Source organism: Acutalibacter muris (assembly GCF_002201475.1).
GTDB lineage: Bacteria > Bacillota > Clostridia > Oscillospirales > Acutalibacteraceae > Acutalibacter > Acutalibacter muris.
The window spans coordinates 565,836-1,017,780 of record NZ_CP021422.1 but is presented as its reverse complement, the minus strand read 5'-3'; the positions used below and the strand labels follow the sequence as shown (position 1 = coordinate 1,017,780).

The following is a 451,945-nucleotide window of genomic DNA, read 5'->3' as shown; positions in this document are numbered from 1 at the left end:
TCCGTGTGCTCATAGTGGTAAATTCTTACCCGGTCATTGGCGGGCTCTATTTCCACCTCCCTAAGACCCCGGCTTTCAAGCTCAGGTACAAGCTCTGCCAGACTCTCTCCAATGTACACCGGCACCCCGGCGGCCCTAAGCTCCTCTATGGCCCCCTCCAGGCCCTCGGGCAGGAAGCGGGCCCGGGGTATTATCAGCGCCCGGTACTCCTGGGTGTTGACCTTTAGCGTCCCGCCGCTTATCTCCGTGCGGTACGCGTCCCTTTCTGTGAACACGTCCGCCGGGATAATGTCATAGTCTATCTGGCGGTCGTAAAGAGCCCGGCCCACCGCGTCGCTGGGCTCTGCCTCCCCCCTCCAGCCGGAATCCCCATGGTACAGCACGGCCACTGGGGCTATGTGCCGCCCGCCGCTTATGAGCTCGCAGACCCGGTTCGAGTAGGCCATCAGGGCCCCGAAGTGCCGGTACTGGGGGTTATGGCCCTGGGCGTAGAAGTGGGGCGGGCAGTCCGGGTCCGGGAACTCCTTGGGGCTGAAGGCGTGGGGCACAAAGTGGTTCACGCCCCGGACCATGAAGTGGTCCAGAAGGTACTTCTCAAGGCGCACCCCCTCCCTCCAGCCGTAGGCACCGAATATCTCGCACATGGAGTTGCCCTGCTTTTCCGGCTCTATGGCCGCGGCGGAGCTGGCAAGCTTGCCCAGGCCGTAGTGGTAGAAGGTACCGTCACGCTGCTGGAACACCCCCCTGTCGTAGCTTACGTCCTCCCATTGGGGCATAACCTGTCCGCCGATATCGTCTATCCCCGCCATGTCCTGGCCCGCAAGTCCCCGGAAGTAGTGGCCCAGGGAGGAGCCGGTGCGGTTGTGGTGGTTATTGTCCTCGATAAGGTGGCCGATGTACTTTACCCCATGCTCACGGCACCAGTCCCCTAGCTGGCAGGAGAAGCACTCCTTCACAAGCTTAGAAACCTCGTCCATGTACGCATAGCGCACCCTAGCGGTTATGTCCTGCTCCCCTCCCTTTTCCCAGAGCAGGGCCAGCTTACAGGCGAAGTCCCCGCCCAGCCGGGCACGGAGCCTGTTTTCAAGCTCCCGGCTCCAGGGGTAGTCCATGGACTCCGAGCAGCCCAGTTCGTTGTGGAAGTCGTAGAGCACGCCGTCCCCAAGCTCCGGCTCGTCGGAGAAAAAGCCCGCTATTGCGCCGCCGAAGCGGTCCTTATAACGCTGCCAGTGGGGCTCGTACACCGCGTCGATAAGCACCCGGCAGCTTTCCTTGTCCATCATGTTTATGTAGTCCCTATGGGCCCCCCTGTTGCGGGTTAGCTGCAATAGGTATACCCTCCACTCACCCTCCGGAGCGGTCCAGTCGAGGCCCTTTTCTGTGACAAGGCCCTCCAGGTTTATCCCATTATTAAAGCCCTCTGGGCTATCCAGGCGCACGGCGTACGCCCCCAGCAGCCTGTCGTCGGTATACACAGGCCCCTCTGCGGGTGGCATGAACATCTTGGCCCTCTCCCCTTCGCCATAGGGCCGGGCAGTGCGCAGCTCCTCCTTGGGTATATTAACGCTCCCGTCCAAGCACGGGGCGTACCGGCGGCAGGTGACGTACCAGCGCTGCAAACCGGCGGGCTTATCCTTCATTGCCCCGTTGGCGTACCCTGTGGGGAAATGGCTGTCATCCAGTATCCAGATCCTCATGTGAAGCTTTTCCGCCTCGTCCAGTATGGTGTCCATATCCGCCCACCACTTTGGCCCGCAGAAGTCCGGGTGGGGCCGGCTCTCCACGCAGACCGCGCCGATGTTCGCCCCGTGTATCACCCGCATATAGTGTCTGAGGGTCCCCTCGTCCTCGCCGTGCTGCCAGAAGAAGGGAAGGATATAGTTTTCGCCCTTCCCCTCAAGCAAGCGGCGTATTTTCTCGCTCATACACTGACGCTCCTTTACAAAAATTTTCCTATTCTTCGTTATAAGTATATATAAAATACACTTGACTGTCAATGGTTACAAGGGCCAATTTTTCGATTTTTGCAATGGACATGATTCCCACATTGTGATATAATGTAATAAAACTACTTACAACAGGAGGATTATGTATGGAGAATCAGCTTGAGTGGCAGGAAGAGTATAATATAGGCGTAGAGGAGATAGATAAGGAGCACAGGCGGCTTTTCAAGATAATAAATAAGCTTATGACCGCCTCCTCGGAAAACGGCGACAACTATCAGCGCACCTGCCAGGAGGGCATAAAGTTCTTTCGGGGCCACACCCTGAAGCACTTCGCGGACGAGGAGCTCTATATGGCGACGATGGGCTATGAGGGCCTTGAGCGGCACAAAAAGATACACAAGGGCTTTAGAGAGGACACCCTCCCCGCCCTGGAGCAGGAGCTGGAGCAGGACGGCTACTCTCAGGAGGCCATAGAGCACTTCCTGGGTGTGTGCACCGGCTGGCTTATAGGCCATACCCTCACCGAGGACCAGGCCATTGCCGGAAAACACATAAGCAAGTGGGAGGAACTTCTGCCCGAAAGCGAGCTTGAGGCTCTTAAAAAGGTCATAATCCAGCTGGTCTTCGACCTGTTCCACCTGGAGTCAAAGGTGGTCAGCGATACCTATGGCGGCGAGAAATTCGGCCGCGGCGTGTACTACAGGCTGGTATACGGCTCGAAGGGCGAGGACGTCCGCCAGGAGGTGCTGATGGTCTTTGAGGAGAAGCTGCTGGTAAACACCGTGGGGAAAATACTGGGAATACAGACAGACCGCATGGACAGTATGCTGGTCCACGCCGCTCGGTACACCGCCCGGCAGTTTGTGGGCAAGGTTATGGAGTTTATCGAAACCGGCAAAAATCTTGAATTAAAAGAGGAGAATCTCCTGTCCTTCGAGCAGTTCGGGGAGATATTCGACCGGGAGAAGCCCCAGGTAAGCCTGCTCTTTAACACCGGCGGCGCTGGGTATTTCGCCTACTGCGCCATCGCGCCACACCTTTTGGACGCCTCGGTGCTGACGCCACTGGAGAGCGAAAACGCCATGAAGGAGGTCGAAAAGTACCTTAACGAACGCAGCGCGCAGGAGCGGTATGAGGAAGCACACCAGCACAAGAAGATACTGGTGGTGGACGACTCGGCCACCATACGCCAGGGCATGAAGTCCCTTTTGGAGCCGGATTATGAGATACTGCTGGCCGATTCCGGCGCGGCGGCCTTCAGGGCCATCTCTTTAAACCAGCCGGACCTTGTGCTGCTGGACTATGAGATGCCCGTCTGCGACGGGGCCCAGACCCTTGAGATGCTGCGCACGGTGCCGGAGTTTGAGAAGGTGCCTGTCATCTTCCTCACCGGCCGCCGCGACCCCCAGAGCATGATAAAGGTCATGCCCCTGAACCCCTCGGGGTATCTGCTGAAGACACTGAAGCCGGAGGAGATAAAGAAAGAGGTTGACGGGTTTTTTGCGGAAAAGGAGAAATAAAAGCCATGTATGAGTCAAAATTTTTCAAAGCCCGCAAGATATATGATAACGTTACCCTTATCACAGGCCTTGGTGGCGAGCAGGCCTTTCTCCTTGAGGGCAGTGAAAAGGCCCTTCTTATAGACGGCCTGTCCGGCGTTGGAAGCCTTAAGGCCTTTGTCCGGGAGCTTACCGAGCTGCCGGTGACTCTTGTGAACACCCATGGCCACGTGGACCATATCGGCGCGGATTTTGAGTATAAAGAGGTGTACCTGGCCCCTGATGACATCTGGCTTATGTACGCACACAGCGATATGGAAATGCGCCTGGGCTTTGCCAAAAGCGGGGCCATGTTCGCGCCTTTGCCCACGGAACCGAAGCTTTCCGACGTAACCGTTCCGGGGCCGGTAAAGACCCTGCCCATAAAGGACGGCGATATCTTTGACTTGGGCGGCGTGAAGCTGGAGGCCATAGCCGTGCCCGGCCACACCCGGGGCACGGTGGTGTTCCTGGACAGAGACCGGCGGGTGGTGTACTCCGGGGACGCGTGCAACCGCAACACCCTGGTGTACGGCGAGGAGTCCGCCTCCATTGAGGAATTCAAAGAGAGCCTTCTGCGCTTCAAGAAGTTCCAGCCCGCCTTTGACGGGCTCTGGGGCGGCCATGGCGGGGCCCTGGAGCAGCCGGAGATAATCGACAGCGCCATTACCCTTTGCGACGAGATAATGGCGGGGACCGATGACGCGGTGGAGGCGGTCGGGTTTACCGGGAAGGCTTGCTGGTATGCCAAGGAGAAGGACCAGTATTACCGGCGGCTTGATGGGGGGACGGCTAATATCGCATACTCCAAGGAGCGGATTTGGAGGAAGGACATACAGTAAAACACGAGCCGTGGCCTTGCTGCCACGGCTATTTTTTTGAGTATTTTTTGGCCCGACTTGGCCAAAGGCCAACGTCGTCGGCAACAGGTCGTGGGGCTTTGCCCCACACCCCACCAGGGGCCTAGACGCACAAGAGTTTGCTTTGCAAACACTTCGACACGCGTCCTTACATGCCCACCAGGCCCTTCAGCCAGTTGGCCAGCCCGTCCGCGCCGTACACCGCCAGCATTATCAACACCAGGAACGCCAGCACCGACAGCACCTCGCCCACTATCCGCTTCATTCCGGGCCTATCGTCCCCGCCCTCCTCGGGCTCCCGCTCACTCTCGACCTCCCGCATCGCCCGAGCCGCTGTCTCCTCCGCCCTGTCCACCGTCTCATAGGGCACAAATATGTTCTGGTCCGTGGGCGAAGTCTCGCTGTCAAAGTTAAAATAGGCGCTCCCTGCGTTTTCAAGCCTGCACTGTATGCCCGCACCCATAAGGGCCTCGTTTATCCTCCCGGCGGCATACATATCCGCCTTGCAGAGGAATACCATGTCCCCCTCCCCCGCCGGACGCAGCTTTCTGCTCTTGCAGTTTGGGCACTTTACAGGGCCGTCCTCCGAGAGATGGCGGCATTTCATACAATACTGCATAGCTCCCCCCTATATCAGCTCCTGGCCGTTTATGGCCAGCTTGAACCTGAGCCCCAGCTTTTCCGCCGCCTTCCGGCAGAGTATCATCCGGGCCATAAATATCTCGAAGTATTCCATCACCGAGCTGAAAGCCGGGTCCACCTCCAGCTTCAGCCAAATGTCCCCGCTCTTCTTGTCTATCACCGTCTCCGACTTTGTGACGGAGTAGTTCACCCGGTCGTGTATGTCAAACCCGTGGGGGGCCTTACTGCGCACCCGGGTGCGGCGCACGTCGGACTTGTCGGCGATTATCAGGGCCGCGGCCTCCGGGCTTACCGGCACGCCGGTGCCCTCGTCGTGGTTGCCGATGGCTGTGGCGATAAGGGCAATCTCCTCTGGGGGAAAGCCCATATTGTCCAGGAGCCGGAAGGCCATCACCGCGCCGCTCTGGCTGTGGTCAACACGGTTCACAAGGTTGCCGATATCGTGCAGGTATCCGGCTATCCGCGTCAGCTCCACCTGACGCGGAGGATACCCCAGCTCTGCGAGAATATCCCCGGCTACCGCCGCCACCCGGCCCACGTGGGCAAAGCTGTGTTCAGTAAAGCCCAGGGCCGCCATTGACGCGTCCGCCTGTGCGATATAGGTCTTTATGGCCGGGTCCCGCTTTATCTCGTCGTAAGTCACCATTTTCTTCTCCCAAATGTTTTCTTTTAGTCTACCATATTCCCCGGGAATTATCAAGCTATAAGACCGTGTATGGCACATATCACCAGAAGATGTGCCGGATAGAATATATACCCGAAGTATTTCGGCAGCCGCGGTCCCCGCTTGCCGTTATAGAACCAGATGGGCACGGCGGCAAGTATGGCCCATATCTGGAAAAGGCTCCAGTTTTGCAGGCAGTACAGTATGGTAAGGGCTATAAGGCACGCCGCCGCCAGCAGCCGGTCCTTTCGGAAGATATAAAAGCATATTCCCATCAGTATACCGTACACGCCGTACATAGTCCCCATCAGGCCCGCAAGCACCAGGCACAAGCCAGTAAGGACAAAGAAGAGCTTGTTTTTCTCAAGGGCCGCCTGTATACTCCACACGGCGATGAAGATAAGCATAAGCTCGAAGAACACGTTGTTCCAAAGGGGCTCTCCCCAGATATGCAGCCACCAGCGGCCACCTCTTGAGAATATCTTATAAGGTATCTCCGATATGGCCGCGAACAGGGTAAGCCGTCCCAGATACCGCCACCGGCCCTTAGTATGTATGAAGCCCTCCACCAGCATAAAGGCGAACAGGGGAAAGCTTATCCGCCCTATTATCCGAAGGGGCTCCACACCGGGGAAAAGCCGGTAGCCGATATGGTCAATCAGCATGGTGACAAGGGCGATAATTTGCAGCGCGGCAGAGGACATAACAAAACACTCCTTTTTTCGTATTATATCTTCTCTTTTTTGGCTTGTCAACTGTCGGAATATGTTGTATTATTATATAAAACCATGTAAAAGGGGATTGATACCTGATGGATACCCAGGAACTGGCCATAAAAGCCGTACACGCCCTGAAAGAGGAATATCCCGACGCGCTGTGCTCGCTGGACTATGAGGACCCGCTGCAGCTGCTTATCTCCGTAAGATTAGCGGCCCAATGCACGGACGCCAGGGTGAACCTGGTAACCCCGGCCCTGTTTGAGCGGTTTCCCACCCTTGAGGCCTTCTGTGACGGCACCGAGGAGGAGATAGGGGAGCTTATACACTCCTGCGGGTTCTTTAGAGCCAAGGCCCGGGATATTCTCGGGGCCTGCCGGAAGATAAGGGACGAGTTCGGCGGGCGGGTGCCGGACAATATGGAGGACCTTCTCAGCCTGCCCGGCGTGGGCAGAAAGACCGCAAACCTTATCCTGGGCGACGTGTACCATAAGCCCGCCGTGGTCACCGACACCCACTGCATACGCATCTCCGGGCGGTTGGGGCTCACAAAGAACAAGGCCCCTGAGAAGGTAGAGCGGGACCTGCGGGCGGTGCTGCCCCCGGAGGAGTCCAATAATTTCTGCCACAGGCTGGTGCTCCACGGCCGGGCGGTGTGCATTGCACGCAAGGCCCTGTGCGAGAAGTGCTGCATGAAGGAGTTTTGCAGGAGGGTGGGGGTGGAGTAAATGGGCGATAACAGAGACGCTTGGGCGGAAAACCAGAGCGGGCTCTCACAGTTTTTCCGGGAGCACCCGGAGGTTGTCAGGACCCTGGACGAAGCTGATAATATGAGCCTTAACGGCGCGGACCTGGCCTGCAAGTCGGCGCTCTATAAGGAGCGGGGGCTTCTTCGGGAGGCGGCGGAGCTGTTCCGGCTTGCCTGGCGGAAATGCTACCCGGCGGATTATGTACGCGAATTCGAGAGCCATCTGGACTTTATCGCCAAAGAGCTGGCGGGCTGCCCCGGCCGGGTGGTGGACATCGCCAGCGGGCGGGGTATGCTGGTGGAACGGCTGCTCTGTGGGCTAAACACGAAAGTGACCGCCACTGACGTCTCCGAAAGCGTCCTTGAGGACCACCTGGGGTGCAGGTTCCCGGGACAGATCAAAAGCGGGCAGCTGAAGCTTACCGCCTGCGACGCAAAGGCGCTTCCCTTCCCCGACGGCTCCGTTGCCGCTGTCACCACCTGTCTGGGGCTTCAGAACATTCCCGGGCCGGAGCGGGTGATCAGGGAGCTGCGGCGGGTGTGCAGTGGAAAGCTCTATGCCCTTTGCGAATTCTTCCCCGAGGACGACCGGGAGAACCAGGAGGCCGCAAAGGCCCTGGGCCTTGAAGGGGCGTACTCTCAGGACAGGCTGGCGGAGCTCATGGAGGGCTGCGGCTGGCGGGTAAGCTGCCACGAGGGCGCACGCATTAAGCTGCCGCCCACGCCGGTGGGCGTGGTGGCGCCGGGGGCGGAGTTCGACGCGCTGCCGGTTGTGGAAACAGAAACCAGATTTGTCACGTTTATATGCGACTAGGGGGATATCATGGAACAGTTTGCCGATTTGCACGTGCACACAAATCTGTCCGACGGCAGCGATTCGGTACATGAGGTACTGGCGCTGACGGCACGGAATAACGTTGAATTTCTGTCCGTAACCGACCACAACACCGTAGCGGCGTACACTGAGGACACGTTCCGCGAAGCAGACAGGCTTGGCGTGAAGCTGATACCCGGGGTGGAGTTGGACGTTATCCATGAGGGGAAACAGTACCATATGCTGGGCTTCGGGGTTGACGTAAAGGACAGGTGTCTGCTTGACATATGCGCCCATAACGCTGATATGCAGGAGGGGTATAACCTCGACCTGCTCCGGCGCATGGAGCTGGACAGCCTTGGCGTGGCCGAGGCTGATTATAACGGGTACGAGATACCGGGCGGCCGGGGCGGCTGGAGGCTGCTGAACTATCTCATGGACATCGGACTTACCGGCTCGCTTTTAGAGGGGCTGAAGTATTACGGCCAGTACGGGTTTAAGACCAATACCATCAAGTTTATTAGCCTTAAAGAGGCCATAGAGACCGTCAGGGGTGCGGGCGGCGTGCCTATACTCGCCCATCCGGGGGAGCAGATACCCTATGACCAGTACGGCGGGGACAACGCCGGGTTCTGGTCGGAGCTTGAGGGCATTTTGCAGGCGGGCATAGAGGGCGTGGAGTGCATACACCCCCTCCACGGCTTCGGGCTCCAGCGGGAGCTTCTGGCCCTGTGCCGGGAGCGGGGGCTGTATATCTCCGGCGGAACGGACTATCATGGCAGCTTTTTCAGCAAGCAGAAGCAGGTTATCGGGGGCCAGTTTGTAAGCCTGGACTCCGTTTCAAAACTAATAAATCATATTATAGATTAAAGGAGCGTATGCAAAATGAAGTACGATTTCACCACACTTATCGACCGTTCTACCCACGGCAGCGGCAAGTGGGACGGTATGCGCGAAAAGAAGCCGGAGCTTAAATACAGCCCGGTGCCCCTCTCTGTAGCGGACATGGAGTTCAAGAATCCCCCGGAGATTGCCGAGGGACTTAAGGAGTTTATGGACACCCATATCCTGGGCTATACCGGGCCCACCAAAGAGTATTACGACGCGGTCTGCGCCTGGATGGAGCGGCGGCATAACTGGCATATCGAGCCCGATTGGATAGTGGGCACCCACGGGGTCGTGGAGGCACTGAAGGTCTCGGTGGAGGCCTACTGTAAGCCCGGGGAGGGCGTTATCACCTTCACGCCGGTGTACTATCCCTTCTACATGGCTATCGAGGGCCACGGCTGCAAAGTCGCCCGCTGCCCGCTGATATATAAGGACAACACATATATCATCGACTTCGACCTGTTTGAAAAGCTCTGCGCCGAAGAAAACAACAAAATGCTGCTCCTTTGCAGCCCCCATAACCCTGTGGGCCGGGTCTGGAGCGCGGAGGAGCTTACAAGGATATGCGATATCTGCCGGAAGCATAAGGTGCGCATTATAAGCGACGAGATACATTTCGACATCATCATGCCCGGGTTTAAGCACACCACCATACATAACGTGGCGAAGCCCTCTGACAACATTATAGTGTGCACCGCCCCCAGCAAGACCTTTAACCTCGCCACCATGCAGACCTCGAATATCATTATCCCCGATGAGGAGGACAGAAAGCGCTTTAAGGAGATACTCGGCTTTGGCGGGCCCTCGGCCCTTGGTCTTGAGGCCTGCCGCATTGCCTATACCCGCTGTGAGGAGTGGGCAAAGGAAATGGTCCAGGTCATCGACGGCAACCGTCAGGCGGCGGTGGATTTCATAGCCGAAAGACTGCCCGAGATAAAGGCCATCGAATTGCAGGGCACCTATCTCCTTTGGCTGGACTGCACGGCCCTTGGAAAGAACAAGGAGGAGCTGGAAAATATGATGGTAGAGGCCGAACTGTTCCTGGACGAGGGGTATATGTTCGGGGACGAGGGCATCGGCTTCGAGCGGGTGAATCTGGCCGTGCCCAGGGACGAGCTTATGAAGGCCCTCGAGCGGCTTGAAAAGGCTGTTAAGGGATAAACAGTAAAACCCCGGTAACTATAGCCCCAGGGCTTTCCGGGCCAGGGCGTCCGCCGTATCGTTGTACTTATCCCCGGAGTGGCCCTTTACCTTCACGAATCTCAGCTTCATGGACCGCCTTGCGGCCCGGCACTCTGCGGCATAGCTCTGGGTGCCGGGCTTGTTTGCTTTCCACCCGCCGTCCGCCCAGCGGCCCACGCCCTCGTAGTCGTGGTATATTGTAAGGGCTGGGACACCCTGCTCCAGGCAGTAGCGTATGACGGTGAGCGCTCCCATTATCTCCCCGGCCACGTTGTGCATACTCGACAGCTCCGGGTCGTGAAAACGCTCTGAAAAGGTGATCTCCCCGCCGTTCAGGAAAAGTACCGCCCCGCAGGAGAAGTCCCCGGTAGCACTGTCGTAGCTGCCGTCCACATAGGCTATCGCGCCCTCCGGGTCTGGCTGCGCGGTATCAGCTTCAGCCTCCCCGCCACTGAGGAAAGACTCGGCCTCCTCCCTGGTGGGGAAGCTTTTGTATACGGCCCCCGCCACGCCGTGGACCTGTGTCCTGCACTGGTCCCAGGCGTCATATATGCCCGGGCCGTCTCTGCCCACACGGACAGCGTAAAATTTTTTCGCCATATTCTGTTACCTCCTGTGTGCATTTATCGTCTATATACTATTGAGTATACCTTAAACCGCCGCCAAAAGCAACCTTCTGGCGGGCCCCGGACAAATTTACAGTTTCTTAAAAAAATATTTAAGATATAGGGGGCAAAATCGGTTGATATACGGCCCGGGATGATGTATAATATTAAGGAATGTACTGTGGGCCTTTTCTGCCCTTTTGTAATGAATCTGGCATAAAGGAGCGCTTTTGCTTATGGATAAGGATAATCGGAACATGGAACATAAGCCCGAACAGGACCCCAAGGCCGCGCCGCCACGGTCCCCCGCCCCAAAACACGCCGCGCCGCCCCAGGCCGCCCCAAAGCCATCGCAGAGCGCTGCGCAGAAGCCCTCCCCGCAGCCTGCGGCGTCGCAAACTGATGCGCCAAAAAATACGGCACAGAAGGCTGTCGCGCCGCAAGCTGCGGCGCAGCAAAACGCGGCGCCGCAAAATATGGCTCCACAGCCTGCCGCACCCTATGAGGCGGCGCATATGGCTCCGAAATCCACAAACCTGCCAATGCGCAGGGCCCAGGGACATAGGCTGGACGGCAAGGCAAAGGGGCTTATCGCCGCGGGGATAATCGTACTGGTAATCCTTGTGGGCCTATGCGTATGGTTCTTCGGCCTTCGGGGCTACTTCGCCGCCCAGAACGCCTCCCCGGTCTATGTTACCCCCGTATCCTCCATTACCGGCGTGATGTCGGACCTAGACCCCAGGTACTCGGGGCTGGTGGAGCCCCAGAAGATAACCAAGGTCAATAAGGACGATACCCGCACCGTTTCAGAGGTGCTGGTCCATGAGGGGGACATGGTCACCGCCGGACAGGCGCTTTTCAGCTATGACACCGGGGAGATGGATCTGTCCATACGTCAGGCGGAGCTGGAGCTGGAGGGTATTGCCAACGAGCTGACGGTCCTTAACGACAATAAGACCCAGCTTGAGAAGGAGCAGAAGGAGGCCAGCAAGGACGACCAGTTCAAGTACACCGTGGAGATACAGTCCGTGGAGCTTCAGATAAAGTCCAGGGAGTATGACCGCTCGGTAAAGCAGTCGGAGCTTGACAAGCTTCGGGATTCCCTTGAGAATAACCAGGTTTTCTCCGAGGTGGACGGCACCGTTCAGGAAATACACACGACCCCCGCCACTGACTCCCAGGGCAACCCTTTGCCCTTTATGAGCATACTCTCCTCCGGGGAGTTCAGGATAAAGGGCACCGTCACCGAGATGAACCTTAACTCCCTCTCAGAGGGCCAGACCGTCACGGTGCGCTCCCGGGTGGACCCAGACAGCCGCTGGACCGGCATGATAGAGTCCATCGAGCATGAGCCGGTGCAGGACAACAACAATATGTATGACTACGGCGGCGGCGGCGAGAAGGCCTCCAAGTACAACTTCTTTGTGACCCTTGACGCTCCCGAGGGGCTTATCCTTGGCCAGCACGTGTATATTGAGCCGGACACTGGAGCCTCTGTTTCCCGCACGGGCATGTGGCTGCCCGAGATGTACCTGGTGGTAGAGGAGGACGGCAGCGGATATGTCTGGGCACGGGGCGAGGACGAGAGGCTTGAGAAGCGTCCGGTGATGCTGGGCCAGTACGACGCCGGAGAGGGGCTTTATGAGATAATCAGCGGCCTTGCGGCCTCCGACTACATCACCATACCCGCAGAGGACCTGATAGAGGGCGGGCCCACCACCACCGACGCGTCCGCCATGACCATACCAGGCGGTGATGAGCCTGCCGTTGACCCGGGCTTGGATCCGGGTGTTGACCCGGGCGTAGACCCTGGTGTGGATTCTGGTGTGGATTCTGGTGTTGACCCGGGCCTGGGCTATGACGAGGGCGCTGTGCCCGTAATTCCCGAGGGCGGCGAGGACGAAACGGACCCGTTGCCAGATGACGATAACGCCATCATGCCCCGAGGCGGCGACGATGTTGGGGGTGAGCCGGTACAATGATGTTAGAGCTTCGCGATATCTATAAGACCTATTTACAGGGCAAGATGGAGGTGCCGGTGCTGGGCGGCATATCCCTTACGGTCAGCGAGGGGGAGTACCTGGCGATAATGGGCCCCTCGGGTTCCGGCAAAACCACCCTTATGAATATCATCGGCTGTCTTGACAGCGCCACCTCCGGGGAATATATTCTGGAGGGGGAGGACATTGCCGCCGTCAGCGAGAAGCGTATGTCCGAGGTGCGCCTTAAAAGCATAGGCTTCGTGTTCCAGAGCTTCTACCTACTGTCCCGCCAGTCGGCCCTTGAGAACGTGGCCCTGCCCCTTCTCTATGCCGGGGTACGCAAGCGGGAGCGCAACGAGATAGCCCGCAGGGCCTTGGAGCGGGTGGGCCTTGGAGACCGCACGGACTTTAAGCCCACCCAGCTCTCCGGCGGCCAGTGCCAGCGGGTGGCCATAGCCAGGGCCATTGTAAATAATCCCAAGATACTCCTGGCCGACGAGCCCACGGGCGCGTTGGACACCCGCTCCGGCGAGCAGATAATGGAGATATTCAAGAGCCTGAACCAAGAGGGCGTCACAATAGTCATGATAACCCACGAGCCGGAAATAGCCGCCCACGCGAAGCGCACCCTGCACATCAGGGACGGCCTGCTGCTGGGCCCGGACGGCAGGCCCATAAAGCCCAAGGCCGCGCCCCAGGCAGAGCCGGCCCCGCCCGCGCCCAAACCGTCCCAGGCCGCTATACCGGCTCCCCAGAAGGTGAAGAAGCCGCGGCAATCCCTTGTGCCGCCAAAGCTGCCCCATATGCCTGGGCGGCACAAGCCGGACCCCGAAAAGGGGCAATCTCCCGAAAGCGGACAGGAGCCGGCGCCCGCCCCAAGGGCCCCGGAGCCCCAGGCTCCCCCGGCCCCTGCTCCCAAACAGGAGCCTTCAAATCCGAAGACCCAAAAGCCCCAGGAGGAAATCAGCGGCCAGAGCATTATCGCCTCTTTAGAGCGCATGGCCGCCGCAGGAAGGGAGGGGGCGGACCATGAAGAATAAAAAACTTAAAAAGCGTCTCATTATTCTGGGCGTTGTAGCTGTGGTGCTTATTGGCGGCATCATAGGCGGCGTGCAGTATATAAACTATAAGAACGACCAGAAGACCGTCGAGGTGGTCCCCATGATGTATGTGTCAAACACCTACTGGGGCGACCAGACCTCCACCAGCGGCAATATTGTCGCTGACTATATGCAGGAGCTCTATCCCGATTCCTCCAAATCCATCAGCGAGATATTCGTGGAGGAGGGCCAGCAGGTTGCGATTGGGGACCCCCTTTTGCAGTATAACCGGGAGGCCCTTGAACTGGACGTGGAGTCCAAAACCATCGCCCAGAAGCAGGTGCAGGTGAGGATAGACGAGGCCAACAGGCAGCTTAAAAAGCTGCAAAATACCAAGGCCTATGTGGAGCCAACGCCCACACCAAGGCCCAAGGTCACCCCGACCCCGAAGCCCAGGGTCACGCCCACACCAAGGCCCACGGCAAGACCCACGCCCACACCCTCGCCCAGCCCCATACCCCCGGCGGACGTGAACGTGTACACCGAGCTGACGGTGGACTCCATACCCTATAAGGGTTCGGGCACAGCGGCGGACCCCTATGTGTTCCTCTGCAAGGATGGCTATAAGCTGACCCCGGACTTTTTAAAGCTTCTTCTGGGCCTTGTGCCCAGCCCGGAGCCCTCGGTGGAGCCCTCTGTGAGTCCTGATTCGAGCTCGGAGCCCTCTCCCGGCCCGGACAGCTCGCCAGAGCCCAGCGCTTCCCCGGACCCCTCGGAGTCCCCCACCCCCTCCCCTTCACCAAAGCTCATCAGCCCCTTCGCGGCGGTGTTCGAGGTTAGGGAGAAGGATTCCAATTACGGCGAGCTCTTGTCCTCGGTCACCCTGGACGGCACAGGCTTTTCCGGCTCTGTAAGCCTGCCCGGGCTTTTAAACGGCGTATCCGCCGCGGCGGATATAGTCGACGACGCTATAGAGGCCCCGGAGAGCTACCGGGCCGCGCTTACCCCCACTCCCACCCCAAAGCCCACCCCGGAGCCGGATAACTATAACCACATGAACTACACCAAGGAGGAGCTCAATAAGCTTATCAAAGACAAGAAGCAGGAGCTCACCACCCTTCAGCACGAAATGAAGCAGGCCCAACTGGACCTTGACAAGGCCAACAGAGCCCTGGAAAACTCCACGGTGCTCAGCAACGTGGACGGCCAGGTCCGCAGCCTTATCGATATAGACTCCGCCACCGCCGAGGGCAAGCCCTTCCTGGTGGTGTCCGGCGCACAGCAATACTATGTGAACGGCACCCTGAACGAGGCCCTTTTGGGCAGCGTAAACGTGGGCGACGAGATTTCTGTTAACTCCTGGATGAACGGCATGACCTATACCGCCCAGATATTGTCCATCTCCGATTACCCGGCGGAGGGCAGCAACTACTACTACTCCTCGGACTCCAACCCCAACACCTCTAACTATGAGTTCACGGCGGTCCTCTTAGACGCGGACGACACTGTGCAGAACGGCACCTATGTGGACATCAGCATGAAGGTCAACGACACCAGCGGCTCAGACGCATATTATCTTGACAAGATGTACATCCGCGAGGACGACTCCGGCTACTACGTAATGAAGGCCGGGAAGGACAACAGGCTAATGAAGTCCTATATCACCGTGGGCAAGAGCATATGGGGCGGCCAGTCCCTGGAGATAAAGTCCGGCATAGGCCAGGACGAGTTCATTGCCTTCCCCTACGGCCCGGACGTTAAAGAGGGCGTGCGGGTTATCCTTGAGGAGACCAAAGAGCCGCCGTACCCTGACGGCAGCGGGGACAGCTCCGGCGTGGACAGTTCCTCGGGAGAGCTCCCCTATGAAAGTTTCCCCGAGGACGGCGGGGAGGTAAGCGAACCTGTTGAAAGCGACCCGGCCCAGGATATTCCTGAGGGCGGCGTTATCACAGGCAGGACCGAGGAGGGCATCACTTTTGAAACGGAAGATGGAGGAGGGATAATCCTTGATTGAGAATATACGCCTGTCCTTCCAGGGCATATGGGCCCATAAGATGCGCTCGTTTCTGACAATGCTGGGCATAATCATCGGTATCGCCTCCATCATCTCCATCGTGTCCACCATAAAGGGCACCAACGAGCAGATAAAACAGAACCTTATCGGCGCGGGCAACAATGTGACAAGGATTCAGCTGTACCACTCCACGGACGGCAACTACCCCTATACCATGGACGAGGGCATCCCCGACGGCGTGCCCCTTATTACCGAGGAGACCATGGGGGCCATACTGGATCTGCCAGAAGTGGAATCGGCGGCAGCCTATAACAAGCGGTCCTATAACGCCAGCTTCTTTTACGGCAACGCCACTCTTTCGGGCTGCCCCACCTTTGGGGTGGACAACGCCTATTTTGGCACTTGCGGCTATACCATTAAAAAGGGACGGCTCTTCGTGCCAAACGATATAGACGATTTTAGGCCGGTGGTGATACTGGACGAAAACGCCGCCAAAAGCCTGTTCCAGGGGGAGGACCCCATCGGCAAGACCATAGAGTGCAACTCCATCGCCCTGACGGTGGTGGGAGTTGTGGAGCTGGACACCAAGTTCGAGCCGGTTATAAACTCCATGGAGGACTACTGGATCTATGCCAACTCACAGAATTCCAGCGCGGTCTTTCTTCCAAATTCCCTGTGGCCGGCGCTGTTTGCCTATGACGAGCCACAGGAGGTGGCCGTGCAGGTCAGCTATACCGAGGCCATGTCCAGTGTGGGAAAAGCGGTAGCCGACCTTCTGAACACCTATAACACCAACACGAACGGCATCGTCTATAAGGCCGAGGACACTCTGGAGCAGGCAAAGGAGTTGCAGGACCTTTCTAACGCCACGAACCAGCAGCTGGTGTGGATAGCCAGCATCTCCCTTTTGGTGGGCGGCATCGGCGTTATGAACATCATGCTGGTATCGGTAACGGAGCGTACCCGCGAGATCGGCCTGAAGAAGGCCATCGGGGCGAAGAAGAGCCGGATACTCTGGCAGTTTTTGACGGAGGCCGCAGTGCTCACCAGCATGGGCGGCGTGCTGGGCGTGGGGACCGGGATAGGGCTTGCGGAGATAATCTCCCGGGTGGCCCAGACGCCGGTGGCAATAAGCGTGCCGGCCATTATATTCGGCGTGGTGTTCTCGATGATTATCGGGATAATCTTTGGGCTGATACCGTCGGTGAAGGCGGCGAATCTGAACCCGATTGACGCGCTGAGGCACGAGTAACGAGGCGCACAAGAGTTTGCAAAGCAAACTCTTGTGCGTCTAGGCACCTGGCAGGGTTTGGGGCAGCGCCCCAAGGTCTGGTTTTGCCGCAGGCAAAAAAAAGAAAGGGCTGGCCCCGAAAGGGGACCAGCTTTTTATCTTGGTTAATCTCTACGTATAAAGTGTTTAGGGTAGTCTGAGAGGTTCGGTAGCTCGTTCTTTAAGAAGGTCGGGTATATCTCCACTCCGTCCAGCTCTGCTATTGGCAGCCAGTGAAAGGTCACGGAGTCGTTATCCCGCATAAGCACGCCCTCCTCGGGCGCGGAACCGTTGGCATCAATAAGATAATAGTAGCACAGATTATGTGCCTCCCTATCCCCCCACCGCCAGAAATTCTCCTCGGTCCATAGCAGCCGCCGACAGGCAGCCTCCACGCCCATCTCCTCTTTAAGCTCTCGGACGAGCGCCTCCACAGTGGTTTCGCCAAAGCGCAGATGCCCGCCAGGCAGGGCATAAGTCCCGCCGCTTTTCTGCGCAAGAAGCCTGCCGCCGCGTATTAGCACCGCCGCCACGCGGACGTGGCAGATACCCTCTGGGGTCCTAAAGAGCCAGTCGGTTTTATCCGCCAGGGACAGCTTGAACTTTAGGAGAGTGTACTCTTTGCCGTCGTGCTCCCTGACGTGCTTTTCCGTGCCGTACTGCACAAACCCCGCCTTTGCTGCCAGAGCCCGGGACGCAAGGTTCTCCGCCCAAGAGGAGTAGACAAACTCCTTCGCTCCTAGCTCTTTGGCGTGGGCAAGGAGCGCCCGAAGAATCTGCCAGCCGTAGCCCCGCCCCCAAAAGTCGGGACCGATGCAGATGCCGGTCTCCTCCCAGGTATTGCCCTCCAGCGGGGCTATGCCTGTGAAGCCGATGGCCTCGCGGGTAGATTTGAGATAGACTGTATAAGACTCGCGGCCCTGCTGAAAAGCGATGGTGCGCTCCATGCGTGCCTGGGCCTCCTGTTGGTTTGGACTGTTCTCGATTACCATATATTGGAAGGACTCCGAGCGGCTCCAGACATTTTTGTACATGGAGAGCCAGTCCTCCTGCTTTGCCTTGTCCAGTATCAGGTCATTTGTCTCTATCATAGCGTCCTCCTCTCAGGAACCTGTAGACTTGTACTTGTGTACGCCTATGCGCCAGACCACCCAACAGGGCACCGCGAACAGGCAGGCCAGGATTGGCAGCAGCATATACCAGGCCCGGTCCGAACGGCCCAGCACGTAGGTCAGGGGATAATACTGCACCAGGGCGTAGGGCACCACGAAGGTGCAGAAGGTGAGCATCTCCCTGCCATATATTGACAGCGGATACTTGCCGTGCTCGATGGCCCCGTAGGTGAACACGTTCATCACCTCTAGGCCCTGGAGAGTGAAAAAGGCGATGGAGCCGTCCAGCAGGAACAGGGCCGAAAACAGGACGAAGCCGCCCAGTATCATGAGTATTACTGTCAGTACCCGGAGAAAGCTCCAGTCCACCGGGCAGGTGATAAGGCCGTAGATAAGCATCACCACGGCCTGGAACAGCATCCCCAGGCGCACGAAGTCCACCCGCTGTGAGAGCACCTGGAATATCTCGTTTCTGGGGCGGCAGAGTATGCGGTCGAACTGGCCGTTTGCTATCATGGTGTCGAAGACCTTGAAGCCCGAGGCCAAAAGCTGGGACAGGCTGAAGCCCATTAACATTATGGCATAGCAAAGGATTACCTCCTGATAGGTGAAGTCGTGGACCATGTGGAAGCGCCCAAACATGAAGGTTATCCCCAGGAACACCGTGAAGGAGGTCAAAAACTGGGATATCAGGGTGGTGATGAAGGAGCCCTTGAACTGCATGACGCTTTTCAGGTGTATCTCGAAGTATTTTAGATATAGTTTCATGCTCAACCTCCTTGGATAGTTACTCGTCTGAGCTCTCTCTGCTCAATTACCTTTCCCACAGCTATGAGCACCACGGCCCAGAACGCCTGCAAGAGCAGGAGCTTCACCATCTCCGGGCCGTGCAGGTCCCCGGAGTAGATGCGCAGGGGCACGTTGGCCGTGGCCGAGAAGGGCAGGAGCTCCACGAACTCCTTGAAGCCCGCCGGGAAGAAGGGCAGCGGGATTATATCCCCAGAGAAGAAGTCGCAGATATTGACCGCGATGAGCCTTACCCCACGAGGGGTGATGGTGTGGAAGGTTATCATGTACACTATCATGCCCATGGAGTTTATTACCGCCAGGGCCAGCAGCAGGGACAGCAGAAAGGTCAGGAAAGTTAGCAGGTCCGGCGGAGCCATTAGGCCGTAGGGGGCCGGGATAAGGGCGGCGACTATCAGCACAGGTATGCACCGTAAGAGCGCGTTCGACACCCTTGTGGCCGCCGAGCGGGAGTACCACATGGCGTACACGTCCACCGGGCGGCAGAGCTCATAGGCCACGTTGCCGTTCTCTATGACGTTGAAGAACTCGTTGTCTATGCCGCCCATAGTCAAAAGTGTAAGTAAGGCCTGCTGGAGCCAGATATAGCTGGACATGGCGGGCAGGGTCATGGGGAAGGAGGCGGGGTCCGTGTCGTAGAAGGCCTTGAACGCCAGTATTGCCATAGCCCCCCAGAAGAACTGGCAGGCAAGGCCCGCCAGAGCCGCCACACGGTACTGTAGACCCATATTGAAGCGTGTTATGAAAAATGCTAAGTATTTTCTCATGTCCAGGACCTCACACGTCGAACTTCTTATAGAGCTCGGCCACGGTCTCGTCGATGTGCTCCCCGCCCCGGCGGATGTCGGCTAACGTGCCGTCCAGCAGTATTCTCCCCTTGCCGATGAGTATGATACGGCTGGCAAGGGCCTCGATATCCTGCATATCGTGGGTGGTAAGGATAACGGTGGTGCCGAAGTCTCTATTCCGAAGCTTTATAAAGTCTCGCACCGCCAGCTTCGACACCGCGTCCAGGCCGATAGTGGGCTCGTCCAGAAAGAGCACCTTGGGGTCGTGCAGGAGCGAGGCCGCTATCTCGCAGCGCATACGCTGGCCCAGGGAGAGCTGCCGGGCGGGGGTGCAGACTATCTTTGAGAGGTCCAGGGTTTCAGTGAGCTCATCGAGATTTTTCCTGTACGTCTGCGCCGGTATGCTGTAGATTTCCTTTAATAGCTCGAAGGAGTCGATTACCGGCACGTCCCACCAGAGCTGGGAGCGCTGGCCGAACACCACGCCTATGTCCTTTACATGGGCCCGGCGCTCCCTCCAGGGCGTGCGGCCCGCCACGGTGCATTTGCCGCTGTCCGGGGTCAGAATGCCGCTTAGCACCTTGATGGTGCTGGACTTGCCCGCGCCGTTGGGGCCGATATAGCCCACCATCTCGCCGTCGGCGATGGAGAAGCTTACGCCGTCCAGGGCGTGTATCTCCTCGTACTCCCGGTGGAACAGGGCCTTTACGGCCTCGCCGAAGCCTCCCTCACGCCGGGCGACCCTGAAGGTCTTTTTCAGGTCCTTTACTTCAATCATACAGAACACTCCTTTCAGATTCCTGAGTTTAAAGAGCTTTCCTGATGACGTCCCGCCAGCCGCTGCGGGCCCTGCTCCCTTTTGAGGGCAGGGAAATAAATTATATAACAATAAGTAAAAAATCTCAATATGTAAAATTACCGAAAAACCCCCGGGTGTTTCTATGCGAAACTGCTAATAAATGTCCGAGGAATTGGGCATATAATTCTGTTGACTGCAAGGGAAGGCTATGGTATACTAAATTAGTATACTTTAGCTTTTGAGGAGGAATTTGAGTTGAACACAAAAAACAGCGTATCAAGGCCAGTAGGCTTCTGGCTGTCCCTTCTGACCTTCGGGGTGCTCATCGCCCTGGTGGTGTCCTTCACCGCCGTACTGGGCAGCGCCCCCCACGTGCCCCTGCTGCTGGCGGCTGTCTTTGCCGCCGCCGTCGGGGCCCTGCACCGCTTCTCCTGGCAGGACATGCTGGAGGGAATACAGGGGGCAATAGCCCCCGCTCTCCCCGCCCTGCTCATCATCATGTCCATCGGCATACTCATAGCCGCCTGGATGGCCGGGGGCATTATCCCCACCATGGTCTACTATGGCTTACAGATAATCTCGCCCCGGTTCTTCCTGGTGACGGCTTTACTGCTCTGTTCCCTGGTGTCTTTGGCCATCGGCAGCTCGTTGTCCACCATAGGCACAGTGGGGGTGGCCCTGTTCGGCGTGGGCGAGGCCATCGGCATACCCTCCGCCATAACCGTGGGGGCCATTGTCTCCGGGGCCTACTTTGGGGACAAGATGTCCCCTCTTTCGGACACCACCAACCTTGCCCCCTCTGTGTCCGACACCAACGTCTTTGACCATATCCGGCATATGATGTTCACCACCACCCCTACATATGTCATCTGCATCGTCATATACGGCATATTGGGCTTTGTCTTCGGCGGCGGCGCCGCAGACAGCTCCCAGGTGCAGCTGACCCTTGATACCCTTAAAGCAAACTTCGTCATTAACCCTCTCCTGCTTCTGCCGCCGGTGCTGGTGCTCATAATGGTGGTGCTGCGGATACCGGCCCTGCCGGGACTTTTGGGGGCGGCGCTTTTGGGGTTCCTGTCGGCGCTGTTTATTCAGGGGGCGGAGTTTGGCTCCCTGCTCCAGGGGGTCATGAACGGCTTTTCAGCCTCCACCGGCGTCGATACAGTGGACACGCTTTTGAACCGGGGCGGCATTATGAGCATGATGCGCACTGTGGCGCTGATGGTCATAGCCTTGAGCTTCGCCGGTATCTTCGAGCGCACGGGCATGGCCACCTCCCTGGTGGAGAAGGTGCTGGCACACGTCAAGTCCGAGCGCGGGCTGGTAGTGGCTACCATCCTCACCGCCTGGGGCGTACTTATTGGCACCGGCCAGCAGTATGTGGCTATCATTATGACTGGGCGGCTGTTTAGGCCCCTCTATAAGAAGTATGAGCTGGCTCCTAAGAATCTCAGCCGCGCCCTTGAGGACGCGGGTACGGTGTTCGGGGGGATTGTGCCCTACAGCACCGGGGCCGGGTTCACCGAGGGTATGCTGGGGGTTTCGGCCTGGCAGTATGGGCCGTTTACGTTCTTTGGATGGATAAACCCGCTGGTGGCCATTGGGTTGGCGCTGCTGGGGAAGAGTATGCCGAAGGAAAAGAAGTAATTTAAAGGGGGGATGAGCTTTCGCTCACCCCCTTCTTTTTTTGATCCTTGTTACGCCCTCTGGAGCTGCTCCTTATTGTACTGCAAGGTGTAGAGGTTATAGTACCGGCCCTTCTGCTTTAGCAGCTCCTGGTGGGTGCCCTGCTCCAGAATCTCGCCGTGGGACAGGAGTATGATATTGTCCGCGTGCTGGATAGTGGAAAGCCTGTGAGCCACTATCAGCATGGTGCCAATATTCTTCATCTTCTCCAAGGAATCCTGAATAAGCAGTTCCGTCTCCGTATCGATATTGGCAGTGGCTTCGTCCAGTATCATCACCGCCGGCTTATGGAGGAGGGTCCTGGCAAAGCTCAGCAGCTGCCGCTGGCCCGCCGAGAAGTTGTTGCCCCGCTCGCGCACCACCTCGTCAAGGCCGTTGTCTAAGCGGTAGATGAACTTGTCGGCGTTCACATACTCGCAGGCCTTTTTGACGTCCTCCTCTGGGAACTCCTCCCGTAGGACGATATTGCTCCTAATGCTGCCCGAGAACAGGAACACGTCCTGGAGCATCTGGCCGAAGTGCTTTCTGAGGGACGCTATCTTTATATCCTTTATGTCCACACCGTCTATCAGTATCTGCCCCTTCTGTATGTCGTAGTTGCGGCATATAAGGGACAGTATGGTGGACTTGCCCGAGCCCGTGGAGCCCACAAAGGCCACAGTCTGCCTTGGACTGATATGGAAGCTAACGCCCTTTAAGACCCACTCGCCGGGGTTATAGGCAAACCATACGTCCTTGAACTCTATCTCCCCCTTGATGTCCGTCAGCTCCCGGGCGTTCGGTGTGTCCACCACCTCTGGCACCATGTCCATGACGGTGAATATCTTTTCAGCCGCCGCGAAGGAGCGCTGGAGCATATCAAACTGCTCGGCCAGCTGCTGGATGGGGTTGAAGAACTTGGAGATATACATATAGAAGGATACGATAATGCCGCTGGACACCGTCTGTCCGAAGACCGTCCAGTTACCGATATAGCCCTTGCCCCCAAGGTACAGAAGGCAAAGCACCGAGGAGATATAGAGCATATAGACCATTGGCTGGAAGATGCCGAAGACGAACATACGGCTGCGCTTGGCCCTTTGCAGGGTCCGGGAGCGCTGTAAAAAGTCGGACATCTTGCGCTGCTCCTGGTTGAATATCTGGGTTATCTTGATACCCGAGAGGTTCTCCGAAAGGTAGGTGTTAAGGTCGGTGGTGGCGTCGTTCACTCTCAGGTGCACCGAGCGGGAGAACTTTCTGAATATGATGGTAAAGAGCACCACGAAAGGCACAAAGCAGAGCACCATCAGGGTCAGCATATAGTTAAGCATTAGCATGGCCGCCAGCACACCGAATATCACCATCACGTTCTTTGCAAGGGTCACGATGATGTTGGTGAACATGAAGGAGATGGCGTTGGGGTCGTTGCTGACCCTCGTGACCAGCTTGCCCACAGGGATGTCGTTAAGCTGGGCGTGGCTAAGGCTCTCTATATGTGTGAACACGTCCTCACGCATAGCGGAGAGTATCTTCTGGCCCACCTTTTGCAGGACCATGGCCTGGATATAGGTACACACCAGGGATACTAAGAGTATGCCCACATAGCCGCCCACAACCGTCAGCAGATAGGACATCTCAAAATCCCCCACCACGGTCTCCTCGATATGGCCCACCAGAAGAGGCGATATGACCTCATATCCGATGGACAGCAGCATTACGAAGAAAACCAGTACAAACTGCCACTTATAGGGCTTCGCGTAGGCCAGAAGCCGCCGGATTATCTCGGAGTCTGGCATATTCCGCTCCCGGTTCTCAAGGACGTTTTTGCGCCTTGCCACTAAGTACGCGATAAGGAACACCAGGGCGAACATACCGATTATGCCGCCCACTATCAGTACAGGAAGATATTCACGCATTATGATGTTCAGCTCCTTCCTCGTCAAGCTTCTGCAAATCTACCATCTTTGTGTACTCGGGGCAGGTGCGGTAGAGTTCCTCATGGGTGCCCGCGGCCACCAGCTTGCCTTCGTCGATAAAGAGCACCTTGTCCATCTGCTCGATGGTGGAGATGCGGTGGGCGATAAGTATGGTGGTCTTGCCCGCCCGGGTCTCCCGGAGGTTTTGCAGAATGGAACGCTCGGTCTTGGTGTCCACCGCCGACACGGAGTCGTCCAGAATAAGTATAGGCGCGTTCTTCATAAGGGCCCGGGCGATGGAGATACGCTGCTTCTGTCCGCCGGAGACCGTCACGCCCCGCTCACCCAGCACCGTGTGATAGCCGTGCTGGAACTTCTTTATGTCGTTGGCCACGTCCGCCAATTTGGCGTACTGGGTTATGGTCTTGTCATCATAGTCCTCCACGCCGAAGGCGATGTTGCGCTCGATAGTGTCCGAGAACAGGAAGTTGTCCTGGGGCACATAGGAGCAGCCGTCCCGGAGGGAGCGGATGGTGATGTCATTCACGTCCTTGCCGTCAATAAGCAGCGTGCCGTCGGGCACGTTATAGGTGCGGAGGATAAGGTCAACGAGAGTAGTCTTGCCCGAGCCAGTCTTGCCCACAAGGCCCACGTTCTCTCCGGGCTCTATCTTGAAGCTGATGTTCTCCAGCGCGTCGTACTCACCGTCGGGATAGCGGAAGGTAAGGTTCCGAAACTCAATGCCACCCTTGACACGCTCTATGGGCTCTGCCCCGGGCCTGTCCACCACGGTAGGGGCCGCGTCCAGAAGCTCGCTGACCCGGTTCATGCTGGCCTGGCCCCGGGAGGTCATGTCGATAAGCTCGCCCACGGCCATGATGGGCCATATCACCGCGTTAAAGTAGCCGATAAACTCCACCAGCTGCCCGGCGTTGAATATGCCGGAATAAACCAGATATCCGCCGTAACCCAGAATAACGCAGACCACGCTCTCAATAAAGAGGGAGACGAAAATCCTAAAGAGCACGGATATTTTGGTGTGGTTGATGTTGGCCACCTCATTTTCCTTATTGAGGTCCTTGAAGGCCAAGAGCTCCTTGGCCTCCTTCACGAAGGCCTTAATGACGGCTATGCCGGAAAAGCTCTCCTGAGAGAAGTCGGAAAGCTTTGAAAAGGCCTCCTGGCGTATCTCCCAGCGCTTCATCATCTTGCGCCCGATTATGGTGGCGCAGCACAGCAGAAACGCCATCGGTATCATGGACAGCACGGTTAACAGCGGATTCATGCCCCACATCTTCACAATGGCCATGCCGCCCATAAACAGCGCGTCGAAGAACATCAGCACGCCCCAGCCGAAGCAGTCCTGCACGGTGTCCAGGTCATTGGTAAAAAGGCTCATGAGGTTGCCCACCTTGTTTTCCTGGTAGAACTCTCGGGATAGGTTCTTGCAGTTATCAAACATCCTGTCTCTAAGGTCCGTCTCAAGGCGAATGGCGCTGCCCATAAAACAGAGCCGCCAAAAGAAGCGCCCGGCCACTATCACCAAGATAACGCCCACCATGGGCATACACACCCTGTCCAGCAGGAAGTCCATGTCAAAGGGCAGCGTCTGTCCGTCTACCTCCACATAGCCCTGGTTTATACCGTTTATGACCATCTGGTACAGGTTCGGTATCACCAGCTGGAAATAGTCCACAGCCACAAGGGCCAGAAGCCCCATAAGCAGCACCGGGGCGAAGCGTAAGTAGTACCTGTTCATATGCCTGCCAAAAATCACAGCTTTTACCTCCTCTTTCCGTCATTTCAATTTGTTATCACAAGCTAGTATTATATCACAGCTTTTCCGTTTTTTCCACCCCTTTTATAAAGATTTTTGAAAGATTTTATAAACGAGTTTAGAGTACACACAAAGGGCACCCACTGCTGGGTGCCCTTAATCTCTCTATTGCGTTTAAAGCCTTCAGCGACCAGGGGCAGAGCCCGCTTATCCCCTCAGCCTGAACCGGTTGGTCTGCTCCTTCAGGTTATTTGCCTGGGCGAAGAGCTCGGCGCTTACCGCTGCGGACTCCTCGCTGGAAGCGGAGTTGGTCTGCACCACAGCGGATATCTGTCCAATGCCCTCGGTGACCTGGGCGATAGACTCCGACTCCTCCCGCACGGCGTCAGCGATTACCCCGATGTCCTGGTTCGAGCGGTTCACAAGCTCCATGGTCTCCCTAAGCGCCACAGAAACCTCGTCCACTATCCCGCTGCCACGGCTGGCCGCGGACACGCAGTTGTCGATAAGCTGTGTGGTGGCGGCCGCCGCCTCGTCCGACTGGGCCGCAAGCCTTCTCACCTCGTCGGCAACCACCGCAAAGCCTTTTCCGGCTTCTCCTGCCCTTGCGGCCTCCACAGCGGCGTTCAGGGCCAGGATGTTGGTCTGGAAGGCGATGTTCTGTATAGTGGTGATTATCTGCCCTATCTGCTCGGAGGAGGAGCTCACGTCCTGCATGGCAGACACCATCTGCTCCATCTTCCGCTCGCTTTCGGCCACCTGCTCCCCGGTAAGCCGCGCCCGCTCCTGGGCCGCAGAGGCTGTCTCCACATTCTGCTGTGCGCTTTTGGAGATGCCGTCGATGGTGGCGTACAGCTCCTGGACGGAACTTGCCTGCTCCGTTGCCCCCTGGGCCAGGGACTGTGCGGAGCTTGAGAGCTGCTCGGCGTTGCCGGATATTTTCATCTCAGAGGCGTTTATGGAGCCCATGGCCCTTGAGAGCATATTGGTAAGGTTGTCAACAGACACCTGTATAGTCCTAAAGTCCCCGATATAGTCCGAGGAGGTGGACACGTCGAAGTTGCCGTTGGCCAGCTCGCCCATAATCCGGTTTATATCGGACACATAGCCGCCTATGGTGGCCATGGAGTTCCTAATGATATCCGCAAGCTGTCCCAGCTCGTTCTGAGAACGGTACGGCAGATCAATATCCAGCCGTCCCTCACCCAGCACAGAGCTGCCCTTGCTTATGGCTACGATTGGGTCTATGGCTCGTGTGAACACATAGTATATAAGGCTGATAAGGCAGCCAAGGGCCAGCAGCAGACAGATGCCGGTGGTGATCTGCATGGTGACCGTGGTCCTTTCCATGGTCGCCTGGGTCTCGTCCCGAAGCACCGTGCCCTGCTCCACCACCTGGTCAAGGTAGCCGACCAGAGTGGTAAGGTTTCCGCCGATGGTCTCCTGATAGTAGGCCTGGGCGGCGGAGGGGCTGGTCTTGTGCATATCTAAAACGTATGTAGCGGACTCGTGCAGCTCCTTATGCAGAGGCTCCAGCTTGGAGCGCAGCTCAAGGACCGTGGGGTCCTCGGTGCCCGCCTCGCCATAGAGCCACTGTCCCAGGACGCAGCCCGTGGGGTCCGTGCTGCCGGTAAACTCTGTCCCGGCGTACAGGGCGTTTGAAAGGTTCTGGGCCCACTTATAGTGGGCGGCCTCCGCCTTCTGTGCCCGGTCCAGAAGCGCGCTTGCCTGCTGGGCCTGCTCCTGCGTGCCCTGGATCTTAAAGGTGTTTGCGGTGGTGATAAAACTGAAAAGCAACATTGCAACCAGCGTAAAGGCCACCCTTATAGTTACCGACCGTTTGATACTCTTACCCATAGCTTATAAATCCTTTCCTTGCTCCGCCGGGGCGGACGTATTGTTATTATCATACACGAACCGGCGGAATTTTGCAAGCCTTACTCCTAAAATTACCGCACAAAGTTTGTAAACGTCTTGGGCTCATTCTCCGGCAATCCATACTTCTCCCGGCCCAGGGCGATGCTTTTCATTAGAAAGCTCATGTTCCGGGCGAGGGTCCGCATCATCTGAAGGCCCTCCGCGTCCTCGTTGGCCTGCCCGGGGGTCTGGCCGTGTATGCCGTTCCAATACTGGCCGCTGGCGATGGGCATACCTGAGATGGCGAAGAACTTGTTGAGCTCGTCATAGGTAGCCGTAAGCCCGCCGCGCCTGGCCGCCGCCACAGCCGCGCCCACCTTCATGGTCTTGTCGCAGTGGCAGCTGTAGAAAAGCCGGGTCAGAAAGGCCACCAAGGTAGCGTTGGCGGAGGCGTAGTACACGGGGCTCCCCACCACCAGGCCGTCGCACTCCGCAAATTTTTGCGCCGTCTCGTTCACCGCGTCCTCAAAGACGCATTTCCCCAGCTCTCCGCATTTGCGGCATCCAATGCATCCCCTTACAGCCTTGTTACCAATGTGCAGCAGCTCTACCTCCACTCCCTCCTCTTTAAAGACCTTTTCCATCTCGTGCAGGGCAATGTAGGTATTCCCCTCCTTATGGGGACTTCCGTTGATCATAAGCACCTTCATAGTAAGTTCCTCCTGAGTATAATATTTATTTGATAAGCTTACGAACCTCCTCTAAGCTGAGCCCCCGCTCCCGGGCAATTCTGCACAGGTCCTCATACTCCGGCTTCTCCCTGCTTACGCCGAAGCCCTCCGACCGCTTTACCCGCACCGGGCCATACTCCGTCTCCCGCTCCTCAAGGCTCCGCTCAAGGATATACCTTTTACAGCGGGTCTCCCGTATGCCCAGCGTGGTGGTATGCCGGAGGAGGAGCCGGGCCATCTTCTCCCCCTCCTCCGGCCTGCACAGGCAGGTCAGCATTACCCCCGGCCTGGACTTTTTCATGCCGATGGCCGTGGTGAACGCGTCCAGGGCCCCCTCGGCCAGCAGAGTCTCCAGGGCAAAGCCCACTCCTTCGGGAGTCATGTCGTCCAGGTTGCAGGAAAGCTCGATTATTTCGTCGGTCATGGCGGCTCCTTTCCATTATATATAGCATAGGTTCCAGGATATGATTTATCACGCTGACTAGTTGCCATACATCCGCTCCGATATGTCTCTTCCGCCCGCTAGTCCATGGGAAGCTCCCCCTTTTTTGCATATTAGCCATATTATACATCATTTGGGGAGAGTTTACAAGCCCCCTTCGCCACCTTGCCAAGCCGGACAGTTTGTGGTATACTATATTATCATAGTAAAGCTCTTGCAAGGAGGGTCTCAGCTTTGGACAGCCTTTTCATATCCCTGAACGCCGTGGTCCCGCTGTTTCTGATGATGGCGGTGGGCTATATCATACGGCTGACGGGGCTCCTGAACGATATTTCCGCCCGGCAGGTAAACAAGTGTATCTTCAAGGTCTTTCTGCCGCTGATGATCTTTATTAACATATACGATACCGGCTCCGGGGCCACACTCAGGAACGACCTCTTGTTCTTTGCGGCAGCGGGGGTGCTGGTAGAGTTTTTGATCTCCCTGGTGCTGGTGCTTCTCACCGAACAGGACAACTCCAAAAGAGGGGTCATGCTCCAGGGTATGTTCAGAAGCAACTTCGTCCTCTTTGGCATACCCATTGCCATGTCCCTTTACGGGGACAGCGCGGCGGGGACAGCCTCCCTGCTTATCGCCATCATAATCCCTATGTTCAACGCCCTGGCCGTGCTGGCCCTGGAGATGTTCAACGGTCAGCGGCCCAACCTCTGGGGGGTGCTGCTGGGAATAATCACAAACCCGCTTATCCTCGCGTCCCTATTGGGTCTGCTGTTCAACCACTTCGGCTGGTATCTTCCGAAGGTGCTTTACAGCACCATGTCCACCCTTGGGGACATAGCCACTCCACTGGCCTTTGTGGTGCTGGGCGCGTCCCTCGCCTTCGGGGAGACCGGGCGCTGTATACGGCCGCTGCTTATAACCCTTTTCATGAAGCTGATAGTCTACCCCGCCGCTTTCGTGGGCGCGGCCATACTAATGGGCTTTCGGGGCGCGAACCTGGCGGTGCTCCTGACGGTGTTCGGCTCGCCCATAGCGGTGTCCAGCTTCACCATGGCCCAGCAGATGGGCGGCGACGACCAGCTTGCGGGGCAGCTGGTGGTATTCAGCTCCATACTCAGTATCGGCACAATGTTTCTGTATATATGGGGGCTGGGGTATTTTGGGTACTTCTAAGGAAAGGGGCATCTTATGGGACGCTTTGTTAATTGCTCGAAAGAGAGTGTTCCCAGGCCGGAGATGGTGCTTTTCGACTATGGGGACACGCTGGCCTGGGAGCCTGTCCCGAATTTTCTTCGTGGATGGCAGGCAGTGTTTCAGCACGTCTGCGCTAAGCCGGAGGGTGTAGGCCCCGAAGAAGCCAACGCCCTTGCCGACAGCCTTTGGCGGCGGTTCAGCCGCAGCCTTTCCGCCGCCCGCAAGGGGGGCTGGGAGATACACGAATGGCAGCAGCTTAGAACAGTGGCCGAAGCGCTGGGGATAGAATTTTCCCTTTCCCTGCCGGAGATCGAGACTGTGCTGATGGACAACTCCTGTCCCAGCCACCCCCACCCCGGCACGGCGGAAATGCTGGACTTTTTGCACAGACAGGGTATTATGACAGGGGTTATAAGCAATATCGGCTGGTCCGGAAACGCCCTTGCCCGCCGGCTGGACCGGCTGTTTCCCGCTCATTCCTTCGTCTTTGTTCTGGCCTCCAGTGAGTACGGTATCCGCAAGCCGGATCCCCTTCTCTTTCAGATCGCTCTGCGGAAGGCGGGCCTGCCCCCGGAAAAGGTGTGGTACTGCGGCGACAGTTTCAGCTTCGACGTGCGCGGGGCCCATTCCGCCGGGATATTCCCCGTATGGCTAAACCGCGGCGGCAATGAGCCGGAGGAGGCGGACTTCCCCTATCTGACCGTTTCCGGGTGGGAGGAGCTCAAAAATTATCTTATGGAAAAGCTAAAATAAATATAAAGGAGCAAAAACTATGGGTAAAACTATAGCACAAAAAATCATTGCCGCCCACCTGGTAAGCGGCGAAATGACAGTGGGTTCGGACGTGGGTCTCCGCATCGACCAGACTCTGACCCAGGACGCCACCGGCACCATGGCCTATCTTGAGTTCGAGGCCATGGGGGTCCCCAGGGTGAAGACCGAAAAGAGCGTGGCGTATATCGACCACAACACTCTTCAGAGCGGCTTTGAGAACGCCGACGACCACAGGTATATCCAGACCGTCGCCAGAAAGCACGGCATCTACTTCTCCCGGCCGGGCAACGGCATCTGCCACCAGCTGCACCTGGAGCGCTTCGGGGCCCCTGGCAAGACCCTCATCGGCTCTGACAGCCACACCCCCACCGGCGGCGGCATCGGTATGCTGGCCTTCGGGGCGGGGGGCATGGATGTGGCCGTGGCCATGGGCGGCGGCGAGTACCATATCAATATGCCCTCGATGACAAAGGTCGAGCTTTTGGGCCAGCTCTCCCCCTGGGTCAGCGCCAAGGACGTGATTTTGGCTGTGCTTAGGACGATGAGCGTCAAGGGCGGCGTGGGCAAGATAATCGAGTACGCCGGGGAGGGGGTTAAAACTCTGACCGTCCCCGAGCGGGCCACCATCACCAACATGGGAGCGGAGCTGGGGGCCACCACCTCGGTGTTCCCCTCCGATGAGATAACCCGCCAGTTCCTAAAGGCCCAGGGCCGGGAGGACCAGTGGGTGGAGCTTCAGTCGGACCCGGACGCGGAGTATGACGAGGTTATCACCATCGACCTCTCTGCCCTTGAGCCCCTGGCCGCCTGCCCCCATAGCCCGGACGCGGTGAAGCCGGTCGCGGAGCTTTCGGGCATGAAGATAGACCAGTGCTGTATCGGCTCCTGCACCAACTCCTCCTACCTTGACATGATGCGCGTGGCCGCCATACTCAAGGGCAGGACCGTTCACCCGGAGGTGAGCCTGACCATCGGCTGCGGATCTAAGCAGGTGTACCAGATGCTGGCCCAAAACGGAGCTTTGGCCGACATGATTTCCGCCGGGGCACGCATACTCGAGTGTGCCTGCGGCCCCTGCATAGGCATGGGCCAGTCCCCCAACTCCGCGGGCGTGTCCCTTCGCACCTTCAACCGCAACTTCGAGGGCCGCTCCGGCACGGCGGACGCGCAGGTGTATCTTGTAAGCCCCGAGACCGCCGCCGCCTCTGCCATAGCCGGAGTGTTCACCGACCCCCGAACCCTGGGCGATTACGTGAAGATTGACCTGCCCGAGCAGTTCCTCATTAACGACAACCTAATCCTGCCTCCCATTGAGGAGCCCCTGATGGAGACCGTGGACGTGGTGCGCGGCCCCAACATCAAGCCCCTGCCCATCGCGGGCCCTCTGTCCGACAGCGTCACCGGCAAGGCGGTCCTCAAGGTGGGCGACAACATCACCACCGACCACATCATGCCCGCCGGGGCCAAAATATTGCCCTACCGCTCCAACGTGCCCTACCTCAGCCAGTTCTGCTTTGCCGTCTGCGACAAGGAGTTCCCGGAGCGCTGCAAGGCTGAGGGCGGCGGCATGGTAATAGCGGGCCACAACTACGGCCAGGGCTCCTCCCGGGAGCACGCGGCGCTGGTGCCCCTGTACCTGGGAGTAAAGGCCGTTATCGCCAAGAGCTACGCCCGCATACACGCGGCAAACCTTGCCAACACCGGCATACTGCCCCTGCAGTTTGCTGACGAGGGCGATTATGACAGGATAAGTCAGATGGATAGTCTTAGCCTTCCCGATATCAAGAGCGAGCTCCTGTCAGGCAATGACGTGACTCTTACAGACGAGACCACAGGCCAGAGCTTCAAGCTAAAGGCCGTGCTCACCCCCCGCCAGCGCGACATGGTCCTGGTTGGCGGCTTACTCAACTACACGAAGGGAGAAAACAAATGAGCTTTGAGAAAATTCCCATGAAAACCCCACTGGTGGAGATGGACGGCGACGAGATGACCCGGGTCATCTGGCAGCTGATAAAGGATATGCTCCTTGCGCCCTATATCGACCTGAACCTGGAGTATTACGACCTGGGCCTCCCCCACCGGGACGAGACCGGCGACCAGGTGACTATCGCTTCCGCCAACGCCACCAAGAAGTACGGCGTGGCGGTAAAGTGCGCCACCATCACCCCCAACGCCCAGCGCATGGACGAGTACAAGCTCCACGAGATGTGGAAGTCCCCCAACGGCACTATCCGCGCCATTTTGGACGGCACCGTCTTTAGGGCTCCCATTCTGGTAAAGGGCATTGTGCCCTACATCCCCACCTGGGAAAAGCCCATCACCATCGCCCGCCACGCCTTCGGCGACATCTACAAGAACACCGAGACCATAGTCCCCGCCGGTTCCAAGGCTGAGATAGTTGTGACAAAGCCCGACGGCAGTGAAGAGCGCCAGACTGTTCATGAATTCAAAGAGAGCGGCGGCGTGTTCCAAGGCCAGTTCAACGTGGACGAGAGCATTGAGAGCTTCGCTCGGTCCTGCTTCAACTTTGCCCTTGACACCAGGCAGGATATTTGGTTCTCAACGAAGGACACCATCTCCAAGAAATACGACCACCGCTTCAAGGATATTTTCCAGGAAATATTCGACGCTGAATATGCCAAGAAGTTCACAGAGGCCGGCATAGAATACTTCTACACCCTCATCGACGACGCTGTGGCTCGTGTGGTCCGCAGCCAGGGCGGCTTTATCTGGGCCTGCAAGAACTATGACGGCGACGTTATGAGCGACATGGTCGCAACCGCTTTCGGCAGCCTTGGCATGATGACCTCGGTGCTTGTGGCCCCTGACGGCACCTGCGAGTATGAAGCCGCCCACGGCACCGTGACCAGGCACTATTACAAGCACCTTAAGGGCGAGGAAACCTCCACGAACTCCGTGGCTACCCTGTTTGCCTGGACCGGGGCGCTCCGTAAGCGCGGGCAGCTTGACGGTAATGACAGGCTGGTGGACTTTGCCGGTAAGCTTGAGAGGGCTACTATTGATACCATTGAGGGCGGCGTTATGACCGGGGATCTGGCGGCTATGTCTACGCTGCCGGAGATTAGGAAGGTCAATACCCAGGATTTCCTTATAGCGATTAAAGAGAAGTTGGAAGCTTTGTTGTAAGAGCGCGACGTTTAACCCCTTTCCTCCCGGAAAGGGGTTATTTTTTGTTATCACCGTTTGGCCTTCGGCCAGACCTTGGGGCTCTGTCCCAAACCCCAGAAGGGACCGATACTTAGCGAAGCTAAGTATTCCGCCCCTTGACCGCGTCCCTGTATAGATGCCACGCTTTCAGCGCGTAGCCCAGGTACACCAGAAAGGGCGCCAGAGGGAACAGCCAACCCACGCCTCTGCCCAGCGCGAAGGGGGTTTCAAACAGGAACGCCCACCAAAAACTCGCGCCCTCCAGCTCCCAAAGCCCCGGGGTCAGATACCACTCCGCCGGGTTCCAGTACCGCTGGCCGCTCCCCGGGCCGTAATAGACCACCATCAGCGGCAGCAGGGCTATGGCCGCGCAGAGCCAGGCGTTGGCCACCCTCTTATACCTTCCCGCCCGGGACCGCTCGTCCGAGAAGATATCCTCTGTGCAGCTGTCCCTCAGCTTCAAGAAATACTGGTTTCCCGACCCCTTGCTCCCCGCCAAATGCTTCCACCCGCTGTCCTCAAACAGCGCCACATACTCCCAAAAGTCCTCCTTCCGCCTGAACTCCCGATAGTCCGCCCGGATAGTGCACCTGTCCGGCGTGCACCGCTGAAAGTCATAGAAAAGCCCCTTTCCGCACAGCAGCCAGCCCTTTGCGGCCATCTCCTCCAGCCACTTCTCCTCCTTGTCAAAACGAAAGAACATTTTCATGCGCTTCATCTGCAAATCCCCCCTCCAAAACTCTTTCCGTCAGCCCCACCAGGGCCCTCATCCTCTCACAGTCCGCCTTGAGCACGTCCCGGCCCATTTGGGTCACGGCGTACACCTTGCGCCTTGGGTCCCCGCTCTCCAGGGCCGTGATGAGCCCCTTCTTCAGAAGGTTCTCAAGGGCCCCGTACATGGTCCCCGCCGCCAGCCGCACCTGCCCGCCGCTCAGCTCCTCCACCCGCTTCATGATGGCATAGCCGTGCCCCGGCTCATACAGCGCCAGCAGCACATAGTACACTGTCTCGGTCAGGGGCAGGTTCTTGTCCCTGTTCATACTCAGTCCTCCTTTATACAGTTTTACTGTATATCCACATTATATACAGTAAAACTGTATATGTCAAGGGGTAAATCCAAAAAAGCGCAAAAATTAACAGCGGTGAAGATAAATTCACCGCCGCCATATGAAAGGGGGTACTAATAACTTGTACTCTGATTAAGCTATAGTAAACGCATTTATGCGTTTACTATCAGTCCGCAGATTTGCTCTGTGCCTCGCCCGAGGTGCCGTCGTACTCCACAATCTTCACGCTCTCAATGACCATATCAGTCACCGGCTTGTCGTTCCCGTCCGTCTCGGCTTTTGACAGCGCGTACACTCCGTCCAGCCCCTCGAAAACCTGCCCGAACACCGTGTGGCCGGTGCCGTTGGTGGAGTAGGCCCCGTCTAGGTGCATATTCCCGCCGTACTGCTCATAGAGCTTCTTATAGTCATCGGTCACTTTGCTGGTGTCAAGAGTCTTGGCGTTGGGGTTCGCGTCCACCAGCTCCTTGTTCTCCTTATAATACTCCTTGAACTGTTCGTACTGGCTCTCATAGTAGGTCCACATCTCGCTGCTGGCCGGGGTCCCGGTGCAGTTTATGAAGAACTGGCTGCCGTTGGTGGCGGGTCCGGCGTTGGCCATGGACAGGGCCCCGTCTATATTCACAAGGGACTTGTCGAACTCGTCCTCAAAGTCCTGTCCCCAGACGCTCTCGCCGTCGGTGCCAGTGCCGTTGGGGCTGCCGCCCTGTATCATGAAGTTCGCTATGACCCTGTGCAGGGCCATTCCGTCGAAGTAGCCGTTTATGGCGTGGAGCTTGAAGTTATAGACGGCCTTAGGGGCCTCGCCCGGGAAAAAGCGTATCTTGAATTCCTCGCCGCTCTGCATGGTTACAACGGCTATCTCCTCCCCCTTCTCGGGGGCCTCCGTCTGCCAGCCCAGCTTCTTGCCGGAACTCTTGGATTTTAGTTCCTCCATTGGAACCAGCTCCTTCTCCGTGCCTAGCACCGCCGCCGCGGGAGAAGCGCTTCCGCCCTCTCCCTCGCCGCAGGCCCCAAGGCAGAGCAGCATTATAATCGCCAGCGTTACGCATAATGTTCTTTTCAAAAGCTTGTCCTCCTAAAAAATATTTCCCCACTATTGTAGCAAAGTGAGGGGAAATATGCAAGCTTTATTTTGTTTATTTGACGGCTCTGCAAGCATTAGCGCCGCCCGCCTTTTTTATTCTCTTTATGTCCCTATTATACACTCCCCGCCCAATTTGTCAACCCCGCATATGGCCGGCTCTTTTAGCATATAAATCTCTTGGGAAAACCAGAGAATTATATAGAAAGGGAAGTGTAGAAATGATGGAAACCCTATTTTATCCCGAAGGCCACCGGCTGAACGCCCCGGAGAATCTGGCGGCAATAAGCTCCCCTGCCGCTCTCTCAGAGGCTCAGCGTGCCGGCCGTATCCTGGAGTCCCGAGCCCTTATGTGTGACGGGGCCCATAACCTCCTTGTGGACCTCAACGGCATGAGGGGTCTTATCCCCCGAGAGGAGGGGGCCCTGGGGATACGCGAGGGCACGGTACGGGACATCGCCATACTGTCCCGGGTGAACCGGCCGGTGTCCTTCATTGTGCAGGACTTCATAAGGGAGGAGGACGGCCGCATAACGGCCCTTCTATCACGCCGTGCTGCCCAGGAGCTCTGCCAGCGGGAATACATAGATAAGCTCTGCCCCGGGGACGTGGTGCCCGCCCGGGTGACCCATCTTGAGCCCTTCGGGGTCTTTGCGGACATCGGCTGTGGCATACCGGCCCTTCTGCCCATAGACAGCATATCCGTCTCGAGAATAGGCCACCCCAGGGAGCGGTTTCTGCCCGGCATGGACATACGGGCCGTGGTAAAGGGCCGGGACCGGGGCCGGATAAATCTCAGCCACAAGGAGCTTCTGGGCACATGGGCCGAGAACGCCCGGCGTTTTCAGGCCGGGGAGACCGTCGGCGGTATTATCCGCAGCATAGAGAGCTACGGCGTGTTCGTGGAGCTGGCCCCGAACCTTGCCGGTCTCGCGGAGTCCAAGGAGAATATCTTTCCCGGCCAGCAGGCCAGCGTCTTTATAAAGAGCGTGCTGCCCCAGCGCATGAAGGTGAAGCTTATCATCATCGAGACCTTCGACAGCGAGCCCCGGCGGCCCCGGCCCCCGGAGTATTTCTTCACCGGGGAGCATATGGAGGAGTTTTTGTATTCACCGCCGGAGAGCGAGAAGATTATACGCACGGTGTTTTAAACAGGCTCTTATCCCTTCAGCTTCAAACCGTCCTTAAAGGCGTCGCCCACGCGGCCGGCAACCTTGTAGTACCCGTGGGTATACGGGTCAAAGGCAATGGCGTTTACTAAGGACATATCCGGCTTGCCGTTTACCATTACCCTTTCGTCGGCCGTGACGTTTACCACTCTGCCGATGACCCCGCAGCCGTATTCATTGGACTGATACTCAATAAATTCGCACTCAAGGCACAGGGGAAGCTCGTTTATTACAGGAGCGTCCACTGTTTCGGCACGGCTTGCGGTAAGCCCGCTGCGGGCAAACTTATCCGGGACCTTGTTCCCGGACTCCACGCCGAAATAGTCCGCTTCTGTCACGTGAGCAGCGTCGGCAATGCTGACGGTAAAGGCTCCCCGGGCCTTGATATTTTGCACGGTTTTATGGCTCTCGGTGAGGTTAAGAGCCACAGTGCCGCGCTCCTGCATGGTGCCCCAGGCTGCGTTCATCACATTGACGCTGCCCTCCTCATTATAGGTTGCTACCATAAGGACCGGCATGGGGTAAATGCCCTCGGTAACGTTCAGTTTTGTTCTCATAAGCCGTACCTCTCTTTTCATAATTTTTAATTGACAGCTTCTGCTGTCCTGTGTATAATTATAGCAAGCTGCGCAAATAATTCAAGTACTGTCTTTTATGAAAGGTACTTGCCGAAAGGATAGCTTATTATGATAAGTAAATACATAGACGGCGCGAATTTTGAGGACACCGGGTTCAGCTATACGCTCTCTCTCATATCGGGAAAGCACAAGATGGTAATACTGTACTGCCTTATGGAGTATGGTGTCGTGAGGTTCAACGAGCTCAAGCGGTATCTGAAGAACATATCCGACAAGACCCTGAGCATGAACCTAAAGGAGCTGGAGTCGGACCGGCTCCTCCTGAGGACGGAGTACCCCCAGATACCGCCGAAGGTGGAATATACCCTAAGCGAGCGGGGAAAGACCCTAATGGCCGTTTTGGACCAGCTATGCATATGGGGTGAAAATAACCGGCTGACATGACAGAAGCGGGGCAGGCCATAATGGTCCGCCCCGCTTCTGTCTTTTCTATCCGGCCTCCTCTATCCTGAACTCCCCATCAGCCGCGTCGCACCTGTACCGTTTCCCCGCCGAAATGCTGCCCTCCAGCATACGCTCTGATATCACGTCCTCAAGCTCGCTCTGAATCGCCCTTCTAAGGGGCCGCGCTCCGTAAGCCGGGTCGTAACCCTTTCCGGCTATAAGCTCTACCGCCGCCGGGGTGAACTCCACCGTCACCCCCATCTCCGTGAGCTTGCCCGAAAGGGTCAGGAGCATCCGCCCGGCTATCTTGGCAGTGTCCTCCTTTGTGAGCTTGTGGAAGACGATTATGTCGTCCACCCGGTTCAAAAACTCCGGCTTAAAGAGGTTTTTAAGCTCCCCCAGCACCGTTTCCTTGATCTTCTCAAAGTCCCCCGCAGCACTCTCAGCCCCGGCAAAGCCCAGGGAGCTCTGCTTCTCGGTGATGAGCCGCGCACCCACGTTGGAGGTCATGATGATTACTGTGTTCTTAAAATCTACGGTCTTGCCCTGGGAATCCGTGACCCGGCCGTCCTCCAGTATCTGCAAGAGGAGGTTGAACACCTCCGGGTGTGCCTTTTCTATCTCGTCAAAGAGCACCACCGAGTAGGGCTTTCTGCGCACGGCCTCGGTGAGCTGGCCGCCCTCGTCAAAGCCCACGTACCCGGGGGGCGAGCCCACAAGCCTTGACACCGTGTGCTTCTCCATATACTCTGACATATCAAAGCGCGCCATGGCCTTCTCGTCCCCGAACATGGCCTCTGCCAGAGCCTTGCAGAGCTCGGTCTTGCCCACGCCCGTGGGGCCCAGGAAGATGAAGGAACCGATGGGCCGGTTCTTGTCCTTAAGCCCAACCCTGCCCCGGCGTATGGCCCGGGCGATGGCGGAGACCGCCTCCTCCTGGCCCACCACCCGTTTATGCAGGGTCTCCTCCAGCCGCAGGAGCCGCTGGCTCTCCTCCTCTGTCAGCTGGGACACAGGCACCCCGGTCCACATGGCAACGATATCCGCTATGGCCCCGGCGTCCACCACGGAGCTGCTGCGCTCGTTCTCGGCGGTCCACTGGTCCCGAGCCCTCTCAAGCTCCTCAGAGAGCTCCTTCTGCCGGTCCCTAAGGTCAGCCGCCCGCTCGAAGTCCTGGCTGTTTACGGCGGCGGCCTTGTCCCCCTCCAGCTCCTTTATCCTGTTTTCCAGCTCCTGCAAGCTCTCCGGTGCGGTGAAGGTGCGAAGGCGCACTCTTGAAGCCGCCTCGTCCACCAGGTCTATGGCCTTGTCGGGCAGAAACCTGTCGGAGATATACCGGGCCGAGAGCTTCACCGCCGCTTCAAGGGCTTCGTCCGTGATCTTCACCTTATGGTGTGCCTCGTACCTGTCTTTAAGCCCTGAGAGTATCTCCACTGCCTCCTCCTCAGTGGGCTCGCCAACTGTGACCGGCTGAAAGCGTCTCTCCAGCGCCGCGTCCTTTTCGATGTGCTTGCGGTACTCGTTGATGGTGGTGGCCCCGATAACCTGGAAGTCCCCCCGGGCCAGTGCGGGCTTCAAGATATTTGCCGCGTCCGTGGAGCCCTCTGCGGAGCCCGCGCCGATGATGGTGTGCAGCTCGTCGATAAAGAGGAGGACGTCCCCGTCCCGTTTCACCTGGTCGATGGCGGACTTTATGCGCTCCTCAAAGTCGCCCCGGTACTTGGTCCCGGCCACCATACCCGTCAGGTCCAGGGAGATAAGCCGTTTCTTTTTAAGGGTCTCCGGCACGTCTCCGGCGTTTATTTTAAGGGCCAGCCCCTCGGCCACGGCGGTCTTGCCCACGCCGGGCTCGCCTATCAGCACCGGGTTGTTCTTTGTGCGCCGGGAGAGAATCTGTATCACCCGCTGTATCTCCTCAGAGCGGCCTATGACCGGGTCAATTTTGCCCTCCTTCGCAAGGGCGGTCAGGTCCCGGCCGAACTGCTCAAGGGCCGTGCCCTTCTTTCCCGGGTCCTTTCCGCTCTCAGGCCCCCCGGCAAAGCCCTGGCCGCCCACGGCCCCGGACAGCTCACGGACCACCCGGTCCGGGTCCACACCCAGTATCTTCAAAAAGCGAATGGCATAGCAGCTCTCGTCCTGCAGGAGGGCTATAAGGATGTGCTCCGTGCCCACATATGCGCTGTTGAACCGTGCCCCGGCCATGGCAGCTACCTGTAGTATCTGCTTGGTGCGGGGAGTGAGGCTCTCGGGTGTAAGGCTGGTTTTCTCCCCATAGCCTATGCGCTCCCGCAGGAGCTTCTCATAGTCCTCGGCCGTAACGCCCAGCTTGCTGAGCACCGTATGGGCCACGCCGCTGCCCTCCTTTATCAGCCCCAGCATAACGTGCTCGCTGCCGATATAGTCGTGGCCAAGGTTCTCTGCGGACTCCACCGCCAGGTTCAGAGCCTTATTCGCCTTTTCTGTAAAGCCTTTGAATTGGAACATTATATCAACCCCTTTTCAGTCTAAGTTATGTTCAAATTTTTAAGTGTATCTCTCAAGATATCCGCCCGGATCCTGTCCCGCTCCCCGGGCTCCAGCTGCCGTCCGGCACTGCTTATCAGGGTGGCGGGCTGCACACGCACCGTAAGGCCGTTTACCGCGCCCATGTCCGCCCCGGAGAGGAGTCCCTGGGCAAGCCCCAGCCTTACCAGAGAGAGCAGCCCCGCAGCCTCCTCCCCGGACATAAGCCGGGCCGACTTCAGTACCCCCGCCGCCCGGGCTATACGGTCCTGCCAGGCGGTAGTCTCGCAAAGCTCCTCCCGGAGCCTTTTTTCCTGCTCCGTAAGCTGTCCTGCAACGGACAGAAGGTTCTCCACGGCCTGCTTCTCAGTCAGCCCCAGGGTTATCTGGTTTGACAGCTGGTACATATCCCCCACGGCCTTTGAGCCCTCGCCAAAGGCGCCCCTAAGGGCAAAGCCCAGCTTTGACAGGTTCTCCCCTATCCTGCCCATGGCCCCCGCCTCCGTAAGCGCCGGAAGATGCAGGGTCAGGGAGGCCCTCATGCCTGTGCCCAGGTTGGTGGGGCACTGGGTAAGATAACCGAACTCCTTGTCATAGGCGAAGTCCAGGTTCTCGCTGAGCAGGGTGTCTATGCGGTCGGCGGTCTCCAGGGCCTCGCTCAGCGCCTGGCCCTCCCTGAGCACCTGTATGCGCACGTGGTCCTCCTCGTTCACCATGATAGACACGCTCTCGTCCTCGTTTATGAGCACAGCCTTGCCACGGCGGTCCGCGATAAACTCCGGGCTGACTATGTGGCGCTCCGCCAGGGACACAGCCGCCTCCTTTGAGAGCTTACTGAGCTCGCAGAAGCTGAACTCCCGGGAGATAACGCTGTTGCTGTTCATTATGGCGGCCCGTACCTGCTCAATGACGCGCCCCTTGTCCTCGGGCCCGGCCCGGTCCGGGAAGGGAACCCTGGCAAGGTTCCTGGCCAGACGGACCCTGGTGCTGCAAACCGTGTCGCCGGACTCCCCGGTCTTCTCATACCATTTACGGCTGTCCTTCTCACTCATGGCTTTCCAACTCCTTTATCTGGTCTCTTAAAACCGCCGCCTGTTCAAAGTCCTGGGTCTCTATTGCCTTTTGCAGCAGCTTCTTCTTTTCCTCTACCTCCGAGAGCGGGGACGGGGCCCGGTTTTCCACGTTCACCAGCTGCAGGTTCTCCTCCTGCACCCTTAACGCCGACCCGCCTGGTATCTTGCCCTTGTGCTGGGCCGCGCCGTGAAGGCGCTCTATCACCGGGATAAGCTGTGTGCGGAAGGTGCTGTAGCACTGACCGCAGCCCACCTTGCCGCTTCGGCTTATCTCCCTGAAGCTGGCTCCGCAGCCCGGGCAGCGCTTTTCCCCGGAGCCCAGGGTCCCCGCCTCCGGCTCGCCGGAGAGAAGGCCGGAGAGCAGGCTGCCAAAGCCGTTCCACTCCGAGAGCATTTGTCCATAGCCCTGTTTTTTGGCGCACTGGGAGCAGAGATGGCTCTCTGTAAGCTGGCCGTTGATTATGGTCTTGATATGGGTGGTGGCGGTCCGCTGGCCGCAGTTCTGACACATCATAAAGCATACCTCCTAAAAAATTTAGTCTATATTGGGTTATTTGCCTATCTTTTCTATGCAGTCCCTAAGACAGGCCTCATAGTCGTCAAAGGGGTAGTCCAGGTTCCAGGTCTCGTTTTCGCCCATGGAGATGTGGAACATTCCAAAGTGCTCCTCTCCATCTATAGTGAAGCTGCCGTGAAAGTAGAGCATTATGTCACTTTGGCCGGTGCTGTACTCAAAGTCCCGGCGCAGGCCGTCAAATTCCTCCTTGGCAAAGCTTATGGCCTTTGCCGCGTTTTCCAGCTCCTCCCCGCTGTCCAGAGGCCCGAGCCTGAACTCAAAATGCCGGTCATAGTGATTATAGTCCCTGTACTCAAAGGAATAGCCCTGCTCCTCAAGATATTCCACTAAGCTGTCATAATATCCCTGGGCGGCCAGCCATTCCTCCAGGTAATATTCCAGCACCTGGAACTCTCCCTTTGACTTTGCCGCCGTCCAGGCGGGGAATATGGTGCCGTCGCCGGCTTCTATATCGTGCACAGCGCCCTCTGTCCTGCCGGTGCATCTAAAGTCCATCTCCGGGTACTTCTCCGAAAGCTTCTGGAGCAGAGTCGCGTCCTGGCTCTCGTGTGTGCCCTTAAAGACCAATCCACCGCCCCGGCAGCCTTGCAGTAATACTGCCAGTATTACTGCAAGTATCACCGCCGGTAAAGTCCCCGGTATAAAGTGCCCCCGTTTCATATCATGTCCTAGTCGCCAGCAGCATACTCTTGCATATCATGGCCCGCACCGTGTCCCGCAGCTCCTTTGGCACCGCAGCAAGGGCCTTTTCCGAGAGGGCCGCGGCGATGAGCTCCGCAGACTGGCGGTCCAGCACCGCCCCCCCCACCATATTCTCCAGCATAGCCCGGGCCGAGGCCCCATCCAGGGAGTCACCCACGCCGTTGATTATATGCATTATCATGTCCGCCTTTGAAAGCTTTAACCGGGTTATGCGGATATACCCGCCGCCGCCGCGCCTGCTCTCTACAATATATCCCTGTTCAGGGGTGAAGCGGGAGGTGAGCACATAGTTTATCTGGCTGGGCACGCACCCAAGAAAGCTTGCCAACTCGTTGCGCTGTATCTCCGCTATGCCGCCCGCCTGGTTCAGAAGCTCCAGGATATAGTTGGCGACGCTATCGCTTATCCTCATTCCATCATCTCCGTTTTGTCTTTGACTTTCTTTGACCTTAGTTTATCTGAAAATCCGTTCAAAGTCAAGGTCAACCAAAGTCAAATTCAACCGTGAAAAGCAATGATAACTCCTAAAATCTCGTTTATACTCCCTCTTCCTCACTCAAGCTATTTTTAAAAAAAGTTTGCCCCGCCCGGAACCCTTTTTGCCCCAGGGAATAGTATGGTAGTGTAAACGAAAGGAGGCGCGCTCAAATGTGTAACAACAGTTGCTCTTGGATCATCATCATCCTTCTCCTGCTGTGCTGCTGCGGCGGCGGCTGTGGCAACGGCTTTATGAACAGCGGCAACGACTGTGGCTGCAACGGCGGCTGCGGCAACAGCTGCTGCTGATGACCTTGGGCTTACGCCCAAGTCGACGTTGGACCTTCGGTCCAAGTCACCGAGTTTGACCTATGGTCAAACTCTTGGCCGGCTGCTTCTAGGGTAGAGAGAGCGGGCTGAAAAAAGAGAGGGCGCCTCTAAAAGGGCGTCCTCTCTGACTTTATTTTGACGGAACTTACTTGGCAGTCTCCAGAGCCTCCTCCAGCGCCAGCGCCAGCTGTGCGGGGCAGGAGGTCTTCTTGAAGCCGCACTTGATGTCCTTGCAGCGCTTGATATACTCCTCCACGGTCATGCCCTTGGCCAAGGCGGCCACCCCTTGGGTGTTGCCGTTACAGCCGCCGGTGAACTTTACGGACTTTATAATATCCCCGTCCAGCTCAATATCAATACCTTTGCTGCAAACCCCTTTGGGTGTATAATGAATTTCCATAGGAACCCCTCCTTTAATGATTACATATATACTTTAGCAGATTTCACGGCAGGTGTCAAGTGGGGCCAGCTCAGATTTTACTCCTCCTGCTCCCCCCGCTCCAGCAGCCTTTCCGGCACAAAGGCACGGGAGGCCGCGTTAAAGAGCACTACGTCCAGCGCCGCCAGCGCCACCGCGATTATCGCCAGAGCCAGAAGGTTCAGTCGAAAGACTCCGGTAAGCTGCATAAGGTATATTGCCGCCACCGGCAGTATCAGATAGCCCATGGTCTGCAGAGACTCCACCGTGCTGTGCACCCGGGTCACCGTCAGCGCTACAAACACCACCGAGAACAAGGACAGGGCGGGCATCTCCAGTACCAAAAGCAGCAGCCATTCCAGGGTGAAGAAGAACCGCACCCCCGCGAAGGCATCCGCCACCCCCACCGTGACGGTGAAAGCCAAAAAGGCCGCCGCCGAGATAAACACCGACAGCACTGTGCAGCTGGTAGTCTTGGCCCCGTACACGGACTTCGGGCCCATTGACGTGAGCAATAATGTCTCAAGGGTGCCGCTCTCCCGCTCCATCACAAAAGCGTAGCTGGCCGAGGCCGCCCCGGTGAGTATGGGCACGCATAAAAAGAGCATGGGGCAGAGAAGGTCAGTGAAGGCCACCAGCCACCCCTGCCTGTAGTCCAGGGCCTTTACATATTCAGGCAGCATCCTCTCTATGGTTTCCGGCAGCCTTGCCCCCGGCTCCACCGGCATGAGGGAGATGGTGACAAAGTATACCGCCGGTATCACCACCACCAACATCAGCGGCAGCAGTATCAGAAGCGCCCTGCGCCCACCCCGGCCGCTTATAGATTTAAGGTCCTTTTTTACCAACAGCAGCTCCGCCGAGTTGAAGAGCTTATTTTTCCCCTGTGCCTGCTGGCGCTGATGTGCTCTCTCCCGCATATACAGCCGCCTCCCTTCTGCGCCCACCGCTGAGATAGGCCTGATATATCTCCCCAAGACCCGGCCGCAGCAGCTTTGCCTCATAAAGGCTGCTGCCCTCGGATACCGTCTGCATAATGTATTTTGGCATCTCCTCCTGAGACTGGACCTCCTTTTGCCAGGAGCCGTCCGGCTGGCGCAGGAACCCCTCGGGAGCCTTGTCGCCCTCCTTCAGCCGCAGGGAAGCCCGAAGCCGCACCCCGCCGCCAATCCTAAGGGACTCCAGGTCCCCCCGGGCCATGAGCGTCCCCTTGTGCAAAAGCCCGAAGCTCTGGGCAACGTTCTGCGCAAAACCCATATCCTGGGTGCACATCAGCACCGTGGCCCCCTCCTCTTTCCTCGCGTACTCAAGAACCTCCTGCACAAGCCCCGCGGTCTCCAGGTCCATACCGGCCCCCTGGCTGTCCATTAACAGCACCCGGGGCCTGTGCATAAGGGCCCGGGCAAGGCTGGCCCGCTTGAACATACCGGTGGGAAGCACAGCGGGGCTCTGGTCCCGCTCCTCCCAGAGGTTCAGCCTTCGCAGCAGGAAGGAGGCCCGCTCTACGGCGGCGTCCTTCCCTACACCATGGACCCCCGCGAAAAACAGAAGGTTTTCCCAAAGGCTCAGGTCAGCGTAGAGTTTTGCCGAATACAGCACCGTGCCCATCCTTCCGTGGAGCCTGGCGGTCTCATAACCCGGAGAGAGCCCCAGCACACTGCATTCCCCAGCCGTGGGCCTTATAAGCCCCGACAGGAGCTTTATAAGGGTGGTCTTCCCCGAGGACTCCGGCCCCACACAGGCCACGGCCCGGCCCTCGGGCACCTGTAGGTTAATGCTCTTAAGGGCGGCAGCCTTTCCCCCCGCCCCTTTGGAGCTGTATACTTTTGTCAGATCAAAGGCTCCGATAACCGCCTCCATAGGCCAACTCCTTTCAGTATGGTCAAGGTATATGTTTACCCCCTGTGCTCCCGAAGGTATGTAGCCTCAAGGTCCGCAAGGTGTAGCTTCACCGCCAGTGGGTATCTGTCATAGGCTTCGCTTATGGCAAAGCTGCCGCCCTTCACGGACTCGTCAAAGCCACCCATATGCCAGCGAACGGCCACCGCCTCCTGGGGCTTCAACCGCACGAAGCGCTCGATAAGGTAGACAGACTTCTCTCCGTGTCCATAGGGGAACTTGTCCTCCACTGTATAAAAAGGCTTCTTCTCCCACTGGCCGGTGCTCTCGTTCTTCACGTTGCGGGTGGAGACCCCATAGAACTGCGCCTTGCACACGTCGTGGAGAAGCCCGCAGAGGGCGAAGCTCTCCTCGCTGTCCCCCTCGTCAAAGTACCGCTCGCGCAGGACCCTGTACACGTTCACACTGTGCTCCACAAGCCCGCCCTCACAGGCCAAGTGGAACCTAGTAGAGGCTGGAGCAGTGAAAAAGTCGGTACCCATAAGCCACTTTAAAAGCTTGTCCGCACCCTCTCTTGTGACGTGGGTATTGTATATCTCTATAAACTCGTCTTTATATGCCATTATATAACCTCCTATACCGAGCGGAAACCCTTTCCGATTATCTCGCTGGTGTTGGTGATGAACATGAAGCACTGGGGGTCCACCTGCTTGCAGCGCTGGCGAAGGTGCACCGCCTCCCCCCGGCGGCAGGCGATGAGCACCACCTTGCGGCCTTCATGGGAATAGGCCCCTATAGCGTCCACCACGGTACAGCTGCGGTTCAGATCCTTTATGATGAAGTCGCATATCTCATCGGGCTTTGCGGTCACAATAGAGAAGAACTTGCAAAGATTTATGCTCTCGATAACCGAATCCACCACAAAGGCCTTTAAAAACAGGCCCAAAAGGGAGAAGAGCCCGGTCTCCATGCCGAATAGCCAGCAGGAGCTAAGTGCGATAAGCCCGTCGCTGACAAAGAGCGCCTTTCCGATGTCGTCAAGGCCGGTGTACTTTTTCAGTATCATGGCCACGATATCCGTACCCCCTGAAGAAGCCCCGCTGTTAAATAGCAGGGCCGAACCCACCGCCGGGAGCATTATGGCAAAGCAAAGCTCCAAAAGGGGCTGGTGGGTAAAGGGGCTCTCCATGGGAAAGAACTTCTCCATAAGCCATGTCTCCGCCGAGAAGGCAAGGCTGCAATAGGCCGTCCACACACCGAAGCCCCGCCCTAGGAAGATAAAGCCTATTGCCAAAAGGGCCATATTGATAATCCACATCATGGTGGCCGGGGACAGCCAGGGCATGGGTATCAGCCGGCCCAGAATAATGGAGAGGCCGCTTACCCCGCCGGTGGTGAAGTTGTTGGGAAACTTAAAAAAGTATACCCCCAGCGACAGTAGGAAGACTCCGGCGTTGATAATAAGAAAGGTTTTCAGGTTTTCTTTCGTAAGGAGCCCCTTGGCCCCATGTTTTGATGCTTCTTCGTCCATTTCCATTCCCTCCAAATTAGCTTTTACCCATAGATTTTACCAAATCCGGCGGGATATTACAAGATATATTTTTTGAAAATTTGTGCCGCGTCCAGAAGCTGGTCAGCTCCACCCCCGGGGCATACCGCCGCTCCCGTCAGGAAGGAGGACAGACGGTTTATGCTCTTATATTCTATTGGATACGCCTAAAGCAAATCACCTATTGCTCTCCAAGCTCAAGCACTTTGGATTGCAATAGGTGATTTTTCTATTTATTAGGCCCCGCCTTGTACCAGAATCCTATCCACCACAAGCTTACGGAACTCAGGGGTGAGAGAGCAGAAGTAGGCGGTGAAGCCGGTGACGCGCACCACCAGGTCCGGGTATTTGTCCGGGTCCTTGTCCGCCTCCAGGATCTGCCTGCTGTCGATAATGTTGATATTCAGCAGCGTACCGCCCTTCTGGAAAAGGGTCAGGATATAGTCGGCGATCTTCTGCACCGCCTCCTCCCCCCGGCCCATTCCGGGGTCCAGCTCCAGCTGCACCGGGGCGGTGTTGCCGAAGCCGGGCTGTATGGCGCAGATGGAGTTGCTCATGGCCGTAAGGGCTCCGTCCTTGCGGAAGCCAGGATGGGGATTGGCCCCGTGGTTTATGGGCTCGAAAGCGTGCCGGCCGTTGGGGGTGGCCCCCACCTGCTTGCCCAACACGATGGTGTTGGACCAGCTGAACCAGCCGGGGATAAACTCATAGTCCGGGTAGCTCTTGCTGATGGCCCGCACCTGGCCGGAGTAGGACTCCGAAAGCCTTTTGGCCCAGCGGTCGCTGACGGTGTCTCCGCCGCCGTAGCGGGGGCTGGAGGACAGCATACGCCGGACTATCTCGCCGCCCTCCTCCTTAAAGTCGGTCTTCAGGTGCTTATAGAGCTCCTCCCAGCTCAGCCGGGATTCCTTTTCCACCCGCTGCTCCAGGGCCCCGAAGGAGTCCGCCACCGTGGCAATAGCCGTGCCGTCCATGCACATATTATAGTACATGGCCCCGCCGCAGGTCATGTCCAACCCTTTTTCCACCGGTCCGTGGCTTATAAGGTTCAGCAGGAGCTCGGGCTCGTTGTACTGCTGGTACTTGAGATGGAAGGCTATGCCCTCGGCGGTGACCTCCACCGCCCGGGCCATATGCTTTTCATAGATCTCCCACAGCCTCGCGGTGGAATAGGGTCCCCTCCCCGCCATCATCTCGTCCAGGGCCACCTCGAGGACCTTGGCGCAGTTTATCTTCACACAGTCGTTGAGGCAGTATTCCATGCCGGGCAGGCTCATCCAGTGGCAGCCCACCGCTATGCGCTTTCTCGCAAGGCTCTCCGGGTACCCCAGGCGCATGAAGCCCTCGTTCAGGGCCTCGTCCCCGGAGAAGCGGGGCCAGCCGTTGCAGTTCTTAAAGAGGTAGTCCACCGCTCGGTGCAGGAAGTCCCGGTCCATGTTCCTGTCCACCCGCACGGTGATATTGCAGGCGGAATCCAGCATATCCGCCCCCTCCAGCACCATATCGCTGAACTCGCTGAGCAGTGAATTGCCCTCCTCGTCCGTGCCGCCTATCTGGTAGTAATGGGGGTCGTTAAGCAAGAGGCAGGCGATATAGAAGACCGCCTCCTCCCGGGTTATCCGCCCGGCGGCAAGGTCCGCGTCGTAGTAACGCTTCAGCACCTGGTCCAGCTGGAAGCCCGCGCCGTCCCGGTTATAGGTCCGGCTGGCCATATTGAACCAGCAGACCCACTGGCAGGCCTCCCGCATGGTCTTCGGCGCGCCGCTGAGAATATTCCTGTTGACCTGCGCCATCTGGAGCAGGTTTTCTCTTAGGAGGGGATGCCGTTCCTTTTCGGCCAGACGCTCCGCCTCCTCTATGGCCCGGCGCATCCAGTTCTGCACGCCCTGTATCACCAGCTCCTCCGCGTCGTAGAACTCGTCGTGTCCCGGGTTCTTCTCCCTATAGGCCGCCAGCTTCTCCAGCAGCCCGCCCCAGCCCAGGGAGAGCCCCAGCTCATAGTCGCCCCCGAAGTGGGCGTCAGAGCCGATGCCGGACACTATTCCGTATTTCTCCTGCTCCGGCTTTAAGTGGTCATAGGAGTAGTCCGGGTTCCAGTTGAGCCCCTTTGCCGGGGACTTCTCGTCAAACCATATCATGCTGTACATCCACCGGCAGGAGAACGCGTCCACCGAGTCGATATACACCGGGTGCTCGCTCATGAGCTTGTGGAAGTTTTTGCTCCAGCCCTCATAGCCGTACCAGGAGCCGTTCTCGTGGTTCGGGAGGCAGTGAAACTTGTAGTCCTCCGGCGCCGGGACGCTGCCATAGTCGTCGCCGTCCTGATACACCTTCATCTTGGATTTCACTTTGGTCTCCTCAAGCTTGCGCTCCTTGAGTATCTTTATCCGGCGCCCAAAATCCATGGGCTCCTCCGGCCGGAAAATATTGAGCCTGTTTTCCATATAGCACATCCTTTCTCTATGCAGCTCTCCGTAAGGCCCTAGCCCACACGCACCGGCAGGCCCGAGCGCCTCTCGGCTGTCCGTCTCAGCCTTTCGGCGGTATCCTGGGGCGAGGGACGTGCCCCTTTAAAGCGGTTGTCCGCCTCCAGGGCCTGGTACTTGCTCTCGCCCAGCGGGTTAAAGAGCAGCAGCTCGTAATACTGCGCTCCACCAAGGCCCCCCACAAACTCCGCGATATTGCCGATCTCCTCCTCAGCGTCGTTGACGCCGGGTATAACAGGGGTCCTGACAAGGAAATCCTTTCCCGACTCCGCCAGTCTTTTGGCATTCTTCAAAATCCTGTCGTTGCCGACACCGGTCCATTTTTTGTGGGCCGCCGCGTCGAAGATTTTTATATCGAACATCACAAGGTCCACCAAGGGCAGCAGGCTCTCATATATGTGCCAGGGAGCGTGCATATTGGTCTCCAGGGCCGTGGAGATACCCTGCGCCTTTATGGCCTCCAGCAGCGCCTTTGCAAACTCCGGCTGGGTGGTAAGCTCACCGCCAGACAGGGTAACGCCGCCGCCCGAATTTTCGTAATAGGCCCGGTCCTGGAGTATCTCCCCCATGACCTGCTCCACTGTCATCTCCCTGCCGGAGAGCACCAGCGCCCCGGTAAAGCAGCCGCCGGCACAGGCCCCGCAGCCGGTGCAGAGGGCGCGGTCATAAAGGAGCCTCCCATCTTTAATGCTCCTGGCCCCTGATTTACAGGCCCTTACACATGCCCCGCAGCCCAGGCACTTCTCCGGGTACACCATCAGCTGGGGCCTGATTTGCAGCGTCTCCGGGTTATGGCACCACTTGCACGCCATATTGCACCCCTTTATAAACACTGTCGTGCGTATCCCCGGCCCGTCCCTTAGTGAAAATCTCTCTATTTCTGTGATCACGCCTTTCATGGCTTCTCCCCTTCTATAAAGATTCGGCGCGGCGGGAAAGTCGCCGCGCCGGGGTCAACGGTAATTACTTGCTCAGTTCCTCAAAACGCACTTCCCTTTTAAGCTCCGAGGATTTGTAGAAGGCCTCGATTATGGAGACCACGTTCATGACCTCCTCACGCTTGATGGGATACTCCTCCATGGTCATATCCCCCTCCAGCACCTTCAGGATATACTCGAGCTCGTGTATATGTCCGGTAAAATCCGACAGGGCCGAATACTCGTCCGGGAACACCCTGGGAGTCACGTCTGTCTGGAAGGCCCCCTGGGTGGTCAGCAGCCGCAGGCCGTCGTCGCCTATGGTAAGGCCGCCCTTGTCTCCACAGATACTGACGGTGTTGCAGTTGGGCTGGTTTAGAGCCCAGGATATCTTGAAGGTGACGGTCATGCCGTTATCCAGCCGGATATACCCGTTGGAGAACTCCTCCACATCAAACTCCTTCATATCGAACTTTCTGGGGGTGAAAAGTCCCGTGGGCGCGCCGCTCTCGGCGTTGGAGAAGGTCACGTTCTCCTCCTTGTTCACTATCCTTGTGACAGCGCTGCCGCTTACCGCGGTCATCTTTGGGTTGCCGGAGATGTACATCAGATAGTCGCACATATGCACGCCCAGGTCGCAGAAGGATCCTCCCACGTTCTCACTGGCCATATGGAACATACCCCAGCGGGGGACTCCCCGCCGCCGCACCAGGTTAAGGTCGGCGTAATAGATGTCCCCAAGACAGCCGTCCTTGGCAAACTCCGCGGCGGCGCTGAAATTGCCGGTAAAGCGCAGGGACTGTATCACAAACAGCTGCCGGCCGGCCGCCTCGGCGGCCTCGAACATCTCCCTCGCGTCCGCCCGGCTCATGGCCACCGGCTTTTCACAAATCACATGGCACCCGGCCTTAAAGCCCATAAGGGTGTACTTCTTGTGATAGGCGTTGGGGGTGCAGACGGAGATGATGTCCGGCTTTACCTCCTCCAGCATCTTCTGGGGGTCGGTATAGTATTTGGGAATACCGTGGCGCTGTGCGGTCTCCCGGGCGGCCTGCTCGCGGATATCCGCCACAGCGGCCAGCTCCACCCTGTCCCCCATGGCCTTATAGGCCGGGATATGGGCGGCGTTGCAGATCATGCCGTTGCCGATAATGGCAACCTTATATGTTTTCATAAATTGCTCTCCTTAAAATAATCAGCCTTAATATTCCCCGGCAAGGCAGAGCTTGAGGTGATCCAGAGCCTGCTTATTATAACGGCGGGGATTGTCGGTGAATTCCAGCTCTACGGACAAGTTGCCCTTATAGCCAACCTTCTTCAGCGCCTCTATGACCGCCGTATAGTCCGTTATGCCGCAGCCGGCGGGGATATTGCTTCTGGACACCGCGTCGCAGTCCTTGCAGTGGACGTTGAAGATACGCTCCCCGCCCAGAACATAGATGCTCCACTCCGGGTCAATATGCTGTGCCACCAGGTGGTTCGTGTCCAGCTGGATACCGAAGTCCGGGTCGTTCACGTCCTCCAGCAGCTTCAGCATGGCGTGGGGTGTGGAGATTATAGAGCCGGGGAAACACTCCACAGACATACGCAGTCCATGCTTTTTGGCGATGGCAAGGCACTTGCGGTAGCTCTCCATCAGGGTCTCCCAGTCCTTTTTGTAGCAGTAGCCGGCGGGCATACGGTAGCTCTGCTTGATGGCGGGGGCGGCGGGGTTGAAATGCCAAGCCTTGGCCCCAAAGGGCAGTGGCACAAGGGTTGAGACTATCTTGCAGCCGATATTTACTGCGGTCTCAGCAGCCTTTTCAAAGTGGGCCAGACAGTCCGCGTTCCGGGCGCTGTCCGGGTCGTTCCAGCCCGCCTCCTGGAATACGAACACGTTGGGCTCAAGGCCTATGGCGCGGGAGTGCTCCCCAAGGGCGTTTGCGGTCTCCTTTGTAAAGAACTGGTCCAGAGCCTCGGGCGTGCCCAGATAGTCCACGCCCTCAAAGCCCAGGGCACGGATCTCACTGGCGATCTTTATAAGGGAATCCCCCTCGGGCATATCCTCGGGTATTGGCGTCCAGCCCCAGGCAACGTTTGCTAGTTTCATTTATTCTCCTCCTTATAAGTTTCCTCTCAGCCGATAGTCCAACAGGCGTTTTTGACGTCCTCCATTTTCAGCGACCGACTGGAGCGCAGGCCCGCGTCCAGCATGGCGGCGGACCAGAGGTTATTCTTAAGGTCCATGGTATAGTGTATGGGTTCGCCGGTTTCCAGGTGGTGGAAGACCTCCTTGGCCAGATCCTCCCGGCCCTCGGGCAGCGGATAGTCGCCGGAGCTGTAGACCTCGTTGGGGGTGGTGGAATACCTGTCGCGGTACACGCACACGTTGGGAAGGGCTCCATGCTCCCCACCGTTCTCCACTATAAGCGCCCCCTTCTCCCCCCAGACGATGGGCCCGGAGGGATAGCCGCTGCTGATGGTGTTCCAGGTGCCCTCTAAAATAGAGACCGCCTCGGGATAGCGCACCATCAGGGAGGCGTAGTCCTCCGCGTCCCCGAACCTGTGGTTGAAGTTGGCCTTCAGTCCGTAGACTCCCTGGGGCTCCTGGCTCAGATACCAGTTGGAGAGTATAGTGCCGTAGCAGCAGTAGTCCAGCATACTGCCGCCGCCGGCGGCCTCCTGATGCCACCACTCCTTACCCAGCTGCCGGTCGGTCATTACCTGGCCGTAGGAGAAGGGGCCCATGGAGTCCGGGTTGCGGAACTGGAAGCGGTATACCTTGCCGATAACGCCCTCACTGACCAGTTTCTGGCCCAGGCGCACACTGGCCTGCCAGGTGGTGGGCCAGTTTATCATGCACTCTGCCCCGCCTATACGGGAGGCGCGCTCAATGGCCATGGCATGGGCCGTGGAATAGGCCAGAGGCTTCTCCACCACCACATGGATGCCGCGCATGAGTATCTCGGGTATCACAGTGCCGTGAAAGGCGTTTTCGCAGTTTACCAGCACCAGATCAGGCTTCTGGTCCAGAAGCTCCTTATAGTCCTCATAGACCTTCTCAAAGCCGCACTGCTTTTTGCACAGTTCCAGATTCCTGCTGCGGCTGGAGCTCTCGAAATACTCGGACTCCACCATGGGCTTTATGTCCGCCGCGCCTATCCACTCCACCCGCTGGGGCATGGTCAAAAAGGGCTTTATCTGGTCCAGCACGTGCATATGGGCGAAGCCCACAAGACCGATACGATATTTTTTCATAGCTAAAATATAATCCCTTTCCTTTATAGTATTGTGTAGTATTGTTTAGAACGTGGTGTGCAGCGGCACCACGCTGCGGGTTTCTATGGCCTCGGGTATGGTGCACATGATGTCCACAACGTGCCTTGCGTGCTCGGGGGGCAGGCCCACGGGGCGGTCCTCCTCGATGGCGTGTATCAGGTCCTGTACCACCATGCACTGGAAGAAGTTCTGCTCGCTGGCGGGAATATCCCACTCCATGGGCTTCATCCAGCCTCTAAGGCCCCGCTCCGGCGCGTCCAGATAGATGTCAAGGGGCATCCAGTTGCCGTTGTCCACAAAGGATATGGTGCCCTTTGTGCCGAAGATCTCCATCTGGGGGGCCCGGCTCCCCTTCTGGCAGAAGCCCGATTCCACCACGGCCATGGTGCGGTCGCCGTAGTCCAGGGTGATGATGTAGTTGTCGTAAAGCTGATCGGCCTCGATCTTCATGCCGTCAAAGCTGCCAGAGCGCACGGTGCGCAGGGGCTCCGAGATCTTCGCCATGCACCCGACGGCCTTTGCGGGACCGAGAAGGCCGGTGGTCATGGTAAGGCCGTGTACGCCCATGTCGTACAGGGCGCCGCTGCCCGGACGGTGGAACCAGGTGGGGTCGGCGGTGCGGTACTGGAAATACTCCGGTCCGCCGTGGCAGACGTTGGTGTGCACCTTCATTATCTCCCCTATGCAGCCGTCGGCAATGAGCTTTTTAGCAAAGCGGAGGTCGTCGCGCAGCATATGGATGGGAGAGGCCGTGTATTTGACTCCCGCCGCCTTGGCCGCCTCGATCTGCTCTGTGACCTCCTCCACCGTAAGGCCCACCGGCTTCTGGGAATAGAGATGCTTTCCGGCCTTTAAGGCCTTCATGTTGATCTCATGGTGAGCCGGGATGGAGGTGGTGTTCATCAGGATCTCAAAATCACACTTCTCCAGCAGCTCGTCGATGCTGGAATACCAGGCTGGCACCCCGAACTTTTCGGAGTATGCTTTAGCCCTCTCCGGGATGATGTCGCAGACCGCCACCATATCCGCCTCGGGAATGTCCTTGATCCTGGGCAGATAGGTGTTGTCCGCAATGGAGCCGCAGCCTATAAGCGCAACCTTCCATTTTTTCATTACAACTTTCCTCCTAACAGAATTAAAATTCTATATGATAAACTATACCCTTTGTATAGCCATCATCCTTTTAGTCCGGCTGTGGCGATGCCCTGCACAAAGAACTTCTGGGTGAACATGAAGAACCCAATTACCGGGAAGGAGAGGAGCACCACTCCCGCCAGTGTCAGGTTTTCCTGCTGGAAATGCTGGTTGTTCACCGTCTGCAGGCCCACCACAAGCACATATTTGTCCGCCGAGCTTATGAAGGTCGAGGGCACCAGATAGGAATTCCAGGTGCCTGTAAAATTGAATATGGCAATGGTCGCCAGCAGCACCCCGGATATGGGCAGCACTATGCGGAAATAGGTGCCGAAGCGCCCAAGGCCGTCAATGCGCGCCGCCTCCTCCAGTTCCTCGGGTATGCCGTAGAAAAACTGCCGGGACATGAAGATGAACATGGACTGGGACAGGTACGGCAGGGTTATGGCCCAGAGGGTATCCACCAGCCCGGCCTTTGCCATCATGATATATTGCGGCAGCAGCACCAACTGGCCGGGGATCATCATGGAGAGCATAAGGCAGAGGAAGATGACCTTGCGGCCCGGAAACCGCAGCCTTGCCAAGGCGTATCCCGCCAGGGGCGTAAAGAAGATGTTGCCCGCCACCACCGCCACGGTGGAAAGGGCCGTATTGCCGTACCATCTCAGTATGGGAAACTTCGAGAAGAGCTCCTTATAGTTGTCAAGGCTCCAGATATCCGGCGACACAAAGGTACCGATATAGCGCTTTGGCAGCAGCGAGTTATAGAACACGTAGAACACCGGCACCAAAAATATCAGCGCCAGGCATAGCAGGAACAGATATGTGAATACCTTGCCAATGCGTTTTTTAGCCATCTCAGTCCGACCTCCTTCCAAGGACCTCTCTCACAGCGGACAGCGAGAAGATTATCAGGAACAGCACCACCGCCGCCGCGCTGCCATAGCCCATGTCCATATAGCTGAAGGACTGCTGGTACAGGAAGGTGACCAGCGTGCTGGTGGCTCCCGAGGGGGACCCCAGGGGGGACTGCTTGGACATGGCCGCTATCTGGTCGAATATCTGGAAGGCGTTTATCATGCCGAAGGTCAGCACCAGATAGGTGGTGTTTTTTATCATGGGTACGGTTATCTTCGTCAGCCTCTGCCAGGAGTTGGCGCCGTCCACCTTTGCGGCCTCATAGAGCTCCACGGGCACCTCCTGAAGGGCCCCTATGAAGATGACCATATAGAACCCCACCTGCTGCCAGACGTAGACGATGATAAGAAAGGCCATGGCGTACTTGGTGCTGGCAAACCAGCTGACGTTCTCAAGCCCCAGCATAGCAAAGAAGGAGGATGCGGGCCCGCCCTTGACGAAGAAATACATGAAGAAGATCGTCACCGCCATTGCGGATATGACATAGGGTATATAGCAGCTGGAGCGATAGAAGCCCTTGAGCCGTATGGGACCGTTGAGCAGCACCGCCACGGCAAAGGAGAGCAGGGTCTGCAGCGGAACGATTACGGCCACCATAAAGAAGCTGTGGCCCATGGCCGTAAAGAACTTTGTGTCCTGAAAGAGCCGAACGTAGTTTGCAAGGCCCACGAACATATTGGTTTCGGGCGTGGCGTAGTTGTACTGGTAAAAGCTGATAGATATGGCCTTTAGGGCAGGGTATAGGAACCATATCAGCCAGAAGAGCACGGCGGGCAGTACGAATATCCAGCCGGCAACGGCCTCCTGCCGTCTCATTTTACTGTGTTTCTTTTTCTTACCTCCTGTGTTTTCAGCCGTCATTTTATATAAGCCCCTTTCTTATATATATGTGGGTCCCCCCGCCGGACGCAGCCGGCAGGGAGACCACACCACATCTCTGAATCGTATCAGTGATTCAAATTTTATTCTCCGAACTCCTCCTGCAGCTCCTTGACTATCTGAGCGCCGGTAACAGTGGAATCAGAGTTGAAAAGGGCCTCCTCCATCTTGGAGATAAGCGCGTCGGCAAACTTCTTGCCCGCCGCGGGATAGCCAAAGCCGTTGGACTTGGGCACAGCGTCCACAAGGCTTGCAAGCTCGGGCTGCCTCTCCTTGAAGGTCTCGAAGTAGTCGGGGTCGGCGGGGATGTAGCCGATATCACAGAAATGATCGAAAAGCTTGTCGTTCATCATATAGTTGATGGCCTGTGCCGTCTCCTTCTCGTGGGAGCCGCCCTTCAGTATAGCGTAGCAGGGGGCATGGAAGGTGCCGGAAACATCGTTCTTGCCTTCGGCGTGTGGGATGGTGATATACTTCACGTTCACATCGGGAGCGTTGCGCATGAAGTCGTTCACATACCATGTGCCGCCGGTGGACATTGCCGCGTCGCCGGACATTACAACGTTTCCGTCATAGCTGACGCCCAGCTCCTTGGGGGTGACAACATAACCCTGACGGTAAGCGTCGATAATGAACTGCAGAGCCGCCGCGTTCTCAGGGGTGTCGATGGTCTTGCCCAGGCCCCAGCCGCCGCCATAGGACAGGCAATACTGGGTAAAGTGGAACTCCTGGGTGTTAAAGCACAGGCCGGTCATGCCCAGCTTGTCCTTAAAGACCTTGCAGGCCTCCAGAACGTCATCCCAAGTCTCGGGCAGGTCGGCCTCGGTGAGCTCGGCCTCCTCCCAGAGGTCCATGTTGATGGCGAACACTGCGGGGGTCTGGTGCCAGGGAACACCGTATATCTGTCCGTCGATGGTCCAGATGTCCTTTACGTTCTGGCCGACCTTATCCCAGCAGGTGATGGTGCCGTCCTCAATGTACTGGTCGATGGGCACGATAAGGCCGTCCTTGATATATGGCAGGTACAGCTCGTTTGTCAGAGCGATAAAATCAGGAGCTGTCTTGGCCGCTATCTGAGCGGGCAGGTTGTCCCAGAAGGCAGAGTCGGTGGGATACTTCTGGAACTCCACCTCAACGCCGATGGCCTCTGCCATACCCTCGGTGCCGGCCTCATGCTCTGTGTTAAAGTCACCCCAGCCGCCCATGCGGATGGTGACGACCTCGCCGCTGTTCCCTTCGGAGGAAGCCTGGCTGTCCTCCTGGACCTCAGAGCTCTCCTGGCCGGAGCTCTCGCTGTTCTCCGCCTTGCTGCTGGGCGTAGAGGAATTATTCCCGCTCTGCCCGCAGGCCGCAAAGGAGGCGACCATCAATAATACCAATAATAACGCTAATACTTTTTTCATTTTCTTTACCTCAATTCTTTTATTTTGGTCTGAGCCTAAACTTTTTGCCACCTCCTTTTGCATGATATTTTCCATACTTAATGGTGATTATAGTATAATCTAACCAGGCCTATTGTTTCAATAAACCACATTGCCGCTTTTTTATGGATATTGACCAACGGCGATTATTACTTAATGCTTCAGGCCGTTGCGGTATTCCACCGGGGTGCAGTTCATTATCTTTTTAAAAACGATATTGAAGTGGGTAGAGCTGTTGAAGCCCGTCAGCTCCGCTATTTCATATATCTTCAAATGAAAATCGTTCAGATATTCCTTTGCTTTCTCGATACGTATATTGTGGATATAATGCTGCACCGAAACCCCGAGCTTTTTCTGGAAAAGGCGGCAGAGATAGGATTTGCTTATCATAAGATAGTCCGCTATCTCCCCAAGGGAGATGTCCCCCCGGCTTAGGTTCTGCCTGATATACTCCGTGGCCGCCCGGATAAGGTAGTGGTTCCGGCCCGAGCCGTCGGCCTGAACCTCCTTCTGCAGCCCGGCAAAGAACTCCTCCGTCTCCTCCAGGCTCCCGCAGCCTTGCAGCTTTCTCAAGGACTGTTCCGCCGGCCTGCCCTCCTGCACCAGTACCAGCCGGACGGTCTCCTGCAAAAACTCCTGTATCCCGTCCACCTCCAAATTTCTACCCTCGTGCCGGTGCAGCCACTGGAGAATCTTGTTAAGGCCGGCAAAAAGCTGAGGGTAGTTCTTCTGCTCCGCCGCGCCCTTTACCCCCTCCGTCAGCGGCTGGAGGACCGGGTCGTTTAGGGTATTCTCCGGGGGGCGGGTCTCCTGGATAATTCTTTCCTGCGGCCTAAAATAGTGGAGCTTCCGGGAGTATACCGCCTGCCGGAAGGCCCCCGGCAGCGCCGAAAAGCTCTGCACGGCCCCGCCGACGCCAAAGAGCACCTCAACATTCAGGTAATTTTTCAGCACGGAGGCCATCTGCTCCAGAAGGGAAAACAGCTCCTCTCTCCGCTCCATGCCGCTTAAAAGCAGCACATATTGGTTCTCCTTCAACACGAATAGCTCCACCTCTGTGGTCCTCTGCCGCAGCACCTCCTTGGACAGGTTCACCACACCGTGCTCAAGGGTGAAGGGATAACCCTCATCGTACCGCTGTATCACCTGTTGATACCCTGCCACGGCAAAGGTTACACAGTACAGCTCCCTCTCCCTTATGGAAAGCCACCGGGTGTCCTGGCCGGCGTGCCCGCCCTCACTGCCGCGGCCTGTGACCAGCCGCTTCAGGCTGGCGTATCTGTTGGAGTAATTTTCCCAATTCCCCTGCGCCGCCTGTTCCCCGGCAAGATCCCTCTCCTGCAGGGACCGGCATATCTCGTCCAGAACGCACAGAAGGTTGTCGCTGTTTATCTCGCTTTTGCGCAGGTAATCATAGGCGCCGTTCTTCATGGCCTCCTTCACCAGGTGAAAATCGTCGTGGCAGCTGAGTATAACCGCTTTGGTGCGCACTCCTGTCTGCTGCATAAGCTTTAATACCTCTATTCCGTCCATCACCGGCATACTGATGTCCAGGAACACGATGTCCGGCTGTGCGCGCTGGAGCATCTCCCAGCCGGTCTGTCCATTGTCCGCCTCCCCTACCACCTCATAGCCGTGCTGTCCCCAGTCCACCGAGGAGCAGATGCCCAGGCGTATCAGACTGTCGTCGTCAATCACCGCGATCCTAATCCTATTCATTGTCTCCCTCCTTATAGGCTCTGGCGGGTATCTCTACCAGCACCCGGGTATATTCTCCCGGCTTACTATCTATTCTAACGCCGTACTGGCTTCCAAAGGTGTACTGTATCCGCTTCTGCACATTGTATAGGCCAATCTTGTTGAAGGACAAGGAACTTGCCGGGTGCTCCGATTCCAGCGCCCGCTGGATCTGTTCCTGGGTCATTCCCTTTCCGTTGTCCGTCACCTCATACACTATTCGGCCGCTGTCCCGCCTTATATCAACACTGATAGCCGCGTCCTGATAGGGCTGCTTAAACTCGCTGAAGCCGTGGCAGATGGAATTCTCAACAATAGGCTGGAGCAGAAATCGCAGGGTCGCGCAGTCCTCCGTATCCGGTCCCATTTTTATATCTGCCTGTATCTTGTCGAAATACTTTAGGTTTATCAGATTGAGATAGTCCTTTATAAAAAGCACCTCGTCTCTGATGGGGACCATATCCCTATCATTCTTCGAGGAGAACTGGAGCAGCTTTATCAGCGACTCCAGAGCCGTCACCATGCGCTTTGAGCCCTGCATCTCCGCCATCCATTTGATGGAGCTTATAGTGTTATACACAAAGTGCGGGTTTATCTGGAACTGCAGCGCCAGAAGCTCGGTCTTTCTAAGCCGCGTCTGGGTCTCATAGTTGCGCACGGTCAGGTTATTTATCTCCTCTATCATGCTGTTATAGCTGTTGGAAAGCCCCTTTATCCCCACCTGGTTCTCCCGAAAATCCGCCCCGCTTTTTTGGGCCTCGAAGCTGCAAAGCTTTGTGTAAAGCTCCTGCAAAGGCCGGGTGATGACCTTCGACAGGAAGTGCGCCATGACCACCGCCAAACAGATGAGGAGGAGCCCCAGAAGAATCGAGATATATGGCATGGCCGCGATCTCCCTGTTCAGCTTGCTGCGCATTATGAGCTTGACCCCCTTCCAGCCGGGGTTTGAGGATTCTGACACCATTATGTCGCAGAGCGCCCCGTCCACCCGCGCCGTGGTGACCCCGCCGCCCAGCTCCGGCATAAAAAACATACCGCCTATCTCCTCCTCTATATCGCTGTATACCACCCGCGAATGGCTGTCCAGGAGATAAAAGCGCTCCTGTGGATCCTCTTGGCGCTGGGGCCAGAGCTTTCGGAGGTCCTGTACACCGACGTTTATCAAAACAACCCCCAGCAGCCGGGAGCTGCGGGGAGAATGCAGACTTCGCCCCAGGGTGACGCAATATCTGTTTTCCCCGGTGGAATCCGGCTGTACCAACAGGTTCTCATGTACGCCGATAAGAGTGAGCGCACCCTCATTTTCCACCACTTCCTCATACCAGCTTTCCTCCTTCACGTCGTAATTTGGATTGATGGTATGCTTGGTGCAGTAATAGAACATATCGCTGTTTTCCGGAAACACCGCGATGGTGGCGATCCGATTGTCCAGGTAGTAGCCGTTGCGGTACAGCACGTCCTCTATATTCTGTTTGTCCCTATAATTCAGCACCCTAGCCGTCGGGCCGGAATAGGCGCGCTCCAGGGCCTCCGTCAGCTGCGGGTTCATAAGCAGCGAATCGGAGATCTTTTCCAGTGACTGGAAAAAGCTGTCCATCACGTAGATAGTCTGGCTGTTATGCTGCAGCTCGCTCTGCTGGATGTCCGTCAGCAGCACCTGCTTAAAGTAACCGTAGCAGAAGCTTCCCAGCAGAACTATCGGCAGCACGGCAATGCCAATCATTGTCAGCATCAGTTTCTTTTTCAGAGACATATTAGGCTCTCCTTTCCAGAAAGCATACGGCGAAAGACAATACTTGCGCCTGCCCTTAGCCCTTTAAACTGACAAGTTTCCCTGTTTCCGCAGACTGAAGCGCCGCCTCTACAGCCTTCAGTACCCGGCGAACCTGCCAGGGCTGCGCTGCCAGCGTCCCGCTTCCGTCTATAACCTCCCGCAGATTCTCATAGTATGCAGCAAGAGCGTCCCCCGTCTCCTCCGGCTCCGGCAGAGGCAGCTCCCGGCCCTCTGCACCGGGCTCCAGAAGGAGGGTGCGCCCCTCTCCCGCAGTTCCGCCCAGGCAGGCTGCCGCCCTGTCCCCCAGGATCGTCCAGCGCGGCGACGTCTCTGGGGCGGAGCTGTCAAGTTCTATCTCCACCACGCCGCCGCTCTCCAGGTTAAAGACCAGAAGGCAGTAATTCTCCGTATGGGAAAGCCCGGTTTTGCAGGTCCTGCAAAACACGCTTATGAAATCGTCGTATCCCAAAAGCCACATGAGCTGGTCTATCACATGCACCCCCCAGCTGTACAAAACGCTCTCTCCCGCAGAGAGCCCCCAGCCTGGCAGGGCTCCGCGCCCCTGCAGTCTGGCCTGCAGGGAATACACCCTTCCCAGCCGGCCGGTATTGAGCAGCTTCTTCACCACGCAGAAATCCCTGTCCCGGCGGTGGTCCTGACAGACGGCGAGCACCCTGCCGCCACGTCCTATGGCGGCAATTATCTGGTCCAGCTCCCAGACGCTGAAGGCGGCGGGCGCGGCACAGGCCACATGCTTTCCCGCCCTTGCCGCGGCCACGCACAGCTCACTGCGCCGGCCGGCGGGCGCGCAGACCAAGACGGTGTTTATTTCCCTGCACCCCAGCAGGGCCTTCAGCGAGCCGAAAGTGCGTATGCCGCCGGCCTCCGCCGCCGCCCGCCGGGCCGCGTCAACGTCATAGGCCCCTATTATATTGTATCCTCCCGCCTGCGCGGCATATTTATGGTGAAGCTCCCCCATGCCTCCGTACCCTATGATTCCCAGGCCTATCTTCATACTAGTGCCTCCTTCTCTCATTTTTATATTTTCTTTAGTTATATTATATATTTTCGCCTAGGTATTTTCAATAAATATGGTTACCCATTATCATCGTATAATCAACTGAGGTGCGTTAAAAATGTCTGCGCGAATCTGTGCGAATAGGAACACCCCGGAGAACTCCGGGGTGTTTTTCGTAAGCTTTTCAAAATAAGGGCTTCCATTTTGTAGAAGAATGTGGCAATATTTGTTTGTTCTGGAATTTCATAAAAGCAATTTTTTAAAAAAGGTTGAAATTAGTTAAAATCTGTGATATTATATGAATTAACAGAAAAGTTTTCTGAAAATTTTTGGAAGTCTTTAGCACGAAAAAGTTTTTTAAAATGTGGATACTTTAGATTTTTTGATTATATGTTGTAAAATATGAGAAAATGTGATTTTTTTAAAGGAATTTTACTATTTATTTTGGTATTAACACTTGCTCACGGATTTGCGGCCTGTGGGTCTCAACAAACAAATGGCGAAAAGCCATCTTCAGCCGAAACCCGCAATGATGAATATGCCAGTGTTGATAACAGCACCTTTGCCAGAGACGCGGTTTATTATACGGTATCGTATGATGACGGCATAGATCAGTTCGATTTTGTCCTTGGGACAATAGTTGATGAAAACAGCGGCTCCTTTTTGTCAGATGTGGAAATGGAGGTTCTCAGATACTCCAAGGATTTTGATGTCGAACTCGAATCGGACTATATGAGGAATGTTGTCGTGGAGATAATCACCGACAAAAAACGGCTTGACGAACTCAAAAATATGGAATGAAGGTCAACTGACGAACGTGACAAAAAATCCTTGCCTCCCCGGCAAGGATTTTTTTACGCTCATTTTTCCTCATACGCCCGCCGCTTCACCTTGGAGAACTGGAACCTCTGGCTGTTATAGAGCCCGAAGTATCCCGACAGCACAAAGGCCACGGCTATGGCCACGGCGAAAAGCCCCAGGTCCGTGGTGCCGAACAGCTCCGCCGTCAGGAAAAGCGTGGCTATGGGGCAGTTCACCACCGAGCAGAACAGCGCCGCCATGGCCGCCGCCGCCCCAAAGCCCGGGTCCAGGCCCAGCAGCGGCCCCACCGCGCAGCCGAAGGTGGCCCCGATAAACAGGGTGGGGACTATCTCGCCGCCCCTAAAGCCCACGCCCACACATAGGGCCGTCAGGAGAAGCTTCACGGCGAAGGCCCAGGGCTCCGTCTCCCCGCCTATGGCCCGTTCTATCATATGAGCACCAGCCCCGGCATAGTCCCCAAGGCCCAGCGCTGTCACCAGAACGGCCATTATCAGACCCCCGAGGAAAATGCGCAGATATGGATTTTTAATAAGCCTTGCCCAGAACTCCGCCGACTTGTGCAGGGCTATGCAGAGCACAATGCTAAGAGCGGCCGTCAGGGCGGCAAGGAGCGCTGTTTTCAGCACGAACTCCCAGCTTGCCTCGGGTATATGAGGCAGGTCAAAGGCCATGGGCTTCGACCCCAACAGCCTGCCCAGCCAGCCGGCCGTGCAGGAGGCTATTATACAGGGCAGAAACGCCGCGTACTGAAAAGTGCCTACGCATATCACCTCCAGCACGAACACCGCCGCGCTGACGGGTGTGCCGAACATGGCCGAAAAGCAGGCCGCCATGCCGCTCATAGCCAGCACCCGCACGTCGTCCTCGTCAAACCGCATTAGCTCCCCCAGGTTATGCCCTATGGTGCCGCCCAGCTGCAGGGCAGCACCCTCCCGGCCCACGGACGCGCCGAAAAGGTGGGACAGCAGCGTGCCCGCAGTTATCAGCGGGGCCAGAAGCACGGGGATATGCTCGCCGGTAACGACAGAGGTAATTATCAGGTTAGTTCCCGCGTCGAAGCTCACTCGGCAGAGCCTATAGAGCAGCAGAGTCGCTACCCCAGCCAGAGGCAGCAGCCATATTACCGCCATGTGCTCCGAGCGGTACCGGGTGGCCCAGTCTATCCCCCAATGGAAAGCCGTGCCCAAAAGCCCGCAGACAACTCCTATCAGAAGAGATACCGCAGCCCATTTTATTGCAGCCAATATATACTTTCCGGCATAGCGCACCTTTTCCCTGTCCATTTAAATCGCCCCCTCAGTTTCTCAGTATTATACAACATCTTTCCAAGAACCGCAACCCCTGTCAAACCGCATGAAACTTTGTGGTATGCCGCTTACTTTGTGTTGACATTGACAGAGCATGCCTATATAATATACTTGTGAAAAAAACTGAGGAGGTCATTCTATGGATTTCAAGCTTTATAAGAACCCGGACGGCCCGGACATCGGCACAGCCGGGGCGAAGGTGCTCAAGGTGGACGGCCTTTGCTTCAAGGACCTTTCAGGGACCGGAGAGCTGCTGCCCTATGAGGACTGGCGGCTCTCTGACGAGGAGAGGGCAAAGGACCTGGCCGCCCGGCTGTCCCTCCCGGAGATAGCGGGGCTCATGCTCTACTCCCCCCACCAGATGGTGCCCGCAAATCCCCACGGACCCTTCCCCGGTACCTATGGCGGCAAGACCTTCCCTGACAGCGGCGCCGCCCCCTGGGACCTGACGGACCAGCAGAGGGAGTTTGTGGACAAGGACCACGTGCGCCACCTCCTTGCCATGGTCCTTGAAAACGCGGAGACCGCCGCCCGGTGGAGCAACGAACTCCAGGCCTATGCCGAGAGCCTGCCCTGGGGCATACCGGTGAACATCTCCAGCGACCCCCGCCACGGCTCAAGCGGGGCCGGGGCCGAGTACAAGTCCGGGGCCGGAGACGTGTCCAAATGGCCCGAGGGCCTGGGTATGGCCGCCACCTTCTCGCCGGAGACCTGCCGGGCCTTTGGCAACGCGGTCTCCAAGGAGTGCCGGGCCATGGGCATAACCACCGCCCTGTTCCCCCAGGTGGACCTGGCAACCGAGCCCCGCTGGATGCGCCTTGAGGACACCTTCGGCTCACACCCCCAGCTAGTCACAGATTTTAGCAAAGCCTACTGCGACAGTCTACAGACTACCGAGGGCGAGGAGGACGGCTGGGGAAAGGACAGCATCTGCGCCATGGCCAAGCACTGGCCCGGCGGGGCCCCCTGCGAGGGCGGCCGGGACGCCCACTACCCCTTCGGGCGCTACGCGGTTTACCCGGGAAATAACCTTAAGGACCACCTGAAGCCCTTTATTGAGGGCGCCTTTGACCTGCCCGGGCCTACCAGGTCCGCAGCGGCCATAATGCCCTACTACACCGTCAGCTGGGGGCTGGATGAGAAGGACGGCAAGAACGTGGGCAACTCCTACAGTCATTACCTTATCAACGACCTCTTGCGGGAGAAGTACGGCTACGAGGGCGTGGTCTGCACCGACTGGGGCATAACCGCCGACCCCCTGCCGGAGATAGACTCCTTCTCCAGCCGCTGCTACGGCGTTGAGGACCTTACCGAAGCCGAGCGGCACCTTTTGGCTATCGAGAACGGTGTGGATCAATTTGGCGGCAACTCGGCTATAGCGCCCATTTTGGAGGCCTATGAGATAGGCTGCAAGCGCCACGGCGAGAAGGCCATGCGGGAGCGCATGGAGCGCTCCGCAGTGCGGCTCTTAAAAAACCTCTTCCGCTGCGGGCTCTTTGAGAACCCCTATCTGGACCCGGAGGAGAGCGTTAAAACGGCGGGCTGCGAGGAGTTTTGCAGAGCCGGGTATGAGGCCCAGCTGAAATCCCTGGTGCTGATAAAGAACACCGGCGCGCTGCCCCAAAAGGAGCGCAAAAAGGTATATATCCCCACCCGGCATATCGGACCCATGAAGGCCTTCTTCCGTGGGGATATCCCCGCCCAGGATATTGACCCGGTGAGCGACGGGCTTGTGGGTAAATACTACGACCGGGTGGAGAGCCCGGATAATGCCGACTTTGCCCTAGTGTTCATCGAGAGCCCCCTCTCAGACGGCGGCTACTCCAAGGAAGACCGGGAGAAGGGCGGCAACGGATATGTGCCCATAACATTGCAGTACCGCCCCTATAAGGCCGACGCCGCCCGGGAGCACAGCATAGCCGGCGGCGACCCAAGGGAGGACTTTACCGACCGTGGATATAAGGGAAAGACAGGCTGCGCCGCCAACGAGGACGACCTGGACCTGGTGCTGGAGGCAAAAAAGGCCATGGGCGATAAGCCGGTTATAGTGGTGCTTCGGATGCATAAGCCCACCGTGCCCGCGGAGTTCGAGGGCAGCGCCGACGCGATACTTGTGGACTTCGGCGTGCAGAGCCAGGCCATCATGGAGATAGTCAGCGGCAGGGCCGAGCCCAGCGGCCTTTTGCCGGTACAGATGCCAAAGGACATGGAGACCGTTGAAAGGCACTGTGAGGACGTGCCCATGGATATGGAGCCCTATACCGACTCTGAGGGCAATGCCTACGACTTCGGCTTCGGCATGGACTGGCGCGGGGTCATTAAGGACGAGCGTACCGAGAGGTATCAGAAATGACCCACATACAGGAGAAAATACTGGAGACCTTTGATTTAGGCAGCGGGGCTTCTGCCCAGCTGGTGCGATGGGACGAGACCCTCTGGTGCGGGAAGATACTCTTCGCAGAGAACAACACTGACGAGCCGGATATGGAGAAGCTGATGGAGGAGTTCGTGGCCCTTGGGGACGCGGAGCTCTCCCCCCTTGACCCCGAAGCCGGCTGGGACGTGTGTATGAGCTTCAACTACCTGTCGGCGGAGCGGCCCAGCGGGGTGTTCTTCGGGTTCCTGGTACAGAGCCACAAACAGCCCAGGGGCTTTGATATGCGCTGGCTGCCGGAGGGGAGGTATCTAAAGCTGGAGATAAACGAGCAGACGGCCAGGGTCCTTGAGAGCGAGCCCATGGAGGGCGGCGTGCCGCCCTACCAGTGGGTCAGCGAGGCTTTGGGTCCAAGGCTCGGCTTCAGCTGCCCGGACAGCGAGCTGCCCCTTGTGGAGTATTACCACCATAAGGAGGACGGAACCATAGACGGCTGCTGGCTGTATGTCCCGGTGCAGGAAAAAGCCCGCGCCTGACACAAATATGGGGCGTTTGGGGTAATCTTTTCCATATTTCTGCCGATATAGTAAGTAGAAGCACATGACTATAAGGAGGAATTTCCCATGGCATTAGAATTCGACCCCGCAGTTAACCGCTATCAGGCCGTGTCCGGCTATACCAAGGCCGCTGAAACCGGCAAGACCGCAGAGGCCTCTAAGACTGCCGAGAGCTTAAAGGCCGGCGAAGCCGCTGCCGAAGAGGGCAAAACCCAAGAGAAAACCGACAGCGTCGAGCTGTCCGGCGACGCCAAGAGCGTAAACAAGATGAGCGCCGAGGAGCGCGCCGCCCTGGTCAAGAGCCTGAAGGCCGATCAGGAGTACCAGATGACCCGCTTCATCAACATGATGACCCAGACCTTCCAGAAGCAGGGCATGACTGCCAAGTCCGCAAACGACGACAGCTTCTGGCGTATGTTCGCCTCGGGCAACCTACAGGTGGACCAGGAGACAAAGGCCGCCGCCCAGGAGGCCATCTCCGAGAACGGCTACTGGGGCGTGAAGCAGACCTCCGAGCGCATCTTCCAGATGGCCCAGGCACTGGCAGGGGACGACCCGGAGAAGATGAAGGCCATGCAGGCCGCAGTGAAAAAGGGCTATGAGGCCGCGGGCAAGGCCTGGGGCGGAGATCTGCCCGGCATTGCGGGCGAGACCATCAGCGCCGTTGACAAGATGTTCGAGGACTACTTCGCGGGCTACGGCAAGACCGGGGACGAGGAGTAAGCCCTACTTAAAAGGAGCATAAAAGGGTGGCACCGCCGAGTGCCGCCCTTTTACTTTTTGCGCGGATATGGCCTTGGGTCGTCGGTGAGCTCCAGAAGATAGTCCACGCTGGTGTTATAAAACTGACTGAGCTTTATGAGCACGTCGGCGGGCACGTCCCGCTTTCCTATCTCATAGTTCGAGTAGCACACCTGCGAACAGTTCAGGTACTCCGCCATATCCACCTGCTTCAGGTCGTGGTCCTCCCTCAGGTCCCTGATTCGTCTGTACACTCCTGCGCCCCCTCAAAATTAGGTACACAAAAAGTATAGACAAAACGAATTGTTATATTGACATGTAAAGCAAAACGTTGTATAATGGGAGCAAAGAAATATCGATTACAAGTTTGAAGCCGGGGGCAATTAACTCCTCCCCCACCTCCGGCTTCTTTTTTATTTTGAAAATTTCCCACACCCCATTGACCCGCGCTCCTGTATTGTGTATAATTATAATGTATGTATAGAATTAAAACCGTGAAAGGAATGTGTAATATGGTAAAGATACTTACCGACAGCTCCTGCGACCTGTCCCCGGCCCGCTGTGAGGAGCTGGGGGTGGAGATGCTGCCGATCACCGTAAATTTTGGCAGCGAAAGCTATAGGGCCAATTTGGATATCAGCACAGACGAGTTCTATGAAAAGCTGGCCGCAGCCTCTGAGCTGCCCAAGACCGCCCAGATAACTCCGGCCTTTTTTGAGGATAAGTTCAAGGAGTATAGGGAGAGCGGCGACGAGGTGGTCTGCCTGTTCATCTCCTCCATGATGAGCGGCACCCTCCAGTCCGCCCGTCTTGCAAAGAACCTTGTGGGCGCGGACAGGATATACCTGCCCGACACCCTGAACGTCACCTTCGCCCTGGGGCTGCTGGTGGAGGAGGCCGTGAAGATGCGGGACCGTGGACTTTCTGCTGCGGACATCGCAAACGAGGTGGAGAAGCTGGTCCCCCGGGTGCGGCTCTGGGCGCTGATAGACGATTTGAAGTACCTTAAAATGGGCGGGCGGCTCTCGGCCACCAGCGCGTTAGTGGCCAGCATCCTCGGCATATGCCCCATCATCACCCTGGAAAACGGCCTTGTGGAGGTGGTGGGAAAGGCCCGTGGCAGGAGGGCGGCCTTTAAGTTTATCCAAAACATGGTGGAAAAAGAGCCCATATCCAGTGATTTCGCGGTGACCGTGGGCCACGCCGCCGTACCCGGTACACGGGACGACTTTATTGATTTCATGAGCGGAGAGCTTAAAAAGCGCGAGATTTTGAAACTGGACATCGGCAGCATCGTGGGCACCCACACGGGCCCGGGGGCCTGCGGCCTAGCCTACATCCGCAAGTGAAGCGCCGCGCTCTTATAGCCGCCGGGGTACTGCTGGCCCTCTGCCTTGGAGCGGCGGCCATACTGCTGTTGAGACCAGAGTGCCTGATACTGAAATACACCGGCCTCTACTGTGCCGGGTGCGGCACCCAGCGCATGGTGGCGGCGCTGCTGCGGGGTGATTTTAGGGGCGCCTTGGGACAAAACCTCTTTATGCTGGCGTTCCTGCCCGGGGCGGGCATATATATTGTGGTGGAGCTTCTTCGCTTTACACAGGGGAAAAGGCCGCTGTACAGGTCAAAGGCCTTTATCCCCGCCCTCTGCGCGGCGCTTGGTCTGGGCCTTATGTTCACTGTGCTGCGCAACCTTCCGGGCTTCCAGTGGCTGGCCCCCTCCTGGGCCGGACCGTAGGTATGCACAAATTGATTTTCCAAAATTTGTGCATATTGTCTATTGACTGGTTTGCCTGTTAATTCTATAATAGAAACTGCCCAGACCAGGGCCTGTGCAAAATTTTAATCAGTTGGTGCATATAGTCTGCAAAAATCTTATGGTATAAGGTAGGTGCTGACTTGTGGCAGGGATCGTGCTAAAATTGAATGAAATCATGGACAGCCTTCCGGCCTCAGAGCAAAAAATAGCGGTATATTTAATTAGCAATCTGAACGACGTGGTGGGTATCTCCGTGGAGGAGCTGGCCGGCCGCAGCGACTCCAGCCAGGCGGCGGTGGTGCGCTTCTGCAAGAAGCTGGGCTATCGCGGCTATCGGGAATTCTCCCTGAAGCTGGCCAGTGAGCTGGCCGTGGCCCGCCAGAGTCAGGACAGGGAATGCAGCGATATCAAGATAGGCGACCGAGCCGGGAACGTGATACAGAGCGTATGCCAGCACAATATGCGGGCCATCGAGGACACCAGCACACTTATCGATCCCGACCAGGTGGAGCTTGCCGCGGGCAAGCTTTTTGACGCCCGGCGGGTAGATGTGTACGCGGTGGCCGCTTCTCACCTGGCCGCCCTTGACGCACAGCAGAAGCTTGTGCGCATTGGCAAACAGGTATCGGCCTACTCCGACCCCCATCTTCAGCTGTCCTCGGCGGCTTTGCTGGGGCCGGAGGATGTGGTGCTGGCCCTGTCCTGGTCCGGCGAGGCGAGAGAGGTCCTGCGGGCCTGTGAAGCGGCCAGAAGGGCCGGAGCTTTCATAATCTCCATCTCCCGGCTGGGGCCGGTGAGTTTAAGCTCCTACTCCGACGTGCACTTCGGGCTCAGCGCCCCGGAGCCCTCTCTGAGCAGCGGGGCCATGAGCTCCAGGATAGCCCAGATGACCATGGTAGATATCCTGTTTTCATGCCTTATCAGCCGCTATTACAACGAAACCGCCCCCTACCTTGAGCGCGCCAGGCAGGTGGCCCAATATGTGCGCGCGTGACAGGTAAAAGAAGCGGTTTGTTCCCCCGGTTATAGCCGGGGGTTTATTTTTCCCAAAACAGCCCTTCGGCTCATCTTGGCCTTTTTACGGAACTTCTATATGTCCCCCCGCCAATAAGGCGAACCTCCTCACTGGGTCCCTCCATCACCCGCAGCGTAACGGTACGGCTGGTTGGACTAAAAAGAGCGTACTCCACGCACTCCCTGCTCCAGGCGATATCCACAAGGACGCCGCCCCTGGCCCTAAGGCCCTTTACACTGCCCCGCCGCCTCCGGGTCCACAAGGCGGAACAGCCTGTTCATTACCTGCTGGAACCGAAGGCCGTTTTCCAGCCGCGCCCACATCAGCAGCTTCCAGGCAAGGCTCCAGCCGGTGCCCTCGTCCCCCCGGCGCTCAAGGGTGACCTCAGCCGCCCTTTGCAGCTCCGGGGTGCTTTGGGAAATGCCCCGGCCCGGGTGCAGCTCGTAGAGGTTGGACAGGTGCCTGTGATGCACGTCGCTTTCCTGGAACTCCCGGTCCCACTCCATCACCTGTCCAAATGCCCCAATTTTTATAGGGGCTATGCGGCCCAACAGCTCCTCATAGCGCTCTGCCTCCCGGAGTTCGCCCATAGTCCGGCAAGCTTCGGCGTAGTCCCTGAATAAGTTGCGTACTACCGCCAGAGTGTGCTCGGTATAGTAGGCAGTGGGCACCGGCCGGTCGTCTATAAGGAACTCATTTTCCGGGGAGGTTGCCGGGCAAACCGCAAGGCCCTCCGGCGTTTCGCTGAGGGAGCTCTCGCAGAAGAGGGCGTTTTCCCGAAGGACGGGAAGGAGGCCTCTCAGATAGTCCTTGTCCCCGCTGAACAGGTAGGTCTCATAGAGGTTGCGGCACATCCAGGCGCTGCCGAAGGGCCAATAGGCCCAGCTGGTCTTTCCCCTGGCGGGGGAGGCCTTGCGCCAGAGGTCGGTGTTATGGAAGCAGGCCGAGCCCTCTCTGCCCATGGCCCTGGCGGTTATACGGCCGTTATCCAGCAGCTCCCGGTTCAGGCGCGCCAGGGGCTCTGCCAGTTCGTCCAGGTTGCAGGGGCCGGTAAGCCAGTAGTTCATCTCCGTGTTGATATTGACCGTGTAGTCACAGAACCACGGCGGGAATTTTTCCCGGTTCCAAAGCCCTTGGAGGTTTGCCGCCTGGGTCCCGGGGCGGGAACAGGATATCAGCAGGTAGCGGCCAAAGTCGAACAGCAGCGCCGCCAGGTCGGGATCCGGCTCTCCTTTTTCCGCATTCCTGATGCGCTGGTCCGTGTCCGTGCCGCTGTCAGGGCTCTCCCCAAGGTCCAGCGCGACCCGGTCGAAATAGCTCCTGTATTCGCGTATATGCCCTGCCAGCATGGCGTCAAAGTCTTTTTCAAAGGCGGCCATATCACGTTCTGCAAGGGCTGTCTCCTCCAGGCCCTGGGTGAAGGGGTGGCGGTCGAACCCGGCAAAGCTGCTTCGGATGCAGAGAAAAATAGTCACCCGAGTGGCCTCCTCTATGAGAAGGCCCTCCTCTCTGGGTACACCTTCTCCGTCCGTAACCACCTGCCCCAGGCCCACGTAGCGCATACCGCGCTCCTCCGGCTTATCCGAAAAGCTCAGCGGCCCATGTCCCTGGGTCACGGAAAAGCTGTTCCTGCCCGGGCACTCTCCCCGGGCCAGAAAGCCCTTTGAGGTGTAGTCTGTATGCCGGAGAAAACCGTCTTCAGCGGTTATCCGCAGGGAGAACGGCTCCCCGGCCTCCACCCGGTACGCCAGCACCTGGTCCGCCGCGCTGCAAAAAACAGTATGTCTGTACTGCCGGCCGTTGCAGGCATAGGCGGCCCGTATAACCGCGTCCCCCAGGTCCAGCTCCCGGCGGTAGTCCTCAATAGAACGTTCGCCCAGGAATTCCAGTATCACGTTTCCAAAGGGCGCATACATCTGTACGTCCCCGGCCCCTCTGCCTTCGGTCTCAAGCAGCTCCATGGCCTCCCTGTTCCGGCCCAGCCGGCAGAACTCCGCCGCCCGGGCGCTGGCCTCCCTGGAAAAGCCCGGCCAGGTCTCGCTGGGATAACCCGACCAGAGGGTGTCCTCGTTGACAGCCAGGATTTCCCTTTTATAATCCCCATATACCACCGCGCCCATACGGCCGTTACCTATGGGAAAGCCCTCGTGCCAGCTGGCTGCGGGCCGGTGGAACACCTCCTTGCGGCTGCTTCTCTCGCCCATGCCGCGCCTCACCCGTATATGGGCCCATAGGCCCGGCAGGCCCTATAGTCCGCGCTCTGGGCGTCCTCTGTTCCAAAAGCCGCCCAGGCATGGGGGCGGAATATCCGCTCCGGCTCCACATTGTGCATATTAACCGGTATACGCAGCATGGACGAGAGGGTGATAAGCTCGGCCCCCACATGGCCGTAGACCGTAACGCCGTGGTTCGCGCCCCAGTTTGCCATGACGCTGTACACGTCGGTGAAGGCCCCGTGCCCGGTGAGCTTGGGCACAAACCAGCTTATGGCTAATTAGATGTAATAAAAGCGGAGAAAGGAAAAGCACAATCCAGACGGAAACGACGGTGTGGTCAAGAAATATTGTGGAAACGCAAGATTTCTGCTATAATGGGTGCAGAACACTTGACGATGGAAAGAGGGACGGGAAGCCTATGAACATCAGCTATCAGCCATTATGGAACACCTTGAAAGAACGTGGCATGAGAAAAGAGGACTTGCGGCTTGCCGCCGGTCTGACAACCAACATGATTGCCAACATGGGCAAGGGCGAGCATATCAGTATGAAAACACTGCTGCGTATCTGCGAAGCCCTAAATTGTGGCATTTTAGATGTGATTGAGTTGACGCAGGATGAAGAAAATTAAAATGTGGAATAAAACAAATTGAATCTTGGGAGGAAATGCTTATGAGTAAAGTTTTAACACATAGTACGAAATCTTATATAAAAATCTTTTTTGTTGGAATTTTGGTCGGGTGTATTTGCAGATTAGCGGATTATTTCCCCGCAGATACATTATGGAGTTTTTCGTCAATCCAAACATTACTGGGTTTTTGGATAATCACTAATACTACCATTGTTCTACTAAGCACGTCTAATATTTGTGCAGGAATTAGTTCGTTTTTGTATATGTTTGGAATGACCTTGAGTTTTTATGGATTACAGGCAATTTTAGGAATGTTTGTACCCCTATTTTCCGGTGGTTTTCGTTTTTCGCTATTCGTTCTGTTTACGCTTCTTTCAATTCCTTGTGCAATAGCAGCCTACATCTTATACTACTGGAACAGAGAATATATTTTTAATTCCATATTATATTCTCTTCCGATAGGTGCTTTAGCCGCCGAAGCAACCGCAATTTTTATTTATTTTTTGGAGCATCATACATTTCTGTTTCAACTGCTAATGGATGTTGTAGGCGTGATTGTTTTTTTCCTACTTTTTTATAAAAGAGCAAAAAGCAAGAAGATATTTATTGTGGCTTCAGTAATTAGTTCCTTAATAGTTTACTTTGTTTTTCCGTGGTAATATCGAATTGCAACTTGCATTTCTCAGAGGATGCACCTCACAACTCCAATAGCAGAAGAATAAAAAGTGAATATTATCCCCCAGATTAACAGCCGTTGTAGGAAAATCCATTCGCACAACGGCTGTTTTCATTTTCTCTTGCGTCGGAAGTTGACCGGACTGTTTTTGATAGCGGGCGATTTTGACAAAACCTTTTTGAATGTTTTCTGTTCATCAGGGGACAGCTTATAAAAATCCATGCCAAGCATATTGAAAATGACTGCCCACACTTTTCCAAGATAGTCCCCGGAAGATTGAATGGCTTTTCGGATTTCCAGATCCATCTTCTTTGCGAGGGAATAGTCCGGTGTGCTGTCAATGTCATGCTCATGGTCTGAGCCTCCAGGCTCTCGCGCACGCCGCCCCAGCGGCCGTCAATAGCGGGGCGTATGCCAATCTTTGGATAATTCATATGTTTTCCTCCTGGGTTAGAAATTTTGATATTTCTTCTTATTTCTTGTGTAATACGTCGTCCTCCGGGTTATAGAGCTTATATCCCGGGTGCCGCCCGGTGACCTGGTAATAGCCGCGAAGATCAATAAGCTTCTGTATATTGTCCCGGCTGATGTCAAAGCTGCCGCCCAGTATCACCGCGTTGATGGTTATCTTCGCCCAGAGCTCCAGGCTCTCCATGCGGTAGAAGGCCGTCAGCACGTCGCTGCCCACGGCCAGAGCCCCGTGGTTTTCCAGCAGCATCACGTCGTGCTCCTCCAGGTACGGCTCAATGGCGTCGGGCACCTCACCGGTGGAGGGGGTGCCATAGGGGGTAAGGGGCACGGAACCGATAACCGCCACGTCCTCTATCATATTGTACATATCCATGGCCTTGTGGGCCACGGCAAAGCCGGTGGCCCCGGGCGGGTGGGCGTGGAGGACGCTCTGCACGTCCGGGCGCTTTTCATAGCAGCGCAGGTGCATTTTTATCTCGCTGGAGGGCCTGTACCCTTCGTTTGCCTCCAGCACGTTCCCCTCCCTATCCAGCAGCACCAGCTTTTCCGGGGTGATGAAAGCCTTGCTGATACCTGTGGGGGTGGCGATGATATTTCCGTCGGGCAGCCTGGCGCTGACGTTGCCGTCGTTGGCGGCCACCCAGCCCAGCTGCCAGGTCTTGTGGCATACGTCGCATATCTGGTCCTTTATCTCCTGGTAATTTTCCAAACAGATCCTCCCTTTCCCATTGACATATAAGCGTCGATATGCTAGATTGATAGTATTATAGTACCTTTTAACCTCCTTATCTAGGAGAAATACGCCGACAAAACAGGAGGATATTCACTTTTAGAGGGGTTTTCATGAATTACAGCAGACTGTACGAAAACAAGCGCCGCGGAACCTTTGGCTTCCCTATTGAGCTGTACAAGGTGGACAGCTCCTCCCCACGCTACCAGATGCCCCTGCACTGGCACCTGGAATATGAGCTGATTCTGGTAAAAGAGGGCGGCTTCCGTCTGAGCCTGGACGGCGGCAGCTTCCCCATGGGCCCCGGGGACTGCGCCTGGGTGGGGGACGGCGTTATACACGGCGGCACGCCCCGGGACTGTGTGTATCAGTGCGTGGTGTTCGACCTGGGCACCCTGCTGCATGACACGCCGGTGTGCGCCAAAAGCGCCGGAAAGTTCCTGGCGGAGGAGAGCGGCTATACAAGGGTGTTCCCGGCGGGCAGCGCCCAGTCTGAGCTATCCAAACAGCTTATGGGAGCCATGGAAAGAGAGACGCCGGGCTATGAGTGGACCACCCTGGGGCTCATGTGGCAGCTGATGGGCAGCCTGCTGGAAAGCGGAGAACCAGCTTTCTCCGAGAGCCGGGAAAAGACCCTGCGGCTGAAGAATGTGCTCACCTATATGCGCGACCGCTATGACAGCGCCGTTACACTGAGTGAACTGGCGGCGGTGGCGGGGATGAACCCAAAGTATTTCTGCCGGGCCTTCTCCCAGATGACAGGCAGGACCCCTATCGACTACCTCAATTACTATCGGATGGAACAGGCGGGCGAGCAGCTGGCCTTTACCGCCCGCCCGGTAACGGAAATTGCGCTGAACTGCGGCTTCAGCGATATAAGCTATTTTTCCAGGATATTTTCCCGGTACAAGGGGGTCTCTCCCAGCGCTTATCGAAGGAGACAGGCCGGGTCCGCATAATACCGAAGCCCGGCAGTTCTCCCTGCCGGGCCTCTCTTGTTTCGGGCATAACCCCTCGGGGTACGCGCATATGGATGATATAAGGTCAGTCTGCCGTAAACATACGGTACATGGCCTCCAGGCATATCTGCGCATGGAGCTTTAGCTTCTCCAGGTTTATCTGCTCGTTCACGTCGTGCTCGTGGGCGGGGATATCGTCATGGAACCCGGGCCCAAAGGCCACGCCCTTGCCAAACATCTGGCGGGCATAGGTGCCTCCGCCCATGGAGAATATATCGCAGTCCTCGCCGGTCACGTCCTTATAGGCCCCGGAGAGCAGCGTGACAAGCCGGCTCTCCTTTGGCAGGTACAGAGGTACCGCGTCGCTGAGCTGAACGAACTCAAGGCCCGCCGCTTCTACGGCCTTCCGTATGGTCCCGGATACCCACTTGCCCTCCTTGGTGGCGGGATAGCGGATATCCACCGTCAGGCAACAGTCCTCGGGTGTCACCCTGACGATGCCAAGGTTGAAGGTCAGGGGGCCACTAGGCTCGTCGCTGATGTTGACCCCTAAGAGGCTGCCGTCGCTGGTAAGGGCTATCTTCTCATGGATAAAGGTGAAGAAACTGCCCAAGCGCTCCCCGCTGAAGACCTCATACAGCAGCTCCACCAAGTAGGAGGCCGCGTTCATGCCTGTCTGTGGCGCGGCGGCGTGGGCGGCCTTGCCCTTTGCCAAAAGCTTCGCGCCGCCCTCCGTGGGGGTGACCTCTACCGCTATGCCTAAGTGTCCGGCAGCTTCTGCCAGCTTCTCCCGCTCGGCCGCGGTGCAGACGACCTGGCACTCGGCCTTTGAGGGCACGGCGTTGGGCACCGTGCCGGCGGTGAAGCTCTTTATCAGAGTGGAGTCGTTAGCCCCCTTGACCTGGAAGTTCAGGCCGCCCTTCTCACAGTGGCAAATGCCGTAGCCCGCGTCCGGAGTGAAGCCCATATCCGGGTGCTGCTCCTTTGAGAAGTAGTAGGGCATATCGTGCATACCTATCTCCTCTGCGGAGCCGAATATAACCCGGAGCTTGCGCTTGCCCTTTACTCCCGCGTCCTTTATGGCCCGAAGGCAGTGCAGGGCCACCACAGCCGCACCCTTGTCGTCCGCCACGCCCCGGCCAATGGCCCGGCTGTCCTCTGTCAGCACCATCGTGAAGGGGTCGCTGTCCCAGCCCTCCCCGGCGGGCACCACGTCCAGGTGGGCCATGACCACAGCGTTGCCCTCCCCCTCGCCTATCTCGGCGTGGGCGGCGTAATAGTCCACGTTCTTGGCTTTAAGGCCGTAGCTCTCCGCCAGCTCCACCGCGGTGTCCAGGGCCTTGGCGCAAGGGTCCCCGAAGGGGTGCTCCCCCTCTGTGGGCACGGCCACGGAGGGGATAGCCACCAGCTTACCCAGGTCCCTTACAATATCGTCCCAGTAGTCCAGTATCTTTTCTCCAAACATATCTCTCATCCTTTCAGAATTTGATTGACCGCTATACATTAGATTAACCTCTTTTGCGGCCAAAGTCAATACAATTTTTTCCTTGGGGGAATCGCCGTGATAAACTATATCTGGTTCGGAATGATAGCCCTAAGCGTGGTTTGCGCCGCGGTCAACGGACGGCTTTCGGAGCTGTCCTCTGCGGTGATGGACGGCGCCGGGGACGCGGTGGAGCTGTCCATCTTTCTGCTGGGCAGTATGTGCGCTTGGCTGGGCTTTTTAAAAATAGCGGAGCGCGCTGGGCTTACAAATCTACTGGCCCGAGGCTTCTCCCCCATTATCGACCGGCTTTTCCCCGATTACAGGGACGACGATGGGATAAAGGGCAAGATATGTATGAACGTCTCCGCGAACCTTCTGGGGCTGGGCAACGCCGCCACTCCTCTGGGACTGTCGGCCATGAAGGCCATGGCCGAGAAGTCCCCCGGGGAAACGCCCAGCCGGGGCATGATCCTGTTCGTGGTGATAAACACTGCCTCCCTGCAATTACTGCCGGTAAATATGGCGGCCCTGCGGGCCTCCTGCGGCAGCGCCGCGCCCTTCGGGGTGCTGCCCGAGATATGGCTGACCTCTTTGGGGGCGCTTATCACGGCGGTGATGGCGTGCAAGCTGCTTGAGCGCCGGTCAGGGGGGCTTGGGTGATGGAACAGATAGGCGCGGCGGCGCTGCCGGTGATAATCGGCGTTATCCTGCTGTTCGGCTTCCTCCGGGGCGTGGACGTGTTCGACGCCTTTGTGTCCGGGGCCAAGGAGGGCATACATACCACCCTGGGGCTGCTGCCCACTTTAATTGGGCTGATAGTGGCCGTAAGTATGGTCAGGGCTTCGGGGCTTTTAGAGGTTCTCTGCGCCCTCTGCGAGCCCTTGGCTAAAACCCTCGGTATCTCCACCGAGGTGCTGCCTTTAGCTCTTTTGCGGCCCATCTCCGGCAGCGGCTCCTCGGCCTATACCCTCTCCCTTTTAGAGCAGTTTGGTCCGGACAGCGAGACCGGCAAAATTGCCTCTGTGCTGGCCTCCTCCACAGAGACCACCTTCTATGCCGTCACCGTCTACTTTGGGGCGGTGGGGTGCAAAAAGCTGCGGCACACCCTGCCTGCGGCGCTTCTGGGGGACTGCATGGCCGTGGCGCTCTCGGTGGCGACGGTAAAATTCTTTTCGGGGTTTTGACATTATGTTCGATTTGTGCTATACTAAGGTCAGCTTTATCACACTTACCTTGGGGGCGCATTATGGGCATACAGCTTATACGGCACAAAACCTGCTGCTTCACCGGGCACCGCTCCCTTGACGGGGCGGATTTGGAGTTCCTGGGAGAGGCGGTCTTCGACGAGGTCTCCCTGCTCTATAGGTTTGGCTTCGATACCTTTCTCGCGGGGGGCGCCCTGGGCTTTGACACCCTCGCCGCCCGGGAGATACTGCGCATGAAGCTCCTCCCTGACTTTTCCGGGCTGAAGCTGGTGCTGGTGCTGCCGTACCTGGGGCAGGAGTCCCGGTGGGACCCGGCGGACCGGGCCATGTACGACTATATCAAGCGCCGGGCCGACGAGGTCATCTATACCGGCGACGTGTACGCGGAGGGTCTGCTGCTGCGCCGGGACAGGTATATGGTGGACCACAGCGCCCACTGCATCGCCTATCTTGAACAGGGCCGAAGCCGGGGTGGCACCCTGTATACGGTGCGGTATGCCCGGAAAAATGGGGTCAGCGTGACGAATTTATGGAACGGCAAAGACTGAGGGCCCGCCGCTTACACGGCAGGCCCTGCTTTTTTATTCCTGCGCCATAACCACTACCTTTATAGACTCGCTCCCGCTCTGGGCCTCAATGGCCCCGGAGAGCTCGGAGAGGTGGTAGCGGTGGGTGATGATGGGCCCGAAATCCACCTTGCCGGAGTTGATAAGGGCCACTGCCCGGTCATGGGTGTCCGGGTTCACGAAGGAGCCCTTTATTGTCAGCTCCTTTTTATACACGTCGAAAAGGGGCAGTGGGAACTGGGCTTCGGGCTTGGGGACGCTGAAGAGCACCAGGGTGGCTCCCTTCTTGGCGAAGTCAAAGGCGGCCCTCACCGCCGGGTTATTGCCCACGCACTCTATCACCACATCGGCGGTGCCCTTCACGCCCTCATAGGCCGCCGGGTCCGTGGGATCCACCGTCAGGTCCGCGCCCAGAGTCCTTGCGGCTTCACGGCGCTTTTCGTTGGGCTCGCTGAGAATGAGCCTTGCAGCGCCGGAAAGCTTCGCAAGCTGGAGCATGATAAGGCCGATGGCCCCGCCGCCGATTATGCAGACGGTCTGGCCGGGCTTTATCCCGGCAAGGTCTATGCCGTGCAGGCAGCAGGCCAGGGGCTCAGCCATAGCCCCGGCCTCGAAGCTCACACTGGGGGCCAGGCGGAAGGCCTGGGCCTCGGGCACAAGGCTGAACTGGGCGAAGCCGCCGTCCCTGGTCACGCCTACGGCCTGCATATTTTCACAGAGCTGCTTTTTGCCGTTACGGCAGTGGGCGCACTGTCCGCAATAGATGTTGGGGTCCACGGTCACATGGTCGCCGGGTTTAAGGGAGGTTACCCCCTCCCCCACCTCTATGACCTCCCCGGAATACTCGTGGCCCAGGACCACCGGGGGATTCACTTCCGCGGAGCCGGGCTCGCCGTTTTTGATGTGCACGTCCGTGCCGCACACGCCGCAGACCATGTTCTTTATGACCACCTCGCCCGGGTCGGCGTGGGGCATTTCCACTTCACGCAGCTCGAAGCTGCCGTTTCCGATAAAGTAATTTGCTTTCATATAATACTCCTAAAATCAGGAAAGGGAGAGGCCTCGGCCTCCCCCCACCTTTGATTATAATTATTCGTACTCGACGACGTTTACCCAGCCCATAAGGAACTCCCGCTCCTCGGGCTTGCCCTTGACGGACTGACTGGCGGCCACGATGGGCAGCCACTTCTGGACGTACTGCTTGGCGGTGTCGGACTTCTTGCAGAACAGGTCCAGGTACTTCTCGGCCCCATCCATGTCGCCGTTAAGCCAGAACAGCAGATAGGTGCGGGCCACGTCGGCGCTGGCGTTGCCCTGGGTGGCGTGGGCCCAGTCCAGGACCGCATAGCCGCCGTCGGGCTTGATAACCACGTTAGAGGGATTGAAGTCCCCGTGGCAGAGCTTGCGGTGCTTCGGAAGGCTGTCAAGACGCGCGTCCAGCTCATAGCGGGTAGTGGCGTCAAGGCCGGTCTGAGAGATCTTCCGGCGCATCTTCTCGTGGAGGAAACTGAGCATGGGAGCGGTCTTTGTGTGCAGCTCCATCTGGATGTCCACCAGGCGCTCCAGGTACTGCTGCTTCTTCTCGGGCTCCTCCTCCATCAGTCGGGCCATGGTCTTGCCCTCTATGAAGTCGGTGACGATGGCCCATTTGCCCTCCACCATCTCAACGCCCTGCACACGGGGCATGGGTATGCCGGTCTCCTCGACCCTGGCGATGTTCAGCGCCTCGTTGAGAATGTCGGCCTTGGAAAAGTCCTCGTCGAACACCTTGATGACCTTATCGTCTTCGCGGTAGATGGTCTTGGAGGTGCGTGCCGCGATAACTCTTGCATTTTCCAGATTCATAATCTAAACTCCTCCCTTAATTACTTGCCGTAATAGCACTTCTCGTAGATTGCCTTGATCTCTTTCATCAGCGGGTAACGGGGGTTGGCCCCGGTGCACTGGTCGTTAAAGGCGTTCTCCACCATCTCGTCCAGAGTGGCCTTGAAGTTCTCCTCGGTGACGCCGTAGTCCTTGATGGTCTTCTTTATGCCGATGATATCCTTGAGCTTCTCAAGCTCGTTTATCAGGCTCTCCAGCAGCTCGTCGTCGTTGTTCCCCTGGAAGCCGCAGGCGCGGGCTATCTCGGCGTAGCGGGCCTTGGCGTGGGGATACTGATACTGGGAAAAGGTGCCCATCTTGGTGGGGACCTCGGCAGCGTTGTAGCGGATAACGTCGGTGAGAATCACAGCGTTGGCCACGCCGTGGGGCAGGTGGTGATAGGCGCCCAGCTTGTGGGCCATGGAGTGGTTGAGCCCCAGGAAGGCGTTTGCAAAGGCCATACCGGCGATGCAGCTGGCCTCGGCCATTTTTTCACGGGCATAGGGGTCGTTGGCGCCGTTCTCATAGGCGGAGGGCAGGTACTTAAAGACCAGCTTGATGGCTTCAAGGGCCAGACCGTCGGTGAAGGGGGAGGCCATGATGGACACATACGCCTCGATGGCGTGGGTCATGGCGTCAATGCCGGAGGCGCTGGTGAGGCCCTTGGGCTGGTTCATCATGTTGTCCACGTCCACAATAGCCATGGTGGGCAGCAGCTCGTAGTCAGCCAGGGGCCACTTTGTGCCGGTCTTCTCGTCGGTGATGATGGCGAAGGGGGTCACTTCAGAGCCGGTGCCGGAGGAGGTGGGTATGGCCACCATCATGGCCTTCTCGCCCATCTTGGGGAAGCGGTAGATACGCTTGCGGATATCCATAAAGTCCATTGACATGGACTGGAAGTCCGCGTCCGGATGCTCATAGAGCACCCACATGATCTTCGCCGCGTCCATGGGGGAGCCGCCGCCCAGAGCGATAATAACGTCGGGCTTAAAGCTGTTTATCTGCTTCACGCCCTCAAGAGCGCAGGCAAGGGTCGGGTCCGGGGCCACGTCGGCGAAGACCGCATACTGTATGCCCAACTCGTCCAGCTTGTCGGTAAGGGGCTTTGTATAGCCATTCTGATACAGGAAGGTGTCGGTGACGATAAAGGCCTTCTTGCGGTGATAGTCTGTGCGGAGCTCCTCCAGGGCCACGGGCATACAGCCCTTCTTGAAGAACACCTTCTCGGGGGTGCGGAACCAGAGCATATTCTCTCTCCTCTCGGCTACGGTCTTGATATTGATAAGATGCTTTACGCCCACGTTCTCAGAGACGGAGTTGCCGCCCCAGGAGCCGCAGCCCAGGGTCAGGGAGGGCGCCAGCTTGAAGTTGTAGAGGTCGCCAATGCCGCCGAAAGAGGAGGGGGTGTTAACCACGATACGGCAGGTCTTCATGGCTGCCTGGTGCTGGGCAAGGCGCTCCTGCTGGGCGGGGTGGATATAGAGGGAGGCGGTATGTCCGTAGCCGCCGTCCTCGATAAGGCGCTCGGCCTTGGCTATAGCGTCCTCAAAGGTCTTGGCCTTGTACATGGCCAGCACCGGGGACAGCTTCTCGTGAGCGAACTCCTCGGAGATATCCACGCTCTCCACCTCGCCGATAAGGATCTTGGTGCTCTCGGGCACGGTGACCCCGGCAAGCTGGGCGATCTTAAAGGCGGACTGGCCCACTATCTTGGCGTTCAGGGCGCCGTTGATGATGATGGTCTTGCGCACCTTATTGAGCTCTGACTTATTGAGGAGGTGGCAGCCGCGCTTTATAAACTCGGCCTTTACCGCGTCATACACGGGCTCCATGGCGATAACGGACTGCTCGGAGGCGCATATCATGCCGTTATCAAAGGTCTTACTATGGATGATGGAGTTGACGGCCATGATAACGTCGGCGCTCTCGTCGATTATAGCGGGCACGTTGCCGGCGCCAACGCCCAGGGCGGGGGTGCCGGAGGAGTAGGCGGACTTCACCATGCCGGGGCCTCCGGTGGCGAGGATGATGTCGGCCTCGGCCATAACCAGGTTAGTAAGCTCCAGAGAGGGCGCGTCTATCCAGCCGAACAAGCCCTCGGGGGCCCCGGCCTTTATGGCCGCCTCCAGCACTACCTTCGCCGCGGCGATGGTACACTTCTTGGCCCGGGGGTGGGGGCTGATGATGATGCCGTTGCGGGTCTTCAGGGCAAGCAAAGTCTTGAATATGGCGGTGGAGGTGGGGTTGGTGGTGGGGATAACGGCGGCGATAACGCCGATGGGCTCGGCTATCCTGCGTATGCCGAAAGCCTTGTCCTCCTCGATGACCCCGCAGGTCTTGGTCTCCTTATAGGTATTGTAGATGTACTCGGCGGCGTAGTGGTTCTTTATGACCTTGTCCTCCACAACGCCCATGCCGGTCTCCTCAACGGCCATCTTCGCCAGCGGGATACGCTGGAGGTTGGCCGCCATGGCCGCGGCGCGGAAAATCTCGTCCACCTGCTGCTGGGTAAAGGTGGCGTACTTCTTCTGGGCTTCGCGCACCCGCGCCAGCATTTTTTCAAAGGTTTCCACGTTTTCCACGATCTCGTAATTTGTTTCCATGAAACTCTCCCATCCTTTGCTGTTTATTTTGTGCTGAAAACTTCTTTCAAGTGGTTGGAGAGCAGTGCCAGCGACACCGCCATGTTCTCGTTCTGCACCAGGATCCCTTCGGGCACAGAGAGGTGCGCGTTGGCAAAGTTCCAAACCGCCAGAATGCCGCTGTCTATAAGCTGGTCGCACACAGCCTGCGCGTGCTCCCCCGGCACCGTTATTATACCGATGTGCACGCCCACCCTGCGGCAGAGCCCGGGCAGCTTATCCATTGCGAGTATCTTTTTCCCGGCCACCTCCGCGCCCTCAAGGCGCGGGTCCGAGTCGAAGCCCGCCAGGATATTGAGCCCGTACTGGGGAAAGCCGCTGTAGGCCATCAGAGCCTGCCCAAGCTTGCCCGCGCCCACTAAAACCGCGTCCTGACTGTTGTCGTAGCCTAAAAACTTCTCCAACTCCCTTATGAGCTCCGAGCGCACATAGCCCACCTTGGGCCGGCCGGAGGAGCTCACAGAGGCCAGGTCCTTCCTGACAACCACGTCGTTAAGCCCCAGGGCCTCGGCGATCATCGTGGCCGAAACATGCTTTTTCAGGCCCTTTCCGGGGCCGCGCAGATAGTTTAAGTAGGCGGGAAGCCTTTGCAGGGTCTGCTTTGACACACATCGGTCCGACATCTTTATCACCTCTTTTCTTCAGAGTCTCTATGCGGGAACTTTTACTGCCTATATAATAGCACATATCTCATGAAAAGGGAAGTAAAAAAATCTATTATCGATAAAGAAATATCGATAATAGATTTTTGCTTTATTGTGCATATTTTACACTGCTTCAGCTGCGGCGGCGCTGGGGACCGCACCCCCGGATTTTTTCGCCCAGCTCAGGCAGAGCGCCGCGCCTATAGCGGTAGAGATAAGGTCGGAGACAGCGCCTGCGAACACCAGCCCTGTGAAGCCGTCCAGGGCCTCGCTGATGAACAGCACCGGCACAAACACCAGCCCCTTGCTGAGAAGGGAGGTAAGCGTTGCATAGCTTACCTTGCCGGTGCCCTGAAGAAAAGAGGAGCAGAGCTGGTATATGCCCCCCACCGGCGCGGCAATGAGGGTCAGCATCATAAACCGGCCGGCCTCAAGAACCTGTGGGTCGTTCAGGAAAGCGGTCATGAACGCGTCACGGCCCAGGAGGAGCCCGGACCCCAGCACAGCGCTGACAAGGGCCGAGGCCGCGCCGGTCACGAAGGTTATCCTTTTAAGCCGCCTGCGGTCGCCCATGCCGTAGGAGTAGGAGATGACCGGCTGCATACCCATGCACACGCCCATAGCCATCATGCCCACCAGCATACCGGCCTTGCCCGCCACACCGTTTGCCGCCACGGCTATATTGCCATACTTCACCAAGAGCTGGTTCGAGAACATACCCGAGACGCACCCCAGCACCACGCCCATCGCCATCGGCACGCCCAGGCCTATGACCCGGAGAGACACGTCCTTTTTGAGGGTGAAATATCTGGGGGAGATGCTGAAGCAGCCGGACTTTTTGACGTGCAGGAAAACTAAGCCGCTTGTGACAACATTGCCGATCACCGTGGCCCAGGCCGCGCCAGCTATGCCCATTCCGAAAACAGAAATGAACAGGGGGTCAAGCAAAATATTGGTGAAGGTGCCCGCCAGGGCGATGAGCATGGTCTTTGCGGAGGAGCCGTCGGCCCTTATGGCGTTGCCGAGCCCGCCGCTGAACATGACGAACGGGGACCCCAGTATCACTATGGACAGGTATGTGCGGGCAAACCCGGCCGTCTCGGCGTTGGCGCCCATGAGGCCCAGCAATGGGTCCATGAAAATGAACATTACTATCGCCAGGACCACGCCGGTTATCACCGAGCCCCAGGCGCAGAAGGAGCTGAAATATTTTGCCTTTTCCCTATCACCCTGGCCCAGGGCCATAGCGATGGCGGTGCAGGCCCCGCCTCCAAAAAGAGTGCCCACACCCTGGAAGATAGAAAAGGCCGGACCTGCAAGGGACAGCGCCGCCACCTGCATGGGGTCGCCGCTCTGACCGATAAAGAACACGTCGGCCATATGGTAGAGCACCTGGACTATCATCACCACTATGGTGGGCAGGCCCATGGTAAAGAGCAGCTTTATGGGAGAGGCTTCCTTCATCATTTTTTCGTTTTTCATGGGGGTTTCTCCTTTCAGTCACTTGAATTTCTGTTGTGACTATAGTATAATACCAACACGTGTTGTTTTCAACCGTCAATTTTACAGCATCTGTTGGATTAAAGGGGGTTTTTTATGAATACCAAAAACAATAAGCGCTCCCAGAACACTGACGAGGCCATAATCCGGGCGGCTTTCGAGGCGATGCTGCTGGGGGGCAAGCAGATAAGCCGGATAACCGTCCGGGAAATCTGTGAGAAGGCGGGCATAAACCGCTCCACCTTCTATGCCCACTATTCGGACGTTTTTGACCTGTTCGAGAAGGTGGAGCAGCAGATGGCCGAGATGTGCAAAGAGCGGCTGCTGGGCCGCGCCCATATGGGCTTTCAGGCCATGATGGAGAGCGTTTTTGAGTTCATTATGGAGTATAAGGATTTTTATCAGATATACTTCAGCGAGATAAACCAGGTGACCCACCTGATGCAGCTGATGACCGCCCCCTTCCATGACGCTATCGACGAGATTTCCTCAAAGGACATGGGCCACGGGGTGGAGAACGAGTCGGCCTATCACTTCTACTTTTTCACCGCCGGCATCAGCGCCGTTATCGCCTGCTGGCTGGGGCGCAACTGTAAGGAAAGCCCCCATGAGCTCTTTGACATAATCCAGAGGGAATACGGCGGCGGGTCCCTATTCCTGGCGTGGAGGGAGGAATAAGGCGCCGCCCTTGATTTCCTATTAACCCTGTGATATAATAGGGATAAGATTGGAGGAGGTTCATATGCTGATATCCACAAGGGGCCGCTATGCCCTGCGGGTCCTGACAGACATGGCCGAGCACGACGGCGGCGGCTATCTCCCCCTGAAAGAGGTCGCCGCCCGGCAGGGCATCTCTGAAAAATACCTAGAGAGCGTTCTGAAGGTCCTGGTGCGCAGCGGGATACTCACCGGCATGAGGGGCAAGGGCGGCGGCTATAGGCTGGCCCTGCCCCCCGGGGAATGCACCGTGGGGCAGGTGCTGCGGCTCACCGAGGAAACCCTGGCCCCGGTGGCCTGCCTGGAGCCCGAAGCGGCTCCCTGCCCGCGCAGCGCCCAGTGCCGGACCCTTGCCATGTGGCAGGGGCTTGACAAGGTCATCGGGGAGTATCTGGACGGCATCACCATAGGCGACCTTATAGACGGCAAATAAGGCAGAAGAAAAGCCTCCCCTCGGGGAAGGCTTTTCTTCTGTGCTCTCAGTTTAATTTTATGCCGCAGATATCCTTCACAACCTCCCCAGCCATTATCAAGCCCATCACCGGCGGCACAAAGGCCACGCTGCCGGGTACGGGCTTTCCGCCCTCCTCCAGCAAGGCTGGCAGTGGCGGTTCGGTGGAGTAGACCACCTTCAGCTCCTCTATCCCGCGCTTTTTCAGCTCCCGGCGCATGACCCGCGCCAGGGGGCACACAGAGGTTTCATATATGTCCGCCACCTTAAAGGCCGTGGGGTCCAGCTTGTTCCCCGCGCCCAGGGCGCTGATCACCGGCACGCCCAGTCTGTGGGCACGCTCTATAATGGCCAGCTTGCCGGTGACCATGTCTATACAGTCCATAATGTAGCCGTACCGGGTGAAGTCAAGCTGGCTCTCAGTGTCAGGGGTATAGCTGAGCAGGTGGAGCTCCAACTCTATCTCAGGGTTTATTAGCCTGAGCCGCTTTGCCGCCGCTTCAACTTTGGGCGTACCAATATTTTCCGCCGTGGCAAAAAGCTGGCGGTTAAGGTTCGAGACGGAGTATACGTCGCCGTCAATAAGCGTGAGTTTCCCCACACCGCTGCGGGCCAGGGCCTCCGCCGCGCTGCCGCCCACGCCCCCCAGGCCGAATACCGCCACTCTGGCAGCTCTCAGCTTGGATAGGGACCGGGGGCCTAATAGGGGCTCCTGGCGCTCATAGGGGGTCTCCGCCCTCATCCCTTCTTGCGCACAAAGGCCTTTTTGGGCATCTTGCATATGGGACAGCTCCAGTCCACGGGCAGCTCCTCGAAGCCGAAGTTGGGGTCCTTATACTCATACCCGCACACCGAGCAGATGAAGCGCTCGCCGGTTATCCTCTCGCCGCCCTGGTTATTTGCAAGATACGTGGGCGCTTTCCTAGGGGAGACCCCGCCCAGCTTCTCCACATAATACTGGTAGGTCATGGGCTTATAGGCCTCGAACTTTCCGGCGGTTTCTATGCCCCCGGGCAAATCACTCCCGGCGATTATCTCCGCCACAAACAGCACCTGCCCGCCCACAGGCAGCTTCGCCTTTACCTGGCACAAAAACCAGCAGCAGGTGTTCTCCTTTATCACCGGCACGCCCTCCATCAGGACCTTGTGGCGGATATTGTCGAGCTTGCCGCCGTGCCCTCCGCTTGTGAAGCCCAGGGCCCCTATTACAGTGGCCGGGGTGCTCTCAGAGAGCACGGAGATGGTGAACACGCCGCTCTCCTCAATGCACTGGCAGCTGTAGTTTTCGGTATTCATGGATAGAGCTATAAGCGGCGGCGCGCTGGGGGAGGTTTTTGTCACCTGCATTACGGTGTTCACGATGCAGGCGCTGGGGCCGTTCTGGTCCTTTACTCCTATGGCGTACATACCGTAGGTTATATTGCCTAATACTAAGGGTTTCATTGTCATCTTACCTCATTTTTTCTGAAGTATATTTACAGCCTCCGACGGCCGAGTTCACGAAGTGAACTCGAGGGCTTCTGCCCCTCCACCCCACCACCTTTGAAAAGGTGGACGAAACTTTTTTCGTTTTTTTCTTTTACTCGTACAGGGGGTATTTTTTACAGATGTCCTCTACCATGCCCCGGAGCTTCTCTACCTTATCCTCGAAGCCCTCCTCCATAGCCAGGGCTATGCACTCGGCCACCCGGTCCATGTCGTCCTCCTTGAGCCCCCTGGTGGTCACCGCCGGGGTCCCCAGCCGCAGGCCACTGGTGACGAAGGGGCTGCGCTGCTCCCCGGGCACAGTGTTCTTGTTGGCGGTGATATACACCTCGTCAAGCCTGCGCTCCAGCTCCTTGCCTGTGAGCTCCAGCCCGGAGAGGTCCACCAGCATAAGGTGATTGTCCGTGCCCCCGGACACCAGCTTTACGCCACGCTTCATAAGCCCCTCGGCCAGCGCCGCCGCGTTCTTTACCACCTGCTGTCCATACTCTTTAAATTCCGGCTTTAGGGCCTCACCTAAACATACGGCCTTGGCGGCGATAATATGCTCAAGAGGACCGCCCTGGGTGCCGGGGAATATAGCCTTGTCTATGGCCTTTGCGTACTCCTCCCGGCAGAGTATCAGCCCGCCCCTGGGACCTCTTAGGGTCTTATGGGTAGTGGTGGTCACCACGTCGGCGTAGGGCACCGGGTTCTGATGGCACCCGGCGGCCACTAAGCCCGCGATATGCGCCATGTCCACCATCAGCTTCGCCCCGCAGGCGTCCGCTATCTCTCGGAACCTTGAGAAGTCTATGGCCCTGGCATAGGCGCTGGCCCCGGCCACTATGAGCTTCGGCTTCTCCTTCATGGCAAGATCCATCACCTTGTCATAGTTTATGCGCCCGGTGTCCGGCTCCACGCCGTAGGCGACAAAATTGTAGAGGGCCCCGGACATATTCACCGGCGAGCCGTGGGACAGGTGCCCGCCCTCGGACAGGTTCATGCCCAGCACCGTGTCCCCGGGCTGTAGGAACGCGAAGTACACCGCCAGGTTGGCCTGGGCCCCGGAGTGGGGCTGGACGTTGGCGTGCTGGGCCCCGAAGAGTTTACAGGCCCGCTCTCTGGCGATGTCCTCGGCAATATCCACGCACTGGCACCCGCCGTAGTACCTGTGGCCGGGGTAGCCCTCGGCGTACTTGTTGGTAAGCACCGTGCCCATGGCCGCCATCACCGCCGGGGAGACGATGTTCTCCGAGGCGATAAGCTCCAGATTCCGCCGCTGGCGTGAGAGCTCCCGCGACATGGCGTCCGCTACCTCCGGGTCGGTCTCGGCCACAAAGCCGATGGTATCCATCAGATCCTTGTACATTTTCAGTTACCTCCGTGTTTTTATATTATAATTATGTTCCCTCTGCGCTTCCTAATCCCGGGGGAAAAGCCCCTCTGCCACGTTCACGAACACGTCCCCCTGCTTTAGCTTCATGGTCTTACCCTGCCACCAGCCGGTCTGGCTGTTGGCCGCCGCCACCTTTCGGGAGCCGTCCTTCATGTTATAGGTGATAGTGACGGCTATCGCGTCGCCCTCGCTGGCTTCTGTGAAGGGCTCATAGTTCATGCTGCCCAAAAGCCGGCAGGCGCTCTCTATCTTCTCCGGGTCGGTATACTCCACCGCCCCGCCCGGCTCCTCGCCGTACTTCACCGTGACGCTCTGCACGTCTCTGGGGTTGGGCGCGCCGGAAACCGGCATACCCCAGATAAGGATATACCCGCCCGCGCTGAGCAGCGCGGCCAGCGCTATGGTGATTACAAAAATTATTATACGTTTCTTCATTTTTACCCTCCTAAAGCTTATGCCCGCTCTCCCCTGAGTTCAGCTATCCTGTCCAGCAGCCTGTGGGCCGCTTCTTCTTTTGTCAGCAGGGGCAGCTGCGTCTCGTCCTCCCGGGTTATCAGGGTCAGGACGTTTGTGGAGACTCCGAAGCCCGCGCCCTCCTCTTTAAGGGAGTTTGCGGCGACTATATCAAGGTTCTTCCTTATGAGCTTTTTCCGGCTGTTCTCGACCAAATTCTCCGTCTCCATGCTGAACCCGCAGAGTATCTGTCCCGGCCGCTTGTGCTCCCCGAGATACGCTAAAATATCGTCCGTGCGCCGGAGCTCAAGGGTCAGGCCCTCGCCCGCCCCCTTCTTTATCTTGCCGTCCGCGACCTGCGCCGGGCGGTAGTCGGCCACCGCCGCTGCCTTTATTATCACGTCCTGCTCCCCGGCACGGCTTGTCACGGCCCCGAACATCTCCCGGACAGTCACCACGTCCACCGTGTCCACATAGGCGGGCTTTTTCAGCGCCGTCGGGCCGCTTACCAGGGTGACCTCCGCCCCCCGCCACGCCGCCGCTCTCGCTATGGCGTAGCCCATTTTGCCGGAGGAATGGTTCGTCAGATACCGCACCGGGTCCAACGATTCCTGTGTCGGCCCCGCCGTCACCAGAACACGCACGCCGGAAAGGTCCTTGTCATAGGCTATGGCATGGTCCACCGCTTCCAATAGATCCTCTGGTTCGGGCATCTTTCCCCTGCCCACGGCCCCGCAGGCCAGCCTGCCGCTTGCGGGCTCTATGACCTCCCAGCCGTACCTTCGCAAGGTCTCGAGGTTGTCCCGGGTCACCGGGTTATCGTACATACGGGTGTTCATGGCGGGGGCCATGAGCTTCTTGCAGTCGCAGGCTAAAATAGTGGTAGAGAGCATATCGTCCGCAATGCCATGGGCGGCTTTTGCGATTATGTTTGCAGTGGCCGGGGCCACTATCAGCAGGTCCGCCTTGTCCGCCAGTGCCACATGCTCCACATGGCTCTGAAAATTCCTGTCGAAGGTGTCCACCATGGCCCGGTTATGGGTCAGGGACTCGAAGGTATGTGGGCCGATAAACTCAGTGGCGTTTTTTGTCAGCACCACCTCCACGTCATAGCCCCGCTGGGTAAGCTTTGAGGCCAGGGCCGCGGATTTATAGCAGGCTATGCCGCCGGTCACGCCCAGCACCACGGTCTTCTTTTTCACTTAAAACCGCCTCCATTGGGAGTAATTCTGCATTTATATCCAAATTATAACAAATTCCTGGGGCAATGTAAAGCACGAACACAATATTTTGGAAGTATTGCGCATAAGGGCTTGCAAAATCCTTCCTTCACGGTTATAATATACAGACCCGGGTGAGGTTATCCGGCCCGTACCGCTTTGGGCGGGACCGGAAATATATCGCGCTCCCGGGAATAATATTCATTCGCTGCACCGCTTTTGCGGGCGGCAGGAGGTAATTTTTATGACAAACGCAAATCTTCCCACCAAACGCACAGCCGGGATACAGGAGATGGTTTTAACCGCCCTGTTCGCGGCCCTTCTGCTCCTTATGGGCTTCACGCCCCTGGGGCTCATCGACCTGCCCTTTATGCGGGCCACCACCCTGCATATCCCTGTCCTCCTCGCGTCCATACTGCTGGGCCCCAAAAGGGGAGCCTTTCTGGGCGGGATGTTCGGGGCTATCAGTCTTTGGAAGGGCACCATGGCGCCGAACCTTGTAAGCTTCGCCTTCTCCCCCTTTGTCCCTCTGCCCGGGGAGAGCCATGGAAGCCCCTGGGCGCTGGTGATATGCTTTGTGCCGAGGATCCTAGTGGGGGTGGTGCCGTGGTTCGTGGTAAAACTCCTTGAGCGGCTGCCCATAAACCGCGGCGCGGCAAAAACGGTGGGCTATGCTTTTGCCGGGGCCATAGGCTCGGCGGTGAACACCGTGCTGGTAATGGGGCTTATCGGCCTGCTTTTGGGGGACGCTTACGCCGCCGCCCAGGGGATAGCCCAAAGCGCCGTCACCGGCTTTATCCTTACCACCGTCTTCGCCAATGGCATACCCGAGGCCATAGCAGCGGCGGTCATCGCTCCGCCTGTCTGCCTGGGGCTTAACAAGGCCGTCTCCTCCATTCAGATAAAGAAGGGGTCATGATATATGATACTCACCATTGACATCGGAAACACCAACACGGTCCTGGGTTGCTGGAGGGGCGAAAAGCTTACGCTTACCCTTAGGATGCACACGGACCGGGACCGCACCGCCGACGAGTACAGCCTGCTTATCGGCGGCCTTCTCCGGGACCGGGGCGCGGACCCCGGGGAGATCTCCGGGGGCATACTCTCAAGCGTGGTGCCGGAGCTTCGCAAGGTCATAAAGGATGCTATGAAAATACTAACCGGCAGGACGTTTTTATGCGTGGGCGCGGGCCTAAAGACCGGGCTGGACATACGCATGGACAACCCTGCCCAGCTGGGGGCTGACTTAGTTGTGGACGCTGTGGCGGCGCTGGCGAAGTATAAGCCGCCCCTGGTGATATTCGACATGGGCACGGCCACCACCATGTCCGTGATAGACGAGCACGGAGCCTATAGGGGCGGCATGATAATCCCTGGGCTGCGGCTGTCGGTGGACGCGCTCTCGGCCCGGGCCGCCCAGCTGCCCTATATACATCTGGGGGAGCCCGCGCGCTTTATCGGCAGCAACACCGTGGACTGTATGCAGTCCGGGGCCGTGTACGGCAGCGCCCTGATGATAGACGGCCTTATCTCACGCACCGCCGAGGAGCTGGGCCGGCCGGTGACCGCCGTGGCTACCGGGGGGCTTATGGCCCTTATCCACAGCTACTGCCGGGAGAACCTGCACTATGACGAGAACCTTATGCTGGAGGGGCTGTATATACTCTATAGAAAGAACACAAAGTAAAATTGCAGCAAACAGGGCGCACCCCGCAAAGTGCGCCCTGTTTGCTTTTCACTGCGCCCTGTTTTCAAGGGCGTTCTTGCAGTACCTCTCCAGGTCCTCCCTGGTGCAAAGCTGCGCGCCGCTCTCAACTATCTGGGCCTTGAGGGTCTGGGGAAGGGAGTCGAAATAGCTCCGAGCTGCGGGGTCCATGGACTTCAGATTGCTCTCGTTCATAATTTTTCTCCTTTCTTTATCGGTCTTTTCTGAGTTTTCCCATAAACTTTGCCATATATCCCGGGAACGGTTGTAGTTTTCACGAATTTGTGCTAGAATAATTAAAATGGCATTTTATGGAGTTTTGAGAGAGGAAGGTATAGGATATGACCAGAAGGGAAGCAAGGGAGCAGGCCTTTTGCCTGTTGTTCCAGGAGACCGTCTCCGGGGACCCGGTGGACGACATTTTAAGGGCCGCCCATGAAGCCCGGGACCTTGTGCCGGACTCCTTCACCGAGGGGCTCTGCTACGGCGTGGAGGAGCATAAGGAGGATATTGACCGCATGATAGAGGGGAATCTAAAGGGCTGGAATATACGCCGGGTCTCGAAGGTGGCCCTGACCCTTCTGCGTCTGGCGGTATATGAGATGTGCTATGAAAAGGACATCCCGGTAAGCGTATCCATAAACGAGGCCGTGGAGCTCTCCAAGGCCTACGGCGGCGAGGGGGACCCGGCCTATATCAACGGCGTGCTGGGCTCCATAGCCAAGAAGCACTGCGGGCCGGAGGAAAAAAAGTGACCGCCCTGGGGATAGACACCAGCAACTATACCACCTCGGCGGCAAAATATGACGGCGCAAGGGTAACGGACAACCTTAAAAAGCCGCTGCCGGTGCCAAAGGGCATGAAGGGCCTTAGGCAGAGCGACGCGGTGTTCCACCACACCCGCCAGCTGCCGGAGGTCCTCTCCCCTCTGCTGCCGGACGCTGAACTTTCGGTCATAGGCGTCTCCGTCAGCCCCACCGGAGCCGAGGGCTCCTATATGCCCTGCTTTCTCACCGGCAGGGGCATGGCCCGGGTGCTGGGGGCGGCGCTGAATGTGCCTGTGTATGGGTTCTCCCATCAGCAGGGGCATATAGCGGCGGCGCTGTACTCGGCGGGCAGGCTGGAACTGCTGGAGCAGAAATTCCTGGCCCTCCACGTGTCCGGCGGCACCACCGAGGGGCTTCTGGTTTCCCCGGGCGGGGCGGCGGGGCCCATAGCACTGCCCGCCGCCCGCAGCCTTGACCTAAAGGCCGGGCAGGCCGTGGACCGGGTGGGGGTGGCCCTGGGACTTTCCTTCCCCTGCGGGCCGGAGCTTGAGCGGCTGGCCCTGGCCTGGACGGAGAGGGTGCGGGTAAGACCCGTGCTGCGGGGGGCGGATTGCTCCCTGTCGGGTATCGAGAACCAGTGTCTGGACATGATAAGGAGGGGCCGCCCTAGGGAGGAAACGGCCCGGTACTGCCTGGAGTCCATAGCCGCCGCACTGGAGGGGATGTGCTCGGCTCTGCTGTCGGAGCACGGTGACCTGCCGGTGGTATTCTCGGGCGGGGTGTGCTCCAACAGCATATTGCGAAAAAAGCTTTCGGGGCCCTTCGGCGCTTACTTTGCCGCGCCGGAGTTTTCCGCCGACAACGCCGCCGGCGTTGCAATACTAGCATACAAAGCAAGGAGAACAGAATGAGCGCCACACTTACCGTAACCCAGGTCAACCGCTTTTTAAAGTCCCTTATCGATGGCGATGGGCGGCTGTCTGACATATACATTGCCGGGGAAATATCCAACTTCACCCAAAACGCCCGGTCCGGGCATATGTACTTCTCTTTAAAGGACGAGAGCTCCGCCATAAAGTCGGTGATGTTCGCAAGCGCCGCCGGGCGGCTTCGGTTCCGGCCAGAGGACGGCATGAGGGTGATAATCCGGGGAAGGGTCTCGGTCTATGAGCCTGCGGGCCAGTACCAGCTATACGCCGAGGAAATGCAGCCCGACGGCGTGGGGGCCCTGAGCCTGGCCTTCGAGCAGCTTAAAGTCCGGCTTGCCGCCGAGGGGCTTTTTGACCGGGGACACAAGCGGCCCATACCCGTCTGCCCCATGAGGATAGGCCTTGTCACCTCCCCCACCGGGGCGGCCTTGCAGGATATGCTGAATATTATCGGGCGGCGCTGGCCCATCTGCGAGACGGTGCTCTGTGGGGTGCAGGTCCAGGGCGCGGGCGCGCCGGGGCAGCTTATAGCCGCCCTTAAAACCTTAAACCTTCTGGACGCCTGTGACGTGATAATTATAGGCCGGGGTGGCGGGTCCATGGAGGATCTCTGGGCCTTTAACCACGAGGGGCTGGCAAGAGCGGTGGCCGCGTCGAAAATTCCTGTCATCTCTGCCGTCGGCCACGAGACGGACTTCACCATCTGCGACTTCGCCGCCGACCTTCGGGCCCCCACCCCCTCCGCCGCAGCGGAGCTCTGCACCCCGGACCGTGAGGGGCTTCTGGACAGCATAGGCTCCTATAACTCCTATTTCCACCGAAAGGCCCGGGACACCCTGGAGTATTACCGCCAGAGCCTGGATATGCTCATAGGGGACTCCCCTCTCTCCGACAGGGGCGCTTATGTAAAGCTGCGCCGGGATATGGTGGACGGACTGACAATACGGCTGGACGGTGCCGTAAGGGACAAGCTCTCTGGCTGTAAAAATGAACTAGCCCTGGCGGCGGCGAAGCTGGACGTGCTGAGCCCCCTAAAGGCCCTCTCCCGGGGATACGCGGTGGTGTACCATGAGGGTAAGGCACTGCGGGATTTGGGGGGACTGCCCGAGGGGGAGGAGGTGCTTATACAGGCGGAGAAGGGCAAGAGAGCGGCAAAACTGCTGTGACATATAGAAAATTCATTTATATTTATAAATTCTTTAAGAAAGGAAGTAAAATATGCCCGCGAAAAAGCTGAATTTTGAGAGCGCTATGGGGCGCTTGCAGGAGATAGTGGAGCGGCTTGAGAGCGGCGAAGCGCCACTTGAAGAAGCCATGGCCCTCTTTGAGGAGGGGGCGAAGCTCTCGGCCCTGTGCTATAACACCCTGGACCGGGCCCAACTGAAGGTCACGGAGCTGGCGGTCCTGCCCGGGGAGGCGGAGAGCGATGGCTGAGACGAAACGCGAGATATACTTGAGGGCCATAGAGGAGGCCCTGGGGCTGGCCCTGCCCGCCACAAAAGAGGGGGACCCCGCGGCCCAGGTCACCGAAGCTATGCGCTACAGCCTGCTCTGCGGGGGCAAGCGGGTGCGGCCCTCTCTGACGCTGGCCTTCTGCGAACTGTGCGGCGGGGACTGGCGAAGGGCACTGCCCTTTGCCTGCGCCGTTGAGATGCTGCACACCTATTCTCTTATCCACGACGACCTGCCCTGCATGGACGACGACGATATGCGAAGGGGGCGGCCCACCTGCCATAGGGTATATGGCGAAGCCATGGCCTTACTGGCCGGGGACGGGCTCTTAACCAAGGCCTTTGAGTGCGCTCTAAGCCTCCCGGAGCCCGCCCCTGCCGCCCGGGGGGCCCTGGAGCTTGCGAGGCTTGCCGGGCATATGGGCATGGTGGGGGGGCAGTGCATAGACCTCTCTATCGAGGGTCACCTCTCTATCGAGGGTCACCTCTCCACCCAGGGCAGGGCTGTGGATATGGAGCTTTTAGAGGTCATGGACCAGGGCAAGACCGTGGCCCTGATAGCCGCCGCCTGCAAGCTGGGCTGTATAGCCGCCGGAGCCCCGGAGGATTTGTTAGAAGCCGCCGGGAGATACGCCCAAGGGGTGGGCATGGCGTTCCAGATACGTGACGATATACTGGACGTGCTTGGGGACGCGCAGAAGCTCGGCAAGAACACCGGCATGGACAGCGCCCGTGAGAAGCGTAACTATGTGAGCCTGCTGGGTGTGGAGAAGGCCCAGGAACTGGTGGAGGAGTATACCGGCAAGGCTCTTGGGGCATTGGAGGATTTCCCCGGCGACAGCGGATTCCTGCGCGAGTTCGCCCTGAAGCTGGCCGGACGGGAGAGTTGATGCGAAAACTGGAATACACCGTTCCAAAGGACTGGGATGGCGCGACGGTGAAGGGTTTTGCCAGGGGGTATCTGGGGCTGTCTGCACGGGCCCTGACGGGGCAGAAGTTTGAAGGCGGCATACTGGTGAACGGAGAGGACTCCCGTGTCACAAGGGTGCTTCAAGCCGGGGACGCGCTCTGCTTTACGGTGCCGGAGGAGCCCATGGGCTACCCGCCGGCGGAACTGCCACTTGAGGTGCTCTATGAGGACGAGGACTTCCTCATTATCAACAAACCGCCGGGGAGGCCGGTGCACCCCTCTCCCGGCCACGACTGTGACAGCGTATTGAACGCCATATCCTGGTACTATAAGCACACCGGCCAGTCCCATAGAGTCAGGCCGCTTTACCGGCTGGACAAGGACACCTCCGGGGTGCTGGCCCTTGCAAAGCACAGGATAGCGGCGGGGGCCGTTACCGAGAAGGAATATATCGCCGTATGTGAAGGGGAGCTTACCGGGGCCGGGAGCATAGCGGAGCCCATCGGACTTAAAGAGGGCAGCAGGATCGTGAGGGCCTGCGGGGCGGGACAGCCCGCCGTCACCCGCTTCTGGGCCCTGGACAGCCGAGAGGGCCACAGTCTTGTAAGGCTCCGGCTGGAGACCGGGCGCACCCATCAGATACGTGTGCATATGTCCGCCTTCGGCAATCCCCTTGCGGGGGACGACCTGTATGGCGGCAGCCGCGAATATATCAATAGGCAGGCTCTGCACTGCCAGCTTTTAAAGCTGGAGTGTAAAGCCGTGGGCATGATAAAAACCTTCCATGCGGCCGTACCAAAGGATATACTAAAAGCCTTCCCCCAACTGCCCATAAACACTAATTAAAGGAGCTGATACTATGCCCGCGTGTTTGACCCATAACCTGTTCGCAAAGGACGTTCTTGAAAAGCTCAACGAGCCGGGGCTGGATAGCTGCGCCTACGCCTGGGGGGCCCAGGGGCCGGACTTTCTTTTCTGCCACCGCCGCTTTAAGACCATGAGGGGCAAGACCCTCAAGACCCTTCAGGAATATGGCTCGGCTCTGCACAAGACCTCCCCGTCAAGGACTCTTGGGGCCATGCGGGAATTTGTGGGTAGCCATAGCGACCCCATATACCGCTCCTATGTGCTGGGCTTTATGTGTCACTATGCCCTGGACTCCACCGCCCACCCCTATGTGAACGCCCGGGCGAAGGAGCTGGCCCTGGCCCGGGGAAACGAAACCGAGGGCACTATGCACGGGGAGATAGAAGCCTCTCTGGACGCTATCGTGCTGCGCTGGAAAACCGGCAAGCTCCCCGGGGAGGTGAACCTGAAAAACACCTTCCCCAAAAACGAGGGTGTGCAGCGTATGATCGCCCGGCTGTACCGGGAGGTGCTGTTTGCCGTCTATAACGCGGAGGTATCCGAGGAGTCACTGTATCAGGCCACAAAGGACGCGCATCTGCTGTTTGCCGTGTGTAACGACCCTACGGGACTGAAAAGGAGTGTTTTCAATCTGATAGAAAAGGGGCGGCCCCACCATATCACCTCCCATCTGGTGCCCATCACCGAAGACCCGGAGCCGGACTTTGCCAATACGGCCCACAAGGCGTGGACATATAAGGACGAGGCCCATACCGAAGACTTCTTTGAGCTCTACCAAAAGGCCCTGGAGCTGGCCGTCACACTCTGCCGGGGTCTTGACAGTATAGATTTTGCCAAAGCCACCGGGGAGCGGCCGTTTGGTTAAAGTCCGGTAAAGCTTTTGCAGGATTCCCTCTGTTTTCCTTCAGCCCTTTACTTGACAAACCGCCCAATAGGTGGTATAGTAAGAGTGCCGACATACAATATTTGAATTTTTTCGGTAAATTAGCTGCACCCCTTCAAAGATATTTGAGCGGGTGCGGTAATCTTATATGTACATATCTGCCGGGATTTTTTCAGAATGGGGAAATATAGTATGCTTAGTATAGATAAAGTCTTCCACGCCTCAGTGGTGCTGAAGAATATTGTCCGTGACACCGCCATCGTACCCACAGAGGGTATAACCGAGGACTGCCAGCTGTTTCTTAAGCCGGAAAACCTGCAAAAGACCGGCTCCTTCAAGCTGCGTGGCTCCGGGTATAAGATATCAATGCTCTCCGATGAGGAGAAGCAGCGCGGGGTCATAGCCTGCTCGGCGGGGAACCACGCCCAGGGCGTGGCCCTGGCCGCCACAAAGAGCGGCGTGAACTCCATCATCTGTCTGCCCGACAGCGCGCCCATCTCCAAGATAGAGGCCACAAAGCGGTACGGCGCCCAGGTCTGCCTGGTGGAGGGCGTATATGACGACGCGTACAACAGGGCCCTGGAGCTCAAGGAGGAACGTGGCTACACCTTCGTGCACCCCTTCGACGACGAGGACGTGATAGCCGGCCAGGGCACCATCGGCCTTGAGATAGTCCAGGAGATGAACGACGTGGACGCGGTAATAGTGCCCATCGGCGGCGGCGGGCTCATTTCCGGGGTGGCCTTCGCCATCAAGTCCATGAACCCGAACATAAAAGTTTACGGCGTCCAGGCGGCGGGGGCCCCAAGTATGTTCAACTCCGTGCACGAGGGCTCTATCGGGTGTCTGGAGAGCGTTTCCACCATCGCCGACGGCATCGCCGTCAAGCAGCCCGGAGAGCACACCTTCTCCCTGGTGCAGAAATACGTGGACGATATAGCCCTTGTGACCGAGGACGAGATTGCCGCCGCGATACTTACCCTTATCGAGAAGCAGAAGATGGTGGCCGAGGGCGCGGGGGCAGTAAGCGTGGCCGCCGCCATGTTCAATAAGTTCCCCATAGCGGGCAAGCGGGTGGTGAGCCTTATCTCCGGGGGCAACATAGACGTTACAATACTCTCAAGGGTTATAGAGCGGGGCCTGATGAAGTCCGGGCGGTCCAGTTCCCTGGTGATAGAGCTTATAGACAAGCCCGGACAGCTGCAGACGGTCTCCAGGATAATCGCAGACTGCGGCGGCAACGTCACCTCCGTACAGTACGAGCGGGCCGGGGAGATAGAGAGCATCAACGGCTGCTACCTGAAGCTGGGCATGGAGACCAGAAACTACGACCATGTGCGCATGATAGCTTCGGCGCTTACTGATAATGGGTTCAAGCTTATAGAGACTAAATAATCAAAAAAGGAGGGAGGCTGTATGGACGGACCTGTAAAACACAGCCCATACCGCCTTTGCGCCGCAGTATCTGCCCTTTTTTCTGTTTGTAAGATTTATAGAGTATTTTCTCCTTGAAACCGACAGGACAGCTATTGGGGAGCGTATGCTTCGCCGCATCCTATGGGCGGGGCTTGGGGACCACCTGCTGAACAATACCGTCGCCACAAATATGCTGCACGTAGTCTCCCAGGATAGCGCGGACGAATTGCAGATAGTCCGCATCTTTGCAGCCCAGCTTATTTCCTTTTTTATAGTGCTGGCCCTTTATCGCCGTAAAACAAGATCAAGTGTCACAGAAAATAATATCCAGGAGGAAAGGCCATGAATAAATTTGCAAGAAGACTTATCGCCATCACCGCCGGGGCCATCACGGGCACAGCCCTCTACCACCTGACAAAGAAGCGTGAGAGCTCTCCCAAGGACCCGGACGCCCTTAAAATGAGCGGCACACGGACCATCGAGACCGAGCGGCTGATACTGCGGCAGTTCGATATTGAGGACGCGGAGGCCATGTACAGAAACTGGGCCAGCGACCCGGAGGTCACCAGGTTCTTACAGTGGCAGCCCCATATTGACCAGGACGAGACCGAGGAGATACTGGAGAGCTGGATTGAGCGCTACGACGAGGGCGACTACTATAACTGGCTCATAGAGCTCAAGGAGCTGGGCGAGCCCATCGGCAGCATCAGCGTGGTAAGCCAGGACAACAGGGCCCGGCGCGCCCACATCGGCTACTGCCTGGGCCGGGCCTGGTGGCATAAGGGCATTATGAGCGAGGCTTTGGCGGCGGTTATCAGCTACCTGTTCAGCGAAGGCTATCTTCGCATTGAGTCACGGCACAATGTGAACAATCCCCACTCCGGGGAGGTGATGAAGAAGTGCGGCATGACCTACGAGGGCACCTTCAAGGGGTATGAGTGGGACAACTCCGGCATAGGGGATGCGGCCTTCTACTCCATTCTTAAAGAGGACTATAAGGGTTATAAAAAGGGAGGCGACTGCCAATGAGGCTTTCGGGAGCGGATATAATCGTAAGGACAATTATCGAGCAGGGCACAAAGACCGTCTTCGGCTATCCGGGCGGACAGATAATCAACGTGTACGACTCGCTGTATAAGTACCAGTCGGAGCTTCGCCATGTGCTCTGCGCCCACGAACAGGGGGCCGCCCACGCCGCCGACGGCTACGCCAGGGCCACGGGCAATGTGGGCGTGGTGATAGCCACCTCTGGGCCCGGGGCCACGAACCTTGTGACCGGCATAGCCACGGCCTATCTGGACTCGGTGCCCTTAGTTGCCATCACCGGCAACGTGCCCAGCTATCAGCTTGGCACGGACAGCTTCCAGGAGATAGATATCACCGGCATAACCCTGCCCATTACAAAGCACAACTACGTGGTGGGCAACGTGGAGGAGCTGGCGGACACCATCAGGGAGGCCTACCGCCTAGCTATGTCCGACCGGCCCGGGCCGGTGCTGGTGGACGTGCCCAAGGATATACAGATAGCACAGTGTGAATACGAGCCCCTTCCCCCCTCTGCGGCGGACCCCAAAAAGCCCGCGAAGGACGTGCGTATCAAAGAGGCGGCAGAGTGTATAAGCATGGCCCACAGGCCTTATGTGTACTTCGGCGGCGGGCTTATAAACTCCGACGCCCAGGAGGAGCTTCTTGAGCTGGCTGAACGGATAGACGCGCCCATCGGCTGCTCCTTCATGGGTATATCAGGCGTACCCACCAGCCATCCCCGGTTTCTGGGGATGCAGGGTATGCACGGGCATTACGCCTCCTCCATGGCCATGCATCAGGCCGACTGCATAATAGCACTAGGGGTGCGCTTCAACGACCGGGTAACCGGCAACCGTGAGAAGTTCGCCACTAAGGCGCAGATAGTTCATATAGATATCGACGGCGCGGAGCTCTCGAAAAACGTGACCCCCGCACACGCTCTTCGGGGCGATTTGAAGCTGACGCTGCAAAAGCTCCTGCCCCTTCTGAAGCCAAAGGAGCACCCCAAGTGGCAGAGCGCCCTCGACCAGCTCAAAAACGACGAGCGCTGGTCCCTGGACCGCCGGGAGGGCATGACCCCCAGGAACGTGCTGCTGGCGCTGAACCGGCACACAGGCGGCAACCTGCCTGTGGCCACGGACGTGGGCCAGCACCAGATGTGGGCGGCCCAGACCTGCGAGTTCAGAAAGAAGCGGCGGTTCATCTCCAGCGGCGGCCTTGGCACCATGGGCTTCGGCATGGGCGCGGCCATGGGGGCACAGATAGCCACCGGGGAACGCACGGTGCTTGTGACCGGCGACGGCAGCTTCGGTATGTGCCTGAACGAAATGGCAACGGCCGTGCACGAGAAGATTCCCCTGGTGATACTGCTGATGAACAACGGCGTTCTGGGCATGGTGCGCCAGTGGCAGACGCTGTTCTTTGATAAGCATTACTCCAACACGGTGCTGGACAGGGCCACGGACTTTGTGGCGCTCTCAAGGGCCTTCGGCGCGGACGGCACGAGAGTTACAGACCTGAACCAGCTGGACGCGGCCCTTGAGACGGCCTTTAAGAGCGAGGGGCCCTATCTCATCGAATGCATTATCGACAAGGACGAGTTTGTGCTGCCCATGCTGCCCCCGGGCGGAAGTATGGACGATATCATTACAAAGGTGGGTGACTGATATGGAGAGCTTTACTTTAGCTGTACTGGTGCATAACCAGTTCGGCGTGCTGAACCGTGTGACAAGTATGTTCCGGCGCAGGAGGTTCAATATCACGAGCCTGAGCGTCAGCGTCACGGAGTCGGACAGCCGCTCCCGGATAACCATAACCGCCGACGGCGGCGGGCGGGAGAAGGACCAGCTTATCGACCAGCTCTATAAGCTGCCGGTGGTGGTTTCCATCGCGGAGATAAAGGCGGAGGACTGTGTTGTGGCGGAGCTGCTGCTCCTAAAGGTCCAGAACAAGCCCGAGCTCCGCAGCGACATACACGCCGCGGCAGAGGCCTTTGGGGCGAAGATAGTGGACTACACCCGGGACTCGGTAGTGCTCCAGATGGTGGGCACGGCCAGGAATATCGACGCGTTTATCGAGGTCATGCAGGACTACACCGTGCTGGAGATATGCCGGACCGGCGTGATATCTCTGGAGCGCGGGGCTATGACCATAGAGAAGAAGGCGGAGATATACTGATGGCCTCCCCCGTAATCCTTGAGCCGCTGACAAAGGAAAAACTGGAGGAGGCCAGAGGCATACAGAGAGAGGATATCAGCGAGGAGTTTGTGGACGGCATAGATACGCTCTGGGAGCTGACGCAGTACGGCGAGGAGCACAGCTGCATAGGGCGCACGTTCCTCATAAGGTATGAGGGGAAATGCGCGGGAGTGCTGCTCCTGGGTGAGGCCATACCCTGGGAGACGGACCCGCCCCAGATGCGGGAGAGGCCCTTCTACCGGCTCATGGGCTTTGTGCTGGACCGAAAGTTCCGCAATTTGGGTATCGGCGGGCAGGCTCTTGAGCTTGCTATAGAGAGCGTATACTGCGAGTTCGGAAAAAGGCCCATAGCTCTGGGGGTCCACAGGGACAATTCTGGGGCGGAGAGATTTTATCTTCGGCACGGCTTTCGGAAAACGGCCTATATGGAGGGGAACGACTATTATTTTCTGAGATCTATCTAGTTAAAAATACCGAAAGGTATCAATTATAAAAAAGATTTTGAAAAGAGGTTTTTCATCATGGCAAGGATTTTCTATCAGCAGGACTGCGATTTACAGAGACTCAGCGGCAAGACCGTGGCTATCATCGGCTACGGCTCCCAGGGCCACGCCCATGCCCTGAACCTGAAGGACAGCGGCGTTGACGTTATCGTGGGGCTCTACGAGGGCAGCAAAAGCTGGGCCAAGGCCGAGAGCCAGGGACTTCGGGTCATGACCTCCGCCGAGGCGGCAAAAAACGCCGACATCATCATGATTCTTATCAACGACGAGAAGCAGGCGAAGCTCTATAAGGAGAGCATCGAACCCAACCTGACCGAGGGCAAGACCCTGGCCTTCGCCCACGGCTTCAACATCCACTTCGGCTGCATAAAGCCCCCCAAGAACGTGAACGTGATAATGATAGCCCCCAAGGGCCCGGGCCACACCGTCAGAAGCGAGTACCAGGCCGGCAAGGGCGTGCCCTGCCTTATCGCCGTGGAGCAGGACGCCACCGGCGACGCCTGGGATATAGGCCTTGCCTATGCCCTGGGCATCGGCGGCGCCCGCGCCGGCGTTTTGGAGACCACCTTCCGCACCGAGACCGAGACAGACCTGTTCGGCGAGCAGGCCGTGCTCTGCGGCGGTGTCTGCGCCCTTATGCAGGCGGGCTTTGAGACCCTCTGTGAGGCCGGTTATGACCCCAGGAACGCCTACTTCGAGTGCATACACGAGATGAAGCTGATAGTGGACCTCATCTACCAGAGCGGCTTTGCGGGTATGCGCTACTCCATTTCCAACACCGCCGAGTACGGCGACTATATCACCGGCCCCAAGCTTATCACCGAGGAGACCAAGAAGACCATGAAGAAGATACTCTCCGATATCCAGGACGGCACCTTCGCAAAGGAGTTCCTGCTGGATATGTCCGACGCGGGCTCTCAGGTGCACTTCAACGCCCTGCGCAAGCTGGCTTCTGAGCACCCCTCCGAGAAGGTGGGCGCTGATATCCGCAAGCTGTACAGCTGGAGCGACGAGGATAAGCTTATCAACAACTAACTGGAGGTGTTCGCCTTGGCAGAACAGGAAAACCGTGAGGTACAACGGCAGCTTTTTGATATTTACAGCGGCATACTGTTCAACAATCAGAACTTTAGCTCAGGGAAACAGGAGAAGATCTCTTATGCCTTTGACTGCCCGGAGTACAAAACGCTGATCAGCAAATACCATATCGACCAAACCGCCGGGGAGGGCACTGCCCTCCAGCGGGCGGAACGGCTGCTGCATTGGATGTCGCCCCGGTTAAAGCATAAATCCGATTACGACAACCATGTGCCCATGAACTCCCTGGACCTCTTGGAATACAGCCTTGGCAGGCCCGAGCACGGCATTAACTGCCGGAACAAGTCTATCCTCCTCACCGAGTGTTGTCTTGCCCTGGGCATATACGCCAGGCGGGTGTACATCATGCCCTACTCGCCCTATGACATGGATAACCACGTGGTGACGGAGATATATGACCGGGAGCTTGAGAAATGGATTATGCTGGACCCCACCACCGACGGTGTTTTTTCGGACGAGAAGGGCGTTCCCCTGTCCCTTATGGAGCTTCGGGAGCGGTACGCCGCCCACAGGCCCGCCGCCTTTGCCGGAAACGAGCCGGAGGCCGATATGAACGCCTACTTTGCCAAGAATCTCTTTAGGTTCATGGTGGACGGCGACAATGGATACGGCCTTGCCGACAGCCGCCTGCTGTACTTCACCCCCGCAGGCCATCTGGTACAGAAAAATCTGCTGGCCTCCATGGAATATAAGCTCTCCGAGATACCCCCGGACGCTATGCGCGCGCGCAAGCTGTTTACACAGAGACTGGAAAAGGCCAGAAACGCCCCGGAGCCTGGGACCTCTGATATAAGCGTTATGGAGGCAAGACCATGAAAAAATTATTAGCTCTAGTTCTGGCCCTCTGCTTGGTGCTGGGGCTGGGCGGGTGCCGGTTCATAAATAAGACCACCGCCCCGGTGGAGTTTACCTCTGCGGACAGCGGGACTCTCTATTGGCACAGCATGGAGCTGGCGGGGCTTATAGATGATATGCTGAAGACCCCGGAGTATTTCGAGCTCATGGGCGGCTCAGATACCGTAAGCGAGGTAATAATACCTCTTATGCGCTCGGACCTCTCGGAGCCTGAGAGCGCCTATGTCGTCACCCTCCCGGAAGATGCCCTGCCCACGCTCATGAGCGCTGCCGAGGTGGACCTTGACGGGTTCTCGGACGGTCTGCGGGAGTTTGTGGAGCGGCGTATGGCAAGCTCCGTGCCTACGATACTCAACTCCCGGCAGGGGGCCGAAACTCTGGCGGCCTCCAGCATACTCACCGTCTCCGGCTCCTGGGCCGGGGAGGTTCTCGATGAGAGCTGCTATGTGCTGCTCATGTACCCCTACTGCTGCCCGGTGATGGCGTCCTTTACCGGCAGCAACGGCGTTGTAACCGGCACGGCGACTATGCTTCTGGGCGAGCCCCTGGAGGAGGATTCCCTGGACGCGGTGGAGGAGCTTTTCGGCTATCTGGAAATGGAGGGGCCGGAAATTGAGGAAATTGACATTGACGCATTGATTTAGACTGACCTTTCAGGGTAGGGCGCCTGCCCTGCCCTGTACTTTTAAGTATATTATTTAAGGAGAAATGCAAATGGTAAGCGACAACATAAAGCTGACCCCACAGAACGCCCCCCATAGGGCCCTGTACCACGCCCTGGGGCTCACCGAGGAGGAAATCTCCCGGCCACTGGTGGGCATAGTAAGCTCCTATAACGAGATAGTCCCCGGGCACATGAACATCGACAAGATAGTGGACGCGGTGAAGCTGGGGGTGGCAATGGCTGGCGGCACGCCTATAGTCTTCCCGGCGATAGCTGTCTGCGACGGCATAGCCATGGGCCATGTGGGCATGAAGTATTCCCTGGTGACAAGGGACCTGATAGCCGACTCCACCGAGGCCATGGCCCTGGCCCACGGCTTCGACGCGTTGGTGATGGTCCCCAACTGCGACAAGAATGTGCCGGGGCTTCTGATGGCGGCGGCGCGGCTGAACCTGCCCACAGTGTTCGTCAGCGGCGGGCCCATGCTTGCCGGGCACGTGGACGGCTGCAAGACCAGTTTTTCGTCCATAAGCGAGGCGGTGGGAGAGTTCAACGCAGGCAAGATCACCGAGGAGAAGCTCAGGGAGTATGAACTCAAAACCTGCCCCAGCTGCGGGTCCTGCTCGGGAATGTACACAGCTAACTCCATGAATTGCCTGACAGAGGTGCTGGGCATGGGTCTTCGGGGCAACGGCACCATACCCGCCGTGTACTCCGCCAGGATAGAGCTTGCGAAGCACGCGGGCATGGCCGTGATGGACATGGTTAAAAGAGATATACGCCCCCGGGACATCATGACCGAGGCGGCCTTTAAAAATGCCCTGACGGTGGACATGGCCCTGGGCTGCTCCACCAACTCCATGCTGCACCTGCCGGCCATTGCCCATGAATGCGGCATTGAGATAGACCTGGACATAGCCAACTCCATCAGCGAAAAGACCCCCAACCTCTGCCATCTGGCACCCGCCGGGCGCACCTATGTGGAGGACCTGGACGAGGCCGGGGGGGTGTACGCCATCATGCACGAGCTGAACAAGAAGGGGCTACTCAACACGGACTGCATGACCGTCACCGGGAAAACCGTGGGCGAGAATATTGCCAATACGCCCAACCTGGACCCCGAGGTGATACGGCCTATCGAGAACCCCTACAGCGAGACCGGTGGCATTGCCGTCCTCAAGGGCAACCTGGCCCCCGAGGGTTCGGTGGTAAAGCGCTCGGCGGTGCTGCCGGAGATGTTAGTGCATGAGGGGCCCGCCAGGGTATTTGAGTGCGAGGAGGACGCACAGGCGGCCATAAACGCCGGTAAGATTAACCCCGGCGACGTGGTGGTGATACGTTATGAAGGGCCCAAGGGCGGGCCCGGTATGCGGGAGATGCTGAACCCCACCTCCGCCATAATGGGCATGGGCCTTGGCAGCAGCGTGGCCCTTATCACCGACGGACGTTTCTCCGGGGCCACCAGAGGCGCGTGCATTGGCCACGTCTCCCCCGAGGCCGCCAGCGGCGGGCCCATCGGCATTGTACGGGAGGGGGATATAATTTCCATTGATATCCCGGGAAATAAGCTGGAGCTGAAAATAAGCGCCCAGGAGTATGAGGAGCGCATGAAGGCCTTTGTGCCCAAGACGAAGCCCCTGTCCGGCTACCTCAGGCGGTACGCCGCCCTGGTCTCCAGCGGGGCGAAAGGCGCGGTGCTTAACTGATGGCAAAGAAACTTTCAAAACTGGCATTACGGCTGCGGTCCATGACCGTGTTCCGGGACCTGTTGGACGACCCGGTGATAGGCGCGCTTATAAGGTGCCTTGAGCGGCTGGGCAGCGGCGCGGAGCGGTTCGCCCCCGCATACTCGGAGTTTGTCTCAAGGCTGTATAAGGCCGGGTATGTAAGCCTTGCGGAGTATATCCGGGACCGGGTTTTCGACAGCGACAACGTGTATATCCGGCTTATGGGCGCGGGGACACTGCCGGACAAGGTGATGCTGGACAGCACAGCCCTGGACCTGGACACGCTTAGCTGTGTCGCGGGACTTGACTCGGGCAGGCTCCTTGAAGAAGCAAGCTGCAATTTCAATCTCGCAAAATTCGAGGGCAAAAAGCTGAACCTTACCAACGAGTACGCCCAGAGAGCCCGGGACATCGACAGGTTCGGCTATGGGGTGTACGCCCGCCACAGAATGTTCCACTGGGAGGAGGGCAGGGTTTCTCCTGTGCGCACCCCGGACCCCATAAGGCTCTCTGATCTCATCGACTACGACCGGGAGAAGGGGCTGATACTGCAAAACACCCGAGCCCTGCTTTCGGGAAAGCCCGCCGCGAACCTGCTGCTGACCGGCGACGCGGGAACAGGCAAATCCTCCACGGTGAAGGCCGTGGTCAACGAGCTGTGGCAGGAGGGACTCAGAATAGTTGAGATACGCAAGGAACAGCTCCACGAGATTCCCGGCATACTGGACGAGCTGAACCTAAACCCCTTAAAGTTCATACTCTTTATAGACGACCTCTCCTTCCAGAAAAACGACGACAACTTCAGCGCCCTTAAAGCTATGCTGGAGGGCTCTGTGTCCGCCAAGTCCCGCAACGTGGTGATATACGCCACCAGCAACCGGCGGCACCTTGTAAAGGAGACCGCCGCCGACCGGGAGGGGGACGACCTGCACCGGCAGGACGCCATGCAGGAGGCCGCCTCCCTCTCGGAGCGCTTCGGCCTTAGGATAACCTTCCAGCGGCCCTCGAAGGAGACCTATCTCGGCATCGTGCGGGAGCTGGCAAAAAAAGAAGGCGTGACCCTTCCCGACGAGGAGCTCTGCGCCGGGGCCGAGCGCTTCGCCCTTTCCCGCGCGGCCCGCAGCGCCCGGGCGGCCCGGCAGTATGTGGACAGCCTGCTGTCAGAGCAGGAGTAAAAATTTACCGGAATCACCAGAAAATGGCGGCGGCCCAAAGGAGCCCGCCGCTATTTTTATGCCCCGCCCGCCTTGACTTTTCCCGCGCGGAAGAATATAATGGTTTTAATTGTATTATTTGAGAAAGACGGAGGATACCTATATGTGCAAAAAGTTTATCAGCCTGATATTGAGCCTGACAATACTGCTGGGCGCCGTGTGGGTCCCGGCGGGGGCGGCGCCAGGAGACAATGTGACGCTCATTTTGTTTAACACTGAAACTAATAAACAGATAAGCACCATATCCGCAAAAGAGGGTGATCCCTATATAATTCACATGAATAATGTCGCTTCCCCCAGCGTGACCGGCTATGATTTTAAAGGTTGGTCTGCTACACAAAGCGGAACAACACCGATTGATATGACCGCCTCTATCCCTGCGGGAACGAATGGTTACGTATTTCTATATACCATTTTTACGCCAAAGGATATAACCGTCACTTTTAATAATGGCTATGGCGGAACAAACAGCATAATAGACACAAAAACCCTGGCATTTAACAGTAGTTATTCTTTTCCTACCACCCCCTCACGCCCTAACTATACTTTTGCCGGATGGTACACCGCCGCATCCGGTGGCACTGAGGTCACCGGTATCACCCCAGTAACAAACGCCAGCAACCACACTATTTACGCCCACTGGACAAGGGACACTATAACTGTAAATTTAGACTATAACGGCGGCAAATACAGCAATGCTGACAACGCCCAGGTTACAGTACAATCAGGGGATGCTTATTCAACCGCAATATCAAGATATACACCCACCTTGGATGGGTTTACCTTTGATGGATGGACTATGAGTAAAAACACAGGCAATGTTATCGATTTGTCCACAACGATAGCGTCAGCCGCTTCTCCTAAAACACTGTATGCCAAGTGGACCGAAGCTGAATACATCGTAACCCTCGACCCTAATGGTGGCGACGCAATAACTGACAATCAGTTTTCAATAAAGCATAATGGTACATACGCAGAAGCAAACAAGGTTACGCCTACCCGCACCGGCTATACTTTCAAGGGCTGGTATACCGCGAAAAGCGGCGGCACTAAGATTGAAGATACTTCTAAATATACTGACTTAAAAGTCACAACGCTTTACGCCCAGTGGGAGGCCATAAGCGGCATTGAGCTCACCTTTGACTTAAACACCCCCAAGGACGTTACTACTCCAGCTCCAACCCCTCCTGCCAAAACAACTGTCACCTACGACCAGCCCTACGGCAAAGCCCTGCCCTCCCCCACCCCCGCTCCCCTGAAGGGGGATAAATATGAGTATACCTTCTCCGGGTGGTATGAAGCAAAAGAAGATGCTGTCAAGACCCAAAGCAGCCCTGATGTTGAGGAAAAAACCTACGCCCCGGTGAAATCCACCGACCTGGTTAAGAAAGCCACTCCCTTTTCCCTCTACGCCCGCTGGGGCTACGACATAGAGTTCTTCGCCAACAACACCGATGATGTTAACACGGAGACTGCCTTTGCCACGCTGAAATGCGTCACCGGCGCGCCTTATGGCAGTCTGCCCACAGGCAGGCCGTCTAAGCCGGGGTATGAATTTTTGGGGTGGTACAAGGGTGCCGAAGATAGTGCTGGTAAATTCGAGCCCACTGCCAGCGATATTGCCGATGGAAGCGTTAAAAAGCTCTATGCCCACTGGGAGGCGGCTGAGTATACGGTGTCGTTTGACGCTAACGGCGGGGAATTGGCTGAAAATGCCTCCAGGCAGAAAACGGTCACGTTTGAAGGCGACTATGGCGACCTGCCGACCACAAAACCCCGCACCGGCTACACTTTCTTGGGCTGGTTCTCCCTGCCGGACGGCGGCACGGAGGTTAAAAAAGACACCAAAGTCAACACGGCTGGCGACCACACCCTTTACGCCCACTGGAAGCCGGTTGAGCTCAGTCTGAACTTTATATATAATTTCCCGGGCGGCATTACTCAGGACACAAGCACGCATCCCAATATTTCCTCGACCAAGGCCATATACGGCCAGCCCTACGACACGGCACTCCCGGCGAGGAACCCTTCGCCTGTAACCAGCGATGAAAAGGTCACTTATACCTTCGACGGTTGGTATACCACTAAAGAGGATAAAAATGCAGACAGCAGCGGCAACGGCGCGGTCACCGGCAAGAAGGTGCAGTCCTCTCTGCCTGTGGAGCTTGAATATTCCGGCAACTCCGCCACCCTATTCGCCCGCTGGAAATATAAGGTGAGCTTCTACGCAAACCTAAATCCTGAGGCCACAAGCCAGAGCCCCATCAGCGGCGTAAGTCTCGACGCGGTCGCTGGCAGCCGGTATGGCCAGCTGCCCGGACAGCCCGGCGGGAACCCCTCCAAATACTTCCTGGGGTGGTTCACAAAGCCCATCGACGGCACTGAGATCAAGGACACCGCTATTGCCGACGGCAAAACTGTCAAGCTATATGCCCATTGGGGCGATACCCGTGTCTGCACCATCACCCTCGACGGCAACGGCTTCACCCTCCCGGAGGGCTATCTCACCTCCGAGATAATCGAGTACGGCCAGAATTACAGCAAGCTGCTCGATAATATAAGCGACCCTGTCCGCGAGGGGTACACCTTCCTTGGCTGGTACCTGAACGCCGAGGGCACCGGCAGCGCGGTGACCCGCAACAGCATTGTCAACGGCGACCATACCCTCTACGCCAAGTGGAGGATAAACACCTTCAAGGTCACCCTAAACTTAAACTACGGCTCCAGCTCCTCGGTGAAGACCGTTGACTACGGCACCGAGCTCAGCAAAGTTCTTACCGAGCCGGAGCGTACCGGGTACGCCTTTGAAGGGTGGTTCACCGACCAGAAGTGCGAGAACCCTGTCGCTCCTGATACAAAGGTTACATCGGACGTCACCCTCTACGCCAAGTGGATAGAGGCCAAGAGGGTAAATCTGGTGGTAAACGGCGGCACACTGCCCTCCGGCACGCCGGCCTATATCAACGTATACGAGGGCGGCCAATATAATCTTCCCACCCCCACATGGACCGGCTGCACCTTCCAGGGCTGGTACACCCAGGAAAACGGCGGCACAAAGGTAAGTTATGGCGATAAGGTCCCCGCCGTCGACTCAATCCCCTCTACTCTATATGCACAGTGGATACCTATGGATGTGACCGTCACCTTCGACCCCAACGGCTCTCCTAACCATCAGGCCAGCACCAGGACCTATAAGGTGGGCTCTAAATACGGCATCGGCCTTGGCGCCCTGAACTGGTCCGGCTATAAGTTCATGGGCTGGTACACCCAGCCCACGGGCGGCGAGAAGATCGAAGCCACCACGGTGGTCACGGTGAAAAGCAGCAACGACCTGACCATAACCCTCTACGCCCACTGGGGTTATGAGGTTAGTTTTGACCCCACCGATGGCAGCGGCTCCATGGACCCCCAGGTGGCTGAGATAAACCAGCCGTACACACTGCCGGTATGCACCTTTGAGCCCCCTGCGGGTATGCGTTTCGGCGGCTGGGCCGCCGGTACCCCCGAAGCCTCCACCACCTACCCCGGCGGCTCCCAGTATACCGTGAACCGCCGTGTGACCTTCTATGCCACCTGGACCACCGCCCCCATCGTCATCACCGCCACCTGCACCTCCGGCGGCAGGCTGACCACCGAGGACGGCAAGACCAATGAGGTCACCGTGGAGCGGGGCACGGATATCACCTTCGTGGCCCAAGCTAACGATGGCTATGAGCTCAAGGAACTGCTGGTGGACGGCGTCAACTATAATTATACTGACGTGCACACCTTCCGCGACGTTATGGAGGACCACACCATACACGCCGTGTTCCAGCGTATCGGCGCACCCTCCTACTCCACCTGCGACCACGGAACCTCCTGCCCGCTGAACGGCTACAGCGACTTGAATACCAGTGAATGGTATCACGACGCAATACACTACTGCGTGGACAACGTGATAATGGGCGGCACCGGGAGCAGTAAATTCTATCCCCGCAGGAACACCACCCGCGCGGAGCTGGCCGTCTCCCTCTATAACCATCAGGGCCGTCCTCCTGTGGCCGGCAGCGGGCTGCTGCCCAACACCTACAGTGACGTAAAAGCCGGCGAATGGCACTATCAGGCCATAGAATGGGCCACAAAGGAGGGTATCCTCGCCGGGTATGGCAACGGCAAGTTTAGACCAAACCAATCCGTCACCCGTGAACAATTGGTGGCCATCATCTGGCGGCATGCCGGCAGCCCCAAGCCCCGCAGCACCACCCTGCGCTTTTACGACGCCGGCAGTGTCAGCGGCTACGCCTGGGAGGCCATGTGCTGGGCCACGGAGCAGGGCATCCTCCAGGGACGCTCCAGCGGATATCTTGTACCCAAGGGCACCGCTACCCGCGCGGAGGTCGCCCAGATGCTCAAGAATTACCTAAACTAAATACTCCACAAAACAGGACCGGCCCTTTTTGAGGCCGGTCCTTATAATTTACTGCCCTGTTCCTGCTTCCGAAAAGTCAGCGGTCATTACCAGCGAACCATCGATATACTCTGCCACAAGCTCCCCGCCCATGCGCTCGCAGAGGGCCCTGGCTATGGAGAGGCCCAGGCCGGTGGATTTGCGGGCGGCTTCGACTGTATAGAACCTGTCGAACAGCTTCCCCACCTCCACCCCGGTGAGAGCCCGGCAACGGTTGGAGAACTTTACCTTACCGCCCGGGGTCAGCTCCACCCGCAGGTCGCCGTCGCTGTACTTGGCGGCGTTGCTGAGAAGGTTCGAGAACACCCTTGAGAGCGCCGCCCTGTCCAGCCTTCGCACCACCTGTCCCGGCGGCATGGTTATCTCGGGCTCTATCCCCTTCTCCGTAAGCACCGTGTAGAAGGACGCAAGGCTCTGCTCCAGCGCCGCCCCCAGGTCCACCGGTTCAGCGTTCAGCCCGCCAGGGTCCGACAACACCACGCAGTATCGAAAAAGCTCCTCGGTAAGGCTGCGCAGCAGCTCCGCCCGGCCGCGTATGACGTCCGTATACCCCGCAGCCTTCGGGCTCAGCTCCTCCCGCTCCAAAAGCTCCAGATATCCGCAGATGGCCGTCAGCGGCGTGCGCAGGTCGTGGGAGATGTTCGTCACCGCGGCCTTCAGCTCAAGATCCCCCTGCTGATACCGAAGCCGCTCCCGCCGAAGCCGCTTGAGCTCCGAGTTGACTACCGAAGCCAGCTCCCGCATACTCTTGTCCCGGCTGGAGATGTCGATAAGCGTGTTGGTGTCCTCCCGAAGCTTCTTGGAAAAGCCCTTCGCTATCTCCCCCGCCGCCCGGCGCATGAGCCGCAGCTTTATCCCAAGGCCGATGACCGCAGCTATAAGCGCCAGCAGCAAGAGCCACAGAAAAGGTCCCATCAAATCACCCCCAAAGCTTTATCGAAGGTCCTTGCGGCGGAACAGCCCAAGGCCCAGGGCCGTTGACAGCAGGGCCATGGCTCCGGCGTTCAGCCCCACGCTCCACGCCGGGACCTGCCTTTGGGTCAGGCCCATCAGGTGGAATATCTGTCCCCCTGGGAGCAGGTCGTTCACAAGGCAGAGCCCCGTGCGCAGAGGTTCTCCGATGTAATAGGGGTTTGGGACCATCTCGGTCTCGGAGACCTTCAGCTCCCTGCCCTCCCGGTCCACGTACCGCAGAACAGTCTCGCCCTCCTCGTTCACCACCTCCACCGTCCCCGTCACGTCCCGCACCTGTGGCGGCTGGGCAAGGCAGTTCTCAAGAAGGGACGCGCCGTCTAAAAGGAGCGCCATCATAATTATCACCACCACCGTCACCGCCCTATGTGTCATCAGCATAGAGACCGCCACGGTAATGGCCGTCAGGGACAGCAGCACTAGGATACTCGCCCCCATGCGCACCGCCAGCTCCCCCGGGTCCAGCAGGAACGTGCCGCCCCCGGCATACCCCACGGGCAGCGCCACCAGCAGGTGCAGGGCGAAGTAAAAGAGCCCCGCAAGGGCGCTCACCAGCAGGTTTGCAAGGTACACCGCCGCCCGGCTGTGTCCCACGGAGAGCTTGCTGCGGTAGGTGCCGTCGTGATAGTCGGTGTTCACAAACAGCACCGTCACCACCGGCACCAGCAGCGCCGCCAGCCCCAGAAACCCGAATACCTGGGCTTCAAGCCCGGTTGCTCCAGGGCCCCTAAGCCCGCTTATAGTAAAATTCACAATACCCAGGTCATAAACCACAAGGGCTGCCGCCCCGATCCACAGGCGCTTTGAGCGCAGCATCACAAATGTATTCGCGCAGATAAGTTTCCACATATTCCGCTCCCCCCCTAATCAATATCCATCCTCAAAAAGCCTATCATCCCGAGGATCACCGCAATCATCGCCACCCCCAGCCCACTGACGGCCAGCACCCAGAGCTCCGACTGCCTGAAGCTGGTACCTATAAGCTGTAAGGCCTCCCCCATGGGGCTCACGTCCAGAAAAAGACAGTATACCCCCCGCAGCGGCTCCTTCACATAGGCCGGGGCGGTTCTGGGGATGGCGAGCCCCGCGTCCATTCGTGCGCAGCAGGACATCAGCAGGAAGGCCCCCGCAAACCCCGCCGTGGTCACCCACCGCCTGGGGAGAAGCAGACCCACAAGCGTATATATGGCCGTAAATGACAGCAGCACCGCCAGATAGCAGCCCAGCCTTGCAAAAAGCCCCGCCCCCGGCCCGCCAAGGAGCAGCGGCCCCAGCAGGAGCGCCGGCAGCAGGTACAGCGCAGCCAGGATAAGCCCGCCAAGATACTGCACCAGCAGGTGGCTCATGTACACCTCCCCGCGGGTGCGGCCTATCACAAGCTTATTCTTTATGCCCCCCGAGCTGTGGTCTCCATTGAGAAAGCTTACGGCAATCAGGGCCTGGACGTACACCATAGTAATGACGAAGTCCATCGCTGCCACCTCCGGGCCCACGTCCTGCCTGTCTTCCAGGGCAAAGTGCAAAAGCAGGTTGCAAAGCCCATACACGGCCATGAAGGCCCCTCCCAGCCGGAAGGGCCTCCATCGCCAGAGCCGCGCCATATCAGCAGCTATGAGCCGTCTCATTTCAAGTCCTTTCTCTTGAATATCCCAAGCCCCAACAGGGTAAAGCCCACTATGAGCAGCACCGAGTAGAGCACCAGCTGCCAGACCGGCGTGACAAGCTCCACACGCTCCTGCTTCTCAATATCCCACTCCACATGGCCCCTCTGGACTATCTCCCAGAGCTGCCCGCCGGGGGACACGTCGTTATACTTTCGCATGATGGTACGAAGTGGCTCATGGACATAGCCGGGGTTTGGCACCATGGGAATGTCGTCTGGGTCTGCGTACTTATTTCCCTCGCTGTCAAAATATTCATACCGCGTATTGCCGTCCTCGTCGGTTATTATCGTCACGTCTCTATAATCGGGGGTCGTATCCGGGCTCTCCAGCATACTGTTCATCATCTGGGAGCCGAACATCATGCCGATGGCTATAAGGGCGCAGAGCACCAGGGCATAGCGCCCGGTGATAAGGGTGGCGATAAAGGTAGCTATGGCCGCAAGGGCAGCTATTGTCAGAAGCAGGAGACCGCCTCTGAGCAAAGTGTCCGCAAGATTATTGAAGGTCAGGCCAATGCCGCCCACAAGCACAACCACGAAATGTATAGCAGTGTAGAATATCTCCACCAGCCAGACTATCAGCAGGTTTGCTATATAAACCGAGCTCCTGCTCCGTCCCACCGTAAGCTTGTTCCTTATGGTGCCGTCGTGATAGTCGGTGTTGATAAAGAGACCGCAGATAATGGGCAGCAGCACAAAAATCAGGGGGGCAAAGGACAGTATGCTCTCGTCAAGGTTCGCGTCGGCAAAGCCCTGGCTTACCAGCCTGTGCCGGGACCAAATCTCTATCCCGGCGAAGCCCGCCATGAATACGGCCCCCAGCCAAAGGCGCTTGGTGTGGAGCATGGAGAAGAAGTTGGCGGATAAAAGCTTCATCATCTGCGCGCACCCCCCTTCCCGGTACCCACAAGGCTGAGGAAATAGCTCTCAAGGCTCTCGTCGTGGTTCTGCACCGAGAAGACCTCGCAGCCCTTTTCAGAGAGGGCAGAAATGAGCTTCGACATATTCACCGCGTCATAGATGTCCACCTGCCGGTTCTCCAGTATCTTGTACTCAAGGCCCATTTCGTCCAGCACCAGGGCTGTGGCCTGGGTGTCGGACACGTCGGCCCGGATGCACTTGCGGCAGGTAGCCTCCAGCTCCTCGGCGCTTATCTCACGAATCATGCAGCCGCCGTCTATAAAGCCGTAGTGGGTGGCCAGCTTGTGCATCTCCTCTAAGATATGGCTGGAGATAAGCACGGTGATGTCCCGCTCCCGGTTGAGCTTTAGGATAAGCTCCCGGATCTCCACAATGCCCTGGGGGTCCAGGCCGTTGACAGGCTCGTCCAGCACCAGGAAATCCGGGTCTCCGCACAGGGCCACGGCTATGCCCAGCCGCTGGCGCATACCCAGAGAGAAGTTCTTGGCCTTCTTTTTGCCTGTGCCCGAAAGGCCCACAAGGTCCAGAAGCTCCTCTACGCAGGAGTAGTCCGGCAGGCCCAGGATCCGGCACTGCTGTTTTAAGTTATCGGAGGCCGTCATGTCCAGATAAATGGAGGGAGTCTCCACCACAGCGCCCATTCTGCGGCGGGCCTTGACTATCTCCGGGCTGCCGTCGTTTATGCCGTAGAGGCTGTAGGTGCCGTAGGTGGGCATTTGCAGCCCGCAGATAAGCCGCAGAAGCGTGGTCTTGCCCGCGCCGTTTTTGCCCACGATGCCGTATATGGCCCCCTTGGGCACCGAGATGTTAAAGTTGTCCAGAGCCTTGAACCCGCGGTATGACTTGCCCAGGGCGCTGGTTTGAAGTACGTATTCCATAGGGTTACCTCCTTTTGGTGATGGGATTATTATAGTACCAAAAGGTTAAGAAAGCGGTTAAGAAAAGAGTTAAGATTTGGTTAAGATTTCATCTTTCCCTGTAAGCTTAAAGCCTATCCCCCAGACCGACTCTATATACTCCCGCCCGGTGGCGGTCCTCAGCTTCTTCCTGAGATTGCTGACGTGGGTTTTCAGCGAGCTCTCCGTGCAGTCAGGCGTATCAAGGGATATGCGCTCCAAAAGCTGGGACTTCGTCACAACCCCTGTGGGGTTGCGCATGAGCTGCCGTAAGATAGCGTACTCCGTGGGGGTCAGCCTTATCTCTTCGCCGTCATAGTAGGCGCAGTGCATTTGCGTGTGCAGACTGAGCTTACCATAGTTCAGCCTGTCATGCTCCCGTCGGGCTCCGTCACGAAGCTGTACAGCTATCCTTGCCAGCAGCTCCTTTGTGTCAAAGGGCTTCGTCACATAGTCCGCCGCGCCCCCCAGGAGCATATCCACCTTGCTGTCCACCCCGGCCTTTGCGCTGAGCACTATAACCGGCACACCATCAAGCCTTGGGAGCAGCTCCTCCCCTGACAGCCCCGGCAGCATAAGGTCCAGAAGCACCAGGTCCGGCTGAGCCTGGTCCACCAGCAGCAGCCCCTCCGTCCCGGAGTAGGCCCGAAAGACCTGGTACCCCTCCCTGGTGAGTATCTCCTCTAAAAGGTTCCCGATGTGCAGGTCGTCGTCCACCACCAATATCCTGTCCATTATGACAGAGCCTCCAAAAGCTCCTTACGTGTCATGGGCCGGATAAGGCTCTCGCCTATCCTTGGAAGGAGTATAAAGCGTACCGTATCTCCGTCGCTTTTCTTGTCCAGCGCCGTGGCCGCCACTATCTCCTCCATGGCAAAGCCGGGCTCTGTGGGCATACCGTACTTTTTGAGCGCCCCGGCTATACGCTCCCCGGTCCCGGGCTCCGTCACCCCTAGCCTCTCGCCGGCCTTGCAGGCCAGCACCATGCCGATACCCACCGCCTCGCCGTGGGAGATGTCCCGAAAGCCGTGAAGCTTCTCCAGGGCGTGGCCGCAGGTATGGCCGAAGTTCAGTATCATCCTGCGTCCGGTATCTTTAGTGTCGGCCTCCACAAAGTCCCGCTTGATGGAGACAGAGCGGCCCATCACCTGCTCCAAATCCTCCAGAGCAATGCTTTGCTCTTGCGCGCCGCCTCTCTCAAGGGCCTCGAACAGCTCCTTATCTGCTATAGCTCCGTGCTTTATGACCTCGCCCAGACCGTCGTTAAAGTAGTGCTTTGGCAGCGTGGAGAGGGCGTCCGGGTCGCTTATGACGGCTATGGGCTGATGGAAGGCCCCCACCAGGTTCTTGCCAAAGGGCAGGTCCACCCCGGTTTTGCCTCCAACGCTTGCGTCCGCCTGGGACACCACGGTGGTGGGGACCTGGGCAAAGTCCATCCCTCTGAGGAAGGTCGCCGCCGCAAAGCCGCCCATGTCCCCGGTGACCCCGCCGCCCAGAGTTACAATAAGGTCCGTGCGGGTAAAGCCGCCCTCTGAAAGGGCCCTGTACATATCACAGACCGTGTCAATCTGCTTATGCTCCTCACCCGCCGGGAAGATAAATTCGCTCACCGGGAAACCCACGCCCTCCAGAGACTCCCGCAGCCGCCTACCGTAAAGGGGCATAACATTGCTGTCGCTTATAAGCATCACCCGGGTCCCGGGCTTCTTTAAGGGGCGCAGCAGCTCCCCCGCCCTGTCCAGGGCCCCCCGCTCCACTGTGACGGTATAGGGCCTGTCCGTCCTGACTTCTATATTCATAAGCCTGTCTCCTCTCTGTGTTATCCGACCCGCCGCTTGATGTCCCCGGCTCGTTTAAGAAGCTTCCGAAGTTCCCGCTCGTCGCCCTTCGACACAGCGTCCCTTATGGCTTTAAGGTTGCCCATAAGCTCCTCCAGTTCCTCGGTAAGAGCGTCCTTATTGTCCAGGAACAGCCTGCTCCAAAGCTCGTCGTTTATGTTCGCCACTCTCGAAACGTCCCGATAGCTCCCCGCCGAGAAGCCCTTATGCTCCGGGCAGCGGGGGCTCAGCACATAGGCGCAGGCCAGAGCGTGGGGCACCTGGGAGGTAAAGGCTATCATCTGGTCGTGGTGCTTTGGGTCCGTGCGCACTGTCCGCCCAAATCCCATACAAAGTGCCATCTCCTCCACCAGTTCCACCGCCCACCCCGGCGCGTCCCCAGGCACGAGGAGGTACGAGGCCCCCACGAATATGCTGGGGTCCGAGGCGGCAAAGCCGCTGCGCTCCTTCCCGGCCATGGGGTGTCCGGCTACAAAGACGTACCTGCCGGTATTCCGCAGCTCCTCCATGCCCGCGCAGACCGCAGACTTTATGCCGCAGGTGTCCGTAAGCACACAGCCCTCCCGAAGGTCCGGCCCATGCTCCCGGGTGAAGTCCAGGGCCGCGCCCGGGTACACGCACAGGTACACCATATCCGCATTTTTTAGGTCCTCTATCCCCGCCTTGCCGTCAATGGCCCCGCAGGAGCACGCGTCCAGAAGAGAACCCTCATCTGTATCCATGCCCAGCACCTGATGAGGAGTGTTCTGCTTTAAGGCCTTTGCGATAGAGCCGCCGATAAGCCCCAGGCCCACTATGATTATCTTCATGGCCCCGTTATCCTTCATAGGGAGTGCACCGTGCCGAAGACCGTGTTGACCTTCTTCGCAAGGCTGTCGAACTGGTCGGGGGTGATGGACTGAGCCCCGTCGCAGAGGGCGTGGCTGGGGTCGTTATGCACCTCGATGATAAGGCCGTCCGCCCCCACGGCGGCAGCGGCTATGGCAAGGGGCTCTATGAGCCAGTTTATCCCGCTGGCATGACTGGGGTCCACAATCACCGGCAGATGGGACAGGCGCTTTATCACCGGCACCGCCGAGATGTCCAGGGTGTTGCGGGTCATGGTCTCATAGGTGCGTATCCCCCGCTCGCAGAGGAGGACCTGCTCGTTGCCCTCGGCCATGATGTACTCCGCGCTCATTAAGAGCTCCTCGATGGTGTTCGCAAGGCCGCGCTTTAGCAGAATGGGCTTATCCAGCTTTCCAAGGCGCTTCAGGAGCTCGAAGTTCTGCATATTCCGGGCTCCCACCTGGATTACGTCCACATCGTCGAAAAGGGGCAGGTGCTCCGCGCTCATTATCTCCGTGACTATGGGCAGGCCGGTCCTCTCTTTGGCCTTTGACAGCAGCTCCAGGCCCTCTGCCTTCATGCCCTGGAAGGCGTAGGGGGAGGTGCGGGGCTTAAAGGCTCCCCCCCGCAGGAAGGACGCGCCGGATTTCTTCACGCTCTCTGCCACCAGGCATATCTGCTCCTCGCTCTCCACCGAACAGGGCCCGGCGATAAGCGCCAGGGTGCCCCCGCCTATCTTCTGTCCGCCGGGGAGGGTTATGACGGTGTCCTCGGGGTGGAACTTGCGGTTGGCCTTTTTATAGGGCTCCTGGACCCGGCGCACGCTGTCCACAACCTCCTGTGCCGCTATATACTCCTCGTCCACGGCAGTGGTGTCTCCCAACAGGCCCAACACGGTGCTGTGGGCGCCCACCCAGGTGTTCACCTGCACGTCGTAGGAGCCGGTGAGCTTTTTTATGAAGCTGTCCACCTTCTCCTTTGGCTGGTTTGCTTTCAGTACGATGATCATGTCTTTCTACTTCCCTTCATGTAATTTTGCAAAAGAAAAAGGAGCCCCAGTTCCTAAAAGGAACTGTCCGGCTCCGCACAGCGGGTATCCCCGCGTAAAACCTATCCTCCCCCGCCGCTTTTTCTGGGCGTTAAGAGGCAGCGCAGCCGTATGTAAATCTCCACGCGGAAAAAGCCCGCGCGGTAAATCGCAGGCTGAAAAAGTAGTAAAATCGTTTCGCGTATGAGAGTATCATGCGGCCCGGCTCCTATATCTTTGGTCTTTGGTTATTTTAGCGCATATCGCTTGGGTTGTCAAGGCTTTTTTCTAATTTGGCAACTCGCCGCGCCACCGTCAAGGGCGGCGCTCCCGCGTCTACTGCCACATCAGCGGCCGCCCGATACAGGGGTATGCGTCTCTCATAGAGTTCGTTTATCACCCTGCGCCTGTCGGGCACCTGTAAGAGGGGCCTGCGCTTATCGTTCTTCAGCCGCTCCTGTAGGGCGGCCAAAGGCGCGTCCAGAAGGACTATCAGCCCGCGCTCATTGTGAAAGGCCTCCACATTATCTCCGCTGAGCACAGTGCCGCCGCCGCTGGCGATTATCAGCCCCGGGGTCCCGGCCACCTCCCGGACAGCCTGCCGCTCAAGCCTGCGAAAGCCCTCCTCGCCGTACCGGGCGAAAATCTCGCTGACGGTCATACCGGCCTTCTCCTCAATATACCTGTCCAGGTCGCAGAGCTCACGGCCGCAAAGCACTGCGGCCCTTCTTCCCACGCTGCTCTTGCCACAGCCCATGAAGCCGCAGAGAATTATGTTCCCCTTCATGCTCCCCCCCCAAACCTTACAGCCAGCTCCTCCTTGGCCTCCTCTATAAGCTGTAGTATATCCTCATTCCTAAATTCAGTGCCGTACCATATTTTGTGTGAATACGCCGCCTGACAGACCAGCATACCCATCCCCGGCACGGTCTTTTTGCGAAGCTCCTTTGCAAGCTTTAAAAGCTCCGTCTCCCCCGGATTGAACACCGCGTCGAACACCGCCTCACAGCGCTCCACCACCCTCCCGCTCACCGGGCAGGCCTTCACCTCCGGGTACATACCCACGCTGGTGGTGTTCACCAGCAAGCCGTATTCCTTGCCGGGCTCGTCCTCCAGTTCCCTATAGCTCATGACGGTTATGCGGAATTTCTTATCCCCCCGGGCCCTTGCAAAGTCCGCCAGCTCCCCTGCGAGGGCCATGGCCTTGTCGCAGGAGCCCTCCCGGTGGGCTATGCTGATATCAAAGTCCGGCCGGTTCACCGCCGCCTGGAAGGCTATGGCACGGGCCGCGCCGCCGTTGCCCAGGATAAGGACCCTCCTGCAAAAATCAAGGCCGTGTACGGCAAGGGACACCGCCGCGCCCGCGCCGTCGGTGGTATAGCCGTAGAGCCTGCCGTCAGTGACCTTCACTGTGTTCACCGAGCCGCAGAGTCTGGCGCTCTCACACATATCCTCAAGATAGGGTATAATGCCGGTCTTATGGGGAATTGTGATGTTAAAGCAGTCAAGCTCGCGAAGCTTTGGCAGCGCGTCGGCAAGATTCGGCACATCGATGACCTGATACTCCATGGGTATGCCCGATAGCCCAAAGAGCCTTTCCTGGATAAACGGAGACATCGTATGGCCTATTGGGTGCCCGATAACCGCCGCTTTCTGGGTCTTCATAGGAAAACCTCCCCTTTTTTAGGTATTTATGCGAAATTTTTTCAAATTCATAGTTGACAAAGCACGTTTCAGTTAATACAATGATAGGGACGAGAGACTTACCGTCCGAGAGAGATTATACCACACCCCGGCCGGTCTGTCTACCCCGGCATCGGGGAAACCCCTTTTATCGGGAAGCTCAAGACAAAAATAATAGGAGGCAACAAAATGGTACTGGAAAAAATCAAGGCCATACTCAGTGAGCAGTTCAGCGTGGAGGAGAAGGAGATAACCGTGGACACCCTGTTGGAGGACGACCTGGGCGCGGACTCCCTGGACGTGGTGGACCTGCTGATGACCATCGAGGACGACTTTGAGGTGGAGATCCCCGACGAGGAGGTCGAGAACATCAAGACCGTCGGCGCACTGGTGGAGTACATCGAGAGCCACTCTCAGGATTGACCTTACTTTTCCCTTACTCAAAAAATGCCTGGACGGGCCGTCCGGGCTATTATTTTATGTGGTTTTACCAGAAAACCCCAATTATTCGACCCCAAAGGAACCGGGGCCACATTTTCCATCGGCCAGGCGGAGCAGGGCGGCATTTAATCACGGTGGCAGGACAAACTTTGAGGTGGACGCCCCGATGGCAACGAGCTGGGGTTCTCAAAATAGCTGGGTAAGTCCCCTGACCCCAGGGGCTTTTTTCTTATTTTCCTTGCAAAACACGAACTTTGCCGCTATAATAGGTGCAAAAGCGCAAAAAAGAGAGGACGGTAAAAAATGGCACAACAGAAAAAGAGGGTGGAGGATATCACCTCCATGGACGTAGACTTCGCCCAGTGGTACACGGACGTTGTGAAAAAGGCGGAGCTGGCCGACTATTCCAGCGTGAAGGGCTGCATGGTATACGAGCCCTATGGCTACGCCATCTGGGAAAATATCCAGCGGGAGATGGACACGCGCTTTAAAAAGCTGGGGGTGCAGAATGTCTGTATGCCCCTCCTCATCCCCGAGGGGCTTTTGCAGAAGGAAAAGGACCATATCGACGGCTTCGCCCCCGAGTGCGCGGTGGTGACCCAGGGGGGCGGCGAGGAGCTCAGTGAGAAGCTCTATATCCGCCCCACCAGCGAGGTGCTGTTCTGCGAGCACTATCAGAAGAAGATACACTCATACCGCGACCTGCCCAAGCTCTATAACCAGTGGTGCTCTGTGCTCCGCTGGGAGAAGACCACCCGGCCCTTCCTGCGCGGCATGGAGTTTTTGTGGCAGGAGGGCCACACCATGCACGAGACCGCCGAAGAAGCCCAGGAGTTCACCCTTAAAATGCTGAGGGTATATGAGGAGGTCTACCGCGACGCTTTGGCAATACCGCCCGTAGTGGGCAAAAAAACCGAGAAGGAGAAGTTCGCCGGGGCCGAGGCCACCTATACCCTGGAGCCCATGATGCATAACGGCGTGGCATTGCAGGGCGGCACCACCCACTACTTCGGCGACGGTTTCGCCAAGGCCTTCGGCATCACCTTCACCGGCCGGGACAATCAGCTTCACACCCCCCTCCAGACCTCCTGGGGCATGAGCACCCGCCTGGTGGGCGCAGTGATAATGGTCCACGGCGACGACAACGGTCTGGTGCTGCCCCCGAGGATCGCCCCCGTCCAGGTGGTGATAGTGCCCATCGCCCAGCATAAGCCCGGGGTCCTTGAAAAAGCGGCAGAGCTGCGGGACAGGCTCAGCGAGAAGTTCCGGGTAAAGCTGGACGACAGCGACAACTCCCCCGGCTGGAAGTTCGCCCAGTACGAGATGCAGGGGGTGCCCCTGCGCATAGAGATAGGCCCCAAGGATATTGAAAACGGCCAGTGTATGCTTGCCCGCCGTGACAACGGCGACAAGTGGCCCGCGCCCCTTGAGGACCTGGAAAACACCATTACGGCTGTGCTTGACGTGATACACGACAGTATGCTCCACAAGGCCCAGGAGAACATGGACCAGAAGACCCACGTCGCCCATGACCACGAGGAATTCCTGGACATAGCCAAAAACAAGCCCGGCTTTATCAAGGCCATGTGGTGCGGGGACAGCGCCTGCGAGGACAAGCTCAAGGAGGAGACTGGAGGCGTCAAGTCCCGCTGCATACCCTTTGAGGAGGAGCATATCTCCGACGTGTGCGCCTGCTGCGGGAAACCGGCAAAGCATATGCTCTACTGGGGCAGGCAATACTGATGTAGTTTACCGTAACTATAAGTCCGGGCCTGGAACAAAAAATTTTTATGAAAAGCTCCAAATACCTCTTGCCTTTTTTTCCCATATGTATTACAATAGGCTTGTAATCAATGTGTCGTGTATTTCCCGCCTGCGGGGAATACACAGCATATAATAATAGGAGGATGATTCCCATGGCTAAATTAAAGATAGGCTTCATCGGCTGCGGCGGCATCGCCAACCAGAAGCACCTGCCCGGTATGTCCCAGCAGACCGAGTACGTTGATCTGTGCGCCTTTTGCGACCTGATCCCCGAGCGCGCCGAGAAGGCTGCCAAAGAGTACGGCACCCCCGACGCCAAGGTCTATACCGACTATCACGAGATGCTGGCTGACCCCACCATCGACGCCGTACACGTGCTGACCCCCAACATCGCCCACTGCGAGATCACTGTTGCCGCTCTCGAAGCTGGCAAGCATGTTCTCTGCGAGAAGCCCATGGCGGCCACTCCCGAGGATGCCCAGAAGATGCTGGACGCCCGTGACCGCACCGGCAAGATGCTGACCATCGGCTATCAGTACCGCCACTTCCATGAGAACGCCGTTGCCCGCAAAGTGGTTGCCGACGGCTGGCTGGGCGACATTTACTACGCCGAGGCCACCTATCTGCGCCGCCGCGGCGTGCCCACCTGGGGCGTGTTCACCGACAAGTCCAAGCAGGGCGGCGGACCCCTGATCGACATCGGCACCCATGCTCTGGACAACACCCTGTTCCTGATGAACAACTACGATGTTGATTACGTGGTAGGCACCTCCTTCGAGAAGCTGGGCCGTCTGCTCACTCCCGATGTACAGGGCCAGAACAACTGGATGGGTGAGCCCGACCACTGGAACAACGAGACTTATGACGTTGAGGACTCCGCTGTGGGTCAGATCAAGATGAAGAACGGCGCCGTCATCAACCTGCGCGCCTCCTGGGCCATGAACATGGCCGAGAAGGCCGGCTGCGACAACCAGGCCCATACCCTGCTCTGCGGCACCAAGGGCGGTCTTGACACCCTGGAGGGCCGCGTGCGCCTGAACCATATCGTCGCCAACGAGCAGACCATCTCCTGGGTCGGCGAGAAGATCCGCGGCTATATTCCCGGCTTCAGCCAGGGCCCCGCTCCCCTTTCCAAGGAGCATGACATCTGGGTCAAGGCCCTGCGCGGCGAGGGCGAGCTGTTCGTCACCGCCGACCAGGCTTTCGTGGTGACCAAGATCCTCGACGCCATCTACCAGTCCTCCAGGACCGGCCAGGCCATCAAGTTTTAAGCCGGGCGCGAGGTAAATCGTAATGGAAAATATCAATTTGCAGCTCTACTCCTTCGGACATGACTGCAACCTCTCCGCCGTTGAGAAGATCAAATGCGCGGCCGAGATGGGTTATTCCGGGGTGGAGTTTGCCCAGGACTATAAGGACGTGCCCGTTGAGGTCATCAAGAAAGCTCTCAGTGAGGCCGGCATAAAGGCCGTCTCTGCCCATGTTCCCTTTGAGATGATGGGCGAGCATCTCCCCTATCTGGCGGAGCTGGGCGTGAAGTTCGTTGCCTGCCCCATGACCTCCTTCTGCGACGCGGAGGAGGCCAAGGAGGTGGCCGCCGAGCTCAACAAGTGGGGCAATGAAGCCAAGAAATACGGCATCACCATTGGCTACCACAACCACACCCAGGAGTTCAACAAGGACCAGGACAAGTACCTCTACGACTGGGTCATTGAGAACACCGACCCCGAGACCGTGGCCTTTGAGATAGACTGCGGCTGGGCCTCCGCTGCGGGCATTGACCCGGTGGAGTACATCAACCAGCACGCCGGGCGTATCGCCGCCATCCACATCAAGGAGAACGGCGCGGTCATTGGTCCGGACAAGGCCAGTTCCCGGAAGAATCCGCCCGAGTGGCCCAAGTTCGAGCTGGACGAGGACGGCAAGCCCATCTTCCCCCCTGAGTTCATCAAGATGATGCAGGAGCGGGACAAGCTCAACGTCCCCACCGGCAGCGGCATTGTGGACTGGAGGACCGTTAAGGCGGCCGCCGACGCTCAGCGCGACGGAGTTATCTACGTTGTGGAGCGCGAGGCCAGCTATGATGGCAAGAGCCGTATCGATTGCCTGAAGGAGGACGTGGCTTGGCTGAAGGCTAACGTGTAAAATTTCGCAATATGGGACCCTCCGTAAATGCGGAGGGTCTTTTGTTTTGGAGATAATAATTCCTTTACGGAATTATAAATTCGATAAGAATGTGTATACTATAAAATACAAACGGTATACCCTTATCTATACAAAAGGAGCTCACACATGAACCGCCTTCTCTGCATATTATTTAGCATATTACTCCTCGCCGGTCTCTCCGCCTGCTCCGGCGGCTACCAGTCCGGCATGGAGTTCACATACGCGCTGCCCCAGAACGTGGACACGCTGGACCCCCAGACCGCCTCCCGCCAGTCCTCCTTCCAAGTCATCGGCTCCATCTTCCAGGGACTATGCGGCATCGACGATCAGGGGGAGGTGGTCCCCGGCGCGGCCCGCAAGTGGGACGTGAACGAGGACAGCACCCAGTTCACCTTCCACCTGTACGGCGACGCCAAGTGGAGCAATGGCGCGCCGGTTACCGCCGACGACTTCCTCTTTGCCATACAACGGGCCCTGCGCCCGGAGACGGCCACCCCCTCGGTGGACGACCTGTTCGTTATCCAGGGGGCCCGCGCCGTATATAACGGCGAAGCGGACCAGGAATTCCTGGGGGTATGGGCCCAGGACGAGCACACCCTGGTGGTGAACCTGGAGCGCAGCTACCCGGACTTTCCCGCTCTTACCGCCGGCACCCACTATATGCCCTGCAACAGGGAATTTTTCGAGGAAAGCTCCGGCCACTACGGCCTTTCGGCGGAGTATCTTATAACCAACGGTCCCTTTACCTTTGAGAGCATATATTCCTGGAGCACAGACCCCGGCAAGCGACAGATAACCCTTGTGCCCTCTGATAACTACCGGGCCCGGGACAATGTCCAGCCGGGGAGCCTGACCTACCTTATCGATTATGACAATTCCATTACCGCCGATCCTATCACCTCGCTTATGGAGGGAAAGATAGACATCACCACCCTCCCGGAAACCGCCGCCGAGGAGGCCGCGAATAACGGCTGCGGGGTGCAGGTTCTGGACGACGCGGTGACCGGCCTGCTGTTCAATGCCGACGCCGGCATATTGAAGTACCCCCAGGCCCGTGAAATATTTACAAAGCTCATAGACCGCCAGAACCTTCTGGACCGGCGCATGGACAAAAACAGCCAGGAGGCCCTGGGTATCATGCCCAACTGCGTGCACTGGAACGGCGGGGACTACTACACCGGCGGCATACCCATGTTCACCCAGCAGGACAACACCATAACAGAGACTCTCCTGCCCTCGCTGCTTACCCTCAGCGGCGACAGCCGTATGCCAAACATCACCATTATCTGCCCAAACGACGAGGAATCCATCAATATTGCCAACGGCCTGCTGGTGTCCTGGAACGACGCCCTGGGCAGCGCCTATAATATCGAGCCCCTGGACGACGCCGCCTTCCAGTCCCGCATTGCCAGCGGAGAATACCAGGCGGCCCTCTATACCCTGCGCGCCGGGGGCACCACCCCCTATCAAGTGCTCAAGGCCTTTGAGAGCAGCTCCACGCCCTCCCTATACAGGGACACAGGGTATGACAGCCAGCTGCATTCCCTGACCTTTGAGCTGTCCGCTTACCAGGAGCTGGAGGAATATTTGCAGAAGCACTATGTCTTCTATCCCCTGTTCAGCGACAAAACCTACTACGTCAGCAGCCCCAAAAGCCAGGGCATCTCCGCTTCCCCGGACCTGCTAATAAATTTCTCCCGGGCGAAGAAGTCGGAGTAAGGGAGGCAGAGCATGAGGAATAAGTCCCTTCGTCTTGAGGAATCCATGAGCTTCGACCCCAGCCCCGAGGACAGTATCCCGGAACTGCAGGCCGGGTCCCGGCGGCCGAGGAGCGGTAAGCTCATGCGGGCGGCGTTAAGTGTTGCCATAAGCCGGGAGCTCACCCCTAGGCAGAGGGAGTGCGTCGAGCTGTACTTTACGGAGCGCATGACTATGGAGGAAATAGGCAGGAAACTGGGCATCGGCAAATCCACGGTCTATAAGCACTTAAAAACCGCTAAGGCGCGTATACGACGGGTCCTGGACTATGCCGAGGCCTTTCAGGCGGCCATGGACGAGGAAATCGACGAATAGAAAAACGCCCCTGCCGCATGGCGGGGCGTTTTTTATTCTCAGGTGCGTTTCCAGGCAAGGGGTACGAACAGCATTATCATGGGGAAAAGCTCTAATCTTCCCGCCAGCATATCGAAGGTGAGAACCAGCTTGCTGTGCCAGGAGAAGGCTGAAAAGCTCCCCATGGGCCCCACCATGTCAAGCCCCGGCCCGATATTATTCAGGCACGCTATCACCGCCGTGGCGTTTGTCTCAAGGGAAAACTCGTCCAGGGCTATCAGAAAGACGGAGAGCACCATTATGGCCATATACAGCGCCAGATAGCTGTGGGTGTTCTGCACCACCTCTTCACCCACCGTCTGGCCGTCCATATGCACCTGGGATACGGAGCGGGGCCGGAGCATCCGCTTTACGTTGCGCCGCCCTGCTTTCATCAAAAGCAGCACCCGCGCCACTTTAATGCCCCCGCCGGTGGAGCCGGCACAGGCTCCCACGAACATCAGCAGCACCAATAAGGTCTTCGAGAGGGCGGGCCACTGATTGAAGTCGGCGGTGGCGAAGCCCGTGGTGGTCATGATGGACGAAACCTGAAAAGCCGCCTGGTGCAGGGCCTCGCCAATATTCACGTATTGTGGCAGAATATCAAAGGCGATTATGAGAATACCCCCCAGCATTATCCCAAGGTACAAAAGCAGCTCCTGGTTCTTTAAAACCTTCATAAACTGCCGCAGAAGCAGCAGATAGAAAATGCTGAAGTTCACCCCGAACAGGGCCATAAACACCGTGCAGACCCCCTGTAGGTAATGGCTGTAGCCCATCAGGCTGTCCGCTTTTATGCCAAAGCCGCCGGTGCCCGCCGTGCCGAAGGCGGTGGTGACGCTGTCGAAAAGGGGCATCCCGCCCAAAAGCAGCAGAACTATCTGCAACAGTGTAAGGCCGATATATATGGCATAGAGTATCTTTGCGCTGTCCTGAAGCTTCGGCACCAGCTTGTCCACCTGAGGTCCGGGACTCTCGGCGCGCATCACGTGCAGAAGGGAGTTCTTTCCCTTCCCCATGGGTATCACCGCCAAAAGGAACACCAGCACACCCATGCCCCCCAGCCAGTGGGTAAAACTGCGCCAGTATAAGAGCCCCATGGGCATGGCCTCTATGTCTGTGAGTATGCTGGCCCCGGTGGTGGTAAAGCCCGAGACCGTCTCGAAAAGGCAGTCGATATAGCTTGGCACCGCCCCGCTTATGTAGAAGGGCAGGGCCCCTATGAGGGACACCACCACCCAGCACAGGGCCACACTGAGAAAGCCCTCCCGGGCGCTTATCTGCTTGTCCCTGGGAGGCAGCAGAAAGGAGGTAAGGCTCAAAAGCGCTGATATGACTATGGTGGCCGCCGTGCCTATCACCGCCCCGGTCTCCCCGCTAAAAAAGGAGATAAGCAGGCTTGGCAGCAGGCAGACCGCCTCCACCCTCAGGATATAGCAGATAAGCCGCAGAATCATCCGGTAATTCACAGAAGCGCCCCCTTTAGTCCAGGAAGATGTCCCGCAGATCCTTTATGGCCCTGTCTGCGGTGGAGACGATTATCACCGAGTCCCCGGCCTCTATGCAGTCGCCGCCGCTGGGGATTATGGTACGGCTGCGGCGGTTTATGCAGGCGATAAGGGTACCGGGCTTCAGCCGAAGCTTATAGAGGGGCTGGCCCAAATGTGGGGTGCCCCGGCCCACCTGGAACTCCAGGGCGTCCACCTTGTCCTCCACGATGCGGTGCAGGGTGGTCACGGTGCCGCCGCTGCGGTTGCCCATGGCGCGGACATACCGCATGATGTCCGTGGTGCAAAGGTCCTTGGGGCTCACGGCGCAGTCAATGCCCTTGTCCACCAACACCTCGTTGAACTCGGTGCGGTTTATCTTGGTTATCACCTTATAGGTGCCCAGGAAGTTTGCGTACATGGAGATTATCAGGTTCTCCTCGTCGAAGTCCGTAAGAGTCACAACGGCGTCGGTCTTAGCAAGACCTTCGGTGTCAAGGATATTCCTGTCGGAGCCGTCGGCGTTTATAATCGTGGCCTTTGGAAGGTTTTCCGAGAGCTCCACGCACCTGGCCGGGTCCTTCTCGATAAGCTTCACGTCCACACCGGACCTTAAAAGCTCCGCCGCCAGATAGAAGCCTATGCGGCTGCCGCCGATTATCATCACGTCCCTGATCTTCCGCTGGGTAACGCCCATATTGCGTATGAGCTTCGCAAGGGTGGAGCTGGAGGCGGTCACGTGGAGCCTGTCCCCCTTTTGCAGCTGGAAATTGCCGTCGGGGATATACACCTCGCTGCCCCGCTGTACGGCGCAGACCAGCACCTTTACCTTCACCTTCTTGTCAAAGTCCATGAGCTTGCATCCGTCCAAAAAGCTGTCCGGCGAGAGCTCCACCTCCACTATCTCCACCCTTCCCTTGGCAAAGGAGTCCCGGCGCAAAAACGAGGGGAACTGCAAGAGGCGGTATATCTCGCTGGCGGTGGCAAGCTCCGGGTTTATCATCATGGAGAGCCCCAGGTCCTCCTTCCAGTCGTATAGCTGGCTGAAATACTCCTGGTTCCTGACCCGGGCGATGGTGTGGGCGCAGCCCAGCTTGTGGGCGGTTATGCAGCACAAAAGGTTCGTCTCGTCCATGGAGGTGGCGGCGATAAGCAGGTCGCTGCCGCCCACATTGGCCTGGTTCTGGGTGGTGATGGTGGCGCCGTTGCCATGGACCACGTTTATGTCCAGGGACTGCTGGGCCTCCTCCAGGACCAGCTTGTTGTTGTCAATGACCACCACATCGTGGCCCTCCTTTGCAAGCTGCACCGTAAGGGCCGAGCCCACCTTGCCGTCGCCGGCGATAACGATTCTCATTTATTTGACCTTCCCTGATTTCATGATATGGGCGGCTGTAAAAGCCGCCGCACATATACTATCACAAACCGGGCTATACTGCAATACCTATTTTTTTAAGCTCCGAGGTGCAGTGGGAGCAGCAAATGGGCCTTCATCATGTTATCCCACACTTCCCGCCCAAAAGCAAGCCCATCTGTAACAGGTTTGTACCTTCTGAATATTGTAGTAAGGAGCCATACTAATTCTACGAAATCAGGAGCTGATTGACATATGTTACCTACCCTCTCAAGCCTCTCCCCCGGCCAGTCCGCCAGAGTGCGGGGCCTGCTTCCGGGCTGCCCCATGTACCGCCGCTTTCAGGACCTGGGGCTTATTGAGGGCACCCTTGTCAGGTGCCTTATGAAAAGCCCACTGGGGGACCCCAAGGCCTATCTTATCCGTGGCGCCGTCATAGCCCTAAGAAAGTCCGACAGCGATACCGTCACAGTGGACCCTGCCGCCGACGCTGTCCCCTTTATGCCGACGGAACAGGCGGTGCCCCATGGAGCAGTCTAACGCCGTCCCGGGCGGGCTGGCGATAAAAAAGCGGGAGGATTCCGACCGGGTCATAGCCCTCTGCGGCAACCCAAATGTGGGCAAAAGCACTATTTTTAATGCGCTTACCAATTTGCATCAGCATACGGGGAATTGGCCCGGCAAGACCGTCGCCAACGCCCAGGGCTACTGCCGGCACAAAGAGCGGGGGTACCTCCTGGTGGACCTGCCGGGGTGCTACTCCCTACAGGCCCACTCCGCCGAGGAGGAGGCCGCCAGGGACTTCCTCCTCTCCGGCAGCCCGGACTGCACCGTGGCCGTCTGCGACGCCACCTGTCTTGAGCGCAACATGAACCTGGTGCTCCAGGTGCTGGAACTGACCCCCAACCTTATCGTCTGTGTGAACCTGTTGGACGAGGCAAAGCGCAAGGGGGTTCGAGTGGACCTTGCTAAACTCAGCGAACTGCTGGGGACGCCGGTAGTCGGGGCCTCAGCCCGGGACGGCAAGGGCCTTAGTGAACTGATGGACGAGGTGGAAAAGCTCTGTCATGAGCCAAAGCCTCCCAGGGAGCTGCCGGAAACGGACCCGGAGATGCGCGTCCACCAGGCCCAGTGGATATCGGAGGCCGCCGTCAGCCTCGAGCCCCAAAACCGCTCCATATCCCGGGACAGGAAACTGGACCGCATACTCACAAGCCCCCTCACAGGCTTTCCCATTATGCTCCTCCTGCTGCTGGGGATATTTTGGCTGACCATCACCGGGGCGAACTACCCCTCCGCCCTTCTCAGCGAGGGCCTGTTCTGGCTGGGGGACCGTATCCGCGACCGCTTCATATACCTGGGCTCGCCGGAGTGGCTCACGGGCCTTGTGTGCGACGGTATGTACCGGACCCTCTCATGGGTGGTGGCGGTCATGCTGCCGCCAATGGCCATCTTCTTCCCGCTGTTCACCCTCTTAGAAGACTTCGGCTATCTGCCCCGGGTGGCCTTTAACCTGGACAGGTGCTTTAAAAGCTGCGGGGCCTGCGGCAAGCAGGCGCTGACCACCTGCATGGGCTTCGGCTGCAACGCGGCAGGGGTGGTGGGCTGCCGCATAATCGACTCCCCCCGGGAGCGCCTTATCGCCATGCTCACTAACAATTTCGTCCCCTGTAACGGCCGTCTGCCCATGCTCATTTCACTTATCACCATGTTCTTTGTTGGCGCCGCCGGAGGCCTTGGGGCGTCCGTGCTCTCCTCGGCCATGCTGGTGGGACTCATAGCCCTGGGCCTGCTCATGACCCTGGCCGTCTCAAAATTCCTGTCTGCTACACTTCTAAAGGGTGTGCCCAGCTCCTTCACACTGGAGCTGCCCCCTTACCGCCGCCCACAGCTGGGCAAGGTGATAGTCCGCTCCATCTTCGACCGCACCCTGTTCGTGCTGGGGCGGGCGGCGTCGGTGGCGGCCCCGGCGGGGCTTATTATCTGGCTGCTGGCAAATATTCATGCGGGCGGCGATACCCTGCTGGCCCACTGTGCCGGCTTTTTGGACCCCTTCGCCCGGGTGTTCGGGCTGGACGGGGTGATACTGCTGGCCTTTATCCTGGGGCTTCCAGCCAACGAGATAGTGATACCCCTGATAATTATGGCCTACCTGTCCCAAGGAAGTCTTGTGGAGCTCTCGGACCTCACGGCCCTGCGGTCCCTGCTTATAGACAACGGCTGGACCTGGGTGACGGCCCTTTGCGTAATGGTGTTCTCTCTTATGCACTGGCCCTGCTCCACCACCTGCCTGACAATAAAGAAAGAGAGCGGAAGCTGGAAATGGACAGCCGCCGCTGTGGCAATACCCACTGTATGCGGGCTTATATTGTGCTTCCTGATAGCTAACGCCTGCCGTCTGCTGGGAATAGGCTAGTCCACAGTAACGTAAGGCGCAAGCCCTTCATAGGCGGCCTCCCCGATGCCCTTAACCTCCGCCAACTCCTCCGGGGCTATGAAGCCGCCGTAGGCCTCACGATAGTCAATAATACGCTGGGCCAGCGCCGGGCCTATCCCCGGCAGCTGGTCCAGTTCCTCTATGTCCGCAGTATTTATGTTGATCAGCAGCGGCTCCTCCTCCGTCCGGCTGCCGCTCCCTATGCCGGGCCGTTCCGTGGGTATGAGCAGCCCAGATGTTTCTGGTGTTATGTCAACTGCATTGCCCTTCGGGTCAAAATACTCCCTGGAGATATTGTATATATCCGCCTCATACCGCGTTGGCATCTGTATAAGGCATACGACTATAATTGCCGCCATGATAACCTTCAGCCCCAGCTTTGCCCGGGGCCTCATTTCCTACTGCCCCGCCTGGACTCGGCCAGCAGGCCGGAGACCTCCTCCTTCGTCAGCTCCCGGTATTTCCCCTGTGGCAGCAGGGAGAGCCGCACCGGCCCGACGGCGGTGCGCTTCAGCCTTGCCACCTCCAGCCCCAGGAACTCGCACATCCGGCGTATCTCCCGGTTGCGCCCCTCATACAGCACTATCTCCACCACCGCCCGGCCGGGCTGCTGCTCCAGCACCCGGGCCTTTGCCGGGGCGGTCCTGCGGCCGTCCAACTCTATGCCGGTGCTGAGCTTTATAAGCTGCTCCTCACTTATCCCCGGCCGCAGGGTCACCCTATAGGTCTTTGCCACGTGGGTACTGGGGTGGGCCACTGCGTTGGCAAAGCCGCCGTCGTTGGTCATCAGCAGCAGACCCTCCGAGTCCTTGTCCAGCCGCCCCACGGGGTATACCCGCCCGGGCACGTCCTTTACAAGCTCCGCCACACACTTCCTCCCCCGCTCGTCCTCCATGGTGGTGACAAAGCCTCGGGGCTTGTGCAGGGCCAGGTACAGCTTCTTTTCCGGACCCGGGCCTATGCGCTCTCCGTCCACGGCGATAATGTCCTTTCCGGACCTTGCGCTGTCCCCAAGCTTTACGGGCCGTCCGTTCACAGTGACCCGGCCCTCCCGAATAAGCTGCTCCGCCCTCCTGCGGGAAGAGATTCCCGCCTGTGCCAGCAGCTTCTGCACCCTTTCAAGCTGTGCCAAAGTCCTCCCCTCCTTTTCACGTCATAATATTATGAAAACTTCCCGATCTTATGTCAATTAAATATCTCATCAAAAAAGTCTGTGACCTTCTCCCAGAAGCCGCGCTCCGGCATTACCAGCGCCCCGGCCTCCTCTGCCGCGATAATGGGCACGCTGTATATCTCCTCGCCACCCATCAGGTACTGCACCCGGCCCACCTTTTCCCCGGCCCGAACCGGCGCGTACAGGAATTTCGGCAGGAGCACACGGCTCTCCACCTCCTGGGCCTGCTCTATGGGCAGGGTCATATTTAGCTTTTGGCCCATGCGCAGCCCTATCCCCTGTTTATCCGACCCCGCCACAGGCAGTGTCTCCGGCAGGGCCTCCCCGCCCATCTGCACGGTCTTCACGGTCTCAAAGCCATAGTCGAACATTGCCATATGGTCGTCCCAGTCGTCCGGGGCGTTCAGGGTCACGGCTATAAGCGTGGTGCCGTCCCTTCTCGCCGCCGACACCAAAGTGCGTCCAGCCTTCTTGGTGAAGCCGGTCTTTATTCCTATGCAGCCGTCATATATGCGCAGGAGCTTGTTATGGTTCGTATAGCTCACCTTCTGCTCCGGCTCCATAAACTCCACCTGCAAGGTGGAGCTCCCCGCTATCCTTGCGAACTCCTCATTCCCCATGGCCTCCCGGCCCAAGAGGGCCATATCATAGGCGGTGGAATAGTGCTCCTCGTCGTCCAGCCCCGAGGGCGTGACAAAGTTGGTCTCCGTCATTCCTATCTCCCGGGCCCTAGTGTTCATAAGCTCCGCAAAGCCCTCCTGGCTTCCCCCAAGGTACAGCGCCGCCGCGTTGGCCGCGTCGTTACCAGAGGCCAAAAGCATACCCGAGGTAAGGTTCGTAAGGGTCAGCCTGTTACCCGCCTGCAATCCCATAGACGAGCCCTCTACCCGCACCATCTCCTCGGTGACGTCTATGACCGGGTCCCCAGAGCGCTCTGCCTCCTCCAAAGTCAGCAGCGCGGTCATTATCTTGGTGGTGCTGGCCATGGCCAGCCGCTCGTGGGCGTTCTTCTCAAAGATAACCGTGCCGTCGTCCCCGGAGATAAGTATGGCGCTCTGGGCCGAAACTCCCGGCTCAGAGGCCGCCTTTGCTGTGGGTAAGGGCAGCAGAATCAGCGCCGCCAGCAGGACTAAAATTTTCTTCATACGCACACCCGCCTCTCCCCAAAGCATATGCGGACAGGCGATAGGTTATTCGGCGGGTTTCTCCTCAGTCTCCGCCGCGGCCCGGGCCGGTTCCTGCACAGTCTCGCCGGCTTCCTTCTCCTTCTTGAACAGCGACCCCAGCATATCCGCGATATCGGGTATCTTCTCCAGGGCCCTGTCCACCGGGCTGAAGTAGGGCTCTATCTGTATCACCCGCACATTCCCGTTGTGTATGGACAAAAAGGCCACCGGGCTCACGGTCACCCCTCCCCCGCTGCCGCCGGCAAAGAGCCCCCCCGACGGCTGGGATTTACTGGGCAGATCCGAGCCCCCCGCCGCAAAACCGTAGTTTACCCGGGAAATGGGTATCACTGTGGTGCCCTCCGGGGTGGTTATGGGGTCGCCCACCACGGTGTTCACGTCCACCATCTCCTTGATCTTGTCCATGCTCACGCCCAAGAGGCCGTTCACGTTATTTGCGCTCATCTTTCTTCCTCCTTTCAGAAAGCTGTCTATAATATTTTCTTCAGCGGCTTTAAGCTTTTCAGTGCCAGCCGCAGGCCCTCCATGACCACAAAAAACGGCAGTATGGATATCTCCGCCGAGAAGTCCACCAGGTTTTCCCAAAGCTCATAGTCCAGGTCCACCGTCACGCCCTTCCTCTCACAGGGCAGCAGCGTGAACAGCGCCCCGCAGGCTGGATATACTCCGGCGGATATCTTGCCGTAGAGCTCCGCTCCAGCCGCCGCGTCCCCCGCCCCGGCTACACATAAGTATAGGTCAAATCGCCTGAGCTTAAGCCTTTTCATTATTCCCGCCGAGGCCTGGCCCAGCAGCTTTATCAGTTCGCCCAAAGCCTGCAAAAAGCCGCCCAGCCCCTCCCTTTTCAGCGCGGCCTTTATCTTGCCAATGAACCCAGGCTTGTCCTTGGGCTTTTCCTCCTTTTCTTCGGGCTCCTCAGGCTCCTCCTTTGGCTCTCCCGGTAGCAGCGGCACACGAAAGAAAAGGTACTTCACCGCCAGCTCAAATTTGCCCTTAAACCGAAGCTCTGCCCGCACGGGTATCAGGGTCAGCAGCAGCACAAGCAGCAAAAGACCGCCTATTATGCCCAGTATCACGTATAATACTGTCAGAAGCACTGTCAGAAATACCGGCATCAGCCGCCCCCCTTCCGCCGCTTTATTCGTTAGTATGTATCTACTCCAGCATTATCTGCTCTGGTTCGTCGTCCTCCCCGTCGTCGCTGTCGCTTTCCTCCTGGGCCTCCCCGCTCCCGCCCGGGGGCGGGGGCAGTCGGTCGATGGATTCCAGCTGGAAACACCGAAGGAAGTTCTCCGTAGTGCCGTAGAGTAAGGGCCTGCCCGGAAGCTCCAGCCGGCCCCGCTCCTCCAAAAGCCCCTTCTGCACAAGGCTCCCCACCACGCCGGAGCAGTCGACCCCCCGCACCTGCTCCACAAAGGCCTTGGTCACCGGCTGGTTATAGGCCACCACCGCCAGCACCTCCATGGCCGCCTGGGAAAGGGGCGTGTTCCGCTTCAGGTCCAGGGCCGCCCGCACCGGCTCGATAAAGGCCGGGTTGGTACAGAACTGTGCCGAGTCCCCCAGCAGCAATAAGTGCACGCCGCTTTCGGGCTTATTGTACTTCTCCTGTAACCCGGCCAGCACCTGCTCCACCGCGTATGTGCGCACTCCAAGTGCCTGGGCTATCCTGTCCAGCGCCATAGGCTCGCCGCTGGCGAACAGGATGGCCTCTACGCGGCCGGTAATATCCTCTGTGCTCATGCCCTATCCCTCCCCAGCAGCCGTACCTCGCAAAGGTCCCCTTCGCCCTCTACCCGCACCCGGCGGTTTTTCACCAGCTCTAAAAGGGCCAGAAACACCGCCACCCGGGCGGAGCGCTCCTCCTTCTCCGCGAACAGCGCCCTATAAGCTATGCTCCCCCTCTTCCATAGGGTCCTGAGCACATACACCGTCTGGCTGGCCACGGACACTATCCTTGCGGACACCAGGGCTGAAAAGCTCTCGGGCTTTGGGGGCATAAGGCTCTTGCCCTTGCCCCAAGCGGCCCTCAGAGCCTGTCCCAGCTCCCGAGGGTCGTGCAGGCGCTTATAGATAAAGTCGGCGGGCAGTTCCTCCGGGGGCCTTGTGACGGTGTTGAACGCGGCCATCTCCCGAAGCTTCTCTGCCGCCGCCTTGCACTGCTGGTACTCCAAGAGCAGCCCCGTCAGCTCCATGCGCGGGTCCTCCTCGTCCTCCTGCCTTGGCAGCAGGGAGGCGGTCTTGATATATACCAGGCGGGCGGCCATCTCCAGGAACTCGCTGGCCACGTCCATGTCGGCCTCACGCATAAGGTCTATCTGCTCCATGTACTGCTCCAAAAGCTCCGCTATGGGTATATCATAGATATCTATCTTGTTCTTTGCCACCAAATTCAAAAGCAGGTCCAGGGGCCCCTCGAAATTCTCCAGCCTATATTGCAGCTTCTCCATACTTCACCCGCTCAAAAAAAGTTCAGCCCAAAGAGCCTGAAGGGCAGTCCGGCTATCCAGAAAATCCCCCGGGTCATGGCGCTCTCTATGGCGTACAGCGGCCCCGAAAAGGCCCCGGAGAACATCAGGAAGAACAGCACCATGACAAATATATTCTGATAGCGGTAATAGGTCGCAAGAGCCCGGTCGCTGAGAAAAGCTCCCAGTATCTTGGAGCCGTCCAGGGGCGGTATGGGCAGCAGGTTAAAGGCGGCCAGGGTCACGTTGACCGTGACGTAGTAGGCCAGCACGCTGTAGATAAAATAGAGCGCGCCGTTTGTCCCCCCGAACCCGGCTATCACCACCAGCACATTGAGGAGCAGCGCCCCGACTAAGGCCGCCAGCAGGTTGGACACCGGCCCCGCAAGGGCCACTATGGCCATATCCCGTTTGGGCTTTTTAAAATACCTTGGGTCCACTGGCACGGGCTTTGCCCAGCCAAAGCCAAAGAGGAACAGCCAGACGGTGCCGATGGGGTCCACGCTGGCAAGTGGGTTAAGGGTCAGGCGGCGCTCCAGCTTCGCCGTGGGGTCGCCCAGCCTATAGGCCACCCAGCCGTGGGCCAGCTCGTGCAGGGGCAGTATGCAGACTATCACGAAGATAAGGGCCAGCACCTGGGCTATGACGCTCTGTATGTCAATATGGCCCCCGGCCAGAAGGGTCCTGATCACGCTGAAAAACATAGATATCCTCCAATGCTAATTGTCTGATCCTGGGAATCGTACCCATGGATTATAACCTATTTTCATGAAAAAGACAATTCCTTTCAAAAAAAACTTGCATTTTCCCGGGCTTTCTGCTATAATCCTATTTGAATTTACGGTCAAAATCCAGAGGGGGCGCACACTATCGGTTGCGTTCCCGGCAAAAACAAGTACATTATTTTCAGAAAGGAATGATAAATATGGCAAAATGTGATTTCTGTGGCAAGGGCGTTACTTTCGGCTGCAAGGTTTCCCACTCTATGCGCCACTCCAACCGGGCCTGGAAGCCCAATATTAAGCGTGTAAAGGCTATCGTGGACGGCTCTCCCAAGCGCGTCTACGCCTGCACCCGCTGCCTGCGCTCGGGCAAAGTTACACGTGCCGTGTAACTTTTAGTTACTACGTGCCGTGTAACTTTATAGTTACAAAGAGCAGTGTAAGAGATTTTTACCTCTTTCAGGGCTGTCATTATTGACGGCCCTGCTTTTTTATTTTGAGGTGAATATAATTATATTCACCTCATATGCACGTCCAGCTGCGGATAGGGTATCTCTATGCCCTCTCTGTCAAAGGCCAGCTTTACCGCCTCCTGCATGGCGAAATACAGGTTCCAGTATTCCTCCTGCCTGCACCAGAGCTTCATCACCAGGGTCACGCCGCTGTCCTTTAGCTCCCCCACCGCTATCACCGGCGCGGGGTCCTTCAGTACCCGTTCATCCTTTTCGGAAAGGTCTGCAAGCACCTCCTTGCCCTTTTGCAGGTCCGTTTTATACGAGACCTGATAGCTCAGGTCCAGCCGCCTTGTGCCGTTGGTCGTGAAGTTCACCACCACGTCGCCGGTTATCTTGGAGTTGGGCACTATCACCTCTTTATTGTCAAAGGTCGCCAAAACAGTGTACAGTATCTCAATGCGCTTGACGGTACCCTCATAGCCGCCGAAGGAGAGGTAATCACCCTTTTTAAAGGGCTTTGTGAAGATTATCTGCACCCCGCTGACAAAGTTCCCAAGACTCCCCTGCAAAGCGAAGCTGGCCGTCAGGCCCGCCGCGCCCAGAGCGGCCACCAGGGAGGTTATATTTATTTGAAGCTTCGCAAGGGCGCTCACCCCGGCCATCAGCAGTATCAGCGACCGCACCAGCGACCCGATAAACCCCGCCACCAGCGGGTCCGTGCGGCTTTTGCCTATGGCCCGCCTGGTAAGCTTCGCCGCCAGCCCCGCCAGCCACCAGCCGCACAGGAAGATCAGCCCCGCCGACAAGAGGTTCCACCCGAAGCCTATGAGCCAGGCGGTAAATTTTCCCCAGAGCTCCCTGCCGTCCATACCGGCTTACACCAGGCCCCAGGCGGCCCCAAAGGACCTGCGTGCCACCTGCTCCAAAACGTCCTTTATCTCCTGGGCGGCGTCCTTCTCTTTGGAGTTTTTCAGCTGCTCGTCAAGGAGCTTGAAAAGGTCCTCAAGGCTGTCGGACTGCATTATGGCCGCGCCGGTAAAGAAGCTGTCCCATTCGGGCATATACCGTACCGCCTCTATTGGGGTCGCCACTATCAGCTTCTCCGGGTCCACGGTCTCAAGCTCCATAGGACCCACCACCGCCTCCAGCTTCTGCCGCTCGGTGATTATCCCCATCTCCACCATTGTGTCAAGGGCGTCTATCTTACCGAACATGGTCAGGTTCCCCGAGAAGTGCTCCTTTAAATAGGCCAGATTCTCCTCTGTAAGGCCCTTGGAGTCCGGCAGCTGCCGCGGGGGCTGGGTCTGTTTCCAGTCGTCATAGTCCATGATAAGCTGCATACCCGGGCTTGACCAGTGGCCGGTCTCCCCTGTAACAGACTTGACGATCTCCAAAAATGTGCTCTCGTCCAGCTTCATGCCCGGGTCCCGCTGATAGGCGCTATAGATAATCTCGCTTATGTACTGGCTGTTTCTTACCTGCATATCAAGCTCTCCTTAAACTATAAAATATATTCACAAATATGGCTTGTATCATAGTATAGCACATTATAGGGTGAAATAGGAAGATTTTCCGCGAAAAAATCCCGAAGTTTTCATTTTTTCTTGTGCCCGGCGGTATATTTATGATATAATTGACACTGGATTATTATGTTCCCCGGAGGGAGTTGTTATAAGGATGGACGGTCAGAATCGCATATGCTGGGTGTGCTTTCCACAGCGGGACGGCGTGGAACCCCTTGGGGGGGAGCTGACGGCGGCCCGCCGCAGGTATTTCACGGACCCGAAGCACACCGTCAGCCTTGACAAGGCTCAGAATTTCAAGGGCTTTAATGGCCACGTGCGCGGAAAGCTCTCGAAACGGCACTTCTACTGGAAGAAAAAGATAACCGGCACCGCCGCCGGCGAGGTCATCGTGGAGGAGGCCTTCGGCCAGAAGGACGGCTGGGTGCTGGTGACAAGGGATATGTACGGCGTTATCGTCAGCCGCAATTTCTTCGACAAGAAGCACGAATGGCTGCGCACCGAATATTATGAGCCCTGGGATTCCGGCCGGGCCCGGGTCAGCTTCACCCCGGGGAACGAGCCGGACTCTGTCCTGCGCCGGGACTGGGACCCGGAGACAAAGCACTATCATGATACCCTGCTGTTCGGGGTCCCCTACCGTCCCGGCACAGCAGGGCAGAGCGTGGTGGACGCCCAGATAGGCGGGCCCCAGCTGCTGCTGGCCATGGCCGAGGGCGAGATGTGCTGCTGCCCCAAGGATGAGGCCGACGCAAGGCTTGCGGCCATGAAAAACGTGAACAGCGGCACGGTGGTGCTCATGCCCGCCTGGGAGATAAAGGGCGGCGAACTGGTCCGGGAGGACGGCGGCGACGACGCCGGCATCACCTTCACCTCTCTGGAGGAGTACGCAAAAATAGAGCCCGGAGACAAGCACCAGCCAACTCTCACCGGGGAGACCCTTCCCCCGCCGGAGCGGCCCCTGCCCCCGGCGGTGGGTGAGTTTGCCCCGGAGCAGACGGAGCCCGCGGCGGAGACGCCCCTTATCGAGCCCCACGAGGCCCGGCATATGCGGGAGCCCGTGAACTCCACTCCCGCCGTTACCGCACCTATGCCCCCGGAACCTACAGCGCCCCAGCCTATGCCCCAGGAGCCCCATATGTTCGCGCCCCCTCCCCAGGAGCCGCCAATGCCTGCGCCAACTCCCCGAGAGCGGCCCACGCCCGCGCCGGTGCCCCCTGTTCAGGCGCAGCCGATGCCCGCGCCCCCGCGCCACATTCAGGAGCCGCCCGCGCCTGTACCCATGCCGCCGGTCCAGGCACAGCCGGAGCCTGTGCCCCAGGTCTCAGAGGAGCCAGTTCCCATGAGGGTCGAACAGGCCGATGAGGACATGAACCTGGAGACCCTCCTGGCCGAAGCCGCCATTTATTCCAGCGTCCCTCCCCTGCCTGAGCCCTCTTTGGAGACCTCGATGGGTATGCCCATTCCCAACGGCTATACGGGCGATATAAAGAACGGCAAGATATCCGGCCGGGGCCGCACAGAACAGCGGGGGGGCATGACCTCTTATGAAGGGGACTATGTAAACGGAAAGCGGGAGGGCTTCGGCACATACTACTATAAGGACGGCAACCTCTGCTACGCCGGTACCTGGCGGGACGACCGCCGGGAGGGGCTCGGGGTCTCCTTCCGGGACAGCGACCACGCCCTGCACGTGGCCAACTGGAGGGACGGCCAGCCCAGCGGCCTTGTGACCCTGTTTGACAGCGAGGGGAACCTCAGGTACAGCGGGCGCATGGAAAACGGCAAAAAGGAGGGCGCGGGGGTGGTCATCAACGGTGAGGACGGCACCGTGTTCGTGGGCCAGTGGGCAGGCGGCGAGACCACCGGCCTGGGCTCCGCCTTTGACCGTGAGGGGCGGCTGCTGTACTACGGCAGCTGGAAGGACGGCAAGCGCCACGGCCACGGCACGGAGTTCGACCTGCACGGCGGAGTGGTGTTTGACGGCGAGTTCCGGGACGGAAAATACTTTAACGGCGTACTCTACCAAAAGCTGTAAGATTATGTACAGGCTTTCGGCCGAAAACCCCTTTCGTCCGAAAGCCCGCCGCAGCCCCTTATCTAAGCATCTTCTCCATATCCCCCAGCATATCCCCCACCGTGTGGATAGCCCGGCTGGCGTTCTTCTTCATATGGGCTGCCCGCTTGTGAGACCCGCCGTTCATGGCCTTGGCGCCAATGGCCGCCACCGCCGCGCCGGTCAGCAGGCCGAGCCCCACGCCTTTGGCCACATTCATGCTCTGCTTATACATGTTATCTATCCTCCTCAGCAATATGATAAAACGGAGCAGCTTCAGCATTGCCGCTGTTGCCCTCAAGCTCATTTTTCCCCTCTCCTTTGACTTTATTCTCTCCCCATGGAGGCAAGCTATGTCCGATAAAAAAAGCCTTAACATCGTGCTGGTGGAGCCGGAAATACCCCAGAACACCGGCAATATCGCCCGCACCTGCGCCGTCACCGGGGCCGCCCTGCACCTTGTGGGACCCATGGGCTTTACCCCCACGGACAAGCGCCTGCGCCACGCGGGCCTTGACTACTGGCAATATTTAACGCTTTTTCAATATGATAGCTTAACCGAATTTTTTGAAAAGAACAGCGGTAATTTTTTCTTTTTTTCCACCAAGGCCCAAAAGCGCCACTCGGACGTGCAGTACCCCGACGGCTGCTATTTGTTCTTCGGGAAGGAATCGGCTGGTCTGCCGGAGCGTCTGCTCTTTGAGAACCCGGGACGCTGTGTGCGCATACCCATGATGTCCGGGGCCAGGAGCCTGAACCTCAGTAACTCCGTGGCCGTGGGCGTGTTCGAGGTTCTGCGCCAGTGGGACTACCCACAGCTTCTGTGCAGCGGCGAGCTGAGGGATTACGACTGGGCGGCGGCAAAGGCGCGGAACCCGGGGTCAGAGTTTTTGTAGCTTAGCGGCGGCAGACCCGCTTCTCTTCCAAGTTGACAGGCTGTTTGCCCTGATGTATAATGGATTTGTGTGGAGGTGTTAAAATGAATAACGAGGATAAAATTTTACAAATACTAGGTACTATGCAGGAGGATATTCATTCCATGAAGGATGATATCCAGGGCATGAAATACGACATTCAAGACCTCAAGTCCGATATGCAGGGCGTTAAATTTGAAATTCAGGGCTTGAAGTCCGACATGCAGGGCGTTAAGTCTGAAATCACCAAGCTGCACGGCAAAGTAGACGCTCTCGCCAAGTCTCAGGAGCAGACGCGCGTTACCGTAAACGCCCTTGTGGAGTGGTCTGACAGGATCACCTCGGTCTATGAGCTTCCGCTGCCCAAGCTTTGAGTTTTGCCGCTCCCCGGGGCCGGGTCTTTTATAGAAATTTTAGCCGTTAAAGGAAGTCTGTACAAATGCCACAGGAGCCGGCGGGTCATGGAACGCATGGTAAAACAGGACAGGACCACCCAATGGGACTTCGGCGGGCGGGTGGCGGACACGGCGGTATACACGCTTCGGCTTTAACCCAACACACCGCTCGGAATTGCCGGGTTTTTCGCTCTTTAAAACATAAAAACTTTACAATTACCCCCTTCCACCGGGGGTATCTTTATGTTAAAATATAGACAGATTTTCTGAGCCAGGAGGTAACCGCGGTGCATTTCATTGAATTTGACAATGTCTGCAAGTTTTACACCATGGGCGAGACAAAAATAGCCGCCGCCGACCATATCAGCTTCTATGTGGAGAAGGGCGAATTCTGCGTCATCGTAGGCCCCTCCGGGGCGGGGAAAACCACGGTGCTGAATATGCTGGGCGGCATGGATGCCTGCGACGGCGGGCGTATCCTGCTGGACGAAAAGGAGATAAGCAGCTACAGCTCCCGGCAGCTCACCACCTACCGGCGGCTGGAGGTGGGCTTTGTGTTCCAGTTCTATAACCTGGTGCAGAACCTTACCGCCCTTGAAAACGTGGAGCTCGCAAGCGAAATCTGCCCCAACCCGCTGGACCCAAAGAAGACTCTTGTGGGCGTAGGGCTTGGGGACAGGCTTAATAACTTCCCGGCCCAGCTCTCCGGTGGAGAGCAGCAGCGGGTGGCCATCGCCCGGGCTCTTGCCAAGAACCCCAAGATACTCCTCTGCGACGAGCCCACCGGCGCTCTCGACTACAACACCGGCAAGGCGGTGCTGGGCCTCTTGCAGGACACCTGCCGCAGGACTGGGCAAACCGTGCTGGTCATCACCCATAACGGGGCCCTCACGGCTATGGCGGACCGGGTCATACGCATAAGGAGCGGCAAGGCCGTCTCCAACGAGGTGAACCAAAACCCCCTGCCGGTGGAGGATATAGAATGGTAAACCGCCCATACTGGAAGAATATCCTGCGCACCGCCCGAGGAAGTATGTCCAGGTTCCTGGCCATATTCGCCATTGTGGCCCTGGGCTCGGGCTTTTTGGCGGGGGTGCTGGCCTCGCCGCTGGACATGCGCATAAGCGCCGACAGCTATATGGACCGGTCGGATATGTACGACCTGCGCGTTGTGTCCACTCAGGGGCTTACCGACGGCGATATCGAGGAGCTTCGGAAGCTTGAAGGCGTACTGTCCGCCGGCCCGGCCTATGACACGGATACAGTGCTGATTTCGGAGACGGGCGACTCCCATACCGCCCGCATACACACCCTTCCCTCTTCCGGAAGGTACCACCCGGAGCTGCTGGAGGGCCGGTATCCCGAGAGCGCCGGCGAGTGCGCGGTGATACTGACAAAGACCTTCACAGGTGACAGCGACTGGCTGGGCAAAAAGCTCAGTGTGGACCCCGGCGAGGAGAACGAGAATATGGTCCGGGAGTTCACCGTGGTGGGCACGGTGCGCAGCGCCCTGTACATCTCCCTTGAGAACGAGCGCACCCAGACGGGCACCGGCTCCATCGACCTGAAGCTGTACACCCCGCCGGAGAGCTTCGACCAGGATTACTACACCGCCGCGTACATCACGGTAGACGGCAGCACGGAGCTGAACTCTTTTAACGGCGAGTATGACGCGCTTATAGACGATATGTCCGCCAGGCTCGAGGAGCTGGGCGAGGAGCGGGCGGTTGTCCGCTATAACGAGATTATTGACGAGGCCAACGCCGAGCTTTCAGATGCGCAGAAGGAGTATGACGACGCCAAAGCCGACGCTGACCGGGAGCTTTCCGACGCACTTAAGGAGCTGGAGGACGCGGAGAAGGAGCTCGACCACGGCAGGCAGGAGCTGGAGGAGGCCAAAAAGGAACTGGAGGACGGTCAGAAGGAGATAGACGGCGGCTGGGCCGAGTACCGCGCGGAAATCGCAAATGCCCAGAAGGAGATAGACAACGGCTGGGCACAGATAGACGGCTATCAGGCCCAGCTGGACAGCGGCTTCACTGAGATAAGCGCGGCCCAGGGGCAGATAACCGCCGGATATAAGGAGTTGGAGAGCTCCGAGGGGCAGCTGGCTGCGGCCAAGGCCCAGCTGGATGCAACTAAGGTCCAGCTGAACGGACTGGCGGAGGGCAAGGCCGCGCTGGCGGGACTGGCGGCGCAGCTGGGACTGCCCCAGGGGGACGGCTCGGACGCGTGGGCCATAGAGACCATCATCATGCTGGAACAAGTTTCCCCCGAAGCCGGGGCACAGTTTGCGCAGCTTAAGACGGGCCTTGAGTCCCTGGCCGCCCAGGGGACGGACTCTGCGGCGGCCAATGCGGCGCTGGAAAAGGGGCTCGCCGAATATGAGCAGGGCAAAAAGCAGGCGCAGGACGCGCGGACGCGGCTTGACCAAAACCAGCGGAAGCTGAACACCCAGCTTTCCGAGCTTAGGAATCAGCAGGCAGAGCTGGACGCCCAGAAGGGCAAGCTTTACAGCGCGGAGAACACGCTTAATACAACCAAGACCGACACGGAGAAGAAGCTTCAGGACGCCCAGCAGGAGCTGGACGAGGGGCGCTTGGAATATGAGGACGGCCTTGCGGAGCTTGAGGACGGCGAAAAGGAGCTTAAAGAGGGCTGGGAGGACTACTATCAGGGCAAGCGGGAGGCCGAGGAGGAACTGGCGGACGCGGAGCAGAAGCTGCTGGACGCACGGGCGGACATCGACGGCCTTGAGCAGGGCGAATGGTACGTTTTCACCAGGGACGACAACGCCGGCTTTTCCAGCTATGCCTCCAACGCCGATAAGATAGCGGCCATTGCCACGGTGTTCCCGGTGTTCTTCTTCCTGGTGGCGGCTCTGGTGGCACTAACCACCATGACCCGCATGGTGGAGGAGGAACGCGGGCAGATAGGGGCCATGAAGGCCCTGGGATACTCGCCGGTGCGCATTGCCGGGAAGTACCTGCTGTACGCCGCCGCGGCAAGCCTTTTTGGCTGCGTGTTTGGTATAACTGGTGGCATGTGGCTGTTCCCCACGGTCATCATAAACGCCTATAATATTATGTACGACCTGCCAAAGGTGCTCACGCCCTTTAGCTGGCCCCTTGCCATATTCTCGGCCGTCACCGCCACTCTGTGTACCCTGGCGGCCACGCTGAGCGCCTGCTGGAACGCCCTAAGGGAGTCCCCCGCTTGTCTTATGCTGCCCAAGGCCCCCAAGGCCGGAAAGCGCATACTGCTGGAGCGGGTCACCCCCCTTTGGAGCCGGCTGAAATTCACCCAGAAGGTCACGGCCCGAAACCTGATACGCTATAAAAAGCGCTTTTTCATGACCGTTCTCGGCATAGCCGGGTGCACGGCGCTGCTTGTGACCGGGTTCGGGATAAGGGACTCCATCTCCGATATCGTGGGCATACAGTATGGAGAGCTGTGCAATTATAACCTGATAGTGGGACTAAAAAGCGAGGAGGCTCTGACAGACCCGGAGCTTATGGAGATACTTGAGGACGAAAGCCGTGTGGCGAACTCTTTGGCTGTGCTCCAGGACGCGGGCTCTGTAGTGCCCAACGGCGGTGGCCCCGCCGACGATATCACCATCTTTGTGCCCTCCGATACAGAGCGTCTGCCGGATTTCTTCCATTTCAGGCATCGTGGGGATAATAGGCCCGTCGAGTACGGCGAAAATTCCGTCATAGTCACGGAGAAGCTCTCAGAGCGGCAGCACCTGAAGGTGGGCGACACTATAACCGTCAGGAACCAGGACGAGACTGAGGCCAGCTTTACCGTCACCGACATCTGCGAAAATTATGTACAGCACCTGCTGTACATCTCCCCCGCCGCTTATGAGGAGGGCTTCGGCGCGAAGCCCGAGATGAACTCCCTGTTGTGCCTGCTGCCGGAGGAGGGCCCAAAGGGCGGTGCGGACGCTCTGACCACCCGGCTGCTGGAGTGCGACGAGGTGGCTCTTGCCACCTCCACCGAGGAGCTCTCCAGAAGCTTTAACAACAGCATAAGCAGTATAAACTATATCGTGGTGGTGCTGATAATATCGGCGGGCGCTCTGGCCTTTGTGGTGGTGTATAATCTTACCAATATCAATATCACCGAGCGGGTAAAGGAGCTGGCGACCATAAAGGTGTTGGGCTTTTACGAGTCCGAAGTGGCGGCGTACGTGTACAGGGAGACGGCGGCGCTGACGGTCATAGGCACGGCAGTGGGGCTCCTGCTGGGGGTTGTCCTGCACCAGTTCGTCATACGCACGGCGGAGATAGACATGGTGATGTTCGGACGGTCCATATACGCGCCCAGCTATATCTTCTCTGCGGTGCTGACGGTGCTGTTCAGCGTCCTTGTCAATCTGGTCATGTACAGAAAGCTTGCAAAAATAAGTATGGTCGAGAGCATGAAGGCTCCCGAGTGAGGTAAACAGCATGAAACACCTGATAATCGCCGGGGTCCCCCGGTCCGGCAAGAGCACCCTGTCCAGGCGGGTAGCGAAAGCCCTGGGCTGGCAGCACGTAAGCATGGACGCGATAATCGCCGGTTTCGAGCGGTGCTTCCCGGAAACCGGCATAGACACCGGCCTCTCCGTGAACAAAAATAAGAGCTCCATGGAGATACTGCATATCATCAGCGGAAAGATAGGCCCCTTCCTGCGGGCCATGACGGACCCGGAGGAGTATGACCGGAAGAACGGTCCCATGGTGATAGATATGTACCAGCTTCTGCCCGAGGACTACGCGAAGTACCTGGACCCCGATATCTGCGGGATAATCTACCTGCTCACCGGGGACGTGACCCCCGAGGAGCGCTGCCGGATACAGAAGGAATTTGATACGCCTGAGGACTACACCTATGAGCTCTCCGACCAGGAGCGGCTGGAGGGCTGCGGGTACCTGGTGGAGCAGTCAAGGCTCCTGCGGGAGCAGTGCGAGCATTTGGGCCTGCCCTATTTTGAAACCGCCAGGGACAGGGAAACTGTTTTTGACGGCATTATGGAGAAGCTGCGGCGGGACGTGCCGGAATATGAGAATTGAGTTTTAAGGGGCTGCATAAACGGCCCCTTATTTTTGCCCTTGACAAAGCGACACCAGTGTCGTATAATAAAAGCGACACCAATGCCGCAAGGAGGCAACCATATGCAAAGCAAGGGCGAAAGCACAAGACAGGCAATATGCGAAAAGGCACGGGAGCTGTTCTGCAAGCGGGGCTTCAAGGGGGTCGCCATGCAGGATATCTGCAAGGCCACAGGCCTCAGCCGGGGCGGGCTCTACAGGCATTTCGACAGCACCGGGCAGATTTTTTCCGCCATACTGGAGGGTTTCGGCGGCGCACAGAACCGGGGGATACACGAGCAGATAGGGCGCGGCGTACCAGCCAGTCTCATTTTAGAGGAGCTCCTCTGCCGCTATGAATATGAAATACCCGACAGCGGCAGTTCCCTGAGCCTTGCCGTCTGCGAGTTCTACAGCGGTTCAGATTCTGTAAACGCACCGCCAATATTGGACTGGTACGAGTCCTCCCGCGCCGGGTGGGAGGAGCTTATCAGGTACGGCCTTGATACCGGGGAGTTCTCCTGCCCGGACCCTCGGGGGATGTTTGACCTGGTTGTGTTCGCCTATCAGGGGGCACGGCTTTGGGGCAGGCTGATGGAGCTGCCAAAAGGCACTCCCGGCAGGATGCTGGGACAGGTGCGAAGGCTGCTGCTGGGGCCGGAGATGATAAGGCTTGAGCGGCCCAGGCCGGAGCATAAGGAGCGGGCGCTGGAGTTCCGGGAGGGGTTCTTTGCCCACGGCGAGCCCACTATCTTCGGCAGCGAACTTCTTGACAAAACCGAAAGCTATGATAAGTGGCTGGAATCAGTTACAAGAAATACCGACCCAAAGACCGTAGACCCGAACTGGGTGCTGACGGACACATACTTCGCCCTGGACGGCAGGGACGACATTGTGGGCATAATAGACCTGCGCCATGAGCTCAACGGCTTTTTAAAGGACCTTGGCAACTGCGGGTACAGTGTGCGGCCCGCCAAAAGGTGCCATGGATACGGCTCACAGATGCTGGGGCTTTTGACAGTCAGGGCGAAAGCGGCGGGGCTTTCAGAGCTTCACATCTCCGTGGAACGGGATAACGCCCCCTCTGTGCGGGTAATAAAGGGCTGGGGCGGGGTGTATGAGCGGAGCTTTTCCCATGAGGGCGCCGGGGCCGACGTGTACGTTGTCCCCCTATAGTGCCGGGTAGAAGAAAAATATAGCAAGCGCGCCTGTTTTTGCAAAGTTCTACTTGCAAACAGGCGCGTTTTGTTATACAATATTTGGTAGTAAGCTCTGGGCTTTATGCGTAGAGTCCGTTATTTCCATTAAAAGAAGGAGTGCACTGAAAATGAACTATCTGAACAAGAAGACCGTTGAGGACATCGACGTTGCTGGCAAGCGCGTACTGGTACGCTGCGACTTCAACGTCCCCATGAAGGACGGCGCTATCACCGACACCAAGCGCATTGTCGGCGCTCTGCCCACCGTCAAGTACCTCTCCGACCACGGCGCCAAGGTAATACTCTGCTCCCATATGGGCAGGCCCCACAACATCTTCAACGACACCGTGAAGCTGGACAAGAAGGAGAAGAAGAAGATCGACGCCATGCCCGAAAGCGAGCAGGCCGAGGCCACCGCAAAGTGCCTTGAGGCCGCCAAGGGCGACGTTACAAAGTTCTCCCTGGCCCCCGTGGCCGCAGAGCTGGGCAAGCTTCTGGGCAAAGAGGTCATTATGGCCAAGGACGTTATCGGCCCCGACGCCAAGGCCAAGGCCGCTGCCCTCAAGGACGGCGATGTGATGATAATCGAGAATATCCGTTTCCACTCCGAGGAGACCAAGAACGACCCCGAGTTCGCCAAGGAGCTGGCCTCTATGGCTGAAATCTATGTGAACGACGCTTTCGGTACCGCCCACAGGGCTCACGCTTCAACTGAGGGCGTGTCCCACTACCTGCCCGCCGTCTGCGGCTACCTTATCCAGAAGGAGATCACCGTCATGGGCGGCGCCCTCACCGAGCCCAAGCGCCCCTTCGTGGCAATCCTGGGCGGCGCGAAGGTCTCCGACAAGATAGGCGTTATTGACAACCTGCTCACGAAAGTTGACACCCTGATCATCGGCGGCGGCATGGCCTATACCTTCTTCAAGGCCCAGGGCTACTCCATTGGCACCTCCCTGTGCGAGGAGGACAAGCTGGACCTGGCCAAGGCCACACTGGAGAAGGCCGAGAAGGCCGGCGTGAAGTTCCTGCTGCCCGTTGACACCAAGGTTGGCAAGGAGTTCGACCCCGACACCGAGAGCCAGGTGGTGGACTCCAGCGAGATACCCGACGGCTGGATGGGCCTTGACATCGGGCCCAAGACCATTGAGCTGTTCTCCGCCGCTATCAAGGGCGCGGGCACCGTGGTCTGGAACGGCCCCATGGGCGTTTCCGAGTGGGACAACTTCGCAAAGGGCACCATCGGCGTGGCCAGCGCTGTGGCTGACAGCGGCTCTATCTCCATCATCGGCGGCGGCGACTCTGCGGCGGCCGTTGAGAAGCTGGGCTTTGCCGAGAAGATGACCCATATCTCCACCGGCGGCGGCGCCTCCCTCGAGTTCCTGGAGGGCAAGGAGCTGCCCGGCATTGCCTGCCTGAACGAGAAGTAATTTGCCTTAAGGGGGGCGGGGGTTGGCCCCGCCCTCTTTAATAGTTAAAAGTTTCGTCCACCTTTTCAAAGGTGGCAGGGTGTGGGGCAGCGCCCCACGATCTTGCCAAAGGCCATAAAATATACTAAAAAATCCGGAGGATTGATTAAAATGAACAAACAGCTTAGAAAAGCCGTAATCGCCGGCAACTGGAAGATGAACAAGACCCCCGCCGAGGCCAAGGAGCTCATCGCCGCCATCGCGCCCTTAGTGAAGGACGCGACAGTTGACGTTGTGGCCTGCACCCCCTTCGTGGACCTCTCTGCCGCCCAGGAGGCCGCAGAGGGCACCAACCTCCAGATAGGCGCAGAGAACTGCCACTGGGCCAAGTCCGGGGCCTTCACCGGCGAGGTCTCCGCCGAGATGCTCAGCGCCATGGGCGTGAAGATCGTCATTATCGGCCACAGCGAGCGCCGCCAGTACTTCGGCGAGACCGACGTGACCGTCCATGACCGCACCCGGGCCGCCCTGGACGCGGGGCTCACCGTCATTCTCTGCGTGGGCGAGACCCTTGAGCAGAGGGAGCAGGGCATCACCAACGAGCTCTGCGCCATGCAGACCAAAATAGCACTGGGCGGCGTGTCCGAGGAGGAGCTGAAGCGCATAATAATCGCCTACGAGCCCGTATGGGCCATCGGCACCGGCAAAACCGCCACCGCCGAACAGGCCAACGAGGTCTGCGCCGCTATCCGCGAGACCGTCAAGGAGCTCTACGGCTGCGCCGCCGGCGACGGCATCACCCTCCAGTACGGCGGCTCCATGAACGCCGGGAACGCCGCCGAGCTGCTGGCCCAGCCCGACGTGGACGGCGGCCTTATCGGCGGCGCGTCTCTGAAGCCCCAGGACTTTGCCGCCATCGTCGAAGCCGCCACAAAAGGTTAAATCATGAAAAAAGATTACGGATTCCGCCTCCTCCTATGGATCGCGTCCATCGTTTTCACCTGCACCAGATACCTCTGCGCCTCTATCATGTGCGCCGGGGCTCTGGGGGATAAGGGCACCTATGAGCAGGCCCTGGAGGTCCAGGGCCCCTTCCTGCCGGCCATGTCACTGCTCTGCCTTTTCGGCGCGCTGCTGCTGACCTGCACGGATCTGGCCATTACTATCCGCAACCGCAAAAATAATAAAGACAAATAAGATACAAACGAAAGGAACACGGTTATACCATGAAAAAGCCTCTTGTTCTGATGATACTTGACGGCTTCGGCATCGCCCCCAAAGAGGGCAACGCCATAGTCGCCGCCAGCACCCCCAACCTGGACCGCATTTTAAAGGAGAACCCCGTCACCAAAATAGGCGCCTCTGGCCTTGACGTGGGCCTTCCTGACGGGCAGATGGGCAACTCCGAAGTGGGCCACACCAACATCGGCGCTGGCCGGATAGTGTACCAGGAGCTCACCCGCATCACAAAGTCCGCGGAAGAGGGGGATATGGAGAAGAACCCCGCCCTGGTCCACGCCATGCAGTCCGCTAAGGAAAACGGCAAGGCCCTCCACTTTATGGGCCTCTTATCCGACGGCGGCGTGCACAGCCATAACACCCACCTGTATGCCCTTCTGAAAATGGCGAAAAAGACTGGCCTTGAGAAGGTGTTCGTCCACTGCTTCCTGGACGGCCGGGACGTGCCCCCCTCCAGCGGCAAGGACTATGTGAAGGAGCTCATGGAAAAACTCCAGGAAATCGGCGTGGGCAAGGTGGCCACGGTCATGGGCCGCTACTACGCCATGGACCGTGATAACCGCTGGGAGCGCGTCGAAAAGGCCTATGCCGCCATGGTCTACGGCGAGGGCCAGAAGGCCGAATGCCCGGTATGCGCTGTGCAGCACTCCTATGACGAGAACGTCACCGACGAGTTTGTGGTGCCCACGGTGGTGGAGGGCGCAGAGCCTATCGAGAGCGGCGACTCCGTTATCTTCTACAACTTCCGCCCCGACCGGGCAAGGGAGATAACCCGCACCCTGGTCGACCCGGACTTTGCGGGCTTCGAAAGGAGGGGAGGTTTCTTCCCCCTCACCTACGTGTGCATGACCCAGTACGACGCCACCATGCCCAACGTGGACGTGGCCTATAAGCCCGAAAGTCTTGAGAACACCTTTGGCGAGTACCTCTCCAAGAATGATTTGACCCAGCTGCGCATAGCCGAGACCGAGAAGTACGCCCACGTGACCTTCTTCTTCAACGGCGGCGTGGAGAAGCAGTACCCCGGCGAGGACCGCATACTGGTAAAGTCCCCCGCCGTGGCCACCTATGACCTCCAGCCTGAGATGAGCGCCTATGAGGTCACGGACAAAATGGTGGAGGCCGTGAAGTCCGGCAAATATGATGCGCTTATCCTTAACTACGCCAACTGCGACATGGTGGGCCATACCGGCGTGTTCGAGGCCGCCGTCAAGGCCGTGGAGGCCGTGGATACCTGCATAGGCCGGGTGGAGGCCGCCGTGAAGGAGATGGGCGGCTGCATACTCCTGACCGCCGACCACGGCAACGCCGACCGCATGGTGGACGACGACGGCACCCCCTTCACCGCCCACACCACCAATCCGGTGCCCTTCTGCGTCATAAACCACCCCTGTGAACTCCGCTCCGGCGGCAGGCTGGCGGACATCGCCCCCACCATGCTCAAGGTATTGGGGCTCCCCCAGCCCGCCGAGATGACCGGAGAGAGCATTATAAAGTAAGATAATTTCCTGCTCTTTGAAAGGAGGCCCTCTGAGATGGAAACCTCCGATATTATCGGACTGGTTATCACGATTATAGTGGGACTTGGACTTATCGGGCTCTCTGTGCCGCTGCTCATGGGCAGGTGCGCCGGACTCATCGCCGGGTACAGCACCATGACCAAGGAGGAGCGCAAGACCTGGGACGTGTCGGCCTTGGCCAAGTTCACCGGGAGGATCCTGCTGATAATCGGCCTGCTGACCCTGGTGCTCATGCCCGTGATGTGCCTTTGCGAGATCCCCTGGCTGACGTGGGTGTACTCCCTTGCCGTAATAGGGCTGGGCGTGTTCGCGGCGGTCTGGTGCAATACCGGGAACAGGTTCAGGAAATAGTTTACCGCGACAGAAAGCCCCCGGCCCAGTTCCGGGGGCTTTTAATCTATTTGCCTTTTTCTCTTGACCTTCAGCTCCTTTTGTTGTAGAATTTATATATGTTTAATCTGTTTCTTTACACTCTCCAATATACCGTTCTGAAAGGAGCCAAACTATGAAATTTTCTGAAATGCCCTATGCCCGCCCGGATATGGACAGTCTCTTTAAACAGCTGGACAACCTGACCGCCCAGCTACAGGACGCCCCCGACGCCCAGGCCCAGCTGGAAATCTTCGACGCGAAGGATAAGCTGATGTCCCGTTTTAACACCCTTTCCAGCATCTGTTCCATCCGCAATACCGTGGACACCCGGGATAAGTTCTATGAGGAGGAGCAGGAGTATCTCGACGGACAGTACCCGCTGGTTTCCGAAAAGGTGCAGGCCTTTAACAAGGTTCTGGTGACCTCTCCCTTCCGCAGGGAGCTTGAGGAGAAGCTGGGAGCGCTGCTGTTTACGAATATAGAGCTGGAGCTCAAGTCCTTTTCCCCGGAAATTGTCCCTCTCCTGCAGGAGGAAAACCGGCTTAGCACTGAGTATCAGAAGCTGTACGCCAGCGCCCGCATCGAGTTTATGGGCAAGACCGTCACCATCGCCCAGCTGGGGCCCTATAAGCAAGACCCGGACCGCACGGTGCGCAAGGCGGCAATAGAGGCCGAGGGCGGCTTCTTTGACCAGCACAGGCAGGAGCTTGACGAGCTGTACGATAAGCTGGTGAAAAACCGCACAGAACAGGCTAAAAAGCTGGGCTTTGAAAACTACGTGCCCCTGGGCTTTATCCGCATGGGCCGCAACTGCTATACCCCCGAGGACCTTAGCAGCTTCCGCAGCCAGGTGGTCCGGGACCTGGTGCCCCTGACCGTCAAGGTCAAGGCCCGTCAGGCCAAGCGCCTTGGAATAGACGACTTCAAGTTCTACGACAACACCTTTATGTTCAAGGGCGGCTCCGCCAAGCCCCAGGGCACCCCCGAGGAAATAATGGCCGCCGGCAGAAGGATGTACCATGAGCTCTCAGAGGAGACCGGGGAATTTATCGACCTTATGCTGGAGAACGAGCTCTTTGACGTGCTGGCCAAGGAGGGTAAGGCCCCGGGCGGGTACTGCACCAGCCTGCCCGACTATAAGTACCCCTTTATCTTCTCCAACTTCAACGGCACCTCCGGGGACGTGGACGTGCTCACCCACGAGGCGGGCCACGCCTTCGCAAACTTCATCGCCGACCGCACCATACCTGTCCCCGACAACCGCTGGCCCAGCATGGAGGGCTGCGAGACCCACTCCATGAGCATGGAGTTTCTCACCGCCCCCTGGCACCACCTGTTCTTCGGGGAGCAGACCCAAAAATACGAGCTCTCCCACGCCGAGGACGCTTTAAGCTTTATCCCATACGGCTGCCTTGTGGATCACTTCCAGTACGAGGTCTACAGCCACCCGGAGATGACCCCACAGGAGCGCAACGAGACCTGGGCGCGGCTTGACAAAATGTACCGCCCATATCTTGACTTTGAGGGTCTCCCCTTCTACGGCCGGGGCGCGGGCTGGCAGCGGCAGATGCACATTTACCAGAGCCCCTTCTACTATATCGATTACTGCCTGGCCCAAGTGATGAGCCTGCAATTTTTCGCCCTGTCCCTAAAGGACCGTGACGAGGCCTGGAAAAAGTATATGGACTTTGTCCGTTTGGGCGGCACCAAGACCTTTATCGGCCTGGCCCACTCCGTTAATATGCGCTCGCCCATCGACGAAGGCTGCGTCAAGGACGTATGTACGGCAACTTTTGAGTGGACAGAGCAGCATCTTGTGGAGTAAGAAAGCAAAGCCCCTTTTCCTAAAGGAAAAGGGGTTTCTTCTTTTACGGCCGAATATGTTCAAAAATCACCAAGCTATTAAGCTTCTTCGCCCTACTATACTCGTCCTCGTTTCTAATCGTCCAACTGACCTCCTGCATCCCCAAAAGCCCTTTGGAAAACCCCATAGACGGAATATCCCTGGTGTGGATATCATAGGCCTCGAAGTTGGGGCGGGTGTGGAAGTTTGTCAGCATATGTGTGGCGCAGAAGGCCTTGAAGGCGTCCATGCCCTCGTCGCCCTTTTTAAACCTGCACATAAGCTGGCCCCGCACAATCTCCGGCCTGTTCTCCCTAAACCACGCCACTATCCGCGGGTCGAAGCTCTCAACACAGTAAGGGCCCTTATAGCCCTCCAGCTCCTTCATGGCAAGCCCGCAGAGCTCCGCCGGGTCGTTATAGCCCTTGAGTTCAATAATAAGCGGCGTGCGGCCTTTTAGTGCCCCCAGCACCTCTCTGAACAGGGGGATATGCTCAGATGTGCCGAAAAGCCTGTATTTCCGGAGCTGCTCATAGGTCAGATCCGCTATGGTCACCTCCTCGCCACAGCTGCGCTTTAGGGTGGGGTCGTGGTGCACCACCACCTGCTTGTCTTTGGTAAGCTGCAAATCGAACTCCATGCCATAGCCCTTCTCCTCGGCCAGCCTGAAGCCCGCAAGGCTGTTCTCAGGAACGCCGTCCGAGAGCTCATGCAGACCTCTATGGGCATAGTCAAAGCCCGCAAAGGCCCCGAAGTCCGGCTTCTTGTTCATCTGCGGCCCTATAAGCCAGAGCCAGAGAATAAAGAGCACAAGAAGTAAAGCCAACACCAAAACTAACCAAACCATATAGCAGCCCTCCTTAACCTTCCGCCCTTGCCCGCAGCTTCTTTCCCAGAGGGAACAGTACCCCGCCCGCCGCGTTGCCCAGGGTCATCACCACAAGATACAGCACCGTTTTACCGCTCCAGGCCCCGGCCACGGTGAAGTAGAACATATTGGCCACGCAGTGCTCAAAGCCTGCCTGGACAAAGACCACCACACCCAGGAACAGCCCCAGGTACTTCCCCAGCTCATGGGGATTCTCCCTATAGCTCTCCACCGAAAGGTATATGAGTATGTTGCAGAATACCGCCAGGAGAAACACGCTTAAAAGCCCGTCCGACAGCTTTCCCTCGCATATGCCCTGGGCTTTTTCTATCACGTCCAGCCGGGTCAGGCGCAGCAGTCTCCCCATCAGCAGCGTCCCCGTTAAATTCCCCAGCCATATGAGCCCGCAGCGGACCGTATAGGCCGGGGGGTTCTGGAATATGTAGCAGACCTTTCCTGTAAACAGGTCCAGGCCCAAGGTGCAGACCGCGAACAGTCCCACCGAAAAAAGGGCGGCTCCCGCCGTGCGGCTCTCGGTACACAGGAACACCGCGCCGCCAATGGAGATGGCCGCCCCGGCTAAAACCGCGCTTATAAACGTGGCAAGCTTTTTCACTTCTCTCCCCCCTTATCTGATTCCTGCAAATTATATCACGGAACCCGGGGGTTTTCAAGTGTCAATTCAATTTTTGGGCGTATACGTCTATCTTATGCTCCAGCCGTCCGATGGCCTCGTCCATACGCTGCCGCTGCACCACAAGCTCCTCCCGCTGCCGCTTTAAAAGCTCGTACCTCTGGCGTATGGTGGAGTCCCCCTCAAGGGAGAGCCTCACATACTCCACGATGGCCTCTACCGTCAGCCCGGCGTTTCTAAGGCACTTGGCCAGCTCCACCCAGCCCAGGTCCTTCTCCTGATAGTCCCTGTGCCCGCTCTGGGACCGGGTCACGCGGGGTATCATCCCCACACGCTCGTAATACCGCAGGGTGTCCTGGCTGAGTCCATAGGTCTCGCTTACTTCTTTTATCGTCATGCTTTTCACCTCTTTCGACCATTATACTATCTTGAGCTAAGTCCAGGTCAAGGGGTATTTTACACTTTTTTACCCTGTCCCTCCTTGCGCACGCGCCCCCGCTGTGGTAGAATATTCCCCAGCACCCATTAAAGGAGGGCTCCTCGTGATAGTCAGCGCCAGCCGCCGCACAGATATCCCCGCCCGCTTCTCCCCCTGGCTCTTTAACCGGCTCAAGGAGGGCTATACCCTGGTTCAAAACCCCATGAACCCCCGGCAGGTAAGCCGGGTAGACCTGTCTCCAGAAGGAGTGGACGGGCTGGTGCTCTGGACAAAGAATCCGCTGCCTATGCTCCCTGAGTTTCACAGGCTTGACCGTTATCCCTACTACCTCCAGTTTACTCTCACCCCCTATGGCAGGGATATAGAGCCGGGCCTGCCTGAGAAACCGGAGCTTATAGAGGGCTTCATAAAACTCTCTGAGAGCCTGGGCCGCCACAGAGTCATATGGCGTTACGACCCCATACTGCTGTCTCCGAAGTACAGTTGGGACTTCCACCTGAGTGCCTTTGACCGGCTGGCGAAAAGGCTCTCGCCCTATACGGAGAAATGCATCTTCAGCTTTTTGGACAGCTACCGCTGTATGGCCAGGGCCGTCCGTGAGCTGGGGGTCTGGTACCCCTCCCCCGACCGGCAGTTCGGCATGGCCCGGGAGCTGGCCGGCATAGCCGGGCAGTACGGCCTGCCCCTTGAGACCTGTGCCGAACCTCTCCGGCTTGAGGAGCTGGGCATAGGCCACGCCCGGTGCATCGACCCGGAGCTTCTCTCCCGTATAGCCGGACGGCCCGTTAAAGCCAAAAAGGCCTCCGCCCAGCGCCCGGGCTGCGGCTGCGCCCATAGCGTGGATATCGGTATGTACAGCACCTGCCAAAACCGCTGTGTGTACTGCTATGCGAACCACAGCAAAAAGGCCCTTGAGGAGGCCGCTCGCCTCCACGACCCCAACGGGCCCCTGCTGATTCCGCAGCGCAGATAAATCCGGGTTTTCCTGCTTGACTATCTTATCCCAATCGTATATAATATTGTGGGTGATATTCCATGAGCATTTTTAAAAATCTATTCTCAAATAAGAAAAATACTGAAAGCTCCCAGCCGGCCTCCACCCCGGCGCCCCCGCCCCCGGCCCCACTGCCGGAGTTCATCGAGGGTATGTCCCTGGACATTTTCACCGAAGACGGCGTTGAGCTGCTTACCGGCCAGGTGTCCGAACATTCAGAGGCCAGCCTAACGTTGGAGCGGCTGCCCGGCTGGCTCTCCTTCGATACCTGTCCTGCGGGCTCCACAGTGTTTGTGCGCGGGTATAACCGGCGTATGCAGAGCTTTAACCTAAAGGCCACTGTTGTGGAGAGCAGCCGTATAGTTATGAAGGTCGCGGACATGGTGGTTGAGTACACACCGAACCTGCGCAAGAACTTCCGTCTGCCCATAAACGGCACGGCTTCTATCTTCAGAGAGGACGACGAGCGCTTTTCCCGGCCCGAGCAGTGTCTCCTGGTGGATCTCAGCATAGGCGGCGCCTGCATAGAGAGCGAGTATGTCCACGCCGAGGAGGAGGTGGTTCTTCTGCGCTTTAAGCTGGACGACTACCCGACTATGACCTTTAAGGGCCAGATAATCCGCGGCGCGGAGCACAAGGATAACCGCTACCGTTATGGTGTACTCTTCGCCCAGCTGACCCGGGAGGAGCTGACCAACCTTACCCGCACTCTCTATAACATACAGACCGGCAACCGGCAGATTTGGGATAGGAACAAAATCGGGACCTGGGGCTGAACATAACCAAAACATTGAGCCAGGCTTTATAAGCCTGGCTCCTTTCTATTTTCCCCAGGATCTGAAATAGTCCGTGCGCACAGCCTCCATCGAGGTCTCCACCCGCTGTATCAGCTCCGCCGCACGGTGGTCTTCTCCTGTCTGCGTACCCTCGCCGCCGGTAAAATAGGTCTCGCCGTCATACCAGCCGCCATTGGGAAAGGGCACAAGCCCCTCCCCCGGGGAGAATACGCTCTCCCCGGCGTAGTAGTTGAGGGGCGCGTCAAGGCCAAAGAGGTCCGCTATGGTGGGCGCCACGTCCAGGGAGCAGACGGTCTTGTCCACCTTCACCGGCTCCAGCCCCGCCCCCACCAGCACGCAGGGCGTGTGGTAAAGCTCCGGCGTCCCGGCCCTTACCCCCTTAAGCTGGGCTATAAACTCCTTATCGCTCATATACTTCCCATAGTGGTCGGCATAAAATAGCAGGGCGGTATCCTTCAGGAGCCCGCTCTCCTCAAGCCTGTCCATCAGCCCGCCAATAAACTGGTCGGTCTCCATGGCGTGGGCCACGGCCCGAGTATACTCCTCCATATTCTCCGGCGTGCTTGTAACGCCGCTCTCCTCCACCGCCCGGCGCGCCTTCTCAAGGTGGGGCGCGGCGATATTGCCCATCTCCTCGGTATAGGGGCCATGGCCCGAATAGGTGATGATATAGGTGTAAAAGCTGTCCCCCGCCGTCATGCTGTCGAAATCCCTAAGCATCTGAGAGTCCAGCTGATAGTCGTCCATACCCATGTCCGTATAGGAGTGGTACTTCTCAAAGCCCAGGTTCTCGTGTATGCTGCCCCTGCTGTATATGCCGGGGCTGGCCGGATGGAAGGAGTTTACCCTATAGCCCTCGCCCTTAAAGAGGTTCGCAAGACTCAGCGGGAAGGCGTTGGTGGAGTAGCCGCTGTTGGGCATACCCACCGCCGGGGGCACCAGCCCGGTCTGGGTTATTATCTCCGTGTTGAAGGTCCCGGCCGAGAGGAACAGCGGGGTGTAGAAATCGGTGAACTCCACACCCTCGTCCATAAGCCTACAGAAATTTGGCATATACTCCGGCCTCGCCATCCAGGTGTCTATGCTCTCAAGCATTACCAGCATCAGGTTCTTGCCCCTAAGGCTCCCGCTGAACTCATTGGCCGCGGGCAGCACCCTGCTCTCGAAAATCTCCGTAAGCTCCTCCGCGCTGCGGGCGTCCGTGCCTATACCGAAGGAGACGGCGAAGTTACGGGCAGTATACTGGTAAAGGCCGGTGAGCTTCATACTGCGGTTGGTATCTGTGAAGCTCCTGTATACCAGCGCGTCCTGGTCCACGGACGCGTCCCAGGTCATCACATAGCTCTCCTCTGGCATAAGCCGCTGGTGGGTAAAGCCCAGCCCCAAAAGGCAGAGGGGTACCAGGGCCAGCGCGCAGCCACGCCTTATCCAGAGCCTCCTCCCGGCGGCCTTGGGCTTTTGCGCCAGCACCATGGCCGCCGCCACCATCAGCAGGAACACGAGCACAAAAAAGTACATCTTCTTCGGCAGCCGGAAGTAGGTCCAGCTGAAGAATTTGGCCCCGTCTCCGGCGAAGTTCATGTCCGCAAAGCTGAAAAAATGGCCGAAGACGTTGTACATCACGCCGTGCAGCACCACTAAAAACGCGAAGAACACCCCCAGCGCCCCCATAGCTATGCGCCGCCCGAGTCTTGGCAGCAGAGCTATAAGACAGGTAATCAGCAGCGCCCAGCAGCCGGTGAAGGCCATGGGCTTCAGGCTAAGGAGCCTTGTGCCCCCCGCCGCCCCCGCGTATACCCATCTGAAAGCGTAGTCCAAAAACACCAGCGCCGTGAAAAACAGCGGCAGACTCGCTAGGCCGAACCGGCGGGACAGGCTGCCAAGGGTATCCCGAATTGATTTAATAAACTCCTTCAAAAGCCGTCACTCCTAACAAAAAAGATGAAAAAGGCCTCCCCGGCGGGAAGCCCTTCTTTGCTCAGTCGTCCTCCGCGTTTCTCGCTTTGTACAGGTTAAAGCGGAACAGCTTGGATTCGTCCGACTCCTTCTCGCACATCACGAAGGCCTCGGCGATCTTTCCGCCCTCGATAAGGGTCGTAAGGCCCACCAGCTGGCAGAGCTTGCTCTTCAGGTTCAGCCGGTTGCCGTCGCGCGTCATCAGGTAGACCTCGCCCTCGCAGCTGTCCAGCACCTGCAAAAAGGACGGCACGTCGATATCATGTAATTCTACCATTCTTGGGGACATAGGATCTCCTCCTTTCGCCTTGTAAACTGTTTGTACTGGCATATCATAGCACAAGTCGCGGGAAAATGCAAGCCCCGGCCGTCTCTCACTTACGTATAAGCTTCCCCAAAAGCCCCGACTTCCCAAATATCTTCACGCTCTTGAGCCACCCGGGCTCTATCCGCTCCAGCACCACCTGTGGGGTCTGATAGGCGCTGAGCTTGCGCTGGTCCTTCAGATCCTCCATCAGCTCGTTATAGCGCCGGACGCTTATCTCCTCGCAGTCCGGGCGCAGAGCCTTGTAGTTGCCGGGCTTTGAGAACTTGAGGGCATAGATGAAGTCCGCCCAAACGCCGTACTCGGTTATGTGCACGAACTCCTCCGGCACGTCCAAAGTCAGCCGCACAGAGCCGGAAACCTTCCCGCCGGTGTTCTGCTTCTTTCCCTTCACCACCGCGAACACCGGGCACTCGCAGTGCAGCCCCAGCATATCTATAAGCGCGTCATACTCCCGGCGCAGGGACAGGTTCGGCTTGGCCCGGTAGACCTCCCCGTTTTTCAGGGTACGCAGCACCACCTTGGACTGGTAGGTTTGCAGGATCATATCAGGTCTCCCCTTTCTCCTCTTTTTCCTTTTTCTCTCTCAAGTATTCCTCCGGCGTTTTCACCGCCCACTCGTATAGGTACGTGTCGAACACGCCCACCCGGTTTGGGCGTATCAGGAACCGCCGCAAAAGCGCGTCCTCGTCCTGGCCGGTGCCGCCGTAGAACGCGTCGGCTATACCCCCAGCAATACAGCCCACCGTGTCCGTGTCGCAGCGCACGCTGTAGACGTTCCTAATGCAGCTCTCCCAGTCCTCAGACTCTAAAAAGCATCGGAGAGCCAGGGGCATAGTCCCCATGGCGGTCACGTCAAACTTACCAAAGGGCCGGTACAGGAACAGCGGGCGCGCAACGGTATACTTATACCTTCTGCGCATATAATATGCGATCTCCGCCTTGCTGGCCCCGGTGCGCGCCATAAACACCGCCGCCGCCGTGGCCTTTGCGGCCCTGACCCCCTCGGGGTGGTTATGGGTACACATGGAGCTGAGCCCCGCCTCCCTCTCCACCTCCTCAAGGGTGTCAAAATGTCCTCCTATGTAGCTTACCCGCATGGCCGAGCCGTTTCCATAGCTGTTATAGCCCTTCTCAGAGCGGCTGTGCAGCCAGCTCTTAAACATGGGCCCATAGCCCGCCTGCATATACCGCCGCCCGAAGCGCTGGTACGCCCGGAAATAGGGCACGCCGGTTATCACCGCGTACTTTGTGGCCACGGTCAGTACGGTGTCGTCGGTGTATTTGCTCATGGCACCAAAAAGCTCCTCGCTCCTCCAGTCGAATTTCTCCGGCCTGGTAAACTCAAAGCGCGACCCGGCGATATCCCCAAGAATGGCCCCGTACATACCCTCACTCCCTGTGCCCCTTATATATGGGTATTATAACATGGAAGCGGGCATTTTTCTATCTGTAATATTGCACAAAGAAAGAAAGCCACCCAAAGGCGGCATTTTATTTATGGTACGGCGCTCCCCGCAAAATCTGAAGCCCCCTGTAAATCTGCTCACAGAGCATCACCCGGGCCAGCTGATGGGGAAATGTCATGGGCGACATGGATATCCCCCGCCCCAGGCCCTTCACCTGGTCCGCAAGCCCATAGGAGCTGCCAATCACAAAGCTCACCGCCCCCGGGCTCTGCATGGCCCCTGAGAGCAGTCTGCTGAAGCCCTCCGAGTCCAGCTGCCGACCCTCTATGCACATGGGGACTATAAGCCCGGAGAGCCTTGGGGTTATCGCTTCCCCCTCCTTTTCCAGCGCCGCCGATATCTCCCCCGCCGTGGGCGAGCCCGGCAGCTTCGCCTCGGGCAGCTCCACTATCTCAAACCGGCAGAGGGAGGACAGCCGCTTCTCATACTCCCTCACCGCCGCCCGCCAGAACTCCTCCTTCAGCTTCCCCACACAGACTATCTTCACCCCCAGCATAACCAACCGCCCCCTAAAATATCACGGTCTTGCTCTCGGTGTTCTCGGGCGCCGCCACCTGCAAAATAAAGTCCACGTCCCGGACGAACCCCGCCTGCACCAGGACCGACAGTGAGGTCTCAAGGGCCAGCCTTGGAGTATTGTTGGTGTCGCTGAGATGAGCCAGCATATACCGGCGCACCCCGCTCTTCAAAAGCTCCGGCAAAAACCCTGCGCAGGCGGCGTTTGAAAGGTGTCCCCGGTCGGAGAGTATACGCCGCTTCAGGTGATAGGGGTAGGGGCCGTTCCGCAGCATCTCGATATCGTGGTTTGATTCCAGCACCACCAGGTCACAGCCCAAAAGGTTCTCCTTCACCTCAAGGGAGAGATAGCCCAGGTCCGTCGCCAAGCAGAAGTCCCTGCCGTCGCTGGTATGTACCCGGTAGCCCGTGGGCTGCAGGCAGTCGTGGGAGATGGGAAAGGGCTTGACCTCCATCCCGGAAATCTCCGCGCCTGACTTTATGTCGATAAGCTCCACACCCTCCAAAGACCCTGATATGGCCCTTATTGTCCCCTCAGAGCCGTACACCGGCAGGCCGTACCTCTTTGCGAACACCCTAAGGCCGCTGATATGGTCGCTGTGCTCGTGGGTGACCAGTATCCCCCCCACCGCCAGCGGGTCTATGCCGCAGAGCTTCATGCGCCCCTCAAGCCTGCGGGCGCTTACCCCCGCGTCGATGAGCACCCCTGCGCTGCGGGACCCGAGATACGAGCTGTTCCCGGAGCTTCCCGAGAACAGCGGGCAGAACCTGGCCATGTCTGCACCTCCCCATAAAATCACCCTGCCAACCGGGCAGGGTGTAAAACTCTTCTTGCCAACATCGATCAGCCCACCTGATACACGGCCCGCCCCGGGTCCTTCTCCAGGTAGATATCCGCCCCAAGGCTTGCCAGCTTGTCCACTATATTCTCATAGCCACGCTCGATATACTTGATGTTCTCCACCTGGGTAACCCCGTCGCACATGAGCCCGGCCAGCACCATGGCTACCCCGGCCCGAAGGTCCAGGGCACGCACCGGCGCCCCCTTGAGCCTGGGTACGCCCTCCACCACGGCGAGACTGCCTTCAACAGTGATCACGGCCCCCATCTTCCGAAGCTCGTCCACATACTTGAAGCGCCCGCCGCTGAAGATACTCTCCGTTACCATACTGATGCCCCCCGCCCCGCAGAGCAGGGTGGTTATCTGGGGCTGCATATCCGTGGGAAAGCCCGGGTGTGGAAGGGTCTTCACGTTGCACTTTCTAAGCTGCCTGTCGCAGGTGACCCGCACAGTGTCGTCCCCCTCCTCCACCCGCACGCCCATCTCCACCAGCTTCGCGGAGATAGACGCCAGGTGCTGTGGCGTCACATTCTTTACGATTATATCCCCCTGGGTGGCGGCGGCCGCCATCATATAGGTGCCCGCCTCGATCTGGTCGGGGATTATGGCATAGGTCACGCCGCGAAGCTGCTGCACGCCGTGTATCTTTATGGTATCGGTGCCCGCGCCCCGCACGTCCGCGCCCATGGTGTTCAAAAAGTTCGCAAGATCCACCACGTGGGGTTCCCTTGCGGCGTTCTCAATTACCGTCACCCCACGGGCCTTTACCGCCGTGAGCATGATATTGATCGTTGCTCCCACAGACACCATGTCCAGGTAGATATGCGCCCCAAAAAGATCATTGGGAGCCACCACGGAGATCATACCGCCGTTATCAAGGCTGTGCTCGCAGCCCAGAGCCTCGAAGCCCTTCAAATGCTGGTCAATGGGCCGCACCCCGAAGTCGCAGCCACCCGGCAGGGGCACCAAAGCCCGTCTGCACCGGCCCAGAAGCGCGCCGATAAAGTAGTAGGAGCCCCGCATACGCCGGGCCACCTCGGCGCTGACAACATGGGTGTCAATAGGCCTAGGATCAATCTCTATTGTGTGCCGGTCCGGGTAGCTAACCACAGCCCCCATCTCCTCCAGGATATATGCGGCGTTTTTAACGTCGGAAATATCCGGCAGGTTCTCGATACGGCAGGGGGAGTCGGACAGGATCACCGCCGGCAGTATGGCCACCGCGGCATTTTTAGCGCCGTTTATTACGACCTCGCCACAAAGGCGGCGACCGCCATGAATCACATATTTATCCAAATTTCCACTTCCTATGGGGCCGTCAAGGCCACAATTCTGGCCCCCGCCCGGAATTTTTCATCTGCAAATATTATTGGAGTTCATGTTAATAATAATACATTTCGCGTCAAAAGTCAATCCCTGGAACGCAACATATGTGTAAATGTGAATTTTCTGTGAATTTTTACAAGCTTCGACGGTCCCGCACGTCGCTGAAAAAAGTAAATTCCCCGGGCAGCCCCGGCCAGTGCTTCTGCATGGGGACGGGGTAAATCCGCGCTGAGCGCACCTCCTCCACAGTCAACCAGCGGTAGTTATGCTCCTCGCCGTCACTGTCGGCCAAAGTAAACTCTTCCCGAAGTGACGGGAGCCCGCACCAGTCCATCTCCGCAAGATAGTACATGGCTATCTCATGGACCGGCCGCTCCCCCAAAACAAAAAAGCTCTCGCACAGCCAAAGGGGCCTGACGCTCCGGGCGCTCAGACCCAGCTCCTCGCCTATCTCCCGGCACAGGCCCTCCTCCATGGTCTCGTTCATGCGTACCCGGCCCCCTGGCAGGTAGTAGTGGTCAATATTTGGCTCCTTCATGGCAAGGAGCAGTCCGTTATGCACAAATATCCCTGCTGTGCGGAAATTGAAAAGACCCTCAGATGTGGGAAATTTAACGTCGCCGCCGGGAAGGACAGCGCTGTTTTCCGTGATCAAAGTAAACCGCTCCGGCAGGTTCGGAAAGCTCTGCTGGACAAAGTCCGGGTGAATATAGTCCGGCGAGTCCCCAAGCTCCAGCCACTGAAAGAAGTGCCGGCAACCGTCGGTATCCACCCGGTTAAAATGCCCCTCCAGGCTTGGCAGAGCGCCCCAGTCCAGCTCCACTAGGAAGTATACCTCCAGCCCATGATATGGCGGCTCAGTACGGCCGTCAATGCTTTCCCGAAGCCATAGTGGCCGTACCACCCTTGAGGACACGCCCAGCTCCTCCCAAATCTCCCTCTGCAAAGCCTCCGCCATTGTCTCGTTCAAGTGCACACGCCCGCCTGGCAGGTAGTGGAAATGGTCGCTGTCTGCCTCATCGCGCATCCCCAGCAGCCTGCCGCCGTGGGGTATCACTGCCGCTGCCCGGAAATTGAACCGGCCCTCCGCCGTTATAAAATTGCAGTCCATAACACACCTCCTACTTCCTCCCCACTATGGGCTTCTCCTCGCCCCTCAAGAGCCTGCCAATATTAGCCCTATGCTTTATGAGCACCAGCGCCCCCACAAACAGGCTCACTCCAACGGCCGTCAGTAAGTACCAGACAGGGCGCCCCCATCTCTGAAAGTCCACCAAGAACACTATCAGGAACGTGTACACCGGGTACAGCGCCGCGCAGGTCACAGAGGCCAGGGAGATTATTTTCCTCCACAGGAACAGTAGGCCAAAGGTAGCAATAACAGCCAGAAACACCCGCCAGTCCGTAAGGGCTATCATGGCCGCCGCGGCCACTATACCCTTACCGCCCCGGAAGCCGTAGTATACCGGGAAGATATGCCCCACCACGCAGGCCGCCCCGGCGGCATACCGGGCGCACCGCAGCAGTTCGGCTGTGGGGGCGTAGTCCGGGGACAGCAGCACGTCCGGGTTCATGAACATCCAGTTCATTATCAGCTGGCTCAAAAGCACCGCTATGACGCACTTCAGAAAGTCCCCCGCAAAGGTCAGAAGGGCCGGCAGCTTGCCCACACTTCTGAGCACGTTCGTCATGCCCGCGTTGCCGCTGCCCTGGTCCCGGATGTCCTTTCGCTGGACTATGCGCGTCAGGATTATTGCCCAGTTCACCCCGCCCAGCAGATAGCCTATCACCGCCGAAATAACCAGCGCAAGTATAATGACTGCCTTCGCCTGCATATTCATGCCCCCCCTGTTTTACTCTTTTTCGTCCTTCTTATCCCTTATCATCAGCCGCACCGGCGTGCAGTCCAGCCCGAAGGTCTCCCTTATGCGGTTTATAATGTACCGCTGGTAGGAGTAGTGGAAAAGCTCGTGGTCGTTCACAAAGCACACGAAGGTGGGCGGCTTTGTGCTGGCCTGGGTCATATAGTATATCTTAAGCCTGCGTCCCTTGTCCGTGGGCGGCTGCACCCGGTTTACCGCCTGGGCCAGCACGTCGTTTAAAGCCCCGGTGGTCACCCGCATGGCGTTGCTCATGGCCGCCATTTTAATGAGCTCGAACATTCTGTCAAGCCGCTGGCCGGTCTTGGCGGAGATAAAGATGATAGGCGCGTAGCTCATAAAGGAGAAGTCCTCACTGAGCTTCAGGCGCATCTGGTCCATGGTCTTGTCGTCCTTCTCCACCGCGTCCCACTTGTTCACACAGACTATGCAGCCCTTCCCGGCCTCGTGGGCGATGCCCGCCACCTTGGAGTCCTGGTCCGTAAAGCCCACGGTGCCGTCTATCAAAATCAGGCACACGTCCGCCCGCTCCACGGCCATCTCAGCCCGAAGATTGCTGTAATACTCCACCGAGTCCTCCACCTTGGACCTCCTCCTGAGCCCGGCGGTATCTATAAAGGTAAAGGTGCCGTGCCGGTTCTCTATGGTCATGTCCACCGCATCCCTGGTGGTCCCCGCCATGTCGGAAACGATACAGCGATTCTCCCCGGCCACCCGGTTCACCAGAGAGGACTTGCCCACGTTGGGCTTGCCTATAACCGCCACCTTTATTATCTCCCCGTCGGGCTCCTCCTCCTGCTGCTCCGGCAGGGATTCCATCACCCTGTCCAACAGGTCCCCGGTGCCGTGGCCGTGGACCGAGGACACCATCACCGGGTCCCCCAGTCCCAGGTTGTAGAATTCGTAGAACTCCACCGGCGGCTGGCCTACGCTGTCGCACTTATTGACGCAGAGCACCACCGGCCTGCCGCTTTTTAGGAGCAGGTCGGCCACCTCCTGGTCCGTGGCGGTGACCCCCGTGCGCAGGTCCGTGACGAAGATTATGGCGCTGGCGGAGTCTATGGCTATCTGGGCCTGCTCCCGCATCTGTGTCAGGAGCACGTCCCGGCTGGCGGGCTCCAGTCCCCCCGTGTCCACCAGGGAGAACTGCCGCCCGCACCACTCCGCGTCCCCGAAAATACGGTCCCTGGTGACTCCGGGGGTGTCCTCCACTATGGACAGCCTGCGGCCCACTATCTTGTTGAAAAGGGTGGACTTGCCCACATTTGGCCTGCCCACAATGGCGACTATCGGTTTTGACATATTATACCTCCCAGCTCTTATACTCATACGGGTCGTGCCCGGCCTCGCCGCTTTGCTCAAAGCCCATAACAGCTGCAAACAGCTCCTCCCCGGAGCCGCCCACTCTCACCGCCGGGACTCCCAGCCGCTCCGAAAGTCCCGAAAGGGTCATGTCGTCCAGGAACACGTCCTCCCCGGCCCTCAGCATATTGTTGGCAATCAGCACTTGATCCCCCAGCTCTCTCCCGGCAAGCTGTTTGCATATGTCCCCCCCGGTCAAAAGCCCAGTGACGTTCACCGTTCCACCGAAAAAATCATTCGTTATAGGCACCAGGTCTATACATAAATTATGGCACCTATCCCGCAGCACGTCAAGCATTTTATTCAAAAAAGCATATCCACACTCCCCGGTAGGTATGGTCACGTGCCTGGGGCTGCTCAACTCTAACTCCCCGGCCTCCTCCAGCGCCCACATAAAGCTATCCTCCAGGTCCCTGAGCATACCCACGCCGTTCTCTATCTGGGGGAAGTCCTCATAGAATTCCAAAGGCGGCAGTTCCCGCCCGGCCAGGATATACAGCTCGTCCGAGGCATACACGGTCCGGGCTCCTCTTTGGGCCTTGCCTTTATCCCCCCAGCCCTCGATAATATCCAGTGCGGCGCCCGCCGTCTCCCGGTCAAAGGGGATAAGAGGGTAAAGCCCCTCCCGGTATCTCGTCAGCCCCACCGGCACACAGGCCACGCTCTGAAGGCTCCCGCCAAGGCCGTAGAGCTCCCTTAAGGTGAACTCCAGCGCCTCGCCGTCGTTCAGCCCCGGGCAGAGCACTATCTGGCAGTTGAGCTTTATGTCCCCCTGGGCCAGCCTGTACAGGTGCCGCAGCGACTCCCCGGCAAAGCGGTTGTTCATCATCCTGCACCGAAGCTCCCGGTCCATGGTGTGAACGGAAACGTTTATGGGGCTGATGTGCATTTGCAGAATCCTGTCCACCTCTCGGTCGTCAATATTCGTCAGAGTGATATAGTTCCCGAACAGAAAGCTCAGTCTGTCGTCGTCGTCCTTAAAGTACAGCGTCTCCCTCATGCCCTTCGGAAGCTGGTCAATGAAGCAGAACACGCACTTATTCCGGCAGGACCGTTCCCGGTCCATCAAATAGCTCTCAAACTCCAGCCCCAGCTCTGCGTACCGGGGCTTTATGAGCTCCAGCCGGTACTCCCTGCCGTCCCGCTCCAATATGAGCGCCAGCTCCCGCTCTGTCTCAAAGAAACGGTAGTCTAAAATATCCCCTATCTCATGGCCGTTTATGCTTATCAGCCGGTCCCCGGAGCGTATTCCCGCCCGAAAAGCGCGGCTGCCCGCTTCTACTCCTTTTATCCGCACCATATCACTCGCACCCCGCGCATCTCTTTGCAAAGCCACTATGTCCCCGGGCGAACTCCCTCTCAAGGCCCTCTATGCCCTCCCGGGCCCAAATCTCCTCAAGATAGAACATCCCGGCCATGCAGAGGAACTTGTCAAAATATCCCCCGGCCGTGCCCTCATATATCAGCCGCTCCTGTTCACTCTGCTCTCCACATTCCAGGGCCGCTCTCAGCTTCTCCCTGCTCCTATCCCGCACCTCGCCGTACTGGCTCCAGTCCACCTTGTCAAGCTCCATGCCCCTAAAGGACAGCAGGTGGGCAAAGCCCTCGTTAAAGGCCAGGGCGTCAAGGCGGCTCAAATATTCGCCGTGCTCCCCGTCCTCCACCACCTCCGGCGCTCTCAGTGAGATAAGTGAGTGGGTCAGCTCGTGGGTGAGCATGTTCCCGGCGGCCTCTTTGATATGCCCCAGGTACGCCGTCCAGCGGAGCATGTCCAGTATGATGGCCTCGCCCCCCTGTGGGTCCTTGGTGCTTACCGCGTCATAGGGCTCGGGGTAGCCCACTATCAGCAGCAGCTCCACCCCGGCGGTCTGCTCCCGCCATTCGGGGAACATCAGGTCCCATGCGGCCCTGTTCACCGGGGAGAAGTCCCCGGCACAGTCCAGCACCTGACGGTACACCTCCCTGACCCTCTCCCGCTCCGAGCCCTCCGGCTCCGCATATGGAGGGTGCCCTCCTCCAAAACACCACTCGTCCCTAAACCTGCCTGTCGGCCCCCCGGCCAGGTACTCCTCCACAATATGGCTGTCTATGATCACGCGCCGCACCTCCTATAAAGTTTCACCCTTCAAACAAAAAAGGGAGCGCCCAGAACACCCGGCGTTCCCTTCTCGTCGTTACTCAAGGTCCCTTACGCGCCTTTTACTTCGACCACTTTTCGGCTGTTATAGAAACCGCAGTGTGAGCAGACACGGTGGGGAGACTTATACTCGCCGCACTGGGGGCACTTCATCAGCGCGGGGGCCTGAAGCTTCCACACGTTGGAGCGCCGCTTGTTCTTGCGGGCGCTGGACAATTTTCTCTTGGGTACCGCCATTTTCAGCACCTCCTTAATCTATAATGGATAGATCCTTAACAATTTTACAATAGCTGCCTTAGGACCTCCAGCCTTGGGTCCACCTGGGGCGCCCCGCACTTACAGGGGCCTTCGTTCCAGTTTTTGCCGCAGCTGGGACAGAGCCCCTTGCAGTCCTCCCTGCAAAGGTACTGTCCGGGCATGTCCATCAGCAGGTCCTCCAGCACCAGCGCATCAAGGTCCAGCCGCTCGTCGGGCACAGTGATAAACTCCCCCGTGTCCTCACGGCTCTCCCTGACTAAGGTGTGGGAGAACTCCTTGGTATATTCGCGCGTCACAGGCTCCGCACACCGGTCGCAGGGCATACTCATTGTATACTCCACCCGGGCAAAAAGCTCAACCGACCCCGCAAAGCCCCTCAGCCTGGCCCTGACCCTTACGGGCGCACAAAACGGCTTGGCACCGCCCAATTCCACCCCGGAAAGGTCCAGCTCATACTGACGCTCGATTACGCCGTTGGAGTTACGGTCAAAACCGTCCTCCCCCTGAAAAAGCTTCCTAAGATCAATTTCCATTTCGCGCCATACCTCAGTATATTATAGTTTCCCTCTTGGGATTTGTCAAGACTTATTTCAGCACGCAGTCCATTATGCCCGCAGGGATATCCTCCTCGGCGGCAGAGACGGACAGCACTATGTTTGTGTCCGCGGACTGGCTCAGCTTTTTGAGCTCCTCCACCAGGGCTTCTATCTCCCCCGCGCCTGTGCCGGTTATCTTCAGAGTTGAATCCACAAAAATATCCGTCACGTCGTAGTTGCCCGCGCAGATGCCGCAGATAAAGCCCTGAAGATTCTGGGCGCCCTTGATGTCATATGCGTCGGAGTCCACAAGCCTTGCGGCATAGGGGATGTTATAGGTCATCTGCTTGCCCTTCTCGATAACCACCACATTGCCGTTGGACTTCTCCAGAGCCACGTTCACCAGCTCAATGAGCTTCTTTGTCTTGCCGGAGCCTTTCTTTCCTGTTAAAAGAGTAACCATGTTTAACTCTCCTTTGTGTTTTATATTTTCCTCAGCCCAAAAGCCCGGGCTGAAAGGGTCGCGTTTATCAGCCCTTTATGCGCTCCTCCAGCGCTGCCTTCTGGTCCTCGTACCCGGGCTTGCCCAAAAGGGCAAACATATTCTTCTTATAGCTCTCCACACCAGGCTGGTTAAAGGGGTTCACGCCCAGCATATAGCCGGAGATGGCGCAGGCCTTCTCAAAGAAATATATTATCTGTCCAAGGGTATCCTCGGAGAAGTCGCTGGCGTGTATCACCACGTTGGGCACCCCGCCGTCGTTATGGGCAAGCGCCGTGCCCTCAAAGGCCTTTTCATTTATAAAGGCCATGCTGCGTCCCTCAAGGTAGTTAAGTCCGTCCACATCCTCGGGGTCCTTTCCAAGAGTCACCTGGTGCTTCGGCTGGTCTATGAGCACCACCGTCTCAAAGAGCTGCCGCCGGCCGTCCTGGATATACTGGCCCAGGGAGTGCAGGTCGGTGGAGAACACCACAGAGGCCGGGAACAGGCCCTTCTGGTCCTTGCCCTCGCTCTCGCCGTAAAGCTGCTTCCACCACTCGTTCATCATGGCATAGCAGGGCTCATAGCTCACCATGACCTCCACGGACTTGCCCTTATTGTAGAGGATATTCCGTATGGCCGCGTACTTATAGCAGTCATTCTCGTCCAGCTCCGTGCTGGTATAGGCCTTCATGGCCCTTCTGGCCCCGTTCATAAGGGCGTCAATGTCGCACCCGGCCACGGCTATGGGCAGCAGACCCACCGCCGTCAGCACCGAGAAACGCCCGCCCACGTTGTCGGGCACCACGAAGGTCTCAAAGCCCTCCTTGTCGGCCAGCTGCTTTAAGGTGCCCTTCGCCTTGTCGGTGGTGCAGAAGATGCGCTGCCTCGCGCCCTCCTTGCCGTACTTCTTCTCCAGCAGCTCCCTGAACACCCGGAAAGCTATGGCGGGCTCCGTGGTGGTGCCGGACTTTGAGATCATGTTGATGGAAACGTCCCTGCCCTCGCAGATAGTCACCAACTCCTGCAAGGCCGTGGAGCTGATGGAGTTCCCGGTAAAATAGATGTCCGGGGTGTCCTTCGGCAGGTCGTTATACTTATCCGACTTCAAAAACTCGATAGCGGCCCTGGCCCCGAGATAGGAGCCGCCGATGCCAATGACAATAAATACCTGGGAGTTCTTCTTCACGCGCTCGGCCGCGGCCTTTATCCGCGCGAACTCCTCCTTATCATAGTCCTCCGGCAGGGTGACCCAGCCAAGGAAGTCGCTGCCCTGGCCCTTCTGGGACATAAGCTGCCCGGCGGCGCACTTGACAGCGGGGGCTATACCCTCATACTCGTGTTGTGAAATAAAGCCTTTTAAATACCTGTCGTCCAGTTTTAGCGGCATTTTCAAAACTCCTTTGCCCGCCCGGACAGGGCGGAAACTTTTTTCTGCTTCTATTGTACAATAAACCGAAGCATTTTGCAAGGCAAGTTTCAGAGATTAAATAAAAACTTTTTATGTCCCTCTCTTAAAGCCCCAGAAAGCTGTGAAGAAGATAGGTGAACGCCGAGGAAAAGCTTATCTTTTCCACGTCCCCGGCGGCGGTAATATCCACCTGGGCCACCGTCTCGCCCCCGGCGGAGTAGGTTATCCTGCCGATAACGTCCCCCTTCTTCACCGGGGCCTTTATATCTGGGTTTATGGATACGCTCTCCTCTATCTCCCCCATAGCCGCCGACTCCATGAGTATCTCCGGGCTCTCCCCGGCCACTGCCCCCACGGTTTCCTCCATGCCCCCCTTCACCGGCACGTCCGGCAGCTGCGGGCTCTCCGGCACCGTCACCGACCAGCCCCCAAAGCCATAGTCCAGAAGGGCCGCCGCGTCCTTGAACCTGTCGTCGGTGCTCCCCGCCCCCAGAACGACCGCTATAAGCCGCAGACCGTTCCTCTCCGCCGTGGCGGTGATACAGCTCCCCGCCTGTGAGGTGGTCCCGGTCTTTAGCCCGGTTATGCCCTTATAGCTCCTTATGAGCTTATTGGTGTTCACCAGCTGGGTGGCCCCGTCCCGCACGTAGTCTATCCAGGTGAGGGTATAGTCCGTTATCTTCTCGTGCCTAATAAGCTCCCGGCTCATAAGGGCCACGTCATAGGCGCTGGTCACGTGCCCCTCCTCGTCCAGGCCGTTGCAGTTCTTAAAGACAGTCTCCTCCATGCCCAGCTCCCCGGCCCTCTCGTTCATGCGGGCCACAAAGGCCTCCTCGCTCCCGGCCACGTTCTCCGCCAGCACCACGGCCGCGTCGTTGGCGCTCATTATCACCGTGGCCTTTATCAGGTCGTCCACGCTCATGAGCTCCCCCTCTTTAAGCCAGATGTCCGAGCCCCCCATGGAGGCCGCGTGGGCCGAAGCCGACAGCTGGTCAGAGAGAGAGAGCTGCCCGCTCTCCAGCGCGTCAAAGGTCAGGCACAGGGTCATGACCTTCGTGATGGACGCGCAGGGCCGCACCTCGTGGGCGTTCTTTTCAAAGAGCACCCGCCCGGTCCCGGCCTCCATGAGCACGGCGGCGGGAGCGGACACCTCCACGCCCTCTCCCCGGGCGGCAAACCCCGGCAGGTACAGCGCAGCCAGCAGCAGCGCCAGCATAAAAGCGACGGTCTTTTTCATAAATATACACTCCTTGCAGATAGGTGATAGGATGGTATAATTATATGCCCGCCCACCCCGGTATAATGCAGAAAAGCCCCCGGCTTCGCGCCGGAGGGCTTCTGCGTATGGCAGGGAATGGGTTTAGCAGCTTTTAATTGTTACGTTAAATATCAATTTTCCTTTCCATAAACAACCAAGCTGTTCCCGGCTGTGCATATGTGCTTGCACGGCCATAGACCATATTATAAGGAAGATTGTAGGATGCCATAGGAAGAATATAACTAACGCCCTTTGAACTTCCCACACCTGTCCTCAATTTATGATTTAACTCTATTCCAGTATCAGATCTTAATCCAAAATTTATTGTGGTCATACCACTTGTAACAAATTTTGCTGCCCATAGATGAAACTGATTACTATGCTCGAATTCGACTGGAAACCCATAAAAGTTGGATGCTATACTGCTAGTTACCTTAGGCACTTACTTATACTCTGAATGAATTACTGGATTAGAATTAGCACGAGCCAAACCCATGCCATTAACCAAATCATCCATTAGAGAGGTGAACGAATCTAAATCGTTGCTCTCGCTTTCTTCAGTGTAGACAGGTACATCACTAAGGTCACACTGATTTCTCGGGACGTCCCATCCTGGAAACAGCTCGCTGAACAGAGGGTCAAAAGAAACTTCCCGCGTATCAGGGTCAGCTGAGTAGCTTATTGCTCCGGGCACATCAACATCATTTACCCAGCTATAGCTATAAATAACTGTCTTTCTGGCATCGAGTATTTTCTCCTTCAACTCTGAGTCAGCTTTGTCAATGTCCATATAGGCCAGTTCCAAAACCTCCGGGTCGATATCGTTTTCAGCAGATTGAGCTGATATGTCCTCCACAACAGTCCAGCCGGCAGACACAAGGGCTTCCTTAGCTATCTGCTCAGCTTCTGCCGAACTCAGCACACCATTTTTCATAGGTTCACGCAGAGCGTCAGCAATAATTTCAGACGCATCTGTTGTAGCTTCATCAGCTGTTTGCGCCGAAGCCGTCATGCCCAGCAGACACACCATTAGTGCCGCTGCCAGCGCAATAATATACCTCTTCATAGAAACGCCTTCCTTTCAACATGGTTTTAATTTGGTTCCTTATTGAAAACTTCCCCGCCATACCAATTTTCAATAAGTACCCTATACATAATATACACCCCTATGTTAGCTTTGTCAAGTGTTTTCTATCTCCCACCCCAAATGCAGCGGTAACATTCTTCCCAATATTTTGTGCGCTTCTGTTTCTGTGACCCCCACATATTCTTCTGCATGGATAAGCAGCCTCCCGCCCTCGATCCGTGCGGTCCCCCTTAATATACACTCCTTGCAGATAGGTGATAGGATGGTATAAATATATGCCCGCCCACCCCGGTATAATGCAGAAAAGCCCCCCGGCTTCGCGCCGGAGGGCTTCTGCGTATGGCGGGGTATAGAACTCTTTCAGTTCACATAGCTAACTTTATGGGTGTGTTCTTCTGACTTTCATATGAGCTGTTCCTGGTGTTGTATAGGTGCTCACGCAGGTGGAAATTTTTGTATGTGAACTATTAGCATAAACTTCACAAGCAACAGCTATCCTAAGCGGGACCTTTGTCATTGTCCACAATCTTTCGCCTGTTACACCGTCATTATACCCAACGTTTATGCTAGTCAACCCGGCAACGCTTGTGCTATCAGCCCATGTCTCAATTAAATTATTAATAGGCTTATAAATCGAAACAGTACATAGATTGGGGCCACCACCGAGCCGCTGGCTTTTGGAACGTAATAATTTCCGTCATAATACATACGGGAATCCACATCACTCGCAGCAAAGGCAGCTGTCTCCGAGACATCTTCCTCAACTGGTTCTGCGGCCTCCTCCTCAACCGGCACCGGTCTCGGCGGATCCCAGCCGGGGAACAGCTCGCTGTAGAGCGGACAGAAAGTGATCTCTCGATCAAATGGGTTTACCATATAGCCAATACAGTCAGGTGCCTCGATATCATTCTGCCAGCTATACTGGTTGATAACCACCTCGCGCGCATCGATGATCTTCTCTCTCTGCTCCGGGTTGGCTTCATCAATGTCAGAGTAGGCCAGCTCCAGGATTTCGGGGTCAATGTCCAGAGAACGCGCGGGCGCCGGGGTCTCGTGGGCGACCGTCCACCCGGCCTCCTCATAGATCTCCGTCATTACCGCCATGCGGGTTTTTACGTCCAGCTCCTCCGGGTCCATCTCTCTCATGGCCTCCGCGCACGCCTGGGAGATGACCTCCTTCTCCCGCTCTGCGGCCTTATAGTCTTCGGAATCCGTTGACCTTTCCGCCGCCGAAGCCGTCATGCCCAGCAGACACACCATTAGTGCCGCTGCCAGCGCAATAAGATACTTCTTCATAAAAACACCTTCCTTTCAACATGGTTTTAATTTGGTTCCCTATTGAAAACTTCCCTGCCATACCAATTTTCAATAAGTACCCTATATATAATATACGCCCCTATATTAGCTTTGTCAAGTGTTTTCTATCTCCCACCCCAAATGCAGCGGTAACATCCTTCCCAATATTTTGTGCGCTTCTGTTTCTGTGACCCCCACATATTCTTCTGCATGGATAAGCAGCCTCCCGCCCTCGATCCGTGCGGTCCCCCTTATCCCCGCCGCGGCCAGTATGCCCTCCATGTCCCCAGGCAGCACCGGCCCGCCCCGGCGGGAGAGGGCTGCCGCCACGCCGCGCCTGCGGGTATCGGGGTCCGCCCAGGAGGGCTGCCGCCTGTACAGCCGCTCCCAAACCCCCAGCCGCTCCTCTCCGGCGGTAACTGCGAACAGGTCGTCCTCCAGTCTCTGTGCCTGCTCCTCTATGGCCTTCAGCCCCACGCCGTAGGCCTCCAGCTCCTGGTCTATTGCGCTGTCCCCGGTGAGCTTATAGGCCCCGGCGGCGTTCAGCACTCCCCGCATATTCTCCACACAGTCCATCACACTACCTCCTTGAGGGAGACTATCCCTGCGATGGGCACAACGCCCAGCGCGCCCTCATGGTCCTTGCAGGAGCTGATGAACCCTACCCGGGCCACGCCGGGGTCCGTGTCCATAATAAGGCGCTGTATCTTCGCCATATAGACGCTCTCCCCCACCGACCTTTGGTTCAGCCACGCCTTTATAACATTGGGCAAGGCCGCAGAAGCGGCGGCAAAGTCCGCCCCCTCCCGCATCTGAAGCTGCGCGCCCACGACCACCTTTTTGGTCGCGGCCTGTTGTACCGTCACCGCCACGCCCAGAGGACGGCTGCTGTCAAGCCTCTCCTGCAATTCACCTATGGCCTCCTCCGGGACCGCCGCACCGTCGCCCCAGACATACACCGTCACCCCCGAGCTGTCTGCGGATATCCCCGCCTGGGCCGACCTGACCCCGGCCTGCTCAAGGGCTATGCCCTCATAATATCCCGCGCTGCCAAAGCCCTCCAGCCTGCCTATCCCCGCCAGTATTCGGGCTCTATAGTCCTCGTCCCCCTCCGGGTCCGTGCCGCCTGAAAAGGCCTTGGTATTTGTCACGTAGTTTATGCCCGTGACCTCAGACACAAGGGTATTTATATATCCCGCCGCCGCGTTCCCCGCGCTGCCCGCCGTGACAGCCCTGGCCGGTACCGAAACCGTCACCGACCCCGCCGCCAGCACAGCCTCCTCCGTGGTCTCATACTCCACCGCCTCCTCCCCGGAGGAGGCGCACACCGTCCCCTTGGGTATCATCAAATCGAAGCTTATGGGCACGTACCGCGAAAATTCCAGCACCCCCTCCGCCTTCTCCCTCCCGCCCCGGACAAGACCCCTCTGCGCCCCGTGCAGGTCCAGCTGCGCCCCGTCGGCGGTTTCCGGGAAGGCCTGTTTCCAGAGCCAGTCCATCCGCGCCTGCAACCTGTACACCTCCCCGGCCATCACTCTAAGACGTATGCCTATATCCGACACGTCCTCGGGCTTATTGCCGCTCTCCTCAATATATTTGGCCCTCATGCGCTCCAAAATCTCCTTATAACTCTCCAAGCTCAACGCTCCCCTCTCCAAGGGGGGTGGACACCGTAAATACCATCCCCCCGTCGTTTATCTCAACCGCCTCCGCCCTGACCCCCGGCAGCCACAGCAGCGCCTCGTTGGCCATGGCCAGCGCCCTGTCCGCCGCGTGCTCCTCCTGCCTGTCCAGAAGATACAGACTGCTGCCCATATCCCTGTCATAGGCGAACCTCCCCTGCCTCACAGACAGACTGAGCCTTACGCAGTTCAAAAGCTCCGAAAGCCCCTCCACCACCTTTGGCAGCCCTCCCGCCCCGGGCACGAAGCCGCCGTCCTTCACCATCGTATCCAAAACGCCTAACCCTCCTTCGGCTCAAAGACCTGACCGTTTATTATTACCCGGCCGCTGTTCTCAAGGTATATCTCCGCGCCCCCGGCGGAGTACAGCCTGACCTCCCCGGCCCGTATGTCACTGTCCGGGGCCCCGGCTACCCCGGCGCAGTACCCCTCCAGCATCACCGCCTGCCGCCCGGCCTCCGCCACGCTCATAAGCCCATAGGGCATAAGCTGCTCCGGCTCCTCATAAAGTCTCTCCCCCTGCACCGAGAGTCCGCCGGCCTCCACCTGCCCGCTGTGCAGCCTGACTGCCTTTTCCCCGCTAAGCTTTCTGGTCAGCCACATCTCTGTCCCCCGTTTCCAGCGTGAGCCTTGTCCGCTCGCCGTTTTTGTCCCTGTAATATGTGCCCTTCTCCACGGCGCACCCCCTGAACCTGCCCAGCCCCGGCACGTCCACGTCCGCCCTGGCCCCTCTCAACGGCCAGAAGCTCCCCGCACACGCCACCGTCAAAAGACCGCTGCCCTCCTTCGCCTTTTCCAGCATCTCCCTGGGGTTGCCGCCGTTCTGGGCGCTTATATACCTCCTGCGCTCCACAGGGGCCTCCGGGTCCCTATACTGGGTATCATACCCGCCCCCATACCCCTGCTTCCAAACCGCGCTCAGCCGCTTATAGGGCAGGCGGCACAGCTCCGCGCTCATCACGCTGTCAAGCTTCATATGCCGCTCCTCTATCCCCTCGCAGTGTATAACGCCCTCAAAGTCCACATAGGGCTCCGTGCCCAGATACTCCCCGCAGAAGGACGACAGCACCTGCCAGCAGGACTCCCCCTTCTCCACTCTCATCTCCCCCGGCATTATACTGTCACTGCCAACAGCCTTCGCAAACCCCAAGGGCTCCAGCAGCCGCCTGTGTATGCTCTCCAAAGACGGCCTCTTGATGGCCGCGGGCTCTGCCTCGCTGTCCAGCAGCAGGGCCTCCCTGCTTCTACATACCAGCTCCACAAAGATTCCCTCCTGGGTAAGCCGGGTATTCTGCTCGTCCACTATCCCGCTGAACACGCCCTTTCCCCTCTCGTACATATAAACCTCGCTGATGTCCTCCCATATCCTGTCCGCCGGGAACACCGCTTTAAGCTGGTCCGCCGGCGCGTCCCTGTCAAAGGAGAGCACCGCCTCCACCGGGTCCCCCAGCAGCATCTGCCCGCCCTTTTGCAAAACGCCCCAATAGGTCACGGCGCGTACACCTCCTCTCCTTGCTCAAGGCAGGCAATATCCCTGATATGGGTGTTGGCCGCCCTAAGCTCCTCCATGCCCCAACCGTACCGTCCGGCATAGTCCCAAAGGCTCTCCCCCTGAGCGGCCCGGTGTACCCCCTGGCCACGATAGCTCTCCCCGGCCCAGGTCTCGGTAAACACGAAGCTGTACTTCACCAGCCCCGCCCCCTCCTCTCCCAGCAGCCGCAGCTCAGAGAGCACCGCCCTCATGGGCTCCATTCCCGGCAGCAATAAGCTCCCCGGGCCGCCCTCCCTAAAAAGCCCCTCCAGCCGCCGCCACTGCTCCATGCAGTCGCCGCCCACAAAATACCCCTCGCCTGAGGCCCTGCGCTTCTTTTGGCCCAGGTCCGTCAGCCTGCTGCCCACAAAGGGCAGCAGCGTCTCCCTTATGTTCTCCGCATACTCCACCTTCAGGGCTGTGGGGTTCACCCGCCAGCACCTCCCCTTAAAGCTCATAGCCATCAGGTTCATTTGACCCCTCCCCTAAAGCCCGGCAGGATACCGCCTGCTGTCCCGCTCTATCTCTCTGCTCAGCTCCTCCGCCCTTTCCAGGCTCTCCATAACTATACCTCCTCCACAGCTGTCCTGTCCCCGGCCGAGAGCGTTCCATTGCCCCCCGCCGAGAGGCTTTTCCACCTGCAATCCGTATACATAACACCTTGTCCCCCCAGCCGCAGGGTAAACACCCCAAGCCCCTCCGGGCCCTCCATGTCAAGCCCCTGGAGCTCTATAGTAAACTCCCTGCCGCCTTTATAATAGAAAGGCTCGCTCTCCCCTATGGCGGTCAAGCTGCCGCCCGGCCCGCTCACTGATACCCTCCAGCCTGTAACGGTATAAGCCCCGCCGTTGATCTCCACCGGGTACCTTACCTTCTTCCCATCAGAACCTCCCGAACTTCCCGGCTTATAAAAGCTGAACACGCACCCCGCCGCCAGGGCCCCGGTGCCCCTGTCCAGAGCCGCCGCGCCCCGCTCCACCCCCGACAGCAGCGGCTGGCTCCCCTTTGCAAGCCCAGCCATTCCGTCGATGGTCTCCTGAAGGCCGCGGCCCCTGGGCGCGTATACCGTAAAGGCCAGCTTCGCGCTCCACTGGTCCCCCTGCTCGCTCTCCTTCTGGACCGCCCCCAGGACCAAAACCCGCCCTGCCGGCCTAAAGCCCTCCTTCGCGTTCAGGGCCTCCCGGAACTCCACCTCAGGCATGGCCCCTCTGAACCCCTCCAACAGCCCCAGCAATATCTCCCTTGCCGCCCCCATCTCAAGTTACCCCCTCTCAGGTCACTGCAAAATAAAACTCATCCTCATACAGCAGCCCCGCGCAGGCCGCCCGCTTTGCCCTTCTCAGCCTTCCCGCCGCGCCCAGCCTGTCCCCCAGCTGTAGCTTTATCTCCGCCGAGCTCACCGCCTGCGGGACCGCCGCCTGGTCCAACGCCGCCAGCTGGTAAAAGGCCTCCGCCGCCGCAAGGCTCTCAAGGGTCCCCGCCTCCTCCGGGTCCTCCTCCTGCAACACCTCCGGCTTCACCCTGTTCATCACCTCCACGGCGCACTCCCCGCAGAGCTCCCGGCAGAGCCCGTCCCTCCCGGGCTCCGCCCCGTCCAACTCCTCGCCGCTGTAGAGCCGAAATTTTTCCGTCACCTTCTCAATATCCAGTATCAAACCTAAACCCTCCCCTTTTCTCCCACTTTGCATTTTTTAGCCCTCGCCGGTCCCGCAGTCAAGGCCCGCGGCCGCCTCCTTGAATATCCTGGCAAAGCCGCTGATAACGCTTATCCCGGCCCTCTCCAGCTGCCTGTCTATCAGCTTGTCGCAGTCCATGGTGACGTCCCCGGACTGTACCATCTCCAGGGCGCAGCCCTTATCCAGCACCACTATCTTGTCCGCCGCCATCCCCGGCACGTGCACAAGCTTCGCCCCCAGCGGCGTGCAGAGCCTGCCGGTGCCCTGGAAGTTCATGCCCGCCTGGGCGTCCTTAAACTCCGCCACCTGCAAAAGCTTCTGCATAGCCCCGGTCCCGGCCGCCACGGTGTTCAGCTCATAGGGAGCCATGGCGGCCCAAAGCCCCACAAAGTCCGCGTAATTGGGCGTGCCCTTTTTAAAGGTCAGCCCGGACTTGCCGTCCTCTCCGTTCATAAGCACGTCCACCGCGTCCTTCACCTGGGCCCCGGCGATATATGCCCCTATCTGCCGCAGGGTCACCGTCAGCAGGTCCAGCTTCTGGAAGCGCAGGGCCTCATAGGTGCTCACCAGCATACGCCCGTGCTTCTGAAGCTTCACAAGGCTCGCGCTGGTATGTATCTTCGTTGTGGGCAGGGCCGCACCCTCGGCCACCACGGTCAGGCTCCCGTCGTCCCCCTCGGTCTCGGGCTCGGCGGTGATGCTGCGGTAGTCCAGGGCGTCTATCTTCGTCACGGTCGCCACTAAGTCCGTGACGCGGTTGGCACTGTCCATGCCCTGCTTAACGGCCCGGGCCACATATTCCGGGAACAGTGCCGCACTCTGGCTGCTCATAAAGAAGCTCTCAACAGTCCCGGACTCCGGGCCGCTCACCTTTATTGCAAAGCGCTTCAGCTGCCGCTGATACGCGTCCAGGCCCTCCATTGGCGTGCCCCGGTAATTTTCAGAGCTGTCCAGCTCCTCCAGTACCTGGCTGAAGCTCTTGCCCGGCACGGAATACATACCCTTCTCCAAACTAACGTTCTCATAATAAGCCATAAAAAAGTCCTCCCTAAAAGTTTATTATAATAAAGTTATCCTGCCGTCCGTTATATCAGAAAGTCCCTGTTGCCGTCCCTATGTTCCTCCCTCCTGGGCGCCAGCTGGGGCCGCAGTGGCAGGGCCTTCTCCGCACTCCGGCGGTAGGTGTTCTCCATGGCCGCCAGTTCCTCAATCCCCAGAACCTTCACGGCGCTCTCCATCACGTGCCTTGGCATATCCGGCTGGGCGATGGCGCTGTACTTCAAAACTCCCCGCTCCAGCTCCCGGCGGTACTTCTCTCCCCACCTGGCTTTCTCAGAAAGCCTCCTGAACCGCTCGCCTATCTCCTTTACCTGGGACTTGCTGAGCATAACGTCCCCATCCGCGCCGCTCTCCAAAATCTTCTCCACCTTGGCGCTCTTAACGACCCCCGCCCCTCTCTGGGCGGGCACCGCCACAAAGGAGCACTCATAAGCGTCCAAAGGCTCCAGCAAAACTGTGTGGGCCACCCTGCCCCCATAGCTTTTGCCCTTCACATGCTCGCAGCTCTCCTTGCCGCAGATACCGCAGACCCCTCGCTTCACAGCGCAGCTGACGCTCACCTCCTTTAGTATCCCGCTCTCGATAAGCTCAACTATCTCCCTGTTCCCCTGGGTCCTTGGAAGATACGCCCTGGCCACAAGTCTCGTTAACCCCTCTCCCGTCTGGGTGGTCTCGCCGTCCACCCTCTCAAGCTCCGTATGGTATATCCGCGCCGTCTGGTTCGCGCTCTTGCGCTCGTGGTCAAAGATGCAGGTCCTCCCCAAAAACAGCTCCCGGAGTCTCTCCAGGCTCTCCACGGAAAACCTCTCAAAATCCCTGTCTATCTCATTATCACAGAGCACCAGCGAGAAGGCGTATACCTCCCCCGGCTCATAGGCCCGGCGGGTATAGCGGTTGATCTCCCGCATATCCTCCTCCCCCGGCAGCTCCAGGGCCTTGATTACAAGCCCTTCCTTCATAAAGCGTCTCCCTCCTGTTCACTCAATTCAAGCTCCCTCTCAAGCTTCCTGGCCCTGGCGGTATAATATCTGGCGTTGGCGTGGTCCACCTCGTCCTGCATGGTTATCTCCTCCCAGACCACCTCACATTCCCGCGACAGCCCCTCCAGCATAAGCCACGTCCTGCAAACCTTCAGCACCACCGGGGTCAGCACCCTGCGATAGGCCTCCAGTTCGCTGGTGAGCACGTCCGCCTGCTGGCTGGACATCCTCTCTGTAGAGGACCAGCTCAGCCCCAAGAGAAACGGCGGCAGCCCCAGCTTCGCCACTATCTGCTCCAGCATCTGCCGCACGGGCACCTCGCTCTCCATCAGCTGGTTGTCGGGCCCTATGGCCTTTATGGACACGTCGCCCACCGCCACAAAGTCCCTGGGCTCCCGGCTGGCCATGGCGTTCCTCCATTCCCCCGCCATCTGCCTCGCCCGCTCCGCCGCGCTCCCCGGCGCGCCGTCGGGCTTGCAGGTCACCGCAAATCTTACGTTCCCCATTCGCTCCCAGTTGGTGCCCAGGGTCTGGTAAATCTGTAAGAGCACCGTGCTCACAAAGGGCAGCCCCCTAAGCAGCGACACTCCCCAAAGCGACCCGGCCTCCGGGTTCAGGGCGGAAATAAGCAGCAGCTCCTTACAGCCGCACTCCCGCTTCCCTCCCGGCTCCAGCACCGATACCTTCACCCCCAGGGCTCCGTCCTCCGCCAGCTCCAAGTCCCTAAGCCCGGCGTTATAAAGGGCTCCTATCTGCCCGCCGGACAGGACCATCTCTCCCACGGCGTTGCCATAGGTGATGAGCTCCTCCAGGTATATCCCCAGGAACTCGTTTATGCCCGTGCCCCCGGCGTTCACCTGGATTCCGTCCAGAAACCTCTGCAATCTCTCCTGCGCCCCGGGGTCCGGACAGTTCACTTTGAAATCCCCTATCAGTCTGCGCAGCTTATAGATGGCCGCGTCGATAATTGGCACCGACTGTCTAAGGACCCTATAGAGCTCCCTCTCCCCCGCCCCTGCGGGCAGCGGGGCCGGTCCTCCCGCGGGCCTTGTCTGCACGCTGACCGCGGCGGACCGTTCCTCTCTCCTGCGAAAGCCCAGCAAAGCATATTCCCTCCCTTCGGTTTTCCCTCCAATTCTCTGTGCGCTCCTCCTTTCAGAAAATTACCCGAACTCTTTGTCCTCTTAAAACCTCCTCTCACCCCTCCCTCAAAAAAACCAAAAAGTTTCGTAGAAAAGGCGAACTTTTCTGAAAAAAATAAAAATTTTTTTTAAAAACCAGGGCTTTCACCGCCAAAATTCTTTCCACTGATTAAGAATACCTTACTTTTGCCCCCGCCCTATTGCTTTCTCCCTTCAAGTCGTGCTAAGATATATCCATCAAACGATTCCCGGCTATAAGCCGAACAGAAGGAGCGACCATAATATGGCAGATTATAATAACGGCGGCTACCAGCCCCAGGGCCAGCAGCCCATGTACAATCCCCCCCGGTACCAGCCCCAGGCCGGCATCGACCCCCCTCCCGGCTACTCCCAGAAAAGCCGCGTGGCGGCGGGCGTCTTCGGCATACTCCTGGGAGCCTACGGCATACACAGCTTCTACCTGGGCAACACCTCCCGGGGGCTAATGCAGCTGCTCATATCCTTTTTGACCTGCGGCTTTGGGGCCATCGCCATGCAGATATGGGGCATAGTGGACGGCATCAAGCTGCTGGACGGGCGCATAAACACCGACGCCAACGGCGTATTCCTGAAAGATTAAGGAGGATCCATCATGAATGATATGGAAAACAAGGACCTGACCACCCAGCAGCCTGAAACCCCCGCCGAACCTACAGCGGAAGCCGCCCCGCCCGTGGAGCCCCCTGCTCCCGCGCCGGAGCCCCAACCAATCCCTGAGCCCCAGCCAATCCCGGAGCCCCAGCCAATCCCGGAGCCCCAACCGGTCCCGGAACCCCAGCCAATCCCGGAACCCCAGCCAATCCCGGAGCCCCAACCAATCCCGGAGCCCCAGCCGACCCCAGAGTCCCAACCGGTCCCGGAACCCGCCTGGGAAAAGCCCACACCCCAGCTGACCCTGGACCCGGACCCCGAGATACCGGCTATCAAATTTACCTCCGAGCAGACCTCCGTTCAGGAGTCTCCCTTCTCTCAGGAGCCGCCCCACGCCCCGGAGCCGCCCGCGCCGCCCCAGGCGGCGGACCCGCAGCCCACGGTGCAGAACCAGTACGTCTATAACTTCAACGCCCCGGACCAGGGCCAGACCCAAAGCCAGGGCCAGCAGTATTCCCAGCCCTACGCCGGCTATCAGCCCCCCAACTACACCGCCGGGGCCTACCGGCCCCAGCCCCAGCAGCAGCCCATGTACACCACCCCGCCCATAGGCTACCAGCAGAAGAGCCGCCTGGCGGCCGGTCTTCTGGCCCTGATATTCGGGTGCCTCGGCATACACAACTTCTATATGGGCTTTAACGGCCGTGGCACCGTCCAACTGCTGCTTGCCCTTTTGGGCGGCGTGCTCACCTGCGGCGTAGGCACCGTTGCGGCGGCAATCTGGGGCTTCATCGAGGGCGTGATGCTCCTGTCCTCCACCGGCCCCCGCTTCGACGGCAACAGTGTCATCATGAAGGACTGATCCCATGCGCCTTCACTATAAGGGAGTCTATAATCTGGAGCCTGATTCTCTACCCCAAAGGCCCCACCGCCCGGGGGCCGTCCCCTTCAAAGAGGCTAAAGACACCAGGACCCTCTCCATAATCGGCAACGTCCTGGGCGCCGTCATAATTGCCCTCCTGCTGGTCTCCGCCATTTTCCGCGGCAAAAGCACCTTTGACACATTTCAAATGATACTGGGCTGTGTCCTGCCCATGGCAGTTCTTCTTCCACACGAGCTGCTGCACGCGGCCTGTTTCCGCAAGGACGTGTACCTCTACACCAACCTCAGGCAGGGTATGCTCTTTGTCGTTGGCCCCGAGGATATGTCGAAAGCTCGCTTCCTCCTCATGTCCCTTCTGCCCAATATCGTATTCGGCCTTATCCCCTACGCCATAGGCATGGCCCTGCCGAACATGGCTCTCTCCGCGTTCGGGGCCATATGCACCGGCATGGGCGCCGCCGATTACTACAACGTCTTCAACACCCTCACCCAGGTGCCAAACGGCGCAAAAATATACGCCAGCGGCTTCAATTCATATTGGTACCTGCCAAAATAGACCAAAAAGCGTTCCCCTCGGGGAGCGCTTTTTTCTCCGTCGGGGTGTTTACAAACAGCAAAAAAAATGGTAAAATGTAGTTTAATTACGGCTTACACAGAAAAGGAGCGTGCACAATGAAGCCCAGACCCGACCGCCGCACCCTGTTTGTCCGCATAGTAGCGGGAGCGCTGGCGCTTTTAATGCTGGCGGCAGCCCTCTCGGCCCTGCTTATCCGATAAAGGGGACCTTGGGGAGTGCATGAAACGGGAATAATATAAGAGAATATATATCTGGATATATTTAAAACAAAGACTTACGGAGGATATCAATGGAATCAAAAGGCGCTTACTATATCACCACAGCTATAGCCTATACCTCAGGCAAGCCACATATCGGCAACGTGGCCGACCCTGTTTTAGCCGACTGCATCGCCCGCTTCAAGCGTATGCAGGGCTATGACGTGTACTTCCAGACCGGCACCGACGAGCACGGCAAAAAGAACGAGCAAAAGGCCAAGGCCGCGAATCTCTCCCCCAAGGAGTTCGTGGACGGCACCTCCGCTCTGGTAAAAGAGCAGTTCGACCTGATGAACCTCAGCTACGACCACTTTATCCGCACCACCGACGACTACCACGTAAAAGAGGTTCAGAAGATATTCAAAAAGTTCTACGACCAGGGGGACATCTACAAGAGCTCCTATGAGGGCCTCTATTGTGACGAGTGCGAGTCCTTCCTCACCGAGAGCCAGCTCATAGACGGCAAGTGCCCCGACTGCGGCCGGGAGCCCCGAAAGGAGCAGGAGGAGGCCTACTTCTTCAAGATGAGCAACTACACCCAGCGGCTCATCGACCATATAAATTCCCACCCCGACTTTATCCAGCCGGTCTCCCGCCGCAACGAGATGATGAACAACTTCCTGCTGCCCGGGCTCCAGGACCTGTGCGTGACCCGCACCTCCATAAAGTGGGGCATCCCTGTGGACTTCGACCCCAAGCACGTCATCTACGTCTGGCTGGATGCGCTGACCAACTATATCACCGGCCTTGGCTACCACTGCGGCGGCGAGAGCGGCGAGCTCTTTAAAAAATACTGGCCCGCCGGCCTGCACGTTATCGGCAAGGACATCACCCGCTTCCACACCATCTACTGGCCCATCTTCCTGATGGCTCTGGACCTGCCTTTGCCAAAACAGGTTTTCGGCCACCCCTGGGTCCTGATGGACGGCAGCAAGATGAGCAAATCCGCCGGCAACGTGATGTACGCCGACGACCTGGTGGATATCTTCGACGCCGACGCGGTGCGTTACTATATCCTAAAGGAGCTGCCCTTTGAGAACGACGGCAACATCACCTGGGACCTGATAAACGAGCGCACCAACAGCGACCTTGCCAATATCCTGGGCAATCTTGTGAACCGCACGGTGTCCATGATAAACAAATACTTCGGCGGCAAGGTGGAGGACTGCAAAATAGCCGCCCCCGAGGACGAGGACCTACACGCCTGCGTCTCGGCCTGCCGGGACAAGGTAGCCGATAAGATGGAGCGCCTGCGCACCGCCGACGCCCTCACAGAGATATTTGCCCTTTTCAAGCGCTGCAACAAGTATATCGACGAGACTACCCCCTGGATACTGGCAAAGGACCCCCAAAAGGGCCCGCGCCTGTCCACGGTGCTCTATAACCTTGTGGACTCCATCGCCACCGGCGCGACCTTACTGTTCCCCTTTATGCCCGAGACCTCGGTCGCTATCCTGCGGCAGCTGGGCACCGTCCCTCTGCCCTGGGAGCTTCTCGATAAGACCAACAACTACCCGGCAAACGGCGGTAAGGTCACCGATACCCCCTCTATCCTTTTCGAGCGTCAGGAGATGGAGGACATCATAAAGCGCATGGAGGAGAAGTACGCCAACAGCGAGCCCGCCCCCGCCGAAGACGATATGCAGAAAAAGGCAGAGCTCCACAAGGAGCTCCAGGGCATAGCGAAGATAGGCATAGAGGATTTTGCCGCCGTGGACCTGCGAGTGGCGAAGATAATCGACTGCCAGCCCGTAAAGCGCGCTAAAAAGCTCTTGAAGCTCAGCCTGGACGACGGCACCGGCGTGGTGCGCACGGTGGCCTCGGGCATCGCCCCCTGGTATAAGCCCGAAGACCTCACCGGCCGTCATATTATAGTCGTCTCCAACCTGAAGCCCGCCACCCTCTGCGGCGTGGAGAGCCAGGGCATGATACTGGCCGCCGATTCAGGAGAAAATGAAGTAAAAGTGATATTCGCCGACAATATCCCTGCCGGCAGCAAGGTCCGCTGATATGGGCCCCGGCGAGTACCTGGAGATATACGACTCCCACGCCCACTATGACGACAAGGCCTTCGACAGCGACCGGGCCTGGCTCCTGGAGAAGCAGCTGCCCCTTTCCGGCGTGCGCTGCGTGATAAACATGGGCACCCGGCTCCTCACCTGCGCCTCCACCGTGGGGCTTTCGGACCTGAACCCATATATCTTCGCCGCCGTGGGGATACACCCCGAGGAGATCGACGATACCCTCCCCGAAAACTGGCTGGAATGTTTAAGGGTCTGGCTGGAAAACGGAGACGCGGTGGCCGTCGGTGAGATAGGCCTTGACTACCATTGGCCCGACAGCGCGCCCAGAGAAAGGCAGAGGGAGGTCTTCGCCGCCCAGCTTGCCCTTGCAAAAGAGCTCAACTACCCCGTCTGCGTCCACGACCGGGACGCCCACCAGGACGTGCTGGCCCTGCTTCGGGAGTACCGGCCCCAGGGCGTTGTCCACTGCTTCTCCGGCAGCGCCGAGATGGCCCGGGAAATAGTGGATCTGGGCATGTATATCGGCATAGGCGGAGCGGTAACCTTTAAGAATGCCAAAAAGATACTAAGGGTGGCCGAGAGCATCCCCCTCGACCGTCTGCTCTTAGAGACCGACGCTCCCTATATGGCCCCGGAACCCTATAGGGGAAAGCGCTGCGACTCAAGCCTGATACCCCACACGGCCGCGAAAATAGCCGAGCTGCGCGGTATCGCTACCCGCGAGGTGCTGGAGGCCTCCAACGCTAATATCCGGCGGCTTTTCCGCCTGGAGGGCCGCGTACCGCGGGCCTCCGCCCCCAGCCCCCTCGCATATTAAAACCTGGCCCTTTGGGCCCCAGGAGCAATAGGAGTAAAACTCAAATGGAAAACCAGATAAGCCCCCTATACGGTGCCAGCGCCACATATGAATACGGCGCGAACCTGTACATCAACATGACTAACCTCTGTCCCAACCGCTGCGATTTCTGCCTTCGGCAGAACAGCTCCGGCAGCCTTTATGCCAATAACCTCTGGTACCAGGGCGGCGAGCCCACAAAGGAGGAATTCCGTGCCCAGCTTCAGCAGCGGGACCTGAACCGCTACCCGGAAATAGTGTTCTGCGGCTACGGCGAGCCCGCCTGCCGCTGGGACGATATGATGTGGCTCTGTGACTACATACGCTCCACCGGCTCCCACTTCATACGCATAAACACCAACGGCCTTGCAAACCTTATCACCGGCCGCAACGCCGCCCTGGACCTGGACGGCCGCGTGGACGCGGTGTCCGTAAGCCTTAACGCCAGCACCCCCGAGGGCTACGACAAAATATGCCACAGCCGTTTCGGCCTTAAAGCCTTTCCGGCCCTCCTGCGCTTTACAAGCACCGCCGTGCTCAACGTCCCCCATGTACGCATGACCGTTGTGAGCACCATGCCGAAGGCCGAGCAGGAGGCCTGTCAGAAGGTGGCCGAAAGCGTGGGCGCGGACTTCTTTGTTCGGGAATATATTAGGGAATAAAAGCCAAACTACAGGGGTAGGAGGGATTTCCCAATGTCTATCCCAAAGCTGCTGGCGGCGCTGTTGCTGCTGTGTTTTTTGCTGTCTGCCTGCGGGTCCTCCGCCGGCGGGCCCGAGCTTGGCGGCCTTACGCGGGTCAGCCTGACTTAACGAACCTGCTGCCGGGTCCCACCCGGCAGCTTTTTCTTGTCTGCACACATCTTTTCTCCACTATATATGCCAGCTTGACACATTTAATATTTCGAGTTAGAATATAAGGGGACTTTGTTCCCTTATCAGAGCCCCCCAGGAGGAGTATTATGAAGCTCATCCCACAGAAAAAATTTTTTCGGTTTATTTCCCTTTTATTTGTGACCACCCTTATGCTTTTGCCGTCTTTATATTGTGGGGTGGCAATTCCCGCCCGTGCCGAGGCCTCGCCCGAAGTTCCCGAGGCCAGTACGGATTTCTACTATAACGATCAGGCAAACCTGTTGAGCGAAGAGACCCGCTCCCTTATCCTCACCAAAAACGCCGCTCTTGCCCCCCATTCTATCCAGCTGGTGGTCCTCACCATGGATACCCTTCCCGTCACCGGCTATACTCAGCGGGTGGAGTACCTGCGCTCTGTGATGCAGTCCTGGCAGGTGGGCGGGGCCGAGGGCCGGGGCCTGCTCCTGGCCTTGTCCGTCTCAGACGGCGACTACATAGCCGTGGCCGGAGAAGGGCTTTTGTCCCACTTCACCACAGATCTCCTAAAGTCCCTGCTGGACGCACAGCTGGAGCCGGACTTCAGCGCCGGCTCCTACGACGCGGGGGTGTCAAAATTCATCACCGAAGCCGCAAGCCAGGCGGAGACCTTCGCCGTCTCCTCCGGGAGCCAGCCGGTCTCCGCAAAGCCCGCGCCCAAAAAAGACGACGGCGTTCCCGTCCTTCTTTGGGTAGCCCTTGGGGCCGGGGCAGTGGCGGTCCTCTGTATCGCCGTGTTCCTCCTGTCCGGCCGCCAGAGCCGCAGGTATAGCCCCCGCCGGGGCGTCCACCGGCACGCGCCCCTTGTGACCCCGCCGCGCACCAACGTGCTGCGCCACGAGAGCCACACCCCCATAATTGTGAAATCCGCCCGCCGTGGGGACGGCCCGTCCCGCATAAGAAAGCTTTGACCCAAAAACTGTAAGAGGAGCTGTCCTAATTGGTATTTGCAGACCTTTTCTTCATCTACATATTCCTGCCCCTATGCTTTATATGCTACTTCATGGCAAAGACCCTGCCCGCAAAGAATGTGGTGCTCATCGTCTTTTCCCTGATATTCTACGCCTGGGGCGAACCCCTATGGATAATCCTGCTGGTATTCAGCTCCTTCCTGAACTGGTCCATAGGCATACTTATCGGGAAGAACCGCGCCACCGGCCGGGCCAGGCTCTTTGTGGCCCTGGGCATAATAATCGATATAGCCCTGTTGGTGGTTTTCAAGTACAGCGGCTTCCTCGTGGAGAACCTGAACGGCCTTACGGGTCTCGCCCTCCCTGTGCCCAAGATGCGTCTGCCCATTGGCATCAGCTTCTTCACCTTCCAGGCCATCTCCTATATCCTGGACTGCTACTGGGAAACTGTAAAGGTCCAGCGCCGCTACTCCCGCTTCTTACTCTACCTCTCCCTCTTCCCCCAGCTGATAGCCGGCCCCATCGTGCGCTACAGCGTGGTAGAGGACGAGATAGAGTCCCGCTCTGTCAACGCCACCGATCTTTGCGAGGGAGCCCTCCGGGTGATAGTTGGCCTGTCGAAAAAGGTGATACTGGCCAACAACCTCTGGGTGATAGTGGACTCCTTCTTCGGCAAGGATATCTCCACCCTCTCGTTCCTCGGCACCTGGTACACGGTGATAGTCTACTCCCTCTATGTCTACTTCGACTTCTCCGGCTATTCCGACATCGCCATCGGCCTTGGCCGCATATTCGGCTTCCACTTTGACGAGAACTTCACCCACCCCTTCGCCTGCAAAACCATCGCCGAGTTCTGGCAGCGCTGGCATATCTCTCTCGGCTCCTTCTTCCGGGACTATCTGCTCTACGTGCCCATTTTCGGCAAAAACCGCAAGTATCTCAGCCTGTTCCTGGTATGGTTCTGCACCGGTGTCTGGCACGGCGCGGCCTGGAACTATATCCTCTGGGGCCTATACTTCGGCTGCTTTATCTTCTTCGAGCAGAAGCTGGGGAAGAAGCGCATAAAAAAGTGGCCCCTCTGGTGGAAGCATATCTATTCAAAGCTGGTGATAATCATCGGCTTCGGCATCTTCTACTTCGAGGACCTCTCCCAGCTGGGCCTGTTCTTCCGCAATATCTTTGGCCTGGGCGCTATCACCGGCGCGGCCCCCTTCTTCGACCCCATCACCTGGGCCTCCTTCCAGAATAACCTGTTCCTTATCGCCGTATCCATAGTATGCAGCCTGCCTGTGCTGCCCAAAATAAAGAGCTTCTTTCTGGACTCCCCCAGCGACTCCCTGTATATAGCCGGCCGGGCGGGCTCCCTTATCGCCTGCATGGGCCTTTTGGCCCTTGTCAGTATCCTGCTGGTGGACGCCACCAACAATGTGTTCCTTTATTGGCGCTTCTGAATCCATTACCAAAATGAAAGCAAGGTGACCTCAAAGTGGAAAATCCCGAGATAAAGCATATCCGCGAGCCGGACCCCCGTCCGCGGACTCAGCCACAGCCCCGCCGCCGCAGGGTGGACCGGCGCGCCCTCTTATGCAGCCGGCTCTCCATTATCTGCCTTGCGGTACTCCTTTTGGCCTTTGCCCTTACATCGGCGCTGCTCCTGGTACTGCCCCGCTCCACCAAATCCCTGATAGAGAAGCGGGATTTGGCCACTTTCCCAAAGTTCACCCTGGAGAGCTATTTTTCCGGTGATTTCACTGCCGGCGTCGCCACCTGGTATGACGACACCGTGCCGAACCACGACGGCCTGAAGAACCTGGGCAACAGCTTCAAGCGCCTTTTCGGCCTGCCAAAGTCCGAGGATTCAGTGCAGTTCGTAGGCAAGATAGACAAAATACAGGACCGCGCCCCTGCGGAGGGCCCCACCCCGGCCCCCGTAAACAGCGGCGCTGATAATAACAGCCCCGGCACTGCCGGAGCCCCCCTGCCGGCGGGAGCCGCAGGCAGGAACATGACCCCAGACGCCTCCAACCTCCCCGCCCCCACCGCCGACCCCTTCCCCAACGGGGCCGTGGAGCAGAGGGATATCATCGAGAACATCATGATAATCAAGCAGGACGGCCACTGGCGGGGCATGGAGATGTTCGCCGGGGGCGGCGGCGATTCCTACGCCTCGGCCCTTAACGACCTGCGCTCGAAGGTGGACCCCTCCGTAAATATCTGGTCCATGCCCGCCCCTCTCCCCTGCCAGTTCTATACACCAAAGGAGTATAAGGAGTACGTGGCGGACCAGTCCCAGTGCTTTGACAACGTGCACGCAAAGCTTGGCTCCGGTATAACGCCCCTGAATGTCTGCGCCGCCCTGGCGGCTCACGCGGAGGAGCCCATCTACTGCCGCACCGATCACCACTGGCAGCCCCTGGGTGCCTACTACGCGGCCGAAGCCTTTGCCAGCGCCGCCGGGGTCCCCTTCGCTGATATCGGCTCCTATACCTCCAAAAAGATCGAAAACTCCATGGGCACCATGTACGCCTGGTCCAAGTCCGCCGACCTTCTAAGTGACCCCGAGGACTTTACCTACTACCTCCCCGGCGTGCCCTACTCGGCGGTATACTATAACCAGGACTTCAGCTTCGCCTGGGACGACGACGACCTCTTTGGGGCGGAGATACCCGAGGACCCCTATGTGGTGTACCTTGGCAGCGACCAGTATATCGTCAAGGTGACCACTGAGGTACAGAACGGCCGCAAGCTCCTGATAATGAAGGACAGTTACGGCAACGCCACCGTCCCCTTCTATACCAGTTCCTTCGGTGAAATATACGTGGCGGATATCCGCTATATGGAGCGGAATTTAGTCAGTATGATACGTGACCTGGGCATAACCGACGTAGTCTTTACCGTCTCGGCCTTCTCCGTGGTGGGCGAAAACGCCGGACATATTCAGACCCTTATAGACCAAAACGCCGGCGAGACCGTTACCGACCCATACCCCCAGCCCGGCCCCACCACCGCGCCGCCGGCGGCAGAATGACAGGAAAGGAGGCATAGCAGATGGACCAGAGAGAAGTATTCGACAGGCTGAACCGGGTGTTCCGTGATGTGTTCGACGACGAGACTATCCGCGTCACTCCCAATACCACCGCCGATGATATCGACGACTGGGACAGCCTTGAGCACATCACCCTGATATCCGCCGTAGAGCGGGAGTTCCGCATGAAGTTCAAAATGGGCGAGATATCCTCCATGAAGAACGTGGGCGAGATGGCCCGGATAGTTATGGAGCGCGCCAAGCGCTGAATCAACACAAAAAGTTCCCCGGCTTTGCCGGGGAACTTTTATTTCCGTCTCCTGCCGCCCTTCAGCTGCTCCTCTCTCCGGCGGCTCAGCTTCTCATACACAAAGGTCCCCACCGCGGCCGCGCCTAAAACAGCCGCAAATACGCCTCCAAGGGCCGCCAGCCTGTCAAAGGTGCTCACGCCCTCCCTTTCAATGGTGACCACCTCCGTCAGCGGAGCGCTGTCCGCACCGCCAGCTTCTCCCGGCCCGCTGGCAGCGAAAGCAGCCGGGGTACTCCCTGCCTTTGGGCTGGCAGTGGGCTTAGGAGTCTTTGCGGCCTTTGGTGTGGCCGTGGGCTTTGGCGTCTTCGTGGCTTTCGGCGTGGCGTCAGGTTCTGCTGTCTTTTCAGCCTTCGGCACAGCAGTGGGTTTCGGGGTTGGACTAGGCTTCGGGGTCGCGGTGGGCTTCGGGGTCGGAGCGATATACTCCCCTCTGTGAACATTTACTGTATATACCTGCTTTGTTACACCGTCCTCTGCGGTCACTGTCAGCCTAAACAGCGTATCGCTGCCGCCGGAGCCCAGATTTCTCCTGTTCACGCTGACCCTGGCCCCGGGCGAAGCCGATATCCCAAAACTCATTTCCGTCACAGAATAGGGCACCGACATTTCATACTCTGTAATGTCCGGTGAGAATTCCGGCTCCAGCTCCCCACTGTCAGGGTTAAGGGCCAGCAGCTTCGCCTCGCTGCTGGCCGGCGGCCTCTCCTCATACTCCACACTTACCGGCGGTATCTCCGGCACCTCCTTTTGGGCGGCCACCTGCTCCACATATACCTCCACCCTGGTGGTTGTGATATCCGCCGTCTTGCGCGCCTTAAACTCAAAGCTCACCGACTCCAGCCCGCTGCCGTCCGTATAGGAGGAGTATACAGCCCGCAATGTGCTCCCCTCAATAGTGTTTACCAAATACCCGCCGCTTACCTCCTGTGTCCCCACAAAATCCATCAATCCCGGCTCAAAGGATACACGGAACACACAGGCGTTTACCCTGCCATAAGTCCCGTCATACTCCACCTGTACCTCCAGGCCCTCCCCCTCCTGGCTGCCTGATACCTCGAATCCCAGAGCATGACCTTCCGCCGGCAGGAACCAGAGGGCTGCCAGCGCCGCAAAGAGGACTATGATCCGTCTCACGCCAACTCCCCCCTCCGGCCCAACACCATAATCAGTTCCAAAACATTTTATCATATTTCCCCAATGCTTTCTACCCTGACATCTGTAAAGTGAAGCATTATCGCTCTGCTCAGTTCCCTTGGCGAAAATGTCAAAAGCCACGGCCTATCGCCGTGGCTTTTCTGCTTATATACCTGAAATATTGTCTTGGGACACAAGCTTGATACCCTTTGCCGCCAGGGCCGCTCCTGCCGCCTTGGTGTCCTGCACCCGGAATATCATATAGGCGTGGTCCACGTCCCCGCCCCCAAGAAAGGCGTACATATACTCCACGTTGACCCCGGCCTCGGTAAGCACCTCCAGCACCCGGTGCAGCCCCCCCGGCTCGTCGGGTATCAGCACCGCCAGCACGGGGGTCAGCTTGTGGACGAAACCGCCGTCCTTTAAAACCGTCGCCGCCTTGTACACGTCGTCAACGATTATCCGCACAATACCGAAGTCGTTGGTTTCCGCAAGGCTCAAGGCCCGCATATCTATGCCGTTCTCCGCCAGCAGCGCCGTCATGTTCGTCAGCGTCCCCGGCCGGTTTTCCAGGAAAACGGATATCTGATTCACTGTCATAGCTTATCCCTCCTCAGATTTTCCTCTTGTCAATGACTCTTACCGCCTTGCCCTCGCTTCTGACGATGGACTTCGGCGCCACCAGTGTGACCTTGGCCGTCAGGCCCAGCATGGAACGAAGTCCCTCCATCAGCTCCTTCTGACGCTCTGAAATATCGCCCAGATTGTCCGTGAACATCTCCGGGGTCATCTCCACCTGCACGTCCAGGGTGTCAGTATTCTTTACTCTGTCCACAATAATCTGGTAGTTGGCCGGGTATCCATGGTTCAAAAGCACCGTCTCTATCTGAGAGGGGAACACATTCACGCCACGGATTATCAGCATATCATCCGTGCGGCCCTGAGGCTTTGTCATCTTCACATGGGTGCGCCCACAGGGGCAGGGCTCCCGGGTCAGGGTGCAGATGTCCCTTGTACGGTAGCGTAAGAGCGGGAAAGCCTCCTTGGTGATGGAGGTGAACACCAGCTCGCCCTGGCTCCCCTCCGGGAGCACCTCGCCGGTCTCCGGGTCAATTATCTCAGCTATAAAGTGGTCCTCGTTGATATGCATCCCGGTCTGGGCCGAGCACTCGAAGGACACCCCGGGCCCGGAGAGCTCCGTAAGGCCATAGATGTCATAGGCCTTTATGCCCAGGGTGTTCTCAATGTCCCGGCGCATCTCCTGGCTCCAGGCCTCCGCCCCGAAGATACCCGCCTTCAGCGGTATCTCCTCCGGAGTCAGCCCCATCTCCTTCATGGTCTCGCCTATGTACGCCGCATAAGAGGGCGTGCAGCAGAGTATGGTGGCGCTGAGGTCCTGTATGAACATTATCTGTCGCTCCGTATTCCCGGAGCTGGTGGGTATCGTAAGGCACCCCACCTTATGAGAGCCGCCGTTTAGCCCGGGCCCGCCGGTAAAGAGCCCATAGCCATAGCTCACCTGGCACACGTCCTCGTTGGTGCCCCCCGCCGCCATAATTGCCCTGGCGCAGCAGTCCTCCCAAAGGTCAAGGTCGTGCTGGGTATAGAAGGCCACTACCCGCTTGCCGGTAGTGCCCGAGGTGGACTGTATGCGCACGCAGTCCTTCAGCGGCTTGCCCATAAGCCCATAGGGATAGGCCTCGCGCAGGTCGGCCTTAGATAAGAAGGGGAGTTTATAAAGGTCGTCACTGGACCTGATGTCCTCCGGCGTGACCCCCTTTTCCTCCATCTTTTTCCTATAGTACGGCACCTTGTCCCAGACGTGCTTCACCTGCTTAACCAAGCGCTCGTCCTGGAGGGCCTTGATCTGCTCTCTTGGGGCACATTCGATCTCGGGTTGATAGTAGCGTTCCATATTGCATCAGTCCTTTCAAAATTCATTTCAGGAAAATTAAGCCCAATCTTTAAAAATAGTTCCTCTGCCTATTTCTACGCCCTCTGCCCCAGCGCAAAAGCCCTCCTGTTCAGCTCCAAGAACTTCCCCGGCACACACGCTTCTATGGCCTCCTGCCAGGCCTCAGGCGGGAAGTCGAAATAGTGGCTCAACCGCCCCAGCAGCACCAGATTCACGGCCTTGGCGCTGCCGGCCTGCTCTGCAAGCCCCAGGCAGTCCAGAGCGTCCACCTTAGCCCCGGCAGCTTCCATTTTGCCCACCAGCTTTCCGGGGTACTCCGCCGCGCCGGTTATCACGGGCATTGGGTCTATCTGCTGGGTGTTTGTCACCACCCGGCCCCCCGGCTTCAGATACTGGAGCCACCTTGCGGCCTCCAGCAGCTCAAAGGAGACGATCGCGTCCGCCTGCCCTTTATCTATCACCGGCGAGTACACCTTATCGCCGTACCGCACAAAGGTAACCACGCTGCCACCCCGCTGGCTCATACCATGGACCTCGGACACCTTAACATCGAAGCCCTGGCCCATCAATAGGTGTCCCAAAAGCTTGCTGGCAAGCAGAGAGCCTTGCCCCCCCACTCCGACTATCATGATATTTTTCGTCTCCATACTTAACCCTCCTTAAACGCGCCAAACCCGCAGAGCTGTTCGCAGACCCCGCAGCCCACGCACTGGGTGCCGTCGATATGGGCCTTGCCGTCCCTTATGGAAATGGCCGGGCAGCCTATCCTCATACAAGCCTTGCAGCCCCGGCACTTCTCCGGGTCCACCCTGAGCGCCGGCTTATGCTTCACATATTTTAACAGCGCGCAGGGCCTTCTGGAGATTATCACCGAGGGACCCTCCGCCGCCAGCTCCTCTTTGACCGCCGTCTCACAGGCCTTTAAATCGTAGGGGTCTATCACCCGTACCCTGTCAATGCCCATGGCTTTACACAAAGCCTCCAGGTCTATTTTACCCGCCGGATCCCCCCGCAGGTTGAAGCCGGTGGTGGGGTTCTGCTGGTGGCCGGTCATGCCGGTTATGCTGTTGTCAAGTATTATCACCGTGGAGTTGGACTGGTTATATGCTACGTTGGCAAGCCCTGTCATGCCCGAGTGCATAAAGGTGGAGTCTCCGATAACCGCCACAGTCCTCCCCTCGCTCTCAGCCCCCCGGGCCTTGTTAAAGCCGTGGAGCCCGCTTATGGACGCGCCCATGCACAGGGTCATGTCCATAGCCCCAAGGGGCGGCATGGCCCCCAGGGTATAGCAGCCGATATCCCCCAGCACAGTGCAGCCTAGCTTTTTCAGGGTGTAGAACAACCCCCTATGGGGGCAGCCCGCGCACATCACCGGCGGGCGGTTGGGCAGCTCCTCAGATAGCCCCCTTCCCTCCGGCACAGGCAGGCAAAGCTTTTCGGCCACCATATTCTGGCTCAGCTCCCCGCAGAGCGGGAAGTAGTCCTTGCCGCTCAGCGCCAGCCCCAGCCCCCGGCAGTAACCCTCCAGGAGAGGGTCGCCCTCCTCGGCTACGACAAGCCTATCTACTTTACACGCAAAGTCCTTTATGAGCTTCTCCGGCAGGGGCCAGACCATGCCCAGCTTCAGCACCGGGTATCTGTCCCCGCAGACCTCCTTCACGTACTGATAACAGGTGCTGGAGGTGATAACGCCTATCCTGCTATCCTCTCCGTCCTCGACCCGGTTTATCTCCGCCGTTTCGGCCCACTCAGAGAGCCGCCTAAGCCGGTCCTCCACCACCGGGTGCCTTTTTATGGCGTTGGCCGGGGCCATCACATACTTCCCCGGGGCCTTCTCATAGGGCTTTATCTCCGGCTCCACCCTCTCCGACAGCTCCGCCACCGACTGGGAGTGGGCAACTCTTGTGCACATCTTTAAGAGCACCGGCGTGTCGAACTCCTCCGAGAGTTCATAGGCAAGCTTCGTAAACTCCAGCGCTTCTTTTGAGTCCGAAGGCTCCAGCATGGGCAGCTTCGCCGCCCTGGCGTAGTGCCTGGAGTCCTGCTCGTTCTGAGAGGAGTGCATACCCGGGTCGTCGGCCACGGCTATGACCATCCCGGCGTTCACCCCGGTATAGCCCATGGTAAAAAGGGGATCTGCCGCCACGTTCAGCCCCACGTGCTTCATGCCGCAGAAGCTCCTCTTGCCCGCCAGGCTGGCCCCAAAGGCCGTCTCCATGGCCACCTTCTCGTTGGGAGCCCACTCGCAGTATATCTCCGCAAACTTGGCCGCCTCCTCGGTTATCTCCGTGCTGGGCGTGCCCGGATAGCTGGACGCCACCGCGCACCCCGCTTCATAGAGCCCCCTTGCCACGGCGGCGTTGCCTAAGATAAGTTTTTTCATAACGCTATATGTACCTCCTCATCATATCTCATAGTCGATGCAGGCCCTGTCCGCGCGTATGCCGCCCACGAACCTGCCGAACTCCACGTGCTCGGGCGAGACCTGATAGGTGTTGAGCTGGTCCACGGACTCGAAGTCCATTATAAGCGCCACGTCAAAATTGGCGTTTGGCGCGCCCTGGACCCTGCTCACCGCCCGGCCGCTCTTTATGACCGGCAGCTCGCAGAGCTCCGTCCCCCGCCGCAGAAACTCGGCGGTGTTCTCCTCTTTATTCTCGGGCTTCAGTGAAAACATAACTATATGCCTTATCATGATACGGTCTCTCCTTATCCCTTATTCTGCGCCTCCACCAGCCGCACTCCGCAGTATATCTCCCGAAGCTTCGGCTTCTCTATCTTGCCCGTGGCGTTCCTGGGCACCGGTGCGAAAATGAGCTTTCTCGGACGCTTATACCTGGGCAGGTCCTTGCAGAAGTCCATGACCTCCTCCTCGGTGCAGTCCATGCCCTCCTTGACCTGGAGGACTGCCGCGGCTATCTCCCCCAGCCGCTGGTCCGGCAGGCCGATAACGGCCACGTCGTGTATCTTGGGGTACCCGGAGAGGAAGGCCTCTATCTGCACCGGGTACAGGTTCTCGCCGCCGGAGATGATAACGTCCTTTTTGCGGTCCACTAAGTATATGAAGCCGTCCTCGTCCTGCCGGGCCATGTCCCCGGTATGGAGCCAGCCGTTTTTCAGCACCTCGTCCGTGGCGGCCTTATCGTGGTAGTACCCCACCATCACGCCGCCGCCCTTTACGCAAAGCTCGCCCACGTCTCCGGGCTTTACGGGCTCGCCCCGCTCGTCCACTATCTTCACCCGCCAGCCCGTGCCGGGTACGCCGATAGCGCCCACCTTATGAGGGTTGTCCACCCCCAGGTGCACACAGCCGGGGCCGGTGGACTCGGAAAGGCCGTAGTTGGTGTCATACTTGTGGTGGGGGAAATACTCCCACCAGTGCTTCACAAGGCTTGGGGGCACCGGCTGGGCGCCGATGTGCATCAGCCGCCACTGGGAGAGTTTATAGTCCTCTATTTTCAGTTCGCCCCTGTCAAGGGCGGCAAGGATGTCCTGGGCCCAGGGCACCAGCAGCCATACTATTGTGCACTCCTCCGAGGAGACAGCTTCAAATATTGCCTTTGGGGAGTTCCCCTTCAGAAGCACCGCCTTGCCCCCGGTAAAGAGGGAGCCGAACCAGTGCATTTTCGCCCCGGTATGGTATAGGGGCGGTATGCACAGAAAGACGTCCTCATGGGTGGTCTCATGGTGTAAAGCCTCCATCCTTGCCGACTGCATAAGGGCCGAGTGCCGAAGGAGGATGGCCTTGGGGAAACCCGTGGTGCCCGAGGAGTAGTAGATAGCCGCCTCGTCCTCGTCGTCTATCAGCACCTTTGGCGGCGCGCTGGAGCAGTTGGCCGAAGCCCTGTGGTAGTCCTCCGCAAAGGTGGGGCAGCTGTCCCCCACAAAGAACAGCAGCTTCTCCCCGCCTATATCCGGGACTATCTCCTCCACGCGCCCAATGAACTCCGGCCCAAAGAACAGCACGTCCGCGTCGGAGAGCCCCAGACAGTACCTTATCTCGTCGGCAGTGTACCGAAAGTTCAGCGGCACCGCTATCGCCCCGGTCTTGAGTATCCCGAAGTATATGGGCAGCCACTCCAGGTTGTTCATCATCAGCAGGGCCACCTTCTGTCCCTTGCGTATCCCACGGCCCAGCAGCAGGTTCGCCGCCCGGTTCGATTTCTCGTCAAAGACGGACCAGGTTATCTCCCGCCTGTAGGGCGCGGGCCCCCCGGGCTGTATGAGCTCATACTCCCGCCAGGTCACGCGCCTGGGCTCCCGAAGCTCCGGGTTTATCTCCACCAGGGCGGTCATGTCGCCATAGAGCTTCGAGTTTCTTTCCAACAGGTCTGTAATGGGCATTGTCAATCCCTCCGTCCGGCCCAGTATCTTGGGGCTGGAGTTATTCATTTTACACAATACATATTATTATAGACTATTTTCCCCCCGCAGTCAAGAGTCGCTGTCCGATTGACTTTCCCGGCAAAAAATGGTATATTAAAGATAATCTCAAGAGAAAGGAAGGAGCATCATGAAAAACAAAGAGTTTGTCAATTATACAACACCCGGGAGGGCGGATATAAATTGACCCTCCCCTAAAAATGGAGGAATAGCATTGTTTAACGAGAAAGAGCTCATAGCAAAATGGAACGCCGATATGTACGACCTTCACGAGACGGAAACAGAGGACGTTGATTTCGCCCTGTCCGTTATAGGCCCAGCGCCCAAGAATATCCTGGAGATCGCCTGCGGCAGCGGACGCTTTCTGGTCCCCCTGGCAAGGGCCGGGCACACCGTAACCGGGCTAGACTTCGACCAGTATATGTTGGATAAAATCGGCCCGAAAGCCGCCGGGCTTGACAACATCTCCTGGCGCAGGGCCGACGTGATACGCGAGTCCTGGGGAACCGGCTTCGACGTGGTACTCATAGCCGCGAACCTCCTGTTCAACATCATCTCCGACATGGACTATGAGAAGGCCCAGCGCCTGCTCCTTGAGAAGGCCTCAAAGGCCCTTTCCCCAGGCGGCAGCGTCTACATCGACTATGCCTGCACCCGGCGCCCGGAGGCCTGGTTCAACGGCCCCGGCGAAAAGATTGTCTGGGAGGGCGCCGACAGCGCCGGGAACACCGGGCGCATGGTACTCTCCGGCAGCACCTTCGACTGCGACAGCAGCATCGTCCGCTTTACCCGCCGGTTCGAGCTTACCCTCGCCGACGGCGGCAGGATAGTGGAGGAGATACCCTCAGTTAAGCATTACCCCCCGCTCCGGCAGGTCCGCGGCTGGCTCTCAGAAAACGGCTTCTCGGTCCGGAAGGAGTACGGCGACTATAGCCGCCGCCCCATCGGAGAGGACACGGACAGGGCCGTTATCTGGGCGCAGAAACCATAAGCACATAGCTGTCACGCCCCTCAAATACTGAAATTTTATTTCATCAAGTAACATAAAATTGAGGTCCCGGAACTCCGGGACCTCTCTATTTACCAAAGCTTTGTCGAACCATAGGTTATTTTAATGTGATTTCATTTCCCGTCATTTCCCGATGATTTTTTGAAACTTTTTTTCTAAGTTTTTTTCATTTATCCCTTGCAGGAAACCGCGACTTATGGTAAAATTTATTCACGCCTATTTTATTAAGGAGGTTTCCAATGGATAAACAAGTAAAGGTTCTTATCAGCGGGGAAGCCAGCGAATGGCCCCGCCCTGCGCTGGAAAAGCTGGAAAACCAGGGGGGCACGGCGGTGTTCGAGCAGCGGGACGGCACAAAGCTCCTCTCCCGCCTCCGCCAGGAGCGGCCCCAGGCAGTCATTATGGATATGTTCATGCCCGGCCTGGACGCCCTGGGTGTCATGCAGGCCCTCTCGTCAGAGGGCGGCGACCGGCCCTTATGCATCGTCTCGGCCTCGTACACCACCCCCATTTTGGAGCGGGAGGTCCTGTCTGCGGGGGCGGCGTACTTTGCCATTGCCCCCTTCGACAAGAGCGCCATGGTGGACCGCATACTCTCCCTTATTTCCACCAGGGGCCGCCATTTCGAGACCGAGCCCAGCGACCCCCAGCTGCGGGTTCAGGTGACGGAGATACTGCACCAGATAGGGGTGCCCGCCCATATCAAGGGCTACCATTACCTTCGGGACTCCATCATCATGGCCATAGAGGACCCGGAGATAATCAATGCTGTCACAAAGCAGCTCTACCCCAGCGTGGCAAAGGCCTATAACACCACCAGCTCCCGGGTGGAGCGGGCCATACGCCACGCCATCGAGGTGGCCTGGGACCGGGGGGACGTGGATGTGCTGAACTCCTACTTCGGCTACACCATACATAACACCCGGGGCAAGCCCACCAACAGTGAGTTTATCGCCATGATCTCCGACAAGCTCTGCCTTGAACCCAGCTTCGGCCAGCACGCCTGAACCTTCAGAGCTGACAAGTTAGCGGCTTGTCAGCTACGGTTCGACTTTCTTTGACCCGATGACAGGATTATAGCACTGTAAAGCTGTAGAATTTGTCGAAAGGTGGGGATACTGTACTTTTTCTTGTAAAAAAACTTTGAACAAGCGCAACATTTGGAGTTCGCCGCATTTTTTAGCAGGGCCCCTTTCGGGGCTCTGTTTTTTCTGCAAGGTATATGGCTTTACATAAAAGCCCCTCGGCTTCACACCGAAGGGCTTTCATAAACTGTCCCCTACTTTCTCCGCCGGCCCGCCTTGGCCAGCAGCTTCTCCCCCTCCACAATCACCAGCGGGCACAGGGACAGCCCGCCCACTACAGCCCACTGTAAAGGCGTAAGCATTGCCGTCCTGAACACCGCCGACAAGGGCGGGAAAACTATCACGCTCACCATCAGAAAGGCGCAGATAATACAGGCAGTATTCAGCTTCCCGTTCCCGAACAGCCCCAGCTCCAGCACAGAGCCCTGGGAGCGCATATTGAAGCTGTGCACCAGCTGGGACAGGCTCAACACCGCAAAGGCCATGGTCCGGCCTATTATGGGCTCCATGGGATCGATGTCGAACCAGGCCCGGCCCGCGCTGTAGGCCAGAAGCGCCAGCGCCCCCACAAGGCAGCCCTCCAAAGCTATAGACAGGCCCATGCCCCCGGAGAATATGCTCTCATCCCTCTTGTGGGGCGGCTCCTCCATTACCTCCCGGGATATAGGCTCTACCCCCAGGGCCAGTGCGGGTAAAGAATCCGTCACAAGGTTAACCCATAATAGCTGGATAGCCAGAAGCGGAGCCGGAGCCCGCAGCAGAAACGCCGCGAAGACCACCAGTATCTCCCCGATATTACATGAAAGGAGAAAATGCACCGTTCGCCGGATGTTCCTGTATATTCCCCTGCCCTCCCTGACGGCGGAGACAATGGTGGAGAAGTTGTCGTCGGTGAGCACCATGTCCGCCGCGGACTTGGCCACCTCGGTGCCGCCCCGGCCCATGGCGCAGCCGATGTCTGCGGCCTTCAGGGCCGGCGCGTCGTTCACCCCGTCCCCGGTCATGGCCACCGTCATGCCACGGCGCTGATATGCCTTCACAAGCTTCACCTTATGCTCCGGCGACACCCGGGCAAACACCCGGCAGCTGTCTATCTTCGCCGCCAGCTCCCCCTCTGAGAGCCGGTCCAGCTCCGGGCCGGTTATGGCGAAGCTATTCTCCTCCGCAATGCCTATGCGCCGGGCTATAGCAAGGGCGGTGCCCGCGTGGTCGCCGGTTATCATCACCGGGATTATCCCCGCCCGCTTACACTCTAAGACAGCGGCCCGAGCCTCCCTTCTGGGCGGGTCCTCCATGCCGATAAGCCCGCAGAAGATGAGTCCGCTCTCTATCTCCCTGTCGTCCCCCGGCAGACGCTCTACGTCCCTATAGGCCGCCGCCAGCACTCTAAGGCCCTTACCCGCCAGCTCCGAGTTGTCGGCCATAAGCTTTGCCTTTCCGCTGCCTGAAAGGGGCGCGACGCCGTGGCCCCTCAGCTGCTGGGTGCACCTTGCTATCAGTACGTCCGGGGCCCCTTTTGCAATTATACGGTAGCCGTTCCCGGTCTTGTGCACGGTGGTCATGAGCTTTCTCTTTGAAGTGAAGGGTATCTCCCCCACCCGGGGATATGACTCCTCAAGGGCTGACTTCCGGCTCTGGCAGGCCCTTAAAAAGGCCGCCTCAGTGGGGTCGCCGCTGCCGTCGGGCTCGCAGTTATTGCACAGGGTACAGAGCTCCAGGCAGAATTGGGCGTTGCCGCCCTCTACCGGCTCGGACCCAAAGGCCCCGGTAAAGGCCGTGACGGTCATCTTGTTCTGGGTAAGGGTACCGGTTTTGTCGGAGCATATCACCTGGGTGCTGCCAAGAGTCTCCACGGCGGGCATATGCCGTATGATGGCCCGCTTTGCCGCCATGCGTTTCACGCCCATGGCCAGCACTATGGTCACCACCGCCGTCAGTCCCTCTGGTATGGCGGCCACCCCAAGGCTTATAGCTATCATGAACATCTCCAGGGGCTCCACCCGCTGCAAAAGCCCCAGGGCGAATATCACCCCGCAGATGATAATGACCCCCAGCCCCAGCACCTTTCCCGTCTGGGCCAGCCGCTTTTGCAGCGGGGTCTCCGGGGCGGTCTCCTGCTCTAAAAGTCCCGCTATATGGCCCATGGCCGTGTCCATCCCTGTGGACTCCACCACTCCAACCCCGGCCCCGGAGGACACCCCCGTGCCCGAAAAGACCATGTTCCTGCGTTCGGCCAGGGGAGCGTCCTTGGGACACACCGCCAAAGCGTCCTTCTCCACGGGCACGGACTCCCCGGTAAGGGCCGACTCCTCCGCCATCAGCTCCACCGAGCGCAAAAGCCGCAGGTCCGCGGGCACCAGGTCTCCTGTGCGCAGGAGCACCACGTCCCCGGGCACCAGTTCCGCGCTGTCTATGGTCAGCTTCTTCCCCGCCCGGAGGACCCTGGCCTTCGGGGAGCTGAGCTTTTTCAGCGCGTCTATTGCCCTGTCGGCCCGAAGCTCCTGGACCGTGCCGATAACGGCGTTAATTATCACTATGGACAGTATGATTATGGGGTCCAGAAAATCCGCGTCCCCCTGCATGGCCGAGGCCCAGAAGGACACCCCGGCGCTTATAAGCAGTATCAGCACCATAAAGTCCTTGAACTGCCCCAGAAAGCGCATGAGCACGCTCTGGCGGCGTGCCGTGCGCAGCTGGTTCTTTCCGTGCTTTGCAAGGCGGCGGGCGGCCTCGGCTGGCGTAAGGCCCCGGTCGGGGTCCGAGGAGAGGGCCGCCAGGGCCTCCTGGACTGTGGCATTGTGGAGCGGCATGAGATTACCCCCAGATGATGGATTTGGTATTCCATATATATTCCCGCTCCCGCCCCGATATGTATTGCAATCCTTTTGGAGTTCTGGTAGAATAATTAAATACACTCTCAATAAAGGAGCTGTCCCAATGAATCCGTTTGACAAGACCCTTATGGACTTGATACAGACACACTGTCATAACACCGTCACAGACGCTGTTTTCCCCGTTGTCACCTATCTGGGGGAGAGCGGCATTTTCTGGATACTGCTCTCCCTTTTGCTGATACTGCTGGGCAAAAAGCAGGGCTGGCGCGGGACCGGCATAATCATGCTCTCGGCCATGCTCCTGGGGCTGCTTATAGGCGAGGTCACATTAAAGAACCTCGTCTGCCGCCCCCGCCCCTTCCAGCTTATCTCCAGCGATATCCGTCTGCTCATACCCTTCCCCAGCGGTTATTCCTTCCCCTCAGGGCACAGCTGCGCCTCCTTCGCGGCGGCCACAGCCATATTCCTGCGGGATAAGCGCTGGGGCGGTTTGGCCCTTGCCCTTGCTGCGCTGATAGCCTTCTCCCGGGTGTTTCTCTTTGTGCACTACCCCACGGACGTGCTGGCCGGGGCGGCACTTGGGGTGCTCTGCGCCATAGGGGCGGCATTTGTGTACAGCCGCTGTATGCGGCGGAAAAAGGTCTAAACTCCTTTATGCGCAGAAGAGCCCTGCCCGTCTTTCGACCGGGCAGGGCTCTTTTCTTTATTATGCTACTCCTTAGTACAGAACCGCATTATCATGGCGCTGGCCTGTGCCCTGGTGGCGGGATCCCTGGGATTCAGGCTGCCGTCACTGCCAACGACAATCCCCTCCGCAGCCGCCCAGCGCAGGGCGGTTACGGCATAGCCGGAGACGGCCTGCGAGTCCTTAAAGTCAAGGGCCGCGTCAGGGAACACGGGGGACCCCGCGTATCTCCATATCATCGCCGCCAGCTGCTCCCTGGTGATCAGGTCGCCCGGGGCAAATCGTGTATCACTGTAGCCGCTCACCACCCCGGTGCACCTGGCCCAGGCCACGGCGCCGGCGTACCAGGCCTCTTCAGGCACATCCTTAAAGCCGCTGCTGCCGGACACTACGGGCCTCCCCGCCAGGTTATAGAGTATCTGCGTAAGCTGGGCCCTGGTAAGGTAATCGTTCGGCCCAAAGCGGCTGGCGGTATAGCCGGTCATCAGCCCGTTCTCAAGGCAGTAATGCACTCCGTCATGGTACCAGGCCCCTGTATCCACATCCTTATAGGCCCCTGCCGGACAGCTTTCGTCCCTGGGGCAGCCCGGTTCAGGGGGCTTTGGAACCTGCTCGAACACAGCCTTAATACTGTGGGCTCCCCGCACATTTGCAAAGGTATAGCCGGACAGCGGCCCCATGCTCTCGCCGTCCACCAGCACGTCGGCTATCTGATAGCCCTCCTCCGGCGTGACCGTCAAGGTCAGGTCCCTAAATATCACCACCCGGATATTGCCGCTGGGGGAAATGCTGCCGCCCTCCCCCGCCGAAGCGGTAACAATATAGCTGACCGTGCCGGAGGAACCGCTGGGCGGCGGTGACGGTGAAGGTGAAGGTGAAGGTGAAGGTGAAGGTTCCGCCTTCGTATAGCTGATAGCATACACCGAGAATTTCTGAGTGAAAACGTGGATAAAACCGTTTTCCCGGTCCAAGGTAAATGTGCCGTCTGTACCGCTGCTGCTCTCTGCGAAGCTCTCCACAACACTCTCATGCTGCCTAAATATGGCAATCTCGCTCTTGCCGCTGAAATCAAAGGGGACCTTAACCTCTATTATATTTGAGGTGTTGGATATAGGAGACGTGGCTCCCTCCACCTCCTTCGTTATGCCTATATCCAGATATTCCAGAGTCGCCTTGTCAGGCGCTTTTTCTTTAATCTTTTGCGCTTCCTCCGAAAGCTCTGTCTCCTCTTTCTTCTCCACCGTCATGGTAATCTTCACGCTTGAAGCATCTGGGTTTTCCTTTTTGAGCTCCTCCACTTCATCGCCCAGACCGTTCACATTTACCTTTGGCGTGCCGTCGCCAATAACGTCAACTTTATGGCTCGCCTCCGGGTCGATTGGCTCGGGCTCCTCTACCTTCGTCCACTTGGCGTACAGCGTAGTGTCCGCCGCCACCGTGTCCGTCTCAAAGTCCCAGGCGTTGGTGCACTCCGCCTCCTTGTACCAGCCGCCGAAGGTGTAGCCGGTTTCAGTTGGCGCTTGGGGAGCGGATATTTTGCTGCCGCTTACCACGTCCGTCACAGGACTCACCGCAACGCCGTGGCCGTTCATGTTGAAGCTCACCGTGTACCTCTCCGGCTCTACCACAACCTCCGTCCACTTGGCATACAGGGTCGTGTTGTCCGTTACCACGTCAGTATCAAAGTCCCAGGCGTTGGCGCACTCCGCCTCCTTGTACCAGCCGCCGAAATCGTAGCCCTCCTTGGTGGGATTGGCCGGAGCCATGGCCTTTTCCTTGTATTGTACCGTCTGTAAAGCAATGTCGCTTCCGCCCTGTGAATCAAAGCTCAGCGTGTAGCTGCTTATCGTCCACTTAGCGTACAGTATCTGGCTCTTTGCTACCGTATCCGTGTCAAAATCCCACTTTTGCCCTTCGCTGCACGCCGCGTCCCTGTACCACCCGCCGAAGGTGTAGCCGGTCGCGGTGGGTATAGGCTGTGATATTTTGTCGCCTTTTGCCAGTTGGGTTTTGGCGGCCGGCGCGCTTCCGTGACCGTTGGCATTAAACTGTATCCTATAGATTTTCCCACTTGTCAGATTAGAGTATTTGGCGTAGACTTTTGTATCATCTTTTATTATAGGCTGCTCAAAGTCGAACAGAGTTGTGCCGGTCGACGATGTATACCATCCTATAAACTTATATGTTTCCTCCGCCGCTTCCGGCCCCGCGGGCTCGCTTATCCTTTCGCCATGCTCCACAGCAACCGCTTCCGGCATTGCCGCACCGGCAGCACTTGTGGCCAAAATAAATGTCACAGTATATTTACTGGTGGTCCACTTGGCGTAAAGGGTCATATCCCCCTTCACCTTATCATCAGTAAAATTCCACGGTTTACCGCTGAAATCCGGGGTGCTGTACCAGCCGCCGAAGTCATAGCCGGTCTTTTTAGGGTCGGTAGGTTCCGTACAGCTTTCCCCATACTTTACCGTTTTGGGGTTAGGGGTTATGGTAACTGTACCGCCGTTTTTCTCAAATGTCACTTTATATTCATTTATAGTCCACTGGGCGTAAATCACCTTATCTTCTTTTATTCCTGTTGTAAAAGAGAACTTGCTCCCGCCGGATTTCGCTGTATACCACCCCTTAAAGGTGTGACCCTCTCTGGTCGGATCCTCCGGCTGCACAGCCGGCTTATTATACGCCACCTCTTGTTCACTGATAATACTATCCTCGTAATCTTTAAAGGTCACCCTGTAATATATCGTTGGCTCCCACTTTGCGTAAAGCGTAATCGCCTGCGTCACAGTGTCATTATCAAAATCCCACGGAGCTGTGGCACACTCCGGGTCCCTGCACCACCCGGCAACCTCATACCCGGTATTTACCGGCTCGGGAACCAGCTCGCTTGTAATCAAGCTGTTTTCATATACCTCTACCGTCTTCGCTGATGAGCTGGACCCGATTTTGCCGCCATTCAGATTGAAGGTGACTGTGGTTTTCCACTTGGCATAAACCGTAACGTCCCTTTTTACCTTGGTGACATCAGCAGCAGTTGAACTGCCAAACTTCCATTCAGCTTCCTTGCCGTTTTCGTCTATATACCACCACCCGGCAAACGTGTAGCCGCCCCTTGTCGAAGATGGCTTTGTTTGAATCGTGCCGTCATAACTCACTAACTTAGGATTTTCAGAGGTAATCCCGCTGCCGCCCCTTGAATCGAAGGTCACGGTGTACTTTATTGGGGTCCATTTAGCGTAAATAGTTATGTCCTTCTGGACTTTCGCGGTTTCAAACTCATACTCGGTGCTGCCTGTCGAAGTCGTGACCCAGCCGACGAACGTATAGCCCTCCCTAACAGGATCCTCCGGCCGTGTGACAAACTGGTCCCGGGACACCTGCTGCGCCTCGACCGGGCTTCCGCCCTGGGTGTCAAAGGTCACCTTGTAAACATCGCCTATCCACTTGGCGTAAAGCGTAATATTATCCGTCACAACGTCAGTCTCAAAGTTCCACGCCTCTCCTGTACACTCCGCATTTCTGTACCAGCCGTCGAAACTATAGCCGGTCTTCGTAGGTGTCTTTGGCGTACATTTACTGCCATACTCTATAGTTTGGGTCGTAACGCTTGTGCCGCCCTGTGAATTGAAAGTTACCTTATACTTATTGGGGGTCCACTTAGCATATAAAGTCATGTCATTTGCAGGTGTCTTAGCAGTAGACGACCATTTATTGCCACTAGTAAATTCTGTGCTCTTATACCACCCATCAAATGTATAACCGTATCTTTCTGGCTTTTTGCTGATGGTGCTGTTGTATTCTATCTGTTCAGTCTCAATCTTTTCGTCATACTGTAAGTCAAAGGTCACCGTATAAGAGTTAATATCCCACTTAGCAAATAGATTAACTGTAGTGGAAGTTCCGCTCGGCCTAAACGGTTCCTCAAAGTTCCAGGGCTGATTATACCCTGTATCTGCATACCACCCCGCAAAGGTATAGCCATCTTTTGTTGGGGCCACAACGGGCGCTGACATTATTGAATCATAAGCCTGATTTTCTGCTTTTGTATATATAGTGCCTGATGTAGAATTGCTCATCCTATAATTGACCGTATACGTTTTCGGCGTCCACTTGGCATACAGTGTCATATTTCTCGTCACCGGGTCGCCGCCTGTGCCGACTTTCCACTTATTTTCACACTCCGGCTCAGTGTACCACTCGCCTGTCGTGAAGGTATACCCGGTCCTTTTTGGTGCAGTTGGCGCGGTAACTGTTTTGTTTTCTGTTACCGTTTTTACAGATGTTTCTTTAGCGGTAGTCCCCGTACCAAACATACCCCCATTGGCATGAAACGTCACCGTATATTGCGTCACCGCCCAAGCTCTAAGCGACAGCGTCTCCATGCCCGGCACGGCCATAATGAGCAGGCATAGCAGGGCGCACAGGCACCTTACGGGGGCGCGGCGCTGGATTTTACGTCCATATATCTTCATAATACCACATCTCTCTCCTGATAGTCCGAAAAGCAAATTGCAATATAGCTTACCAATATATATTATAGCAATTTGCCGCCCGGTGTCAACCCCCATAAAAAAGTTACCGCGCCCTTGCCGCCAGCCTGGCCGGCGGTTGACATTCTCCAAAGAATGTAATATTATCTATATTGTTTCTTTATTACATAATCCGAGGAGGAGGCATCATGTGGGTGATCTTTGCCTTTGGCTCGGCGTTCTTCGCCGGGGTCACGGCCCTTCTTGCCAAGTGCGGCATACGCAAAACGGACTCCACCGCCGCCACAGCCATACGCACAGTGGTGGTGCTGCTGTTCTCGTGGGTGATGGTGCTGCTGGCGGGCTCCTGGGGTGATATCGTGTCCATCAGGGGCGGGACCTGGCTGTTCCTTATATTGTCGGGCCTTGCCACGGGGGCCTCCTGGCTGTGCTATTTCAGGGCCTTACAGCTGGGGGACATAAACAAGGTAGTGCCCATTGACAAGTCCAGCATTGTGCTCACCCTCCTGCTGGCCTTTATCCTTCTCGGGGAAAGCGTCAGCCTTACAAAGGGCCTGGGCGTTGCGCTTATAGGCGCGGGCACCCTCCTGATGATAGAGAAGAAGGACGCGGCGCCGCCCCGGGCCGGCAGGGGCATAGGCTGGTTCTGGTATGCCCTTGGGTCGGCGGTGTTCGCGAGTCTTACCTCCCTTCTCGGCAAGGTGGGCATCTCCGGGGTAGAGTCGAACCTGGGCACGGCCATACGCACCGGGGTGGTGCTGCTTATGGCCTGGCTCATGGTGCTTATCGAGGGCAAGCTGCCTAAGCTCAGGGGAATCCCCCGCAGGGAGCTTATGTTTATCTGCCTTTCGGGCCTTGCCACGGGCGGGTCATGGCTGTGCTACTACAGGGCCCTCCAGGAGGGCCCTGCCAGCGTAGTGGTGCCCATCGACAAGCTGAGCATCTTAGTGACTGTGGCCTTCTCCTACTTCGTCCTCCACGAGAGACTTACAAAAAAAGCCGCCGCCGGCCTTTTCGCGGTGGTCCTGGGCACCCTTGTGATGCTGATATAATAAGCGCTCTTTTGAACCGCGTTAACTATATAAAAGACGCGCCGAAAAGCCGCAGTTAGCGGTTTTCCGGCGCGTTCTCTTTGTCTTTTTAAAGCGGCCGCAGCCCCTCGTAGAGCTCTTCAAAGGACTTCATCTCCCGGCACCGGCCAAAGGACAGCTCCTTATCCTCCCCGAAGGCCCCGAGCCAGCATTTGGCCATCTCCTCCACGGTGATCTCCAGGTGCTCCATGAACTGCCTGTACACGGCCCGGTACTCCGGGGTCCCCTCCTCATAGTGGGCAAGTATCAGGTCCTCTGTCAGCTGGTCCAGCGGGTACAGCTTCAGGTGCATAAGCTCGTGGCAGATGACCTCCTCCGGGTTCTCCTGCCGGGGGTTTTTGGCGTTCAGCATGATTATGGCCTTGCGGTCGGTTGTGTCAATTTTCAAGTCCCCGGTTTTCTTAAATCCCGGATCGTCAATAAGCTCCAGCCGCACGTCCCAGCTCTCGGTAAGCCTTAAAATTTTACGCCACTTCTCGAATATAGGCTCAAGTATTTCCGGTTTATATTCATACATGATTTTTCCCTCTGCTTTCTACTTTTTTCTTGCCGGCATATACCGCTCCAGCAGCATTGTTACGGCTTTCACGTCGATGGGCTTTGCCGAGTGGGCGTTCATCCCGCAGTCAAGGCACCTCTGCACGTCCTCGGGAAACGCGTCGGCGCTCATGGCGATTATGGCGACGGTCCCCGCGTCCGGCCTTGGAAGGGCACGTATGGCGGCGCTGGCCTCATACCCGGTCATCTCAGGCATTCTAAGGTCCATCAGTATGCCGTCGTACTCCCCGGGCCGTGAATTCTCGAACATCTCCACGCATATCCTGCCGTTCTCGGCTCTTACGAGCTCCATGCCCAGCTCCGAGAGCAGCTCCTCTGCTATCTCCCAGTTCAGGTCGTTGTCCTCGGCGATTATCACCCTGCGCCCCTCCAGGCTTCCGTCCTCCCCGGGCTCCTCCCCAAAGGGCTGTATCTCCTCCTGGCTCTCGCCCATGTAACCCAAGAGCCCATAGTACAGGGTGGACTTAAAGAGGGGCTTCGCTATCTCGCCGTCTATCCGGCAATCCTTGGCCGCCTCCTCCATATCGTCCTTGTCATAGGCCGAGGTCAGCAGGATGCGCGCGTCCTCCCCCGATATCTCCCTGAGCTTCTTTGCCACCTCGATCCCGTCGGCCCCGGGCATATGCCAGTCTATAAGATAGAGCCTATAGGCCTCCCTGCCGCCACGGCGCTTTTTTGCCATCTCTAGGGCTTCGCCCGGGTCGGTGGCCCAGTCGGCGTGGATGCCAAGGCTTCTAAGCGTCGCCACGGCGCTCATGCACAAGGTCTCGTCGTCGTCCACCACCAGCATGGGCCAGTTGGGCAGATGCATATCGCTTTCGGACACGGCGGCCTTCTCCATGTCCAGTATCACGTCCACCTCCGTGCCCTCGCCCACCTTGCTCTTCACCCTTATGGCCCCGCCCATGGCGTCCACTATATGCTTCGTGATGGCCATGCCCACTCCGGCCCCCTGGGCCTTATGGACCCTCGCGCTGTCCTCCCTTACAAAGGACTCGAAGATATGGGAGACGAACTCCTCGCTCATGCCCACGCCGTTGTCCTTCACCTGCAGGTGGGAGCGGATATACCTGTCCCCCTTTGGGGAGGGCGACTCATACAGGGTCACCTTGATGTTCCCCCCGTCGGGCGTAAACTTAATGGCGTTGGAGAGCAGATTGAGAAATATCTGGTTCAGCCTTACGCTGTCGCAGCAAACGTCCTCAACGCTGATATTGTCTATATACACATCAAAGCTCTGGCTCTTGAGCTTCACCTGCTGCTGGACTATGGCCACCAGCTCCTGCATGACCTCCCTTAAAGAGACCTGCTCCATGTTCAGGGTCATGCGGCCGCTGTCTATCTTCGCCATGTCCAGTATGTCGTTTATAAGCCCCAATAAATGCCGGCTGGAGGAGGTTATCTTCCCAAGGCACCTGGCCATCACCTCCGGGTCGCCGGTGTTGCTCCTGGCGATGGCCGTCATGCCCACTATGCCGTTTAAGGGCGTGCGGATATCGTGGCTCATGTTGGAGAGGAACTGGCTCTTTGCGCGGCTGGCCTCCTCTGCGGCCTCCCTGGCCTCCTCCAAATCACGGAGCTGCCGCCTGGTCGCTGCTATGTACCAGGCGAACACCATCATCAGCGTCAGAAGTATCACCGCGCAGCCGCCGAAGGCCGTGGACTTCCAGCTCTCTCCAAGGCCGGCGATGCCGTCGTTCACCGGGCCGTAGGAGGTGTTCAGCAGCAGGTACCAGTCCGACGCGGGCACCGGCCCGCAGTACACATGGCTGTCGTCGCCCGCCTCCGTGGCCACCGGGAAGGAAAATTCCCCGCCGCTTGCCATGGTCTGCTGAAGCTGGTCGGCTATCTCGTCGCCGCCCTCTGTGCCCCGCAGCCACTTCAAAAAGTCCGGGCCCTCTGACATATGGTAGCCCTGGGACCGGGCCACAAGGCCGCCCTCGGAGCGTACCACGGCCCAGGATTCCACCATCCCCGCGTCCAGCTCATGCTGCAAATTATGATCTATATAGCTGGCCCAGACCCCGGCCACCAGGCCCGCGCCGGTTTTCCCGTCCACGGTCATGCCCTCCGGGGCAGGGGCGGAGATGAGTATCACCCGGCCGTCCAGCTGGTCCAGGCCCATGTCTATGCGGTTCTCCCCGGCCTCCATATGGCTTTCAAGGCTCCCCATATCGTCGGGCACCAGCCTGCTGCCCAATATCGGGTACAGCGCCTCCTCCGGGGGCATATCCGGCTGGTACAGGGCCAGATAGTCAAACTCCCTTGCCCTGGCCGAGGCCCTGAGCTGCTCGGTGGTCATCCCCCGGCTCTCCTGGACCATATCGCTCACCTGGTCCACCCGCAGCCCAAAGGTAGCCCCCAGGTGCATGGTGACCTGGCGGCTCATGGAGGACATATAGCTCTCGCCTATATACCTTATAGCCTGGGCTCCCCTATCTTGCATATAGTCCGTCACTACGGAAAACACCACCACACACAGCGCCGCTACACCTATAAGGCTGAAAACCAGCCTCCGCATTGGCCTATGCTTCATCCTGCTCCCCTCTCTCCATATTCCGTCTGCGGGCAAAAAGCCGCCCGCAGGGATTCTCAGTATAATTATAAGATTCCCGCGGGCGTGTGTCAATATCATTTTTACTTTTTAAGAAGCCCTCGTTCGGTCAGCTCATACACCATGCCCCCCGCCTGCCCTATGAACCTGCGGTCATGAGAGACGCTGATGACGCACCCGCCGAAGCCCTCCACCATCCCCCGTATCACCGGCCCCGAAAGGGGGCTGAAGTTCCGGGTGGGCTCGTCAAGTATCAGCACGTTGCTGCCGGAAAGGATCATCCTGAGAAAAAAGAGCTTTGCCTTCTGCCCGCCGGAGAGCCCGTTTATGTTGTGGGCGCACTCCTCGGGGGTGTACTTCATGCTGCCAAGATAGGTCTTCGCCCGGGTAAGCGCGGCCTTCTCCCCGCTGCCGTCCGTCAGAAACTCCACCGGGGTCATATTCTGGTCCAGGGTCTCGGCGTAGCTCTGGGGCATATAAGCCGCTTTAAGGTCCCCGCGCCCCAGGAGCATTACGGCAATTTTCCGCAGGAGCGTGGTCTTGCCCGCGCCGTTTTTCCCTATTATGCAGATATGCTCCGGGCCCCGGACAGTAAGCTCAATATTTTCGGCCAGCAGCCTCCCGTCCTCTGTGCGCAGCTCCGGCAGGCTCAATTCCAGCACCGTCTTCCCGGCGGGTATACTTACCCCAGGGTCAAAGCCCGCCAGAAGGGCCTCCTCGCTGTCGGGAAACTCGGTCATGTCCCCCCGCTCCCGGTCATAGCGGTGCTCCATGGACTTCACGGACTTCATCTTCTTTTTCAGCAGCCGCGCTACCGCATCCCGCTCGGCATGGCTGATACTATCCATACGGTGCTGCACCTGCTGCTCCATTCTGCGTATTTTCTCCTGGCGTTTGCGGTCCTCCTCCCGCTCCTTTCGGGCCAGCTGCTCCTGCTTTCGGAAGCGGCCCAGCCGCTCCTCCACATACTGTCTGTAGCCACTTCGGGCCACGGTCCAGCGGGGCAGTGTCTTGCGCCGCAGCAGCTCCATATGCAGTATCACGTTGGCGGTGTTCTCCAGAAGGGCCTCGTCGTGGGAGATGTAGATCACGGGCTTTCCGCAGTCCAGAAGGAACCCCTCCAGCCACTCCAGGGTCTCCACGTCCAGGTCGTTGCTGGGCTCGTCCAGAAGGTACACGTCCGGCCTTTTAAGGGTCAGGAGCGCCATTCTAAGCTTCACCTTCTCCCCGCCGGACAGGGTCCCCACGGGCCTGTCGGTATAGAACAGCTCCACTGGTATCCCCAGCTTCCCCGCGGCGGCGGAGAGTTCGCCGGGGGAGCTCTCCAGAAACGCCGGCTCCCGGCAGCAGAACTCATACCCGGAGAGCGAGCCCTCCTTTGGGCCCACCTCCTGGGACAGGTACCCCAAGAGCAAGCCGTCCTTCATTATCTGCCCGCTCCATTCGGCGTAGCCCTCCACCATAGAAGCGTCGTAAATAAGCTTCAAAAGGGTGGACTTGCCGTCCCCCTCCTCGCCTATCACCGCCACCCTGTCCCCGGGGTTCAAAGCGAAGCTGAACCCGGAGAGCAGCGGCCGCAGGTCCTTTTTCATGCTGATGCAAAGGTCCTTTATCTGTAACAATGCGCATACCTCCAATCCCAAAGCCGGGCTGGACATATGCGCACAAAAACGCCCCGAAACGGGCGCAAACCAACAGAAAAAAGACGCGCAATAAGCCCAATACCCGGCAAAACACAGCCCCGGGTGTGCCCCGGCGCTTTACCTATGCCTGGTTTGATGAGCTTATTTCAACATCTTTTCAACTCCGTTCCTTTGATTCTATAAGGGTATGATAGCATGATTTTTGCACGCTGTCAAGGGGGAATTTTACGCGTACCTTAACCGCCCCTTGGGCTCGGGCACAGGCCGCCCCAACTCCAGGGCTGTTTCTATCCACTCGTTTATGACCCTCTCCGCATTCTTTACGGCCTCAAGCATGGTAGTTCCGTCGGCCATACACCCCGCAAGCTCCGGCACCTCCGCGATATACGCGTTGTCGTCCTCGCTCCAGTATAAGATGACTTCGTATCTATTCATACTCATGCCTTCCCGCCACAAGACTGGAGGTTGATGATGTCCTCAACACCCGGCTTGGTAAAGATAAAGTGGTCGCCGCGCACCCGGCGGTCAAACCCCAGCCAGTCCAGCATCAGGCAGAGGTCAATAAATTCAAAATTTCTGTCCTGCCGCCCTCAAAGCACAGCTTGAATCACCTTTTCACGCCGGCCCACTCTCTCAACCCCTTATTATTCAACCAAAACTATCTGTCTTTTTTTTACATGCTCTGACCTTCTAAAATTTGCTCCTTGACACCCCGCGAGTAAACTGCTATAATAAAAACAGGGCGAGACGCTGCGCAAGCGGTTGGCCCGGATTTATGGCAGCTTATATTTGTTCAAACCGTCACTTGGCCGAGTGGCGGTTTTCCTTTTTACCACTTTCGGTCTCCTTGCTCTTAGGTATCGACAGCTTCACAGAAACCGTGATTCCCCAGATATGGAACGTAATGGTAATAGGCATAGCACTCACCTCCCTCCTGACTAAAGTAGGGACGTGAAACACCTCCTTTCGGAGATGGGCCAAACCGCCTGCCGTTTGTAATGCAGCGCAACATTATACATAATGCTCCGGATTATGTCAAGATATATCCTTCTCCATCTCCTCCTCAATAAGCGCCACCAATTCGCTTGGCCGCATATCCAGCGCGTCGGCAATGCGCCAGATGGTGTAAAGGGTGGGTATCCTGCCACTGCGTTCAACCATACTCAAATGTGCCCGCTCCATCCCGGCAAGCCCGCTGAGCACTTCCTGGGTTTTTTGCGCTGTTTTCTCAGCCGCCGGATAACCTCAGCTATAGCCTCCGGTTTGTACTCCATCACTTTTCCCCTTCCCTAACCGAAGCGTCCGCCCTCTCCATTTCCTCCTCCATTAGCTTCACCAACTCATAGGGCTTCATATCTAAAGCCTCCGCCAGCCGCCAAAGTGTGGGCAGGGTCGGCAGCATATCGCCTGTTTCCACCATGCTCAGATGGGACCTGGCCATCACCGCCAGTCCGCTCAATACTTCCTGAGACTGTCCGCGCTCCTTGCGCAGTCTGCATATGACCGTAGCTACTGCCTTTCCTTTAAACTCCATGTCATCACTCCAAAAGGATTGCTAACATAGAGTGTACGTGAAAAAGAAAATTTTTAGTCTATGCCCCTAGACAAACGCGCGCCTATTTGATATACTTACTATTACGTGAAAAAACCACACAATAACCCAAAAGGAGACAAAATCCTGCTTAATTCACAAATCCAATTCTCCGAGACCCTCCGCGCCGTCCGATTACGTCACTCCTCCCCCTCCGGCGGCACAAACTCCAGCAGGTCGCCTATCCCGCACTGCATGACCGTGCATATCCTTGCCAGCACATCCACGTCAAGCCTTGTGACCGTGCCGTTGCAGTAGTGGTTCAGCTGTGTACGCTGAAGCTCCGCCCGGTGGCTGAGCTTGTTCTTGCTCATGCCGCTTTTCTCCAGCAATTCGGCCAGATGTATCTTTATTGTACCGTATTCGCCCATATATTTGCCCTTCTTAAAGTAAAATCACTTGACAAATATAGTATAGCCATGATACAATACTTATGCTAGTTCTAAGAAATTACAGAATATTTTTCAGAGGTGATATCTTATGTCCAACTTTCAACAGCCCTTCTTTCAGAATCTCCGCGCCATCCGCAAGTCCGCAAACCTGACCCAGGCGGATATGGCACAGGAGCTCTCCCTCACCCGCTCGGCCTACGCCTATTATGAGCTCGGGCGAGTCCAGCCCAGCCTCAACACCCTTGTGAAGATCTGCGGTATTCTCGGGGTATCCTCCGACTCCCTTTTGGGGCTCGGTTAAAGCTCCGCCGCGTTGTCCCGGGTCAGGAACTCCCGAAGCCCCGTGATGCGCTGGGTCTTGCGGTCGTTCTGCACCATCTCCCGCACCACTCCGCTTTCGCCCACCAGTATCAAAAGCTTCTTTGCCCTTGTCACCGCCGTGTAGAACAGGTTGCGGTAGCAGAGCTGCCTGGGCACCCTCATCACCGGGATTATCACCGCGTTGAACTCGTTGCCCTGGCTCTTGTGGACGGTGACGGCATAGGCGGGCTCCAGCTCCTCCCCGGCCTTTTCGAAGTCATATACCACCAGCCTGTCGTCTGTCCTCACCTCTATGGCCCCGCCGGGCTTGTCTATGCGGGTGATAACGCCCATATCGCCGTTATAGACCCCCTGGCCCTCAGAGCCGTCCTCCCTGCTCCAGGGCAGCTGGTAGTCGTTTCGCACCTGCATAACCTTGTCGCCCTCCCTGAAAAGCTGGCCGCTTATCTTCACCTGGGACTTGCCCTCCTTTGGGGGGTTCACCGTCTCCCGCAGGAGCTTATTTAGCTCCACCGTGCCCAGTTCCCCCTTTCTCGAGGGGCAGAGCACCTGTATGTCCTCAAAGGGCGAATAGCCGTAGCTTTTCGGCAGCCTTGTGCCGCAGAGGGCCGCCACCAGTTCCCGTGCCTGCTCCGGCCCGCCGCCGGGCAGGAAGAAGAAATCCCCGTCCCGCCGGCGCATTTCCGGCATCTCCCCGGCCACTATCCTGTGGGCGTTGGTGATGATAAGGCTCTCAAGGGACTGCCTGAACACCTCTTTCAGCTGCACCGTGGGGAACAGCCCCGCGGCTATCAGGTCCCCCAGCACGTTCCCGGCCCCCACCGACGGCAGCTGGTCGCTGTCCCCCACCAGTATCAGCCGGCAGCCTATGGGCAGAGCCCTTAAAACGCTCTCGAAAACATAGGCGTCCACCATGGACATCTCATCTATCACCAGGCACTCGCACTCCAGAGGATTGCGCTCGTTGCGGTTGAAGAAGGGCTGGTCCCGCTCGTCCCAGTCCACCTGTAACATACGGTGTATGGTCTTGGACTCCTCGCCGGTGAGCTCGCTCATGCGCTTTGCGGCCCGCCCTGTGGGCGCGGCCAACAGGACCCGCTCTCCGGCCTGTTTTAGTATGCGTATAATGGCGTTCAAGGTGGTGGTCTTTCCCGTGCCCGGCCCGCCGGTGAGTATCAGCACCCCCTGCTCCATGGCGGCCTTTATGGCCTCCCTCTGCTTGCCGGCATATTTTATGCCCTCGCGCTCCTCTATGGTCCCGATGTGCATGTCCGCCCCGGCGATGGCGTTGGCGGGGGCCCGGAGCATAGCCTTCATGCGCCCTGCTATGTACTGCTCGCACAGGTGCTGCTGCTGTAAAAACAGGTACTCCCGCCCGCCGAACACCTCCTGCATGAGCACAAAGCTCCCCCAGAGCTCCTCTACCGCGTCCCCGGCCAGCTCCGGGTCCACCCCCAAAAGCTTCGCCGCCACCTTTATGAGCGCGTCCCTTGGCACACATGTATGGCCGTTGTTCACGTTGTGCCTTATAACGTACACCACCCCGGCCTGTACCCGGCTCATATCGTCCTGTGGGCGCTCCATAGACTGGGCGATCTGGTCTGCGATCTGGAAGCCCAGTCCTATCTCCGGCGCGCACAGGCTGTAGGGGTCCTCCTGCACGCAGGAGATGGACTCGTCGCCGTACTTTTTCCAGACCAGCATGGAGACCTCCGGGGTTACGCCGAAGGCCCCAAGGTATACCATCAGTTCCCGCACGCCGTATATCCGCTTATACTCCTCGCTTATCTCCTTCGCCTTTTCCTCGGTTATGCCCTTTATCTGGGCGAGCCTTGTGGGGTCGTGCTCGATAACCTCCAGGGCGTTGGCCCCAAAGGTGTCGATAATGCGCCCGGCCAGTACCCGGCCAACGCCCTTCACCGCGCCGGAGGACAGGTATCTGAGCATCCCCTCCTCTGTAACCGGGCGGGCGTGCTCGAATATCTCTGCCCTAAACTGGCGGCCATAGCTCTGGTTCTGCTCCCAGCGGCCGTAGACCTTCAGTTCCTCACCGTCGCTGACCATGGGTATGGTCCCCACCACAGTGACCTCCTCCCGGTCCTCCCCGGCAAGGAGCACCAGCACGGTATACTGATTCTTTTCATTGCGGTACACCACGTGTTCCACCTGGCCGCATAGCTCCAAAAGGCCGCTTTCCTCCAAAGCTTTTCCCCTCCTTTACAGCCCCGCTCCCAGAAGCTTCTCCAGCTCCCCCGGGCCGCAGATTTCCAGCCCCCTGTATCGCTCCCTGAGCCGCAGCCCGATCTCCCTGCTCTCCGGGTCCTTCACAACGCAGACGAACCGGCAGTCCCCGCCTTGCAGCAGGCGCTCCCCCGCGCACCGCACCAGGCACTCGCAGTCCTCGGGGCCCTCGGGCAGCACCAGCACCACCGCCTGCCCCCGGCAGGCCTTTTCCGTTTTGGACATACGCCGGCCGCCGGCCCAGCGCCATATCTCCGCCGTGCCTATGGCCATAAGCAGCAGCCCCCCGAGCATAAGTACCACGTTCACAAACACCGCCTCCCTCGCCACATTATATACTTTCTAAAGGATAAGAGTGCATGGCCACTTTACCGCTTTCTTTCAGAAAGTATCCGGGAAGGGAGACGGTGTCGCTATTTTCCGCCCTGTTTACGCCTTGCTCAGAATAACGGTCGCGTCCTTGTGCAGCTGCAAAACGGACGCGGGCACCCGGGGCGTTACCGGGCCCTGGAAGGCCCTCTCAACTATTTCGGCCTTGTCCGCGCCGGCGATAAGCAGCACTCTCTTCGCCTTCATAATGGCCCCGACGCCCATGGTAATGGCGCTGGTGGGCACGTCCTCGGGCTTGTCAAAAAGGCGGGAGTTGGCCTTTATGGTGCTCTCCGTGAGCTTCACGGTGTGCACGGCGGCGTGGAACACGTCCTCGGGCTCGTTAAAGCCGATATGGCCGTTATGTCCTATGCCCAGCAGCTGAAGGTCCGGCCAGCCCAGGCTCTCCACCAGGGCCTCGTAGCGGCTGCACTCGGCCTCCATGTCCGGGGCCGAACCGTCGGGCAGGTGGGTACTCTCCTTGTCCACGTTCACCCTGTCAAAAAGGTTCTTGTCCATAAAGTAGCGGTAGCTCTGTGGGTCGTTCCCTTTAAGGCCGCAGTATTCGTCCAGGTTCACCGTGCGCACCCGAGAGAAGTCCAGCAGCCCCCCCTCATACCGCTTTACAAGGTTCGCGTAGGTTCCAAGGGGCGACGAGCCCGTGGCAAGGCCCAGCACACAGTCCGGCTTTAAAAGCACCTGTCCCGCGATGATATCCGCCGCAAGGGCGCTGAGTTTTTCATAGCTCTCCACCTCAATGATTCTCATGATGTTCCCCTCATACAATTAAATATTTGCAGATGATTTTTAAAGTGGCTCTGCTTAGTCCACCAAAACGACACTTTTTAACATTATAGTGTATTGCCCGGGCATTTTCAAGCATAACCTACAAATTCCCGGCATTTTTATGCTCTTTTCCCAAAAAACAAGGGAAGGACCCGCCAAGGCGGAGCCCTTCCCTGCCGCTCAGCCAATAGTGCCCGCGGCCTTTATCTTTTCCAGCGCCTTTCTCAGAGGTCTGTAGAGTACCAGCATCAAGAGGAAGTTTCCCCCCGCGTGCATAAGGTCAAAGGGCAGGCCGCTCCATATCCAGGCCAGCATCATCCTCACCCCGCCCACCGGCAGGTACGTAAAGGAGCACAGCGTTCCGAAGCAGAGCCCGTAGAATCCCGCGAACACCGCCCACTGCCAGGCCCTGTCCATACGCCTGAAAAGCCATGTCAGGCACCACAGCAGCGGCCATATGTAAAGATACATCACCCACCAGGAGCCAAAGCCGTACAACAGCCCTTCAAGGAGAAGGAACACCGCCACGGCCCCCAAAGCCAAGGGCCCGAAGCACAGGGTGAACAGCACCGTCAGAAGGGTCACCGGCTCGAAGTTCGGCAAAAAGGCCATGACCTCCTTGCTCACCGTCAGCAGCACCCCCATCATGGCCGTCAGGCACAGCCGGACAAGGCGCTTGTCCATCAGTAGCCCACTGTCAGCACAAGGCCGTACTTCTTGCCCTCTTCGATGGGGGTGGAGTCTATGCCGGTCATGGCGGTTTCGCCGTCCACCGTCAGACACCACCACTCCTGATTGCTCTCGTCAACGGTATAGCCGTCCACGGTCTTCACAAACAGGCCGTACTGGCCCTCCTCGCCCTCGATGAGCTTCTCGCTGACAAGTGCGGGGCCAAGCATCTCCTCCGTGGTCTCATAGGTGAAATCCTTGGTGCTGCCGTCCTTGTGGGTCACTGTGACGGAGACGGTCTTTTTGTCGCCGCTCCCGCCGCTTTGGCCGCACCCGGCAAACACCGTGACGGTCATAAGCAGCGCCAGCAAAAGCGCCGCCGCGCGGGTGCAAATGGTTCTGTTCTGCATTGTAAATGCCTCCTAAAAAGTATTTTTTAGGGTGGCCTGTCCGGCAATATTCCGGACCAAAGAGCGCCCTTTACACGCCCCTGCAAGGCTCACTGAACACCGCAGCTGCCCTGCGGCCCTCCGGGCAAGTCTTCCGGCTCAGACATCTCCGCCCGCGCCCAGCCTTCCCGGTAAGCTAATACCAGTGACATCTCAGCCATCAGGTTCATGGCCCTGACGGCCGGGGCGCGGGCTCCGTCATCACGGCGACGGGTTCGCCAGGGATTTTCACCCTGTTCCTATGTTCGGCCATAGCGTTACTATGGACACCTCGGAGTCCCAACGGTCAAAAATATAGCATAAAAGAATTATAAAGTCAAGTTTCGGGCATAGTGTTTACATTTTGATGATGTTTTCCTGAATACTTGATGACCGCAAAGGTGTTAAACTTTCCTTTATAGAGAAGAGTTTAACGCCTTTTGCATTTTCGGTGATAAAATGAACAGCTTTGAAACGGACCTTAGACGGGCGGTGCTGTCCATAAGGTTCCTTTTGGGGGCCGCGCTTCAGCTTCTGATACTGTGGACCCAGGGGGAGGCCTCCGCCCTGTACAGAATGAGCCTCCCCATAGCCTGTACCCTGCCCTATGCCTGCGGGTGGCTGGAGGAGTATAAGACGGGCTATGCGCGGCTGGCCCTCTCCCGGGGGAGTATGCGGGGATATATCCTGGGGAAGTTCCTCTCCTGCTGCATAGCCGGGGGCGGGGCCGAGGTCCTTGCCGCCTGGCTCTATGTGTCCCTTAAAGCGCCGGGGACAGAGTGGGACTATGGCCGCACCCTCCTTGTGGCTGCGCTGTGGGCGGCGGTGGCGGCGGTGCTGGCGGCCCTGTCGGGCAGCAGGTATATAGCCTTCGGCGGGGCCTTTGTGGTCTGCTATTTCCTGGTGATAATCTCCGAGCGGTACTGGCCGGGGCTCTACTGCCTGTATCCCTATGAGTGGCTGGATATGCGCCACACCTGGCCCTTTGGCGGCGCGGGGGTAACGCTGCTGCTCATTGGGCTTCTCCTGGTGCTCTTTCTCTGCTACTACATTATCCTGAAGGGGAGGATAGAACGTGACTAAGCTTCGGCAGACGGCCATTACCGCCCTAATGAATTTCAGCCGCTGGCCCCACAGCCCCCAGATATGGCTCTCCTTCGGTCTGGGGTTCATAGCCTGCTTTCTGATGTCGCAGAAGGTGGTGGACTTTGCCGCGAGGCAGGACACCCTTTTGCAGCTTTTCGAGCCCTTCCTCTGGACCTTCGGCGACGCAAATTCTATTTTGCTCATCTCCCTATGCCTTCTTCTGCTCTTTGGGGATATGCCGAACCTTGGCAACGAGGCCCCCCTGTTCCTGGTGCGGACCAGCCGCTTCTGCTGGATGGCCGGGCAGCTGCTGTACCTTACGCTGGCCACCACCCTTTTTGTGCTGTTCATACTCCTCTCCACCTGCGTCCTCTGCGGGGCCAGGGCCTTCTCCGGCAATATGTGGAGCGAGACCGCCGCCATACTGGGCTACTCCGGCATTGGGGAGAGCATCGCCGTGCCGGCCTTTGTAAAGGTGCTGGAGCTGACCCTCCCATACCAGTGCACTCTGCACATCTTCGGGCTCATGCTGGGCTACTCCCTGGTGCTGTCGGCGCTGATATTCTTCTTCAACCTATTAAAGGGCAAAAGGGGTATGCTGGCCGGAGCGGCGTTCAGCGGGTTTGGCTTCTTCCTGACCCCCCAGGTGGTGACGGACTGGTTCCGTCTTGGGCCCACAGAGAGCCGCATAGCGAATATCCTGTTCGGCTGGCTCTCGCCCCTGAACCACGCCACATATTATATGCACAACTTCGGATACGACAACCTTCCCCGCCTTGGGGATTCCTATCTTGTCTTCGGGGCGGCAAGCCTTGCGGTCTACCTGCTGGCCTTCTGGCGGGTGAGAAAGTATTCTTTCAATTTTACCGGAACGGAGCGCTGACAATGGAGCATAGTGGTATCATAGTGGAAAACGTGTATAAATCCTTCGGCAGGGAGACGGTGCTGGAGGACGTGAGCCTGTCAATTCCGCCGGGGGAGATCGCCGGGGTGGTGGGCAATAACGGCAGCGGCAAGACCGTGCTGATGAAGTGCATCTGCGGCTTCCTGCGGCCGGATAAGGGCAGCGTCACCGTGAACGGCGCAAGGGTGGGCAGGGACCGGGACTTCCCCCCGAGCCTCGGGATAATCATCGAAACCCCGGGCTTTATACCCAATATGAGCGGCTACAGGAACCTTAAAACCCTGGCCTCTCTTAGGGGGCTTATCGGAAAGAGAGAGATACTGGCGGCCCTTGACAGGGTGGGGCTTGCAAAAAGCGCCCATAAGGCCGTCTCAAAGTATTCCCTTGGTATGCGCCAGCGCCTGGGGATAGCCCAGGCCGTTATGGAGGACCCGGCGGTGCTTATACTGGACGAACCCTTCAACGGGCTGGATAAGTCCACGGCGGAGGATATGCGCGGGCTGCTTATAGAGCTCCGGGACAGGGGCAAGGCCATACTCCTTGCCAGCCATAACGCCCGGGACATAGAGGAGCTCTGCGGCTGGGTATACGAGATGGACGTGCACAAAGCCTGACAGAGGGGGAGCGTATGAGATATATTTTCGCGTTTATAATGGCGGTCCTGCTGGTCTTCGCCCCGAGGGTATTAGCCCTGGCGGAGGAGGGGGAGGACCTCCAGCCGGACTCGGCGGCAGAGCCCAGCCCAGAGCCCACGACAAAGGAGCAGACTCTGCTCTATATCGACAACAGAAGCCTATATGAGCACATGGACAGGACCTACTCCCAGGGGTATAGGCCCACGGTAAAGGGCGGCGCGGCCACGGTGGTGCTGCCCCTACTGTGCCGGGGAGAGCTGAGGGACAACTCCCTTCGGGCCAGGGCCGTGTTCGACCCGGGCGGGCCCTTTGCGGCGAAAAACTACGAGCAGACGGTGGAGCTGAAGGAACACAAGGTAAACGGCGGGAAACAGAAAACGGCGGGGTACTGCGCCATATTCACCCTGGAGCTGGAAAAGGATAGGCTGAACGGCAGCTACCCGGTGACAATAAATGTGTCCGGAACGGATATTCACGGGGCGGAAATTCAGCAGGACTTCACCCTCTTTGTCAGCATAACCGACGGCAAGGACCCAAACGCCACCCCCGCCCCGGAACCGGCGCCAACGCCGGAGCCGGAGCCCCCGGTGGTGCTGGGGCCCAAGGTGCTTATAGAGTCCTGCACGGCCATATCCCTTGAGGAGGACGGAGAGCCGGGAACCGTAAACGCCGGGGACCGTGTGCGTGTTACTGTCACTCTTGTGAACACCAGCGGGTCCCAGGGCCTTGAGAACATGGCGGTGACGGCGGCCTCCCCCGGGGAGGGCTTCGCCCTTCTGAGCCCGTCGGAGAGCGTGTATGTGGGAGATCTGGCGGCGGGTGGCAGGACCCAGGTCGTATACGACTATCAGGTGAGCCCGGAGACCGCCGCCGGGCAGTACGCCATACCCATAAGCTATGACTTCGCCTACAATAAGGGGGAAACCGGCTCCGGCAGCGGCAGCGCACGGGTGAACATCTCCCAGCCCCTGGAGATGGAGTTCTCCCTGGGCCGTATGCCGGGGGAGGCGGTGGTGTCCGACGTGATAGAGGTGAATATCCAGGCCATCAATCTCAGCCACGCCAAGGCCTATAACGTGCGCGCCGCCATAGAGGGAGACGGCCTGCTGCCCTCGGGCACGGCCTTTATCGGGGACCTGGAGGGCGGCGCCATGGGAGAGAAGCCCCTGGAGATAACCATAACCGGCCTTACAGAGAGCGAGACCCCCTATGGACCCACCGGCGGCACGGTGACCTACCTCTATGAGGACCGGGACGGCGCCGAGTTCACACAGACAGGGAGCTTTACCCTGGACGTTAAATCCCCCTTCTCTGAGAATACGCCCGCCGACGAAAAGGAGGACCCGGGGCAGTTCTGGATAGTGCTGGGGGCCGTGGGCGCGGCAGTATTGGGGCTTTTGGGGGCGCTTATCTGGAAAGGGGCAAGGAGGCGCAAGGCATGAGGGGACCGATGGAGCTTCTGCGGCTGCGTAAAAGGAGCGACAAGGTAAAGGTGGCCCTGGCCTTGTTTCTGCTGGGAATACTGCTGATGGCGGACCTGCTTGTGGGCGCGGCGAAATATATCTCCATGGCCGGAGAGCCGGTGGAGTATGTGCTGAGCGTAGGCGCGGAGGGCGCGGCCCTTAACGCGAAGCTCCTGGAGCTGGGGCAGAGGGAGAGCGTTGTGTCCGTAAGCCGCCAGCGGGAGTATACCCTTGCAAGCGGCGACAGGTCGGTAACGGTTATAGAGGTCTCCCCGGAATACCTCAGCGCCTGCTTCGGGCTGGAGACCGCCGGGGCGGGGGCGGAGTTCTTTCTTGGCAAAAGGGCCTTCGGGGCGTTCTGCGGGGGCGGCGCCCAGTCCCCGGCGCGTCTCAAATGCCAAAAGGGGGAGGATACCGTCAGCGGCGCGTTTATCTTGGCGGAGGGCCTGCCGGAGGAGCTGGCCCTGACAAAGGGCGCCTCCCTGACCCTGGACGGAGCCCGGTCCCTGCGGGTGATGCTTCGGGGCAGGGATATAAGTGGCGTGGAGACCGCAGGGCTTGAGGGGAACGGCTTTGTGATAGAGAACCGCGAAGCGCTGACGGAGGCCGCCCACGGAACCCAGCTGTTTCTTGTAAAGCTGCGCTACGGCGGGGCGGCCTGCGTGCTGGCACTGCTGCTGGGCCGGCAGCTCTATAAGGCCGGGCGCGGGGAGGCCGGGGATTTATAGCTTCAGCTCCTTGAGAAAGCTCTCCCTGCTTAAGGTGCTCCGCATATTGATAGCGCAGTCTTTAAGAAAAAAGTCAAAAAAGCCCTTGACAAACCCCATGCCGGGTGATATAATAAACAAGCGCTAGGGTGAAAGCCCGGGTAAAGCGAGCAGGTATGGCGGAATTGGCAGACGCGTATGGTTCAGGTCCATATGAGCGCAAGCTCTTGCAGGTTCAACTCCTGTTACCTGCACCACTGCGAGAGTCCTTACAGTATTTGAACGATGCTGTAAGGACTCTCGTTTTTTATGTCAGGCAGGCTTCTGTCATACCTTAGCTCTGCTTTTTGACGCTCCCCGCAGGGTTTACGGTGTTGCAAGGGGCCAAAAATTATGTTATAATACAGAAATATAAGTTATTATAGTGAAAGGAAGTCTTTTTAGCTATGGCAATTAAGGAATTTCAGGCAGAATCCAAACGGCTGATGGATCTCATGATAAACTCCATCTACACCCACAAGGAGATCTTCCTCCGGGAGCTTATCTCCAACGCCAGCGACGCCATCGACAAGCTCTACTATAAGAGCGTCAGCGAGGGGGTTACGGGCCTTAACAGGGAGGACTTCTTTATCCGTATCGAGGCCGACAAGGACAGCCGCACCCTCACCATCACCGACAACGGCGTGGGCATGACCCCGGAGGAGCTGGACAGCAACCTGGGGGTCATCGCAAAGAGCGGCTCCTTGCAGTTCAAGAGCGAGAACGAAAAGAACGACGCGGACGTGGACATAATCGGCCAGTTCGGCGTGGGCTTCTACTCGGCCTTTATGGTGAGCTCCAAGGTGGTGGTGGAGAGTAAGGCCTTCGGTGCTGAAAAAGGCGCCCTATGGGTCTCCGAGGGCCTTGAGGGCTATGAGATTACAGAAACTGACTGGAACGAGCGGGGCACCCGCATAACCCTCAGCATCAAGCCCGACACAGAGGAGGAGAATTACAGCGAGTTTCTGGACCAGTACAGGCTGAGCCACCTTGTGAAGCGGTACTCTGACTATATCAGGTACCCCATCAAAATGGAAATGCAGCGCTCCCGGAGGAAGGAGGGCTCCGGCGAGGAGGGCAAGGAGCCGGAGTATGAGACCTACTTTGAGGAGGAAATCTTAAACTCCATGGTGCCCCTCTGGAAAAAGTCAAAGAGCGAGGTCACGGACGAGGAGCTCAATAATTTCTACAAGGAAAAGTTCGGGGACTGGCAAGACCCGCTGCGGGTGATACGCACCTCCACCGAGGGGGCGGCCACCTATACGGCCCTGCTGTTTGTGCCGGGGACCGCGCCCTATAACTACTACACCCGGGACTTCGAGAAGGGCCTTCAGCTCTACGCCAGCGGAGTGCTTATCATGGACAAGTGCGCGGACCTGCTGCCGGACTGCTTCAGCTTTATAAGGGGCCTGGTGGACTCCCAGGACCTGTCTTTGAATATTTCCAGGGAGATGCTGCAGCACGACAGGCAGCTGAAGCTAATTGCCGGACGGCTTGAGAAGAAGATAGCAAGCGAGCTCAAATCCATGCTGGAGAACGACCGGGAGAAGTACGAGGAGTTCTGGAGGAGCTTCGGCCTACAGATAAAGTACGGTATGTACGAGGGCTACGGGGCAAAGAAGGACGAATTGAAGGACCTGGTGCTGTTCACCTCCTCCAACGAGAAGAAGCTTACAAGCCTTAAGGAATACTTTGGGCGGATGAAGCCGGAGCAGAGCTGCATATACTATGGGTGCGGCGAGAGCGCCGGGAGGATACTGGCGCTGCCCCAGGCCGAGGCCCTTATGGAGAAAGGCTATGAGCTCCTGTGCCTGACGGACGACGTGGACGAATTCGCCCTTAAAATGCTTGAAAAGTACGAGGAGAAGGAGTTCAAGAACATCACCGCCGAGGGCCTTGATTTGCAGAGCGACGAGGAGAAGCAGCACACAAAGGAGCTCGCCGACGAGAACAAGGGGCTTCTTGAAGCCATGGGCAAGGCCCTTGAGGGCAAGGTCCAGGAGGTCAAGCTGAACGCGGGCCTTGGAAGCCACCCGGCGGCTCTCTCTACCCAGGGGGCCATCTCCGCCGAGATGGAGAAGGTTCTGAACAATATGCCCGCCGGGGAGAAGGTCAAGGCCCAGCGGGTGCTGGAGCTGAACCCGGAGCACCCTGTTTTCGCGAAGCTTCGGGAGCTTTGCGAAAACGAGGAGAGACTCTCGCTCTACGCCAAGGTGCTGTATGGCCAGGCGCTGTTGGTAGAGGGCACGCCCCTTGAGGACCCCGCGGAGTTCGCGCGGCAGGTTTCGGCCATAATCGTATAAGCCTGGTCTATTTTTGAAAGGAGCCGGTATGAATCAGCCTAATGAGCAAGTGACACAGCAGGCCGCGCAGAACCACCCTGGCGCGGGCTATTCCCAGGGCTATGAGCCCCGGCAGCAGGCGGTATATCAGCCTTATACTGTATACCAGCCTTACCCCGCGCCCCAGTATCAGGCCCCGGGGTTCTCTGTAAAGCGAAGGGACCCGAGAAAGGCCGGGGCCCTGAGCACCCTGAACAAGCTGGGCCTTATGATGGTGGCCCAGACGGCGTTAAGCTTTATATTGCAGCTTGGGGCTGTCCTTCTGTGTACCAGCACGGGCCTTGACATCTACAGCGACGAGCTGGCCCTTGTGCTGCTGTCCATAGGGCTTGCTCCCATATGCACCGCCGGACCGCCCCTTGTTTATATGCTCCTGGGGAAAAAGGACTGGAACTTTCACCTGCGTTTCGGGCGGGCGAATGTTTTCGGGTGCCTGCTGGTCATACTGGCGGGGCTCGGGGTGTGCCTTGCGGCAAACCTGCCGGCAGCCGTGGTGAGAGAGGTGCTGGAGGGCCTTGGAGCTAAAGAGCCCGACAGCGTCCTGGGCCAGGGGGGCGGTTGGTTAAGCTTTATAGCGGAGCTCCTTGGCGTGGCGGTGATGGTGCCCCTGCTGGAGGAGTTCGCGTTCAGAGGGGTGATACTCTCGGGGCTCAGAAGGTACGGAACCGGCTTTGCCATAGCGGCCTCGTCGGTGATATTCGGCATGGCCCATATGTCCCTTTCCAGCGTGGTGTTCGCCACCATAGCCGGGGTGGCCATGGGGCTTGCCTATGTGCTGACGGGGAACCTCTGGACGTCGGTGTGCATACACGCCTTAAATAACGGCATAGCCGTTATCGAGAGCTACAGCGACCTGATACTGGGCGAGGGCCGGCAGGAGCTGCTGGCCGGGATAACCATGCTGGTGGTCTGCGCCGTAGGGGTCGTCGCCCTTGTGATGCTGCTGATACTGAGAAAGACATTATTCCCGAAGCGGGAGCCCCTGGCCCCGGCGGACGGCGTGCTGTACCAGCCCCTGGGCTTTGGGGAGGCCGTTGTCACCCTGCTCAAGTCCCCGGTGCTGTGGGCGATACTCGCCATGGTGCTGGTGGAGACGGCCCTGATGTTTATAGTGCTGTAGGCCCATGGGCATAGAGAGGGAGTTCCTGCCCGAGAAGCGGTTTATGCTGAGGGCCCTGGAGCTGGCCCGGGAGGCCGGGCTTGCCGGGGAGGTGCCGGTGGGGGCGGTGATAGTGCGGGGCGGCTCCATAATCGCACAGGGGCGAAACCGCCGGGAGGAGCAAAAAAGCGCCCTGGCCCATGCGGAGATAGAGGCCCTTGCGGGGGCGTGTAAGGCCCTTGAGAGCTGGCGGCTGGAGGGGTGCCAGCTGTACGTGACCTTAGAGCCCTGTCCCATGTGCGCGGGGGCCGTGGAGAACGCCCGGATTGAGCGGGTGATATACGCGGCGGACAGCCCGGGGGCCGGGACGCTGGGTGTGCCGGTGTACCGTGGCTTCATGGAGGAGGAGGCGCGGGAAGTTCTGCGCGAGTTCTTCAGAGAGCTAAGGTGCGCGGTGCAGCCGACTTCGCCTTGCGAAGCCGCAGAGTTTCGCAAGGCGAAACTCTTGGGCATATAGGCCTCTTGCAGGGTTTGACAACACAATACGCTCAAGGGCCGCTTTTAAAGCGGCCCTTACTTATGCCCTATAATCGCCCGTGTCCCCTGTCCAAGCCGGCTCTCTATGCGCAGCCCCAGCCCATGCCGCCGCAGTATCACGGAGGTAAGGGCAAGACCCATGCCGGCCCCGCCGCTTTGGCGGCTGCGGGATTTGTCCACCATGTAGAAGGCTTCGGTCAGGTGGGCGATATCCCCCTCAGGTATGCCGCAGCCGTCGTCCTCCACCACCAGCGCGCCGTCCTTCATATAAATCCTCACCCTGCCCCCCTCAGAACAGGCCTTCACACCGTTGTCCACCAAGTTCACCAGGGCCTGGACCATAAGGTCCCTGTCACAGGGCCACGTGCCCGGGCAGTCCCCAACATCTATCTCCACGCCACGGTCCCGGGCCCCGGGCAGGCAGGTCTCCCGGGCGGACTCCGCCAGCTCTGAAATTTCCGCGGGCTCCCTTACCAGGGGCACGTCCCGGTCCAGTTCCAGCAGCCGCAGCATCTTTTTCGAGAGCCGGTCGAGCCTTGCGCTCTGTGTGCATATATAGCGAAGGGCCGTCTCCCTGTCCTCCTCGCTGAGCTTCGCGTACCGCAGGGTCTGGGCATAGCCTGAGACGGCCGTCAGGGGGGTCTTCAGCTCGTGTGTCAGGCTTGCCATAAACATGGTCTTCTGCTCCTCGCTCTCCTCCACCCGGCGGATATGCTCCTCCACCGCCGCCGCCATGCGGTTGAAATCCCTGCCAAGGCCCGAGAGCTCGTCCTTTCCCTCCTCCGGGGCCCGGCGGTCATAGGCCCCCGCCGCGATGGCGTTGGCGCTGTCGGAGAGGGCCTGCAAGGGCCGGAGAGCCCGGCGCAGCATATAGAACACTGCCGCCGCTGCCGCCGCCAGTATCAGGGCAGACAGCAACCCCTGGCCCGCCGCCAGACGGTACAGGCTGAAATAGGTGTCCGTCACGTCCACAAGGTGTATGAAAACAAAATACGCGTCGCTGTCAAAGCGGTACACCAGAAGCCGCCGCCCTCTATAGAGCCCCGCCTCCTGGGGGCCGGACCGGGGCGGGCTGTTCTCCGTGAGCTCAGCGGGGTCCAGCACCGTCCTGTTATAGCACACCTCGCCCTCCCTCAGGAGTATCGTGTACTCGTCGTCCTGGGACTTCAGCCAGTAGGCCGCCGCCTGCACCCCGGCCCCGCCGGTAAGGTGGGCGCAGTAGTTCTCGAAGCCCTGGAAGGCCGCCTGGCTCTGGGCATAGGCGCTGCGGTTCGCCTCCAAGAGGAGGGCCCGGCGGCTCATGGAAAAGCTCAGGCCTATGCACAGCACCGTGGCCAAAAGCAGCACCCCCCCGGTCATAAGGGACAGCTTCACCCTCAGCTTCATATGCCGTCCTCCAGCCTGTAGCCCAGTTTCGGCACGGTCTTTATGGCGTTCTGCAGGCCCAGCTTCTTTCTGAGCTGGCCGATATGCACGTCCACCGTCCGGGTCTCCCCAAGGTACGCGCTGCCCCAGACCAGGCCGATAAGGTCCTCCCGGGATATGGCGATATTCTTGTTTCTCACCAGCGCCACCAGCAGGTCGAACTCCATGGGCTTTAAGGCCACCTCCACCCCGGCCTTTCTGACCCTGTGGCCCCCAAGGTCTATCTCCAGGTCCAGCACCCGCAAAATCTCCCGGGGGGCCGTGCGGGCCAGCACCTTCTCCATGCGCACCAGCAGCTCCAGCACCTGGAAGGGCTTGACTATATAGTCCTCCGCCCCGCCGGTCAGCCCGTGGAGCTTCGAGTCCAGGTCATCCCTGGCCGTCAGGAATATGGCCGGTATTTTATACGGCTTCAAAAGCTCAAATACCCCGAAGCCGTCCAGCCCCGGCACCATCACATCCAGAAGGGCCAGGTCATAGGCGTGGTCCCCCGGCAGTGAGTCCCGCACCTTCAGGCCTTCGGAAAAGACCACCGGCTCCATTCCCGCCACCCGGAGATTCATGGCTATCATGCCGGAGATAGCCTCCTCGTCCTCCAAAACCATGATCCGCCTTGCCATAGGACCGTCCTCCCCTTTAACTTCAATATCCTAGATTCGCATCTATCACCGAGCCGTCTATGGCGTTCACCGCCAGCAGCGTGCCGTTCCTCTCATAGGCCGGGTACTCCCCGCTGTAGGCCGTGACCTTCCCCTCAAAGCTCCAGACAGGCACCACCAGCCCGGTGTCAAAGCTGTCCTTCTCGCTTATGCGGGAGTAACTCAGCCGCACCCGGTCCACCCTGGCCGTCACGTCATAGTCCTCCTCGGCCAGCACCATGGGCAGCATCTGCTCGAAAATCCCCTTCACCTCGTCAAAGGTCTTTAGGGACGTGCCCTCCACCACCGTTTCGGTTATCTCCAACGGGGCGTTGTACTGGAAACCCACAATGCCCCTGTCGTTTACGCGTATCTCTATGCTCTCCCCGGGCCACATCTGCTTGCGGTTGGGGTTGCTGGTGTCCTGGCCTATCACGAACTTCGCCCCGCTGGACTGGGTCAGCTGCACGCCCTCCAGCTCCCGGGTATAGCGCAGGACATATAATACGTCATACAGGAAATCCGCTTCCTCGTCCTCTCCGCCCAGAAGCTCGCTGTATTTGCCGCCCTGGCTGAATTTGAAATCCGTAAGGCCCAGCCTGCCCAGCAGCTCCTCCGCCTTCGCCTGGGCCTCCTCCTGGGTAAAGCTTATCTCCGTCTTGTCAATGGGCTTGAACGTAAAGCCTTCCTCCAGAACATAGTTGTTTGTGATGACCGGAGAGGGCACGCCCTTTTCCTTCCAGAAGCCTTCATAGTCCTGGGTCAGGCCCAGTTCCCTGGGGGTAAGGGTATAATCAAGCATGGTGTCCTCTACCATTACCCCACTCATATGCTTATAGAACCCCAGGTTGTCAGAATAGGCTATCTTGTTGCTGTAGTCGGCGTTGTTCTGCACCACCAGCCTGCGGTAGTGGCCGTCGCTGCCGTCAGAGGCGGCGTCGAAAACGGCGTCCCCCTCCTCGTCATGCAGCGTCAGCCCTGACTCATAGCTCTCCGGGTCAGACTCGTACAGCTCCCGGTAAAGATGGATTTTATAGTCGGTGGGGTAATCGGCGAAGTTCACTTCATCGGGGGCAGTTTCGTACTCCCCCTGGCGCTCGTCTATATCATTTTGCATCATCTGACGGTACTCCTCTATGCTGGCGTTTACCTCCTCCTCAGTGGGTCGGTGCTCCTCCGGGAGATTCGGGTCCTTCAGCAGCTGTCTTTCCTGGGCGGTGTAGTCCTCTACCGACTGCCGGAGGAAATTTATTTCCCGCTCAATGTCCTTCTTTGTGCGCACGCCCAGAGCCTTGCCGTCAAACAGCTCCACCTCCCCGCAGAGCTCCGCCCGCACCTTATCCAGGAACTCCTGAGTAAAGGGCTTCTGCTTCACCCTGTAGATGGACAGCTTCTCCACCTCGGGCAGCTCCACCTGTGCGTCCACCTCCGCCTTTACCTTGAGGTTGGGGCTGTCAAGAGTGGTCTTGTAGGTCTCCGTCTTCTTCGCATCCTCTATGAGTTCCCCCGCGTCCACCCGGCTCTCCCCGCCGCTCTCGGCTCCCTGGGATATGAGCTTGTCCATGTCCTTGTTGGCAACGATAGAGCCCTCCGGGTCCTCCTGGCAGGCGGGCAGAGTAAAGAGCATCGCCCCGCAAAGGGCCCCGGCCATAAGACGCCTCAGTTTCTCGCTAAGCATTTTCGGTCCTCCTGTTACTATAGTTTATTGTATCATAACCGAGGGGCGTTCATCAAGTATTCAGGAAAATATCATCAAAATGTAAATACTTGCGCCGGGCTCCTGTCCTCTTACTCCCCGTATAGCGCAGGTCAGTGCTCTGCCCCTTGCGCGGCACAAAATAACGGCGTATACTACGCAGTAGTATACTACACAGTAGTAAACGCGCTTACTATATCACCCAAAGGGGGCGGGCCATGAAGATCAAGATGGAGGTGGCTCCGGGTATCACGGAGCCGGAGATAATACTGCGCTGCGCCGAGGCCGGCGAGGCCGCGGCGGGGCTGCTGGCAAGGCTCTACGAGCTGGCGGCCGGAGAGACAGGGAAGCTTACCGGACAGCTGGAGGGCCAGACCTACCTTCTGGACCCGGCAAAGGTGCTCTATGCCGACACCGCCGACAAGCGCGCCTTTCTCTACACCGCCGGGGCGGTCTATGAGACGGAGCTTCGGCTGTACGAGCTGGAGGAGCGGCTGCGGGGCAGGGGCTTTTTTCGGGCGTCGAAATCGGCGCTGGTAAACTTCAACGCCATACGTTCCCTGCGCCCGGACCTGGGGGGCAGGATAAGGCTGACGATGGAAAACGGCGAGGCGGTGTACGTCTCCCGGCAGTACGCGCCCTGGCTGAAAAAGAAGCTGGGCCTATAGCAATAGAGAGGAGAAACAACATGAAAAAATTTTTAAGGTTTGTGGGAGAGCTGAAAAACTGGGGCTGTCTGAGCTTCACCGGGGCCCTGTGCATCTACATGGCTATAGATTGGCTCTTTGGGGGCGAATACATCCGCTACTCGCTGATAGTGCAGCTGCTGGCCATGTGCGGGGTGATAACCCTTCTGCAATACGTATTTTTCTCCGGCCAGGTGCTGAAAAAACCCAGCTACTGGCTGCGGCTGCTGATATTCTGCGGGCTGATCTTCTGCGTATGCGGCGGCTTCGCCTGGGCCTTCCGCTGGTTCCCCATGGATAACCCGGGGGCGTGGGTCTCGTTTATCGTCATATTCTTTGTGGCCTTTGTGGTGCTGTGCCTTGGCTTTGAGATATACTTCCGGGTGCTGGGCAAAAAGTACGACCAGGCCCTGGGCCGCCGCAGAGAGCAGGACGGAAAGTAGGGGTTGACAAACGCCTGTGCATTAGAGTATAATCTACTTGAAAAGTATGTATGCCAATGCCCTGCCAAAAAGGAAACCCCAGAGAGTGTCAGTCTCCGGGGTCTCTTTTTTGCTCGGGCTTACTTCACCCGTTATAACTTGCGGTCAAGCCACTTGCAGATTACATGAACTGTAACACCTGCCATAACCGCCAGCAAAAAAAGTATGTATATCCGCCAATGCCCTCACCTCCTCCCTGCTCTGGGAGTACCTTTTCGGGTGAAAGCGCCTATATTATACAATACCCCAACGCATACTGTCAACTTAAGCGGGCTCGAATAATGAAGAATCCATGAACATTCCGTAACATTCTAAAAAGTCTTTCCAAGGGGGGTTGACAAGCCCTTGGGTTGGAGCTATAATGTTTATGTTGTAGTATATTTTCATATATTATATTTACGACGCACACCCCTGCCTTTTCGGCGGATGGGAGGGATATGAATGGCTGAGATACGGCTCAAGGAAAACGAGTCACTGGACAGTGCCCTGCGGCGCTTTAAGAAGCAGTGCGCCCGCGCTGGCGTTATCCAGGAGGTTCGCAAGCGGGAGGCTTATGAAAAGCCCTCCGTCAAGCGTAAGAAAAAGTCCGAAGCGGCCCGCAAGCGCAAGTATAAGTGAGCGCGGGCCAACGATTAGGTTTCAGACCTGATGAAAGGCGGGCGCTCCGCGTTAATGTCGGCGCCCGTCTTTTTGCTGGGAACAGGAGGGTCCTATGGCACTGTTTAGACCTACCGCGGTAAAGCCCCGCATCGGGGAGGTCACCCCGCGGCTTCTCCGGCGGCTGGGTGCCCGGGCCGTACTGCTGGACGTGGACAACACCCTCGCCACCTACACCTCCCACGAGCCTATAAAGGGCGCGCTGGAATGGACCCGGGAGCTCATTGGGGCGGGGTACAAAGTGGTGATAGTGTCCAACAATTACAAAAAGCGGGTATCGGCCTTTGCCGCAAGGTTCGGTCTGCCCTATATCAGCTTTGCCATAAAGCCCCTGCCCTTTGGGTATGTACGGGCGGCAAAAATGCTGGGGCTTCGGTGCCGGGACTGCGTCATAATCGGCGACCAGATCTTCACCGACGTGATAGGCGCCAATCTCTGCGGCATGAAGTCCGTGCTGTTGGAGCCCCTCGACCCCGAGGAGGGCTGGACCTTCAGGGTGAGAAGGCACCTTGAGAAGGGGCTTAGAAATAAATTTAAAGTGAGAGAGGATGTAATAAAATGAAAAACCCTGTTGAGCGCATAAGGGACAGGCTCATCGCCGGGGACAGCCAGAAGGCGGTGCTGGTGTTTTCCGAGTGCAACCGCCGGTACTTCACCGAGTTCCCCTCGGACATCGGCATATTGCTGATAACGGCCGACGAGGCCTATCTGCTGCAGGACTTCCGCTATGAGGAGGCGGCCGGCTACTCGGCCAAAAACTGCAAAGTGGTGGGCTTCAAGAAAATATATGAGACGCTCTGCGAGCTTCTGGAGAAACACGGCGTGAAGCAGGTCTATCTGGAGATCAACAAGCTCTCTGTGTCCCAGGCAAGGAAATTCGAGAAGGAACTGGGCGGCAAGGGCATCGAGGTGGTCCTGGACGAGACCCTGGACAACGCCATAAAGGACCAGCGGATGATAAAGTCCCCGGAGGAAGTTAAGAAGATAGAAGCCTCCCAGGCCATTACCGACGCGGCTTTTGAGCATATACTGCCCTTTATCAAGGAGGGCGTGACCGAGCGGGAGCTGGCCCTGGAGATAGAGTTCTTCATGCGCAAAAACGGCGCCGACGGCGTGGCCTTCGACCTAATTGTGGCGGCGGGCAAAAGCGGCTCCCAGTGCCACGCGGTGCCAAGCCAGAACACTGTGCAGAAGGGCGACTTCATAACCATGGACACCGGCGCGCTTTTGGACGGCTACCACTCCGACATGACCCGCACGGTGGCTCTCGGCAAGGTCAGCGACGAGCAGCGAAAGGTCTATGAGACGGTGCTGGAGGCCCAAATGGCCGTTATAAACGCGGTGAAGCCCGGCATGGTCTGCAAGGACGTAGACAAGATAGCCCGGGACATCATCGAGAAGGACTACCCCGGCGCCTTCGGCCACGGCCTTGGCCACGGAGTGGGCTTTGAAATACACGAGTGGCCGGCGTTCTCCTCAAAGGACGAGACTGTATGCCAGGAGGGTATGGTGATAACAGACGAGCCCGGCGTCTATCTGCCTGCCCAGTACGGCGTGCGTATAGAGGATATGCTGCTTATCACCGCCGACGGGTGCCGGAGCCTGACAAAGTCGCCCAAGGAGCTTATCGAGCTGTAAGCTTATCAAGCTTTATACATAGAAATCAAATAAAACTCCCCGTCAATGACAGGGAGCCAACCTTCACAAAATTATAACGAATACCAAGTAAACGGAAAAATGAAAAAATGCTATGCCAAAAGTTGTTTGAGCGCATGGCATTTTTTATTTTTTAAATCATCAATTTGAATTTTTCATTATCCGAAGGACGCGCAGCCATCACCGCAAATAAGTATTTCAACAGTGACAATCCGTTGGGAACAGAGACTCTTTCTCTATGGAATTTCTTAACTTTTTCCTACGGGAGGGAGGAAAGCGGCGGTTTCCACAAACCGCCGCTTTCCTGAAATCAAGAGAGTTGTGTGAAGGAGGCGTTCTGCTTACGGTAGGTATCGTTGTCCTTTTCACCGAGTTCCTGTTCCGTCTGGGCCAGTTGGCGCTCCAGTTCTTTTATCCTGGCCTCATTGTTCTCAGTACCCAGCTGCTGCTTCAGCTCCTGCTGCTTCTTTTTCAGCTTTTCGATTTCCCGGTCCACCTTTCCCGTATCGCAGACCCATTTTTCCTCCGGCTTATTGGGCGCGCCCGCCGGCCGCTCTGGGTCATCAAAATAGATTTTGGGCTGGCCCTTCTCGCCCTTGCCCCTCCAGTACCGGCCGGAGGGCTCCGACCGTTCCTCGGGGACGTATTCATCCATCATGGCCTTCGGCCGGCGGCTTTGGGCGTCCTCCTCGGCCCTCTGAACCTTGGGGGCACCCTGCGCTTTCTCGGGAGCGGTCAAAGGGCGGATCGCTTCGTTACTCAAACCAGAAACAGGCGTCATAAAATATTCCTCCTTAAATTCTACGCTGTAAATGAAAGATTGGCTTCTGCCTCCACCAGGGCGCTGGAAACCTCTCCAGCCGGCGTATAGATGACCGGCTCACTGGCAACTGGCTCTACCGCCTCCGGGGGCTCGCTGTTCTTCAGCGCCGCTTTCGCCGCCTGGCTGATTTGAACCAGGTCGGTCTCCTGGGGGCGGTCCCGCTCTGCGTTTTCTTCTGTGCGCTTTTGCTCCTCCCGGCGCTTTTCGAGGGCGGCCTCCTGCTCCAGCTTGGCCTTCTCACGCTCCTCCTTTGCCTCGGCCTCCATGCCCTCGTCCAGTTTTTCCTGGTATTTGGCAGCCTTCTCGGTGCACTCGCCAGTGTAGCCCAACGCCCGCTTCATCTTCTCCGTGTCACCCTCGGCACTGGCCTGGCGGTACACACTCATGGGCGTACCCGCCAGCGTGATATTGGAGCTGGTGCCCAGAAGTCCCTCCATCATCTGTACGTTCATGCTTGCACCTCCTTTCAAATAGTAGTATTTTAGTGGGAGTTCTAACCCCCATCATTTTAGTTGGCAGAGAGTGCGGTTTCAAGGCTTTTGCAATGAAATGCTATCTGGATGTAATGAAATGTTCTGCAACGGTCACTCCGAAGCGTCCAGCAGTATTTTTTCGCACAAACCGCCTCCAGCTTCCTTTGGTGAGGCCCTTGTAAAACACAAATGTCCGGAACGCTCTATCTGCCGCAAATTAATGGTGTCCACAATAGCTTTATTGCAAGGCTGAAGTGTTCATCAGCACACTCAGATAATACTGCCGGCCGTTTTTCTCCGTCAGCACCGCCCCGTGATACTTTTCCGCCACCGCTTTGATGTTGGAAAGCCCGGTCCCCGCCGGGGGCAGGGGTTCCTCGGAGCAGGTGTTCTCAAAGGCCAGCAAATAGAAATCTCCCTGCCGCTTGCCGCTGATGCGAAGGGCCTTGGCTCCCTCCAGAGCTCGACAGGCGGCGATGGCGTTGTCCAGGGCGTTAGCAAAGAGCACGCACAGGTCAAAGTCGTCGATCCCGCAGGGCTTGGGCAAGACCAGGGACACCTCCGCCGCGATCTCCTTCGCCAGCCCCAGCTTCTCCCCCAATAGAATATCCACTACCGGATTGCCGGTCTGATAGGGAAAGGACAGAGCCTCCGAGACGGTTTCCAGCCTTTTCAGATAGCCTCTGCCCTCCTCCAGCTTTCCGCTCTTGAGCAAGCCGTCCAATACGGACAGATGATTTTTAATGTCATGGCGGAAGGATTTTGTCTGCTCATAGCGCGCTTGAGCTTCGGTGATGTAGACCTTCTGTGTATGCGCGGCCTGGGTCAGCGATTGCAGCTCCGCCTTGGCCTGAAACCCCTGGCAGAGCTGGCGGTAAGCGTACAGGGTGCACAGCAGCGCCGCCAGACCCATGATTTGCAGGAGCAGCAGCGTACTGTGCTTGCCCACCTCCGCCAGAGAAATAGCGGGGTCAAAAAAGCTGTAGGAGGTCTGGAGGATATACAGCTCCGCGGCAAAGAAAAACAGGCCCGGAAACAACAGCAGACCGATGTAAGGCGTCTGACTGTCCTCTGTCCAGGCCAGGAGTTTCCGCACGGCGCGGTAACAGCAAATGCACAACACAAAATAGAGGACCTGTGCCACCAGAAGCAGCAGATACAGCAGCGGGCTTCCGAAAAACGGTGGAACCACCACCGCCTCCACAGAGTTGATAAAGCCAAAGGAGAGCTGCGAAACATAAAAGGCCAGCACCGCCGCCAGCCAGGAGATGGGCCGCTGGTTCCTAAACGCGAAGCGGTTGATGGCGTACAGCCCCAGAATACCTGTGGCGATGGAGAAGATGCCGTTGTCGCCCAGGCGCAGCGCCAGCCCTTGAATCCCGCAGAGGGTAAGGCAGTAGACCGCAAAATGCCAAAGCCTGCGCTCCTTTCCGGTCAGGCGGCTGACAAAGAAAATATGGGCCACCCCCTGCCCAACGATACTGACCATGTCCATAATCAGGCTGAAATAATCCATGCTAGGCACCCCTCTCCTTCATGTGGCGCAAAAGAGCCTGGGTCAGCTCCCGCTCCCGCAGCCGGGAAACCGGGAGGCGCTCTCCCCTTTGCAGCAGAACCTGCCCACCCTGGCACCCGCTCACATAGTCCAGATTCACCAGGTAACTCCGATGGCACTTGAAAAAGCGGCTGTCCACCCGCTGTTCCAGCTCCTCCAGCCGGTCATAGTAGTCAACCACCCTTCCGTCATTTTTGTGAAGATAAATTTTCCTGCCCAGCACCTCGCAATACATAAGGTCCGAGAGCAAAACCACCTGACATCCGGAGCCCCGCTGTATCACCAGATTTTTCGCCGCGTCCCGCTCCAGCCAGCCCAAGGCCCGGTCCATGGTCTGCCGGAATCGGGCTCTGTCCAAGGGTTTTAGAAGATAGTCGTATGCCTCCACCTGAAAGGCGTCGAACACGCACTCCTTCAATACGGTCACAAACACCAGCAGACTGTGATTATCCCGCTGGCGCAGCAGCCTTGCTGTCTCCATGCCGTCCGGGCGCTCCATCTGGATGTCAAGAAAAATAACGTCAAATTCCTCTGAGGACTTCAGCAGCGCGTACCCGCTGGAGAAACACTCCACCGAGTAGCCACCGGCAGTTTCCTTCATATAGCTTGCAAGCTGATCCGCAATTTCCCGGGCCATCTGTGGCTCGTCATCGCAGATTGCGAACTTTATCATACTTATCACCCTATTATTAGGTTAACAAAAATGTGACGGAAGAGCAATCTATTTGTCATGAAATGTTGCGGAACTGTAATGAAATGTTTTGGGTGGGGTTGTTCGCCCTTGAGAATAGTGTAAAGCGGGGCGGGATAGTTGTCAAGCTGCACGGCAGCGTCATAGGTGTCAGCGGTATGGAGCGCCGCGCTCTGGCTCTGTAAGCTGTTTGTGGCGGTGTTGTTCTGCCATGTAGCAAGTGAATGATCTTCACTCAAATGCAGACTGGTATCTGTTTCCCTTATGTGGGGCGAATCTTTTTTGCCGGAAGGGGGAGAAACCTTTGCCGCAGGGTGTACCCTTTCAAAATCCTGTCGGCTGGCGGTTTTCTGTACAGCATTCCGGGCTGACCTTTTTGATTGGGCTGGGGCAAGGGTTATGCTTGCGAAAACACCCACTATGGAGAATTTGTGATTTGGTCAAATAAGCTCCACGCGCCGTCCACATAACTCCCCTTTTCCCTGGCTACCGCCGCCACTTGGTATGTTTCAGCACCTTGCTCTGTTTCTGGAATGATTTCAGGGTTAGCGGTGCAGTAGTCCTCGTCTGCATAGTTTATTCAAAATACCCATAAATTTTCCCCTCCTGAATAATATGGCGATTAGCCTTACTCAAAACTTTTCGTTTGAAAGAAAAAGGGGACAAATCAAGTTTGCAATCTAATACATAAACAGTAAAACAATACTTATGAGACTTTCCTTTAGGTGGCTTCGGCCCTGCATAACAATGAAAACCATACCCAATTCCTTGTACCGCACCTTGTAATGAAGATATTGATTTCCCTGACGGAATTGCTTTCGTAATTCTATCTCTCGCAGGAATATTCCAAATAATCCAATGCGTAAATCCCTTTATCGGATGGCTCAAGTCCTCAAGCGTAATCATCAAAGTAACTGCCCTTGTGGATAGATTTTGAATAATAAATTCCGGTGAAATATCTTTCCCTCTACCTGTATTCTCAATAGGGAATTTCCCACCATTATTTAAGCCTACACATTCAAATTCAAGAACATTATTTTCCATATCATTTCCCCTTTTCTACTGTTTTTAATTTCATTCTTCATCATTCTTCAAACTTCAATACTTAGCCTCCAGTTTCTTGACCACGGTTATTTGCAAATCTTTTACCGCTATCAAGCTTTCCCGCTTGCACTTCCGATAGTAAAAAGGGTAGTTATTCAAAATGGTATCCTCTTTAATCCTGTTACGGGTTTTACTGCCGCAAAGAGGATATAATAACCCTTTCATATTTTCTTCCTGCATACAATCACCTCAAATTGCAAACCGTTTTTTATTTGGGATATCCAAAACAAACCGCAATAAGAACAAATACTATTCCGAGTGCAATAAGTATTATAGACCAACCCTTATGCTTTTTGCAAGAAATTCCGAGTGCAATAAAAAATATTCCTAATAACATTGACGCTACCATTGCAAAAAATCCCATTTTATTTACTCCTTTCAAGATGAATTACTCTAGGACAGCCCCTCCTTTGTTATGAAATACTTTAAGTCCAGGGTTATGCTCGGCTCCATTAAGGGTTAAGATAACACCTCTGAGATATTTCTCATCGCTTCCATATGAAAACCGGGCTGTCTGTTTGCTGGGGTGAGATAACGTAACCGTTTTTGAATGGTACGCTATCTTGCCCCAGCATTTTGCTTTCAGCCCTAAACGACAACGCTTTTGACATCAGCGCCAATCTGCCTGAAATAAGAAACGCTTTCCGTGGGCTGGTCGCCGGTGTCTACCTTGCCCACGAAGCTGTAAAAGATTTCGATTTTGCGGGTGTTGGTGTTCTTGTCCAATTCGTAGACCAAAATACGGTCGATAAACTCATGGACATTCTCATAGGTCAATTCGCTGATCTCCGTGTACCGGCGTACCAGGGCGACAAACCTTTTCACATCGGCGCTGCGCTCGGCGGCGGTGTCGATCTCCTTTTTCAACTCCGCGGTCCGCTTTGTCAACTCCCGTTTTTCGTCCTCATAGCCGGAGGTCAGAAACACAAACTGTTCATTCGATAACCGGCCCAATGCGTTGTCCTCGTACAGCTTGCGGAATAAAAGGTTGATTTCGCCCAGCCGGGCCTCCGCCTTGTCAAGCTCCTTGCGCTGGTGGCCCAGCGCCTTTTTCATGGCCTGCTCGCTGCACTCGGTAGCGGTCTGAATAAACTCCTGCTCATGTCCTTTCACATAGGACATAATACGTTGTAAGTCAGCCAAGACAAGTTCTTTCAAGACACTTTTGCGGATGTAATGTGTCGTGCAAAGAAAATCATTTCTGGCCCGGTTGCGGTAGTTACCGCAGGTGTAAGCGTGTTTCCGCTCCGGCGTTCCGGCTCCTTTTTGGAGATACATTTTGTAGCCGCAATCTCCGCAGAACAGCAGCCCGGAAAACAGGTCGATTTCATCAGACTTGGTAGGACGGTGGCGGGTGGTGATGCGCTTTTGAGCAAGTTCAAAGGTTTCCTCGTCAATCAGCGGTTCGTGGGTGTTGGGGAAGAAATACCGCTTGTCCTCCGCATTTTTCCGCGTCTTTTTGGACTTATACGACACCTTGTAGGTTTTTGCCGTGATGGTATGGCCCAAATATTCCTGCCGGGCGAGAATGTCATACAGCGTCTTTTCAGGCCAGTTGTACCAGGCGTTCAGTTGGGGGCGGGGATGTTGGGTTCTTCCTGTTCGGCGGTAGCGGAGTTCCCCAACAGTCAAAATCTCGTTGTCCCGCAGCCAGTTTTGAATTTCACAGATACGGTCGCCCCGCACATACATGGCGAAAATCTGCTTGACAGCATGGGCCGTTTCCGGGTCAGGAATGAGATGATTGCGGTCGTTCGGGTCTGCGATATACCCATAGGGGACTTCTCCGTTGACACGTTCGCCCCGCTGGGCCTTGGCCTGCTTCACCGCCCGGATTTTCTTGGACGTATCGCGGGCGTAAAACTCATTAAACCAATTCCGCAGGGGGGTAAACTCGTTATCTTCCCGCGCCGTGTCCACGCCGTCGTTAATGGCGATATAGCGCACCTCATATTCCGGGAATACGATTTCGATAAGCTCCCCGGTTTTCAGGTAGTTCCGGCCCAGGCGGGAAAGGTCTTTCGTTATGACCGTCGCCACGTTCCCGGCCTCAACCTCGCGGAGCATGGCTTGCAGCCCCTCACGCTCGAAGCTCACCCCGGAAAAGCCATCATCGACGAAAAAGCGGGTATTCAAAAAGAAATGTTCATCCGCATACCGTTGTAAGATCAACTTCTGATTTTGGATGCTCTCGCTCTCGCCTGCCTGCATATCCTCTTGACTTAACCGGCAATATAAAGCGGTTATCTTGTCTGCCTGTAACATTGTTCCTCCTTTCCGACAGCAGACAAGCATGGTATATGTACGATTAAATTATACCATCAACCGCTGTCCTTGTCAGCTCAAAAATTATAAAAAGAGCGCCCTATTTCTGGACGCTTCCGGCATTCTGCTCCATATCCTTGCGGATAAGTTTTTTGATCTTCTTGTCTATGGTGTCGGTCGCTTTCTCGCTGGCCGACGCACAGACAAAATAAGTCGTTTTGCCAATTTTATGCGTCGTTGTGGCGCTGATCTGATTTTGCGGCAAAGGACTTCCCCCTTTCGCAAATGAATATTACAGGTTATGAACAGTGGCTTGTCCACTATTCTGATAAAGGGGCATAAATCGGACGGCTGGCGGCGACCAGCACCACGGGACTTTCACCCCCGCATGGTTCTCACGCGGCCCTACCCATTGCCTGCGACGCTTTGAACGCTCGGACTGTGGCTGTAAGGGAGTATCGTTAGCGTATGCGCCGCTGATTATAAGCTGCCGGCTTTTCGATGTAGGCGGTTCTCGCTCTCCCGCAGGATGCGGGGTCATGGCGCGCCCACCGACGCGGCGCATACAGAATGTGTCCGTTGCCCTATGCTGCGCCGCCGTTATCTTGCGGGCTTTCTTTGTCAAGGTGCAACGCCGGGCCGGAGGCAGGGGAACATGGAAAGGGTAAGGTGTTCCGCCTGCCCTGCCGGGCCGGTTGCCGTCAATTCATGGCGACAATAGCGTGGATGAGCTTGATTTCCAGCAAGTGCTTCATGTACTCGTCCACGCACTCATGGGGATAGCTGTACTCGTCATACAGCGTCCGGGTACAGAGCTTGTTTATGTAGCCCTCGTAGTACCGCAAGACCTGTTCCACGGCCTCGGCGTCCCCGGCACGGGCGGCTTCGATCACCGGCATGGGGAGAAGCGCCCGGCCCTTGTAGTCAGGTTCCGACATTTGCGTTCAACCTCCTTTCGGCATCAGCGCCGCCAACTTGTTCCGCAGTTCGTCCAGTGCTTTCCGTCTGCGCCGCTGGATGGCATAGCGGGACAGCTCCATGATCTCACCGATCTTGCCGTCTGACATTCCCAGGACACAGTGCAGTATCAGAATACTTTGTTCCTGCTCCGTCAGGGCGGCAAAGGCATCGGCCACAAGCTCGTTCTCAATCGGCAGGTCACATCCATGCGACGTAAAAACATGGCTGTCGCTGGGATAGCGGTCTACCGTGGAGAGCTTGTCCATTTCTTTCTGCGGCAGGATGCTCAACGATATATGACGGTCGCGCAGGCTGTCCATTTTCCGCAGATAGTCAATGGCCTCATGTTCCAGTACCAGCTTGCAATAGCGGTCAAACTGGCCCGGTCTGCTAAAGCGGGGGATAGTTCCCATCTTCTCACCCCCTTTCGTCGGGGGATGGTGGTGGTTCTCTCCCTTTCCGCTAACAGAGCGAAGTGATTGGGCCGATCTGCGCGGTAAATGGCCCGATTTGCAAAAATTTTTTTCGGGCCGGTCAGGACACGACAAAACTCGCCCGGCAGGTCACAGACCCACCGGGCGAGTTGCACAGTATAATTTACTTTATCTGCACCGTATAGTATAATCTCGTAGCCGCAATTCTCCCAGGTGGGGAACGGGCTTTTTTTGACGGTTCAAACGCTGTCAAATCGTGTCGAACGGCTATGTACTTCATGGCGGCTGCCTCCTGTCAGCCGCCGTACTTTCCAGCGTTACCGCATCATTCTTTTGGGGGATAAAAGAACGGCGGCTTTAATCTCTTAAAACCGCCGCATGGAACAAATAGGCACGGGAAATCGGTCTGCCCAGCAGCGGTTTTTTTCTTTTCTGCCGCTGGGCAGACTTGGCTTTTATGGACTGCTGTACGACGGCTTTTTTCTTTTGCCGTCGTGCGGCAGATTATTAAAAATATTGTGTTTATTTGGCTGTCTTGTTCAGTCCTTTCAAAATGAACAGCGAAAGAACAATACAGGTCAGCAGAACTATGACACCGATTAAAGTCTGAATGACGCTTGCATGGTAATAACCAGAAAGGTTAAAAACGGCTGTCATAGGATAGACCGTTTTTAATGTGTTGGACATACTTGCAAACAATCCAGCGAAAGAATAGATTTCAGCAAATACCAGCGCCAACCAGTAGCCCTTTTTCATCCGGGAAACCAAAGCGATAATCGGAGAAATGGCAAAAAAAACGCCAGCTCCATCCAGAAAATATGTTTTCAGGTTCTCTAAAACAAGGCTAATAGGCAGAGCTTCAAGGTGGAGAACGGCCTCAATGAGAAAGGTAATAACAAAAAGCAGGAGATAGATCAGGACGCTGAACACAAGTGTAAGCGCCATCTTGGCAAGTGTCAGTTTCATTTCATCCACGGGAATAAGGCGCAGGGATTTTAGGGTGTCCTCCTGTTCCTCCCGACAGATCATATAACTGCCCAGCAGGGCAATCACCGCAGGCAATACATAAAAGGTAGCAAGGGATTGGGTCGCTGTCATAAACCATCCTGCCTTGTCGATATAGCGGCTTCCATAGAACATGAATTGCCCCTGTGCAAAGACAATCAACGCCACCATAACCGTTGCAAAACCGGCAATCCACAGGATTTTGGAGCGGCGGAGTTTCCGGCGCTCCGCCCAAAGCAAAAGTTTCATTTCAGATGCACCTCACTTTCTCTTTTTCAAAACAGCCCCGGCCAGCAGTACAGAAGCTACGCTCCACACACCTATGCAAAGGAACGCCCCCGGAATATTAAGCGGCTGGGTAATCACGACACCTGGAATATCCCGCATAACAATGGCTGTCATGCTGGAGAGCGGATGCAGGTACATATTTACCATTAAGAGGATAAAGCCAAGAAATGTATAAACCAGCGTCAAACAGACGGGAAGAATATAGCCCTTTTGCACCGCAGCAACCGCCAGCACCGGCAACACCGCAAAAGCGGTCAGCAGGGAGATTTCCATGCACTTTCGCAGAAGATAAAGGGTGCTTGCGCTGTCAAAGGTGATATAGCCAGGCAGTACGCCGGTAAGAATGGACGCGGCTGCAATAATCAGCATAAAGCAGATCGAGTATGTCAGCACCACGACGAATTTGCTGAAAAAGTACGCCACTTTATTGACCGGCACAATCCAGAGTTGTTTAAGTATATCATACTGGTTTTCGTTATACATCAGCATGGTACAAAGCATCCCCAGCACCACCGGCAGGATAATCCACGGGGTATAGCTAAACGCCGTCCACTTGTAGAACTCGATGGGTTCCACGCCGGTTCCCTTGATATTTGCAAAGTAGAACACAGCGGCAAGAGGCATAAAGAGCGCCGCCAGCAGCATGAGCCAGATAAACTTTCTCCGCCGCAGCTTTAGAAATTCAACCTGTATCAGTTTAAGCAATGCCCTCTCCTCCCGTAATCTGCTTGAAATAATCCTCAAGGGTATCATTGCAGATTTGGGAGCTGATAACAGCCACGTCCTGCACCACAAGAGCCTTGTTGATTGCTGCCATATCCAGTGCGGTATCATAGAGCCGCAGGTTATGTTCGTCCTGCACCGCATAATCAGTCACACGGAACTGCTGTTCCAAAATCAAAGAGGTTTTGTGGACATCCGAAACCTGAAGCTGGATGTATTTCCGATTTTTCTTTTCCAAATCCTCCATGCTGTTTTCTTCCAACAGTACGCCGTGGTCGATGATGCCAATATCGTCCGCCAGAAGTGCGATTTCAGAAAGAATGTGGCTGGAAATCAGAATAGTTTTACCGCGCTCCGCGCTTAAACCCTTGATAAAGTTTCGTACTTCGGCAATGCCGATGGGGTCAAGCCCATTAGTCGGTTCGTCGAGTATCAAAAGCTCCGGGTCATGCAGGATGACATTAGCAATGCCAAGGCGCTGCTTCATACCGAGAGAATACTTGCTGAACAGCTTTTTGTCCCGATAAGGAAGCCCCACAACTTCCAGCGCTTTCTTGACGGCATTGGGCCGGGGTGTCCCGCGCAGCTTCGCAAAGATTTCAAGATTTTCCGTGCCAGTCAGGTTGGGATAAAATCCAGGAGTTTCGATAATGGCCCCAATGCGGGGATAAATGCGCTTCTCATGGCCTTTGATGTTCTGGCTGAACACATCCACTTCGCCGGAAGTGATCGGCGTAAGGCCCAAAATCATTTTCATAATGGTGGTTTTACCAGCTCCATTTCGCCCCAAAAGCCCGTAAATCCGGCCCGGCTTCACATGAATATCCACGGAGTTGACAGCGGTTTGCTCCCCGTAAATTTTCGTCAGCTTTTTGGTTTCAATTACAAAATCGTTCATAGAGATGCCTCACTTTCTTACTATGTTTCATTTTTCCAACAATATAGTTGTAAAGGCTCATAGGTCTTTTCTTTCAGTAAGATTGCTTTTTTAGAGCCATTACGGATGCAGCAGCAGATGCGGCGCCGATCAGGAGCAGCGAACCGGCACAAATAAACGGTGAAGTGTCCGGCAAAACGCCTTGCATCAGGATTTCTACCATAGCTGCGGTTGCTTCGGAAATGTGAGAGTAAATTCCCATCACACTTGCCAGCGGGTGTATTCCCATAAAATGGGCCGGGGCAATGACTACGGGAACCAGATAAAGCAGCGTTGCGCCAATAGGCAGGATATATCCTTTTGACAGCGTGGCAAGAAACACAATCGGAAGCATGGCTATGGGGATTAGAAGTCCGCTCACCAGATACAAGAGGCCAGCATCTATAAGTGTTTCTGCGTCCAAATCAGGAAAGCCCCCGGCAATCAACCCGCCGACAACACATAAAAGAAAAGTAATCAAACACAGTCCCACGGACATCAGGATCATTACAGCGACTTTTGAAAAGTATAGCTGTACTTTCGTGATGGGGATGATAAGAAGTTCTTTCAGCGTGTCGTTCTTATGCTCGTCAAAAAACAAGGTTGTGGCGAACATTCCCAGCACAATCGGCAGGAACAGACTGGACAAGTTCTTAAACGCCATCGTGTAGAGGTCGCCAAAGTTATCCATATATGGACTGCTCCTTGCAATGCTGCAAGCCCTCTCAATCGCAAGCGCCCCCAACAGCAGCGTCAAGGCCAAAATACACCAGACAATCTTATTCCGCTTCCATTTCTGCATTTCAGTTGCAATGATTGTCATGCGGTTTCCTCCTTTCATGGTTCCCATTATAAGGGACGAACCTTGCCATAACCTTGCCGAAATCTTGTTTTAACCTTGTTTTGAACGAAAGAAAGCCCTGCACGCTCACAGGGCTTTCGGAAGTATGATGGTAAAGGTTGTACCTGCTCCGGGAACACTGGCTGCCGTGATGGTTCCTTTATGAATGCTCACCAGCTCTTTTGCAATGGAGAGGCCCAGCCCGTTCCCTTTGGCAGATCGGGAGTGATCGCATTGATACATCCGTTCAAAGATATGGGGGAGATCAGAGGCAGAAATTCCTTTCCCATTATCGGCAACAACGATTTTTGCCTGCTGCTCCGTTTCGGTTACAGTAAGGGACACTTGGCTTGCGGCACTATGCGTCAGGATATTTTGCAGCAGATTATTGAGAATACGGGTGTAGGCGGTGGGGTCAACTCTTGTCATGTATTCTGCTTCGGGTATCTCTATCTCATAGGTAAAATTGTGGTTTTCCAGCAACAGCACCCAGTCAGCCATAATGTTGCGGGAAAGCTCGTTCAGATCGCAAAACTCAAAATGAAAAACTTGTTCCCCTGCGTCCAGCTTCACCCATTCAAACAAGGCGGTCACAAAGTCTTTCAGATGATGGGCTTTTTCCGTAGCAACCTGAATGTATTCTTCCTGTTCGGCTCCTGTCACCATTTTGCTTTCCACGGCCTCCAAATACCCCACCAGAGAGGCGAGAGGGGTCTTTACATCATGGGAAAGGCTTGTCATGAGCCGTTTATATGCCTGCTCGGATTGCTTTTGTTGGATAAGCTGGGATTGGCTGCTCATAGCGATCTCGTTGATGTCATAACAGATTTGCTTCGTCAGGTCGCTCTCCCGCGACAATACACGGCGGTTCAGGTTCCCGTTCTTTATATCCGTCAGGGCATCTTTGATAAGAGAAAGCTGACCCCGGACACGGTGAAGTCTGGCCCAAAGGCAGGTAATTACCAGCAGGGCAACCAATAGGGACAGCAACAGATAAAGGTTCATGCTCATGCCTCCTTGTTGAACCGATACCCCACGCCCCGGACGGTCTGGATGTAAAACGGATGCTCTGGATTTGGCTCGATTTTCTTCCTCAATTTGCTGATAAAGGACATGATATTGCTGTCGTCAAAGGCGTATTCCTCTGCCCATACCTGTGTGTATATCTGCTTTTTGGTGAATACCCGGCCCTTATTGGATGCCAGAAACACAAGCAGATCAAATTCCTTGCCGGTTAGCTCTACCGGGAGATTTTGGACAGTGACCGTCCGATTGACTTTATCAATCACCATATCTTTCAGCAGCATTGTGGCGGCCACATTCCCAGCTATGGGGTTTAAGGTGGTATAGCGCCGAACCAGGGAATGGATGCGGGCCATCAGCTCGTTAATGCTGAAAGGCTTTGTCAGGTAATCGTCTGCCCCAAGCCGTAGACCGGAAACCTTATCTTCCTCGTCACTTTTGGCGGTCAGCATCAGCACCGGCACATTATTTTTCTCCCGGATTTTCTGCAATACCTGAAAACCGTCCATATCCGGCATCATCACATCCAGAATAATCAGGGAACAGGCATCTTTGTTTTCTTCCAGCAGCCGCAGACCCTCTAAGCCGCCATGCGCCACCACCGCAGACAAGTTTTCCTGCTCCACGCATTTTTTCATTAAGGCACATAGTTCCTTGTCATCGTCTATAATTAAAACGCTATTCATGCTTCAAAGCCCTCCCTTGTTTTGTACGACCGTCAATCGGCTTCGCTGCATCTTTTGGCAAAAGCCAGATCGTTGCTACTTTCAAAGCACCAGGGATGCGCCCCGCAACGCAGTAATAGTTTATCCGTCGTGGGGTGACACCCCATTTTTCGCTCGCTTCTTTCAAAGTCATATAGTCCATGCTGCACCTCCGATATTGGTATTTTACTTCTTTTGCTCGAATAAAACAAGCGCCAAAATGTAAATAATAAAGATTAGAACCTGCTCTGTATACTTTGTTTCCAAGTCAAAAAGTAAAGTATACAATATAGATGGGTGATACAATATGGCTAACATTCAGGATTGCCCCGGTTTTGAACCCTTTGGGGAGGATGTCAAGGCGGCGAGGAAAAAGCGGCGGCTGTCCAGGCAAAAGGCCGCTGAAATGGCGGGTATCTCAACGGTCTATCTTATCAACATTGAGAATAACCACATCATACCGGCGCTACCAGTCATAATACAGCTCATTCAAATTTTCAATCTTCCCGCCGCAAAGTATTTCAACCAGCTTACCGCAGGGGAGGAACACGACCAGCGCCAGCGCATCAGCCGCAAGGTGATGATGTGTCCAGAAGAACATCTGCCGGTCATTGAGGGAGCATTAGACGGGGCTATCGAAAGCAAATAGAGGTCGCTTTGCGAGAACGCAGAGCGGCTTCTATTTTTTTGCGCTTTTTCGGAAATTTCCAGCCTTTGGCGCACAGTTTGGGTGTTCCAATTCGCTTTATTAGTACGGAGGACGGGGGAAGCGGAACGGGGGGAGGGGTAACGTAGCAAGCATAAGATTGCGTTTTATTAGGAAAACACACTGTCAAAAGGATTTCATGCTTTGGCGGGGGTCAGCCCGCCTCGGCGGTGTCAGTGGTATTGATTTCAATGTACTCGGCAATCCGGCGGAACTCGTCCGCAAACTTAAAATGAACGCTGATATTGCCGTTTTCGTAAACCTTGATATGGTCTACCAGTTCAATCAGGATTTCGCGGGTCAGCTTTTCGATGTTCTGATATTTTGCAAAAGCTACCAGTGCGGGATGCTGCTGGTCAACGCCGTTTGAAAGCTGTTTCCGTTCAGCCGTCAGCCGGGCCAGCAAATCCGAGAGCCCGGCGGCCTGCCGTTCATAATCGGCTTTCATTTCCCGGTATTCCTGCTGGGAGATTTCCCCGTCTTTCCAGTCTTGATACAGTGACTGCTTGTAGCGGGTGATTTTCGTCAATTCCTTTTCCTTTGCGGCAATCTGGTCGTTAAGGCGGTGGGATTGACTTTTTTTCAGCGGAGCCGCATTGATATGGGCTACTATTTCCGAGTAGGAAACGGCAGTGCTCACTTGATACTGGATGGCAAACAGAACAGCGGCCTCCAGACGGTTGTGTTTGATAGAGTGCATGGTGCAGGCTGTCCGGGAGCGTTTCTTGTAAGTGGAGCAGGAATAATAAACATTCTTCCCGCTCTGGCTCCGGGTCACAGCCTTGCCGCAGTCAGCGCACCTCAGAAAACCGCTGAATAAATGGAGCTCCCGCTTTTTAGGGGCCGTCCGGGTGTCATGTTTCAGAAGTTCCTGTACCCGGTCAAAGGTTTCGTGGGTGATGATGGCCTCGTGGGTATCGGGGACGCGCACCCATTCATCCTCCGGCACAGCCTCAATCTGGTGTACCTTGTAGCTTTTCACCCGGCGGCGGCCCTGTACTAAATCCCCGGTGTAAATAGGATTTCTGAGAATATCCGTTATAATCTTGTTCCCCCACATGGGAGCGTCCGATATAGCCGGGGAGTAGGGCAGGCCCTTTAGCTTTCTGTATGCCGTGGGGCTGGGTATGCCGTGGTCATTCAGATACATCACAATTTGAAGTTTGGCCGTACCTTGCAGGCACATCTCGTATATCTTTTTGACGGTTTCAGCGGCCTCCGGGTCAACGATTAGCTGGTGCTTGTCTTTGGGGTCTTTTATGTAGCCGTAGGGAGCAAAAGAGCCTATGTACTGGCCGTTGCGCCGCTTATAATCAAAAACCTGCCGGATTTTCTTTGAGGTCTGATAACAATACTGGTCATTCATCACGTTTGTTATCGGAACGATGATGCTGTTCACGCTGTCCGGGTTTAGGTAGCTATCCACGCCCTCGGCCAAGCTGATAAAGCGGATGCCCATCTGCACAAAAAGGTTATCAATCAGACTTCCAGCATCGCTATAATTCCGGGCGAAACGGGAAAGGTCTTTCACCACAACGCAGTTGATTTTCCCGCTCATCACATCCCCCAAGAGCCGCTGGAAACTTTCGCGCTCCGTATCGGTTCCCGTGTGGCCGTCATCCACATACTCGGTGTAGCTTTCAAATTCTTCCGCATGGTTGAAGTGAAAATCATTGAGAATGTCGCGCTGGTTTTTCACGCTGTTGCTATCGTCAAGCCCCCGGTTGATTTTCTGTAAATCCTCTCGGGAAAGCCGGATGTAGCCGCCCATTTTCCAGAGCCGGGCCGTATAGGTAGGGGTCAAAGTCTGCTGATACCCTCTGTTTTTTGTTCGTGCCATTGTTCCTCCTTCCCTATCACATTACACTTATATTATACCTCTGCCCGGGGCAATCAACAAGGATGTCGATGCCTCGGGACATTTTGTCTCGAAGTAGGAACGGGCCGCAACAGCAGTTACAGCCCGCTCTTTTGCCGGATAAGAAAGGCGGTCAGCGTCTCCTGCAGGGAGGGGCCGCCCTCGGCAAATTCGATTTTCACGCCCACGCCGCCCACGCTAAAGCAGTATGGATTGACGGCCCGTTTCACAAACCGGGCCAGCCGCTCCTCCCGGGGGAGGGTGCGGTCAAAGGCCATACCGCTCACGTCAGCCAGCGCATCCGCGCTCACCGCGCCGATGTTCACGCTTTTCATTTGTTCCAGCTCTTGTGCGGTCAGTTTCACGGCAAAACCTCCTTTTGCGTTTTTGGTTGGTGGGGAAACGCGAAAAGGCAGCACTCCGAAAAGTGCCGCCCTTTAGCCTGTCCTCACCTTGGGACAATTTGTCTCGAACTTGTTTGAAATGGGGAGCGCCGGGCCCGTATGTTTGGCCCGTCAAAAGACAGCGAGTAGCGGCCCGGCGTTCCCTTGTTTTGTGCGGCGGCCCCAAGCGGCAAGCGGCCAGCTTGTCCCTCGCGGATCGTGGCCGTGGGGCTGGCAGGTTCCCCACTCGCGGCGGTGGTGTTGGTCGCTCGTCCTCCCGTGGGAGAAGTCATAGCGCACCCGCCGCCCGGCTCCCCGCGTTCACCCGGGGCCGCCCACTATTCAGTTGTAGAGAAGAAAAAACTTCCTCTCATATACCACCAGAAAAATGGAGCAAATGGAGACGGCAATCACGGATTTTTTCTCAAATATTTTTTCATCTGTGCGATGCCGCTGAGAACGGAGCGCCGCACCGCGCTCTTATCCACGCCCTCGGCTTTGGCAATCTCCCGGTAGGTCATGCCGAGGATAAAGTGAGCGTCCACCCGGCGGCCCTGGGTTTCCGGCAGGCTGTTCAGCGCGTTCCACAAACGGCAGAACCGCTCCTTGAGCTCCAGAACCTCGTCCGGGGTGAGCTCGTGCAGGCAGGCGGAATACTCGATGCCGTCATCCGCATCCAAGGAATAGTACGCCTTGTTGTAGCGGACACGCTCGGTATAGGCCGCCTCATAGCGGACGCTGGCCCGGAGCGCCTCGGCCACATCGTCAGTAACCTCAATATATTCGTCCTGGGTGTACCAGTAATAAAAGTCGCGCAGATTGATAATAGTCATGGTATGTACCTCCATATCGTTTTTTGTGGATGGGTTGCCGGGAAACGATATGGAGGGCGGCGGGGAGCGACACCCGGGGGAGCCGCCCCGCACCTTGGGACTGTTTGTCCCGAAGTGGAGCCGACAAGAAACGACAACGCCCGCACAGCGTTGTACTGTGCGGGCGCATGAAATGACGTAGTTCTTTATGTACTTGCAAATTTCGCGTTGTTGGCCGGAGTAACCCGGTGGAGGGGCTAAACTTTTTTTAACGAATTAACTTGAGTGCAGATAAAAAAGGACACAACGATACCTCCTGGATACCGCCGTGTCCTTAAAAATGGGTGACTTTAATACACCCTCCGTATTCTATTTTTCAAAAGAAAACGGCGGCTTGAAATTTGTTATTTCAAAACCGCCGTTAGGCCACTGTATTTTGTTTTGGCGCGCAGATAATCAGCCGCCGAAACAACGGTTTTTTTATTTACCGTTGAGCGGCTTTGATTTTTTTCATGCGTTTATTTATCATCTGGGTCACTCATATCTTCCAGCAGTTCAGTTACTTCCGCCTCAGTCATATAAGAAACGCCTGTGATTTTGTTTTCTGCATCACGGACTATTTTGATATTAACAGTCCCTTTGGGGTTCATATTCAGCGTGTAAACGGATTTGTTAGGCCGGATGTCTAAAAAGATGTTGACAAGCTGGCCCTGGTAATAATAGTCTTTGCCGTCCATTGTAACGCCCACAGCCCGGTATTCCGCCGTCTGCGCTTCGGCCCATTCTTTTTTCTGCTTTTCTTCAAGCTCGTCAAATTCCTCGCTTCGGTTTAGCTTATCAAAGAGCATGGATTGAAATGCCCAATTTCCATCTTCCAAAGCCCTGTCCAGCCAAAGTTCCAGTTCCGCTTCGTCCATACAGTCTATCAAGATGGAGAAAAACGCCATTTCTTCATCGTCATACGCTTTTTCAGCGAAGTCGGTAAACAAAGCGGAATTTGTGTCAATCCAACATACAGCAACAGAGAAAAAGGCAAAGTCCTCATCAGCATAGAACTTTTCCAGCCATTTCTTTTGCGTATTTTCATCCAACCGGGGAAAAGTGATTTCAAACAACGGTAGGCTGTCAGCCTCATAGTACCGCTCCGCCTGGGTTGCATAGTCCTTACTGCTTGTGCTTGTATTCCCTTGTGTGGGAGTTTTATCCACAGCCACCTGGGGCTTGCGTGTTGTGCGATCAGTTGCCGCGGCAACAGGGAAAACGCCAACAAAAGCCGCACCTAAAAGTACGCACAATGTCAGAGCAAATGTCAACATTTTAACTGTCCTTGACTGTTCCTTAAATTTCATAATTGCACCTAACCTTTCTTTTAATAGCTGTTTATTTTCGCTTAAAGTGACAGCCCCAAGATTTTCCTTGTATCTTCCGACTGCCGCCATAGCGTCAAGTAAGGTATTTCCATACTCTTGCGCGTTGCCATATCCCATTTTTGTAAGGACTGCCTCATCACAAGAAAACTCGCACGCTTTTGTGATTTCCCGACTCATGAGATGGACGAAAGGGTTAAACCAATGTAGACAGACTGTAACCTGCACCAGCCACTTATAAAACATATCCCGCCGCTTATAATGTGTCAGTTCGTGCAGGACGATATACTGAAAATCCTTTTCGGAAATATCCACGCTCGGCAATACGATACATGGGTGGAAAAATCCAATTAACAGCGGAGAAGAAATCAACGGATTGACACATAATTCAATCGGTTTTTTTATACCCACCCGCTCTGCAACAACGGAAAGACGGTCTAAAATTCCCATGTCAGAAACGGGGGATAATCCAGCATTGATATACCGTATAAAGCCTTGATAGATTGTTACTTTCCGTATCAGCATACCCAGCGCAACCATTAGCCAAATTAGCCAGATATGATTTATCAACAGTGATGTGATGTCTTTAAGTGGATGTGCAGTTACCAATTCTTCTACCGGGCTATTTGTGTTTTCGTTATCCGGCTCCGAACCAACAGCAGGGGGGAGAACATTTCCCGGAGCATTAACTGGCTCTTGTGCTTCCGATAAAGAAGTGTTCTGTGTTATTGCTTCATCGACGGCTTGATAGGTTTTCCCCATCAAATTTGTTTCTGGCCCAAAGGGAAGCAACAACCGCAGGATAACAATGAGCCAAATATAATACTGCCACTGTCGGCTGATTTTATGTTTCAAAAATCGTTCACCACAAACCAAAGCCAGAATGAGCAGGGCTCCGGAAAAAGACATAGACAAAAAGACTTTCAAAACCATGTTCATTTTTCTCGCCCTTTCTCCAGCAGCTTTTTCAGCTCTTCATATTCCTCGTCTGCCAACAAATCACCTAAAATCAAATTAGAAACCAGTCCACTTGCGTTTCCCTCATAGATTTTATCCAAGAAATTTTTTGTTTGTGCCGTCTGATATTCCGTTTCTGAAACCAGTGTTGTATATTCGTTGCGCCGTCCAATTTTTTTAGCACTTAGAAAACCCTTGTTAATCAGCCGCGACAAAAGGACAATCAATGTATTTTTTTGACACGGTTTTCCTTTGGCCGCCAGTCCATCCATGATATAGGGGAACAATGTCACCTCCTCCGGGTTCCCCCACACGATTTTCATAATTTCAAGTTCAGCATCTGATAGTTGTTGCACCATGTTTCTTTCCTCCTTAATGTATGACGCGATGTTGACATTAAAAATATAACATAGCGTTGTACTTTTGTCAAGCCCGCAAGCAAGAAAAAAACACGAAATAAAAAACTACTTAAAAATAAAATTGTGTTTCGTTCTCATATTCCACCCCGAAATGTAGAATAATATAGGGGTGATGTGAGAATGTACCAATATGAAAAACGCCTGGACTGTCATGCCCTGGGCCAAGAAATCAAGCGCAGACGAAAAGCCAAAGGCTGGACGCAGGAGCACCTGGCCCAGCTTGTAGACCTCACCCCTCGCTCCATCATGTATATTGAGAACCGGGGCCAGCACACCAGCCTCAACGCCTTTTACAAGCTCGTTACCCTTTTTGATATTTCCGTGGATGAATTTTTCTACCCGGACAAGCTGGGCGGCGAGAGTGAGCGCCGGAAACACATTGACCGGATGCTGAACGGAATGGACGAAAAGGAGCTTATCATCATAGAGGGAGCCGCAGAGGGTATCAGAAAAGCCAGAGAAACGGAGGGAGCGTAAGGAAAAGCGCGGCCTCCGTTTTTCGCGCCATGTATGGGGGAGCGCACGAAACGGCAAGCAATTCGGGTGTGGCCACACTCCGAAATTTTTACTGGGCCGCAGGCCCGCAAAAATGCTTGTTGGGGAGCCTCCCCAAACCCGGCTCTTTGGGACAAAATGTCCCAAAGAGGTTGGCTGCGTCACCGCCGCTATCGCGTCTGTTCCTTATTGTCCCGCCCGTCCGTCAGGCCGAGCAGATGGTCGATGTTGGCCTTGACCGCCACGGCCTCCCGCATATCCCGCTGGGCCCGCCGATACTCGGCATAGAGGGCCTTTTTCTTATCCGCCAGCTCCCGCCGCTGTTTTTTCAGCACGTCCATTTTGGGGAGCTTTTCGCCGCCTAACAATTCATTCATAGCGGCCCGGGCCGCCCGGTAAGTGGCAAGCTCCGCCTCGTGCTCGGCAAGGTATTTTTTCGAGTACCGGGCCGCCTTGTAGCCGTCAAACACGGGCCGGGCCTTGGCATAGTCCACCACGGCCCCCATCAGCCCGGAGACTTTGGAGAGGGCGGCCTCGGTGGTCTGGAGCTCCCCGGCCAGCGCGTGGGCCCGGTCAACCGCCGCCTCGGTTTTGGCCGCCAGCGCGTCATAGTCGGTCAGTTTGTTTTCTTGCAGGAACTGGAGGGCTGCGGCCATCTGCTTTAGGTTGTAGACCTTGGCCCAGCGTTCATAGGCGGGGCCCTTGCCCTGGGCCATGCGCTGTTGAATGTCAATGATAAGGCTCACCTGCCGGGGCGGGGGCGGCGCATCCTTGGGGAGCTCCGGGAGGGGCCGTTCCCCGTTGATTACCGCCCGGATGTCCTCGGGGTCAAAGCCGGGGCCAAGGGTGGATGCCCGGAGCCGGGTGTACTTGTCCTGCCCCGGCGCGAGGAACGACACCACGCCGCCACGCCCGCGCTTGACGGCAAAGCCGGACTCCTCCATCAGCCGCAGGAACGCGGCAAAGTCGGCGGGCTTTTTTTCGAGAGCCGCGATGATTGCCAGCCGCACCCGATGCTGTGCGGAGGGCGGCTTGTCGCCTATCCACTGGCCATAGTGGAGGAAACGGCCCTTGCTGTGCTGTTTGGGATTTTGTATCACGGACAAATCATGCTCCAGACATACCCGGTCAGACAGCCGCCGGAGGGCAAAGCTGGAGCCGAGGAAGTTATGAAATTTCCGGGAGCAGTCAAAGGCCGTGGAATTGAAATAGATGTGGTTGTGCAGATGGCCCTTGTCGGTATGGGTGCAGACGAAAAACTGGTACTTGCCTTTCGTCCAGCGCATCGCCGTTTCAAAGCCCAGCTTGTTTGCCTCCTCCGCCGTCACCTCACCGGGCGGGAACGCCTGCCGTATCTGGAAGAACAGAGCCCCGCGCTCCACGGGCCGGGCCGTGGCCGCCTGGTATTCGCTTTTCACCAGCAGAAACTCGGCGGCGGCTGTGGCCGGGTCGCAAAGGTGGGAGGACACGGCCCCCAGCTTTTGGGGGTTGAGCCCGTAGGCAAACCGCTCCTCCATCGTCTGGACGGCGCTCAGTCCCGCCGCCTGCTTGTAGGGCCGGATGTAGGTCGTGGCCGTGGTAGCACCTCCTCTCGTTGGGACTTTGGGACAAAATGTCCCGAAGTACGAAAAAAGCCGGGGAGCGGCACAGCACCGCTCCCCAGCAAGTCACAGCTCCACCAGCGCGGAAAGCTGTTTCAGCAAATCAGACAGAGGGCCCCACAAAGCGGAGTAGTCCCGCTGGAGGGCCGATATTTCCTCGGGGTAGATGCCCCCGTAGGTGTTGGCATGGATGGCCACTTGATTGAGATTGTTTGAGCATCGCCGCTGGAGGGACACCAGCTCCCGGACGGGGGCAAGGTCAATCTGGAGCACATAGCCGCAGAGGGCCATCCGGCGCATATAGGCCCCCATGTTGCGGATGCCCGCCTGGGCCATGCGTTCCTGGATAAGTGCCTGCTCTTCCTCAGACACCATCACATGGAGATGGATGGGGCGGCGGCGCTTTTTTCCGGCCACGTTACCTATCGCCCCGGTCGGGCGCGTTCCGTTTGGGCGCGGTGGGGGCCTGCCGTTCCCCGGCCATCCTCGCCGCCTCTTTCATCTGCTCGGCAATCGGGCGGGGCCTGCCGCCGTCCCGCAGTAGGCCGGACACCTCCGGGGCGGGCCGGAGCTCATAGTCCGCCGCCTGCTTTTCCGTCAAGGGCTTTGTGTAGGTCAGATGCCCCCACGCAAGGAACGCGCCGCCCTCCACGGGTACGCGCTTGTCGTAGTTTACGATTTCGTCCGGGGCGTTGCCTGCAGGCTTGGGGAACGTGCCGATGTCAACGGGCCGCTGGGTGGAATAATACTTGTAAAGGCCGGGGGCCTCAATCTGCGCCACCTTGACGGAGAACTGCTGCTGGTAGCTTTCCACACGCTCCAGCAAGTCCTGCTCCAGCGCGGCCCGGTCACTGCCATAATGCCCCCATTCATACTGCCTTGCGCCGTGTTCGTCATCATAGCAGGCCCACGTCACAAAGGGGGAGGGGGCCCGGGGATGCTCCCCCAGCGCAAAGCCCCGGCCATTCTCCAGCATGACGGCCTTTAAGATTGTATAGCCTTGATTTCTGTCCATAGGAACCTCCTCTCGAAATGTTAGCACTATTTTGGGAAATCGGGGCAGGACGTGTAAAAGTACGCCCCGCCCCAAAAGTGGCCCCGGAAAGCCTTGAAAACAGCGGGGTTCTATACCCCCAAATGCTCACGCCTCACCCCCGGTATTTCCGCATATATCCCCGCTGTTTCTTCTGCCTTGCGGCCTTGGAGCAAGCCTCGGAGCAATAGCGCCGTCGCCCGTCCGGGAGAAAGGGCCGCCCGCAGACAGGACAGGGCCGGGTTTCCGGGGCGGGCCCCTCGGTATTGAGGGCGGCCTCCAGCACCGGGTTCAGCGGCAGGACGGCCTCCCGGAAGTAGCGGCAGTAAGCACCCGTCCAGCACTTCCCCAGCATATAGCACTCGCAGTCCAAAGGCAAGCATCCCATTTCCCGGTCATAGTTGGCGCACCATTTTGTGACAAGGGAGCGGATGGCCGCCTTTTCCTCACGGGTCAGCTCGCGCAAAATATCACCTCCCGCCCGGCTTTTTCAAAAGGCTCTGAAAGCAGGAGCCGCAAGGGATGCCGCGCCAGTAGGGACAGCCACAGCACCGGGAGCCCTCCCGGGGCTTTTCCGGGCGGGGAGCCCGGGGCCGGGGGCGGCGTTTCATTTCCCGTTCCAAAGGGTTGTTTGTGAAATTCATTCTCCGTCCTCCTTTTCTTCTTCCTCATCCCACGGGGGGAGGTCGTCATATTCACCGCCGCCATAGTCCTCGCCGTATTCCTCGGCCTCGTCAAAGTCCTCACCGGGCGCGGCGGCCAGCTGTTGTTTGGGGCGGTATATCTTGAAGTACCACCCAGCCCCGCCGCCGATAGCCAGCACCGCCAGCACCAGCAGGAGCGTCCCAGCCCCGCCGGATTTTTCCGGCTCGGGCTCCGGCTCCGGCTCGGTAGCAGGTTCGGGCTCCGGCTCCGGGAGCGGTTCGGGGACAGCCTCCGGGGAGGGCTCCGCAAGGGCCATTAAATCGGCCACGGTGACGGCGTTCAGAAAGTACACATTTTCCGTCTCCCGCTGGCGGTCAATCACCAGATAGAACACGGACTCGTCTGCCGCCATGATGGTGAAAAATTCCTTGCCGTCCTGGTCGGTGGCGTTATCCACCATCGTCCCCTGGCCGTCCGGGGTGAATGGGTTGGGCTCGGGTTCCGGCTCCGGGGTGGCCGGGGGCTCCACGGGGTCAAGCCCCTCCCACTCCGGGCCGCCCGTACCGTCCTCCCATTCCTCGCCGCCCCCGGCGTAGGCCGTGGTGGTGATGCCGCACAGCAAAAAAGCGGCGCACAGAGCCGCCGCCACTACACGATATTTTTTTCCTTTCATTCCGCGTCCTCCTTTTCCGGCCCGGCGGACTTCGGGACATTTTGTCCCAAAGTGTCCCCGGCCTTGATGCGCTGGAGCACCAGCGGGAGCTCCTCAAGGGAAATGCTCATGCCCCGCACGATGTCCACGATTTCCTCGTTCTCGGCCTCCTTGTGTTTCTGTTCCAGCTCTTTCAGCCGGGCCTGCTGGTCGCTGATTTTGGCCTTGACCTTTTCCATCTCGGCCATGATTTTTGCGCTCTTGCTTATCGCCATTGAAAACCTCCTTTTCATGGTAAACGCCCGTAGGCGTAGAAGTGGGCCTGCCAGTAGCTGCTGTTTAGGTTGGCGTACTGTATCGGGTCGCCACAGTGTATCATCATCCCGTCCCCCACATAGATGCCACAATGGGAGACTCCCGGAGTGTCATAGGTTCCCTTGAAAAAAACCAAATCTCCGGGGCGCGGGGAACTGGTTCTGGTGCAGATGTTGTAAAGCCCCTGGGCCCCCAGCCGTCCCACGTTCCAGCCACTGTGATTGATAACCCAGCTTACAAAGCCAGAGCAGTCAAAGGACGTGGCCGGGGAGCTCCCGCCCCATACATAGGGATAACCGAGGTATTTCTCGGCCTCGGAGAGCATCGCCGCGAATGTTTCATCGTCCAGATATTCCCCCGGCACTTCGTAGCCCTCCGGCGGGCTGGTGTATTTCCCCACATAGGACGAGCCGGGAAAGAGGTCGGGGCGGTTCCCCAGCGTGGCCATGTAGAGGGAATACCGGGAAACCTTTTCCTCCCCCATGATATAGATAGGAAGATGGGAAAGGTTGAAGTTATCCAGCGTCACAGTGCAGATATAATAATCGTAATATACCCGGTAGCTGTCAGTGTGGGTGTTGCCCTCCTCGTCCGTCCATGTATCCGTTTCGATGTAGTACCGCCGCTCCTTTACCACGTTTTCGGTCAGCGTGTACTGGCGGTCAAAGAGCATCTGCAAGGTGGGCTGGACATCCGCCAGCGTCCATTCCCCCTCGTGCCATGCGCTCAGAATGGAAACCAGCACATAGGGGTCATGTTCGATAGCGTCTAAATCGTAATGGTACTCGTCATAGTCGTGGGTACTTTCGTAGGTATCCAGATAATGCTGGAGCTCCGCCTCCAGTGAACAGTAGGCGGCCTCGGCCCCCAGCATATCCCCGTCCTGGGCGGGGTAGGTGGTGGCCCCCACTCTGGGCCTGGGAGAGCAGAACAAGAAAATCGGTGTTATCCAGTATGTTCTCGATTTCCCGGCTGGCCAAAAGGTCTTTCACGTTCTGCGTGAGGGCCGAGGGCACACAGCCCTTTTTGCGGAGCATCTTCCACACCGCCACAAAGTAGCTGGCGGTCAGCGGGTCGCGGAGCAGGATGTGGAACTCGTCAAAGTAGCACCACGTCGCCGCGCCGCTTTTATAGTTGGTATTCACCGCCGAGGTGACAAACTCGTTGGTGACGTGCATCGCAATCTTGCGGAGGTTCTCCCCCAGCCCTTTCAGCACGATGCACACCACCCGGGAGCTCAAGTCCACATTGGTCGGGTGGTTGAACAGATTGAGGGAGCCCGTACAGTAGAGCTCCAGCGCAGTCGCCACACGTTTCGCCTCCGGCTCCGGCTGTTTGAGTAATTCCTCGTACAAGCTCTGGAGCAAAGGCATCTTTGCGCCCTCCAGCCCCAGCGCAAGCTCCCGGTACACCAGCCGCACACAGCGGTCAATCACGGTCTTTTCAATAGGTTGCAGGCCGTCCTTGCCGCCTACCACCAGCTCACAGAGGGAAAGCAGAAAATCCGCTTTCATGGAAAGGGGGCTGTCCTCGTCATTCAAACCGATTTCAATATCCATCGGGTTGATGTGGTGGGGGCTGTCCGGGGCAATCTCAATGACCTGCCCGCCCAGCCGCCGTACCAGCGGGGAATATTCCCCCATCGGGTCAACGATAACGATGCGGTCACTTGTGGCAAGAAAGACGTTTATCAATTCCCGTTTGGCGGCAAAGCTCTTGCCGGAGCCCGTGGAGCCAAGATACATCCCATTGGCGGATTTCAGCTTTTTCCGGTCAGCCATGATGACATTGTGGGAAAGCGCGTTCATGCCGTAGTAGAGGGCCTGCCCGCCCATGCGGAGCTCCCGCGTCATAAAGGGAATGAAAATCGCGGTGGAGCTGGTGGTCATGCCCCGCTGTATCTGCACCTCGTTATAGCCGAGGGCCAGCGAGGACATAAAGCCCTGCTCCTGCTGCCAGTCCAGCCGCTTTAAGGCGCAGTTGTATTTCTGCGCGATGCCGGAGACGGTGAACACGTCATTTTCCAGCCGCTGGCGGGTGGGGGCGAGGTTGATGACGGTGAACGTCAAAAGGAACATCCGCTCATTCCGGGACTGCAAATCCCCCAGCAGCTCCGCCGCGTCCTTGCTGAACGTGATAAGGTCGGGGGGAAGTATATCCATGTCGTACCCGGCGCGGACGGCCTTTTTCTGCTCCTCCACTTTCATCTTGTCGATGTCCGAGATTTTCCCCTTGATGGTCTTTATCGCCTTTAACTGGTCAACGGTCTGGATGTGCATGGTGACGGTGAGCTCCGCGTCCAGCTCCAGAATTTCCCGCAAAAGGCGGTCAGAGAGCTCGGACGCCAAAATCTGAAGATAGGACGCCGCGCCCCAAAAGCCGCCCACACGGAAGAACCGGGAGCCCCTAAAGTCAAAGCCGCCGCTGGGGGTGATGAAGTCCTTTGTCCCCATGCCCGTTTTGGAAATATCGCCCCATGAAAAGCGGAACGGCTCCCGCCGTCCGGGGTGCATCTGCCCATGCAGGAGGGCCAGCCGCTCCCGCCCGTCCAGCGGGGACGAGGGAACGCCCAGCCGGTGGAGGTTCCCCATCACGTCCGCCTCCACCCGGTCAAGCCGGGGCCGGGCGGCGGCAATCCCCTCGGCGGGCACGCCAAAGGTGATATATTTGGAGCGTTCAATCCCGTTGTTGCTCCGGGCAATCTGCCGTTTGAGCATCCCCACGAACTCGCCCCGGATGCTGTCAAAATCGTCCGCCTGGGCGGGGATGTTCACATGGTAGCGGCTGGTGGAGTGGGAGCGGCGGTTGATAAAGGAGAGCTGGACGGGGAGCGCGCTGTCGAAGTAGTTGAGGAACGAGCTCCACCCGCTGAATATCGCGGACTGATCCTCGGTGGATGCCACGGAATAATTGATGTCCTCATATTCCACGGTCTTTGTGTAGAGCCCGCCGGGGAGCTGGCACACGCCGTCCGGGTGCATCGCCACATAGGGGATGGACTGCTGGGCGGACAACGCCGCCTTATTCTTTCTTTTGTTTTTTCGGTTTTCCATTCACTGCCTCCTTTCCCGCCTGCCCGGTAAAGGGCGCGTAGATGTTCCCGGTCTTGTAGGGCCTCACCCCGGGCCGCAGGTACTTGGCCCGGATGATGTTCTTCACCACCTTTTCCAGCGGCAGGCCGTCTTTCTCATACATCGCCAGCAGGAACGCCGGGAGCATGATGCCCAGCATCAGGAACAGTGCCGCCGTGTTCCCAAACGAGCTCCGGGCCAGCAGGTAGGAGGGGACTCCCACAAGGGCCGCGCCGCCAAAGCATACAAGCTGGCGTTTTGTCAGATTGAAAGCGATTTTGGTCTTGATTTTCGATAGGTCGTTAGGTACGTTCACATAGGGCATTTTTAGCCTCCTTTCCTTTGGGACTCGTCGGCACAAACTTCACTCCGCTCACTTCGGGACATTTTGTCCCAAAGCTCGCCCCGTTCCGCTGTGCCTCCTCTCCCCACAAAGTCTGCCGACTTTGCGGGGGCCCCGAAATTTTGAAGTCCCGCCGTAGGTTCCACCTCGTTCCCCCACACGTCCCAGCCGGGGGCCGTCTGGCGGGCGAACAGCTCCACCCGGGGCACGTCCCCCATAAGGGCCACGATTTTTTCACGGGCCTCGTCCGGCTTTTTGCTGTGGCCCTCGATAGGGGAGATGATGAACTGGTGGACGTTGGGGGCCTTTCGCCGGGGATGCCCACGGGTCGCCAGCAGGCACACCTCCGCATTGGCCCGCGTCCAAAAGCCCAGCCCGTAAAACCAACTGTCCGCCTTTTTGTTCTTTTTCAGCCAGACAAAGCCCACGGACTTATACTGGAAGCCCCACGCCTTGATGAGCCGCAGGGCCTCCGGGAGCTGGGGGAACGTGGCCCACAGAAAAAGAACGCTGTCCGGGGCCGCCAATTCCGCCACGGGCAACACGCATAATTCCTCAATCCCCATTGTGGGGTAGTGCCGCTCCGCCGCGCCTTGCAGGCCCTTTTGGGCGTACCGCCACGGCGGGTCGGCGTATATCACGTTATATTTACCGATAGTCACACCCCCTTTCCGCCAGCGGCCACAGCCGCCCGCGCCTGTGTGATGCGCTCCGTGGCCGGGCCGTAAAAGGCCGGGGCCGTCTCAAAGCAGATAAACTCCCGGCCCGTGTTCAGCGCGGCGATGGCCGTTGTGCCGGAGCCCGCGCAGATGTCCGCCACCACCTCGCCGGGGGCGGTGTAGGTCTTTATCAGATACTCGCACAGCTCCACGGGCTTCTGCGTGGGGTGGACGGTATGGGCCACGGTCTGGAATGAAAGCAGGTTCCCCGGGAACCGCCGCCCGTCCTCCGAGCCGCTCCCGGAGCGGACAAATTTCCCATAGTTGGGGCTCTGGCCGCGCTGGGACGCGATTTTCTTATAGGGCTTGCCCTGTTCAAACTGCGGATTGTAGAGGGGGAGCTTTTGGTAAAACACTAAAATATTCTCCGTCTTTTTCAGCGGGGCGCGGCGGGCGTTGAGAAATCCCGTACAGCGGCTCTTATACCACACCCACTCATAGCGGAGCATGGAGAGGTTGGATGCGCCGAGGATTTTGTCATAGGGGCACTGGGCGAAGAACAGCACCGCCCCGGAGGGCTTGACCGCCCAGCGCACCGCCTCCCACAGCTCCGGGAGGGGCAAAGGCACATCCCAATAGTTGCGGGTCGTGCCGTAGGGCGGGTCGGTCAGAAGCATATCAACCGAGTGCTCCGGGAGGGAGCGCAGGCCCGCGATGCCGTCCATGAGGTAGAGCCCGGAGGGTTCCGGGTTAAGGTTTGGGACATTTTGTCCCAAAGCCGGGCTATCTGCCATCCCGTCCCTCCTTTCCCTTTGCCGGGGCGGAGCGGGCGGCATTTTTCTGCGCGGCCTCCTTTCCCGCCTTATCCATCTGCTCCCGGATGGGCGTGGGGCGCACCGCCTCGGCCCGGGCGATAAGTTTCTCAACCGCCGAATGGTACGCCTCCACCCCCGCCGCGTTCAGCCGCTCCTGGGTGGCCCGGTCATTGATACGCACCGTGGCCCGGTAGCCCGTCCTGCTGGTGGGGTCGGGTTTTGAGGGCGCACCTAAGAAAATGCCGTTCTGCCCGTTCACCACCTTGAAATCGTCCACCACCACGCCGCCGAAGTTGACGCTGGCAAAACCAATCAGCTTGCCCTGGGGCTCAATGGGCCGCACCGACACCTCGATGGGGATGACAGCCTCCTGCAGAACAGCGTCCGTCCGCATCTTTACCGCTTCGTCAATGGTAACGCCCTTGACCTCGGCCAGCTCCGCGATGGGAGACTCGAACAGCCAGCGGCGCTCCTCGGCGGCAATCTGCTCCGGGGTAAGTAATACGTCGTTGCTCAAATTTTTTTCCTCCTTTCCGGGCCGGGGGATGACCGCCCCGCCCGTATAGTCGTAGCCTGCCGCGTGTATCGCGGACAGGGTTTCCGCTGATACCGTCCCTTGCAGTTGCAGGTCGGTTTCAGCCATTTGTAGAGGTTCGCCACGTCTACTTCGTGCATATTGTTTTTTTCAAGGAGCATCTGGATGAGCTCATAGGTGGCAACAAAGGTCAGCACCAGCCCGGCGATGGGTAAAATCACCGTCTCGGAAAGCTGGCGGATGAGGGAGAAAACCCCGGCGTTCCATGCCGCCGGGGTCGTCCCTACCTGCACCGCAATCTCTCCGACCTGGGCATTGACGGTATCAAAGAGCCCCTCAAGGTTCCCCATGATGCCGCAAATCAGCAGCTCTTTCAGCCAGTCCGTGAGCCAGTCGGTGAGAAAGTCCATAAGCCGCCGCCCTTAAAACAGCCCCGACAGCAGCGGGATGAGGGTCGTGCCGATGACGATGATGCCGCCCCCGGCCATGAGCTGTTTCATTCCAAAATTGGTGAAACAGCCCACGGCTGGCGGCGGCATGGCCCCGTTAGGTACACCCTGATCCCCCTGCTGTCCAGATTGATAGGCTCTATTTTGTTACAGTTCTCGGATAAGTCTGCGCTTATCCGCCTGATTGTTGAAGTTAAAGTGAATTTCTACCGTCTGCCGGACGGTATCGCCGTCCTTGTCCTCATGAATGACAATCTTCTGCACCAGCCGGTTCAGCGTCACAGCGTCCAGCTCCTGAATGTCAGCGTAGTCCTTGATGATCTCCAGCCAGCGGGTGTTGTCCTCCTGCTCCTGGGTCTGCTGGGACAGTCGCTCCCGGTTCAGCGTGACACGGTTCTTTAACGTGGCCTGTTCGGTCTGGCTGTTCTCCAGGATGCGGTTAAAATTGTCCTCGCTGATGCGCTGGGCGATCATATCCTCATAGACCCGGCTGATGATGCGTTCCAGGGCGGTGATGCGCTCGGTATCCTCGTCAATGCTCCGCTGGATGGCCTCGCGCTCGGCCTGCTCGTCCGCTTGGCAGTTCTCCCGAAGCTGGGCGGCTGCCTCCTGTTCATCAGAGAGGGCCTTTCTCGCACAGGCCCTAATTTGTTCCAGCACGATATTGTAAAGCGTGTCATACTTGATGCGGTGCTGGGTACAGTGGGCCACTCCATACTTGTTGTACCGGGAACAGGTGTAGATGCGGTCGTTGCCCTTCTGATTGGCGCGGCGGATGTTCATGGTGCTGCCGCACTGCCCACACTTCACCAGCCCAGCGAACAGACTGAAATTCCCCCAGGCGTCCGCCCGTTTCCGGCTCTTGACTTTCTCCTGCACAATGTCGTAGGTGTCCCGGTCAATAATCGCCTCGTGCATCCCCTCAACGATAATCCATTCCTCGCGCCGCTTATCCCCCATCCAGCCGATCTTGAAACGGTAGTTGACCTTTTGGGAGGCGATAGCGCCGATGTAAACAGGATTAGACAGGATTTCCTTGATGGTAGTGAAGTCCCAGATAAACCGTCCGCGCTCCGGGTTCTCGCGCTCAAACTTGGTGACGTGATCGCGCAAGCCCTTCTGACGGTTCCACCACGCGGGGCAGGGGATTTCCTCGTCCTCCAGCCTGCGCCGGATGCGGTTCGGGCCGCTGCCGTTGCGGGCATAATCATAGATTTTTCGGACAATCCATGCGGTGTCCTCGTCAATGATAAGGCGGTTTTTGTCCTCCGGGTCTTTACGGTAGCCGAAGGGGGCGAGGCATCCGGTAAACTTGCCGGACTTGGCTTTCGTCAAGTAGGACGAATGGACTTTCTTACTTACATCCCGGCTATACATTTCGTTCAGAATGTTGCGGAACGGGGTTATATCGTTCTCGATATTGCTGTCAACAGCGTCATTGAGTGCGATATAGCGCACCTTGTTCCTGGGGAAAAATTCTTCGATCAACTGTCCGGTCTGCAAGTAGTTCCGGCCCAGGCGGGACAGGTCTTTCGTCAGGATCACATCGAACATCCCACGCTCCACCGCACCCAGCATCCGCTGGAAGTCGGGGCGGTCCATGTTCAGCCCGGTGTACCCGTCGTCCTGGAAAATCCCTGCCACACGCCAGCCCTGTTCCTCACAATAGCTGCACAGAAGTTCGCGCTGGTTCTGGATGCTGGCGCTGGGTCCGCTGAGATCATCGTCTTTGGAAAGACGGCAGTAGATAGCGGCTCTCACCTCCTGCGGGTAAGAATTGGCATACACAGTGTTAGTCCTCATTTATGACCTCCGTCCTGCTGTGTATGCCGCAGTTTGGAGTGATTTCATTATACCGCGTGGGAGCGGTAATGTCAAGCGCAACTTGCGATTTAGCAATCTCTTTTTTCTGTATAATCAAATCAATAAAGGCTTGCCTGTCGGTCTGCCTCCCGGCGAACACGGTGCTGACGGTAATAACAGGCTCCTTCGCTTTTGCCATAGGCGGCTCCTTTCCAATTTTCAAAATTATTCTGGTGATACGATGCGCCGCGCCGCCGCCTTGGTGCTGGCGGCGTTGTCCTCCCGGAAGTTCTTTCCGGCAAAGAGAATGGGGGCGCAGCGTTCTAAAATCCGGTCATAGATACGGGCGTGGGCGAGGTCGGGTGGGCGCTTTAACTCGTCCAGCTTCAGATTGGTGGTCACGATCAGCGGCTTGTTACAGCGATAGCGGCTGTCAATGATGCTGAACATCTGCTCAAGGGCATATTCGGTGTTGCGTTCCGCGCCTAAATCGTCTATGATTAACAGGTCATAGTCTCCCAGGCTGTCCAGAAAGTCCGTCCTGTCCTCACCGAACGTCCCGCACAGGCGGGCCAGGATGGTGGGAAAGTTGGTCATGAGTACAGGTACATCCCGGTCAAGCAGAGCGTTAGCAATGCACCCGGCTACGAAGGATTTGCCAGTCCCTACGTCTCCGAACAGCAGTAGTCCGATGTTCCGCTTGAACGCCTGGGGCCAGTGATCGACATAGGCGTGGGCTTTCTCCATGACCGGGTTCTTGCTGTTGTCGTTGGCGAAGGTGTAGCCGTAGAGGTATCGGTCTTGCAGTCCCTGGGCCTTGCGCCGCCTGATGCGCTCCATGCGCTGGCGGCGTTCCTCGGCCTCCTTACGGCGGCGCTCCGCCTCCTGTTGGCAGGAACAGACACACCTGGGCTTGAAACTGCCGCCCTTGAACGGGTCGGGGATAACCGCCTGCCGGGGGCCTCTGCACTTCCGGCAATGAATAAGACCGTCAGCGGGGTCAAGATATTCGTCCTCGCGGATCTCCGTCATACGGTATCACCGTCCTTCACGCTGTAATCCCGGTCACGGGCAGGGGGAGCGGCCTTGCGGCGGTCATCCGCTATCCAGCGACGAATGGTGGCGGTGTGGCTCCGGTACTGTTTGCCGGTGGAGGCCATGTACTCGGATAACCTCTCGATATACTCCTGCCAGACGGCGGGGAAGTCGTTTTGCAGTTCGGACAGTTCACCAGCAGACAGAAAAACATTTTGATAGCGGCCCAAAACGGCGGGGGCGATTTCTCCCCCCTCTATCTCTCTATCTATCTCTAACTCTATATCTTTCTCTTTCTCTAATATAGGCGGACATTTGTCCACCCGCCTATTGGGTGGACAAATGTCCATTCCACCAGAGGGCAGCAGCTTTTGACGCTGTAACCGGCTCCGCTCCCGCTTCTTCCTCTCGCCCTCCGTGGAGGACTGACCAATCAGCAGTTGAATGTCGGTCATGTAGTACGCGCCGTCAGTCAGGATTTCGATAAGCCCCAACTGCAAGAAGATTTTCAAACCGCGCTCCACTGTGCCGATCTGATGCCGGGTGCAGGTGGCGATGGTCTGTGGCGTGTGGGGGAAGTGATCTCCCAACAGGAGGATGCCGCCGCTTTTCAGCGACATAAGGTACATCTTCAGCAGCAGATTGGAGTATAGAAGACCGTCCTGCATACTCTCCAAAATCATCATCGTCTCGCTGTTGAAGAAATATTCTTTCAGTTTGAGGTAGTAATAGCGCCTGTTCTCGGTCATAGGGAAAACTCCTTTGTAGAATGGCCTCTGCGGGCCGCTAGAGGGCCTTCCGGGGTGCTGGATAGGGAATGTATCAGGCCCCTATCGAGCCGCCCTCGGAAAGCCTTGCAAAATCAGGGCTTTTTAGGCCCTAAATGCGTAGAATCGTAGTAGCGTCTGCGCTGGCGCTCTGCCTCCTTCTTCCGGCGGGCCGCAGTAGCGCACTCCGGGCAGTATTTCGCCCGGTTGGATTTCGGCAGATAGTAACCGCCACAGAGGACACATTTCTTTCTGTCTGCCCGATGGAGTAGGGCGGCACACAGGCCAGCGTCCAGGGGCAGAACGGCAACGCAGAACCAGCGACATACCAGCGAATATGTGATGCTCTGCGGGCAGACACATTCCTCGCTATCGTCCAGAAGCAGACAATTCCCGCAATCATAATTGCAGCAGCTATGTACCAGCCTCCGGGCCGTCCGGTACTGCTGGTAGTTCATGTGCTGGATCACGGCTCATTCTCCACAATAGGTAGCTTGATGTAGATGTGATAGGGGGTATGGAGGGCTATCAGCTTCTTCTCCACCAGCCCAACGTCCTCCAACTCCCGAAGTGACTGCGCCACTGTGCTGGGAGTGCGGTCGATGATCTCCGCAATGATCTTGTTGTAGAACGCCAGATACCGCCGCCCCTGCTGGTCGGTCTGCGCGACCTCGGAGTTCAGCACCATATCCAGCAGGATCGCATAGACCTCTTTCGCCGTGAACCGAACATCCAGGTTCAGCAGGAACTGGGGAAGAACCAGGTAGGGCGGCAGGGTGGGGTCGCTGGTGATGTAATCAGTTTTCATTGTCGTGTCCTCCGTTTTCATTCTCCGCCTGCAACGCTTTCACTTCCTTGGAGAAAGCGATGATCGCCATATCCACGGCGGCGGCGCTGTCCCACACCTGACTGATCTGCAACTGGGACATTTCTGCAAAATCGTCAGCATAGCCCTGGTACATCTTCATCCGGTCAAGGAATTGTTCAATAAACCGGGAAAATTCCCGCACAAGGCCGTCCAGGGATTCCTTTTTCTGCCGCTCCTTCTCTTCCTCCGTCCGGGTATCAACAGGCGGCTCATCAGACAGAGGGCGGGACAACGCGATTGCCTTTCGCCGCTCCCGCTGGTACTCCTGGTACTGCTCCACCGATTGCATAGTCCCCTCTGCCAGCATGGTGGCGGCTTCAACTTGTTCATCGTAGTGGAGCCGGGACAGCTTCAGAGCGGTGTCCTGGGTCATGCTGTGGGCCTCAACGATTCTCCGGGCATCCCTGGTCAGATTGTTGGCGATCTGAAGGAGGCGGCTGACCGCCCGCTTGCTCATGCCGGTTTTCTCTGCGGTGTCCTCGGCAAAGGATTTCGTTTCTAAAGTTGCCAAATTGGCATTTTTAGAGGTCTGCCCGTTCCTCATGCCGTGGCGTGTCTCCGGGTGGAGCGTCTCATAAATCTCCTTCCGGCGCAAAAGCTGTTCGCACAACTCCTGCCGGTTCAGTTTGGTGCGGACAATGTTCTCGTCAATCTCGGCAAGCTCCGCCTGTACGCTGTCCATTCCGATAGTGGTACACTCGATCTCCGTCCAGCCCAGCAGTTTTGCCGCTTCCAGCCGGTGCAGACCGGCAACGAGGGTGTTGTTCTGGTCGAGGGTGACGGGGTTCATCAGACCCACGGCGGTGATGCTCCGGGCCAGTTCCTCCACGGCCTTGGGTTCAGCCTCCCGCCGCCCAGGGTTGATTTTGATACTGCTAATTTTGATACGCATACCGGCCCTCCCTCAATGCGAAAAGGTGGCAATGATCCGGTTGAGCATTTCCAGATCAGGGCCGTCCAGCGATTCCCCCAGTCTGCGGAGAAAAGTGATCTCCGCAGAGTTCAGCGAACGGCGATCCAAGTGAAACCACTCAGCCACCCTGACGCCGCCGTGACCGCCCTTCACCGTCTCGATGGGATAGGAACAGGTCAGCACCACAATGTCGCGGCGGATTGTCCCAGTGCTGACGTTAAACTCATGCGCCAGATTGCCGTAAGTGTCGTGCCGCCGGAGGCACAGAGCCTCCAAAATCTTCTGGCGGCGCTCCCATGGGTTCATATCCATAATTCAAAAATCCTTTCATAAAATTGATGTGTCAACGTTCAGTTCCCCTCTGCTGGCGCTGTCCCTCGCGGGCCAGCCGGTCAGCGGTTTTGCGGAGATTTTCAACAGCCTTGATGTCCTCCCGTATATCCCGCATTTTCTGATAATCGAAATCCTTTTGTGCGGTCAGCCTTGCGGCCTCGGCCCGCCACGCTTTGGGCGTGATCTTCTCGCCGGATTCTTTCAGCCCTTTCAGAAAATCAGCGGCAGTATCAAAGGCGGCGAGTTCTGCCCTATGCTCCTGCTGGTACTTCTCCCGCCTGCCTGGTTTCACCTTGTCCAGCTTTTGGCGGATAGGCTTGTACTTTTCGTACTGCGCCCACATTTCCATGCGTTCATCCAGGACGGCGAGGCGGCGTTCAGCCTTGACAATTTTGCCGCGCAGATCGTAATAATCCTTGTTCATGGCGGCAACTTTTTCGTGTAGCTGCTCCATGGACGTGATGCCGTTTTTCTGCAACAAATTGAACAGCTTCGCGTCCTCCTGGAGTTTTCGGATTTTACCCGAACGGGTGGAGGGGGCGGCGGTGTCCATACGGGCCTGCCATAGCTGGGCGATGATGCTCTCCCTGCCCTGGACAGGCGCGGCCTCGGCCTGCTCCTTTGACCAGTTATAGAGCCGGGTGATACGGGCTTTGATCTCCTTCAGCAGCTTATTGTCAGCGGCGATCTCCCGGTTGATGTTGCCTTTCTCGGTGGCGATGCCCCTCCGCTCCATCTGCGAGGCGGCAGGCCCCATGTGGACGCTGGGGATTTTATCAACACCTTGCCTTTTGTAGCTACGGTGGTTGATGCGCTCTGGTCGGCCCGCCGTCTCCAATACACGATTGGCGTAAACGGCCCATGCCGCCCGCCACTTCTCCGCATTGCCCCGGTCATTCCAATCGGTGGTGTCCTCCCGATGATTCTTCCAGCCGCCTTTACCATCAGGGATGCGGTTGCCCTGGCTATCAAGATCATAAACTTTCCGACACTTCGGCCCCCAGCGTCCATCCGATTTCAGCGGGCGAATGGTCAGCAGAATATGAGCGTGAGGATTGCCCGTTCCCTTGTCATGGATGGCAAAATCAGCGCACATCCCGGCATCCACAAAATTGTCTTTGACGAATGACCGGACAAGGGCTAACTGTGCAGCCGGTGACAATTCCACAGGAAGGGCAACTTCAATCTCGCGGGCAAGCTGGGCATCGCTGGCTTTCTCGATCTGCTCGACAGAGTTCCAGAGAGTGGAGCGGTCTTGAAACTCTGGCGGGGCGTGGGCTGGCAGCATGATCTCCGTATGGACAATGCCGCCCTTATGCGTGTAGTCATGGGTCATGCCGTCCCACTCATTCACCAGTCGTTCGCCGCTCCGATAGGCGGCAGCGGCTACGGCAGATTTGCCGATGCTCCGCTTGATGATCTGAATGGGACAATGAAAAATAGCTATGCGGTTTTACCTCCTTTCGGCGTGTTGACGGCGGTGGGATAAAGGCCGGGGAAAACGGAACAGACGCAAAGCGGATGTTCTGTTTTCCTTGGCGCACAAGGGGTTTGGGGAGCGTAGCTCCCCATCGCGTCCGAAGGACGCAACAGCCCCCGGCAGGGCGCACGACACCGGAACGGTGTATAAGTGCGCACTTCTCCGAAGTGACTTACCCAGCGTCCTCGGCGCTCAGCGTTTTTTCTGCAACCTCCCCCGCTCCCGGCAGGCGGGAAAGGGCAATCAGAAACTCCTTGATCGCCTCGCCGTCAGCGTCAAGGACGGCAGGGAACACGCCCTCCAGAATTGCCCCATGGCGGCACAGGCGGCTTGTCCTGGCGTTGCGTTCCTCTTTGCGGATTCGGTTCAGTAAAATCTTCTGGCGGCTCTCAAGCTGAGAGATTTCTTTCTCTGCGTGAGCCTTTTCAGCCTCCAATGATGCTTTGTCCATTTGCTATCAAGCCTCCTTTGGCATCCAGCCATTTTTGATGAAAAACTTTTGCAGCTTTGTGATCGCGCCGGTGACGGATGCGGCGGCGCAACTGTCGCTGATCCCCTCGTCCGCCGCTATCTCCCGGAATTTCTTTTTTAGCGCGTACCGGGCATGGAGCCGCCGCGCCTGGGTAGGGGAGAGCAGGGTCATGGCAGCGGCCAGATTTGCCAGTACCAACTCCGCCGCAGCTTCGTCCTCGTCCTGGATCAGCAGTTCCTCCGGGGACAGCACCAGGAACATGGCATGGTTCTCGATAGCGGGGGTGCAATCCATGGAATAGACATGGTAGTAGCTCTGCCGATTGTCCTGCCGGTGTTCCATGCGCCGACCTTCTTCCAGCGCGTCCGCTACCTCGTCCGGCACTTCCAGAAATTTGTCTTTCGGGTAGTGTGGGTAGTAGCGTCTCAGGTTGATGATTGCCATAGTGACCTCCTCCAGATTGCAAGAGGGACAAGCCACAGCTTGTCCCTCCCGGTGATGGAGCGTGATGCCCCTCACCTTATAGCCATTTTGAACCGCCTATCGTATGTGTCTATTTCCAAAATTTTTGAAAAATCTTTCGGACAGCATCAATAGACGCTTGGACTGAGCTTTTGGAGCAGCTGCAAATCTTTCCGACTTCCTCATAGCTGAGATCATAGAGAGCGTGGAGCAAAAACCGCTCCCGCTGTTTCTCGGTACAGAGGGCCAACACCGCCAAGATTTCCCTGCGGGTTTCCATGCGGCACACATACTGCTCCGGCGATTCGCAGTAGGGCAGACGGCCCTCGGTGACAACTATGTACTCGTCATAGCCTCGCTCGTCCCAGTGGTCTTTCCACTCGCGGTAAAGGCTCCGGTCAAAGTGTTCAGCCAGCACCCAAAACTCGGCTAGGGTGGCGGCATCTTCATAAGACAGATTACGCCTATGCTTCCTGATGGTAATTTCCATCGTGCATTATCCTCTCGTTCAGATTTTTATGTCGGGGTCTGGTCTGAACGAGAGGGGCGGGGAGCGGCAGCGGGGCCGGTGCCGCTCCCCCGAAAATACAAAAGCGCCCGGATAGTGCGAAACTATTCGGGCGCTGGGAACAACATTATGAGCCGTCAGAAAACGACTATTTTCGCAAACCTGGGTGGAGTACACCGCTACGGGAGCCAGGCTTTTTTTGACAAGTACCTATCTACCTTTAATCGCATGGCGGCATCCTCCTATATGCCGCCTACTGGTCATAAAAAAGCGGCGGCTTTGAAAAGTCAAAACCGCCGCTGAAAACAACTTTTAGACATGGATAATCGTTCTGCCCAGCAGCGGTTTTTTTCTTTTCTGCCGCTGGGCAGATGGGATATGGTGTTGAGTTACTTTTAGCAGTTTGCGGAAAAGATAGTACGTTCCGTTGCCGTGTAACAATCTGTGGGTTGCAACACGAGCTTCATGCGATCAGAATTGCTACCTTCCCAGGTTTACTTCATTCTCATCCTAAAATCAGCAATTACACTCTTGCGAAAACCGCAGTAACAGTGATGATGTCATTATTGATCTCCGCATAAATCTCGCCGTTCATCTTGCGCATAAGCTGTTTGCAAATGTAAAGCCCCAGCCCGCTGCCGCGAATGTTTTCTGCATTAGCGCCGCGCCAAAAGCTCTCGAAAATATGCGGCAAATCGTCCTTGCTGAGCGTACAACCTCCATTCGTGATCGCAATCTGAACGCATTCGTCGTCTTCGGGAAAAATCAATGCCACGTGCCGACCATCGCCGTATTTAAGAGCATTTTCCATTATGTTTTGCAACACTTCAACGCTCCTGCTTAAATCCCCTGAAAGCAGACAATTTTTATATCTCCCTACGGTAAAATCAATTTTGATAAGCGCCAATTTTTCCCTATAATATCCTGTGATCTTTTCAACAAGCTCCGAAAGATAAAATTCGCCCATATTCACTTCAAGGCTCAGGAAATCTTCTCTTGAAGCTGTTACAATCTGCGAAACATACCTCTCAATCTCGTCCGCTTTTTCATTGATGTTTTCAGCGATTTTGTGCTGTTTTTCTGCGTCTGAATACAAATTTTTCGATAGTGCAGCCGAGTACAGTTTTATCGCGGAAAGTGGCGTTTTAATATCATGCGAAAGCGATAGCAGCAGAGTTTTCTTTTCTTTCTGCATTTCCAATTCGTGCTGCTTTTGCTGCTCTATATTTTCACGGAGAATATCAATTCCCCAAAGAAATTTTCCGAAAAAGCGGTTTTTCGTTTCCTTTATTGGCGCGGTGAGATTACCCTTTGAAAGTTCGTAGGGGATACTGCTCAAGCGTTCAAAGGGCGCAAGAATTGCAAATTTTATGTAAAGCATAACTGCGATAAATAAAATCGCCATAGTACCGAGAACTGCGTTTACAATTCCTACAAGATGTGCTTTGTTGGAATAACCATTTGCACGGTAATCGAAACGATACAGTTCTCCGTTTATTTCACGGATAACATAGTCGCTGTCCGCGCTGTAAAAGTCTTTTCCGTATCGTTCAATATTTGTTACATACTCACATTCGGAAATGTCGGCAGAACCGTTCGCTTCTATTTCTCGAACAAGGCGGTTTATCTCTACGCGGTACAGTCTGCCGTTATTGGTCTTGTCGGCGGCAAGAATTAAATTCACGACAGCAAACAATAGTATCACGGCAACCGCAACTACCGAGAAAATTCTGTTAAACGCTTTCATATTTATAGCCCACCCCCCATACAGTCACTATTCTTTTTGGTTTTTTGGGGATGTCCTCTATTTTCTGCCGCAGCCATTTTATGTGTACCGTCAGTGTCTGCTGTTCCGAAAAGCTGTCGCTGCCCCAGACCTGCCCGAAAATGTATTCCTTACTTAAAGCCCTGCCCATATTCTCCATCAAAAGCAGGAGCAGTTCAAATTCCTTCGTGGTCATTTCCAGCTCTTTTCCGTTTTTGTAAACGGTACGGCTCGCCTTATTTATGCGTATATTGCCATCAGTAATTTCATCAAGAGCGTAACGGCGTTTAAAAATTCCGCTTATTTTTGCGAGCATGATATCAATATCATAGGGCTTTTCAATGTAGTCGTCTGCGCCGAGATTCAGTCCGTTCAGCTTGTCCTCTTTTTCCGTTTTCGCACTTACAATCAGTACGGGCGTGTTGCTTTCTGTACGGATTTTTTCCAGAACATAAAACCCGTCCCTGTCGGGCAGCATGATATCAAGCACGACAAGCCTTGCGCCGTATCTTTCGTACAGCAGCAAGGCTTCTTCGGCTGTTTGAACCGCCGATACTGTGTAATTTTCCGCACGGAGAAAATCATACAGCAGATCGGCAAGCTCCTTGTTGTCCTCAACAATGAGAATATCCATATTACCACCCTAATTCCAGAAGCCAGTTATTTAATGCGCGCTCCCGCTCTCTTATCTGTGTGGAACAGCCGCTTAAGTCGTACTCTCCCTTTATGTTCCCGTCAACAATGTACATGACCCTTGTACATTTTGCCGCAACCTTAACATCGTGGGTAACGAGCATGATTGTTGTTCCCTCAGAATTTAATTTTACAAGTTCCTCCATTACCTCGTCGGAGTAAGTGCGGTTCAAAGCCCCTGTCGGCTCGTCGGCAAAAATCATTTTCGGATTGTTCATCATACTGCGGCAGATACACGCCCGTTGAAGCTGGCCGCCCGAAACCTCGTTGATGTCGTTGTCGGCAATGTCGATAATGCCGAGCCTGCGCATGAAATCCTGGCCGCGCCGCGCCGTTTCCCTGCGGGGTTCACGCTGCTTTTTGGATTGCGTTGCAGGAAGTATGATATTATCCAATATGGTGAGGTTTTTCAGCATATACATTTGCTGAAAGATAAAACCCATTTCGTCAAGGCGCAGGTCTGCAAGTTCTCTTTCGCTCATCCCTGCGATATTTTTTCCACAGAAGTTCACCTCCCCTGCGGTAAGATCATCCATGCCCGAAACTGCGTACAGCAGCGTGGATTTTCCAGAGCCTGACGGCCCCATAACGGCGACCATTTCTCCCTCATCAATCATAAAATTTACGTTTTTCAGTACATTATTCTGCCGTTTGTTTACGATATATGTTTTGCAGAGATCTTTTACTTCGAGAATATTCATATCAGATTTCCTTTCTTATTCTATATTAGCCGTGTCCAAGGCCGTTATCGTTTTGGTATACAGCGAGGCGAAGAACGCGCTTGCCGCTGTAGCGGCAAGAATAACCAGCGGGAAAACAAGGATCATTTCAAACGGGTTTATCACATAATCAACAGCAAGCGCCATACCCATCATCTTGAAAAACGGATCAATGAAGAGATGCGTAAGCGGCAGGGCAAAAAGTTCCGCTGCGATTACCGTCATACATCCGACGAAAACAAATCGCAGGGTATGGTAAGCATAGATTTTTCCGTTTCGTGTGCCGATTGCTTTCATAAACGCAATTTCGCCCAACTCCTTAGCGATAAAGGAACGCTCCATAAGCACAGTAATCAGCACCGCTAAAATGAACGTGAGAACAACGACCATTTGCTTTGTCGTATCAAAAGTATCCACAACTTTGAGCAGATCCGATATAGTTTCGCCGCGATTTTTGACCTCGTCGAGTTCGGGATAAAGCTTCTGGATTTTTTCCATACGGCGGGCTGTTTCCGTTTCATCGGGTTCATCGGTGAATTTGATCTGTGTGAAGAGTGCTTTCTGCGCTTGTATGTAATTAATCTTCTCGTCCTCGTGAACCCGCACGCTCTCGCCTATATTGTTCATGGACTGAAAAATTGCTGTTATTATCAATTCCTTGTCGCCATCGATGGTCTTTATTGTAATCGTATCACCGATATCCGCTTTCAGTTTGTCCGCAGAAAGATGGGACAGCGCAGCCTCACCGACAGACTGCGGCGGCGTGCCCTCAATGTACTCATACATATCCGCAGTCGTTCCTGTGCCCTGATATATTGTAATGCTGCTCTCGTTTTCATCGTGTGACACAGGTAGCTTGAACATCATTTCCTGCATACAGAGCGCGGGCATACCGTTTTGGGCGAGATTTTCCTCCATATCCGAAAGGTATTCTTCCAGCTTTTCGTGGCCGTTCTCCGTCATAAACTCCGTTACCTCGCCTTTGGCGGATATGTCGAAGTCCGCAAGGTCGAAAAGGTTGAAGAGCACACCGCTTTTCGCCGTGGAAACCGTTGTCGAAAGGACAAGCAGAAGCGACAGGCAGAGGAAGAATGCGAAGGTTATGATACTGAAGCGTTTCGGACTGCTTACGATATCGTTCAGTGCGAGAAACACTGTTTCGGGAAGCCTAGATCTCCCAAGGCTCATCATGCTCTTTTTGCGGAAGCGCTCGCCCGTCTGACCGTTTCGCACAGCGTCAATGGGGGACATTTTCCCGACCTTGCCCGTACAGCCGTAGCAGAACAGCATGATGACGCCAACCATGCACACCGCGCAAATGACGTTGGAAAGCGCCGCGTTCTGATTGTTTATGATAATGGAGCTAGGGACAACGCTCATCAGCATTTCACCGAAAGGAAAGCTGAGCGCAAGGCCGGCCACCGCGCCGATAACGGAAAGGGCCGCGTATTTCACAAGGTACAGACTCCTAATCTTCAGATTGCGGATACCGATTGCTTTCATAACGCCAATCTCGCGGAACTCCTCGGAAAGCGTGAACGCAATGGTAAACCGCAGGATCACAAACGCGACGGCTACAAAAATAAGGCTTACCATAAGGAGGGTCTCGACCGCCAGCATATCAAAAGCATAAGAAAGTTTGATAGTCGCCTTGTCCCCTGCCAAAAGGGCATCGTTGATAAGCGGTTTGACTTCAGAGAGCATTTTTTCCATATCCGAGGTACGTATGTAAACCAGCTCGCCGCCGTAAAATTTCTCAACATTTTCCGCAGATATGAATTTTTCAAAATCCTCGGTGCTTATGATATAACGCTGTATTGATATTCCCTTTGAGCCAAGAACCGCATCCTTGACACCACCCGCGAACGTAAATATACAGCTTATGCCGCCGAGCTTTACAGTCATTTTATCTCCGACCTCAAGTCCAATATCCTCCGCCATGCCCGCCGTCGTATAAAACTCGCCTCTCTTTACCGATTTCAGAATGCTGCCGTCGTCAAGAATATAATTCATGGACATATCCTCGTCACTCTGAAGAAAAATATAGCTTAAGTTTGATGCAGTTTTGCTTTCATCCTCAAAGGTGACATTGGCGGACTCCATATACAGTATTTTTTCCTTGCCGAAACTTTCCACCGAAGCGGCAGAATTTAAAATCCCGTCAACATCGACCGCACCTGATTTGTTCCTTGTCATCGCAATGTAGTCGGGTGCGTCCGCCATTTCAAAATAATCGTCCAGCGCCGTTGTAACGCTTATGATGTTATTCACGCCCGACGACACGAACATTGACGCAAGTATGATAAATACAAGCAAGATCACGTTCATCGCCTTTTTTCGTTTCAGGTCTTTTTTCAGTATTCGTAAATACATTTCCACTGCTCCTTTCGCTTTGTGGACCTATTGTAGCATAGGAGTTATTAAAGAATCCTTAAATCGGTTCGCGGAAATCAAAATAGATGCTTATTCGCAGAAAAGGCCAGAAGGATACACCCTCTGGCCTTCAGCTAATCAACAGTATACCAGTTCCGCAAAGATAATTTCCTCAACTTGTGCTTTGCAGCTATTCATCAGTCCGACCCACGCCATTTGATCGCGGGCTTTCAATTCCTCGGTGGCCTCCGCCGCCTTTGCCATCTGCGGCATCATCCTGTCCAGCCAGTCATTGGCGGTGTCGTTGATGTCCAGTAGATGTGCCTGGAGTTTGCCTGTGTCCACCAGCTCCCGGTACAGCTTGCGCCGGTGCTGCTTCAAGTAGGTCAACCTCATGCGACCATATTTGCCAATATCCCTGACCGGTTCCTCTGGTTCGGGGTCTAATGCCAGATTGGGGATATAGTAGTCTCCAACGCGAATATAGGTCAATCCGTTTTCCATTGTGATGCCCTTTCTCCCTTACGGGTCGTTATCTGGCACCAGCGCAATCACATCGGCAATATCGCAGTTCAGCGTTTCGCAAATCTTGATAAGGGTCTGCATGGAGATATGTTCTCCCTTGCCCATGTTGGCGATGTGATTTGTTGTCAAATGCGCCTGGAGCCGTAAATCTTTCTTGGTCAGATTTTTGTCGATCAATGTTTTCCACAGCGGCTTATAGCTGATTTTCATAGTCATTCTCACCTTTCCAGTGCCAGGGTCAGCAGTAGCGGCCCCGGCACTATGGTCTATTAACCATTATACCGCCTCTGTTGAGAAAACACAATGCGGTCTTGCAATTCTTCTCCAAAAACTGCGGCATACACAACGCATTTGTTCTCGTTTTTCTTTACATCAATTTGGGGGTCAAGTGTTTCATGCCCTGGCTTTTGGAGCCGGGGTTGTCCGAGCCGTAGCCCTCCAGCAGATTGACAACGCCCCAAACGCCGAGGCCCGCGCCCAGCGCGATAACAAGGGTCTGCAAAGTGGTGATAGCGGATGCGAAGAATGCCATATAGTCCTCCATTTCTCCGGGATATTCCCGGGCACAAGAAAAGCCGCCCGGTGTAGGCGGCTGGCTACTCCTTGGGACAAAATGTCCCAAAGCTATACAAAAGCGTCCGGGTCGTCCAAATCGTCATAGTTGAGGATGTCCTCGTCCTCGTCTATGGGCGTTTTGTCCGGCACGTCCGCCTCGTACACGGTGTACTGCTCGTTGGGATTGAGCTTTTTTATACGGCGGCAGATAAGCCGCTCCAGCGAAAAGGCGTTTTTCTTCTTGTCCGCCTCCGCCGTGTATCGGTAGTTGGGGTGCTGTTTCAAATCGTATTTCCGGGAGTAGAACGGCGGCAGGCCCCGCAGTTGCAGGATGCACCTGTCGCCGGGCATGGTGGCAAGCTCGGCGGGGGTCATAAGCTCCCGGCCCAGCCGTTGCGTGTTCTGATTGTAGCTTTCCGACTGCCCACGGGAGCGGCCCTCGGTCTGCATGGAGATGGTGGCCTTGCCCAGCCAGTTCTCGGAAATCTCCTTGATGGTGCTGGCCTCCCGGCCCCCGAGGAATACCACGCTGTCCATGTTGCCGAGTATCGTCTCGGCGTTCTTGTCGTAGATTGCCTTACATTGGGCCAACTGCTGGTAGAACAGCGTCAGGCTCACCTCCCGGGAGCGGATGACCGCCACCAGCTTTTCGAGGTTCGGCACTTGCCCGGTGTTGGCGGCCTCGTCCCACAGCACCCGCACATGATGGGGCAGGCGGCCCCCGTGTACGTTGTCCGCCCTTTCGCACAAGAGATTGAACATCTGCGAAAACGCCAGAGCTACAATAAAATTGTAGGTGGTGTCGGTATCGCTGATGATGAAGAAAGCCGCCGTCCGTCTGTCCCCCAGCTTGTCAAGCTCCATCTCGTCATAGCTCATAATCTCCCGGAGTTGCGGGATGTCAAATGGGGCCAGCCGCGCACCGCATGAAATAAGTATGGAGCGGGCAGTCTTGCCGCTGGCCAGCTTGTACTTTTTGTACTGCTTGACCGCGAAACAGTCCGGCTTGCGCTTTTCCAGCCCGGCGAACATATAGTCCACCGCGTTCATAAAGTCGTCATCGTCCTCCTTGACCTCCATGCCGGAAATCATGTCTACCAGCGTGTTCATGTTCTTGTCCTCGTCCGGGCCTTCGAAGATGATATAGGCGATAAGGGCGCAGTATAAAAGCGTTTCTGATTTCGTCCAGAACGGGTCGCCCTCCTTGCCCTCGCCTTTGGTGTTGGCGATTAGGGTATTGACAAATTTCAGAATGTCGGCCTCGTTGCGGATGTACGCCAGCGGGTTGTAGTGCATGGAGCGGGAAAAATCAATGCTGTTAAAAACCTTGATTTTATATCCCTTTTTCCGTTGCAGGAAAAAGCCCGCCTGCTCCAGCACCCCGCCTTTTGGGTCTACCACCACATAGGAGGAATGGGCCTGGAGTAATTGCGGGGTAAGCCAGAACCGGGTCTTGCCGGAGCCGGAGGAACCGACAACACAGCAATTCAGGTTCCGGGCATTGGCGGGGACGGCGGGCCGGGTGTTGGTGGTGAGAAATTCCGTCCCGGTCAGAATGATGTTGTTCTCAAACCTGGGGTCGGTGAACGGCTTGATGTCTTTTTCCGTTCCCCAGCGGGCCGAACCATACTCTTCATCCCGGCGGTATTTTTGGGCTTTTTTGCTTTTCTGATAGATAACCAGCCGGATCGCCACGGCCCCCGCGATGCCAGTAAGCCAGTCAAAGGGATTGAGCCCCGGCGCGAAGTCGGCAAAGGCCGGGCCGAGAGCCGCCACCATCCCCACCAGCTTGTGGGCCAAATCCGCCCCCGCCGCCAGACGGTAGGCCGTCCCCACCTTTAGGCAGGCCCAGCCGATGAACAGATAGGGGAGGTTGGGCAAAAGGTACTTTTTCAGCTTATCTGTCCTCATGGGCGGCCTCCTTTACGCGGTCTTTCTTGTGGGCGGGGTTATGCAGTATCTCGGCGGCGGCCCGTCTGAGCTGTTCCCGGATGGGTACGCGGTCAGTCCTTGCCTTATCCAGCACCCGGCGGGAGTATTCCGAGAAACAAGCGGTGATTGCGTCCGCCTGCCCGCTCTTGAAGAACAGCAGATACTTGTCCGGCCCGGTCTTGTAAAAGGCATAGTCAACATTCCACTTCCGGGCCACCCGGTCAAATTCTTTTGGGGCCCCGGTGAGCTCGATACTGTTCGTGGCCGCGCCGTGGGCCATGAGCTTTTTCACGGACTGCCTGCCGTGGGGCGTCTGGTGGGCCCGGTGCTCCTTTTGTATCTTCCGGCCAGCCGCCCGGAGCGCATAGGCCAGCACCCGGGCCGAAAGTTTTCCCGTTCTGATAGAAAGTGCTATCGTGCGCCGGGAAACATCCTCGTCAATCAATCAAAACCGCCTCCTTTCATGGGGGATAGGCCCTCCGGCCTTTGGGACAAAATGTCTCGAAGTCACCGCTCCTCCCGGTTTGTTTCCGGGTGCTTGCGTTCAGCCGCCAGAGAGGAACGGTCAATCACTTCCTTGTAGGCAGCCATCTGCTCCCGGATGGAGAGCCGGGGGAGGGCAAAAACCTTGTGCTCCTTGGGAATATCCTCTATCCCGTGGTAGACTTCCTTAATATCGCCAGTCTGGACGATATAGCCGCCGGGGGCAAGGTGGCCGCCCTCATTGATGGATATGTCCCGCCCGTATGCCTCATAGTCAAAGTAGTCTTTCAGCTCGGCGGGTATCGGCAAGTCCTCTGCATAGCAGCGGCCCAAATCTTCCTCGCTTTCAATATCCGGGTAAAATTCAAAGCAGTCCAGATTTTCCGCAAGGTTGATGATGTCCGCCACGCTGGAGGTATGCGCCCCCATATGGAGCGCGGCCTCGAATTTTTCAATCTCGCTTTGGGGGAGCTCCGAGAGCAGGCAGGCCAGATGGTTCAGCTCGTCCAGATTTTCATACTCGCCCAGATAGTCATAGAGCCCCAGCACATCGCCGTCAAAGCTGGTGATGAAAAATTCCTCGTAGCGTATGCCGTCCACGCCGATATTCTTTAACAGCGCCTCCACCGCCTGGGGGCTGGTGGGGAATTTCAGCGTTTCCCCCACCAGCTCGCCCTCGTTGTATTTCCCCAGATTGGTGATGTACGCCTCGAACAGCGCGGCCACGTCAGCGGCGGCCCTGTCCCTTGACGGTCAAAATGCCCTCAAGGGTGGTGGCGGTGATGCCCAGCCGCTGGGCCACGGCGATGTCGTTCTTCATGGACTCGGTGACGGTATGCCCGCACACCACCAGCACCCGGGAGCGCCGGAGCAGGTCGCGGCCAATGTCAATGCTGCTCTTGTGCTCCTCGGGAACCGCGTCATTGAGGAAAAGGGGCAGGAACAAGGCCGGGCAGATAGGGGCAAAGCCCGCATCGTAGACCGCCCGGCAGTACTGCGCGGCCAGCTCCGCATTTTCCGTGTCGCCGCCATACCAAGCGGCGGTGATGTAAGCAAGGGGTCGTTTCATAGTCGTTTACCTCCGATATTTTGATAATTGTCGTTCAGCCCTATCCCCCCGCCCTTTCCCATTCATGGGAAAGGGGCGGCTCTGGAGGATATATCCCCCGCCGCGCCGGGAGGGGTGACACAGCCGGGGCGGGCCGTCAAGGGCAAGCCGCCGCAGGCGGCGGGCGTTCCGCCCCTTGACCGCCCACTCCCGGCTGTGCTCAGTAGTAGGCGGCGACGGGGGATATACCACCAGAGCCCCTCTCTAAAAGAACGCCATGCAAGGCGCGGGGGAGGGGCGCGGAAAAAAGAAAAACCTCGGGACAAAATGTCTCAAGGCTTACTTTTCCCGGTCGGTCTTTTTCTCCGGGGCGGTGCGCTCCGGGGGCTGTTTCTCTTTCCATTCGGCCAGCAGGGACATAATCTGGTCTTTCATTTCCCGGGGCGTGGCGTCCTTGCCGAAATACTTGTTCAATTCAGCGGCGGAAATAATCACTTTGTCTACCTCCTTTTTTTCACGGCTCAAAATGCCGTCAATTACATCGCCGTTCAGTTTCCCGTCCTTATCCAGCTTGCGGAGCTCCTGGGCCTGGGAGAGCGAGGGGGATGCCTGCTCGCCCTCAATGGAAACGGCGATAAACCTCTGGTTTTTGGGCTTGATGAACGAGATTTCCACGGCGGGGGTGAAAGACAGCTTTTTCTCGTTCACCATAGACTGGAGCTCCGGCACAAGCTCGGTCAGCCGGATATACCGCTGTACCTGCTTGTAGTTCATGCCGTTCCGCTCCCCCACGATTTCCGTGGAGCGTTTTCCAACGTCCCCGGCGGTCACGCCCTCCATCTTCGTCCCTTGATGGCTGATGGCCTCCACCTGCATTTTCAGCGACTGGGCCTTTTCCATCGGCAGAATCTTTTCCCGGTGGCGCAGGTTGTCGTCTGTCATCGCAAGGATGGCCTCGCCATCCGTCATGTTGCGGACGATACAAGGCATATTTGCGAACCCGGCCAGCTCACTGGCCCGCTGGCGGCGGTGGCCCGCGATGATTTCATAGCCGCCGCCCTCGCGGGGACGCACCAGCGCGGGCTGATGTACGCCGTTGTCCTTGACCGACTCCACAAGCCCTTTCATTTCCGCATCGTCCCGCACACCAAAGGGATGGTCTTTGAACGGGAACAGCTCCGAGAGGTTGAGGTAAACAATCTCTTCCTTTTCGGCGCGGGTCGCGTCACGGGGCTGGGGCGGCGCTTCCGGCGCAGGAGCGGCGGGGGCCTCTTCCTTGCCCTTTACCGTGGCGGCCTTTCCGCCCTTGCTTTGGGACATTTTGTCTCGAGGTGGGGACGGGGGCCTGTCCGTGGCCGCCTTGTCAGCCTTGGCCGGGCGGCCACGGCGGGCCCCCGTCCCTCCCGGCTTGCCGGGCTCCGCTTTTTCTTCCTTGGGCTTGCGGCCCCGCCTGCCCTTGGGCTTATCCTCCGGGGCGGGGGCCTTTTCCCCGGCGGCCTTTTCCTCCGGGGCCGGGGTAGGCGGCTGTTCCGGTTCAGGCGGCTCGTTCTTTTCCACTTCCGCACGTTCCGCCGCCCGCTGTTCTGCCATGAGCTTTTCAATCTGGTCAGCGGATACACTCACCTCGCCGGGAGCCCCAGCCGGGGCATCCTGGGCGGGCGCATCCACGGCGGCCTGCTCGGGAATGTTCTCCGGGGCCGGGGGCTCCGGCGCGGATGTTTCCGGGGCAGGAGCATCCGCCGGGCCAGTATCGAACAAGCTGGGCTGGGGATTTTCCTCCGGGCTCACGTTTAATTTTTCGTCTGCCATTCGTTACCTCCTTTTTTAATTTCGTGAATGTTGCACAAATCTTGCGCTAAAACTTTGTTACTATTTTTTCGCCTCCCTCCCGGCTATCCACGCAAAAAAGCCGCCCGTTTTTTCATGCCGGACGGCTTTCTGCGTAATGTGATAGCTCAAATAATATTTTTTTGTGGTTGCTGGCTCCGAAAAGCCTTGATATTACAGTGTTCCTATTAAAACTCATTCATAGGGAGTGTAGCCACACTCCCGGAAAACGGCCCGCCCCGGCCCCTGCCGGGCCGTGTCCGTTTTCGCTTGTTGGGATAATCCCAAACCCTTATGCAGAACGGAGGTGACGCATGGCGAACAGGAAGCGGAAGATCGTGCTGCGTGTTCCGGTGACGGCGGAGGAACAGGCGTTGATACAGCAGAAGATGGCCCTGCTCCATACGGCCAATTTTTCGGCCTATGCCCGGAAGATGCTCATTGACGGCTATATCGTCAACGTGGACACCAGCGACATCCGGGCGCAGACGGCGGAGATACAGAAGATCGGCGTTAATGTCAATCAGATCGCCCGCAGGGTGAACAGCACCGGCACAGTGTACGCGCAGGACATGGAGGACATCAAGGGGGCGCTGGCGGAGATATGGCAGTTACAAAGATACATCCTATCAAGTCAACGCTGAAAAAGGCTCTTGACTACATCGAGAACCCGGACAAGACGGACGGGAAAATGCTGGTGTCCTCCTTTGGTTGCTCCTATGAAACGGCGGACATAGAATTTGAAATGCTGCTTGCCCAGGCCATCCAGAAAGGCAACAATCTGGCGCACCACCTGATACAGTCCTTTGCTCCCGGCGAGGCCACGCCGGAGCAGGCCCACGAGATTGGGAAGCGGCTAGCCGACGAGGTTTTGCAGGGCAAGTACCCCTATGTGCTGACAACGCACATCGACAAGGGCCATGTCCATAATCACATCATTTTCTGCGCCGTGGACATGGTGAACTGCCGGAAGTATGTTTCCAACAAGCAAAGCTATTCTTTCATCCGGCGCACCAGCGACCGGCTGTGCCGGGAACAAGGGCTGTCCGTGGTGAAGCCGGGCCAGAACAGGGGCCAGTCCTATGCCGAGTGGGACGCCCAGCGGCGGGGCCGGAGCTGGAAAGCGAAGCTGAAAATCGCCATCGACGCCGCCATCCCCCAGGCCAAGGATTTTGACGACTTCCTGCGGCTCATGGAGAGGCAGGGCTATGAAATCAAGCAAGGGAAATTCGTGTCGTTTCGCGCCCCCGGCCAGGAGCGGTTTACCAGGTGCAAGACGCTGGGCGAAGCCTACACCGAGGAAGCGATTACCGAGCGCATCCAGGGCCGGGCCATCGCTACCCGGAAGCCGAAAGCCCGCAAGGGTATTTCCCTGCGTATCGACATTGAGAACAGCATCAAAGCCCAGCAATCGGCGGGCTATACGCGGTGGGCGAAGATACACAATTTACAGCAGGCGGCAAAGACCATGAACTTCCTGACCGAGCATGGCATCGACGCTTATCCTGATCTGGAAAGCCGGGTGGCGGAGATCAGCGCCGCCAGCGAGGAAGCCGCCGCCGCACTGAAAACGGCGGAGCGGCGTTTGGGAGAAATGGCCGTGCTGATAAAGAACGTCACCACCTACAAGCAGACCCGGCCCGTGGCGGTGGAGTATCGCCGGGCGGCGGACAAGGCCCGGTTCCGGCAGGAGCATGAAAGCGCCCTGATATTGTACAAGGCGGCGGGCCGTGCCTTGCGGGAGAGCGGCGTGACGAAACTGCCCGATCTGGCTGCTCTGAAAACGGAGTATGCCCGGTTGTCGGAGGAAAAGGAACGGCTGTACGCCAGGTACGGCGAAGTGAAAAAGGAACTGAAAGAGTACGGCATCATCAAGCAGAATGTGGACGGGATTTTGCGGGTGACGCCCCGGCAACAGGAAAGGAAGCAAGAACTGTGAGCATACCGAAGATGAACTATCCGCAGTACCGCAAGGCCCGGAGGCTAACGCGGGAGTGCTGCAACAATGTGGGCGGCAACTGCCTCCTGCTGGACGATGGGGAGGAATGTATCTGCGTTCAGAGTATTTCCTACTCCCTGCTGTGCCGCTGGTTCCGGGTGGCTGTCCTCCCGCTGGACGCTGTTCTGTGCGCCGAGATCACAAAGGGCCACGATTATTTGAAACGGTGCTGTGAGTGCGGGGCCAGCTTCACGCCGAAGTCCAACCGGGCGAAATACTGCCCCATCTGCGCCAAGAAAATGCGCCACCGCCAGGAGGCCGAGCGGCAGAGGAAAAGATACCATCGGTCAAAATAAACAGGTTACTAAAATGTATTTCAAAATTTATATGGGGGTAGAAAGGGTGCAGAACTTATGATATAATGTTTACAAGCCGATATGCGGGGGTGTATCAATGAATATAGAAAATCATATTGAGGCGCAATATCGAGAATTGGTTTCATTCACCCAACTTAACGGGGAATATATTGCTTTATACAAATCTGTAAAGCACGCTCGACTTCAAGAGATGTTTGCCACTTTACACCATGAGCTTGTAGTATCATTCCGATCAATGAACGAGCGTTTACCAACTGGCGAAAATGAGGCACATTTTTGGGCAGAGCCAAGTAGAGAACTAATCAAAACTATTGATATTATTTCAAGTTTATATGGAGTGCTAAAAGAAACAGCTTTAGCGTTTGAAATTGACGAATATTATTCTGATCTTATAGCAAAGTGTCGCACTTTTTGAGCTCCAGCGGCGGAAGTCGAATACCCCCTCATATGGCGCGGGTAGAATTGTACTATACCATTCCAATTTTTAAACCATTAACAAGTGTGACAGTTTCCCATAGCCAAAATGAGCTGTCATTCAGTCTAAAGCAAATCGGAACTGGTTCTTACGCAAATGTATTCAAATATAGAGATACATTTTATAACCGGAATTTTGTTGTAAAACGGGCTAAAAAAGACCTTAATGATAAGGAGTTAGCGCGTTTTATGAGGGAGTTTGAGGTAATGCGTGATTTTTCATCCCCCTATATCCTTGAAGTGTTTTGTTACAATTCAGACAAAAACGAGTACATTATGGAATATATGGATTATACTTTAGATGAGTATATTTCCAAGTACAACGCATCTTTGTCCATGCAACAGCGGAGAGGAATAGTGCAACAGATTTTGCGAGCATTTGACTATATTCATGCTAAAGGGCATTTGCATAGAGATATAAGTCCTAAAAATATTCTGGTGAAAGAATATGATGATATAGTGGTAATAAAAATTGCGGATTTTGGCCTTGTAAAAATTCCCGATAGCTCGTTTACAAGCGTAAATACAGAATTTAAGGGATATTTCAATGATCCTGCCCTTGTGGTTGAGGGATTTAATTCGTACAATATTTTACATGAAACTTATGCACTTACGCGAATTGTGTTCTATGTAATGACCGGACGGACAAATGTAGATCGCATCAAAGATAGAACATTATATGAATTTGTTCAAAAAGGCTTAAGTGCAGATAAGCAAAAGCGGTTTCAGAGTGTTGCTGAAATATCGGCAGCCTTTCGGAGAGTATAATTAGGGTCTACTGAAAAAGTCGAAATTGGGGAATATATGCAGGGCAACTATAATATATATGCAAAAAAGCCTTGCAGAATTAGGAAATGCGCCCCAATACGATACTTTAATGATGCAGATCATAGCTTGGTTATGCAATATATTCATGCAGGAAGTACTTGTGCAGCCCCCCAGAATAGGCATTTCTGCGTATAAACCTCTGATTCTGGGGTCATTTTGATTTTTGAAAAACACGGATTCTGGAATCATTGGCACAAAAATTGTTCTCTCATCAATTAAAACCAACGATATACATCACTTATGCGACTTTTTCAGTAAGCCCTAATTAACGGATGGTTCCTACCATCGGCCTACGCATTTAGAGGGGTAAAAGCCCGCTGTTTTCAGGGCTTCCGGGGGCCGGTCGGTAGGGTAGCTGAATGATTTATCAAATACCCGCTGAAACGGCGTTCTAAATGCGTAGAAAACAGGCAAAAAAATAAAGCAGGACGCGGGGCCATTCTAACGGCTCCACGTCCTGCTTTTCTGATACCCCCAGCGGCTACCGTTTACGCAAGCGCCCCGCCTGCGGGCGGGCCGCTCGCGGCACCTGCGGAAAAGGTACACCCGCGCTGCGTCTGTACCTTTCCCGCAGGTCGTATTACCCATTCTGCTGCCTGTCAGCGCCTAACCTGCCGCGCCGGTTTCCTATTACTCGTCCGTAAAGAGAAAGCGCATTTCCTCAAAGTCGGCATCCGTCATGGCCTCCAACTTCCTGATCGTCTGCCGGGCCAACGCCTGCATATCCCTGTCCATATCGGGGAGGGCGGCGGTCATGCGGCCCATCGTCCTGTGCCGGTCGGCCTTGTAGTAGACACAGACCAGGTTTTCTTCCTCAACCGTGAAATGTACCATTATCCTACCTCCAATTCCTGATTTTTCGTTTTGGCCGGGGCCTTTTTCGGGGCGGCGGCGCTCTTGGCCTCGGCAAGCTGTTTTCGGATAGAGGGCTTGCGGCCAATCTTGATCTTAAACGTGGCCGCACGGTTTTTCTGCCTGCCTTGGCGGGCGGCGGTCAGCAAGTCGCGCAAGGCGTCCTCGCTCTCCGCCTCATAGTGCCTGCTCACCACCTTGCCATGCTCCGCCACCATCCCATAGATGCCGTGATTGTACTGCTCATAGGGATAACGGCCCTCGGTTCCGTCCTCAAATTTCAGGCTGACTTCCTGAATGGGAAATGCCTGCTGTCCCAGCTTGGCGGCGTGCTGGCGGTAGTCCAGCTCATAGAGATTGCCCATCACCTTGCCGTCCCGCAGGCCGGTGATCTCCACAGCGTAGGCCAAAATGCTGTCCCCCGTAGTGGCGTGGAACGTCCAGGTATGGCTTGCCTGGCTCTCTTTCAGATAGGCGTCACGCTCCCGGAAGCACTCGGTTCCACAGCGGCGGGACAGCCACAGCAGATGGGTGTTTTCCTCGGTGGGATGCCGCGCCGCCTCCATGAACATTTTAATGTCATAGCTGAAATCGCTTTTGTAATGCTCGGTGTTCAGTTCCATCACCGCCCCCAGGGAGGCGATGATGTCCACATCCTCATATTTTCGCAATCGTCACACCTCCAAATCCTGTGATTTATCCTTGGTGGGGGCTTTCGGCTGCTGGCCTTCCTTGTTCCTGCCGGTCAGCACAATGGGAATGACGGGCTGGGAGGCGGGGGCAGTCTGCTCCCGCTGGGGACGGCTGGCCTCGTCCCGCTCCACCTGCGGGGGCGGAAAGGACAGCACCCGGTATTCCTCCGGGATGATCTGGCCCTCATAGACCTGCCGCCACTGGTCGCCGCTTTTGACGATATAGCCGTATTCGGTAAAGGCCCCCTGTTCCAGCCCGGCGATGTGCTTTCCCAGCGCGGCCGTGTCGATGGCGGGTTTCCACTCGTCCGGCATATCCACCATCCCGGAACGGTTCAGGTAGTAGTCCCCCAGCGCCGCCACGGTATGGATGTCGGGGAGATTGACGTAGTAACGCCCGCCGTGCCAGGTCTAAAAGTACCGTGCTGTCCTTGCCCCCGGAAAATGATACAGATACTTTGCCGCCGTAGTGGTGATACCACTCTAAAATTTTTGCCTGTGTCACTTGGATTTTCCGCGTCAGAGGCCACGCCTGCATGATGTTCAAATCCTGCCGGGTGTAGACGGCCTCACTCATGCGCCGCCCTCCACCACCTCGGAAAGCCGGGTCGTCATAATTTTATACAGCTCGGTATTGCCGGGGATAGGGTTGGTAAAGGGTAAGATCACGTTCTCGAAGATCAGAAGCCCGGCCCCCGGCTCGGAGTTGTCGATGTATTTCTGGTGGTCGGGGGACAAATTCAGCCGCTCGGCCAAAATCTTGCGGTCGCCGCTGGCCTGATTGAGCAGGGTAATGAAGTCGCTGTTTTCCAGGATATTTTCGATCTCCGGGGAGGAAAGCAGGTCTTTCACGTTCTGCGTGGCCCCGGTCGGAATACCGCCCCATTTACGAAAACGCTTCCAGATTTCAGCGGAATACGCCGCCGTCTGTTCCTCTTTCAGAAGCAAATGGAACTCGTCGGCAAAGTACCAGGTGGCGCGGCCCTCCCTGCGGTTGGCGGTGACACGGCCCCAAATCTGATCTTGGACAATGAGCATCCCCAGCTTTTTGAGCTGTTTCCCCAAATCCTTGATGTCGAAGCACACAAGCCGGTTTTCAATGTCCACATTGGTACGGTGGTTAAAGACGTTGAGGCTGCCGGACACATAGAGGTCAAGGGCCTGCGCCACCCGGTCGGCCTCCGGGATGTGCTGGGCGGTCAGGGCGGCGTGGAGGTCGGAGAGGACGGGCATTTTCTCCGGGGAGGGGTCTGCCAGGTAGGGCCGGTAGATCACCTGCACGGCCCGGTCGATCACCGTCTTTTCGATAGGCTCCAAACCGTTCTTGCCGCCCATCACCAGCTCGCAGAACGACAGCACGAAGTCGCTTTTCAGCGCCAGCGGGTTTTCGTCCTCGCTGTAATTCAGGTTGATGTCCAGCGGGTTCACATAGTCCTTGCTGGTGGGGGACAGCTTGATAACCTGCCCGTGAAGCCGCTGTACCAGGGGAAAATACTCGGCCTCCGGGTCGCAGACAAAAATATCGTCCGGGGTGGTAAGGAACACGCTGACGATCTCGGACTTGCAGGACATGGACTTGCCGCTTCCCGGCGTACCCAGCTTTAGCCCGTTAGGACAACGTGCAAGTTTTCTGTCCAGCATTATCATGTTGTGGGTCTTGGCGTTGACGCCGTAGTACATGGCCCCGCCGCCCTGAAAGAGCTCCTGCGTGACGAACGGGACGAAGATGGCGGCGCTGGACGTGGTAAGGCCCCGCTGGATGTTGATATGGTTCTGCCCCAGGGGGAGGGAGGCCATTAGGCCCTGCTCCTGCTGGTCGTCCAGCCGCACCAGGGCGCAGTTATACTTCTGCGCCACGCCAGCGGCCCGGAATACCTCGTTGCTCAACTTCCGCTGGGTGTCGGCCATGTTCAGGACAAGGAACGTCACCATGAAAAGGCGCTCGTTCCGGGTTTGCAGCTTGGAAAGAAGCTGTTTTGCGTCTGTGCCGTAGATGGCGAGGTCGGAGGGCAGGATGTCCATGTCGTAGCCGGAGCGCACCGCCTTTTTCTGCTCCTGTATCTTCATGGCGTCCAGGTCGGTGATCTTCCGCTTGACCCGCTTGATGGCCTCGGTCTGCTCAATGGCCTGCACATGGAGGTTGACGACGATGCCGTTTTCCGTGTTGAGGAAATCCGCCAGCATTTCATCGGACAGCTCCGGGGCCAGGATTTGCAGGAAGCTCACCGCCCCGTACTTGCCGCTGATGCCGAATACCCGGCTGTTCCCGAAGCGGAGAGAGGACGGAGCGATGAAGTCCTTGGTGGACAGCCCCGCTGTGGGAAGCCACTTCCAGTCGAAGCGGAACAATTCGCCGTCCGGGTGGAAAACGCCGTGCAGCACTTCCAGCCGTTCGGCCCCGTCCAGCACATGGGCGGCGGCTCCCATCATCTTGAAATAGCCCAGCAGGTCGGTTTCAATGCGTTCCAGCCTCGCCCGCGCCGCTTTCAGAGTGTCCGCCTCAACGGTGAACGTCAGGTACTTGGTCTTGACGATGCCGTTGTTGCCCCTTGTCAACTGCCGCTGTAAGATGCCGGTGTACTCGGCCCGGATGTCGTCGAAGTCGTCCCCCTGCGGGGCGATCTCGAAGCTGCGGGCGTACTGCGCCGGGTCTGTCCTGCGGTTGACAAAGGAGAACTGGACATGGATGGAGGCGTCCACATAGTTATAGAGGTCGCACAGGTATTCAAAGGTGGCCGTGCGGTCGTCCGGCTGGGCAAGCTGGTAATTGGTATCGGAGAACCCGATGCACTTGGAGAAAGAACGCTGGTTCAGCCTGCAAACGCCGTCCTGATACATGACCTCATAGGGGATGCTCTCTTGGGCGGTATGGGGCTTGCCGTCGCCCTTATACTTTCTGATAATGGCTTGTATCTCCCGCTTTTCGGCGCGGGACAGCTTTACCGGCCTGCCGCCGTTTTGCTTTCTGGACAACCGCTTTCACCTCCATTTCCATTTGACGCTGCCGCTCCAACACGGCGTAAAGGTTATTGGTCTGATAGGGCCGCGCCTTGGGCATGGTGAAGCGGTTGCGGATGATCTGCCCGATCACCACCTCCAACGGCTGGCCGTGCTTCTCGCACAGCCCGAACAGCAGGCCAGGGAGCATGGCGAAGATCATCACCAGGGCGGCGGCGCTGGTGGGGACGCTGCCCCGGAGCATAAAAAAGAGCGGCAAGCCCATCAGGAGCGCCGCGCCGAAGCATACGATCTGCCGTTTCGTCAGGCCGAACAGCATCTTGCTTTTTACATGGGTCAAGTCCTTGGGGACGGACACATAGGCCATAGGGTCAATTCCTCCTTTCCAGAGCGTGATAGATGCCCTGCATGATGTAGGCCACGCAGGGGACGGCGATAGAATTTCCCAGCATTTGGTAGCGGCTGGTGTCGCTGATACTCCGCCCGCCGCCCTGCTCCGTCCAGAAGTCCGGGAAGCTCTGCAAACGCTCACATTCCAGGGGTGTCAGGCGGCGCACGATCAGGTCGGCGTAGCTGGTGATACAGAAGTCGGTTTCGCTCCCCATGCCAGCGGGCCGGGAGAGGCCAGCGCCGGAGGCGCACAGCGTCCCGGCGATCTGCGGATGTACCAAAAGGGGCTGTTCATGGTTGCAGTTGAGGGTGGGGGCGATGTCCGCCAGCACTTCCGCGTTGGCCTGCCCCGTTGCCATCGTCAGCACATGGGGCTGTCCCGTTTCGCATAGGGTAGGCTGGACGGGCCGCAGGGTGGAGCGGTTGGTCTTGCTGGTGATCTCCTGTAAGTCAAAGCCAGCGGCCACCACTGGCAGATTGCCGTGGGTCTGGCTGCGGAGGGTGGGGGATATGCCGGAACGCTCCACTGTCAGCGACGCCCCGCCTTGGTCGTTCAGAATATCAACGGCCCGGCCTGCTGTATCAGGGCCGCTTTCAGCAAAGGCGGCAAGTCCTTGCCGCGGCGTTCCGCCCGCCTCAAAATACCCGCGCAGGCTTTTGGGGACAAAGAGTATTTCTCCGGCACATTTTCCTGCAAAATCGCAGACAAGAAACAGGCGCCTGCGCCGCTGTGCTGTGCCGAAATATTGGGCGTCGTACACGCACCAAGCGAGATCAACGCCTCCGCCTCGTACCATCCCGGCGTTTGCCCACCGTCCAGAATAAGGCATTGGAATTTTGCCCATTGTGAACGCTTGCAGCACAGCCGCAAAATCACGTCCTCCTGCGGACGACAAAGCGCCGGGGACGTTCTCGAACAGCGCGAACCTTGGATATTCGCCATGTGTCGCCTCCCTCATTTCATCAATTATCCGTATGGCCTCCATGAAAAGGCCGCTGCGCTCGTCCGCCAGCCCCCGGCGCTGGCCCGCCATCGAAAGCCCCTGACACGGGCTGCCGAATGTCACGATGTCCACAGGCGGGAGTTTTCCGCCGTGGAGCTGGGTCACGTCCCCGGCGTGGGCCATGTTCGGGAAGTGCTTCCGCGTCACCGACACGCAGGCCGGGACGATCTCGCTTGCCCACAGGGACGTGATATTGTAAAAAGAAGCGGCGTAGGGAAAGCCCCCTATGCCGTCAAAGAGTGATGCTAATGTAAACTGCCTCAAATATCAAGCCTCCTTTACAATGGCAAGAAATATAGATTTCAGTGCTGCTTTGTGGTATAATCGTTCCAAGACACCATTCAAATTAGGAACAAGGAGAAAAAGCATGGAAATCTATATTACTGTGATAAAAGATATTCTCGTTATTGCTACTCCGATAATTGTAGCGATCATAAGCTATCGAAGCAGTAAGAAAACAGAGCGTGACATACGCTTAGAACTTGAAAAGAGTTTGAAAGAAAAAGATGCTGACACTTCCCAAATCTTAGCAAAGATTAGCGCCGAGTTAGAAAGCCAAAAGCAAATACTTAGTTGGCAGAACTCGATGCCAAGAACAGATCAGTACATTAACAGAATGGATCAAATTCGGTACGGAAATATTTCTGGCCTTACGGATTTAACGCAAAAAGTTTCGGGATATATCCAACAGAACAATTTGTCACTGGAAGAACTCAAAAGTATACATGAAATGCTCTTAAAGATTAAACTTCCTATGGACGAACCTGAACTATTACCCCCGAACAAGAATATAGGAAATCTGATTATGTTGAAAGAAAGCGGAGACCTTATCAGGAGAATGTTGTAATGTTCGCATGAAGGAAGTAGTTTTATGGCGGATATCGTATATGGTCCGAGGTAAGTCGCCAGAATGGACCGAAAGTTTCAGCGCGTGATTGAGATATTCGTCCGGATTGCTCTCGGGAGCATAGGGCGGCAGAAAGAACAGCTCGATTTTATCCCGATGCTTGTCCAGCCAGGCTGCGGCTTTCTTCCCGTGGTGCACCTTTAAGTTGTCCAAAATCAGGAAAACCTTTTGGTTGGAGGTCCGAATCAACCGGTCCATAAATTGGATCAGGCGCTGCTGGTTCATGGAATCCTCGTACATCATAAAGCGAACGTCCCCCTGCCTGCTCAGGGCGGAAAGCATATTCAGCCTCTCTCTTTTCGTTTCCACCGACAGAACAGGAGGCTGTCCTTTGGGTGCAAACCCGCGCTCACAGTTCGAGCAGTTGTCGATTCCAGTCTCGTCTCCCCAGTAAATCACGGCATTTTCTGCCTTGGCCCGCTGGTCGATGGCCGGATATTCTTCCTCCCGCCACCTTTAGATACGGGAAGGATTCTGTTTCCGGGCACGCTTGACCGGACGCTGGCACGTCAAGCCCCAGCGCCGCATATAATCCGACACACTGCCGTCCGAGATCTTTTTCCGATACCTTTTCCAGACGTATGCACACACTTTCTTCAGCGTCCACAGACTCCCAGGAATGCCGAATTCCTCTGGGCGGCGGGTAACAATCGTTTCCCGTATTTCCGCCTGCTCCTCCGGTGTCAGAAGCAGATGCGTCCCCTTCTGGAATCCGTGTTTCTTCGGTTCCAGCGCTTTGTCTCCCTCTCGCTTATATGCCGTCCATATTTCGCTGGCGCGACTCTGCCGTACTCCGGTTAATTCCTCTATTTCTTTCCCGGTTTTCCCCATCTTTTTGAGGCGTACGACCTGCCGGCGTATCTGCTTGAGTTCTCCACTTTTCAGTTTTCGTAAATCTATGTATTCCATACTCTCTATTTTACCACTTTCTACTGCTTTTTTCTAGGTCGTTTTTCAGGAATAATATATCCTTTTGAAATCCCGATTATGATTGAATTTCTTAAATTGCTCCGCACCTTAGAAGAAAAAATAGCAGAACAATCTTAATGGGCGGCGAACACGGCCTTGGCGATGCTCCCGGTCTTGAACAGGCAGAAACACAGCAGCACCGTATAGCCCATACAGCCCCATATCGCCCCGGAAACGTCGTCGGAGAGGGCGATATTCTGTACCAGGACGGCGTAGATGCCCGTCACCACCATAATCAGGAACGCTTGGAAGCCCAGGGCGAACAGGGATTTCAAGTAGCCCTGCCCCATGCCCCGCCATTCGCTGTTGCCGATGGTGGCGAGGGGGATAGGCCCCAGCGAGGTCACGAGATATATTTCAATCATTCTCCCGTAGACCACGAGCATGATGCAGATGGAGAGAATATTCATCGTCAGCCCCACGAAAAGGGACTGGAACCACAGCCCCAGCAGACCGCCGATGTCCATAGCCGAAAGCCGGGTGTCCAGGTCGGTGACAACGCTGGTAATGTCAATGCTGGTATTGCCGATAATCACCCCGGCGCTCTGATTGACGACGCTTTGGGTCAGGTCGAACACGCCCATGACGATGTTCCAGGTATTGGACACGAGAATGATAGCGGCAGCGGATTTGAACACCCAGCGGAACAGCATCCAACTGTCCATGTCGTGCATACTGTTCCGCTCCGCGATCAACTGTATCAGTTCATAGCACATGATAAGGGCGAGGATAGCCCCGGCGATGGGGACAATCACCGTTTCCGACAGGTTGCGGAGCATATTGAAAATGCCGCTGTTCCAGCCCTGCGGCGTGGCCCCCACATCGGCGGCGATCTCTCCCACTTTGGTATTCACCGTGTCGAAAAGGCCGGTGAGGTTGCTGGTGATGCCGTCAATCAGCACACCCTTGAACCATTCTTCCAGCCAGTCAAGTATCATGGGTCAAGCACCTCCTTTCCCGCGGCCCCCGCTTGGGGCGGGAGGCCGCGAGGGGATTTAGCGGGGAACATCAGCCCAGCAAGCCGGACAACAGGGGAACCAGGGTAATGCCGATCAGGGCCACGCCTCCCCCGGCGACAAGCTGCTTGACGCCCTGCGATTTGGAACCGGGGTTGTCCTGCCCGTAGCCCTCCAGGAGATTGATGCCGCCCCACACGCACAGGCCGCCGCCCAGGGCGACAACGAGGGTCTGCAAAACTTCGACCGCGCTGTTAAAAAACTCCATAAATTTACCTCCATAATTTCAAAAATGTTGTTGTTGGATTTGCCGCCTCATTCCTCGGCGGCGTCGGCTTCGCCGGTTTCTTCTTCGTCCGACAGGTCGATTTCGTAGAAGTCAAAGACTTCCTCCTGCATCACCACCTGCCGCTGCCTGCGGCGCATGGTGGCAAGATACCCGTCCACGTCAAAAGCGTTCTTTTTGTCGGCGTCGGAGAGGTATTTGTACTGCGGATGCCGGGTGATGTCGTATTTCTCGCTGAAAAAGGGACGCACACCCCGCACCTGCAAAATACACTTTCCGCCGTCCATCACGGCGATTTCGTCCTGGCTCATCAACTCCTTTCCCAATTTTTGATAATTCAGTCCGTGGGAGGTCTGGCTGCCCCGGTTCTCCGACGTGTTATAGCTGTCAATGGTTTCCCGGCCCAGCGCGTCGGAGATTTCCTTGGCGTTTTTCCCCCGCCCGCTCAAAAATAAAGTACAGTCGCAGTTGTCGCTGATGATGTCAGCGGCGTCCTTGTAGATGCTTTTCAACTGCGATTGACTTTGCAAAATAATAGAAACCGAGATTTCCCGGCTTCGGATGGTGGCGATCAGCTTGTCAAAGTTGGGTATCTGCCCGATGTTGGCGAACTCGTCCAGTATCAGACGCACATGGACAGGAAGCCTCCCACCGTACACATCATCGGCCCGGTCGCACAGCAGATTGATAAGCTGGCTTTGCAGCATCGCCAGTATGAAATTGAATGTCGTGTCTGTGTCGCTCATAATCAGGAACAGCGCCGTTTTGCGGTCGCCCAGGGTGTCCAGCTCCATTTCGTCGGTTTCCATCAGCTCACGGACTTCCCGGATGTCAAAGGGCGCTAATCTCGCCCCGCAGGAAATAAGGATAGAACTCCGTGTTTTGCCAGCGGAAAGCAGAAATTTTTGATATTGCCGGACGGCGAAATGCTCCGGCTCCTTTTCCGCAAGCCGGGCGAACATTTCATCCACGGGGCTTTGAAATTCGGCGTCGTCCTCCCTCACTTCGCTGGCATTTATCATTTCAAGCAGGGTGGTGAAATTCTTTTCGTTCTCCGGGGCCTCGTACCAGATGTAGCCGATCAGGGCGGTGTAAAATAGCCGTTCGGACTTCACCCAAAAATCCTCTGCGGATTTATCGCCGTCGCCCTTGGTGTTGGCGATGATGGTATTTACCAGCTTCAAGATGTCCTTTTCGCTGTGCAGATAGGCAAACGGGTTATACCGCATGGACTTGGAAAAATTGATGGTATTCAGCACTTTTATCCTATATCCGCCCCGTTTTAGGAGCTGTCCCACCTCAATCAAGAGGCTGCCTTTTGGGTCAGTGATGCAATAGCTACTGTGCATTTGCATCAGGTTGGGCTTGACAAAAAATCTCGTCTTGCCGCTGCCGCTCCCGCCGATCACCAGCACATTCTTGTTCCGGGCGGTCTTGGGGTCTTTGGGCCTGCCGTTCATCGTCAGCCGTTCGGTCTGCGTGAGCAGGATGTTGTTTTCAAACACGGGGGCGATATACGGCGCTATGTCTTTTGGCCCGCCCCATCTGGCCGAACCATATTCCATCCCGTGGCGGTATTTCTTGGCATTCTTGCCTTTCAGGTACACCGCCAGCCGCACCAGCACAGCGCCCCCGATGCCGATGCACAGGTCAAAGGGGTGGAAGCTGGGCAGGCCGTTGGCGAACGCCGCCGCCAGGCTGTCCATGAAGTGGAGCATCTTTTGGGAGGCGTCCGCCCCCGCCGCCCGCCGCCACGCCTCACCCACCTTGCCGAACAGCCACACGAACAGCAGATAGGGCAGGTTGGTGATGATGATTTTCTTTACATCCGGCTTCACAGCTCCATCCCCCTTTCCCTGATCTTCTCCTTGGCCCGCTGGACACTCCGGCCAGCCGCTTCCCGCAGGACGGACAGCGCCTTGCGGATGGAGGGCTTGGCCTCCTGCGACAGCTTCTTGGCGGTGAACTCCTTGAAAGCCTGTTCCAGATTGTCCGCGTCCCGGCTCTTGAAGATCACGATGTAGTGGGGCGGCTGGGTGGTCTTGTCTTTCCGCAAGGCGAAGTCCACGCCGTATTTCTTGGCGCAGGGCTTGAATGCGGCGATGTTGGCGTCGGTAATCTCAATGTTGGACAGCGCCGCCCCGTGCTGCTTCAACTGCTTTAGGCTCTGCTGGCCCTGATGGAGCTTGGGGCCGTGCTTCTGGGCCTCCAAAAACTTTTTCAGGGCCATTTGCAGCACTTGGGCCGTCAGCTTCCCGGTTTTCATGGATAATGCGATGGTCTTTTGAGTGACTTCCTCCTGCAAGCGTCATACCTCCTTTGCCAGAAGTCGGGGATAAAAACTAAGGCGGCACTACCAGCCGCCGCAGGTAAATCCGCATCAGATACGCACCCGCAGGCCGTTCAGGTCGTCGGCCCGGATGCCCACCAGATACCAGTCGGCGGCGTACTCAATGCGGGTGGGCTTCCAGCGCCCGCCCACCATCACGTCGAAGCACTGTCCACAGTGCAGACCGCCGTAGTAGTCGGCCAGGTCAAAGCGGATGTCGTAGCGGTCTCTCCGCTCGTCGAAGATCAATGCGCCCTGTTTCATAGTCGGGGCCTCCTTGTCAGATTAGATTTTTCCCTCCGCCATATCATGGGCGACGAGGGCGGTGTAGTAGCTTCCCATCGTGCTGGGGGCGTTGAACAGCACCGCCAGCAGATATTTCTTGATGTTGCGGATTTTCGTGGTGTTCTCCCGCATACAGTCCATGACGAACTCAATATGGCCGCTGTTCAGTTTCAGCAGCTTGGCCTTTACCAGCTCGGCGGGGTAGTCGTCCCCGGCGACACGGATTGTCTTGCGGGCTGTGCAGACGGTTTCCACCAGCAATTCCACGATGCCGTCCAATTCCTCCGGGTCGATCTTGGAGTGGTGCAGGAGGTGGTCGTACTCGATATTCTCTTTGATAAGCTCCCGGTAAATCTCAACGGCGCTCTGCGTGGCCGCTTCCGTTCCTTTCCGGCGGCGAAGCCGCAGCCGTTCCAGCGGGAGGGGGCGAAAGGGAGGGAATGGAATGGGTACTTGATGGGTCTGTAATTCTTGGGTCTTTACTTTGTATATCTTTATTTAATTGCGTTGGATTTTCCAACGTAGGTTTTTCCTGCGTAGGATTATCCAATGTTGGATTTTCCAACGTAGGTAAATCCAATGCAGGCGGCGTTTGCGGCTGTTCATAGATCACATAGTCCGCGCCCCGCAGCCGTCCCCGTTCGTCACGCTCCCGCGAACGGACGATGTACCCCGCCTGCTCCAACTCCCGGATAGCCTGCCGGATGGCGTCGATCTTCTCCCGGTTGATAAGGGCCAGGCCCTTTAACGTGTAATCCCAATCTTCCGGGAGTGACAACATTTGCGACAACAGGCCCTTGGCTTTCAGGGACAGGTCTTTGTTCCGCAGGTGATGGTTCGACATCACTGTGTAGCCTTTGTTCCTCTCCACGCGGAATACTGGCATGGTTCTCCGCTCCTTTCGGTGTCTGGACATGAAAAAAGCGGCATCCCATCTCCCCGGCAGGGGATATGAACGCCGCTCATGCGCCGATATTCGATTTTTTAGTACATATCATGCTTGTCCGCCGCTCGAAAACCTTGATTTTCCTATACTTTCAGAAGTTACGTTATCTAACCTCAGCTTTCCAGGCGCCCGGTTTTTGCAAAAAGGAACCGTAAAAATATGAACTTATATCTTGAAACAGGAAAAAATATTTGGTAAAATAAAACAATAAAAGAGAGGCGTACAATATGCTCACACTGACACCCGCCCAGCAGGACTATCACGAGGAGGAGATCCGCGCCGGGGGAGTCGGCTCCCTGATGGTGCAGGACCCGACCAAGACCAATGAGCTGCAAAGATCGCCGTGGAGGAGAGCCGGTTGGGCCTCCCCCTGCTTTTCAGGCTGGACGTGATCCACGGCTATCGCACGGTGTACCCCCTCGCCCTCGCGGAAGCCGGTACCTTTAACCCAGACCTCATGAAGAAAACCGCCCGCATGGCCGCCAGGGAATCCCATTCCGGGGGCGTTGCCTGGGACTTCGCCCCCATGGTGGACATCGCCCGGGACGCCCGATGGGGCCGGGTCTCCGAGGGCGGCAGGGATTACAACACGGTCAACATGGCCATGAGCCTGTTCTATAATGTGTACCTCCGGCCCTTCCAGGCGGCGGTCAGGTCCGGGGCGCAGACCGCTATGGCAGCGTTCAACGATTTGAACGGCGTGCCCTGCACGGTGAACAAATTCCTGCTCCGGGAGGTTTTGAAGGATACCCTGGGCCTGCCCGGCTTTGTAGTCAGCGACGCCAACGCCATCAAGGAGTGTGTCAGCCGCGGTATCGCGGCTGACGACGACGCAGTCCGCCAGCTTCCCGGCCATGACCGGCCAGTGCCCGGTGTACTACAAGGTGTAATACGACGGTCAAGGCCGTGGAGCCGGGGAAGGCCATTCTCGGTAGCCAGGACGGTGAAAGCCTAGTGAACGCTGATTCCGTCATTCTCTGCGTGGGCTACCGGGCGGAAAAGAGCCTGTATGAGGCCTGCAAGAATAAGCTGCCCGAGGCGGCTCATTGGCGACGCAAACAATGTGAGCAATATTATGTACGCCATCTGGGACGCTTACGAGGTGGCAAGCACACTATAAAAGGAGAGGTTGAATATGGAAAACACAGTCGAAACCAAATACGGGAAAATCGAAGGCATCGACCACGGCTGGTACAGCGAGTACCGGGGCGTCCCCTACGCCAAACCCCCGGTGGAGGATTTGCGCTGGAGGGCCCCCCAGCCGCCCGAGCCCTTCCAGGGTACATTCCAGGCCAAGGAGTTCCCGGCAAAGTCCTGCCAGCGGGAGGGCTCCGCTCCGCCCTGGGACAAGGACTTCTACGACGACCCGAACTACGAGCGCAAAACCAGCGAGGACTGCCTTTACCTGAACATCTGGGCCCCGAAAGACGCTGAGGGCTGCCCGGTGGCCTTCTGGATACACGGCGGCGCATTCATGGGCGGCAGCGCCAGCGAGAAGGAATTCGACGGCGTGGAATACTGCCGTCGGGGCGTAATCTTCGTCAGCGTCCAGTACCGGCTGGGGATATTCGGCTTCTTTGCCCACCCCTGGCTGACAGAGGAGGCTGGCACCTCCGGCAACTACGGCGCGCTCGACCAGATTGCGGCCCTCAAGTGGGTGTATGAGAACATCAGCGCCTTCGGCGGCGACCCGGAGAATATCACCGTCTTCGGCCAGAGCGCCGGGGCCATGAGCACTCAGACGCTTATCTCCTCGCCGCTTACCGGGAACATGATAAAGCGGGCCATTTTGCAGAGTGGGGGGTCTTATGGCGTCGGTTTGCACCGGGATTTGACCTTGAAGGAACAGGAGAGTTTTGGCATGGCCCTGCCGGAAATTCTGGGGGCCAAGAGCCTTGAGGAACTCCGTGCAAAGTCCACAGAGGAAGTTTTCGCCGCAACAGATAAGTTTATGGGAGCGAATATGCCGGTGGCGAAAGGGCTGTTCCTGGTGCCCACCATTGATGGCAAGCTGCTCACTGATGGGTACTATCCCACTATCGACAAGGGCGAGATCAAGGACCTCCCCTATATGATAGGCAGCACCAAGGAGGATATTATGGTCGAGCCGGGCAAGAACTCCCCGGAGGAGCGGCCTCTGTATAGAGGCTCGGTGGCGTTCAGCCAGAAGCTGGAGGAGCTGGGAAGAAAGCCCGCCTATGTCTACGACTTCCTCCGGGACCTGCCCGGAGACGAGCAGGGCGCCTGGCACTCCGCTGAGCTCTGGTACATGATGGGCACCCTTGGGCGCTGCTGGAGGCCGTGGACGGCGGGTGACTATGCCCTCTCGGCCCGGATGCTGGACTACTGGTGCAACTTCATGAGAACCGGCGACCCCAACGGCGAGGGTCTGCCCAAGTGGGAGCCCTGCGGGAAAGAGAAGCCTTTTGTGATGGAGCTGGATATTCCTTCGGGCTGAGCCACGCGCCCATAACGCGGTCAGTTTCCGCGTAGTCTTTAAGTAATTTAATGCTGTGGTAACATTAAAAGCAATGAAAGGTCGGTGTAATAATTATGAGTAATATCGAACAGAAGGACCCTTTTCGCGCCATTATGGAGCATATGCGTGAAGATCGACTGGCCCACTTTCGGGTTCAAAATGAGCTGGCGCTGAAAGGCAAAACTCTATTCACCGGTTCTTCTCTGATGGAGCAGTTTCCAATAGGGGAGCTGCTGATGAATCATGGGATGCATACAGCGGTCTATAACCGCGGAATCGGGGGATTTACGACCCAGGATATGCTGGCCCACATGGAGGAGCAGATTTTCGGTGTACAGCCCGGCAGAATCTTTATTAACATCGGCACCAACGACATCGGCGCGCCCGACTACCGGCAGGAAGCTCTGATTGAAAATTACAGGAATATTCTAAAACAGATCAAAGGGCGCTTGCCCGAAACCGAAATCCTTCTTATGGCCTACTACCCAGTCAATGAACTGGCCCATGAGGCGGGTGACCCCATGTTGGACGCTGCATTCAAGACCCGCACCAATGAAAATATCCAAAAAGCCAATGCCGCTGTATGCGAGTTGGCCCATGAGCTGGGAGGCCGGTTCATCGATGTGAACCAGGGGCTGGCAGATGAGACGGGCCGCCTGAAAAAGGAATATACCATAGAAGGTATTCATATGTATGCCAACGGATATGAGGTTGTGTTCCGTAATATGAAACCTTATTTGCAGGAAGACTAGATGCGGCAGCCACACTGAAAGCCGCCGGAAACATGATGTTTCCGGCGGCTTTTTATCAGCTTCATCTCTGCTGCACACTGGGGTTGGGGCGCGGCACTATAGAGTATGTCCTCCGGCCATACTGCCATATCGGGTGGGAGCCTTTTACCTTTAAGGAGAGTGTCCTCCTTTACCGCCAGTGGGAGGCCAGTGTCTACAGTAAAGCTGCCCAGCAGAGACCCATTGTCGGTCTCCTCAGTGCAGCAGACCAGCGGCCCGCGCTGAACCGCCGCCGGCCCAAGTCACTGGAATACGCGGTCAAGTATGATGAACAGGACCTGTGGCGGGAGAGCTACCAGGGTGAGTACGGTGTCCAGAGCGGCAGCTCAGACCATGTAGGCATTGTGGAAAAAGTGGAGGGCGGCAGGGTTTATACCATTGAGGGCAACTCGGGCGACGCTTGCGAGAGAAATAGCTATCCCGTCGGCAACTACCAGATTTTGGGGTATGGGACGCCGTTATTACGATAATTGCGGGCGGTCAAAAAATACTCAAATAAAGTTCCTGGCTCAGCTTCTCTAAGAGCCGGATCCCCGCCACGCTGTTGCCCTTTTGGTCCAAGGCAGGAGAGTAGATCCCAATGCCCATGCGGGTGGGGACCACGGCCATAATACCCCCGGAGACCCCGCTCTTGGCGGGGATCCCCACCCGGATGGCGAACTCGCCGGACCCGTCATACATGCCGCATGTCATGAGGATGGCGTTCACATACCGGGCCAAAGGCGCGGGGAAAATGCGCCGGTTTGAGTCCGGCAGCCTGCCCCTGTTGGCCAGCACTGCCCCCATATGGGCAAGGCCCCTACAGTCCACCTGGATGGAGCAGGCCCGGAAATAGCAGTCCAGAACCTCCTCCACGTCATCCTCCAAAATCCCGTGGGACTTGAGCAGATAGGCCAGCGCCCGGTTCTTGCTGCCGTGGCTTTTCTCAGAGAGATAGACCGCCTGGTCAATAGTGATCGTATCGTCCCCCACCAGCTGGCCGGTCAGCTTCATCAGGCGCTGAAAGCGTTCCTCATAGCTGCTGCCGTGGATCAGGGTACACATGACGATAGCCCCCATATTGACCATGGGGTTGATATGCCGGCTGTCCAGAGTGCGCTCCCCGGCGTTGATGGCGTCAAAGGGCTTGCCGGTGGCCTCCACGCCCACCTTGCTCTGGATCGCACAGGCCCCGTTGTCCAGCAGGGCCTGCAGCAGCAAGATCGGTTTCACCATGCTCTGCAAGGTAAAGGGCTGGCGGCAGTCCCCGGCCCAGCTGTGTTTTCCTTCGCTGCCAATAACGTAGACCCCCAGGGCGCTGGGATCTTTTTTCGCCAGCTCCGGAATATAGTCCGCTGCTTTTCCAGCGGTGGTATAAGGACGGCATTCTTCCAGCAGACGTTCTAACAATTCCTCCATGTTTACCCTGCCTTTCCATTATCCGAATAAATGACATATTACATTTTAGCACAGATAAATATGCCTGTTCATGCTCCTTTGCAAAGGCGATCACGTCCATCCAGTTTGAACCACCCATGTGCCCAAAGATAACCGGCACAGCGGGGTATTTCCGGCACAGGCCCATGAGAATTTTTATGCCGTTCAGTGTAACCGGGTTGAAGGTGTGTACCCAAATGGGGAGGCTGTGATAATCTTCCAGGGCTTTGAACACAGGCTCTAACTGCTCAATCTGCGTTTCCGAGCCGGGGGTAAACTCTCCGATGCCTTTGAAGGAGTTCCCAACGATATACTCTGATACCCACTCCGCTGTTGCCTGTTCGGAAAGCCCCAGCGGAACCGGGCCAAAACCGTAGAACCGATCTGGCACGGCCTGGATAGCCTGATTCAGCTCCAGAATGGTGTCTTTCATTTTTGATATTCGCGTTTCGGGAGAATAGCTGCCGGACAGGAGTTGGTACAGCACTTGCATTTCTGCGCCGATTGCGGCCAATGTCGCAGATTCGGCCCTCTCAACATGGGGCATCGTTGTAAACAAAATCGCTTTGTCCACTCCGGCATCGTCCATTTTCTTTACCTGCATGGAAGTGGGGAGCATGACGTGCTGGTGGCTGTCTACAATCATGGTTTTCATTCCTTTCCTTGCCCTGATATGGCGTAATTAAGCATAGCACAGGCAGGAAAAGCGAACAAGAACGCACTTTTTTGATATGTGGTGTCTTTTTTGATACCGCACTATGGAGGAAAACTTATGGCAAAATCAATCGCTGTTACGGAACAATGCCCAATGGAAATTGGCCTCAATGTTTTAAGCGGAAAGTGGAAACTGAAAATCTTATGGCAGGTTTCCAAAGGTGCGGTGCGGTTCAACGAATTGCAGCGACGTTTAGGGAAGATCACCACCAAGACCTTGACACAGCAGCTCCGAGAATTGGAAGAACAAAAGATACTTGCGCGGACGGTTTATCCCGACAATCCGCCAAAGGTCGAATACACCTTAACAGACCTCGGACAATCCATTCATCCCGTTTTGAAGTCCCTGTGCGATTGGGGAACAGCCTACCAAGCCGCTATACCGCCAATCAACGATTTGGGTGAGCTTCTTACAGATGCCGCAGATTGACGCGGTACTCCCGCAACGCTGCTTCATCAGCGGTTTCAATCAGGTGATTCAAATATTCAACCAGCTTTTCCTTGTCCGCAGGAAGGTGGCCGCGAACCTGGATCAAGTTGGATGCGCCGTCTGTTACGATACGGGTGTCAATGGTCAGATTTTCAATGAGGGCTTTCAGCTCCGCCAGCTTTTCAATTTCCCCTTCCTCTTTCCAGTTGCCGCGCTGGATTTCCTGATACAGTTTTGAGGTCTTGTAAATCGTCAGCATGGACGATTCAATGATTTGCGGGTGAAGCTGATTGAAAAGCTCCGCGCTGGCCTTTGCGCCAATCTCGCCCCGGCCAGCGCCGGAAATGCCGGTGAGATAGAAGAAGTTGTAGCTGATGCCAGCGGCCTCTAACTTTTTGCATTGTTCAAGGACATCACTGGCCCGGAAGCCCTTGTTCATAAAGGTCAGCGCCTCGTCATCGCCCGTTTCAACGCCAAAGGTAAGTCCGTTATACCCTAAAGCGCGAAGCTCTTTCAGTTCATCCACGGTTTTGTTGGTAACATCGGTGATCCTGCCGAAGCAGCCAATTTCCTGTTGCCATCATGGTACAACCGGCAACAGTTAAATTCAAGTACGCAACTTTTTTAGTAGTAGTATTGTTTTCTGTACTAATACTAATTTTGTGGCCTACATTGATTTTGAAATTGAGATGGTATATACTACCTAAAAAGAAGCGACGGGAGATAGAGCTATGGCCGGGAATAAATTTCAGACGCAGGATATGATGGCCCGCTGTGTTCCGATGACCAGTGTGCAGGCGGTTTTGGGAGGCAAGTGGAAAATCCTGATCTTGTGGTATATCGCATTTTATAAGGTTCAACGCTTTGGTCAGCTCATGCGCCGCCTGGACGGGATTACCCAATCCTCATTGACAAAGCAGCTCCGTGAATTGGAGCAAGACGGATTTTTGCACCGTGAGATTTACAAGGAAATTCCCCCAAGGTGGAGTATTCCTTAACGGAGCTGGGGCAGAGCTTCACCCCGATTTTGAACCAAATGATGATATGGAGCGAGGCACATCTTTGCCCGCCTGACTATATCAATCCTTTTGGAGAAGATAGAACATTGCCTGAGTAATTTGTGAACATAGAGTTATCCAATTCGGAAATTTTGGCCGTCAAACAGCAGCTTCATTCTATCGGCATTTCCGATTTTTGAAAGCCTCGCTATGTTTTCAAAGTCAAATAAATAGGCCACTGTTTTCATTAAAAATGCGTGTGTGACAACAAGGATGTTGCTGCCATCAGGATAGACCGATCCTACGGATATAAGCAGTTCCTTTAGCCGTTTGCTTATCTGCTCAAAGGTTTCTGCCATTCCAGTGGTGTCATGCTGTTTGATGGCCGTAGCGACTTCCGGGAGCCGTTTGTTCATTTCAGAAAAGGAGATACCTCCCAGCCATTCCGACACACGCTTGATGAAGATGCTATTCTGTTCTGCCTCCATGATATCAAGACACCATTCCCGCAAGCGAGTGTCCTGATGTATTGGAATATCAGGCTGGCTATTTTCTTCTAACACCAGCCGAGCAGTATAGAATGCCCGGTATGTGTCGCTTGTGCATGCTGCTTGAAATGCAACGGAAGATAGGGCCTTTCCCAGCTCCTTTGCCGCTTGCTTTCCTGATGCGGTCAAGGGGGAGTCAGCCCATCCCTGCGCCCGGTCAAGTTGATTTAACAAGGTTTGCCCGTGGCGAACGATATAAAAAGTAATCATATTTTCCCCTGTAATATTAACTGGATGTATCTCCGATGTGCAAAATTTACTGATGTGCCCGAATATATTCAGCCTTGACTTTATCAATCGTTTTTCCACCAATACCAAAATTCTTATCAGGCACTTCTTTGATCGTGGTAACAAAAAACTCCTGCGGTACTTTCATAATTTCGGAAGATACTTCCGTCAACCGCTTTATCAGTTCCTCTTTTTGGGCGTCTGATAAATTCCCGCTTTCAACCGTGATATAGGGCATATTATCTCTCCTTTTCGTTTTGTTGCATTTATGTCAGGAACAGAATTTGTGTTATACATGGCCTCCATGATTAAACATTTTCCATTCCTCAGCATACGTTATGTCTTGATGCAACGGCTCTTTCAAAATTTTTTCGTAAAATGCTAATTTGCTTTGTGTTAAAGCCAATGCCTTTTGTAAATCGGCTATTTGCCCCATGATATTTTCTATATGCTCTTGAACCATCTCATAACGCTGTTCAAGCGTCTTTCCGCCTTGTATCAATAAAGAAACATATTCCTTGATAGATTGGATTGGTATATTAGCCATACGCATACATTGGATCATCCGAATCCATTCAATATCTTCATCTGTGTATTGTCTATACTTTTGGACATTTCTTTTTACTGGCGGCAATAAACTTTCTTTCTCGTAATATCTTAACGTTGCGGTAGAAAGGCCAGTGATCTCCGCAGCCTCCTTTGCTGAATACATTTCAAATCCCCCATTCACTTTGTAGAATAAGCTATGAAGCGCACTTCAAAGCAAGAGGAATTATACCATAAGACAAAAATTTTTTGAACTTTCTTAAAAACCGCACCAGGAGGACGCCCCCCTGGTGCAGTTAGTCGGTTTACAGGCTTTCGTAGGAAACCAGCTCCCTTACCGGGATTCGTGTCTGAATGTGCCGCTCCGGGTCGGTGAAGTTCTCCCCAGCATAGCCGACTACCAGGATATTGACCGGCTCCAGATTGGCGGGGAGGTTAAACTCCCGGCGCAAAACATCAGGCTTGAAGTAGCACACCCACACGCTACCCAGACCCAGCTCTGTGGCTTGGAGCATCATGTGGTCGGTCAGAATGGAAGCGTCAATATCGCCGGTCTGCTTCTGGTCAAAGGGCCGCACCCACGCCTTGTTGTGGTCGGCGCAGACAATGATTGCCAGGGGCGCACCGTAGATGTTGGCGGCTTTGCCAATCTTCGCCAGTCCGTCCTCGCTCTGAACGGCGATCAGGTGAACCGGCTGGAGGTTGGCGGCGGTGGGGGCCACATGAGCGGCCTCCAAAATTTTTTCCAGCTTCTCCGGCTCTACCTTCTTGTCGGTGTAGCTGCGGATGGAGCAGCGAGTTTTTGCAATCGTAATGAAATCCATGATATGTTGTCCTTTCTGAATAGTCTGATGGCTTATAACGGAGAGCGCCATCTGCAATGATTTTAGCAGCATTCAGAAATCTACACAAGATTGCACTTTTTAGGTAGGTACTTCCCAAAAAGATAGTCCTTTTCTAAATGAGCACACCATGATATACTTGGTGCGAGGTGAGACTATGAAGCAGACACAGTTTAATTGTCCTGTTGAGGCCACGCTGTCGTTGATTGGCGGAAAATATAAGCCGCTCATTCTCTGGCATTTGGTAGACCGGCCTTTGCACTACATGGAGTTACAACGGCGTATCCCCAGCGCAACGCCCAAAATGCTCTCCCAGCAGCTCCACGATCTGGAGGAATGCGGGATGATACATAGAGAGGTGATCCCGGAGAAGCCGCCGAAAACCGTGTATTCCCTGACGGCCTTTGGGGAAAGTATCATTCCCGTCATAGATTCCATGTGTCAATGGGGAACCAACTACATGGACGGGTTGGATGTTCAACCGCTGTGTTGTGGCACACAGACATAGAAAAGGAGCGGATGAAAATGCCAGAACTCGGATACCTTTGTGGAAATGGCATGGAATTGGTTACTTGCAGGCAATCTACCATCTCATACCCGTTGCATAACCATGTTTCTGTTTTTACACTTGGCTTTATCATGGATGGATTCATTGAACTTGTGACAGATAAAGGTACGCGGACATATCAAAAAGGAGAGGCATTTGTTCTTGGGCCATATACACCACATTCTATAAATGCAAGGTCTTGTTATGAACTTTTGAGCCTTTGTATTGATAAAGAGCTTGTTACCCAAACAGACCTTGAATTATTGGAATTAATGGTTTCTAAATTTTTGCATCAGGCCATTAAACATACAATTATTGAAAATTGGATTCTGAAAACATTGCACAGTTTACTTCTATTCTGCCAGATGCTCCCGATTCAACAAGAAACCAATATTGATAGTCTAAGAGAGCAATTAGAGCTTTATCCAGAAATCCCGTGTTGTATTGAGGATATGGCTGCGCTTGCGCTTACCAGCAAATATAACCTGATTCGCTCTTTCAAGAAAGAAGTGGGATTGACCCCACACCAGTTTCAAATTCAGAATCGGGTTCGGAAAGCGCAGAAATTATTGAACACTTCTGCCTCCGTTGCAGAAGTGGCTTTGGCCACAGGATTTTTTGACCAAAGCCACTTTATCAGGTGTTTTGAAAAAATCGTTGGTCTGACACCGACTGAGTATAAACGGGCGTATGGAACTGTATCTTCTATGCCCGCCTCTTAAACAAGTGCTGGGATAAATTTTGCGAACAGATATAGGCCGTCAGCTCCTGCTTTCACCTCATGGGGCAGTCCTATCGGCAAAATTGTGATCGTGCCGGGCTCATAGGCCAGTTCAGTACCGTTGTTCACGCAAGTACCGCTCCCGGCAATAACCTCATGGGTTTCCAACTGCGTTTGATGGATGTGGTTACCAATCGCTTTGTTGGGGGCGATTCGGACAAGGTGATAGCTGAACTGGCCGCTGGTCTGCTGCGAGGTGACAATGTGTTTCAGCTCCACTCCATCAAATTCGGGATGTTTGTTCCAGGGAAGCTCCCCAAATTGGATTGTTTCGGTGGGAAGTCTCAGTTGTCCGCTCACATTGAACTGCTCAAACAATTCTTGACTGTTCATTGCTACACACTCCTTATAAAAAGTCTGACAATTTCTTGTCGCCCATCATATTACTAAATGTACAAGAAATTTGATTGTATAAAATTGCTTTTTATTTTACAGTGGGTGGGCAGCAAATTAATGCAGCAACGGGGTTGGGGTTTGATTGATAAGCAAAGCGATCATAATACCAACCGTAGTATCGGCAATCCTGTTGAGGCCAAAAGTCAGGGGACTTTCATCGGTTCCATGCGTCACCGTTATACAAAGAAATACAACGCACATCAAGAATGTTCCCTTTTCCTGCTTTATGAGTACAGAAAAGTTAATAAGCGGGATAAGCAGGATTGACAAGCACAAATATCTCAATACCTCGCATGAAATTAAATATATGTTCTTTTCAATGAGCAGGACGGCCATTCCCCACACTCCGCCAATGATGGTTGCAATCTCTCGGTTCATTGCTTCACGCAAGCTATCCTTTGGGGTACGCTGGATGCACAGGATAGCGGCAATCGCGGCATAGAACGCTGTGTTAGAGTTTCTGACTGTATTGACCAGGAAGCACAAAAAGACAGCGATAACGGTTTTTATAGTGCGGCCCCCCACCTTTAAGGGGCTAATTTTCATATATGCCTTTGAGAGTGTATTTTGCCAGAATATGGCCGTCCATTTCCCGATAGAGTTCATTCAGCAGAAATCCCCGCCGCAAATCCAGCAGCTTGTCCAAAGCATATACATGAAGCTCATAGATGTGCGGCTGATCCGGCGGGGTCATTCCGCCATAATAGGAGGACAGTTCTGCCGACTGTTCACCGCCTTGGATGCTCGTCCAGCTATTCCGGCCCTGGATGAAGTCGGTGGCCGTCTGGCTCTCGTTGTCCTTGATCTCAAAACGGGTGATGTTCGCAGCCAACCAGTGTATCCAGGCAAAGCCGCCTGTGACCGGGTAGGCGTCCTTATCCTCCAGGACGATGGCAACTGAAGCTGTGCCGGAAGGAGCGTCCTCTACTACAAAGGGCAGAGAATAGGTAGGGATATTGTTCTCGTTGAATTGGGTTCCCCGGCCTCCATACTGAGGCTGGATTACCCCGTCAATAATACCGCTGCTGGTAACTTTCATTGTGATACCTCCAATCTGATGTTCTGCACACAGTATAGGAGGCATTTGGTGAAATGTAAATTACCCACTTTTTTGTGGGTGCTAATCGGGGACTACCCCTTTTTCCTCCAAGATATGTTCCATTCCATTGGCTTTCAGATAATCAATGCCGATGTGCTGCATGATCCGCAAGGCTTCTAATATCTGTTCGCCCATATCGGAGGTCAAGGAGTATTCCACATGAAGCGGATACCCTTCAAACGACTTCTTTTGAACAAATCCGTAATCAATCAGTTCTTTTAACTGCTCTAACAGCATTTTTTGAGTGATGCCGTCTATATCCTTTTCCAGCTTTGCCAATGACGTAGCACCCAAACGGAGCCTCCATAGTATGATAGGCTTCCACTTGCCTTTTATCATGTCGTGGACAAGCTCTAAAGGACAAGTGTACTCTGTTCTCATTTTCATACTGATGCGTCCCACCCTTTGCATACGTCCACCCAGGAGATAAAGCCGGAGTATTTCTCTAATTCTGCGGTCGTCAGTTCAATGGCGCTGTTGCTGCTGCCGCAGGCGGGGAAAACCGTTTCAAACCGCTTTAGGGAACAGTCCAGATAAACGGTCACACCCTCATTGACCGCGAACGGGCATACGCCGCCCACCGCATGGCCGATCAGCGTTTCCGCTTCATCAGGGGTGAGCATTTTCGCCTTTGTGCCAAATTGGGCTTTATACTTGGGATTGTCGATTTTGGCGTCACCAGCCGTAACAATCAGGACAGCGTGACCATCCACCATGAACGAGAGCGTCTTTGCGATTCGGCAGGGTTCACAGTTAAGGGCCTGTGCCGCCAGTTCCACGGTGGCGCTGGACACTTCAAATTCCCGTACCCGATCTGCAATACCAAATTGAGCGAAATGTGCTCTTACCTTTTCAATAGCCATAATATCCTCCTCGCCTAAGTAACATTTATGATATGTTCTTTGATAGCCTTGTTCCATAAGTTAAATATGGAGCGTTCAGATATGCTTTTTTGTCAATCTGATACCCATATTTCTGATAAAACCTGATTGCTCTTGCATTTTCACTAAACGCCCATATAATAATTTCCGAGTATCCATTTTCCTTTGCCATTTGTTCAGCAAAAACAAGCAATCGTCCACCGATTCCTTTACCCTGCGCTTCGGCTGCAATATATATGCGCCAGATTTCAAAGGCACTGGCCTTATCTGTATCAGCAGTTGTTCCCATTGACAACAGCCCCAAGATTTGACCAGATTCCTCCCAAACATATTCAGATAACCGATGATTGATGAAATCCTCTCTCAACTGCTGGCTGCGCTCCTGGCACCCAGCATCATTAAGCAAGCCTTGGTTGACATATCCAACATAAACATTTTTCCAGTTTCGATTGACAATCTGAATCGCAGCATTGAAATCACTTTCAACTAATGGACGTATCATTTTATATATCTCCTTATGTTCGCTGCCAGAGTAGCATATTGTTTTCAAACAGGCCGTTCACCCTGCCAGTGTCTTTTAGCCACGCCAGATAGGAGCGGACGGTGCTGCCCACCAGGACGTATTGCTCAAAGTTCATTGTCAGCCCGTAGTCCATAAACAACCGTTGCAGAATGGCCTCAAAGCAGAGCGGTTCCTGGCAGATGCCAATGATCTTATCCGCAATCTCCAGCACCTTGTCGATGTTGTACTGTGCGAGGTCAGCTATGTCCTCGGAGGCGGCGGCGTGGGCCGGGACAAACACCTTCGCTTGCAAGGACTTCACCATTTCCAGCGTTTTCAGATAGGTGGCAACATCGTAGATAAAGCCAATCTGATACTTGTCCAGCGTTTCCCGGCTGGACAGGCAATCCGCCAGATAGACCACATCATCAGGCGTCCGAAATCCTACCATATCAAAAAAGTGTCCCGGCAGGGGGATGATCTCAAAGCCCTCCGGCAGACATTTCTTCGTCAACTCTTGGGCATCGCTCTCTTGGGCCATGAGGAATTTATGCCGCAGCTCCTTACACGGATAGCCACCATACAAAAAGGACGGCTCCAGGACAGGGTGGCGGGTAAAGGCGCAGTCGATTCCCGGCGCGTAGATTTTACACCCGGTCTGGCCCTGCAAATACCTGTTGCCGCCGATGTGGTCAGCGTTGGAGTGGGTGTTATAGATGGCGGTGAGCTGCCAGCCGTTGGTGTCCAAAAGTTGCCGGACTTTTCGGCCCGCATCCTTATCGTTGCCGCTGTCGATCAGGCAAACGTCCTGGCCGTCCAACCGCACCAGCCCGATTTTCGCCGGACTTTGGATGTAATAGCTTCGCTCCGAAACCTGGATTAGTTCATACATAATCAGCGCCCTCCTTAATGGCTTGGATAGAATATGGTGTTGTAGACCTCACACCTGTCCCCGGTCGCGTTCTGATAGGCGTGGGGAACGTCGGCCCGGAAGCGGATGGCCTGTCTCTCGCTGACCTCCACCGGCCTGTCCCCCAAGACGAGCCGCAACGTCCCCCGCAGGACAAAGATGTGTTCCTCCACACCCTCATCATGCTTGTCCGAGGAATGGCGGCACTCCGGGTCAAACTCAATGTAGAATGTCTCCACGCTCCGCACCGGGTCATAGGTAAACAGCGGATAGGCCCGCATTTTCCCGCCGTCCCCCAAGACCACGTTTGCCTCGTCCGGGCCAGTAACCGTATATTCCGCCTGCGGTTCCTCCAGGAACGCGGACAGCGGTGTTTTCAGCCCCGTGGCGATCTTCCAGAGGGTTGTCACCGTTGGGACAGACTGGCCACGTTCGATCTGGCCCAGCATGGGCTTGCTCACGCCCGTCAGCGCCGCAGTATCGTCCAGGGAAAGAGTGCGGGCCATGCGGATGCTTTTCAACTTCTCGCCAATTCTCAAATTCATAGGTTCCATTTTATATCCGCTCCGTATGTTTTAACAATTCAGAAATCTATTATAACATATCAAGCGGATAAATGGAAGTCTGAATGAAAAGTTTCTCTCCAGGAATTGAATTGCGGCTGGGCCTATGCTATAATTCAAACGGTAAATTTTTTGAGAAAAGGTGTTTTGATGAACGAATACATAACAAATCGGGTACATGATTTGTACTGGAAGGAAGATATAAATTGTGCAAGGACAGCTCTCGTCTGTTTGAGCGAATTATTTGAGATTACCATTGAGCCGCAAACAATTTGGTCTGCGGTTGGACTGCATGGCGCAGGCGGATATAGAGCGCAATGTGGTTTGGTGGAAGGTTCGCTTATGTTCATAGGGATTTATCTTCATGGGTTGGGAAAATCAGAAGATGAAATCGTATCTGCCTGCTATAATTTTGCGTCTGCCTTTGAAAAAACATTTGGGTCATTAAGATGCCTTGAACTACGTCCTTCGGGTTTTTCAGAAAGTGATCCGCCACATCTATGTGAAAACCTGACTTGTAATGGAATTGAGTTTGCATACCAATATATTTTAGGGATTACGAAACAGTAATCGGAATTTATATGTTTGTCGGGGAGCTGCCTGAAAAGGCGGCTCCCCGCCTTTTCCTCTTATGATATAATGTCAGAGATAAGCTGTGCTGTCCAGTTACGCTATTAAACCGTCCAGTCACGTCAACCGGGCTTACCCTGACAGCCATTTGAACGAATAAGCAGGTAGAGGAATATCGCCATGATGAGAATCGCAATTTGTGATGATGAAGCCCCAACCCGCACCTACCTCGCGTCCCTGATTCGGGCGCAGGACCGCCCCTGCGAGGTTGTGGAGTACGCTTCCGCCGGGGACTGTCTCGCAGACCACCGGGGAATTGACCTGCTCTTTCTGGACATTGAGCTGAACGCCGCCGGCCCGGACGGTATGGCGCTGGCCCGCCAGATCAGGGAACAGTCAGCCGTGACACAGCCGGTCATTATCTTCGTGACCGGCTATGAGCGGTATGTGTTCGATGCCTTTGACGTGGGTGCGTTCCAATATCTGCTGAAGCCAGTGAACGAGGAAAAGTTTGCCCAGGTCTTTGCCCGCGCCGTGGAACAGATCGAGGCGGGCCGTGTTCAGCCGCAGCTTTCCCATGCGCTCACGCTTCAATCTGCTGGCACCAGCCGAACCGTACCGCTGGACTGCATTTATTACATCGAAAGCAGCAATCACAAGGTTGTGCTGCATCTGAAAGACGGGGAATTTTCCTGCTACGCAAAAATCCGGGATTTGGAGGCGGAGTTAGGCGATCAGTTCTTCCGTGTCCACAAGGGCTATCTTGTCAATCTCGCCTATGTGGAGGGGTACAGCAAGACGGAGCTGACGCTGACCAACGGGGAAAAGCTGCTGATCTCCAAATACAAGTACCAGGACTTCGTGAAAGCCTACCTCCGCTTTGTGAAAAGGGGGGCTGGCCTATGAGCGAGACAGGGTTTCGGATATTCAATCAGGTGTTTTCCGCCGGGGCGGGATTAACATACGCTGCCCTGCTCACCGCCTTCTTCCGGCCTTTCGTTCCGCAGGATAAACGGCGGCGTGGGCTGCTCTTTGTTTTTTTCGTCTACATTCTTTTTGAGATCGTCTGCAATCGGGCGGCGCTGCCCCAAGGCTCTTTTGGGCTGATCCTGATGACGATTCTGCTGGTGGCATCCAAGTGGATCGGCCTGGGAAAGCCGTCCGTGTTCCTTCTGACGCTGCTCTATTTCAACGCCAGAATTTCCAGCGGCCTGATGGTGCAAAGTCTGTATTTTATCGTGGAGCGGTCAGTCCCCTACCGTCTGGAACCGCCGGAGGCGGTCTTTCTCCGTGCCGCCCTGCTGGTTGTGCTGTTCCTGCTGTCCCATGCCTCCATGCTGGCCGTCATGCTCTATGCCCTCCAACGTCAAATGCGAAAGCAGAAAATGACGCTCCATCGGCGGGAGCTGTGCTATCTTACCCTGGTGCCAACGGCGGGGATTCTGTTTGGACAGGTGATCTCCCGGCTGCTGGTGGAGTTCAAGGACGGCGTTTTGCTCCAACTCTATGAGCGCCACCCGGCGTTTTTAGCGGTGATCCCGGTGCTGGCCCTGCTGTTCTACGCTGGGGCCTATCTGACCATCGCCTTTCAGCAAGGTATGGCGGCACTCCGGGAGGAACAGGCCACACACTATATGGAGTACCAGCAGACACAGGCGATCCGGGCGCGTATCCATGAGGCGGAACAGTTCTACACCCGCATCCGTGGACTGAAACATGAAAGGCGAGGCCACCTGACCAACATCAAAGGTCTGGCGCAGAGCGGCGAATATGCCCGGTAGTACATGGGATATGTCCCAGGCCGTTGCCATCGGGGAGGACGGGAACATCTGCAACGCCTGTTCCTCCAGCGCGGGCGGCGAGATCACCTACTCCAAGAGCGGTTCTGACGATGAAGAAAGCTGGTGGGATTTGCGTATGGCCCGCCACGCCGAGTTTATGAAGCTGGCGGTGGAAAAACAGATTGAGCGCCACATACAAGCATCTCAACTGGCCGCGTCCGCTGCGGCAAAATCCCAGCTTGCCTCCATGCTGACGGGCGGGAACCTGCGGGAGATTTTCGGCAGCGAGATTGCCGGTATTCCCACCGAAACCGTTCTGGCAATCACACAGTCCCAGGTTTGGGGCGGCGGAGCGATTTTGTGATAATCCCTCTTAAATAAAGCGGAAGGACAAGGCTCGGCTGGGCCTTGTCCTTTCAGCTATTTCCTAACCTACATCGCCAATAGAATTCGAAGATGCCTTTGATTTTAATAATGCTAATAAATCTGCTCCAGTCTTTGCTTCCTGACAATTATGGGTAATGGACGCATAAGTTTCACCTGTATTTGATACTGTGAGGAAACCATATTCTGTTCCAAGTTCTGCTATGCTCAAAAAACAGGTTGCATTATCTTTGTATTGCATGATGGCTGCTTCAAGATCAAAACCAACTTCAAACATTAAAATAGCCCATTTGTTCTCGTGTTGTACCAATGTAAATGTACCAATGCACACTCCGTTAGAAATTGCAGGGGCCTTATATTGATTTATAAACACCAGGGTGTCCGATAGATTGGTGCTGTCGGCCGATACATGGTCTGGCGCATAGACGGGCAAAACATATTCAAAATTTATGCTTAGGGCCGAATCCTCTACCCACCCTTGCAAATCTCTTTCCGATATGTCTTTTTGCAATTCAGTAATAACATCCTGCTGTGCAAGGAGTAAAACAGCTCGTTCAGAATTACTATTTTGCGTAGTGAGATTAGATGGGATACCTCCCCCTTCGTCAGCAATTCGCGTTTGAGGCAGGGCATTCATAAGCGTGCTGTTTTGTGTATGCCAGATGCCAACACCCACCAATAGCATCAAACAGAAACACGATCCAATAGACACTACTTTTCTCATACGCTTTTTCCTTTCCATGACATAGTTATCTCGGCGGCTCAGAACGCTTTTCGCCATTTCTTCATAGTCCTTCATAGTGGAACCCCTCCTTGCCAAGTTCAAATTTCAGAGCTTGCTTTGCTTGGTAAATCATGTTTTCAATTTGACGCCTATTCTTTTTCAGCACAACAGCAATTTGCTCATTGTCCAAGTCCTCAAAGAATTTCAGATATAGAACCTTGCTGTAATCTGGATTGATTTTGGATAACGCCCTATGAATGACAATTTTCTGTTCCTCGCGTATGTAGCTTTCTTCCAGATTACATTCATCGCTGGACGCAGTTATATCCTCGATGGAGGCATCCGAAATCTTTTTGGCCCGCCTCATATAGTTTATTGCCATATTCCGGCCAATCGTATATAGCCATGCTTTGAAAGAGCCGCTTGCAATAAACCGTGGCTTTCTGGTGACAATTTTGAAAAAGGTGTCCTCTGCTAATTCTTCCGCAATATGAATGTTGTTGACATAGCGATTCAAAAAGAGAATTAGACCATCTTTGTAATCCCTGATTATCTCAACGATTCCATTATCATCACCTTCAAGGAAACGGCGGTAGCTACTTGCACCGTTATCCATCTATACACTCCTTCCCAAAGTTGTTCCCGGTTTCAACTTTCATCTATTAAACAAACGGACTGCTAATTTCTCTTAGTGCTTTCAAAAATTTTTTGAGAACTTTATACTCCCTAACAGGAATGAAGGGACAAACCCGGTGCTGCTCAAGGCTCTGCTGACCTCGCTGGTGAAAGACGCGGGCGTGGCCCCAGGGGACATCACGGTGTACGATGTGTCCAGACTGTTTCCAGACTATATGGTGGAGCTATGCACCCAAGGGGAGTTAAACGGCGTGAACTTTGTGGGCCGGAACAATGGCGTGGCCGACGAGAGCGCGCCTATTGTCTGGTCGCACGATTTCAGCGGGCGGGTGAACTATCTGCCCACCTGCGTGATGGAGGCCAGGTATGTGATAAACCTTGCAAATCTGAAGGGACATAGCTATGGCATCACGCTGTGCGGCAAGAACCACTTCGGCAGCTTCATCAACGGCAACGCCCTGCGCCCGCCGGAGGGGGCCAACCTTCACCAGTGGCTCACCCGGGACGAGATGGGTATCTACAGCCCACTTGTTGACCTGATGGCAAACGCCGACCTTGGCGGCAAGACAGTCCTGTATATGCTGGACGCGCTGATCTGCGCCCCCAGCGAGGGGGCCTCCATCACAAAGGAGAACTCCACTTGGCAGCAGGCTCCCTTTAATGGCGGCTTTACCGCCAGCGTGTTTGTCAGCCAGGACCCGGTTGCGATTGACAGCGTGGGCGCGGATTTTCTCAGCAGTGAGCCGACGGTCACAAACTATAACCGGGCCGCCGCCAGCGTGAATAACGAGAATTACCTGCACGAGGCGGGATTGGTGAACAGCGCGCCCTCCGGCACGGCCTATACGGACAGCCGGGGGCATACCGTCACGAACCTGGGTGTGCATGAGCATTGGAACAACAGTGCTGAGAAGAAATATAGCCGCAACCTGGGGAAAGATGAGGGCATCGAGCTGGTTCGGGCAGGTTAGGTGAAAGATAGGCAAGGAGTGCTTTATGTTTACAAAGCTGTTTTCCCGAAGGCTCTGGAGCCGGGATTTTATATTGATCGTGCTGGTGTGCACCATCGCGTCCTACACCAACAGCACCTTTATGACCCTTTTGCCGGTGTACGTGCTGGACTTGGGGGGTACCAACGCCATGACCGGCATGATGATGACCGGCTTGACGGTGGTGGGTATGTTCACCCGCATCATAGCGGCGCCACTGTTTGACCGGGTGGGACGCAAGAAAATGCTGGTGCTGGGCGCTGGCCTATACGCGGTAAATGCCCTGCTTTTCTGCTTTACAAAAGACTTGAATATGCTTTTTGCGCTGCGGGTGCTCCAGGGCTTTACCCAGGGGGTATTTTTTCCGGTGCCCCACATCATTGCGGCCGACATCCCCCCGAAGATATGCTGGTAGACGCCATGGGCCTTTTCGGTGCGGCAAACGCCGTGGTCTTTGCGGTGGCCCCCAGCATCGGCCTCGCTGTCTACAATGATTTAGGGCCGCAGGCTTTGTTTATATCTTCAGCGGTGACAGGGTTCCTATCTTTCTTCTTCTCTCTGTTCATCAAGGAGCATTACCGCCCCGCCCCCCGCGTCCAGGCAGAGCCGGGCCGAAAAACAAAAAAGCCGGGTTCGACCGGGCGCTCCTGCTGCTGGTGCTGCTGCCCTCCCTGGTGCACCTGTTTTTGTACATCGGCAACAGCGCGGTCAGCAACTTCCTTACCCCCTGCGGCCTGAGCCGTGGGCTGGCGCAAATCAGCCTGTATTTCTTTGTGAACAACATCGCTGTCATCGTGGCCCGGCTGACCGTAGGCAGGCTGATTGTGTACCTGTCCAAGAAAACCTGTATTCTGCTGGGCGTGCTGCTGTCGGCAGGGGGCACGGCGCTGATTGCCGTGGCCCGCAATATGCCGCTTATGCTGCTGTCAGCGGTGCTCATGGGGCTGGGGCTTACGGCGGCTGCCCAGCTTTTACAGGCCCAAGTAATGCTCACCACCCCCAGCGAGCACCGGGGCGTAGCCAGCACGGTGTTTACCTTTATGGGCGACATTGGCACCGGAGCGGGCGCGGCCCTGTGGGGGGCTCTTTCCGCAGGGGCAGGGTACACAGTTACCTACCTTTTGGCGGGGGCTTCCACTTTGGCAGGAGGTGTGTTCCATGGGGCTTACTGGAAACGAAATAGAGGATAGCCTCCTGCAAGTAGTGCGGCTCATTTTATATGTTCTTAAGCTCAGCTTTTGCAGAAATCTCCCCGGTTTCTGTTCTCCTTCCCATATTGCAGAGGATATTTGCTTGAAAAACCTGGTACTGCGGCGTGGATGCACCGGTGTACCGCACCTACCGGATCATGTTCATCGGCGCTGGCAGGGCAGAAATCTACCCGCCCAGGAACCTCCCGATACCTCGCCACATGGAGCGCGTGGTCGATCAGTTCCTCGATGCCCTCATTCTTCGCTGCTGAGATCGGAACAACCGGGATACCGAGAATTTCCTCAAGCTCATTGACCCGTATGGAGCCGCCGTTCGCCCGAACCTCGTCCATCATATTGAGGGCCAGCACCACAGGGATACCTAATTCCATGATCTGCATGGTGAGGTACAGGTTTCGCTCTATGTTGGTGGCGTCCACAATATTGATGATCCCCTCCGGGTGAGTGTCCATCAAAAAATCTCTTGTGACGATTTCCTCGCTGGAATAGGGAGACAGGGAATAGATTCCCGGCCAGGACAAACCTGATATTTGCGCCCTTCGGGATTTCATGCGTAGCATCGTGGGAGTGGTAGCTTCTGGCCCTGCCAAGCTCCCCCATTCCCGGATGCGCCACAGTCATTCGCCGCTGTTCGCCGTGGGGCAAAGCCTTTTTTTCATGGACCTGCTCCACGGCGATCTTCTGCGCCTCGTCAAGACGCAGGGTCAGTTTATAGCCGAGCAGTTTGATTTGAACCGGGTCGCCCATTGGCGCGATTTTTTGAAGGGTGACTTCTGTTTTGGGTGTCATCCCATGTCCAGCAGGTGATGGCGGAGCGCGCCGCTTCCACCTATGGACAATATATAGGCGCTCTGTCCGGGTTTCAACTGATCCATCTCAGCCAAGGGACCCCTTCCTTTCTCACAGTTTCTTGACGAATAGACAGCGGATGGCGTTCAGCACCGCCAGGATCATCACGCCCACGTCCGCGAAGATAGCCAGATACATATTGGCAATGCCCACAGCGCCCAAAATCAGGCAGGCAAACTTGACGCCCAAGGCCATAGTGATGTTCTGATAGACGATCTACAGGCACTTCCGGAAAATCTTAATGGCCTTTGCAATCTTTATGGGATCGTCGTCCATCAAAGCAATACCTGCCGCTTCAATAGCCGCATCCGAACCCATCGCTCCCATAGCCACGCCAATGTCGGCTCTGGACAGCACGGGAGCGTCGTTGATACCGTCACCCACGAAAGTCGATCTTTTTATCAAGAATAGGGAGGTATTGAAAAATGAGTGTTCTCGGTGGATGCGAAGAAAAGAACAAGACGCCTGTGCTGGAGGAGCGTGTTTGTCCCAACTGCGGTAATGAAGTGGAAGTGTTCACCATCAAAGGCCGGTTGATTGACGACTTCACTTGTGCGTGCGGGTATGTGTTCCAGAAAGAGGAGCAGATCGTCCCGAAGGTCAGGGATAGCAATGCTCCGCAATCGTAGGTAATCAGAAATTTATTTTTATCAGAAACAGGATTGGAAAGCATTGAAAACGCGCGGAAACGCCTGAAATGATTTTTGATAAAAAGTGGGCTTAAATAGCTACCTGTCCAAGCCCATGCTATCTATGGGGGCAACAAATTTAAAACAAAAATGAAGTGATAAAAATTAATGGCCACAATTGTTGGTTAGTCCCAACATCGTCGCCATTAATTTACTTAAAAACAGGGGCATCAGGAAATATCAAAACCTATCTTGTCCGAAACAGATTGTCCGGAAATAATTAGATTTAGCTCATATGTATAATGACCTGCTGGTAGATTTTGGGGAAACTCTACGGCAAATTTACCATCTGGTTCAGACCAAAATGTCGGCCAATTTCCTTCTTGACCAATTTCATTTCCATCATTGTCGTAAAGCTTACCGCTATGTGAGTAGTCTATGCGTTCTTGTGTAGTTAATTCTCGTGAATACAAAAATGTACCTGAAATCCCTTTTCCAAAGTTTATGATAATGTTACTAGAAGGGTTGTTTGGATCCGGGTACTCATAATAATAATTCTCATGTATCTGGATATCAGGATTAATAGAAATTTTTAAAACTCTAGCTTCGTTGCCGTTTGATGGTTGGTCAACCGTTGGTAATGTCTGTTCAGTTGGCGCCACGTCTTGAGGCTTCATCGCCGGTACCCGATTACCGCTTGTATCAGGTACTTGTATTTCATTGCCCTCAAGTTTTAATTGAATATTCTCTTCCCGCAATAGTCTATTTTCCTTTTGCAAATCATCATTCAGCGTCTGTAATTTGGAATATTCGTCTTTCAATATCGCAAAGTTCTTATCTACAGCTTCGAGAGCTTGCTCATAGGACATTTCTCTATCAACCGATTCATACCGTTCCGCAAGAACTTCCACAATTTTGTTCTCAGTTGACCGCTTAGCATCAAAGTAGAAAAACACACTCGAAACTACACCTAATATTGCAGCAACCGCAGCCAGCATTTCCCATATAGGAAATTGCCTCTCTTGATTTCCATGCGCCATCGAATATTCCCCCTTTATAAAATTCCTTTTTACTTTTATCGACATTTTCCCCTTAAAGATAAGTGCCTTGAAGATTGATATTGAGATAATGCTAAAATTATAATATTGGAGGACTTTACATGTCGTTAATAGTTTAATAAGCTACAGAAAACAGGGATTAACCTGACTGCTACGGAAGAAGGAAAATTATTGTGCAAGCAAAAAGGAAAATACCGATTGAAAGGTTATTGGAAAGCTATGAAGTTGCCCTAACACAGACAGGCTATAGCACCACCACAAAGTTGCTGTTGGTAAAACGCACGGAGCTTATGATCCGGAGGCATCTAAACGTAGGTCTGGCATATTTTGACCAGACCATCATCAATCGCTACATGGGTGAAATTGATGATAAGCATTTCAAGGGCAATATGCAGAAGAAGCACTATGAGCGGACCAAGCTAGAAATCGACCGCTTTGTCAGCTATGTCTGCACCGGGAGGATCGATTCTCTATCAAGTACGCTTCGAGGGGCAAGGCTACCCTCTGCGACATTTGGTGGGTAACGCACAAATATTTCAACTGGCTGGAAGGGCAAGGATTCATTGACATGACAGGAGTTGGAGCAATCCATATCCAGAAGTTCCTTTTGGTCTGCTCAGAACAATATCCGCCCAGCACCATCCACAATGTACGGCTGTATCTGAAGAAACTGTACGCTTTCCTATATGCAACCGGGCGAGTAGATGATAATTATTCTGTGTTGTTTTCTTTTTCAGTAAATTGGGAAATACCCAATTTGCTGCAATCCGTGCTTTCATGGACTACGCCGCTGACCGTAATTTGACACTGGTTGCCAATCTCAATAGCCTGTCGCTCCTACCGTTCCAATGAAAACTGTACTCCGGCACACTCCCAACTGCGTTGCCCTTATAGGTGGAGACTGAACCAGTACCACGTTTGTTGGCGTGGCGTGGAGTGCCGTCTTTATCAAAACCTACGAATACCACGTTGTGGTACTGTGCGGATTCGTATATCATCTTCTTATGGACAAAAGCATACAGCACATCTTTATCGATACCGCGCCGGTTCAGCAGGTAGGCGAACACCCGCCGCATATTATCGTTGGCAGGCGGCAATTCAAATTTGGGCGTAACCTTTCTTGCAGGCGACATGACGGAAAGCACACCGCCACTCTGCCCCAACAAATATTCCATTGCTTCTGGATAGGATTTGTGATAAAATTTTCTCACGAAGTCGATGGAGTCGCCGCCCACCTGCTCGTATTGGTGGAACCACAAATTGCCCCGGATGGTGACCTTCTGCGAACCATCCAGCCACTCCAATTCCGAGCCTGACTTGCGAAGTGTTTCACCCTGGCTGCGGAGCAATCCAGCCAGATCGGTGCGCCGAGCCTTTTCTTTCTGCTCGTCTGTAAAAGGAATAAATCCTGACATGAAACTCCTTTCCAAGAGGGCCGCACCAGATGGCGCGGCCCTCTTTTACGATATTTTTTATTGCCGCAAACCCTGCGCCTGCTTCTTCTCGTTGATCTTCCGGCGCAGCTTGCGGTCGACTCTTCTGTCCTGATAGACAGGCCGAACTTCATTTTGTAGTATTTGGCTTGTCTGCTGGAGCAGGCGCAGGGCGTTCATTCCAATACCAGTACCAGCAACCGAGAGTGAGCGCCCATGTGTGATCTCAACATCATCTTCAGCCACATCTTGGTTCTGCTGGCTATCCAACATCAAATCCATAGCCGCCTGGACGATGGCGTTCTTAATCGCTTTGAACTCCTTATTCTGTGACAGCGGAATTCTCTCCGGCAGGCTGCTGTTGTAGGTGCGCAGCACATTTTCACGTTGTTTGTACCATAAATCGTAAAGCGAAGAAATACGATTGTCCTTTGCAATCTCATCGACAATAGAGTCAATGATTGCTTTCACATCTGCCTTGAGATACCCATACACTTTTTTGCCCTTGGTGCGAGACAGCCGCCGGGCAAGCTGCACCAGCAGTTCCTCTAAGTGCGGATCAGAATATCCGCCAGCATTTATCTGCGAGACAATTTCAGCAAGCACATCCTTGCTCTCCGAGCGCAACCGATTTCTCCAATCGTATCAAACACCCCGCCGACAGCACTTCCGATGCCGCCGAGAATGTCCCCTAACCAATCAAAAATAGAAATCACCACCTATAAAATGTAAGCAGGAGGGGCGCATTGCCCCTCCCACTCCGTGTATAATTTTACAGAATCGTCCAGATATAGAGTGGGGCTGTCATCATGAAGATAAGGCAGGCGAACAGGATCGCCGGAGCCGTGAACTCAAACTGTCCATGCTTCTTGTAGTCGAAATAAGCGGTCCCCAGTTTGACGAAGAATAAAATCGCCAAAATCATGTCTATTACAGGGAACACCACATTGTCGACAACTGTGCGGATCTGCCCCTGCGCTGTTGTCCAGGTGCTCTGGATAGCGCCTGCCACATCGCCGGTCGCCATGGCGGGAGCCGCCAGAACCGGCACCAGCAGCACTGCGAACACAGTGCAAAGCAAAAACTTTTTCCATCTTTTTCTCATGCTGAAACATCTCCTATCACTTTTTTGATTTCGTGTTCCTTGATAATCCTAACTTTGATATTGAGATTGTGTGCCAGCTTGATTTCTGCCCTCATGCCGTCCGTAGTCTGGTCACCGAACATCCAAACCTCATCGCAAAACCACAGAAGACTAAGCCCGGCAGCCATACCCATCTCACGTTCCTCCGGGATGCTGTCATCCAAACACAGCGCATAAAAATGCGGGGTGACCGGAGCCGCCCCGCACCTCAGTGCGTATTCGCTATAGCGTTTTGCTTTTTCTAGATTGTCCTGCACGTCCCCCGAAAGGGGCGCGCAGATATACACCTTCTTCATCGCTCACCATCCTCTTTTTTCTTTCTGTTGTACATGATGATGCCAGCCGCCAACCCGCCCAGCGCGATGGCGCCCAGACCGATCCAGAAACCCATAATGGAGCGGTCGCCGGTCTGCGGGTTGCCGGGGTTAGGCGTGGTGGGCTTGCCGGGAGTGACCGGCACGACCTTCACAGTCTGGCCTTCATCGTTGATATCCTCATGAGCAGCAATCTTCACCTCGCCCTGATAGAGCGTTTCGAACACCACGATTTCCGTGGCCTGGGTGATGCCGCTGCCGTCGAAGGTGAACTTTACTACAGTTTCGCCATCGGCCTTTTCAGTGGTAAAAGTGGCCTCGGCACGGATTTCTTTATCGCCAACCTTGAACGGATTACCGGTGGCCTTGTCCATGAGGACACCCACCAGCTTGTACTCCTTGCCAGGAGTCAGATTCTTAAACGCCACCACATCGTCGATAGTAATCGGCCCGTCGATGGTAACCTCTTTTTCCTCTCCGATAGTTGCCTGGGTGCCGATCTCCGGCACATGAACGGTCACGGTCTGGCTTTCATCTTCCAGGTCAGCATGGATTGCCAGCTCCCGGCCCTCCTGATACAGACTCTCGAACACCACAATATCGGTGTCGGCCTTGATATACTTGGAATCAAATTCAAACACAACCGTGACCGTACCGCTGGGGTTCTCAGGGGTGAAGGCGGTTTCAGAACGCGCCTCTGCACCATTGATTTTCAGCGCTTCGCCGGTGGCCTTGTCCATAAGCACACCCTTGACGGTGTACTCCTTGCCCGGTACCAGATGGGTGTACTCCACTACATCTTCCAGGGTAAAGATTTCGGTGGCGTTTACCTCCTTCTCGCCGCCGATGTTGGCGGTAGTTCCCAGCTCCGGGATACGGTCATTTACCACGTTGATTTCAACAATCTGCTCGTCGCGCTCTACCTGGACATGGTGGATGTCGGTATTGGGAAGATACCCTTCGGCAGGCTGCAGTTCCCGGACGATCCAATTTCCCAGAGGAACATCCTCAAAGCTGAACACGCCTTTCTCATCTGAGGTAGATGTCAGTATGGCGGTCTCGGAAGTGAATTGCAGTGCATCCGGGCGGAACAATCCAAACAGCGCACCGGCGATGGTTTCCTGATTCTCCCGGTCAATTTTCAGGCCCTTGATGCTGCTGTAGATGAGTTCGTTGGTGATAGGTTCGCCGTCGTTCAGGGCAACCTTCACCAGCGCAACATCTGGCCCGGCATACTCGAACACAATGGGGTACACAGTATCGGGCAGGGTATAATGCTTGTCGGTGCTGATCTCCTTGACGTAATAGCTGCCCAGAGGGAGGTCGGTGGCAAACACTATGGAACCATCTTCCGCACAGTTAATGGTCTCAATCAGCCCATCGGCAGGAATAACGGAGCCATCTACAGCGGTGATATCCTCGCTGGCGTACAGGCCAAACTGCACGGTGGCAATTTCGCCGTTCATCCCAATCTGGAACCGCTCGTCCTGCTCTAACACCTTCTCCAGGTTGATTTTTATCTTCTGCCGGTCGTCGTGCAGGGTGGCGCCAGTCTCGGTGATCTCTACCTCCTGCCCAGCATAGGTCAACTCCACAGTATGCGTTTCCGTGTCCAGAACCGTGCCAAACGGGGCCTTGATCTCCCGCACCAGGTACTTCCCCAGGTAGAGGGGTTCAGTGGCAACAGGGCCGTCCTGGGCGGTCGTAAGGGTGGCAACTACCTCGCCTGCGGAATAGCGCAGGGTGCTGTCCGGGGTGACGATATCCTCGGCAGCGGTTACCTCGTAGACCGCGCCAGCCAACTGCTTTTCCTCATAGACAGGCTGATAGCTGACAGGGAGTTCAACTTCATTGCCGTCCTCATCGGTGGCCGCGCCGCCCAGAGCTGTCACGGAGGAGAATACCTCGCCCTGCTTGGTAATGCTGATGGCGCCCTTTTGCGGCATATTGGGCCGCTCTACTTCTACCACGGTGACATCACTTACCTCTGTGGAGCCAGCAGGGGTAATGTCAAAATAAACAGGCTCAGAGTTCAGCACATAGCCGTAAGGAGCCTGCACTTCCACCAGGGAGTAGCCTGTGCCGTAGGGCAGAACCTCTGGGGTAATGAGGGTGCCATCTGTGGTGGTATAGAAGGTGTCGATTTCCGTCACCGCCGGATAGGTGAACCGCATGGTGACGAGCTGCCCATTGGGGTCGTAAATCTGGAACCCGGCCCCGGCATAGGGGATAGCCTTTCCGGTCTCGGAATCGGTCTTAATGACCTTGACGTAGCTGGTGAACGGCGCGTTGTTGATAAGATACCGGTATACGCCGCCGTCCTTATTGATGAACACGTCAAAATCCTTCATGAGCTCGCGCCCGTCCCAGCCCTTAGTCTGACGGACGGTGTACACACCATAGGGGAGCAGCTTGGTTTCCGCATAGCCGTTTTCGTCACAAACCAGGTAGTCCCTCTCGGACTCCTTGGCGCTGTCATAGCTGCCAGAGGACTTCAGGAATACGGCAAACTCCGCGCCCACCTCCGGGGTCTCGATCTGCGTGGATCCATCGTCACAATGCTTGATGGGCGTGATTTTGCTCTTCTGCACGGTTTCAGGGCTGGTGAGAGCCGGGGCCGAGTTGAATTCCACCTCATACTGTTTGGGATCAGCGCCCGCGGGGTAGGAGGTTTCGTCCAGCGGATATCCCTCGCTGGGAGTGATTTCCTGAACCGTCCAACCGGAATCACACACATAGTAGCTGGTGGTAAAATGTCCGTCAGAATCTGTGGTGTAGGTGTCCACCAACTCGCCGTCCTTATACACGCCGTACACAGCGCCTGCCAAAGTGGTGTCGCCCTGCTGAGTGCCTGTTTCGCCGTCCACCTTGTTAAGAGTGATATTAAACTTCTTGAGGACATTGCGGAAGGTGGCATTGGTAACCTTCTCCCACTCAATATTGGCAGTCTGAGTGGCGGGTACAACATAGCGGACAGCCGTATCCACTTCCTCCAGGGTGTACCCGCTGCCAATAGGCACATCGGTGAACTGCGCTACACCAGAGATGTTGGTAGTGGCGTACAGATCCACAGTTTCGCCCATACTGGAAGTCCCATATAAGTGGAAACGAACACCAGAATTCAAGCCGTCCTCGCTATTCTTGGTAACGGTCAGGGAGCCTTTCTGCAAGCTGTTATTGAAGCTGACGGTCGCCGTCTGTCCGGCCTGCACAGTTACCTTCTGCGGCTCCTGGGGGACATAGTCGCCATCCACCTGCTCCGTGACGGTGTATTCTCCCGGCTGCAGGTTGTCGATCTGCACCTCGCCACGGCTGTTGGTGGTGACGGTCTGGTCGATGCTGCTGCCGGTGATGCGGAAGGTGATACCCTCCACTTTGCCGTCCTCAGAGGTCTTGACGATCTTTGCGGAGCCGTAGGACACGTTCAGCTTGAGATAGGCGGCAATAGGGTCGGTAACGGATTGGGTGTAGGTGACCGTGTTCTGCTGCCCAACGCCGGGGCCGAAGGAGCCGTCATCCCACACAACCAGGCCCATGCGCTTAGAGTCCTTTTTGCTGGCACTGACGGTTACATCACCAGTAGGAGCTGTGGGACTGGTGATGGTCAGTACGTTGCCGCTGGTGGTGAACTTCATTGCAGTGTAGTCAGAGGTAAAATTGTAGTTCCCCAGCACTTTGTTGTCATCGGTGAGCTTGGCAGTGTACTGGTTGCCATCCCATTCCAACTCAATAGTGGGAGCCTTGCCCCGGCTTTTCGCCATGAAGGACGGCACTTTGCTGTGATTCTGGACGCTGGTGACCATGGAATTATACTTGTCCATGATCCGGGAGCGCAGAGGATGCCCAGGCTTGATGAAATCAAGCACAGGATTTTTCCCGCCGGTGCTGACGTGAGCAAACTGCTCATCCCTCTCGCCAACGATAGTTTCCCAAATCAGAAGCTGGGTTGCATAAACGTGTGCCAGCTTGTCAGCTGCGGCGCTGTTCTGAGATACCCAGGTGGGATCAATATTGCCGGTGTAGCCGTACTGCAGGATGCGCCCAATCAGGGATTTGATAGTGTCCGCGTCGATAGTCTTGTTGAGCGAGGACGGATAGTTGTCCCAAAATGTTTCGTCCTTGGCGGTAAACGTGTGGGCGTTGTCGATGGGTGTACCCGGCTCAATACAATACGCCACCTTGCCCTCATGGGAGCCAACGGCAAAGGTGGCGAACATATCATAAGCCTCCATATACCAACCGTTCATGAACTGGAGGTTGTCCCGGTCCCAATGGTCGCGGTTGCTTTCCGCGTCACGGGGGAAGCTCACCATATAGATTTCCGAGCGCTCTCCAGCGGCCTGGGCCGTAGTTCCGAAGCTGACGAACATGGAAAAGCACAGAAGCAGTGCCATGACCAGCGCCATGCTTTTCCGTTTAACAGTAGACGTCATATTCTCTCCTTTTCTGCCCTTTTGGGCATCAAAAAAAGCGCACCGTGGTTTCACAGTGCGCTTGGTGTTAGTGTTAAGTTTTTGTTATCATGCGTACCCGATATAGATGTTGTAGGTGTTGTTCCCGGTGGATTCGTACCACACCCACACATCGGTGATATCCGGGTCGTTTGCATATCTATTCAATCGGCTGCTGATGTCCCTCTCCAGGCAGGTACTGTGCGGCCCGGCCCCGATGGGGTTATCCCAGCAGTCCACCGCGCTGCTTTCCAGCCGCAGGCCCAACCCTTGCGCGCAGCTTTGGGCGTATCCGATCCAGTAGCCGATGTCGAAGGTGGGTTCCTCTATGACCGGCTCCGGTGTGGGTTCTGCCGGGGCAGGGGTAGGCCCGGCAGGTGCGGGAGTGGGGACTGGCGGCTCCGGTGTAGGAGTCGGCGCAGTAGTAGCCGCTGGCGGCGGGGTGGGAGTTGCCCTTACGGTGACTTTCAGGTAGGCGTCAGGCTCGGTGGCAGGCGGTTCGGGAGTGGGAGTTGCTGTCGCTGCTTTTGACTCTATGGCAGGATTTTCTGGCTGTTTTTCCGACTCCTGCACCTCTTTCCGCTGGGCGGCAGGGGAGGCTTTTGGCTCCACTTTCTTCTTATCTGCCGTATCCAGTTTAACCTTGAGGCCAGCTGTGATCTGCTCTATGACAGCGCTCGTGTAAATGCGTTCCTCACTGGTATCGTTGGGCGAGGCTACATTCAAGATGAGCGCCTGGGGCGCGGGTTCCGGCTCTGAATGTGGTGCCTGGGGCTGTTGTACCTGGCACCCGGCGCTGCTGACCAGCAGGGCGGCGGCTATAATAGCGGTCAAGATTTTCTTCATGGATTTCATCCTTTCTTGGAGTTTTTCTTGACCACAAGCATACCATAAACTTCCGAAAAGTCCAGACCAAATCCGAATAAATATGCAACAAAGATTCAGCCAGAAATGCCCCACGATCTGGGCGGAGCGCGGATTGATTTTATACGCGAACACCTCCAATCACATGGGCGTTTCCGCTTCCCGGATGCGCGGCGGTCCAGTTCGAATTTCCCTCTTGGGCAGCCTGCCGAGACTTTCCGAAAGCTGCACAAAAGCTGCTTTCTTGAGTTCCGTGGGGAGCGAATCCAGCAGTTCCAGCAACATAGTCCTGTCATCCGCCATAGCGCTCACGGTCTTGCCCCGGCAGTCATCGCAGAGCTTCTCCCTGCGGATAACCACCGACCGCCCATCTTCACTCTCGGTGAAAGATAGCACGTCGTTGTAGACAAACCCCACCCGCTGCCGGATTTCAAAGGGGATGGTGATACGCCCTCGCTTGCCCAAAATGCGCAGCAGCTTTTTCATTCGTCCACCCCCCTTCCATCGCAGTTGGCCTCGCAGGGGCAGCCCTTGCAATCAAACTCGCAGGGGACAGCATTAAGCGGGCAGTTATCGCAATCCCGGTCGCAGACATAATCCTCGGTGCTGTCCGGGGTATCGAGGATGATTTTCCCCTCTCGAGCACTCACCTGAATGATGCTCTCCGTGCTGATGCCTGCCTCCAGGAACATCTCCAGGGGCACGGACACCAGAATAAATTGTTCATTCTTCAAAATAATCACATCCTATATTTCAAATTTCATTTGAGCGGGCTTGGATTTTTCTCTCTCGAACAGGTCGTAGTTGCCGATGAGCAGTTCCTTGAATTCCTTCCCGGCCTCATACCGCTGAGCCATGGAGTGGACTCTGGTGAAATCAAAAATGGGGAATCCGTCGTACAACTCTCGAATCTCTGCACAATCGTTGTAGGACAGCAGAAACCGGCCCTGCATATTCGCCGCCGTGTCCCGCAGCCGAACATGATCTGCCCAGGCAAACTCCACAGCGTACATATCCTCTGTGGAGAAGTACGGCGGGTCGAGATAGAAGAAGGTGTCAGGCCTATCATAGTGGTGGATGAGCGTTTCAAAGTCCTGATTTTCGATTACCACATTGGCCAATCTGCTCTCCAGTTGCTGAATAAGGCCAAACAGCCGCCGCAAGTCGAAGGGCTGGGAGGCGAAAGATTTCTTTCCGCTGGAGTAGCTATATCGCAGTAACTTCAGGTACATAGCCGCCTGGCGCACGTCGTAATCCTTGGTGATGCGCTGCCGGATGGCCTGCAATTCCTCTGCCGCTGGCGGTGGGAACAAGATTTCCGTCATTTCCATTTCTTCTTCCAGGAATCTGTCATCGAATTGTTCATGTTGAAAAAACTTCTTGATAGCCTGGAAATCCGCGCGGGAATTGAGGTTGGAAAACCCCAACTCCCGGATAGTCGCCATCGTCCGTTCTTTCATGCAGTGGAACAGGTTTGTGAGATTGCGGTCGAAGTCGTTGTACACCTCAAAAGAGTCAGGAGGCTTGCCCAGCAGCACGCTCCCAGAGCCGCCGAACACCTCCACAAACCGGCCATATTCCAAGGGAAACAGGCTGTAGATAATGGGGAGGATGGGCGCTTTGTTGCCCACCCAAGATACCGGCGATTTGATACATCATCATCTCTTTTCCATGCCGGAAATCGTCCAGAAAACGAAAAAAGGCCGGTACCAATCGCTTTCTGAACGATTGATACCGGCCTAAATTTGTGATATTCTTATTTCATGGACAGCCCGCCATCCATGTCCTCGGTTTCTACGGGTTCTTCTAATGGTGAGCTTTCAAAGCCGCCCAGACGATTCGGCACGTAGTCAGACAGCCAGGTGCCGCCGAAGGAGTCATGTGTTTTCAGCCGCCAGATTGCCAACCGGCCCATATCCACGTTGACCCCCTCGAAGGGGAACAGGAGGCAGGTCAGCCCGTCATGCTCAAAAGCCAAACAGTCACTGAACTTACTGCCGTCCCGCAGGATACCTTCCTCGGTCAGCATTTCGTTGATGCCGTCCACCCACTCCCGCAGGTCACCGCCGCAGCCCTGGAGAACCAACCCCTCGGTGTTTCTCATGTGGCACAGGTCGTTGGTCGTGATATGCTTGATACTCATAACTTCAGCCCTCCCATACTTTCTTCCTCGTCCATTTCCTCATCTTCCTCCAGCCCATCGTTTTCCCACAGGCTGTTGGCATAGTCGACAGCCTCCTGCCCAACGGGAAAGAATTCACCATCTGGCGCGCCGTTGTGATATTCCACCTCGCCGCAGTTGTACCCGATATCCTCGTCGGCCCACTGATGGGTAAAATCCAGGTCGGGATACAACTGAGCCAACTTCGCCACGATCGGTGTTGGCGGAGACCAGGCCGTCAGGAAACACAGAGATTTGCCGTCAAACTGGACGCCGTCCTCGTAGCCGTAAGCGTTCCACTTCGTACCCCAGTTTTTGATGCGCCAGTCGTACCAACTGGTGATGCCATACTTTTGCTTGTTTTGAAACGCCTGCCTGCCCAAATCCCAGGCGGTACGGTCGATATCAGGCCGCACCCGGAGAAATGCCTGCTCTGACTTTTCGGGGATATTCAGCAAGTCGAAGTTTTCCTTCTTGCCGTTAAAGGTGTAGACTTCGATGAAGTCCTTGTATGCTTTCAGACCGCGGTCTGTGCGGCTCCCTTCCTCAATATCCAACTCCGGCGGCATAGGCACCAGTTTGTTGAAATCAATGGAGCCGAGGCCATATTCATCGCTTTTGACAGCCTCAAACAGAGCTTTGACCCTGGCAGGATCGCCCTTAATCTCAATGATATTTGTTATATGGTTTGGCATGATGACCTCCAAAATATTTCCTTGATTTTCTCGCCCAATGCGGAGATAACAGGCACGGTGACGGCATTCCCAGCCATCTTATAAAGCTGTGCGTCAGACAGCCCTGTTGCGGCTGCTTTGTGGAACTGTTCATCACTAAAGCCCTGCAACCGCCAGCATTCGATAGGCATGAGCTTGCGGACTTTGCCATAATGCAGTTTGCCGTCTGCGTCTTGCACAGGAATGGAAAAGGGTGCTTGCCCCTCGACAAACACGCCCGATTTCCCACCCTTGAACTTGCCAATACCAGCATCCTGGTTGGCCAGCAGACACCTGGCGTTTTCGGTCAGTTCCGGGCTTTCGTTCAGGTCAATAAAAAAATACCCCTGATTATTTCCAGGGGTGACCGTGTGCGCGATTTTATCTCCAACCCTGCCGCGCCGGGTGTTCATGGTGGCATAGGCCAGATCGATGCTGTCGCCAGGGTGGGCAAGCTGGTATCCAGCTTTGGTCATGACTTTGATAGGCAGGGTGACATCGTAGAGACCGCTCCTGCCGCCAAAACCTCCAGCAGTGCTTGTCAGGGTGATGGACACTCCGGCTGGGGAGTAGACCCGGCACCCTTCCGGCCCTGGTAAGACTTGCTCAAGAGCCGCTCCATTTGCGTCTGTGAAAGAAAGTATTTCGCCGGAACATCTGCCTCTAAGATATCCGACAATATACACTCTCTTGCGGGATTGGGGGACTCCAAAATCCTTGCTGTTAAGCACCTGCCACGCGACATCGTACCCCAGTTCATCCAGCGTACTGAGGATCGTCGCAAACGTCCGGCAGCCGTCGATGCGAAAAAGTTGCCACGCAACTTTGCAATCCGGGAACATTTTCAAGCAGCAGAAATGCAGGTCTTTTAGCGGAGGCAAGACGGGCGATTTCAAAGAACAAAGTCCCTCGGGCGTCATCTGCAAATCCTCTCCGTTTTCCAGCGATTGAAAACCTCTGACAAGGAAAGCCGCCGCAAATAAGGTCGATATCCGGCAACGCTGCCGGGTCAATGGTTCTGGCGTCTGCAAAAAACACTTCTCCTTCCGTATCATACATAGCGTTATATGCCTGATTTGCATATTTGTCTATCTCACAGTGGCCGACGCATTCAAACCCGCCCACGGCCTCAAGGCCAGAGCGGAACCCGCCGATCCCCGCGAACATATCAAAAAATCGGATAGCCATGCGCCATCCGACCTATCCAAAATTGAAACACCTCCTACATCTTCATGCCGAAATCTTCATCCTCATCTATATCCGGCTCCTGTTCCTCTGCCAGTTCTTCCTCGGTCAGCTTGCGGAAGGAGTCCTCGTTGGGGATGAGGCCCAGCGACCGGCCATTGTCGAACTTGCAGTGCAGGGTGCCGATGTCATCGACGGTGAGCACAGTGCCGCGTGTGTTATCCTCGACACGGTGCATATCCTCGCCCATGCTCAGCAGCATAATTCTGGTGCCGGACGGATACTCGGCCTTGTACCGTTCTGCCTGCCGGTGCAGTTTATCCCATTCGTTCATTGTGATACCTCCTTCAGATTCCGCCCATCCCTTGATGGGGTTCCAAATGTTCATCTAACTCATCCTCGGTGCAGAGAAAATAATCATCACTGCTGTTCCAATACGAAACATACAAGTCGCCCTCATCGGTTTCGATGGGCCGTTGCTCGAAACCTTCTCCAAGCCCATCCGAACACTGCCCGAGGATTTCCTCCCGCAAATCCGCCATCTCGTCCGGCGTGAGCAGCTCCTTGAGGTGGCAGTCGATCCGGCCCAGGAGCCTGCCGTCTATTTCCTCCACCGTCCAAACAGCCGGCATGAGCTTATCTGCCACTCCAGGATTATCGCCCAAATACTGAGCCATATCGCCCATTTCGGGGACCTGCTCATCGGCAATGCCCAGCTCGATTTGGTCTTGGTACGCGGTCAGAAAACCGCTGCCAACCTCGATATACTCGTCGCACTCGCCATCATCCAGTTGGCCCACCAGGGGGCAGTAGAACGTCAGCTTGACCGGCCCGGCGGCCTGGGTCATGGCTTTGATATCATCGAACAGCATTTCTTTGATGAGGTACTGATTGTGGACGATGTTCTGCTCCAGGTCTGTGAGAATTTCTTCTCTGGCGGAACTGACGGCAAAGGCCACGGTGTTGGCGTCAGCCAGGGTGTCGTTCTTGCCGAACACCCGTAGCAGGCGGTTGCCGATCTTGCTGTCGGAGGACAGGGTGACTTCCACGTCCTTATCGTCATGGAGCAGGATGTTTTTGGGCGGCCTGCTGATGCCAGCCTCCCGCATATCATGGTAGAGCTGATGAATGTCGGTGGGCAGTTCCCGCTCAAGTTCTGCCCCGTTTTTGTTGGCGATTTTAACTTTTATCATGCTAAATCCCCCTCATTGCAAGGTCCAGGTCATCGTCCAAAATCATTTCCAGCGAACAGCCGCTGTCCATGCAGACGAAGCCTCCTTCCACAAACTGCCCCTCTCGATCCTCACTGATCTGATTGCCCAGGGCGTCAAAGTCGATATAGTCTGCCAACTCCGGCGAAACGCGATACTCGCTGTCAAAACTGACAAAGTGATGGCCTACATCTTCGTCTGTTTCCGCGTCTTTGATGAACACAAAATCCTCCAGATGCCGGGCCACACGCATAATGTCCCCGCTGCCGGAAACATCGGCGTATTCCACAACCGCAGCCAGCTTCTCCATACCTTCCGTGGTTTTCGGAAATGCGTCAGCCAGTTCGTTTGCCACCCCGAGGCCATGATCCCGCAGCATGGTTTCCAAGTGCTGTATCCACATGGAATTGTCCAGCATGAAATCCGTGAACGCCACCTTGCACATATCCGGGGAGGGCGCACCCATCCGCCTGGCCGCTTTGATGACAGCGAGTTCATCTTCCGGCAGGTACAGGTACTCGGTTTTGGGGCCGTACTCCATCTGCGCGACGGCAATAATGTCCCGGCGGGGTTCGCAGTAGGGAAAAGTTGCGCCGTGATAGACTTCACGGTACGGCACATCTTTGCTTGCAAAAAGCAGGCCGCATATGGTGGGAGTCCCATTTCCGCTGGTCAGCAGGTCACGGCCTGCCTGCTCGAAGTCGAGTTTGTCGATTTCGGAAGCGGGCAGAGCGCCCATCTTATTGAGCAAGTATTTCCTGCCCACAGCAGCCAGGTCGGTTACGTTTTGCACCAGCGTATATCTTTCCATATTAAAAGACAGGTTGATGAGGGACTTGAGGTCTGAGGGTTGCTCCACCTGCACCGCTGCCAGAAACTGCTCTTGCTCATATGGGGTGAACCGGTCGAGGCTTTTGGCGAGGAAGTTCAGCTCGTCCAGATCGATTTCTTTCCCATTCAGCATCGCCAGCGCCTCTGGAGACACATTGTCGGCGGTGACTTTGAAGGGCGCAGTGCGGAACGCCTTAACGAGTTCCTTTTGAATTTCTGCTTCTCGCAGGGGGAGGGCCAGCGTGGTCCGCATGGGGCCGTGCCAGATTTTTAAGGTTATCATAGGTTCAGCTCCTTCCTGAAATAAAAAAAGCCGGTCGCTTGTTTTCGGGGGAGTTCCCCAGCGACCGGCTATGTATTTCTACCATGAGAGGGCCAACAGATCATCTCCGCTGGCCCTCCGGTTTCTCTTTATTCTGTTATTGTGAGAGTTCGGTTCCTGCCGCAAAGCCAAAACGCCGTTTTGCCATCCACGTTTTCGCACTTTCGAAATCCAGCCTTTTGAGATGCAAAAAACCGCGTGGTTGGGAGCCACTTCGTAAGGAAGTGGCTCCCAAACTTTTTGTCAAGTCAGCCGAATGTGATTGAATTGCAGGAAATTTCAACATATCGGAGGACTATATCATGGAAATATCATTATTTGAGCGTATGGGCGGCACCTATCATCAAGAGAGCGGTTATTTCCTGCCAGATCTGTTCCCGCCTGAAAGTATCTCTGTTGGTATCTGGGGGCAACGGCGGAAGCACTACCTGAAAACAAAAAGGGAGCCTATCTACACCGCCTTACTGCTCAGCGGCGAGTTAGACAGCCACCTGTCCGAAGTGGACACTCGGGCAGAAACCATGTTCTTTCAGTTGGTCAAGCGACTGGCAGAGCGGGAGAGAATTACGGAACAGCTCAAAGCTGAGGATCAGATGGAATGGGTCAGACAAATGAACAGCGTCCGAAAACGGGCGGAGGAAGTTATCTGTGACGAGTTGATTTACGCTTGACATTAAGAAACCTGTAGAGAACATTTAGCAGACTGCTCTATATCCAAAGATACGGGGCAGTCTGTTACTGTCCAGCCTGGTATTTTTCTATCTCGGCTTTTATCTTCTCCCTGGCCCGCATAACCGAGTGCCTGATTGATTGCGGCCTGCAATGCTCCATCTCTCCAATCTGACGGTAGTTGAAGTCATATTTATGGTAGAGCAGGAACCGCCGCCGCTGGATTTCAGGGAGGGCAGAAATAGCCTTGCGGAGAAGTTCCCGCAGTTCTGCGTCAAAGATCAATTCTTCAACGCTTTTGGGCACTCTAAACGCCCGCTTATAGAGCGTTTCATCCCATAAATCTGACGCTTCCTGGTGTCGCCAGTCGGATTGCTGGAGGTTGCGGTTTTTGCGCTCCATCTGTCGAAATTCTATATAGAATGCTTCTGATACCTCCAAATCGTAAAATTCACCCTGGCCGTCTGTGAAGCTGATAAAATACGATGTTTTTCCATCGCTCCGCACTTCCGTCCGAAGCGTATAGACCTTATCCATGAACGTCATTCGCTCATCCTCCTGCGAAAAAGCTGGGTGAGAGGACTTGACCTCTCACCCAGCAGCCCGTGGGGGCGTGCGATTTTGGAGTTACCCTTGAAATTTCTTCAATTTCTTTTTCAGTACGGCTATCCGCTTATAGATGGCTTCCGTGGACAAATGGACAAGCACAGCTATCTCATTGGTGGAGTATCCATTCATTTTCAGCACAGAGATTTGCAAGGTGAGCTTGTCCACCGTCAGTAAGGCTTTCAGCAGTTCCACATTGTCACTATCATTCAGCAGATCTTCCACCGTATAAACCTCGGTTAGTGTTTCATGCTCGGCAACGCTGTCAAAATATGTACCCGTGTCCTGCAACTTCTCATAAAAGCGCCTGTCCGAATTGAACATGGCCCTGTCCCAAAGACGAAGCTGTTCAATCGTGCTTTCGTCCATGCCGCAGGCCCTAAGCACCTTTTCTTCAGCCTGTTTCCAACGCTGCCATTTGCGTTCTTCTTTGCCATGATTGTATGACATGGCCGTTCCCTCCCATCTGAATTTTTTTGAAATTCGGATGGGAGGGCCACGGCAACCTACACTAATGGTAAGGCCATTCATCAAGCGCAACAGGATATGACAAAAATCGCCCGACAGGTTACAAACCTGCCAGGCGAAAAATGAATTAATAGGGTTAGTATTCGCACCGTATAGTACACACTCATGGTTGCAATATCCCCAAGTAGGAACCAGGCTTTTTTTGATAGTGCAAATACTGTCGGATTGTGTCGAACGGCTATGTACTTCATGGCGGCTGCCTCCTGTCAGCCGCCGCACCTGCCAGCATTACCGCGTCATTCTTTTGGGGGATAAAAGAACGGCGTCTTTAATCTCTTAAAACCGCCGCATGGAACAAATAGGCATGGGAAATCGGTCTGCCCAGCAGCGGTTTTTTTCTTTTCTGCCGCTGGGCAGACTTGGCTTTTATTGACTTTTATTTAGGAAATCCCAAATAAACCGCAATGAGGACAAACACGATTCCGAGTGCGATAAGGATTATAGGCCACCCCTTTTGCTTTCTGCGGGAAATCCCGATTACAACAAACAATATCCCCAGCAGCATTGACGCAATCATCGCAAAAAACCCCATTTTATTTACTCCTTTCAAGATGTATTACTCTATCATGGCGATTGGCTATGTCCAAATCATGAGTTACAGTAATAATAGTGGTGTTAAACTCTTTGTTCATGCTAAAAAGCAAGGTTACAATTCTTTCTCTGTTCTCCACATCCAGGGATGCCGTAGGTTCATCAGCCAAAATAATTTGAGGTTTCATGATAATCCCTCTGGCAAATACAGCTCTGGCCTTTTCTCCGCCGGAACATTCAAGAGGTTTCTTTTTTAGTATGTGTCTGATCTCAATCGCACTAACGACAGTATCGAAATCCTCAATCTCCCCAACACCCTTTTTGTCACGACTGGCATAGAGAAACGGCAGTTTGATGTTATCTTCAACCGTCAAAGAGTTAATGAGTGCCGACTCTTGAAGAACAAAACCAATCCGTTGATTTCGCCATTGCGCCAACTGACTTGTATGTAACTGATCTGTCGGAGAACCGAAAAGCGTATATTCACCAGCATAATTTCGATCAAGCAATCCAATGATATTGAGCAAAGAACTCTTTCCTGCTCCCGATTCGCCCACAATGGCGATTTTTTCACCGGCGGTGACTTCAAGCCTGAAATCATTTAGTATTGAAATCTGCGCCTTTTTGCTCTTATAGATTTTTTCTTTAACGCTTAGATCAATAATCTTCGTCATTGTAATACCCCCAAGGAGATTGGAACCTTTTTGATTTTCCACAACATACTTTCGACAACAATTATTCCGATAACAATATCAGAAACGACAACCAGCAACAAAGCCAGCCAGTCCATTCCTATCAAGCCAAACAATCCATAAGTGGCAAAGGTTGTGTCTTTCCTTAACCAGCACCCGTATCTGTTAAAAGCGGTGAATGTGGCAATCAACGCTACGTTAACGAAGGAGAGCATCCCAAAGTAACCATAAAAAATTCTTTTCAGTTTTGAGTAGCTTAATCCCACCAACAGATTGATCGTAAAGTCTTTCAGCATCAGGCGAACACTAACCAATCCGTTCCAAACAGAAAGACAAGTTATGACGATCAGCAGAATAAAGGTCGTTATGAATATAATTTTTAGTGAGTGAAGATAGTATTCGTTGAAATAATCGTAGTTTTCCTTTTGGCTAAAGAAATTGAAACTTAAACCCAAATTATCTTTGATAACCTCACTCAAATCCGCTATTTCTTCTTTTGAGGTTTCCAAAAGTATAATATCCATGAGGCCGTTAAATTGGATGTCCATGCTGGCATGATTGATAAATTCCTCATTCACTGGAAAGAGGATTGAGAAATTGTAGTATGCCTTGGAGTTGAGGGCATAGAAATTAGAGTGGTAGGCGTTTTGCTTCAACACGCCCTGAACCCTTAGCGTTAAAGGCCGTCCAAGAACAGATTCTTCCAGTTCTATTGTTGCTCCAACGGGATATGTTTTGCTTAATCCTTTTCCTATTAAAACAGGGATTTCCCCGTCTAATTGGTAATCAAAGTCCAAACCTGTCCCTTGTGAAAACTCAAATTCATTTAATCTGTAATACTGCTCGTTCAGATAGCCTAATGATATTTTCATATCATCACCGTTTGGAACAGATACAATAAACCCGTCTGTATAAAAAGCATACTTAAAGCTGCTATTCAAATAGTCATATACTGCTTGTGTTCCGCTTTCGCCAATCATGCTCATATCAATATGGCTATCCGGGTCTAAGTTGGCAATGTAAACTCCCTCTTGATTTACATATTTTGTTTCCTGATACCCTTGAAATGTTGACAAAATGGAACGGGCAGCAGTAAAGGTTATGTAATTCGCCATGAGAAGCAACAGCATGATGCCGATACCAAGTATCGCTTTTCTCAAAAATATCTTTGAAACAATGAACTTAAATATTTTCATATTTCCGTACCCGCCTTGCGCTGATTAGTATGTATGTGACAAAAATAAGGACTAAATAGAAATTGTCGGCTAAATTGAAACCAAAATGGAGGTTTACCAAAGTCGATAGAAGATAAGCGAAAATTAGTACCGTGAGGCAGTCCAGCACATATCGAATGGTGATGCTAAACACAGTGCCGCCTACAAGTATTCTACAAAATATTTCTGCCTTTTTTCTCTCCAGCATTTGATAATGGAACACGATCACAATGAAGGTAAACAGTGAAACGATCAAAGGCTGGTAATCAATAAAGTTTTTCAAAAAAGCCTTTAGAATATAAGCATCCATATCCAAAGTCTTTGCATAATCCAAAAGCAAATTGAGAGAAAAGCAGAAAATATACGCAACACTCAGCTCTAACATATCCGTTAGTCTAAACAGAGATTTTTTCATGCCTATTCCTCTATCCCCTTTGAAGTGTTCAGCTTTGCTTTATAAAGAGATTTTCCCGTCAGCATTGTGAAATAAAGCAGCATAGCAACCAGGATGATGATGCAAAAATCTCGTTGCGATGAATATGTGGTGAAGTTAAACCCTTTTGTGCAAAGCTGCGCTGCCATATAGGAAATTGGGAACGGTATAGCCCTGTCAATCCAAACAATGATTGCTTGCTTATTTCTCAATAGCATTCGTAGAATTGCAAGGACAACAAGGGCAAGAAAAGCTAACAGGAAATACGGCATCAGGATCAGTCTTGGCAGAGTTACGCCGTTTTCTTCGGTGTTTTGATTTGGCCCATAGATCAGTACGTCCTCGGAGCCGTCGTTTTGAGCATAGAAAATCTGAATTTCAGTTTCACGGTCAAAGGGTATCACCATGTTTTGTTTTCCACGATTAGACAAATGTAAGTCCCAAGTGGTAGTCCAAGCATTTATGCGATAAATTGCCGTTTCTGTTTCATTGTCAAACACTTCATTGCAGCTATACCCTGTTACCTCGCTATCAAAGGTGATGATAACGCTCCCATCAGGGACATCAATCACATTGAGCAGGTTATCGGAATAGGGAAAAAATTTAGGTGATGTCAAAATTCCGAAAATGATCGTCGCGATAGCACAGGCCAAGATCGCCGTGAAACAAATAGTCTGTAAACGTTTGATAAATAAGTCCCGCTTTACCCTTTTCAGCGGTACAATATCAATATCGGGGTCAGCATCAGGGATGAATTTCGTTGCTTTCCGCATACGCTCAAACTCCGCATGGCACTCCGCGCAATACTGAAGATGTTCGCTTACAAATTCGCGTGTATCCGAACTTACCATATCTTCTACATAAAGCGGAAGTATGTCTTTAATCAAATTGCATTTATCACTCATTATTGGCCTCCATTTGTTCCAATATTTTGTTTCTTGCCCGGTGATAAGTGACACAGGCCCAGTTATCTGTTTTTTGAAAAATTTTTGCGATTTGTTTGAAACTCAATTCTCCAAAAACCCGCAGCATAAAAACTTCTTTATATGGTTCGGCTAAATTGTGCAGCAGCAGATGTATTCGCATAGCATCACTTCGGTTTATTATCTGTTCCTCAATGGTGTCTATGTTATCTGTAAATTCAACATCATCAATATCTACAAGCCCCTGTTGCTTTTTCAAGTGAGAAAAGTAACAGTTTTTTGCAATTTGACAAAGCCAAACACGAATGTCTGTATTACCGCGAAAGGTATCTATTGAACGCATTGCCTTGAAGAATGTTTCGCTTGTGATCTCCTCCGCCAGACCTTCGTCTTTTGACAACTTCTTAAGAAAGAGAAATACATCATTAAAGTATCTTCTATAAATTTTCTCAAATTCTTCTTTGGAACCTGCCACTTTCTCACCTCCTCCCTTATAAGACTTCGCATTTCAAAAAATCTTACAAGGTTTTTGAAATATTTTTGAAAACAGTTTTTCCTCATAGACTTGCGTGGAGCTGTTACCCTTCATGGCATATTAGATTTTGACGAAATTTATAGCAACAATCAAAAATAAAGCCAAAAGTTGACAGCAGTGGTATAACAGAGGCAGGAGATGATGGTATGCTACACAATGAAGCGCGGGAACTACTGGTACGAGGCTATGAAGCAACCCATGATGTCGAGGGGATAGCGAAGGCGTATTCAGTAAGCAAATGGACAGTATACCGGCTGGCCGGACAGAAACGGAAAACAGGCAGTGTGGCCTTGCGAACCAGCCAGCGAGGCCGGAAGCCGGTTCTGACGGCAGAAGATAAAGAAAATATTCGCCAGTGTATTGATGAAAAACCGGACATCACAATCGAAGAAATCCGGGAGAAGCTGAGCCTTTCCGCAAGCTATAGTACTGTCGAGCGGGCGATCAATGCAATGGGCTATACCCTGAAAAAGAAATCACTCTATGCAAGTGAGCGTGACCGTATTCGATGTGCAGGAGAAGCGCAAAGAATGGAAAAAGACGATACGACCTGATATGGTGGAACATTTGGTGTTTTTGGACGAGAGCGGTGTCAATACGAACCTGACCCGCCTGTATGGACGGGCACTTTCATCCCAGAGGGCAATGGATCATGCCCCGTTGAATACACCGCAGACAACGACAGTCCTTTCTTCCATCCGCCTGAATGGGGAAAAGGCATTTACGACGTACCAGGGCGGGACAACGGGGGAACGCTTTGTCCAATATTTGAAAGAAATCCTGCTTCCGACTCTTAAGCCCGGAGACATTGTTGTGATGGACAATATGCGCTCTCACCATGTAAAGGCTGTCCGGGAGGTCCTGGAAGAAAAGGGGATGAAAGTTCTGTATCTTCCGCCCTACAGTCCCGATCTGAATCCCATTGAGAAGATGTGGTCCAAGATGAAGGCCCTCCTTCGTGGATGGAAGGTCCGAAGTCTGGACCTGCTCCCTGACGCGGTTCGTATGGCACTCGATTCTGTTTCGCAGTTGGATTGCCGGCATTGGTTTGCCGCTTCTGCTTATTGTTAGCTTTTTTGAAGGTTGCTATAGTATAAACTGCCACTTGCCCTATACGCAAGATGCTATTATTGAGAACTGCGGGGATTACCCCGCAGTTTCGGGAAATCATAATCAATTTCGCCATAATGACTTCTTCCGCCTGGGCTTTGCAGTTATTCATCCGGCCCACCCATTCCATCTGATTTTCAGTCTTTAACCGCTCCGTTATGCCCTGCCGCTGGGCGTAATCTTTTACCAACTGAAAGAACATTTCCTCGGCCTGCCGGTCAATGTCGGTAGGGTAATCGTTTGGCCTGCCGCCCATCCATAGGGCTGTGTATTCCCCAACTGTTTTTTGCAGAACACCATACAAAGGGGCATTTTTCCAGAGGGACCTGTAAAATCGTGTAAAATCCGCCGATTTGCAATTGACAAACCGCTTTCCCATGTGGTATCCTACAATACTCCCTCATGGGAGCGCCAACTGAATAGGCTGTACTGACTGAAACAGTAAAAGCCGGTTACATACACAAACCAAAACGAACACCAGCGGGGCATAGGCCGTCCTGCTGGCGTGGTTGTGTATGTAGCCGGTTTCTTTATTTGCCCGAGGGGAACAAAATTTTTGAAAATGGCTCAAGAAAAAAGTTCCGTTTTGGGCACTAAAAGTTGTAGTAGGGGGTGGGCGGAAAATCTTGAGTGGCGGCAAAACACCATTACCCGCTGTTACCCTGTCCGCAGGGATAGCGAGCATCGGATTTCGCCCCCCACGGGGCAAAATCCAGTCCCAGGGAAGCCCCCTGAATACCCCCTCCCACGGCGGAAATTTGACAGAATGGAGGAATTATTTTGAGTACCAACGGCGAAAAAGTACGGCTGAAAATCAGACTGACGGTCGAAGAAAAGGCCAAGCTGGAGCATGACACCGCCCTGTGCGGCCTGACCCAATCCGAATACTTCCGGCAAATTTGTTTGGGCAAGCGGCCCCGGCCCAAGCAGCCGCCAGAGTTCTGGGAATTGCTGGACGCCTTGTATGAAATCCACGATAAGCTGGAACGCCTGACCGTCTACTGCCCGGAAGCGGCAGAAGAATGTTCCCGGCTTGAAAATCTTGTCCTATTTTTGCAGGGGGTAGAAATAGGGCCCCCACAAAGCCGCTTTTTGGCTTTGTGGGGAGAGGAGCATCCGCGGAATGGTGAGCTTTCGCCGCTTGCGGCGGAAGCGATGAATGGAGCGTGATGCGACGTGGCTACCACCAGCCTATGGCACATCAAGGGGCGGCTCGGTGACCTAATCGCCTACGTTGAGAACCCGGAGAAAACCGTACCCAAAGGCACCGAGGACTTTTTCAACGTATTTTCGTACATCCAGAACCCACAGAAAACCGCAGACGGCTCGTATGTCACCGCAATCAACTGCCTAAAGCAGACGGCGCTCCGTCAGATGATCCTGACCAAGCAACGGTACGGCAAGGAGGATAACTATATCGCATGGCACGGCTATCAGAGCTTCAAACCGGGAGAAGTCACCCCAGAGCGGTGCCATGAGATCGGCGTGAAGCTGGCCCATGAAATGTGGGGCGACAGGTTTCAGGTCATCGTCACCACCCACCTGGACAAAGGCCATCTGCATAACCATTTCTGTTTCAACTCGGTATCGTTCAAGGACGGCAAAAAGTACAACTACTCCAAAGCCGAACAGCAGCGCCTCCGAGATACCTCAGACCGACTTTGCCGGGAGTACGGGCTATCCGTCATAGAGGATGGCCGCAAGGCTCCCAGCCGCCCCGTCTGGCTGGACGAACAGAGCGGCAAGCCCACCCGCTACAACATCTACCGGGCCGACGTGCGGGAGGCCGTCAACAGAAGCCGTACCGTGGAGATGATGGAGAAGTTTCTCCGGCGCAAGGGCTATCTCACCGACTTCACTGGAAAGCATTGGAAGATACGCCTGCCCCAGTACTAGCATTTCACCCGCCTGGACACTCTGGACGAGCGGTGGACGCCGGAGAATATCAGGTGCAGCCTGGGCGCACGAGCCAGCTTCGGCAATAAGCGCCCTACCGTCAATTTTGCCCCGGAGCTGCCAGAGGAACTGCGGTTCTATGTTCCGTTCCAGCGCACCACCCACATTTACCGGTTGTTCCTCTATTGGGAGTACCAGCTTGGCATCCTACCCAAAGGGACGACCTATCAGCCCACCAGCCCGTTTTTGAAAGAGGAACTGCGAAAGCTGGACGAAATCACCGCCCAGGTGGATTATCTGGCGAAAACCCGCATTGAAACACTGGACGATCTTCTTTCAGCCCGTGAAGCCCTCCAAGGCGAAATGGACGAGCTGACCAATCAACGGAAGCAGTTGCAGAACAAAATCCGCAGAGCGTCACCGGCTGAAAAAGAACAGTTGCGGGCCGAAAAACAGGCCGTGACAGTTCAAATCACCGCCTGCCGCAAGAAATTGAAGCTGAATGTCGGCGTTGAGGAACGCTCCATCAAAATCCAGGACACGATGGATATGGTCTACGCCAACGAGGAGCAGCACCGCCAGATGGGGCAGGAGCGAACGAGAGGAGCAAGAAACAGATGAATATTATCAGGTTGGAATTGACCGAGCAGGAAGCAAAAATTTGCGATGAAGTAATGAAAAAAGTTGAAGAAACGGCAATATTCCTTGCTGATTTATCCCCTACTGACCGGCTGGACTGGCTGAGAGCACATCAATACAGCCACCCCATCAGCTTTGAGCGGGAGATTGATGGGACGGTCTACACCGTCTACGCCCATTTCAGTGAGAAAGCGACTGAAACCGCAGAGGGAAAAGTAAATCGGATTCTCAACCAAAATATCACACTGTAAAGTGTTGAAGTCTTGCGCCGGATGTGGTATGATAATCGTACCTTGCAATTCATATCACATCCGGCTGCGGAAAGGAGCATATTTTGAAGAAAAAGCAGCCAAACGAGCAGAGAATCACTGTTCTTTATGCCAGATTGTCTCGTGATGACGAAAAAGAGGGTATCTCAGGTAGCATCCAGAATCAAAAAGCTATTTTGGAGAAATTTGCCGCAGACAACCATCTGCCTAACCCCCGGTTCATGTTCGATGATGGGTACTCGGGTGTTACGTTCGCAAGGCCGGCCTTCATGGAGATCATGGAACTGGCTGAACAGGGCCTTGTGGCAAATTTGGTGGTCAAAGACCATTCCCGGCTGGGCCGCAACCGCCTTGTGGTTGGCCAACTTCTGGAAGAAGATTTTGTCCGGCTGAATATCCGCTATATCGCCATCATGGACAACATTGACACCGCCAACGGAGTAAGCGACATCGTGCCAATGCAAGACCTGTTTAATGAATGGCACGCAAAAAATACGAGCGACAAGGTACGCCGTGTCATGCAGAGCCGGGGCAACGCCGGGATACCGCTGACCACCAGTGCGCCCTACGGCTACAAGAAATCCCCGGAGGACAAGAACAAGTGGATCGTGGACGAGCCGGCGACAGAGATAGTGCGGCAAATCTTCCAGTTGTCGATCAGCGGCCTGGGGCCTACGCAAATCGCCAAGAAACTGCGCTCTGAGGGCGTGATGACCCCCAGCGAGTATTTTCAAAGCGTGGGTATCAATTGCCCGACCAAACCTCCTGCACATCCCTGTAACTGGAGTTCTGGCACAGTGGCGGGCATTCTGGACAGGCAGGAGTATGTGGGCGATACCATCAATTTCCGTACCTGCCGCCAGTCTTTCAAGCTGAAAAAGCAGTTGGACAGGCCGCAGGAGGAATGGAAGGTGTTCCCCGACACTCATCCCGCCATCATTGACAGGGAAACCTTTACCATTGTGCAAAACCTCCGCCAGCACCGCCGCAGACCGAATCGAACCGGCATTGTGAGCATGTTCTCCGGGCTTCTCTATTGCGCTGACTGTGGGGAGAAGCTGTATTACGGGAGCAGTAAGAGCAGCAAACAGCCGCAAGCCTATTTCTTCTGTTCCAGTTACCGCAAAAATTCCAACGTATGCTCCGCTCACTATATCAGGGAAAGCGTTGTGGGGCAGTTGGTGTTGGAGGGCCTACAAAGGTTGTTGTGGTACATCCAGGTCTACGAAAAGCGGTTTGCCCAGGAGCAGATGGAGCGGTTTGGCCTGCAAGAGAAGAAAGAGCTGACTGCCAAGCGCCGGGAGTTGGATAAGGCCAAACAGCGGGTAGCGGAGATTGACCAGCTTATTCAGAAAAGCTATGAGGACATGACCAAGGGCCTGTTGTCCGAGGAGCGTTTCGCCACGCTGACAGTATCGCTGGAAAATGAACAGCGGCAGTTGAAAGTGGATATTCCAGCGTTGGAGAACAGCTTGAACGCCACCGCCGATAAAGCCGATGATTTGCAGAAGTTCATCCAGCGGGCCAGACAGGTGACCCGGCTGACGGAATTGACGCCTGAAATCGTCCACGAGTTCATTGACAAGATTGTGGTATCCAAGCCGGAGAAGATAGACGGCAAGCGGCATCAGCAGGTGGACATCTACTACAGCACCATCGGTCTTTGGACAGCGCCGGAGCCGGAAACGCTGGAACGGGAATATATGGCCTACTATCAGGCCATGCAGAAGCGCAAGAAAAGGACGGCATAGCGTCCCACATAGAGAGATTTCTTTACAGGTAGCCCGAAGGGTGGCACTTCTTTATGAAGTGCCACCCTTACGCGGTTTTTTGCCCAAATATTTTTTTGGTTTTCCTAGGATGGGACGACCATACAAAAAAGATGCCTGCGGGCTTTTCATTCTCAAAAAAGCCAGTATTTATGCGGCTTTACGTCCCATTGAGAAACTGTAAAAACAACTATTACAAAAAAGATGCCACTTTTGAGGAACAGTTTCGCAGGGGTCGACGCCTACTCACCCTCCGCGATTTTTTTGACTTCATCCAGATCCAGGGCACAAATATCGGCAATTTCTTCCAGAGATTTATGCCGCTCCAGCATCCGTTTGATCAGGCCAACCATTGCACTACGCTCGCCTTCAGCCCGCCCAGCTACGCGGCCTTTTTCTATACCTTTTTTTATACCTTCCTCAAACCCTTCCCTACGCGCGTCGATCCGCACATCTTTCAGCTTCGCCGCCAGGGTCATAAATCTCTCCACCTTTCCTTTGTCGGCTTTTATGTCCTCCACCGCCCGGTCTATTTGCGATAAATACTTCGAGCCTGAAATGTCAATTGCCAGCTTTCGATACCTCGCGTTGACATACCGCAGAAACTCCAGCGCCGGTTCGCTCATGTTCCTAACCGTAAACGCGGCATTCAGAATGTAGGCATGAGAGCCGTCTTTGTACGTCAGGTCCTCAGCGCCCTCGATAACGCTCTTGCGCTTATAAAGCGCCAGTCCCCGGCCATAGTAGTCGTCCGTGCAGATGAAAATAATGTAACTTTCTTTGAGCTGCCGGTAGCTCTCAGCAGGTTCCAGCGTCCTGCGGTCAATGCTGCTCTGGTAGAATCGGATACGCCGCTCCAAATCATATGCGTGGCCGGTCTGCATCTCAATGTCATAGCGAGTTTCATCGGCGTCGGCCAAAGCCACATCCAGCCGGATACCGTGTAGGTTGATGCCGTCCTTCATGTCCTGCTGACGCTCGATATAGGTGATATCCGCAATCTTCTTCTCAAGCACCGCCTCCAGAAACGGCTTGACATTCTCTGGCTGGCGCATGACCTCTGAGAAGACCAGGTCATTGGACAAGTTGATATCTTCTATGCTGACGCTCACGGGAACCACCTTCTCTCTACAAATATTATACCCGAATCCGGCCTAAAAAGCAACTGTTTTTGCCTACTCATTGCCGCCCTCCGGCGCGGAGCCGTCCTCCTTCTCCATCGCCCGCTCCACCAGCCGGGTGACGAAATCCTTCTGCTTGACCTGATGCCGCTTGAGGTAGGCTTTCAGCCGCTGATAGGTTTCCTCGGGCATCTGAATGGCCATTGTTCTTGTGTTTTCCATAACGTGAACCTCCTTATTATTTTAGTACATCTGCCTCCCGACGTCCTGATGGGATAGTAGGTAGTACCACTTGCTTTGTTATCATCTGGCATTATATCACTTCCAATCCTTTACAACATTGGCGTTCCATACCCCAAAATCTGGTAGTTGCCGATGGGGTAACTGTTCCGCTCACAGGCATCGCCGGAGTTTCCCTCAATGGTGTACACCCGGCCTCCTTCGACCTTTTCCACGATGCCTACATGGTCGGAACTGCCGTCCTGGACACCGTACTCATCCGGCCAGTCAAAGAAAATGATGCAGCCAGAGTCCGGGGTTGCGCTGCCCTCCAGCCATTGGTCTTTGTTTTTGAACCAGTCTACCCAGTCTCCGCAGACAGCGAATTAAAAATCACAATGGCTATCAAAGAGTTTGCGCGGCTTCGCGGAGCGAACGCCGACAAACTCGGCGACTTGGACGAAGTCCAATGTCGGGCGCACACACTCTACCCGGCTGGGAAAACCGTACCAGCTCCAATAGGGTTCGCCGCCCACATTTCCCAGCTGGGCTTTGGCAACCTCCACCAGTTGATGATTGGCGTAATTCATGATTGCCGAGAAGTCCTCCGGGTCAAGGTCAGTACCGAACACAGCGTTGACCTCGGCAATAAGCTGCTCATCTGTCTGACCGTCCGCGAAACACCCCACCAGCTTTGCAACAAACCCAGGCTCTTTGGAATACTCCGAAAGCGCCAGTATGTACAGCACCTCGGCGGCTTTGATCTGCTCAGGCGTTCTGCCGGTCATAGCGGAGTGGAGGGCTTTGACGGTATCCTCCACAAATTGCAGCTCCGCCACTTCCTCCGGGGTAAGGTCTTGAATTATTTCTTCGGTCAGTCCAGGCGCTGCAAAGTCGATATCGTCCCGACTGAAAAAGGACGCTACCGCCGCGCCGGGCAGTATGAAGATTGCGAAAAAGGCCAGAATCAGGCAGACGATCTTGTCCCAATTCCGCTTGTCCAGCAGGAGTGAAACCGCTATCTTTTTCAGTGCCGCCGCGATCGTTGCGCTAATGATGCTCCCTCCCCTACATATTCATTACCATGCCGCCGTACTCCTGATCTTCTTCCTCATCGGAGTCCGGGAAACCGGGCGGGTCAGGTTGAGCGCCGCTTTTATTTCTTGCATTTTCTGGCTGTCAGGTTTATCTGCTGGGTGGTAGAGTAAGACGGAATATCCGTCTTCTTCCTTTGCCGTTTCCCAACTCCCCGCTGGGACGATAGCACAATCCGATGAATCCAGCAGTGTGGGGTCCCACTTAGCGGTCGTGCCATCATAGGAGAAAGTGGGGTCATCGTTTTTCCCATTCAACACATAATCCAGAATCTTCTCCGGGTCCTGATTGGGCTTGAGCTTATCCCTGACCTCGTCTGTAATCTCAATCTTCGGCGCATCCGGGCTGGGAGAAGGCGAGGGGCTGGGCGTTACATCCGGGCTGGGAGAGGGAGCAGGCGGCTGGGGGTCCCCACTACTTCCGTTCGCCAGCAGTTCCCGGCTGCTGTAGAAGATCTGCGCCACCTGCGCCCTGGTGGCTGTGCCGCTGGGGTCCAGCTTTCCGCCGCTGCCGCCAACATTAACCTCACTTTCGTTCGGTTAAGTTGCCGAGTTTTACTTCGTAAAACTCTTAGCATCTATTATGGGGTTTGAGTATTAAATCAAAAAAGTTTCACTCATGAGTGAAATTTGGTCTTGTTCCCCAGCACGGCCACAAACATCCCTCGGGTCATGGCCTCGTTGGGCGCAAAGGTGGTGGCCGATGTACCGCTGAACAGCCCCTCGCTGGCGGCCATTTGGGAAAGGCTGCATAACTATGGAAAGGATACGTTCAAGCAGATAATAAAAATCACAATTACCTTACGGTGTCCTCAATGGCAGCTCCTGTTATTGCTTTTCTATAATAAATATTGTATAATAAACGAAAAATAATTGGAGGCCAAACTATGCAGGAACTTATGATATTGGGGACATTTCATTTCAAAAGCTTCGGAAACAGCGATCAGTTCAAGCTCAAATCGGACATCCTCTCAAGCCAGCGTCAGCAGGAGGTGTTGAAGCTGGTGGAAGTCCTGGCACATTTCAAGCCTACTAAGATAGCAGTGGAGGATGCCCAGGAATACAGTGGCCAGCTGCAGGAGGAATACCAGGCTTATCTGCGCAGGGAAAAGGAACTAGGCATCAGTGAGGTATACCAGCTTGGGTTCCGGCTGGCGGAGCATATGAGGCATGACCGGCTGCACTGCGTGGATTGGAACATGGCGGTGCCTGGCGTGGGCAGCGTCTTCCAGTGGATGGCGGATAACCCTTCAGAGCATGTTGAGGAACTAAATCGCCACAATGAGGAGAGGTTTAACCAGGAGCAGCAGCACATGGAAGCTTCCACCCTACTGGAGCACTTCATTTATATGAACCGGCCAGAGTACTGTGCGGCAGACCATCAGACATACTTGGAATTCGCCAAGCTGGACGATGGCACTTGGCCAGTAGGTGCGGGCTGGGTGGGCCAGTACTGGTATTACCGCAACCTGCGCATCTGGAAGAATACCACGGCATTGTTTCAGGCGCCGGACGAGCGGGTACTGCTGCTGATAGGCGCCGGGCATGTCCATCTGCTCAGCCAGTTCTTTCGGGAGGCAGGGCAGGTGAGTGTTGTGGATACAGTTAAGGTGCTCAGTGAAAATTAGCAATGCAAGGGGTCGTAGTTTGAAATAAAGACCTCCTCATAGACCGTCCCCGGGTCGTACCGCTGGGCCAGATTGTTGATGCGCTCGATTTTCTCGATGTAAATGCCCGGCACACTGTACAGCGCCCGGATGGTGTCGCAGTATTGTAGGACAGCAGCCACAGGGCCTTTGCAACGCTATGGCAACGGCAAAAATCCAGACGGTCAAGGGGTTAAGAGCGGAGATTTTTTCGCGTTCTTTGCGAAAAAATACTACTCGCCCCTTGACCGTCTGGATAGGCGGAACGGACGTAGAACGGGGGATTGCTTTTCGTAATTGGGTATGGTATAATTTCCCCCAGTACAAACCGATAAATCGATATTTATGGAGGGACTAATGTCTAAGGTTTTTATTATGTGTGGCAAGCTCTGCAGCGGAAAAAGTACTTATGCCAATAAAATCAGATCAACACACAAAGCAGTGATTCTTTCAATTGATGAAATAATGTTGTCGGTGTTTGGACAGGATGCCGGAGAAAAACATGATTACTATGTTGAAAGAATAAAGGCATACCAATATGCAAAATCTGTTGAGATTGCAGAATCAGGAATTAACGTGGTTTTAGACTGGGGGTTCTGGACCAGGAAAGAACGTGAATACGCGAAAGAGTATTACACATCAAGACATATTGATTATGAATTCTATTATTTGGATGTTGATTCGGTTGAGTGGAACAGAAGAATTCAAAAAAGAAATCAGGATGTTTTAAATCACGAATCTGATGCGTATTATGTTGATGAAGGACTTGCTGATAAATTCGAGTCTATCTTTGAAGTCCCAACGAAGGACGAAATAGATGTATGGGTAAATTCCTAAAATTCCAGTTTATCGCTCTCATAAAAGTCTAAAACAAAACGGCGGAGATAAGCATTGACTATCCCGCCGCCCTGTCTGTTACCATTCCATATCCCGCTTTCTGTGGGGCTGTTGTTCCCGCTGCCAGCACATTGGCCCTTTCCTCGATCTCCCGCCAGATGGTTTCCTGCTGGCGGCTGTCTTTCCCCTTGACCGTATCGTACAGGTCCGACATGGCGTCCGGCAGTTCCAACAGGGCCTTCGCCTGTTCATCGTCCAGCTCGTTGTACTCCATCGTGAGCAGGATATCCTCCCGCACCAGATATTCCCAAGCCTTATCCAGGATTTCCTCGGGCGGGAGAGCCAGCAGTTCTTTCCGAAAGGTATCCTGCTCCTGCGACAGCTTATCATAGAGCTACTCGTCCAGAGTGCCGTGCTGCTGCTCCTGGATTACCGTGAAACTGTCCTCGAACGGCATAAGGCTCAGTCCTCTGCCATTGTCCCACTTCATGAGCAGGGCCGGTTGGTCATCGATGCCAATCACACTCCCGCACAGGACAAGAGTTTTCCGGTACTTTTGCGGAGCAAAAGGCGACCGCCTCGCGGTCGAGGGAAACTCGGCAATTTGCCCGCAGGGCAATATTGAAGGCATCCCCCGCTCATCATTGCACAGCCTGTGCAGTTGGATTCTCGTCCCCACCGGGTACTGCCGCCTGACCAGCTCAACCTTATTTCTGTCAAAGTTCATCCGGTTTCCTCCCCTCTGTAAATAGCAGCCGGTTGGCCGCACTCAGTCCGTAGACCCGGATCAGCATGGCGGTCTGTATCACCAGGAAGTACCGGGGGGAGAGCATACTTGTGTCGGCCAGTTCTGTGAGAGATACCGTCCTGCTGCCTGTGATGATGTCCTTTGCCACCGTGAAGCAGACGTAGGCCATGGCGTCCAAACGCCTGGGCTTTATGGCAGTGATGTCGATTTCATTAGTCCCGATGTGATTCTCGGCCTGATGCCAGAGCCTGGGTCGACCGTCAAAGCAACGGGCGTTGCCCTTATGCTCCAAAAAGGGCTGCGGCAATCCTCAAAAAATGAAAGATTCAGAAACATTCCTGTTTCTGAATCTTGGCGACTTGGCGAAGCCAACGTCGACAGCCCTTGTGGTACCTGATTTCTTTCTCGAACAGTACGCCGTGGTTATCGTTGCGGAAGATCATCCTTATGAACTTCTTTCTGCTTTTTGTTCTGCTCCATGTCCTTGCGGCTGGTTTCAGTCTCGGGCGGATCATGCTGGAAGCCTGGGATCTGTTTCATGAAACTTTCATAGGCCCGATCGGTTTTGCTTTCTGTAAACTTTGGCACCCTGCACACCTCCTAAATTTTTCTCTGGAAAAAGAAAAAGGACCACGATTTTCATCATGGCCCTTCACAAAAAATATTTTGTTTTCTTCTGCACTGACTCTCGTTTTCCCTGATGGCATCCCCCAAAACACGTCACGCCGCGGCGGTCCCTTTTTGGCCTCTTGAACGCAAAAAACCCCCGGAATTCCGGGGAATTTTGGGGGTGGCATCTGTTAAGATGTGTAAACCTGGCCTTACCATACTTAAAAGATGCCGCAGGCCGTTTGGAGGCCCAAAAAGCCAGTATTTATGCGGTTTTACGGGCTTTTGAAAATCCGTCATTTGAACTCTGCCTTAACAGATGCCTGCACCCTCATTCCTCCGCCTTAATCCAACACTGAATAACTTTACAATCCTGGTCAATATCCTTTCCTTTCTTAGCGCTCTTTCCTTCAGAATAACTCGTAATGTAATCTACCTCCTTCAGCCTTTGGACCAATCTCCGGTTATTGTCTGAGCATTTAAGCTCCACTTTATGTCTACTGATCCTGTCTACAAAATCTGCGTAGTCTCCCCCTAAATCAGAAAAACATGATGCAAGACTCTTATCATCAAGCATGGCCAAATACATGAACATTAGCTTCTCTTGCTTATGGATGTCAAGCATATTCCACGCTGCATCAAATATCTCTTGGCTGATATCGAATCGTGCAGCGCATAAATATTCTGCAATTCTTTGAGTCATGCTTTCTGCACCATATGTGTTGATGATTTCTATCTTAGTCTCATTTTCGCTGTCCTTACTCAATACAAGATTCTCAATGAGCTGTGATGTTAGCGAAACGTCGTTTATAAGCTCTCTAAATGCGCGCTGATTCCATAAAATGAATGGTTCGCACAGGTTTGGACAGCAGTCCTGCATTTCATCATATTGTGGGACAGTGAATGGAATAAATTTGAGGTAAATCAATTTTAACACTCGATGTTCTGAAAGTGACGATAAAGGTACATTGAAATCTTGCATTCTCAATTCAGGTAAGAGTTCGCCAAAGGCTCTGTCATCTACTTCTGAGGCAATAAAATCACCGATAAAATCATCATCCAAAAAATCTGTGCTCTGCCCTTTTAGCTTATCTGAATTGTTTTCAATGTATTCGAGAAGCACTTTGTCAAACTTAAATTGCTCCCAGTATTCGTATATGTTCTTCCAGCTAAGATATATTTTATCTTCTTTCAAAAGTGCGCTCCATAGCATTTGCACAGCGTCTCTCTTGTCTGAGACTAAGTTTCCGCAACAAGAGAGGATATCCTCAAAACAGACAGTTTCATGAGACAGAACAATATCATATAACATAGCGTTGTCAATCGTTCTCTCCAGCAAGTCTGCAACATCATCCTCCAAATCATCCATTGAACCTTGCGCGACTATTTCATTAACAAACTCAGGAATATGGTTCCTAACATTTTGCAGAATAGAGTCACACTCTAATTCATTAAGAGTGGAGTAAGGCCGGTTCTCAACTCCAGCCACTAGGTCAGGATTCAAGAATTTCACGATTCGCTTCAACATAGTCAAATTGATTCCATACCGGCTTTCTTCGATGATTGCATCAACAACTTCTCTGGGAACTTTCTCAATAATAGCGTTGTCAAATCTCAAGTCAAGCCAGTTAATTACTGAGTAGACTTTGTCTGCATCAACCGAAGCAAGCCGCTGTAGGGAATCCTCATTCTCCTCAATAAAGTGAGATAATGAACTCTCTCTATTCATTGCAACAAGACTGTCGATATCAATAAAGCGAACTAGCACCAGCAAGTAATGGCTCTTTCTTTCATACGAAAGGGTCGCGCGATTGGATATATAAAGCCACATCCTGGGCCAAGCCTCTGCTAGTAAAGTGATGAACAACTCCAAGTTTTTCGTAACGTCTATAAACCCATCAATAAATGCCCAGCTTCGTTCATCTTCATCCGAAAGCTGTTCAATAAATAAATCCCGCTTTTCTGATTCACCTTCCGTACCCAATAATTCCTCCAGCAGGGCGTAATTGTATATTGATTTTTGCCGGAACTCATATGGTTGTAGCCGCTGAATGACTTGTGGTGTTTTTGAAATTGGATATTCAAACTCAGTCATTTCTAAATTCTTAACAGCAAGTATAAAATTCATATCGCTCTTTGTTATGCTGGTGCCCTTGAAATAGTTGATATAGGTCGCATAGTCTTCATCCAGATAGCCACGGCGCAGCATAAACGATAGCAGCTTGTTGTTCATGACGTTCTCAGATAATACTGCATCCACTTTGAATTCTGTCAGCAACTCTCTCATTGTCTTGTACCTAATATTCTGCTGTTGGTTTTTGAGTTGAGCTATTTCTTCTATTCGCTTTCTTTTTTCTTTCCCTTCAACTAACTCGATTCGTTCAGCCCTCCTGCTATAAATTTGACAAAGCTCTAAGAAGTTGTCACATGAAGCATTTCGGTTATTACCGTTCAAATCCATCATGCGTATACCATATATTTCTTTTCTTGCAAGTGATAGAAAATCAAATGCGCCTGTAAATATTTCAGATGCATAAACATCTGTTGAATAGTCTAATCTGATACAATAAGCTGTGCCTTTCCATCCCGTTATCTCACAAAGAAAGGCCGCCTTAAGTTCTTTCGTTCTATGGAGTGTGTCTGCTTTTGCTTCTTCAATCAAAGTCGATAGCCTATCTATCTCATCTTGTGCAGTCTTTTGCCTCGTTGCAATAAAGCTTCGTTTATCCTCAAAGGCCCGCTTGACTACCCCCTTCTCTTTCTGCAAGTCTGCAAACTCAGACGGATACAAATTCTTGAAAACAATCAGAGCCATCATCTTCTCATCGTCCAGTTCCAATTCCTGCCCCGCTTTGATTGTCCCCTTGTACACGAGAAATTCGTTATATATATTTTGCAGAACTCTCATATCGGAGATGTACGGAGACACATCAAGAATAAACTCCTGAGAAATGCAATGCTCCGTTCCGGACTGCCGGGCTCTCTCCAGCATAGCCGTGAAAACCTCGCCTGAATTTGTTGAGTTAATGATAGGAACCACCGGTATAATAAAATCAAAAAATTTTGTCCTGTCTTCATCGCTAAAAATATCATCCTTGACGGCATATACAAACACCAGCTTACTATGAATTATATCATAGTTATTCAGCAGTGTATTCAGCTCTCTCAGATGCACGAATATAGAAGGATCATCCAGGCGGTCAAGGTCTTCAAAGAAAACGTATTGATATCTTGTCACTTCAAAGAAATAGAAAATCTCGTCCAGATACTTGCTAAAAACTGATTCATCCCCTTCGCCGCCGCCTTCAACTACTGTATCTGACGGAAGCGAAACCTTCCGAATCGTATACCTCGAGAGCAGAGATTTGTATGCGTAGGAGATTATACCGAGCACAGCCGCTGTCAACATTATAAATATTCCTATTGCCCATACCTCGGACAGATTCAAACTCTCTCCGGCCGATACAACACTTTCTTTGATTTCCGTGAGAAACTCTGTCTTGAAAGCATAAACAAATGGAATTGCCAATAATGTGATAAAGACCAGTTTTACCCATGTCCAAAGAGCACTTATTTTGTGCAATTTTCTATAACGGCTTTGAGGAATTTTCCCATACCCTACTTTATAAAACAGCTGCTTCAAAATTCCATGTTCGATTTCTTCCTTTTCGATGGGCGTTTTGTGCTTTTTGTCATCCTGTTCTGTGCTATTACAAATTTCCGAATTTATCTCAAAGCTTGCCATGGATATTCGGAGAGACCTTCGTCTTATCCGCCAATGCTTCTTGAGAAATGATTCTATGATACTGCTCTTCCCTGCACCATATGGCCCTGCCAGCGCAATATTCTTTACTCGCTTATTCTTAAAGGCCCAGCTTAATGCATTCAAATATTCATCGCCATTTTGTATATCGTCTACGGGCAATAAATCTCTATAGCCGATAATTGGCTGGTGCAAATTCAGCCTTTTTTCATAAAATGCATTTGCGCTCCTATGCAAATTTCTTATATACTTTATCATAACCATATTCCTTTCGCAAACGCTGGCTTTCCTGCCTAACTTAACTATACCAAAAATCCACACACTTTTCAAGCAGGATGCAATGCCTAGTGAAAGGAAAGTATGGTATACTCAAATTGCATAAGGAGCGATAACAATGAAAAGTAAGTATGACCTGTCGCAAAGACAAGCGGTAATTTCCCGCCACAGATCGGGTGAGTCTGTTTCCCATATTGTTGGAGACACCGGCATTCCCAGAAGTACAATTTATAACTGGTTAAAACCGGCAAAGACCGCTGAGGATGATTGCAAGGAGCCTACCCTAAAGAACTTCCGCCTGTTGGAGAATAAGGTCAAGCGTTTGGAGGGGATCATTGAAATTCTCAAAACCTCCGAATGTTCTCCCAGAGATCCTCTTAAAGTGAAGTTGGGTGCATTAGAAAAGCTGCATGAGCAGCATACATATAGCGTGCACATGATCTGCGAGGCCTTAGATGTGCCAAGAGGCACTTTTTACAACCACGTTCTGCGCGGCAAGCGAGAGCATACATGGTATGCGGAGAGGCGAAATGAACTCAAAAAGGTTATCCGGGAGATATATGACCATAGCCATCAGATATTCGGTGCAGAAAAAATCACGGCAACGCTGAAAAGCAAAGGCTATCCCATCTCAATTAAGATGGTTCGTGAACTGATGCAGGAGATGGGCCTGACCAGTATTCGTCAGGGTGCGAAGAACACCTATGTTAAGGAACAGCGTAAGCTTATCAACCACGTGAATCAACAGTTTAATGTTACATGTCCCGACGAAGTATGGGTGAGCGATGTTACTTACTTTCGTTTCGATGATAAGAAGTTCTATATTTGTGCTGTTATTGACCTGTTTGCCCGAAAAGTGATTGCCTACCGAATCGGTAAATCTAATAGCACCCAGTTGGTCAAGGGCACTTTTCGCGCGGCGTATGAAAACCGAAAGCCTACAAATCCTTTAACATTTCACACTGACCGTGGTACGAACTATCGGGCGAAGACATTTTGCGCTTACCTGAAATCTCTGGGGGTTACGCAATCCTTTTCAAGAGCCCGCGTTCCTTATGACAATTCTGTGATGGAGTCGTTCTTTTCCAGCCTAAAGAGGGAAGAACTGTATAGAACAAAATACCGCTCTGAAAATGAATTCAGAACGGCTGTGGATAAGTATATGACTTTTTATAATGAGGAGCGACCCCACGCCACGAATCAATACAAGACTCCTGTACAGAAGGAAGCTGACTTTTTCAGTGATCACGTGGGAGCAGGAGTGGACTAGAAATAGACATTGGGGTTCGAATGTTAGACATTTTAACTTTTTGGGCTGCCATTTCAAAGTTTTTGGACATACATGTCTAAGTTAACGTGATAAAGTGCAGGCCAAAATTCATACGGAAAGTCTGGAAAAATGGAAATCACCTATTGCTGTCCAACCCATAGGGGTTCAGATTGCAATAGGTGATTCACTTGGTCGAGGTGACAGGATTCGAACCTGCGGCTTCTACGTCCCGAACGTAGCGCTCTACCAAGCTGAGCCACACCTCGATATAAGTTCAGGCCCGGAACCTTTGGGCTCCAGGCCTGAGCCTTGGCAGCGGTACCAGGATTTGAACCCAGACAAACAGAGTCAGAGTCTGCTGTGCTACCATTACACAATACCGCTTCATTTTTTCTGTCCTCACACTATGCTTGCCTGAGGACTTTACTATTATACCAAATATTCCATATTTGTCAAGGGGTTTTTCAAAAAAATCCTGTGTTCACAATTTTCCTGTTTCTTTTTCCTCCCGTACCATGGTATAATAGGCCTTGGATCAAACTATTTTGGAAAGCCGGTGGAGCCATGGGAAGGCGAAGACAGAAGCAGTATCGGATAGGGAACGCCAGCAGGGGTGAACTTGGCCTTAACCGGCGCAGGATGTTTGTCTCGCAGGAAAAGCAGGCCCAGCACCAGGCCGCCCGCAAGCTGAAGCTCTGGTCACGGGTGGTGGCCGCCGCCGTTATCATGGGCGGGGCGCTTATCGCCGGGTTTTTCCTGTGGTTCTTCATGATTCCCTACTTCCAACAGGAGATCATCACCAATGTGCAGCCCGTGAACCCTGGGGAGTCCCAGGAGCCGGTGCCCGACTATGATGAGCTGGGCCTTCCAATATATGATGATTCTGTAAATCTTTTCGTGATAAACTCCTTGAACCCTAACGAGGAGTATGTGCCAAAGCTCTCACAGATAGAGAACATCCAGGTGGACAGCCGTATCACCGACGCGCTGCGCCAGCTGGTGGCCGCCGCCAAGGAGGACAATCTGGTGCTTATCTTCACCGACGGCTATGTGTCCTATGAGGAACAGGGGGAGCGCTTTGAAAAGACCGCCCAGCAGAAAATGAACGACGAGAATCTGACCGCCGTTATGGCCAAGACCACCGCCCGGGCTCAGACCCCCATGGCCGGGGAGAGCGACTTCCAGACCGGCCTATGCCTGCGGATAGCGGGGGACAAGGAGACCTTCAAGCAGTCAAGGACCTACTCCTGGCTGAAGGCCAACATGGGCAAATACGGCTTCGTATTCCGCTATCCCGAGGGCAAGAACAACTACACCTACGTGGACCCGGACCCCACTGTGCTGCGGTATGTGGGCGGGAGCAATGCCAGCGCCATGCAGGAGCGTTCCATGTGCCTTGAGGAGTACATCAGCTATATAGACGACCAGTAAAGCTTTATTACTTTACTCAGGGCGCACAGGCACGCCCCGACCGGAAAGGTACGCCTTTAGCTGTGGTACGGTTATCTCGCCAAAGTGGAACAGGGACGCCGCCAGCACCGCGTCCGCCTTTCCAGCGGTAAACGCGTCGTAGAAGTGGGACAGCTCCCCCGCCCCGCCGGAGGCTATCACCGGGATGCCCACAGCCTCCGACACGGCCCGGGTCAGCTCCAGGTCATACCCGGTCTTTACACCGTCCCGGTCCATGCTGGTAAGGAGTATCTCCCCCGCGCCCAGCTCCTCAGCTTCCTTTGCCCACTCCACCGCGTCCCTCCCGGTGTCTATGCGCCCGCCGTTCAGGTAGAGGGTCCACCCTCCACCCGGGCGGCGTTTCGCGTCCATGGCCACCACCACGCACTGGCTGCCAAAGACGCCGGCTGCCTCTCTTATAAGCTCCGGCCGCTGTAAAGCCGCCGAGTTTACAGACACCTTGTCCGCTCCGGCCCGGAGTATGGCCGTAAAGTCCTCTACCCTGCGTATGCCGCCCCCCACGGTGAAGGGGATAAAGATGCGCTCTGCTACCCGCTCTACCATATGAGTCACGATGTCCCGGTTGTCGGCGGAGGCGTTTATGTCCAGGAATACCAGCTCGTCCGCCCCCTGGCTGTCGTACAGGGCCGCGGCCTCCACCGGGTCTCCCGCGTCCCGAAGAGAGAGGAAGTTGGTGCCCTTCACCACCCGGCCGTCCTTTATGTCCAGACAGGGGATTATCCGTTTCGCGTACATTTTCTCACCTCCAGCGTTAAGTGCATTCCTTTACGTATCCGGCGAAGTTCCGCAGTATGGCAAGGCCCACGCCGCCGCTCTTTTCCGGGTGGAACTGGCAGGCGGCTATGTTCCCCTTCTGCACCGCCGCGTGTATAGCCGCGCCGTACTCCGCCGTGGCCGAGACCAGTTCCGGCTCCGTCTGCAAATAATATGAGTGGACGAAATAGACATAGGGCTCCGCCGGCAGGCCCTTCAAGAGCCAGCCCGGCCTTTTCACCTCCAGGGAGTTCCAGCCCATATGGGGCACCTTCAGACCCCTGTCCTCGGGCAGACGCACTATCCTTCCCGGCAGCAGTGAGAGCCCCTTTACCCCCGGGGACTCCTGGCTGCTCTCGAAGAGCACCTGCAGCCCCAGGCATATGCCCAGAAAGGGCCGCCCGGTCCTGACAAAATCGCCGATGGCCCCCACGAGCCCCCGGCTCTCAAGCCCCGCCATAGCCTCGCCGAAGGCTCCCACCCCCGGCAGCACGGCGGAGTCTGCGGACATGAGCCCGGCGGCGCCGCCCACAACTGTACCTTCGCAGCCAATATGCCTTAAAGCCTTTTCCACGCTTTGCAGGTTGCCCGCGCCGTAATCTATAATAGCCGTCATCTTGATTCACCCCGCTAAACTTTCCTTTGATAAAGTATACCATATCTCCGGGATTTTTGCAAGCGGCAGTCTTATCTGCTTTTGTAGCAAATTATTAACAGAATATTCATGAAACTTATTTGACAGGTATTGTATACTTGACATGTATATTTCTTATGGAGAACAGAAAGAGAGACGAAGCCAATGTTTTCAAAGTTCAGCGTGAAAAAACCCATGACCGTGCTGGTGGGCGTTATCATCGCCATAGTGCTGGGAGTGGTGGCCTTCTCCCGCATGACCCCGGACCTGCTGCCCAACATCAACCTGCCCTACGCGGTGATAATCACCGCGTACCCCGGGGCCACCCCCGAGGAGGTGGAGGAGGAGGTCACAAGGCCCCTTGAGCAGGCCATGGCCACCCTGGACCATGTGGAGGAGGTCACATCGGTGTCAAGGGAGAACGCTTCACAGGTCATGCTCCAGCTTACCGACGACGCAAACATGGACACCCTCACTGCCGATATCCGGGAGAAGATAAGCAGCGTCTCCGGGGGCTGGGGGGACATGGTGGGCACGCCCTATATCATGAAGATAAACCCCAGCATGATGCCCGTCACCGTGGCCGCCCTGGAGAGGGAGGGCATGGACAACGTGGAGCTGACGGACCTTCTGGACTCTGAGCTTATGCTGAAGCTGGAGGGCATAGAGGGGGTCGCCAGCGTCTCGGCCAGCGGCAACGTTCAGGAGAGCGTCACGGTAGAGCTTCGCCAGGACAGGATAGACGACCTCAACAGAAGGCTCAAGGCGAAGCTGGACGAAAAGTTCGGCGACGCCCAGAAGGAACTGGACGAGGGCTCTAAGGAGATAGAGGACGGACTCAATGAGACAAAGGAGCAGCAGGACGCCCTGGAGGGGCAGAAGGCTCAGCTTGAAGCCGGGCAGGCCCAGCTTGCCCAGCAGACCGGGCAGGCTCAGGGGCAGCTTATCTCCAAGAAGGTGGAGATAGAGTCCGCCAAGGCCCAGATATCCGCCCAGCTTACTACCATGGAGCAGAACAAGAAGCAGCTTCAGGACGCTGTTGACAAGCTGAAAACCTTGCAGACAACCCTCGCCCAGCTTACGGGCCAGCTTGCCTCCCTGGACCAGGGCATAAGCGGACTTCAGGAGGGCATCGCCGGGTACGCCGCCCTGACACAGCAGCTGGAGACGCTGAACGCGCAGTTGGAGGCTTTGGACCCGGACAGCGAGGAATACGCCCTGGTGCAGCAGCAGATAGAGGCCCTGCAGCCCCAGCTTGCGGCGGCAGAGGCGGCCTTTGCGGCCCTGGGCACCACGGCGGCGGGGGCCCCCGCAAAGCTCCAGGAGCTCCAGGCCAGCCGGGCGGCGGTGGAGAAGGGCCTGGCGGACGCGAAGGCTATGGCTGCCGCCGGGGGCGCGGACCCGGAGAACCTGGATAAGTCCATCGCCGAGGCTCAGGAGAACCTTACAAAGCTCACCGCCGGCATGGACCAGCTAAGGGCCACCAGCTCGCAGCTTGACAGCGGGGCGGTGACCGTGGACCAGGCGTTACAGGAGCTCTCCCGCCAGCAGACCAGCGGCATCATGCAGATGAGCGCGGGAATGTCCCAGATACTGGCGGGCCAGTCGGCCCTCTCCGCCGCCCAGCAGCAGCTCGAGTCGGCCAAAGCGGAGCTTGAGGGGGCCCGGGACGAGTTTGCTTCCCAGAAGGAGGCGGCCTATAAGAACGCGGATCTGCCCATCACTATGGACATGGTGTCCCAGCTTCTGACCGCACAGAACTTCTCCATGCCCGCCGGGTACATAGAGGAACAGGGGGTGGAGACCCTGGTGCGTGTGGGCAACAAGCTGGAGGATAAAGAAGAGCTGGCGGGGCTGCTGCTGTTCGACACGGGCGATGAGGGCATAGGTAAAATTTACCTTCGGGACGTGGCGGACGTGAACGTGCAGAGCAACGCCGGGGAGCTCTACGCCAAGATAAACGGCGAGAACGGACTGCTTCTGAGCTTTACGAAGCAGTCCACCTACTCCACGGCCCTGGTGTCCAGGAACATTGAGGAACGCTTTAAGGCCCTCTCTGAGGAGTACGAGGGGCTCAAATTCACCACCCTTATGGACCAGGGCAACTATATATACATCGTGGTGGACACGGTGCTTCAGAACCTGGTGCTGGGCGCGGTGCTGGCGGTGCTGATACTGCTGCTGTTTTTAAAGGACCTGCGGCCCACCGTGGTCATCGCCTTCTCCATACCCATCTCCCTGATGGTGGCTATAGTGCTCATGTACTTCTCGGGGGTCACACTGAACGTCATATCCCTCTCGGGCCTTGCGGTGGGCGTGGGTATGCTGGTGGACAACTCAGTGGTGGTGATAGAGAACATCTACAGGCTCAGAAGCGAGGGTATGCCCGCGGCCAAGGCCTCCGTACAGGGCGCGGTGCAGGTAACCGGGGCCATTATCGCCTCCACCCTTACCACCGTCTGCGTGTTCCTGCCCATCGTGTTTGTGGAGGGCGTAACAAGGCAGCTCTTTACGGACATGGCTCTTACCATAGGCTACTCCCTTTTGGCCAGTCTTTTTGTGGCCATAACCCTTGTGCCCGCCATGACCTCCACCACCCTGCGGGCCAGCAAGCCAAAGGAGAGCAGAATATTCGACAAGGTGCTGAACGGCTATGGCAAGGTGGCCGCGGCTTCATTAAAGCACAAATGGGTGTGTCTGGCGCTGGCACTGGCGCTGTTGGCGGGCAGCGTGGCGCTGGCACTGTCAAGGGGCTTCATCTTCATGCCGGCCATGAGCGGCAGTCAGCTGGACGTTAGCTTTACAATGCCCCAGGAGGACCCCAGCTTTGAGGAGACCACCGGGATGGCGGACCAGATAGCCGAGCGCATTATGGAGCTGGACTGCGTAGAGACCGTGGGAGCTATGGCAGGCGGCTCTGCCGGCGGCGCAATGCTGGGCATGGGCCAGGGGGACGCTGTGTCCATGTACGTGATACTTGACGAGGGCTCAGGCGTGAAGGACAGCGAGGCGGCGAAAATGGTGGAGGAGGCCTGCGCGGACCTGGACTGCCAGGTAAGCGCCCAGGGGGCAATGGACATGAGCGCGTATATGTCCTCCATGAGCGGCTCCGGAGTGGAGGTAAAGCTTCGGGGCGACGATATGGACGCGCTTATCGACGCGGCCAATGAGATCACGGAGATAATGGCCGAGACGGAGGGCACGGTGGACGCAAAGAGCGACCTTGAGGACAGCACCCCGGAAATACGGATAGTCGTGGACAAGAACAAGGCCATGGAGAACGGCTTGACTATCGCCCAGGTGTACCAGAGCGTCAGCGGGGCCATCTCTGAGGACAAGACCGCCACCAGCATAAACGTGGACGGCTACTCCCAGGACGTTCTGGTGGTTAACCCCGAGAAGGGGGGCATGAACGAGAGCTATCTCAAGAGCCTGACAGTTACCTCCACGGACCGAGCCACCGGGGAGACGGAGGAGATCCCGCTGGTGCGCATAGCGGACTTTGAGGAGCGGCAGAGCCTTAACTCCATAAGCCGGGAGAACCAGAACCGGGTGCTGACGGTAAGCGCGGGGATTGCGGACGGGAACAATGTGACCCTGGTGACCCGGGAGGTGGAGAAGGCGCTCGCCGAATACGAGCCGCCCAAGGGGGTAACCCTTGAGATGGCGGGAGAGAACGAGACCATCATGGAGGCCATGGAGCAGCTTATGCAGATGGCGGGGCTTGCGATACTCATCATCTACCTCATTATGGTGATACAGTTCCAGTCCCTGCTGCTGCCCTTCATCGTCATGTTCACCATACCCCTGGCCTTCACCGGCGGGTTCCTGGCGCTGTACCTCTGCGGCATGGAGGTCAGCGTGGTGTCCATGATAGGCTTCATCATGCTGGCGGGCATTATCGTCAACAACGGCATAGTGCTCATCGACTATATAAACCAGCTGCGCCTTGAGGGCGTTGCCCGCCGGGACGCCATAATCCTTGCCGGGCGCACTCGTATGCGGCCCATATTCATGACGGTGCTCACCACGGTGCTGGGGCTGGTGTTCATGGCCCTGGCCACGGGTATGGGGGCGGAGATGATGCAGCCCATCGCCATTGTCTGTATAGGCGGCCTGCTCTATGCCACGCTGATGACGCTGTTCGTGGTGCCGGCCATGTACGATATTATGGCTAAAAAAGAAATGCGTCATGTTGACGTTGACTGAGCTTTAAATTTTAAGAGCCTCTGCGGTATTGCCCGCAGAGGCTCTTTTTATAGTTTGTTAAGATATATTTTATATAACCATTTGATGTCTTTTAATTTATTGTAAGTGATGTACTAAATTCTCAGGATATTATTGTGAAATATCGTTCTTGACTGCGAACTAAATATGCGTTATACTAAACATATACTAAAAAAATATAAAAATAATTTTATATCACACGTGTGGAAAGGAGCGAGCGGCCAGTGAAGGCGAATATCAGAACTATCAGCGAGATAACCGGCTTCTCCACCGCCACGGTTTCCAACGCCTTGAACAATAAGCGCGGCGTAAACCGGGAGACCGCCGAAAAGATACTGAAAGCCGCCCGGGAGATCGGCTATCTGGCGGGCCCGGAGGTAAGCCGGGTGAAGCTGGTGACATATATTGAAAACGGCTCCATCGTCAACGAATCGCCCTTCTTTTCCCTGCTCATATCCGGGGTGGAGTCTGAGTGCCGGCGGCTTGGCATAGACGTGGTGTCCTGCCATCTCCACCGGGAGGACCCCAATTATGACAGCTATATGGGCGAGCTGCTGGGCGACCCTAGCTGCGCACTGCTGGTGCTGGCAACGGAGATGGACGAGAAGGAGGCCGCCAAGCTCCAGGCTGCCGCAGCGCCAGTGGTAATACTTGACAGCTGGTACGAGGACCTCCCCTTCAACGCGGTGCTTATTGACAACGCGGACGCAGCCTATAAGGCGGTCTCCCACCTCATTGAGATGGGCCACACACGGATTGGCCACCTTCGTGGAAGGTTCCAGATAAAGAACTTTTACTACCGCCGCCAGGGATATCTCAGGGCCATGGCTGAACACGGCCTGACCGTTGACCCGGCCTGTACCCTGACCTTATCTACCGGCATGGAGACCTCCCGGGCGGATATGGCCGCCCTTTTGGAAAAAGGTCCAAAGATGCCCACGGCCTTTTTCGCCGACAACGACATGATAGCCCTGGGGGCTATGCGGGCCCTACAGCAGGCAGGATACAAGGTCCCCGGGGACGTATCTCTTGTGGGCTTTGACGACCTGCCCTTCTGCGCCATCTCCGATCCGCCCCTGACCACCGTTAAGGTGCACAACTACGAGATGGGCATAGCCGCTGTGCGCCGGTTGTCGGAGCTTACGAGTCGCGGCGGGGAGTACAGCACCAAGACCCAGGTTACCAGCACCTTTGTCCATAGGTCCAGCGTACTGGACCTGGGTAAAAATAAATCACATACTGGAGGAATACAACTATGAGCAGCAGTATCAAACTGGGCTTCGCGCCCACCCGGCGGAGCATCTTCAGCGCGCCGGACGCGGTGAAGTACCGGGGCCTGACGGCCCAGCGCCTGCGGGAACTGGGCGTGGAGTTCGTGGACATTGATGACATCAACGACGAGGGCCTGCTCTACAGCGAGGACGACAGGCTGAAGATCCTGGAGAAGTTCAAGGCGGCGGGGGTGGACGGCCTGTTCCTGCCCCACTGTAACTTCGGCACCGAGTACGTCTGCGCAAGGCTGGCAAAGGACCTGAACGTGCCTGTCCTGCTCTGGGGCCCACTGGACGAGCGGCCCGAGCCCGACGGCACAAGGCTTCGGGACACCCAGTGCGGGCTGTTCGCCACCGGGAAGGTACTGCGGCGTTTCCGGGTCCCCTTCACCTACATGACCAACTGCCGCCTGAACGACCCGGTCTTCGAGCGGGGAGTAAAAGACTTTTTAGCCGTATGTAATGTGGTCAAAACTTTCCGCAATATCAAGATATTGCAGATCGGCCCCCGGCCCTTCGACTTCTGGAGCACCATGTGCAACGAGGGGGAGCTGCTGGAAAAATTCAACATACAGCTTGCGCCAATCCCACTGCCGGAGCTGACAGCCGAGGTCAAAAAGGCCATCGCCGACGGTGACGAGGTCAACGCCACCATCGCCTACTGCCGGGAGAAAATGGACATAAATGTCAACGATGAGCAGCTTACGAACGTAGCCGGGCTTGCCGTAGCTATGGAGCGCCTGGTGAAAAAATACCACTGCAACGCCGCCGCCCTCCAGTGCTGGAACGCCCTGCAAGGGGAGCTAGGCATCATGCCCTGCGCCGCCAACGCGTTATTAAATGACAAGGGCATCCCGGTTGTCTGCGAGACCGACATCCATGGCGCGGTGACAGCTCTCTTGGCCGAAGCCGCCGCCAACGATGGCACCCGGGGCTTCTTCGCCGACTGGACCCTCCGCCATCCCGATCTAGAAAATGGGGAGCTCTTACAGCATTGCGGTCCCTGGCCACTATCTGTAGCGGGCTGCAAGCCCTGCATCACCTACCCCTTGGCCTTCGACTACCCCGGGGCAATCACCGCCGAGGCCAAACACGGAGATCTGACTTTGTGCAGATTTGACGGCGACAACGGCGAATACAGCCTGCTGTTGGGCAACGCCAAGGGCGTGGACGGCCCCAAGGGCATGGGCACCTACCTGTGGGTGGAGGTGGACAACATCAAGCGGCTGGAGGCGAAGATTGTGGAGGGTCCGTATATCCACCACTGCGTGGGCATTCACAAGGACGTGGTGCCGGTGCTGTATGAAGCCTGCAAATATATGGGCATAACGCCCGACCTGTACGACGAGAACGAGGCCCAGGTCAGGGCGTATCTGAGGGGGGAATAGCATGAAGCTGCACGATCTGGAGGTCCTCTCCTGGGACCTGCGACAGCATACCCTGGACATAATAATGGCCGGAGGCGGCGGGCATATCGGCGGGGACATGAGCTTGATGAACGCGCTTTTGGTGCTCTACGAGAATCATCTGAACGTCACTCCGACCACTGTCAACGACCCGGACCGGGACCGTTTTGTGCTCTCAAAGGGGCACTCAATGGAGACATATTATGCCATACTCTGCCATAGGGGCTTTCTTGACCTCAGTGACGTGACCGCAAGATTCTCCAAGTTCGGCTCTCCCTACATCGGCCACCCCAACAATAAGCTGCCGGGCATTGAGATGAACTCCGGCTCCCTGGGCCACGGCCTGCCGGTTTGCGTGGGCATGGCTCTGGCGGGCAAAAGGAGCGGGAAAAGCTATCGGGTCTACACCATCATGGGGGACGGCGAGCTGGCCGAGGGGTCCGTCTGGGAGGGCGCCATGGCCGCCGGGCACTATCAGCTTGACAACCTCTGCGCAGTGGTGGACCGCAATAAACTACAGATTTCCGGCACAACTGAGGAGGTCATGAGCCATGAGCCTTTGGGCGAGCGCTTTGCAGCCTTTGGCTGGAACGTCATAGCGGTGAACGGCGACAGCATTGCCGAACTTGACAGGGCCTACACCCAGGCAAAAGAGGCTAAGGGCAAACCGACCGTTATCATTTCCAACACAACAAAGGGCTACGGCTCCCCACTGATGGAGAACAAGGCGGGCTGGCACCACCACCTGCCCACAGCGGAGGAGCACGAGCAAATCAGGCGGGACTTTGCCGCCGGAAAGGAGCGTGCCGAGCATGAATAAAATCCCCAACCGTCAGATCATCTGCGAAACCCTGATGGCCCATGCCGAGACTGACAAGGACATCTTCGTGCTGTGCAGCGACAGCCGGGGCAGTGCCAGTCTGGTCCCCTTCGCAGAGAAGTTCCCGGACCAGTTCGTGGAGGTGGGCATCGCCGAGCAGAACCTGGTGAGCCTCGCCGCCGGACTTGCCGCCTGTGGGAAGAAGGCCTTTGCGGCCTCCCCGGCGTGTTTCCTCAGCACCCGCAGCTATGAGCAGGCCAAGGTGGATTGCGCCTACTCTAATACCAACGTGAAACTCATCGGCATCTCCGGCGGGGTCAGCTACGGGGCGCTGGGCATGAGCCACCACTCAGCACAAGATATTGCGGCCATGAGCGCCCTGCCCAACATGAGAGTGTATCTGCCCAGCGACCGCCACCAGACAAAGCGGCTGATTGAGGCGCTTCTGGAGGACGAGAAGCCCGCCTATATCCGGGTGGGCCGTAACCCGGTGGAGGACATTTATAGTGAAAGCGACTGCCCCTTTGAGATGGACAAGGCCACCTGGCTCCAGGGCCGGGGTAAGACCGTAAAGGCGGCGCTCATCGCCTGCGGCGAGATGGTCCACCCGGCCCTGGAGGCTGCTGAAATACTGGAGCAAGCGGGTATCGCCGCCAGCGTCTTAGATATGTACTGCGTGAAGCCCCTGGACAGCGAAGCCGTGATAGAGGCGGCAAAAGCCTCCGATATTGTGGTAACAGTGGAGGAGCACTCACCATATGGTGGGCTCGGTGCGATGGTGGCCCAGGTTGTTGGCGAGCACTGCCCCCGCAAGGTCAAGTGCCTGAGCTTGCCGGACGCCCCGGTCATCACCGGCACGTCCCCGGAGGTGTTCGCCCACTATGGGTTAACTGGGGAGGGCATTGCCGCCGTTGTGGAGGAGATATTAAAGTGAAATATATTCTCAGTATCGATCAGAGCACCTCGGGCACAAAGGCCCTGCTTTTGGACGAGCAGGGAAAGCTTTTGGGCCGGGCCGACCTGCCCCACCAACAGATAATAAACCATCAGGGCTGGGTCAGCCACGGCCCTATGGAGATCTACCGCAACACTATAACTGTCACTAAAAGACTGATAGAGACACAAGGTATTGATTCTACGGACATCACCGCCATCGGCATCAGCAACCAGCGGGAGACCTCCCTCATCTGGGACCGGGCCACCGGCAACCCCATTGCCGACGCGGTAGTCTGGCAGTGTGGACGTGCCCAGCCCATTTGCGACAGGCTGAAAAGTTATACTGAAATAATCAGGCAGAAGACCGGCCTGCGGCTTTCGCCCTACTTTCCGGCGGCGAAGTGGGCGTGGCTTTTGGAGAACACCCCGGGCCTTACGGGAAAATCACTGTGCTGCGGCACGATCGACAGCTGGCTCATCTATAAGCTTACGGGCCAGTTCAAAACCGACTACTCCAACGCCAGCCGCACCCAGCTTTTCAACATCAGCACCCTTAGCTGGGACTCTGAATTATGTGAACTACTCGGCGTGGCCCCCGATATGCTCCCCCAGGTCTGCATGAGCGACAGCCGTTTCGGCGACACCGATATGGACGGGGTACTGCCACATAAAATTCCCATATATGGAGTTTTAGGCGATTCCCACGGCGCTCTCTTTGGCCAGGGCTGCACAGAGCCGGGCATGGGCAAGGCCACATACGGCACAGGCTCGTCAATTATGGTAAACTTAAGGGAGAAGCCGGTTTTCAGCGATAAAGGCCTTGTCACCTCCCTGGCCTGGGGCATGGACGGTAAGGTGAACTATGTGCTGGAGGGAAACATCAATTATACCGGGTCGGTGATAAAGTGGCTGGTGGACGAGGTCAAGCTGCTGGGCTCCTCCAAAGAGGCGGGAGCCCTGGCTGCCCAGGCTGACCCCAAGGACGGCACCTATCTGGTCCCGGCCTTTACCGGGCTGGGCGCGCCCTACTGGAAATCTGACGCGAAAGCCCTTCTGTGCGGCATGGGCCGGGGCACCGGCCGGGCCGAGATTGTCAAGGCCGCGGAGGAGAGCATCGGCTACCAGATAGCCGACGTGGTGAACGCCATGCGTGAAGAGGGCGTGGAGCTCTCCGAGCTCCGGGCCGACGGCGGGCCCACCCGGGACAAATATCTGATGCAGTTCCAGGCGGATATTTTGGGCCTGCCGGTAGCCGTGCCGGAGCGGGAGGAGCTCTCCGGCATCGGCGCGGGGTACTGCGCCGGGATTGCCGCCGGGGTATATAGTTCTGACATATTAAGTCATATAGACCGGGAATATTATCAACCGCAGAAAGGCCGGGACTGGGTAAAAGCCCATTTTGACGGCTGGAAAAACGCAGTCAGTATGTTACTGAAATAAGGGAGGTCAAATCATGCAAACCGTAGAAAAATGGGGGAGGTTCGAGATTTCAGCCCCCGGAAAAACCGAGGGCAACCCCTTCACCGACTACACCTGCACAGCTACATTTAAGGGCAAAAACGAAACTGTAAAGGTGGACGGCTTTTATGACGGCGAAGGCGTGTATAAGGCACGCTTCATGCCCAGCTTTGAGGGGGAATACTCCTATGAGATGAGCGGTACCTTTGGCGGGACCGTCACCGGCTCCTTCACCGTCACCGCCCCCACAGAGGGCAACCACGGCCCCCTGCGGGTGGTGAACCAGTACCACTTTGCCTATGAAGATACCACCCCCTACTACTCCGTGGGTACCACCTGCTATGCCTGGGCCCACCAGCCCGAGGAGATACACCGGCAGACCCTTGAGGAGTTGGACAAGGGCTATTTTAACAAGATGCGCTTCTGCGTATTCCCAAAGCACTACCTCCACAACTTCCGTGACCCGGAGACCTTCCCCTATGAGGGCACGCCCATGGACAACTCCGGGCTTTCGGAGGAGACCTTCACCTATGAAATGGACATTTCCGGCAACAACTGGGACTTCACCCGCTTTAACCCGGAGCACTTCCGGCGCATCGAGCGGTGTATCGTAGAGCTCCAGGAGCGGGGTATAGAAGCCGACATCATCGTTATGCACCCCTACGACCGTTGGGGCTTCAAGTCCATGACGGCGGAGCAGGACGACCTGTACTGGAGGTACGTGATTGCAAGGTTCGCGGCCTACCGCAACGTGTGGTGGAGCCTTGCAAACGAATACGACCTGCTGTTTTCAAAGAAGCTGGAGGACTGGGAGCGTTACGCCAAAATCCTCTGCGAAAGGGACCCCTATAACCATCTGCGGGGCATACACAACTGTATGGCCTTCTACAACCATTCAAGGCCCTGGATAACCCATGCCAGCCTGCAAAGGCAGGACCTTTACAGGCACGTGGAGTACACCGACGAGTATAGAACCCGCTGGGGCAAGCCCATCGTTTGGGACGAGATTTCTTATGAGGGCAACATCGACATGGGCTGGGGCAATATCTCCGGCCAGGAGCTCACCCGCCGCTTCTGGGAGGCGGCTATGCGGGGCGGCTACGCGGGCCACGGCGAGACCTTTGTGGACGAGGAGAACGATATCCTCTGGTGGAGCCACGGCGGTCCCCTCCATGGGGAAAGCCCGGAGCGCATCAGATTCCTGCACAGGATCCTCTCTGAGACCCCAGGCTATGGGCTTAAGCGGGGCAGTGGCAGCTTTGACGAGACCGTGGCCGTGCCGGACGGCGTGGACTTCCTGGCCTTCGGCGGAGGCGCGGGGTATGAGATACACTACTACGGCTTCGGTCGGCCCAGCTTCAGGGACTTTATAAAGCCCGAGGGCAAGTGGAAAGCTGAGGTCATCGACACCTGGGAGATGACAATTACTGACGCAGGGGTGCACGAGGGCAAGTTCCGCATTAAGCTCCCCGGCAAGGAGTATATGGCCGTAAGGCTGACTAAGGTGGACTGATTTGCGCATATAAAAAGCTCTCCGGTAAAGCCGGAGAGCTTTTCGTGTTTATGGGCTTATTAAATTGAATCCAGCGCCTTCTTTACATCCTCCAGAATGTCCTCCACATTCTCAAGGCCCACCGACAGGCGTATCATGCCGCCGTCGATGCCCGCCGCTTTAAGCTGCTCGTCGGTGAGCTGCCTGTGGGTCTCGCTGGCGGGGTGCAGCACACAGGTGCGGATATCCGCCACATGCACCTCGTTGGAGGCCAGGCTCAGAGCGTCCATGAACCTGGCCGCGGCCTCCCTGCCGCCCTTTATGATAAAGGAGATGACCCCGCTGCAGCCCTTCAGGTACTTCTTTGACAGTTCATAGTCCGGGCTGGACTTCAGGCCGGGGTATATGACGCTCTCCACCTTGTCGGAGCCCTCTAAAAACTCCGCCACCGCCTGAGCATTCTCGCAATACTGTCTCATACGCACCGACAGGGTCTCAAGGCCCAGGTTCAGAAGGAAGGCCGAATGGGCAGCCGGGTATACCCCAAAGTCACGCATAAGCTGCATACGGGCCTTTATGATGTAGGCCATCTTGCCGTAGGTTTCGGTATAGCAGACGCCGTGATAGGACTCGTCGGGCTCGGTGAGCTCGGGGAACTTGCCGTTTGTCCAGTCGAACCTGCCGCTGTCCACTATCACGCCTCCCACCTGCACGGCGTGGCCGTCCATGTACTTGGTGGTGGAGTGTATGACGATATCCGCGCCATACTCAAAGGGCTTGCAGAGCACAGGGGTGGCAAAGGTGTTGTCCACTATCAGGGGCACGCCCATCTGGTGTGCAATATTTGCAAAGCGCTCTATGTCCAGCACCTTCAAAGCGGGGTTGGCTATAGTTTCGCCAAAGACAAGCTTGGTGTTCTCCTTGAAGGCCGCCTTTATCTCCTCGTCGCTGCTCTCGCTGTCCACGTATATGCACTCAATGCCCAGCTTCTTCAGCGTAAAGCTAAAGAGGTTTATGGTGCCGCCATATATGGTGGGCAGGCTCACTATACTGTCCCCGACCTTGCAGATGTTGAGTATGGACAAGAGGCTAGCCGCCTGGCCCGAGGTGGTGCACATGGCCCCCACGCCCCCCTCCAGGTCCGCTATCTTCTCCTCAACGGCCATCACCGTGGGGTTGCAAAACCTTGAGTAGATAATGCCTTTGGTGGGGTCATCAAACACCGCCGCGACCTCGGCGGCGGAGTCATACACATATGTGGTGCTCTGTACTATGGGCAGCACCCGGGGTTCGCCGTTTTTGGGGGTATACCCCGAGTGCAGGCATTTCGTCTCGTCTCTCATTTGGTCCTCTCCTTTGGTTTAGTCTTCGCTCACATGCCCGGAGCTTATCCCCTGGCTTATGTCCCCCAGGGGCAGCCACTCCAGGGCCTTCAGAATATACTCGTCCCAGAAGGTCCAGTCGTGGCCGCCGGGGCCCTCCTCCCATGTGACGTCGTAGCCCAGCTCTATAAGCTTGTCGCGGAAGGTATGGTTGGGCCCGATAAGGCCGTCCTCGGTGCCGCAGGCCAGGTAGAACCTGGGCTTATCCTCCCGTCCGGCCCCACGCTCAGCCAGAGCGGTGTAGTCGTTCTCCCCGCCCAGCACTTTGTCAAGGTCCCCGAAGACGGATTCATAGTAGCCCCGGTTCGTCATGAGGAAGTCCGTGTACTCCGCGTTCAGATTCTGCTCGTTGAGCACCAGCGCCGCCGACAGGCCTATCACATGCCCGAAGGTCTCCGGGTGCTGCAAGCCGTTGACGATAGCGCCGAAGCCGCCCATAGACAGCCCGCCGATAAAGGTGTCCTCACGCTTTCTGGAGAGCGGAAAGCTCCTGCGCGTAAACTCCACCAGGTCCTTTGCTATAAAGGAGCCGTACAGGGCGCTGGTCTTACGGTTGTCCACATAGAAGCTGTTGTCCCCGCTGGGCATCACGACGCACAGGTCCCTGTTCTGGGCCCAGGCCTGTATCCTGGTGCCGCTGACCCAGTCAGTATAGTTCCCAAAGATTCCGTGCAGAAGATACAGCGTCTTAAAGGGCTTCTCCTCTGCCTCGGGCTGGCCCGGGAACACGATTTTATCCGTGGGCAGCACCACCTGGAGGGGCACGGTGCGCATCAGGGATTTGGAATTGAAATTGCACTGTATTAAAGCCATATTTATCCTCCCCTACTTGAGCCCTTCAAGGGCTTCTTCAATACGCTGCACCTTTTCCTTAAGCTTCTCGCCGTTCGCCCGCACGCCGTCTATGACATTCTGCGGGGCCTTGCTCATAAACGTCTCGTTCCCGAGCTTGTTCTCCACCGTCTCAAGCTGCTTCTTCGCCGACTCAAGCTCCTTTGTAAGGCGCTTTACTTCCGCCTCCCTGTCGATAAGGTCGTCCATAGGGAGATAGGCCCTGCACCCGGAGGTCACCACCGTGACGGCCCCGGGCACGTTGAAGCTCTCCCCGGTCTCCACCCCGCTGCAATAGGCCAGCCGGGCGATGGACTCCTTCTCTGTGTCGAAGGCCTCGGGGACCCCTGTCTCTATATACAGGTGGGCCTTTCGGCTGGGCGGCACGTTCATCTCGCTCCTTCTGGTGCGCACGGCGGTGATGAGCTCCATCACCTTTTCCATCTCCGCCTCCTCGGCGGGGAAGTCCAGCTTTTCGTCAAACTCAGGCCATTTTGAGACCATTATAGCCTCTCCCTCATGGGGCAGGCTCTGCCATATCTCCTCGGTGATGAAGGGCATGAAGGGGTGCAGGAGCTTTAAGGTATTCCCCAGCACCCAGCAGAGCACCCGCCGGTTGCCGTCGTCCATGCGCCCCTTAGAAAGCTCGATGTACCAGTCGCAGAAGTCCCCCCACATGAAGTCGTAGACCTTCTGCACCGCCACGCCCAGCTCGAACCTCTCCAGATTTTCGGTCATGTCCCTTGCCACACGGTTAAACTTGCTGACTATCCACTTGTCCTCAAGGGTCAGCTCTTCGGGCAGCTCTGTGGACACCTCGTGGCCGTCGATGTTCATATGGATGAACCGGGCGGCGTTCCATATCTTGTTGGCAAAGTTCCGGCTGGCGGCCACCTTCTCGTCGGAGTACCGGGTGTCGTTGCCGGGGCTGGTGCCGGTGATTATGGTAAGACGCAAAGCATCCGCGCCGTACTTGTCGATGACCTCCACCGGGTCCACGCCGTTGCCAAGGGACTTCGACATCTTCCTGCCCTGGGCGTCCCTCACAAGGCCGTGGAAGAACACGGTGTCAAAGGGTATCTCCCCCGTCTGCTCTATGCCGGAGAAGATCATCCTGGCCACCCAGAAGAAGATTATGTCCCAGCCGGTCACAAGGGTGTTCGTGGGATAGAAGTACCGAAGGTCCTCGGTGTCCTCGGGCCAGCCCAGGGTGGAGAAGGGCCAGAGCGCCGAGCTGAACCAGGTGTCCAGGGTGTCCTCGTCCCGGCGTAAGGGCTTGCCGCACTTGGGACAGACGGCTATGTCCTCCTCACTGACGAATATCTCCCCGCAATCGTCACAGTACCAGGCGGGTATCCGGTGCCCCCACCATATCTGCCGGGAGATGCACCAGTCCTTGATGTTCTCCATCCAGTTATAGTAGACCTTCTCCAGGCGCTCGGGGATTATCTTTATCTTTTTCTGGCGCACGGCCTCAATGGCCGGCTTTGCCATACTCTCCATCTTCACGAACCACTGGGTGGAAACTCTCGGCTCCACCGGGGTGTGGCAGCGGTGGCAGGTGCCCACGTTATGCTTTATGGGCTCCACCTTCAGAAGATAGCCGCCCTCCTCCAGGTCCTTGACTATCTGTTTGCGGGCCTCCATCATGCTGAGCCCCTGGTACTTTCCGCCATTCTCGTTGATGTTGCCGGCCCCGTCCATGATAGTGATGACCGGCAGGTCATGCCTCTGGCCCACCAAAAAGTCGTTGGGGTCGTGGGCGGGGGTTATCTTCACAACGCCGGTGCCGAAGTCCATCTCCACGTACTCGTCGGCTACAACGGGTATCTCCTTGTTCACCAGCGGCAGTATCACATTCTTGCCGATTATATCCTTATAACGTTCGTCCTCCGGGTGCACGGCAAGGGCCGTATCCCCCAGCATGGTCTCCGGGCGGGTGGTGGCCAGCTGCACATAGCCCGAGCCGTCGGCCAGGGGGTACTTCAAATGCCAGAAACTGCCGTCCTTTTCCTCGAACTCCACCTCCGCGTCCGAGAGAGCCGTGCCGCAGTGGGCACAGTAGTTGGTCATGCGCTCGCCCCTATATATAAGCCCCTTCTCATAGAGCTTTACGAACACGTGGCGCACCGCTTTAGAGCAGCCCTCGTCCAAAGTGAACCTCTGCCTGTCCCAGTCCGCAGAGCTGCCCAAAAGCTTCAATTGCTCGATTATCCTTCCGCCGTACTTGTCGTTCCAGGCCCAGGCCCGCTCCATAAAGCCGTCCCGGCCCAGGTCCTCCTTCTTTATGCCCTCCTTGGCCATGGCCTCCACAATCTTCACCTCGGTGGCCAGGGCCGCGTGGTCCGTGCCGGGCAGCCATAGGGCGGAGTAGCCCTGCATACGCTTCCAGCGGATAAGCACATCCTGGGTGGTCATGGTCATGGCATGGCCCACGTGGAGCTGGTCGGTGACGTTGGGGGGCGGCATCATTATAGTGTACGGCTTCTTATTGGGGTCAATCTCGGCGTGGAAGTATTTGTTTTTAAGCCAGAAATCGTATATCCGGCCCTCCACCTCCCGGGGCTCATAGGCCTTCGCGAGCTCCTTGCTCATTTTGCATCATCCTTCCGTTTTTATTTACGCTTATGTTTTTCGCCTATGGGTCAAAGAGAGATTATTGTCCCCCGGAGGGGACGGTCTGCTCCCCCTTAGGAGCTATCCCCTTCATGGCGGCGTAGTTGGCAAAGACGATGGCCGCGTCACGCCGCACCGTATTGTTTCTGGGGTTGAACTTGCCGTTAGCGGCGCCCTTCACAAGCCCCGCGTCCCGGCAGGCGTATACGCCCGCCCGGGCCCAGTCCGCTATGTCCCCGTCGTCCAGGAAACCGCCGAAGCTCCCGCTCTGCAGCCCCAGGGCCCTTGAGAGCACCGCGCACATCTCCTGACGGGAGATGGGGTCGTTGGGCCTAAATTTTCCGCCTGTGCCCACCATGGTGCCGCTCTCCTTGGCCCAGTAGGCCACGCCGGAGTACCATCTGCCCGTGCCCACGTCGGGGAAACTGTACATACCTTCATACTGCTTCGTGTCTGCCCCCAGCACGGAGGCCACCACACTGGCAAACTCCGCCCGGGTTATCTTCTTCCCGGGGTTGAAGTTGCCGCTGGTATCCCCGTGGAAGTAGCCCAGCTTTGACACCTTTTCAATATGCTCATAGGCATAGTCTGTGCGTGGCACGTCGGGATATGTCAGCGGAGGATAGTCCTCGCCGATATATTTATAGGCCGCTGTGTTTTTCTTTGGGTATCTTGAGCCGCTGACCCGGTCGATATTAAAGGGATCCACCTCCCTGTGGCTGGAGGAAAAGGCGGAGCCGCCCACCACCGTGCCCGAGCCCACCAGGAAATAGTCGTGCCCGCCCCTGTCGCCGGAATCGTTCCAGGTAAGGTCCACGTTGTACCAGAGGCCGTCGTCCATCTTCACGTTGTTCCACATATGCTCCCGGCTCACCGCCAGCACACAGGAGATGTCCATCTGGTTGAGCACCACCTTGAAGGCCTTTGCATAGCCCTCGCAGACCGGGTCGTACTGGTCCTTGAACATACCGCCATAGGCGCTGTGAGCCATTCTGAACATTATGCTGTCGGTCGGCGCGTTCAGCGACGCGTAATTATAACTGGAGCGCTCGGCCAGTATGTCGTGGACCTTCTTCACCTTGCTGTACACGTCCTTTTCCCTGCTTGCAGTGCTGGCAATACTCCTGGCCTCGGCCATCATCCGTTCCCTGTAGATATTCTCCTGGCCCCCATAGGACATGGAGAATATAAAGTAGAAGTCCGTGATGGTGTAGCGGCCGGTAGAGTTATAGCCCCGGAAGCTATAGAGATGTGAAACCACGCCGTCCAGCCACAGAAGGTCCGGCCTGTCGTACCTAAGGGCCCCGATGGCCGCGTTCACGTCGTTCTGTATGTCCTTATAGGCCTGGACCCCGGAGCCGGTGGGCACAAAGGAGCCGCCGCTGCTCATGCCGCTGATGGCCGCGCCGGTAATGCCGCTGACGTTCACCCGCACCTGGTGGTTCCTGGAGGAGCTTATGGTGCTCCAGGGTATATTCTTCAGTGCGTTATAGGCGGCCTTCTGCCGGGTGCTCAGCGTATTGTACAGGCTGCCGATGCCGTTTGCCGTGCCCTCGTAGCTCTGTACGTCCAGCGGCACGTGTTCGCATATATCCGCGGCCTCCACCACGTCCGTGGCGGTAACGGGTCCCTCTGCCGCCGCGGCCCAGACAGGCTGGCACAGGAGCAGCAGGACGGACAACAGCATAGCAAGAGCTCTACTCTTTTTTTGTTTCACGACTCATTCCTCCAATAACTATAGTATTACTAATATATTATCCCCCAAACGGGCTCTATTGTCAATGGGAAATTCTCAAATATGAACGGCATGTTAATAAGCTGTTAATATCCCCTCTCCGGGCTTGCAAAATCCCTCGAACCATGCTAAAATGTTACCGTTTTGTAACTATTCTTCCTTTTGAGAGCTACCATAACTTTGATTGAGAGGTACTTTTTATGTTACATAGCCCTTCTGATCACAAGAAACGGAGCCTGGGCCTGCTGCTGGCCGCGCTTATAGCCGTTCTGGGGCTGCCGCTCTGGAGCCTTGGGGCCAAGGCCGCCTCTGTGCCCACCAGCCTCGGCCTTGCCCTGCAGGGCATTACTGCCCATAAAGAGGGTTGGATCTATGTCTACGGCGGCAAGGGCGGCATGGTAAACGGTGTGCGAGCCACGGACTGCGCGGGCCTGCTGTACTCCTACTACTCCGACTGCGGCGTGTCCGGCTGCGCCGGCGGCGCCACCAGCCAGGTCCGGCAAAACACCATCTTCTCCGGCTCCCTCCAGCAGGGGCTTCCCCGCATACACGGTCTGGCCCTTACCAACTCCGAGCCCGGTGGCTATGCCCATATTGGAATATATATCGGGGGCGGCGAGTCCTGCGACAACTCCATGGAGGGCATAAACATGGTCCGGGCCACTGTGGAGGAACGGCACTGGGACGGCTGGCACCTGTTCGACCTTGGTACCAAATATCCCAAGGACGGCTGGTATGAGTTTGACGGCAAGATGGTCCACTATACCAGCTATGAGTACGACGTGGACACTGAGATCGACGGCTATATAATCGGAAACGACGGCTTTGCCTGTCTTGAGGACGGCGAGGCCGCCCCGGTGGACGAGGGACTTCTGAGCAATACATGGGTCCCCGCCAGCGAGGTTGCCGGCTACCTTGAAAGCCAAGGCTGGTCCGGCAGCGACGACCCCGACGACGTCCCCTTTGATTATAACGCCACGGTAAGCGCCGCCAACGTGAACCTGCGCTCTGAGCCTAATACCAGCTCCAGGGTGGTGGCTATGCTCTCTAAGGACACCAAGCTACTGGCCGGAACGGCGGTAGAGGGACAGCAGGTCACTGTGCGCGGCAAGAAGTATTCCATGTGGTACCCGGTCTCCACCGCCAGCGGCAAAAACGGCTATATCTCTGAGGCATACGTAGAGCTGCACCTCTCTGCCCCGGTCATCACTTTTGACGGCGAGGGCGTATGTATGACCGCCAGCGGCTCCCCGGAGGATATCTACTACACCACGGACTATACCGAGCCAAAGCTTGAGGACGGCGCTTTATCCCTCAGCACCACCCCCTATGTATCCCCTGTCTGTCAGGTCAGCTGCACCTATAAGGCCGCTGTTATAAAAAACGGCGTTGTGGGACCTGTTACCACCGCCACTGTGATGAGCAACGGCGCGATTTTTACCGACTTCCAATATAAGGACTGGTTTGCCGCCAACGTGGACCAGGCTGTGGCCCTGGGGCTGTTCAGCGGCAACGGCAACGGAAAATTCAACCCCAGGGGCTCCATCACCCGCATTCAGTTCATAATTGTGCTGGCAAATATGTCCGGCGAGGATATGGACGGCTATACACTGGACAAGGGTACCTTCACGGACGCGTCCCCCAGCGCCTACTATGCCAGGCACCTTGCCTGGGCGGTGGATAATGGCCTTGTGGTCCCCGGCGGCAAGCTGAGCCCCAACCAGGTGCTTCCCCGGGAGGAGATGTGCGTTCTGCTGGACAAGTACCTTACCAATATCCTGGGTATCACAGAGGTAAACGCCTCGCCCGTTGAGGAGTTCGACGATGACGCTAGTATAAGCGGCTCCGCCAAGGAGGCGGTCTATAAGATGCGGGCCCTGGGTATTGTAACCGGCGTTGGCGGCAACAGGTTTGACCCGCTGGGCACCTCCCAGCGCGGCGCGGCCTGCAGGGTAGCCGTGCTGTTCCATAATATGTTTCTTGAAACTTAACATTTGAGGTAGATTTATCCAGCTTTGGGTAATCATAAATTAAAGCCGGTCCATAGGTTTTCTATGGACCGGCTCCTTTTATTTCAATATTCCCTCTTTAACCTTTAACGCCAACTCCACACAGTCCTCTGTGCTGGAGTATAGCAGCGCCGTCTCGGTTACCCCGGCGGCCCTTTCGCCCAGCAGGACCCTTTGGTTGACATAGGCTCGCCCGTCGTCCCCCTCCAGTGGGAAGGGGTTTATGGCCGCCGCGTTCACAGGCGTATCCATCTCCTGCCGCCCGGTCTCCACGGCTCTCGTACCGTCCCATCTGTACAGGCTTCTCTGCACCGGGCCCACGTCCCCGCCAAGGGACCTGGTGTAGCCGTCCCGGCTGGAAATTATCCCATGGGTATATCCCCGGGAACTGAGCTCCTTTGCCATATAGTCCAGGATAAAGGCGCTGCGCAGCCAGCCAAAGTCCAGATAGCAGTCGAGCCCCAAATCCTCCGCCAGGGCCGCGTATTCCGGGGAGACCTCCAGCCGCAAGGTGTCCTCACCCAAAAGCTCAAGGCTGACTCCGCTCTCCGCAAAGCCCGCCAGCTGCCGGAGTGTCCCGGCCGCTTCCGGCTCCGTGAAGGCCTCCGGTCCGCTGCTGTCATAGTATAGGTTCAGGCAGTAGGCCTCCAGCATACCCAGATAAACTGTCCTGTCCCCTGCCCTTTCCAGGCGCTCAAAGGCCCCGTACAGACACGGGTCCACCTTGATCTCCTCGCCCGTGTGGGTGTTGATATAACAGAGATTATTTTGGCAGTTCTCATAGGTCTGTGTGGCGTCGAACAGCCTGCCCAGCTCTATGCACTGCTGGGTATACAGGGTGGTCAGCGCCTTGCGCTGGGCGGTGGCCCCCTCTCCCAGCAGGTAGTCGAAGACAAAGTCCCCGGCTATAGAGGCCTCCTCTGTGGTGGCCTCTATCCGGGCCCAGCCCGGCTCTGTGGTCAGCAGGCTGTAAATACCGAACCCCAGGGCAGAAAGCCCCAGGGCCAGGCACAGGAGAAAGGCTATGAACCTTCGCCCGATGTGCTTCTCGCTGAGCTCCACCCGCTCTACCTTTGGCAGAGCGGGCTCACGCCTTTTTGCGCCGCGTCTCATCAGAAGATAACGGCAAACAGCAGGGCCAAGAGGAACAGCGCTATTATGCCCCCGATTATGCAGAAGCTGATGATCGCGCCCTTCTTACAGGCCTTATAGTTTTTGATATAGTTCTTTTTCTTGAAAATGACTGCGGCGATAATGCCCAGCACAGGGAGCAACAGGGACAGTATCATGTACCATACGCTGCCGGTGTCGTGCAGCGGCGCGCTTAAAATAGCGCTGGCGTCCATCGTCTCCTCCTCCTGCTCCTTCTGGGGAGCGTTGGGGTCACGAATAGTGATGGACTTCAAGGGCACGCCCTTCTCCCTTATGACCTTATACTCCTCTATCTCCTTTTGGTTCCCATAGACAAAGTGGTTATGCCCGATGTCCGTAAGCTCCGGCTTGTCGGTGCTGTAGTCGTGCACAGAGGGGTCATAGGTAAAGAGCACCTTGTTCTTCTCCAGTATTGGGTCCGGGATGGGTATGGCGGAGATAAGTGAGCGGGTGTATGGGTGCATGGGGAAATCGAACAGCTCCTCGGCCTCGGCCACCTCCACAATATTGCCCTTATAGATAACGCCTATCCTGTCGGAGATAAAGCGCACAATGGAGAGATCGTGGGCGATGAACAGGTAGGTCACGTCCCGCTCCTCCTGGAACTTCTTCAGAAGGTTCAGCACCTGGGCGCGTATGGACACGTCCAGCGCGGAGATGGGCTCGTCCGCCACCACCAGCTCCGGCTCCATTACCATGGCGCGCGCAAGGCCTATACGCTGGCGCTGTCCGCCGGAGAACTCGTGGGGATAGCGGGTCAGGTGCTCGGGTAAGAGGCCCACCTCGGTTATCATGTTCTTGACCTTCTGCACCCTGTCCGCCTCGTTCTCGAAGAGGTGGAAGTTGTAAAGGCCCTCTGAAACGATATAGTCCACAGTGGCGCGCTCGTTCAAAGACGCCGCCGGGTCCTGGAAGACCATCTGTATATTCCTGATTACCTCCCGGTCCAGTGAGCGGGGTATCTTGCCGCTGATGGGTACGCCCTTATAGAGTATCTGTCCTGCGGCGCAGGGGTTCACCCTGATAACAGCCCTGCCGATGGTGGTCTTGCCGGAGCCCGACTCGCCCACCAGTGAGAAGGTCTCCCCCTTGTAGATGTCGAAGGAGGCGTTCTTTACCGCCTTAACGGCGCTGTCCCCCTTACCAAAGGTGATGTCCACGTTGCGGAGGGACAGCAGCACCTCCCGGCCGGTGGCGGGGTCTATGGGCCCGTGCTCCGGCAAATGGCGCGCCTTGACGCCAGTCTCAACAGTTGTGGTTGCCATATGCTGTCCCTCCTATATATTGAAAGCCCGTATGAGCTTTTCGTGGATGTCCTGGATTATCTCGGGCTTCTCTATCTTGGGGGCCCTGGGGTCCAGGAGCCAGGTCTTTGCGAAGTGGGTCTCGGTCACCGGGAACATGGGTGGCTCTCTAAGTGTGTCCAGCTTCAGGCAGTAGGGGTTCCGTGGGGCGAAGGGGTCGCCCACAATCTGGTTATAGAGGGAGGGCGGCGTGCCGGTGATGGAATAGAGCTTTGTGTTGCGCTGGGCCAGCTGGGGCAGGCTTGAGAGCAGCGCCCAGGTATAGGGGTGCCTGGGGTCGTAGAAGACCTCCTCCACCTTCCCGAGCTCCACTATCTGCCCGGCGTACAGCACCGCCACGCGGTCCGCTATGTTTGCCACAACCCCCAGGTCGTGGGTGATGAACACGATGGTATAGCCGAACTCCTTTTGCAGGTCTTTGATGAGCTTTATGATCTGGGCCTGGATGGTAACGTCCAGGGCCGTGGTGGGCTCGTCACAGATGAGTATCTTGGGCTGGCAGGAAAGGGCTATAGCTATAACAATCCTCTGGCGCATACCGCCGGAATACTGGAAGGGATAGTCGTCAAAGCGGGCGTCCGCGTTGGGTATGCCCACCTTGTGCATGAGCTCGATGGCCCGAGCCCGGGCCTCCACCTCGGAGCAGTTCTGATGCTTGAGTATGATGGAGGTTATCTGCTTGCCGATGGTGATAATGGGGTTTAAGGAGGTCATGGGGTCCTGGAATACGGTGGCTATCCTGCGGCCCCGGATCTGGGCCCAGTCCCCGGCAAACTTCACGTTGGCGAGGTTCAGGGTACAGGTGCCGTGCAGGGTGTCGGCGGTCTCGTCCAGGTAACGGACCCGGAACACCACCTGATCAAAGACCGCGTCGTTCATGGGGTCCTCGCCCAGCTCCATGGCCTTCTTTATCACCTTTAGAAGCCCCCTGATAAGGTTTACGCGCTTATGGAAGGGATAGCGGCCCACGGAGAGGTATATCTCTTTTGCCAGTGTCTCGTTGCGCTTCTTCTGCTCGGCGCTTATCTCTACGGAGGTCTCTTTGGCGTATTGAGCCTTTAGCTCCTCCAGGCGCTTATTGAAGCTTGCCTGATAGCCGCTGTCGGCTTTTACCGCGGCGACATTCTTTTTGACCTTATCCTTATACTCCTGCTCCAGGCGCTTTATCTGGTTATCAAGGCCCTTTATCTCGTTGCCCAGCTCCCGTATCCTCTGGCGCTCCGAATGGGAGTCCAGAGTCTGGCGCAGGTTGAAGGTCTCGGCCCGCTTGAAGCGGAGCTCCTCTATACGCTTCTGGTGCTCCCCCGCGTCCTCGTCGCTGACGGTCATCTTCTGCTTGCGTTCGCTCTCCAGCTCCAGTATTTTGCGGTACGTAGCCGCGCCGTGCTCCAGCTTCGCGTACTCGTCCAGCTTCTTTTGGGTGTTGGCAATGGTGTTGCGCGCCGTGCCCAGCAGCTTCACGTGGGTGTCTGCCAGCTCCTCGTCGTTAAAGATGATGCTGCCGTTGTCGATAAAACCGTTGGAGTCCAGCATCCCCGCGAAGGTCTTGGTAAACACTGATTTGCCCGAGCCCGACTCGCCCACTATGGCGATAGACTCGTTTTCATAGATGTCGAGGCTGATGTTCCGAATGGCTGTCAAAATGCGCCCGCGCACCCGGAACTTTACCTCCAGGTCTTTTACGGAGAGCAGGACCTTTCTATCCTGATTATTCGTTTCCATCCTAAGCCCTCCTTACATATGGGTCCTGGGGTCGGACGCGTCGCCCAGATTCTGGCCGACCACGTACAACACCACGGCGACGATAGAAGCGACCACCACCGGGCTCCAGAACTCGAACTGCCAGCCGTTGGTGACCATGGCGGGCTCGGCCTCGTATATCAGCCGGCCCAGGGACATATCCTTTAGCCCTATGCCGATATAGGCCAGGAACACCTCATAGGAGATGTACGAGGGTATCTCAGTGGCGGCCAAGGTCACGATGACCGAGGTCATGAAGGGCAGAATGTTCCTCATGGCAATGCGCCCGATGGACGTGCCCAAGCACCGGGAAGCCAGGTTATACTCCCGGTCCCGGATTATAATGACCTGGGTGCGGATAAAGTACGCCACGCCCAGCCAGCCGGTGACCGTCAGGGCAAACACCAGGGACCAGAAGCTGGCCGTAAGGACCATCACCACCACGGATATCAGCAGGACATAGGGGATGTTGGCGATGGTGTTATAGACCTCCATCATGAATACGTCCACCTTCTTGGAGAAGCCCCACACCGCGCCCAGCAGGATACCGATAGTCAGGTTTATCACCGCGCACATAAGCGCCAGGGAAATGGATATCTGAGAGCCGACCCAGACCGTGTCGAAGGTGGGCTCGCCAGAGCCGCCGGAGCCCAGAATCCAGCTCAGGCTGAAGCCAAACTTCTCTATGGCGGCGGCGGGCAGAAGGTGCTTTGTGGTGGAATCGGTTATATTCGCATAGCGGTCATATACTATCAGCGTGGGGTACACATAGGCAAAGAGGATTATCAGCAGCAGAAGCCCCAGCATGATGATGTTTATCTTCTTCTTGAAGAAGACCCGGAACACCGACTGCCAGTAGGAGTACCTGGGGGCGGTTATCTTCTCGGCCTCCACATCGCTGTGCTCCACAAAGGAGAACAGCTCCTCCTCGGGCACGCCCAGCTCTCTAAGGTTTGTAAGTTCGGATTTCATCTCTCTACCTCCTCGTTAGCGGCTCTCGCTTGTAAACGAGATACGCGGGTCGACCACGGACATGAGCACGTCGCCCAGGATGATGGACACCACCGACAGCAGGCCGTAGAACATGGTCACGCCCACGATAACGCCGTTATCGTAGAAGTTGATGGCCTGGGTCAGCAGGTTGCCGGTGCCGGGGACCACGTAGACGCGCTCTGTGATAATCGCGCCGGTAAGGGCCCCCAGTATGGTGCTGGGTATGCCATGCACGATGGGTATGGCCGCGTTCTTCAGGATATGCTTTGCGAATATCTCATTCTCCGAAAGGCCTCCCGACCGGGCGAACTTCACATAGTCCGAGTTCATCTGGTCTATCATGTAGCGCCTGAGCCATTTCATCAGGTTCGCCACCGAGGGCAGCGCCAGGGAGACGATGGGCAGCACATACATCAGCGCCGTGCCGTTGTTTACGTCGAAGGTGGTGGGAAGGCCCATGGAGCCGCCTATGGCCTTGAACAGGAAGATGTACGCAAGGCTTGGCACGGCCATGATGAACACGATATAGAAGGTGCCCAGCTTATCCACAAGGCCATCCTTGTGCCGGGCCATGAACACACCCAGCGGCAGGCCCAGGGCGTAGGCCATCAGGCTTGCCAGGATACCGCAGGTGAAGGAGAAGGCTATCTTCGAGCGGCCGCCCTTTCTGGTGATCACATTGGTATAATCGTCCACAAAGCGTGTCTGAAGCATCTCCGAACCCGCAAGGGAGCCCTCCTGATACGTGGCCGTGTGCAGGTCGTCGGCGCTGTCCTCCTCGTGGTTGGTGGGGAACATCACCCTTCTTGTCACGTAGGAGCCCTGGGTCTGCAGCATGGTCTCCAGCACGTCCCGATCCTTGTTAACCGAATAGGAGGTACCCAGGTTGACAGTTATAAGGTTCTGGTGCAGATACGGGAACTGGTCGTTAAAATACAAGAGGTACTTATGCTTGGTGCCGTTGCCGATTATAGCCGGGGAAAATTTGTCCCCGCCGTATACCGGGTCGTGGGTGGTGAAGGTAAGGCCGCGCTCCCCGATGTCCACCTCCTCGTCCACATAATGAATGGTGTCGATAGAGATAATGTTGGAGAAATAGCCCCAGAGTCTGGAGGAAAGCGGACGGTCCTTATGGGCGAACAGCTCCGGCTGGCCCCCGGCGGCCACCTTCCTGCGGGAGGTTATGGCCTTGAGCCGCTCCACTGTGAAGCCCTTGCCCTCATAGTAATCTGTAAACTCCTTTACATACTGGGCCACAACGCCCTCGTCGTCCTCGGGCTTGCGGCCAAGGTCCCCGGCCTCGTTCCGGGTATCGGGGTCAAGCTTGCCCTCCTTGACCTGATCATTAAGCCAGTCGGTGTAGTTCACATAGTCCAGATAGCCATAGTCCTGCCACCTGCGGTAGGTATAGGTGGTGCGGGCGTTGTTCTGGAGCTTGCGGTAGACCTCGTCCTCGGCGAAGATGGACGTGCGTTCCAGAAGGGAGTAAATCAGCACCATGACTATCGCCACCACTATAGCGATAGAGATAAGGCCGTGGATAAGTCTTTTAAGAATGTATTTTGCCATAATATCATCTACTTTTTCATATTATCATCTGCAATTTGCTTTCTTCTTGAAATTTCTTATATATAGAGATTGGGGATGGAGCCAAACGGCCCCATCGCCCCTTCTCATAAGCGGACAGACCAGAAGTCTATCGCTATACTCGGCCGGACGGACCCGGCTTCTTTACTCGGTTATCTATCATGATATCTGTGATATCATGAGCCTACATTTACTAATAGTAAATGCCCTGGAGTTTTAAACTCAGTTCAAAACTCGTGTGTATTTAATAATTGCTGCGCAATTAGTAAATACCAATACACTTGGTCATGTAGCCCATGTAGTCGGGCAGGAAGGTATCCACATAGGAGCAGGGATCCTGATAGTCAGGAGACCAGCCGGACAGGTCATAAAGGTCGAAGTTGGACTGATAGCCGCGCTCGGTGTTGTAGCCGCAGGCGCGCCACACGTCGGCATCCGGGCAGTCGATCAGGTCGATGATGACCTTGCCGCCCAGGTTCTTCTCCACCTGCTGCTTGAACGCGTTGGCCGCGTTGGTACGGCTGGGGTTATAAGAAGGATAGGGGAAGTCCAGATGGACCGGGTTGCTCTCGTCAACGGTGATGCCGTTGGCGGCCAGCTCCTCAAGGGCTGTGTTCAGCTCCTCGTTGGCGTTGTCAACATTGAACCAGCCGTCGAAGCCGTCGCCGGTGCCGCGGCCGTTCTCGGCGTCGGGATCGTCCTTGTACACGGTGATCTTCACGCCGTCAGCGTCCAGCTGGGCCTGCATGATCTTGCCGTAGTCGGTGCCGGCGGGGAAGGTGGTGTCAACGCCGTTCACGGGCACGGTCACGTCCTCGGAGAGGGTGACGAAGGTGCCGGGAGTGTAGGAGTTGCGCACGCTGAGGGCCGCCAGGTCGTCGCCCACGTTCTGGGCGTTCCAGGCCACGCGGTCAACGGACATGGCCACGGCGCGGCGGAAGTGCACGTTGTTCATAGCGGCATGGGTAACTTCCTTCTGCTCGTCGGTCTGGGCGGACACAGCGTCGTTCTCGTTATTGGTGTTGGCCCAGGCGGCGCGGTTCACGTTCAGGAAGTTGAAGTAGGAGGCGGAACCGGCGGAGCTCACGTAGATATAGGTATCGAACACGGTGCCCTCGTCGCCGTCCATCTTCTCCTCCTTGGCAATGGTCAGGGTAGAGTTGTTGATGGCATAGTTGTCGACGACCCTGGACTTAACGTCGTTATAGCCCTTGGTGGGGTCGGAACCGTCGTTAAAGAGGTAGGACATTTCCTTGATGGTAACATTCTCAGCATCCCAGTACAGGGGGTTGGCCTTGTAGGTGATGGAGTTGTTCTCGGTAACGCTTGTGGTCAGGAAGGGACCGCAGTAGGCGATATGGTCGGAGTCGCGGCCATACATATTGCCCTCATCGGCGCTGTCATAATCGTCGCCGAACTTGCCGCCCTGAGAGGTGTAGTAGGAACGGGACAGGGGCAGGGACAGGCCGTAGTGGAGCATGGAGGTGAAGTAGGGAGTGGGATTCTCCAGGGTGTACTCCAGGGTGTAGTCGTCAACAGCCTTGATGCCAACGCCGTCGATGTCACACTTGCCGTCGATATAGTCCTGCACACCGGTGACATAGCCCACAAACAGGGTCTCAAGGCCAGCCTGGCAGTCCAGCAGGTGCTGCATACCGGCGACCCAGTCGTCGGCAATCAGGTCCGCCACCTCGCGGCCCTGGCTGTCCACCCACTTCACGCCCTGACGGATCTTGAAGGTATAGGTCTTGCCGTCCTCTGACACCTTATAGCTCTCGGCCAGAGCAGGGAGCTCGTTGTTCTCGCCGTCGTAGTACAGCAGGCTGTCCACGCTGCCGATGGAGTACTGGGTGTCGCCCACGCGGGAGGAGGCGAACATATCATAGGTGGTGGGCAGGCCGGAGAAGGTCAGGTTCAGGCTGTCCTTCATCTTGTAGCCGTGGGACTCCAGGTACTCGATGGCGGCCGCACGGTACTCGCCGGTGCCGCGCTTCTCGTTCAGCAGATCCTTCAGAGCATCGCGGTCAGCGGTCTTCAGCACCTTGTCGGTGACCAGGGCGTACTGATAGCGCACGTCGTCGGAGCCCCAGCCGTTAGTGGTGACGGAGCCGGGAGCAACAGCGCTTATCTGGTACAGAGCACCGTTGCAGGTGGTGGGCATCATAACGCCGGAGGCCATCAGCTTCGCCTCGGCCAGAGCCTCCAGGGCCCAGCGGCGGTTCTGGTCGCTGGTCTCGGCGGCATACTGCTCGGCAAGCTCACGGAACTCCTTGAGGTTGAAATCGTAGTAGTAGTCGGAGATCTCGTCATAGTCCTCGCTGTCGATGCTGGGGAGGGTCCAGCCGGTCTCGGTGGGCTCGTCTGCGCCCACGTCGCTGCTCTCTTCGGAGCTATTGTCCTCAGAGACCTCACTGCTCTGGCTGCTGTCCTGGCTGCCGGAGGAATTCCCGCTGTCGTTGCCGCAGGCGGCAAACGCGGACACCAGCATCAGCACAGCCAGCATCAGCGCCAAGGTGCGCTTCACTGTCTTGTTCATGTTGATCGTCGTCCTTTCTTCTGCTAATAATATATGTTGAGAGCCAAGGCCTGGCCCCAGCTCTTGCAACCTCGCGCATTTTTCCGTTTCGGAACTTTCATTTTTCCGATTGCTCCGAGAAGGTGTACTAAATATAGTATGAACAAATTATAAACCCACTGTGGGGGACTGTCAAGCCTTTTCCGCGCCAAAGGGCCAATTTGAGATACAATAACGCAAAATACAAATATGTATGCGCTTTTTTGTGCAGTTTTACAGTTATGAAAGTTTGGCTCAAGCTTCCTGCATTCCCACCATGAGACAATTTTGGACTTGTAATTATAGGAAACGCGTATTATAATATTATCAGTTATTCTGTAAATTAAGGAATGGTGCCGATTGATGCCCGATAACCGACCCTTTTCCCAATGGGACGCGTCCTCTCTTCCGGTGATAGCCTTTGCCCCCACTTCCCATGCCGTCCTCTACCATAATCCCGCCGCCGCCCATCTGGAACCCGGCGGCCTGATAGCCGGCCTTCCCTCTGAGGAGCGGGCGGCCCTTCTGTCCGCCCTTGACGGGCAGAGCGGGGACCCTGTGTTCCTGCACGCCGGCGGGGAGGTATACTCGCCCCTGATGCTGCCTGCCGGAGGCTGCACGCTATGCCTTTTCCAGGCTGTAACGGGCTACTATAACAGGACCCGGGACGCCCTGGACCAGGCGCTGATGGCCAGCGAGGCCAAGACTACCTTTTTGTCGGAGATGTCACACGACATACGCACCCCCATGGGAGCCATCGCGGGCCTTACGGATATAGCCCTCTCACAGCCCGGCTCTCCCACCAAGGTAACCGAGTGCCTTAAAAAGATAAAGGTGGCCTCGGAGCATATGATGTCCCTTCTCAACGAGGTGCTGGATATGTCCCGCATCGAGAGCGGGCGTGTCCAGATACAGCCCGAGCCCACCAACCTTTCGGACCTTCTGCACGAGATACTTATCGTCGCCCGGCCCCAGGCCGATTCCGGGGGACTTCGGTTTGTGCTGGAGATGGGCCGGATAGCCCGGGAAAACCTGGTGCTGGACTCGGTGCGCCTGAAGCAGGTCTGCCTGAACCTGCTGTCCAACGCCATAAAGTACACCCCCCGGGGCGGCCGGGTGGATATGGCCTTCGCGGTGCTGCCCGCCGGGGACGGTGACAGTGTGACCATGCACGTGCAGGTGAAGGACAACGGCATCGGCATGAGCCGGGAGTTCCTCATGAAGCTCTTCACCCCCTTCGAGCGTGAGGAGAAGAGCTCCGTGCACAAAATACAGGGCACTGGCCTTGGCATGACCATCACAAAAAACCTGATAGAGCTAATGGGCGGCCAAATCCAGGTGGAGAGCGAAACCGACAAGGGCAGCTGCTTTACCCTTGACCTCCCCTTCACCGCCGCCCCGGACCCGGATATTGACGGGAGTCTTGAGGGCTGTAAGGTCCTGCTCCTTGACAGCGACGCAAGGCAGGGGGACCTGACTCTATCCCTTTTAAAGGAGCTGGGTATGGAGTGCGACTGGGCCCGCTCGGCCATGGACGCGGCGGCGTATCTCAACGACTGCGACCTTTTCGGGACCCGGTACCAGTTCCTTCTGGCCGCGGAAAAGCTGGAGGGGGCGGAGATGGCCCTGCTGCTCCCGGAGCTTCGGAACCGGCTTGGCCAGGACCTGCCCATACTGCTGCTCACCGACAGCGACTGGAGCCAGATAGAGTATGTATTCACCCGCTCCGGCGTGGACGGCCACATACCTCTGCCCCTCTTTAAAAGCAAGCTGGCCTCCCTTCTCTCCTCCTATGCCGGCGGCGCCGGCCGGGGGGCGCCGCCGGCAGAGGTCCGCTGCAACCTGAGCGGGCTGCGGCTGCTCCTTGCCGAAGACAACGATCTCAACCGTGAAATAGCCGTAGAGCTTATCGGTGAATCGGGTGCCCTTATAGACTGCGCCGAGGACGGCCGCCAGGCTGTGGATATGTTCCAAAATAGCTCCCCCGGATATTACGACGCCATACTTATGGACGTGCAGATGCCCGTGCTGGGCGGCCTGGACGCCACCCGGGAGCTGCGGGCCCTGGCCCGCCCGGACGCGAAGTCCGTGCCAATAATAGCCATGACCGCCAACGCCTTTGTAGAGGACGTGAAGAAATCTTTGGAGGCTGGAATGGACGCCCACATCTCCAAACCCCTGGACATTGACAAGGTGCTGTCCACCATAGACAGCCTTGCTAGAGGGCGGCGGCCATGAGGGAATATCAGGAGAAATACCTTAGGAACCTTCAGCGGGTGTTCGAGCTCAACTCCCTGCCCGGGGAGCTGCCCTCCCCGGAGGGATATCTGGCCCGGCGGGCCCAGAGGGCCAAAGAGCTAAAGGTGCTGTCTGAGGAGAACACCGCCCTGCTGCGCCGGGAGCTGTTCCCCCTGCTGGACGATATCATCACCGCCACCGAGGACGATATCTCGAACCTGGAGGAGTTTGCCGCCGCCATGAACTCCCGGGGGGCGTACCTGGACCTGGTGCTGTGTTACTACCTTCACAACGCCATAATAACCTATGCCCGCCACTGGCATAAGCGGGACCTGCTTATCAGGCACCTGTACCACTGTGCCATGACCCTTTTCTATATGCAGGAGATACTCCGCCGGGCGGACAGGACGGACTATAACTGGAGGATGAGCCTTATGTTTGGCGAGGCCGCCTCATATATCAAGCAGTACGACCAGATAGAGGACATGGAGACCCGGGGCTATATCCACCGTGCCATGGGCAACCTGGCCCTGGCCTATGCCGGGCTGGACGAGGCCGACGGCCGTCGGAAATCCGCGGCCATACGCCGCTCGTTGCAGATACTTGAGGACCCCGTATACCACGAGAAATCCCCGGACCTGCCCTGGGACCTGTATCTTATGAAGACACATCAGGAGCGCACCACCGCCCTGGGCCTGCTGCGCACGGGCTTTGCGGACCCACAGATACAGCGGGAGGTGATGGAGTCCGCCGAATACGTGCGTGACGGGCTTGGCCGCAGGGGCGGCGGACAGATACCCATACGCTGGCAGTACGCCTATGAGGCAGCCCAGTACCACTGCGGCGTGCGCCCCCTCTCCTACCTTCTGAACTGGCTGGAGAACGCCTATTTGGAGCGGGACGAGGGGGACTATTCCCCCGAGAGCTTCTATCGTAATATGTTCCTCCCGGCTCTGTACGCCTCCTACATCTGTCATAGCCCGGAGATAATGTACAGTAAAAAGTACGTGCTCAGCTTCATGTACCGAAGGCTGGAGGCCTATGTGCGGGGTATGCAGGACAACCAGCTGAGCGAGGCCACCCTCAATAACCTGCTGGCCTGCTTACAGAGCTTTGTGGAATACCCGGACGGCATACTTGAAAAGGACTTTATAATGGCCCTGGTGGTATGCCGCAGCCCGGACAGCTTCGCTTCGTCCTATATGGCCTCCCAGATATCCCAGATGATGGTAAGTAAAGCCCTGGAGGACTGCCCCCAGGCCCTTGAGGGCGCGCTGGGCTATAGCGGAGCCGAAGCCCTTTGGGATCATAAGGAGGAGCTTTTTACCTTCGTCCGGGAGGCCTGCCTGCTTCATAACGTGGGCTTTCTGGCCTTTTGCAACCTCTCCCGCCGTATTGGCCGCAGCCGCCTTGAGGAGGAGGAGAACCTTATCCGCTGCCACGTCTACGCCGGGGCAAGGATATTGGAGCAGAGCCCTTCTACCCGGCCCTATGTGAACGCCGCCCTGGGGCATCACCGCTTCTTTGACGGCAGCGGCGGCTATCCCCCGGAGTACCGGCGGGAGGAGGACCCGAATGCCATGCTCACGGACCTTATCAGCGCCGCAGTACATCTGGTGGGGCTTCTGGACGGCGGAACCACGAACCTGGAGGAGGCTCTTGAGAACCTTCGCCAGGAGTCCGGCAGGCGGCTCTCCCCGGCTTGGAGCGGGCTGCTCATAGAGCTGAAGCCGGAGCTTCGGGAGTACCTGCGCTTTGGTCAGGCAGAAGCCTTTGAGGCGGCGTTCCGGCTTTTGAAGGGCAGAGAAAACGAAAAGGAGTAACCCTATGCCTTTATCCACACTGGAGCTGCCCTTTAGGATGGGCCAGATCCTTTTAGAGAACGGCGCGGAGATATCCCGGGTCCAGGAGACCATGGAGCGGGTGGCCCGAGCCTATAATATAGAGGGCTTTGACGTGTATGTGCTCACAAACTCCATCTTCGCCACGGCCAGCGAGGACGGCGTCAGCCATAGCACCACCTTCCGCTATGTCCCCGGCACCACGGTGCACCTGGGGCGCATAATGGCCGTGAACCAGCTCTCCCGGGAGATAGCCGAGGGCCTGCACACCCCAGAGGAGGCCCTTATGCGCCTTGAGGGGATAAAAAGCATATCCTATTCCCCCCTGCCCGCCCGGGTGCTCTGCTGCGCTGCGGGCAGCGCGGCGTTCAGCTTCCTTTTCGGCGGTGGACCTCTGGACTCTCTGGTGGCGTTCTTCTGCGGCGTGGTGCTGGAGCTGTACCTGGACTTCGCGGACAGAAAGGGTATGTCAAAGTTTTTAAAGAATCTCTCCTCCAGCGCCCTTGTGACCCTCTGCGGCGCGGCGTTTTTCCTTATGGGCCTTGGGCAGAATATGGACAAGATAATAATCGGCTCCATCATCCGCCTGGTGCCCGGGGTGGCCCTTACCAACTCCATCAGGGACTTCTTCAGCGGCGACTACCTCTCCGGCGCAATACGTATGCTGGACGCTTTCTTAGTGGGCGGCTGCATAGCCGTGGGGGTGGGCTTTGTAATTAAGGCCCTGTCTGTTCTGACAGGGGGTGCCCTTCTATGACCGGTCTTTTAGCCATAGGGAACGGCGTTTTGCAGGTTTTGGTGGCGTTCATATCCACCATCGCCTTCGCGGTCATCTTCCACGCCCCCAAAAAGGAGCTGTTCTATACCGGGCTCACCGGCGGCGCCGGGTGGCTGGTATACCTTCTGGCCCAGGGCCTGGGCAGCGGCACCGTGGCCGCGTCGTTCCTGGCGACCCTGGCGTTAGCGTGGCTGTCCCGTGTGTTCTCCTTTGCCAGAAGGGCCCCGGTGACGGTGTTCCTTATCTGCGGCATCTTCCCCCTGGTGCCCGGGGCGGGGATATACTATACCGGCTACAACTTCTTCATGGGTAACGACGCCATGGCTTTAGAGAAGGGCCTTGAGACCATCAAGATAGCGGTGGCCATAGCCCTTGGCACCGGCATTGTCCAGTCCCTGCCCCCGTTCCTGTTCCACCGCCCCAATAAAAAGAGGTGATAACTTGCCCCGCAGGATAATAGAAATATCGGAAAACGACGGCGGTCAACGCCTGGACCGTTTTCTCCTAAAAACTTTTCCGAACCTGCCCCAGAAGGTCCTGTATAAGTGCATACGCACAAAGGACGTGCGCCTGAACGGCTCCCGGTGCGCCCCCGACTCCCGGCTCTCGGCCGGGGATACGCTCACAGTCTTCTGGCAGGAGGAATACTTCCAGGCAGAGCCCAAGGACTACGACTTCCTTAAAGCCCCCAAAAAGCTCGGTATAGTCTATGAGGACGAGAACCTCCTGCTTCTGGACAAGCAGCCCGGGCTCATAGTACACCCCGACGAGAACTACCACTTCGACTCACTGATTGCCCGGGTACAGCACTATCTCTACGATAGAGGGGAATACCTCCCCGAGAAGGAGAACAGCTTTGCCCCGGCCCTTGTGAACCGCATAGACCGCAACACCGGGGGCATAGTGATGGCGGCAAAGAACGCCGAGAGTCTGCGGATACTGAATCAAAAGGTAAAGGACAGGGAGCTTACAAAGCTCTACCTCTGCCTGGTCTGCGGCAGAATGACGGAAAAGTCCGCGCTCCTTACCGGGCACCTTGTGAAGAACGAGGCCCAGAACCGGGTCTATATAGACGATAAGCCCTCTCCCGGGGCCAAGACCATAAAGACCCGGTACCGGGTGCTGGAGGAGCGGGGAGGCCTGTCACTTCTGGAGGTGGACCTGCTCACAGGCCGCACCCACCAGATACGGGCACATATGGCCTCCATCGGCCATCCCCTGGCCGGGGACGGCAAGTACGGGAAGAACAGCGTGAATAAGGCCCTGGGGCTCAAGTGGCAGGCCTTATACTCCTATAAGCTGGGTTTCCGCTTCACCACCCCAGCCGGGATATTAGAGTATCTTAACGGCCGGGTCTTTACCGTGCCAAAGGTCTGGTTTTTAGAGGACTTCTATAAGAAGGAGAGATAGAAATGCTAAGATTTGAAATGTCCATGACCCTGCCCTCCGCCGCCCGGTCCCTGCGCCGGGAGGTATTCATGGAGGAGCAGGGCTTCTCCTACGAGTTCGACGACACCGACAACAGGGCCCTTCACCTGGTGCTGTTCGACGGCGAGGAGGCCGTCGCCTGCTGCCGTATGTTCCCCGAGGGCCCCGACTCCTGGCATATAGGCCGGGTGGCCGTTAAAGAGGACCGCCGGGGCCAGCATTTGGGCGAGGCCGTCATGAACGAGGCCGAGGCCGCCCTGGTCCTTAAAGGGGCGAAAAAAGTGGCGCTCTCCGCCCAGGTCCAGGCGGCAGGCTTCTATAAAAAGCTGGGCTATGTCCAGGTAGGGGAGGAATATCTGGACGAGCACTGCCCCCACGTGGACATGGAGAAACTGCTGGGCAGCGCTCCGGCGGGTGCAAAGGAAGGAACAAAATGAGAGTTATCCACCTTATCGGCGGCGGCGACACTGGCGGCGCAAAGACCCATGTGCTCCACCTTCTGCGGGAGCTGAACCGCTCTATCGACGCACAGCTGTTCTGCTTCATGCGAGGCGAGTTTTCCGACGACGCCCGGAAGATGGGCATACCCATCCACGTGATAGAGAGCGGCAACCCCTTTATAGGTCTTAGAGAGCTTAAAAAGCTCCTCTCCGGCCGGCAGGTGGATATTATCCACTGCCACGGGGCCCGGGGCAACCTTATGGGAAACCTCTTAAAGCACTTTATAAAAGCCCCGGTGGTCACCACCGTCCACAGCGACTATAGACTGGACTACCTGGGCCGGCCAGTTGCCCGGCTCAGCTACGGCACCACGAACCTTGTGGTCCTCCGCCGGCTCAACTACTATATCGGCGTTTCCGACCCCATGCGGGAGCTCCTTATAAAGCGTGGTTTCCCCACGGACCGCATCTACACCATCTATAACGGCATTGACTTCACGACCCCCTTAAAGCTCCGCCCAAAAGAGGAATTCTTAAAGGAACTGGGGGTCCCCTATGAACCCGGGGACGTGCTGGGCGGCATCGTTGCCCGGCTGGACCCGGTGAAGGACCACCCCACCCTGCTGCGGGCCATGAAGATTGCCTGCGGGCAGTGCCCGAACCTGAAGCTTATCTGCGCCGGGGACGGCAACACCATGGAAAAGCTCAGGGAGATGGCCCGCTCTCTGGGACTGGAGAACCGGGTGTTCTTTGTGGGCTGGGTGACGGACATTCCCTCCTTCTATAACGCCATAGATATCAACCTGCTGACCTCCCTTTCAGAGACCTTCCCCTATGCCATCACCGACGGCACCCGCTCCCATCTTCCCACAATATCCTCCCGGGTAGGCGGTGTTCCGGTGCTCATAGACCACGGGGAGAACGGTTTCCTGTTCACCCCCGGGGACGAGAAGGAGCTGGCCCGGTATCTTACAGCTTTTGCCCAGGACCCGGAGCTGCGCAAAACTATGGGCGACCGGCTCTATGAAAAGGCCAGCAAGAAGCTGTCGCTGGAAAGCATGGTGGTCTGCCAGCTGGAGATATACGAGAGCATACTGGCCCGGGAGGCCCGGAAGGGGCGCATACAGAGCCGCGAGACTCGGAGGGAGCGTCGGGACGGCGTGGTGGTCTGCGGGGCATACGGCCACGGCAACGCCGGGGACGACGCTATCCTCAAGTCCATACTCCACTCCGTGCGGGAACTGGACGAGTATGTGCCCATAACGGTGCTTGCCAAGAACACCCTGAGCATCAAGGAGCGCTATAGGGTAAACGCCGTGTACACCTTCAATATTCCGAAAATCCTCTGGCACATGAGAAAGGCCCGGCTCTATATCAACGGCGGCGGCACCCTCATACAGAACGCCACCAGCCACAGGAGCTTATGGTACTACCTCTTTACCCTCTGGGCGGCCAAGCGCTGCGGGTGCAGGGTGGCCATGTACGGCTGCGGCATAGGCCCGGTAAGAGGCGGGCGTAATATAAAGCTTGCAAGCTGGGTGCTCAACAGCTCCGTGGACTCCATCACCCTCAGGGAGCCCGACTCTATGCAGGAGCTCCGGCGTTACGGCGTGGACAGGCCCAGGATAAGCCTTGGCAGCGACCCGGCCCTGGTGCTGGAACCCGCGCCCCTCTCCCAGGCGGACAAGATACTACTGGACCGGGGGCTGGACCCGGAGGGCAGGTATATCTGTTTTCTGCTGCGTACCTGGTGGGGCTTTTACGAGAAGGCCCCGGTGCTGGCGGCGGCGGCCGAATACGCCAGGGAGAAGCTGGGGCTTACCCCCGTGTTTCTGTCCATCAACTCCCTTCAGGACGGAGCCGCGGCAAAGGCGGTTATGGACAAGATGGAGGGGCCCGGCGTACTGCTGGACGGCATAGGGAGCCCGGAGCTTCTCATCTCCCTTCTGGGCCGCATGAGCGTGGTGGTGTCCATGCGCCTGCACGGCCTGATATTCTCCTCCCTCTCCGGCGCGCCGCTGGTGGGCGTCAGCTACGACCCCAAGATAGGCTCCTTCCTCCGCTATCTGGACTACGGCCAGTGGACGGACCTGAGCGCCGTCACCGAAAGCTGGCTCGTCGCCGCCCTTGAGGAGGCGTATAGGCAGCTGCCCCGGCGGCAGGAGCTTATGGAAAAGACAAAGCGGCTCATAGAGGTGGAGAAGGTGAACCTCCAGGCCGTAAAAGAGCTTTTATTATAACCCCCGAAAGGAGCAAAACAAACTATGCAGACCCCGATCACAGCCATTAAAGAAAACATCGCAAAGGTCCTTGTGGGCCAGGAGACCGTCACCGACCTGCTGCTGACGGCCCTTATCTCAGGCGGCCACGTGCTGGTGGAGGACGTGCCCGGCATGGGCAAGACCGTGATGGCAAGGGCTCTGTCCCGGTCCATCAGCGCAAAATTCGGCCGGGTCCAGTTCACCCCGGACCTGCTGCCCTCGGATGTTACGGGCCTGAACTTTTTCGACCAGCAGCAGTCGGAATTTGTCTTCCAGCCCGGCCCGGTATTCTGCAATATCCTGCTGGCCGACGAGATAAACCGCGCCACCCCACGCACCCAGTCCAGCTTACTTGAGTGCATGGCCGAGGGCACCGTCACCGTTGACGGCGTGACCCGGGAGCTGCCGCCCCCCTTCTTCGTCATCGCCACTCAGAACCCTGTTGAAACCCTGGGCACCTATCCTCTGCCCGAGGCCCAGCTGGACCGCTTTTTAATGCGCATATCCATGGCTCCGCCCACCCCCGAGCAGGAGGTCGCTATTCTAGAGCGCTTCCGCGCCGCCGAGCCCCTTGCGGAGCTTCAGCCCGTCTGCACTCAGGAGGAGATACTGGCCCTTCAAAGGCAGTCCCGGGAGGTCTTCGTCCACAAGGTGATGATGGGTTACATAGCCTCTTTAAGCCAAGCCTCCCGCGCCATGAAGGGCGTTGAGCTGGGCATAAGCCCCCGGGGCACTCTGGCGCTCCTTCGGGCCTGTCAGTCCTACGCCCTCATACAGGGCAGGGACTTTGTCACCCCGGAGGACGTGAAGGCTGTGGCCGTGCCGGTCATAGCCCACAGACTCGACCTCAGCGGCGTCACCGGCACCGCCGGGCAGAAGAAAGCGGCGGAGGATCTCTTGAATTCCGTCACTGTCCCCACCGAGGACTGGGGGCAGAGATAGCCATGCTTATACCCCTGCTCATATCGGCGGCGGTCCTTTTGCTGCTGTTCCTCACACTCAGATGGCTCTATGACCGCTTCTGGCAGAAGGGCCTAAGCTGCCGCATCTCCTTCACCGGGGAGTACGCCGTGGAGGACGAAACCTCGACACTCTCAGAGGTTATTGTGAATCGAAAGCTCTTGCCGCTGCCCGTCCTGGAGATAAGCTTCCATATGGACAAGCGGCTCCACTTTTCCAGCGAGGAGAACTCCTCATTAAGCGACCAGACCTACCGCCGGGACGTGTTCACCGCCAGTATGCGCCAGAAGATAACCCGCACTCTGCCCTTTAAATGCGCCGGAAGGGGGTACTTCCGCATTAACGAGGCGGGGCTTACCGCCCGGGACCTGTTCCTCACCCGAAAGTACGTCTCCCATATGCCCCAGAACACGGAGTTTTACGTGCTCCCCCGGACAGTGCCCACCCACCAGATACAGATACCCTACGCCAGGATAATGGGCGAGATACTGAGCCGCAGGCGTGTCTGCGACGACCCCTTTGAGTTCGGGGGCCTCAGGGAATACTCCCGAGGCGACCCCATGAAGTACATCAACTGGAAGGCCACAGCAAGAGCCGGCAGGCTCCTTATAAACATCCACGAATCCACCCTGTCCCAGCGGGTGATACTGGCCGTGGACATGGAACAGGGCAGCGACTTTTTAAATGAGTACGCCGTCCGTATCTGCTGTTCCCTCTCGGAGCGCCTGCTCTCGGAGGGCATTGAGCTGGACCTCTACAGCAACGGCACGGATACGAAGACCGGGGAGCGCTGGAGGATGGAGAGCGTCTCCGGCTCCGGCAGCCTTCTGGCCGTAAAGAAGAAGCTGGCCTGTCTACAGTCCGGCAGCAGCCTGCCCTCTGTCTGTTCCTGCCTGCCCGCCCCCGGAGAGGATCTCTGCGTGCTCATATCCCGCAGCCAGCGGGAGGATATCGGCCTTGAGTTCTCGGAGCTTCTGGGCAAGGGGCGGGGCCTTCGGGTAATCCCTTGCGGTCTTGGCACCACCGAGGAGCAGCGGGAAAAGGTCCGGCTTTTCAAGAACATAGACACAATTTGGATGGAATTCTGACCGGGGAGGAGAGCGCTTATGAAACGTATAAAAATTCAGCATCCCCGCCGTGCCACCCTTTATGTGCTGGGCTGGCTCCACTGCGGACTGCTGGCGGCCATAATCTTCGCGGCCTTCTTCGATATGCTCGCGGGCCTCTCCGGCCTTGAGATGCTGGCACCTGAACCCGTTTTTTTCCGGGGCCTGCTCTTTTCTGTACCCACCGGGCTCTGCTGGCTGGCGATAAAGCGCCTGCGGGCCCTATGGCAGTTCCTTTTAACCGCCATAGGCCTATGCGCCCTGTCGTGGCTCCTCACCGGGCACCTGGGCGGCGCGGGGTTTATGCTGATAATGTGTATAATACGTGTCCGCTCCAGGCTTGTTGAGGAGGACGAGGGGCCCGTCGTCTCCCTTTTCGACCGCCCCAGTTATTTCGGGCTCCTGGCCTTTATTGCGGCGTTCCTGTCCAGCAGCATGATGGACAAGGGCTTTCCCAGGCTGCAATGGCTTTCTGTGCTGGGGGCTGTGCTGTATCTGCTGGTGTGCGTGGGGTATAACGGCCTTGACCGGCTGGAGGACTACCTGACCCTTAATAAAGATATGTACGGGCTGCCAGCAAAACGCATACAGCATATCGCCGGCTCCGCTCTGCTTATCGGGGTACTCCTTGCCGCCGTACTGCTTTTGCCCATGGCCGTCGGCAATACCGGCTTCGTTCAGATAAAGCTGCCGGAATTTACTCCTGTGGGCGAAACAGAGTCTACCGCCTCCACTCCTCCGCCCGCCCAATCGGATATGGACTTCTCCGCCATGATGCCCGAGGGGGTCAAGAGCTATTTCCAAATCCCCCCCATAGTGAGTTATATCTTCTTCGGGCTTATAACTGTGGCCCTTATAGCTGCCATGGTCATGGCTATAATCCACCTCTTTAAAGACTTCCGCCGCAGCTTCACCGACAGCCGGGACGTGGTGCAGTATCTAAGCCGGGACGAAAAAGAGCACGCCGGGGAGCTTGTGGAGACCCTGAGAAAGCCAAAGATATGGGACCGGTCCGTAAACGCCACTATACGCAGGAAATACCGCAAGACCCTTCTAAAGGCCGGCGAACCCCCGGAAAGCTGGATGACCCCCGCACAGGCCGAGAACGCGGCCGGGATAGCTGTGCCCACGCTGCACAGGGTTTATGAGAAGGCCCGGTACGGCCAGAAGGAGTGCACCCAGGAGGACCTGAAGGAGCTGCGTTGACGGACAGATATTCCGGGATATTTATCAAAGCGGAAAGATATCACTTGACATAGAGTCCGCTCCATATGCTATAATAGTACTTAAATCCCATGTACCAGGAGGTAAAAAATGTCTGAGAAATATTTAGGAGAGTCTATCAAAAAGCTGGGCTTCGGCCTTATGCGCCTGCCCATGCTGGGCGAGGAGATCGACATCGAACAGACCAAAAAGATGGTGGACAGCTTTATGTCCAAGGGCTTTACATACTTTGACACCGCCTACGTCTATATCGGCGGCAAATCCGAGGTGGCCCTGGGCGAGGCTGTGGTGGACCGCTATCCCCGGGACAGCTTCCAGTGCGCAACAAAGCTGCCCATCTGGGACCTGAAGGACCGTTCCGACATGGAGCGTATTTTTCAGGAGTCCCTTGACCGGGCCCATCTTGACTACTATGACTTCTATCTTCTCCATGCTCTGGGCAAGGAAAGCGCGGAGAAGTCCGAGAAACTGGGGGCCTGGGAATTTTTGAAGGAGCTCAAGGAGCAGGGTAAGGCCAAGCATATCGGCTTTTCCTTCCACGACTCCGCAGACGTACTGGAGGATATCCTCTCAAAGCACCCCGAAGCCGAGTTCGTTCAGCTCCAAATAAACTACGCCGACTGGGACAGCGACGGCGTACAGTCCCGCAAGTGCTATGAGGTGGCGAGGAAGTACGGCAAGTCCGTCATTATCATGGAGCCTGTCAAGGGCGGGGCTCTGGCTACCATGACCCCGGAGGTACAGGAGATATTCAAAAAGGCAGACCCCAACGCCTCCGTGGCGTCCTGGGCGGTACGCTATTGCGCGTCCCTTGAGGGGCTTATAACCGTGCTCTCGGGCATGAGCGATGAGGCCCAGATGAACGATAACCTCAACTATATGGAGAGCTTCAAGCCCCTCGACGAAAGCGAACAGAAGGTTGTGGCGCAGGTGGTGGAGGTGCTCAAAAACCTGCCCACCATTCCCTGCACCGCCTGCAAATACTGTGTGGACGGCTGCCCGCAGAAGATAAATATCCCCGGAGTGTTCAGCGCCATGAATCAGCTGACCCTCTACGGCGACGAGAAGCGCGCCAAAGGACACTACAGCAACGCCACCAAGGACGGCGGCAAGGCCGGGGAGTGCATACAGTGCGGGGCCTGCCAGGGCCACTGCCCCCAGCACCTGGAGATAATCGAGCTCCTGAAGGACGCTGCTGAAAAGCTAGGCTAACCAAAAAAATTCGAGGACTGCCTGATAGGCAGTCCTTTCTTTTACGTCAAATTCTTCAGCATAAGATACTCTTCGTCCTTCTCACCCACGGTCTCAAATCCCAGGCCAGTGTATAGCTTGCAAGCCTTAAGGTTCGCTTTCTGCACCGCCAGTGTCACCCGGTCATACCCGGCCCCACGCAGCTCCTCCAGAAGCCCCGAGAGCAGGCGCTTTCCCAGGCCCATCCCGCGATACTCCGGCAGCAGAGAGATCGCCAGAGACGGCACGCCGTCATAAATGTGCCCATAATCGTCCATCACCCGTGCCCAGGCCGTACCGACAATATTTCCGTCAGCCCGAACTGCCACAGCCACATCGCCCTGCTCCTGGCCGAACCCGTCCAGATACACCCGCAGCTCCGGCGTGTCCAAAACCTCCGGGCCCGGCGGGCACTCTCCCTCTGGCACAAAGATAGCCTGATACAAAAACCGTCTCAAAACCGCGTATTCCCACGCTTCAAGCCTGCTGATATTGATATTCACTTAATTTCCTCCAATCGTTTTTATTATCCGCGATTGGCCGAATTGCCACACATAGGCGCACCTCCTGAATAAAATAAAGCTGTCCGCGACAATTCACAGACAGCTTCTGGCTCCCCCTGTTGGACTCGAACCAACGACCCTGCGGTTAACAGCCGCATGCTCTACCGGCTGAGCTAAGGAGGAAAATAATGAGTTTTCACAAGTCCAAGGAACCCACTCAGAGTTTCACGCCAGTGAAACTCATTGAGTTCGACTTGTCGAACTCATGGTGACCCGTGCGGGAATCGAACCCACGTTTAAGGCGTGAGAGGCCTTCGTCTTAGCCGCTTGACCAACGGGCCATTTGGTGCACCATCAGGGACTCGAACCCGGGACACCCTGATTAAGAGTCAGGTGCTCTACCAACTGAGCTAATGGTGCATGGAACACAAAGTCCTGGGAAAACCGCTTATAGCAGCATATACCCTAAAAACTGGATAAAGCTAGGAAAGGAATCGAAAAAAGGGTGGGAACAAATATGGTCAAGCCCTCGGCCTATTAGTACTGCCAAGCTGAACATGTTACCATGCTTACACACGCAGCCTATCAACCTTGTAGTCTACAAGGGGCCTTACCAGCTTGAGCTGTGGGATATCTAATCTTGGAGGCGGCTTCACGCTTAGATGCTTTCAGCGTTTATCCGTTCCGCACATAGCTGCCCAGCCGTGCCATTGGCATGACAACTGGTGCGCCAGAGGTGCGTCCATCCCGGTCCTCTCGTACTAAGGACAGCTCTCCTCAAATATCCTGCGCCCACGACAGATAGGGACCGAACTGTCTCACGACGTTCTGAACCCAGCTCGCGTGCCACTTTAATCGGCGAACAGCCGAACCCTTGGGACCGAATACAGCCCCAGGATGTGACGAGCCGACATCGAGGTGCCAAACCTCCCCGTCGATGTGAACTCTTGGGGGAGATCAGCCTGTTATCCCCAGGGTAGCTTTTATCCGTTGAGCGACGGCAATTCCACTCTCATACCGCCGGATCACTAACTCCAACTTTCGTTACTGCTCGGACCGTCATCCTCGCAGTTAGGCCAGCTTATGCGTTTACACTCAGTAGCACGGTTTCCATCCGTGCCGAGCTGACCTTTGAGCGCCTCCGTTACTCTTTTGGAGGCGACCGCCCCAGTCAAACTGCCCACCTAACAATGTCCCCCGGCCGGATTCACGGCCGCAGGTTAGAATTCCAACAATCTAAGGGTGGTATCCCAAGGGTGGCTCCCTACAAGCTGGCGCCCGTAGTTCGTAGCCTCCCACCTATCCTGTACATAAATTATCGAAACCCAATATTAAGCTGCAGTAAAGCTCCATGGGGTCTTTCCGTCTTGTCGCGGGTAACCGGCATCTTCACCGGTACTACAATTTCGCCGGGCGGGTAATTGAGACAGTGCCCAGATCGTTACACCATTCGTGCGGGTCGGAACTTACCCGACAAGGAATTTCGCTACCTTAGGACCGTTATAGTTACGGCCGCCGTTTACTGGGGCTTCAATTCAATGCTCTCACATCTCCTCTTAACCTTCCAGCACCGGGCAGGTGTCAGCCCCTATACGTCATCTTTCGATTTAGCAGAGACCTGTGTTTTTGCTAAACAGTCGCCTGGGCCTATTCTCTGCGGCCACATCTCTGTGGCATCCCTTCTTCCGAAGTTACGGGATCAATTTGCCGAGTTCCTTAACTACCCTTCTCCCGTTGGCCTTAGAATCCTCTTCCTGTCTACCTGTGTCGGTTTGCGGTACGGGCGCCTTGGATATACACAAGACTTTTCTCGCCCCCTTCTAAGCACGCTTCCCTACTTGATTTCGGTCCCTTTCGCCCGGGGCAACCATCGCCCGGGTCGTGCCCTTCCAGGGTGTCCTCTTGCTTAAATCCTTCGGCGGCTACGGAATTTCCACCGTATGTGCATCGGCTACGCCTCTCGGCCTCACCTTAGCTCCCGGCTAACTTGGAGCGGACGAACCTTCCTCCAAAAACCTCAGACTTTCGGCCAATATGATTCTCACATATTTCTCGCTACTCATTCCGGCATTCTCACTCGTATAAAGTCCACCAGCGCTTCCGCTCTGACTTCACCCCTTATACGACGCTCTCCTACCATTCCTTACGGAATCCCAAGCTTCGGTGTACACTTTAGCCCCGTTAAATTTTCGGCGCAGGGCCACTCGACCAGTGAGCTATTACGCACTCTTTTAATGAGTGGCTGCTTCTGAGCCAACATCCTGGTTGTCTGTGCAACCCCACATCCTTTTCCACTGAAGTGTACTTTGGGACCTTAGCTGTGGGTCTGGGCTGTTTCCCTTTCGACAATGAAACTTATCTCCCACTGTCTGACTCCTGTACATCAATTATCCGGCATTCAGAGTTTGATAGGCTTCGGTACCCTCTCGGGCCCTAGGCCATTCAGTGCTTTACCTCCGGTAATCTAATACAAGGCTAGTCCTAAAACTATTTCGGAGAGAACCAGCTATCTCCGGGTTCGATTGGAATTTCTCCGCTACCCACACCTCATCCGCTACCATTTCAACGGGAGTCGGTTCGGTCCTCCATGGAGTTTTACCTCCACTTCAACCTGGACATGGGTAGGTCACCCGGTTTCGGGTCGAATACAACTGACTTCATACGCCCTATTCAGACTCGCTCTCGCTACGGCTCCGAGCCTTAAGCTCTTAACCTCGCCAGTTACATTCACTCGCCGGACCATTCTACAAAAGGTACCCGATCACCCATTGACGGGCTCTCGGTGCTTGTAAGCACAAGGTTTCAGGTTCTATTTCACTCCCCTCCCGGGGTACTTTTCACCTTTCCTTCACAGTACTATACTCTATCGGTCACCAGGTAGTATTTAGGCTTGGAGGGTGGTCCCCCCATATTCCCACCGGGTTCCACGTGCCCGGCGGTACTCTGGATACAGCCAGCTCACTTTGCCTTTCGTCTACGTGACTCTCACACTGTCTCGTCAGCCTTCCCATGCTGTTCAACTAGGCTCCATGATACATATAGCTGTCCAAACCCCGGGGATATTACTACCCCCGGTTTGGCCTCCTCCGCGTTCGCTCGCCACTACTAGCGGAATCTCGGTTGATTTCTCTTCCTCGCCCTACTTAGATGTTTCAGTTCAGGCGGTTCCCCTCGTATGGCTATGTATTCACCATACGATGACTGGACATGACTCCAGCCGGATTGCTCCATTCGGATATCCGCGGATCAAAGCCTACTTACGGCTCCCCGCGGCTTTTCGCAGTTAATCGCGTCCTTCTTCGGCTCCTGGTGCCAAGGCATTCCCCTTGCGCTCTTTGTAGCTTGACCATGTGTTCTCATAAAGTTTCGCTTTGAATAAGCTTTACTTTACCCTTTAGAAATTGCAGTTCTTACCTTAACAAGTCATGAGCTGCATAGCAACTCAAAAGACTATATCTCAGTTAAAACTCTCGATTTCTGTCTTCTTCGCTTTATCCAGTTTTCAAGGTACACCTGACTTGACTCCGCTTACGCTCCGTCAAGTCGTCAAGTTTCCCTCTGTAGGAAAACCTTTGGCCTTTCGGCCTTGGTGGGCTTAAGTGGACTCGAACCACCGACCTCACGCTTATCAGGCGTGTGCTCTAACCTGCTGAGCTATAAGCCCATAAGTTTGGGTTTTGTCTACTCTCTGCCCTGGTGGAGATGAACGGGTTCGAACCGATGACCCCCTGCTTGCAAAGCAGGTGCTCTCCCAGCTGAGCTACACCCCCATACTCGAAAGGTGTTCCCTTTCCTCTCCTTGAAGATCCCTGTTACTCAAGAGATTTACACATTACTGTAAATCTCTGTGACATTGGAGCACTAACTCCAATGTCAAGGACCCTCAAAATTAAACAACGAATCCGGTTTCTCGACTCCGTGCCGACCTAGGATGTTAGACCAAGTTATTCCTCAATCAGTTCTCCATAGAAAGGAGGTGATCCAGCCGCACCTTCCGATACGGCTACCTTGTTACGACTTCACCCCAGTCATCAATCCTGCCTTCGGCAGCGCCCCCCTTGCGGTTAGGCTACTGACTTCGGGCATTACCGACTTCCATGGTGTGACGGGCGGTGTGTACAAGGCCCGGGAACGTATTCACCGCGGCATGCTGATCCGCGATTACTAGCAATTCCAACTTCACGCAGGCGGGTTGCAGCCTGCGATCCGAACTGGGACCATTTTTAGGGTTTTGCTCTGCCTCGCGGCTTTGCCTCCCTCTGTTAATGGCCATTGTAGTACGTGTGAGGCCCAGGTCATAAGGGGCATGATGATTTGACATCATCCCCACCTTCCTCCGTTTTGTCAACGGCGGTCCTGCTAGAGTGCTCTTGCGTAGCAACTAACAGTAAGGGTTGCGCTCGTTGCGGGACTTAACCCAACATCTCACGACACGAGCTGACGACAACCATGCACCACCTGTCTCCGCTTTCCCCGAAGGGCACCTAACGTATCTCTACCTCGTTAGCGGGATGTCAAGACCTGGTAAGGTTCTTCGCGTTGCATCGAATTAATCCACATACTCCACTGCTTGTGCGGGCCCCCGTCAATTCCTTTGAGTTTCAGCCTTGCGGCCGTACTCCCCAGGTGGATTACTTATTGTGTTAACTCCGGCACGGATGGGGTCAGTCCACCCACACCTAGTAATCATCGTTTACAGCGTGGACTACCAGGGTATCTAATCCTGTTTGCTACCCACGCTTTCGTGCCTCAGCGTCAGTTAAAGCCCAGTAGGCCGCCTTCGCCACTGGTGTTCCTCCCGATCTCTACGCATTTCACCGCTACACCGGGAATTCCGCCTACCTCTACTTCACTCAAGCTCGACAGTTTCAATAGCAGTTCATGGGTTAAGCCCATGGATTTCACTACTGACTTGCCAAGCCGCCTACGCACCCTTTACACCCAGTAAATCCGGACAACGCTCGCTCCCTACGTATTACCGCGGCTGCTGGCACGTAGTTAGCCGGAGCTTCCTCCTCTGCTACCGTCATCATCTTCACAGAGGACAGAGGTTTACAATCCGAAAACCGTCTTCCCTCACGCGGCGTTGCTGGTTCAGGGTTTCCCCCATTGACCAATATCCCTTACTGCTGCCTCCCGTAGGAGTCTGGGCCGTGTCTCAGTCCCAATGTGGCCGTCCAACCTCTCAGTCCGGCTACCGATCGTCGGCTTGGTGGGCCGTTACCCCACCAACTACCTAATCGGACGCGAGCCCATCTTTCAGCGGATTGCTCCTTTGATTATCCTACCATGCGATAAGATAATGTCATGCGGTATTAGCGTTCGTTTCCAAACGTTATCCCCCTCTGAAAGGCAGGTTGCTCACGCGTTACTCACCCGTCCGCCACTAAGATATCCAAGATTCATTACCGAAGTACTTCATCAGCGAATATCTCCGTTCGACTTGCATGTATTAGGCACGCCGCCAGCGTTCGTCCTGAGCCAGGATCAAACTCTCTAAAATATGGTATCTAAAAGCGTCTCCACTCTTAAATCAATCTTAGAGCTTTAATTTAGCTCGTTGCGAAGCGTCTAGCTTCTCTGCAGATTTCTAAGGTTCTGCTTCCTCACTCCAAGAGTATTCACTCTCAGAATTCACGGGTCGTTCTTCCTTCTTCGTTGTTTAATTTTCAAGGTCCTCGGACATTACCTTCGCTGACGCTCCGGTAAGTCCCGGAGTTTCCCTCAGCCGCGAAGCGGCTGCCTTTTCCTGCGGAAAAGTACCGGTGAACTCCTGCGCTCTACTTGACCCTCTCCAGCTCGCTTCGCTTTCGCTCTCGCTCGCCTTTTTTCGGGCCGCTCTCTCGAGCGCTTGACTATCTTACCACACTACTCCCCGTTTGTCAACACCTTTTTTTAAATTTTTTCAAAAAACTTTTTTGGGCTCTCCTGCTGTACATCCGCAGGCTTGTGTGTTATAATGTATTATATCTGCCAAATCCCCTTTTGTCAAGGGCTTTTCGCGGGATTTCGGCAAATCCTTTATGAAAGGTCAACGCCATGCCCATACGTATACAGGCCGACCTTCCGGCTATTGAGGTGCTGGAGGCCGAGAATATTTTTGTGATGACCTATGACCGGGCCGCCGGCCAGGATATCCGCCCACTCAAAATAGCCCTTCTCAACCTGATGCCCACCAAGACTGAGACCGAGACCCAGCTGCTGCGGCTTTTGGGCAATACTCCTTTACAGGTGGACGTGGAGCTGCTGCACCCTGCAAGCCACGTCAGTAAGAACACCAGTTCCTCCTACCTTCAGAAATACTATAAAACCTTCGACCAGGTGAAGGGCCAGCGCTTTGACGGCCTCATTATTACCGGCGCGCCTGTGGAAAAGCTCCCCTTCGAGGAGGTGGACTACTGGACCGAGATGTGCCGGATAATGGACTGGACAAGGACGAATGTCTACTCGACCCTATATATATGTTGGGGCGCCCAGGCCGGGCTCTACTACCATTACGGTATAGAAAAGCACCCCCTGCACGAAAAACTCAGCGGCATATATAACCACCAGGTGCTGAACCCCTACCACCCCCTGATGCGCGGCTTCGACGACAACTACTTCGCCCCCCACTCGCGCTATACGACTGTGTACCTGGAGGACGTGAAGGCCCACAGGGAGCTGCTGCCCCTGGCCGTGTCCGATATAGCCGGTCTGCACATTGTGGCCGAGAAGGGCGGGCGCAGGATATTCGTCACCGGCCACGCGGAATATGACAGGGACACCCTTGCCAAAGAATACTTCCGGGATGTGAACCGGGGCCTTGAGCCAAAGATTCCCTATAACTACTTCCCCGGCGGCGACCCCGCCAAAACTCCCGCCTTTACCTGGCGCAGCAACGCCCATCTGCTGGTGTCCAACTGGCTGAATTACTATGTATACCAGCAGGTGCCCTATGACTTCATCGGGGAGGAACACGCATGAAAATATTGGCCTCAGAGCTAAGCTCGCTCCTATATAACGAGGGAGCCTCCCTTGCAGGCTTCGGTGATATCTCCGCTCTCGGGCATGATGGCTATACCTCCTGCGTGGCCCTTGCCGTGAAGATACCGGCAGGGGTAATTGCCGGAATCAAGGACGGCCCCACCAGGGAATATTTCGACCAGTACCGCACCCTTAACTCAAGGCTGGACTCTCTGGCGAAGCTGGCCGCCAAGTACCTCTCGGAGCGCGGCCATAGGGCCCTGGCCCAGACCACCACTGCTGTGGCCGAGTCAGCCGGCTACCGCACCTCCAGGGAGAGTCTTGTGGACGTGGAGGCCTGCCGCAGCTCCGCCCGAGCCCTGGCATGGGAGCGGCTCCATGAGCGGATAACCCTCTGCGGGAAATGTATAGAGGTGTGCCCTTACACAAGGGCTTACCTCAAGAAGGAGAATATGCTATGATAAAATGCGACAGCGTGCTGTTCGACCTGGACGGCACTCTCTGGGACACCACCGCCGCCCTCGCTGAAGTCTGGCAGACGGTGCTGCTGGACGAGCCCGACGCCAGGAGGACACTCACCCGGGAGGATATGGCCGGCGTAATGGGTATGACCTCCACGGAGCTTATGCGCACCCTGTTCCCCAGCCTGTCGGCGGAGAGGGGCAGAGAGCTTTTCGACAAGCTTTGCATAGCCGAGGACGATTACCTGCGTGAACACGGCGGCATACTGTATGCGGGCCTTGAGGATACCTTAAAAGCTCTCTCTCAAAGGTTCCCCCTGGCTATAATCAGCAACTGCGGCCCGGAGTATATCCCCACCTTTTTTGAGGCCCACGGTCTGCAAAAATACTTCAGCGACTGGGAGTGCATAGGCCGCACCGGGCTTTCTAAAGGGGAAAATATCCGCCTGGTGGCAGAGCGCAGCGGCTTTAAGGCCCCGGTCTACGTGGGCGACACCGCCATGGACCGGGCCGCAGCAGAGAGCGCCGGGGTACCCTTTATCTTCGCCGCCTACGGCTTTGGAAATGTTGAGGGTTGTCCGAAAGTGGATATGCCCGCCGGACTTTTGGAGCTTTTGGAACTATGAACACCTCCCTGTTGTTTTCCAGTTTCCCCTTTATTACCGGTCCCAACGTGACCCTCTCCCGCATGACGGACATGGACGCCGAGGCCCTCTGGGAGGTCCTCGGCGACGAAGAAAACTTCCGTTACGCCCCCACCGGGCCCCTGCCGTCGCCGGTGCTCTGCCCCCAGAGGATGGCCCGGTACGAGGCCATGTTCCGGGACCGGGTAGCAATAGTCCTGGGCATATACCCCGGCGGCGGGGGCAACCCCCTGGGGGGCATCTTCGAGATATATAACTTCGACACCCAGATACAGAGCGTCACCGTGCGCTTCACCCTCTCCCGGCAGTACACCGGCCAGAGCTATGCCACTGGCGCCCTGCGCGCCGCGGTGGAGTACCTGATGGACAACGTGGGGGTCAACAGGATACAGGCCTATGTTCAGCCCGCCAATTATAGGGGCGTTCTGGTCCTGGAGCGGTGCGGCTTTAAAAAAGAGGGCACTATCCGGGAGGGGTTCCTTTGGCCCGACAAGGGAATAGTCGATCTGTCCCTATACTCCCTTCTGCCCACAGATGTGCGGCGGCACCCCAACTCTCACGTATTTTAAGACGCGTTTACTATAATGCCGGCAGCGAGGTGATACTATGCCCCAGGAATATGGAGCCCATGCCTATGAGCTTCTCAGCGATCTCCAGCTTTCTGAGCTGGTGCGGGGCGGCAACCCCCAGGCCTTCGTGGAGCTCTCCTCCCGATACGCTGGCCTTATCCGCAAAAAGGCCGCCCTGTTCTGCGGCCTCTCTTTTCCCGAACCCGAGGACCTTTTGCAGGAGGGCTTCCTGGGCTTATACGCCGCCGCCCTTGGGTACAGGGAGGACGGCGGGGGCAGCTTCGGCGCCTACGCCGGAGCCTGTATCTATAACCAGATGGTCAGCGCCGTGCGCAGCAGCGCCACAGCCGGCAACCGCACCCTGAACCAGGCCCTGCCCCTGGCGGAGGCCGGGGAGCTCACCGAGCGGGCCATGGGGCCCCAGGACCTGGTGGAGACCCGTGAGCAGTTCGACAGTATGTGGCGGCTGGAGCTGACCCCTCTGGAGCGCCGGGTGCTGAACCTATACCTCTCGGGCTGCCGGCGGGCGGAGGTGCAGGAGCGGTCCGGGATATCCCTAAAAACCTTTGACAACGCCCTGTACCGCATAAGGAGCAAGCTGCGCCGGGGCAGAGAGGAGGATAAAGCGCCATGACAGCCGAGGAAAAAATACTGAAATGCCGCCAGTGCGGCCGGGACTTCCTTTTCACCCCCGAGGAGCAGGCTTTCTACTCAAAGCACGGCTACGGCAGCCCCCGCCGGTGCAAGGACTGCCGCCGTGCCGCCCGACTGCAAAAGGCCGGCAGGGTATACTCCGGGGTCTGCGCCGCCTGCGGCAAAGAGGCCCGGGTGGCGTTTCCGCCCGCAAAGGAGACCCTTGTCTACTGCGGCGACTGCTGGGCGCAGATAGCCGCGGAGCGCAGATCCATGAGAAAAACGCGCGGCAGCCGGTAAGGGCCTCCGCGCCTTTTTGCCGGAAAAATCCCCGGGGCATTACCTCCCCAAGCCTATCTCATACACCGGGCAGAGCTCCGCTCTGTGCAGACCCGCCACGCTCTTTCCGATCTCCTCCAGCCGCCCAGCCATAGGCGACTCCACCTTCACGTTAGCCCCCTCCTTCAGCGGGGTTATGGCAATAACCATAGGCTCCTCCCTCAGCTCCCCGGCAAGCTCCCGCAAGCCAATCTCCCAAGGCGCGCCATTGTGAAAATTGTCGCTTATCATCCGGCTGTTCAAAAAGGCGTGGGCAATGTCCCCGGCATATTCTATTTTCAGCAGCACGTCCTTCGCACCACCCATGAGGTTTTCTGGCAGCTTCAGAGTATACCTGCTGGGGCCCGCCTGCTCCACTGTGACCGCCCCCTCCTGCCAGTTTTCTGTGACAAAACGGTACTCGCCCAGAGGCCCCTGCACCGTGTGCTCTCCCCCAAGACTGTCCGCCGGGTAGCAATAGACAGTGTTCTCCGGCTCCATGGTCTCCAGGCGCAGGCCGGTTTCGTCCTCCAGCAGGGCCTCTGTGGTAAACACCAGCCGCCCGCTGTCCACAATATACATCTGCTCAGCCATATCCCGGCTCAGCACCAGCACCTTCGCCTGCTTTTCACCCTGGGTAACGGCGAACTCCTCGGCGGTCAGGCCGTCCGGGCATATAAAAATATTGCTCCCGTCCACTTCGGCCCCCTCCGCGAAGACAAACTCACCCTTCATGCCCTTGGGCACAAGAAACACATACACGCCCCCGCCATCACGTTCAATGCGCGTGATGGGCTGGGCGTTGGCCTGCACTAGCTTTATGCCGTCCAGGTCCATATGGAAGGGCAAAATACAGTTCTCCTCCGCCGCTATGCCGAAGCTGAAGGTAAGGGGGCCACCCTCCATCTCAAGGGTGACTGTCTCCTCTATGCGGTCATGGGTAGTGCAGTGGTCTTGAAAATTGTTCACGAAAAGGAAGCCCCGCCGTCCATCCGTGCGCACGGCGAAGCGCAGGGTGTCCGTATCGTTGGGGTCAATACTGGAGGCCCCCTCCGGCAGGACTGTGGGCAGGCTGCAGAGCTCCCTGGCAAAGGAGCGCACAAAGTAGTGCAGCAGCTTTGTGCGCTTATAGGACTCCCGAACCTGACCGAACTCCCCTAAGACAGCCTGGTAGTCGTAGGAAATTTTGCACACTTGGCTCTCGTTGAGGTACTGACCGTTTTTTCCAATGGGATTGCTGCCTCCCTGGTACATATAGTACCCCAGAAAGTTACAGCCCGAGCCCAGCTTCACGTTGGCCATGGCATCCACCGACTTGTAAGGAAGCTGGAAGCGGTAATTATAGCTGCACATCATCCCGCCGCCCATCTCGCAGCAGGCGTATGGGCGGGTCTCAGGCTTGTATTTGGGCCGGAAGTCATCGGTGCATACTATGCCGTTTTTATGGTAGTCCTGATAGACATACTGTTCCGTTGCCGGGTGCTCGCCCTTGTGGGAGTAGAACAGCCAGGGCCTGTAGGCGTAGCCGCCCCAGAGGGGCAGCATGGAGTCCGGGGCGGGGGCGTTCCCCCAGCCGGTGCAGGTATAGAACACCGGGCGCAGGCCGCACTCCCGGGCAAGCTCCTTGAGCCGGAGCAGATAAGCCTCACCCTCGTCGCCGCCAAAGGCCCACTCGTTGGAGATGCCCGTGGTCATCTCCCAGGGCGCAGAGGAGGCCATGTACTCGTTGTCTATCTGCACCCCGATTATCGGCCCGCCGTCCCCGAAGAACAGTCCCTTCACCTGCCCGGCGACCTCCGTGTATAGCCGCTGCACACAGGCAAGGAAGCCCGGGCTCAGCCTGCGCACCTCAAAAGGCTTGCCATAGAGCCAATCAGGCAGGCCGCCGTTGCGCACCTCCCCGTGGTCAAAGGGCCCCGAGCGCAGGATCACGTACAGCCCGTGCTTGCGGCAGAGCTCCACGAACCGCCGCAGGTCCCGCCGCCCGGTAAAGTCGAAGCTGCCCTCCGTCTCCTCGTGGTGGTTCCAGAAAATATAGGTGGCCACGATGTTCACGCCGCCCAGCTTCATCTTGATGAGCTCGTCCTCCCAGCGCGCCGGCTCCATGCGGCTGAAGTGGAACTCACCGCTCACGCCGAAGAAGGGCCGGCCGTCTTGCTCCATGTAGTAGTTGTTGACGGAGAGAGTGGTGCCCTGCGGGCTTTTGCCGGAGAAATCGTCCCCCAGCGGATATAAATTTTTTGCGTGGGTGTCTAGCAGTGAAAGCTTATAATTCATTATACATACCTCCTGAGTATGTGCAGGAAAACCTACCGGATTTGAGTTTATTGTATCTGGTTTATCGGGCATATGCAAGCGCTTTTTTGCGGTGGTGTTTATGAAAAATGCTCTCTTAAAACGAACACGGCCCTCCAGGTCCTCCCTCTGTACATAATTCCCAAATAAACTGGTATCCTATAGTAGATTAGCTTTAACCTATTTATGAGGTGAGGATATGGATTCACTTTGGGCAAAGACCTCCGGACTGCCACAATTCGAGCCCTTGAATAAGGAGCTTCGCACAGATGTGCTGATTATCGGCGGAGGGATGGCCGGGGTACTGTGCGCATATTATCTGGCCGGGGCCGGGGTGGATTATGCGCTGGTGGAGGCCGGCAGGATATGCGGCGGCATTACAAAAAATACAACGGCCAAAATTACGTCCCAGCACGGGCTGATATATGACAAGCTTATAAAAAGCTTTGGCCTTGAGACCGCCCGGCTGTATCTGAGGGCCAACCAGGAGGCTTTGGCCCGGTTTCGGGAGCTTTGCAGGAATATAGACTGTGACTTTGAGGAAAAGGACGCTTTTGTCTACTCCTTGACGGACCGGCGCAAGATAGAGCGGGAAATTGCCGCGCTGGAGCGTTTGGGGTTCCCGGCGGTTTTTGAGGAGCGGCTGCCCCTGCCCTTTTCTGTTGCGGGGGCTGTGCGGTTCCCCGGGCAGGCCCAGTTCCATCCTCTGAAATTTATCGGCTCCCTTGTCCGGGGCCTGCGGATTTTTGAGCACACCAAGGTACTGGAGCTGGGTCCGGGCAAAGCCGTCACCACAGGCGGTACTGTTTCGGCTGATAAAATCATTATCGCCACCCACTTCCCCATACTGAATAAGCACGGGGGGTATTTCCTTAAACTATACCAGCAGCGTTCCTACGTGCTGGCCCTTGAGGGCGCGCCGGACCTGGGCGGGATGTATATAGACGAGCAGCCCCAGGGCCTGTCGTTCCGTAATTACGGCGGGGCCCTGCTTTTGGGGGGCGGCAGCCACCGCACCGGCAAACCCGGCGGCTGGCAGGAATTAGAGTCCTTTGCCCGGAGACACTATCCCGGCACGAGGAGCACCGCCCGCTGGGCCACCCAGGACTGCATGAGCCTGGACGGCGTTCCCTATATCGGACAGTACGCAAAGGGCACCCCAGACCTTTACACGGCGACCGGGTTCAACAAATGGGGGATGACCTCCTCCATGGCAGCGGCCACACTGTTAAGGGACCTCGTGCTGGGCAGAGCAAACGAATATGCCCAGGTGTTTAGGCCCTCCCGGCGTGCGCTCCGCCCCCAGCTGGCAGTCAATGGGTTTGAGGCCGCCGTCAGCCTGCTGACCCCCACCGTACCCCGCTGTCCGCATATGGGCTGCGCCCTAAAGTACAACGCAGCGGAGCACAGCTGGGACTGCCCGTGCCACGGCTCCCGCTTTGGGCAGGACGGGGCACTGATAGACAACCCCGCTACGGACGATATAGCAGACGCGTTTGAGAAGTGAAGGCGGGCGGTCTTTGAGTTACAAATATTTCACATTTCCGTATTGGCAGTAAAGAGGCCGCCGTGGAGCATAACTCCGCAGCGGCCTCTTTTAATTTCTATATTCAATCGGCTAGATGGGCCCCCTACTTATCCTCGCCCTGGTGCCGGGGTATGACCTTCACCCTGATTTCCTCCGCCCGGTTTCCCCCGGCCTTGGTCACAAGGAAGTGTATGTTCTCATACTGGAGGCTGTCGCCCGCCTGGGGTATGCGGTCCAGCTGCTCGGCCAGCCATCCGTTGACAGTGGAGGCCTCTGTCTCGCAGTCCAGGTGCAGCACCTGGAACAGGTCGTCGGTATCTGCCGAGCCGTAGACCCGGTAGAAGCCCTCCCCGATGGGTAGGATGCCCTCCTGCTCCACGTCGTCGTGCTCGTCCCATATCTCCCCCACCAGCTCCTCTATCACGTCCTCAAGGGTGACGATGCCCTCTGTGCCGCCGAATTCGTCCACTATCACCGCCATATGCTGCTTCTTCTGCTGCAAAAGGCGCAGAAGGTCCGATATCTTCATGGAGGGCGGGATAAACTCTGCGGGCTTCAATATAGACGTCAGGTCCCGCTCGTTGACCCATATCCGGGAGAAAAAGTCCTTCTCGTGTATCACGCCGATTATGCTGTCGATGGTGTCGTCGTACACCGGCAGCCGGGAATAGCCGGTCTCCCGGAAGGTGAGAGCCGCCTGGTCGGGGCCCGCATCCCGGGGCAGGGCCTCCACGTCCACCCGGGGTGTCATTATCTCGATGGCCTGGATATCGTCGAACTCGATGACGTTGCGCAGCATGGCGCTCTCGCTCTTGTCAATGCCGCCGTCCTGCTCCGCCTCCTCCACAAGGGTCAGGAGCTCGTCGTCGGTGACCCCCCTGTCCGGGGCCGGGCGCACCAGCCTTGAAAGGCCCTTTTTCAGCTGGGTAAACAGGAAGTTCACCGGCTTGAGCGCCACCATCAGCGCCCGGATAATGGGCGCCGATATCATGGCGAAGCTCTCAGCGTTCTCCTTCGCCATACTCTTGGGTGATATCTCGCCGAAGATAAGCACCACCAGGGTCATAACGATGGTGGACACCGTGGGCCCGCTGGCGTCCCCCAGGGCCTTTACGAAGAGGAGGGTGGAGATGGTGGTGCTGGCAATGTTCACCAGGTTATTTCCCACCAAAATTGTGGAGAGCAGCTCGTCATAGTTCTCGGAGAGCTCATAGGCCAGCTTCGCCCGTTTGTTTCCGGCGTTCATAAGGTTCTTCAGCCGTATGCGGTTCAAAGACGAGAAAGCCGTTTCGGTGGCTGAAAAGTAGGCCGAGCCAAAAATCAGCACTATCAGAACGAGTATGAGCGTGGTACTGTGACTGTCCATAGAGGAGAAAACCAACACCTTTACAATAAAATTTCGTCCATTATAACATAACCCTTTGGAAAAAGCAAGGGATATGCGGAGGAGAGACGGCCCGGCCTTACAAAACCGTAAGCTTCGGGCGCAAAATGTAAGGGAAATCGATGGACGGCGGGAGGGGCCGTGGCTATAATATTATAGCTAGACCAAATACATTTCACAGAAAGGGAAAGCTATGAAAGTAAAAATACTCGCAGTGGTACTGCTGATCCTGGTCCTGGCGGCGGGCGCGTTTGTCCTCTTGAACCACATGGAGAACTATAACGAGTTCTTCTACACAAAGGTGGACAACAGCAGGGTGAAGGAGCTCAATGTCCGGGCGGACGAGGAGATGAAGTTCGAGTACAGTCTGGACTGCTGCGACGAAAGCGGGAAAAAGCGCGAGCTGAAGTTCAAAACGGACCGGGAGCTGAGGGAGGGCGCTTACCTCTCCCTGGAGGTCAGGTCCCTGGGCGTGCACAGTTGGGAGGAGGTTGAGTACGAAGCCCTGCCGGAGAAGGTGAAGGAGAAGCTGAAATAGGAAAAGAGGGGCCGCCTTTTTAGAGGCGGCCCCCTATCTTTCCCCAAATTTCCCCATAAGACTTGCATAAAGCCGGTGCATTTGTTATAATGTCTGTGTATATTGCCAATTCTGAAAGTGAGCGAGGAACGTATATGATGGTTAAAAAACTTTTCGCGGCCGTACTTTGCATCTCTCTGTGCCTTATGTGCATGGCGGGCTGCTCCAACGTGGGGGACCTGGTCTCCGGCACGCCGGTGGGCGAGTTCCCTGTGGAGATAAACGGAGTTACCATAAGCGCCAAGCCTCAGAAGGTGGTGGTGCTCTCCCCCAGCCTTGCGGACGTGGTGCTGGCCCTGGACTGTGAGACACAGCTTCTGGCGGGGGCCCAGGGCTGCACCCAGGAGGCCCTGGGAAAGCTCCAGAAGGTGGACGCCGGGGACGCTTCGGCCATTGCCGCCCTTGGCCCGGACCTGGTACTGGTGGACCCTGCCTGCGCCGGGGCGGAGCAGGCCCTGAGGGCCGAGGGGCTTACGGTTTTGAACATAGCCCCCGCCGTGAACCGTGAGGACTTCGAGCGGCTGTATTCCCAGGTGTCCTCGGCCCTAAACGGCGGCGGTCCCGGGTATGACCAGGGCATCGACTGCGCCCAGAGCGTTTTTAGGACCCTGGATGATATAAACCGCCTGATACCCCAGAAGGACACCGTTACCACCGGGTGCTACCTCTATGACCTGAACGGCTCCGCCGTCACGGGGGATATGCTGGGCACCACCATCATGACCTACTCCGGAGTGACAAATATCTTCAGCAGCCTCTCCGGCGGCCAGTACGGCGAGGACGACCTGCGGGTCTCCAACCCCAGCGTCATCTTCTGCCGTCCGGGGCTTATGGAGGAACTCAAAAGCGACAGCAGGTACAATAACCTGATGGCCGTGCGCGAGGGCAATGTTATTGAGCTCGAGCCCAGCGTCATGGAGTGGCAGGGCCGCACGGTGGTCACCGCCGCGCTGGCTATAAGCGGCGGCGCGTATCCGGAGCTGTTGGAGGAGAGCTCCATCGGGGAGAACACCGACCCCACCAGCAAGATAGAGGATACTGTGAGCTCTGCCCTTGCAAGCGCGGAGCCCCAGGGCGGCAGCAGCGCCCCGGCGTATGAGCAGCTGAACCCGGAGGACCAGAGCGAGGACGTGTACAAGATGCAGGAGCGCCTGGAGGAGCTGGGGTTCCTGGACGCGGAGTATGACGGCTACTACGGGGACCACACCACCGAGTGCGTCAAGGAGTTCCAGCGGGTGAATGGCCTGGAGCAGACGGGCGTGGCGGACGCAGACACCCTTAAAAGGCTGTACTCTACCCTGGCAAAGGACAAGGACGGCAAATCCTTAGCCACCCAGAACGCGCCCACCGGCGGGCCCAACGAAAATAACAGCGATAATAGTACCAGCAGCGACAGCAGTACCAGCAGTGATGACAGCGCCGGCAGCGAGGGCTGAGATATAAGAGAGGTAATGGATGAGGGTTTTTACAAGGGACCGTTCCTTTTACAGGACGCTGATAGCGTTGGCAATACCCATATCCTTACAGAACCTTATCACCTTCGCGGTGGGGTTCGCGGACAACCTGATGATAGGGCGGCTGGGTGACAACGCCATCTCCGGGGTGTATGTGGGCGGCCAGGTGCAGACAGTGGTGCAGATGTTCATCGGCGGCGTTGAGGGAGCCATCCTGATACTTGCCGCCCAGTATTGGGGCAAGAAGGACACCGAGAGCATACGCCGTGTGGTGAGCATCGGCGTGAAGCTGGCGGCGATGGTGGGGGCTGTGTTCAGCCTTGTGACGGTGCTGTTCCCGGGGCCTATCATCGGCCTTTTCACCAAGGAGCCCGGGGTCATAGCCGAGGGCACTGTGTATTTACAGATAGTGGGCTTTACGTACCTGTTCTTCAGCGTGTCCCAGGTGATGATAGCCTCCATGCGCAGCGTGGAAACGGCCAAGATAGGGCTTTACATATCCATAATGGCCCTTATAGTTAACGTGGGACTCAACTATATACTTATCTTCGGCAAGCTGGGCTTACCTGCCCTGGGGGTGAAGGGCGCGGCCATAGCCACGCTTATCTCCCGGGTGCTGGAGATGAGCGTCAGCGTGGGGTATGTGTTCTTTGCCGACAAGAAGCTCAGGCTATCTGTCAGGGACCTCCTGCACACGGACAGGCAGCTCCTGCGGGACTTTATAAAGTACGGTCTGCCCATAATCGGGGGGCAGGTGGTCTGGTCGGTGAACATGCTGGCCAATACCAAGATAATGGGCGTTTACAGCGCGGGGGTCATGGCCGCGGTGAGCATCACCGGTATGCTCCATAACCTTATCTATGTATGGATGAACGGCTTGAGCTCGGCGGTGGGGGTCATCACCGGCAAGACCGTGGGCGCCGGAAAGTACGAGACAATGAAGGAGTACGCGCGCACAGTGCAGGTCATCTTCCTTTTGGTGGGGGTGCTCTCCGGGGGGATAGTGTTCCTGGCCCGGGACGGCTTCGTGGGCTTGTACGACGTGACCCCAGAAGCCCTCTCCTACTCGAGGGAGTTCATCAACGTGATATCCGTCACCATAATCGGCACCTGCTATCAGGCGGCGTGCCTGTTCGGGCTGGTAAAGTCCGGGGGGGATATCAGTTTCGTGTTTAAGAACGACACCATCTTCGTGTTCCTGGTGGTGCTGCCGTCGGCCATCATATGCCAGTGGCTGGCTGCCCCGGCGTGGGTGGTCTTCGCGGCGTTAAAATGCGACCAGATACTCAAGTGCTTTGTGGCGGTAGTGAAGATTAACCGCTTTAACTGGATGAAGAATCTGACGAGGGAGAGTGCGGATGGACAGACGTAATTTGACACATGGGGGTATGCTGGCCCTGGCGGCGTTCATATGGGGCACGGCTTTTGTGGCGCAGAGCCTGGGTATGGAGCATATTGGTCCCTGTGCCTTTAACGGAGCCAGGAGCTTTGTGGGGTGCCTTGTGCTGCTGCCGGTGATAGCCGCGGGAAAGAAGCTGCGCGAAGCAGGACGCGGTGCAGGTGCGTTAGGCACCTGCCAGGGTGCGGGGCAGAGCCCTGCGACCTTGTGGCGCGGCGGAGCCGCGTGCGGCATACTGCTGGCAGGCGCAAGCCTGCTCCAACAGGCCAGCCTGCAGTACACAACTGCCGGCAAGGCCGGCTTCCTAACCTCCCTATACATCGTAATAGTTCCTGTCCTTGGAATTTTCCTAGGCCGCAAGGCAGGCGGCAAAATCTGGGCCGCCGTAGTCCTTGCCCTTATAGGAGCCTACCTTCTAAGTGTAGCGGGCGGCGGCGAGGGTTTCTCCATAGGAATCGGGGAGATACTTGTGCTCATATGCTCGGTAATATTCTCTCTGCACATCATGGTGATAGACCGCGTCTCCCCCAAGGTGGACGGCGTGCAGCTCTCGTGCATACAGTTCCTTGTGGCCGGCATCGTGTCGGTGATATTCGCCGTCATACTGGAGCGTGACAGCTTTACTTTAAGCGGCCTTCTGGCCTCCTGGGGCCCGCTGCTATACGTGGGCATACTCTCCAGCGGCGTGGCCTACACCCTACAGATCGTGGGTCAGGCGGGGCTTAACCCGGCGGTGGCGTCGCTTATCATGAGCCTTGAGTCGGTCTTTGCCGCCATATCCGGCTGGCTGATACTGTCACAGCCCCTTTCCACCCGTGAGCTTATAGGCTGCGGGCTGGTCTTTGCCGGGGTGGTGCTGGCGCAGCTGCCGGGGAGAAGGAAAGCTGAAAAGGCCTAAGCATGAAAAAAGCGAAGGAAAGGTACTGCATAAAAAAGCAGTTTTTCTTATAGCTTTATTTTGTAGAAACGGCGGGACTCTATTTATGTGTCTGATCTGTGATAGAATTGAAATGATTAAAAAAGGAAATAATCCTTATTTTGTCAAAGAGCTTGAAACCGGTTATGTGGTTGTGGGTGATTTTCAGCATTTCAAGGGATATACTTTGTTTTTATGCAAACAGCATAGAACAGAGCTGTTCCATCTTGACAAAGATTATAAGTTAAAATTCTTAGAAGAAATGTCGATTGTAACGGAGGCCGTATATAGGGCTTTTGGTGCGAATAAAATGAACTGTGAGCTTCTCGGAAACGGGGACTCCCATCTTCACTGGCATCTCTTTCCAAGGTATAACGGTGATCTTGAAGGTTATGAGTGCGGGAAAAAATCTGGTCCCGTATGGTGGTATCCGATAGAAAAAATGAACTCGCCCGAGGCAAGGCCCTCAGAGGAGGAGCTCGACAAAATGAAAAAAGCGCTATTATGTGAACTCGACAAACTATTAGCATTATAGCGGGCCTTGGAGGTTAGTAAAACACAAGCCTTGGAGCACTTCCCTTACGGAGTGTGCCTCAAGGCTTGTGTTTACTTTTGCTTACTTTTCGGCTCCGTCCTGTTCCTCCCGGGCCGGGGCCTCGGTATTGTCAGCCTTCGTCACCGTGCGGGTCGTGCCGCCGGAGACGTATACCCGCCCGCACTCGGGGCAGATGTCCGTGTGCAGGGCCACCGTCTGACTGACCACCTTGCGGTCCTCCCTCTGGGCCTTTGCCTGCTCGTGGGCCACGTGCTCCAGCTCGTGACCGCGCACGGCGGCGGGGGCGTAGTCCGCGTCGATATGGGTGGGGGTCTGGTAGGAAACGCTGGAGTCGTCGGAGCCGTCCTGATACTTGCGCTCCTTGCAGGTCTGGCACTCGCCCTCCTCTGCGGCCTTTTGCGCGCTGTCCGCGCCCAGGCCCGGGAGCTCCAGTTCCCCCTCCTCCCCTATATTGCCGCTGCCGGGGAACTCCACCACCTTCTCCCCTGGGTACTGCACCCGCATACGCGCGGCCTGCTCGGCGGGGTAGGCCTGTGGCAGCACCGTGCCCGGGACCGTGTCCTGCCAGGGCAGGGTTACCCTGCCCCCCGCCTCGGAATAGACCGGTGGCGCGGGGCGCACCGGGGTGACGGGGGTTTCGGGCATGGCCTGACGCTGGGCGCGGCTGACCAGGCGGTAGTTGTATATGCTTGACACATTTCCCATAGGCATTGACCTTGAGACCGGGCTTATCATACCCACCATACTTAAACACCTCTGTAAGCGTGATATATATTAATAATATTATAGCCTAATTTCTGTACAAGTACAAGTGCCAAAGAAGAAATTTTCGATTTCCCCTTGACAATCCCGCTTCACTGTGATAAAATATGACAAACCGATGAGAAAGTGTGAGTAGGCGGCTTTGGACACCCTACAGAGAGCGGCGCAAAGGTGGAAGCGCTGCGGGAATGTCAGGCAGGCTGAATGGGCTTTCGAGGGCGAACCGAAAGAGCGGGACGGCTTTTAGAAGGAGCTGAACAGCTTTAGTAGGCGAGACGGAGGGGCGCTCCGTTATAAAGGGCGGCGCATAGATATCGTGCGCAAGGAGAGGGCGTTCTGTTTTTGAGCGTCAAGCCGGGTGGCACCGCAGGAATTTTCCCTGTCCCAGCAAACTATTGCCGGGACAGTTTTTTTGTGTCCCGGACACAATACCATCGAAAGGATGAAGTAAAATGAGCGAAAACAAGATCCCCTACAAGATCTATCTGGAGGAAAGCGAGATGCCCAAGTCCTGGTACAACCTGCGGGCGGACATGAAGAATAAGCCCGCGCCCCTTCTGAACCCTGGCACCTTGCAGCCCATGACGGCGGAGGAACTTTCCGGGGTGTTCTGTGAGGAGCTGGTAAAACAGGAGCTGGACAACGACACCCCGTACTTTGAGATACCCACGGAGATAAGGGACTTCTACAAGATGTACCGCCCCTCCCCCCTGGTGCGGGCCTACTGCCTGGAGGAGAAGCTGGGGACCCCGGCGAAGATATACTATAAGTTCGAGGGCAACAACACCTCCGGCTCTCACAAGCTGAACTCCGCCATCGCCCAGGCCTACTACGCCAAGAACCAGGGCCTCAAGGGCGTGACCACCGAGACCGGCGCGGGCCAGTGGGGCACGGCCCTCAGTATGGCCTGCTCCTACCTGGGGCTGGACTGCAAGGTGTACATGGTAAAGTGCTCCTATGAGCAGAAGCCCTTTAGGCGGGAGGTCATGAAGGTCTACGGCGCGGACGTTACCCCCTCCCCCTCCGATACCACCAAGGTGGGACGGAGGATACTTGAGGAGTTCCCCGGCACCGGCGGCTCCCTGGGCTGCGCCATCAGCGAGGCGGTGGAGGTTGCCACCTCTACCGAGGGCTACAGGTACGTGCTGGGCTCCGTTTTGAACCAGGTGCTGCTGCACCAGTCCGTCATAGGCCTTGAGACCAAGACGGCCATGGACAAGTACGGCATAACGCCCGACGTGATAATCGGCTGTGCCGGGGGCGGCAGCAACCTGGGCGGACTTATCTCCCCCTTTATGGGCGAGAAGCTCCGTGGCGAACGGGACTACCGCATCATAGCCGTAGAGCCCGCCAGCTGCCCGAGCTTTACGAGGGGCGAGTACCGCTATGACTTCTGCGACACGGGCATGGTCTGCCCCCTTGCCAAGATGTACACCCTTGGCAGCAGCTTCATCCCCAGCGCCGACCACGCGGGTGGCCTGCGTTTCCACGGCATGAGCTCAGTCCTCAGCCAGCTTTACGCCGACGGCCTGATGGAGGCCGTGTCCGTGAAGCAGACCGACGTGTTCAAGGCCGCCGAGGAGTTTGCAAGGGTAGAGGGCATCCTGCCCGCGCCGGAGAGCAGCCACGCAATTTTAGCTGCCGTGAACGAGGCGTTAAAGTGCAAGGAAACCGGCGAGGAGAAGACCATACTCTTTGGCCTTACCGGCACCGGGTACTTTGATCTGGTGGCCTATGAGAAGTTCCATAAGGGCGAGATGGTGAATACCATACCAACCGACGAGGACATCAGGAAGTCCCTTGACAGACTGCCGAAGGTGTGATTATATGGCGGACACGGGGAAGATCCTCCTTGACCATTTTCTGAGCGAAAGGGAAAAGGATACCTTTATCCCGGAGCTGTCCCTTGTGGCGCTGGACAGGGCAAGGACCATGGGTTACAGCGCTGTGTTCCTGGGAGGGGACCCGAAGCTTTACGGAAGGTTCGGCTTTGAGCCCTCATATAAATACGGTATAAACCACGTAAAAGGCATCGGGAACAGGGCCTATGCCGACGGCTGTCTGGTCTGTGAGCTGCGGCCCGGGGCCCTTGACGGAGTATCGGGGACCACCTCGTACTATGCCGGGGAATAGGCCAAAAAAGGGCAAAAACGTGCTAAAAGGCGCGGCTTTCTCCAAGATTTTCTTACATTTTTATTAAATCGTAATATGTAGTGGACAAAAACCGGCGGGGCTACCAAATGCCCGCCGGTTTCCCCTGCTTTTCGACTGTTTTCGACCCCCCGCAAGCCCCGTTATACCTTGAAAAACCTGGGATTTGGGCAAAAAAGATTGCAATTTTGTAACCTTTCTGTTATAATTGAGCCTGTCAGGGGTCTTGCGACCCGGTCAACTTTTTCTGGAGGTACATTTTCAATATGCGAATACGATGGATGAAGCTGCTGACAGCCTTGTTTATGGCAGTGCTGATGGCTGTTCTCCCCATATACGCTGTGGCGGAAGAGGGAGCGGAACCCATAACCGGGCAGCAGCAGGAAAACGGCGAAGCCCAGCCCGATCACTCGGGGGAGGAGCCGGAGGAACCGATAATGAAAGAGGAGGACAAAGAAGAGGAGAATGAAGAAGAGGAGGACGCCGACGGACCCGCCCCGGAGGAGTCCGACGACGAAGAGTACATAGCTCCCCAGGCCCCCAGAGCGGCCCTTGCCAAGCTCAGGACCGGCGGCCACGAGCCGTATATGAACGGCTTTTCAGACGGGCGCTTTAAGCCCAACGCCACTATAACCCGGGCCGAGGTGGCCCAGGTCATGTATAACCTGCTGGAGACAAAGCCGGAGGGCGCCTCCGCCAGCTTCTCCGACGTTTCCAGCCGCTACTGGGCCTATCCGGCCATTGCGGCCATGAGCACCCTTAATGTGATGACCGGCACGGACGGCAGGTTCCGGCCCGGCGAGCCCATAACCAGGGCGGAATTTGTGGTGGTGCTCAGCAGGTGCTTTGATCTGGAGAAGGGCAGCGCCTCCTTCCCCGACGTGCCCGATACCCACTGGGCCTATGAGGCCATAGCCGCTGTACAGCAGAAGGGCTGGATAGCCGGCTACAGCAACGGCAACTTTGGGCCCGATGACAATTTGCAGCGCTGCCAGGTGGCCAGGATTATGAACAGCGCCCTGGAGCGCCGGGACGACAGTTTTGCCGCCAACAGCGATAAACAGAAGTTTACGGACGTGCCCAAGTCCCACTGGGCCTTTAAGGAGATAGCCGAGGCCGCCGAGCCCGTGGAGCAGCCCGACCCGCCCACACCGCCGGATCCGCCGGCGCCCGGCGGAATCCAGGTGGGTTCTATAGTACAGGTCAACTCGGACAACGGACTGAACGTGCGTAAGGCCCCGGTGGACGGTGCTATTATCACCGCCGTACCAAACGGGACTTTGCTCACGGTGACCGACATAAGCAAGTCCCCCTGGCTGGGGATAAGGACGCAGAGCGGCGTCACCGGCTTCGTTCTTGGGGACTATGTTAAGCTCTATACCGGCGGAAACAGCGGCACCCAGAGCGGCTCCCTGTCCGCCTCCAGCCTTAGTATGCGCCAGTATATGAGCGCGCGCCTGGACGCCACTGCCGGCAGCAATGTGAAGGCCATGAAGTGGACCAGCTCAAATGACAGTGTGGCGAGAGTTGGCTATACCATCAACTACAGCGGCACCAAACAGAGCGCCATAGTGTACGCGGGAAGCCCGGGCACGGCAGTGCTTACATACTCCGACGGCGCGGGCAACAAAAAGGGCACCTGCACGGTGACGGTCACGGCTGCGGAGCCGATAAGGTTTGCCTATCCCTCTGAGAGCATTGTACAGAAGGGCAGGAGCTTTGACCTTATCGCCATTACCGACAGCGGCAGGGACGGGGTGCGCTTCGATATCGCCGGGGGCCCGGAGAGCGGCAGCTATACCACTACCTCCTATACCTCGGAGAGCAACGCGTCGGAGCATGGCCTGCCCACAAACAGCACCAAGGTGTTCAAAAAGAACGTGACCTTTAATAACGCCGGGACCTATACCATAAGGGCCTATTCCAGCAAGGGCGGCTCCTATTCCAGCGAATACGCTGAATTCACCGTGCAGGTGAAGAACTCTGTCAGCTATACCGAGGCCACAAGCGAGACCCGCAGACTCAGCAGCCTGGGCATGAGAGAGATAAAGAACTTCGAGGGCGTTGTCCACGAGGTGGAGGACGACCGGCTGGTGGCCGGGAACCCCACGGTGGGCTGCGGCTATGTGGTGGCACACGCCAACGACACCTTCTACAATAACCTTACGGACACCGAGGCCTACGCGCTGCTGGTGGAGAAGGCTGACGAGGGGGTCTACGCCCGGGCGGTGGAGAACTTCCGCAAAAAGCACAATATCAAAATGAGCCAGGCACAGTTCGACGCGCTGGTAAGCTGGGTATACAACGTGGGCACCGGCTATATAGGCCAGGATGAGAGCGACGCCGCCAACATGATACTGAACATGGTGGCGCCGCCCAACGCCTCGGCCTCCAACCCGGTATCGGGCGTTGTGAACACCGGCTCCAGCGACAACCCCGCCGTACTGTACGCCTTCACCACCTCCACAAGCAGGAAGCTGGGCACCGTGCCCAGAGGGGCCTCCCTGAAAATCGTTGACGTGCGGGTGGTCCGCACCGACATGAAGCAGGAGGTCTGGTATAAGACCAGCTATAACGGCAAGACCGGCTGGGTGGGCTCCGGGTATGTGAAGCTCAGCGGCAGCCGCCAGGTGGACCTTACCTATGCCGACTCCACCTCCCTTGCCACGGAGCTGCTGCTCTGGCACATAGCCGGGGGCGCGGTGACGCCCGGGCTTGTGTACCGCAGGCTGGCCGAATGCAAGATGTTCTTCTTCGGCAACTATAACGAGGGCAATTCCGCCGCCGCGGGGGCGGCGTATAGGACCAACACTTATGGGTTTGTCTACCCCGAACGCTGCGCGTATCTTGACCGCAGGTAAATACTCCCCTTTGGGGTATGCTTTATTGGGTAATCTAAATATATAATAAAAACCATAATCACCGTTTATATAGCAAAAGACCCCTGATAAATCAGGGGTCTTTTTTGTTGGACCAGCCGTCACCACCCGGCCCGGCCCGGCATATGATAACGTATAGCAAAGCCCCCAAAGGCTGGCTTTGCTATAGTATTAAAAACTGAGGTGATCATGATGGGCAAGCCTGTTATCCTGCTGAGCTCCGTCACCTATGCAATGAAGGGCCGCGACCTGCTCCTGCGTCAGGGTCTCCGGGCCTATGTGGAACGCATCCCCCCGAGCAATACCTCCGGCTGCGGCTATGGGTTATATGTGCCCCGGGGCGCGGAGGAGGCACAGCGGATACTCAGCGAAAACGGGATAAAGATATTGGGCCGCCTTGAACAGGAGACAGCCCTATGAACGGTAATATGATATATTTGGACAACTCAGCCACCACCTACCCTAAGCCCCAAAGCGTCGTACAGGCCATGGGCCAGGCGGTGGTGCGCTACGGCGCGAACCCGGGCCGGGGAGGGTTCGCGATGAGCGTGCTCACGGGCCAGGCGGTATACCAGTGCCGAAGGGACGTGGCCGCGCTGTTCGGGGCCCCCGGGCCCGAATGCGTGGTCTTTGGGGCGAACTGTACAGGAGCTCTGAACCTGGTGATAAAGGGGACCCTTTCAGCCGGGGACCACGTGGTGGTCTCGGACCTGGAGCATAACGCCGTTATGCGGCCCCTGGAGGCGCTGAAATCGAAGGGCGTCGCCTACTCTGTGGCGAAGGTCGTCCCCGGCGACAACGACGCTACCCTGGACGCCTTCAGGCAGGCAATGAACCCAAAGACAAAGCTTTTGGTCTGTACCCAGGCTTCAAACGTGTTCGGGGTCCGTGTGCCGGTGGAGCGTCTTGCCGCCCTCTGCCACCAGTACGACGCGAAGATATGTGTAGACGCGGCCCAGTCCGCCGGGGTGGTGCCTATAAACATCACGGAAAGCGGCATAGACTATCTGTGCTGCGCTGGGCATAAGGGGCTGTACGGCCCCATGGGCGTTGGGATACTGGTACTGCGGAACCCCGGGGACAAGTTGGGGACCCTGATAGAGGGCGGCACGGGCACCCAGTCCAAAAGCCTTCTGCAGCCCGACGACCCGCCGGAGCGGTACGAGGCGGGGACCATAAACGTGCCGGGGATCATAGGACTATGGGCCGGGGTAAGATTTGTGTCCGGGAAGGGGCCTGAGAACATCTACCGGGAGGAGATGGGCAAGGCGGCCTACCTGCACCGGGCGCTGTCGGGTATAAAAAAGGTAAGGCTCTATACCTCGGAGCCCAAGGCTCCCTGGTATGTGCCGGTGGTGTCCTTCAACGTGGGGGATATTCCCAGCGAGGAGGTGGGCGCGCGCCTGGCAGGGCGGGGCATTGCCGTGCGCTGCGGGCTGCACTGCGCCCCCTGCGCCCACCAGAAATTCGGGACAGAGGAAAACGGCACGGTGCGGGCCTCGGTGTCCGTGTTCACAAGACGGCAGGAGCTGGACGCCCTTGCCATGGCCGTTTCAAAGATGTAATGGGTTTAATCGTAAACTATGCAAACCCCGGGGCTGTAGCTGCTGCTGCAGCCCCATCTTTATTAAAGAACTGTAAAACTTAGGCCCCTTCTGACAAAAAAGCCTTTTCTTTAACCATAGGTTGTGATAGAATAGATAAGGTATAAATCAAGGAAGCGAGGAACTGGAACATATGGGAACCTTCATCGACACTGTCACCCGGACGGGAGGGACCGTGCTGGACCTTCTAAGGCGGTTTTCATTTAAGGACGCTATTGACGTGGCTATAGTCACCCTGCTGCTGTACGCGCTTATAAAGCTGGTGCGGGACACCCGGGCCGGACAGCTGGTGAAGGGTATAATCCTCCTGGTGGCGCTGTACCTTCTGTCCTTCTACGGGGACCTGCTGATGTTAAACAGCATACTAAGGGCGTTTTTGCAGTCCACCGTCATAATGGTGGTGATACTGTTCCAGCCGGAGATACGCAAGGCCCTGGAGCAGGTGGGCCACAGCAAGGCCGTCCAGTCCATCACCAGTAACCTTGGGGGCAAGAGCCGGGACGGCGCTGAGACCCGGGCGGCTATAGAGGGGGTCGTGGAGGCCACGGCCATTTTACAGCAGCTGAGAATGGGGGCGCTTATCGTCTTCGAGCGGCAGACAAAGCTCGGGGAGATAATCTCCACCGGCACCCTGGTGGACGCGGGTCCCTCGGGCCAGCTTATAGCGAACATATTTTTCAATAAGGCCCCCCTGCACGACGGGGGCATGATAATCCGGGGCGGCCGGGTGTGCGCGGCCGGGTGCATACTGCCCCTTACCGCCAGCGACAGCGTTTCGGCGGAGCTTGGCACCCGGCACCGGGCCGCCATAGGCATGAGCGAAAACTCGGACGCGGTGGTGGTGGTGGTCTCTGAGGAGACCGGGCAGATATCCATCGCCGTGGGAGGAAAACTCACAAGGAACTATAACCGGGTCACCCTCTCAGAGACCCTCTTCGCGGAGCTTATCGGTGCAGAGGGTGTCGCCCAGGGCAATGGCCTCCTTGGCCGACTGGGACTTAATAAAGGTAAAAAAGAGGGGAGGTAAGGGCTGTGAACACAAGAAAAAATACCGAGGAGCAGGACCGGGGGCCGGAGCGTCAGCAAAAGCGCCGCTTCAGGCTCTCGGGGCTCATATACCACAACAGCTTCGTGCTGGCCTGCTCTTTTATAGCGGCGCTGGTGGGCTGGTTCATCACCGCCGCGGGCAGCAGCGATTTGAACCGCACGGTCTACGACGTACCCATAGAGTTCACCCTCTCCCCCGAGGCCCAGGCCGACGGGCTTAGGGTCTGGGGTTCCAGCTATCAGACGGTGGATATAGAGGTTTCGGGCAGCAATATGATAACCTCTAAGCTCTCGGCGGAGGATTTCGAGGTCACAGCGGCCCTTAACCCCACCTCCACCAAGCTCACCGGCAATACCACCCAGAAGGCCTCGGCCCAGGTGCGCGTGGCAAAGAAGTCCACCTATTCCGACTATGAGGTGGTCTCCATGAGCCCCGAGGAGATCACCCTGGAGTACGACCGCTATAAGGAGGTGGCCCTCAACGTAGAGCCCCAGATAAGCTTCACCGTGGGCACAGGATTCTATCCGGGCACGCCGGTGCTCTCTGAGGAGAAGGTCACCATCAGCGGGCCTGAGTCCTCGGTGAACAAGATAAGCAGGGCGGCGGTGGTGTACAATATAGACAGTCCCCTCCGAGAGAACGAGGAGCTCACCTGCCCGGTGCGGCTATACGACCAGGACGGCCTGGAGGTCAAGGACACGGCGGGGATGTACCTCACCATGGACGTGGACACGGTGCAGGTAACCGTGCCCGTATACCCAAAGAAGACCGTG

Annotated in this window: 456 protein-coding genes, 8 tRNA genes, 2 rRNA genes, 16 pseudogenes and 1 riboswitch (2 of these 483 only partly in view); of the genes and pseudogenes, 183 read left to right on the top strand and 299 right to left on the bottom strand. The window is 56.3% G+C overall.

Features of this window, described 5'->3' with window-relative positions; all coding sequences use genetic code 11:
- Positions 1-1,925, bottom strand: partial view of a glycosyl hydrolase family 2 protein gene (locus ADH66_RS05100; protein WP_066534843.1) — the 5' portion only. 688 nt of this gene lie to the left of the window's left edge; 1,925 of the gene's 2,613 nt are visible here — the first part of the coding sequence; the start codon lies at positions 1,923-1,925; the stop codon falls past the left edge of the window.
- A 167-nt stretch (positions 1,926-2,092) separates the two neighbouring features.
- On the opposite strand from ADH66_RS05100, the gene ADH66_RS05095 reads away from it, so the two are divergent.
- A complete protein-coding gene (locus tag ADH66_RS05095; RefSeq protein WP_066534845.1) occupies positions 2,093-3,466 on the top strand; it encodes a hemerythrin domain-containing protein in 1,374 nt (457 codons plus the stop codon).
- Positions 3,467-3,471: 5 nt separating this feature from the next.
- Positions 3,472-4,326: an MBL fold metallo-hydrolase gene (locus ADH66_RS05090; protein ID WP_066534850.1), complete on the top strand. Its 855-nt coding sequence runs from the start codon at positions 3,472-3,474 to the stop codon at positions 4,324-4,326.
- Positions 4,327-4,492: 166 nt separating this feature from the next.
- Here ADH66_RS05090 and ADH66_RS05085 read toward each other — a convergent pair whose 3' ends face one another.
- From ADH66_RS05085 to ADH66_RS05075, 3 genes are read right to left on the bottom strand one after another with little or no spacing between them, the layout of a single operon-like run.
- Complete coding sequence (locus ADH66_RS05085; RefSeq protein ID WP_207653033.1) at positions 4,493-4,951, bottom strand: CvpA family protein; 459 nt, start codon at positions 4,949-4,951, stop codon at positions 4,493-4,495.
- 21 nt (positions 4,952-4,972) lie between these two features.
- Positions 4,973-5,632: an HD domain-containing protein gene (locus ADH66_RS05080; protein WP_066534852.1), complete on the bottom strand. Its 660-nt coding sequence runs from the start codon at positions 5,630-5,632 to the stop codon at positions 4,973-4,975.
- 50 nt (positions 5,633-5,682) lie between these two features.
- Complete coding sequence (locus ADH66_RS05075; protein WP_066534855.1) at positions 5,683-6,354, bottom strand: TraX family protein; 672 nt, start codon at positions 6,352-6,354, stop codon at positions 5,683-5,685.
- A 107-nt stretch (positions 6,355-6,461) separates the two neighbouring features.
- On the opposite strand from ADH66_RS05075, the gene nth reads away from it, so the two are divergent.
- Genes nth through ADH66_RS05055 form a run of 4 tightly spaced genes read left to right on the top strand, consistent with a single transcriptional unit; the run spans position 6,462 to position 9,977 of the window.
- Positions 6,462-7,094: an endonuclease III gene (gene nth, locus ADH66_RS05070; protein WP_066534857.1), complete on the top strand. Its 633-nt coding sequence runs from the start codon at positions 6,462-6,464 to the stop codon at positions 7,092-7,094.
- Positions 7,095-7,928 carry a class I SAM-dependent methyltransferase gene (locus ADH66_RS05065; protein ID WP_066534859.1) on the top strand — a complete coding sequence of 278 codons (834 nt, stop codon included), beginning with the start codon at positions 7,095-7,097 and terminating at the stop codon, positions 7,926-7,928.
- 9 nt (positions 7,929-7,937) lie between these two features.
- On the top strand, positions 7,938-8,798 hold the full coding sequence (locus tag ADH66_RS05060) for a PHP domain-containing protein (RefSeq protein ID WP_066534861.1): 861 nt from the start codon (positions 7,938-7,940) through the stop codon (positions 8,796-8,798).
- 15 nt (positions 8,799-8,813) lie between these two features.
- Complete coding sequence (locus tag ADH66_RS05055; protein WP_066534863.1) at positions 8,814-9,977, top strand: MalY/PatB family protein; 1,164 nt, start codon at positions 8,814-8,816, stop codon at positions 9,975-9,977.
- Between the two features lie 18 nt (positions 9,978-9,995).
- Here ADH66_RS05055 and ADH66_RS05050 read toward each other — a convergent pair whose 3' ends face one another.
- Positions 9,996-10,598, bottom strand: a complete 603-nt coding sequence (locus ADH66_RS05050) for a ribonuclease H1 domain-containing protein (RefSeq protein ID WP_066534865.1) — start codon at positions 10,596-10,598, stop codon at positions 9,996-9,998.
- 241 nt (positions 10,599-10,839) lie between these two features.
- On the opposite strand from ADH66_RS05050, the gene ADH66_RS05045 reads away from it, so the two are divergent.
- The 4 genes from ADH66_RS05045 to ADH66_RS05025 are packed head-to-tail and all read left to right on the top strand — an operon-like array spanning position 10,840 to position 16,891.
- Positions 10,840-12,585, top strand: coding sequence for an efflux RND transporter periplasmic adaptor subunit (locus tag ADH66_RS05045; RefSeq protein ID WP_066534867.1), 1,746 nt, complete (start codon positions 10,840-10,842; stop codon positions 12,583-12,585).
- Complete coding sequence (locus ADH66_RS21620; protein WP_088364376.1) at positions 12,582-13,625, top strand: ABC transporter ATP-binding protein; 1,044 nt, start codon at positions 12,582-12,584, stop codon at positions 13,623-13,625. The genes ADH66_RS05045 and ADH66_RS21620 overlap by 4 nt, the downstream gene beginning before the upstream one ends.
- On the top strand, positions 13,615-15,639 hold the full coding sequence (locus ADH66_RS05030) for a hypothetical protein (protein ID WP_066534870.1): 2,025 nt from the start codon (positions 13,615-13,617) through the stop codon (positions 15,637-15,639). Before ADH66_RS21620 ends, ADH66_RS05030 begins: the two co-directional genes overlap by 11 nt.
- 40 nt (positions 15,640-15,679) lie before the next feature.
- Complete coding sequence (locus ADH66_RS05025) at positions 15,680-16,891, top strand: ABC transporter permease (RefSeq protein ID WP_407922920.1); 1,212 nt, start codon at positions 15,680-15,682, stop codon at positions 16,889-16,891.
- 143 nt (positions 16,892-17,034) lie between these two features.
- Here the strand turns inward: ADH66_RS05025 and ADH66_RS05020 are convergent, their stop codons facing one another.
- From ADH66_RS05020 to ADH66_RS05005, 4 genes are read right to left on the bottom strand one after another with little or no spacing between them, the layout of a single operon-like run.
- Positions 17,035-18,000 (bottom strand): GNAT family N-acetyltransferase, encoded by a 966-nt coding sequence (locus ADH66_RS05020; protein WP_066534874.1) that lies wholly within the window; start codon positions 17,998-18,000, stop codon positions 17,035-17,037.
- Positions 18,001-18,012: 12 nt separating this feature from the next.
- Complete coding sequence (locus tag ADH66_RS05015; RefSeq protein WP_066534876.1) at positions 18,013-18,789, bottom strand: ABC transporter permease; 777 nt, start codon at positions 18,787-18,789, stop codon at positions 18,013-18,015.
- A gap of 2 nt (positions 18,790-18,791) precedes the next feature.
- Entirely contained in the window at positions 18,792-19,595 is an 804-nt protein-coding gene (locus ADH66_RS05010) for an ABC transporter permease (RefSeq protein WP_066534878.1), read from the bottom strand.
- 10 nt (positions 19,596-19,605) lie between these two features.
- Positions 19,606-20,394, bottom strand: a complete 789-nt coding sequence (locus tag ADH66_RS05005) for an ABC transporter ATP-binding protein (RefSeq protein ID WP_066534879.1) — start codon at positions 20,392-20,394, stop codon at positions 19,606-19,608.
- Between the two features lie 276 nt (positions 20,395-20,670).
- Here ADH66_RS05005 and nhaC point away from each other — a divergent pair, with 276 nt between their 5' ends.
- Positions 20,671-22,062, top strand: coding sequence for a Na+/H+ antiporter NhaC (nhaC, locus tag ADH66_RS05000; protein WP_066534881.1), 1,392 nt, complete (start codon positions 20,671-20,673; stop codon positions 22,060-22,062).
- Between the two features lie 50 nt (positions 22,063-22,112).
- Here nhaC and ADH66_RS04995 read toward each other — a convergent pair whose 3' ends face one another.
- The 5 genes from ADH66_RS04995 to larC2 form a co-directional block, all read right to left on the bottom strand.
- Positions 22,113-23,996 carry an ABC transporter ATP-binding protein gene (locus ADH66_RS04995; RefSeq protein ID WP_084384234.1) on the bottom strand — a complete coding sequence of 628 codons (1,884 nt, stop codon included), beginning with the start codon at positions 23,994-23,996 and terminating at the stop codon, positions 22,113-22,115.
- Complete coding sequence (locus tag ADH66_RS04990; protein WP_066541617.1) at positions 23,989-25,755, bottom strand: ABC transporter ATP-binding protein; 1,767 nt, start codon at positions 25,753-25,755, stop codon at positions 23,989-23,991. The genes ADH66_RS04995 and ADH66_RS04990 overlap by 8 nt, the downstream gene beginning before the upstream one ends.
- Before the next feature lie 225 nt (positions 25,756-25,980).
- Complete coding sequence (locus tag ADH66_RS04985) at positions 25,981-27,630, bottom strand: methyl-accepting chemotaxis protein (protein WP_066534884.1); 1,650 nt, start codon at positions 27,628-27,630, stop codon at positions 25,981-25,983.
- A gap of 92 nt (positions 27,631-27,722) precedes the next feature.
- Positions 27,723-28,340 carry a flavodoxin family protein gene (locus tag ADH66_RS04980; RefSeq protein WP_066534888.1) on the bottom strand — a complete coding sequence of 206 codons (618 nt, stop codon included), beginning with the start codon at positions 28,338-28,340 and terminating at the stop codon, positions 27,723-27,725.
- Positions 28,341-28,365: 25 nt separating this feature from the next.
- Positions 28,366-28,785 carry a nickel pincer cofactor biosynthesis protein LarC2 gene (larC2, locus tag ADH66_RS04975; protein WP_066534890.1) on the bottom strand — a complete coding sequence of 140 codons (420 nt, stop codon included), beginning with the start codon at positions 28,783-28,785 and terminating at the stop codon, positions 28,366-28,368.
- A 252-nt stretch (positions 28,786-29,037) separates the two neighbouring features.
- On the opposite strand from larC2, the gene ADH66_RS04970 reads away from it, so the two are divergent.
- Genes ADH66_RS04970 through ADH66_RS04955 form a run of 4 tightly spaced genes read left to right on the top strand, consistent with a single transcriptional unit; the run spans position 29,038 to position 33,918 of the window.
- The gene (locus tag ADH66_RS04970; RefSeq protein ID WP_066534892.1) at positions 29,038-29,976 is read left to right on the top strand and encodes an AEC family transporter; all 939 of its coding nucleotides are present in this window, start codon (positions 29,038-29,040) and stop codon (positions 29,974-29,976) included.
- 15 nt (positions 29,977-29,991) lie between these two features.
- Positions 29,992-30,750: an HAD family hydrolase gene (locus ADH66_RS04965; protein WP_066534895.1), complete on the top strand. Its 759-nt coding sequence runs from the start codon at positions 29,992-29,994 to the stop codon at positions 30,748-30,750.
- Positions 30,751-30,769: 19 nt separating this feature from the next.
- The gene (locus ADH66_RS04960; protein WP_066534898.1) at positions 30,770-32,704 is read left to right on the top strand and encodes an aconitate hydratase; all 1,935 of its coding nucleotides are present in this window, start codon (positions 30,770-30,772) and stop codon (positions 32,702-32,704) included.
- 17 nt (positions 32,705-32,721) lie between these two features.
- Positions 32,722-33,918, top strand: a complete 1,197-nt coding sequence (locus tag ADH66_RS04955) for an NADP-dependent isocitrate dehydrogenase (protein ID WP_407922911.1) — start codon at positions 32,722-32,724, stop codon at positions 33,916-33,918.
- Between the two features lie 121 nt (positions 33,919-34,039).
- Here ADH66_RS04955 and ADH66_RS04950 read toward each other — a convergent pair whose 3' ends face one another.
- The 3 genes from ADH66_RS04950 to ADH66_RS04940 form a co-directional block, all read right to left on the bottom strand.
- Positions 34,040-34,657: a DUF2812 domain-containing protein gene (locus ADH66_RS04950; protein WP_066534902.1), complete on the bottom strand. Its 618-nt coding sequence runs from the start codon at positions 34,655-34,657 to the stop codon at positions 34,040-34,042.
- The gene (locus ADH66_RS04945) at positions 34,626-34,979 is read right to left on the bottom strand and encodes a PadR family transcriptional regulator (protein WP_066534905.1); all 354 of its coding nucleotides are present in this window, start codon (positions 34,977-34,979) and stop codon (positions 34,626-34,628) included. Before ADH66_RS04945 ends, ADH66_RS04950 begins: the two co-directional genes overlap by 32 nt.
- Positions 34,980-35,172: 193 nt before the next feature.
- A complete protein-coding gene (locus ADH66_RS04940) occupies positions 35,173-36,072 on the bottom strand; it encodes a peptidylprolyl isomerase (protein WP_236757188.1) in 900 nt (299 codons plus the stop codon).
- Between the two features lie 239 nt (positions 36,073-36,311).
- Here ADH66_RS04940 and ADH66_RS04935 point away from each other — a divergent pair, with 239 nt between their 5' ends.
- Positions 36,312-37,241 carry a S1 RNA-binding domain-containing protein gene (locus tag ADH66_RS04935; RefSeq protein WP_066534913.1) on the top strand — a complete coding sequence of 310 codons (930 nt, stop codon included), beginning with the start codon at positions 36,312-36,314 and terminating at the stop codon, positions 37,239-37,241.
- A gap of 8 nt (positions 37,242-37,249) precedes the next feature.
- On the opposite strand, the gene ADH66_RS04930 is transcribed toward ADH66_RS04935, so the two are convergent.
- Complete coding sequence (locus ADH66_RS04930) at positions 37,250-37,816, bottom strand: flavin reductase family protein (protein WP_066534915.1); 567 nt, start codon at positions 37,814-37,816, stop codon at positions 37,250-37,252.
- 129 nt (positions 37,817-37,945) lie between these two features.
- Here ADH66_RS04930 and ADH66_RS04925 point away from each other — a divergent pair, with 129 nt between their 5' ends.
- Positions 37,946-38,281, top strand: coding sequence for a winged helix-turn-helix transcriptional regulator (locus tag ADH66_RS04925; RefSeq protein WP_066534917.1), 336 nt, complete (start codon positions 37,946-37,948; stop codon positions 38,279-38,281).
- A gap of 45 nt (positions 38,282-38,326) precedes the next feature.
- Here the strand turns inward: ADH66_RS04925 and ADH66_RS04920 are convergent, their stop codons facing one another.
- The 5 genes from ADH66_RS04920 to ADH66_RS04900 are packed head-to-tail and all read right to left on the bottom strand — an operon-like array spanning position 38,327 to position 43,547.
- Positions 38,327-40,765, bottom strand: coding sequence for an ATP-dependent Clp protease ATP-binding subunit (locus tag ADH66_RS04920; RefSeq protein WP_066534919.1), 2,439 nt, complete (start codon positions 40,763-40,765; stop codon positions 38,327-38,329).
- A gap of 20 nt (positions 40,766-40,785) precedes the next feature.
- Entirely contained in the window at positions 40,786-41,835 is a 1,050-nt protein-coding gene (locus ADH66_RS04915) for a protein arginine kinase (RefSeq protein WP_066534923.1), read from the bottom strand.
- Positions 41,828-42,370, bottom strand: a complete 543-nt coding sequence (locus tag ADH66_RS04910; RefSeq protein ID WP_066534926.1) for a UvrB/UvrC motif-containing protein — start codon at positions 42,368-42,370, stop codon at positions 41,828-41,830. Before ADH66_RS04910 ends, ADH66_RS04915 begins: the two co-directional genes overlap by 8 nt.
- Before the next feature lie 36 nt (positions 42,371-42,406).
- Positions 42,407-43,054 carry a hypothetical protein gene (locus tag ADH66_RS04905; RefSeq protein ID WP_207653032.1) on the bottom strand — a complete coding sequence of 216 codons (648 nt, stop codon included), beginning with the start codon at positions 43,052-43,054 and terminating at the stop codon, positions 42,407-42,409.
- A gap of 40 nt (positions 43,055-43,094) precedes the next feature.
- The gene (locus ADH66_RS04900) at positions 43,095-43,547 is read right to left on the bottom strand and encodes a CtsR family transcriptional regulator (RefSeq protein ID WP_066534933.1); all 453 of its coding nucleotides are present in this window, start codon (positions 43,545-43,547) and stop codon (positions 43,095-43,097) included.
- A 236-nt stretch (positions 43,548-43,783) separates the two neighbouring features.
- On the opposite strand from ADH66_RS04900, the gene ADH66_RS20410 reads away from it, so the two are divergent.
- On the top strand, positions 43,784-43,921 hold the full coding sequence (locus ADH66_RS20410) for a hypothetical protein (protein WP_169714843.1): 138 nt from the start codon (positions 43,784-43,786) through the stop codon (positions 43,919-43,921).
- 166 nt (positions 43,922-44,087) lie between these two features.
- Here ADH66_RS20410 and ADH66_RS04895 read toward each other — a convergent pair whose 3' ends face one another.
- The 17 genes from ADH66_RS04895 to ADH66_RS04815 form a co-directional block, all read right to left on the bottom strand.
- On the bottom strand, positions 44,088-44,342 hold the full coding sequence (locus ADH66_RS04895; RefSeq protein WP_066534935.1) for a TIGR03905 family TSCPD domain-containing protein: 255 nt from the start codon (positions 44,340-44,342) through the stop codon (positions 44,088-44,090).
- 77 nt (positions 44,343-44,419) lie between these two features.
- Positions 44,420-45,280, bottom strand: a complete 861-nt coding sequence (locus ADH66_RS04890) for an ABC transporter permease family protein (RefSeq protein ID WP_066534938.1) — start codon at positions 45,278-45,280, stop codon at positions 44,420-44,422.
- Entirely contained in the window at positions 45,234-46,220 is a 987-nt protein-coding gene (locus ADH66_RS04885; RefSeq protein ID WP_066534941.1) for an ABC transporter ATP-binding protein, read from the bottom strand. Before ADH66_RS04885 ends, ADH66_RS04890 begins: the two co-directional genes overlap by 47 nt.
- 35 nt (positions 46,221-46,255) lie before the next feature.
- Positions 46,256-46,822 (bottom strand): HD domain-containing protein, encoded by a 567-nt coding sequence (locus ADH66_RS04880; RefSeq protein ID WP_066534944.1) that lies wholly within the window; start codon positions 46,820-46,822, stop codon positions 46,256-46,258.
- An 11-nt stretch (positions 46,823-46,833) separates the two neighbouring features.
- Positions 46,834-47,730: a YitT family protein gene (locus ADH66_RS04875; protein WP_066534947.1), complete on the bottom strand. Its 897-nt coding sequence runs from the start codon at positions 47,728-47,730 to the stop codon at positions 46,834-46,836.
- Positions 47,731-47,984: 254 nt separating this feature from the next.
- On the bottom strand, positions 47,985-50,192 hold the full coding sequence (locus tag ADH66_RS04870; RefSeq protein WP_066534949.1) for a pyruvate formate lyase family protein: 2,208 nt from the start codon (positions 50,190-50,192) through the stop codon (positions 47,985-47,987).
- A 38-nt stretch (positions 50,193-50,230) separates the two neighbouring features.
- Complete coding sequence (locus ADH66_RS04865; protein ID WP_066534952.1) at positions 50,231-51,133, bottom strand: glycyl-radical enzyme activating protein; 903 nt, start codon at positions 51,131-51,133, stop codon at positions 50,231-50,233.
- A 64-nt stretch (positions 51,134-51,197) separates the two neighbouring features.
- Complete coding sequence (locus tag ADH66_RS04860; RefSeq protein WP_066534955.1) at positions 51,198-52,325, bottom strand: Gfo/Idh/MocA family protein; 1,128 nt, start codon at positions 52,323-52,325, stop codon at positions 51,198-51,200.
- Between the two features lie 27 nt (positions 52,326-52,352).
- Entirely contained in the window at positions 52,353-53,240 is an 888-nt protein-coding gene (locus tag ADH66_RS04855) for a sugar phosphate isomerase/epimerase family protein (RefSeq protein WP_066534957.1), read from the bottom strand.
- Positions 53,241-53,266: 26 nt separating this feature from the next.
- Positions 53,267-54,388, bottom strand: coding sequence for a Gfo/Idh/MocA family protein (locus tag ADH66_RS04850; RefSeq protein WP_066534960.1), 1,122 nt, complete (start codon positions 54,386-54,388; stop codon positions 53,267-53,269).
- 45 nt (positions 54,389-54,433) lie between these two features.
- Positions 54,434-55,522 (bottom strand): Gfo/Idh/MocA family protein, encoded by a 1,089-nt coding sequence (locus ADH66_RS04845; RefSeq protein ID WP_066534963.1) that lies wholly within the window; start codon positions 55,520-55,522, stop codon positions 54,434-54,436.
- Positions 55,523-55,584: 62 nt separating this feature from the next.
- The gene (locus tag ADH66_RS04840) at positions 55,585-56,400 is read right to left on the bottom strand and encodes a carbohydrate ABC transporter permease (protein ID WP_066534968.1); all 816 of its coding nucleotides are present in this window, start codon (positions 56,398-56,400) and stop codon (positions 55,585-55,587) included.
- 1 nt (position 56,401) lies between these two features.
- Positions 56,402-57,322 (bottom strand): carbohydrate ABC transporter permease, encoded by a 921-nt coding sequence (locus tag ADH66_RS04835; RefSeq protein WP_066534978.1) that lies wholly within the window; start codon positions 57,320-57,322, stop codon positions 56,402-56,404.
- A gap of 101 nt (positions 57,323-57,423) precedes the next feature.
- On the bottom strand, positions 57,424-58,707 hold the full coding sequence (locus ADH66_RS04830; RefSeq protein ID WP_207653031.1) for an ABC transporter substrate-binding protein: 1,284 nt from the start codon (positions 58,705-58,707) through the stop codon (positions 57,424-57,426).
- A gap of 207 nt (positions 58,708-58,914) precedes the next feature.
- A complete protein-coding gene (locus ADH66_RS04825) occupies positions 58,915-60,480 on the bottom strand; it encodes a response regulator (protein ID WP_066534986.1) in 1,566 nt (521 codons plus the stop codon).
- Entirely contained in the window at positions 60,473-62,251 is a 1,779-nt protein-coding gene (locus ADH66_RS04820) for a cache domain-containing sensor histidine kinase (RefSeq protein ID WP_066534988.1), read from the bottom strand. Before ADH66_RS04820 ends, ADH66_RS04825 begins: the two co-directional genes overlap by 8 nt.
- Before the next feature lie 55 nt (positions 62,252-62,306).
- Entirely contained in the window at positions 62,307-63,287 is a 981-nt protein-coding gene (locus ADH66_RS04815; RefSeq protein ID WP_066534990.1) for a Gfo/Idh/MocA family protein, read from the bottom strand.
- A gap of 405 nt (positions 63,288-63,692) precedes the next feature.
- Here ADH66_RS04815 and ADH66_RS04810 point away from each other — a divergent pair, with 405 nt between their 5' ends.
- The gene (locus ADH66_RS04810; RefSeq protein ID WP_066534995.1) at positions 63,693-64,091 is read left to right on the top strand and encodes a hypothetical protein; all 399 of its coding nucleotides are present in this window, start codon (positions 63,693-63,695) and stop codon (positions 64,089-64,091) included.
- 59 nt (positions 64,092-64,150) lie between these two features.
- Here the strand turns inward: ADH66_RS04810 and ADH66_RS04805 are convergent, their stop codons facing one another.
- Positions 64,151-65,395 (bottom strand): chloride channel protein, encoded by a 1,245-nt coding sequence (locus ADH66_RS04805; RefSeq protein WP_066534999.1) that lies wholly within the window; start codon positions 65,393-65,395, stop codon positions 64,151-64,153.
- A 163-nt stretch (positions 65,396-65,558) separates the two neighbouring features.
- Between ADH66_RS04805 and ADH66_RS04800 the strand changes: the two genes are divergently transcribed.
- The 3 genes from ADH66_RS04800 (at position 65,559) to ADH66_RS04790 (ending at position 69,073) form a co-directional block, all read left to right on the top strand.
- The gene (locus ADH66_RS04800) at positions 65,559-67,772 is read left to right on the top strand and encodes a glycoside hydrolase family 3 protein (protein ID WP_066535003.1); all 2,214 of its coding nucleotides are present in this window, start codon (positions 65,559-65,561) and stop codon (positions 67,770-67,772) included.
- Positions 67,769-68,329, top strand: a complete 561-nt coding sequence (locus ADH66_RS04795; protein WP_066535006.1) for a hypothetical protein — start codon at positions 67,769-67,771, stop codon at positions 68,327-68,329. Before ADH66_RS04800 ends, ADH66_RS04795 begins: the two co-directional genes overlap by 4 nt.
- Positions 68,330-68,416: 87 nt before the next feature.
- Positions 68,417-69,073 carry a hypothetical protein gene (locus tag ADH66_RS04790; protein ID WP_236757187.1) on the top strand — a complete coding sequence of 219 codons (657 nt, stop codon included), beginning with the start codon at positions 68,417-68,419 and terminating at the stop codon, positions 69,071-69,073.
- Between the two features lie 50 nt (positions 69,074-69,123).
- Here the strand turns inward: ADH66_RS04790 and ADH66_RS04785 are convergent, their stop codons facing one another.
- On the bottom strand, positions 69,124-69,345 hold the full coding sequence (locus ADH66_RS04785; protein WP_066535008.1) for a helix-turn-helix domain-containing protein: 222 nt from the start codon (positions 69,343-69,345) through the stop codon (positions 69,124-69,126).
- 258 nt (positions 69,346-69,603) lie between these two features.
- Between ADH66_RS04785 and ADH66_RS04780 the strand changes: the two genes are divergently transcribed.
- The 3 genes from ADH66_RS04780 (at position 69,604) to ADH66_RS04770 (ending at position 71,844) form a co-directional block, all read left to right on the top strand.
- Entirely contained in the window at positions 69,604-70,440 is an 837-nt protein-coding gene (locus tag ADH66_RS04780; protein WP_066535012.1) for a DegV family protein, read from the top strand.
- Entirely contained in the window at positions 70,437-70,829 is a 393-nt protein-coding gene (locus ADH66_RS04775) for a DUF2752 domain-containing protein (protein WP_066535014.1), read from the top strand. The genes ADH66_RS04780 and ADH66_RS04775 overlap by 4 nt, the downstream gene beginning before the upstream one ends.
- Before the next feature lie 163 nt (positions 70,830-70,992).
- Positions 70,993-71,844, top strand: a complete 852-nt coding sequence (locus ADH66_RS04770) for a MurR/RpiR family transcriptional regulator (RefSeq protein ID WP_066535017.1) — start codon at positions 70,993-70,995, stop codon at positions 71,842-71,844.
- Between the two features lie 70 nt (positions 71,845-71,914).
- Here ADH66_RS04770 and ADH66_RS21615 read toward each other — a convergent pair whose 3' ends face one another.
- The 3 genes and pseudogenes from ADH66_RS21615 to fucI form a co-directional block, all read right to left on the bottom strand.
- A complete protein-coding gene (locus ADH66_RS21615; protein WP_407922919.1) occupies positions 71,915-72,067 on the bottom strand; it encodes a hypothetical protein in 153 nt (50 codons plus the stop codon).
- Positions 72,068-72,086: 19 nt separating this feature from the next.
- On the bottom strand, positions 72,087-74,069 hold the full coding sequence (locus ADH66_RS04765) for a glycoside hydrolase family 95 protein (RefSeq protein WP_066535022.1): 1,983 nt from the start codon (positions 74,067-74,069) through the stop codon (positions 72,087-72,089).
- 8 nt (positions 74,070-74,077) lie between these two features.
- Positions 74,078-74,350: pseudogene (fucI, locus tag ADH66_RS04760) on the bottom strand (L-fucose isomerase); the annotation flags it as partial.
- Positions 74,351-74,430: 80 nt separating this feature from the next.
- On the opposite strand from fucI, the pseudogene ADH66_RS04755 reads away from it, so the two are divergent.
- Together ADH66_RS04755 and ADH66_RS20500 are read left to right on the top strand one after the other, a co-directional pair.
- Positions 74,431-74,703, top strand: a pseudogene (locus ADH66_RS04755) (helix-turn-helix domain-containing protein); the annotation flags it as partial.
- Positions 74,704-74,753: 50 nt separating this feature from the next.
- The gene (locus ADH66_RS20500; protein ID WP_198006620.1) at positions 74,754-75,371 is read left to right on the top strand and encodes a hypothetical protein; all 618 of its coding nucleotides are present in this window, start codon (positions 74,754-74,756) and stop codon (positions 75,369-75,371) included.
- Positions 75,372-75,456: 85 nt separating this feature from the next.
- Here ADH66_RS20500 and ADH66_RS21610 read toward each other — a convergent pair whose 3' ends face one another.
- Both ADH66_RS21610 and ADH66_RS04740 read right to left on the bottom strand, forming a co-directional pair.
- On the bottom strand, positions 75,457-75,822 hold the full coding sequence (locus tag ADH66_RS21610) for a hypothetical protein (RefSeq protein WP_084384242.1): 366 nt from the start codon (positions 75,820-75,822) through the stop codon (positions 75,457-75,459).
- A gap of 38 nt (positions 75,823-75,860) precedes the next feature.
- The gene (locus ADH66_RS04740; RefSeq protein ID WP_066535034.1) at positions 75,861-76,568 is read right to left on the bottom strand and encodes a class II aldolase/adducin family protein; all 708 of its coding nucleotides are present in this window, start codon (positions 76,566-76,568) and stop codon (positions 75,861-75,863) included.
- A 134-nt stretch (positions 76,569-76,702) separates the two neighbouring features.
- Between ADH66_RS04740 and ADH66_RS04735 the strand changes: the two genes are divergently transcribed.
- The gene (locus tag ADH66_RS04735) at positions 76,703-77,548 is read left to right on the top strand and encodes an AraC family transcriptional regulator (RefSeq protein WP_066535043.1); all 846 of its coding nucleotides are present in this window, start codon (positions 76,703-76,705) and stop codon (positions 77,546-77,548) included.
- Positions 77,549-77,633: 85 nt separating this feature from the next.
- Here the strand turns inward: ADH66_RS04735 and ADH66_RS04730 are convergent, their stop codons facing one another.
- Positions 77,634-79,013 (bottom strand): Sapep family Mn(2+)-dependent dipeptidase, encoded by a 1,380-nt coding sequence (locus ADH66_RS04730; RefSeq protein ID WP_066535046.1) that lies wholly within the window; start codon positions 79,011-79,013, stop codon positions 77,634-77,636.
- Positions 79,014-79,109: 96 nt separating this feature from the next.
- On the opposite strand from ADH66_RS04730, the gene ADH66_RS04725 reads away from it, so the two are divergent.
- From ADH66_RS04725 to ADH66_RS04715, 3 genes are all read left to right on the top strand, one after another.
- Entirely contained in the window at positions 79,110-79,694 is a 585-nt protein-coding gene (locus ADH66_RS04725; protein ID WP_066535048.1) for a spore maturation protein A, read from the top strand.
- Positions 79,694-80,218 (top strand): spore maturation protein, encoded by a 525-nt coding sequence (locus tag ADH66_RS04720; RefSeq protein WP_066535051.1) that lies wholly within the window; start codon positions 79,694-79,696, stop codon positions 80,216-80,218. Before ADH66_RS04725 ends, ADH66_RS04720 begins: the two co-directional genes overlap by 1 nt.
- A gap of 62 nt (positions 80,219-80,280) precedes the next feature.
- Complete coding sequence (locus tag ADH66_RS04715; protein WP_236757186.1) at positions 80,281-80,787, top strand: SLOG family protein; 507 nt, start codon at positions 80,281-80,283, stop codon at positions 80,785-80,787.
- 33 nt (positions 80,788-80,820) lie between these two features.
- Here ADH66_RS04715 and ADH66_RS04710 read toward each other — a convergent pair whose 3' ends face one another.
- The 5 genes from ADH66_RS04710 to ADH66_RS04690 all read right to left on the bottom strand — a co-directional run bounded on the left by ADH66_RS04710 (position 80,821) and on the right by ADH66_RS04690 (position 87,436).
- Positions 80,821-81,834 (bottom strand): zinc-dependent alcohol dehydrogenase family protein, encoded by a 1,014-nt coding sequence (locus ADH66_RS04710; protein WP_066535052.1) that lies wholly within the window; start codon positions 81,832-81,834, stop codon positions 80,821-80,823.
- Positions 81,835-81,894: 60 nt separating this feature from the next.
- The gene (locus ADH66_RS04705; protein ID WP_066535056.1) at positions 81,895-82,650 is read right to left on the bottom strand and encodes a phosphotransferase family protein; all 756 of its coding nucleotides are present in this window, start codon (positions 82,648-82,650) and stop codon (positions 81,895-81,897) included.
- 20 nt (positions 82,651-82,670) lie between these two features.
- Complete coding sequence (gene adhE / locus ADH66_RS04700) at positions 82,671-85,271, bottom strand: bifunctional acetaldehyde-CoA/alcohol dehydrogenase (RefSeq protein WP_066535059.1); 2,601 nt, start codon at positions 85,269-85,271, stop codon at positions 82,671-82,673.
- A 23-nt stretch (positions 85,272-85,294) separates the two neighbouring features.
- Entirely contained in the window at positions 85,295-85,933 is a 639-nt protein-coding gene (locus ADH66_RS04695) for a redox-sensing transcriptional repressor Rex (protein ID WP_066535063.1), read from the bottom strand.
- A gap of 144 nt (positions 85,934-86,077) precedes the next feature.
- Entirely contained in the window at positions 86,078-87,436 is a 1,359-nt protein-coding gene (locus ADH66_RS04690) for an MATE family efflux transporter (RefSeq protein ID WP_066535065.1), read from the bottom strand.
- A gap of 114 nt (positions 87,437-87,550) precedes the next feature.
- On the opposite strand from ADH66_RS04690, the gene ADH66_RS04685 reads away from it, so the two are divergent.
- Positions 87,551-88,132 carry a TetR/AcrR family transcriptional regulator gene (locus ADH66_RS04685; RefSeq protein ID WP_066535068.1) on the top strand — a complete coding sequence of 194 codons (582 nt, stop codon included), beginning with the start codon at positions 87,551-87,553 and terminating at the stop codon, positions 88,130-88,132.
- 64 nt (positions 88,133-88,196) lie between these two features.
- Positions 88,197-88,604, top strand: coding sequence for an RrF2 family transcriptional regulator (locus ADH66_RS04680; protein ID WP_066535072.1), 408 nt, complete (start codon positions 88,197-88,199; stop codon positions 88,602-88,604).
- A 46-nt stretch (positions 88,605-88,650) separates the two neighbouring features.
- On the opposite strand, the gene ADH66_RS04675 is transcribed toward ADH66_RS04680, so the two are convergent.
- The 5 genes from ADH66_RS04675 to coaBC form a co-directional block, all read right to left on the bottom strand.
- A complete protein-coding gene (locus tag ADH66_RS04675; protein WP_066535075.1) occupies positions 88,651-89,364 on the bottom strand; it encodes a tRNA threonylcarbamoyladenosine dehydratase in 714 nt (237 codons plus the stop codon).
- Positions 89,361-90,065, bottom strand: a complete 705-nt coding sequence (locus ADH66_RS04670; protein WP_066541627.1) for a flavin reductase — start codon at positions 90,063-90,065, stop codon at positions 89,361-89,363. Before ADH66_RS04670 ends, ADH66_RS04675 begins: the two co-directional genes overlap by 4 nt.
- Before the next feature lie 136 nt (positions 90,066-90,201).
- Positions 90,202-91,458: a serine hydroxymethyltransferase gene (locus ADH66_RS04665; RefSeq protein ID WP_066535077.1), complete on the bottom strand. Its 1,257-nt coding sequence runs from the start codon at positions 91,456-91,458 to the stop codon at positions 90,202-90,204.
- A 51-nt stretch (positions 91,459-91,509) separates the two neighbouring features.
- Positions 91,510-91,920 (bottom strand): hypothetical protein, encoded by a 411-nt coding sequence (locus ADH66_RS04660; protein WP_066535079.1) that lies wholly within the window; start codon positions 91,918-91,920, stop codon positions 91,510-91,512.
- Positions 91,921-91,937: 17 nt separating this feature from the next.
- Positions 91,938-93,140, bottom strand: a complete 1,203-nt coding sequence (gene coaBC / locus ADH66_RS04655; protein WP_066535081.1) for a bifunctional phosphopantothenoylcysteine decarboxylase/phosphopantothenate--cysteine ligase CoaBC — start codon at positions 93,138-93,140, stop codon at positions 91,938-91,940.
- A 262-nt stretch (positions 93,141-93,402) separates the two neighbouring features.
- Between coaBC and ADH66_RS04650 the strand changes: the two genes are divergently transcribed.
- Positions 93,403-94,077 carry an ECF transporter S component gene (locus ADH66_RS04650; RefSeq protein ID WP_066535083.1) on the top strand — a complete coding sequence of 225 codons (675 nt, stop codon included), beginning with the start codon at positions 93,403-93,405 and terminating at the stop codon, positions 94,075-94,077.
- 3 nt (positions 94,078-94,080) lie between these two features.
- On the top strand, positions 94,081-94,848 hold the full coding sequence (locus tag ADH66_RS04645; protein WP_066535086.1) for a type III pantothenate kinase: 768 nt from the start codon (positions 94,081-94,083) through the stop codon (positions 94,846-94,848).
- Positions 94,849-94,896: 48 nt separating this feature from the next.
- Here ADH66_RS04645 and ADH66_RS19860 read toward each other — a convergent pair whose 3' ends face one another.
- Positions 94,897-95,061, bottom strand: coding sequence for a hypothetical protein (locus tag ADH66_RS19860; RefSeq protein WP_157130593.1), 165 nt, complete (start codon positions 95,059-95,061; stop codon positions 94,897-94,899).
- Between the two features lie 146 nt (positions 95,062-95,207).
- On the opposite strand from ADH66_RS19860, the gene nusB reads away from it, so the two are divergent.
- From nusB to ADH66_RS04550, 19 genes are all read left to right on the top strand, one after another.
- The gene (nusB, locus tag ADH66_RS04640; RefSeq protein WP_066535089.1) at positions 95,208-95,621 is read left to right on the top strand and encodes a transcription antitermination factor NusB; all 414 of its coding nucleotides are present in this window, start codon (positions 95,208-95,210) and stop codon (positions 95,619-95,621) included.
- Positions 95,618-96,544: a Kae1-like domain-containing protein gene (locus ADH66_RS04635; RefSeq protein ID WP_066535091.1), complete on the top strand. Its 927-nt coding sequence runs from the start codon at positions 95,618-95,620 to the stop codon at positions 96,542-96,544. Before nusB ends, ADH66_RS04635 begins: the two co-directional genes overlap by 4 nt.
- Positions 96,541-97,728: an exodeoxyribonuclease VII large subunit gene (gene xseA, locus ADH66_RS04630; RefSeq protein WP_066535092.1), complete on the top strand. Its 1,188-nt coding sequence runs from the start codon at positions 96,541-96,543 to the stop codon at positions 97,726-97,728. Before ADH66_RS04635 ends, xseA begins: the two co-directional genes overlap by 4 nt.
- A 52-nt stretch (positions 97,729-97,780) precedes the next feature.
- A complete protein-coding gene (xseB, locus tag ADH66_RS04625) occupies positions 97,781-97,996 on the top strand; it encodes an exodeoxyribonuclease VII small subunit (protein ID WP_066535095.1) in 216 nt (71 codons plus the stop codon).
- Positions 97,989-98,903 carry a polyprenyl synthetase family protein gene (locus ADH66_RS04620; protein WP_066535099.1) on the top strand — a complete coding sequence of 305 codons (915 nt, stop codon included), beginning with the start codon at positions 97,989-97,991 and terminating at the stop codon, positions 98,901-98,903. Before xseB ends, ADH66_RS04620 begins: the two co-directional genes overlap by 8 nt.
- Entirely contained in the window at positions 98,903-99,769 is an 867-nt protein-coding gene (locus tag ADH66_RS04615; RefSeq protein ID WP_066535100.1) for an RluA family pseudouridine synthase, read from the top strand. The genes ADH66_RS04620 and ADH66_RS04615 overlap by 1 nt, the downstream gene beginning before the upstream one ends.
- Positions 99,770-99,782: 13 nt before the next feature.
- Positions 99,783-100,655 (top strand): zinc dependent phospholipase C family protein, encoded by an 873-nt coding sequence (locus ADH66_RS04610; protein ID WP_066535104.1) that lies wholly within the window; start codon positions 99,783-99,785, stop codon positions 100,653-100,655.
- 210 nt (positions 100,656-100,865) lie between these two features.
- Positions 100,866-102,068, top strand: coding sequence for a threonine ammonia-lyase (gene ilvA, locus ADH66_RS04605; protein WP_066535106.1), 1,203 nt, complete (start codon positions 100,866-100,868; stop codon positions 102,066-102,068).
- Between the two features lie 145 nt (positions 102,069-102,213).
- Complete coding sequence (locus ADH66_RS04600) at positions 102,214-102,435, top strand: hypothetical protein (protein ID WP_066535110.1); 222 nt, start codon at positions 102,214-102,216, stop codon at positions 102,433-102,435.
- Positions 102,432-103,118, top strand: a complete 687-nt coding sequence (locus ADH66_RS04595; protein WP_236757185.1) for a GNAT family N-acetyltransferase — start codon at positions 102,432-102,434, stop codon at positions 103,116-103,118. The genes ADH66_RS04600 and ADH66_RS04595 overlap by 4 nt, the downstream gene beginning before the upstream one ends.
- Positions 103,115-104,782 (top strand): biosynthetic-type acetolactate synthase large subunit, encoded by a 1,668-nt coding sequence (gene ilvB / locus ADH66_RS04590; RefSeq protein WP_066535113.1) that lies wholly within the window; start codon positions 103,115-103,117, stop codon positions 104,780-104,782. The genes ADH66_RS04595 and ilvB overlap by 4 nt, the downstream gene beginning before the upstream one ends.
- Before the next feature lies 1 nt (position 104,783).
- The gene (gene ilvN / locus ADH66_RS04585; RefSeq protein WP_066535115.1) at positions 104,784-105,293 is read left to right on the top strand and encodes an acetolactate synthase small subunit; all 510 of its coding nucleotides are present in this window, start codon (positions 104,784-104,786) and stop codon (positions 105,291-105,293) included.
- A complete protein-coding gene (locus tag ADH66_RS04580; RefSeq protein WP_088364373.1) occupies positions 105,293-105,778 on the top strand; it encodes a GNAT family N-acetyltransferase in 486 nt (161 codons plus the stop codon). The genes ilvN and ADH66_RS04580 overlap by 1 nt, the downstream gene beginning before the upstream one ends.
- A 54-nt stretch (positions 105,779-105,832) precedes the next feature.
- On the top strand, positions 105,833-106,852 hold the full coding sequence (gene ilvC / locus ADH66_RS04575; protein WP_066535117.1) for a ketol-acid reductoisomerase: 1,020 nt from the start codon (positions 105,833-105,835) through the stop codon (positions 106,850-106,852).
- A 15-nt stretch (positions 106,853-106,867) separates the two neighbouring features.
- The gene (locus ADH66_RS04570; protein ID WP_066535120.1) at positions 106,868-107,731 is read left to right on the top strand and encodes a transglutaminase-like domain-containing protein; all 864 of its coding nucleotides are present in this window, start codon (positions 106,868-106,870) and stop codon (positions 107,729-107,731) included.
- Positions 107,728-108,414 carry a hypothetical protein gene (locus tag ADH66_RS04565; protein WP_066535126.1) on the top strand — a complete coding sequence of 229 codons (687 nt, stop codon included), beginning with the start codon at positions 107,728-107,730 and terminating at the stop codon, positions 108,412-108,414. The genes ADH66_RS04570 and ADH66_RS04565 overlap by 4 nt, the downstream gene beginning before the upstream one ends.
- Positions 108,415-108,484: 70 nt before the next feature.
- Positions 108,485-110,140: a dihydroxy-acid dehydratase gene (gene ilvD / locus ADH66_RS04560; RefSeq protein WP_066535128.1), complete on the top strand. Its 1,656-nt coding sequence runs from the start codon at positions 108,485-108,487 to the stop codon at positions 110,138-110,140.
- Positions 110,140-111,336: an ATP-binding protein gene (locus ADH66_RS04555; protein ID WP_066535129.1), complete on the top strand. Its 1,197-nt coding sequence runs from the start codon at positions 110,140-110,142 to the stop codon at positions 111,334-111,336. The genes ilvD and ADH66_RS04555 overlap by 1 nt, the downstream gene beginning before the upstream one ends.
- Before the next feature lie 142 nt (positions 111,337-111,478).
- On the top strand, positions 111,479-115,783 hold the full coding sequence (locus ADH66_RS04550; protein WP_066535134.1) for an InlB B-repeat-containing protein: 4,305 nt from the start codon (positions 111,479-111,481) through the stop codon (positions 115,781-115,783).
- A gap of 48 nt (positions 115,784-115,831) precedes the next feature.
- Here the strand turns inward: ADH66_RS04550 and ADH66_RS04545 are convergent, their stop codons facing one another.
- The 11 genes from ADH66_RS04545 to ADH66_RS04495 all read right to left on the bottom strand — a co-directional run bounded on the left by ADH66_RS04545 (position 115,832) and on the right by ADH66_RS04495 (position 125,632).
- Positions 115,832-116,737, bottom strand: coding sequence for a sensor histidine kinase (locus tag ADH66_RS04545; protein ID WP_066535137.1), 906 nt, complete (start codon positions 116,735-116,737; stop codon positions 115,832-115,834).
- 18 nt (positions 116,738-116,755) lie between these two features.
- Entirely contained in the window at positions 116,756-117,643 is an 888-nt protein-coding gene (locus ADH66_RS04540) for an ABC transporter permease (RefSeq protein ID WP_066535142.1), read from the bottom strand.
- Between the two features lie 14 nt (positions 117,644-117,657).
- Complete coding sequence (locus ADH66_RS04535) at positions 117,658-118,419, bottom strand: ABC transporter permease subunit (protein ID WP_088364372.1); 762 nt, start codon at positions 118,417-118,419, stop codon at positions 117,658-117,660.
- Positions 118,416-119,336: an ABC transporter permease subunit gene (locus ADH66_RS04530; RefSeq protein WP_066535145.1), complete on the bottom strand. Its 921-nt coding sequence runs from the start codon at positions 119,334-119,336 to the stop codon at positions 118,416-118,418. Before ADH66_RS04530 ends, ADH66_RS04535 begins: the two co-directional genes overlap by 4 nt.
- Positions 119,333-120,256 (bottom strand): ATP-binding cassette domain-containing protein, encoded by a 924-nt coding sequence (locus ADH66_RS04525; protein ID WP_066535150.1) that lies wholly within the window; start codon positions 120,254-120,256, stop codon positions 119,333-119,335. The genes ADH66_RS04530 and ADH66_RS04525 overlap by 4 nt, the downstream gene beginning before the upstream one ends.
- A 69-nt stretch (positions 120,257-120,325) precedes the next feature.
- Positions 120,326-121,009: a response regulator transcription factor gene (locus ADH66_RS04520; RefSeq protein WP_066535152.1), complete on the bottom strand. Its 684-nt coding sequence runs from the start codon at positions 121,007-121,009 to the stop codon at positions 120,326-120,328.
- A complete protein-coding gene (gene aroB, locus ADH66_RS04515; protein ID WP_066535155.1) occupies positions 121,009-122,073 on the bottom strand; it encodes a 3-dehydroquinate synthase in 1,065 nt (354 codons plus the stop codon). The genes ADH66_RS04520 and aroB overlap by 1 nt, the downstream gene beginning before the upstream one ends.
- Before the next feature lie 20 nt (positions 122,074-122,093).
- Positions 122,094-122,939, bottom strand: coding sequence for a prephenate dehydrogenase (locus ADH66_RS04510; protein WP_236757184.1), 846 nt, complete (start codon positions 122,937-122,939; stop codon positions 122,094-122,096).
- Positions 122,936-123,949 carry a 3-deoxy-7-phosphoheptulonate synthase gene (gene aroF, locus ADH66_RS04505; protein ID WP_066535156.1) on the bottom strand — a complete coding sequence of 338 codons (1,014 nt, stop codon included), beginning with the start codon at positions 123,947-123,949 and terminating at the stop codon, positions 122,936-122,938. The genes ADH66_RS04510 and aroF overlap by 4 nt, the downstream gene beginning before the upstream one ends.
- A gap of 271 nt (positions 123,950-124,220) precedes the next feature.
- Positions 124,221-124,754 (bottom strand): shikimate kinase, encoded by a 534-nt coding sequence (locus ADH66_RS04500; protein ID WP_066535158.1) that lies wholly within the window; start codon positions 124,752-124,754, stop codon positions 124,221-124,223.
- Complete coding sequence (locus ADH66_RS04495) at positions 124,751-125,632, bottom strand: shikimate dehydrogenase family protein (protein WP_066535159.1); 882 nt, start codon at positions 125,630-125,632, stop codon at positions 124,751-124,753. Before ADH66_RS04495 ends, ADH66_RS04500 begins: the two co-directional genes overlap by 4 nt.
- Before the next feature lie 207 nt (positions 125,633-125,839).
- On the opposite strand from ADH66_RS04495, the gene acpP reads away from it, so the two are divergent.
- The 6 genes from acpP to ADH66_RS04465 all read left to right on the top strand — a co-directional run bounded on the left by acpP (position 125,840) and on the right by ADH66_RS04465 (position 132,094).
- Complete coding sequence (gene acpP / locus ADH66_RS04490; protein WP_066535161.1) at positions 125,840-126,073, top strand: acyl carrier protein; 234 nt, start codon at positions 125,840-125,842, stop codon at positions 126,071-126,073.
- A gap of 321 nt (positions 126,074-126,394) precedes the next feature.
- Positions 126,395-127,834, top strand: a complete 1,440-nt coding sequence (proS, locus tag ADH66_RS04485; RefSeq protein WP_066535163.1) for a proline--tRNA ligase — start codon at positions 126,395-126,397, stop codon at positions 127,832-127,834.
- 173 nt (positions 127,835-128,007) lie between these two features.
- The gene (locus ADH66_RS04480) at positions 128,008-129,126 is read left to right on the top strand and encodes a Gfo/Idh/MocA family protein (RefSeq protein WP_066535167.1); all 1,119 of its coding nucleotides are present in this window, start codon (positions 128,008-128,010) and stop codon (positions 129,124-129,126) included.
- Between the two features lie 22 nt (positions 129,127-129,148).
- Positions 129,149-130,000, top strand: coding sequence for a sugar phosphate isomerase/epimerase family protein (locus ADH66_RS04475; RefSeq protein ID WP_066535169.1), 852 nt, complete (start codon positions 129,149-129,151; stop codon positions 129,998-130,000).
- Between the two features lie 147 nt (positions 130,001-130,147).
- Positions 130,148-131,740 (top strand): peptide ABC transporter substrate-binding protein, encoded by a 1,593-nt coding sequence (locus ADH66_RS04470; RefSeq protein WP_066535171.1) that lies wholly within the window; start codon positions 130,148-130,150, stop codon positions 131,738-131,740.
- 12 nt (positions 131,741-131,752) lie between these two features.
- A complete protein-coding gene (locus ADH66_RS04465; protein WP_084384247.1) occupies positions 131,753-132,094 on the top strand; it encodes an RNA polymerase sigma factor in 342 nt (113 codons plus the stop codon).
- A 38-nt stretch (positions 132,095-132,132) separates the two neighbouring features.
- On the opposite strand, the gene ADH66_RS04460 is transcribed toward ADH66_RS04465, so the two are convergent.
- Together ADH66_RS04460 and trkA are read right to left on the bottom strand one after the other, a co-directional pair.
- Positions 132,133-133,581, bottom strand: a complete 1,449-nt coding sequence (locus tag ADH66_RS04460) for a TrkH family potassium uptake protein (protein ID WP_066535173.1) — start codon at positions 133,579-133,581, stop codon at positions 132,133-132,135.
- A gap of 13 nt (positions 133,582-133,594) precedes the next feature.
- The gene (gene trkA, locus ADH66_RS04455) at positions 133,595-134,956 is read right to left on the bottom strand and encodes a Trk system potassium transporter TrkA (RefSeq protein ID WP_066535175.1); all 1,362 of its coding nucleotides are present in this window, start codon (positions 134,954-134,956) and stop codon (positions 133,595-133,597) included.
- Positions 134,957-135,208: 252 nt separating this feature from the next.
- Between trkA and ADH66_RS04450 the strand changes: the two genes are divergently transcribed.
- Positions 135,209-135,493: a FeoA family protein gene (locus ADH66_RS04450; protein WP_066535179.1), complete on the top strand. Its 285-nt coding sequence runs from the start codon at positions 135,209-135,211 to the stop codon at positions 135,491-135,493.
- The gene (gene feoB / locus ADH66_RS04445) at positions 135,480-137,369 is read left to right on the top strand and encodes a ferrous iron transporter B (RefSeq protein ID WP_066535183.1); all 1,890 of its coding nucleotides are present in this window, start codon (positions 135,480-135,482) and stop codon (positions 137,367-137,369) included. Before ADH66_RS04450 ends, feoB begins: the two co-directional genes overlap by 14 nt.
- On the opposite strand, the gene ADH66_RS21605 is transcribed toward feoB, so the two are convergent.
- From ADH66_RS21605 to ADH66_RS04405, 8 genes are read right to left on the bottom strand one after another with little or no spacing between them, the layout of a single operon-like run.
- A complete protein-coding gene (locus tag ADH66_RS21605; RefSeq protein WP_066535185.1) occupies positions 137,366-137,785 on the bottom strand; it encodes a ComEA family DNA-binding protein in 420 nt (139 codons plus the stop codon). The genes feoB and ADH66_RS21605 overlap by 4 nt on opposite strands.
- Positions 137,782-138,522 (bottom strand): pseudouridine synthase, encoded by a 741-nt coding sequence (locus tag ADH66_RS04435; RefSeq protein WP_066535189.1) that lies wholly within the window; start codon positions 138,520-138,522, stop codon positions 137,782-137,784. Before ADH66_RS04435 ends, ADH66_RS21605 begins: the two co-directional genes overlap by 4 nt.
- A gap of 53 nt (positions 138,523-138,575) precedes the next feature.
- A complete protein-coding gene (locus ADH66_RS04430) occupies positions 138,576-139,709 on the bottom strand; it encodes a D-alanyl-D-alanine carboxypeptidase family protein (protein WP_236757183.1) in 1,134 nt (377 codons plus the stop codon).
- A 45-nt stretch (positions 139,710-139,754) separates the two neighbouring features.
- Positions 139,755-140,195: a GerW family sporulation protein gene (gene ytfJ / locus ADH66_RS04425; RefSeq protein WP_066535198.1), complete on the bottom strand. Its 441-nt coding sequence runs from the start codon at positions 140,193-140,195 to the stop codon at positions 139,755-139,757.
- A 26-nt stretch (positions 140,196-140,221) separates the two neighbouring features.
- A complete protein-coding gene (locus ADH66_RS04420) occupies positions 140,222-140,866 on the bottom strand; it encodes a hypothetical protein (protein WP_066535199.1) in 645 nt (214 codons plus the stop codon).
- A gap of 40 nt (positions 140,867-140,906) precedes the next feature.
- Complete coding sequence (scpB, locus tag ADH66_RS04415; RefSeq protein ID WP_066535200.1) at positions 140,907-141,491, bottom strand: SMC-Scp complex subunit ScpB; 585 nt, start codon at positions 141,489-141,491, stop codon at positions 140,907-140,909.
- Positions 141,488-142,198: a segregation and condensation protein A gene (locus tag ADH66_RS04410; protein ID WP_066535201.1), complete on the bottom strand. Its 711-nt coding sequence runs from the start codon at positions 142,196-142,198 to the stop codon at positions 141,488-141,490. Before ADH66_RS04410 ends, scpB begins: the two co-directional genes overlap by 4 nt.
- Positions 142,199-142,209: 11 nt before the next feature.
- Complete coding sequence (locus ADH66_RS04405) at positions 142,210-142,920, bottom strand: site-2 protease family protein (protein WP_066535204.1); 711 nt, start codon at positions 142,918-142,920, stop codon at positions 142,210-142,212.
- A 221-nt stretch (positions 142,921-143,141) separates the two neighbouring features.
- Here ADH66_RS04405 and rpmB point away from each other — a divergent pair, with 221 nt between their 5' ends.
- On the top strand, positions 143,142-143,330 hold the full coding sequence (gene rpmB, locus ADH66_RS04400; protein WP_066535206.1) for a 50S ribosomal protein L28: 189 nt from the start codon (positions 143,142-143,144) through the stop codon (positions 143,328-143,330).
- A 125-nt stretch (positions 143,331-143,455) separates the two neighbouring features.
- On the opposite strand, the gene ADH66_RS04395 is transcribed toward rpmB, so the two are convergent.
- Entirely contained in the window at positions 143,456-144,262 is an 807-nt protein-coding gene (locus ADH66_RS04395) for a mechanosensitive ion channel family protein (protein ID WP_066535208.1), read from the bottom strand.
- Between the two features lie 6 nt (positions 144,263-144,268).
- Complete coding sequence (locus tag ADH66_RS04390) at positions 144,269-144,877, bottom strand: hypothetical protein (protein WP_066535213.1); 609 nt, start codon at positions 144,875-144,877, stop codon at positions 144,269-144,271.
- A 193-nt stretch (positions 144,878-145,070) separates the two neighbouring features.
- Here ADH66_RS04390 and ADH66_RS04385 point away from each other — a divergent pair, with 193 nt between their 5' ends.
- Positions 145,071-146,954 (top strand): hypothetical protein, encoded by a 1,884-nt coding sequence (locus ADH66_RS04385; protein WP_066535215.1) that lies wholly within the window; start codon positions 145,071-145,073, stop codon positions 146,952-146,954.
- A gap of 58 nt (positions 146,955-147,012) precedes the next feature.
- Here ADH66_RS04385 and ADH66_RS04380 read toward each other — a convergent pair whose 3' ends face one another.
- Positions 147,013-147,279: a hypothetical protein gene (locus tag ADH66_RS04380; protein WP_066535217.1), complete on the bottom strand. Its 267-nt coding sequence runs from the start codon at positions 147,277-147,279 to the stop codon at positions 147,013-147,015.
- A gap of 46 nt (positions 147,280-147,325) precedes the next feature.
- Here ADH66_RS04380 and ADH66_RS04375 point away from each other — a divergent pair, with 46 nt between their 5' ends.
- The 12 genes from ADH66_RS04375 (at position 147,326) to ADH66_RS04320 (ending at position 160,920) form a co-directional block, all read left to right on the top strand.
- Positions 147,326-147,868: a tRNA (cytidine(34)-2'-O)-methyltransferase gene (locus tag ADH66_RS04375; protein WP_066535223.1), complete on the top strand. Its 543-nt coding sequence runs from the start codon at positions 147,326-147,328 to the stop codon at positions 147,866-147,868.
- A 143-nt stretch (positions 147,869-148,011) separates the two neighbouring features.
- Positions 148,012-148,260 carry a hypothetical protein gene (locus tag ADH66_RS04370; RefSeq protein WP_157130594.1) on the top strand — a complete coding sequence of 83 codons (249 nt, stop codon included), beginning with the start codon at positions 148,012-148,014 and terminating at the stop codon, positions 148,258-148,260.
- Between the two features lie 350 nt (positions 148,261-148,610).
- The gene (locus tag ADH66_RS04365) at positions 148,611-149,270 is read left to right on the top strand and encodes an ABC transporter ATP-binding protein (protein ID WP_269466836.1); all 660 of its coding nucleotides are present in this window, start codon (positions 148,611-148,613) and stop codon (positions 149,268-149,270) included.
- Complete coding sequence (locus ADH66_RS04360; RefSeq protein WP_066535235.1) at positions 149,264-152,725, top strand: ABC transporter permease; 3,462 nt, start codon at positions 149,264-149,266, stop codon at positions 152,723-152,725. The genes ADH66_RS04365 and ADH66_RS04360 overlap by 7 nt, the downstream gene beginning before the upstream one ends.
- 10 nt (positions 152,726-152,735) lie before the next feature.
- Positions 152,736-153,341: a nucleoside/nucleotide kinase family protein gene (locus tag ADH66_RS04355; protein ID WP_066535238.1), complete on the top strand. Its 606-nt coding sequence runs from the start codon at positions 152,736-152,738 to the stop codon at positions 153,339-153,341.
- Positions 153,342-153,443: 102 nt separating this feature from the next.
- Entirely contained in the window at positions 153,444-154,535 is a 1,092-nt protein-coding gene (locus ADH66_RS04350) for a GNAT family N-acetyltransferase (protein WP_162288746.1), read from the top strand.
- Positions 154,536-154,686: 151 nt separating this feature from the next.
- Positions 154,687-155,985: a phosphoglycerate kinase gene (locus tag ADH66_RS04345; protein WP_066535244.1), complete on the top strand. Its 1,299-nt coding sequence runs from the start codon at positions 154,687-154,689 to the stop codon at positions 155,983-155,985.
- Positions 155,986-156,135: 150 nt separating this feature from the next.
- Positions 156,136-156,906, top strand: coding sequence for a triose-phosphate isomerase (tpiA, locus tag ADH66_RS04340; protein ID WP_066535246.1), 771 nt, complete (start codon positions 156,136-156,138; stop codon positions 156,904-156,906).
- A 3-nt stretch (positions 156,907-156,909) separates the two neighbouring features.
- Positions 156,910-157,161, top strand: coding sequence for a hypothetical protein (locus tag ADH66_RS04335; protein WP_066535249.1), 252 nt, complete (start codon positions 156,910-156,912; stop codon positions 157,159-157,161).
- Between the two features lie 29 nt (positions 157,162-157,190).
- Complete coding sequence (gene gpmI / locus ADH66_RS04330) at positions 157,191-158,702, top strand: 2,3-bisphosphoglycerate-independent phosphoglycerate mutase (RefSeq protein ID WP_066535251.1); 1,512 nt, start codon at positions 157,191-157,193, stop codon at positions 158,700-158,702.
- Positions 158,703-158,738: 36 nt separating this feature from the next.
- Complete coding sequence (locus ADH66_RS04325) at positions 158,739-159,074, top strand: DUF3784 domain-containing protein (protein ID WP_066535253.1); 336 nt, start codon at positions 158,739-158,741, stop codon at positions 159,072-159,074.
- Positions 159,075-159,228: 154 nt separating this feature from the next.
- On the top strand, positions 159,229-160,920 hold the full coding sequence (locus ADH66_RS04320) for a M3 family oligoendopeptidase (RefSeq protein WP_066535256.1): 1,692 nt from the start codon (positions 159,229-159,231) through the stop codon (positions 160,918-160,920).
- 43 nt (positions 160,921-160,963) lie between these two features.
- On the opposite strand, the gene ADH66_RS04315 is transcribed toward ADH66_RS04320, so the two are convergent.
- The 3 genes from ADH66_RS04315 to ADH66_RS04305 all read right to left on the bottom strand — a co-directional run bounded on the left by ADH66_RS04315 (position 160,964) and on the right by ADH66_RS04305 (position 162,837).
- A complete protein-coding gene (locus ADH66_RS04315; protein WP_066535259.1) occupies positions 160,964-161,785 on the bottom strand; it encodes a glycerophosphodiester phosphodiesterase family protein in 822 nt (273 codons plus the stop codon).
- A 13-nt stretch (positions 161,786-161,798) separates the two neighbouring features.
- Entirely contained in the window at positions 161,799-162,422 is a 624-nt protein-coding gene (locus ADH66_RS04310; protein WP_066535262.1) for a formate/nitrite transporter family protein, read from the bottom strand.
- 61 nt (positions 162,423-162,483) lie between these two features.
- Positions 162,484-162,837: a MerR family transcriptional regulator gene (locus ADH66_RS04305; protein ID WP_066535265.1), complete on the bottom strand. Its 354-nt coding sequence runs from the start codon at positions 162,835-162,837 to the stop codon at positions 162,484-162,486.
- Positions 162,838-162,982: 145 nt separating this feature from the next.
- Here ADH66_RS04305 and ADH66_RS04300 point away from each other — a divergent pair, with 145 nt between their 5' ends.
- Positions 162,983-163,852 carry a DUF1848 domain-containing protein gene (locus tag ADH66_RS04300; RefSeq protein ID WP_066535268.1) on the top strand — a complete coding sequence of 290 codons (870 nt, stop codon included), beginning with the start codon at positions 162,983-162,985 and terminating at the stop codon, positions 163,850-163,852.
- 62 nt (positions 163,853-163,914) lie between these two features.
- The gene (locus ADH66_RS04295) at positions 163,915-164,649 is read left to right on the top strand and encodes a PilZ domain-containing protein (protein ID WP_066535271.1); all 735 of its coding nucleotides are present in this window, start codon (positions 163,915-163,917) and stop codon (positions 164,647-164,649) included.
- A gap of 45 nt (positions 164,650-164,694) precedes the next feature.
- Here ADH66_RS04295 and ADH66_RS04290 read toward each other — a convergent pair whose 3' ends face one another.
- The 31 genes from ADH66_RS04290 to ADH66_RS04145 all read right to left on the bottom strand — a co-directional run bounded on the left by ADH66_RS04290 (position 164,695) and on the right by ADH66_RS04145 (position 190,840).
- Positions 164,695-166,587 carry an LTA synthase family protein gene (locus ADH66_RS04290; RefSeq protein ID WP_066535273.1) on the bottom strand — a complete coding sequence of 631 codons (1,893 nt, stop codon included), beginning with the start codon at positions 166,585-166,587 and terminating at the stop codon, positions 164,695-164,697.
- A gap of 61 nt (positions 166,588-166,648) precedes the next feature.
- Positions 166,649-166,915 carry a hypothetical protein gene (locus ADH66_RS04285; RefSeq protein ID WP_066535274.1) on the bottom strand — a complete coding sequence of 89 codons (267 nt, stop codon included), beginning with the start codon at positions 166,913-166,915 and terminating at the stop codon, positions 166,649-166,651.
- Between the two features lie 85 nt (positions 166,916-167,000).
- Positions 167,001-167,498, bottom strand: coding sequence for a hypothetical protein (locus ADH66_RS04280; RefSeq protein WP_066535278.1), 498 nt, complete (start codon positions 167,496-167,498; stop codon positions 167,001-167,003).
- A 1-nt stretch (position 167,499) separates the two neighbouring features.
- The gene (locus tag ADH66_RS04275) at positions 167,500-168,339 is read right to left on the bottom strand and encodes an ADP-ribosylglycohydrolase family protein (protein ID WP_066535280.1); all 840 of its coding nucleotides are present in this window, start codon (positions 168,337-168,339) and stop codon (positions 167,500-167,502) included.
- A gap of 106 nt (positions 168,340-168,445) precedes the next feature.
- Positions 168,446-168,916 carry a 23S rRNA (pseudouridine(1915)-N(3))-methyltransferase RlmH gene (locus ADH66_RS04270; RefSeq protein ID WP_066535282.1) on the bottom strand — a complete coding sequence of 157 codons (471 nt, stop codon included), beginning with the start codon at positions 168,914-168,916 and terminating at the stop codon, positions 168,446-168,448.
- A 13-nt stretch (positions 168,917-168,929) separates the two neighbouring features.
- Positions 168,930-169,712, bottom strand: coding sequence for an MBL fold metallo-hydrolase (locus tag ADH66_RS04265; protein WP_066535287.1), 783 nt, complete (start codon positions 169,710-169,712; stop codon positions 168,930-168,932).
- Positions 169,713-169,780: 68 nt separating this feature from the next.
- Positions 169,781-171,073, bottom strand: a complete 1,293-nt coding sequence (locus ADH66_RS04260) for a UDP-N-acetylglucosamine 1-carboxyvinyltransferase (protein WP_066535289.1) — start codon at positions 171,071-171,073, stop codon at positions 169,781-169,783.
- Between the two features lie 163 nt (positions 171,074-171,236).
- Positions 171,237-172,214 (bottom strand): NUDIX domain-containing protein, encoded by a 978-nt coding sequence (locus tag ADH66_RS04255; protein ID WP_066535291.1) that lies wholly within the window; start codon positions 172,212-172,214, stop codon positions 171,237-171,239.
- Between the two features lie 10 nt (positions 172,215-172,224).
- Positions 172,225-172,938 carry a glycerol-3-phosphate 1-O-acyltransferase PlsY gene (plsY, locus tag ADH66_RS04250; RefSeq protein ID WP_066535297.1) on the bottom strand — a complete coding sequence of 238 codons (714 nt, stop codon included), beginning with the start codon at positions 172,936-172,938 and terminating at the stop codon, positions 172,225-172,227.
- 18 nt (positions 172,939-172,956) lie between these two features.
- Positions 172,957-174,285 (bottom strand): ribosome biogenesis GTPase Der, encoded by a 1,329-nt coding sequence (gene der, locus ADH66_RS04245; RefSeq protein ID WP_066535300.1) that lies wholly within the window; start codon positions 174,283-174,285, stop codon positions 172,957-172,959.
- A gap of 1 nt (position 174,286) precedes the next feature.
- Positions 174,287-175,645: a DUF512 domain-containing protein gene (locus tag ADH66_RS04240; protein WP_066535304.1), complete on the bottom strand. Its 1,359-nt coding sequence runs from the start codon at positions 175,643-175,645 to the stop codon at positions 174,287-174,289.
- A gap of 1 nt (position 175,646) precedes the next feature.
- Entirely contained in the window at positions 175,647-176,441 is a 795-nt protein-coding gene (locus tag ADH66_RS04235; RefSeq protein WP_066535306.1) for a hypothetical protein, read from the bottom strand.
- Positions 176,442-176,533: 92 nt separating this feature from the next.
- Positions 176,534-176,719 carry a 50S ribosomal protein L32 gene (gene rpmF / locus ADH66_RS04230; protein ID WP_066535309.1) on the bottom strand — a complete coding sequence of 62 codons (186 nt, stop codon included), beginning with the start codon at positions 176,717-176,719 and terminating at the stop codon, positions 176,534-176,536.
- 44 nt (positions 176,720-176,763) lie between these two features.
- Positions 176,764-177,273 carry a YceD family protein gene (locus tag ADH66_RS04225; RefSeq protein WP_066535312.1) on the bottom strand — a complete coding sequence of 170 codons (510 nt, stop codon included), beginning with the start codon at positions 177,271-177,273 and terminating at the stop codon, positions 176,764-176,766.
- A gap of 52 nt (positions 177,274-177,325) precedes the next feature.
- Positions 177,326-177,739 (bottom strand): hypothetical protein, encoded by a 414-nt coding sequence (locus tag ADH66_RS04220; protein WP_066535314.1) that lies wholly within the window; start codon positions 177,737-177,739, stop codon positions 177,326-177,328.
- Between the two features lie 67 nt (positions 177,740-177,806).
- Positions 177,807-179,147: a glucose-6-phosphate isomerase gene (locus ADH66_RS04215; protein ID WP_066535316.1), complete on the bottom strand. Its 1,341-nt coding sequence runs from the start codon at positions 179,145-179,147 to the stop codon at positions 177,807-177,809.
- A 124-nt stretch (positions 179,148-179,271) separates the two neighbouring features.
- Positions 179,272-180,405 carry a D-alanyl-D-alanine carboxypeptidase family protein gene (locus ADH66_RS04210; protein ID WP_066535321.1) on the bottom strand — a complete coding sequence of 378 codons (1,134 nt, stop codon included), beginning with the start codon at positions 180,403-180,405 and terminating at the stop codon, positions 179,272-179,274.
- A gap of 145 nt (positions 180,406-180,550) precedes the next feature.
- Positions 180,551-180,760 (bottom strand): hypothetical protein, encoded by a 210-nt coding sequence (locus ADH66_RS20570; protein WP_207653029.1) that lies wholly within the window; start codon positions 180,758-180,760, stop codon positions 180,551-180,553.
- Between the two features lie 108 nt (positions 180,761-180,868).
- A complete protein-coding gene (locus ADH66_RS04205; protein WP_066535323.1) occupies positions 180,869-181,492 on the bottom strand; it encodes a hypothetical protein in 624 nt (207 codons plus the stop codon).
- Between the two features lie 630 nt (positions 181,493-182,122).
- Positions 182,123-182,809, bottom strand: a complete 687-nt coding sequence (locus ADH66_RS04200) for a hypothetical protein (RefSeq protein WP_066535326.1) — start codon at positions 182,807-182,809, stop codon at positions 182,123-182,125.
- Between the two features lie 114 nt (positions 182,810-182,923).
- Positions 182,924-183,385, bottom strand: coding sequence for a hypothetical protein (locus ADH66_RS04195; RefSeq protein WP_066535328.1), 462 nt, complete (start codon positions 183,383-183,385; stop codon positions 182,924-182,926).
- On the bottom strand, positions 183,385-184,446 hold the full coding sequence (locus tag ADH66_RS04190; protein WP_088364371.1) for a baseplate J/gp47 family protein: 1,062 nt from the start codon (positions 184,444-184,446) through the stop codon (positions 183,385-183,387). Before ADH66_RS04190 ends, ADH66_RS04195 begins: the two co-directional genes overlap by 1 nt.
- Positions 184,433-184,765 carry a hypothetical protein gene (locus tag ADH66_RS04185; protein WP_088364370.1) on the bottom strand — a complete coding sequence of 111 codons (333 nt, stop codon included), beginning with the start codon at positions 184,763-184,765 and terminating at the stop codon, positions 184,433-184,435. Before ADH66_RS04185 ends, ADH66_RS04190 begins: the two co-directional genes overlap by 14 nt.
- Before the next feature lie 5 nt (positions 184,766-184,770).
- Positions 184,771-185,094, bottom strand: a complete 324-nt coding sequence (locus ADH66_RS04180; RefSeq protein ID WP_066535336.1) for a hypothetical protein — start codon at positions 185,092-185,094, stop codon at positions 184,771-184,773.
- Positions 185,072-185,983 carry a hypothetical protein gene (locus tag ADH66_RS04175; protein ID WP_066535338.1) on the bottom strand — a complete coding sequence of 304 codons (912 nt, stop codon included), beginning with the start codon at positions 185,981-185,983 and terminating at the stop codon, positions 185,072-185,074. The genes ADH66_RS04180 and ADH66_RS04175 overlap by 23 nt, the downstream gene beginning before the upstream one ends.
- The gene (locus ADH66_RS04170) at positions 185,980-186,495 is read right to left on the bottom strand and encodes a LysM peptidoglycan-binding domain-containing protein (RefSeq protein WP_066535339.1); all 516 of its coding nucleotides are present in this window, start codon (positions 186,493-186,495) and stop codon (positions 185,980-185,982) included. Before ADH66_RS04170 ends, ADH66_RS04175 begins: the two co-directional genes overlap by 4 nt.
- Positions 186,496-186,587: 92 nt before the next feature.
- Entirely contained in the window at positions 186,588-187,277 is a 690-nt protein-coding gene (locus tag ADH66_RS04165; RefSeq protein ID WP_066535341.1) for a hypothetical protein, read from the bottom strand.
- Between the two features lie 16 nt (positions 187,278-187,293).
- Positions 187,294-187,677 (bottom strand): hypothetical protein, encoded by a 384-nt coding sequence (locus ADH66_RS04160; RefSeq protein WP_066535342.1) that lies wholly within the window; start codon positions 187,675-187,677, stop codon positions 187,294-187,296.
- A gap of 36 nt (positions 187,678-187,713) precedes the next feature.
- Positions 187,714-188,733, bottom strand: a complete 1,020-nt coding sequence (locus ADH66_RS04155; RefSeq protein ID WP_066535343.1) for a phage major capsid protein — start codon at positions 188,731-188,733, stop codon at positions 187,714-187,716.
- Positions 188,734-188,783: 50 nt separating this feature from the next.
- Entirely contained in the window at positions 188,784-189,716 is a 933-nt protein-coding gene (locus tag ADH66_RS04150; protein ID WP_066535346.1) for a hypothetical protein, read from the bottom strand.
- Entirely contained in the window at positions 189,713-190,840 is a 1,128-nt protein-coding gene (locus tag ADH66_RS04145; RefSeq protein WP_236757182.1) for a serine/threonine protein phosphatase, read from the bottom strand. The genes ADH66_RS04150 and ADH66_RS04145 overlap by 4 nt, the downstream gene beginning before the upstream one ends.
- 322 nt (positions 190,841-191,162) lie before the next feature.
- On the opposite strand from ADH66_RS04145, the gene ADH66_RS04140 reads away from it, so the two are divergent.
- The 10 genes from ADH66_RS04140 to ADH66_RS04090 all read left to right on the top strand — a co-directional run bounded on the left by ADH66_RS04140 (position 191,163) and on the right by ADH66_RS04090 (position 201,180).
- A complete protein-coding gene (locus tag ADH66_RS04140; RefSeq protein ID WP_201448065.1) occupies positions 191,163-191,498 on the top strand; it encodes a TM2 domain-containing protein in 336 nt (111 codons plus the stop codon).
- Positions 191,499-191,510: 12 nt separating this feature from the next.
- Entirely contained in the window at positions 191,511-192,371 is an 861-nt protein-coding gene (locus ADH66_RS21395) for a TM2 domain-containing protein (RefSeq protein ID WP_066535351.1), read from the top strand.
- 4 nt (positions 192,372-192,375) lie between these two features.
- Complete coding sequence (locus tag ADH66_RS04125) at positions 192,376-192,948, top strand: DUF3267 domain-containing protein (RefSeq protein WP_066535357.1); 573 nt, start codon at positions 192,376-192,378, stop codon at positions 192,946-192,948.
- Between the two features lie 310 nt (positions 192,949-193,258).
- Entirely contained in the window at positions 193,259-195,235 is a 1,977-nt protein-coding gene (gene metG, locus ADH66_RS04120) for a methionine--tRNA ligase (protein WP_066535359.1), read from the top strand.
- Between the two features lies 1 nt (position 195,236).
- Complete coding sequence (locus tag ADH66_RS04115) at positions 195,237-196,067, top strand: TatD family hydrolase (protein ID WP_066535361.1); 831 nt, start codon at positions 195,237-195,239, stop codon at positions 196,065-196,067.
- A gap of 44 nt (positions 196,068-196,111) precedes the next feature.
- Positions 196,112-196,747, top strand: a complete 636-nt coding sequence (locus tag ADH66_RS04110) for a TatD family nuclease-associated radical SAM protein (RefSeq protein WP_066535366.1) — start codon at positions 196,112-196,114, stop codon at positions 196,745-196,747.
- A gap of 299 nt (positions 196,748-197,046) precedes the next feature.
- Positions 197,047-197,886 carry a TPM domain-containing protein gene (locus ADH66_RS04105; RefSeq protein ID WP_066535369.1) on the top strand — a complete coding sequence of 280 codons (840 nt, stop codon included), beginning with the start codon at positions 197,047-197,049 and terminating at the stop codon, positions 197,884-197,886.
- A gap of 29 nt (positions 197,887-197,915) precedes the next feature.
- On the top strand, positions 197,916-199,337 hold the full coding sequence (locus ADH66_RS04100; RefSeq protein ID WP_066535372.1) for an MBOAT family O-acyltransferase: 1,422 nt from the start codon (positions 197,916-197,918) through the stop codon (positions 199,335-199,337).
- 35 nt (positions 199,338-199,372) lie between these two features.
- A complete protein-coding gene (locus ADH66_RS04095; RefSeq protein ID WP_066535374.1) occupies positions 199,373-200,914 on the top strand; it encodes a DHHW family protein in 1,542 nt (513 codons plus the stop codon).
- Between the two features lie 20 nt (positions 200,915-200,934).
- Positions 200,935-201,180 (top strand): acyl carrier protein, encoded by a 246-nt coding sequence (locus ADH66_RS04090; protein ID WP_066535376.1) that lies wholly within the window; start codon positions 200,935-200,937, stop codon positions 201,178-201,180.
- 38 nt (positions 201,181-201,218) lie between these two features.
- Here the strand turns inward: ADH66_RS04090 and ADH66_RS04085 are convergent, their stop codons facing one another.
- The 7 genes from ADH66_RS04085 to ADH66_RS04055 all read right to left on the bottom strand — a co-directional run bounded on the left by ADH66_RS04085 (position 201,219) and on the right by ADH66_RS04055 (position 208,614).
- Entirely contained in the window at positions 201,219-202,355 is a 1,137-nt protein-coding gene (locus ADH66_RS04085) for a cadherin-like beta sandwich domain-containing protein (RefSeq protein WP_066535378.1), read from the bottom strand.
- Between the two features lie 165 nt (positions 202,356-202,520).
- Complete coding sequence (locus ADH66_RS04080) at positions 202,521-202,955, bottom strand: ACT domain-containing protein (RefSeq protein WP_066535380.1); 435 nt, start codon at positions 202,953-202,955, stop codon at positions 202,521-202,523.
- A 13-nt stretch (positions 202,956-202,968) separates the two neighbouring features.
- Entirely contained in the window at positions 202,969-204,270 is a 1,302-nt protein-coding gene (locus ADH66_RS04075; protein WP_066535384.1) for a phenylacetate--CoA ligase family protein, read from the bottom strand.
- A gap of 74 nt (positions 204,271-204,344) precedes the next feature.
- Positions 204,345-204,917 carry an indolepyruvate oxidoreductase subunit beta gene (locus ADH66_RS04070; RefSeq protein ID WP_066535386.1) on the bottom strand — a complete coding sequence of 191 codons (573 nt, stop codon included), beginning with the start codon at positions 204,915-204,917 and terminating at the stop codon, positions 204,345-204,347.
- Positions 204,918-204,919: 2 nt separating this feature from the next.
- A complete protein-coding gene (gene iorA / locus ADH66_RS04065) occupies positions 204,920-206,653 on the bottom strand; it encodes an indolepyruvate ferredoxin oxidoreductase subunit alpha (protein ID WP_066535389.1) in 1,734 nt (577 codons plus the stop codon).
- A 21-nt stretch (positions 206,654-206,674) separates the two neighbouring features.
- A complete protein-coding gene (locus ADH66_RS04060; RefSeq protein WP_066535393.1) occupies positions 206,675-206,965 on the bottom strand; it encodes a Dabb family protein in 291 nt (96 codons plus the stop codon).
- Positions 206,966-206,979: 14 nt separating this feature from the next.
- A complete protein-coding gene (locus ADH66_RS04055; RefSeq protein ID WP_066535395.1) occupies positions 206,980-208,614 on the bottom strand; it encodes a class I adenylate-forming enzyme family protein in 1,635 nt (544 codons plus the stop codon).
- A 253-nt stretch (positions 208,615-208,867) separates the two neighbouring features.
- Here ADH66_RS04055 and ADH66_RS04050 point away from each other — a divergent pair, with 253 nt between their 5' ends.
- Together ADH66_RS04050 and spo0A are read left to right on the top strand one after the other, a co-directional pair.
- Positions 208,868-209,644 (top strand): class I SAM-dependent methyltransferase, encoded by a 777-nt coding sequence (locus ADH66_RS04050; RefSeq protein ID WP_066535398.1) that lies wholly within the window; start codon positions 208,868-208,870, stop codon positions 209,642-209,644.
- A gap of 257 nt (positions 209,645-209,901) precedes the next feature.
- Complete coding sequence (gene spo0A / locus ADH66_RS04045; protein ID WP_066535400.1) at positions 209,902-210,669, top strand: sporulation transcription factor Spo0A; 768 nt, start codon at positions 209,902-209,904, stop codon at positions 210,667-210,669.
- A 272-nt stretch (positions 210,670-210,941) separates the two neighbouring features.
- Here the strand turns inward: spo0A and ADH66_RS04040 are convergent, their stop codons facing one another.
- Complete coding sequence (locus tag ADH66_RS04040; RefSeq protein ID WP_066535405.1) at positions 210,942-213,557, bottom strand: cation-translocating P-type ATPase; 2,616 nt, start codon at positions 213,555-213,557, stop codon at positions 210,942-210,944.
- Positions 213,558-213,684: 127 nt separating this feature from the next.
- Here ADH66_RS04040 and ADH66_RS04035 point away from each other — a divergent pair, with 127 nt between their 5' ends.
- The gene (locus tag ADH66_RS04035) at positions 213,685-214,227 is read left to right on the top strand and encodes a phosphatase PAP2 family protein (RefSeq protein ID WP_066535408.1); all 543 of its coding nucleotides are present in this window, start codon (positions 213,685-213,687) and stop codon (positions 214,225-214,227) included.
- A gap of 65 nt (positions 214,228-214,292) precedes the next feature.
- Here ADH66_RS04035 and ADH66_RS04030 read toward each other — a convergent pair whose 3' ends face one another.
- Complete coding sequence (locus ADH66_RS04030; RefSeq protein ID WP_162288745.1) at positions 214,293-218,738, bottom strand: InlB B-repeat-containing protein; 4,446 nt, start codon at positions 218,736-218,738, stop codon at positions 214,293-214,295.
- 206 nt (positions 218,739-218,944) lie between these two features.
- Here ADH66_RS04030 and ADH66_RS04025 point away from each other — a divergent pair, with 206 nt between their 5' ends.
- On the top strand, positions 218,945-219,808 hold the full coding sequence (locus ADH66_RS04025) for an EamA family transporter (protein ID WP_066535412.1): 864 nt from the start codon (positions 218,945-218,947) through the stop codon (positions 219,806-219,808).
- A gap of 88 nt (positions 219,809-219,896) precedes the next feature.
- On the opposite strand, the gene ADH66_RS04020 is transcribed toward ADH66_RS04025, so the two are convergent.
- From ADH66_RS04020 to ADH66_RS03990, 7 genes are all read right to left on the bottom strand, one after another.
- Positions 219,897-220,364: a hypothetical protein gene (locus ADH66_RS04020; protein ID WP_066535414.1), complete on the bottom strand. Its 468-nt coding sequence runs from the start codon at positions 220,362-220,364 to the stop codon at positions 219,897-219,899.
- An 18-nt stretch (positions 220,365-220,382) separates the two neighbouring features.
- The gene (locus ADH66_RS04015) at positions 220,383-222,926 is read right to left on the bottom strand and encodes a hybrid sensor histidine kinase/response regulator (protein WP_236757181.1); all 2,544 of its coding nucleotides are present in this window, start codon (positions 222,924-222,926) and stop codon (positions 220,383-220,385) included.
- Positions 222,927-223,042: 116 nt separating this feature from the next.
- Positions 223,043-224,581 (bottom strand): ATP-binding cassette domain-containing protein, encoded by a 1,539-nt coding sequence (locus ADH66_RS04010; RefSeq protein ID WP_066535417.1) that lies wholly within the window; start codon positions 224,579-224,581, stop codon positions 223,043-223,045.
- A gap of 246 nt (positions 224,582-224,827) precedes the next feature.
- On the bottom strand, positions 224,828-225,037 hold the full coding sequence (locus ADH66_RS04005; RefSeq protein WP_066535419.1) for a type II toxin-antitoxin system HicB family antitoxin: 210 nt from the start codon (positions 225,035-225,037) through the stop codon (positions 224,828-224,830).
- Positions 225,038-225,637: 600 nt separating this feature from the next.
- Entirely contained in the window at positions 225,638-225,805 is a 168-nt protein-coding gene (locus ADH66_RS04000) for a helix-turn-helix domain-containing protein (RefSeq protein ID WP_207653028.1), read from the bottom strand.
- Positions 225,806-225,875: 70 nt separating this feature from the next.
- The gene (locus ADH66_RS03995) at positions 225,876-226,136 is read right to left on the bottom strand and encodes a helix-turn-helix domain-containing protein (RefSeq protein ID WP_066535422.1); all 261 of its coding nucleotides are present in this window, start codon (positions 226,134-226,136) and stop codon (positions 225,876-225,878) included.
- 197 nt (positions 226,137-226,333) lie between these two features.
- Entirely contained in the window at positions 226,334-226,564 is a 231-nt protein-coding gene (locus tag ADH66_RS03990) for a helix-turn-helix domain-containing protein (protein ID WP_066535426.1), read from the bottom strand.
- Between the two features lie 109 nt (positions 226,565-226,673).
- On the opposite strand from ADH66_RS03990, the gene ADH66_RS03985 reads away from it, so the two are divergent.
- On the top strand, positions 226,674-226,886 hold the full coding sequence (locus ADH66_RS03985; protein WP_066535430.1) for a helix-turn-helix domain-containing protein: 213 nt from the start codon (positions 226,674-226,676) through the stop codon (positions 226,884-226,886).
- Here the strand turns inward: ADH66_RS03985 and recD2 are convergent.
- From recD2 to ADH66_RS03960, 5 genes are all read right to left on the bottom strand, one after another.
- On the bottom strand, positions 226,883-229,108 hold the full coding sequence (gene recD2 / locus ADH66_RS03980; protein ID WP_066535433.1) for an SF1B family DNA helicase RecD2: 2,226 nt from the start codon (positions 229,106-229,108) through the stop codon (positions 226,883-226,885). The two genes, ADH66_RS03985 and recD2, sit on opposite strands and share 4 nt — an antisense overlap.
- A 15-nt stretch (positions 229,109-229,123) precedes the next feature.
- Complete coding sequence (locus ADH66_RS03975; protein WP_088364367.1) at positions 229,124-229,456, bottom strand: hypothetical protein; 333 nt, start codon at positions 229,454-229,456, stop codon at positions 229,124-229,126.
- Positions 229,457-229,576: 120 nt separating this feature from the next.
- Positions 229,577-230,284 (bottom strand): glucosamine-6-phosphate deaminase, encoded by a 708-nt coding sequence (gene nagB, locus ADH66_RS03970; RefSeq protein WP_066535442.1) that lies wholly within the window; start codon positions 230,282-230,284, stop codon positions 229,577-229,579.
- 198 nt (positions 230,285-230,482) lie between these two features.
- Positions 230,483-230,986 (bottom strand): hypothetical protein, encoded by a 504-nt coding sequence (locus ADH66_RS03965; RefSeq protein WP_066535444.1) that lies wholly within the window; start codon positions 230,984-230,986, stop codon positions 230,483-230,485.
- Positions 230,986-231,381, bottom strand: coding sequence for a DUF4430 domain-containing protein (locus tag ADH66_RS03960; protein ID WP_066535445.1), 396 nt, complete (start codon positions 231,379-231,381; stop codon positions 230,986-230,988). The genes ADH66_RS03965 and ADH66_RS03960 overlap by 1 nt, the downstream gene beginning before the upstream one ends.
- A 106-nt stretch (positions 231,382-231,487) precedes the next feature.
- Positions 231,488-231,710: riboswitch (cobalamin riboswitch) on the bottom strand.
- A gap of 148 nt (positions 231,711-231,858) precedes the next feature.
- Between ADH66_RS03960 and ADH66_RS03955 the strand changes: the two genes are divergently transcribed.
- The 9 genes from ADH66_RS03955 (at position 231,859) to ADH66_RS03915 (ending at position 240,191) form a co-directional block, all read left to right on the top strand.
- Positions 231,859-232,482 (top strand): hypothetical protein, encoded by a 624-nt coding sequence (locus tag ADH66_RS03955; RefSeq protein WP_066535447.1) that lies wholly within the window; start codon positions 231,859-231,861, stop codon positions 232,480-232,482.
- On the top strand, positions 232,475-233,368 hold the full coding sequence (locus ADH66_RS03950) for a hypothetical protein (RefSeq protein ID WP_084384256.1): 894 nt from the start codon (positions 232,475-232,477) through the stop codon (positions 233,366-233,368). Before ADH66_RS03955 ends, ADH66_RS03950 begins: the two co-directional genes overlap by 8 nt.
- 2 nt (positions 233,369-233,370) lie before the next feature.
- Positions 233,371-234,003, top strand: a complete 633-nt coding sequence (locus ADH66_RS03945; RefSeq protein ID WP_066535449.1) for an ABC transporter ATP-binding protein — start codon at positions 233,371-233,373, stop codon at positions 234,001-234,003.
- Between the two features lie 14 nt (positions 234,004-234,017).
- A complete protein-coding gene (locus ADH66_RS03940) occupies positions 234,018-235,466 on the top strand; it encodes a COG1361 S-layer family protein (protein ID WP_066535451.1) in 1,449 nt (482 codons plus the stop codon).
- Positions 235,463-236,215 carry a hypothetical protein gene (locus tag ADH66_RS03935; RefSeq protein WP_066535454.1) on the top strand — a complete coding sequence of 251 codons (753 nt, stop codon included), beginning with the start codon at positions 235,463-235,465 and terminating at the stop codon, positions 236,213-236,215. The genes ADH66_RS03940 and ADH66_RS03935 overlap by 4 nt, the downstream gene beginning before the upstream one ends.
- A 149-nt stretch (positions 236,216-236,364) precedes the next feature.
- Positions 236,365-236,451 (top strand) — tRNA-Leu (locus ADH66_RS03930).
- A 189-nt stretch (positions 236,452-236,640) separates the two neighbouring features.
- Entirely contained in the window at positions 236,641-238,536 is a 1,896-nt protein-coding gene (htpG, locus tag ADH66_RS03925) for a molecular chaperone HtpG (RefSeq protein ID WP_066535460.1), read from the top strand.
- A gap of 28 nt (positions 238,537-238,564) precedes the next feature.
- Positions 238,565-239,695 (top strand): CPBP family glutamic-type intramembrane protease, encoded by a 1,131-nt coding sequence (locus ADH66_RS03920; RefSeq protein WP_066535463.1) that lies wholly within the window; start codon positions 238,565-238,567, stop codon positions 239,693-239,695.
- A gap of 4 nt (positions 239,696-239,699) precedes the next feature.
- Positions 239,700-240,191, top strand: coding sequence for a nucleoside deaminase (locus ADH66_RS03915; RefSeq protein WP_066535467.1), 492 nt, complete (start codon positions 239,700-239,702; stop codon positions 240,189-240,191).
- A gap of 56 nt (positions 240,192-240,247) precedes the next feature.
- On the opposite strand, the gene ADH66_RS03910 is transcribed toward ADH66_RS03915, so the two are convergent.
- The 3 genes from ADH66_RS03910 to ADH66_RS03900 are packed head-to-tail and all read right to left on the bottom strand — an operon-like array spanning position 240,248 to position 243,952.
- Positions 240,248-241,597 (bottom strand): sensor histidine kinase, encoded by a 1,350-nt coding sequence (locus ADH66_RS03910; protein ID WP_066535468.1) that lies wholly within the window; start codon positions 241,595-241,597, stop codon positions 240,248-240,250.
- Complete coding sequence (locus ADH66_RS03905) at positions 241,594-242,256, bottom strand: response regulator transcription factor (protein WP_066535469.1); 663 nt, start codon at positions 242,254-242,256, stop codon at positions 241,594-241,596. The genes ADH66_RS03910 and ADH66_RS03905 overlap by 4 nt, the downstream gene beginning before the upstream one ends.
- A 22-nt stretch (positions 242,257-242,278) precedes the next feature.
- On the bottom strand, positions 242,279-243,952 hold the full coding sequence (locus tag ADH66_RS03900; RefSeq protein ID WP_066535474.1) for a DUF6034 family protein: 1,674 nt from the start codon (positions 243,950-243,952) through the stop codon (positions 242,279-242,281).
- Between the two features lie 236 nt (positions 243,953-244,188).
- On the opposite strand from ADH66_RS03900, the gene ADH66_RS03895 reads away from it, so the two are divergent.
- From ADH66_RS03895 to ADH66_RS03875, 5 genes are all read left to right on the top strand, one after another.
- Positions 244,189-244,638: a LytTR family DNA-binding domain-containing protein gene (locus ADH66_RS03895; RefSeq protein WP_066535477.1), complete on the top strand. Its 450-nt coding sequence runs from the start codon at positions 244,189-244,191 to the stop codon at positions 244,636-244,638.
- 20 nt (positions 244,639-244,658) lie between these two features.
- Positions 244,659-245,099 (top strand): hypothetical protein, encoded by a 441-nt coding sequence (locus tag ADH66_RS03890; protein ID WP_066535480.1) that lies wholly within the window; start codon positions 244,659-244,661, stop codon positions 245,097-245,099.
- Positions 245,100-245,579: 480 nt separating this feature from the next.
- Positions 245,580-245,756 carry a 30S ribosomal protein S21 gene (rpsU, locus tag ADH66_RS03885; protein WP_016404966.1) on the top strand — a complete coding sequence of 59 codons (177 nt, stop codon included), beginning with the start codon at positions 245,580-245,582 and terminating at the stop codon, positions 245,754-245,756.
- A 94-nt stretch (positions 245,757-245,850) separates the two neighbouring features.
- Positions 245,851-246,357 carry a YqeG family HAD IIIA-type phosphatase gene (locus tag ADH66_RS03880; protein ID WP_066535482.1) on the top strand — a complete coding sequence of 169 codons (507 nt, stop codon included), beginning with the start codon at positions 245,851-245,853 and terminating at the stop codon, positions 246,355-246,357.
- The gene (locus tag ADH66_RS03875) at positions 246,354-247,433 is read left to right on the top strand and encodes a M24 family metallopeptidase (RefSeq protein WP_066535484.1); all 1,080 of its coding nucleotides are present in this window, start codon (positions 246,354-246,356) and stop codon (positions 247,431-247,433) included. Before ADH66_RS03880 ends, ADH66_RS03875 begins: the two co-directional genes overlap by 4 nt.
- 328 nt (positions 247,434-247,761) lie before the next feature.
- Here ADH66_RS03875 and ADH66_RS03870 read toward each other — a convergent pair whose 3' ends face one another.
- From ADH66_RS03870 to ADH66_RS03780, 17 genes are all read right to left on the bottom strand, one after another.
- Entirely contained in the window at positions 247,762-248,232 is a 471-nt protein-coding gene (locus ADH66_RS03870) for a hypothetical protein (protein WP_066535486.1), read from the bottom strand.
- A 20-nt stretch (positions 248,233-248,252) separates the two neighbouring features.
- Entirely contained in the window at positions 248,253-248,726 is a 474-nt protein-coding gene (locus ADH66_RS03865; protein ID WP_066535489.1) for a hypothetical protein, read from the bottom strand.
- A gap of 259 nt (positions 248,727-248,985) precedes the next feature.
- Positions 248,986-250,263 carry a sensor histidine kinase gene (locus tag ADH66_RS03860; RefSeq protein ID WP_066535491.1) on the bottom strand — a complete coding sequence of 426 codons (1,278 nt, stop codon included), beginning with the start codon at positions 250,261-250,263 and terminating at the stop codon, positions 248,986-248,988.
- Position 250,264: 1 nt separating this feature from the next.
- Positions 250,265-250,975 carry a LytR/AlgR family response regulator transcription factor gene (locus tag ADH66_RS03855; protein WP_066535494.1) on the bottom strand — a complete coding sequence of 237 codons (711 nt, stop codon included), beginning with the start codon at positions 250,973-250,975 and terminating at the stop codon, positions 250,265-250,267.
- A 594-nt stretch (positions 250,976-251,569) separates the two neighbouring features.
- A complete protein-coding gene (locus ADH66_RS03850) occupies positions 251,570-252,037 on the bottom strand; it encodes a YbhB/YbcL family Raf kinase inhibitor-like protein (RefSeq protein WP_084384257.1) in 468 nt (155 codons plus the stop codon).
- Between the two features lie 54 nt (positions 252,038-252,091).
- Entirely contained in the window at positions 252,092-252,262 is a 171-nt protein-coding gene (locus tag ADH66_RS03845; RefSeq protein WP_304431966.1) for a cysteine-rich KTR domain-containing protein, read from the bottom strand.
- Between the two features lie 423 nt (positions 252,263-252,685).
- Positions 252,686-254,362 (bottom strand): recombinase family protein, encoded by a 1,677-nt coding sequence (locus ADH66_RS03835; RefSeq protein WP_066535506.1) that lies wholly within the window; start codon positions 254,360-254,362, stop codon positions 252,686-252,688.
- A 100-nt stretch (positions 254,363-254,462) separates the two neighbouring features.
- Positions 254,463-254,627 carry a transposon-encoded TnpW family protein gene (locus tag ADH66_RS03830; RefSeq protein WP_066535507.1) on the bottom strand — a complete coding sequence of 55 codons (165 nt, stop codon included), beginning with the start codon at positions 254,625-254,627 and terminating at the stop codon, positions 254,463-254,465.
- Positions 254,628-255,063: 436 nt separating this feature from the next.
- Positions 255,064-255,300 carry a helix-turn-helix domain-containing protein gene (locus ADH66_RS03820; protein ID WP_066535510.1) on the bottom strand — a complete coding sequence of 79 codons (237 nt, stop codon included), beginning with the start codon at positions 255,298-255,300 and terminating at the stop codon, positions 255,064-255,066.
- Between the two features lie 6 nt (positions 255,301-255,306).
- A complete protein-coding gene (locus ADH66_RS03815) occupies positions 255,307-255,735 on the bottom strand; it encodes a sigma-70 family RNA polymerase sigma factor (RefSeq protein WP_066535512.1) in 429 nt (142 codons plus the stop codon).
- Positions 255,736-256,278: 543 nt separating this feature from the next.
- The gene (locus ADH66_RS03810) at positions 256,279-257,010 is read right to left on the bottom strand and encodes an ABC transporter permease (RefSeq protein ID WP_066535513.1); all 732 of its coding nucleotides are present in this window, start codon (positions 257,008-257,010) and stop codon (positions 256,279-256,281) included.
- 12 nt (positions 257,011-257,022) lie between these two features.
- Entirely contained in the window at positions 257,023-257,754 is a 732-nt protein-coding gene (locus ADH66_RS03805; RefSeq protein ID WP_066535515.1) for an ABC transporter permease, read from the bottom strand.
- Positions 257,747-258,670: an ABC transporter ATP-binding protein gene (locus tag ADH66_RS03800; protein WP_066535516.1), complete on the bottom strand. Its 924-nt coding sequence runs from the start codon at positions 258,668-258,670 to the stop codon at positions 257,747-257,749. The genes ADH66_RS03805 and ADH66_RS03800 overlap by 8 nt, the downstream gene beginning before the upstream one ends.
- 73 nt (positions 258,671-258,743) lie before the next feature.
- The gene (locus tag ADH66_RS03795) at positions 258,744-259,511 is read right to left on the bottom strand and encodes an ABC transporter permease (protein WP_066535518.1); all 768 of its coding nucleotides are present in this window, start codon (positions 259,509-259,511) and stop codon (positions 258,744-258,746) included.
- A 105-nt stretch (positions 259,512-259,616) separates the two neighbouring features.
- A complete protein-coding gene (locus ADH66_RS03790) occupies positions 259,617-260,540 on the bottom strand; it encodes a sensor histidine kinase (protein ID WP_066535520.1) in 924 nt (307 codons plus the stop codon).
- Positions 260,537-261,238 carry a response regulator transcription factor gene (locus ADH66_RS03785; protein ID WP_066535522.1) on the bottom strand — a complete coding sequence of 234 codons (702 nt, stop codon included), beginning with the start codon at positions 261,236-261,238 and terminating at the stop codon, positions 260,537-260,539. The genes ADH66_RS03790 and ADH66_RS03785 overlap by 4 nt, the downstream gene beginning before the upstream one ends.
- On the bottom strand, positions 261,231-261,419 hold the full coding sequence (locus tag ADH66_RS03780) for a transposase (protein ID WP_066535524.1): 189 nt from the start codon (positions 261,417-261,419) through the stop codon (positions 261,231-261,233). Before ADH66_RS03780 ends, ADH66_RS03785 begins: the two co-directional genes overlap by 8 nt.
- A 144-nt stretch (positions 261,420-261,563) precedes the next feature.
- On the opposite strand from ADH66_RS03780, the gene ADH66_RS03775 reads away from it, so the two are divergent.
- A complete protein-coding gene (locus ADH66_RS03775) occupies positions 261,564-261,905 on the top strand; it encodes a helix-turn-helix domain-containing protein (protein WP_066535526.1) in 342 nt (113 codons plus the stop codon).
- Between the two features lie 211 nt (positions 261,906-262,116).
- Here ADH66_RS03775 and ADH66_RS03770 read toward each other — a convergent pair whose 3' ends face one another.
- The 5 genes from ADH66_RS03770 to ADH66_RS03750 form a co-directional block, all read right to left on the bottom strand.
- Complete coding sequence (locus ADH66_RS03770) at positions 262,117-263,802, bottom strand: recombinase family protein (RefSeq protein WP_066535528.1); 1,686 nt, start codon at positions 263,800-263,802, stop codon at positions 262,117-262,119.
- Positions 263,803-263,918: 116 nt separating this feature from the next.
- Positions 263,919-264,185: a DUF6870 family protein gene (locus tag ADH66_RS03765; RefSeq protein WP_044919915.1), complete on the bottom strand. Its 267-nt coding sequence runs from the start codon at positions 264,183-264,185 to the stop codon at positions 263,919-263,921.
- Between the two features lie 428 nt (positions 264,186-264,613).
- Positions 264,614-265,036: a sigma-70 family RNA polymerase sigma factor gene (locus tag ADH66_RS03760; RefSeq protein ID WP_066535533.1), complete on the bottom strand. Its 423-nt coding sequence runs from the start codon at positions 265,034-265,036 to the stop codon at positions 264,614-264,616.
- A 497-nt stretch (positions 265,037-265,533) separates the two neighbouring features.
- Positions 265,534-267,321 (bottom strand): M56 family metallopeptidase, encoded by a 1,788-nt coding sequence (locus tag ADH66_RS03755; protein WP_066535536.1) that lies wholly within the window; start codon positions 267,319-267,321, stop codon positions 265,534-265,536.
- Positions 267,318-267,698 (bottom strand): BlaI/MecI/CopY family transcriptional regulator, encoded by a 381-nt coding sequence (locus ADH66_RS03750; RefSeq protein ID WP_066535541.1) that lies wholly within the window; start codon positions 267,696-267,698, stop codon positions 267,318-267,320. The genes ADH66_RS03755 and ADH66_RS03750 overlap by 4 nt, the downstream gene beginning before the upstream one ends.
- 180 nt (positions 267,699-267,878) lie before the next feature.
- On the opposite strand from ADH66_RS03750, the gene ADH66_RS03745 reads away from it, so the two are divergent.
- Positions 267,879-268,235 (top strand): helix-turn-helix domain-containing protein, encoded by a 357-nt coding sequence (locus ADH66_RS03745; RefSeq protein WP_066535542.1) that lies wholly within the window; start codon positions 267,879-267,881, stop codon positions 268,233-268,235.
- 188 nt (positions 268,236-268,423) lie between these two features.
- Here the strand turns inward: ADH66_RS03745 and ADH66_RS03740 are convergent, their stop codons facing one another.
- The 41 genes and pseudogenes from ADH66_RS03740 to ADH66_RS03555 form a co-directional block, all read right to left on the bottom strand.
- Positions 268,424-269,770 (bottom strand): relaxase/mobilization nuclease domain-containing protein, encoded by a 1,347-nt coding sequence (locus ADH66_RS03740; RefSeq protein WP_066535543.1) that lies wholly within the window; start codon positions 269,768-269,770, stop codon positions 268,424-268,426.
- Positions 269,771-269,920: 150 nt separating this feature from the next.
- Positions 269,921-270,271: a plasmid mobilization protein gene (locus ADH66_RS03735; RefSeq protein ID WP_407922910.1), complete on the bottom strand. Its 351-nt coding sequence runs from the start codon at positions 270,269-270,271 to the stop codon at positions 269,921-269,923.
- Position 270,272: 1 nt separating this feature from the next.
- Positions 270,273-270,869 (bottom strand): defense against restriction DarA-related protein, encoded by a 597-nt coding sequence (locus ADH66_RS03730; protein WP_066535548.1) that lies wholly within the window; start codon positions 270,867-270,869, stop codon positions 270,273-270,275.
- A gap of 133 nt (positions 270,870-271,002) precedes the next feature.
- Positions 271,003-271,353, bottom strand: coding sequence for a cysteine-rich VLP domain-containing protein (locus tag ADH66_RS03725; protein WP_084384258.1), 351 nt, complete (start codon positions 271,351-271,353; stop codon positions 271,003-271,005).
- A 4-nt stretch (positions 271,354-271,357) separates the two neighbouring features.
- Positions 271,358-271,531 carry a hypothetical protein gene (locus tag ADH66_RS20400; RefSeq protein WP_169714842.1) on the bottom strand — a complete coding sequence of 58 codons (174 nt, stop codon included), beginning with the start codon at positions 271,529-271,531 and terminating at the stop codon, positions 271,358-271,360.
- Complete coding sequence (locus ADH66_RS03720; protein WP_066535552.1) at positions 271,528-272,205, bottom strand: CD1107 family mobile element protein; 678 nt, start codon at positions 272,203-272,205, stop codon at positions 271,528-271,530. The genes ADH66_RS20400 and ADH66_RS03720 overlap by 4 nt, the downstream gene beginning before the upstream one ends.
- The gene (locus ADH66_RS03715; protein ID WP_066535554.1) at positions 272,202-272,459 is read right to left on the bottom strand and encodes a DUF4315 family protein; all 258 of its coding nucleotides are present in this window, start codon (positions 272,457-272,459) and stop codon (positions 272,202-272,204) included. The genes ADH66_RS03720 and ADH66_RS03715 overlap by 4 nt, the downstream gene beginning before the upstream one ends.
- Positions 272,460-272,473: 14 nt before the next feature.
- Positions 272,474-273,373: a C40 family peptidase gene (locus tag ADH66_RS03710; protein WP_236757179.1), complete on the bottom strand. Its 900-nt coding sequence runs from the start codon at positions 273,371-273,373 to the stop codon at positions 272,474-272,476.
- Positions 273,288-275,552 (bottom strand): VirB4-like conjugal transfer ATPase, CD1110 family, encoded by a 2,265-nt coding sequence (locus ADH66_RS03705; RefSeq protein WP_236757178.1) that lies wholly within the window; start codon positions 275,550-275,552, stop codon positions 273,288-273,290. The genes ADH66_RS03710 and ADH66_RS03705 overlap by 86 nt, the downstream gene beginning before the upstream one ends.
- Positions 275,521-275,895 (bottom strand): PrgI family protein, encoded by a 375-nt coding sequence (locus ADH66_RS03700; protein ID WP_066535556.1) that lies wholly within the window; start codon positions 275,893-275,895, stop codon positions 275,521-275,523. The genes ADH66_RS03705 and ADH66_RS03700 overlap by 32 nt, the downstream gene beginning before the upstream one ends.
- Positions 275,896-276,038: 143 nt before the next feature.
- Positions 276,039-276,575 (bottom strand): annotated as a pseudogene (locus ADH66_RS03695) (MT-A70 family methyltransferase); the annotation flags it as partial.
- A complete protein-coding gene (locus ADH66_RS03690; protein ID WP_066535557.1) occupies positions 276,572-277,366 on the bottom strand; it encodes a DNA-methyltransferase in 795 nt (264 codons plus the stop codon). The gene ADH66_RS03690 and the pseudogene ADH66_RS03695, both read right to left, overlap by 4 nt.
- Positions 277,356-277,904, bottom strand: a complete 549-nt coding sequence (locus ADH66_RS03685) for a septation protein SpoVG family protein (RefSeq protein WP_066535558.1) — start codon at positions 277,902-277,904, stop codon at positions 277,356-277,358. Before ADH66_RS03685 ends, ADH66_RS03690 begins: the two co-directional genes overlap by 11 nt.
- 72 nt (positions 277,905-277,976) lie before the next feature.
- Positions 277,977-278,030: pseudogene (locus ADH66_RS21600) on the bottom strand (hypothetical protein); the annotation flags it as partial.
- A pseudogene (locus ADH66_RS03680) lies at positions 278,015-278,332 on the bottom strand (VirB6/TrbL-like conjugal transfer protein, CD1112 family); the annotation flags it as partial. The pseudogenes ADH66_RS03680 and ADH66_RS21600, both read right to left, overlap by 16 nt.
- A gap of 12 nt (positions 278,333-278,344) precedes the next feature.
- A pseudogene (locus tag ADH66_RS03675) lies at positions 278,345-278,425 on the bottom strand (Maff2 family mobile element protein); the annotation flags it as partial.
- Positions 278,426-278,518: 93 nt separating this feature from the next.
- Positions 278,519-280,174, bottom strand: a complete 1,656-nt coding sequence (locus tag ADH66_RS03670; protein WP_066535559.1) for a recombinase family protein — start codon at positions 280,172-280,174, stop codon at positions 278,519-278,521.
- A complete protein-coding gene (locus ADH66_RS03665; protein WP_066535560.1) occupies positions 280,164-280,373 on the bottom strand; it encodes a hypothetical protein in 210 nt (69 codons plus the stop codon). Before ADH66_RS03665 ends, ADH66_RS03670 begins: the two co-directional genes overlap by 11 nt.
- A gap of 26 nt (positions 280,374-280,399) precedes the next feature.
- The gene (locus ADH66_RS03660; protein WP_066535563.1) at positions 280,400-281,206 is read right to left on the bottom strand and encodes an ATP-binding protein; all 807 of its coding nucleotides are present in this window, start codon (positions 281,204-281,206) and stop codon (positions 280,400-280,402) included.
- On the bottom strand, positions 281,203-281,958 hold the full coding sequence (locus tag ADH66_RS03655; RefSeq protein ID WP_066535566.1) for a phage replisome organizer N-terminal domain-containing protein: 756 nt from the start codon (positions 281,956-281,958) through the stop codon (positions 281,203-281,205). Before ADH66_RS03655 ends, ADH66_RS03660 begins: the two co-directional genes overlap by 4 nt.
- Positions 281,959-282,071: 113 nt before the next feature.
- A complete protein-coding gene (locus ADH66_RS03650; RefSeq protein WP_066541653.1) occupies positions 282,072-282,434 on the bottom strand; it encodes a cysteine-rich VLP protein in 363 nt (120 codons plus the stop codon).
- Between the two features lie 8 nt (positions 282,435-282,442).
- The gene (locus ADH66_RS03645; protein WP_066535568.1) at positions 282,443-282,784 is read right to left on the bottom strand and encodes a hypothetical protein; all 342 of its coding nucleotides are present in this window, start codon (positions 282,782-282,784) and stop codon (positions 282,443-282,445) included.
- A complete protein-coding gene (locus ADH66_RS03640; RefSeq protein WP_066535570.1) occupies positions 282,774-283,736 on the bottom strand; it encodes a ParB/RepB/Spo0J family partition protein in 963 nt (320 codons plus the stop codon). Before ADH66_RS03640 ends, ADH66_RS03645 begins: the two co-directional genes overlap by 11 nt.
- A gap of 12 nt (positions 283,737-283,748) precedes the next feature.
- Complete coding sequence (locus ADH66_RS03635) at positions 283,749-284,069, bottom strand: DeoR family transcriptional regulator (protein WP_236757176.1); 321 nt, start codon at positions 284,067-284,069, stop codon at positions 283,749-283,751.
- Between the two features lie 31 nt (positions 284,070-284,100).
- The gene (mobQ, locus tag ADH66_RS03630) at positions 284,101-285,495 is read right to left on the bottom strand and encodes a MobQ family relaxase (RefSeq protein WP_272482109.1); all 1,395 of its coding nucleotides are present in this window, start codon (positions 285,493-285,495) and stop codon (positions 284,101-284,103) included.
- Between the two features lie 247 nt (positions 285,496-285,742).
- Complete coding sequence (locus ADH66_RS03625; RefSeq protein WP_066535572.1) at positions 285,743-286,021, bottom strand: DUF3847 domain-containing protein; 279 nt, start codon at positions 286,019-286,021, stop codon at positions 285,743-285,745.
- 6 nt (positions 286,022-286,027) lie between these two features.
- Positions 286,028-286,486 carry a hypothetical protein gene (locus ADH66_RS03620; protein ID WP_066535575.1) on the bottom strand — a complete coding sequence of 153 codons (459 nt, stop codon included), beginning with the start codon at positions 286,484-286,486 and terminating at the stop codon, positions 286,028-286,030.
- Between the two features lie 109 nt (positions 286,487-286,595).
- Positions 286,596-286,994, bottom strand: coding sequence for an RNA polymerase sigma factor (locus ADH66_RS03615; RefSeq protein ID WP_066535578.1), 399 nt, complete (start codon positions 286,992-286,994; stop codon positions 286,596-286,598).
- 541 nt (positions 286,995-287,535) lie between these two features.
- Positions 287,536-288,759 (bottom strand): sensor histidine kinase, encoded by a 1,224-nt coding sequence (locus ADH66_RS03610; RefSeq protein ID WP_066535581.1) that lies wholly within the window; start codon positions 288,757-288,759, stop codon positions 287,536-287,538.
- Entirely contained in the window at positions 288,746-289,411 is a 666-nt protein-coding gene (locus ADH66_RS03605) for a response regulator transcription factor (protein ID WP_066535590.1), read from the bottom strand. The genes ADH66_RS03610 and ADH66_RS03605 overlap by 14 nt, the downstream gene beginning before the upstream one ends.
- A 1-nt stretch (position 289,412) precedes the next feature.
- Entirely contained in the window at positions 289,413-290,171 is a 759-nt protein-coding gene (locus ADH66_RS03600; RefSeq protein WP_066535593.1) for an ABC transporter ATP-binding protein, read from the bottom strand.
- A gap of 15 nt (positions 290,172-290,186) precedes the next feature.
- Positions 290,187-292,562, bottom strand: coding sequence for an ABC transporter permease (locus tag ADH66_RS03595; protein WP_066535596.1), 2,376 nt, complete (start codon positions 292,560-292,562; stop codon positions 290,187-290,189).
- Positions 292,563-292,700: 138 nt separating this feature from the next.
- On the bottom strand, positions 292,701-293,066 hold the full coding sequence (locus tag ADH66_RS03590) for a TnpV protein (RefSeq protein WP_066535599.1): 366 nt from the start codon (positions 293,064-293,066) through the stop codon (positions 292,701-292,703).
- A gap of 18 nt (positions 293,067-293,084) precedes the next feature.
- A complete protein-coding gene (locus ADH66_RS03585) occupies positions 293,085-293,297 on the bottom strand; it encodes a helix-turn-helix domain-containing protein (protein WP_066541662.1) in 213 nt (70 codons plus the stop codon).
- A gap of 175 nt (positions 293,298-293,472) precedes the next feature.
- Positions 293,473-293,619 (bottom strand): annotated as a pseudogene (locus ADH66_RS03580) (Maff2 family mobile element protein); the annotation flags it as partial.
- 92 nt (positions 293,620-293,711) lie between these two features.
- Positions 293,712-295,553: a VirD4-like conjugal transfer protein, CD1115 family gene (locus ADH66_RS03575; RefSeq protein ID WP_066535603.1), complete on the bottom strand. Its 1,842-nt coding sequence runs from the start codon at positions 295,551-295,553 to the stop codon at positions 293,712-293,714.
- A complete protein-coding gene (locus tag ADH66_RS03570; RefSeq protein WP_456236488.1) occupies positions 295,540-296,019 on the bottom strand; it encodes a PcfB family protein in 480 nt (159 codons plus the stop codon). Before ADH66_RS03570 ends, ADH66_RS03575 begins: the two co-directional genes overlap by 14 nt.
- 62 nt (positions 296,020-296,081) lie before the next feature.
- Positions 296,082-296,783: an antirestriction protein ArdA gene (locus ADH66_RS03565; RefSeq protein WP_066535607.1), complete on the bottom strand. Its 702-nt coding sequence runs from the start codon at positions 296,781-296,783 to the stop codon at positions 296,082-296,084.
- 1 nt (position 296,784) lies between these two features.
- Positions 296,785-297,126, bottom strand: coding sequence for a DUF7768 domain-containing protein (locus ADH66_RS03560; protein WP_016316827.1), 342 nt, complete (start codon positions 297,124-297,126; stop codon positions 296,785-296,787).
- A gap of 6 nt (positions 297,127-297,132) precedes the next feature.
- Positions 297,133-297,357, bottom strand: coding sequence for a hypothetical protein (locus ADH66_RS19850; protein WP_157130596.1), 225 nt, complete (start codon positions 297,355-297,357; stop codon positions 297,133-297,135).
- Positions 297,358-297,444: 87 nt separating this feature from the next.
- A complete protein-coding gene (locus ADH66_RS03555; RefSeq protein WP_066535608.1) occupies positions 297,445-298,914 on the bottom strand; it encodes a ParB/RepB/Spo0J family partition protein in 1,470 nt (489 codons plus the stop codon).
- A gap of 332 nt (positions 298,915-299,246) precedes the next feature.
- On the opposite strand from ADH66_RS03555, the gene ADH66_RS03550 reads away from it, so the two are divergent.
- From ADH66_RS03550 to ADH66_RS03535, 5 genes are all read left to right on the top strand, one after another.
- Positions 299,247-299,576 carry a plasmid mobilization protein gene (locus ADH66_RS03550; RefSeq protein ID WP_066535609.1) on the top strand — a complete coding sequence of 110 codons (330 nt, stop codon included), beginning with the start codon at positions 299,247-299,249 and terminating at the stop codon, positions 299,574-299,576.
- Positions 299,537-300,871: a relaxase/mobilization nuclease domain-containing protein gene (locus tag ADH66_RS03545; RefSeq protein WP_066535610.1), complete on the top strand. Its 1,335-nt coding sequence runs from the start codon at positions 299,537-299,539 to the stop codon at positions 300,869-300,871. Before ADH66_RS03550 ends, ADH66_RS03545 begins: the two co-directional genes overlap by 40 nt.
- The gene (locus tag ADH66_RS03540) at positions 300,868-301,227 is read left to right on the top strand and encodes a cysteine-rich VLP domain-containing protein (protein ID WP_066535614.1); all 360 of its coding nucleotides are present in this window, start codon (positions 300,868-300,870) and stop codon (positions 301,225-301,227) included. Before ADH66_RS03545 ends, ADH66_RS03540 begins: the two co-directional genes overlap by 4 nt.
- A 97-nt stretch (positions 301,228-301,324) precedes the next feature.
- Entirely contained in the window at positions 301,325-301,663 is a 339-nt protein-coding gene (locus tag ADH66_RS20835) for a hypothetical protein (RefSeq protein WP_236757175.1), read from the top strand.
- A gap of 32 nt (positions 301,664-301,695) precedes the next feature.
- The gene (locus tag ADH66_RS03535; protein WP_236757174.1) at positions 301,696-302,490 is read left to right on the top strand and encodes a protein kinase family protein; all 795 of its coding nucleotides are present in this window, start codon (positions 301,696-301,698) and stop codon (positions 302,488-302,490) included.
- A gap of 690 nt (positions 302,491-303,180) precedes the next feature.
- Here ADH66_RS03535 and ADH66_RS03530 read toward each other — a convergent pair.
- The 6 genes from ADH66_RS03530 to ADH66_RS03510 all read right to left on the bottom strand — a co-directional run bounded on the left by ADH66_RS03530 (position 303,181) and on the right by ADH66_RS03510 (position 308,710).
- A complete protein-coding gene (locus ADH66_RS03530) occupies positions 303,181-303,384 on the bottom strand; it encodes a transposon-transfer assisting family protein (protein ID WP_066535615.1) in 204 nt (67 codons plus the stop codon).
- The gene (locus tag ADH66_RS03525; RefSeq protein ID WP_084384261.1) at positions 303,384-304,073 is read right to left on the bottom strand and encodes a hypothetical protein; all 690 of its coding nucleotides are present in this window, start codon (positions 304,071-304,073) and stop codon (positions 303,384-303,386) included. The genes ADH66_RS03530 and ADH66_RS03525 overlap by 1 nt, the downstream gene beginning before the upstream one ends.
- A 3-nt stretch (positions 304,074-304,076) precedes the next feature.
- A complete protein-coding gene (locus ADH66_RS19640; protein WP_066535616.1) occupies positions 304,077-304,457 on the bottom strand; it encodes a hypothetical protein in 381 nt (126 codons plus the stop codon).
- A gap of 210 nt (positions 304,458-304,667) precedes the next feature.
- Positions 304,668-307,067: a VirB4-like conjugal transfer ATPase, CD1110 family gene (locus ADH66_RS03515; protein WP_066535619.1), complete on the bottom strand. Its 2,400-nt coding sequence runs from the start codon at positions 307,065-307,067 to the stop codon at positions 304,668-304,670.
- Positions 306,982-307,419, bottom strand: coding sequence for a PrgI family protein (locus ADH66_RS20315; protein WP_066535622.1), 438 nt, complete (start codon positions 307,417-307,419; stop codon positions 306,982-306,984). The genes ADH66_RS03515 and ADH66_RS20315 overlap by 86 nt, the downstream gene beginning before the upstream one ends.
- A 4-nt stretch (positions 307,420-307,423) precedes the next feature.
- Positions 307,424-308,710: a DNA cytosine methyltransferase gene (locus ADH66_RS03510; protein ID WP_066535624.1), complete on the bottom strand. Its 1,287-nt coding sequence runs from the start codon at positions 308,708-308,710 to the stop codon at positions 307,424-307,426.
- A gap of 103 nt (positions 308,711-308,813) precedes the next feature.
- On the opposite strand from ADH66_RS03510, the gene ADH66_RS19845 reads away from it, so the two are divergent.
- A complete protein-coding gene (locus ADH66_RS19845; RefSeq protein WP_066535626.1) occupies positions 308,814-309,293 on the top strand; it encodes a hypothetical protein in 480 nt (159 codons plus the stop codon).
- Here ADH66_RS19845 and ADH66_RS03505 read toward each other — a convergent pair.
- From ADH66_RS03505 to ADH66_RS03470, 8 genes and pseudogenes are all read right to left on the bottom strand, one after another.
- Positions 309,219-309,788, bottom strand: a pseudogene (locus ADH66_RS03505) (IS630 family transposase); the annotation flags it as partial. The gene ADH66_RS19845 and the pseudogene ADH66_RS03505 sit on opposite strands and share 75 nt — an antisense overlap.
- A 21-nt stretch (positions 309,789-309,809) precedes the next feature.
- On the bottom strand, positions 309,810-310,262 hold the full coding sequence (locus tag ADH66_RS03500) for a winged helix-turn-helix domain-containing protein (protein ID WP_084384191.1): 453 nt from the start codon (positions 310,260-310,262) through the stop codon (positions 309,810-309,812).
- A 134-nt stretch (positions 310,263-310,396) separates the two neighbouring features.
- Positions 310,397-311,260, bottom strand: a complete 864-nt coding sequence (locus tag ADH66_RS03495) for a VirB6/TrbL-like conjugal transfer protein, CD1112 family (protein WP_066535629.1) — start codon at positions 311,258-311,260, stop codon at positions 310,397-310,399.
- A 70-nt stretch (positions 311,261-311,330) separates the two neighbouring features.
- Positions 311,331-311,546 carry a Maff2 family mobile element protein gene (locus tag ADH66_RS03490; RefSeq protein WP_066535631.1) on the bottom strand — a complete coding sequence of 72 codons (216 nt, stop codon included), beginning with the start codon at positions 311,544-311,546 and terminating at the stop codon, positions 311,331-311,333.
- A gap of 47 nt (positions 311,547-311,593) precedes the next feature.
- Positions 311,594-313,402: a VirD4-like conjugal transfer protein, CD1115 family gene (locus ADH66_RS03485; protein ID WP_066535632.1), complete on the bottom strand. Its 1,809-nt coding sequence runs from the start codon at positions 313,400-313,402 to the stop codon at positions 311,594-311,596.
- Positions 313,399-313,869 carry a PcfB family protein gene (locus tag ADH66_RS03480; RefSeq protein ID WP_066535635.1) on the bottom strand — a complete coding sequence of 157 codons (471 nt, stop codon included), beginning with the start codon at positions 313,867-313,869 and terminating at the stop codon, positions 313,399-313,401. Before ADH66_RS03480 ends, ADH66_RS03485 begins: the two co-directional genes overlap by 4 nt.
- 75 nt (positions 313,870-313,944) lie before the next feature.
- Entirely contained in the window at positions 313,945-314,157 is a 213-nt protein-coding gene (locus tag ADH66_RS03475) for a DUF5348 domain-containing protein (protein ID WP_066535638.1), read from the bottom strand.
- Positions 314,158-314,178: 21 nt separating this feature from the next.
- Positions 314,179-315,064: pseudogene (locus ADH66_RS03470) on the bottom strand (DUF6017 domain-containing protein).
- Positions 315,065-315,351: 287 nt separating this feature from the next.
- Here ADH66_RS03470 and ADH66_RS20830 point away from each other — a divergent pair.
- The 4 genes from ADH66_RS20830 (at position 315,352) to ADH66_RS03455 (ending at position 318,355) form a co-directional block, all read left to right on the top strand.
- Entirely contained in the window at positions 315,352-315,516 is a 165-nt protein-coding gene (locus tag ADH66_RS20830) for a hypothetical protein (protein WP_236757173.1), read from the top strand.
- Complete coding sequence (locus tag ADH66_RS03465) at positions 315,483-316,079, top strand: glycoside hydrolase family 3 N-terminal domain-containing protein (RefSeq protein ID WP_066535642.1); 597 nt, start codon at positions 315,483-315,485, stop codon at positions 316,077-316,079. Before ADH66_RS20830 ends, ADH66_RS03465 begins: the two co-directional genes overlap by 34 nt.
- A 180-nt stretch (positions 316,080-316,259) precedes the next feature.
- The gene (locus tag ADH66_RS03460) at positions 316,260-317,582 is read left to right on the top strand and encodes a carboxylesterase/lipase family protein (RefSeq protein ID WP_066535644.1); all 1,323 of its coding nucleotides are present in this window, start codon (positions 316,260-316,262) and stop codon (positions 317,580-317,582) included.
- Positions 317,583-317,677: 95 nt separating this feature from the next.
- Positions 317,678-318,355: a GDSL-type esterase/lipase family protein gene (locus ADH66_RS03455; RefSeq protein WP_066535646.1), complete on the top strand. Its 678-nt coding sequence runs from the start codon at positions 317,678-317,680 to the stop codon at positions 318,353-318,355.
- Here ADH66_RS03455 and ADH66_RS21465 read toward each other — a convergent pair.
- Complete coding sequence (locus tag ADH66_RS21465; RefSeq protein WP_330397733.1) at positions 318,352-318,606, bottom strand: hypothetical protein; 255 nt, start codon at positions 318,604-318,606, stop codon at positions 318,352-318,354. The two genes, ADH66_RS03455 and ADH66_RS21465, sit on opposite strands and share 4 nt — an antisense overlap.
- A gap of 108 nt (positions 318,607-318,714) precedes the next feature.
- On the opposite strand from ADH66_RS21465, the pseudogene ADH66_RS21945 reads away from it, so the two are divergent.
- A pseudogene (locus ADH66_RS21945) lies at positions 318,715-318,864 on the top strand (CHAP domain-containing protein); the annotation flags it as partial.
- Between the two features lie 10 nt (positions 318,865-318,874).
- Here ADH66_RS21945 and glsA read toward each other — a convergent pair.
- Together glsA and ADH66_RS21595 are read right to left on the bottom strand one after the other, a co-directional pair.
- Positions 318,875-319,792, bottom strand: a complete 918-nt coding sequence (gene glsA / locus ADH66_RS03445) for a glutaminase A (protein WP_066535654.1) — start codon at positions 319,790-319,792, stop codon at positions 318,875-318,877.
- 67 nt (positions 319,793-319,859) lie between these two features.
- Positions 319,860-320,456 (bottom strand): annotated as a pseudogene (locus ADH66_RS21595) (amidohydrolase family protein); the annotation flags it as partial.
- Positions 320,457-320,582: 126 nt separating this feature from the next.
- Here ADH66_RS21595 and ADH66_RS03435 point away from each other — a divergent pair.
- A complete protein-coding gene (locus ADH66_RS03435; RefSeq protein WP_066535656.1) occupies positions 320,583-320,954 on the top strand; it encodes a winged helix-turn-helix transcriptional regulator in 372 nt (123 codons plus the stop codon).
- On the opposite strand, the gene ADH66_RS03430 is transcribed toward ADH66_RS03435, so the two are convergent.
- Positions 320,935-321,480, bottom strand: a complete 546-nt coding sequence (locus ADH66_RS03430; protein ID WP_207653027.1) for a radical SAM protein — start codon at positions 321,478-321,480, stop codon at positions 320,935-320,937. The genes ADH66_RS03435 and ADH66_RS03430 overlap by 20 nt on opposite strands.
- A gap of 205 nt (positions 321,481-321,685) precedes the next feature.
- Here ADH66_RS03430 and ADH66_RS03425 point away from each other — a divergent pair.
- Positions 321,686-322,071: pseudogene (locus ADH66_RS03425) on the top strand (winged helix-turn-helix transcriptional regulator).
- Positions 322,072-322,086: 15 nt separating this feature from the next.
- Here ADH66_RS03425 and ADH66_RS03420 read toward each other — a convergent pair.
- The 4 genes from ADH66_RS03420 to ADH66_RS03405 form a co-directional block, all read right to left on the bottom strand.
- A complete protein-coding gene (locus ADH66_RS03420; RefSeq protein WP_066535659.1) occupies positions 322,087-322,710 on the bottom strand; it encodes a histidine phosphatase family protein in 624 nt (207 codons plus the stop codon).
- A gap of 46 nt (positions 322,711-322,756) precedes the next feature.
- On the bottom strand, positions 322,757-322,966 hold the full coding sequence (gene dmpI, locus ADH66_RS03415) for a 4-oxalocrotonate tautomerase DmpI (protein ID WP_066535663.1): 210 nt from the start codon (positions 322,964-322,966) through the stop codon (positions 322,757-322,759).
- Between the two features lie 51 nt (positions 322,967-323,017).
- Positions 323,018-323,440 (bottom strand): MerR family transcriptional regulator, encoded by a 423-nt coding sequence (locus ADH66_RS03410; protein WP_066535666.1) that lies wholly within the window; start codon positions 323,438-323,440, stop codon positions 323,018-323,020.
- 139 nt (positions 323,441-323,579) lie between these two features.
- Positions 323,580-324,098, bottom strand: a complete 519-nt coding sequence (locus ADH66_RS03405) for a nitroreductase family protein (protein ID WP_066535668.1) — start codon at positions 324,096-324,098, stop codon at positions 323,580-323,582.
- A gap of 175 nt (positions 324,099-324,273) precedes the next feature.
- Between ADH66_RS03405 and ADH66_RS03400 the strand changes: the two genes are divergently transcribed.
- Positions 324,274-324,624 carry a winged helix-turn-helix transcriptional regulator gene (locus ADH66_RS03400; RefSeq protein ID WP_066535673.1) on the top strand — a complete coding sequence of 117 codons (351 nt, stop codon included), beginning with the start codon at positions 324,274-324,276 and terminating at the stop codon, positions 324,622-324,624.
- A gap of 17 nt (positions 324,625-324,641) precedes the next feature.
- Entirely contained in the window at positions 324,642-325,385 is a 744-nt protein-coding gene (locus tag ADH66_RS03395) for a helix-turn-helix domain-containing protein (protein WP_236757172.1), read from the top strand.
- Here the strand turns inward: ADH66_RS03395 and ADH66_RS03390 are convergent.
- From ADH66_RS03390 to ADH66_RS03355, 8 genes are all read right to left on the bottom strand, one after another.
- Positions 325,382-325,777 carry a cupin domain-containing protein gene (locus ADH66_RS03390; RefSeq protein WP_066535679.1) on the bottom strand — a complete coding sequence of 132 codons (396 nt, stop codon included), beginning with the start codon at positions 325,775-325,777 and terminating at the stop codon, positions 325,382-325,384. The genes ADH66_RS03395 and ADH66_RS03390 overlap by 4 nt on opposite strands.
- Before the next feature lie 117 nt (positions 325,778-325,894).
- Positions 325,895-326,386: an FUSC family protein gene (locus ADH66_RS03385; protein WP_066535681.1), complete on the bottom strand. Its 492-nt coding sequence runs from the start codon at positions 326,384-326,386 to the stop codon at positions 325,895-325,897.
- The gene (locus ADH66_RS03380) at positions 326,376-326,879 is read right to left on the bottom strand and encodes a YbhB/YbcL family Raf kinase inhibitor-like protein (RefSeq protein ID WP_066535683.1); all 504 of its coding nucleotides are present in this window, start codon (positions 326,877-326,879) and stop codon (positions 326,376-326,378) included. Before ADH66_RS03380 ends, ADH66_RS03385 begins: the two co-directional genes overlap by 11 nt.
- 81 nt (positions 326,880-326,960) lie before the next feature.
- A complete protein-coding gene (locus tag ADH66_RS03375) occupies positions 326,961-327,326 on the bottom strand; it encodes a winged helix-turn-helix transcriptional regulator (RefSeq protein ID WP_066535687.1) in 366 nt (121 codons plus the stop codon).
- Positions 327,323-327,802 (bottom strand): YbaK/EbsC family protein, encoded by a 480-nt coding sequence (locus ADH66_RS03370; RefSeq protein ID WP_066535690.1) that lies wholly within the window; start codon positions 327,800-327,802, stop codon positions 327,323-327,325. The genes ADH66_RS03375 and ADH66_RS03370 overlap by 4 nt, the downstream gene beginning before the upstream one ends.
- Positions 327,803-327,827: 25 nt before the next feature.
- The gene (locus ADH66_RS03365) at positions 327,828-328,322 is read right to left on the bottom strand and encodes a GNAT family N-acetyltransferase (RefSeq protein ID WP_066535694.1); all 495 of its coding nucleotides are present in this window, start codon (positions 328,320-328,322) and stop codon (positions 327,828-327,830) included.
- Between the two features lie 13 nt (positions 328,323-328,335).
- A complete protein-coding gene (locus ADH66_RS03360) occupies positions 328,336-329,214 on the bottom strand; it encodes an MBL fold metallo-hydrolase (RefSeq protein WP_066535695.1) in 879 nt (292 codons plus the stop codon).
- Between the two features lie 14 nt (positions 329,215-329,228).
- Positions 329,229-329,777 carry a helix-turn-helix domain-containing protein gene (locus ADH66_RS03355; RefSeq protein WP_236757171.1) on the bottom strand — a complete coding sequence of 183 codons (549 nt, stop codon included), beginning with the start codon at positions 329,775-329,777 and terminating at the stop codon, positions 329,229-329,231.
- A 168-nt stretch (positions 329,778-329,945) separates the two neighbouring features.
- Between ADH66_RS03355 and ADH66_RS03350 the strand changes: the two genes are divergently transcribed.
- The 4 genes from ADH66_RS03350 (at position 329,946) to ADH66_RS03335 (ending at position 332,510) form a co-directional block, all read left to right on the top strand.
- Positions 329,946-330,365: a C-GCAxxG-C-C family protein gene (locus ADH66_RS03350; protein ID WP_081646301.1), complete on the top strand. Its 420-nt coding sequence runs from the start codon at positions 329,946-329,948 to the stop codon at positions 330,363-330,365.
- Between the two features lie 180 nt (positions 330,366-330,545).
- Positions 330,546-331,271, top strand: coding sequence for a LytR/AlgR family response regulator transcription factor (locus ADH66_RS03345; RefSeq protein ID WP_066535699.1), 726 nt, complete (start codon positions 330,546-330,548; stop codon positions 331,269-331,271).
- A complete protein-coding gene (locus ADH66_RS03340; protein ID WP_236757170.1) occupies positions 331,268-332,146 on the top strand; it encodes a hypothetical protein in 879 nt (292 codons plus the stop codon). The genes ADH66_RS03345 and ADH66_RS03340 overlap by 4 nt, the downstream gene beginning before the upstream one ends.
- Positions 332,136-332,510 carry a hypothetical protein gene (locus tag ADH66_RS03335; RefSeq protein WP_236757169.1) on the top strand — a complete coding sequence of 125 codons (375 nt, stop codon included), beginning with the start codon at positions 332,136-332,138 and terminating at the stop codon, positions 332,508-332,510. The genes ADH66_RS03340 and ADH66_RS03335 overlap by 11 nt, the downstream gene beginning before the upstream one ends.
- A gap of 63 nt (positions 332,511-332,573) precedes the next feature.
- Here ADH66_RS03335 and ADH66_RS03330 read toward each other — a convergent pair whose 3' ends face one another.
- Both ADH66_RS03330 and ADH66_RS03325 read right to left on the bottom strand, forming a co-directional pair.
- Complete coding sequence (locus ADH66_RS03330; protein ID WP_066535703.1) at positions 332,574-333,329, bottom strand: hypothetical protein; 756 nt, start codon at positions 333,327-333,329, stop codon at positions 332,574-332,576.
- Positions 333,316-333,870, bottom strand: coding sequence for an RNA polymerase sigma factor (locus ADH66_RS03325; RefSeq protein ID WP_066535704.1), 555 nt, complete (start codon positions 333,868-333,870; stop codon positions 333,316-333,318). Before ADH66_RS03325 ends, ADH66_RS03330 begins: the two co-directional genes overlap by 14 nt.
- 103 nt (positions 333,871-333,973) lie before the next feature.
- On the opposite strand from ADH66_RS03325, the gene ADH66_RS03320 reads away from it, so the two are divergent.
- The 3 genes from ADH66_RS03320 to ADH66_RS03310 all read left to right on the top strand — a co-directional run bounded on the left by ADH66_RS03320 (position 333,974) and on the right by ADH66_RS03310 (position 336,069).
- Complete coding sequence (locus ADH66_RS03320) at positions 333,974-334,861, top strand: DUF362 domain-containing protein (protein ID WP_084384263.1); 888 nt, start codon at positions 333,974-333,976, stop codon at positions 334,859-334,861.
- A gap of 25 nt (positions 334,862-334,886) precedes the next feature.
- A complete protein-coding gene (locus ADH66_RS03315; RefSeq protein ID WP_066535708.1) occupies positions 334,887-335,294 on the top strand; it encodes an MFS transporter in 408 nt (135 codons plus the stop codon).
- A gap of 241 nt (positions 335,295-335,535) precedes the next feature.
- Entirely contained in the window at positions 335,536-336,069 is a 534-nt protein-coding gene (locus ADH66_RS03310; protein WP_066535710.1) for an MFS transporter, read from the top strand.
- Between the two features lie 121 nt (positions 336,070-336,190).
- Here the strand turns inward: ADH66_RS03310 and ADH66_RS21590 are convergent.
- A pseudogene (locus ADH66_RS21590) lies at positions 336,191-336,965 on the bottom strand (FeoB small GTPase domain-containing protein); the annotation flags it as partial.
- Between the two features lie 25 nt (positions 336,966-336,990).
- Positions 336,991-337,326 (bottom strand): annotated as a pseudogene (locus ADH66_RS03300) (heavy metal translocating P-type ATPase); the annotation flags it as partial.
- A gap of 38 nt (positions 337,327-337,364) precedes the next feature.
- Between ADH66_RS03300 and ADH66_RS03295 the strand changes: the two are divergent.
- Positions 337,365-337,568: a hypothetical protein gene (locus tag ADH66_RS03295; RefSeq protein ID WP_066535719.1), complete on the top strand. Its 204-nt coding sequence runs from the start codon at positions 337,365-337,367 to the stop codon at positions 337,566-337,568.
- A gap of 230 nt (positions 337,569-337,798) precedes the next feature.
- Here the strand turns inward: ADH66_RS03295 and ADH66_RS03290 are convergent, their stop codons facing one another.
- Entirely contained in the window at positions 337,799-338,608 is an 810-nt protein-coding gene (locus tag ADH66_RS03290; protein ID WP_066535720.1) for a hypothetical protein, read from the bottom strand.
- Positions 338,609-338,916: 308 nt separating this feature from the next.
- On the opposite strand from ADH66_RS03290, the gene ADH66_RS03285 reads away from it, so the two are divergent.
- On the top strand, positions 338,917-339,150 hold the full coding sequence (locus tag ADH66_RS03285; protein ID WP_157130597.1) for a hypothetical protein: 234 nt from the start codon (positions 338,917-338,919) through the stop codon (positions 339,148-339,150).
- A 258-nt stretch (positions 339,151-339,408) separates the two neighbouring features.
- On the opposite strand, the gene ADH66_RS03280 is transcribed toward ADH66_RS03285, so the two are convergent.
- The 16 genes from ADH66_RS03280 to ADH66_RS03210 form a co-directional block, all read right to left on the bottom strand.
- Positions 339,409-340,041 (bottom strand): DUF3991 domain-containing protein, encoded by a 633-nt coding sequence (locus ADH66_RS03280; RefSeq protein WP_066535725.1) that lies wholly within the window; start codon positions 340,039-340,041, stop codon positions 339,409-339,411.
- A 57-nt stretch (positions 340,042-340,098) separates the two neighbouring features.
- The gene (gene mobL, locus ADH66_RS03275; RefSeq protein WP_157130598.1) at positions 340,099-340,665 is read right to left on the bottom strand and encodes a relaxase MobL; all 567 of its coding nucleotides are present in this window, start codon (positions 340,663-340,665) and stop codon (positions 340,099-340,101) included.
- Positions 340,666-340,831: 166 nt separating this feature from the next.
- The gene (locus ADH66_RS03270; RefSeq protein ID WP_066535730.1) at positions 340,832-341,164 is read right to left on the bottom strand and encodes a DUF3852 domain-containing protein; all 333 of its coding nucleotides are present in this window, start codon (positions 341,162-341,164) and stop codon (positions 340,832-340,834) included.
- Entirely contained in the window at positions 341,161-341,499 is a 339-nt protein-coding gene (locus ADH66_RS03265; protein ID WP_066535733.1) for a DUF7768 domain-containing protein, read from the bottom strand. The genes ADH66_RS03270 and ADH66_RS03265 overlap by 4 nt, the downstream gene beginning before the upstream one ends.
- Entirely contained in the window at positions 341,496-345,923 is a 4,428-nt protein-coding gene (locus tag ADH66_RS03260; RefSeq protein ID WP_066535735.1) for a SpaA isopeptide-forming pilin-related protein, read from the bottom strand. The genes ADH66_RS03265 and ADH66_RS03260 overlap by 4 nt, the downstream gene beginning before the upstream one ends.
- Before the next feature lie 114 nt (positions 345,924-346,037).
- Positions 346,038-346,814, bottom strand: a complete 777-nt coding sequence (locus ADH66_RS20490; protein ID WP_066535736.1) for a hypothetical protein — start codon at positions 346,812-346,814, stop codon at positions 346,038-346,040.
- Positions 346,815-346,973: 159 nt separating this feature from the next.
- On the bottom strand, positions 346,974-347,318 hold the full coding sequence (locus tag ADH66_RS03250) for an AbrB/MazE/SpoVT family DNA-binding domain-containing protein (RefSeq protein WP_066535738.1): 345 nt from the start codon (positions 347,316-347,318) through the stop codon (positions 346,974-346,976).
- On the bottom strand, positions 347,315-347,566 hold the full coding sequence (locus ADH66_RS03245; RefSeq protein WP_066535741.1) for a hypothetical protein: 252 nt from the start codon (positions 347,564-347,566) through the stop codon (positions 347,315-347,317). The genes ADH66_RS03250 and ADH66_RS03245 overlap by 4 nt, the downstream gene beginning before the upstream one ends.
- Positions 347,567-347,578: 12 nt before the next feature.
- Positions 347,579-348,463 carry a DNA adenine methylase gene (locus tag ADH66_RS03240; RefSeq protein WP_236757142.1) on the bottom strand — a complete coding sequence of 295 codons (885 nt, stop codon included), beginning with the start codon at positions 348,461-348,463 and terminating at the stop codon, positions 347,579-347,581.
- A gap of 125 nt (positions 348,464-348,588) precedes the next feature.
- On the bottom strand, positions 348,589-348,975 hold the full coding sequence (locus ADH66_RS03235) for a hypothetical protein (RefSeq protein WP_066535748.1): 387 nt from the start codon (positions 348,973-348,975) through the stop codon (positions 348,589-348,591).
- A complete protein-coding gene (locus ADH66_RS03230; protein WP_066535752.1) occupies positions 348,972-349,688 on the bottom strand; it encodes a DUF1281 family ferredoxin-like fold protein in 717 nt (238 codons plus the stop codon). Before ADH66_RS03230 ends, ADH66_RS03235 begins: the two co-directional genes overlap by 4 nt.
- On the bottom strand, positions 349,673-350,548 hold the full coding sequence (gene dcm, locus ADH66_RS03225; protein WP_407922903.1) for a DNA (cytosine-5-)-methyltransferase: 876 nt from the start codon (positions 350,546-350,548) through the stop codon (positions 349,673-349,675). Before dcm ends, ADH66_RS03230 begins: the two co-directional genes overlap by 16 nt.
- Entirely contained in the window at positions 350,463-350,873 is a 411-nt protein-coding gene (locus tag ADH66_RS21585; protein ID WP_407922917.1) for a DNA cytosine methyltransferase, read from the bottom strand. The genes dcm and ADH66_RS21585 overlap by 86 nt, the downstream gene beginning before the upstream one ends.
- Positions 350,874-350,928: 55 nt before the next feature.
- Entirely contained in the window at positions 350,929-351,225 is a 297-nt protein-coding gene (locus tag ADH66_RS03220) for a DUF4314 domain-containing protein (protein WP_066535755.1), read from the bottom strand.
- A 13-nt stretch (positions 351,226-351,238) separates the two neighbouring features.
- Positions 351,239-352,084, bottom strand: coding sequence for a hypothetical protein (locus ADH66_RS03215; protein WP_084384265.1), 846 nt, complete (start codon positions 352,082-352,084; stop codon positions 351,239-351,241).
- A gap of 1 nt (position 352,085) precedes the next feature.
- The gene (locus ADH66_RS03210; protein ID WP_066535758.1) at positions 352,086-353,216 is read right to left on the bottom strand and encodes a hypothetical protein; all 1,131 of its coding nucleotides are present in this window, start codon (positions 353,214-353,216) and stop codon (positions 352,086-352,088) included.
- A gap of 341 nt (positions 353,217-353,557) precedes the next feature.
- Between ADH66_RS03210 and ADH66_RS03205 the strand changes: the two genes are divergently transcribed.
- Positions 353,558-353,926: a TnpV protein gene (locus tag ADH66_RS03205; protein ID WP_066535760.1), complete on the top strand. Its 369-nt coding sequence runs from the start codon at positions 353,558-353,560 to the stop codon at positions 353,924-353,926.
- A gap of 64 nt (positions 353,927-353,990) precedes the next feature.
- Here the strand turns inward: ADH66_RS03205 and ADH66_RS03200 are convergent, their stop codons facing one another.
- The 6 genes from ADH66_RS03200 to ADH66_RS03165 form a co-directional block, all read right to left on the bottom strand.
- Positions 353,991-354,470, bottom strand: a complete 480-nt coding sequence (locus tag ADH66_RS03200) for an RNA polymerase sigma factor (RefSeq protein WP_066535761.1) — start codon at positions 354,468-354,470, stop codon at positions 353,991-353,993.
- A gap of 81 nt (positions 354,471-354,551) precedes the next feature.
- On the bottom strand, positions 354,552-354,980 hold the full coding sequence (locus ADH66_RS03195; RefSeq protein ID WP_066535762.1) for an RNA polymerase subunit sigma-70: 429 nt from the start codon (positions 354,978-354,980) through the stop codon (positions 354,552-354,554).
- 611 nt (positions 354,981-355,591) lie between these two features.
- Positions 355,592-356,263: an ABC transporter ATP-binding protein gene (locus ADH66_RS03185; protein WP_066535765.1), complete on the bottom strand. Its 672-nt coding sequence runs from the start codon at positions 356,261-356,263 to the stop codon at positions 355,592-355,594.
- Positions 356,260-357,477, bottom strand: coding sequence for an ABC transporter permease (locus ADH66_RS03180; RefSeq protein WP_066535766.1), 1,218 nt, complete (start codon positions 357,475-357,477; stop codon positions 356,260-356,262). The genes ADH66_RS03185 and ADH66_RS03180 overlap by 4 nt, the downstream gene beginning before the upstream one ends.
- Before the next feature lie 435 nt (positions 357,478-357,912).
- Positions 357,913-358,833: an anti-sigma factor family protein gene (locus ADH66_RS03170; RefSeq protein WP_066535776.1), complete on the bottom strand. Its 921-nt coding sequence runs from the start codon at positions 358,831-358,833 to the stop codon at positions 357,913-357,915.
- Positions 358,826-359,326: an RNA polymerase sigma factor gene (locus ADH66_RS03165; RefSeq protein WP_066535780.1), complete on the bottom strand. Its 501-nt coding sequence runs from the start codon at positions 359,324-359,326 to the stop codon at positions 358,826-358,828. Before ADH66_RS03165 ends, ADH66_RS03170 begins: the two co-directional genes overlap by 8 nt.
- Positions 359,327-359,532: 206 nt before the next feature.
- On the opposite strand from ADH66_RS03165, the gene ADH66_RS03160 reads away from it, so the two are divergent.
- Both ADH66_RS03160 and ADH66_RS03155 read left to right on the top strand, forming a co-directional pair.
- Entirely contained in the window at positions 359,533-359,940 is a 408-nt protein-coding gene (locus ADH66_RS03160; RefSeq protein ID WP_066535783.1) for an IS630 transposase-related protein, read from the top strand.
- Positions 359,876-360,457, top strand: a complete 582-nt coding sequence (locus tag ADH66_RS03155; protein ID WP_207653026.1) for an IS630 family transposase — start codon at positions 359,876-359,878, stop codon at positions 360,455-360,457. The genes ADH66_RS03160 and ADH66_RS03155 overlap by 65 nt, the downstream gene beginning before the upstream one ends.
- 112 nt (positions 360,458-360,569) lie before the next feature.
- Here ADH66_RS03155 and ADH66_RS21300 read toward each other — a convergent pair.
- Positions 360,570-360,875, bottom strand: a pseudogene (locus ADH66_RS21300) (TnpV protein); the annotation flags it as partial.
- 401 nt (positions 360,876-361,276) lie between these two features.
- On the opposite strand from ADH66_RS21300, the gene ADH66_RS03145 reads away from it, so the two are divergent.
- The 5 genes from ADH66_RS03145 (at position 361,277) to ADH66_RS03130 (ending at position 365,051) form a co-directional block, all read left to right on the top strand.
- Positions 361,277-361,666, top strand: a complete 390-nt coding sequence (locus ADH66_RS03145) for a plasmid mobilization protein (RefSeq protein WP_066535788.1) — start codon at positions 361,277-361,279, stop codon at positions 361,664-361,666.
- A gap of 6 nt (positions 361,667-361,672) precedes the next feature.
- Entirely contained in the window at positions 361,673-362,392 is a 720-nt protein-coding gene (locus ADH66_RS20815) for a relaxase/mobilization nuclease domain-containing protein (RefSeq protein WP_236757168.1), read from the top strand.
- A gap of 246 nt (positions 362,393-362,638) precedes the next feature.
- Entirely contained in the window at positions 362,639-363,013 is a 375-nt protein-coding gene (locus tag ADH66_RS20810) for a hypothetical protein (RefSeq protein WP_236757167.1), read from the top strand.
- On the top strand, positions 363,010-363,282 hold the full coding sequence (locus ADH66_RS03135; protein WP_066535794.1) for a transposon-encoded TnpW family protein: 273 nt from the start codon (positions 363,010-363,012) through the stop codon (positions 363,280-363,282). Before ADH66_RS20810 ends, ADH66_RS03135 begins: the two co-directional genes overlap by 4 nt.
- 83 nt (positions 363,283-363,365) lie before the next feature.
- Complete coding sequence (locus ADH66_RS03130; RefSeq protein WP_066535795.1) at positions 363,366-365,051, top strand: recombinase family protein; 1,686 nt, start codon at positions 363,366-363,368, stop codon at positions 365,049-365,051.
- Positions 365,052-365,311: 260 nt separating this feature from the next.
- On the opposite strand, the gene ADH66_RS03125 is transcribed toward ADH66_RS03130, so the two are convergent.
- From ADH66_RS03125 to ADH66_RS03105, 6 genes and pseudogenes are all read right to left on the bottom strand, one after another.
- A complete protein-coding gene (locus tag ADH66_RS03125; protein WP_066535798.1) occupies positions 365,312-366,181 on the bottom strand; it encodes an Rpn family recombination-promoting nuclease/putative transposase in 870 nt (289 codons plus the stop codon).
- A 63-nt stretch (positions 366,182-366,244) separates the two neighbouring features.
- The gene (locus ADH66_RS19835; RefSeq protein ID WP_157130599.1) at positions 366,245-366,412 is read right to left on the bottom strand and encodes a hypothetical protein; all 168 of its coding nucleotides are present in this window, start codon (positions 366,410-366,412) and stop codon (positions 366,245-366,247) included.
- 110 nt (positions 366,413-366,522) lie between these two features.
- Positions 366,523-366,762 (bottom strand): annotated as a pseudogene (locus ADH66_RS21295) (CHAP domain-containing protein); the annotation flags it as partial.
- Positions 366,763-366,795: 33 nt separating this feature from the next.
- Positions 366,796-367,248 (bottom strand): hypothetical protein, encoded by a 453-nt coding sequence (locus ADH66_RS03115; RefSeq protein WP_088364364.1) that lies wholly within the window; start codon positions 367,246-367,248, stop codon positions 366,796-366,798.
- A gap of 240 nt (positions 367,249-367,488) precedes the next feature.
- Positions 367,489-367,968 carry a hypothetical protein gene (locus ADH66_RS03110; RefSeq protein WP_066535804.1) on the bottom strand — a complete coding sequence of 160 codons (480 nt, stop codon included), beginning with the start codon at positions 367,966-367,968 and terminating at the stop codon, positions 367,489-367,491.
- Between the two features lie 152 nt (positions 367,969-368,120).
- Positions 368,121-368,240, bottom strand: coding sequence for an S-layer homology domain-containing protein (locus tag ADH66_RS03105; RefSeq protein ID WP_084384269.1), 120 nt, complete (start codon positions 368,238-368,240; stop codon positions 368,121-368,123).
- A gap of 150 nt (positions 368,241-368,390) precedes the next feature.
- Here ADH66_RS03105 and ADH66_RS03100 point away from each other — a divergent pair, with 150 nt between their 5' ends.
- Positions 368,391-369,131 carry a DUF5694 domain-containing protein gene (locus ADH66_RS03100; RefSeq protein WP_066535808.1) on the top strand — a complete coding sequence of 247 codons (741 nt, stop codon included), beginning with the start codon at positions 368,391-368,393 and terminating at the stop codon, positions 369,129-369,131.
- Here the strand turns inward: ADH66_RS03100 and ADH66_RS19830 are convergent.
- Positions 369,128-369,292 (bottom strand): hypothetical protein, encoded by a 165-nt coding sequence (locus tag ADH66_RS19830; RefSeq protein ID WP_157130600.1) that lies wholly within the window; start codon positions 369,290-369,292, stop codon positions 369,128-369,130. The genes ADH66_RS03100 and ADH66_RS19830 overlap by 4 nt on opposite strands.
- 214 nt (positions 369,293-369,506) lie before the next feature.
- On the opposite strand from ADH66_RS19830, the gene ADH66_RS03095 reads away from it, so the two are divergent.
- Positions 369,507-369,986, top strand: coding sequence for an AAA family ATPase (locus ADH66_RS03095; RefSeq protein ID WP_066535810.1), 480 nt, complete (start codon positions 369,507-369,509; stop codon positions 369,984-369,986).
- Between the two features lie 58 nt (positions 369,987-370,044).
- On the opposite strand, the gene ADH66_RS03090 is transcribed toward ADH66_RS03095, so the two are convergent.
- From ADH66_RS03090 to ADH66_RS03075, 5 genes are all read right to left on the bottom strand, one after another.
- Entirely contained in the window at positions 370,045-370,368 is a 324-nt protein-coding gene (locus tag ADH66_RS03090; protein WP_084384270.1) for a DUF3848 domain-containing protein, read from the bottom strand.
- Between the two features lie 12 nt (positions 370,369-370,380).
- Positions 370,381-370,713, bottom strand: a complete 333-nt coding sequence (locus tag ADH66_RS03085; protein WP_066535813.1) for a DUF4314 domain-containing protein — start codon at positions 370,711-370,713, stop codon at positions 370,381-370,383.
- Entirely contained in the window at positions 370,703-371,041 is a 339-nt protein-coding gene (locus ADH66_RS03080) for a hypothetical protein (protein WP_066535814.1), read from the bottom strand. The genes ADH66_RS03085 and ADH66_RS03080 overlap by 11 nt, the downstream gene beginning before the upstream one ends.
- 116 nt (positions 371,042-371,157) lie before the next feature.
- Positions 371,158-371,322, bottom strand: coding sequence for a hypothetical protein (locus tag ADH66_RS19825; RefSeq protein WP_157130602.1), 165 nt, complete (start codon positions 371,320-371,322; stop codon positions 371,158-371,160).
- 352 nt (positions 371,323-371,674) lie between these two features.
- The gene (locus tag ADH66_RS03075) at positions 371,675-375,364 is read right to left on the bottom strand and encodes a YobI family P-loop NTPase (protein WP_066535815.1); all 3,690 of its coding nucleotides are present in this window, start codon (positions 375,362-375,364) and stop codon (positions 371,675-371,677) included.
- A gap of 136 nt (positions 375,365-375,500) precedes the next feature.
- On the opposite strand from ADH66_RS03075, the gene ADH66_RS03070 reads away from it, so the two are divergent.
- Positions 375,501-376,652: an IS3 family transposase gene (locus ADH66_RS03070; RefSeq protein ID WP_066535818.1), complete on the top strand. Its 1,152-nt coding sequence runs from the start codon at positions 375,501-375,503 to the stop codon at positions 376,650-376,652.
- A gap of 189 nt (positions 376,653-376,841) precedes the next feature.
- Here the strand turns inward: ADH66_RS03070 and ADH66_RS03065 are convergent.
- Both ADH66_RS03065 and ADH66_RS03060 read right to left on the bottom strand, forming a co-directional pair.
- A tRNA-Pro gene (locus ADH66_RS03065) sits at positions 376,842-376,918 on the bottom strand.
- A gap of 44 nt (positions 376,919-376,962) precedes the next feature.
- Positions 376,963-377,036, bottom strand: a tRNA-Gln gene (locus ADH66_RS03060).
- A 180-nt stretch (positions 377,037-377,216) separates the two neighbouring features.
- Between ADH66_RS03060 and ADH66_RS03055 the strand changes: the two genes are divergently transcribed.
- Positions 377,217-378,083, top strand: coding sequence for a M15 family metallopeptidase (locus ADH66_RS03055; RefSeq protein WP_066535820.1), 867 nt, complete (start codon positions 377,217-377,219; stop codon positions 378,081-378,083).
- A gap of 12 nt (positions 378,084-378,095) precedes the next feature.
- Here ADH66_RS03055 and hisF read toward each other — a convergent pair whose 3' ends face one another.
- Together hisF and hisH are read right to left on the bottom strand one after the other, a co-directional pair.
- Positions 378,096-378,857 carry an imidazole glycerol phosphate synthase subunit HisF gene (gene hisF / locus ADH66_RS03050; RefSeq protein WP_066535823.1) on the bottom strand — a complete coding sequence of 254 codons (762 nt, stop codon included), beginning with the start codon at positions 378,855-378,857 and terminating at the stop codon, positions 378,096-378,098.
- A 16-nt stretch (positions 378,858-378,873) separates the two neighbouring features.
- The gene (gene hisH / locus ADH66_RS03045) at positions 378,874-379,491 is read right to left on the bottom strand and encodes an imidazole glycerol phosphate synthase subunit HisH (RefSeq protein ID WP_066535825.1); all 618 of its coding nucleotides are present in this window, start codon (positions 379,489-379,491) and stop codon (positions 378,874-378,876) included.
- 183 nt (positions 379,492-379,674) lie between these two features.
- Between hisH and ADH66_RS03040 the strand changes: the two genes are divergently transcribed.
- The 7 genes from ADH66_RS03040 to ADH66_RS03010 all read left to right on the top strand — a co-directional run bounded on the left by ADH66_RS03040 (position 379,675) and on the right by ADH66_RS03010 (position 391,140).
- Positions 379,675-383,718: an efflux RND transporter permease subunit gene (locus ADH66_RS03040; RefSeq protein ID WP_066535827.1), complete on the top strand. Its 4,044-nt coding sequence runs from the start codon at positions 379,675-379,677 to the stop codon at positions 383,716-383,718.
- A gap of 242 nt (positions 383,719-383,960) precedes the next feature.
- Complete coding sequence (locus ADH66_RS03035) at positions 383,961-384,995, top strand: substrate-binding domain-containing protein (protein ID WP_066535829.1); 1,035 nt, start codon at positions 383,961-383,963, stop codon at positions 384,993-384,995.
- Entirely contained in the window at positions 384,992-386,395 is a 1,404-nt protein-coding gene (locus ADH66_RS03030; RefSeq protein WP_066535830.1) for an L-fucose/L-arabinose isomerase family protein, read from the top strand. The genes ADH66_RS03035 and ADH66_RS03030 overlap by 4 nt, the downstream gene beginning before the upstream one ends.
- Position 386,396: 1 nt before the next feature.
- Complete coding sequence (locus ADH66_RS03025; RefSeq protein WP_407922909.1) at positions 386,397-387,233, top strand: transketolase; 837 nt, start codon at positions 386,397-386,399, stop codon at positions 387,231-387,233.
- Positions 387,226-388,167, top strand: a complete 942-nt coding sequence (locus ADH66_RS03020) for a transketolase family protein (protein WP_066535835.1) — start codon at positions 387,226-387,228, stop codon at positions 388,165-388,167. The genes ADH66_RS03025 and ADH66_RS03020 overlap by 8 nt, the downstream gene beginning before the upstream one ends.
- Entirely contained in the window at positions 388,164-389,609 is a 1,446-nt protein-coding gene (locus tag ADH66_RS03015; protein WP_407922908.1) for an FGGY-family carbohydrate kinase, read from the top strand. The genes ADH66_RS03020 and ADH66_RS03015 overlap by 4 nt, the downstream gene beginning before the upstream one ends.
- Positions 389,610-389,622: 13 nt before the next feature.
- Positions 389,623-391,140 carry a DUF5605 domain-containing protein gene (locus ADH66_RS03010; protein WP_066535839.1) on the top strand — a complete coding sequence of 506 codons (1,518 nt, stop codon included), beginning with the start codon at positions 389,623-389,625 and terminating at the stop codon, positions 391,138-391,140.
- 59 nt (positions 391,141-391,199) lie between these two features.
- Here the strand turns inward: ADH66_RS03010 and ADH66_RS03005 are convergent, their stop codons facing one another.
- The 4 genes from ADH66_RS03005 to ADH66_RS02990 all read right to left on the bottom strand — a co-directional run bounded on the left by ADH66_RS03005 (position 391,200) and on the right by ADH66_RS02990 (position 397,665).
- Positions 391,200-392,462, bottom strand: coding sequence for an O-acetylhomoserine aminocarboxypropyltransferase/cysteine synthase family protein (locus tag ADH66_RS03005; protein WP_066535843.1), 1,263 nt, complete (start codon positions 392,460-392,462; stop codon positions 391,200-391,202).
- Between the two features lie 18 nt (positions 392,463-392,480).
- On the bottom strand, positions 392,481-393,314 hold the full coding sequence (locus ADH66_RS03000) for an alpha/beta hydrolase (RefSeq protein ID WP_066535844.1): 834 nt from the start codon (positions 393,312-393,314) through the stop codon (positions 392,481-392,483).
- Positions 393,315-393,326: 12 nt separating this feature from the next.
- On the bottom strand, positions 393,327-395,927 hold the full coding sequence (locus ADH66_RS02995) for a valine--tRNA ligase (RefSeq protein WP_066535845.1): 2,601 nt from the start codon (positions 395,925-395,927) through the stop codon (positions 393,327-393,329).
- Between the two features lie 61 nt (positions 395,928-395,988).
- Positions 395,989-397,665: an S-layer homology domain-containing protein gene (locus ADH66_RS02990; RefSeq protein ID WP_066535848.1), complete on the bottom strand. Its 1,677-nt coding sequence runs from the start codon at positions 397,663-397,665 to the stop codon at positions 395,989-395,991.
- A gap of 218 nt (positions 397,666-397,883) precedes the next feature.
- On the opposite strand from ADH66_RS02990, the gene ADH66_RS02985 reads away from it, so the two are divergent.
- Entirely contained in the window at positions 397,884-399,674 is a 1,791-nt protein-coding gene (locus tag ADH66_RS02985) for an S-layer homology domain-containing protein (RefSeq protein WP_066535850.1), read from the top strand.
- Positions 399,675-399,752: 78 nt separating this feature from the next.
- Here the strand turns inward: ADH66_RS02985 and ADH66_RS02980 are convergent, their stop codons facing one another.
- The 6 genes from ADH66_RS02980 to ADH66_RS02955 form a co-directional block, all read right to left on the bottom strand.
- The gene (locus tag ADH66_RS02980; RefSeq protein WP_066535855.1) at positions 399,753-400,805 is read right to left on the bottom strand and encodes a hypothetical protein; all 1,053 of its coding nucleotides are present in this window, start codon (positions 400,803-400,805) and stop codon (positions 399,753-399,755) included.
- Positions 400,805-402,109 (bottom strand): ATP-binding cassette domain-containing protein, encoded by a 1,305-nt coding sequence (locus ADH66_RS02975; protein WP_066535859.1) that lies wholly within the window; start codon positions 402,107-402,109, stop codon positions 400,805-400,807. The genes ADH66_RS02980 and ADH66_RS02975 overlap by 1 nt, the downstream gene beginning before the upstream one ends.
- 12 nt (positions 402,110-402,121) lie before the next feature.
- The gene (locus ADH66_RS21580; RefSeq protein ID WP_066535863.1) at positions 402,122-403,870 is read right to left on the bottom strand and encodes an oligopeptide/dipeptide ABC transporter ATP-binding protein; all 1,749 of its coding nucleotides are present in this window, start codon (positions 403,868-403,870) and stop codon (positions 402,122-402,124) included.
- Between the two features lie 12 nt (positions 403,871-403,882).
- Positions 403,883-404,860 (bottom strand): ABC transporter permease, encoded by a 978-nt coding sequence (locus tag ADH66_RS02965; RefSeq protein WP_066535866.1) that lies wholly within the window; start codon positions 404,858-404,860, stop codon positions 403,883-403,885.
- A gap of 15 nt (positions 404,861-404,875) precedes the next feature.
- The gene (locus tag ADH66_RS02960; protein WP_066535871.1) at positions 404,876-406,450 is read right to left on the bottom strand and encodes an ABC transporter permease; all 1,575 of its coding nucleotides are present in this window, start codon (positions 406,448-406,450) and stop codon (positions 404,876-404,878) included.
- Between the two features lie 280 nt (positions 406,451-406,730).
- Positions 406,731-409,004 (bottom strand): ABC transporter substrate-binding protein, encoded by a 2,274-nt coding sequence (locus ADH66_RS02955; RefSeq protein WP_066535875.1) that lies wholly within the window; start codon positions 409,002-409,004, stop codon positions 406,731-406,733.
- Positions 409,005-409,385: 381 nt separating this feature from the next.
- On the opposite strand from ADH66_RS02955, the gene ADH66_RS02950 reads away from it, so the two are divergent.
- From ADH66_RS02950 to ADH66_RS02900, 11 genes are all read left to right on the top strand, one after another.
- Positions 409,386-411,260: an ATP-binding response regulator gene (locus ADH66_RS02950; RefSeq protein WP_066535877.1), complete on the top strand. Its 1,875-nt coding sequence runs from the start codon at positions 409,386-409,388 to the stop codon at positions 411,258-411,260.
- Positions 411,257-413,083 (top strand): HD-GYP domain-containing protein, encoded by a 1,827-nt coding sequence (locus ADH66_RS02945; RefSeq protein WP_066535880.1) that lies wholly within the window; start codon positions 411,257-411,259, stop codon positions 413,081-413,083. Before ADH66_RS02950 ends, ADH66_RS02945 begins: the two co-directional genes overlap by 4 nt.
- A gap of 4 nt (positions 413,084-413,087) precedes the next feature.
- Positions 413,088-413,858, top strand: a complete 771-nt coding sequence (locus ADH66_RS02940; protein ID WP_066535884.1) for a threonine/serine exporter family protein — start codon at positions 413,088-413,090, stop codon at positions 413,856-413,858.
- On the top strand, positions 413,855-414,316 hold the full coding sequence (locus tag ADH66_RS02935; RefSeq protein ID WP_066535886.1) for a threonine/serine exporter family protein: 462 nt from the start codon (positions 413,855-413,857) through the stop codon (positions 414,314-414,316). The genes ADH66_RS02940 and ADH66_RS02935 overlap by 4 nt, the downstream gene beginning before the upstream one ends.
- Before the next feature lie 4 nt (positions 414,317-414,320).
- On the top strand, positions 414,321-415,289 hold the full coding sequence (locus ADH66_RS02930; RefSeq protein ID WP_066535888.1) for an RluA family pseudouridine synthase: 969 nt from the start codon (positions 414,321-414,323) through the stop codon (positions 415,287-415,289).
- Between the two features lie 2 nt (positions 415,290-415,291).
- Positions 415,292-415,744, top strand: a complete 453-nt coding sequence (locus ADH66_RS02925; RefSeq protein ID WP_066535890.1) for a GNAT family N-acetyltransferase — start codon at positions 415,292-415,294, stop codon at positions 415,742-415,744.
- Entirely contained in the window at positions 415,741-417,987 is a 2,247-nt protein-coding gene (gene csaB, locus ADH66_RS02920; protein ID WP_066535893.1) for a polysaccharide pyruvyl transferase CsaB, read from the top strand. The genes ADH66_RS02925 and csaB overlap by 4 nt, the downstream gene beginning before the upstream one ends.
- Positions 417,988-418,011: 24 nt before the next feature.
- Positions 418,012-418,950, top strand: a complete 939-nt coding sequence (locus ADH66_RS02915) for an AAA family ATPase (protein ID WP_066535895.1) — start codon at positions 418,012-418,014, stop codon at positions 418,948-418,950.
- Positions 418,951-418,952: 2 nt separating this feature from the next.
- Positions 418,953-420,056 (top strand): DUF58 domain-containing protein, encoded by a 1,104-nt coding sequence (locus tag ADH66_RS02910; RefSeq protein WP_066535898.1) that lies wholly within the window; start codon positions 418,953-418,955, stop codon positions 420,054-420,056.
- Positions 420,057-420,074: 18 nt separating this feature from the next.
- Positions 420,075-421,280 (top strand): DUF4129 domain-containing protein, encoded by a 1,206-nt coding sequence (locus ADH66_RS02905; protein ID WP_066535899.1) that lies wholly within the window; start codon positions 420,075-420,077, stop codon positions 421,278-421,280.
- Positions 421,281-421,388: 108 nt separating this feature from the next.
- Positions 421,389-422,510 (top strand): aldo/keto reductase, encoded by a 1,122-nt coding sequence (locus ADH66_RS02900; protein ID WP_066535900.1) that lies wholly within the window; start codon positions 421,389-421,391, stop codon positions 422,508-422,510.
- Between the two features lie 41 nt (positions 422,511-422,551).
- Here the strand turns inward: ADH66_RS02900 and ADH66_RS02895 are convergent, their stop codons facing one another.
- From ADH66_RS02895 to ADH66_RS02860, 8 genes are all read right to left on the bottom strand, one after another.
- A complete protein-coding gene (locus tag ADH66_RS02895) occupies positions 422,552-423,031 on the bottom strand; it encodes a GNAT family N-acetyltransferase (RefSeq protein WP_066535906.1) in 480 nt (159 codons plus the stop codon).
- 107 nt (positions 423,032-423,138) lie between these two features.
- Positions 423,139-423,214, bottom strand: a tRNA-Asn gene (locus ADH66_RS02890).
- A gap of 83 nt (positions 423,215-423,297) precedes the next feature.
- A tRNA-Glu gene (locus ADH66_RS02885) sits at positions 423,298-423,372 on the bottom strand.
- 3 nt (positions 423,373-423,375) lie between these two features.
- Positions 423,376-423,451, bottom strand: a tRNA-Lys gene (locus tag ADH66_RS02880).
- Between the two features lie 97 nt (positions 423,452-423,548).
- Positions 423,549-426,379, bottom strand: a 23S ribosomal RNA gene (locus ADH66_RS02875).
- A 239-nt stretch (positions 426,380-426,618) separates the two neighbouring features.
- A tRNA-Ile gene (locus ADH66_RS02870) sits at positions 426,619-426,695 on the bottom strand.
- A 30-nt stretch (positions 426,696-426,725) separates the two neighbouring features.
- Positions 426,726-426,801: transfer RNA gene (locus ADH66_RS02865), tRNA-Ala, on the bottom strand.
- Positions 426,802-427,000: 199 nt separating this feature from the next.
- Positions 427,001-428,534, bottom strand: a 16S ribosomal RNA gene (locus tag ADH66_RS02860).
- The 16S and 23S rRNA genes sit together here with 5 tRNA genes alongside, the layout of an rRNA operon.
- Before the next feature lie 536 nt (positions 428,535-429,070).
- Here ADH66_RS02860 and metA point away from each other — a divergent pair.
- The 6 genes from metA to ADH66_RS02830 are packed head-to-tail and all read left to right on the top strand — an operon-like array spanning position 429,071 to position 432,601.
- Entirely contained in the window at positions 429,071-429,994 is a 924-nt protein-coding gene (metA, locus tag ADH66_RS02855) for a homoserine O-acetyltransferase MetA (RefSeq protein WP_066535908.1), read from the top strand.
- Entirely contained in the window at positions 429,991-430,455 is a 465-nt protein-coding gene (locus tag ADH66_RS02850) for a hypothetical protein (protein WP_066535910.1), read from the top strand. Before metA ends, ADH66_RS02850 begins: the two co-directional genes overlap by 4 nt.
- Positions 430,452-431,081, top strand: coding sequence for an HAD family hydrolase (locus ADH66_RS02845; RefSeq protein WP_217958311.1), 630 nt, complete (start codon positions 430,452-430,454; stop codon positions 431,079-431,081). Before ADH66_RS02850 ends, ADH66_RS02845 begins: the two co-directional genes overlap by 4 nt.
- On the top strand, positions 431,078-431,668 hold the full coding sequence (locus ADH66_RS02840) for a GNAT family N-acetyltransferase (RefSeq protein WP_066535912.1): 591 nt from the start codon (positions 431,078-431,080) through the stop codon (positions 431,666-431,668). The genes ADH66_RS02845 and ADH66_RS02840 overlap by 4 nt, the downstream gene beginning before the upstream one ends.
- A 37-nt stretch (positions 431,669-431,705) precedes the next feature.
- Positions 431,706-432,302: a sigma-70 family RNA polymerase sigma factor gene (locus tag ADH66_RS02835; protein ID WP_066535915.1), complete on the top strand. Its 597-nt coding sequence runs from the start codon at positions 431,706-431,708 to the stop codon at positions 432,300-432,302.
- Positions 432,299-432,601 carry a zinc-ribbon domain containing protein gene (locus tag ADH66_RS02830; protein ID WP_066535916.1) on the top strand — a complete coding sequence of 101 codons (303 nt, stop codon included), beginning with the start codon at positions 432,299-432,301 and terminating at the stop codon, positions 432,599-432,601. Before ADH66_RS02835 ends, ADH66_RS02830 begins: the two co-directional genes overlap by 4 nt.
- Positions 432,602-432,640: 39 nt before the next feature.
- Here ADH66_RS02830 and ADH66_RS02825 read toward each other — a convergent pair whose 3' ends face one another.
- Positions 432,641-434,896, bottom strand: coding sequence for a beta-galactosidase (locus ADH66_RS02825; protein WP_066535918.1), 2,256 nt, complete (start codon positions 434,894-434,896; stop codon positions 432,641-432,643).
- Between the two features lie 217 nt (positions 434,897-435,113).
- Between ADH66_RS02825 and ADH66_RS02820 the strand changes: the two genes are divergently transcribed.
- Positions 435,114-436,421: an FAD-dependent oxidoreductase gene (locus tag ADH66_RS02820; RefSeq protein ID WP_066535920.1), complete on the top strand. Its 1,308-nt coding sequence runs from the start codon at positions 435,114-435,116 to the stop codon at positions 436,419-436,421.
- Between the two features lie 124 nt (positions 436,422-436,545).
- Here the strand turns inward: ADH66_RS02820 and ADH66_RS02815 are convergent, their stop codons facing one another.
- Complete coding sequence (locus tag ADH66_RS02815) at positions 436,546-437,808, bottom strand: HlyC/CorC family transporter (protein WP_066535922.1); 1,263 nt, start codon at positions 437,806-437,808, stop codon at positions 436,546-436,548.
- A 211-nt stretch (positions 437,809-438,019) separates the two neighbouring features.
- Here ADH66_RS02815 and ADH66_RS02810 point away from each other — a divergent pair, with 211 nt between their 5' ends.
- The 5 genes from ADH66_RS02810 (at position 438,020) to ADH66_RS02790 (ending at position 442,707) form a co-directional block, all read left to right on the top strand.
- Positions 438,020-438,364, top strand: coding sequence for a YxeA family protein (locus ADH66_RS02810; protein WP_066535924.1), 345 nt, complete (start codon positions 438,020-438,022; stop codon positions 438,362-438,364).
- Between the two features lie 134 nt (positions 438,365-438,498).
- Positions 438,499-439,839 carry a peptidoglycan-binding protein gene (locus tag ADH66_RS02805; RefSeq protein ID WP_157767184.1) on the top strand — a complete coding sequence of 447 codons (1,341 nt, stop codon included), beginning with the start codon at positions 438,499-438,501 and terminating at the stop codon, positions 439,837-439,839.
- Between the two features lie 19 nt (positions 439,840-439,858).
- Entirely contained in the window at positions 439,859-441,229 is a 1,371-nt protein-coding gene (locus ADH66_RS02800; RefSeq protein WP_066535929.1) for an MATE family efflux transporter, read from the top strand.
- The gene (locus ADH66_RS02795) at positions 441,216-442,154 is read left to right on the top strand and encodes a DMT family transporter (RefSeq protein ID WP_066535931.1); all 939 of its coding nucleotides are present in this window, start codon (positions 441,216-441,218) and stop codon (positions 442,152-442,154) included. The genes ADH66_RS02800 and ADH66_RS02795 overlap by 14 nt, the downstream gene beginning before the upstream one ends.
- 112 nt (positions 442,155-442,266) lie before the next feature.
- Entirely contained in the window at positions 442,267-442,707 is a 441-nt protein-coding gene (locus ADH66_RS02790; protein ID WP_407922907.1) for an HIT family protein, read from the top strand.
- A gap of 81 nt (positions 442,708-442,788) precedes the next feature.
- On the opposite strand, the gene ADH66_RS02785 is transcribed toward ADH66_RS02790, so the two are convergent.
- Positions 442,789-443,424 carry a hypothetical protein gene (locus tag ADH66_RS02785; RefSeq protein ID WP_207653024.1) on the bottom strand — a complete coding sequence of 212 codons (636 nt, stop codon included), beginning with the start codon at positions 443,422-443,424 and terminating at the stop codon, positions 442,789-442,791.
- A 518-nt stretch (positions 443,425-443,942) separates the two neighbouring features.
- Between ADH66_RS02785 and ADH66_RS02780 the strand changes: the two genes are divergently transcribed.
- From ADH66_RS02780 to ADH66_RS02750, 7 genes are all read left to right on the top strand, one after another.
- Positions 443,943-445,313: a TrpB-like pyridoxal phosphate-dependent enzyme gene (locus tag ADH66_RS02780; RefSeq protein WP_066535941.1), complete on the top strand. Its 1,371-nt coding sequence runs from the start codon at positions 443,943-443,945 to the stop codon at positions 445,311-445,313.
- Between the two features lie 4 nt (positions 445,314-445,317).
- The gene (locus ADH66_RS02775; protein ID WP_066535947.1) at positions 445,318-445,623 is read left to right on the top strand and encodes a hypothetical protein; all 306 of its coding nucleotides are present in this window, start codon (positions 445,318-445,320) and stop codon (positions 445,621-445,623) included.
- Positions 445,624-445,907: 284 nt separating this feature from the next.
- Positions 445,908-448,502, top strand: coding sequence for an S-layer homology domain-containing protein (locus ADH66_RS02770; protein WP_084384273.1), 2,595 nt, complete (start codon positions 445,908-445,910; stop codon positions 448,500-448,502).
- Positions 448,503-448,709: 207 nt separating this feature from the next.
- The gene (locus ADH66_RS02765) at positions 448,710-448,940 is read left to right on the top strand and encodes a DUF3343 domain-containing protein (protein WP_236757166.1); all 231 of its coding nucleotides are present in this window, start codon (positions 448,710-448,712) and stop codon (positions 448,938-448,940) included.
- The gene (locus tag ADH66_RS02760) at positions 448,937-450,085 is read left to right on the top strand and encodes an aminotransferase class V-fold PLP-dependent enzyme (protein ID WP_236757165.1); all 1,149 of its coding nucleotides are present in this window, start codon (positions 448,937-448,939) and stop codon (positions 450,083-450,085) included. Before ADH66_RS02765 ends, ADH66_RS02760 begins: the two co-directional genes overlap by 4 nt.
- 172 nt (positions 450,086-450,257) lie before the next feature.
- Positions 450,258-451,151: a diadenylate cyclase CdaA gene (gene cdaA, locus ADH66_RS02755; protein WP_066535953.1), complete on the top strand. Its 894-nt coding sequence runs from the start codon at positions 450,258-450,260 to the stop codon at positions 451,149-451,151.
- Between the two features lie 5 nt (positions 451,152-451,156).
- Positions 451,157-451,945: the 5' portion of a CdaR family protein gene (locus tag ADH66_RS02750; protein WP_066535956.1), read on the top strand. Its footprint extends 648 nt past the window's final position; the window shows 789 of its 1,437 coding nt (coding positions 1-789); the start codon lies at positions 451,157-451,159; the stop codon falls past the right edge of the window.

What these genes read in the sequence shown, in the direction of transcription:
- ADH66_RS05095 (WP_066534845.1), top strand. Translation starts at nt 2,093, where the DNA reads ATGGAGAATCAGCTTGAGTGGCAGGAAGAGTATAATATAGGCGTAGAG.
- ADH66_RS05090 (WP_066534850.1), top strand. Translation starts at nt 3,472, where the DNA reads ATGTATGAGTCAAAATTTTTCAAAGCCCGCAAGATATATGATAACGTT.
- ADH66_RS05085 (WP_207653033.1), bottom strand. Translation starts at nt 4,951, where the DNA reads ATGAAATGCCGCCATCTCTCGGAGGACGGCCCTGTAAAGTGCCCAAAC.
- ADH66_RS05080 (WP_066534852.1), bottom strand. Translation starts at nt 5,632, where the DNA reads ATGGTGACTTACGACGAGATAAAGCGGGACCCGGCCATAAAGACCTAT.
- ADH66_RS05075 (WP_066534855.1), bottom strand. Translation starts at nt 6,354, where the DNA reads ATGTCCTCTGCCGCGCTGCAAATTATCGCCCTTGTCACCATGCTGATT.
- nth (WP_066534857.1), top strand. Translation starts at nt 6,462, where the DNA reads ATGGATACCCAGGAACTGGCCATAAAAGCCGTACACGCCCTGAAAGAG.
- ADH66_RS05065 (WP_066534859.1), top strand. Translation starts at nt 7,095, where the DNA reads ATGGGCGATAACAGAGACGCTTGGGCGGAAAACCAGAGCGGGCTCTCA.
- ADH66_RS05060 (WP_066534861.1), top strand. Translation starts at nt 7,938, where the DNA reads ATGGAACAGTTTGCCGATTTGCACGTGCACACAAATCTGTCCGACGGC.
- ADH66_RS05055 (WP_066534863.1), top strand. Translation starts at nt 8,814, where the DNA reads ATGAAGTACGATTTCACCACACTTATCGACCGTTCTACCCACGGCAGC.
- ADH66_RS05050 (WP_066534865.1), bottom strand. Translation starts at nt 10,598, where the DNA reads ATGGCGAAAAAATTTTACGCTGTCCGTGTGGGCAGAGACGGCCCGGGC.
- ADH66_RS05045 (WP_066534867.1), top strand. Translation starts at nt 10,840, where the DNA reads ATGGATAAGGATAATCGGAACATGGAACATAAGCCCGAACAGGACCCC.
- ADH66_RS21620 (WP_088364376.1), top strand. Translation starts at nt 12,582, where the DNA reads ATGATGTTAGAGCTTCGCGATATCTATAAGACCTATTTACAGGGCAAG.
- ADH66_RS05030 (WP_066534870.1), top strand. Translation starts at nt 13,615, where the DNA reads ATGAAGAATAAAAAACTTAAAAAGCGTCTCATTATTCTGGGCGTTGTA.
- ADH66_RS05025 (WP_407922920.1), top strand. Translation starts at nt 15,680, where the DNA reads ATGCGCTCGTTTCTGACAATGCTGGGCATAATCATCGGTATCGCCTCC.
- ADH66_RS05020 (WP_066534874.1), bottom strand. Translation starts at nt 18,000, where the DNA reads ATGATAGAGACAAATGACCTGATACTGGACAAGGCAAAGCAGGAGGAC.
- ADH66_RS05015 (WP_066534876.1), bottom strand. Translation starts at nt 18,789, where the DNA reads ATGAAACTATATCTAAAATACTTCGAGATACACCTGAAAAGCGTCATG.
- ADH66_RS05010 (WP_066534878.1), bottom strand. Translation starts at nt 19,595, where the DNA reads ATGAGAAAATACTTAGCATTTTTCATAACACGCTTCAATATGGGTCTA.
- ADH66_RS05005 (WP_066534879.1), bottom strand. Translation starts at nt 20,394, where the DNA reads ATGATTGAAGTAAAGGACCTGAAAAAGACCTTCAGGGTCGCCCGGCGT.
- ADH66_RS04995 (WP_084384234.1), bottom strand. Translation starts at nt 23,996, where the DNA reads ATGCGTGAATATCTTCCTGTACTGATAGTGGGCGGCATAATCGGTATG.
- ADH66_RS04990 (WP_066541617.1), bottom strand. Translation starts at nt 25,755, where the DNA reads ATGAACAGGTACTACTTACGCTTCGCCCCGGTGCTGCTTATGGGGCTT.
- ADH66_RS04985 (WP_066534884.1), bottom strand. Translation starts at nt 27,630, where the DNA reads ATGGGTAAGAGTATCAAACGGTCGGTAACTATAAGGGTGGCCTTTACG.
- ADH66_RS04980 (WP_066534888.1), bottom strand. Translation starts at nt 28,340, where the DNA reads ATGAAGGTGCTTATGATCAACGGAAGTCCCCATAAGGAGGGGAATACC.
- larC2 (WP_066534890.1), bottom strand. Translation starts at nt 28,785, where the DNA reads ATGACCGACGAAATAATCGAGCTTTCCTGCAACCTGGACGACATGACT.
- ADH66_RS04965 (WP_066534895.1), top strand. Translation starts at nt 29,992, where the DNA reads ATGGGACGCTTTGTTAATTGCTCGAAAGAGAGTGTTCCCAGGCCGGAG.
- ADH66_RS04960 (WP_066534898.1), top strand. Translation starts at nt 30,770, where the DNA reads ATGGGTAAAACTATAGCACAAAAAATCATTGCCGCCCACCTGGTAAGC.
- ADH66_RS04955 (WP_407922911.1), top strand. Translation starts at nt 32,722, where the DNA reads ATGAAAACCCCACTGGTGGAGATGGACGGCGACGAGATGACCCGGGTC.
- ADH66_RS04950 (WP_066534902.1), bottom strand. Translation starts at nt 34,657, where the DNA reads ATGAAGCGCATGAAAATGTTCTTTCGTTTTGACAAGGAGGAGAAGTGG.
- ADH66_RS04945 (WP_066534905.1), bottom strand. Translation starts at nt 34,979, where the DNA reads ATGAACAGGGACAAGAACCTGCCCCTGACCGAGACAGTGTACTATGTG.
- ADH66_RS04935 (WP_066534913.1), top strand. Translation starts at nt 36,312, where the DNA reads ATGATGGAAACCCTATTTTATCCCGAAGGCCACCGGCTGAACGCCCCG.
- ADH66_RS04930 (WP_066534915.1), bottom strand. Translation starts at nt 37,816, where the DNA reads ATGAGAACAAAACTGAACGTTACCGAGGGCATTTACCCCATGCCGGTC.
- ADH66_RS04925 (WP_066534917.1), top strand. Translation starts at nt 37,946, where the DNA reads ATGATAAGTAAATACATAGACGGCGCGAATTTTGAGGACACCGGGTTC.
- ADH66_RS04920 (WP_066534919.1), bottom strand. Translation starts at nt 40,765, where the DNA reads ATGTTCCAATTCAAAGGCTTTACAGAAAAGGCGAATAAGGCTCTGAAC.
- ADH66_RS04915 (WP_066534923.1), bottom strand. Translation starts at nt 41,835, where the DNA reads ATGAGTGAGAAGGACAGCCGTAAATGGTATGAGAAGACCGGGGAGTCC.
- ADH66_RS04910 (WP_066534926.1), bottom strand. Translation starts at nt 42,370, where the DNA reads ATGATGTGTCAGAACTGCGGCCAGCGGACCGCCACCACCCATATCAAG.
- ADH66_RS04900 (WP_066534933.1), bottom strand. Translation starts at nt 43,547, where the DNA reads ATGAGGATAAGCGATAGCGTCGCCAACTATATCCTGGAGCTTCTGAAC.
- ADH66_RS20410 (WP_169714843.1), top strand. Translation starts at nt 43,784, where the DNA reads ATGTGTAACAACAGTTGCTCTTGGATCATCATCATCCTTCTCCTGCTG.
- ADH66_RS04895 (WP_066534935.1), bottom strand. Translation starts at nt 44,342, where the DNA reads ATGGAAATTCATTATACACCCAAAGGGGTTTGCAGCAAAGGTATTGAT.
- ADH66_RS04890 (WP_066534938.1), bottom strand. Translation starts at nt 45,280, where the DNA reads ATGCGGGAGAGAGCACATCAGCGCCAGCAGGCACAGGGGAAAAATAAG.
- ADH66_RS04885 (WP_066534941.1), bottom strand. Translation starts at nt 46,220, where the DNA reads ATGGAGGCGGTTATCGGAGCCTTTGATCTGACAAAAGTATACAGCTCC.
- ADH66_RS04880 (WP_066534944.1), bottom strand. Translation starts at nt 46,822, where the DNA reads ATGGCATATAAAGACGAGTTTATAGAGATATACAATACCCACGTCACA.
- ADH66_RS04875 (WP_066534947.1), bottom strand. Translation starts at nt 47,730, where the DNA reads ATGGACGAAGAAGCATCAAAACATGGGGCCAAGGGGCTCCTTACGAAA.
- ADH66_RS04870 (WP_066534949.1), bottom strand. Translation starts at nt 50,192, where the DNA reads ATGGAAAACAGGCTCAATATTTTCCGGCCGGAGGAGCCCATGGATTTT.
- ADH66_RS04865 (WP_066534952.1), bottom strand. Translation starts at nt 51,133, where the DNA reads ATGAAAGGCGTGATCACAGAAATAGAGAGATTTTCACTAAGGGACGGG.
- ADH66_RS04860 (WP_066534955.1), bottom strand. Translation starts at nt 52,325, where the DNA reads ATGAAAACATATAAGGTTGCCATTATCGGCAACGGCATGATCTGCAAC.
- ADH66_RS04855 (WP_066534957.1), bottom strand. Translation starts at nt 53,240, where the DNA reads ATGAAACTAGCAAACGTTGCCTGGGGCTGGACGCCAATACCCGAGGAT.
- ADH66_RS04850 (WP_066534960.1), bottom strand. Translation starts at nt 54,388, where the DNA reads ATGAAAAAATATCGTATCGGTCTTGTGGGCTTCGCCCATATGCACGTG.
- ADH66_RS04845 (WP_066534963.1), bottom strand. Translation starts at nt 55,522, where the DNA reads ATGAAAAAATGGAAGGTTGCGCTTATAGGCTGCGGCTCCATTGCGGAC.
- ADH66_RS04840 (WP_066534968.1), bottom strand. Translation starts at nt 56,400, where the DNA reads ATGGCTAAAAAACGCATTGGCAAGGTATTCACATATCTGTTCCTGCTA.
- ADH66_RS04835 (WP_066534978.1), bottom strand. Translation starts at nt 57,322, where the DNA reads ATGACGGCTGAAAACACAGGAGGTAAGAAAAAGAAACACAGTAAAATG.
- ADH66_RS04830 (WP_207653031.1), bottom strand. Translation starts at nt 58,707, where the DNA reads ATGGTCGCCTCCTTTGCGGCCTGCGGGCAGAGCGGGAATAATTCCTCT.
- ADH66_RS04825 (WP_066534986.1), bottom strand. Translation starts at nt 60,480, where the DNA reads ATGAATAGGATTAGGATCGCGGTGATTGACGACGACAGTCTGATACGC.
- ADH66_RS04820 (WP_066534988.1), bottom strand. Translation starts at nt 62,251, where the DNA reads ATGTCTCTGAAAAAGAAACTGATGCTGACAATGATTGGCATTGCCGTG.
- ADH66_RS04815 (WP_066534990.1), bottom strand. Translation starts at nt 63,287, where the DNA reads ATGAAGATAGGCCTGGGAATCATAGGGTACGGAGGCATGGGGGAGCTT.
- ADH66_RS04810 (WP_066534995.1), top strand. Translation starts at nt 63,693, where the DNA reads ATGAGAAAATGTGATTTTTTTAAAGGAATTTTACTATTTATTTTGGTA.
- ADH66_RS04805 (WP_066534999.1), bottom strand. Translation starts at nt 65,395, where the DNA reads ATGGACAGGGAAAAGGTGCGCTATGCCGGAAAGTATATATTGGCTGCA.
- ADH66_RS04800 (WP_066535003.1), top strand. Translation starts at nt 65,559, where the DNA reads ATGGATTTCAAGCTTTATAAGAACCCGGACGGCCCGGACATCGGCACA.
- ADH66_RS04795 (WP_066535006.1), top strand. Translation starts at nt 67,769, where the DNA reads ATGACCCACATACAGGAGAAAATACTGGAGACCTTTGATTTAGGCAGC.
- ADH66_RS04790 (WP_236757187.1), top strand. Translation starts at nt 68,417, where the DNA reads ATGGCATTAGAATTCGACCCCGCAGTTAACCGCTATCAGGCCGTGTCC.
- ADH66_RS04780 (WP_066535012.1), top strand. Translation starts at nt 69,604, where the DNA reads ATGGTAAAGATACTTACCGACAGCTCCTGCGACCTGTCCCCGGCCCGC.
- ADH66_RS04765 (WP_066535022.1), bottom strand. Translation starts at nt 74,069, where the DNA reads ATGGGCGAGAGAAGCAGCCGCAAGGAGGTGTTCCACCGGCCCGCAGCC.
- ADH66_RS20500 (WP_198006620.1), top strand. Translation starts at nt 74,754, where the DNA reads ATGAGTAAAGTTTTAACACATAGTACGAAATCTTATATAAAAATCTTT.
- ADH66_RS21610 (WP_084384242.1), bottom strand. Translation starts at nt 75,822, where the DNA reads ATGAATTATCCAAAGATTGGCATACGCCCCGCTATTGACGGCCGCTGG.
- ADH66_RS04735 (WP_066535043.1), top strand. Translation starts at nt 76,703, where the DNA reads ATGAATTACAGCAGACTGTACGAAAACAAGCGCCGCGGAACCTTTGGC.
- ADH66_RS04730 (WP_066535046.1), bottom strand. Translation starts at nt 79,013, where the DNA reads ATGTTTGGAGAAAAGATACTGGACTACTGGGACGATATTGTAAGGGAC.
- ADH66_RS04720 (WP_066535051.1), top strand. Translation starts at nt 79,694, where the DNA reads ATGGAACAGATAGGCGCGGCGGCGCTGCCGGTGATAATCGGCGTTATC.
- ADH66_RS04715 (WP_236757186.1), top strand. Translation starts at nt 80,281, where the DNA reads ATGGGCATACAGCTTATACGGCACAAAACCTGCTGCTTCACCGGGCAC.
- ADH66_RS04710 (WP_066535052.1), bottom strand. Translation starts at nt 81,834, where the DNA reads ATGAAAGCAAATTACTTTATCGGAAACGGCAGCTTCGAGCTGCGTGAA.
- ADH66_RS04705 (WP_066535056.1), bottom strand. Translation starts at nt 82,650, where the DNA reads ATGAATCTGGAAAATGCAAGAGTTATCGCGGCACGCACCTCCAAGACC.
- adhE (WP_066535059.1), bottom strand. Translation starts at nt 85,271, where the DNA reads ATGGAAACAAATTACGAGATCGTGGAAAACGTGGAAACCTTTGAAAAA.
- ADH66_RS04695 (WP_066535063.1), bottom strand. Translation starts at nt 85,933, where the DNA reads ATGTCGGACCGATGTGTGTCAAAGCAGACCCTGCAAAGGCTTCCCGCC.
- ADH66_RS04690 (WP_066535065.1), bottom strand. Translation starts at nt 87,436, where the DNA reads ATGAAAAACGAAAAAATGATGAAGGAAGCCTCTCCCATAAAGCTGCTC.
- ADH66_RS04685 (WP_066535068.1), top strand. Translation starts at nt 87,551, where the DNA reads ATGAATACCAAAAACAATAAGCGCTCCCAGAACACTGACGAGGCCATA.
- ADH66_RS04680 (WP_066535072.1), top strand. Translation starts at nt 88,197, where the DNA reads ATGCTGATATCCACAAGGGGCCGCTATGCCCTGCGGGTCCTGACAGAC.
- ADH66_RS04675 (WP_066535075.1), bottom strand. Translation starts at nt 89,364, where the DNA reads ATGAGGGCGGAGACCCCCTATGAGCGCCAGGAGCCCCTATTAGGCCCC.
- ADH66_RS04670 (WP_066541627.1), bottom strand. Translation starts at nt 90,065, where the DNA reads ATGAAACCCTTAGTATTAGGCAATATAACCTACGGTATGTACGCCATA.
- ADH66_RS04665 (WP_066535077.1), bottom strand. Translation starts at nt 91,458, where the DNA reads ATGTACAAGGATCTGATGGATACCATCGGCTTTGTGGCCGAGACCGAC.
- ADH66_RS04660 (WP_066535079.1), bottom strand. Translation starts at nt 91,920, where the DNA reads ATGAAGAAACGTATAATAATTTTTGTAATCACCATAGCGCTGGCCGCG.
- ADH66_RS04650 (WP_066535083.1), top strand. Translation starts at nt 93,403, where the DNA reads ATGACAAACGCAAATCTTCCCACCAAACGCACAGCCGGGATACAGGAG.
- ADH66_RS04645 (WP_066535086.1), top strand. Translation starts at nt 94,081, where the DNA reads ATGATACTCACCATTGACATCGGAAACACCAACACGGTCCTGGGTTGC.
- ADH66_RS19860 (WP_157130593.1), bottom strand. Translation starts at nt 95,061, where the DNA reads ATGAACGAGAGCAATCTGAAGTCCATGGACCCCGCAGCTCGGAGCTAT.
- nusB (WP_066535089.1), top strand. Translation starts at nt 95,208, where the DNA reads ATGACCAGAAGGGAAGCAAGGGAGCAGGCCTTTTGCCTGTTGTTCCAG.
- xseA (WP_066535092.1), top strand. Translation starts at nt 96,541, where the DNA reads ATGAGCGCCACACTTACCGTAACCCAGGTCAACCGCTTTTTAAAGTCC.
- xseB (WP_066535095.1), top strand. Translation starts at nt 97,781, where the DNA reads ATGCCCGCGAAAAAGCTGAATTTTGAGAGCGCTATGGGGCGCTTGCAG.
- ADH66_RS04620 (WP_066535099.1), top strand. Translation starts at nt 97,989, where the DNA reads ATGGCTGAGACGAAACGCGAGATATACTTGAGGGCCATAGAGGAGGCC.
- ADH66_RS04615 (WP_066535100.1), top strand. Translation starts at nt 98,903, where the DNA reads ATGCGAAAACTGGAATACACCGTTCCAAAGGACTGGGATGGCGCGACG.
- ADH66_RS04610 (WP_066535104.1), top strand. Translation starts at nt 99,783, where the DNA reads ATGCCCGCGTGTTTGACCCATAACCTGTTCGCAAAGGACGTTCTTGAA.
- ilvA (WP_066535106.1), top strand. Translation starts at nt 100,866, where the DNA reads ATGCTTAGTATAGATAAAGTCTTCCACGCCTCAGTGGTGCTGAAGAAT.
- ADH66_RS04600 (WP_066535110.1), top strand. Translation starts at nt 102,214, where the DNA reads ATGCTTCGCCGCATCCTATGGGCGGGGCTTGGGGACCACCTGCTGAAC.
- ADH66_RS04595 (WP_236757185.1), top strand. Translation starts at nt 102,432, where the DNA reads ATGAATAAATTTGCAAGAAGACTTATCGCCATCACCGCCGGGGCCATC.
- ilvB (WP_066535113.1), top strand. Translation starts at nt 103,115, where the DNA reads ATGAGGCTTTCGGGAGCGGATATAATCGTAAGGACAATTATCGAGCAG.
- ilvN (WP_066535115.1), top strand. Translation starts at nt 104,784, where the DNA reads ATGGAGAGCTTTACTTTAGCTGTACTGGTGCATAACCAGTTCGGCGTG.
- ADH66_RS04580 (WP_088364373.1), top strand. Translation starts at nt 105,293, where the DNA reads ATGGCCTCCCCCGTAATCCTTGAGCCGCTGACAAAGGAAAAACTGGAG.
- ADH66_RS04565 (WP_066535126.1), top strand. Translation starts at nt 107,728, where the DNA reads ATGAAAAAATTATTAGCTCTAGTTCTGGCCCTCTGCTTGGTGCTGGGG.
- ilvD (WP_066535128.1), top strand. Translation starts at nt 108,485, where the DNA reads ATGGTAAGCGACAACATAAAGCTGACCCCACAGAACGCCCCCCATAGG.
- ADH66_RS04555 (WP_066535129.1), top strand. Translation starts at nt 110,140, where the DNA reads ATGGCAAAGAAACTTTCAAAACTGGCATTACGGCTGCGGTCCATGACC.
- ADH66_RS04550 (WP_066535134.1), top strand. Translation starts at nt 111,479, where the DNA reads ATGTGCAAAAAGTTTATCAGCCTGATATTGAGCCTGACAATACTGCTG.
- ADH66_RS04545 (WP_066535137.1), bottom strand. Translation starts at nt 116,737, where the DNA reads ATGGGACCTTTTCTGTGGCTCTTGCTGCTGGCGCTTATAGCTGCGGTC.
- ADH66_RS04540 (WP_066535142.1), bottom strand. Translation starts at nt 117,643, where the DNA reads ATGTGGAAACTTATCTGCGCGAATACATTTGTGATGCTGCGCTCAAAG.
- ADH66_RS04535 (WP_088364372.1), bottom strand. Translation starts at nt 118,419, where the DNA reads ATGAGACGGCTCATAGCTGCTGATATGGCGCGGCTCTGGCGATGGAGG.
- ADH66_RS04530 (WP_066535145.1), bottom strand. Translation starts at nt 119,336, where the DNA reads ATGATGAAGCTTTTATCCGCCAACTTCTTCTCCATGCTCCACACCAAG.
- ADH66_RS04525 (WP_066535150.1), bottom strand. Translation starts at nt 120,256, where the DNA reads ATGGAATACGTACTTCAAACCAGCGCCCTGGGCAAGTCATACCGCGGG.
- ADH66_RS04520 (WP_066535152.1), bottom strand. Translation starts at nt 121,009, where the DNA reads ATGGACAGGATATTGGTGGTGGACGACGACCTGCACATCGGGAACCTT.
- aroB (WP_066535155.1), bottom strand. Translation starts at nt 122,073, where the DNA reads ATGAATATAGAAGTCAGGACGGACAGGCCCTATACCGTCACAGTGGAG.
- ADH66_RS04510 (WP_236757184.1), bottom strand. Translation starts at nt 122,939, where the DNA reads ATGAAGGATAACGGGGCCATGAAGATAATCATAGTGGGCCTGGGGCTT.
- aroF (WP_066535156.1), bottom strand. Translation starts at nt 123,949, where the DNA reads ATGATCATCGTACTGAAAGCAAACCAGCCAAAGGAGAAGGTGGACAGC.
- ADH66_RS04500 (WP_066535158.1), bottom strand. Translation starts at nt 124,754, where the DNA reads ATGAAGGGGAACATAATTCTCTGCGGCTTCATGGGCTGTGGCAAGAGC.
- ADH66_RS04495 (WP_066535159.1), bottom strand. Translation starts at nt 125,632, where the DNA reads ATGAAGACCCAGAAAGCGGCGGTTATCGGGCACCCAATAGGCCATACG.
- acpP (WP_066535161.1), top strand. Translation starts at nt 125,840, where the DNA reads ATGGTACTGGAAAAAATCAAGGCCATACTCAGTGAGCAGTTCAGCGTG.
- proS (WP_066535163.1), top strand. Translation starts at nt 126,395, where the DNA reads ATGGCACAACAGAAAAAGAGGGTGGAGGATATCACCTCCATGGACGTA.
- ADH66_RS04480 (WP_066535167.1), top strand. Translation starts at nt 128,008, where the DNA reads ATGGCTAAATTAAAGATAGGCTTCATCGGCTGCGGCGGCATCGCCAAC.
- ADH66_RS04475 (WP_066535169.1), top strand. Translation starts at nt 129,149, where the DNA reads ATGGAAAATATCAATTTGCAGCTCTACTCCTTCGGACATGACTGCAAC.
- ADH66_RS04470 (WP_066535171.1), top strand. Translation starts at nt 130,148, where the DNA reads ATGAACCGCCTTCTCTGCATATTATTTAGCATATTACTCCTCGCCGGT.
- ADH66_RS04465 (WP_084384247.1), top strand. Translation starts at nt 131,753, where the DNA reads ATGAGGAATAAGTCCCTTCGTCTTGAGGAATCCATGAGCTTCGACCCC.
- trkA (WP_066535175.1), bottom strand. Translation starts at nt 134,956, where the DNA reads ATGAGAATCGTTATCGCCGGCGACGGCAAGGTGGGCTCGGCCCTTACG.
- ADH66_RS04450 (WP_066535179.1), top strand. Translation starts at nt 135,209, where the DNA reads ATGTTACCTACCCTCTCAAGCCTCTCCCCCGGCCAGTCCGCCAGAGTG.
- feoB (WP_066535183.1), top strand. Translation starts at nt 135,480, where the DNA reads ATGGAGCAGTCTAACGCCGTCCCGGGCGGGCTGGCGATAAAAAAGCGG.
- ADH66_RS21605 (WP_066535185.1), bottom strand. Translation starts at nt 137,785, where the DNA reads ATGAGGCCCCGGGCAAAGCTGGGGCTGAAGGTTATCATGGCGGCAATT.
- ADH66_RS04430 (WP_236757183.1), bottom strand. Translation starts at nt 139,709, where the DNA reads ATGAAGAAAATTTTAGTCCTGCTGGCGGCGCTGATTCTGCTGCCCTTA.
- ytfJ (WP_066535198.1), bottom strand. Translation starts at nt 140,195, where the DNA reads ATGAGCGCAAATAACGTGAACGGCCTCTTGGGCGTGAGCATGGACAAG.
- ADH66_RS04420 (WP_066535199.1), bottom strand. Translation starts at nt 140,866, where the DNA reads ATGCCGGTATTTCTGACAGTGCTTCTGACAGTATTATACGTGATACTG.
- scpB (WP_066535200.1), bottom strand. Translation starts at nt 141,491, where the DNA reads ATGAGCACAGAGGATATTACCGGCCGCGTAGAGGCCATCCTGTTCGCC.
- ADH66_RS04410 (WP_066535201.1), bottom strand. Translation starts at nt 142,198, where the DNA reads ATGGAGAAGCTGCAATATAGGCTGGAGAATTTCGAGGGGCCCCTGGAC.
- ADH66_RS04405 (WP_066535204.1), bottom strand. Translation starts at nt 142,920, where the DNA reads ATGTTTTTCAGCGTGATCAGGACCCTTCTGGCCGGGGGCCATATTGAC.
- rpmB (WP_066535206.1), top strand. Translation starts at nt 143,142, where the DNA reads ATGGCAAAATGTGATTTCTGTGGCAAGGGCGTTACTTTCGGCTGCAAG.
- ADH66_RS04395 (WP_066535208.1), bottom strand. Translation starts at nt 144,262, where the DNA reads ATGGACGGCAGGGAGCTCTGGGGAAAATTTACCGCCTGGCTCATAGGC.
- ADH66_RS04390 (WP_066535213.1), bottom strand. Translation starts at nt 144,877, where the DNA reads ATGCAGGTAAGAAACAGCCAGTACATAAGCGAGATTATCTATAGCGCC.
- ADH66_RS04385 (WP_066535215.1), top strand. Translation starts at nt 145,071, where the DNA reads ATGGACGGTCAGAATCGCATATGCTGGGTGTGCTTTCCACAGCGGGAC.
- ADH66_RS04380 (WP_066535217.1), bottom strand. Translation starts at nt 147,279, where the DNA reads ATGAGCTTGAGGGCAACAGCGGCAATGCTGAAGCTGCTCCGTTTTATC.
- ADH66_RS04375 (WP_066535223.1), top strand. Translation starts at nt 147,326, where the DNA reads ATGTCCGATAAAAAAAGCCTTAACATCGTGCTGGTGGAGCCGGAAATA.
- ADH66_RS04370 (WP_157130594.1), top strand. Translation starts at nt 148,012, where the DNA reads ATGAAGGATGATATCCAGGGCATGAAATACGACATTCAAGACCTCAAG.
- ADH66_RS04365 (WP_269466836.1), top strand. Translation starts at nt 148,611, where the DNA reads ATGGGCGAGACAAAAATAGCCGCCGCCGACCATATCAGCTTCTATGTG.
- ADH66_RS04360 (WP_066535235.1), top strand. Translation starts at nt 149,264, where the DNA reads ATGGTAAACCGCCCATACTGGAAGAATATCCTGCGCACCGCCCGAGGA.
- ADH66_RS04355 (WP_066535238.1), top strand. Translation starts at nt 152,736, where the DNA reads ATGAAACACCTGATAATCGCCGGGGTCCCCCGGTCCGGCAAGAGCACC.
- ADH66_RS04350 (WP_162288746.1), top strand. Translation starts at nt 153,444, where the DNA reads ATGCAAAGCAAGGGCGAAAGCACAAGACAGGCAATATGCGAAAAGGCA.
- ADH66_RS04345 (WP_066535244.1), top strand. Translation starts at nt 154,687, where the DNA reads ATGAACTATCTGAACAAGAAGACCGTTGAGGACATCGACGTTGCTGGC.
- tpiA (WP_066535246.1), top strand. Translation starts at nt 156,136, where the DNA reads ATGAACAAACAGCTTAGAAAAGCCGTAATCGCCGGCAACTGGAAGATG.
- ADH66_RS04335 (WP_066535249.1), top strand. Translation starts at nt 156,910, where the DNA reads ATGAAAAAAGATTACGGATTCCGCCTCCTCCTATGGATCGCGTCCATC.
- gpmI (WP_066535251.1), top strand. Translation starts at nt 157,191, where the DNA reads ATGAAAAAGCCTCTTGTTCTGATGATACTTGACGGCTTCGGCATCGCC.
- ADH66_RS04325 (WP_066535253.1), top strand. Translation starts at nt 158,739, where the DNA reads ATGGAAACCTCCGATATTATCGGACTGGTTATCACGATTATAGTGGGA.
- ADH66_RS04320 (WP_066535256.1), top strand. Translation starts at nt 159,229, where the DNA reads ATGAAATTTTCTGAAATGCCCTATGCCCGCCCGGATATGGACAGTCTC.
- ADH66_RS04315 (WP_066535259.1), bottom strand. Translation starts at nt 161,785, where the DNA reads ATGGTTTGGTTAGTTTTGGTGTTGGCTTTACTTCTTGTGCTCTTTATT.
- ADH66_RS04305 (WP_066535265.1), bottom strand. Translation starts at nt 162,837, where the DNA reads ATGACGATAAAAGAAGTAAGCGAGACCTATGGACTCAGCCAGGACACC.
- ADH66_RS04295 (WP_066535271.1), top strand. Translation starts at nt 163,915, where the DNA reads ATGAGCATTTTTAAAAATCTATTCTCAAATAAGAAAAATACTGAAAGC.
- ADH66_RS04285 (WP_066535274.1), bottom strand. Translation starts at nt 166,915, where the DNA reads ATGTCCCCAAGAATGGTAGAATTACATGATATCGACGTGCCGTCCTTT.
- ADH66_RS04280 (WP_066535278.1), bottom strand. Translation starts at nt 167,498, where the DNA reads ATGATCCTGCAAACCTACCAGTCCAAGGTGGTGCTGCGTACCCTGAAA.
- ADH66_RS04275 (WP_066535280.1), bottom strand. Translation starts at nt 168,339, where the DNA reads ATGTACGGGGCCATTCTTGGGGATATCGCCGGGTCGCGCTTTGAGTTT.
- ADH66_RS04270 (WP_066535282.1), bottom strand. Translation starts at nt 168,916, where the DNA reads ATGCTGGGGGTGAAGATAGTCTGTGTGGGGAAGCTGAAGGAGGAGTTC.
- ADH66_RS04265 (WP_066535287.1), bottom strand. Translation starts at nt 169,712, where the DNA reads ATGGCCAGGTTCTGCCCGCTGTTCTCGGGAAGCTCCGGGAACAGCTCG.
- ADH66_RS04255 (WP_066535291.1), bottom strand. Translation starts at nt 172,214, where the DNA reads ATGGACTGCAATTTTATAACGGCGGAGGGCCGGTTCAATTTCCGGGCA.
- plsY (WP_066535297.1), bottom strand. Translation starts at nt 172,938, where the DNA reads ATGCAGGCGAAGGCAGTCATTATACTTGCGCTGGTTATTTCGGCGGTG.
- der (WP_066535300.1), bottom strand. Translation starts at nt 174,285, where the DNA reads ATGTCAAAACCGATAGTCGCCATTGTGGGCAGGCCAAATGTGGGCAAG.
- ADH66_RS04240 (WP_066535304.1), bottom strand. Translation starts at nt 175,645, where the DNA reads ATGGTGCGGATAAAAGGAGTAGAAGCGGGCAGCCGCGCTTTTCGGGCG.
- rpmF (WP_066535309.1), bottom strand. Translation starts at nt 176,719, where the DNA reads ATGGCGGTACCCAAGAGAAAATTGTCCAGCGCCCGCAAGAACAAGCGG.
- ADH66_RS04225 (WP_066535312.1), bottom strand. Translation starts at nt 177,273, where the DNA reads ATGGAAATTGATCTTAGGAAGCTTTTTCAGGGGGAGGACGGTTTTGAC.
- ADH66_RS04220 (WP_066535314.1), bottom strand. Translation starts at nt 177,739, where the DNA reads ATGGTTACTCTTTTAACAGGAAAGAAAGGCTCCGGCAAGACAAAGAAG.
- ADH66_RS04215 (WP_066535316.1), bottom strand. Translation starts at nt 179,147, where the DNA reads ATGCCGCTAAAACTGGACGACAGGTATTTAAAAGGCTTTATTTCACAA.
- ADH66_RS04210 (WP_066535321.1), bottom strand. Translation starts at nt 180,405, where the DNA reads ATGAAAAAGACCGTCGCTTTTATGCTGGCGCTGCTGCTGGCTGCGCTG.
- ADH66_RS20570 (WP_207653029.1), bottom strand. Translation starts at nt 180,760, where the DNA reads ATGACCACAATAAATTTTGGATTAAGATCTGATACTGGAATAGAGTTA.
- ADH66_RS04205 (WP_066535323.1), bottom strand. Translation starts at nt 181,492, where the DNA reads ATGAAGAGGTATATTATTGCGCTGGCAGCGGCACTAATGGTGTGTCTG.
- ADH66_RS04200 (WP_066535326.1), bottom strand. Translation starts at nt 182,809, where the DNA reads ATGAAGAAGTATCTTATTGCGCTGGCAGCGGCACTAATGGTGTGTCTG.
- ADH66_RS04195 (WP_066535328.1), bottom strand. Translation starts at nt 183,385, where the DNA reads ATGGACTGTGTGGAGAATATGCGGGGAGTGCTGAACGCCGCCGGGGCC.
- ADH66_RS04180 (WP_066535336.1), bottom strand. Translation starts at nt 185,094, where the DNA reads ATGTGGCTGACCAGAAAGCTTAGCGGGGAAAAGGCAGTCAGGCTGCAC.
- ADH66_RS04170 (WP_066535339.1), bottom strand. Translation starts at nt 186,495, where the DNA reads ATGAACCTGATGGCTATGAGCTTTAAGGGGAGGTGCTGGCGGGTGAAC.
- ADH66_RS04165 (WP_066535341.1), bottom strand. Translation starts at nt 187,277, where the DNA reads ATGGGGGCGGCAAGGGAGATATTGCTGGGGCTGTTGGAGGGGTTCAGA.
- ADH66_RS04155 (WP_066535343.1), bottom strand. Translation starts at nt 188,733, where the DNA reads ATGGCTTATTATGAGAACGTTAGTTTGGAGAAGGGTATGTATTCCGTG.
- ADH66_RS04150 (WP_066535346.1), bottom strand. Translation starts at nt 189,716, where the DNA reads ATGAAGGAAGGGCTTGTAATCAAGGCCCTGGAGCTGCCGGGGGAGGAG.
- ADH66_RS04140 (WP_201448065.1), top strand. Translation starts at nt 191,163, where the DNA reads ATGGCAGATTATAATAACGGCGGCTACCAGCCCCAGGGCCAGCAGCCC.
- ADH66_RS21395 (WP_066535351.1), top strand. Translation starts at nt 191,511, where the DNA reads ATGAATGATATGGAAAACAAGGACCTGACCACCCAGCAGCCTGAAACC.
- ADH66_RS04125 (WP_066535357.1), top strand. Translation starts at nt 192,376, where the DNA reads ATGCGCCTTCACTATAAGGGAGTCTATAATCTGGAGCCTGATTCTCTA.
- metG (WP_066535359.1), top strand. Translation starts at nt 193,259, where the DNA reads ATGGAATCAAAAGGCGCTTACTATATCACCACAGCTATAGCCTATACC.
- ADH66_RS04115 (WP_066535361.1), top strand. Translation starts at nt 195,237, where the DNA reads ATGGGCCCCGGCGAGTACCTGGAGATATACGACTCCCACGCCCACTAT.
- ADH66_RS04110 (WP_066535366.1), top strand. Translation starts at nt 196,112, where the DNA reads ATGGAAAACCAGATAAGCCCCCTATACGGTGCCAGCGCCACATATGAA.
- ADH66_RS04105 (WP_066535369.1), top strand. Translation starts at nt 197,047, where the DNA reads ATGAAGCTCATCCCACAGAAAAAATTTTTTCGGTTTATTTCCCTTTTA.
- ADH66_RS04090 (WP_066535376.1), top strand. Translation starts at nt 200,935, where the DNA reads ATGGACCAGAGAGAAGTATTCGACAGGCTGAACCGGGTGTTCCGTGAT.
- ADH66_RS04080 (WP_066535380.1), bottom strand. Translation starts at nt 202,955, where the DNA reads ATGACAGTGAATCAGATATCCGTTTTCCTGGAAAACCGGCCGGGGACG.
- ADH66_RS04075 (WP_066535384.1), bottom strand. Translation starts at nt 204,270, where the DNA reads ATGGAACGCTACTATCAACCCGAGATCGAATGTGCCCCAAGAGAGCAG.
- ADH66_RS04070 (WP_066535386.1), bottom strand. Translation starts at nt 204,917, where the DNA reads ATGGAGACGAAAAATATCATGATAGTCGGAGTGGGGGGGCAAGGCTCT.
- iorA (WP_066535389.1), bottom strand. Translation starts at nt 206,653, where the DNA reads ATGAAAAAACTTATCTTAGGCAACGCCGCCGTGGCAAGGGGGCTCTAT.
- ADH66_RS04060 (WP_066535393.1), bottom strand. Translation starts at nt 206,965, where the DNA reads ATGATAAGGCATATAGTTATGTTTTCACTGAAGCCCGAGAATAAAGAG.
- ADH66_RS04055 (WP_066535395.1), bottom strand. Translation starts at nt 208,614, where the DNA reads ATGCCCATTACAGACCTGTTGGAAAGAAACTCGAAGCTCTATGGCGAC.
- spo0A (WP_066535400.1), top strand. Translation starts at nt 209,902, where the DNA reads ATGGATAAACAAGTAAAGGTTCTTATCAGCGGGGAAGCCAGCGAATGG.
- ADH66_RS04040 (WP_066535405.1), bottom strand. Translation starts at nt 213,557, where the DNA reads ATGCCGCTCCACAATGCCACAGTCCAGGAGGCCCTGGCGGCCCTCTCC.
- ADH66_RS04035 (WP_066535408.1), top strand. Translation starts at nt 213,685, where the DNA reads ATGAATCCGTTTGACAAGACCCTTATGGACTTGATACAGACACACTGT.
- ADH66_RS04030 (WP_162288745.1), bottom strand. Translation starts at nt 218,738, where the DNA reads ATGAAGATATATGGACGTAAAATCCAGCGCCGCGCCCCCGTAAGGTGC.
- ADH66_RS04025 (WP_066535412.1), top strand. Translation starts at nt 218,945, where the DNA reads ATGTGGGTGATCTTTGCCTTTGGCTCGGCGTTCTTCGCCGGGGTCACG.
- ADH66_RS04020 (WP_066535414.1), bottom strand. Translation starts at nt 220,364, where the DNA reads ATGTATGAATATAAACCGGAAATACTTGAGCCTATATTCGAGAAGTGG.
- ADH66_RS04015 (WP_236757181.1), bottom strand. Translation starts at nt 222,926, where the DNA reads ATGCGGAGGCTGGTTTTCAGCCTTATAGGTGTAGCGGCGCTGTGTGTG.
- ADH66_RS04005 (WP_066535419.1), bottom strand. Translation starts at nt 225,037, where the DNA reads ATGAATAGATACGAAGTCATCTTATACTGGAGCGAGGACGACAACGCG.
- ADH66_RS03995 (WP_066535422.1), bottom strand. Translation starts at nt 226,136, where the DNA reads ATGGAGTTTAAAGGAAAGGCAGTAGCTACGGTCATATGCAGACTGCGC.
- ADH66_RS03990 (WP_066535426.1), bottom strand. Translation starts at nt 226,564, where the DNA reads ATGGGCGAATACGGTACAATAAAGATACATCTGGCCGAATTGCTGGAG.
- ADH66_RS03985 (WP_066535430.1), top strand. Translation starts at nt 226,674, where the DNA reads ATGTCCAACTTTCAACAGCCCTTCTTTCAGAATCTCCGCGCCATCCGC.
- nagB (WP_066535442.1), bottom strand. Translation starts at nt 230,284, where the DNA reads ATGAGAATCATTGAGGTGGAGAGCTATGAAAAACTCAGCGCCCTTGCG.
- ADH66_RS03965 (WP_066535444.1), bottom strand. Translation starts at nt 230,986, where the DNA reads ATGGACAAGCGCCTTGTCCGGCTGTGCCTGACGGCCATGATGGGGGTG.
- ADH66_RS03960 (WP_066535445.1), bottom strand. Translation starts at nt 231,381, where the DNA reads ATGCAGAACAGAACCATTTGCACCCGCGCGGCGGCGCTTTTGCTGGCG.
- ADH66_RS03955 (WP_066535447.1), top strand. Translation starts at nt 231,859, where the DNA reads ATGAACAGCTTTGAAACGGACCTTAGACGGGCGGTGCTGTCCATAAGG.
- ADH66_RS03945 (WP_066535449.1), top strand. Translation starts at nt 233,371, where the DNA reads ATGGAGCATAGTGGTATCATAGTGGAAAACGTGTATAAATCCTTCGGC.
- ADH66_RS03940 (WP_066535451.1), top strand. Translation starts at nt 234,018, where the DNA reads ATGAGATATATTTTCGCGTTTATAATGGCGGTCCTGCTGGTCTTCGCC.
- ADH66_RS03935 (WP_066535454.1), top strand. Translation starts at nt 235,463, where the DNA reads ATGAGGGGACCGATGGAGCTTCTGCGGCTGCGTAAAAGGAGCGACAAG.
- htpG (WP_066535460.1), top strand. Translation starts at nt 236,641, where the DNA reads ATGGCAATTAAGGAATTTCAGGCAGAATCCAAACGGCTGATGGATCTC.
- ADH66_RS03920 (WP_066535463.1), top strand. Translation starts at nt 238,565, where the DNA reads ATGAATCAGCCTAATGAGCAAGTGACACAGCAGGCCGCGCAGAACCAC.
- ADH66_RS03915 (WP_066535467.1), top strand. Translation starts at nt 239,700, where the DNA reads ATGGGCATAGAGAGGGAGTTCCTGCCCGAGAAGCGGTTTATGCTGAGG.
- ADH66_RS03910 (WP_066535468.1), bottom strand. Translation starts at nt 241,597, where the DNA reads ATGAAGCTGAGGGTGAAGCTGTCCCTTATGACCGGGGGGGTGCTGCTT.
- ADH66_RS03905 (WP_066535469.1), bottom strand. Translation starts at nt 242,256, where the DNA reads ATGGCAAGGCGGATCATGGTTTTGGAGGACGAGGAGGCTATCTCCGGC.
- ADH66_RS03900 (WP_066535474.1), bottom strand. Translation starts at nt 243,952, where the DNA reads ATGCTTAGCGAGAAACTGAGGCGTCTTATGGCCGGGGCCCTTTGCGGG.
- ADH66_RS03895 (WP_066535477.1), top strand. Translation starts at nt 244,189, where the DNA reads ATGAAGATCAAGATGGAGGTGGCTCCGGGTATCACGGAGCCGGAGATA.
- ADH66_RS03890 (WP_066535480.1), top strand. Translation starts at nt 244,659, where the DNA reads ATGAAAAAATTTTTAAGGTTTGTGGGAGAGCTGAAAAACTGGGGCTGT.
- rpsU (WP_016404966.1), top strand. Translation starts at nt 245,580, where the DNA reads ATGGCTGAGATACGGCTCAAGGAAAACGAGTCACTGGACAGTGCCCTG.
- ADH66_RS03880 (WP_066535482.1), top strand. Translation starts at nt 245,851, where the DNA reads ATGGCACTGTTTAGACCTACCGCGGTAAAGCCCCGCATCGGGGAGGTC.
- ADH66_RS03875 (WP_066535484.1), top strand. Translation starts at nt 246,354, where the DNA reads ATGAAAAACCCTGTTGAGCGCATAAGGGACAGGCTCATCGCCGGGGAC.
- ADH66_RS03870 (WP_066535486.1), bottom strand. Translation starts at nt 248,232, where the DNA reads ATGACGCCTGTTTCTGGTTTGAGTAACGAAGCGATCCGCCCTTTGACC.
- ADH66_RS03865 (WP_066535489.1), bottom strand. Translation starts at nt 248,726, where the DNA reads ATGAACGTACAGATGATGGAGGGACTTCTGGGCACCAGCTCCAATATC.
- ADH66_RS03860 (WP_066535491.1), bottom strand. Translation starts at nt 250,263, where the DNA reads ATGGATTATTTCAGCCTGATTATGGACATGGTCAGTATCGTTGGGCAG.
- ADH66_RS03855 (WP_066535494.1), bottom strand. Translation starts at nt 250,975, where the DNA reads ATGATAAAGTTCGCAATCTGCGATGACGAGCCACAGATGGCCCGGGAA.
- ADH66_RS03850 (WP_084384257.1), bottom strand. Translation starts at nt 252,037, where the DNA reads ATGGAAAATAATGTTCTTGAATTTGAATGTGTAGGCTTAAATAATGGT.
- ADH66_RS03845 (WP_304431966.1), bottom strand. Translation starts at nt 252,262, where the DNA reads ATGAAAGGGTTATTATATCCTCTTTGCGGCAGTAAAACCCGTAACAGG.
- ADH66_RS03835 (WP_066535506.1), bottom strand. Translation starts at nt 254,362, where the DNA reads ATGTTACAGGCAGACAAGATAACCGCTTTATATTGCCGGTTAAGTCAA.
- ADH66_RS03820 (WP_066535510.1), bottom strand. Translation starts at nt 255,300, where the DNA reads ATGTCGGAACCTGACTACAAGGGCCGGGCGCTTCTCCCCATGCCGGTG.
- ADH66_RS03815 (WP_066535512.1), bottom strand. Translation starts at nt 255,735, where the DNA reads ATGGGAACTATCCCCCGCTTTAGCAGACCGGGCCAGTTTGACCGCTAT.
- ADH66_RS03810 (WP_066535513.1), bottom strand. Translation starts at nt 257,010, where the DNA reads ATGAAACTTTTGCTTTGGGCGGAGCGCCGGAAACTCCGCCGCTCCAAA.
- ADH66_RS03800 (WP_066535516.1), bottom strand. Translation starts at nt 258,670, where the DNA reads ATGAACGATTTTGTAATTGAAACCAAAAAGCTGACGAAAATTTACGGG.
- ADH66_RS03795 (WP_066535518.1), bottom strand. Translation starts at nt 259,511, where the DNA reads ATGACAATCATTGCAACTGAAATGCAGAAATGGAAGCGGAATAAGATT.
- ADH66_RS03790 (WP_066535520.1), bottom strand. Translation starts at nt 260,540, where the DNA reads ATGAGCATGAACCTTTATCTGTTGCTGTCCCTATTGGTTGCCCTGCTG.
- ADH66_RS03785 (WP_066535522.1), bottom strand. Translation starts at nt 261,238, where the DNA reads ATGAATAGCGTTTTAATTATAGACGATGACAAGGAACTATGTGCCTTA.
- ADH66_RS03780 (WP_066535524.1), bottom strand. Translation starts at nt 261,419, where the DNA reads ATGGACTATATGACTTTGAAAGAAGCGAGCGAAAAATGGGGTGTCACC.
- ADH66_RS03775 (WP_066535526.1), top strand. Translation starts at nt 261,564, where the DNA reads ATGGCTAACATTCAGGATTGCCCCGGTTTTGAACCCTTTGGGGAGGAT.
- ADH66_RS03770 (WP_066535528.1), bottom strand. Translation starts at nt 263,802, where the DNA reads ATGGCACGAACAAAAAACAGAGGGTATCAGCAGACTTTGACCCCTACC.
- ADH66_RS03760 (WP_066535533.1), bottom strand. Translation starts at nt 265,036, where the DNA reads ATGACTATTATCAATCTGCGCGACTTTTATTACTGGTACACCCAGGAC.
- ADH66_RS03755 (WP_066535536.1), bottom strand. Translation starts at nt 267,321, where the DNA reads ATGAACATGGTTTTGAAAGTCTTTTTGTCTATGTCTTTTTCCGGAGCC.
- ADH66_RS03750 (WP_066535541.1), bottom strand. Translation starts at nt 267,698, where the DNA reads ATGGTGCAACAACTATCAGATGCTGAACTTGAAATTATGAAAATCGTG.
- ADH66_RS03745 (WP_066535542.1), top strand. Translation starts at nt 267,879, where the DNA reads ATGTACCAATATGAAAAACGCCTGGACTGTCATGCCCTGGGCCAAGAA.
- ADH66_RS03740 (WP_066535543.1), bottom strand. Translation starts at nt 269,770, where the DNA reads ATGGAGGAGCGGTTTGCCTACGGGCTCAACCCCCAAAAGCTGGGGGCC.
- ADH66_RS03730 (WP_066535548.1), bottom strand. Translation starts at nt 270,869, where the DNA reads ATGGACAGAAATCAAGGCTATACAATCTTAAAGGCCGTCATGCTGGAG.
- ADH66_RS20400 (WP_169714842.1), bottom strand. Translation starts at nt 271,531, where the DNA reads ATGAATTTCACAAACAACCCTTTGGAACGGGAAATGAAACGCCGCCCC.
- ADH66_RS03720 (WP_066535552.1), bottom strand. Translation starts at nt 272,205, where the DNA reads ATGAAAGGAAAAAAATATCGTGTAGTGGCGGCGGCTCTGTGCGCCGCT.
- ADH66_RS03715 (WP_066535554.1), bottom strand. Translation starts at nt 272,459, where the DNA reads ATGGCGATAAGCAAGAGCGCAAAAATCATGGCCGAGATGGAAAAGGTC.
- ADH66_RS03710 (WP_236757179.1), bottom strand. Translation starts at nt 273,373, where the DNA reads ATGCTGGGGGCCGAGGCCGCCTACTGTTCACTGGAGGCGGAGCTCCAG.
- ADH66_RS03705 (WP_236757178.1), bottom strand. Translation starts at nt 275,552, where the DNA reads ATGGAAAACCGAAAAAACAAAAGAAAGAATAAGGCGGCGTTGTCCGCC.
- ADH66_RS03700 (WP_066535556.1), bottom strand. Translation starts at nt 275,895, where the DNA reads ATGCCCTATGTGAACGTACCTAACGACCTATCGAAAATCAAGACCAAA.
- ADH66_RS03690 (WP_066535557.1), bottom strand. Translation starts at nt 277,366, where the DNA reads ATGGCAGATAGCCCGGCTTTGGGACAAAATGTCCCAAACCTTAACCCG.
- ADH66_RS03670 (WP_066535559.1), bottom strand. Translation starts at nt 280,174, where the DNA reads ATGAGGACTAACACTGTGTATGCCAATTCTTACCCGCAGGAGGTGAGA.
- ADH66_RS03665 (WP_066535560.1), bottom strand. Translation starts at nt 280,373, where the DNA reads ATGGCAAAAGCGAAGGAGCCTGTTATTACCGTCAGCACCGTGTTCGCC.
- ADH66_RS03660 (WP_066535563.1), bottom strand. Translation starts at nt 281,206, where the DNA reads ATGACGGAGATCCGCGAGGACGAATATCTTGACCCCGCTGACGGTCTT.
- ADH66_RS03655 (WP_066535566.1), bottom strand. Translation starts at nt 281,958, where the DNA reads ATGACCGAGAACAGGCGCTATTACTACCTCAAACTGAAAGAATATTTC.
- ADH66_RS03650 (WP_066541653.1), bottom strand. Translation starts at nt 282,434, where the DNA reads ATGAACTACCAGCAGTACCGGACGGCCCGGAGGCTGGTACATAGCTGC.
- ADH66_RS03645 (WP_066535568.1), bottom strand. Translation starts at nt 282,784, where the DNA reads ATGAAAACTGATTACATCACCAGCGACCCCACCCTGCCGCCCTACCTG.
- ADH66_RS03640 (WP_066535570.1), bottom strand. Translation starts at nt 283,736, where the DNA reads ATGCGTATCAAAATTAGCAGTATCAAAATCAACCCTGGGCGGCGGGAG.
- ADH66_RS03635 (WP_236757176.1), bottom strand. Translation starts at nt 284,069, where the DNA reads ATGGATATGAACCCATGGGAGCGCCGCCAGAAGATTTTGGAGGCTCTG.
- ADH66_RS03625 (WP_066535572.1), bottom strand. Translation starts at nt 286,021, where the DNA reads ATGGACAAAGCATCATTGGAGGCTGAAAAGGCTCACGCAGAGAAAGAA.
- ADH66_RS03620 (WP_066535575.1), bottom strand. Translation starts at nt 286,486, where the DNA reads ATGGCAATCATCAACCTGAGACGCTACTACCCACACTACCCGAAAGAC.
- ADH66_RS03615 (WP_066535578.1), bottom strand. Translation starts at nt 286,994, where the DNA reads ATGGAAATTACCATCAGGAAGCATAGGCGTAATCTGTCTTATGAAGAT.
- ADH66_RS03610 (WP_066535581.1), bottom strand. Translation starts at nt 288,759, where the DNA reads ATGAAAGCGTTTAACAGAATTTTCTCGGTAGTTGCGGTTGCCGTGATA.
- ADH66_RS03605 (WP_066535590.1), bottom strand. Translation starts at nt 289,411, where the DNA reads ATGGATATTCTCATTGTTGAGGACAACAAGGAGCTTGCCGATCTGCTG.
- ADH66_RS03600 (WP_066535593.1), bottom strand. Translation starts at nt 290,171, where the DNA reads ATGAATATTCTCGAAGTAAAAGATCTCTGCAAAACATATATCGTAAAC.
- ADH66_RS03595 (WP_066535596.1), bottom strand. Translation starts at nt 292,562, where the DNA reads ATGTATTTACGAATACTGAAAAAAGACCTGAAACGAAAAAAGGCGATG.
- ADH66_RS03590 (WP_066535599.1), bottom strand. Translation starts at nt 293,066, where the DNA reads ATGGAAAACGGATTGACCTATATTCGCGTTGGAGACTACTATATCCCC.
- ADH66_RS03585 (WP_066541662.1), bottom strand. Translation starts at nt 293,297, where the DNA reads ATGAAAATCAGCTATAAGCCGCTGTGGAAAACATTGATCGACAAAAAT.
- ADH66_RS03575 (WP_066535603.1), bottom strand. Translation starts at nt 295,553, where the DNA reads ATGAGGACAGATAAGCTGAAAAAGTACCTTTTGCCCAACCTCCCCTAT.
- ADH66_RS03560 (WP_016316827.1), bottom strand. Translation starts at nt 297,126, where the DNA reads ATGAAACGACCCCTTGCTTACATCACCGCCGCTTGGTATGGCGGCGAC.
- ADH66_RS03555 (WP_066535608.1), bottom strand. Translation starts at nt 298,914, where the DNA reads ATGGCAGACGAAAAATTAAACGTGAGCCCGGAGGAAAATCCCCAGCCC.
- ADH66_RS03550 (WP_066535609.1), top strand. Translation starts at nt 299,247, where the DNA reads ATGGCGAACAGGAAGCGGAAGATCGTGCTGCGTGTTCCGGTGACGGCG.
- ADH66_RS03545 (WP_066535610.1), top strand. Translation starts at nt 299,537, where the DNA reads ATGGCAGTTACAAAGATACATCCTATCAAGTCAACGCTGAAAAAGGCT.
- ADH66_RS20835 (WP_236757175.1), top strand. Translation starts at nt 301,325, where the DNA reads ATGAATATAGAAAATCATATTGAGGCGCAATATCGAGAATTGGTTTCA.
- ADH66_RS03535 (WP_236757174.1), top strand. Translation starts at nt 301,696, where the DNA reads ATGGCGCGGGTAGAATTGTACTATACCATTCCAATTTTTAAACCATTA.
- ADH66_RS03530 (WP_066535615.1), bottom strand. Translation starts at nt 303,384, where the DNA reads ATGGTACATTTCACGGTTGAGGAAGAAAACCTGGTCTGTGTCTACTAC.
- ADH66_RS20315 (WP_066535622.1), bottom strand. Translation starts at nt 307,419, where the DNA reads ATGGCCTATGTGTCCGTCCCCAAGGACTTGACCCATGTAAAAAGCAAG.
- ADH66_RS19845 (WP_066535626.1), top strand. Translation starts at nt 308,814, where the DNA reads ATGGAAATCTATATTACTGTGATAAAAGATATTCTCGTTATTGCTACT.
- ADH66_RS03500 (WP_084384191.1), bottom strand. Translation starts at nt 310,262, where the DNA reads ATGGAATACATAGATTTACGAAAACTGAAAAGTGGAGAACTCAAGCAG.
- ADH66_RS03495 (WP_066535629.1), bottom strand. Translation starts at nt 311,260, where the DNA reads ATGATACTTGACTGGCTGGAAGAATGGTTCAAGGGTGTGCTGATTGAC.
- ADH66_RS03490 (WP_066535631.1), bottom strand. Translation starts at nt 311,546, where the DNA reads ATGGAGTTTTTTAACAGCGCGGTCGAAGTTTTGCAGACCCTCGTTGTC.
- ADH66_RS03475 (WP_066535638.1), bottom strand. Translation starts at nt 314,157, where the DNA reads ATGAAACAGGGCGCATTGATCTTCGACGAGCGGAGAGACCGCTACGAC.
- ADH66_RS20830 (WP_236757173.1), top strand. Translation starts at nt 315,352, where the DNA reads ATGCTCACACTGACACCCGCCCAGCAGGACTATCACGAGGAGGAGATC.
- ADH66_RS03460 (WP_066535644.1), top strand. Translation starts at nt 316,260, where the DNA reads ATGGAAAACACAGTCGAAACCAAATACGGGAAAATCGAAGGCATCGAC.
- ADH66_RS03455 (WP_066535646.1), top strand. Translation starts at nt 317,678, where the DNA reads ATGAGTAATATCGAACAGAAGGACCCTTTTCGCGCCATTATGGAGCAT.
- glsA (WP_066535654.1), bottom strand. Translation starts at nt 319,792, where the DNA reads ATGGAGGAATTGTTAGAACGTCTGCTGGAAGAATGCCGTCCTTATACC.
- ADH66_RS03435 (WP_066535656.1), top strand. Translation starts at nt 320,583, where the DNA reads ATGGCAAAATCAATCGCTGTTACGGAACAATGCCCAATGGAAATTGGC.
- ADH66_RS03420 (WP_066535659.1), bottom strand. Translation starts at nt 322,710, where the DNA reads ATGATTACTTTTTATATCGTTCGCCACGGGCAAACCTTGTTAAATCAA.
- dmpI (WP_066535663.1), bottom strand. Translation starts at nt 322,966, where the DNA reads ATGCCCTATATCACGGTTGAAAGCGGGAATTTATCAGACGCCCAAAAA.
- ADH66_RS03410 (WP_066535666.1), bottom strand. Translation starts at nt 323,440, where the DNA reads ATGTATTCAGCAAAGGAGGCTGCGGAGATCACTGGCCTTTCTACCGCA.
- ADH66_RS03405 (WP_066535668.1), bottom strand. Translation starts at nt 324,098, where the DNA reads ATGGATTTCATTACGATTGCAAAAACTCGCTGCTCCATCCGCAGCTAC.
- ADH66_RS03400 (WP_066535673.1), top strand. Translation starts at nt 324,274, where the DNA reads ATGAAGCAGACACAGTTTAATTGTCCTGTTGAGGCCACGCTGTCGTTG.
- ADH66_RS03395 (WP_236757172.1), top strand. Translation starts at nt 324,642, where the DNA reads ATGCCAGAACTCGGATACCTTTGTGGAAATGGCATGGAATTGGTTACT.
- ADH66_RS03390 (WP_066535679.1), bottom strand. Translation starts at nt 325,777, where the DNA reads ATGAACAGTCAAGAATTGTTTGAGCAGTTCAATGTGAGCGGACAACTG.
- ADH66_RS03385 (WP_066535681.1), bottom strand. Translation starts at nt 326,386, where the DNA reads ATGAAAATTAGCCCCTTAAAGGTGGGGGGCCGCACTATAAAAACCGTT.
- ADH66_RS03380 (WP_066535683.1), bottom strand. Translation starts at nt 326,879, where the DNA reads ATGAAAGTTACCAGCAGCGGTATTATTGACGGGGTAATCCAGCCTCAG.
- ADH66_RS03375 (WP_066535687.1), bottom strand. Translation starts at nt 327,326, where the DNA reads ATGAAAATGAGAACAGAGTACACTTGTCCTTTAGAGCTTGTCCACGAC.
- ADH66_RS03370 (WP_066535690.1), bottom strand. Translation starts at nt 327,802, where the DNA reads ATGGCTATTGAAAAGGTAAGAGCACATTTCGCTCAATTTGGTATTGCA.
- ADH66_RS03365 (WP_066535694.1), bottom strand. Translation starts at nt 328,322, where the DNA reads ATGATACGTCCATTAGTTGAAAGTGATTTCAATGCTGCGATTCAGATT.
- ADH66_RS03360 (WP_066535695.1), bottom strand. Translation starts at nt 329,214, where the DNA reads ATGTATGAACTAATCCAGGTTTCGGAGCGAAGCTATTACATCCAAAGT.
- ADH66_RS03355 (WP_236757171.1), bottom strand. Translation starts at nt 329,777, where the DNA reads ATGAATTTGAGAATTGGCGAGAAGTTGAAAAGCATCCGCATGGCCCGC.
- ADH66_RS03350 (WP_081646301.1), top strand. Translation starts at nt 329,946, where the DNA reads ATGAACGAATACATAACAAATCGGGTACATGATTTGTACTGGAAGGAA.
- ADH66_RS03345 (WP_066535699.1), top strand. Translation starts at nt 330,546, where the DNA reads ATGATGAGAATCGCAATTTGTGATGATGAAGCCCCAACCCGCACCTAC.
- ADH66_RS03340 (WP_236757170.1), top strand. Translation starts at nt 331,268, where the DNA reads ATGAGCGAGACAGGGTTTCGGATATTCAATCAGGTGTTTTCCGCCGGG.
- ADH66_RS03335 (WP_236757169.1), top strand. Translation starts at nt 332,136, where the DNA reads ATGCCCGGTAGTACATGGGATATGTCCCAGGCCGTTGCCATCGGGGAG.
- ADH66_RS03330 (WP_066535703.1), bottom strand. Translation starts at nt 333,329, where the DNA reads ATGAAGGACTATGAAGAAATGGCGAAAAGCGTTCTGAGCCGCCGAGAT.
- ADH66_RS03325 (WP_066535704.1), bottom strand. Translation starts at nt 333,870, where the DNA reads ATGGATAACGGTGCAAGTAGCTACCGCCGTTTCCTTGAAGGTGATGAT.
- ADH66_RS03315 (WP_066535708.1), top strand. Translation starts at nt 334,887, where the DNA reads ATGTTTACAAAGCTGTTTTCCCGAAGGCTCTGGAGCCGGGATTTTATA.
- ADH66_RS03295 (WP_066535719.1), top strand. Translation starts at nt 337,365, where the DNA reads ATGAGTGTTCTCGGTGGATGCGAAGAAAAGAACAAGACGCCTGTGCTG.
- ADH66_RS03290 (WP_066535720.1), bottom strand. Translation starts at nt 338,608, where the DNA reads ATGGCGCATGGAAATCAAGAGAGGCAATTTCCTATATGGGAAATGCTG.
- ADH66_RS03285 (WP_157130597.1), top strand. Translation starts at nt 338,917, where the DNA reads ATGATCCGGAGGCATCTAAACGTAGGTCTGGCATATTTTGACCAGACC.
- ADH66_RS03280 (WP_066535725.1), bottom strand. Translation starts at nt 340,041, where the DNA reads ATGTCAGGATTTATTCCTTTTACAGACGAGCAGAAAGAAAAGGCTCGG.
- ADH66_RS03270 (WP_066535730.1), bottom strand. Translation starts at nt 341,164, where the DNA reads ATGAGAAAAAGATGGAAAAAGTTTTTGCTTTGCACTGTGTTCGCAGTG.
- ADH66_RS03265 (WP_066535733.1), bottom strand. Translation starts at nt 341,499, where the DNA reads ATGAAGAAGGTGTATATCTGCGCGCCCCTTTCGGGGGACGTGCAGGAC.
- ADH66_RS03260 (WP_066535735.1), bottom strand. Translation starts at nt 345,923, where the DNA reads ATGGCGCTGGTCATGGCACTGCTTCTGTGCTTTTCCATGTTCGTCAGC.
- ADH66_RS20490 (WP_066535736.1), bottom strand. Translation starts at nt 346,814, where the DNA reads ATGAAGAAAATCTTGACCGCTATTATAGCCGCCGCCCTGCTGGTCAGC.
- ADH66_RS03250 (WP_066535738.1), bottom strand. Translation starts at nt 347,318, where the DNA reads ATGAAAAAGCTGCTGCGCATTTTGGGCAAGCGAGGGCGTATCACCATC.
- ADH66_RS03235 (WP_066535748.1), bottom strand. Translation starts at nt 348,975, where the DNA reads ATGAGTATCAAGCATATCACGACCAACGACCTGTGCCACATGAGAAAC.
- ADH66_RS03230 (WP_066535752.1), bottom strand. Translation starts at nt 349,688, where the DNA reads ATGCCAAACCATATAACAAATATCATTGAGATTAAGGGCGATCCTGCC.
- dcm (WP_407922903.1), bottom strand. Translation starts at nt 350,548, where the DNA reads ATGTTCCCGGATTGCAAAGTTGCGTGGCAACTTTTTCGCATCGACGGC.
- ADH66_RS21585 (WP_407922917.1), bottom strand. Translation starts at nt 350,873, where the DNA reads ATGTTCGCGGGGATCGGCGGGTTCCGCTCTGGCCTTGAGGCCGTGGGC.
- ADH66_RS03220 (WP_066535755.1), bottom strand. Translation starts at nt 351,225, where the DNA reads ATGAACGAATGGGATAAACTGCACCGGCAGGCAGAACGGTACAAGGCC.
- ADH66_RS03215 (WP_084384265.1), bottom strand. Translation starts at nt 352,084, where the DNA reads ATGATAAAAGTTAAAATCGCCAACAAAAACGGGGCAGAACTTGAGCGG.
- ADH66_RS03210 (WP_066535758.1), bottom strand. Translation starts at nt 353,216, where the DNA reads ATGATAACCTTAAAAATCTGGCACGGCCCCATGCGGACCACGCTGGCC.
- ADH66_RS03205 (WP_066535760.1), top strand. Translation starts at nt 353,558, where the DNA reads ATGGAAATATCATTATTTGAGCGTATGGGCGGCACCTATCATCAAGAG.
- ADH66_RS03200 (WP_066535761.1), bottom strand. Translation starts at nt 354,470, where the DNA reads ATGACGTTCATGGATAAGGTCTATACGCTTCGGACGGAAGTGCGGAGC.
- ADH66_RS03195 (WP_066535762.1), bottom strand. Translation starts at nt 354,980, where the DNA reads ATGTCATACAATCATGGCAAAGAAGAACGCAAATGGCAGCGTTGGAAA.
- ADH66_RS03185 (WP_066535765.1), bottom strand. Translation starts at nt 356,263, where the DNA reads ATGACGAAGATTATTGATCTAAGCGTTAAAGAAAAAATCTATAAGAGC.
- ADH66_RS03180 (WP_066535766.1), bottom strand. Translation starts at nt 357,477, where the DNA reads ATGAAAATATTTAAGTTCATTGTTTCAAAGATATTTTTGAGAAAAGCG.
- ADH66_RS03170 (WP_066535776.1), bottom strand. Translation starts at nt 358,833, where the DNA reads ATGAGTGATAAATGCAATTTGATTAAAGACATACTTCCGCTTTATGTA.
- ADH66_RS03160 (WP_066535783.1), top strand. Translation starts at nt 359,533, where the DNA reads ATGCTACACAATGAAGCGCGGGAACTACTGGTACGAGGCTATGAAGCA.
- ADH66_RS03135 (WP_066535794.1), top strand. Translation starts at nt 363,010, where the DNA reads ATGAATATTATCAGGTTGGAATTGACCGAGCAGGAAGCAAAAATTTGC.
- ADH66_RS19835 (WP_157130599.1), bottom strand. Translation starts at nt 366,412, where the DNA reads ATGGAAAACACAAGAACAATGGCCATTCAGATGCCCGAGGAAACCTAT.
- ADH66_RS03105 (WP_084384269.1), bottom strand. Translation starts at nt 368,240, where the DNA reads ATGGCCGCCAGCGAGGGGCTGTTCAGCGGTACATCGGCCACCACCTTT.
- ADH66_RS03100 (WP_066535808.1), top strand. Translation starts at nt 368,391, where the DNA reads ATGCAGGAACTTATGATATTGGGGACATTTCATTTCAAAAGCTTCGGA.
- ADH66_RS03095 (WP_066535810.1), top strand. Translation starts at nt 369,507, where the DNA reads ATGTCTAAGGTTTTTATTATGTGTGGCAAGCTCTGCAGCGGAAAAAGT.
- ADH66_RS03085 (WP_066535813.1), bottom strand. Translation starts at nt 370,713, where the DNA reads ATGAACTTTGACAGAAATAAGGTTGAGCTGGTCAGGCGGCAGTACCCG.
- ADH66_RS03075 (WP_066535815.1), bottom strand. Translation starts at nt 375,364, where the DNA reads ATGATAAAGTATATAAGAAATTTGCATAGGAGCGCAAATGCATTTTAT.
- ADH66_RS03070 (WP_066535818.1), top strand. Translation starts at nt 375,501, where the DNA reads ATGAAAAGTAAGTATGACCTGTCGCAAAGACAAGCGGTAATTTCCCGC.
- ADH66_RS03055 (WP_066535820.1), top strand. Translation starts at nt 377,217, where the DNA reads ATGGGAAGGCGAAGACAGAAGCAGTATCGGATAGGGAACGCCAGCAGG.
- hisF (WP_066535823.1), bottom strand. Translation starts at nt 378,857, where the DNA reads ATGTACGCGAAACGGATAATCCCCTGTCTGGACATAAAGGACGGCCGG.
- hisH (WP_066535825.1), bottom strand. Translation starts at nt 379,491, where the DNA reads ATGACGGCTATTATAGATTACGGCGCGGGCAACCTGCAAAGCGTGGAA.
- ADH66_RS03040 (WP_066535827.1), top strand. Translation starts at nt 379,675, where the DNA reads ATGTTTTCAAAGTTCAGCGTGAAAAAACCCATGACCGTGCTGGTGGGC.
- ADH66_RS03030 (WP_066535830.1), top strand. Translation starts at nt 384,992, where the DNA reads ATGAGCAGCAGTATCAAACTGGGCTTCGCGCCCACCCGGCGGAGCATC.
- ADH66_RS03025 (WP_407922909.1), top strand. Translation starts at nt 386,397, where the DNA reads ATGAAGCTGCACGATCTGGAGGTCCTCTCCTGGGACCTGCGACAGCAT.
- ADH66_RS03020 (WP_066535835.1), top strand. Translation starts at nt 387,226, where the DNA reads ATGAATAAAATCCCCAACCGTCAGATCATCTGCGAAACCCTGATGGCC.
- ADH66_RS03010 (WP_066535839.1), top strand. Translation starts at nt 389,623, where the DNA reads ATGCAAACCGTAGAAAAATGGGGGAGGTTCGAGATTTCAGCCCCCGGA.
- ADH66_RS03005 (WP_066535843.1), bottom strand. Translation starts at nt 392,462, where the DNA reads ATGAGAGACGAGACGAAATGCCTGCACTCGGGGTATACCCCCAAAAAC.
- ADH66_RS03000 (WP_066535844.1), bottom strand. Translation starts at nt 393,314, where the DNA reads ATGGCTTTAATACAGTGCAATTTCAATTCCAAATCCCTGATGCGCACC.
- ADH66_RS02995 (WP_066535845.1), bottom strand. Translation starts at nt 395,927, where the DNA reads ATGAGCAAGGAGCTCGCGAAGGCCTATGAGCCCCGGGAGGTGGAGGGC.
- ADH66_RS02985 (WP_066535850.1), top strand. Translation starts at nt 397,884, where the DNA reads ATGTTACATAGCCCTTCTGATCACAAGAAACGGAGCCTGGGCCTGCTG.
- ADH66_RS02980 (WP_066535855.1), bottom strand. Translation starts at nt 400,805, where the DNA reads ATGAGACGCGGCGCAAAAAGGCGTGAGCCCGCTCTGCCAAAGGTAGAG.
- ADH66_RS02975 (WP_066535859.1), bottom strand. Translation starts at nt 402,109, where the DNA reads ATGGCAACCACAACTGTTGAGACTGGCGTCAAGGCGCGCCATTTGCCG.
- ADH66_RS21580 (WP_066535863.1), bottom strand. Translation starts at nt 403,870, where the DNA reads ATGGAAACGAATAATCAGGATAGAAAGGTCCTGCTCTCCGTAAAAGAC.
- ADH66_RS02965 (WP_066535866.1), bottom strand. Translation starts at nt 404,860, where the DNA reads ATGAAATCCGAACTTACAAACCTTAGAGAGCTGGGCGTGCCCGAGGAG.
- ADH66_RS02960 (WP_066535871.1), bottom strand. Translation starts at nt 406,450, where the DNA reads ATGGCAAAATACATTCTTAAAAGACTTATCCACGGCCTTATCTCTATC.
- ADH66_RS02955 (WP_066535875.1), bottom strand. Translation starts at nt 409,004, where the DNA reads ATGAACAAGACAGTGAAGCGCACCTTGGCGCTGATGCTGGCTGTGCTG.
- ADH66_RS02950 (WP_066535877.1), top strand. Translation starts at nt 409,386, where the DNA reads ATGCCCGATAACCGACCCTTTTCCCAATGGGACGCGTCCTCTCTTCCG.
- ADH66_RS02945 (WP_066535880.1), top strand. Translation starts at nt 411,257, where the DNA reads ATGAGGGAATATCAGGAGAAATACCTTAGGAACCTTCAGCGGGTGTTC.
- ADH66_RS02940 (WP_066535884.1), top strand. Translation starts at nt 413,088, where the DNA reads ATGCCTTTATCCACACTGGAGCTGCCCTTTAGGATGGGCCAGATCCTT.
- ADH66_RS02935 (WP_066535886.1), top strand. Translation starts at nt 413,855, where the DNA reads ATGACCGGTCTTTTAGCCATAGGGAACGGCGTTTTGCAGGTTTTGGTG.
- ADH66_RS02925 (WP_066535890.1), top strand. Translation starts at nt 415,292, where the DNA reads ATGCTAAGATTTGAAATGTCCATGACCCTGCCCTCCGCCGCCCGGTCC.
- csaB (WP_066535893.1), top strand. Translation starts at nt 415,741, where the DNA reads ATGAGAGTTATCCACCTTATCGGCGGCGGCGACACTGGCGGCGCAAAG.
- ADH66_RS02915 (WP_066535895.1), top strand. Translation starts at nt 418,012, where the DNA reads ATGCAGACCCCGATCACAGCCATTAAAGAAAACATCGCAAAGGTCCTT.
- ADH66_RS02910 (WP_066535898.1), top strand. Translation starts at nt 418,953, where the DNA reads ATGCTTATACCCCTGCTCATATCGGCGGCGGTCCTTTTGCTGCTGTTC.
- ADH66_RS02905 (WP_066535899.1), top strand. Translation starts at nt 420,075, where the DNA reads ATGAAACGTATAAAAATTCAGCATCCCCGCCGTGCCACCCTTTATGTG.
- ADH66_RS02900 (WP_066535900.1), top strand. Translation starts at nt 421,389, where the DNA reads ATGTCTGAGAAATATTTAGGAGAGTCTATCAAAAAGCTGGGCTTCGGC.
- metA (WP_066535908.1), top strand. Translation starts at nt 429,071, where the DNA reads ATGCCCATACGTATACAGGCCGACCTTCCGGCTATTGAGGTGCTGGAG.
- ADH66_RS02850 (WP_066535910.1), top strand. Translation starts at nt 429,991, where the DNA reads ATGAAAATATTGGCCTCAGAGCTAAGCTCGCTCCTATATAACGAGGGA.
- ADH66_RS02845 (WP_217958311.1), top strand. Translation starts at nt 430,452, where the DNA reads ATGATAAAATGCGACAGCGTGCTGTTCGACCTGGACGGCACTCTCTGG.
- ADH66_RS02840 (WP_066535912.1), top strand. Translation starts at nt 431,078, where the DNA reads ATGAACACCTCCCTGTTGTTTTCCAGTTTCCCCTTTATTACCGGTCCC.
- ADH66_RS02835 (WP_066535915.1), top strand. Translation starts at nt 431,706, where the DNA reads ATGCCCCAGGAATATGGAGCCCATGCCTATGAGCTTCTCAGCGATCTC.
- ADH66_RS02830 (WP_066535916.1), top strand. Translation starts at nt 432,299, where the DNA reads ATGACAGCCGAGGAAAAAATACTGAAATGCCGCCAGTGCGGCCGGGAC.
- ADH66_RS02825 (WP_066535918.1), bottom strand. Translation starts at nt 434,896, where the DNA reads ATGAATTATAAGCTTTCACTGCTAGACACCCACGCAAAAAATTTATAT.
- ADH66_RS02820 (WP_066535920.1), top strand. Translation starts at nt 435,114, where the DNA reads ATGGATTCACTTTGGGCAAAGACCTCCGGACTGCCACAATTCGAGCCC.
- ADH66_RS02815 (WP_066535922.1), bottom strand. Translation starts at nt 437,808, where the DNA reads ATGGACAGTCACAGTACCACGCTCATACTCGTTCTGATAGTGCTGATT.
- ADH66_RS02810 (WP_066535924.1), top strand. Translation starts at nt 438,020, where the DNA reads ATGAAAGTAAAAATACTCGCAGTGGTACTGCTGATCCTGGTCCTGGCG.
- ADH66_RS02805 (WP_157767184.1), top strand. Translation starts at nt 438,499, where the DNA reads ATGATGGTTAAAAAACTTTTCGCGGCCGTACTTTGCATCTCTCTGTGC.
- ADH66_RS02800 (WP_066535929.1), top strand. Translation starts at nt 439,859, where the DNA reads ATGAGGGTTTTTACAAGGGACCGTTCCTTTTACAGGACGCTGATAGCG.
- ADH66_RS02795 (WP_066535931.1), top strand. Translation starts at nt 441,216, where the DNA reads ATGGACAGACGTAATTTGACACATGGGGGTATGCTGGCCCTGGCGGCG.
- ADH66_RS02790 (WP_407922907.1), top strand. Translation starts at nt 442,267, where the DNA reads ATGATTAAAAAAGGAAATAATCCTTATTTTGTCAAAGAGCTTGAAACC.
- ADH66_RS02780 (WP_066535941.1), top strand. Translation starts at nt 443,943, where the DNA reads ATGAGCGAAAACAAGATCCCCTACAAGATCTATCTGGAGGAAAGCGAG.
- ADH66_RS02775 (WP_066535947.1), top strand. Translation starts at nt 445,318, where the DNA reads ATGGCGGACACGGGGAAGATCCTCCTTGACCATTTTCTGAGCGAAAGG.
- ADH66_RS02770 (WP_084384273.1), top strand. Translation starts at nt 445,908, where the DNA reads ATGCGAATACGATGGATGAAGCTGCTGACAGCCTTGTTTATGGCAGTG.
- ADH66_RS02765 (WP_236757166.1), top strand. Translation starts at nt 448,710, where the DNA reads ATGATGGGCAAGCCTGTTATCCTGCTGAGCTCCGTCACCTATGCAATG.
- ADH66_RS02760 (WP_236757165.1), top strand. Translation starts at nt 448,937, where the DNA reads ATGAACGGTAATATGATATATTTGGACAACTCAGCCACCACCTACCCT.
- cdaA (WP_066535953.1), top strand. Translation starts at nt 450,258, where the DNA reads ATGGGAACCTTCATCGACACTGTCACCCGGACGGGAGGGACCGTGCTG.